Raw genomic sequence first — 461,373 nt, forward strand, 5'->3', positions numbered from 1 at the left:
GATGCCTCACCCTCCGCAATCAGTTCACAAGATAAACCTCAATTCGAACGTTGACACTGTTCACGCATTGATGATGTCATAGGAACTCATGACATCGTGGCCCGCTGCCCGGCCTCACCCGGTACGGTGAACGCGCAGGTCGGCGCGGGATTGAGTGAGGGTTTTGTGGACGTCTTCAAGGTGCACGAGCAGCTGATCGCCGACTACCGGTCCTTCACCACCAGTTCCGTCCTCGTGAGAGACGACCGCATCCAGAACACCGTCGACGAGGCGCTCGTCCAGGGCGACCAGTGGCCCGACCCGTGGCTGTCGCTCAACCCGAGTTTCGCTCCCGGAGGCACGGTGACCCAGCTCGTGCGGGAGGGACTGCTGCACCCGGAGTGCGAGCGGATCTTCCGCGTGGGCAAGGAGAAGAACGGCTCCCTCCAGCAGGGCCGGCCCATCGCCTTCCACCGGCACCAGCGGGACGCCATCGAGGCCGCCCGCGCCGGCGGCAGCTACGTACTGACCACGGGCACGGGCTCCGGCAAGAGCCTCGGCTACATCGTGCCGATCGTGAACCAGGTGCTGCGGGCCAAGCAGGAGGGCACCGCCTCCGGCATCCAGGCGATCATCGTGTACCCGATGAACGCGCTGGCCAACAGCCAGAGGTTCGAGCTGGAGAAGTTCCTGCGCCACGGCTACGGGGAGGGCAGGGAGCCGGTCACGTTCGAGCGCTACACCGGGCAGGAGAAGGAGGACGAGCGCGAGCGGATCCTCAAGGAGCTGCCGGACATCCTGCTCACCAACTACGTGATGCTGGAACTCATGCTCACCCGGCCCCGCGAGCGCAAGGCCCTGATGCGGGCCGCCCAGGGCCTGAAGTTCCTGGTCCTGGACGAACTGCACACCTACCGCGGCCGGCAGGGCGCGGACGTCGCGCTGCTGGTACGCCGGGTCCGTGACGCCTGCGCCGCACCGGACCTCCAGGTCGTCGGCACGTCCGCGACGATGTCCAGCAAGGGCACCCTCCAGGAGCGACGCCAGGACGTGGCCGACGTCGCGACCACCCTCTTCGCCGCCGAGGTCACGCCGGACCGCGTGGTGGGCGAGACCCTGGTGCGGGCCACCCGCGACCACGAGCCGTCCGACGCCGAGCTGACGGAGCGAATCAAGGCGAACGCGCCCTCGACGGAGTACGACGTCCTCAAGGACGACCCACTCGCCTGCTGGATCGAGACCGAGTTCGGCCTGCACACGCTCACCGAGGGGCCGGACGCGGGGACCCTCGTCCGGGCCGAGCCCACCACGGTGGAGAAGGCGGCCCGCAAGCTCGCCGAGCGCACCGGTGAGTCGTACGAGGCGTGCGTCGCGGCCATCCGCGACACGCTGCACGCCGGTTCGCAGGCCAAGAACGACGAGACCGGCCGACCGCTGTTCGCCTTCCGGCTGCACCAGTTCCTGTCCAAGGGCAGCTCGGTGTACGTGTCGCTGGAGGACGAGGAGACCCGGCACATCAGCCGCACCTACCAGCTGCGGGTGCCCGGCGCCAAAGGCAAGATCCTGCTCCCGCTGTCCTTCTGCCGGGAGTGCGGCCAGGAGTACCTGACCGTCGCCCGCGAGGAGCGCAAGGACGGCTCCCTCGCCTTCCGGCCGCGCACCGAGGAGGACGAGGACAACGGTTACCTGTACGTGAGCGCCGAGCACCCGTGGCCCGACGACACCGGCGAGGCCACCGACGCCCAGCGCTTCCCGGACAGCTGGATCGTGACGGATGACAGGAAGGGCGGCGCCCAGGTGCTGGCCGACAGCCGGCGCAAGCGGGTGCCGCAGCCGGTGTGGGTCAAGCCCGACGGCTCGGTCGTCGACCGCGGGCAGGGCCTGTACGCGGCCTACATCCCCATGCCGTTCATGTTCTGCCTCAACTGCGGGGTGAGCTACGAGTCCCCGCGCGGCAACGACTTCGGCAAGCTGATGACGATGGACCGCGAGGGCCGTTCCACGGCGACCTCCCTCATCAGCTCCAGCATCGTGCGCCACCTGAAGGAGCTGCCGAAGGACGACCTCGACGAGGACGCCCGCAAGCTGCTCACCTTCGTCGACAACCGGCAGGACGCCAGTCTCCAGGCCGGTCACTTCAACGACTTCGTACTGGTCACCCAGTTGCGGGGCGCCCTCTACCAGGCCATGGTCGAGGCCGGTGAGGACGGGCTGCTGCACGAGGAACTCGCGCCCGCCGTGGTGGCCAAGCTGGGCCTGTTGCCGCAGAACTACTCCAAGAACCCCAAGGAGGCGTCCCACCAGGCGCGACGCACCCTGCGGGCCCTGACCAAGGTGGTCGAGTACCGGCTGTACCTGGACCTGGAGCGCGGCTGGCGGGTCACCATGCCCAACCTGGAACAGACCGGTCTGCTCCGGCTGGAGTACGCCGACCTTCAGGAGATCGCCGAGGACGAGGAGCGGTGGGCGGGCGCCTGCGGGCCGCTGCGCACCGTCGACCCCGGCAAGCGCGCGGAGCTCGCCCGGATCCTCTTCGACGAGCTGCGGCGGGTGCGCGCGGTGGACTTCCCCACCTTCGAGCAGGCTGACTTCGACGAGCTGCGCAAGGTGTCGTACATGCTGAACGACGCCTGGGGGCTGGCCGAGACGGAGCGCACTCCGCCGCCGCCCGGTACCGCGTACGTCCGTCCCGGGCGCCCGAACCGCTCGCGCAGCGAGCTGAACGTCACCGCCCGGGCCGGCTTCGGCCGGTTCCTGCGCAGGCCGGGCCAGTTCCCGGCGCTGGGGCGTGCGCTGGCCATGGACGAGACGCAGCAGGTGATCGTCGACCTCGCGCACGTGCTGGCGGAGGCCGGCCTGCTCACCGAGGTGCCCACCGGGCGCGGTGAGGAGCCCGGCTACCGCATCAACCACACGGCGGTGGTGTGGACGGCCCGCGACGACGAGTTCGGTGCGGTCGACCGGGTGCGCCGGACCTACGGCAAGGACCGCGGCCCGCGTGTGAACCCGTTCTTCAAGAACCTCTACAAGGAGGTCGCCTCGACGCTCGCCGGCCTGGTCGCCCGGGAGCACACCGCGCAGGTGCCCACGGAGGTCCGCGAGGAGCGCGAGGAGGACTTCCGTGAGGGCACGAAGCTGCCCCTGCTGTACTGCTCCCCCACCATGGAGCTGGGCGTCGACATCGCCAGCCTGAACGCGGTCGCGATGCGCAACGTTCCGCCGACCCCCGCGAACTACGCGCAGCGCAGCGGTCGCGCCGGCCGGTCCGGCCAGCCCGCGCTGGTCACCACGTACTGCGCCACGGGCAACAGCCACGACCAGTACTACTTCCGCCGGTCGGACCAGATGGTCGCGGGCGTCGTCGCCCCGCCCCGGCTGGACCTCGCCAACGAGGACCTGGTCCGCTCGCACGTCCACGCCATCTGGCTCGCCGAAACAGGCCTGGAGCTGGGCAAGCGCATCCCGCACATCCTGGACGCGGCCGGTGAGGCGCCCTCGCTGCGGTTGTTCCCGCATGTGCTCGAGCAGATCCAGGATCCCGCCGCCCAGCGGCGTGCGCTGCGCCGGGCCACCGCGGTCCTCAAGGAGTCGGCGGACCGCCTCGCCGACACCTCGTGGTGGGACGAGCGGTGGCTGGAGCGGACCGTCGACAAGGCGCCGGGGAGGTTCAGGAAGGCGCTGGGCCGCTGGGAGGAGCTGTTCCGCAAGGCGCTGAAGGAGCGGGAGGTCCAGCACCGGCGGATCCTCGACAACACCCTGAACAAGGACGCCTCCGCCCAGGCCGAGCGCCGCCGGCACCAGGCGGAGACCCAGCTCAAGCTGCTGAAGAACGAGGACACCGGCGGCAACAGCCCGCTGTCGGACTTCACGCCGTACCGCTACCTGGCCTCCGAGGGGTTCCTGCCGGGTTACTCCTTCCCCCGGCTGCCGCTGGCCGCGTTCATCCCCGGCACGGGCCGCGCCGCACGCGGCGGGCGGGACGGCGACTACCTCCAGCGTTCCCGCTTCATCGCGATCCGCGAGTTCGGTCCGGGCGCCTTCATCTACCACGAGGGCAGCCGGTTCCAGGTGGACCGCGTTCAGCTTCCGACCAGCGCCGCGGGGGACCTGCAGACCGAGGAGGCCAAGGTGTGCGAGCGCTGCGGCTACCTGCACGTCGGCGAACAGCTCGAGAACACCTGCGACTCCTGCGGCTCTGAGCTGACGGAGTCCCGGTACAACCTGCTCCAGCTGCGCACGGTCTTCACCAGGCGCCGGGACCGGATCTCCTCCGACGAGGAGGAGCGGCAGCGCACCGGCTACGTGGTCGAGGTGTCGTACAAGTTCAACAAGCACGGCGAGCGCGACGGTTCCCTGAACGCCGCCGCCCGCGACACCGACGGCGTCTCGCTCGCCGCGCTGACCTACGGCGACAGCGCGACGGTCCGCCTCACCAACCTGGGCTACCGCCGCAGCAGGCAGCGTTCCGGTTTCTGGCTGGACCCGGTCGAGGGCAAGTGGCTGGACGCCAAAAAGGACCAGGACAAGCCGGGCAAGCAGACCTCCGAGGAGCAGGACGGCCTGGAGAGCGCGGAGAAGGCCGAGCGCAAGGTCCCGGTGATCCCGTACGTCCAGGACACCCGCAACATCCTGGTGCTCCAGCTCGCCGAGAAGGTCGCCCCGGACGTGGCGGTGACCCTTCAGTACGCGCTGGAGCGGGGCATCGAGGCCGAGTTCCAGCTCGAGGACGGCGAGTTGGACACCGAGCAGTTGCCGCCCTACGACGGCCCGCGCGACCGCATCCTGTTCATCGAGAGCGCCGAGGGCGGCGCCGGTGTGCTGCGCCGCCTCCAGGCCGAGCCGGACGCCCTGCGCCGTGCCGCCGCCCGCGCCCTGGAGATCGCACACTTCCGCGCGGACGGCACCAACAAGGGCGGTCCGGAGGGCGGCACCGCCTGCGAGATGGGCTGCTACGACTGCCTGCTGTCGTTCGGCAACCAGCGCGACCACCAGGTCATCGACCGCAAGCTGGTGCGGGACCTGCTGCTGCGCTTCGCCGGCGCCCGGGTCGCCGGGACCGTCCCCGGAGTCTCCCGCGACGAGCATGCACAGGCGCTGCTGGACGGTGCCGACAGCACGCTGGAGCAGAGGTTCGTGGCGTTCCTGACCCGCAACGGACTGCGGCTGCCCGACAAGCAGCAGTACTTCGTCTCCAGCGCCCTGTCCCGCCCGGACTTCGTGTACCAGACGAAGGTGGGCCCGGTCGCGGTCTTCATCGACGGCCCGCACCACGACTCGGAGGTGCAGGCGCAGCGCGACGAGGACGCGCAGGAGCGGCTGTACGACGACGGGTGGGAGGTCATCCGTTTCCGCCACGACGACGACTGGTCCGAGATCGCCCGCAGGTACGGCTCGGTGTTCGGCGTCGGCGACGACTGACCGCGCCCCTCACTCCTCTTCTTCGTACGTCTCTTTCGAAAGGTCCGCCGATGACGCCGCCCACCACCGCCGCTCCCGCCCGGGACGGCAGCCGGGAGTTCGCGGTCGGTTCGCTCGTGCACGCGCGCGGCCGCGAGTGGGTCGTCCTGCCCGACTCCACCCCCGAGCTGCTCGTCCTGCGCCCGCTGGGCGGCACGGACGACGACATCGCCGGGGTGCTGCCCGCACTGGAGACGGTCGAGCACGCCCGCTTCGCCCCGCCGAGCCCGTCCGACCTGGGCGACCAGGCGGCGGCCGGACTGCTGCGCAGCGCGCTGCGCATCGGGTTCCGCTCCAGCGCCGGCCCCTTCCGCTCGTTGGCCGGCATTTCCGTGGAACCGCGCCCGTACCAGTTGGTGCCGCTGCTGATGGCGCTGCGCCAGGAGACCGTGCGGCTGCTGATCGCCGACGACGTCGGCATCGGCAAGACGGTCGAGTCCGGCCTGATCGCGGCCGAGCTGCTGGCCCAGGGCGACGCCCGGGGCCTGGTGGTGCTGTGCAGTCCGGCGCTGGCCGAACAATGGCGGGCGGAGCTGCGCGGAAAGTTCGGCATCGACGCCGAGCTGGTCCTGGCGTCGACGATCGGGCGGCTGGAGCGCGGCCGCCTGTACGGCCAGTCAGTGTTCCGCCCCGACCGCAACTACGTCGTGTCGACCGATTTCATCAAGTCCCCCCGTCACCGGGACGACTTCATCAAGAACTGTCCCGACCTGGTCATCGTCGACGAGGCGCACACGTGCGTCGCGGACACCGGCCAGGGCGGCGCCCGTCAGCAGCGCCAGCAGCGGTACACCCTGCTGCGCGCGCTCGCCGACGACCCGAACCGCCACCTGCTGCTGGTGACGGCGACCCCGCACAGTGGCAAGGAGGAGCCCTTCCGCAATTTGCTGGGGCTGCTTGACGAGCGGCTGGAGACGGTCAGCCTGGACCGGCAGGCGGGCCGCGACCTGCTCGCCCAGCACTTCGTGCAGCGCCGCCGCGCCGACATCCGGGACGACTTCCGCGAGGACGCCAACTTCCCCAGCGACCGCAAGTCCCGGGAGGACGACTACACCCTGCACCCCGACTACCGCCGTCTGCTGGAGGAGGTGCTCTCCTACGCCCGGGAGACCGTCCGCAGCGCGGACGGCGCGCTCCAGCAGCGCATCCGCTGGTGGTCGGCGCTCGCCCTGCTGCGCGCCCTGGGTTCCTCCCCGGCGGCCGTACGCAAGACCCTCCACACGCGGGCCGGCGTACAGGACGCCGACTCGGTGACCGAGGCCGACGCCATCGGCAGCCGGACGGTCACCGACCCGGCCGACGACGAGGCGGCGGAGTCCGCGGACGCCGTCCCCGGCGCGCTGCTCGCCCCCGGCGCGGCCGTCCCGGACGCGGCGGCCCTCGACGAGGAGGACAGGGCCCGGCTGCTGGCCATGGCGGACGCGGCCGAGGCGCTCAAGGGTCCTGCGAAGGACCGCAAGCTGAAGCAGCTCATCGACACGGTGAGGGAGCTGCTGGACGAGGGCTACAACCCGATCGTCTTCTGCCGCTTCATCTCCACCGCCGAGTACGTCAAGGAGCATCTCGACGCGGCCCTCAACAAGGGCGGGAAGGGCAAGAAGGGCACGCCCGGGAAGAAGACGTACGCCGTCGAGGCGGTCACCGGCGAACTCTCCCCCGACCAGCGCGTCGCCCGCATCGCCGCGCTGACGGAGGAGGACGAGGACGGCGAGGCGCCCCCGGAGCGCCGCGTCCTGGTCGCCACCGACTGCCTCTCCGAGGGCGTGAACCTCCAGGAGAGCTTCGACGCGGTCGTCCACTACGACCTCGCCTGGAACCCGACCCGGCACGAGCAGCGCGAGGGCCGCGTCGACCGCTTCGGCCAGCGCCGGGACGTCGTCAAGGCGGTCACCCTGTACGGCTCGGACAACGCGATCGACGGCATCGTGCTGGACGTCCTGCTGCGCAAGCACGCCCGCATCCGCAAGGCCACCGGCATCTCGGTGCCGGTACCGGACTCCTCCGAGAACGTCATGCAGGCGGTGCTGGAGGGCCTGATCCTGCGTGGCGAGCGCCCGCAGTACGAGCAGGAGGGCCTGTTCGCGGTGGAGTCGCCGGCCGGCCGGCAGACGGCCGAGCTGCACCAGGCCTGGCAGAGCGCCGCCGAGCGGGAGAAGGCCTCGCGCTCCCGGTACGCGCAGAACGCGATCAAGCGCGACGAGGTGGCCCAGGAGGTCGCCGAGGTGCGGGCCTCCCTCGGCACCGGCGAGGAGGTGCGCCGCTTCACCCGCCACGCCCTCACGGCCCTGCGCGGCGTGCCCGGCACCCTGCCCGGCGAGCCGGACGGCTTCACGATGAACTCCGAGGCGCTCCCGGCCCCCCTGCGGGACGCCTTCGCCACGCTCCTGGGCCCGCGCCACCCCCGCCCGGTGGCCTTCCACGACGCCCCGACCGCCCCGCGCGGCGAGGTGGCCCTGACCCGCACCGACCCGGTGGTGGCGTCGGTGGCCCGCTTCGTGCTCGACGCGGCGCTGGACGACCAAATGGACCAGTGGCAGCGCCCGGCCCGCCGCTGCGGGGTGGTCCGCACGACGGCCGTGGCCAAGCGCACCACGCTGCTCCTGGTCCGCTACCGCTTCCAGCTCTCGCTGCCCGGCCGGGACGGCGTGCTCCGGCAGCAACTCGCCGAGGACGCCCGCCTGCTGGCCTTCCGGGGGGCGGCAGCGAACCCCGACTGGCTGCCGGAGGACGAGGCGGTCGCCCTGCTGGAGGCACGCGCCTCCCAGAACACCGACCGCGCCCTCGCCCAGGAGCGCATCAAGGACATCCTCGGCTCGCTGGAGTCGCTGATGCCGACGCTGGAGGAGCGCGGCGAGCAGCTCGCGACCCGCCTCCTCGACTCCCACCGCCGGGTGCGCGGCGCCTTCCGCGACGTGCGCGGCGCGACCGGCCCGGCCCGCCGGGGCTTGCGCGTGGACGTCCAGGGCCGCCCCGACGTCCTCGGCGTGTACCACTACCTCCCGGTCCCCGTCCTCGACGGCACGACCACGAACGGGGAAGCCCGCTGATGAGCCTCGCGAAGACCATCGTCACCGACTCCGTCCTCACCGTGGGCGGCCTGCTGCCGCCGGACATGCTGACCCGTGTACGCGACGGCAAGGACGTGCCGGGCGCCCAGCCGAAGGACTACGGCCTGTTCGCGGCCAACGACACGGTCCGGGACGCGGCCGAGCGCTCCTGGGCGTACCTCAAGGGCGTGTGGACGGCCTACCGGGACTCGCTCGCCAAGGGCGGCGCCCTCGACAACGAGGGCATCCCGGCGGTCGGCGTGACCGTCGAGCGCTGGCTGCTGCCCCTGTTCGAGCAACTGGGCTACGGCCGCCTGCCCGACGCCCCGGCCGGGGGCCTGCCGTCGGCGGACGGCGAGAAGCGGTTCCCGGTCAGCCACGCCTGGCAGTCCGCGCCGGTCCACCTGACCGGCTGGAACGTCGACCTGGACCGCAGGTCTTCCACCGTCCCCGGCCCGGCCCCGCAGTCGCTGCTCCAGGAGTACCTCAACCGCAGCGGCGCGGACACCCTGTGGGGCCTGCTGTCCAACGGCCGGCTGCTGCGCCTGCTGCGCGACTCGACGTCCATGGTCGGCTCGGCCTACGTCGAGTTCGACGTCGAGGCGATCTTCGAGGGCGACCGCTTCGCCGACTTCCTGCTGCTGTGGCGCCTGACCCACCGCTCCCGCTTCGAGGCGCACGGCGACAGCGGCGCGGCGGGCTGCTGGCTGGAGCGGTGGCGCACGGAGGCGATCGCCAGCGGCACCCGCGCCATGGAGCAGCTCCGCAAGGGTGTGGAGAAGGCCCTGGTGATCCTGGGCACCGGCTTCATCCAGCACCGGGACAACGCGGACTTCCGGCGGAGGCTGGACGAGTCCGAGGTGACCGTCCGCGCCATGCACCCGGCGCTGCTCAACCTCGTCTACCGCCTGCTGTTCCTCTTCGTCGCCGAGGACCGCGGCCTGCTGATCCCGCCGGACACCCCGGACGACGCCCGCGAACGCTACGAGAAGTATTTCTCCACCGCCCGTCTGCGCCGCACCGCCATACGCCGCACCGGCGGCCCGCACGGCGACCAGTGGCACGCGCTGCGCCTGGTACTGGAGGGTCTGGGCCGGGAGGGCGGCCGGCCCGAGATCGGCCTGCCCGGCCTGGGCGGCCTGTTCGAGCGCTCGGAGGCGGACGCCGTCCTGGACGGCCTGGAACTGCCGAACGAGGCGCTGTTCACGGCGGTCAGGGCCCTGTCCGTGGTGACCGACCCCAAGCTGAACCGCCCGCGCCGGGTCGACTACCGTCACCTGGGCGCGGAGGAACTGGGCTCCATCTACGAGTCCCTGCTGGAACTGGTCCCCCGCTTCAACCCGGCGGCCAACTCCTTCGAGCTGCGCACCCTCGCCGGCAACGAGCGCAAGACGACCGGCTCGTACTACACACCGTCCCCGCTGATCGACTGCCTACTCGACTCGGCTCTGGACCCGGTGATAGACGACGCGGTCAAGTCGGGCGCGACCCGGGAGGAGCAGGAGGCCGCGCTGCTGCGGCTGACGGTCTGCGACCCTGCTTGCGGTTCGGGCCACTTCCTGGTGGCGGCGGCCCGCCGCATCGCCAAGCGGCTGGCCGCGGTGCGCACGGACTCGCCCGAGCCGAGCGCGGAGGCGACGCGTACGGCGCTGCGGGACGTGATCGGCCGGTGCATCTACGGCGTCGACCTCAACGAGATGGCCGTGGAACTGGCCAAGGTGTCGCTGTGGATCGAGTCCCTGGAGCCCGGAAAGCCGCTCGGCTTCCTGGACTCCCACATCAAGCACGGCAACGGCCTGGTGGGCACCACACCGAAGCTGCTGGCCGAGGGCCTGCCGGACGACGCCTTCAAGGTGATCGAGGGCGACGACAAGAAGTGGGTCGCCGCGCTGAAGAAGCGCAACAAGGCCGAGCGGGAGGCCTGGAAGGCCCGCCTGGCCGGCGTCCACCAGGGCGAGCTGTTCGGGTCGGCGACGGCGCTGGCGTCCTCCAACGCGAAGCTGGCGCGGGCCGCGGCCGGCATCACTGCGGCGCGGAACGACAAGCTGGAGTACGTCCACGAGCAGCGGGACGCGTACGTGGCGCTGACGCAGGACCCCGACTCGGACTACCTGCGGGAACGGGAACTGGCGGATGCGTGGTGCGCCGCGTTCGTCTGGGAGAAGACCCCGGAGGCCGCTCCGCCGCCGCTGACCCTGGAGGGACTGCTGAGCCTGCGGGCGGACGGCTGGAAGAAGCTGCCGGAGGGGACGAAGGACGCGGTCGTCCGGCTGCGGAACGACTACCGGTTCTTCCACTGGCACCTGGAGTTCCCGGAGGTGTTCTCGGTGCCGGAGGACGGCGACACCTCGGCCGGGGTGGACGAACGGACGCGGTGGGGCGGAGGGTTCAGTTGTGTGCTGGGGAACCCGCCGTGGGAGCGGGTCAAGCTCCAGGAGCAGGAGTTTTTCGCCACGCGCAGTGAGGAGATCGCCACGGCGCCGAACAAGGCGGCCCGGGATCGGCTGATCAAGGCGCTGGCGACGAGCGAGGAGCCGGCGAAGCGGAGACTGCTGACGGACTTCGCCGAGGCCAAGCGCCAGGCGGAGGGCGTGAGCCACCTGCTGCGCGACTCCGGCCGCTTCCCGCTCGCCGGCCGGGGCGACGTCAACACGTACGCGGTGTTCGCCGAGGCCGCGTCCCTCGGCATCGCCCCGCACGGCCGCTTCGGCCTGGTCCTGCCGACGGGCATCGCCACGGACGCGACGACGGCGCCGTTCTTCTCGGACCTGGTGCGCAGCGCGCGGCTGGCGTCCTTCCTGGACTTCGAGAACGAGGCGTTCCTGCTGAGCCGGGCGGTGGACCACCGGGTCCGCTTCTGCCTGCTGACGGTCGCGGGCCGTAAGGAGCGGGTGCGGGAGGCGTCGTTCGCCTTCGGCACCCGCTACATGGAGGATCTGCCGAGCCGCCGCTTCGCGATGCCGCCGGAGGAGATCCTGCTGGTCAACCCCAACACGGGTACCCTGCCGGTGTTCCGGTCGCGGCGGGACGCGGAGATCACGCTGGGGATCTACCGCCGGGTGCCGGTGCTCATCAGGGAGGGGGACCCGGAGGGCAACCCGTGGGGCCTGTCGTTCATGCGGATGTTCGACATGTCCAACGACTCCCACCTGTTCCGCACACAGGAGCAGTTGACGGCCGAGGGCTGGACCCTGAAGGGCAACGTCTTCGAGCGGGACGGCCAGCGGTACCTCCCGCTGTACGAGGCGAAGATGCTGCACCACTTCGACCACCGCCTCGGCACGTACGAGGGACAGACCGAGGCCCAGGCCAACATGGGGACCCTGCCTCGGGTGACGCCGGAACAGCACGACGATCCCGAGTTCGCGCCGATGCCGCGGTACTGGGTGCCGGAGTTCGACGTGTTCACGGGGAAGCAGGACCGGAAGGGCAACCCGGTGAAGGAGCCGGGGGTGGCTTCGCGGTTGGCGGAGAAGGGCTGGCACCGTGGTTGGCTGATGGGGTGGCGGGATATTGCCCGGTCGACCGATACGCGAACGACAATGGCCACGGTGCTTCCTCCGTACGGCATTGGTCACACGTACCCGCTCATGTTCCCCGAGGACGCATCCTCCGCAGCCTTTCTCCAGGCGTGCCTGAGCTCGTTCGCATTCGACTACGCCATCCGGCAGAAGATCGTTGGCACACACCTGACGTATGGCTACATGTACCAGTTGCCCGTACCGTCGTTGTCCACGCTCGATGAGCAAGAGCTGGATGTCATCTGGTTCACGAGTCGGGTCACTGAACTCGTCTATACCTCGAATGACATGGCCGACTTCGCTCGTGACTTGGGTGACAACGGTCCTGCTTTCCGCTGGGACAAAGCCCGCCGTGACTTGCTCCGCGCAGAGCTGGAAGCTGCCTTCTTCCATCTCTATGGACTCAACAACGAGGAAGTCGAGCACGTCATGAATACGTTCCCCGTCATCAGACGAGAGGACGAAGCCGCCCACGGCACCTACCGCACCAAGAACCTGATCCTCGACATCTACGACCGCATGACCGAGGCCCGGCGTACCGGCACCGCCTACCGGACCGTCCTCGACCCGCCCCCCGGCCAGGGCCCCCGCCACCCGGCGTGACCTGACCGCCCCGCCTGAGCACCCCCACCGGCGCGCCGCCCCGCCCGGGTGGCGCGCCGTACTCGGCGCAACCACCGCCCGCCCACCTCACCGCACAGGCAGCCGCTTATGGAACCGCGCAACTACCGCATGGTCGTCTCGACCGCGCAGGACTTCGTGACCACCTCCGCCGAAGCCGACCGCCAACTGCACTACTGGCTCGGCAAGATGAAGCGGTACGACACCTCCGCCCTGGACAAGGGCCGCAATGAGATAGCCGAGGGCGTCACCCTCGACCACGACGCGGCGGCGGGCCGGCACGGCTCGTACTCCCGCTGGCGACTCCGCGAGAACCGGCCGGACAACCAGGGCACCTGGCAGTCCACCGTCGTGGTCCGCTCGGACAACGGCAAGGACTCCCGCCGCACCTGGCTCCAGGTGGACATCGAGCACCAGCCGGCTCCCGGCCAGGCACACATCCGTGCGAACACGCCCGGCATAGCCAAACTCCTCCTCGATGCCGTCCCCGCACAGGACGGCCTCGCCGAAGTCGGGACGGTTCCGAAGTTCATCGAACAGGACGACGTGGAGGAGGTGATCGAGGAACTCTGCGAGCAGGACCGCAGACTGCCTGTCGTCGTGGCAAGTGTTCCGTACGGACAGGATGCGGAAGCCTGGACGAAACGGGTCGTCGAACCGGTCTTCCGGCACCTCAGTGGTCTCGCCGTCATGTACGTCCTCCGGCCGGAGGCCCAGCAGTCCTTCAACGCGGCCCTCGAACACCACCCGGTCTTCGGGGGTGGCGTCCGCACCTACCTTCCCGGCGTGGACCCGGCCTGGCAGCCCGACGCCCAGCGTCACCCCGTGATGTCCCGGTCCACCATCGAGGCGAACGTCGGACGAGCGGCGGCGATCCTCGCGTCCCTTCCCCAGCGCCTGGCGCTGAGCCACCCCCTCCCGGAACCGCTGGACACCCTGCCGTTCCAGCGCAGCCGCCCCCGCCCGGTTGTCGACACGTCCAGCCTGGAAGAGCTTCGCAAGGAGCTGCGCAAGGTCGACACCCAGCGCCAGGAGGCGGAGCAGCGCGAGGAGTCGAAGGACCAGCAGATCCGTGAGTTCCGTCTTCGTGTCAAGGAGGCGGATGACCGGGACTTCGAGCAGATCGTCGAGAACGACCAGCTGTACCGGGACTTCCAGGACGCCCACCGCAAAGTCCGCTTCCTGCAGAAGAAGCTCGAAGAGGCCGGTCTCCACGCGCTGGCCCACACACCGCCCCCGGAGCCCGAGGACCAGCCGGCCACCTTCGCAGAGATCCTCGACCGCATGGACGAGTTCACATACCTGCGATTCACCGGGAACCCCAAGAAGACCAAGGATCTGGACGCCCAGTGCATCGTCAACTGGGTGACCGTCGCCTGGGACGCCTTGCACACGCTGAACGACTACGCCGCAGCGTCCGCCGCGGGAACGACGGGCGGCGACTTCCGCCACTGGTGCGACAACCTTCCGGACGGAGCCTCGAACCGCTTCCCGTCCGCCAAGGTCAAGATGAAGGAGTCCGAGACGGTCGGGAACAACGCGAAGTGGCGTCGCCAGCGCACGTTCCCCGTGCCGACGTCCGTCGCCAAGGAGGGCAAGCTCTTCATGCAGGCCCACCTGCGGATCGGCGGGGGCAACACGGTGTCACCCCGGCTCTACTTCCATGACGACGGAGTCGGCACAGGGCTCGTCTACGTGGGGTACATCGGGGAGCACCCCGACAACACGCAGACCTGAGCCGACGACTCGCGGGTGGGTCAGCGTCCGACGGCGAACCGTACGAACGCGGCCCACTCCGTGGCGGAGACGGTGAGTTCAGCGCGGGCGGGCACCTTGGAGTCGCGGACGTGGATCGCGCCGGGCGTGACGGCGGCTTCCAGGCATTCGCCGCCCTCGTTGCCGCTGTAGCTGCTCTTGAACCAGGTGAGGGGAGCGGATTCCGCAGTACTCATAGCTCTGCCACCATCTTCTCGATCAAGGCAAGGGACTCCTGCATGGTAAGCGCCTGCGCCCGGATGCTTCCGTACCGTGCAGCCAGGATGCGGACTTCCTCGGCATCCGTGAGCAGTCGGCTGGAGCTCTGCGCCTCCACGTAGCCCAGTTGAGACTTCCCCTTGGGGGTCAGCAAGATGAAGGAGCCACCCATGCCCGCGTGCTGGGTGCGTCCGGTCGGCATCACCTGCAGTTCCACGTTGCGCAGCCGGGCCAGTCGAAGCAGTTGATCCAACTGCTCCCTGTGAACGTCCCGATCACCCAGCGGACGCCGGAAGACCACCTCCTCGACGACAGCCGTGATCATCGGCGGGGGCCACTGGGTGAGAATGTCCTGCCGTGCCAGCCGAGAAGCCACCCGCTGCTCCACCAACTCCTCTTCCAGCAACGGCTTACGCATCTCGTACAAGGCCCGAATCCGCCGTTCGGTCTGGAACAAGCCGGGGATGTCATGGCAGTTGTAGAAGTTGATCTCAACCGCCTCCCGCTCCAACCGCGCATAGTCCCGGAACCAAGCCGGATGCCGGACCCGTGCCTTCGCCTTCGCCCTCTCCACGTCCTCGATCGTGGCCCGCAGCAGCCCACCCGCCCCCAGCAGTTCGTCAGCCGCCTCCAAGAACTCCCGTTGCGGCGTCCGCCTCCCCCGTTCCAGCGAGGAGACGAGGTCCTCGCTGTATCCGAGCCGGTCCCCCAGCTCCCGCTGGGTGAACCCGGCCCGTTCCCGGAGCAGCTTGACCTGCTTGCCCACCGCCCGCATCAGGTCACCGCTCAACTCCCCCTCGTCGTAAACCCCCTGCGCCTCCACCGCCGCCTCGGACACGACTGCCCCCTTTCTCAGGTCACGACCGACACCCCGCACACGACACTTTCTGTGCCGGTACAGGCACCCTCCGTACTGACGGATGTGCTGGTCAGAGTAGAGCGGACCGACCACGCTCGGTGACGTGAAGACGCAGATCTCCCCCCTTCGATTCAGCCAGCTCTTCAGCCCCACTCCGCGTGGCGCCCGCCTGGCCCGTTTGCTGACCGTGCAGCAGCTCGACGCGTGGGGCTGGCCGCCGGCCTGCGCGGTGAGCGAGTCGGCCGCACTCGTCGTCGCCGAGCTGAGCGCCAACGCGGTGACCCACGGGCGCGCGCAGGGCCGTGGGTTCCGGCTCACGCTCACCGTCGAGACACCCGACGCCGACACACTCCGTGTCGAGGTGACCGACGCCCGGGGCGACCGCGCGCCCCGGCCCCGTACGACCGCCGCCGACCCCGCCGCCGAATCCGGCCGCGGCCTGCTCCTCGTCAAAGCCCTGACCACCCGCTGGGGATGCGATCCCTACCCGCCCTCCGGGAAGACCGTGTGGGCATGTCTCCCGCTCTCCTGACGGGGAATGCGAGACAGTCCGTCCACAGACGGACACACACCGTGGACAATCCCCCGGGGAGGTGGAGAGAATTCCGATCACACTGTGGGGAGGGGACGTACGGGTGGGGGAGAACAGCGCGTTGGACGGCGCCGTGCCGCGCATCTCGCAGGGGATCGAGGTGTACGCCGGCAAGGACGGGGCCGTGTCGTGGAGCGGCGTCGAGCTGACGGCCGACGTGATGCGGGAGTTACGCGAAGGGCCGTGGGCGGAGCGGGTCGGTGATCTCGCCGCCACTCGCGACTTCCTGACCGAGTTACGAGGCCTCGCCACGACGGACATGGAGACCGACACCCTCAAGGCCCTCCTGGCGAGCGAGCCGGAACCCCTCCCCTGGCAGGTCGGCGAAGCCCTCGCCGAGGTGCTGCTGGAGCACTGGCACGGGGCACTGTGGCTGTGGGACGGCGCCCGTGACCGGCGTACGCGCAAGGCGAGCCTGCCGGGTGCCGACCTGGTCGGCCTGTGCGTGGCGGACGGCTCGGCGCGGCTGCTGTTCGGCGAGGTCAAGTCGTCCTCCGAGCAGTCCGCCCCGCCGGGCGTCATGACGGGCTCGGACGGCATGATCCACCAGCTCGAGAAGCTCTCCGCGAAGGACGACCACCTCACGCTCATGAAGTGGCTGCGTTTCCGGTGTCTGACCCCGGAGCACAAGGCCGCCTACCAGACCGCGGCCGGGCGCTGGGTGAAGTCGATGGGCAAGGACGTCCAGCTCTTCGGCTGTCTGGTGCGCGACACCGCGCCGGAGCCGAAGGACCTGAGCAACCGGGCCAAGGAACTCGCCAAGACGGTCGTGGAGCCGATGCATGCGCTGCTCACGGCCTGGTACCTCCCCGTGGCCATGTCCTCATGGCCCGACCACGTGGGGGTGCTCGACCATGGCTGACCTGGGCTGGCTGGACGACGTACTCGACCCGGCCCTCGTGGCCGAGGCCGGTGAGCGGGCGCACCGCGTGCTCATCGGGTCCGCGTTGCGCGCGGTGGAGGGAGAGGTCCCGCCGGGGCCCGAGGAGGGCTACGAGGCGGTGGGTTTCGCGGTGGACGCGCTGGACCTGCTGGCCTGGGACGCCATCGCCGAGGATCCGAAGGCGGAGTCGACGCGGCGGCTGTGCGGGCAGATGTTCGCGCTGGCGCGGGCCCGGCTGCCCGCCTGGGACTCGCCGGAGGCCCGGCTCGAGCTGCTGCGGACGGCGTGCCTGGGCTGGATCGCGGACGAGACACCGCTCGCCGCCCGGCTGCTGGCGGACGTGGAGCTGCCCTCCGAGCCGCGGTTGGCCGACGACTGGGAGTCCCGGGTGCGGCGCGGCACCGCCGACGCGTGGCTGCTGCTGCTACGCAAGCGCGGATGGGACGACCTGGACGCCCTGGACCAGCTCCTGGTGCGGCTGCGGTGGGAGCAGGAAGGGCTGGAGGAGCCGTACCTCTCGGCTGCGGGTGACGACGCGCGTCCCGCCGCCTGGTCGCTGGCCGCGCACTACCACCTGCTCAAGACGGCGGAGCTGCTCGCCGAGTACCTGGCGACGGGTGCGCTGATGCGGGGGCGGCGGCCGAGCCGTCACTACGGGGTGCGCGAGCGTGTGCAGTCGCACTGCGACCGCGCGCTGGAGGCGGCCGTGGCCTCGGCCGACCCGGATCTGGAAGTGCTCGTCCGGCTGCTGGCCGCGACCGCCGACCAGATCATCGACAACAGCCTGTGGACGGTGGCTCGCGCGGTCAGCCCGGAGGTGAACGCCTTCGTGGCCTCGCTGGTCGACCGGGACCGGCCGCGCCCCATCTTCGAGGTGCTGCCGCCGCAGCGGGTGGCCCTCGCGGAACAGGGTCTGATCCGCACGGCGCACCGGAGTGTGGTGGTCAGTCTCCCGACGAGTGCGGGCAAGACGCTGATCGCCCAGTTCCGCATCCTCCAGGCGCTCAACGCCTACGACAAGCAGCAGGGCTGGGTCGCCTACGTCGCCCCGAACCGGGCGCTGGTGAACCAGGTGACGCGGCGGCTGCGCCGCGACTTCGCGGGCCTCGGCATCGGGGTGGAACGGATCAGCCCCGCCCTGGAGTTCGACGGCCTGGAGGAGGACATGCTCACGGACCGCGGCGAGGGGCGGTTCCGGGTGCTGGTGTCGACCCCGGAGAAACTGGACCTGCTGCTGCGGTCGGGATGGCAGGAGAGGATCGGGCGTCCGCTCTGCCTGGTGGTGGCAGACGAGGCCCACCAACTGGGCGAGGGCAAACGCGCGATCAAACTGGAACTGTTGCTGGCGACCGTCAACCGAGAGGCCCTGGACGCCGGTTTCCTGCTGCTGACACCGTTCATCGACAACGGGGACGTCATCGCCGAATGGCTGGACAGCGGCAGCCGGCAGTCGGTCGGGCTGTCCGTGGACTGGGCACCGAACGACCGCATCCTCGCGCTCGCCCTACGGGAACGCACCCCGGGCGCCGGCGGTTTCCGGGTCGCCCTGGAGACCCTGGTCACCAGCCGCAGAACACTCAGCGTGCCGGACACCCTGCCGCTGGACGGCAACCGGCCGCTCGGACTGACCTGGTCGCAGGCGAGCAGCCCGACCAAGCTGGCCGCCGCGACGGCGTCCGTGCTGGCCGGGCGGGGACAGACCATCACCCTGGCCGGGCGGCCGGACTACGCCTGGTCGATCGCCAAGCTGCTCGCCGGTGGCCGGGAGGACGTGCCGGACCCCGGCGAGGATCTGCGGGCCGTCCAGGACGTGGTGGCGGAGGAGTTCGGCCCGGACTTCCCACTGGTGGGGTTGCTGGGCAAGGGCATCGGAATCCACCACCGCGGCCTGCCCGACGACATCCGCACCCTCACCGAGTACCTGATGGAGTCGGGTGATCTGACCCACCTGGTCTCCACCACCACCATCGCCCAAGGCGTCAATTTCCCCGTGGCGAACGTCGTCCTGGCCTCCCACCAGTTCCCGTACGGGGAGGACATCCCGGCCCCGGACTTCTGGAACCTGGCCGGTCGCGCCGGCCGGGTCGAGCAGGGCGAGGTGGGGCTGATCGCGCTGGCGGCCACGGACGAGGTGCGGGCCGGGAAACTGCGGGCGTTCGTCGGCCGCCAGGTGACGGAGCTGAACTCCACCCTCGTCGAGATGGTGCGGACGGCCCTGAGCAGTTACGGGCACCTGGACTTGCGCACCCTCGCCCACCTCCCCCAGTGGTCGGCGTTCGTGCAGTACCTGGCCCACACCTACCGGCAGATCGGGGACGCCGAGGAGTTCGCGGAGGAGATCGAGCAGATCTTGCGCGGCACCCTGGGATTCCAGGACCTGCGGCGCACGGACCGCGGCTGGGCGGCGGAGCTGACGCGCAGCGTGCGGGCGTACGCGGAGCGGCTGTCCGGGCAGCCGCTGGCTCTCGTCGACAGTACGGGTTTCTCCTGGGAGAGCGTGTCGGCGACCCTGGGACGGCTGAGCGACGCGCGCATCGGCCGCGATGTGTGGGAGCAACCCCTCTTCGAGGGCGACCGCCGCCCGTTGGCCCAGCTCATCGGTGTCATGCTGGAGGTTCCGGAACTCAGGGACAACCTGGTCGAGGTGACCAACGAGCACGAGGGCCGCAGCGGGGACTTCGTCGCCCGCGTCATGCAGGACTGGGTGAACGGCGCGTCAATGCGGCAGCTCGCCGCCGACCACTTCGCGAAGGCCGGCACGAGGGACGAGCTCAAGGCGATCACCAAGTGCTGCCAGCGCCTGTTCGGCGAGCTGGCGCCCACGGTCTCCTGGGGCCTGTCGGCGCTCCAGTCGCTAACCCTGGGCAAGAACTTCGCCACCCTGCCGGCCGAGACCCAGCGCGAGCTGCGCAACATCCCGTCGTACGCCTACTACGGCGTTCGCACCGAGGACGCAATCGCGATGCGGCTCGCGGGCGTACCGCGGTCGGCGGCGGACCGGATGGCCGCGACGAACACCGACGGGACCCCCGCGGGCGGCCCCGCGGCGGCTCGCAGTCGGCTCGCCGCGCTCCCCGAGACGGCCTGGCGGTCGGCCCTGGGCGCCAAGGGCCCGGCCTACCGGACGGTCTGGCGGATCCTCGACGGGGCTCGATAGGGCGAACCTGTTCGGGCCGTTCGGACACCCGTCCTTCCGCCAGACACGGATACCCGCTCGTCGCGGACAGGTGTCAGTGCCCGACCCTAGAGTGATGAGTGACTGCCGAAAGTGTGGGAGGGAACGCGGTGGCGTACGTGCAGCATCTTTCGGTCCGGATCCCCTGGCACGACAGGGGCTGGGACGGCCGGATCTGCGACGATCCGCTGGGTAACGCCTCCTGCGTGCTGCTGGAGAACATCGGGCGTCGGCGCGACGACGAGCTCGAGGTCCGCCACGCCGGCCAGGCGTTCGAGGCACTTCCGGGGGGCCTGCCCCCGTGCGCCGGCGAGCGGGGCGGCTTTCTGAGCAGCCAGGACCAGGTGCTGCGGACGTCCCATCCCTACGGCCACAACTCGGCACTCAAGGCTCTTCGGAGTGCGTCCGTGCCCCTGCCCGCGTGGTCGGTCCACGCCATTCCGTTCCGTTGGCTCAACCGGGACCTCCTCGACGACGTCATGGAACAGCAACCGGTGGACGGTTACAGCACGGACGCGGAAGATCGTGCCATCTCCGCACTGGACTTCGCGCCTGCCTGGGTGCTCCACGGGGACAACCAGAAGGCGGCCATCGACACGTTCTTCCAGGACGTCGCCGACGGTCGCTCCCTGGTCTTCTTCTACCTCAAGCACGCTCCGTTCGAGAACCATCCCCGTCGCGTGCTCGTCGGGGCCGCGCTGGTCGCATCGGTCACCCGGCCCGGCAGATGGCCGACCGACGGCCCCGTCCCCTTTCCCAACCACATGTGGGAGACGGTGGTCCGGCACACGCTGCGACCGGACGGCACCGGAGGCATCCTGCTGCCGATGCAGGCCCTGGCACGGCTCGCGGCCGACGGCACCGACGTTTCGGACGCTCTGGCCGAAGCTCCTGAAAAACGCTGGGAGTTCTCTTACGGGACCGAACACGTACCGGCGGATACGGCGGTGGCCTCGCTCCTGGAGCTGAAGCGCGCCGCCGAAGCGGCCGTCGCCCTCGGCTGCGGACTGCCGGAGCGATCCTTCGACTGGCTCGACGAGCAGTTGGACCGTGCATGGCTGCGCCGCGGTACCACCCCCGGTCTTCCCGCGGTGCTGGATCTCCTGAGCGTGCCGCATCCCACCTTCGCGGCCCGTGAGGTGACGGCTGCCGTCGGTGAGGGAGAGGACCCCTGGCCGGTGCTGGAGCGGGCACTGGCCGGACGCGGCGGCCCGGACACCGTCACGTTGCTTGCCACGCCGACGCGCCGGAAGGTATGGAAGGCACTCGGTCAGGAGGACCGTCAGGCCATGCGGTTGCTGGCTCGCTTCGACCTGACCTCCGACCAGGTGCGCGAGTTGTACCACCAGAAGACCACCGTGCCCCTGCCGGTGTCCGAGCTGCTCGCGGACCCGTACTCACTGGTGACCTGCACGATCGACGACGCGAGCCCCATCCCCTTCGAAGCCGTCGACCGAGGCTGTTTTCCCGACCGGCAGCTGACGGACCGGCACCCGCTGCCGGTCTCGCAACCGCTCACGGACCCCGACGACAAACGGCGTGTCGAGGCCGCCATGGCGACTGTGCTGCTGCGTGCGCAGAGCCAGGGGCACACGCTGCTGCCGCTCGAAGAGATGCTGGAGGGTCTGGAAGGACTCAGCTCCGTCAAACCGCTGCGCCCCAGCGACGCGGTGCTGGCGGCCCACGAGCTGCGGGCAGAGGACCTCGATGATGATCTCGACCTCGCCTGGCCGCAGTTGTGCAGGACACGGATCGCCGACGGTACAGCCGCCTACAAACTGCGCTCCGCCCTGTGGCGCAAACACACGATCCGGGAGGTCGTCGACCAGCTGCGCTCCGCCCCCCGGCACACGGCGCCCAAGGACCTCGGGGCCACCCTGGACGGCGTCCTCGGCGCGCGGGGCGGGATCGCCGACGTCGACCGTGCCGAGGAGTCCCGGGCCCGGCAAGAAAAGCTCGTGGCCTTGCGGGAGATGTACGAAAGCTGGTTCACCGTGCTCAACGGTCCGGCGGGCACCGGCAAGACCACCCTGGTCACGGCGCTGGTGCAACGCCCCGAAGTGTTGTCGGGCGGAGTGCTGTTACTCGCTCCTACGGGCAAGGCACGAGTTCAGTTGCAGGACAAGGTGGGCCATCAGGCGCAGACCCTCGCCCAGTTCCTGAGCAAGTCGGGCCGCTACGAGGCCGACAGCGCCCGGTACCGGATCACCGGCCGGACGCCGCGGGAGCGGCAGTACGGCACGGTGATCGTCGACGAGGCCTCGATGCTCACCGAGGACATGCTCGCGGCGCTGCTGGACGCCCTGGAGGCGCCGCAGCGGATGATCCTTGTGGGCGATCCCCGCCAGCTTCCGCCCATCGGCGCGGGCCGGCCCTTCGTCGACCTGGAGCGTGCGGCCCGGCAGGGCCACGACGGCTCGTGGCCGCGGGTCGCCCAGGGCTGGGCGGAGCTGACGGTGTTGCGCCGCCAGCGGGAACTGGGAAACGTACGCCACGACCTGATGCTGGCCCGTTGGTACAGCGGTGACGAGCACGGGGCCGACAGTGACGAGATCTGGCAGCGGCTGCGCCAAGGGCAGAACATGGCGACGCTCCGCGCGGTCCCCTGGAACGGCCGCACGGCGACACAGGTGGTCGACGACGTGCTGCGGGACGAGTTCCACGTGGTGGAGGACGCCACGGGTCTGAGCTTCGCCACCTCGTACGGCGCGGGCACCACTCGATACGGGAACACGGTCTACCCTGACTACTTCACCGCCCCGGCGGGCTGCGGGCGCTGGCAGATCCTCAGCCCTGTGCGCGGCACGGCGCACGGCACCGTGGAACTCAACCGCCACCTCAAGCGACGTTACCGCGGCGCCTCCCTGGAGAACGCGCTCAAGGGATCCCGGTACCGCAGGGTTCCCAAGCCCTTGGGCGCGGAACAGATCGTGCTGGGCGACAAGGTCGTCCACACCCGCAACGGGACGCTCCCCGCGTGGTCCCAGTCCGAGGGGAAGAACACGAAGGGCTACGTCGCCAACGGCGAACTCGGTGTGGTCACCGGTGAGCTGAAGAGCGGGCGTATGAATTGGGCGCCTCGCACCACCGAAGTCGAGTTCTCCTCCCAGCCCGGACGGCGCTACAAGTACGGGCGCTCCGGTGGTGAGGAAGAAGTGCCCCTGGAGCTGGCCTGGGCTCTCACCGTGCACAAGAGCCAGGGCAGTGAGTTCGAAACCGTCGTCGTGGTCCTGCCCGCGGGGGCCCGCGGCACCTCGCGGGAACTTCTGTACACCGCGCTCACCCGGCAGACCGAAAAAGTGATCATCTGCCACGAGGGGCCCCTCGACGATCTCCTCGAGCTGACCCGGGCCACCGGATCCGACACCGCCCGGCGGTTCACCGACCTCATGGTCACCCCGGACCCGCGCACCGTGACGACACCCAGTGGCGCCAACTGCGGGCGGGTTGACGCGCGGCTCGTCCACGTGGCGGTGAACGGTGTGATGGTGCGCAGCAAGAACGAGGTGATCGTCGCCGGCCTCCTCGAACAGCTCGCTCCTGGCGCGTGGGCGTATGAGCAGCCGTTCAAGGGGAAGGACGGCCGCACGGTGCTGCCGGACTTCACCATTACCCCGCTTTCCGGCCCCCCCGTCTTCTGGGAGCACCTTGGCATGCTCGACGATCCGGAGTATGCCGCCAGGTGGCGGCAGCGCCTGAAGTGGTACGCCGGCCAGGGAGTGCTGCCCGAAAAGGACGGTGGCGGCCCCAACGGCACTCTGGTTTGGACAAGCGATGAGCACGGCGTGAACGAACCGGAATGGCGGGCACTGGCTCAACGCGTCGTCGGTACTGTCTCCATCCGCCGGGCCCGACCCATGGCCGTGAAGAAGACGGCCGCACGCCCTGAGCGCCCCTGACCCGACGCTCCGGCCCAGGGGAACCGCTCGCCGACCCACACCATTTGGTCAACGTGACGCCTGTACTACGAGGTACCACGTGGAAACGACCGCCCGTGAGTTCCATCGGAACGCCTCGAAGATCCTCGCTGCCCCGGAACGTGGCGCGCATCACGGTAACCAAGAACGGACCGTACCGCACCGGACGGCCACGGGCCCGTCCGGTGCGGGCCGTCGGGATCCCGCTGCTCCCGGCTCTTCCCGGAGACGGCCCCGGACGCCCCTCGCCCTGTGAAGAGACGGGGCATGACATACGGCTCCCTGGTCAGCCGCGGAGACTGCTTCTTGGCGCACTGCCTCGCCGAGGTGCTGCCCAAGGACCTGAAGGCCGGGCTGCTGAACACCTGAAAGCAGCGCGAGGACGAGGCGAGGACCCGGGCGGGGCATCCAGCAGGAGCCCGCCACGCTGCTGCCGAGCCTCTTCGGGCCGGGCTTCCAGGACGTGAAGGCCAGCCGGGTGTCCCCGCAGGTCAGTTACCCCGTTCGCACCACGCGGTGACCACCCGCGGTTTCCTCGGCTCACACGGCGCCCCCACCATACGCCCGGCCGCGTTCGGCTCCCCGCCGCAGGCGCGTCGTACCGGACGGGACACGGGGCTCCCGGTCGTCAGACAGCGACCACGTGCACGTCCGTCGGCGCGAGGACATCCAGGTATGCCTGGATGTCCCCCGGGTCGGTGGTGAAGATCACCGCGCTGCCGTGCCGGGCCGCCGCCAGGGTCACCCAGGCGTCCACCGCGTCCGGCCGCTTCTTCGCCGGCAGGGCCGCCCGCCCCAGAGCTGTGCCGACGCGCCGCCAGTCCGAGAGATCCGGACCCGTCGCACAGGCCAGACACTCCGGACGACCCGCCTTGGTTTCACGCATGGGCGGCTCCGACGTACGGGCCTGAGGCACTGTGCAGTCCTTCAGGACACCGGACAGGGCGTGCACCAGCGCCGGCTTGGGACGCCACACCTGGGCGAGGACCGGTCCGAGCACCAGCGCCCGGTGCGGGACCGTGCGCAGTCCCTCGTGGAGAGCCACCGCCTTCGCCTTGCGGTCGGCGAGCGCGATGAGCATGCCGGTGTCGTAGACCGGCACCCGTGCGCTCACGCGGCGTGTCCCGGACGGCGGCCCTGTCGGTCCCGGCCGTGGACGAGACCCAAGGCCTCCTCGACCTCACGGCGTTCCTGCTCCGTCAGCTCCGCGGCCGGTTCCGGGGCGGCCTCGGCGGGCAGCCCGTCCGCCGCTCGCTCCGCCCGGGCGATGAGCGCGTCCACCTCGGCGAACTGTTCCTCTATGGCATCGCTCTCAGCCATCTGGCGCGTCGCGGCGTGCACCAGGTACGCCGAGACGTCCATGCCCACCCGTTCCGCGTGCTGCCTGATGCGTTCGGCCTGGTCTTGCTCCAAGCTGATACTGATACGCGTCCTTGCCATGAAGGCATCGTAATACGCGTATGACGGCAGCGCGAGTATGGTGGCCGGCGGCGGAGACCCTCTGCCGCGCCTCTCTCCCCCGAACCCTGTTCCGCACCGCCTCCGGCTACCGACGTCCGCCTGGTTCCCGCCCCGATCAGCCGAGGAGTCCGGCAGCCGGATCCCGGAGCAGGCGGACGGGTTTCTGGAGCCCGTCGTTCCTCCTCCGGGGCCACGGCGCATCGCAGCACGACGGGTGCCGGCGCTCTGCCTCCAGGAGCACGGGGGCGGCGAGCCGTTGTTCATCGGCCCCGAGGCCGAACGGCGCCACGAGGGACGGTTTCCGGCCAATGCCTCCGTACCGGGCCGGTCGGTGTCCCGGCCACCCTGTCGTAGCTGATGGTTGATCAATAACCTTGTGCGGTACACCAAATGACGACACATGGGAGCCCCATGTCCACCGCACAGCAGGTGCCCGACATCCTCTCGCCCGAGTTCGCGGCGAACCCCTATCCCGCGTACCGGGTGATGCGGGAGAGCGCGCCCCTCATCTGGCACGAGGCCACCCGGAGCTACATCGTCTCGCGCTACGAGGACGTCGAGCGCGTCTTCAAGGACAAGGCCGGCGAGTTCACCACCGACAACTACGCCTGGCAGATCGAGCCCGTGCACGGCAAGACGATCCTGCAGCTCAGCGGGCGGGAGCACGCCGTGCGCCGGGCGCTCGTCGCGCCCGCCTTCCGGGGCAGCGACCTGGAGCGGAAGTTCCTGCCCGTCATCGAGCGCAACTCCCGCGAGCTGATCGACGCCTTCCGGCACACCGGCTCCGCCGACCTGGTCGCCGACTACGCCACGCGCTTCCCGGTCAACGTGATCGCCGACATGCTGGGCCTGGACAAGGCCGACCACGCCCGCTTCCACCGCTGGTACACGGCCGTCATCGCCTTCCTCGGGAACCTGTCGGGCGACGCCGAGGTGACGGCGGCCGGCGAGCGCACCCGGGTGGAGTTCGCCGAGTACATGCTGCCGATCATCCGGGAGCGCCGCGAGAACCTGGGCGACGACCTGCTGTCCGCGCTGTGCGCCGCCGAGGTCGACGGGGTGCGGATGAGCGACGAGGACGTCAAGGCGTTCTGCAGTCTGCTGCTCGCCGCCGGCGGGGAGACCACCGACAAGGCCATCGCCGGCATCTTCGCCAACCTGCTGCTCCACCCCGACCAGCTGGCCGCCGTCCGCGAGGACCGCTCGCTGATCCCGCGCGCCTTCGCCGAGACCCTGCGCTTCACCCCGCCGGTACACATGATCATGCGGCAGTCCGCGACGGAGGTGGAGGTCAGCGGCGGCACGATACCCGCGGGCGCCACCGTCACGTGTCTGATAGGCGCCGCAAACCGCGACGAGAGCCGCTACGCGGACCCCGACCGCTTCGACATCTTCCGCGACGACCTCACCACCACGACCGCCTTCTCCGCCGCCGCCGACCACCTCGCCTTCGCGCTCGGCCGGCACTTCTGCGTCGGCGCGCTGCTGGCCAAGGCCGAGGTGGAGACCGGGGTGGCCCAGCTCCTCGACGCCATGCCCGACATGCGTCTCGCCGACGGGTTCGAACCGGCCGAGCAGGGCGTGTTCACCCGCGGCCCGCAGCGCCTGCCGGTGCGGTTCACCCCCGTGAGCGGCTGACCCGGCCGGCGGTCCGCACGCGCGTCCGGCCCGTACGGCGACCCGTACGGGCCCGCTACCGGTCGCCCCGCGTCCGGGCGTGCCCGAACCGTTCGCCCCGCACCGGCCCCACCGGGGGCTCCAGCGCCGGCTGCCCCCCACCGGTCCACCCCGGCCCGCCGGGGTACCCCGGCCCGGGTGGGGCAAGGGTCCCGGAACCGCTACTGCATCACCGGCGTGAACCGCACCGGAAGCGCCGTGAGGCCCCGCATCCAGATCGACGGACGCCAGCTCAGCTCCTCCGGCTCCGCCGCCAGCACCAGGTCGGGCAGCCGCTCCAGCAGCGTCTCGACCGCCGTCCGCGCCATCACGTCCGCCAGCAGGGGCGCCGGATAGGGGCAGCGGTGCTCGCCGTTGCTGAACGACAGGTGCGCGGCGTTCTCCGCGCCCACGTGCCCCGCGGGCCAGATCTGCGGGTCGGTGTTGGCCGCGGCCAGCCCCAGCACCAGGCAGTCGCCGGCCCTGATCTGCCGGCCGCCCAGCTGGACGTCACGTACGGCCCACCGCCCGATGAAGTTCTGCGTCGGCGTGTCCAGCCACAGCACCTCGTTGAGCGCCTCGCCGACGCTGAGCCGGCCGCCCGACACGTTGACGGCGAACCGCTCGTCCGTCAGCAGCAGACGCAGCGTGTTGCAGATCCAGTTCGCCGTCGGCTGCTGCGCCGCCGCGATCACCGAGATCAGGTCCTGGACGATCTCCTCGTCCGTCAGCCCGGCCGGGTCGGTCAGCATGCGCGAGGTGACGTCCGGGCCGGGGGCGGCCCGCTTGTCCTTCACCAGCTGCCGCAGCCGTGCGCCGACCCGCCCGTACGCCGCCACCGGGTCGTCGCCCTCCCCCGCGTCCAGGGAGATCCGCAGGTCGTCGACGAGCCGGCGGGTGTCCTCGCCCGAGGTCGGCATTCCGCACATCTGCACCACGGCCCGCATGGGCAGGGCGTGCGCGAAGTCCTCCATCAGCTCCGCCTGGCCGCTGCCGGCGAACCGGGCGATGAGGTCGTCGGCGATCAGCCGGCAGTCGTGGGACAGCTCGAACTGGTCGACGCCCTCCAGCGCCTGGGTGATCACCCCGGCCCGGCGCCGGTGGTCCTCGCCCTCGGTGAACAGCACCGACGGCTGGTACCCGACGAAGGGCAGCAGCGGCCAGTCCGGCGGGATGTGCTCCCACTGGTTCCAGCGCCGCGAGTCCCGGGCGAACAGCTCGTCGTGGGAGGTCACGTACGTGACCTCGGAGTAGCCGAGGACCAGCCAGGCGGGGATGTCGCCGTCGAGCAGCACCGGCGCGACCGGGCCGTGCTCCCGGCGCAGCGCGCGGTAGAGCTGTGACGGCGTCTGCTGGTACTCGAGCCCTCCCAGGCGTACCGCGCCGGCGTGGGCGGGGCAGCCCGGGGGGTGGGCGGGGTCGGTCACAGTGTCGCCTCCTGGGCGAGGGCCATGTCGTGGAGGTGGTTGACGAGGGTGAGGAGCACGTCCTTGCCGGACTGCCGGACCCGCGCGTCGCAGTCGACCATCGGCACGTGCGCGGGCAGGGCGAGCGCCTGGCGGATCTCGTCCAGGGAGTGCCGTACGCCGTCGTCGTCGAACCGGTTCACGGCCACCACGAAGGGGGTGCGGTGGTGCTCCAGCCTGTCTATCGCGTACCAGGAGTCGTCCATCCGCCGCGTGTCCACGAGGACGACGGCGCCCAGGGTGCCGGAGAACAGCCGGTCCCACAGGAACCAGAAGCGCTGCTGTCCGGGCGCGCCGAACAGGTACAGCACCATGCGGTCGTTGAGGCTGATCCGCCCGAAGTCGAACGCGACCGTCGTGGTGGTCTTCGCCGCCACCGCGCCGGTCTCGTCGACGCCCACGCCCGCCTGGGTCATCACCTCCTCGGTGTTGAGCGGCCGGATCTCGCTCACGGAGCGGACCAGGGTCGTCTTGCCGACGCCGAACCCCCCGACGACGACGATCTTCAGACCGGTCTCCGCGGTGTCGTTCAGCGGTGTGCGGTGGGAGGGCAGCTCAGAGGTTGCGGAGCCCATGGAGCACCTCTTGCAGTAGGGCGGAATCGGGCATGGCGGCGACGGACGGCGCCGCGCGCGGATGGCGGGCGGTGATGCGGCCGGTGTCGAGCAGGTCGCCGAGGAGGATCCGCACCACCGTGACCGGCAGCGCGAGTTCGGCGGCGATCTCGACGACGGCGGCGGGGTGCCGGCACAGCTCCAGGATCCGGGCGTGCTCCGACTGCATCCCCGGCGCCGGTCCGCTCTCGCTGACGATCAGGGTGACCAGGTCGAAGGAGTCGTCGGCGCGGCTGCGGCCGCCGGTGACGGTGTAGAGCCGGTCGGGATCGCCCGTGTCGACGGGTTTGCGCGTCATGAGGTGCCGCTTCCCGCGGCCGGGTCCCGCGGTTCGGCCCGCAGGTGCTCGCCGATCTGCTCGACGAGCTCCGTCATCTGGTGGCCGACCACCCCGGGATCGGCGTCCTCCCCGGCGACGACGGCGAGGTGGGCGCCCTGGCCGGCCTCCACGATGAACAGCAGGCCGCCGTGGAACTCGGTCATCGACTGCCGGACGCCGCCGGTGCCGTCGCCGAACTCCATGGAGGCGCCCTGGGCGAGGGCCTGGATGCCGGAGCAGATCGCCGACAGCTGGTCGGCCCGGTCGAGCGTCAGGTGCTCGCTCCAGCAGAGCTTCAGGCCGTCACGGGACAGGACGAGGGCGTGCCGCGCGCCGGGGGTCTGCTCCAGGAGGCTGTGCAGGAGCCAGCTGAGGCTGTTGTCGGTGGTCTGCATGGTGGGTGATGGGACGGTGGTGTCCGGCTGACCGGTCACCGGCCCGTTCCTCCTATCTCACGAACTCGAGCGGGCCGGGGCGCCGTCGCCCCGGACTCCGTACGGGCAAGGACTGGGACTCACGGAGCCGTCGGCGGCTCGGCCGCGGGACGCGCGCCGGAACCGGTACTGCCTGCGGTGCCGTTGCCGGCGCCGGTTCCGGACTGCCGTGCTCGGTGGAAGGCGCCGAACCGCGAGCCCGCGTCGCGTCCGGGGCGCCGCGTCGGCGGTACGTCACCGGCCTCCGCGGACGCCTGCTGCCGCTGCTCCCGTTCGCGCTCCGCCTCGGCCATGGTGCGGCCGGGGGCACGGACCGGCAGGCCGTTCGGGGTGGTGCCTTCGGGGCGCCGGTGCCGTCCCTGGTCGGGCAGCTCGGGCGGTTCGGGCCGTTCGGCGGGGGGCTCGGTGGGGCGCCGGGTGACCGCGGAGGGCTCCGCGCCCACCACCGGTTCGACGGCGGCGGGGCGCGGGGGCGGCGGCGCGAGTACGGCCGGGGAGGGCGCGGCGGGCGCGGGGGCGGGTGGGGCCGTCGCCGCGGGCTGCCGGGCGGCCGCCTCGTGCGGGGCCAGGTCGCGCTGCTGGGCGAGCAGGTCCAGGGGCAGCAGGACGACGACGCCGGTGCCGCCGCGGGCGGAGGGCCGGTAGTTGACGCTGATGCCGTACTTCACGGCGATCCGCCCCACCACGGCCAGGCCGAGCCGGGTGCCCTGCAGCGCGGCGAGGTCGGTGACGCGGCCGGCCACGGCCTCCTCGGCGCGGCGCATCGCAGCGTCGGCCATCTTCAGGCCGCTGTCCTCGATGGTGACAACGATGCCCGCGCTGCGGTCCTCGACGTAGACGTGCACCTGGTCGATGGGCGGGGAGAAGTTGGCAGCGTTGTCCATCAGCTCGGCGAGCAGGTGCATCACGCCCTCGGCGGCGAAGCCGGAGACGGCGGCGCGGGTGGAGCAGTGCAGACGCACCCGCTGGTAGGCGGCGATGCGGCCGACGGCGCCGCGCAGGATGCTCTCCATCACGATCGGCTTGTTCCAGGCGCGGCTGGACCTGCCGCCCATGAGCAGCGCCAGCCGGTCGGTCATCAGGCCGAGCTGGGACGTGCCGTGGTCCAGCCGCAGCAGGTCCCCGAAGACCTCCTCGCCGTGCCGTTCCTGCATCTCCCGCAGGTCGGCGAGCATCCGCACGGCCTTGGCCTGGACGCGGCTGAGCGCCTTGGCGGAGGCGGCCTGTGCGGCGGCGGCGCGCCGCTCGCTGTGCGCGAGTTCGCGGACGAACGATTCGGCGGGGGTGCGCACCACGGGCAGCCGGGGCAGTTCGACCTCGGCGAGCACGGTGCCGGCGGACCGGCCGTCGCGCAGCCGGGCGACCGCGGTGGGCAGCGTCTCGCGCGCCAGGCGGTCCAGCTCGGCCACCACCTGGTCCAGTTCGTGCCGGGTCTTGCGGTACTCGCCGTCCAGGACGGCCACCCGGCGCACGTCCTCCTCGACGGCGGCGGCGAAGGCGTGGGCGAGCCGCTGCAGTTGCGGGTCGGACGGCGGCGGCACGCTGCCCAGCGCCTCGGCCGCGCCCGCGCCCTCCCGGAGCCGCTTGGCCACGGCGGGCAGCGTCACCCCGGCCAGGTGGGAGATCTCGGCCGAGCGCCGGGCGGTCTCCGCCCCGAGGCGGCCCTTCTCCGCCTCCTGCTCGGCGGCGGCCCGTCGGGCCCGGTGGACGAGCCGGTGGCCGGCGAGGACGGTGACGGCGACGCACACCCAGGCGGCCGCCACGACGGCCAGGGTCCAGGTGAAGGCGCCGGACGGTGCCAGGGCGAGCGCGGCGCCCCCGGCGGCGGCGCCCGCCACCAGGACGGCCGACGGCACGGCTAACGAGGTGCGCGGCGCCTTCACCGGTTGAGGCCGGCCGGGCGGAGCAGACACTGGCATGGAGCGGTCCCTCGGTCTGTGAGAACAGGGGAATCAGGGCGGCGGCGGCGCGAAGTGCCGCGGGCCGTAAGGGCGGTCAGCCAACAGGAGGGTGATCTTCCGACCCCGTACGGCTCATGCTAGTCACGCCGCTGTGCGGGAAAACGCCGCCGAGGGCATAGTCGGTCGGCAACCCGAATATCGTCGCGAATCCATCGCTCGTATGTGCCGCTGTGGTACCCGGGAAACTCCGAACGGACCGGGCCGAAGAAGCGAGCGGGCAGGGCAAACAGACCTGACGCAGCGTCACATTGCTTTGCCGGCACGGCATTTGCTGATCTGATCGCTTGCACGAGGGACCGAATTTTGGCCAACTAATCGCGCGGTCGACCTTTTTTGCCCTCTCACCGCACCGCCGAAGAGGGCGCGGAAGTGTGGGAATTCCGCCGATCGTGAAGATTCCGTGACCGTGGCCCCCTGGAAGGGGGCAGACGAGTCGGGCTGTACGCCGGGTTCTGTTCCGGCGGGTCCTCGCGGGCCCGCCGGCGACGGCCATCCATCTAGGGCCGGCGTTGCCGCCGGCCTCGTGCGGTCTACCCGCGGACTCGGGCGGGCAGCCCTCGAACGTCCGCGCAGAGACACCGGGGCGTCTCCTCTTGACCTTGCTCCGGGTGGGGTTTACCTAGCCGCCTGAGTCACCTCAGGCGCTGGTGGTCTCTTACACCACCGTTTCACCCTTACCGGGGACCGAGGTCCCCGGCGGTCTGTTTTCTGTGGCACTGTCCCGCGGGTCACCCCGGGTGGCCGTTAGCCACCACCCTGCCCTGTGGAGCCCGGACGTTCCTCGGGAAGTCCCGTGAGGGACTCCACGCGGCCGCCCGCCCGGCTCGTCTGCCGTGTGGACCATGGTACCGGGCGGGAGCGGGGCTTCGGCGCGGCGGCCGTCGCCAGGACCGAGCCGGTGAGGATCAGGGCGAAGGCGGCCAGGACGGGGGCGGTCAGGGGTTCATCCAGGAAGAGGGCGCCGGCGGCCACCGCGATCGCCGGGTTGACGTAGGTGATCACCGAGGCGCGGATCGGGCCGGCCTCCTTGATCAGCTCCAGGAAGGCGACGAACGCCACCGCCGTGCAGACGACGCCGAGGGCGGCCAGGGCGGCGAGGCTCTCGGCCGGGGGCAGCGCCGCCGGGCGGGTCGCGGCCGCCGCGGGGGCGTAGACCAGGGCGGCCAGCGCCAGGCAGGGCGTGATGAGGTGCAGCGTCGGGACGTTCTTGAGGTGGCGGTCGGCTATCAGGGGCGCCGTGGCGTAGCCGACGACCGTCACCAGGACCTCCGCGAGCGACAGGGCGTCGCCGCCGGTCAGGTGGGGGACGGTGAGGACGCCGACGCCGCCGAGACCGAGGGCGAGGCCGGTGATCCGGCGGGCGCCCAGCGACTCCGCGGCGCCGAAGAAGCGTGCCAGCAGCACGCCGACGATCGGCACGCCCGCGATCAGCAGGCCGGCCGTGGAGCTGGACAGATGGCGTTCGGCGTCGGTCAGGGTGTACCAGGGGCCGACGATCTCGATGACCGCGAACGCCAGCATCGGCTTCCAGTGGGTCCGCACGTTCCGCCCCAGCCCCGGTTGGCGCAGGGCGAAGGGGAGCAGGATCAGGGCGCCGAGGGCGCAGCGCGTGAACACCACGCCCGACGGGGACACCTCGTCCACCGCCACCTTGATCAGCAGATAGGGGATGCCCCAGACCACTCCCATCAGGGAGAACAGGAACCAGCCGCGTGCAGTCATGCGGGGAAGTGTCGGCCGGGCCGGCCGGTGCTGTCTTGAACGCTGTTGCGGTACGCCGCAGGCGTCACCCCGAGCACGCGGCGGAACCAGCGGGTCAGATGGGCCTGGTCGGCGAAGCCGACGAGGCCGGCCGCCTCGGCGGGGCGCAGGCCGGCGTCGAGCAGGGCGCGTGCCCTGGCCACCCGGTACTGGGCGAGCCAGGCGTACGGGGGCACCCCCATCGTCGTACGGAAGGCGCGGAGCAGCTGGTAGCGGGAGAGGCCGAGGTCGGCGCCGAGTGCGGCGAGGGAGGGCGGGGCGAGGAGTTCGTCGGCGAGGCGGTCGCGGACGGCGTGGGCGACGGCGGCGGCGCCGGGGACCGCCGTGTCGTCGGCGCGGGCGGTGGAGTGGCGGCGGGCGAGGGCGGTGAGCAGCCAGGGGATGCGGGACTCCGCCTCCAGGGGGTCCGGGCAGCTGCTCACGTCCGTGTGGGCGCTGCGCAGCGCGGCGGCCAGTTCGGGGTCGTCGAGGACGGGCTCGCGGAAGTGGGGGAGGCCGCCGCCGCTCCCGAGGGTGCCGTCGGTGAGGAGGGCGGGGGCGGCGTAGAGGGCGCGGTAGGCGTAGCCGTCGGGGGCGGCGGGGCCGCCGGTGTGCATCTCGCCGGGCTCGAGGACGACGAGGCTGCCCGGTCCTGACACGATGCGCCCGCCCCGGTAGGCGATGGCCTCCAGGCCGCCCACGGTGACGCCGACCGTGAACTCGTCGTGGGCGTGGGGGGCGTACTCGTGCCGGTTGAAGCGTGCGGTGAGCAGGTCGAGGGGCGGGCCGCACCGCCCCAGTCTCGCCCTGGTCCAGCGGGCCTGTTCCCGTACGTCCTTCACCTGCCACCCCCGGCCACAGGGGACCAGACGGAGCGCGGCGGTGTCCACAGGGTTCGCTTGACCCTGCCGCGGCGTCAACGTTTCTACTGGGGGCATGCGGATCGGAGAACTCGCCGCCGCCGTCGGTGTCTCGACGCGGGCCGTGCGCCACTACCACCAGCTGGGGCTGTTGCCGGAGCCGGAGCGGCTGGGCAACGGGTACCGGGACTACCGGCTGCGGCACGCCGTGGTGCTGGCGCGGATCAGGCGGCTGACCGAGCTGGGGCTGGGGCTCACGGAGGTGCGGGACGTCCTCGCGGACGAGGCGGGGAAGGATCTCGTCGAGGTGCTGACGGAGCTTGACGAGGACCTGGCCCGGCAGGAGACGGCGATCCGGGAGCGGCGGGCGCGGCTGCGGGCCCTGCTGGAGACGGAGGGCGGGCTCACCGCCGAGGGGCCGGTCTCCCCCGCGCTCGCCGCGCTGTTCCGGGACACGGCCCACCTCTCCGACTCTCCCATGGCCGCCAAGGACCGCGAGATGCTCGCGCTCATCGAGACGGCGGCTCCGCCGGAGGAGCGGGAGCGGCTGATGGGGCTGCTCGGCGCGATGGTGGGCGCGCCGGGCGGGGCGGAGCGGGCCCGGGCGGTGTACGCGTCGCTCGACGCGCTCGCCGAGGCCCGTCCGGACGATCCCCGTGTGGAGGAGACCGCCCGGGCCCTCGCCGCGTGCGTGCCGGCCGAGCTGGTCGCGGAGGGCGCGGGCGCCGCCCCCGACGACAGCTTCCTGCGCGCCTTCTACGCCGACTTCCCCCCTGCCCAGGCGGAGGTGATCCGCCGCATGCTGCGGATGGTGGCCGAGGGGCGGCGGCCGTGAAGGGGGTGGCGCGGGTGGCCCTGGGTCTCGTACGGCACGAGGCGCGGCTGATGGCGAGCCTGTGGCTGTGGGCGGCGCGGCGCACGCACGGCGTCGGCGGCGGGACGGCGTTCGGGTACGCGCGGGGGCAGGCGGCCATGATGTACGGCTTCGCGTTCGTGTGCGCGGTCGAGACGGTGGCGATGTCCGTGCTGCTGCGCGACTGGCCCGCGGTGCACGCGGTGGTGCTCGTCCTGGACGTGTACACCGTCGTGTTCGTCGTCGCGCTGCACGCCGCTTCCGTCGTCCGCCCGCACGTGGTCGGCGCGGACGCGCTGCGGGTCCGCCGGGCCGTCCACGTCGACCTGCGGATACCGCGGGACCGGATCGCCTCGGTCCGGCGGGAGCTGCGGATGACGCACGAGAGGGCCGAGGGCGAGCTCGACCTCGCCGTCGGCGCGCAGACCACGGTCACGGTGGAGCTATCCGAGCCGGTCAGCCACGTCACGTTCCTCGGGCGGCGCCATGAGGTCCGGGTGGTCCGTTTCCACGCGGAGGACCCGGACGGGCTGGTCCGCACGCTCGGCGCGGCTCCTCTCTCCGCCGGTGGCGTCTGACGGACGGCTGTCGGGGGGACACGGCTCATGGCCGGCTGCAGGGTGTCCTGTCCCCGGAGCTCGAGGCCGCTTCACCGGGCGTACGTGCTCCACGACGCCGAACTGGACGGGCCAGCGCACGCCGTACCCTGACTTCGAGCTCGATGCGAAGGAGTACGTGTGCTTGTCCTGCTGCCGCCGTCCGAAGGCAAGGCCGCTTCCGGCCGCGGTGCACCGCTGAAGCCCGAGTCGCTGTCCCTGCCGGGGCTGGCCGCCGCGCGGGAGGCCGCCCTCGCCGAACTGGTGGACCTGTGCACGGGCGACGAGGACAAGGCGCGCGAGGTGCTGGGCCTCAGCGAGGGGCTGCGGGGCGAGGTCGCCAAGAACGCGGGGCTGCGGACCGCCGGGGCGCGGCCCGCCGGGGAGATCTACACCGGGGTGCTGTACGACGCCCTCGGCCTGGCGTCCCTCGACGCGGCGGCGAAGCGGCGGGCCGCGAAGTCGCTGCTGGTGTTCTCCGGGCTGTGGGGCGCGGTGCGGGTCACCGACCGGATTCCCTCCTACCGGCTCTCGATGGGGGTGCGGCTGCCCGGGCTGGGCGCGCTGAGCCGGCACTGGCGTGCGCCGATGGCGGAGGTGCTGCCCGAGGCCGCGGGGGACGGGCTGGTGCTGGACCTGCGGTCGGCGGCGTACGCGGCGGCCTGGAAGCCGAAGGGCGGGACGGCCGGGCGGACGGCGACGGTGCGGGTGCTGCACGCGCCGACCCGGAAGGTGGTCAGCCACTTCAACAAGGCCACCAAGGGCCGGATCGTGCGGAGCCTGCTGACGGGCGGGGCCGTGCCCGAGGACCCGGCCGGGCTGGTGGAGGCGCTGCGGGAGCTCGGGTACGAGGTGGAGGCCACGGCGCCGGGCAGGGCGGGGACGGCCTGGGCGCTGGACGTGCTGGTGGACGAGGTGCACTGAGGCGCGTTGCAGTATCCGCAATGACCTTTGCGCAGGGCGCTTCGGTGGGGGCAGGATGACGCCATGAGCTCACCCCTGCCCTCCGCCGTGCCCCCCGTGCCGTCCGTGCTCGATCTCGCTCCCGTGGTGCCCGTCGTGGTCGTCGAGGACGTCGCCGACGCCGTGCCGCTGGCGCGTGCGCTGGTGGCCGGGGGGCTGCCGGCGATCGAGGTGACCCTGCGGACGCCCGCCGCGCTCGCCGCGATCCGCGCGATCGCCGGCGAGGTGCCGGACGCGGTGGTGGGGGCCGGGACGGTGATCGCTCCGGAGCAGGCGGGCGAGGCGGTGGCGGCGGGGGCGCGGTTCCTGGTGAGTCCCGGCTGGACGGACGTCCTGCTGGCGGCCATGCGGGCGTCCGGGGTGCCGTTCCTGCCGGGGGTGTCGACCACCTCGGAGGTGGTGGCGCTGCTGGAGCGCGGGGTGCGGGAGATGAAGTTCTTCCCGGCGCAGGCCGCGGGCGGGACGGCGTATCTGAAGTCGCTCGCCGGACCGCTTCCGCAGGCCCGTTTCTGCCCGACGGGAGGCATCGGTCCCGACTCCGCGCCGGACTATCTCGCCCTGCCCAACGTGGGCTGCGTGGGCGGGAGCTGGATGCTCCCGGCGGACGCGGTGGCGGCCGGGGACTGGGACCGGGTGGAGCGGCTGGCGCGGGAGGCGGCGGGGCTCAGCGCAGGTGCGAGGTCTCGTTGAACAGGCGGACGCTGGCGTTGCCGTCGGCGTAGTACGCCACGGCGGAGAGTGAGGCCGCCGACAGTTCCATGCGGAACAGGGCCTCGGGCGGGGCGCCCAGGGCGAGCCGTACCAAGGTCTTGATCGGGGTCACATGGGTGACGAGCAGGACCGTGCGGCCGGCGTACGCGGCGGTCAGCTTGTCGCGGGTGGCGGCGATCCGGTCGGCGGTGGCCGCGAAGCTCTCGCCGCCGCCGGTGGGTTCGGCGTCCGGGGAGGACAGCCAGGCGTTCAGGTCGTCGGGGTGGCGTTCGCGGACCTCGCCGAAGGTGAGGCCCTCCCACGCGCCGAAGTCGGTCTCCCGCAGCCCGTCCTCCACGGCCACTTCGAGACCGAGCCGGGCGGCGACGATGCGCGCGGTCTCGCGGGTACGGGCGAGGGGGGAGGAGACGACCGCCTGCACGGTGCCGCGCCGGGCCAGGAACTCGGCGACCCTCGCCGCCTGCTCCCGGCCGATGTCGGAGAGGGAGGGGTCACTGCCGCCACTGCCCGAGAAACGCTTCTGCGGAGTCAGCGGCGTCTCCCCGTGCCGCAACAGCACGAAGGTCGCCGGCGCACCCATGTCCGGCGGCGCCCACCCCACCCCGGGCGTGGCCACGGTCCGCGCGGCCCGGACATCGGCGTCGGCCGCGGCAGCGGCAGCATCCGCCCCCGCGGCCGGAGCCCCGGTGGCGTCGCCGGGCTCGGCGGCGGTCTCGCCGGAGACGCGTGCCGCACCGGCGTCGGCGTCGGCGGGACCCGCGGACGGGGCCCCGGTGGTGTCGTCCGCCGGGCGAGGGGAGTCGGGCGCGGTGGCGGGCTCGGCACCGGAGGTGGGCGTCGCGTCGGCAGGACCCGCGGCCGGGGGTGCGGTGGACGGGCGGGGGGAGCCGGGTGTGGGGGTGGAGGTCGAGGCGAGTGCGGCGCGGACGCGGGCCGCGCCCGCGGCCGCGTCGGCGGGTGGGCCCGCGGGCTCGGGGCGGGGGGTGTCCAGGGCGGCGCGGGAGGCCGACGCCGACCACTGCTCGCCCCGCCTGCCCGCGTCCATCGCCTCGTTGGCCAGCCGGTCGGCGTGCTTGTTCCGCTCGCGGGGGATCCACTCGTACGTGACCCGCTCCGGCGGGAAGACCCGCGCGGCCTCCGCCGCGAGCGGCTTCATCGCCGGGTGCTTGATCTTCCAGCGGCCCGTCATCTGCTCGACGACGAGCTTGGAGTCCATCCGGACGTGCACCGCGGCATCCGGGTCCAGCTCGTGCGCGGCGCGCAGGCCGGCCACCAGGCCCCGGTACTCGGCGACGTTGTTGGTGGCGACGCCGATGTACTCCGCCGCCTCCGCCAGGGTCTCCCCCGTCGCCGCGTCACTCACCACGGACCCGTAGCCCGCGGGCCCCGGGTTGCCCCGCGACCCGCCGTCCGCCTCGACGATGAACTCCCGCATCGCTGACCAGCCCTTGCCGCCCCGCGGCCCTACAGGCCCGACTCGGAGGTGCGCACCAGGATGCGGCGGCAGTTCTCGCAGCGCACCACCGTGTCGGGGGCGGCCGAGCGGATCTCGTTCAGCTCGGTGATGGCGAGCTCCTGGCGGCAGCCCTGGCAGGTACGGGCGTACAGCTTCGCGGCGCCGATGCCGCCCTGCTGCCCGCGCAGCTTGTCGTACAGGCTCAGCAGCGGGGCGGGAACGGAGCCGGAAACGACCTCGCGCTCCTTCGTCACGGAGGCCACCTCGCCGTCGATCTCCTCGACGGCCGTGTCCCGGCGCGCGGTCGCGTCGTCGATCCTGCCCTGCACGGAGCCGACCCGCTCGGTGAGTTCGGTGACGCGCTCCTGCGCGGACTCGCGACGCTCCATGACCTCCAGGACGACGTCCTCGAGGTCGCCCTGCCGCTTGGCGAGGGAGGTGATCTCGCGCTGGAGGTTCTCCAGGTCCTTCGGCGAGGAGACGGCGCCGGAGTCGAGGCGCTTCTGGTCGCGGACGGCGCGCTGGCGCACCTGGTCGACGTCCTGCTCGGCCTTGGTCTGCTCGCGGGCGCAGTCGCTCTCCTCGGTCTGCGCGGCGACGAGCAGGTCGCGCAGCTGGGCGAGGTCCCGGGTCAGCGACTCGATCTCGGCGTGCTCGGGCAGCGACTTCCGCTTGTGCGCGAGCTGCTGGAGGCGGACGTCGAGGTCCTGGACGTCGAGGAGTCGGATCTGGTCGGCGGGCGCGGCGTTCAGTTGGGGGCTCCAGATGTGTCAGCGTCCGAAGGGGCGCGCGAAGCGCTCCCTGGAAGGGTGGTGGTGGGCGACGGGCGGGCGGACGCCGCGTGGGCGGTCCAGGGGTCGGTGACCGTCCGCGAGATGTGGACCCGCAGGTCCCATCCGTGGCGGTCGGAGATCTCGTCGAGCTGGGCGGCCGCCAGCTCGCACCAGGGCCACTCGGTGGCCCAGTGCGCCGCGTCGAGCAGCGCGAGGGAACTCTGGGCGCGGGCCTCGGACACCGGGTGGTGGCGCAGGTCCGCGGTGAGGAAGGCGTCCACGCCGGCCGCCCGGACGTGGTCGAAGAGGCTGTCGCCGGAGCCGCCGCTGACGGCGACCGTGCGCACGGGCGCGTCGGGGTCGCCGGCGACGCGGATGCCCTGCGCGGTCGCGGGGAGGCGCTCGGCGGCGCGGGCGGCGAGTTCGCGGACGGTCAGCGGACGGTCCGGCTCGCACACCCTGCCGAGTCCCCGGCGGCCCGCGGGGTCGGACGGGTCCGGCACGAGGGGCCGCAGGATCCGGAGGTCCAGCGCGCCGGCGAGGGCGTCGGAGACTCCCGGGTCGGCGGTGTCGGCGTTGGTGTGGGCGACGTGCAGCGCGATGTCGTTCTTGATGAGGGTGTGCACCACGCGGCCCTTGAAGGTGGAGGCCGCGACCGTGGTCGTCCCGCGGAGGTAGAGCGGGTGGTGGGTGACCAGCAGGTCGGCGTCCAGCTTCAGCGCCTCGTCGACGGTCTCCCGGACCGGGTCGACGGCGAACAGGACCCGTGTGACCTCCTGGTCGGGATCGCCCACGACGGTGCCGACCGCGTCCCAGGACTCGGCCCACTCGGCGGGCCACAGGTTGTCCAGCGCGGCGATGACTTCAGACAGACGGGGCACGCCTGCAAGGCTACCTGGCTGTTCCGTACGGCAGTACCTGCTCCCCGGAGCACACACCCCTCCGCTTCCTCAGGCGAATCGTTCCTGGAGCACCCTTACGTGTGAAGCGTGGGCCCACCGGTCCACCGCCTGTGCACGGGAGACCTACGTTCATCACCGGAGGTGACCGAACGATGACGGTCTGTGCCATCGAACCTGAGGCGGGACACGAGGGCGGAGCCGGACGGGCGGGGTGCGCCATCACCGCCGACGGCTGCTACGCGGCGCGCCTCGCCCCCGCCGGCGACTCCTTCGTCCCGGAGCGCTGGACCCTCGACGGTCCCGAGCCCTACGCGGTGCGGCTGCCCGGCGGCGGCCCCGGGGAACCCTGCGCCGAGGTGCAGCCGCTGAGCGACGGGCGGGTCCTCGTCCGCCGGCCGGCCGGCGGACGGCACACGTTCTCCCTGCTGTACCCGACCGGCCCCGGCACCGGCGAGCTGCCGCTGGGCGCGGTCGCGTGCCCGGACGAGGACACCCGGCTGCGGCTGCTGCCGCCCGCCCCGGGCGGGGAGCGGGCGTACGCGCTCGCCGTGGGCCCGCGGTCGACGGCGGTGTGGCTGGTGGCGGGCGGCGCGTTCGGGCTCCAGCAGCTCGCGGAGGTCCCCGGCCGCTGCTCGGGCGGGGCGTGGCTGGACCGGGAGGGGCGGATGCTGGCCCTGGACCGGGAGATGGGCGGCCGCAGCAAGGCGGTCGTGGTGGACCTGGGGCGGGGCGGCGAGATGTCGCCGCTGCTGCAGATCGCCGACGGGAGCGACGACCGGGTGCTGCTCGCCGACCCGGACAGCGGTCTGCTGCTGATCCGCTCGGACGCGCCCTCGCCCGGGCAGGACCGGCTGGGCTGGGGGGTGCTGGGGAGCACGCTGCCGGTGCGTTTCCCCCGGTGCCTGCGGATCGCGGACTGCACGGTCACCCCGTTCGCCGTGCAGCCGGGGCAGCTGCTGACACCGGAGCGCTGCGCGGTGGCGCTGCGCGTCGACGGCGCGCTCGGCAGCTGGATCGGGGTGTGGCGGCCGGCGGAGCGGCGGGTGGACCACGTCCCGGCGCCGGCGGGCTGGCTGGCCGGCAGCGGGCTGTGGACGGCGGAGGGGGAGCTGCGGCTGCCGTACTCCACCGGGGCGGTGCCCTGCGGGGTGGCCGTCCTGAGGGTGCCGGGGCAGGAGCGGCGGCGGGCGGGGCTGGACGTCCGTCCGCCGGCGCGGCCCGCGCGCTCCGGTGAACGCGCGGCGCCCGCCGCCCCTTCCGGATCCGGACCGGCGGCCGACGGCGGCGCCCCCTCCCCCAACGGGCCCGCGGACGAGGAACAACTCCCCTACTGCTCAGGTGACATGACGGATTTCCTGCTCACCCCCCACGCCGCATCCACCGGGCACGACGGCTCCGGCGTCTCCTCCGCTCCCCGCCCCGTCCCCCTGCAACAGGCGCCTCTGGCACGGCTTGTAACGAAGTAGTGCCGGTCGGCGTGGCCGCCTGGATCCGGGCGGTGGGGTGCCGGTTAGACTCGCCCGGCTGTAGGAAAGATCATGTTTACGGGGTGAGTTCCTTCCGATGAACGACGTCAGCACGAACAAGCCGCAGTCCGCCGAGGGCGGGCAGTCCGCCACCGGGCACGGCAGGCACCGCGGGCCGGTCTCCACGCAGGACGTGGAAGCGTCCCCGCACGGCCGGCACCGCAGGCCGGAGCAGGCGAACGAGCACAGGGAGTCGGCTGCCTGACACACGTCGGGCACCGGTCCACGGATGAAGCGGGCCCCGGCCGTCGTACGACGGCCGGGGCCCGCTTCACGCGTGTGCGACCGTCATGCCGTCGAGTACGGGGGCGTCGTCCCGGTCCACGGCGGTCACCGTCGCCCGCACCTCGCCGTCCCCCCGCCACATGCGGATCCGCAGTGTCTCGCCCGGGTGGACGATCCCGGTGAACCGGGTCGCGCAGGAGCGGACACGGGTGACGTCCCCGTCGAGGAGGGTGTCGACGACCGCCTTGAGGGTCATGCCGTAGGTGCACAGGCCGTGCAGGACGGGACGGTCGAAGCCAGCGCGCCGGGCGAACTCCGGGTCGGCGTGCAGGGGGTTCCAGTCGCCGGAGAGGCGGTACAGCAGGGCCTGGTCCTCGCGGACGGTCCGTTCCACGGTCCGGTCGGGGCGCCCCGTCTCGGGCACGGGCCGTACGGACGGGCCGCGGTCCCCGCCCCAGCCGCCCTCCCCGCGCAGGTGGACCCACGCCTCGTCGGTCCACAGCGGGCCGTCGCCGTCGGCGGCCTCGGTGCGCATGACCAGGACGGCGGCGTTCCCCTTGTCGTACACGGCGTCGATGCGGGCGGTGGTGGTGGCGGCGCCCTCGGTCGGCAGCGGGCGGTGCAGGGTGAGCGACTGGCCGGCGTGCAGGGCGCGGGCCAGGTCCACGTCGATGCCGGGCATGGTCAGCGCGGCGGTCACGCCGGGGGATCCGGCTCCCGCGACGGCGGCGAAGCCGGGGAGGACGTGCAGCCGGGTCTCCAGGGTGTAGCGGAGTTCCGCGGGGTCGGTGGCGGCGGATCCGCCGGCGCCGACGCCGAGGTGGTAGAGGATGACGTCCTTCGCGGTCCAGGAGATCCCGGCGGTGCGGGGCGGGGCGGTCAGCGCCGTGCGGACATCGATGGGCATGGGGCTCCTGAGTCGTCCCGGTGGTGGGTCCTGGCGGGTCGAGTGTCGCAGCCCGGGGCCCGGGACATTCGTACCGGGGAAAGGCGTACGAGCGGCTCTGTCGGGGCGGGCCGGGGGCGCCGTACGGTCTCGGGGACGGCGAACGAATGGGGGCTCAGGTCATGTCGACGTCCTGTGACACACACCGTGGTTTCCGGCTTCTTCCCTGGCTGCTGGTCGGGATGGGCGCCTTCTCCAACCTCTTCCAGGGCACCACCCCGAACCCGTGGGTCGGCGCCGTGGGACTGCTGACGTTCAACTCCCTGTACGTCTTCCTGGCGTTCAGCGCGCGCCCGCGGCGGCGGGAGGCGGCCGGCACCCGGGTGGCGCTCGCCCTGCTGGCCGCGGTGACCTGCGCGCTCGCGCTCGGCTACGGCGGCGACTGGCTGCTTTACTTCCCGCTGCTCGGGCTCGCCACCGGCGTGGTCCTGCGGGGCGGGACGCTGAAGGTCGCCGGTGCCGCGGTGACCGCGGTCGCGGGCGGGGCCGGCTGGTTCCACGACGGGTGGGGCGGCCTCGACATCCTCTACGCCACCGCGATCTCGACGGCGGTGACGGCCATGCTCGTACGGCTGGCCGAGACCGTGGGGGAACTGCGCGCCGCGCGGGAGGAGCTGGCCCGCCGGGCGGTGGAGCAGGAGCGGCTGCGCTTCTCCCGCGATCTGCACGACCTGCTGGGACACACGCTGTCGGTGATCGTCGTGAAGTCGGAGGCGGCCCGCCGGCTCGCGCCGCGCGATCCGGCCGCCGCGCTGGCCCAGGTCACCGACATCGAGGCGGTCGGCCGGCAGGCGCTCACCGAGATCCGGGAAGCCGTGACGGGCTACCGGGAGGGCGGTCTGGACACCGAACTGGACCGGGCCCGCTCGGCCCTGACGGACGCGGGCATCATCCCGGTGGTGCGCCGCGGCGGCCCGCCGCTCGGTCCGCGCACGGAGGCCCTGCTGGGCTGGGTGGTGCGCGAGGCGGCCACCAACGCCGTACGGCACAGCGGGGCCGAACGCTGCGAGATCACCGTCTCGGCGACGCCCGAGCGGGTCCGTCTGACCGTGACCGACGACGGTTCCGGGGCCGGCGGGACGGGCGCGGACGGCACGGGGCTGCGCGGCCTGACCGAGCGCCTCGCGGCGGCCGGGGGCACGCTGCGGGCGGGCACCGGCGACGGCGGCGGCTTCCGGGTCTCGGCGGAGCTGCCGCTGGACGCGGCGGACGCGGAACCGGCCCGGGAGGCCGCGGCGGCGGGCCCGCCGCGTGCCGCGGCGGCGGTCTGAGCCGCCGTGCCCTCCGCCGCGCGGGGCGGCCGCGCCCTCCCGCCGGGGCGCGTCCCGCCCGCGCCGTCCTACGCTACGGACGTGACCGAGACGCCGCGTGACCACCGGCCCGCCCCTTCCATCCGGGTGCTGCTCGCGGAGGACCAGGGGATGATGCGCGGGGCGCTGGCGCTGCTGCTCGGCATGGAGCCCGACATCGAGGTGGTGGCCCAGGTGGCGGCGGGGGACGTCATCGTGGACGCGGCGCTCGCGCACCGTCCCGACGTGGCCCTGCTCGACATCGAACTGCCGGGCATGAGCGGTCTGGACGCCGCCGCGGAGCTGCGCGAGCGGGCTCCGGAGTGCCGGGTGCTGATCCTCACCACGTTCGGCCGGCCCGGCTATCTGCGGCGGGCCATGGACGCGGGGGCCGCCGGGTTCCTGGTGAAGGACGGGCCCGTGGAGGAGCTGGCGTCGGCGGTCCGCCGGGTGCTGGCCGGGGAGACGGTGGTCGACCCGGTGCTGGCCGCGGCGGCGCTCAGTGCCGGGCCCAGTCCGCTCACCGCCCGCGAGCGCGACGTCCTCCGGGCGTCCGCGGGCGGCGCGACGGTCGCCGACATCGCCGCCCGGGTGCACCTCTCCGAGTCCACGGTCCGCAACCACCTCTCCGCCGTCATCGGCAAGACCGGCACCCGCAACCGCACGGAGGCCCTGCACGAGGCCCGCCACAAGGGCTGGCTGTAGGCGGAGCCCGTCATTGGCGGGGCTCCGCGGCCGGACGGGGCAGCCACACCCACATCAGGACCGCGCCCACGGCCAGGACGACGGCGCCCGTACGGAAGACCAGCGCGTAGCCCTCCGTCAGGGCCTGCGGGGTGCGGACGCCCGCCGTGCGGGCCGCCGCGATCGTCGACATGACGGCGAGGCCCAGCGAACCGCCCATGGTGCGGGAGGTGTTGACCAGTCCGGAGACGAGACCGGCCTCCTGCGGGGCGGCGCCGGAGGTGGCGAGGGCGGCGAGCGGGGTCCCGGCGAGGCCCGCGCCCAGCATCATCAGCACGCCGGGGAACAGCACCGCGGTCGCGTACGCGCCGTCGGCGGTCATCGTCGACTGCCAGACGAAGCCCGCCAGCGCGACCAGCGTGCCGAGCACGGCGACGGCCCGCGGTCCGGCCGAACGCATCAGCCGGGGCGCGACCTTGGAGCCGAGGACCACCGCGAGCGAGCTCGGCACCAGCGCGAGGCCCGCCTCCAGCGGGGTGTAGCCGAGGACGTTCTGGGCGTACAGGGTCATGAAGAACCACATGCAGAACATCGCGGAGCCACTCAGGAACATCGCCACGTTCGCCGACGCCACCGACCGCAGCCGCAGCAGTCCGAGCGGCATCAGCGGGGACCCGGCCCGCGCCTCGACGAGGAGGAAGAGCGCGACGAGGGCGAGCCCGGCGCACAGCGGCACCAGGGTGGCCGCCGCCGTCCAGCCCTCCGCCTCGGTCTGCGAGATGCCGTACGCCAGGGTGGCGAGGCCCGCCGTGACCAGCACCGCGCCCGGCAGGTCGAGCCGCCGCCGCTCCCCCGCCCGGCTCTCCACCAGCCACCGGGCGGCCCCCGCCAGCACCAGCGCGCCGACCGGGACGTTGATCAGCAGCACCCACCGCCACGACAGCGTCTCCACCAGCACCCCGCCGACGAAACCGCCGGCCGCGCCGCCGCCCGCGCCGACGGCCGTCCAGGTCGCGATCGCCCGGGCGCGTGCCGGGCCCTCCGGCACCGCGGAGGTGACGATCGTGAGCGTGGACGGCGCCAGCACGGCCGCGCCGAGGCCCTGGACGGCCCGCGCCAGCAGCAACTGCCAGCCCTCCTGGGCCAGTCCGCCGGCCAGCGAGGCCAGGGTGAACAGTCCGAGGCCGACGAGGAACATGCGCTTGCGCCCGAAGAGGTCGCCGGCCCGGCCGCCGAGCAGCATGAACCCGGCGAAGGCGATGGCGTACGCGTTCACCACCCACTGCAGGCCCTGCTCGCCGAGCGCCAGTCCGCCGCGCAGCGACGGCAGCGCGACGTTCACCACCGAGATGTCCAGGACGACGAGGAACTGCCCCGCGCAGGCGAGCGCCACCACCAGCCACAGCGGTGGTGCGGAGCGCGCGGACATACGGCCGGTGTCGGGGGTCTCGAGCATGTGCGCCATGCTCTCAACCGGCCCCCGTTCCCGGCATCGGCTTTTGGTCCTACGCTTCCCGGCCCTCTCGGGAAGCCCAAGGGACGGTCAAGAATTCGTTAGCGGTTCGAAGCATCGGAATAGTTGCCTCGGTGTACGGGGTTCGGTCTCCACGTACCCCGCAGACAGCACGGCCCCGGAGGGACCCTTCATGACGCAGACGACGACCGACCGTCCCTCCGGCAGAGCGGGCGGGGCCGTGGTCCCGGTGCTCGCCTTCGCGGGCATCGTCGTCGCGGTGATGCAGACCCTGCTGGTCCCCGTCATCAAGGATCTGCCGCGGCTGCTGGACACCGCCCCCGCCGACGCCACCTGGGTCCTGACCTCCACCCTGCTGTCCGGCGCCGTCGCCACCCCGATCATGGGCCGCCTCGGCGACCTCTACGGCAAGCGGCGCATGCTGGTCACCAGCCTCGCGGTGATGGTGGGCGGCGCGCTGCTCAGCGCCTCCACCAGCGACCTGCTGCTGATGATCACCGGGCGCACGCTCCAGGGCGTCGCGATGGGCGCCATCCCGCTCGGCATCGGCCTGATGCGCGACATGCTGCCCCGCGAACGGCTCGGCTCGGCGATGGCGCTGATGAGCTCCTCCATAGGCGTCGGCGGCGGTCTCGCGCTGCCCGCCGCCGCGCTGGTCGCCCAGCACTCCGACTGGCACGCCCTCTACCTCGGCGCCGCCGGCCTCGGCGTCCTCGCCATCGTGCTCACCCTGACCGTCGTACCGGAGTCCCCGGTGCGCGCGCGGGGCACCTTCGACCTGCCGGGCGCGCTGGGCCTGTCCGCCGGACTGCTGCTGTTCCTGCTCCCGGTCTCCAAGGGCAGCGACTGGGGCTGGACCTCGGGCACCACGCTGGGCCTGCTCGGCGCGGCCGTCGTGGTCCTGCTGCTCTGGGGCCTGATGGAGCTGCGCGTCCCCGCGCCCCTGGTGGACCTGCGCACCACCGCCCGCCGCGAGGTGCTGCTCACCAACCTCGCCTCGATCATGGTCGGGGTCTCCTTCTTCGTCGTCTCCCTGGTCCTCCCGCAGCTGCTCCAGCTGCCCGCCGCCACCGGCCACGGGCTGGGCCAGTCGATGGTCGTCGCCGGTCTGTGCGTGGCGCCGCTGGGCCTGACGATGATGTTCACGGCCCCCGTCTACGCCCGGCTGTCCGCCCGGTACGGCCCGAAGACCACCCTCATCCTCGGCATGCTGATCATCGCGGCCGGCTACGGCGGCGGCCTCGGGCTGATGGACGCCGCCTGGCAGACCGTCGTCACCTCGGTGGTGCTCGGCGCGGGCATCGGCCTCGCCTACTCGTCCCTGCCCGCGCTGATCATCGGCGCGGTGCCGGCGTCCGAGACGGGCGCGGCGAACGGCCTCAACACGCTGATGCGGTCCATCGGCACGTCGGTGTCGAGCGCCGTCATCGGCATGGTGCTGGCGAACACCGCGGACACCTCGGGCGGGACGGCGGTCCCGACCCTGCACGGCTTCCGGATCTCCTTCCTGATCGCGACGGCGGCGGTCGCCGTCGGTCTCGTCCTGGCCCTGTTCCTGCCCGGCCGCCGCCCGTCGGCGCACACCCTGCTGCGGGCGAGCAGCGAGGAGGACGCGAACCTGGAGCGCGCGGAGGCCGCCCTGCGCGGTTTCCGCGGCCGGGTCCTGGACGCGGCCGGCGTCCCGGTCGCCCGCGCCGAGATCACCCTGACCGACCGCCACGGCCGCCGGGCCGGCTCCACCGTCTCCGCCGCCGACGGGAGCTACGCCGTCGCGGTTCCCGCGCGCGGCGCGTACGTCCTGGGGGCGAACGTCGCGGGCCACGCCCCGCTGGCGTCCCCTGCGACCCACGCGGGCGACGGACGCCCGGTCGACCTGGACCTGTCCCTGCCGGGCGAGACGGTCTCCGCCTGACCCCTCCGCCACCCACCCCTGTCGGCACGGGTCCGTTGGGGGTACGGCAGCATGGGGCCGTGCAGACACGTACCACCTCGGAAGAGGCACGCCCCATGCCGATGACACCCGGGCCCGGGATCCTGGCCGCGTTCGAGGCGGCGAAGGGCTTCATGCCCGTGGACGAGGGCCTGGCCCTGTACGCGGCCGCCGCCGAGGCCGGCCGGCTGGGGCTGCCGCTGCTGGAGATCGGCACCTACTGCGGCCGCTCCACGATCCTGCTCGCCGACGCGGCCCGCGCGGCCGGTGTCACGGCGCTCACCGTGGACCACCACCGGGGCAGTGAGGAGCAGCAGCCCGGCTGGGACTACCACGACCCGGAGACGGTCGACCCCGAGCTGGGCGTGATGGACACCCTGCCCGCCTTCCGCCGCACCCTGCACCGGGCGGGCCTGGAGGACCACGTGGTGGCCCTGGTCGGCCGCTCCCCCCGTGTCGCGGCCCTGTGGGCCGCCCCGCTCGCCCTGGTCTTCGTCGACGGCGGCCACACCGACGAACACGCCACCGCCGACTACGAGGGCTGGGCTCCGCACCTCGCCGAGGGCGGCCTCCTCGTCATCCACGACGTCTTCCCCGACCCGGTGGACGAGTTCACCGGCCAGGCCCCCTACCGGGTCTACCTCCGGGCCCTCGCCTCCGGCGCCTTCACGGAGGTCTCGGCGACCGGCTCGCTGCGGGTGCTGCGGCGGACCGGTCCGGGCGTCTGAGCCGCGGCGGGAGCGCGGGCACGGCGCCGCCCGGCAGGCGGCGCTTTCCCGGCAGGCCCTAGGGTGGCTGCGTGTCGTACACAGGTCCCGGCTTCGATCCGCCCCAGCCCCGACGGTCCCGGCGAGGACCCCTGACCGTGGCGCTCGCCGCGCTCGTCCCCGGGGCGCTGCTCGGGTGGGCGGTGTACGCCGCCGTGGGCGGGCCCGGGGGCGACGAGGGGTCCGCGGGCGCGTCCGCCTCCGCTTCGGGCACGCCGACCGCCGGCTCCTCCCCGTCCGCCAGCGCCGACGACACGAAGCCCGGCGCCTCGGCCTCCGCGAAGTCCCCCTCCGCGCCCGCCGGGTCCGGTGCGCTGAAGGGGAAGGTCGTCGTCATCGACCCGGGGCACAACCCGGGCAACTTCCGGCACACCGCCGACATCAGCCGCCAGGTGGACATCGGGACGAACCGCAAGGAGTGCGACACCACCGGCACCGCCACCAACGACGGTTACGCCGAGGCCGAGTTCACCCTCGACGTCGCCCACCGGATGCGGACGCTCCTCGAACGGCAGGGCGCCACGGTGAAGCTGACCCAGGACGCCGACCGGCCCTTCGGGCCGTGCGTGGACGAGCGGGCGCGGATCGGCAACGAGGCGAAGGCGGACGCCGTCGTCTCGATCCACGCGGACGGCTCGGGCACCGGCAACCGCGGCTTCCATGTGATCCTGCCCGGCGCGGTCCACTCCGGCGCCGCCGACACCCGCGCCATCGTCGAGCCGTCCGGCGACCTCGGCGAGCGCATCGCGGGCGACTTCGTCCGCGTGACGGGCAGCGCGCCCTCCAACTACATCGGCGACGGTACCGGTCTCGTCACGCGTGAGGACCTCGGCGGTCTCAATCTGTCAACGGTTCCGAAGGTGTTCATCGAGTGCGGGAACATGCGCGATAGCAAGGACGCGGCGTTGCTGACCAGCGGCGCCTGGCGGCAGAAGGCGGCGCAAGGAATTTCCGACGGAATCGTGGGTTTCCTGCGCGGGTAGGGGTCGGCGCGCTGATCCGAGCGGACAGCCCGATCGTGCGGACGATAGTGTCGTCCCCACGATCAGGGGCCACCCCCGCGCTTCACACCGGGGCCTTCGGGCGACATGGTGACAGCGACGCCTCTTCCGACGACGAGACGACCTACGAAGGACCTGAAGTGAATATCCGCTCCCTCACTCGAGGCGACGGCGTGGTGATCGGAGCAGCGGTGTTGCTGTTCATCGCGTCGTTCCTCGACCTGTACTCCGTCGATGGCGCTCCCGACAGTCTCGACCTTCCCAGCCTGTGGGCCAGCGGGCCGGTTCTGCTCGGAGTGGTGCTGGCGGGCATCATCGGCGCCGCGCTCGTCGTCGTCGCCCACGGCCTGCCGCAGGTGCCGAAGGTCGCGGGGCTCGACCTCGGCCAGTTCGGCGTCGCCTTCACCGTGTTCGCGGCGTGGAGCGCGCTGGGCAACATCTTCGACCCGGCCGGCGGCGCCGACAACTTCGGCGGCAGCGGCGACGGACCCGACGCCGGCGCCGGTCTGATCCTGGCCCTGGTCGCCACGCTCGTCATGGCCGCCGCCGCCGTCGCCACCCCCCTGGTCCCGGCCCTCAAGGGCGCCCTGCTCCCGGCGGCCCGTCCCGCCGCCCCGCAGCCGTACGGCGCGCAGCCGCCCGGTGGTTACGGCTACCCGGGCGCGCAGCAGCCGGCCTCGTTCGGCGGCCAGCCGCAGCCGGGCCAGCCCGGTCAGCCCGGTCAGCCGTTCCCGGGCGGCCAGCCGCAGCCCGGTCAGCCGGCGCAGCCCCCGGCCGGTGACTTCTCGCCGTTCTGGTTCGCCGTGCCGGTGCCCCGGCCGCTGTTCCCGGAGGACGGCTCGCCCACCCCGATCGCCGAACTGGCGCCCGGCACCTGGTACCTGGCGGTCGAGCAGCGTGGTCCCTCGCTCGTCGCGCAGACCCAGGACGGCCGTCGCGGCGTCCTCCAGGACACCTCGGGCATCCAGCGCGGCTGAGCGGCCCACCGGGCCCTTCCTCGTCACGGCCTCCCGCCCCTTCCGGGCGGGGGGCCGTTGTCGTCGCCGCGGAACTCCGTGTGTTTCAACCACGGTTCCGGGGCCAGACGGAAAGCATGTCTCCCCGATATCGCACTGGTTCCAACTCTGCGGGGACGGTCGTCGCGGTGATCGCGGACATCATGGCCGTCATCCTCGGACTGTGGATTCTGATGTACCTGCTGGACGCCAACCGGGCCAACGACCTGGTCCAGTTCGTCCATGACGCGGCCAACTGGCTCGCAGCCTGGTCGCGTGATCTGTTCACCTTCGACGAGGAGTGGGCCCGGGTCGTGGCCGGCTACGGACTCGCCGCCGTCGTCTACCTCTTCATCGGCCACGCCATCGCAGGCCGCCTCGGCCGCCACTGAACCGGACCACCTGCCGCCCGGTCCGTCGCGGGCCGGGCGGCAGGTGGGTCAGGTGAGGGTGCAGCAGTCCGGGTCCAGGCCCGCGGGCAGGCGGTCGCCGCCGAAGACGGCGCAGGTCGCCTCGTGGCCGCCGAGGGCGGCGACCGCCAGCAGCAGGGAGCCGGCGGTCCAGGTGGTCAGTTCGCGGGGCCAGATCGCCTCGTCGTCGAAGACGTACCCGGTCCAGTACAGGCCGCTCTCCGGATCGCGCAGGTGCTGGATCGACTGGAGCACCTCCAGCGCACGGTCGGACTCGCCCATCGCCCAGAGCGCCAGGGCGAGTTCGGCCGATTCACCGCCGGTCACCCACGGGTTGGGGACCACGCACCGCACCCCCAGTCCGGGCACGACGAAGCGGTCCCAGCCCTCCTCGACGCGGGCCTTGGCCTCGACGCCGGTGAGCGCGCCGCCCAGCACCGGGTAGTACCAGTCCATCGAGTAGCGGTCCTTGTCCAGGAACCGCTCCGGGTGACGGCGGATCGCGTGGCGCAGCGCGCCCGCCGCCAACTCCCAGTCCGGCTGCGGCTCTTCGCGCTGTTCGGCGACGGCGAGCGCGCAGCGCAGCGCGTGGTGGACGGAGGAGGAGCCGGTGAGCAGCGCGTCCGCGGTGGGCGTGCCGTCGTCGTCGCGCCGCCAGCCGATCTGCCCGCCGGGCTGCTGCAGCCGCAGGACGAACTCCACCGCCGAGTGGACCACCGGCCACATCCGGTCCAGAAACGTGTCGTCGCCGGTGGACAGGTAGTGGTGCCACACCCCGACCGCGATGTAGGCGACGAAGTTGGTCTCCCGGCCCCGATCGGTGATGTCGCCGGGGTCGCCGTCGGCGTACGCCGCGTACCAGGACCCGTCGGCCAACTGGTGCCGGGCGAGCCAGAGATAGGCCCGCTCGGCGGCCTGGTGCTCACCCGCGGCGTCCAGCGCCATCGCGGCCTCGACGTGGTCCCAGGGGTCGAGGTGGTGCCCCCGGAACCAGGGGATCGCCCCGTCCTCCCGCTGCACCGCGAGGATGCCGGCGACGGTCGCGGCGGCCTGGCCGGCCGTGAGCACCCCGGGCAGGACCAGATGTTCCGTCCGGGGAGTCCGGGAGGTCGTCACGCGGCGTCCGCCTCGGCGCGCGGCAGGTGCGGCTTGGTCGCGTACGCCACGAAGCTCTTGCCGATCAGCGGGTTCAGCGCCTGCTCGGCCACCCGGGTGGCCAGCGGCTTCTTCATGATGTCCCAGACCAGCAGCTTGTGGTACGCCCGCACCGGCAGCGCCTTGTCGTTGTCCACGCCGAACGCGCACTTCAGCCACCAGTACGGCGAGTGCAGCGCGTGCGCGTGGTGGGTGCCGTAGGGACGCAGGCCCGCCTCACGGATCTTCGCCAGCAGCTCGTCGGCCTTGTAGATGCGGATATGCCCGCCCTCGACCTCGTGGTAGGCGTCGGACAGGCTCCAGCACACCTTCTCGGGGCCGTAGCGCGGGACGGTGATCGCGATCCGGCCGCCGGGCCTGAGCACCCGCACCATCTCGGCGAGTACGCCCTTGTCGTCGGGGATGTGCTCCATCACCTCGGAGATGATGACGACGTCGAAGGACTCGTCGGGGAAGGGCAGCGCCAGGGCGTCGCCCTCCATGGCGGTGGCGGTGGCCCCGGCGGGCGCCTCCCCGGCCTCCTTCATCGCCGCGAACCACTTGGCGACCTCGCGGATCTCCTCGCCGTTCTGGTCCAGCGCCACCACCCGGGCGCCGCGCCGGTAGCACTCGAAGGCGTGCCGTCCGGCCCCGCAGCCGAGGTCCAGGACGCGGTCGCCCGGGGCGAGCGGGAACCGGGAGAAGTCGACGGTCAGCACGAGGCCCTGCTTTCACGGTCGGAGGTGTCGGCTGCGCGCACGGACACGGCGGCGGCCGGGCCCGTGGGGGTGTCGGTGGCGTCCTCCGCCGGGACCGCGGAACGGCCCGGGGACGCGGCGCCGGGACCGCCGGACGCGCACGAGGCCGGGGGCTGCCCCGCGGAGCCGCCGGGTGTCCTGGACGCCGGGCGGCGCGGGGGCGTGCCACCGGGGGCGCCGGTGCCGCCGGCCGCGTGGGCGATCGCCTCGCGGTAGCGGGCCACCGTGCCCTCCGCGGCGCGCGCCCAGGTGAAGTGGCGCAACACCCGCTCCCGTCCGGCCGCCCCGAGCCGCGCCCGCAGCTCCGGGTCGCCCAGCAGCCGGGTCAGCGCGGCGGCCAGCGCGCCCGCGTCGCCGGGCGGCACGGCGAGACACGTCTCCCCGTCGCGGCCGGCGACCTCGGGGATCGCGCCGCCGGTCGTGGCGACCAGCGGGGTGCCCGTGGCCATGGCCTCGGCGGCCGGCAGCGAGAACCCCTCGTACAGCGACGGCACGCAGGCGACCTGGGCGGAGCGCACCAGGTCGACCAGTTCGGCGTCGGAGATGCCCTTGACGAACTCGACGGCGCCCTCGAGGCCGTACCGCTCCATCGCCTGGGCGACGGGCCCTTCGGCGGGCCGCTTGCCGACCACGACGAGGTGCGCCCCGGGCTGTTCGGCGCGCACCTTGGCCAGCGCCTCGACGAGGAAGACCAGCCCCTTGAGCGGCACGTCCGCGCTGGACGTGGTGACGATCCGGCCCGGTACGACCGCGACCGAGGGGTCGGGGGCGAACAGGCCGGTGTCGGCGCCGATATGGACGACGTGGATCCGGTCCTGCCGTACGCCGAGGTCGTCGACGATCTCCTGGCGGGAGCTGCCGGAGACGGTGAGCACGGACGGCAGCCGGCGCGCGACCCGCTTCTGCATCCGCGTGAACGCGTACCAGCGGCGCACCGAGTAGCGGCGCTGCCAGTTCTCGGCGGCGTCCAGCTCCAGCCGCCGGTCGACGGTGATGGGGTGGTGGATCGTGGTCACCAGGGGGGCGCCGAGGTCGCCGAGCAGGCCGTAGCCGAGGGTCTGGTTGTCGTGGACGACGTCGAAGTCGCCGCGGCGGGCGCGCAGATGGCGGCGGGCGCGCAGGGAGAACGTCAGCGGCTCGGGGAAGCCGCCGGTCCACATCGTGCCGACCTCGAGCGCGTCGACCCAGTCGCGGTACTCGCCGCGCCCCGGGGTGCGGAAGGGGTCCGGCTGGCGGTAGAGGTCGAGGCTCGGCAGCTCGGTGAGGCCCAGTCCGTCGTAGCCGCCGTCGAGGACCGGGTAGGGCTGGGCGCCGATGACCTCGACGCGGTGCCCGAGGCGGGCGAGTTCGCGGGAGAGGTGGCGCACATAGACGCCCTGGCCGCCGCAGAACGGGTTCCCCTTATAGGTGAGGAGTGCGATCCGGAGCGGTCGCAAGCCGTCGGATGCGGGACCCTGCGAAGGCCCGGCCTGACTGGCCTCAGCGGTCACTCTGGGCCCCCTTCTCCCTGCACTGTCCCGTGACACTATGTCGGGACGCCAATCTGGAACAAGTTCCAGAGTTGATCGTTCGGAGCATCTGAATCTACCGGCAGGTAAGGACGCCGGGAGCAGTGGATCAGGTGATTCACGCCACGACGGACGGCATGCCATGCTGTCCGATCATCCACCCTCACCGACTGTCACGGACGGGACCCATGCCTACGGAAGCCCACAGGGACAAGGCGGCCAGGGCAGCCAAGGTGGACAAGGCGGCCAAGGCGGCCAGGGCGGGCAGGACGGCGGCCCGGCAGGTCGGCACCGCGCGCATCGCCCCCGCGGCACCGCTCACCGAGCGCCAGGAGGCGCGCCGGCGCCGCATTCTGCACGCGTGCGCGCAACTGGCCTGCCGGGGCGGCTTCGACGCGGTCCAGATGCGCGCGGTGGCGGAGTCCTCGCAGGTGGCGCTCGGCACGCTGTACCGCTACTTCCCGTCCAAGATCCACCTCCTGGTGGCCACCATGCAGGATCAGCTGGAGCATCTGCACGGCACGCTGCGGAAGAAGCCGCCGGCCGGCGACACCCCGGCCGAGCGGGTGGCGGAGACCCTGGTGCGGGCCTTCCGCGCGCTCCAGCGGGAGCCCCATCTGGCCGACGCGATGGTGCGCGCCCTGATCTTCGCGGACCGGAGCGTGAGCCCGGAGGTGGACCAGGCCTCCCGGCAGACCATGATGATCATCCTGGACGCCATGGAGCTCTCCGATCCCACCGCGGACCAGCTCGCGGCGGTCCGGGTCATCGAGCACACCTGGCACTCGGCCCTGATCACCTGGCTCTCGGGCCGCGCCTCCATCGCCCAGGTCAAGAGCGACATCGAGACGGCGTGCCGTCTGATGGACCTGACGGCCCCGCAGCACACCGACGTCCGCTGACGAAACTTTCGAAAAGGTTCGGCCGCACCCGCGGGGCACGCTCCCTCACCACCTCCTTCCCTGCGATGACCACATCCGTCGCGCGCGAACGGTTGACCACCCTCCCCGCCGTCCGTATCGTCACCGCAGAAATTCGGAGCCGAGTCCGAAACTTTCGTTCGACCGCACCGCAGCACTCCCACCCATCCGCGTCACGGGACCCACCGGAGAAAGGGATGTCATGCGCATGATCAAAAAGCAATCCGGGACGAGAGGGGGAGGCGGCCCCGCGCGCGGCCGGCTGCGCGCCGCCCTCGGCGGCGCCACCACCGTCCTGCTCACCGCCACCGCGCTCGCCGCGCTCCCCCAGACCACCGCGCACGCGGCGGACACCCTGGGCGCCGCGGCGGCCGAGAAGGGCCGCTACTTCGGTGCCGCGGTCGCCGCGAACCACCTCGGCGAGGCACAGTACGCGGCCACGCTCGACCGGGAGTTCAACTCGGTCACGCCCGAGAACGAGATGAAGTGGGACGCCGTCGAGCCGAACCGCGGCTCCTTCAGCTTCAGCCGCGCCGACCAGATCGTGGACCACGCCCAGGGCAAGGGCATGAAGGTCCGCGGGCACACCCTGGTCTGGCACTCCCAGCTGCCCGGCTGGGTCTCCGGGCTCGGCGCGACCGATCTGCGGTCGGCGATGAACAACCACATCACCCAGGTCATGACCCACTACAAGGGCGAGATCCACTCCTGGGACGTGGTCAACGAGGCGTTCCAGGACGGCGGCAGCGGCGCCCGGCGCAGCTCGCCCTTCCAGGACAAGCTGGGCGACGGCTTCATCGAGGAGGCGTTCCGCACGGCCCGCGCGGCCGACCCGAACGCCAAGCTCTGCTACAACGACTACAACACCGACGGCGTCAACGCGAAGAGCAACGCCGTCTACACGATGGTCCGGGACTTCAAGTCCCGCGGCGTGCCCATCGACTGCGTCGGCTTCCAGTCCCACTTCAACCCCAACTCCCCCGTCCCCTCCGACTACCGGGCCAATCTCCAGCGGTTCGCCGACCTCGGGGTCGACGTGCAGATCACCGAGCTGGACATCGAGGGCTCGGGCCAGGCCCAGGCCACCAACTACGGCAACGTCGTACGGGCCTGCCTCGCGGTGACCCGCTGCACCGGCATCACGGTGTGGGGCATCCCGGACAAGTACTCGTGGCGGTCGAGCGGCACCCCCCTGCTGTTCGACGACGACTACAACAAGAAGCCCGCGTACGACGCGGCCCTGAGCGCGCTCGGCGGCACCCCCGGCGACCCCGGTGGCCCGGGCGACCCGACGGCCGCCTGCACCGCCACCTACAGCACGGCGGAGCAGTGGAGCGGCGGCTACAACGGCAAGGTGACGATCACGGCGGGCGGTTCGCCGATCACCGGCTGGAGCGTGGACGTCACCCTCGCGTCCCCGCAGCAGGTCGTCTCCGTGTGGAACGGCTCACCCACCTCGAACGGCAACGTCATGACGGTCCGCTCCACCTGGAACGGCTCCTTGTCGGCCGGAGCGTCCACCAGCTTCGGCTTCACCGTGAACGGCGGCACGACGCCCCCGCCGCAGGTCGGCGCCTGCACGGCGTCCTGACCCGGCCCACCCGCACCCGCGCCCCTTCGGGGGTGCGGGTGTGTCGTGCGTCCCGGCGCCCCCGTGACCCCGGTCACCCGGCCGGGCCGACCCGGGCGTACCGGGGACGGCCGCCCCCGGACCCTTCCCTACGGGCGGGTAGAGTGTCGGCGTCGTCATCACGCCGTACGGGGGGAAGCCGGTGCAATTCCGGCGCTGACCCGCAACCGTGAACCGTCCTCGCGGCGGTGAGCCGGACTGCCCCGGACGGTTCGTGACCGGCTCACGTGCCCGGCAGTCCGCCGGCGCACGGCACCGTCGAGGTATACGGAGCCGAGCCGCCGGGATGTCCCGCGCTGCCCGGCCCTCCGCAGGGAGAGGCACCGCCGATCATGAACATCCGCCGCAGCGCAGCGGTCCTGGCCGCCGTCGCCGTGTTCGGCGCCGCCACCCCGGCCGCCGCCGACACCAGCCCGTCGCCGTCCCCGTCGCTCCCGTCCGCCCTGTTCGGCGACGGCGACCCCCAGTACGACGGCGTCTGGCGCCAGTCGCTCGCGCTGCTCGCCCAGCACACGGTGGGTGCCGAGCCGTCGAAGGCGGCCGTCGACTGGCTCACCGGGCAGCAGTGCGCCGACGGCTCCTTCGCCCCGTACCGCGCCGACACCGGCAAGCCGTGCGACGAGAAGTCCATGGTCGACACCAACCAGACCGCCGCCGCCGTCCAGGCCCTCGCCGCCCTCGGCGGCCACGACGACGTGACCGGGAAGGCCGTCGACTGGCTGAAGAAGGCGCAGAACGCGGACGGCGGCTGGGGCTACACGGCCGGCGGCGCCAGCGACACCAACTCCACCTCCGTCGTCATAGGCGCGCTCGCCGCCGCGGGCGAGAAGCCGGCCGAGGTGAAGAAGGACGGCAAGTCCCCCTACGACGCCCTGCTGAAGCTGGCGCTCCCCTGCGACGGCGACGACGCGGGCGCCTTCGCCTTCCAGCCCGGCAAGAAGGGCGAACTGGTCGCCAACGCCGACGCCACGGCGGCGGGTGTGACCGGCTCGCTGGGCAAGGGCCTGGTGACCGGCGCGGGCAGCAGCGGCGACACGGCCGCCGGGTGCGAGAAGGCCGGCGGCCCCGAGCAGGCCGCCGCCAACGGCGCCGCCTACCTCACGGACGCCCTCGCCGAGAAGGGCCACCTCACCTCCGCGCTGGCCGGCGCCGAGGACCAGCCCGACTACGGCAACACCGCCGACGCGGTGGTCGCGCTCGCCGCGCAGGGCGCCACCGACCAAGCGGCGAAGTCCCTGGCCTGGCTGCAGAAGAACGCCGCCGACTGGGCCTCCCAGAGCGGCCCCGCCGCCTACGCCCAGCTGATCTTCGCCGCCCACGCGACCGGCGCCGACCCGCGCGACTTCGGCGGCACGGACCTGGTGAAGCAGCTCGGCGCGACCGGCCCGGCCGCCGCCGAGAAGTCCGGCCGGGCCGCGCAGGACGAGAAGAAGAAGGACGAGGAGTCCGACTCCGGCCTCGGCGTCTGGTGGTTCGTGGGTGTCTGCCTGGTCGCCGGCATCGGCATCGGCTTCCTGATCAGCGGCCGCGCGAAGCGGCAGCAGCCGTGACACGCCGGCTGACCGTCCTGTTCCTGGCCGCGCTCCTGCCCCTGCTGGCGGGCGCGGGCCCGGCGGGGGCCGCCGGCTACCGCTACTGGTCCTTCTGGGAACAGGACGGCACGGCATGGACGTACGCCACCATGGGCCCGTCCTCGACCCGCCCCGCCGACGGCGACGTCCACGGCTTCCGCTTCTCCGTCAGCGAGGACTCCTCCGACGCGGCGAAGCCCCGCGGCACCGCCGACTTCGACGCCATCTGCGCGAAGACCCCGGCGCGGGACGGCGAGAAGCGCGTGGCCCTGGTCGTCGACTTCGGGACGCCCGCCGACGCCCCGTCCGGCGAAACCCCGCCGGCCGGCCGCACCGCCTGCGCCCGGGTCGCCGAGGACGCCACCACTGCCGACGCCCTCGCCTCGGTCGCCAAACCCCTCCGCTACGACACCAACGCCCTGCTCTGCGCGATATCGGGCTACCCGGAGAAGGGCTGCGGCGAGCAGCTCTCCGCGGAAGCGGAAAAGGAGGGCAAGCCCGCCGACTCCGGCCCGTCCCTGGGCCTCATCGCCGGAATCACCCTGGTAGCCCTCCTCGCCACCGCAGCCATCTGGCAGACCCGCCGCCGTGCCAACTGACGGCGCCCAGCCACGCCCCCACAGCTGCGGGCAGTCATCCCGCCCCAGCTGCGGGCAGTCGTGCCGCTGGGGCGGCACGGGTGGGCGCAGCGGCACCCGGCAAACGCCGGTAGAGACACCCACCCCCGCCCAGCACCAGCACCCCCACCGCACCCCCCAACTCCACCCCGGAGCCTGGTGGCTCTGGGCCCTCGCCCTCGGCACGGCCGCCACCCGCACCACCAACCCCCTCCTCCTCACCCTCCTCCTCACCGTCTCCGCCTACGTCGTGGCCACCCGCCGCCCCCACACCCCCTGGTCCCGCTCCTACGGCGCCTTCGTCAAGCTCGCCGCGGCCGTCCTCCTCATCCGCCTCGCCTTCGCCGTGGTCCTCGGCTCCCCCATCCCCGGCACGCACGTCCTCCTGCACCTCCCCGAAGTCCCCCTCCCGCACTGGGCCCAGGGCATCCGCCTCGGCGGCAGGGTCACCGCCGAGGCGCTGACCTTCGCCCTGTACGACGCCCTCCGCCTCGCCACCCTGCTCGTCTGCGTGGGCGCGGCCAACGCCCTCGCCAACCCCTCCCGCCTCCTCAAGTCCCTGCCGGGCGCCCTGTACGAGATGGGCGTCGCCGTCGTCGTGGCCCTGACCTTCGCGCCCCACCTCATCGCCGACGTCCGGCGGCTGCGCGCGGCCCGCCGCCTGCGCGGCCGCCCCGACCGCGGCGTACGCGGACTGCTCCAGGTCGGACTCCCCGTCCTGGAGGGCGCGCTGGAGCGCTCGGTCGCCCTCGCCGCCGCGATGGACGCCCGCGGGTACGGCCGTACCGCCCAGGTCCCGCCCGCCGTGCGCCGGACCACCGCCGCCCTCACCCTCGGCGGTCTGCTCGGCGTCTGCGCGGGAACGTACGGACTGCTCACCGCCGACGGCGGCGCGTACGGCCTGCCCGTCCTCCTGGTGGGTGTCGCCGCCGCGCTCGCGGGCCTGTGGCTCGGCGGCCGGCGCACCCTGCGCACCCGTTACCGCCCCGACCGCTGGGACGTCCGCGCCTGGCTGGTCACCGCCTCCGGGGCCGCCGTGGCCGCCGCGCTGACCCTCGCCGCCACCCGCGATCCGGCGGCGCTGCACCCCGGTGTGGTCCCGCTCGTCGCCCCCACCCTCCCGCTGTGGCCGGCGGCGGCCGTCCTGATCGGCCTGCTCCCCGCCTTCATCACCCCCGCCCCCGAGGCCACGGACACCCGCAAGGAGCCGGCATGATCCGCTTCGAGAACATGTCGGTGACGTACGACGGAATGGCCGAACCCGCCGTCCGCGACGTCGACTTCGAGGTCCCGGAGGGCGAACTGGTCCTCCTCGTCGGCCCGTCCGGCGTCGGCAAGTCCACGGTGCTGGGCGCGGTGAGCGGCCTGGTCCCGCACTTCACCGGCGGCACCCTGCACGGCAGGGTCACGGTCGCCGGACGCGACACCCGCACCCACAAGCCGCGTGAACTCGCCGATGTCGTGGGCACGGTGGGGCAGGACCCGCTCTCGCACTTCGTGACCGACACGGTCGAGGACGAACTCGCCTACGGCATGGAGTCGTTGGGCCTGGCGCCGGACGTGATGCGGCGCAGGGTGGAGGAGACGCTGGACCTGCTCGGCCTCGCCGGGCTCCGCGGCCGCCCCCTCGCCACCCTCTCCGGCGGCCAGCAGCAGCGGGTCGCCATCGGCTCGGTCCTCACCCCGCATCCCCGGGTGCTGGTGCTGGACGAGCCGACGTCCGCGCTGGACCCCGCGGCGGCCGAGGAGGTCCTCGCGGTCCTCCAGCGCCTCGTCCACGACCTGGGCACCACGGTCCTGATGGCCGAACACCGCCTGGAACGCGTCATCCAGTACGCCGACCAGGTCGCGCTGCTGCCGGGTCCCGGCGAGCGCCCCCGGCTCGGCGCCCCGTCGGAGGTGATGGCGGTCTCCCCCGTCCACCCCCCGGTGGTGGGCCTGGGCCGTCTGGCCGGCTGGTCCCCCCTCCCGCTGACGGTCCGGGACGCCCGGCGCCGGGCGGCCCCGTTGCGCGACCGGCTGGCCGCCTCGCAGCCGCGGCGGGACGACGGCGCGCCCACGCCCCCCGCTCCGCGCGCCCCGGGGAGCCGTCTGTTCCGGCGTGCGAAGCCGGACAGTTCCGCACCCGCCCCCGTCGCCGAGGTCCGCTCCCTCGCCGTGCGCCGCGACCGCGTCCAGGCGCTGCGCCATGTCGACCTGACCGTCACCCCCGGCGAGACGATCGCCCTGATGGGACGCAACGGCGCCGGGAAGTCGACGCTGCTGGGCGCGCTCGTGGGCCTGGTCGCGCCGTCCTCCGGCGCGGTCCGCACCGGCGACGCGGCGCCCCACCGCACCCGCCCCCGCGACCTGGTCCGCCGTGTCGGCCTCGTCCCGCAGGAACCCCGCGACCTCCTGTACGCCGACACGGTCGCCGCGGAGTGCGCGGCCGCAGACGAGGACGCGGGCGCCGAACCGGGCACCTGCCGGGCCCTGCTGAGCGAACTGCTCCCCGCGGTGGCCGACGACACCCACCCCCGTGACCTGTCCGAGGGCCAGCGGCTGACCCTCGCCCTCGCGGTCGTCCTCACCGCCCGTCCGCCCCTGCTCCTCCTCGACGAGCCGACCCGCGGCCTGGACTACGCGGCGAAGTCCCGCCTGGTGGCGATCCTGCGGGGACTGGCCGCCGAGGGCCACGCGATCGTGCTGGCCACGCACGACGTGGAGCTGGCCGCGGAACTCGCCCACCGGGTGGTGCTGCTCGCCGAGGGCGAGGTCATCGCGGACGGTCCGGCGGCGGAGGTGGTCGTGGCGTCCCCGTCGTTCGCCCCGCAGGTGGCGAAGATCCTCGCCCCGCAGCACTGGCTCACGGTCTCCCAGGTCCGGGAGGCCCTGCGATGACCGGCACGGACGACACCCGGCGCCGGGCCAGGGCGATCCGTCTGGGACCGCGCTCGTGGGCGGCGCTGGCCCTGGTGAGCGCGGTGGGCGTGGCGGGGGTCGGCTGGCCCTTCCTCGCCCCGCCCGACTCCGCGCTGAACGCCCACTCCCAGGACGCCCCGTGGCTCTTCGCGGGTCTGCTGGTCCTCCTGGTGGCGGTCGTGGCCGCGACGATCTCGGAATCGGGGCTGGGCCCGAAAGCGGTGGCGATGCTGGGCGTGCTGGCCGCGACCGGGGCGGCGCTGCGGCCCATCGGCGCGGGCACGGCCGGTCTGGAGCCGATGTTCTTCCTGATGGTGCTCAGCGGCCGGGTCCTCGGCCCCGGCTTCGGCTTCGTCCTCGGCTCGGTGACGATGTTCGCGTCCGCCCTGCTGACGGGCGGTGTCGGCCCCTGGCTGCCGTTCCAGATGCTGTCGATGGGCTGGTTCACGATGGGCGCGGGGTTCCTGCCGGGCGCCGACCGGCTGCGGGGCCGCGCCGAGCTCTGGCTGCTCGCGGTCTACGGCTTCCTGGCGGCCTTCGCCTACGGCACGGTGATGAACATGGCGGGCTGGCCCTTCATGGGCACCCTCGCCTCGAACATCTCCTTCGACCCGGACGCGTCGGTCCCGGCCAACCTGGCCCGCTTCCTGACGTACTGCCTGGCCACGTCCCTGGGCTGGGACCTGGGCAGGGCGCTGGTCACGGTCGCCCTGACCCTCGCCGTCGGCACCCCGGTCCTGAAGGCCCTGCGCCGCGCCACCCGCCGGGCGGCCTTCGAGGCGTCCGTCACCTTCGCCGCTCACCCGGAGCGACGGTCACTCGACGGACCGCGCCCGAGGGGGTGAAGCGCCCCACATGGCCGCGGTCACATACGAACCGGGGCCGTAGGCGCGCCGCCAGGCCGCACGCGATGCCCTCGCCCCGGCGCCCCGGGCGCCGCACGTGCAGGGCACCGCGCTGCGACCCCGCTTAGTAACCGGGGACCTTTGCGGGCGGTCGACGGATTTGTTTCCGTGGAGCGGTCGCCGGGCGCCGACGTGCCCTCATGGGCCGCGGCGCCGACGCCTGCCCCGCCGCCGTACGCCGTACGGGCGGCACCGGGCCCGCGGCGACCGTCCTGTTCCCGACCGAAAGGCCGCCCGTGTCCGCCGTCTCCGTCCTCCGCACCGTCGCCACCCCGAAGAAGGCGCTCGCCGGCGCCGTGCTCTCCGCCGCCGCCTGCGGCACGCTGATGGCAGCCGCACCCGCGCAGGCCGCGACCACGGGAGGGGCCACCCCGGCCCAGTCGACCGCGAAGAAGATGATCGGCGACTCGGCGCAGTACCAGTGCTTCTCGAAGATCGTCCAGCACGAGAGCAACTGGAACCACCGCGCGACCAACGCCTCCAGCGGCGCCTACGGCCTGGTCCAGGCCCTGCCCGGCTCCAAGATGGCCTCGGCGGGCTCCGACTGGAAAACCAACCCCGCCACGCAGATCCAGTGGGGTCTCGACTACATGAAGGACCGTTACGGCAGCCCCTGCGGCGCCTGGGACTTCTGGCAGTCCAACGGCTGGTACTGACAGCCCCTCGAACCGAAGGCGGCGGCCCCCCGATCCCCGGGGCCGCCGCCTTCGCCTCTTTCCCGCCCCGCGTCGGTCAACGCGGCCGCCCCGTCTCCACGTTCCCGGGGTCCGGCAGCGGCGGCCGGCTGCCGGCCCCGTCCGGGGCCACCGCCTCACGGGCGCGCGGGCCCTGGAGCAGGTACGTCAGTGCGAAGCCGCCGCCGACGACGAGTGCGCCGCCGGCCGCGTCCAGGAGCCAGTGGTTGCCGGTCGCGACGATCGCGGAGAGCGTGAACAGGGGGTGGAGCAGGCCGAGGGCCTTCATCCAGGTCCTCGGCGCGATGAGCGCGATCACCACTCCGCACCACAGGGACCAGCCGAAGTGCAGGGACGGCATCGCCGCGTACTGGTTGGTGCGGGCCGTCAGGGTGCCGTATTCCGGCTGGGAGAAGTCCTGGACGCCGTGGACCGTGTCGATGATGCCGAGGCCCGGCATCAGGCGGGGCGGGGCGAGCGGGTAGAGCCAGAAGCCGACCAGGGCGAGGAGCGTGGCGAAGCCGAGGGCCGAGCGGGCCCAGCGGTAGTCGACGGGGCGCCGCCAGTAGAGCAGGCCGAGGACCGTCAGCGGGACGGCGAAGTGGAACGACGTGTAGTAGAAGTCGAAGAACTCCCGCAGCCAGCCGACCTTCGCCACGGCGTGGTTGACCGCGTGCTCGATGTCCAGGTGGAGCAGGCGCTCGAGGTCCAGGATCTGCCGGGCGTGTTCCTCGGCGCGGGCGCGGCCCGCCGAGTTGCTGCCGCCGGTCGCGGCGAGCCGGACCTGCGCGTAGGCGGCGTAGGTGACGCGGATCAGCAGCAGTTCGAGCAGGAGGTTCGGGCGGATGAGGACCCGGCGCAGGAACGGCAGCAGCGGCACGGCCGCGAGACGGGCCGGTACCGGTGGGGCGTACGGGGTCGGGGCGGGTGTCCGGAAGCAGGGCGAGGCGCGGGACAGGAAGGGGGCGGCGGTGGCGGCGGCGAGGGCGGCGAGGAGCACGACGTTGTCGCGCACCGGGTGGAGGAACGCCATGTTCGGCAGCATCATCGTGGCCGGCAGCGTCATCACCAGGACGACGGCGACGGGCCACACCAGCCGGTCGCGGGCGCGTGTGCCCACCCGGCCCACCGCCGAGAGCAGCACCCACAGCAGCTGGTGCTGCCAGGCCGTCGGGGAGACGACTATGGCGGCGCAGCCGGTGACGGAGACGGCGAGCAGCAGCTGGCCGTCGTGGGCGTAGCGGACGGCGCGGCGCAGGGCGAGGACCAGGACGGCGGCGCCGAGCAGCAGGAAGAGGCCGATCTCCGGGAGGCCGTGCAGGCCGAGGCGGAGCAGGGCGGCGTGCAGGGACTGGTTGGCGAGGTCGTCGGCGGGTCCGCCGAGGCCGGCGCCCGCCAGGTGGTGGACCCAGTACGTGGACGAGTCCCGCGGCATCGCGGCCCAAGCGAGCGCGGTGGCCGCGGCGAAGGTCACCCCGGTGGCGGTGGCGGCCCGGCGGCGGCCGGTGAACCAGAGCAGCGGCGCGAAGAGGAGCAGGGTGGGCTGGAGGGCGGCGGCGAGGCCGATCAGTAAGCCGCCGGCGTACCGGCCGGGGGCGGCGAAGCAGCCCAGCAGGACGAGCAGCACCGGGATGACGCTGGTCTGGCCGAGCCAGAAGGTGTCGCGCACCGGCAGGGACAGCATGAGCAGGCTGACGGCGGCCGGGGCGGCGAGCGTCGCGGTGCGCCGGCCGACCGGCCGGGGCAGGGCGCGGGCGGCGACCGTGCCGAGGGCGACGACCAGCAGCAGGGTGCCGAAGGTCCAGCCCCAGCCGAGGGCTTGTTCAGCCGAACGAGTGAAGGGTTTGAGGACCAGTCCGCTGAAGGGCGTACCGGTGTACTCGGTGGAGTCGTAGAGGGAGCCGCTGGCGTGCAGCACGCCCCCGGGGCCCACCCAGGTCTCCAGGGCGGTCAGCCGTTCTCCGGGCGGGGTGGTGAGGACGGCGGCCAGCTGCCGTGCGGCGAGGAGCGCGGCGACCAGCCAGAGCCCCAGTCGCATGGTGCGCAGCCGCGCCGGGATGTGGTGATCCGCGTTCGTCACGCCTCGTCGGCCTCCCGCCCCATTCGCCTCACGCTGTGTGAGCGTGAGAGTGCACTGAGCGAACCCTATGAGCTCGTGCCCCTCCGTCTGGGACGCAGGCGACCTTCGCGCCGCCTGACGGACTCCCCGCATTTGTCCGGATCACGACACTCCGCAAGGGTTGCGGTTGCTTTGAAGTGGAGCGAGAAGGGTCACAGCAGAAGACCGTCCGGGGTGGTCGGAGGAGGTGCCGCGTGCCTGCGTATCGCGCACTTAGGTGCACTGTGCAGCTAAATGTGCACCGCCCGTAAGGGGCCGGAAGCCGCCTATCGTCGCCTTCTTCCGGCCCGCCCGACAGCGCCGCCGCGCGGACCCGTCCCTGTTCCCGTCGAAAGGTAGGCGAGCGTCGTTTTGTCGACTGTCTCAGTCGCCGCTCCCCCGTCCCCGCGGAAGGCGTCCCCGAAGCCCGGCACGGCCCATGCCCCCGCCCCGACCGTCACCGACCCGGCGCTCGTCCGGCGTGCCGTGAAGGCGGCCGCGCTGGGCAACGCGATGGAATGGTTCGACTTCGGTGTCTACAGCTATCTCGCGGTCACCCTGGGCAAGGTCTTCTTCCCCTCGGGCAGTCCCACCGCCCAGCTGCTGTCCACGTTCGGCGCCTTCGCCGCGGCGTTCCTGGTCCGCCCGCTCGGCGGCATGGTCTTCGGCCCGCTCGGCGACCGCGTGGGGCGGCAGAAGGTCCTCGCCCTCACCATGATCATGATGGCGGCGGGCACCTTCGCCATCGGAGTGATCCCCTCCTACGCCGCGATCGGCGTCGGCGCCCCGATACTGCTGCTGGCGGCCCGCCTGGTGCAGGGCTTCTCCACCGGCGGCGAGTACGCCGGCGCGTCCACCTTCATCGCCGAGTACGCACCCGACAAGCGGCGCGGCTTCCTCGGCAGCTGGCTGGAGTTCGGCACGCTCGCCGGGTACATCGGCGGCGCGGGCCTGGTCACCCTGATGACCGCGTTGCTCTCCTCCGAGGACCTGCTCTCCTGGGGCTGGCGCCTGCCGTTCCTGATCGCGGGCCCGATGGGCATCATCGGCCTCTATCTGCGGATGCGCCTGGAGGAGACCCCGGCGTTCGCGGCCGAGGTCGAGAGGGCCGAGAGCGAGCGCCCGAGGGTGCCGCTGCGCGAGATGGTGGCCGGCCAGTGGCGGGCGCTGCTGCTCTGCGTGGGCCTGGTGCTGGTCTTCAACGTCACCGACTACATGCTGCTGTCGTACATGCCGAGCTACCTCACCAGCGAGCTGGGCTACGACGCCACGCACGGCCTGGCCGTCGTGCTCGGCGTGATGGCGCTGATGATGATCGTCCAGCCGTTCGCCGGGGCGCTGACCGACCGGGTCGGCCGCCGTCCGGTGATCGCGGCGGGCTGCGTCGGGTTCCTGGTGCTGTCCGTGCCGGCGCTGCTGCTGATCCGTGACGGCGGCCTGCTCGCGGTCGCCGCCGGCATGGGCGCGCTGGGTCTGCTGCTGGTCTGCTTCACCGCGGCCATGCCGTCCGCGCTGCCCGCGCTGTTCCCGACCCGGGTCCGCTACGGCTCGCTGTCGATCGGCTTCAACGTCTCGGTCTCCCTGTTCGGCGGCACCACCCCGCTGGTGGTGACGGCCCTCATCGGCGCGACCGGCGACATGATGATGCCCGCCTACTACATGATGGCGGCGGCCGTGATCGGCGGTTTCGCGGTGTGGCGGATGGCCGAGTCGGCGGGGCGCCCGCTGCCCGGTTCGGCGCCGTCGCTGGAGCCCGCCGGGACACACCCGGAAAAGGCCTGACGGGGGCGGACCGGCGGCGTATGTTCGGTGGCGCTCCACGTTGGGGAAGCTGACCGGCCGTACGGAAGGTGCAGGTGCATGAGCGAGTCGCGGCTCTGGCACGAGGTGGACGACTACTTCACCGACCGCCTCCTGGGCGAGGCCCCCGACGAGGCGCTGGAGGCCGCCCTGCGCGACAGCGACGCCGCCGGCCTTCCGCCGATCGCCGTCTCGGCGCCGCAGGGCAAGCTGCTCCAGCTCCTCGCGCAGCTGCAGGGCGCCCGCGGCATCCTGGAGATCGGCACGCTCGGCGGCTACAGCACCATCTGGCTGGGCCGCGCCCTCCCGGCCGACGGGCGGCTGGTCACCCTGGAGTACGACCCCGCGCACGCGGAGGTCGCCGTGCGCAACATCGCCCGCGCGGGGCTCGACAAGCAGGTCGAGGTCCGGGTGGGCGCGGCGCTGGACTCGCTGCCCCGGCTGGCGGACGAGAACCCCGCCCCGTTCGACCTGGTCTTCATCGACGCCGACAAGGCGAACAACGCGCACTACATGGAGTGGGCGCTCCGGCTGACCAGCGCGGGCAGCCTGATCGTCCTGGACAACGTCGTCCGGGGCGGCCGGGTGGCCGATCCGGACAACGACGACCCGGACGTGGCGGGCACCCGCGCCGCCCTCGACCTGATCGGCAGCCACCCCCGGCTGACGGGTACGGCCGTCCAGACGGTCGGCGCCAAGGGCTACGACGGATTCGCCCTGGCGCGCGTACTGGCGTGAGCCGGATGTACTAGACCTCGTGGTAGAAGCCGACGTTGACGCTGCGCGGGGCGGTCCGGTCGTGGATGACGACCTCGCCGCTGCCGCCCCGGGGCAGCGCGACGGTGCCGCCGTAGGTGACGGGGTGGGCGTACTCGCCGACGGTAAGCCGGACCTCGGAGGACGGCTCGGGCAGGGAGCCGCGCAGCCAGGTCACCTGCCAGGTCCCGTCCTGCGCGCACTGGAACTCCAGGTGGACCCGCGAGACGAACAGCCAGTCGTCCGGCGTCGACAGCCGGCACAGCGACTTGTCCCGCCCCACCCGCAGCACGGCGCCCGGCTCGCTGGGCGCGTCGGCCATGAGCATCCCGGCCGTGGCGCCCGCTTCCGCCTCGGACACCGCGGCCATGGTGAGTTCGAGCACGTGCGCTCCTTCTGAGACGTCCTGGCGGGCCGGAGGCGTCCGGCCGCACTGCCGCCGAATGATAAAACGACCGGCTCCATGGCGTCCGGCACAATGGCCCCATGACCGAGCGAAAGCCACCTGGCGTCGACTTCGAGTCCTGGGTCGACAAGCAGATCCGTGACGCGGCGGCGCGCGGTGAGTTCGAGCAGCTCGCGGGGGTGGGCAAGCCGCTCCCCCGTGAGGTCGAGAGCACGTACGACGAACTGTGGTGGGTCAAGCGGAAGATGGCCCGCGAGGGCTTCTCGGTGCTGCCGCCGGCCCTGGCCCTGCGCAAGGAGGCCGAGGACGCGCTGGAGGCGGCCCTCGCTGCGCCCTCGGAGCGGATCGTCCGGAAGATCCTCACGGAGATCAACGCGAAGATCAGCGAGATGATGTTCAAGCCGCCGCCCGGCCCCCCGCTGGGAAAGAAGCCGTACGACGTCGAGGACGTCGTACGGCAGTGGCGGGAGCGCCGGGCGGCGGCGGGACGTTCAGACGCGTAGCAGCCGCTCCGCCAGCTCGCGGTAGTCGCGCAGGGCGAGGCGCAGCCGCTCGGTGTCGGCGGCGGTGGCGCCCGCCGCGGCACCGTCCGCGCCGTCCGCGCCGTCGGTCTGCCAGGACTGCCGCAGGGCGCGGCGCCGCTCCGTCACCGAGTCCGTGAGGCGCTCGGTGAGCTCCCGCAGGACCAGGTCGGCCTCCTGCACGGCGTCCCGCGGCTCGTCGACGAACCCTGCGACGGCGTGCCGCAACCGCCCGGAGAGCTTGTCGCTGTCACCGGCCGCGAGCAGACGGGCACCGGAGGTCCGGTCACCGTCATGGTGCTCGGTGCCGGCGGCGGCCGTACGGTCGCCGCCGTGCAGCGTGCCGGTCGCGGTGGTCAGGTCACCGTCGTGATACGTGCCGGCGGCGGGCGTCCGGTCGCCGCCGTGCAGCGTGCCCGCGGCGGCGGTCCTGTCGCCTTCGCGATGCGTCCCGGTGGCGGCGGCAGCCGTACGGTCGCCGTCATAGTGCGTGCCCTTGGCGGGCGTGCGGGCGCCGTCGTGCAGGGTGCCGGTCGCGGTGGTCAGGTCACCGTCGTGGTACGTGCCGGCGGCGGGCGTGCGGTCGCCGTCGTGCAGCGTGCCCGCGGCGGGCGTCCGGGCGTCGTCGTGGTGGGTGGCGGTGGCCGGCGGGTCGCCGGGCAGTGAGGGTGCGGCCGGGGGCGTGCGCCCGGCGTCGACGGCGGTGCGGTCCGCTTCCGTGCGGGACACGCGGGGGTCCGGGTCCTGGACGCCGGGAGCGGTGGGGTGCCCCTCGGGGGCGGGTACGTCGCCGGGGCGGCGGCTCGCGTCGGTCATCGGTCAGCTCTCCTTCGCCTGGCGCCGGTGGAACAGCGACGAGGTGGTGTGGCCGCTGCGGGCGGCCGGGGCCGTACGGTCTCCGTCCGGGCGGTGGCGTCCGCCCTCGTGCCGGGACGGCCTGACCAGTTCCTCGAACAGGGCGCGCGCTCCGACGAGCGCCTCGCGCATCTCCTCGGTGCCGGCGCCGTCGTGCGCGCCGGTCTGCACCATGCGGTGCACGCGCCGGTAGCCCTCGACGCGGTGGGCGTGGTGCACGGACAGCGCGGCGAGCTGCTCCTCGTACTGCCCGTCGGCGGGGAAACCGCGGGCCGCGGCGAGTTCGGCGATCAGCCGGTCGGCCTCGGCGACCGCCTCCCGCGGCGCGTCGACGAACCGTTCCTGGGTCGCCGTCCAGCGCGCCTCGAACCGCTCCCGCTCGGCGGGCTCCAGCGGCCGTTCGCGCAGGTCGCCGTGGCGCTCCACGCGCTGGGCGAGCTCCCGCTCGGCGGCCTTGGTGTCCCCGTCGTGCCGGGCGACGGCACGCTCGTACTCGGGGCCGAAGCGCCGCTTCAGGCCGGCGCCGTGCCGCGGACCGCGGGCGCGCAGGCTCAGGACGGCCGCGACGGCGACAACGACCGCAACAATCACGATCAACGCAATGATCAGGCCAGTGGACATGAATGCCTTCCGGGTCTCGGCCGGGTCGGCCCTCCTCTCGGGCCGGTCCACTCCGTGTTGCCCGAAGGTTCACGCACAAACAGTCCCGGTCCGTCACCGTCCGGCACGGTTATTCACTTGGGGCCGGGCGGAGGGCCGCCGAGAATGCGGGCATGGTCTGGACCGTCGCCCCCGAGCCCCACGACTCCCCCGTCGCCGCCGCGCTGTGGCGCGCGTACTACACGGAGGTCAGCGACCGCTGGTACCTGCTGCACCAGGGGCGCCGCACCGACCCGGAGGAGCTGGAGCGCGAAGTCGCCGCCGTGTCGGGGGCCGACCTCGCGCCGCCGAAGGGCCTGCTGCTGGTCGCGCGGTACGCGGACCGGCCGGCCGGCAGTGCGGGCTTCCGGCTGCTGGACGCCAACACCGCCGAGCTGACCCGGGTGTTCCTGTACGAGGGGATGCGGGGCCGGGGCGGTGCGGCGCTGCTGGTGCGGGCGGCCGAGGAGGCGGCCCGTGCCGCGGGCGCCGGCCGGATGCTCCTGGACACCCGCGGGGACCTCGTCGAGGCCCGGGCCCTGTACGCCCGGCTCGGCTACACGGAGACCGCGCCGCACAACGCCGACCCGTACGCCGAGCACTGGTTCGCGAAGCGGCTGCGCTGACGGCGGGCGTCAGCCGGTCCGTGTCACGGGGCGTCCGTCGTGCGGGCGTTCGCTCCGGGAGCCGCAGAGCTCGTCGTTCAGCTCGTGCACCAGCCGCACCAGGTCGGTCGGCCGGTCCGGCCCCCACCAGTCCCCGAGCAGCTCCGCCAGCGACTCCTCGCGGGCCATCGCCAGCCGCTCCGTCACCTCGCGTCCCTCGTCGGTCAGCACCATGTCCAGGCCCCGGCGCACGGCCAGCCGCCGGACCTCGGCCTGGCGGGTGGCCTCCAGGACGACGCCGAGCGGGATGGGGCTGTGCTCGGCGAGGCGGGCCGGCTCCACCGAGCCGTGCTTCCTGATCCGCAGCAGCAGCCAGCTGGTGGCGGGCAGCAGGTCGTAGCCCGCGTGTTCGGTGATCTTCCGGTAGATCTCGCGCCGTCCCTCGCGGGTGCCGAGCACCGACAGCGCGCGGCACACCTCGTCGTACGAGGTCCGCTCGACGGGGTTGCTGGCCAGCGTCTCCGTGACGTCGGGCGCGGTGACGGAGGCGCGCAGCCGGTCCTCCCTGAGGAACCAGGCCAGCGCGAATCCCAGGAGGGCGACGGGCACGGCGTAGAGGAAGACGTCGGTGATGGCGGTGGCGTACGCGTCGATCGCCGTGGGGCGCAGGGCGGGCGGCAGGGCGCCGATGCCGCGCGGGTCGGCCTCCAGCGAGTCGGCGGACACGCCGGGCGGCAGCCGCGCCCCGCGGAAGGCGGCCGTGAGCTCGCTGCCCAGACGGCTCGCGAAGATGGTGCCGAAGATGGCGACGCCGAAGGAGGCGCCGATGGAGCGGAAGAAGGTCGCGCCCGAGGTGGCGACGCCGAGGTCCTCGTAGGGGACGGCGTTCTGCACGATCAGCACCAGGACCTGCATGACCAGGCCGAGTCCCAGGCCGAAGACGAAGAAGTAGGCGCTCATCTCGGCGGTGGAGCTGTGCGCGTCGAGCTGGTGGAGCAGCAGCAGGCCGAGGGTGGTGACGGCGGTGCCCGCGATCGGGAACACCTTCCAGCGGCCGGTGCGGCTGACGATCTGCCCGGAGCCGGTGGAGGACAGCAGCATGCCGGCCACCATCGGCAGCATGTGCACGCCGGACATGGTGGGGGTGATGCCGTGGACCACCTGGAGGAAGGTCGGCAGATAGGTCATCGCGCCGAACATGGCGAAGCCGATGATGAAGCTGATCACGGCGGAGAGGGTGAAGGTGCGCACCCGGAACAGCTTCAGCGGCAGCACCGGTTCGGCGGCCCGCCGCTCCACCGCCACGAAGGCCACGGCCAGGACCGCGCCGAGCAGCGCGAGCCCGACGATCTGCGGTGAGGCCCACTCCCAGGTGGTGCCGCCGAGGGAGGCGACGAGGACCAGGCAGGTGGCGACGGAGGCGATGAGGAAGGTGCCGAGGTAGTCGATGAGGTGCTTGGTCCGCCGGCGCGGGATGTGCAGCACGGCCGCGATCACGGCGAGCGCGACGATGCCGACGGGCAGGTTGACGTAGAACACCCAGCGCCAGTTCAGGTGCTGGGTGAACAGTCCGCCGAGCAGCGGCCCGAGGACGCTCGTCGCGCCGAACACCGCCCCGAACAGGCCCTGGTAGCGGCCGCGTTCGCGGGGCGGGACGAGGTCTCCGACGATCGCCATCGACAGCACGATCAGCCCGCCGCCGCCCAGCCCCTGGAGCGCGCGGAAGGCGATCAGCTGGGACATGTCCTGCGCCGCTCCGCACAGCGCGGAGCCCACCAGGAAGATCACGATGGCGGTCTGGAAGAGTCTCTTGCGCCCGTACTGGTCGCCGAGCTTGCCCCACAGCGGGGTGGCGGCGGTCGAGGCCAGCAGATACGCGGTGACCACCCAGGACAGGTGTTCCAGGCCGCCCAGTTCGCTGACGATGGTGGGCAGCGCGGTGGCGACGATGGTCTGGTCGAGGGCGGCGAGCAGCAGGCCGAGCAGCAGGGCGCCGATCGAGACCATGACGTTTCCGGACACGTGCTCCCGGTCGCCGGCGTCACCGGCCGGCGGTGCGGCGCCGGGCACGGGCCTGCCGTTGCTCGCCTTCGGCGCCATGCGGTGCGCGTCCCCGGCCATGCGGACCTCCACAGAATCCTGGTTTCCCGTCCATCGTGATCGGTGTGACCCGTTATGGCCTGTTGAGCCGCCCCCGGAAGTCCGCATTCCGGGGGCACGCGGACCGGAGTGTGAAGAAGATCTGCATAATCTCTGGAGTTCGCGAGGGGAGGGACGAACACGTGGAACAGCCGAACGGAAACCCGTGCCCGGAGTGCGGTGCGCCCAGAAACAGCGACAGCACGCCGTCGTGCGCCTGCACCGCGCGTGCGTCCGACGCCCTCCGCGACGCCCGCACGGCGGAGGCCGCCGCGGCGGAGGACTTCAACCCGCTGCGCATCCGGCCGTACGTCGAACTGGACGGCGAGTCGAGCCGGACCGCGCCGAACGCCCCGGCGGAGGCCACCGCCGCGCCGGGAGCGCCCGCGGCGCACGGGGAGGAGCCGGCCGTACCTCGCCCGTCGGGGTCCGGAGGGACCGAGGGGGGACTTCCCTCGCCAGGGGCCCCGGAGGCGGCCGGCCCCTCGGGCGGGGCGGCGGGGCCGCACGACGGCACCGGAACACCCGGAACCGCGGTTCCTCCAGAGCCCGGCGCTTCCGGGGCCGCCACGGCCTCCGGGGGCGCGCACGGCGGGGCGGAGGCGTCCGACGAGACCATGACGCTGCGGGCGATCGCGCCGGAGGCGGCCGCGAGGGCGGGGGCCGCGGACTCGACGTCCGTGCTGCCCACGCCGCTGGCGCCCTCGGCGACGGCGCCCAGCGCCACCGATCTGCATCTGTTCGAGACGCCGCCGCCCGCCGCGGTCCGGCCCGCCCCGCCCGGCCCGGACGGCGACGATGACGACGCGCCGCCGCGCCGGCGACGCCGTGGCGTGCTGTTCGCGGCCGCCGGGGCCGTCGTCGCCGTGGTGGGAGCGGCGGGGTGGGCCGCCGGGCTGTTCGCGTACGAGACGCCGTCCCGGGACGGCGCGGCGCCGGGGGACGTCAGGGTGGGCGTCCCGGACCCGTCGTCGTCCGACGAGCCGTCCGCGACGCCGACGACGGCCGCGCCCTCCGCTCCCCCGGCAGCGTCGGCGTCCGCGTCGGCCTCGCCCTCCGAGAGCGCCTCGACGTCGGCCTCGCCGTCACCGTCGGCGTCCAGCGCCCCGCCGGGCCCCTCGGTGTCCGCGGAGCCGTCGCAGACGCCGACGACCTCCGCCGCGACCGACCCCGCCGAGGAGACGGGGGAGGACGAGGGCGTCGGCGCCCCGCCCGTACTGCGCCGGGGCGACCGGGGCCCGGAGGTCACCGAACTCCAGCTGCGCCTGCACCAGCTGTACCTGTACAACGACGAGATCAACGGCCAGTTCAACCGCCGGCTGGAGGAAGCGCTGCGCAACTACCAGTGGTCGCGCGGCCTCCATGACGAGCTGAGCGTGTACGGCCCGCGGAGCCGGGCCCGGCTGGAGTCGGAGACCCAGGAGCCGTAACCGCGCTACTCCGCGATGTGCAGCCGGATCGTGCCGTCGTCCGCGGCCTCCACCCGCACCCGGGTCAGGTCCCGCACGACCACGTCCGGCCGGTGGAAGCCGGCCCGGGGGCCGATACCCACCACCCGCATCCCTGCGGCGCGGCCCGCGGCGATTCCCGCGCCGGAGTCCTCGAAGACGACGCAGTCGGCCGGTTCGACGCCCAGTTCCGCCGCGCCCTTCAGAAAGCCCTCGGGGTCGGGCTTGCTCGCCCCGACGGACTCCGCGGTCACCCGCACATCGGGCTGCTCCAGCCCGGCGGCGGCCATCCGCGCCGTCGACAGGGCGACGTCGGCGGAGGTGACGAGGGCGTGCGGCAGCCCCTTCAGGGAGGCGAGGAAGTCGTGGGCGCCCGCGATCGGGACGACGCCCTCGGTGTCCGCGGTCTCCTCGGCGAGCATGCGGGCGTTGTCCGCGTGATTCTGCTCCATCGGCCGGCCGGGCAGCAGCAGGGCCATCGAGGCGTATCCCTGGCGGCCGTGCACGACCTTCATGACCTCGTCCCCGTCGAGCCCGTGCCGGTCGGCCCAGCGCCGCCAGACGCGCTCGACGGAGGCGTCGGAGTTGACGAGGGTGCCGTCCATGTCCAGCAGGAGGGCGCGGGCGGTGAGTACGGCGGTGGCCGTCATCGGCAGCTCCAAGGCGCGGGGGAAGGGGCTCCGCGAGGAGCCCCGGGGGTCAAGCGGCCCCGCCCGCCGGTCAGGGAGAGCGGGCGGGAGCCACTTTGTTCACCCACGGTACAAAACAGACCGGGCTTCCCGCCACCGTCTTCGCCGGCCGTTCACCGGCGCTTCGGCGTCCCGTCGCCGGGGCGGGGCGGTCCGGCGGGGGGTCACCCGGCGATCGCCTCCCACAGGCTCCACACGCCGAGGCCCAGCATGAGCACCGCCGCGATCTGCGTGATCAGCTTCAGCGGAACCCGCTTCATCAGCGCCTTTCCGCCGACGATGCCGAGTCCGGCCACCGACCACAGCGCGAGCACCGCGCCCAGGCCGACGGAGAGCGGGTCGTCGTAGCGGGCGGCCAGGTTGGCCGTCATGATCTGCGTCAGATCACCGAACTCGGCGACGAGGATCAGCATGAAGCCCGCCCCGGAGACCTTCCAGAAGGACTGGTTCTCCGGCCTGCGGACCTCCTCCTCGTCCTCGTCCTTCTTCATCAGCAGCACGGCCGCGCCGCCCAGGAAGAGCACGCCCGTGATCGCGTGCACGATCTGCTGCGGCAGCAGCGTGAGCACGCTTCCGGCCGCCACCGCGAGCGCGACGTGCACCGCGAAGGCGGCGGCGACACCGGCGAAGACGTACGAGGCGCGGTAGCGGGTGCCGAGGACGAGACCGGCCAGGGCGGTCTTGTCCGGCAGTTCGGCCAGGAAGACGACGCCGAAGACGACGGCCGTCACGGTCAGGCTGATCAACGGTTCCTCAATCGGTCGGGGCCACCCCACCGAGAGTGCTGCGCGATTCCACGGGACACCTCGGCACGGCAGCACACACGTCACCCGTGCCGCACGGCACGGGAGTGCACTGCTTGCCGAAGGTCTCGCTGGCCGGCCCCGTACCACGGGGCCCGCCTCCGGGCGCCGGCTCAGGCGTGCTGAGCAGTATGTCGACGGTCCGGCGAAGAGCTACTCCCCTTCTGCGCCGTCCATGGTACGTGAAGCCCTCACCGCATCCCGCGCGGAAATTTCACGCCCGAACCATAGACGTGTCATGAACGCGTCATTAGCTTCTTACCGGATCCACCCCTCCCGGCAACACGGCGTGGCGAGCATTCCCCTGCTCGCACTCCAACGCCCCAACCCCCACAAGGGAGTTCGCATGTCGAAGTTCTACGCGCGTCGACGCCTCAGCATAGCCGCGGCGCTCACCGGAGTCATCGCCTCCGTCGGATTGTTCAACGCCCCGACGGCCTCCGCCGCCCTCCCCACCCCGGTCAGCGCCGCCACCGCCCGCAGCTACCTCGCCACCCTCGACGTCCGCACCGAGAACCGGACCGGCTACAGCCGTGACCTGTTCCCGCACTGGATCACCCAGTCCGGCACCTGCAACACCCGCGAGACCGTCCTCAAGCGCGACGGCTCGGGCGTCGTCACCGACTCCTCCTGCGCCGCCACCAGCGGCAGCTGGTACTCCCCGTACGACGGCGCCACCTGGTCGGCCGCCTCCGACGTCGACATCGACCACCTCGTGCCGCTCGCCGAGGCCTGGGACTCCGGCGCGAGCGCCTGGACCACCTCCCGGCGCCAGTCCTTCGCCAACGACCTGACCCGCCCTCAGCTCCTCGCGGTCACGGACAACGTCAACCAGTCCAAGGGCGACCAGGACCCGGCCACCTGGATGCCCTCGCGCACGGCCTACCGCTGCACCTATGTCCGCGCCTGGGTTCAGGTGAAGTACTACTACGACCTGTCGGTCGACTCCGCCGAGAAGTCCGCCCTGACGAACTACCTGGCGAGCTGCTGAGCGAGCCGCCCGGCGAACCGCCGGGTGCACGAATCTCCCCGGTGACCTCCGTCGCTGCGTACCGTACGGGGCGACGGAGGAAGGGGGCACCATGGCCGGACTGCGGCTCGGACCGCTGCTGAGGTACGTCGACGGCTCGTCCGCGACCGTCTGGGCGGAGACCGGCCGCCCGGGCGCCGTCGAGGTGCGCTGCGCGGACGGGACCGGCGGGCGGGCGGAAACCTTCCAGATCGCGGGTCACCACTACGCGCTCGTCCGGGTCACCGGCCTCACCCCGGGCACGGCCACGCCGTACGAGGTCTTCCTCGACGACAGCCGGGTGTGGCCGCTGCCGGACGATCCCTCCCCGGCGTTCCCGCCCTCGGTGATCGCCACCCCCGGCCCCGGCGACCGGGTGCGCGTCGCCTTCGGCTCCTGCCGGTGGGCCTCCCCGCCCACCGGGGAGCCCGACCCCGTCGGACCCGATGCCCTGGACGCGCTGGCCAGGCGCATCGCCGCCGACCCGGCAGGCGAACGGCCCGACGTGCTGCTGCTCCTGGGCGACCAGGTGTACGCCGACGAGACCTCCGACGCCACGCGGAGCTGGCTCGCCGCCCGCCGCGACCTCGACGACCCGCCGGGCAGCCAGGTGGCGGACTACGAGGAGTACACCCACCTCTACTACGAGTCCTGGCTCGACCCGCAGGTGCGCTGGCTGCTGTCCACCGTGCCCACCTGCATGATCTTCGACGACCACGACGTCATCGACGACTGGAACACCTCCGCCTCCTGGGTCGAGGACATGCGCGCCACCTCGTGGTGGCGGGAGCGGGTGCTCAGCGGACTGATGTCGTACTGGGTTCACCAGCACCTCGGGAACCTCTCCCCCGCCGAGCTGGAGGCGGATCCGCTGTACGCGGCCGTCCGCGAGAGCCCCGACGGCACCGACGCGCTGCGCGCCTTCGCCGCCGGCGCGGAGGCGGACGCGACCGCCGTGCGCTGGAGCTACCGGCGCGACTTCGGCCGGGTGCGGCTGCTGATGGTGGACAGCCGCGCGGCCCGCGTGCTGGAGGAGGGCGGGCGCTCCATGCTCGACCCGTCGGAGGCCGCCTGGCTGCGCGAACAGGCCCTCGACAGGCGCGGGTCCTACGACCACCTGCTCATCGGCACGTCCCTGCCCTGGCTGCTGCCGCATCTGGTGCACGACGTGGAGGCGTGGAGTTCCGTGCTGTGCCGGGGCGACAAGGGCCCGCGCTGGGCGCGGCTCGGGGAGAGGCTGCGGCGCGGAGCGGATCTGGAGCACTGGGCGGCCTTCCCCGAGTCGTTCGACCGGCTGGCGGAGCTGATCGCCGAGGCCGGCACGGGGCCGGAGGCGCCGGCGACGGTGTGCGTGCTCTCCGGGGACGTCCACCACGCCTATGTCGCCGAGCCTGACTGGCCGGGGCGTGCGGCGCCGGACGCCCGGGTGGTGCAGCTGACCTGCTCCCCGGTCCACAACTCCATCCCCCCGTCGATAAGGCTCGGCTTCCGTTTCGGCTGGAGCGCCGCCGCCCGGGGACTGGGGCGGGTGTTCGCGCGGCACGGCGGCCTGGGCCGGCCGGCGGTCGGCTGGCGCAGGACGGGCGGGCCGTGGTTCGGCAACCAGCTCATGACGCTGTCGGCGCACGGGCGTTCGGCGGTGCTGCGGCTGGAGCACGCGCGGCAGGAGGAGTCCGGGGCCCGGCTCACGACGGTGACGGAGACCCGGCTGAGCGGGTGAGGCTGCAGGAACCTGTGAGTCACCTGTGCGGCAGGGGGTGGATTCGGTCACCGTGTTGCCCTCGGACGGGGGGCGAAGGCCGTACTGACGTGCGAAAGCAGGCGCTCACACCGCCGGATCGGGCTGAAGCCGTGGCCAAAAGTTGAACTTGCAAGTAAGAGTGAGGCGCTCCTAGCGTTGAGGATCCGACTCGGTTCCGTCCCCCCGGACCGGCCCCGCCCGTGGGCCGGCCTGACCGAAGGAGACCCCCACATGACCGAACGCCTCAACAGCGCCCAGCCGTACGTGCTGGGCATGTTCCGCATAGTCGTCGGCCTGCTCTTCGCCTGCCACGGCGCCGCGTCCCTGTTCGGCGTGCTCGGCGGCGCGGGCGGGAGCGGCGGCACCGTCGAGACCGGCGCCTGGCCCAACTGGTACGCGGCCCTGATCGAACTCGTCGGCGGCAGCATGGTCCTGCTGGGCCTCGGCACCCGCGCGGCGGCGTTCCTCTCGTCCGGCGCGATGGCGTACGCGTACTTCAAGGTCCACCAGCCCGAGGCGCTGTGGCCGATCCAGAACAACGGCGAGGCCGCGGCCCTGTACTGCTGGGCCATGTTCCTGCTGGTGTTCACCGGTTCCGGAGCCTTCGGCCTGGACCGTCTGTTCACCAGGCGCGCGCAGGCGGAGTCCGGACGAACGGCGGACCGGACTCCGGTGACGGTGGCCTGACCCCGTGAGGGCGCCCTTCCCGCACGCCGGGGAGGGCGCCCTTCCCCTTTGCGCAAGGGAACGGGAGGGGAACGCCGGGGGCCGCCCACGCGAACCCCCCGTGACCCTTCTGTCACTCCACCGGCGTACGCTTAACGGCTGTCATCGGTCACTCCTGCCGCTTCACCCGCGTCATCGCGGTACGGTCTGGCCCGCGGGGGAGCCACGGGGAGTCTGGGTGGAGAGTTTGGCGTCGCTGGTCGGCAGCCCTTGGATCTATGCGGTGGTGACCCTGTCGGTCCTGCTCGACGTCTTCCTCCCGGTCCTGCCCAGCGGAGTCCTGGTGATCACGGCGGCCACCGCGGCGGCCGCGGGCACCGCGACCGACGTGCCCGACATCCTGGTGCTGACGCTCTGCGCGGCCACCGCCTCCGTCCTGGGCGACCTGGTCGCCTACCGCCTCGCCTGGCGCGGCGGCCCCCGTCTGGACAGGGCGATCGCCCGCTCCCGGCGGCTGAGCAGGGCGCAGCTGCGTCTCGGCGCGGCGCTGGCCCGGGGCGGCGGCGCGCTGGTGGTGCTCGCCCGTTTCGCCCCGGCCGGCCGCTCGGTCGTCTCCCTCGGCGCCGGCGCCGCCCGCCACCGCCCCCGCGACTTCCTCCCCTGGTCCGCCCTGGCGGGCCTGTGCTGGGCCGTGTACAGCGTGGCCCTCGGCTACTTCGGCGCCCACTGGCTGGGCGCGACCTGGCTGGCCACGGCGGTCTCCGTGGGCGCCCTCTTCGCAGCCGGCGCCGGCGCCGCCTACCTCATGCGCCGCCCCCACCCCACAGAAGCCTCCTGACCCCACCCCCGCCCCCGCCAAGCTGCGGGCAGTCGTGCCGCTGGGGGCCCCGCCAAGCTGCGGGCAGTCGTGCCGCTGGGGCGGCACGGGTGGGCGCAGGCGGCACCCCGCAAACGCCGGGCAGCGCAACACCCCCCGCCCAGCTGCGGCCGACCGCATCACTGCGACAGCACCCCCGCCAAGCCCCGGGCAGTCGCGCCGCCAGCACCCCGTGAGCGCCGGGCAGCGCGACACCCCCCGGCCAGCCACCACTCCGGCGCCGGCCCTACCCCGCCGCCCGCCGCGCAGCGCCCCCGCGCACCTCCAACCCCTCCAGCAACTCCGCCGTCGCCTCCGCGATCGCGTCCACCGCCCGGTCGAACACCTCCCGGTTGTGCGCGGCCGGCGCCCGGAACCCGGACACCTTCCGCACGTACTGCAGGGCCGCGGCCCTGATCTCCTCCTCCGTGGCCTCCTCGGGCTGCACGGGCGGACGCAGGGTCTTGATACTCCGGCACATGCCCCCAGTCTGACGCGCCCACCGAGTGACTCGCCACCCAAAATCGAACAGGCGTATGATTGCCGTGTGGCTGAGACCTATGACTTTCCGGGTGACCTCCTCGCCGGTCAGGAGGAACTGCATCAGGTCCGGGCCGAGCTGTCGGCCCTGCTGAGGCGGCTCCCCTGGTCGGTCGAGCCCCTCGACGGCTTCAGCGACGACAACGGCTGGCGCAAGATCGAACGCCCCGCCTCCCCCGGCTGGGACGACGACGAACAGGCCGAGGTGGAGAAGCTCCGGCAGCGGGAGCACGAGCTCGCGGTGTTCGTCAGCACCCACCGCTACTGGGCCGGATTCACCGGCGGCGACCGGGTGCACGCCCGCTCCCGGCTGAAGCACGCCCACAAGGGCCCGGAGGAGTCCCCGTAGGGGACCCGGACAGGGACGGCACGACGGCCGAGGGCCCCCGGAGACTCTCCGGGGGCCCTCGGCCACGGTGGGCGCGGACGGTTTCGAACCGCCGACATCCTGCTTGTAAGGCAGGCGCTCTACCCCTGAGCTACGCACCCGCGCCCCGGGCACACGCCCGGGTCGAACCGACAGCCTACATTGCCGGGCACACGGCCCGTCACACCCCCGCGGACCGCCGGGACCGCCGGCACCGCCGGGACCACCGGGGGATATCCCCACCCCGGATCCGCCAGCCGCCCGGATCCCCCGGCGGCCCCCCGCTCCGTACGGTCGAAGAGCGCTCGAACACCGTGGGTGAGCGCCCCGTCCGTCCCAGGGGGAGACCGTCCATGACCCGCACGACCCGCACGACCCGTACGACCCGCACCGCCCGGACCCGTGCCCTGGCCCTCGCCGGGGCCACCGCGGTACTCGTCGCGGGCCTGAGCGCCTGCGGGGCGTCGGCCGCCGACGACGACGATCCTGAGCACCGGTCCTTCGACCTGCCCGGCCGGACCCTCACCATCGACTCCGACGACTCCGCCCTGGAGATCGTCGCCTCCGAGGGGAACTCCCCGGGCCGGATCGAGGTCACCCGCTGGTTCCGGGGCACCGTCGCCATCGGCTCGGACCCGAAGGTCACCTGGACCATGGACGGCGACCGGCTGGTGCTGCGCGAGAAGTGCTCGGGCATCGTCGCCGACTGCGCCGCCAAGCACCGCATCGAGGTGCCCCGCGGAGTCTCCGTCAAGGTCGAGGAGAAAGACGGCAGCGTGCGGGCGCGGGGCTTCCGCGACGCGCTGAGCATCCGTACGACCGACGGGTCCGTCCATGTCACGGACTCCAGCGGGCCGCTGGAACTGCGCACCGGTGACGGATCCGTGCGCGCCGAGGTCTCCTCGCGCACGGTGCGCACCCACAGCGGTGACGGCTCGGTGCGGCTCGAACTCGGCGCCGTGCCCGACCTGGTGGACTCCCGCAGCGGCGACGGTTCCCTGACCATCGGCCTGCCCCGCGCCTCCTACCGGGTGGACACCTCGACCGGCGACGGCGGCGAGGACGTGTCGGTGCCCCGCGACGACTCGAGCTCCCATGTGGTGACCGCGCGGACCGGCGACGGCAATCTCACCGTCCGTACGGTGAACTGACCGACCCGTGTCTTCGTCCTCCACCGGTGGGAGAATGTCATCGGGCCGGGCGAACGACAGTACGGGAGAGGGATGTGACGGCGACACCAGCGCAGCCGTACTCGCCGTCGGAGCCACGCGTGCCGCGGGTGTCCCGTGCCGTGCCTCCCCCGCCACCGCGGACCCGTGTCCGCGGGGCCTCCGGGCCACTGCGTGACGTGCTCGCCCTGGTGGGGCTGCCGCTGGTGGCCGCGCTGGCACTGCCCGCGGCGTTCGCCGGCGGCGGCACGCGGCGCTGGTTCGGGGGACGGGCCGAGAACCAGCGGGCCGAGGCGCAGGCCGCCAAGGACGCGGCGGCCGCCGCCTTCTACGAGCTCGACACCGCCCAGCGCGACCTGCGCATCTCCGTCGAGACGATCAACGCCGTCGACTCCTCCCCCGCCGCCCGCCGCGCCGTCTCCGACTTCGAGGCGCTCGGCCGGCGCATCGACGAGGCCAGCCACCAGTACATCGAGGCCGTCGACGCCCACGACCTCGACCGCGACGACCTGGAGGCGTCCGCCGCCTCCCGGGCCCGTGCCGAGCTGACCGCCGCCAAGGAGGAGCTCGGCCGGGTCAGGCAGGAGCTGGACCGGTTCGCCGACGGGCTCGGCCCCCTCCTCGGCAAGGCCGAGACCCAGCTCGCCCGGCTCGCGCCCGCCGTCGAACGCGCCCGGCAGGCGCTGCTCGCCGCCTCCGAGTCCCTCGACACCGCACGCGGATCCGGTCTGAAGGCCGACGACCTCGCCGCCCGGCTCGCCGTGCTCTCGCCGGAACTGACCCGGCTGAACCAGGGAGCGGGGCAGCACGGCGTACCGCAGACCCTGGAGCGGGCCGAACGCGTCACCCGCGAGGCCGAGGCGATCCGCGTCGAGGCCGAACGGCTGCCGGAGCGGGCCGCCGAGATCGACCACCGACTGGTCTCCCTGCGCACCCGCGCCCAGGCCCTCACCACCCGCTCCGAGCAGGTCGAACCGGTGCTCAGCGAACTGCGCCGCCGCTTCACCGCCGCCTGCTGGCAGGACCTGCAGCACGTCCCCGACTCGGCCGCGGAGAACGTGGCTCGGGCGGAGGACCGGCTCGCCGAGGCCAGGAGGGCCCGCGAGGAGCAGCGCTGGGCGGACGCGACGGCTCTGCTGTCGACCGTGCGGGCGCTGCTGAACACGACCGACGAGGCCGTGTCGGCCGCCGGCGACCGGCTGCGGCGGCTGAACGCGGTGCAGAAGGACCCGGAGCGGGAGATCGAACGCACCCGGTTCGCCATCCGCGACGCCCAGCGTCTGGCCATGGCCGGCCGCAACACCCCCGAGCCGCGCCACGCCCGCCCCCTGGACGACGCCGTCGCCCGCCTGGACCGGGCCGTCGCCGGCCTGGAGGGCCGCCATCCCGACTACTGGCACTTCCTGACGGAGACGGAGGAAGTACGGACGGCGGTGGGCCGGGTGGTGTCGCGGATCCGGGAGGAACGCGGCGGCGCCGCCCACTGACCGTCACCGCCCGGCCGGTTAACCTGTGCCCATGCCTCGTTACGAGTACCGCTGCCGGACCTGCGGCGACACCTTCGAACTGAGCCGTCCCATGGCCGAGTCCGCCGCCCCCGCCGCCTGCCCGGCGGGCCACGACGACACGGTGAAGCTCCTCTCCACGGTCGCGGTGGCCGGTACGGCCTCCGCTCCCGCCCCGGCGCCCCGCGCGGGCGGCGGGGGCGGCGGCTGCTGCGGCGGGGGCTGCTGCGGCTGACGGGCCGTCCTCAGGCTCCCTTCAGCTTCACGTTCCTAACGTGAGGGCATGACAGCCATCGCAGCGCGCACGATCACGGCGGCCGGGGGCGGCGACGCCGGACCGCAGTGGGTCAACGACCTCATGGACGCCATGGGCGCCCCCGGGGCCGGCCTCGCCATCGCGCTGGAGAACCTCTTCCCCCCGCTGCCCAGCGAGGTGATCCTGCCGCTGGCGGGCTTCGCCGCGAGCAGCGGGCGGATGAGCCTGCTCGCCGTGCTGCTGTGGACCACGGCGGGCTCGGTGGTCGGCGCGCTCGCGCTGTACGGGGTGGGCGCGCTGCTCGGCAGGGACCGGACGGTGGCGATGGCTGGGCGGCTGCCCCTGGTGAAGGTCTCCGACATCGAGAAGACGGAGGCCTGGTTCCTGCGGCACGGGCCGAAGGCGGTGTTCTTCGGCCGGATGATCCCGATCTTCCGCAGCCTCATATCGGTGCCGGCCGGCGTGGAGCGCATGCCGCTGCCGAAGTTCCTCGGCCTGACCACGCTGGGCAGCGCGATCTGGAACACCGCGTTCGTGCTCGCGGGGTACGCGCTGGGGGACAACTGGGCGCAGGTCACGGCCGTCGTCTCGGCGTACTCGAAGGTGGTGCTCGGCGTGGTGGCGCTGGCGGTGCCGGCGTTCGTGGTGCTGCGGCTGCTGCGCTCGGGCGGCGGCCGTCGCAGGCGGGCCGACGGGGAGTCCGCGTCCCCCGGCCACCGGGCGGACCCCGCCGCCGGAGCCGACGGCGACCGCTCCGACACGATGGTCCTCCGCCGTCACGGCTGACGGCGTACGCCCGGTACCCGCCCCTCCGGTCGAGGGGCGGGTTCCGGACAGGCTCAGCGCGGTGCGCGCACCGTGTGGAGCAGCTCGCGCAGGATGCGTTCGCCGGCCAGGACACCGCGCTCGGGCAGTGCCCGTACCGCGGGGGCCGTCCAGTCGTCGTCGGCCAGTTCGCCGTGGCCGGGACGCCAGCTCCGGTCGGCGGCGAGGAGGAGGTCGGCGTCGAGGAGGGAGTCGCCGGCGGCGAGGGTGAGGTCGGCGCCGGTGCGGCGGACGACCTCGCGCATGGCGGCGCTCTTGGTGAGCGGCTTGGGCACGGCGTAGATCTTGCGGCCCTGGAGGGACACCGTCCAGCCGCGGTTCTCCGCCCACTCCCCGAGCTCCTTCACCCACTCCTCGGGCAGCAGCTCACGCTCGACGACGAGGTAGGCGAAGAGGTCCTCGGCGACCCGGTGCTTGCGCACCCAGACCGGGTCGGCGGTCCGCAGCAGATGCTCCTGCACCTCGGACAGCGGGGCGCACTCGTCGGCCAGCCGGGCGAGGACCCGCGCGTGCCAGTCCCCGTCGGAGACGCCGTCGACCAGGAGGTGCCCGCCGTTGGCGCAGATCGCGTAGGCCGGGGCCGGGCCGGGGAGGTTGATGCGCTGGTACTGCTTGCGGGTGCGGGTCGTCGTCGGCACGAACAGGGCGGCGTCACCGAGGTCGGTGAGGAGCCGGGCCGCGGTCTCCGTCATGTAGGACAGGGGCTTGCTCTCGTGGACCTCCACGCACAGCAGCCGGGGCGCCCGGGCGTCCGGCATGGTCAGGGCGAGGGCGGCCGCGGAGTAGATGAGCGTGCGGTCGAGGTCGCTGGCGACGATGACGGGCATCAGCGGGTCACCGCCCTGCCGTCGGCGCCGGTGGCGCCCCGGGTGTAGCGGGGGTGTATCAGCCCGACGCAGGTGTAGGGCAGTTCGGCGACCTCCTCGACGGGCACGCCGCGCTGCTCGGCGAGCAGGCGCACATGGTCGAGGTCGCTGCCGGCCCCTGCCCGCGCGAGCACCTTCCAGGGCACCCGGCGCAGCAGCACCCGGGTGGTCTCGCCGACGCCGGGCTTGACGAGGTTCACGTCGTGGATGCCGTACTCCTCACTGATGCGTTCGACGGCCGCCCAGCCCTCCCAGGTGGGCGTGCGGTCCGCGGAGAGCAGGTCCTTGGCCTCGGCGCAGGCGGCGTCGATGACCTCGGGGAAGCGGGCGGACACGGCGTCCAGGAAGGCCACCGAGAGGTCCGCGCCGGCCAGTTCGCGGTAGAACTTGGCGCCGTGGAAGTCGTCCGGGCCGACCAGGTCGGCGCGGAGCACGGTGCGCGAGATCAGGCCGGAGACCGTCGAGTTGAGGCAGGCGGAGGGGATCAGGTAGTCCTCGCGGGTGCCGTAGGTGCGGACGCAGGAGCCCGGGTCGGCGAGCACCGCGATCTCCGGGTCGAAGCCGGTGACGCCCTCCAGCTTCTCGAACTCCTCGACCGCCTGGGCGAGTTCGCGGGTGATGGCACCCTTGCCGGTCCAGCCGTCGACGAAGACCACGTCCCGGGGGTCGTGGTGGGCGGCCAGCCAGCGCAGCGCGTTGGCGTCGATGCCCCGGCCGCGGACGATGGAGACGGCGTAGTGCGGCAGGTCGAGGCCGTGGCGGTGCTGTGCCCAGCGGCGCATCAGGATGCCGACGGGGGTGCCCGCGCGGGCCAGGGAGACGAGCACCGGCCGGGGAGCGCGCTCGGCGAGGACGGTCTCGGTGACCACGCCCACCGCGTGGGCGAGGCGGGCGGCCGACTCGTCCAGGGCGGCGTGGAACAGCTCCTGGTACTGCTCGCTGGGCTGGTACTCGACCGGCAGCGACTCCGCGTAGTGGGCGCCGCCGCTCTGGACGGCCTCCTCGCGCTCCTCGGTCGGCGCCTCCAGCGTCACGTGCGAGAGGTCCTGGAGCAGCCAGCCGACCTCCTCGGGCGCGTACGAGGAGAAGGCGGGGCCTCTGAGGGGCTCGGGCAGCATGGTGGCGGGCCTTTCGGGGGCGTCCTGGGGCGCGGGCACGTACGACGGTACGACCGCGAGGAGGACCTGGGGGGTGTGCGCCGCGAGCCGGGCGAGCAGGCCGTCGGGCGCGTGCAGCGCCGGGGTGTCGGCGGCCGAGTCGACGACGGCGACGACGGCGTCGAACCCGCCGCCGGCGACGTTGTAGGCGTAGCGCTCGCCGGGGCCGTCGGCGGGGTCGTCGTGGGCGGGGAAGACGAGGCGGGTGCGTATGGCGTAGCCGGGGTCGTCGACGGCGAGGACGGGTGAGCGGGTGGTGGTGGAGAACCGCACCTCGGCGCGGGTGGTCCGCTCCAGCTCGTGGGCGAGCCGCAGCGGTGCGTACATCAGTTCCTCGAAGCCGAGGACGAGGACGCGGTGCGCGTCGGCGGGGAGTGCCTGTGCGAGGCGGGCCGCCATGTCCGGGAGCGCGTGCTCCAGGCGGGCGCGGTGCGCGGGGGTGAAGCCGTGCCGTCCGCCGTCCGGCAGGCCGGCCGGCCAGCCCAGCTCCACCCGCGTGAGGCCGCCTGCCGGGCGCGGGCCGGTGGGGGCTGATCGCGCAGTTCCCCGCGCCCCTGAGTGACCTGCCCAACCGTCCGCTTCACGCCTCGCGGAACCACCATCGCCCCCCAGGGGCGCGGGGAACTGCGCGACCGACCCCGACGCACCCGCACCCGACCCACCACCCGAAGCACCCTCCAGGGGCGCGGGGAACTGCGCGCCCGACCCGGACCCAGCCGCACCCGACCCACCACCCGAGGCGCGCTCGTGGCGTGCCACCAGTTCCTGGCCCTTCTCCAGGACGCCGTCAGGCAACCGCACCGTGCCCGACGCCGTCGTGACCAGGTCGATCCGCGCCCCGATCCCCCGGGCGAACTCGTCAAGACGCCCGGCGTCCGCGGGCGACCGCATGTCGACGAGAGCGACGATCACGTACCACCCCCGCGGATACCGCGCATGAAGATCGCGCACGGTGTTCAACACCGTGTTCCCCGTGGAGAACTCGTCGTCGACCAGCACCAGCGGCCCCTCCCCGGCCAGCAGGGACGGGTCCTCCGGGAGCAGCAGGTGGGACGTGGCGTGGGAGTGGGACTCCTCGAAGCCCCCGGCCGTGGCCGTCCCCGCGACCGGACGGCGCGTGGAGTGCAGACAGCGGGCCACGCCCAGCCCGTCCGCGACGGAGTGGCCGAGACCGGTCGCGGTCTCGGCGTAGCCGAGGACCACCGCGTCGTGGGCCGAGTCCCCCAGCAGCTCCCGCACCCTGCGGCCGAGCGCCACGCCGTGGCCGTACACCACGGCCGGCGACTGGGGCACGTGCTTGCCGAGGACGTGGGAGACCAGCAGATGGGCCCGCTTGGGGTTGCGGCGCAGCGCCAGCCCCAGCAGCGCGGGCAGGTCCTCGTCCCCTTGCAGCTCGACGCCGAGCCGTTCGGTGACCCAGGTGCCGGACCATATGTCCTCGCCGGCCGGGGTGCCGCGTCGCACCGGCCGGTGCCCGCCCTCGTCCACTGCCTTCTCCATCCCGCTCACTCCCCCAGGCCCGCCGCCAGCAGTTCCACGAAGCCGATGTCCTCGTTGGCGACGCCGAAGACCTCCGCGCGCAGCAGCGTCCGCTCCGCCCAGGCCCGGTGCGGCTTCACCTCGTTCATCTTGTTCGTGTAGGCGGACCGCAGTACACCCCCGCCGCCGCGTTCCGGCCGGAGGATGTCCTGGGCGTCGCTGAACTCCTCGTGGCTGACGACGGAGAGCGCGTGCACCGGCAGCACGTGGGAGGGGTGGATGCAGGTCTTGCCCAGCAGACCGTTGGCCCGGTCCAGGGAGATCTCGCGGAGCAGGCCGTCCATGGCGTGTTCGATCAGCTTCTGGCGCAGCGCGACGGCCTGCACCTCGAGGAAGGGGCTCTGCCGCAGCAGCGGCTTGAACATGCGCTCCTGGACGCGGAAGTACTCCCAGACGGGCCCGGTCACCGTGAAGCCGGTGCCGTCGGCGCGGGCCAGCATGTTCACCACGTCGGAGATGACGGAGGCGACGACCTGGATGTCGTACGCCGTCATGTCGGGGCCCCTGCGCAGCCCGTACGAGGAGCAGAAGTCGGTCACGCCGAGGCGCAGCGCGAGCACGCGGTCGCGGTACTTGTCGACGGCGCGGAAGATCCCCTCGAGGGTCTCCACCCGGGTCTCGCGGTAGAGCAGCTCGGGCGATTCCAGCACGGGCATGGCGTAGAGCCGGTGGCCGCTCTCGGACTCGGCGGTGGTCAGCGCCTCCAGGAAGGGGAGGCCGCGTTCCGCGGTGAACTTGGGCAGCACGAATCCGGACAGCAGCCGGACGGAGGGGCCGAGGCGGCGGACGAGGTCGGGGATCTGCTCGGAGGTGCGGACCCGGATGAACAGCAGCGGCAGATCCGCCCCGGGCCGTCCGGCCAGATCGGCGAACTGGTGTACGAGGTTCTCCTCGCCCGCGGTCACGTCCGCGTCGCCGATGGAGTCCTCGAGGCACAGCACCATGGAGACCACGCCGCGTGCGCCCTGCTTGACGACGTCGTCGGCGAGGCGGGGCCGGGTCGCGGGGCTGTAGAGCGTGGCCCCGAGGGCGGCGGAGAGCAGCCGGGCCGGGGAGGCCGGGGTGAACTCACCGGGCTCCCGGTAGAAGAGACGTTTCCGCACCGCAGGGGCGATGTGCCCGAAATGACGCATTGAACTCCCCCGTGGCCTCTCTGTGGATTCTCTGGGAATGTCGGAAGGTGGCCGGTAATAGTACGTAGGGATCCATGTCGTCGGTTCCGGCGGGGCATGAACTTCAGGTAACCCGGGTGTGTCGGTCCCAACCCCCCGCGTTGTCGTGACCAGGACGGAGAAGGCAGGATGACCGCATGACGCACGCGATGCTCAAGGGGTCGAACGTCCCTCTCGAGGCCACCACGGTACGCGCCGTGCTGCGCTGGTCGCCCGGGCAGGGGGTGCCGGACGTCGACGCCTCCGCGCTGCTCCTCGGCCTCGACGGTCGTGTGCGCTCCGACGAGGACTTCGTCTTCTACAACCAGCCCCGGCACCCTGCCGGAAAGGTGTGGCGGCTCGGCAAGAAGCCCGTCGCCGAGGGCCTGACCGACACGATCCAGACAGATCTCGCCGGTGTCGAGTCCGGTGTCGGCCGCATTCTGCTCGTCGCGTCGGCGGACGGCGTCACCTTCGACCGCGTACGGTCCCTGCGCATCCTCCTGTACGACGCCCAGGCCGCCGACGGTGAGGCGCTGGCGTACTTCGACGTCAAGCCGGAGACGGGCCAGGAGACCGCGCTGATCTGCGGCGAGCTGTACCGGCGCGGGGAGGGTTGGAAGTTCCGGGCGCTCGGCGAGGGCTATTCGAACGGTCTGCAGGGCCTGGCGACCGACTTCGGCATCTCGGTGGACGAGTCGGAGGCGGCACAGCAGGCCGACCCCGCCGACGTCACCCAGCTGCCGCCCCCGACCGCGCACGTCCAGGCGGCCGACCGGACCTCCGCGGAGGCCCTGACCCAGCCGCAGGCCCCGCTCGTCCCGCCGGTCCCCGAGGTGTCCCGCCCGCTGCCGCCCGAGCAGCCGGCCGGGGTGCCCGCGCAGCCCGCGTACGGCTACCCGCCGCAGCAGCCCGCGGCCACCCAGCCGGCCTACGGCTACCCGCAGCCCGCCGCCCGGCCCGCCTACGGCTACCCGCCGGCGCCCGCCACGGCCGCCGCGGGGGCGCCGTCCGGGTACGGCTTCCCTCCGCCGGCCGCCGTGTCCCCCGACCCGGACTTCCAGCTTCCGCCGCAGGGGCCGCAGTTCATCGGGCGCTGAGGCCCGCCCGGCGGATCACGCCCGGCGTGCGGCTCACCGGTCGGCCTTCGTCTTGAAGCCCCGGCCCCACTGCAGCCCCCAGCCGTAGAGCCGGTCCAGCTCCGCCTGGAACCCGTACACGAACTTCACCTCGCGGCGCACGATGATCTCGTTCTTGACGTTCTCGATCATCACCACGGCGCAGGAGCGGGCCTGGGGCTGGCGTTCGTCGAGTCCGATCTCGATCCGCGGGCCGTTGCTGGGGAAGAGGGTCACCATGGCGTGCGTCCGGTCGAACGCGGGCGTCTGGTCGTAGATGTAGGCGAAGACCAGCAGGCGCTTGATGTTCTCCCGGTGGTCCAGGTTGACGTACATCGTCTCGCCGGAGCCGGACCCGAACCGGTCGTCACCGCTGAGCTTGACGTACGGGGCGCCGTTGACGTCGCCGAGGTAGCCGCCGAGCGGCTGGACCACGCCCTTGGTGCCGTCCTGGAGCTCGTACAGACAGCCGAGGTCGAGGTCGACGTTGACCATGGACTGGCTGTGGCCGACGACCTCCGGCGGCTTGAGCGCCTTGAAGGGGTGGCGCAGCAGGCTCTCCCGCTGGGAGCCGCCGAAGTCGGAGGTCCGCATCCGCCAGCTCAGATTGATCCGCAGATGGCCGGTGGCCGCGCCCTGTTTGGTCAGGGACACCTGACCGTGCCGTTTGGTCAGTTCGATGGCGTTGCTGGCCGCGCTGCCCGAGTCGAAGGCGCTCTCGCGTCCGCGCCACAGTCCGTCCAGGAAACCCATTCCCGCCCCAAGTCCAGTCGTCGAACCCCGCTCGGGCCGCCGGGTTCCCCGGACGGCCGACGGGGCGGCGCCGAGGAGTGGTCCTCGGTACCGCCCCGTCGAGAGCGTTCCTCACCCGGATGGCTGTCACACCCCGGAGGAGACCTCAGTCTTGTCCCCGGCGTTTCCCTCGGCCGCCGCGAGTGCCTTGTTGCGGCGGACGGAGGACCAGAAGGAGGCGCCGATGAGGACGACGCCGATCAGGCCGGTGATGAGCTCGTGGATCTGGTACTGGATGGTGACCAGCAGGATCAGGGCCAGGGCGCCGATCGCGTAGTGGGCGCCGTGCTCCAGGTAGACGTAGTCGTCCAGGGTGCCCTGGCGGACCAGGTAGACCGTGAGCGACCGGACGTACATGGCGCCGATGCCCAGGCCGAGCGCCATCAGGACGATGTCGTTGGTGATGGCGAAGGCGCCGATGACGCCGTCGAAGGAGAAGGAGGCGTCCAGGACCTCGAGGTAGAGGAACATGAAGAACGCGGCCTTGCCGGCCAGCGCGACCCCCGTGCGGGGTTTCCCGGCCCGTTCGGCCTTCTCCTCCTCCTCGTGCTCGCGTTCCTCCTCCTCTTCGAGCTTGTCCTCGAAGTAGCCGGAGAGGCCGCCCACGATCATGTAGGTGATCAGACCCGCGATGCCGGAGAGCAGCACCGTCTCGGCCTTGTCGGCATGGCCGCCGCCGTGCTGGTGGGCGTTGGTGGCGAAGGTCATGGCGGAGATCAGCAGGATGACGAGCGCGATGCAGACCGACAGCATGTCGACCTTGCCGAGCTTGGCCAGCGGGCGCTCCAGCCAGGCCAGCCACTTGATGTCCCGGTCCTCGAAGATGAAGTCCAGGAAGATCATCAGCAGGAACATGCCACCGAACGCGGCGATCGCCGGGTGGGCGTCGGTGACGAGCTCCTGGTAACGGTCCTTGTCACTGAGCGCGAGATCGACCGCCTCGATCGGGCCCAGCTGCGCGCTGATGGCGACGATCACGACGGGGAAGACCAGCCGCATGCCGAAGACGGCGATCAGAATGCCGATGGTGAGGAAGATCTTCTGCCAGAAGGCATTCATCTTCTTCAGGATCCCGGCGTTGACCACCGCGTTGTCGAACGACAGCGAGATCTCGAGGATCGAGAGGATCGCCACGATGCCGAAGGCGGTCCACCCCCCGAAGAGAACCGCTGCGACCAGGCCGAGCGCGGTGACCGCGAACGACCAGCCGAAGGTTTTCAGAACCACTGGCTACCCCAGGTGTGTGTACGGGTCTCCCCCGCTGCCGGTGTCGGCTTTACGAAACGTTGACTCCGAAGTCTAGAGCGATGCCCCGCAGCCCCGACGCGTACCCCTGTCCCACTGCACGGAACTTCCACTCGCCCTGGTAGCGGTAGAGCTCTCCGAAGATCATCGCCGTCTCGGTGGACGCGTCCTCGCTCAGGTCGTACCGGGCGAGTTCCTGGCCGTCCGCCTGGTTCACCACGCGGATGAAGGCATTGCTGACCTGGCCGAACGTCTGGCCGCGCTCGTCGGCCATGTGGATGGAGACCGGAAAGACGATCTTGTCGCACTGGGCCGGCACCTTGGGCAGGTCGACCAGCAGGGACTCGTCGTCGCCCTCGCCCTCACCGGTGAGGTTGTCGCCGGTGTGCTCCACCGAGCCGTCCGGGCTCGTGAGCTGGTTGTAGAAGACGAACCACTCGTCCCCCATGACCCGGCCGCCGCTGCACATCAGCGCGCTGGCGTCGAGGTCGAAGTCGGCTCCGGTGGTGGAGCGCGCGTCCCAGCCGAGCCCGATCATCACCTGGGTGAGGTTCGGTGCGGCCTTGGACAGGGAGACGTTTCCCCCTTTGGCAAGAGTGACGCCCATGATGCTGGTCCCCCTCCGGGTGATGTTTCTCAGGTGGTCCTGCGCATCCGGCGCCGCACGTAAACCGTGCGGCGCCGGGCGGTGTGGCCGCGCGGGACGGCCGCGGTCCCGGGCGTGGCCGCCCGGGGGTGTGGCCGTCTCAGACGTTCACGCCGAAGTCCTGCGCGATGCCGCGCAGGCCCGAGGCGTAGCCCTGGCCGATGGCGCGGAACTTCCACTCCGCGCCGTGCCGGTACAGCTCACCGAAGACCATGGCGGTCTCGGTGGAGGCGTCCTCCGACAGGTCGTAGCGGGCGATCTCCGCCTCGCCGGCCTGGTTGACGACGCGGATGAACGCGTTGCGCACCTGGCCGAACGACTGCTGGCGGTTCTCGGCGTCGTAGATGGAGACCGGGAAGACGATCTTCTCGATGTCGGCGGGGACCCCGGCGAGGTTGATCTTGATCTGCTCGTCGTCGCCCTCGCCCTCACCGGTGAGGTTGTCGCCGGTGTGCTCGACCGAGCCGTCCGGGCTCTTCAGGTTGTTGAAGAAGATGAAGTGCGCGTCACTGGCGACCTTGCCGCTGTTGTTCAGCAGCAGCGCGCTGGCGTCGAGGTCGAAGTCCGTACCGGTCGTGGTGCGGATGTCCCACCCCAGACCGACGATGACCGCGGTCAGGCCCGGCGCCTCCTTGGTCAGCGATACGTTGCCGCCCTTGCTGAGGCTGACTCCCACGAGTCCTCCCTTGGTGTCCTGGGGCGGGGTGCCCCGTAGTGCGTCGGATGTCGGATCAACGAGTCGATCCTAATGACGGGTTCCCGGCGGCCGCAGGCCCCGAGGCCGAAGAATCACAGGGTGTCGGGCCGGGTCACAGGGTGTCGAGCGCTTTCACGTACTCGTTCAGGTCACGGGCGTCCGGCAGACCGTTGAGGACGGTCCAGCGCACGACGCCCTCCTTGTCGATGATGAAGGTCCCGCGCACCGCGCACCCCTTGTCCTCGTCGAAGACGCCGTAGGCGCGCGAGACGTTGCCGTGCGGCCAGAAGTCGCTGAGCAGCGGGTACTCCAGGTCCTCCTGCTCGGCGAAGACGCGCAGGGTGTGGATGGAGTCGTTGGAGACGGCGAGCACCTGGGTGTCGCGGTCGGCGAACTGCGGCAGGTGGTCACGGACCTCGCACAGCTCGCCCGTGCACACGCCCGTGAAGGCGAACGGGTAGAACAGCAGCACCACGTTCTTCTGCCCGCGGAAGTCGGACAGCCGCACCCCGGCGCCGTGGTTGTCCTTGAGTTCGAAGTCGGGGGCCTTGTCGCCGGCCTGGATCGCCATCGTCGTGTTCATCCCTTCGGCGTGGATCTCTCCGACCAGCCTACGCAGGGAGTACGACAGACCGACGGACGGGCCGACGCATGACGCGACCGGCCCGCCCGGGGGTGGTTCACCGCTTGGACTTGGCCGCCTTGGGCGTCGCCAGCCGGCTGCCGCTCCAGTCCTTGCCGACGCTGACGCTCTTGGCCGCCGTCAGGCCCGCCGTGGTGGCGGCCTCCGAGATGTCGCTCGGCTCCACATAGCCCGAACGGCCGGTCTTCGGCGTGAGGAGCAGAATCGCGCCGCCTTCTTCGATGTACGTGGTGGCGTCCACCAGCGCATCCGTCAGGTCGCCGTCGTCGTCACGGAACCAGAGCACAACGGCGTCGGCCACGTCGTCGTAGTCCTCGTCGACGAGGTCGCTCTCGATGACGCCCTCAATGGCCTCGCGGAGCTCCTGGTCGACGTCGTCGTCGTAGCCGATCTCCTGGACCACCTGCCCGGGCTGGAACCCCAGCCTGGCGGCAGGGTTCGTCCGCTCCTCCGCGTGGTCCGCGGTCGCGCTCACGGGTTGCCTCCTGATCATGTCTTGGGAATAACTCGGCCACGCGCGTGCGCGCAGCATTGGCCGTAGTCCACACGGGCGGGACCGATCGCGCAAGTACCCGGCCGCACAGACCGCCGAAACGGTGACGATCCTGGCCGGGTCACCGCAACTCCAGGCACACCATCATGGCCCGTAGTGACGTACACCACACCCTTGTGCCCCATTTGGCCCTTTGGGAACCGTCTCTGTGTACGAAGACTCGAATGGACGAGCCCTATGCACACCGTACTGGTCGCGCGGATCGGATTACCTCCGGGTAGAGATGACGCCGACGGCCCCGGGGTGGACCATGGGGAACGGCGCAATCCGGGCCGTAGCGCGACGGCGGCCCGCCTCACGGCCCTCCGACAGCTAAGGAACAGCGTGGCTTCCGCATCCGATCGCAACCCGATCATCATTGGCGGCCTCCCGAGTCAGGTTCCTGACTTCGATCCCGAGGAGACGCAGGAGTGGCTCGACTCCCTCGACGCCGCGGTCGACGAGCGCGGCCGGGAGCGGGCCCGCTATCTCATGCTGCGGCTGATCGAGCGCGCCCGCGAGAAGCGCGTGGCCGTGCCCGAGATGCGCAGCACGGACTACGTCAACACGATCCCGACCCGGGCCGAGCCGTTCTTCCCGGGCAACGAGGAGATCGAACGCAAGATCCTCAACGCCACCCGCTGGAACGCCGCGGTGATGGTCTCGCGCGCACAGCGGCCGGGCATCGGGGTCGGCGGCCACATCGCCACGTTCGCCTCCTCCGCGTCGCTGTACGACGTGGGCTTCAACCACTTCTTCCGCGGCAAGGACGAGGGCGACGGAGGCGACCAGGTCTTCTTCCAGGGCCACGCCTCCCCCGGCATCTACGCCCGCGCGTATCTGCTGGACCGGCTGAGCGAACGCCACCTGGACGGCTTCCGCCAGGAGAAGTCGAAGGCCCCGTACGCGCTGTCGTCGTACCCTCACCCGCGGCTGATGCCGGACTTCTGGGAGTTCCCGACCGTGTCGATGGGCCTCGGCCCGATCGGCGCGATCTACCAGGCGCGGATGAACCGCTACATGCACGCCCGCGACATCGCGGACACGTCGAAGTCGCACGTGTGGGCGTTCCTCGGCGACGGCGAGATGGACGAGCCGGAGTCGCTGGGCCAGCTGTCCCTCGCCGCCCGTGAGGGCCTGGACAACCTGACCTTCGTCGTCAACTGCAACCTGCAGCGCCTCGACGGACCGGTGCGCGGCAACGGCAAGATCATCCAGGAGCTGGAGTCGGTCTTCCGGGGCGCCGGCTGGAACGTGATCAAGCTGGTCTGGGACCGCACCTGGGACCCGCTGCTCGCGCAGGACCGCGACGGTGTGCTGGTCGACAGGATGAACACCACCCCGGACGGCCAGTTCCAGACGTACGCCACCGAGTCGGGCGCGTACATCCGTGACCACTTCTTCGGCGACGACCACCGGCTGCGCAAGATGGTCGAGGGAATGACCGACGACCAGATCCTGCACCTGGGCCGCGGCGGCCACGACCACCGCAAGATCTACGCGGCGTACAAGGCTGCCCTCGAGCACAAGGGCCAGCCGACGGTGATCCTCGCCAAGACGGTCAAGGGCTGGACGCTGGGCCCGAACTTCGAGGGCCGCAACGCCACGCACCAGATGAAGAAGCTGACGGTCGACGACCTCAAGCACTTCCGCGACCGGCTGCACCTGCCGATCTCCGACAAGGACCTCGAGTCCGGTCCCCCGCCCTACTACCACCCGGGCCCGGACACGGAGGAGATGCAGTACATGCACGACCGCCGCAAGTCGCTCGGCGGGTACGTGCCGACCCGGGTGGTGCGGTCGAAGCCGCTGTCACTGCCCGAGGACAAGACGTACGCGACCGTGAAGAAGGGCTCGGGCCAGCAGTCCATCGCGACGACCATGGCCTTCGTCCGGCTCCTCAAGGACCTCATGCGGGACAAGGAGATCGGCAGGCGGTTCGTGCTGATCGCGCCGGACGAGTACCGCACGTTCGGCATGGACTCGTTCTTCCCGAGCGCGAAGATCTACAACCCGCTCGGCCAGCAGTACGAGTCCGTGGACCGGGAGCTGCTGCTCGCCTACAAGGAGGCGCCGAACGGGCAGATGCTGCACGACGGCATCTCCGAGGCCGGCTGCACGGCCTCGCTGATCGCCGCGGGATCGGCCTACGCCACGCACGGCGAGCCGCTCATCCCGGTCTACGTCTTCTACTCGATGTTCGGCTTCCAGCGCACCGGGGACCAGTTCTGGCAGATGGGCGACCAGCTGGCGCGCGGTTTCGTCCTGGGCGCGACCGCGGGGCGCACGACGCTGACCGGTGAGGGTCTGCAGCACGCGGACGGCCACTCGCAGCTGCTGGCGTCCACCAACCCGGCGTGCGTCGCCTACGACCCGGCGTTCGGCTACGAGATCGCGCACATCGTGCAGGACGGGCTGCGCCGGATGTACGGCTCCGACGAGGAGCATCCGCACGGCGAGGACGTCTTCTACTACCTGACCGTGTACAACGAGCCGATCCAGCACCCGGCCGAGCCCGCGGACGTGGACGCGGAGGGCATCGTCAAGGGCCTGTACCGCTTCGGCGAGGGCACGGCGGGCTCCCTCCCGGCGCAGATCCTGGCGTCCGGGGTGGCGGTGCCGTGGGCGGTCGAGGCGCAGCGGATCCTCGCCGAGGAGTGGGACGTCAGGGCGGACGTCTGGTCGGCGACCTCCTGGAACGAGCTGCGGCGCGAGGCGGTGGACTGCGAGCGGCACAATCTGCTGCACCCGGAGGAGGAGCAGCGGACGCCGTACGTGACGCGGAAGCTCGCGGCGGCGCAGGGCCCGGTGGTGGCGGTGTCCGACTGGATGCGGTCGGTGCCGGACCAGATCGCGCGCTGGGTGCCGGGGACGTACCAGTCGCTGGGCGCGGACGGCTTCGGGTTCGCGGACACGCGGGGGGCGGCCCGGCGGTTCTTCCACATCGACGCGGAGTCGATCGTGGTGGCGGTGCTGACGGAACTGGCACGGGAGGGCCACCTCGACCGGTCGGTGCTGAAGCAGGCGATCGACCGGTACCAGCTGCTGGACGTCGCCGCCGCGGACCCGGGGGTCGCGGGCGGCGACGCGTAGGGCGGAGCGCGTGGGTGAGCCCCCGGCGAAGTGCCGGGGGCTCACCCATGCCGCCGCCCCGGGTCAGAACATGCCGTAGCCCGACGAGGTCGCTCCGGCCAGGAAGACGAGGGCCAGGAGCGTGTCGATGGCGCCCAGGACGAGGGCGACCAGGGCCGGTACCGGACGGGGGCCCGTCCAGGTGCGGCCCATGGCGAGCCAGCCGCAGACGATCGCCGCGGGACCGAGGATGATCCCCAGCACGAAGAATCCGGCGACCGCGCAGATGACTCCGACGATTCCGAGCGTCGCGCGATCCTGCCCGGTCCGTGACCACGTCCGGCCACGTGAGCGGGGGTGCCTGCGCGTACCGTGTCCGAAGCTCGCCATCATCAACTCCCTGAAGGGTTGGTTGACATGGCGGGTACCCCCGCTCCGGCGGTGAATTCACGCCGTACGAGGGGCGGGTGAAGGCGCCGCGAGCACGCTGCCCCCCTCCAGCAGCGCGCCGCGGCCGCGTCCTCCATGCCCTGCGGAGGACTTGACCCACTGTGACCTGCGGCGCCTTCCGGAGGGGAGAGATCACCGCACCGGTTCACCCTGACGAGCGAACCCGGCCACAGAACGGTCCGTCAGATGTGGCCGACGCCCGCGCCCGCCTCGGCGTTCGCACCGCGCTTGGTGAGGAACGCGACCAGCACCGCCACGGCGGCGACTCCGGCGGCGACCAGGGACGCCAGGCTCATGCCGGAGATGAAGGTGTCGTGGGCGACATCGGTGATCTTCGCGGCGATCGCGGCGGGGGTGCCCTCGGCCACCGGCGCCACGCCGACCTGTACGGCCTCGGAGGCCTGGCCCGCCTGTTCCGGGGTGAGCGGCGGGAGTCCGGCCTTGGCCCAGTTGCCCTCGAGGTCGCTGTCCACCTTGGAGGCCATCACGGCACCGAGCACGGCCGTACCGAGGCTGCCGCCGACCTGCATCGCGGCCTGCTGGAGACCGCCGGCGACGCCGGACAGCTCCAGCGGCGCGTTGCCCACGATGACCTCGGTGGCGCCGACCATGACGGGGGCGAGTCCGAAGCCGAGGAGGGCGAACCAGAGCGACATCACACCGCTGCCGGTGTCCGTCTCCAGCGTCGACATGCCGTACATGGCCAGTGCCGTGAACGCCATGCCGCCGGCCAGCGGGATGCGCGGACCGACCTTGGTGATCATCACGCCCGCGAGCGGGGAGCCGACGATCATCATGCCGGTGAGCGGGAGCAGGTGCAGACCGGCGTCGACCGGGCTCATGCCGTGCACGTTCTGCAGGTAGAAGGTGACGAAGAACAGCCCGCCCATGAACGCGATGGCCATCAGGACCATCAGTACGACACCGGCGGACAGCGGCACGGAACGGAACAGTGCCAGCGGGATCAGCGGCTCCTTGACCTTCGTCTCCCAGACCGCGAAGGCCGCGAAGCCCGCGACCGAGGCGAAGACGAAGCCCCAGGTGCTGCCGGCGCCCCAGCCCCACTCCGGAGCCTTGATCAGGGCCCACACGAGGCAGAACATGGCGCCGGAGAGCAGGGCGATGCCGAGCAGGTCGAAGGAGCGCGGGGCGTTCTTCGCGCGGTGGTCGAGCAGGATCCACGCGCCGAGGGCGACGGCTAGGACGCCGACCGGCACGTTGATGAAGAACACCGACTGCCAGCTGACGTGCTCGACGAGGACACCGCCGAGGATCGGGCCGCCCGCGGTGGAGGCGCCGATGACCATGCCCCAGATGCCGATGGCCATGTTGAGCTTCTCGGCCGGGAACGTGGCCCGCAGCAGGCCGAGCGCGGCCGGCATCAGCAGGGCGCCGAACAGGCCCTGGAACACGCGGAAGATGATGACCAGGGCGATGCTGTCGGACAGACCGATGGCCCCCGAGGCGGCGGCGAAGCCGACGACGCCGATGAGGAAGGTCTGCCGGTGCCCGAAGCGGTCACCGAGCTTGCCCGCGGTGATCAGGGAGACGGCGAGGGCGAGGAAGTACGCGTTGGTGATCCACTGGACCTCGGCGAAGGTGGCCCCCAGGTCCTTCGCGATGGCCGGGTTCGCGATGGCCACGATGGTGCCGTCCAGGGCCACCATCATGACCCCGACCGCGACGGTGACGAGGGTGAACCAGGGGTGCCCGCGAAGCCCCTTGCCCGGCGTCGTCCCCGACGCTCCGGGCGGCGTCGCGTCCCCCGGGCCCGCCTTGTCGATGGTGGTCTGACTAGTCATGCGTTCGAGGCTAATGTCAGCGACTGACAGTTGACAAACCAGTTCGCCGGCTGGTCACCGACACGACACACGCGTATAGCCTGATCTGGGGAAACAGTGCGAGGAGGGACAGATGAAGACGGTCAGGACCGTCGTGGACGCGCTGCCGCGGCCGGGCCTGCGGGAGCTCAGGAAGCAGCGCACCAGGGACGCGCTGGTACGGGCCGCGCTGGAGCTGTTCGCCGCGCGCGGGTACGAGGGGACGACCGTCGACGACATCGCCGCGGCCGTCGACGTGTCACAGCGCACCTTCTTCCGCTACTTCGCGAGCAAGGAGGAGGTGGCGTTCTTCGTCCCCCGGCTCGCGGAGTCGCACGTCGTCGACGCCGTGCGCGAACGGCCGCGGGACGAGGCGCCGCTGGAGGCGCTGCGCCGGGCCGTGCTGGACAGCTGGGACGGCATCAACGAGGCCGTCGAGCAACTGGTCCCGCTGGAACTGCACATGCGCGTCTACCGGGTGATCGAGTCGACGCCCGCGCTGCTCGCCGCCCATCTGCGCCGGGCGACGGAGCTGGAGGAGGAGCTGGCGCGCATCGTCGCCGAGCGCGAGGGCGTCGACGTGGACGCCGATCCCCGGCCCAGGATCCTGGTGGCCGCGTTCGGCGGGGTGGTCCGGGTGGCGGAGCGGCGCTGGTCCACCGGGGACGACTTCAGCGTGGCGGCGATGCGGGAGCTGATGAGGAGCTGCCTGGACCATATGGGTCCGGCCCTCGCGGGGAACTGGCGTACGGGGTGATCCCCGAAGCGACACGACGAAACGTGATCCCGGTCACTTGATTCACGCGAGACACTCCCGTTCTCCTAGTGTGTCCTTCCAGTGACTTCCTTCGACACCTCCCCGCAGCTGAACGTCTGGCGCGCGCTGCTCGCGCTCGCCGTCGTCTTCGTGATGCTGGCGACCACCGGCTGGACGGCGCTGCGGCACCAGCGCCACCCCGCTCCGCTGCAGGCATCGCTCAGTGCCTGGGAGCAGGGCCGGATAGCCGGTCACCGGCTGCCGGACCCCGAGTCGGCGCCCACGCGGCTGGCCCGGTTCTTCGCCTCACTCACCGAGGGGCAGCGCGCGAGCCTCGCCCACCGCTATCCGCTGGCCGTGGGCAACATGAACGGCGCGCCGGCCGAACTGCGGTACCGCGCCAACCGCGTCGCGCTGGGACAGGCCCGCGAGGTCGAACTCAAACGCGTGCACGACAAACGCCTCACGCCCTCGGGCCAGCGGCAGGCGGCGCTCAGGATGGACCGCTTCGAGGCGCTGATGCGTCCCGGGCGGCACATCCTCGCCTTCAACCCGTCGGGCTCCGGCCGGGTCGCCGAGGTCTTCGGCGACCTGCGCAGGGCCGAGCGGGTGTCGGTCGTCGTCCCCGGCGTCGACACCGACCTGCTCACCTTCCAGCGCACCCACCGCGCGTACTCGGCCCCCGTCGGCATGGCGAAGTCGCTGTACGCCGCCGAGCGCGACGCCGCTCCCTCGACCCGTACCGCCGTGATCGCCTGGGCCGACTACACCGCGCCCAGCGGGCTCGGCATGGACGCGGCCACGGCGATGCGCGCCGAGGACGGCGCCCAGCGGCTGGACGCGCTGGTGCGCGGACTGCCCGGCGTGGCGCCGGTCTCCCTGTTCTGCCACAGCTACGGCTCGGTGGTGTGCGGGATCGCCGCGCACACCCTGCCGGAGCGGGTGGCCGACATCGCGGTGGCCGGCAGCCCCGGCATGCGGGTCGAGAGGGCCGCCCAGCTGCGCACCACCGCCCGGGTGTGGGCGATGCGGGACGCCGACGACTGGATCCAGGACGTTCCCTACCTGGAGCTCGGCGGTCTGGGCCACGGGGCCGACCCGGTGGCGGCGGGCTTCGGGGCGCGGGTGCTGTCGGCGCGGGAGGCGAAGGGGCACGCCGGCTACTTCGAACCGGGCACCGAGAGTCTGCGGAACTTCGCCGAGATCGGTGTTGGCGCATACCGCGCGGTGTCGTGCGCGGACGAGGACGACGTCTGCCGGGCGGGTTTGTCCGGTACGACCACTACCGGACGCGCGTAGAGGCGGAGATACTGCGGTATGCGTGGGGAGGGGTTGAAGAAGCTCGTGCCGCATACGATGAGCCGCATGGGTGACGTACTGGCTGGATTTCATGCCGCCTGGGAGTTCGAGTCCGACTCCGTGCTCATCCGTTACGAGCGGGGGATCCGGACACCGAAGCTGTTCCAGGCGCTAGGTGAGCGGCGGGTGCCGCTGGAGGCGATCGAGGGGGTCACCCTCACGCCCGGCAGGCGCGGGACGGTGGTGCTGCGGGCAGAGCTCCGGCCCGGAGCCGATCCGCTGCTGGAGGCTGCCGCCGGGCAGCTGAAGGAGAGCGGCGACCCCTACCGGCTGGTGCTGCCCGCCGAACGCGAGACGCTCGCCGAGTACTACGCCGACGAACTGCGCGCGCAGCTCACCGAGTCGGGGCCCGCCGAGCGCCATCTGGTGGCCGCCCCCGAGGCGCCGCTGCAGTTCAAGGCGTACGACGGGAAGGCTTCCTTCGACGGTACGGCGGTGTCCTTCCGGTGGTTCTGGACGGGCGCGTCGTCGGCGAAGTGGAAGGCGGGCGACCAGCGGTTCCCGATGAGCGAGCTGAGCGGGGTGGAGTGGCGCTCCCCGGAGGTGTTCGAGGGGCATCTGCGGCTGCTGCGGCGGGACGCGGCGGGGCCTGCCGGCCAGGCCGACCAGGACCCGGCGGCGGTGGTCTTCGGGCTCGGGTACGGGCCCGTGCACGAGTCACTGCCGTTCGCGGCGGCGGTGCTGGCGGCGGTGCGCAACTGTGCGCCGGTGCCGGCGGTGTCCACGGCGCGTGCGCGCCGTGACCCCGCGGACATCGCGGACCGCATCCGGCATCTCGGGGAGCTGCACCAGGCGGGGCTGGTGACCGACGAGGAGTTCTCCTCGAAGAAGGCGGAGTTGCTGGCGGAGCTCTAGCGTCCGCCGGGGGGCGGTCGGGTTGCGGCCCCGGGCCGTGCGTGGTTGGTCGCGCAGTTCCCCGCGCCCCTTCGGGGCGCGCGACCTCTCCCGCCCCTGGGTCAGGCTGTCCTCTCCGAGGCCAGGGCGTTTCCGGCGTCCGCGTAGAAGCCGATCTTCCGGTCGAGCACGGCGAGGGTGTCCTGGAGTTCGGCGATCCGGGTCAGCACGTCCGCGCGGGTCTGCTGGAGCAGTTCGAAACGCTCCGTGTAGGTGTGGTCGCCCGCGCGGACGAGTTCCGCGTACCGCACCATGTCCGCGACCGGCATCCCGGTCAGGCGGAGCTTGCCGACGAGGGCGAGCCAGTCGAGGTCGCGGTTGGTGTAGCGCCGCTGCCCGGTGTGGGACCGGTCAATGTGCGGCATCAGCCCGATGCGCTCGTACCAGCGCAGGGTGTGCGCGGTCAGCCCGGTGAGGGCGACGACCTCGCTGATCGTGTACCTGTCCGCGCCGTCCGGCCGGCGGTTCCCCTGTGGTGGTCCGGCGCAGGTGTCGGCGCTGGTGTCCGTGGTCTCCGTCTCCGTCACCGTCATGTCCCCACGCTAGAACGCTGGAGTGCACTCCAAGCAAGCGACGGGGGCGGGAATGGGCGGGACGCGGGGGCCGGTGGCTGATTAGCGTGAGGTCATGACCTCTGTACGCCGTGCGGCGCCACAGGACGCGGAGGAAGTGCTGCGTCTGCGCCAGGTGATGATCGACTCGATGACCCTGTCCGACCCGTCCACCTCGTGGCACGCCGAGTCGCTGCCGGTGCTGCGCGGCAGGCTCGCCGAGCCGGACGGCACCTTCGCGGCGTTCGTCGTGGACCACCCCGACCGGCCGGGCGAGCTGGCGGCGCTGGTGGCCGGCACGCTCGACTACCGCATCGGCGGCGCCCGCAATCCGCACGGCACCGACGGCTACGTCTTCAGCGTCGCCACCGACCCGGACGCGCGCCGCCGGGGGTACGCGCGGGCGTGTGTGGAGGCGCTGCTGGAGTGGTTCCGCGAGCGGGGCGCCCGGCGGGTGCGCCTCACCGCGTCCGCGGAGGCCGAGCCGCTGTACGTCTCCCTGGGCTTCAGGGCCAAGCCGGACCCCTTGCTGGAGCTGACGCTCTGAGCGCTTAGGCTCGACGGCATGTCGCTGAAGAGCCTCGCGCTGATCGAGAACTGGCCGGTCCCCACCGCCGCGGCGGGTGTCGTCCGGGCGGACGGCACCGTGCCGGGCACCCACGGCCCCGCCGGCCTCCGCTTCCCGCTGGCCTCGGTCACCAAGCCGCTCGCGGCGTACGCGGTGCTCGTGGCGTACGAGGAGGGCGCGATCGAGCTGGACGAGCCGGCCGGCCCGGAGGGCGCGACGGTCCGCCACCTGCTCGCGCACACCTCGGGCCTCGCCTTCGACGAGCACCGGGTGACCTCGGCGCCCGGCGAGCGCCGGCTGTACTCCAACGCCGGGTTCGAGCAGCTAGGCGACCATGTCGCGAAGGCGACGGATATCCCGTTCGCGGAGTACCTGCGGCAGGCCGTCCTGGAGCCGCTGGGCATGACCGGAACCTCGCTGCAGGGCTCCCCCGCCAAGGACGGCGTCTCCACCGTGGACGACCTGCTGCGGTTCGCCGCCGAGGTCCAGGCCCCCCGGCTCCTCGACCCGCGCACGGTCGCCGCGGCGATGACGGTGCAGTACCCCGGCACCAAGGGCGTCCTGCCGGGCTACGGCCACCAGAACCCCAACGACTGGGGCCTCGGCTTCGAGATCCGGAACTCCAAGTCCCCGCACTGGACCGGCGCTTCGTCGTCTCCCCGCACCTTCGGCCACTTCGGCCAGTCGGGCACGTTCCTGTGGATCGACCCGGACGCGGGCGCGGCCTGCGTGGCCCTCGCCGACCGCGCCTTCGGGCCCTGGGCGGTCGAGGCATGGCCGCCGTTCACGGACGCGGTACTCGCGGAACTGCGCGGCTGAGCCGGCCCCGGACGCCGACGGGAGCGCGGAACCCACAGGAATCGGACTGACTCGAAAGCACCGGTTCCGCGAAGCCCCTGTGACGGTGATCTCGTTTACGAAGCGTATCCGGGGCATTTGACGGCACGTGTCACTTCTCTTTTGTGGCACGGGCGTTACGGCACGCCGGAACCTCTTGTGCAATCCGCGTAGACCGTTCAATCTTTCGGCTGGCGACAGGGAAAAGCAGCCACAGCCCCACCGCAATTTGGCATGCACCTGACTTACGTCTGTCCGGAACCAGCCCGGCACAGGCGGTCGCTCCGTGCGCCCGCAAGGGTGCACCTCCCCCGCCCCACGTCGAGGAGGAACCCTCAGATGGCAGTGACGCGAAACGCCAAGCGGAGAACGCTCGTCGGAATCTGCTCCGTCGCCGCGGCCGCTCTCACCGGCGGTCTCTTCACCGCTCTCCCCGCGAGCGCCGCCGAGCCCGTCGGGACCATCGCCTACGCGGACGCGCCGAACGCGGTCGCGGACAGCTACATCGTCACCCTGAAGCCGGCCACCGAGGCCGACTCGGCCAAGGGCAAGGGCGTCGCGAAGAAGTACGGCGCCGAGGTCGGCCACACCTTCCGCGAGGCCGTCAACGGCTACACCGTCGAGGCCACCGAGGCCGAGGCCGCCAGGCTGGCCGCCGACCCGTCGGTCGCGCTCGTCGAGCAGAACCGCACCTTCACCACCCAGGCGACGCAGACCAACCCGCCGTCCTGGGGCCTCGACCGCATCGACCAGACCGCACTGCCGCTGAACAGCTCGTACACGTACGACGACACCGCCGGCCAGGGCGTCACCGCGTACATCATCGACACCGGTGTACGCGTCTCCCACAGCGACTTCGGCGGCCGCGCCCGCAACGGCTACGACGCCGTCGACGGCGACAACGTCGCCCAGGACGGCAACGGCCACGGCACCCACGTCGCCGGCACCGTGGCGGGCAGCGCCTACGGCGTCGCCAAGAAGGCCTCCATCGTCGGCGTCCGGGTCCTCGACAACAACGGCTCCGGCACGACCGCCGGCGTGATCGAGGGCGTCGACTGGGTCGCCGCCAACGCGGTCCTCCCGGCCGTCGCCAACATGTCGCTCGGCGGGGGCGCCAGCACCACGCTGGACACCGCGGTGCGCAACGCCATCGCCGCCGGCGTCACCTTCGCCGTCGCCGCGGGCAACGAGTCCACCACCGCGACCGGTTCGCCGGCCCGCGTGTCCGAGGCGATCACCGTCGGCGCCACCACCAGCACGGACGCCCGCGCCAGCTACTCGAACTACGGCTCGAACCTGGACATCTTCGCCCCGGGCTCGTCCATCACCTCCACCTGGAACACCGGCGACAGCGCCACCAACACCATCTCCGGCACCTCGATGGCCACCCCGCACGTCGCGGGCGCCGCGGCGCTGTACCTCGCGGACAACCGCTCGGCCACCCCGGCGCAGGTCGCCTCCGCGCTGATCAACAGCTCGGTCTCCGGCGCCGTCACCAACCCCGGCACCGGCTCCCCCAACCGCCTGCTGTACGTCGGCGGCAACGGCGGCACCACCCCGCCCACCGGCAAGACCTTCACCAACTCCTCGGACTACACGATCAGCGACCGGACGACCGTCGAGTCCCCGGTCACCGTCTCCGGTGTCTCCGGCAACGCGCCGTCGGCCCTCCAGGTGCCGGTGAACATCGTCCACACCTACATAGGCGACCTGACGGTCCAGCTGGTCGCGCCCGACGGCTCGGTCTACACCCTGAAGGCGTCCGGCACCGGCGGCTCCGCCGACAACATCAACACCACGTACACCGTGAACGCCTCCTCCGAGGCGGCCAACGGCACCTGGAAGCTCCGGGTGACGGACGGCTACTACGGCGACACGGGTTACATCAACAGCTGGGGCCTGACCTTCTGACGTCCTGACGCCCGGCCCTTCCGCCCGCTTCGCCCCGGCACGGTCCACCGCGCCGGGGCGAAGCCCTGTCCCACCGGTCACCCGTCCGCCCGGCACTCGAACCAGACCGTCTTGCCCCGCCCATCGGGCCGCACGGCGACCCCCCACCGGTCGGTGACCGCGTCCACGATCACCAGCCCGCGTCCGCCCTCACCGAGCCCGTCACCGTCGCCCCGCACAGGTGGTTCCGGACGGTCGTCGGAGACCTCCACCCGCACACCACCCTGCTCGAGCAGGAAACAGATGCGACAGCGCCGGCCGGGCACGTGCCGCACGACGTTGGCGACCAGCTCGGTGAGCGCCAGTTCGGCGGCGTCGGCCACCACGGCCAGCCCCGAGCCGACGAGGTACAGCCGCAGGATGCGGCGCAGATGCCGGGCCGAGTGCTCCCCCACGGCGAACTCGGCGTGGTACTCGCTGGAGATGTCCGCCGCCTGCGGACCAGTTACGTGATTCACGCCACAATGCTGCGACGCTACGCATACGCTCGGCTACGGAAAGAAACGAACGCCGTGAGGCGTTGAAGTGAGGTGCCGCCGTGGTCAACATCCAGTCGCTCGACCCCACCGCCTCCCCGCTCGACTACTACGGCTGGGAACTGCGCCGCCAGCGCGAGGCGCACGGCCTCAAGCAGGGGCAGCTCGGCGAGATCATCTTCTGTACGGGGTCGTTGATCGGCCAGATCGAGACCACGAAGAAGGTCCCCACCCGCGACTTCTCCGAGCGCGTGGACGCGGCACTCGGCACGGACGGCCTGTTCTCGCGCCTGATCGGCCTGGTCCTACGAAGCCAACTCCCCACGTGGTTCCAGCCGTACGCGGAGATGGAGGCGAAGGCGGCGTACATCTCCACGTTCCAGGCCCAGTTGGTGTACGGGTTGCTGCAGACGGAGGAGTACGCCCGAGCAGTCCTCAGCGTGGAGCACCACAGCAAGCCCGACGAGATGGTGGCAGCTCGAATGGAGCGACAGCGCATCCTCCGCCGCGATCAGCCGCCCGCCCTCTGGGTTGTCCTGAGCGAGGCCGCGCTGCTGCTTGAGATCGGCGGACGCGACGTCATGCGTCGGCAACTCGCTCATCTGTTGAGCTTCCGGGAGAACCCCTGGGTGAACGTTCAGATCCTGCCGTTCTCCACGGGCCAACACACAGGCATGATGGGGACGTTCAACCTGCTGCGGTTCGACGACGATCCCGACCTGTTCTACATGGACGGCTACGACCAGGGGCACATGACGGCCAATCCACACGTGATCAAGGAGCGCTCGGTCGGTTACGCTCGGCTGCAAGCCTCAGCCCTCTCCCCCGAGGACTCGGCGGCACTGATCGCCCGCGTGATGGAGGAACGCTATGGAGACCGGCTCCAACCTGAGGAACGCACGGTGGCGTAAGTCCAGCTACAGCGGAAGCAACGGCGGTGACTGCGTCGAGGTCGCAGCCACCCGCCCCACCGGGGCCGTCCCCGTCCGCGACAGCAAAAAGCCCTCCGGCCCCGTCCTCACCGTCGGCGCCGGCGCCTGGCAGGCGTTCGTCGACGGCCTGCGGTAATCCACAGCCCCGGACGGCCGTCAGTGCCACCCCTCCTCTCGACTGCGCGGCCTCAGGCAACCCGCGTTGTTGCTCGGCGTGGCTAGGGCGCCCGCATCTCCCACAGCAGCAGCTCCGCCGCCGGGCTCATGGCGACGGCCTCGGCGTCCTTCGTGTCCGTGAGGCGGGCCGCGTCGCCCGGGCCCAGTTCCTCGCCGTCCAGGCGGATCTCCCCGCGGACCACGTGGGCGTAGACGTACGCGGCGTCGGGCACGGCGGTCCGCTCCCCCGCCGACAGTCGGCGCACGTGGAGCATCGCGCCGGCCTCCGGGAGGGCGTACGGGGTGGAGTCCGCGATGCCGGGGACCACCTCGTAGCGCGGGTCGCCGCCGGGGGCCAGGGGGGCCAGCCACATCTGGAGGAAGGTCAGCGGGGCCGTGCCCGCGTTGCGTTCCACGTGGCGGACGCCCGACGCCGTGCTCAGGTGCTGCACGTCGCCGGGACGGATCACCGTCTCCCGGCCCGTGGAGTCGCGGTGGGTCAGCTCGCCCTCGACCACCCACGTCACGATCTCGGTGTGGCTGTGCGGGTGCTCGCCGAAGCCGGCGCCGGGGCCGAGGCGCTCCTCGTTGCAGGCGATCACCGCGCCGAAGCGGAGGTTGTCCGGGTCGTAGTGGGGCCCGAAGGAGAAGGCGTGGCGGGTCTCGATGCCGGCCGCCGGGTCGCCGCCCTGGTAGCGCTCGTGCGCGCGCCGTACGTCCATCACGAGGTCCACCGTAGACCCGGCGACACGCGCGGCCGTCCCGATAAGGCAGTCTTGTCCCCGTGCCCGAACCCGAAACCAGTACCCCCGAAGCCGCTGCACGCCCCGCCCATACGCATGCCGCGACGCTGAAGCGGCTGGAGAGGTCGTCCGGCAGTCTCGCCGCGCAGGCGATCGCGCGGATGGACGAGACGCTCCCCTGGTACCGGGCCATGCCCCCGGAGAACCGTTCCTGGATCGGTCTCGTCGCCCAGGCGGGCATCGCCGCCTTCACCGAGTGGTTCCGGCGCCCCGACGCCCCGCAGGCCATCTCCACCGACGTCTTCGGCACCGCGCCGCGCGAGCTGACCCGGGCCATCACGCTGCGCCAGACCGTGGAGATGGTGCGCACCACCATCGAGGTCATGGAGTCCGCCATCGACGAGGTGGCGGCGCCCGGCGACGAGAACGTGCTGCGTGAGGCGCTGCTGGTGTACGCGCGGGAGATCGCCTTCGCCACCGCGCAGGTGTACGCCCAGGCCGCCGAGGCACGCGGTGCCTGGGACGCGCGGCTGGAGTCGCTGGTGGTGAACGCGGTGCTCAGCGGCGAGGCCGACGAGGGGGCGGTGTCACGGGCCGCCGCCCTGGGGTGGAACTCGCCCGCGCATGTGTGCGTGGTGCTGGGGACCGCTCCGGACGGGGACTCCGAGCTGACCGTGGAGGCCATCCGGCGGGCCGCCCGGCACGCCAAGCTCCAGGTGCTGACCGGGGTGCTCGGCGATCGGCTGGTGGTGATCGCGGGCGGCAGCGACAACCCGCTGGGGGTGGCGAAGTCGCTGATCGGGCCGTATGCGGCGGGGCCGGTGGTGGCCGGGCCGGTGGTGCCGGACCTGCTGGCCGCGACCCGGTCCGCGCAGGCCGCCGCCGCCGGGCTCAAGGCGTGCTCCGCCTGGCAGGACGCCCCCCGTCCGGTGCTCGCGGACGACCTGCTGCCGGAGCGGGCGATCGCCGGGGACCCCTCGGCCCGTGAGCAGTTGGTGGAGGAGATCTACAGACCGCTCGAGCAGGCGGGGGCCGCGCTCCTGGAGACGCTCAGTGTCTTTCTGGAGCAGGCGAGCAGCCTGGAGGGCGCGGCGCGGATGCTGTTCGTTCACCCCAACACCGTGCGTTACCGGCTCCGACGTGTGACTGACGTCACCGGATGGTCGCCCTCCGATGTACGCTCTGCGTTCACGCTGAGGATCGCGCTGATCCTGGGGCGTCTGGCCGACGGCGATCTTCAGGCCTAGCCTTTTGTCGGGGATCCACAAAACCCCTTGCTGTTCTTCGTCCTTGTCCTCACGGGCGGTCGTGGCCGTCCCCAAGAGAGAGTGTGAGAGTGCTCGTACTCGTCGCTCCCGGCCAGGGCGCCCAGACGCCCGGCTTCCTGACTGAATGGCTCGACCTCCCCGGTGCCGCGGACCGCGTCGCCGCGTGGTCCGACGCCATCGGACTCGACCTCGTCCACTACGGCACGAAGGCCGACGCGGACGCGATCCGCGACACGGCCGTCGCCCAGCCGCTGCTGGTCGCGGCCGGACTGCTGTCCGCCTCCGCGCTCGGGGACGTGGCACCCGGTGCCGTCGCCGGTCACAGCGTCGGTGAGATCACCGCCGCCGCGTTCGCGGGCGTCCTCGACGACTCCGCCGCGCTCTCCCTGGTCCGCAAGCGGGGTCTGGCCATGGCCGACGCCGCCGCGATCACCGAGACCGGCATGGCGGCGCTGCTCGGCGGCGACCCCGAGGTCAGCGTGGCGCACCTGGAGAAGCTGGGCCTGACCCCGGCGAACATCAACGGCGCCGGCCAGATCGTCGCGGCCGGCACCAAGGAGCAGCTCGCCGCGCTGGAGGCGGACAAGCCCGAGGGCGTGCGCAAGGTCGTCGTCCTCAAGGTGGCCGGCGCCTTCCACACGCACCACATGGGCCCCGCCGTCGACACCTTGGCGAAGGCCGCCGAGGACGTGACGCCGGGCGACCCGAAGGTCACCTACGTGTCGAACAAGGACGGCAGGGCGGTCGCGACCGGTGCCGAGGTGCTCGAGCGCCTGGTCGGGCAGGTCGCCAACCCGGTGCGCTGGGACCTGTGCATGGAGACCTTCAAGGAGCTCGGCGTCACCGCCCTCCTCGAGGTCTGCCCCGGCGGCACCCTGACCGGCCTCGCCAAGCGCGCCCTGCCCGGTGTGCGGACGCTGGCCCTGAAGACCCCCGCCGACCTCGACGCGGCCCGCGAGCTCATCGCCGAGCACACCGCCTGATCGCCTTAAGGAGCCGACCCGCATGGCGAAGATCAAGCCCAGCAAGGGCGCCCCGTACGCGCGCATCCTCGGCGTGGGCGGCTACCGGCCCACCCGGGTCGTGCCGAACGAGGTGATCCTCGAGACGATCGACTCGTCCGACGAGTGGATCCGCTCCCGCTCCGGGATCGAGACCCGGCACTGGGCGTCCCCCGAGGAGACCGTCGCGGCGATGTCCGTCGAGGCGTCCGGCAAGGCGATCGCGGACGCCGGGATCGACGCCTCGCAGATCGGCGCCGTCGTCGTCTCGACCGTCTCGCACTTCAGCCAGACCCCGGCCATCGCCACCGAGATCGCCGACAGGCTGGGCACGGACAAGGCCGCCGCCTTCGACATCTCCGCGGGCTGCGCCGGCTTCGGCTACGGCCTCACCCTCGCCAAGGGCATGGTGGTGGAGGGCTCGGCCGAGTACGTGCTCGTCATCGGCGTGGAGCGGCTGAGCGACCTGACCGACCTGGAGGACCGCGCGACGGCCTTCCTGTTCGGCGACGGCGCGGGCGCGGTGGTCGTCGGCCCGTCCAAGGAGCCGGCGATCGGCCCGACGGTGTGGGGCTCGGAGGGCGACAAGTCCGAGACCATCAAGCAGACGGTGCCGTGGTCGGACTACCGCGACGGGACCGTCGAGAAGTTCCCGGCGATCACGCAGGAGGGCCAGGCGGTCTTCCGCTGGGCCGTGTTCGAGATGGCGAAGGTCGCCCAGCAGGCGCTGGACGCGGCCGGGATCACCGCGGACGAACTGGACGTCTTCATCCCGCACCAGGCCAACGTGCGGATCATCGACTCGATGGTGAAGACGCTGAAACTGCCGGAGCACGTCATGGTCGCCCGTGACATCCGCACCACCGGCAACACCTCGGCCGCCTCGATTCCGCTCGCGATGGAGCGGCTCCTGGCGACCGGCGAGGCGAAGAGCGGCGACACCGCCCTCGTCATCGGCTTCGGGGCGGGTCTCGTCTACGCCGCGACTGTCGTTACCCTCCCCTAGGCACTCGGTGCCGGATCATTCGTCCGGTACGCGAGGAATCATCGCCACACCCTCTGGAATCACAAAGAAGGAGCGCCATCATGGCCGCCACTCAGGAAGAGATCGTCGCCGGTCTCGCGGAGATCGTGAACGAGATCGCCGGCATCCCGGTTGAGGACGTCCAGCTGGACAAGTCCTTCACCGACGACCTGGACGTCGACTCGCTGTCCATGGTCGAGGTCGTCGTCGCCGCCGAAGAGCGTTTCGACGTCAAGATCCCGGACGACGACGTCAAGAACCTCAAGACCGTCGGCGACGCGACCGACTACATCCTCAAGCACCAGGCCTGAGCACCTGCCGGGCCTTCCGTCCGCGGGAGGCCCGGAGGCCGGGTGCACCCGGCCCCGCCACCCGGCGGTGGCGCCGTACGAATCCTCGTAATCCGTTGGAGAAAGAATTCCGATGAGCCCGACCAATCGCACCGTGGTCGTCACCGGTATCGGCGCAACCACACCGCTGGGTGGCGACGCGGCCTCTACCTGGGAGGGCCTGGTCGCCGGACGTTCCGGTGTCAAGGCCCTGGAGCAGGAGTGGGCCGCCGAGCAGGCGGTCCGTATCGCGGCACCGGTGGCCGTCGAACCCACCGAGGTCATCCCCCGCCCGCAGGCCCGCCGCCTGGACCGCTCGGCGCAGTTCGCGCTGATCGCGGCCAAGGAGGCGTGGGCCGACGCCGGTTTCGAGGCGAAGGCCGGCGAGGACTCGAGCGCCGACCCGGACCGGGTGGGCGCGGTCATCGCCTCCGGCATCGGCGGCGTGACGACCCTGCTGGACCAGTACGACGTGCTGAAGGAGAAGGGCGTACGCCGTGTCTCCCCGCACACCGTCCCCATGCTGATGCCGAACGGCCCCTCGGCCAACGTGGGCCTGGCCGTGGGCGCCCGTGCGGGCGTGCACACCCCGGTCTCGGCCTGCGCCTCGGGCGCGGAGGCCATCGGCTACGGCATCGAGATGATCCGCAGCGGCCGCGCGGACGTCGTCGTCGCGGGCGGCACGGAGGCGGCGATCCACCCGCTGCCGATCGCCGCGTTCGGCAACATGATGGCCATGTCCAAGAACAACGACGACCCGCAGGGCGCGTCGCGTCCCTACGACGTCGCCCGGGACGGCTTCGTCATGGGCGAGGGCGCCGGCGTGGTCGTCCTGGAGTCCGCCGAGCACGCCGCCGCGCGCGGCGCCCGCGTCTACGCGGAGGCGGTCGGCCAGGGCATCTCGGCCGACGCGCACGACATCGTGCAGCCCGAGCCGGAGGGGCGGGGCATCTCGCACGCCCTGCAGAACCTGCTGGAGCGCACGGACCTGGACCCGGCGGAGATCGTGCACGTCAACGCGCACGCGACGTCGACGCCGGCTGGCGACATCGCCGAGCTGAAGGCGCTGCGGAAGGTGTTCGGGGACGACGCCGACCACATGGCGGTCTCCGCGACGAAGTCGATGACCGGGCATCTGCTCGGCGGCGCGGGCGGTGTGGAGTCGGTGGCCACGGTGCTGGCGCTGTACCACCGGGTGGCTCCGCCGACGATCAACGTGGAGAACCTCGACCCCGAGGCCGAGGCGAACGCGGACGTGGTGCGGGGTGAGGCGCGGAAGCTGCCCGTGGACGGGCGGATCGCCGCGCTGAACGACTCGTTCGGGTTCGGTGGACACAACGTGGTGCTGGCGTTCCGGTCCGTGTGACCTGCGCGTCTGCTGTGTGAAGGGCCTTCACCTCTTCGGGGGTGGAGGCCCTTCGCCGTGCGGCTGCGGGCGGGTGTGCCGTGGTTGCTCGCGCCGTTCCCCGCGTCCCTCCGGGGCGCTCGGCCCCGGGGTGTCCTCGTTCAGACGACCTGGTGGAGCCAGCGGACGGGGGCGCCCTCGCCGGCGTGGCGGAAGGGTTCGAGCTCGTCGTCCCAGGGCTTGCCGAGGAGTCTGGCGATCTCCGCCTCCAGGTTCGTCTCCTCGGTCCGGGAGCGGACCAGGGCGGCGCGCAGGCGGTCCTCGGGGATGAGGATGTCGCCGTGGATGCCGGTGACGGCGTGGAAGATGCCCAGGTCGGGGGTGCAGCTGTAGCGCTCGCCCTCGGCGGTGGGGCAGGGCTCGGCGGTGACCTCGAAGCGGAGCATCTGCCAGCCGCGTAGCGCGGAGGCGAGCTGGGAGCCGGTTCCTGCCCGGCCCTGCCAGGAGAACTCCGAGCGCCAGGTGCCGGGGGCGGCCGGCTGGCGGATCCAGTCCAGGCTGACACGCGTACCGAGCACCCCGGCGACGGCCCACTCGACGTGCGGGCACAACGCGCGCGGCGCGGAGTGCACGTACAGAACTCCACGAGTCGTCGTCACCGGAACCTCCGGGCTGAGCGGGTCGTCTTGCATCGGGCGGAACGGCCGCGGTCCGGGCGGGCCGCGTTGAGGGCGAGGCTACCGTGCGACGGGGCAAGGAGTGTGACGTACCGTCCGTCCCGGTGCCGGGAAACACCCGTCATTCACCCGGCAGGACGCGTGTACGGGGGTGGCACGTTCCTTCCGGACGGGCGTCCCGGGCGGGCGGGAACCCTCCCGCGTTGTTAAGGGTTGGGGGAGGACACACACCACGACGCGCGGGGAGGCGACGGATGCAGCAGGCGACGCGGGGACGCAGCCGCCGTTCACGGGCGGCTCTCGCCGTGGTGACGGCCGCCGTGCTGGGCGTGGCGGGCTGCGACGCCGTGGGCGGCGGCTCCCCCGCCCCGTCGGGCACGGCGGCGGAGCGGAGCCGGCCGTCCCCCACGCCGGTGTGGGACACCGGGCCGGACTCGGTCGCCGCCGTCGGGGACTCCATCACGCGGGGCTTCGACGCCTGCGCGGTGCTGACGGACTGTCCCGAGGTGTCCTGGGCTACGGGCGGCAGCGAGCAGGTGGACAGCCTCGCCGTACGGCTGCTGGGGCCGGCGGGCGCGGCCGAGCGGAGCTGGAACTACGCGGTGACCGGGGCCCGGATGGAGGACCTGCCGGGTCAGATGGCACGGGCGGTGCGGCGCGGTCCGGAGCTGGTCGCGGTGATGGCGGGGGCGAACGACGCCTGCCGGGAGACCACCTCGGCGATGACTCCGGTGGCGGACTTCCGTGCCGACTTCCGGAAGGCGATGCGCACGCTGCGGGAGGCGCTGCCGAAGGCCCAGGTGTATGTGGCGAGTGTGCCGGACCTGAAGCGGCTGTGGTCGCAGGGGCGGACGAACGCGCTGGGCAAGCAGGTGTGGAAGCTGGGCATCTGCCCGTCGATGCTGGGCGACGCGGACGCCCTGGACGCGGCGGCGACCGAGCGGCGCGAGACCGTGCGGAAGCGGGTGGAGGACTACAACGAGGTGCTGGAGGAGGTCTGCGCCGCGGACCTCCGCTGCCGCTCCGACGGCGGCGCGGTGCACGCGTACCGGTTCGGCACCGGCCAGCTGAGCCGCTGGGACTGGTTCCACCCCAGTGTCGACGGGCAGTCCAGGCTGGCGGAGATCGCGTACCGGACGGTCACCGCGAAGCAGCCGTGACTTATTGTTTCGCACATGAACGAACTCTTCGGCACACTTTCCGACGGCGCGCCGGTGCACCGCTGGACCCTGGAGCGGGCGGGCGTACGGGTGCGGATCCTGTCCTACGGCGGGATCGTGCAGACCGTCGAGGTGCCGGACCGGGACGGCCGGACCGGGAACGTGGTGCTGGGGTTCCCCGGCCTGGACGGCTATCTCGAGCATCCGCAGCCCTTCCTGGGCGCCCTGATCGGCCGTTACGCCAACCGGATCGCGGGCGCCCGCTTCTCCCTGGAGGGGCGGGAGTACACGCTCGCCGCGAACAACGGGCCGAACTCGCTGCACGGCGGTGAGCGGGGCTTCGACAAGCGGGTGTGGGACGTCGTGCCCGTCGAGCACGGTCTGCGCCTCTCCCGGGTCAGCCCGGACGGCGAGGAGGGCTTCCCGGGGCGTCTGGAGGTCTCGGTGACCTACACGCTGGACGAGCGGGGCGCGCTGGGGATCGCCTACGAGGCGGTGACGGACGCGCCGACGCACGTGAACCTGACGAACCACTCGTACTGGAACCTGGCCGGCTCGGGCAGCGCGGCCGGGCACGAACTGCGGCTCGCGGCCTCCCACTACACCCCGTCCGACACCGACCTGATCCCGACCGGCCGGCTCTACGACGTCACGGGCACCCGCTTCGACTTCCGTGAGGCGTTCAAGGCGGGCAGGGGGTACGACGACAACTTCGTGCTCGACAAGGGGGTGACGGCGGCGCCCGAGCCGGTCGCGGAACTGTACGACCCGTCGTCGGGCCGGGTGCTGACGGTGGCGACCACCGAGCCCGGGATGCAGCTGTACACCGCGGACCACCTCGGGGAGCCCTTCACGCCGGGCGACGGCATCGCGCTGGAGACGCAGCACTTCCCCGACACCCCGAACCGTCCGGAGTTCCCGAGCACGGTCCTGCGGCCGGGCGAGGTCTTCCGCTCCGAGACGGTGTACGGCTTCGCCGTGCGCTAGGGCGTGCCCGGCCTGGCGCACATGAGCCCCGGTCCGGGGTCAGGGTCCCGGGCCGGGGCTGCTCACATGGGCACTTCCCGGACCCGACGTTAATCCCTGCCGTGGTCCGGCGGCCCCGGATAGGACTGCCCTCCTGGATCCCGTACGAACCTTTCACATCTGCTTCTCGGACGGTCGACCCGGCCGCGACCTCGAGCGCGGGACGTCGTATCCCCTCCTGACCGTCGCCCCATGGCGTGATCCACTCCGTCACGCGATACTGCGGCCTCCGGCATCCACCCGTACCCCACGACGACGGAAGGCCCCGACCCCCTTGAACTCGCTACGCGTTCGCACAGGTGTCCTCGGACTCGCCCTGCTCACCGGACTCGCCGCCCCCACCACCACCGCGACCGCCGCCGACACGGCGGCGGCCCCCACCGTCGAGGAGCTCCGGCTGGACGGTGACGCACCGCGGGAGATACTGCGCCGCTCCGGATTCGACGACGCGGCCCCTGAGTTCGCCCTGGCCCTCGACCGCGCGCACTCCTGGTCGCAGGCCCGCCGTGCCGTCGTCCGCGAGGGCACGGGGCTGTGGCGCAGGGCCGTCGACCGGGCGCAGGGACGCGGTCCGGAGGCGGGCGACCTGAGCCGGGACGACGACCGGCCGCTGTACTGGGCGCGGCTCGGCATGACCCGTGAACTGCGCGCCTGGGAACCCGGGTTCCGGCTGAGCGACCGGCAGCGGGCTTTGCTGCTGGACGAGCTGGAGCGGACCTCGCGCGGGCAGACCGGGATCCGGTATCCGCACGGCAAGGGCGTCAAGCGGGTTCTGGTGACCGGCTTCGACCCGTTCACCCTGGACCGGGACATCCGGATCTCCAACCCGTCCGGGGCGGCCGCGCTCGCCCTCGACGGCACGGTGATCGAGACCGCGGACGGTCCGGCCCGCGTCGAGGCGGCCGTCTTCCCGGTCCGCTGGCGGGACTTCGCGGAGGGGACGGTGGAGCGGGCGCTGCGGCCGCATCTGCCGGAGGTCGACCTGTTCACCACGGTGAGCCAGGGCCGGGTGGGGCGCTTCGACGTCGAGCGCACCAACGGGGCCTGGCGGGGCGGCTTCGGCGACAACGAGAACGTCGGCGTGACCGGGACGATCCCGGTCGCCGATCCGGCCTCGCAGCCGCAGTGGACGTCGACCACGCTGCCGTACACGGAGATCGTCGCCGCGGACACCGGCCGGTTCCCGGTGTACGACAACACGAGCGTGACGGAGATCCCGGCGGGCGGCACGGAGTCCGTGGTCCGGCCGGAGGGGCCGACGCCCGGCTCCACGGCCCGCGCCGGGGGCGGCGGGGACTACCTGTCCAACGAGATCGCCTACCGGGCCACGCTGCTGCGCGACCGGCTCGGCCTGCGCGAGGAGCTGCCGGGCGGGCATGTGCACACGCCCGTGCTGCAGTTCGGCGCCGGGAACACCACCGAGGTCACCGACGCCCAGTTCGTGCGGAACCGGGTCGACATCATCGGCCAGGTGCGGTCGATCGTGACCGCGGCGGTCAGTGCGACGGAGCGAACGCGAGACTGACGCCGAGTCCGGCCAGGACGGATCCGATCACCTTGTTGAGGATCCGCTGGCCGCGCAGCATCAGGGTGCGCATGCGGTCGTGGGAGAAGAACACCGCGACCACGCCGAACCACAGCAGGTGGGCCAGCGACATGAACAGGCCGTAGCCCGCCTGCTGGAGGACCGGGGTGCCGGGGCGGACGACCTGGGCGAAGGTGGAGACCACGAAGAGGGTCGTCTTCGGGTTGAGGACGTTGGTCAGGAAGCCGGTGCGCAGCGCGGCGAGCGGGCTCAGTTCCGTGGTGCGCTCCAGGTCGACGGTGACCTCGGAGCGGGTGCGGAAGGTGCGGACGCCGATGTACACCAGGTAGGCCGCGCCGACGAGCTTGACGACCGTGAACAGGAAGGCGGAGGAGGCGATCAGGAGGCCGACGCCGAGCATCGTGTAGGTGACGTGCACCAGGACGCCGGCGGCGACGCCCAGCGCGCCGAGCAGTCCGGTGCGGCGGCCGTGGAGGTAGCTGTTGCGCACCACCATGGCGAAGTCGGCGCCCGGCGCGATCACGGCGAGCACCGTGATGACGGCGACGGCGAGGACCTCCGTCACGGGGTGACGTCCTCCGTCCCGGGCGCCTGGGACTCTTCTTCGGGGGCGTTCCCGGTGGTCTCCTCGCCGAGCAGGTCGCGGGCCATCAGGGTGGCGCCGGCGACCGCGCCGGGCATCAGGAACACGGCGACGAACGGCACGAGGAACGCCACCGCCAGAGGGGTGCCGAAGCCCCAGACCAGGGTCTTGCGGGAGCGCAGCAGCACGAGCCGCTCGCGCACCTCGACCCCGCGCCGCTGCAGCGCCACGGCGGTGAGCTCCTCGGTGAGGAAGAACCCGGTGACGAAGAAGCCGATCACCGGCACGACGGTCTGGCCGACGACCGGGACGAACCCCAGCGCGAACAGCAGCACGCCCCAGACCAGGGCCCGCGCGAGGATGCGGAGGCTGTCGCGGGCCGAGATCCACAGCTCGCGCCAGAGCGGCAGGTCCGACTCGGGCGCGGTGCCGTCGGGTGAGACGTCACGGTCGACCTTCTCGGAGAGGCTCTCGTAGAACGGCTGGCCGATGAGCAGGGTCACCGCGGTGAAGGTGAGCACGGACAGCAGCAGTCCGAGGGCGAACAGCACGGCGGTCAGGAAGCCGCGGAACAGCCCGGCCCAGGGGCTGGACCAGTCGTCGGCGAACGGCGTCGCCCAGGCGACGAAGTCCGTGCCCCACAGGGCCAGCGCGACGAGCGCGGCCGCGTACAGCACCAGGGTGATCAGGCCCGGCAGCAGTCCGAAGCCGTACTGCTTGCCGTGCCGGGCCACCCACCGCTGGCCCTTCAGGAGATACCGGAAACCCGCCCCAAGATCGCGCATGGGGGAGACCCTATCGGGAGCGGTGCCGCGGTCCACAGCGGATCCGCGCGGGGGACGTTCAGAGTTTGACGATCATCTTTCCGGTGTTGTCGCCGCGCAGGACGCCGAGGAACGCCTCCAGGTTGTTCTCGATGCCCTCGACGACCGTCTCCCGGTACTTCAGCTCGCCCGAGCGGACCCAGGGGCCGACCTCGCGCACGAACTCCGGCTGGAGGTCGTAGTGGTCGCCGACGAGGAAGCCCTCGATGCGGCCCCGGGTCTGGATCAGCCGGGCGAGGTTGCGCGGGCCGGGGGCGGGCTCGGTGTTGTTGTAGACGGAGATCATTCCGCAGACGGCGATCCGGCCGCCCCGGTTGAGCGAGCCGATGGCGGCCTCCAGGTGGTCGCCGCCGACGTTGTCGAAGTAGACGTCGACGCCGTCCGGGGCGGCTTCGCGCAGCTGCTCGCCGACGGGGCCGTTCTTGTAGTTGAAGGCGGCGTCGAAGCCGTACTCCTCGACGAGCAGCTTGACCTTCTCGTCGGAGCCGGCGGAGCCGATCACCCGGGAGGCGCCCTTGAGCTTCGCGAGCTGCCCGACCTGGCTGCCGACGGCGCCGGCGGCGCCGGACACGAAGACGGAGTCGCCCTCCTTGAAGGAGGCGGTGCGCAGCAGGCCGGCGTAGGCGGTGAGGCCGGTCATGCCGAGGACGCCGAGGTAGGCCGAGAGGGGGGCGGCCTCGGGGTCGACCTTGACGGCGTTCTCCGCGGCCACGACGGCGTACTCGCGCCAGCCGAAGAAGTGCAGCACGTGGTCGCCGACGGCGATGCCCTCGGCGTTCGAGGCGACGACCTCGCCGACTGCGCCGCCCTGCATGACCTTGCCCAGCTCGAAGGGGGCGACGTAGGACTTGGCGGCACTCATACGGCCGCGCATGTAGGGGTCGACGGAGAGGTACTCGTTGCGTACGAGCACCTGGCCCTCGCCGGGGGTCGGGACCTCCGTCTCGACGAGGGCGAAGTCGTCGGGGCTCGGCCAGCCGACGGGGCGGGTGCGGAGGTGCCATTCGCGGCCGGTGGAGGGTGTGGGGGTGGCGGTCATGGCTTGGGCCTTCCTGGTTTAGTTCAGTACCTGAAACAACCATGCAGGTGAATATTTCAGGATGTCAAGCAAGCGGGTACCCTGGAGGGCATGGCCACACCCCGCATTTCGCCCGGACGCCGACCCGACGACCTCACCCTGGAGGTCGTCGAGCTGATCGGGTCGGTGGTGGCGCGCTATCACGAGGAGTACGAGGAGGCGGCGGCCGGTCATGCGCTGACGGGCGCGCAGGCGCGGCTGCTGAGTCTGCTGTCACTGGAGCCGCTGCCCATGCGGAAGCTGGCGCAGCGGCTGAAGTGCGAGCCGTCGAACGTCACGGGGATCGTCGACCGGCTGGAGGCGCGGGGGCTGGCGGAGCGCCGCCCGGATCCGGCGGATCGGCGGGTGAAGCTGGCGGCGGCCACGGAGGAGGGGCGGCGGGTGGCGCGGAGCCTGCAGGAGTCACTGCGGTTCGCGCGGGAGCCGCTGGCGGGGCTGTCGGAGGGGGAGCGGGTGGCGCTGCGGGACGCGCTGCGGCGGATGCTGGCTGGGGGCTGACGGGATCGCTCTGCGGCGCGGCGCCAGGTGGTGGGTGGGGCGGGGCCGGGTCGGGGGTGGACGTCCTCGGACTGGCGCGACTGCCCCGGCTGGAATACGTCGGGGGCGCGGACGCGCCAGCCACTGCGGGCGGCCACCCCCGCCCCGTCCCCTCCACGCCGTCGGCGGCCACCCGCTGCACCCGCCGTCTCCACGGGCAGCCCCACACCCGCCCTCCACAGGCAGCCGCACCTCCGCGAGCCGCCGCGCACCTCCGCCCTCCGCAGGCCGCCGCACCTCCGCGAGCCGCCGCGCACCTCCGCCCTCCGCGGGCTCCCGCGCCTCCGCCCTCCGCGGGCCCCCGCGCCTCCGCTCTCCGCGGGCAGTCGTGCCGCTGGGGCGGCACGGGTGGGCGCGACGGCGCCCCGTGAGCGCCGGGCTGCGCGACACCCCCCGGCACGCACCCACGCCGGGTTACTGGGGGCCGCGGGGGGGGGGCGGTCAGGTGCACCACCACAGGAAACGGTCGCACGTCTCCGACGGCTCGGGTTCAGGCTCGGGCTCGGGCTCCTGCGTGGTCGGCTCGGGCGTCTCCGGCTCAGGAGGAGGCTCCGCCGGAGCCGAGGACGTCGTCGGATCCGCCGCCGGGGGCGGCTCCGCGGGCGAGGACGGCGCCTCCGAGGCGCTCTCGGTCTCCGCCTCCTTCGACTCCTTCTCCGAAGGAGACCCGCCGGCCGACGGCGAGCCGGAGACCTCCGCGCGGGGCGACTCCCCCGGAGTCACCGCGCCGGCGCCCGCCGACTCCGACGGCTTCACCTTCGTCGCGCCGCCGTCCGTGGACTCCTCCCCCGCCACCGCCGGCTCCGGCTTCGCCCCCGGCGCGTCCAGGCCCAGTTCCGCGAGGCTCAGTCCGCCCGCCGCGAGCACGAAGCCCGCCACGACGAGCAGCGTGCGGTTGCGCCGCCGGCGGTGCGCCGCGGCCTTGCGGTCCCGACGGCTCTCCCCCGGGGAGAGGTCGTCGCCGCCGGCCTCGGCGGTCTCGGCGTCGGGCTCGTCCGACGGCAGGGGGGAGACGGGAGGCGTCTCCACGGGCGTGCCGCAGCCGGGGCAGGCCAAGGCGCCGTTGAGGTGCCGTCGGCACGGCTGGCAAAAGTCCATGACGCGGGAAGGTTAGGTTCCGTTCAGGTCCGCTTCCTAGCCCTTGTTGTGAAGGTTTGGCGCAGACCAATGCTCAATGGTTTCGAAACTGCCGAAACCGTTATGCGCGAGACCCATTGACACCCCCGCCACCCCGTCCTTACTGTCACGCCAGCATTTCGAACGTGTGCCGAAATATCGAACACGTCGAACCGCGGACAACGTTGACAGGGTCCACCACCACAGCGAGGGGCTAACTGCCGTGCGCATCACCGGAATCAGCACACACGTGGTCGGGACGCCGTGGCGCAACCTGACCTACGTCCAGGTGCACACCGACGAGGGGATCACCGGAGTCGGCGAGACCCGGATGCTGGGCCACACCGACGCCCTCCTGGGTTACCTGAAGGAAGCCGAGGTCAACCATATTCTCGGCGCCGATCCGTTCGCTGTCGAGGACCTGGTCCGCCGGATGAAGTACGGCGACTACGGCCGCGCCGGCGAGATCGTGATGTCCGGTATCGCCGTCGTCGAGATGGCCTGCTGGGACATCAAGGGCAAGGCCCTCGGCGTGCCCGTCTGGCAGCTGCTGGGCGGCAAGGTCACCGACAAGGTCAAGGCGTACGCCAACGGCTGGTACACCACCGAGCGCACCCCGGAGGCGTACCACAAGGCCGCGAAGACGGTCATGGAGCGCGGCTACCGGGCGCTGAAGATCGATCCGTTCGGCACCGGGCACTTCGAGCTGGACCACGAGCAGAGCCTGTACGCGGTCTCGCTGATCGAGGCGGTGCGGGACGCGATCGGCCCGGACGCCGAGCTGATGCTGGAGATGCACGGCCGCTTCTCCCCGGCCACCGCCGTCCGTCTCGCGCACGAGCTCGCGCCGTTCAAGCCGGCGTGGCTGGAGGAGCCGGTCCCGCCGGAGAACCTCAAGGCGCTGGAGAAGGTCGCCGCGAAGGTCGACGTGCCCCTCGCCACCGGCGAACGCATCCACGACCGCATCGAGTTCCGCGAGCTGTTCGAGAGCCAGGCCGTCGACATCCTCCAGCCGGACGTCGGCCACATCGGCGGCATCTGGGAGACCCGCAAGCTCGCCGCGACCGCCGAGACCCACTACATGCTGGTCGCCCCGCACAACGTCGGCGGCCCCGTGCTCACCGCCGCGTCCCTCCAGGTCGGCTTCACCTCGCCGAACTTCAAGATCCTGGAGCACTTCAACGACTTCGCGGACGCGGAGATCAAGAAGGTGGTGAAGGGCGCGCCGCAGGTGGACCCGGAGGACGGGTGCTTCCACCTCTCCGACGCCCCCGGTCTCGGCGTGGAGCTGGACGTCGACGCGGCGGCCGAGTTCCCGCAGCAGCAGGCCCGGTTCGACCTCTGGGCCGAGGGCTGGGAGCAGCGCAAGCCCAAGGGCACCAAGTGAGCACCGCCGTCGTAGTGGAGGGCCCGGGCGAGCACCGCCTGGTCCCGCACGAGCCGCGCGAGCCCGGTCCCGGTGAGGCGCTGGTCCGGGTGCACGCGGCCGGGATCTGCGGCAGCGACCGCGAGGTGTACCAGGGCAACCGGCCCGAGGGGTACGTGCGTTACCCGCTGACGCCGGGACACGAGTGGTCCGGCACCGTGGAGCGGGTGGGCGCCGGGGTGCCGGAGGCGCTCGTCGGCCGCAAGGTGGTCGGCGAGGGGTTCCGGAACTGCCAGGTCTGCGACCGCTGTCACGCCGGTGAGACGACGCTGTGCTCGGCGGGCTACGAGGAGACCGGGTTCACCCAGCCGGGTGCCATGGCCGCCACGCTGACCCTCCCGGCCCGGCTGCTGCACGTGCTGCCCGGCGACGCCGACCTGAGCGCCGCCGCGCTGCTCGAGCCCGCCGCCTGCATCGCCGCAGCCGCGCTGAAGGCGAACGCCGTGCCCGGTGAGCGGGTGGCGGTGGTCGGCACCGGCACGCTGGGGATGTTCGCCGTGCAGTTCCTGCGCGCCAACTCCCCCTCGGAGCTGCTGGTGGTGGGCTCCCGGGACGACCGCGAGGCGCTGTCCCGGCAGTACGGGGCCACCGACTTCCGCACCAAGGACCGCGAACTGCCGGACGACTTCGACGTGGTGATCGAGACCGCCGGGTCCGCCGACGCGGCCCGTACGGCGGCCTCGCTGCTGCGGCGCGGCGGCCGGCTGGTCCTCACCGGCATCCCCGCGCCGGGCGCCGACGGGCTCGACCCGACGGACCTGGTGGTACGGCAGCTGGAGGTGCACACCGTCTTCGGCGCACCGCCGGACGCCTGGGCGCACACCGTGCGGGTCTTCGCCGCCGGGCTGCTCGACCCGCTCCCGCTGGTGACCCACGAACTGCCGCTCGACGAGTTCCCGCGCGCCATCGAACTGGTGGGATCGGGCGACCCGAAGGTGGGCAAGGTCCTGCTGCGTCCCTAGCGCGGGTGCCGGTACGGCCTTCGTGCCGGCACCCGTCCGCCGCCGAGTCGTACCCCGAGCCGCGAACTTCGTCCGAAATACCGAACACAAAGGACACCCCGTGACCGACGCCTCCGCCCGCGCACCCCGCAGGCCCGGTGAGCAGACCCTCAGCGCGCTCGGCATGAGCGCGCCCGCCCCCGACCCCGCCGACGCCTCGCCGCACGCCTTCCCCGGCGGGGGCCGCTGGCGCACCGAGGTCCCCTCGTGCGAGGGGCCCGAGGCGCTCGCGGTGGTGCTGAAGGAGGCCTCGCGCCTCGATGTGCCGATCCACCGGATCAGCCAGGGCAGCGGCGTGTGGATGCTGACCGACGCCGAGATCACCGAGATGGCCGAGGCCACCGCGGAGCGGGACATCGAGCTCTGCCTGTTCACCGGCCCGCGCGGCACCTGGGACATCGGCGGCTCCACCCGCACCGACTCGGGCGGCGCCGGGCTGCGCGCCCGGGGCCACGACGCGGTCGCCGGCTGTGTCGAGGACGCCGTCCGGGCGACGGAGCTGGGCGTCAAGTGCCTGCTCGTCGCCGACGAGGGCGTGCTGTGGACGCTGCACCGGGCGCGTGCGGCCGGGCTGCTCCCGGCCGACACCACGCTGAAGGTCTCCGCGCTCGTCGGACCGGTCAACCCGGCCGCGTACGCGGTCTACGAGCGGCTCGGCGCCGACTCGATCAACGTGCCCAGCGATCTGACGCTCGCCCATCTCACCGAGATACGACGGGTTTCGGCCACTCCGATGGACATGTACATCGAGGCGCCCGACGACCTCGGCGGCTATGTGCGGATGTACGAGGTCGCCGAACTCATCCGGCGCGGCGCCCCGTTGTATCTGAAGTTCGGCCTGGCCAAGGCGCCCGGGATCTATCCGTACGGGCACCACATGCGGGAGCTGACCCTGGCGACCGCGAAGGAGCGTGTGCGGCGCGGCCGGCTCGCCCTCGATCTGCTGGCCCGCCACGGCGCGGACGGCGACATGGCACCGCTCGGTTCGCGGCTTCCGGGCGATCTGAACCGGTTCGACGCCTCGTCATAACGTTCCGGAAACTCGGCTTCACAGAAGTAGACACAGCCGCGCACAATCGCACACACCTCGTCTCGGGCTCCCCGGAAACACCGTCGCTCGCCCAGGCCGACCCCGCACACACATCAAGGATGATGATCATGCGTAATCGCAGAGCCGCACTCGCCGCCGTCGCCTCGGCCGCCTCCCTCGCCCTGACCCTGACCGCCTGCGGCCAGAACAGCGAGGGCGGCAGCGAGGAGGACAAGGGCAGCTCCAAGGGGGCCACCGTCGGCATCGCGATGCCGACGAAGTCCTCCGAGCGCTGGATCGCCGACGGCAACAACGTCGTGCAGAACCTGAAGGCCAAGGGCTTCAAGACCAAGCTGGTCTTCGGCGAGGACGAGCCCGACCAGCAGGTCTCGCAGATCGAGAACATGATCACGCAGGGCGTGGACGCGCTGATCGTGGCGGCCATCGACAACAAGTCGCTGAACAACGTGCTCCAGCAGGCCGCCGACGCGGACATCCCGGTGATCTCCTACGACCGGCTCATCCTCGGCACCGAGAACGTCGACTACTACGCCTCCTTCGACAACGAGAAGGTCGGCGAGCTCCAGGGCACCTACATCGTCGAGAAGCTCGGCCTGAAGGACGGCGGCGAGAAGGGCCCCTTCAACCTCGAGCTGTTCGCCGGCTCCAACGACGACAACAACACCCGCTACTTCTTCCAGGGCGCGATGAACGTCCTGCAGCCGTACATCGACAAGAAGCAGCTCGTCGTCAAGTCCGGCCAGACGGAGCTGACCCAGGTCACCACGCTCCGCTGGGACGGCGCCACCGCGCAGCGCCGCATGGACGACATCCTCACCAAGTCCTACAAGAGCGGCCGGGTCGACGCGGTGCTCTCGCCGTACGACGGCATCTCCATCGGCATCATCTCGGCGCTGAAGTCCGACGGCTACGGCTCCAAGGACAAGCCGCTGCCGGTCGTCACCGGCCAGGACGCCGAGGTCGCCTCGGTGAAGTCGATCATCGACGACCAGCAGTCGATGACCGTCTACAAGGACACCCGCGAGCTCGCCAAGGTGGCCACCAACATGGTGGACGCGCTGCTCAACGACAAGAAGCCCGAGACCAACGACACCAAGACCTACGACAACGGGGCGAAGGTCGTGCCGGCCTACCTGCTGGAGCCGGTCGCGGTCGACAAGGCCAACTACCAGGCGGAGGTCGTCGACTCCGGCTACATCAAGGAAAGCGACCTCAAGTAACCGCCGGCCCACACTGATTGGAAGGCACGACCATGGCGGGACCCGTCCTGGAAATGCGCTCGATCGTCAAGACCTTTCCCGGCGTCAAGGCGCTGTCGGACGTCACGCTGACCGTCCGGCAGGGCGAGGTCCACGCCATCTGCGGCGAGAACGGCGCCGGGAAGTCCACCCTGATGAAGGTGCTCTCCGGCGTCCATCCGCACGGCAGCTACGAGGGCGAGATCCTCTTCGAGGGGGAGCCCTGCCGGTTCAAGGACATCCGGGCGAGCGAACAGCACGGCATCGTGATCATCCACCAGGAGCTGGCGCTGGTGCCGTTCCTGTCCCTCGCGGAGAACATCTTCCTCGGCAACGAGCACGCCACCCGCGGGCTGATCAACTGGAACGAGACCCTGCGGCACGCCAGCGAGCTGCTGCGCCGGGTCGGTCTCAGCGACCACCCGGAGACCCGCGTCGCCGACATCGGCGTGGGCAAGCAGCAGCTCGTGGAGATCGCCAAGGCGCTCTCCAAGAAGGTGAAGCTGCTCATCCTCGACGAGCCGACCGCGGCCCTGAACGACGAGGACAGCGACAAACTCCTGGATCTCATCCTGGAGTTGAAGAAGCAGGGCATCACCTCGATCATCATCTCCCACAAGCTGAACGAGATCCGCAAGGTCGCCGACTCGGTGACGATCATCCGGGACGGCCAGTCGATCGAGACGCTCGACGTGAAGGCCCCGGAGACCACCGAGGACCGGATCATCAGCGGCATGGTCGGCCGCGACCTCGACCACCGCTTCCCCGAACGCACCCCGCACCAGCCGGAGGAGGGCAAGGCCCCCGCGCTGGAGATCCGCAACTGGACCGTGCACCACCCGATCGACCAGCAGCGCAAGGTCGTCGACGACGTGTCGATCAGCGTGCGGCGCGGTGAGATCGTCGGTATCGCGGGCCTGATGGGCGCCGGCCGCACCGAGCTGGCGATGAGCGTCTTCGGCCGGGCCTACGGGCGGCACGCGGCCGGCACCGTCCTGAAGGACGGCCGGGAGATCCGTACGAAGACCGTCCCCGAGGCGGTCGGCCACGGCATCGCGTACGTCACCGAGGACCGCAAGCACTACGGCCTCAACCTGCTCGACACCATCAACCGGAACATCTCGCTGACCGCCCTCGGCAAGGTCGCCAAGCGGGGCGTCGTCGACGAGCACGAGGAACGGCAGGTCTCCGAGCGCTACCGGAAGTCGATGAACATCAAGGCCCCGACGGTGTTCGAGCCGGTGGGCAAGCTGTCCGGCGGCAACCAGCAGAAGGTCGTCCTCAGCAAGTGGATCTTCGCCGGTCCGGACGTGCTGATCCTCGACGAGCCGACCCGCGGCATCGACGTCGGCGCCAAGTACGAGATCTACACGGTCATCGACAAGCTGGCCGCCGAGGGCAAGGCGGTCGTCTTCATCTCCTCCGAGCTGCCGGAGCTGCTCGGCATGTGCGACCGCATCTACACCATGGCCGCCGGGCGGCTCACGGGTGAGTTCTCGCGGGCCGAGGCCTCGCAGGAATCGCTGATGCGCCAGATGACGAAGGACAAAGAGGTAACCCGATGAGCACGGATGTGACCGCCAAGAGCCCGGCCCCGGCGCCGCCGGGCGGCACCGGATCGGCCGCGGGCGGGGGCCTGCTCCACCTGGTGCTGGACGGCCTGCGCCGCAACATGCGCCAGTACGGCATGCTGCTCGCCCTCGGCCTGATCGTGGCGCTGTTCGCCGTGTGGACCGAAGGCGACCTGCTGCTGCCGCGCAACGTCTCCAACCTGGTCCTGCAGAACAGCTACATCCTGATCCTCGCGATCGGCATGATGCTGGTGATCATCGCGGGCCACATCGACCTGTCGGTCGGCTCGCTCACCGCGTTCGTCGGCGCGTTCGCGGCCGTGCTGACGGTGCAGCACGACATACCCTGGCCGCTCGCCGTGGTGCTGTGCCTGCTGGCCGGCGCCGTCGCGGGCGCGGCGCAGGGCTTCTTCATCGCCTATCTCGGCATACCGTCGTTCATCGTCACCCTGGCCGGCATGCTGGTCTTCCGCGGGGTGACGGAGATCCTCCTGGAGGGCCAGACCCTCGGCCCGTTCCCGAACGGTCTGCAGAAGATGGGCAACGGCTTCCTGCCCGAGGCCGGCCCGGAGACGAACTACCACAACATCACCCTGCTGCTGGGCTTCGCGATGGTCGCCTTCGTGATCCTCCAGGAGCTGCGCGACCGCAAGCGCCAGCAGGAGTTCGCGCTGGACGTGGTGCCGTTCAACCTCTTCCTGCTGAAGCTCGTCGCCATCGCCGCCGCGCTCCTCACGGTCACCCTGCTGCTCGCCAGCTACAAGGGCGCCCCGATCATCCTGCTGATCCTGGGCGCGCTGGTGGTCGGCTACGGCTACCTCATGCGGAACGCGGTCTTCGGCCGGCACATCTACGCGATCGGCGGCAACCTGCCGGCGGCGAAGCTGTCCGGTGTGAAGGACAAGAAGGTCACCTTCCTGGTCTTCCTGAACATGGGCGTGCTCGCGGCCCTGGCGGGTCTGGCGATCGCCGCCCGTCTGAACGCGGCGTCTCCGAAGGCGGGCCTGAACTACGAACTCGAGGCGATCGCCTCGGCGTTCATCGGCGGCGCGTCCATGAGCGGCGGTGTCGGCACCGTGCTCGGCGCGATCATCGGCGGTCTCGTCCTCGGCGTGCTGAACAACGGCATGAACCTCCTGAGCGTCGGCACCGACTGGCAGCAGGTCATCAAGGGCCTCGCCCTGCTGGCCGCGGTCGGCTTCGACGTGTGGAACAAGCGCAAGTCCGGTTCGTAAGTCAGCTCGGGCCCCGCCGGAAGGCGGGGCCCTTTCCATTTGGGGAGCCGCACATGGAACTGAACAGACGCACGGTCATCGCGGGAGCCGCGGCGGCCGGTGCCGCCGCCACCGCCCTCGGCGGTACGGCGCACGCCGCGCACGGCCCGGGGAAGCCGGTGAGGTCGCTCTTCGGCAGGCTCGCCGACGGCACCAAGGTGCACAGCTGGTCGCTGGCGAACGGCGGCACCAGGATGAAGGTGCTCTCCTACGGGGGCGTCGTCCAGTCCCTGGAGATCCCCGACCGCCGCGGCCGGTACGCCAACGTCTCCCTCGGCTTCGGCACCGTCGAGGAGTACGTCGCCTCCAGCCCGTACTTCGGCGCCCTGATCGGCCGCTACGGCAACCGTGTCGGCAAGGGGCGCTTCACCCTCGACGGCACGCCGTACCAGCTCTCCGTCAACGACGGCGAGAACAGCCTGCACGGCGGCTCCCAGGGCTTCGACAAGCGGGTCTGGGACGTCGAGCCGTTCACCCGGGGCTCCGACGTCGGCCTCCACCTGTACTACACCTCCGTCGACGGCGAGATGGGCTACCCGGGCACGCTGCGCACGAAGGTCACCTACACCCTCACCCGGAACGGCGGCTGGCGCGTCGACTACGAGGCGACCACCGACCGGGCCACCGTCGTCAACCTCACCAGCCACGTCTACTGGAACCTCGCCGGCGAGGGCAGCGGCTCCGTCTACGACCACGAGCTGTCCATCGCCGCCTCCCGCTACACGCCGGTCGACCCGGGGCTGATCCCCACGGGCGAACTGGCGCGCGTCGCGGCCACCCCCTTCGACTTCCGCCGGGCCAAGCCGGTCGGCCGGGACATCCGCACCGCCCACCAGCAGGTGCTGTACGGGCAGGGCTTCGACCACAACTGGGTGCTCGACAAGGGCGTCACCAGCCGTCCCGAGCAGGTCGCGCTGCTGCGTGATCCGTCCTCCGGCCGCACCCTGAGGATCGCGACGAACGAGCCGGGCCTGCAGTTCTACTCCGGCAACTTCCTCGACGGCACCCTCGTCGGCAGCGGCGGCCGGGTCTACCGGCAGGGCGACGGGCTGTGCCTGGAGACCCAGCACTTCCCGGACTCGCCGAACCGGCCGTCGTTCCCGTCGACCGTGCTGCGGCCGGGGCAGACGTACCGGACGACGACCGTGCACTCGTTCGGGGCGTGAGCCCCCGCGCGCCCCGGCCGTCACATTTTCCTCACATGAGCTGAACGGCCGTGAGCCCCGCTCCGTACTGAGGGGTGGCCCGTGCTCCCCCGCGCGGGCCACCCCACGCATGACGGGCCCGTCACGTCCCCGGCGGGCCCGCCGCACACGGAGGTCCTCCCTTGGCCGACAACGTCACCTCGTTGTTCCGCAGCACCGCGGCGCACAGCCCGTCGATGGCGGCGCTGACACGGGAGAGCGACGGGGCCGGGCCGGTGGACTTCTGCATCCCCTGCAACCCCTACTTCCCCACCCCCGCCATGTTCGAGGACATGGCGGTCCGGCTGCGCGACATCATCACGTACTACCCCAGCAGCGCCGACACCATCACGGCCGAGCTGTGCAGCCTGCTCCGGCTGCCGCCGCAGTGCGTGGCGATGGGCAACGGATCGACCGAGCTGATCACCTGGATCGACCACCTCCTCGTCCGCGAGTCCCTCGCCGTCCCCGTCCCCACCTTCGGCCGCTGGACCGACCAGCCCATGGAGACCGGCAAGCGGGTCGACATGTTCCCGCTCCAGGAGTCCAGCGGCTTCGCCCTCGACCTCGCCCAGTACGCGGAGTTCATCCGCGCCCGGGGCACCCGGGTCGCGGTGATCTGCAACCCCAACAACCCCGACGGCGGCTTCCTCCACAGACACGCCGTCGTGCAGTTCATGGACGCCATGGCCGACCTGGACCTGGTGGTGATCGACGAGTCCTTCCTGGAGTTCGCCGACGCGGAGAACGAACCGAGCGTGGTGCAGGAGGCGATGCTGCGGCCCAACGTCGTCGTACTGCGCAGCCTCGGCAAGAACTTCGGGCTGCACGGCATCCGTTTCGGCTATCTGGTCGCCAACCCGGCGCTCGCCGGGAAGGTGCGCTCGATGCTGCCGAAGTGGAACCTCAACTCCTTCGCCGAGCACGTGGTGTTCATGCTGAAGGAGCACGGCGCCGAGTACGCCCAGAGCCTGCACCAGGTGCGCCGCGACCGGATGGACATGTCCGGCCAGCTCTCCGCGCTGCCCGGCCTGACGGTCTACCCCTCCCAGGGCAACTTCCTCTTCGTGCGCCTCCCCGTGGGCGCCGAGGGCACCGTGGTCCGGGACCGGATGCTCACCGAGCACCGGATCCTGGTCCGTGAGTGCGGCAACAAGATCGGCTCGTCCAGCCGCTTCCTGCGTCTGGTGGTACGCCCCCAGGTGGACGTGCGCCGCCTGGTGACCGGCCTGGAACAGGTGCTCTACGGGACGTCCAGGAGGGGAGCCGCCGGGCCCGAGCAGGCCACCGGGACCGGCTACAGCTCGGGCACGCCGGCGGTGGACCGCCTGGTGAGCCGGACCAACGGGGCCGGCATGCCGGGCCTCGCCGCCCAGGCCGTCGGCGCCGGCGTTCCGGGGCTCGCCGCCGCTCCGGGCGCCGGCGCCGGCATGCCGCTCCCGGCGGCGGCCCCGGCCGCGGTGCCGCAGCCGGTGCCCCAGCCGGAGCCGTTGCCCCAGTCCCTGGCTCCCGTGGCGGCCATGACTCCCGCCGCGCCGATGGGTCCCGCCGCCATGGCCCCCGCCGCGCCGGTGGCCGCCCCGGCGCCGATGGCGGCCCCGGTGCCGATGGCCGCTCCGGTGGCTCCCGTCATCCAGCCGCCGCCCGCCGCGGCGATGCCCGGGCCCACCCCGCCGGGGGTGCCGGCCCGGGGCGGGCTCACGGCGGCCCAGGTGCGCGGGACCACGGAGCCGGGACCGGCGCCCGTCCCGGCCGCGGGATGGCCCCACAGCCAGAGCTGGCCCAACGCGGCGGGGATGGGATGAGGCACGGCGGCCAGGCCGGGTTCAGCCTCCACTGCCGCAGGCCGGCGAGGAGGGTCAGTAGGCGACGGGCCATCCGCTGCTCCAGTTCAGGAGGTTGACGCCGAGCTTGGGCGTGCCGTTGTCGTTGCCGTCGTAGTAGTGGTAGACGATCAGGTCCCCGTCGACGTCGTTCATGATCGACTGGCCGCCGGGTCCGATGACGCTGCCGTGCGACTCGAGCACGGGTGTGCCGCCGTTGTTCGTCATGGCGACGCCGTTCTTGTCGCGGTACGGCCCGGTGACGGCGGTGGCGCGGCCGACCTTGACCTTGTAGGTGGAGCCGGTGCCCGCGCAGCAGGTGTCGTACGAGGCGAAGAGGTAGTAGTAGCCGTTGCGCTTGACCACGAACGGCGCCTCGACGGCCTTCGTCCCGGAGGGGCGGGAGGCGAGGGAGCGGCGGGTGGTGTCGGAGGAGAGCTGCTTCCCGGTGGACGGGTCGATCCGGATCATCTTGATGCCGGTCCACCAACTGCCGAAGGACAGCCACCACTTGCCGTCGTCGTCCACGAAGAGGTTGGGGTCGATGGCGTTGTAGTCGCTGGAGGAGCTGGAGGTGTAGACGATGCCGTAGTCGCTCCAGCTGCCCGGCTGTCCGGTCGTCGAGCCGGCGAGCCCGATGGCGGAGGTGTTGGAGCCGAAGGAGGAGACGGAGTAGTACATCAGGTACTTGCCGCCGTGGTACGAGATGTCCGGCGCCCAGGCCTCCGGCACCGAGGAGTAGGTGCGCCACCAGCTGGGGCGCGAGGAGAACGCGTCGGCGCCGGCGGAGAAGGCGACGCGGTCGCCGGAGGTCTTGTTGCTGATGCCGCCGCCGGTCGCGTAGAGGAGGTACTGCCCGGAGGAGGTCCGGATCATCGACGGGTCGTGCGTGACGACGGACCCGGTGACGCGGCCGGGGTTGGGGTACGCGGACGCGGCGGTCGGCATGAGGGCGAGGAGCGCGGCGGTGGGCAGCGCGAGGAGCGCGGTGCGCTTTCGGAGGGTGCGGCTCATACGGGGTTCTCCTTGCGGCGGGGGTGACGGTGCGTTCGGAATGCCGAACGGCGATCGCAAGTTCGAACGGGACCGTAGAATCGAACCACGTGCGCGTCAATGGCCCGCGCAGCCCCTCTTCCGGCTTCCTCACTCCCCTCCGGAATCGGCCGACGGGGACGGGCAGGGCGGCGCGGTCGGGGAGGCGGTGGGCTCGGGGGTCGGTGACCCGGACTCGGTGACGCAGTCGTCCGGTTCGGTGGGCGAGGGGCTCGGGTCGGTCGGGTCGGGCGACGGAGACGGCGTTCCGGTGGGGGTCTCGGCGGGCGGCTCCGAGGGCTCCTGGCCCGTCGGGGACGGCGTCGGCGAGGTGCCGGGGCCCGGAGAGGTGGCGGAGGGCTCGGGGGTGGGCGAGGACGGGCGCGGGGACGGTGCGGGAGTGCCCGGGGTGCTCGGGTCCGGACCGATGACGATGCCTCCGCCGCCCTTGCCCCCGCCGTCCCCGTCCGCAGGTTCCGTCGCCGGAGTGTCGCCGCCCGCGCCGGGGCTGCGGGGGATGACGCCCTTGCCGTCGGGGACGGTGTGCACGCCCTCGCGGTAGAACGTCAGCCAGTACCGGACCAGCCGCAGGTAGGCCCCGGAGTGGTTGTAGCTGAGGACCGCCCGGTCCAGGTCCGCGGCCCGGCCCAGGTCCCGGTCGCCCGCGCACAGGTAGTGCCCGGCCGCCAGGGCCGCGTCGAAGACGTTGTTCGGGTCGGCGCGGCCGTCGCTGTTGCCGTCCGCGCCCCAGCGGGCCCAGGTGGACGGCAGGAACTGCATCGGCCCCACCGCGCGGTCGTAGACCGTGTCTCCGTCGTGGACGCCCCCGTCCGTGTCCCGGATGAGGGCGAAGCCCCTGCCGTCGAGCGGGGGTCCGGTGATCCTGCCCAGGGTGGTGCCGTTCCGGTCGACCGCGCCGCCGCGCGCCTGGCCGGACTCGACCTTGCCGATCGCCGCGAGCAGCTCCCAGGGCAGCCGGCAGCCCGGATCGGTACGGCCGACGGAGGCCTCGGCGGCGCGGTAGGCGCGCAGCACGGTGGCCGGGATGCCGGACTGGGAACGGAGGTCGCGCACGAGCGCCGGGGCGGCCGAGGCGACGTCCGGCGTGCTCAGGGGCGGGAGTTCGGTGTGGTAGGACCCGTCACCCGGGGGGCCGGGCTCGGCGTGGGCGCCGCCGGCGGCCGTCCCGCGTGCGTCGTCGGCGGGCGGCGCGGCATGGGCGTCCCGCACGTCCTCGACGAGTCCGGGCGCCCGGGAGGCGGTCAGGGCCGCCATGGCCGCCACGGTGACGGCGGTCGTCCGCAGTCCCTTGCGGGTACGGCCGGTGCGGGGGCGTCGTGCGCGGCGTACGGGCATGGCTGTCACTCCTGTCGGATGCCGGGGCGGGTGCGCCCGTCGGGGGGGGTCCGTCGGTCGTCCGGCCCTCAGCGGCCGAAGGTGTCGATGCCGGAGACGAGCCACCGTCCGTCGCGCCGGACGACGTCGACGGCGAGCATGGCGCCCGCGTACACGCCCTCGTCGTCCGCGGCCTTCTTGCTCCCGCCGGCGGTGGCGACGCTGCTCTGGTCGGCGTAGACGAGGACCCGGGCCCGGTCTCCGTCGATGCGTTCGACCGCGCTCTCGGTGACCGAGGTGGTGATCACCGCCTTCTGCTCGCCGGCCCGCTCGCGGACGTCGGCGAGCAGGGTGCGGTGCTGACCGACGGCCTTCCCCGTGAGCAGCTCGCGCGCGGCCTTGTCGAAGGCGCCGGGGTCGGCGTGGTCGTAGGAGAAGAGCGATTCGACGGCCTTGGCGGTCTGGCCCTTGATCTCGCTGGTGCGGGCGAGGTCGGTCAGGGCGGTGTTGCGCCGCGCGGGGTCGTCCCGGAGCGACTGGGCCTTCGCGTGCGCCCAGCCGGCGAAGCCGCCGAGGAGCACGGTGAGCACGCAGAGCACGACGAGGCCCACCGGGCGGCGGGACCGGGGGCCGGCGGTCTTGGCCCGGTCCTCGGTGCGGTCCGCCTGCCGGTCCTCGGTCCGGTCCTTGGTCCGGTCCTCGGTCCGGTCAGTGGTCCGGTCCTCGGGCCGGTCCGCCGGCTCCTTCACGGCGATCCGGCTTCCGGCGCCCTCCGGGGTCCCGGCGGAGGCGGGTGGCCGGGTCTCGCGGGCCTGGCGGCGCCGCTGGCGGTTAATGTGGTGACGGGTCGTCGACATCGTGCTGTCCTCTCGGTGCGGCGGCCGGCGCGGGTACGGGACCGGGTCAGCCGGCCGGCGCGCCGCCCACGGGGGCCTGTCCCAGGGCGCTCAGCTTCCACCGGCCCCCGGTACGGGTGAGTTCGCCGAGCATGCGGCTGTCCTTGTCCGTCTTCGCGCCGTCGGACGCCTTGACCGTGACGCGCAGGGCGACCAGCACCCGGGCGCGGCCCGCGCGGTCGTCGAGTTCGGTGACGGCACCCGACAGCACCCGGGCCGTGGTGACCGTCTTCGCCGTCTTCACCTGCTCGGCGAACTCTGTTCGGCCCGACGCGAGTTGATCGTGCAGTTCGCCGGTGGTCGACGACTCCCACAGGTCGAGGCCCTGGCTCAGGTCGCGGTGGTCGAGCGTGTTGAGGTTCTGTACGGCCTGCTCCCCCGCGGCGAGCGCCGCGTCCCGCTGCGCGGCGTAGGCGGTCCGGTCGTCGTGGGCCGCGCGGTACCAGTCGTACCCCGTCCAGGCCGCGCAGCCGCCCGCGGCGAGGGCGAGGACGAGGAGCAGGGCCGGCAGGGGCCGGGTGCGGAGTGCGGTGCGGACGCGGGCCGCGCGTGTCATGGGGTGCTCCAGTCTCCCGCGCATGCGCTAGCGGGCCTTGAGGTCGACGATCAGCCACCGGTCGTTCTCGAGCCGGGCGGTGACGGTGAGCTGGGCGGCCGCGGTGGTGGCCGCGTCGTCGCCGCGGCGGGAGGTCTGGTCGAGGAAGACCAGCAGGCGCGCGCGGTCGCCGTCGAGTTCGATGACCCCGGTGCGAACGGCCCGGGTGCTCAGGGTGACCCGCTGTTCGGTGAGGTCGTCGCGGACCTGGCCGAAGAGGTCCTGGTACTGACGGGCGGCGCGGCCGCCGAGGACGGTGCGCGCGGAGCGCTCGGCGGCCGCGGTGCCGTCGGGTGTGTAGGAGAAGACACGGGCGAGGGCGTTGCCGACCTCGCCGGCCACGCGGTCGGTGGCCTCGGTGTCCGTCAGCGCGCGGTTGCGCGCCGCCCCGTCCGACTCCAACTGATGGGCCCCGTACAGAAACCCGCACCCCCCGGCCACCAACAGGGCAGCCAACCCGCCGAGGAGGACTCCCCGCAGCCGCCCGCCCCGGCCCCACCGCCCCGGCACGCCGACGCCGTCACCCTCGTCGGCGTCGGCATCGGGCTGATCCGCGGAGCCCCCGGAGGCCCCGCCGGCAGGCGCTCCTGCGACGGTGGACGTGTCCGTGTGCCCCGGACCGGAGTCCGGGCCCGGCGCGGGGAGCGCTTCCGAGGGGGTGTCCTTGCGGGTGCCGGCCCCGCGCAGGAGGCGTGGTGGTGTCATCGGGTCCCGTCCTCCCGCTGTCCCGTGAGCGGTACGGCGCTCACCGCCCGCACCTTCCACTCCCCCTCGCCCGTGCGGGCCAGCACCGCCTCCAGGCGTTTGCGGTCGGTGGCCGGCTTCCTCGCCCCGGCGGGGGTGACCTCGACGCGGACGGTGGCGATGAGCTTGGCCGTGCCGGCCCGTGTGTCGAGCGCGGTGACGGCGGCCTCGGTGACCGTGCCGCGCGCCGAGGCGCCCGCCTTCGCCTCCGTGCGGCCCAGCTCCTCGCGCAGGGGCCCGGTGGAGACCTCGCGCCAGGCCAGGATGCCCTTCTCCGCCCGCTGCCGGGTGGCGGCGTCGAGCGTGGTCAGCACGGCGACGCCCGCCCGCCCGTCGGCGAGCGCCCGGTCGCGCTCCCTGCCGTACGCGAGCGCGTCGTCGGTGCGCGCCTGCGCGTACGTCCACGCGCCGGTGCCGCAGAAGCCGGCCGCCAGGGCGAGTGCCACGGCGGTGAGGATCCTGGACCTCCTCGTCCTCATCGCGTGCCCCCGTCCGCCGGGGCGAGGAGTCCCGCCATGTCCGCGGGCGCCTCGCCCGCCTGGCCGGGCAGGGCGAGCGCGCCGGGCAGTGCGGCCGGTCCCGCGGTCCGTGCCCCACCGCTGCCGGAGGGCAGGGTCCCGGGTCTGGCCGGCTCGGGCACCGCGCCGCCCTTCGGGGAGTTGGCCGAGCCGCGCACGTTGGACCCGCCCGCGGCGGAGGCGGTGCAGGCCGCGCCGGTGTTGAGGGCGGGCGCGGTGCCGAGGTCGAGCCCGTTGCGGTAGCGCGTGGCGCCGTATCCGGCCGTGCAGGGCAGGGGGTTGAAGAAGGTGACGGCCATGCCGAAGTTCAGCTTCCCTCCGTCGACGGCGGTGGCCCCGACGGACACGGCCGCCGGGTACTTCACCAGGAGCTCCTCCAGACCACGCTGCCGGGTGACGGCGATCTCGGAGGTGGTGAGCAGATTGGCGAGGACGACGCCGAGGCTCGGGTCGAGGTCCCGCAGCAGGCCGCTGACCTGGGTGGCGGCCTCGGGGGTGACGGCGAGCAGCCGGCGCAGGTCCGCGTCGGAGCCCTTGAGGGTGCGGGCCAGTTCCTTCGCCCCGACGGCGAAGCCGCGGATGGCCTCGCCCTCCTCGGCCTGGGTGCGCAGGACGGTCTCGCCGTCGGTGATGAGCCGGCTGGTGGACGGCAGGGCGCGGTCGGCGGCCTCCACGAAGTCGCCGCCGCTGTCGATCAGGACCTGGAGGTCGTCGCCGTGGCCCTCGAAGGCCTTGCCGAACTCGTCCACGACCGTGCGCAGATCGTCGAGCGGTACGGAGCCGACGAGGTCGTCGACGCTGCTGAGCACGTCGGTGACGGGAGCGGGCACCTCGGTGTCGGCCTGCTCGATACGGGTCCCGTCGGCGAGGTAGGGGCCGCCGTCGCTCTCGGGCCGCAGGTCGATGTACTGCTCGCCCACGGCGGAGAGCCCGGCGACCACGGCCCGGGTGTCGGCGGGGATGCGCGGGGCGGACTTCTTGATGCGCAGTTCGGCGACGACCCCGTCGGCGGTGAGGCCGATCGGGCCGACGCGTCCCACGGAGACGCCCCGGTAGGTGACGTCGGAGTGGGTGAACAGGCCGCCGGTGCGCGGGAGTCGTACGTCGACGGTGTAGTAGTCGGCGACGCCGACGTACCGGCCGAGGTCGGCGTAGCGGATGCCGAGGTAGGAGAGGGCGAGGACGGCGACGAGGAGGAAGGCGAGGTTCTTCAGCCGTACGGCGAGGGTGATCATCCCGTCTCGCCTCCCCGCGTGGCCGCCGGGCCGGTGGCCGTGCCGGTGTCCGTGACGGAGGGCAGGGGCAGCGGCGACGAGTCATCGGGGGACGGCTGCCGCGAGGGGGTTCCGGACGGCGGGGCGGACTCCCCTCCGTCGCTTCCGCGCGCCGCCGTACCGCCGTCCGCCGGGGCGGACGGGGACGGCGTGCCCCGCGGCACCAGCGGCGGGATCACCTGGGTGCCGGGCGCGGCGGCCATGTTCAGGTACACGTTGAGGTAGTCGCCCTTCACGCCCCGCATCACCTCGTCGGTGAACGGGTACGTTAGCAGCACTTCGAGCGAGTCGGGCAGGTCCGTGCCCGCGTCCGCGAGCGACTTCAGGACCGGCGCGATGGCCTTGAGGTCGGCGATCATGTCGTCCTTGCTCGCGTCGATGGTGGAGACGGCCACGCCGGAGAGCGTGTCGAGGGACCGCAGCATGGTCAGCAGGGAGCCGCGCTGCTTCTCCAGGGTCTTCAGTCCGGGCGAGAGATCGGTGAGCACGGTGCCGACGTCGTCCTTGCGGTGGGCGAGGGTCGTGGAGAGCCGGTTGACGGCGTCCAGGGCGTCGGTGATGTCGCCCCGGTGGTCGTCGAGGTCGGTCACCAGGGTGTCGACCCGCTTCAGCGTGGAGCGGACCTGAGGTTCGCGGCCGCCGAGCGCCGCGTTGAGTTCCCGGGTGATGGTCTTGAGCTGGTTGACCCCGCCGCCGTTGAGGAGCAGGGACAGCGCGCCGAACACCTCCTCGACCTCGGTGTTGCGGCTGGTGCGGGAGACCGGGATGACGGCCCCGTCCTCCAGCCGCCCGGCCGCGGACCCGCGGCCGGGCGCGACGAGCTGGACGTACTTCTCCCCCAGCAGGCTGGACTGTTCGAGCCGGGCGGTGGCGTCCGCGGGGAGGCGCACCTCACCGTTGATCCTCATGGTGACGCGGGCCGACCAGTCGTCGCGGCCCAGTTCGACCGCGGTGACCCGGCCGACGGCGACGTCGTTGACCTTCACCGCGGAGTGCGGGACCAGGCTGAGCACGTCCTGGAGTTCGGCGGTGACGGTGTAGGGGTGGTCGCCGAGGTCGGCGCCGCCGGGCAGCGGCAGGTCCTCGATGCCGTCGAAGCGCGGCAGGTCGACGGTGACCGCGCCGAGGGCCAGGGTGAAGCCGAGGCCGAGGGCGAGCAGCCCGCCCACCGTGAGGCCGGCCGCGCCGCCCGTGGTGAGCAGGGAGCGCCGCACCGACCCGCGGCGCCGTCCGGATCGTTCCGTGCCGCGCTTCACCGCTCCCCCTTCCCGGTGGCGGAGCCGCCCGTGGCGGGCAGCGGCAGCAGGGGGCCGCCCATGCTGATCTCGTTGAGGTTGGCGCGGCCGTCCAGGGTGCGGCTGTCGGGGTTGTAGGCCTGCACCAGGTTGCCCGTGGCCAGCGGCGCCACGTCCAGCGCCTCGGCGAGCGAGGCCCGCTGTTCGACGAGGGTCCGGGTGAGCGGCACGAGCCGGTCGACGTTCTCGGCGAGCTCGCCCCGGTTGTCCTCGACGAACGTCTTGACCTGGCCGAGGGCCTTGCCGAGTTCCTTCAGCGCACCGGCGAGGTCGTCCTTGTTGTCGGCGAAGAAGCCGACGACCTCGTCCAGGCGTTCCTGCGCGGTGCGCACGTCGGTGTCCTTCTCCTTCAGCATGGTGGTGAAGGTCTGGAGCCTGCGCAGCGTGCCGAACAGGTCGCCGCTGCTGCCGTCCAGGGTCTTGGCCGCCTTGCCGAACTCCTCGACGGTCTCGCCGATGGCCTCGCCGTTGCCGTCGAGGTTGGCGGCGCCGGTGCTCAGCAGGTCGGACAGGGCGCCGTCGGCGTTGGCGCCGTCCGGGCCCAGGGTCTCGCCGAGTTCGGTGATCGACGCGTAGAGCTGGTCGATCTCCACGGGCGTGCGGTTGCGCGCGGCCGGCAGGACGGCGCCCTCGGCGAGGGCGGGGCCCGAGCTGTAGGCGGGGGTGAGCTGCACATAGCGGTCGGCGACGATGCTCCCCGCGACGACGACGGCCCGCGCGCCCTCGGGGACCTTGACGCCCTCGTCCAGGAGGAGGCCGACGCGTACCGTGGTGCCCCGCGGCCGCACCGACTCGACCTCGCCGACCCGCACACCGAGGATGCGCAGGTCGGACCCGGCGTAGACGCCGACGGCGCGGTCGAAGTAGGCGGTGATCCGGGTGCCGTCGGAGTCAAGGACCCGGGCGGTGGTCAGGCCGGCGGTGACGAGCACCACGAGGACGAGCACACCGGTGAGGACTCTTCCGCGTCTGCTCATCGCTCACCGCTCCCCTTGGCCGCCGTCTGTTCCGGCGGTACGCAGCCGGTGTCGGGCAGGGACGTCTCGGGCAGGTAGTCGCGGGGCACCACGCCGCACAGGTAGCTGTCGAACCAGCGGCCGTTGCCGAGGGTGTTGTTGACGAGGCGGTAGTACGGGCCGACCAGTGCGAGGGTCTTGCCGAGCTGGGTGTTGTTCTTCTCCAGGACGCCGGTGACCCGGCCGAGGGCCTTGAGGGTCGGGCCGAGCTCCTTCTCGTTGTCCTCGACGAGGCCGCCGAGTTCCCTGCCGAGTTCCCGGCTGCCCTTGAGCAGGGCGCGGATGGACTTGCGGCGGTCGCGGAGTTCGCCGAGCAGCGAGCCGCCGTCCTCCAGGAGGGTCTCGAAGCTGGACTTGTGGTTCTCCAGGGTCTTGGTGAACCGGGCGCTGCCCTTGAGGAGTTCGGAGAGTTCCGCGTCACGCTTGGAGACGGACTTCGACAGGGCGGACAGGCCGTCGGCGGCGTTGCGCACATGGGGCGGGGAGTTCTCGAAGGTGTCGGAGATGGTCTCGAAGCTCTCCGCGAGCCGCCGGGTGTCGATGTCCCCGACGGTGGAGCCGAGGTCCTGGAACGCCTGTGTCACGTCGTAGGGGGAGGTGGTGCGGGTCAGCGGGATGCGGGTGCCGGGGTCCTGCCGGCGGGAGCCGAGCGGGTCGAGGGCCAGGTACTTGTCGCCGAGGAGGGTCTTGATGGCGATGGCGGCGGTCGTCCGGTCGCCGATCCAGGCGTCCTCGACCTCGAAGGTGACCTTCACCCTGGCGCCGTCGAGAGCGACGCCGGTGACCCGGCCCGCCTTGACGCCGGCGATGCGCACCTCGTCGCCCTCGTCGAGGCCGGCGGCCTCGGAGAAGTCGGCGCTGTACTGCGTGCCGCCGCCGAACGGCAGCCGGTCGACGCGGTAGACGAGGGCGGCGAGGAGGGCGAGGGCGGCCAGTCCGACGACGCCGACGGCGACCGGGTTGCGTTCCTTGACCGGCTTGATGCGCGGGCGCCGGGGCCGCTCGGCCCGTTCGCCCCGTGTGAAGGGTCTCATCCGCGGCACCTCGGTTCGGTCAGCGCGATGCCGGTCGGCGGTTCCGAGCCGTCGGAGGTGGTCACTCCGCTCACCCGTGCCTCGCAGAGGTAGAGGTTGAACCACGATCCGTAGGACGACAGGCGGGCCAGGGCGGTCATCTTGGCGGGGCTGCGTTCGAGGAAGTCCTCGATCTGCCCGGTGTGTTCGCCGAGCCCCGTGGAGAGCCGGCCCAGTTCGCGGATGTCCCGCTGGAGGGGGGCGCGCCCGTCCTCGAGGAGTCCCGCGGTGGCGGTGGTCAGCTCGCCCATGGCCTCGACCGCCTCGCCGAGGGGCTTGCGGTCGCCGTTGAAGCCGGTGACGAGGGACCGCAGCGTGACGACGAGGTCGTCGAAGCCGTCCTCACGGTCGTTGAGGGTGCCGAGGACGGTGGTGAGGTTCTCGACGACGGCGCCGATCACCTTGTCCTTGGCGGCCACGGTCCTGCTGAGCGAGCCGACGTGGCGGATCAGGCTGTCGACGGTGGCGCCCTCGCCCTGGAGCACCTGCACGATCGATCCGGCGAGTTCGTTGACGTCCTTCGGGGACAGCCCCTCGAACAGCGGCTTGAACCCGTTGAAGAGCAGCGTCAGGTCGAGGGCGGGCGTGGTGCGGTCGAGCGGGATGGTGTCGCCCGCCTCGAGCGTGCCGGTGAGGTCGCCGGCGCCGCGGTCGAGGGCGACGTAGCGCTGGCCGACCATGTTGAGGTACTTCACGGAGGCGGTGGCCGACCGGGGCAGCCGGCGGTCCTCGCGCACCGTGAAGGTGACCTGTGCGGTGCGCCGTTGCACGACGCGGACGTCGGTCACCTCACCGACCTCCACCCCGGAGATCCTTACGCTGTCGCCGTCGACGAGTCCGGTGACGTCGGTGAACAGGGCCTTGTACGAGCGGGTGCCGCCGCTGACGCCGGTGTCGGCGACGCTGAGGCCGAGCACCGTCGTGGCGAGGGCGGTGACCAGCACGAAGGCGAGGGACTTGAGCAGCGGCCCGGTCAGCGGGCGGCGCCGGGTGTGGGCGTGGTCCGTCGCGGTCATCCGAGGGTCACCTCCGTGCCGCGGTAGGCCGGGCCGACCAGCAGGCTGCTCCAGTCGGGCAGTTCACCGGGGTTCCGGCCGGCGTCGGGCGCGAGCAGTTCGTTGACGAGGTCGTTCTCCTGGGGGGAGTTGGCGGGACCGAGGTCCTGTCCGGCCGCCGCGGCCGGTGCCGTGGTCCCGGCCAGGGAGCCGAGGTAGGGCACGGAGGGGCAGCGGGGGCCGCCGCCGGAGTCGTACACCGGGGTGTCGCGGCCGGGGCGGTAGGCGCCGCGCGAGGGCACGGAGGTGACGTCCACGTGGATGCCGGGCCGGTCGGTGCCCTTGCCGAGCGCCTTGTCCATGGCGGGCACGAACTCGGCGAGGGTGCGCAGGGTGCAGGGGAAGGAGGAGGAGTACTCGGCGAGCAGTTCCAGGGTGGGCCGGCCGGAGGCGCCGAGCCGGATGATGTTGTCCTTGTTCTTCCGCAGGAAGGCGGTCATGTCCTCGGCCGTCCGGGTGGTGGCGCCGAGCGTGGTGGCGTACTCGGCCTCCTGCTCGGCGAGGGTGCCGCTGGTGGTGGTGAAGTCGGTGAGCGCCGTGATGATGTCGGGTGCGGCGTCCGCGTAGACATGGCTGACCTTCACGAGCTCCTTGAGGTCCCGGTTGAGGGCGGGCAGGTGCGGGTTGAACTCCTCCAGGTGCGCGTCCAGCCGGACGAGCGTGTCGCCGAGCCGGTCCCCGCGGCCCTCCAGGGCCTGCGAGACGGCCGACAGGGTCGCGGAGAGCTTCTGCGGCTGGACCGCGGTGAGCATCGGCAGGACGTCGTCGAGGACCTGCTGGAGTTCGACGGCGTTCTCGGAGCGGTCCTGGGGGATGACCGCTCCGGCGGCCAGCGGCCGGCCGGAGGGGGCCGGCGGCGGCACCAGGGCCACGAACCGTTCCCCGAACAGGGTGGTCGGCAGCATCTGCGCGCGGACGTCGGAGGGCACGTCGTCGAGGGCGCCGGGCTTCATCGCGAGGGTGAGCCGGGCCCCGTCGCCGGTGGCCTCGACGGCGCGGACCTCGCCGACGACCACGCCGCGCAGTTTGACCTCGGCGCCCAGGTGCATCTCGTTGCCGACGCTGCCGGTCTCGACGACCACCGGGTCGGAGTCGGTGAACTTCTTGTCGTAGACGGCGACGGCCAGCCACACCAGCAGGGCGGGCACCAGCAGGAACACCACGCCGGCGAGGCGGTGGCGTGTCGTCGCCGCGCTGTTCGCGTTCATCTCACCCCGCCACCTTCACGGTCGTGGTCGCGCCCCACAGGGCGAGCGACAGGAAGAAGTCGGTGACGCTGATCAGCACGATGGCGTTGCGCACGGAGCGCCCGACGGCCACGCCGACCCCGGCGGGGCCACCGGTGGCCCGGTAGCCGTAGTAGCAGTGGGCGAGGATCACCATCACGCTGAAGATCAGCACCTTCAGCACCGAGAGCAGGACGTCGGTCGGGGAGAGGAAGAGGGCGAAGTAGTGGTCGTAGGTGCCCCGGGACTGGCCGTTGAACAGCACGGTCACGTAGCGGGACGCCAGGTAGGAGGAGAGCAGCCCGATGGCGTAGAGCGGGACGATGGCGACGACCCCGGCGATGATGCGCGTGGTGACCAGGTAGGGCATGGAGCGGATGCCCATGCCTTCGAGTGCGTCGACCTCCTCGTTGATGCGCATGGCGCCGAGCTGGGCGGTGAAGCCGGCGCCGACGGTCGCGGAGAGGGCGAGTCCGGCGACGAGGGGGGCGATCTCGCGGGTGTTGAAGTAGGCGGAGACGAATCCGGTGAACGCGGCCGTGCCGATCTGGTCGAGGGCCGCGTAGCCCTGGAGCCCGACGACGGTCCCGGTGAAGAGCGTCATCGCGATCATCACGCCGATGGTGCCGCCGATGACGCCCAGGCCGCCGGAGCCGAAGGCGACCTCGGCGAGGAGGCGCTGCACCTCCTTGAGGTAGCGGTGCAGGGTGCGCGGGACCCAGAGCAGCGCCCGGGCGTAGAAGAGCAGGTGGTCGCCGGAGCGGTCGAGCCAGACGAACGGGGAGGCCATCGGGCCTCAGCCTCCCTTCGGCGGGACGATCTGGAGGTAGATGCCCGTCATCACCATGTTCACGAAGAAGAGCAGGAGGAAGGTGATGACGACGGACTGGTTGACGGCGTCGCCGACTCCCTTGGGGCCGCCGCGCGGGTTGAGGCCGCGGTAGGCGGCGACGATGCCCGCGATGAACCCGAAGACCAGCGCCTTGAGTTCGCTGATGTACAGGTCGGAGAGCTGGGCGAGGGCGGAGAAGCTGGACAGGTAGGCGCCGGGGGTGCCGTCCTGCATGACGACGTTGAAGAAGTAGCCGCCGAGCGTGCCGACGACGGAGACCAGTCCGTTGAGCAGGACCGCCACGCCCATGGTGGCCAGCACCCGTGGCACGACGAGGCGTTGCACGGGCGAGACGCCCATGACCTCCATGGCGTCGAGTTCCTCGCGGATCTTGCGGGAGCCGAGGTCGGCGCAGATGGCGGAGCCGCCGGCGCCGGCGATCAGCAGGGCCACGATGAGCGGGCTCGCCTGCTGGACGACGGCGAGGACGCTGGCGCCTCCGGTGAACGACTGGGCGCCCAGCTGCTGGGTCAGGGATCCGACCTGGAGCGCGATGACGGCGCCGAAGGGGATCGAGACGAGCGCGGCGGGCAGGATGGTGACGCCGGCGATGAACCAGAACTGCTCGATGAACTCGCGGAACTGGAAGGGTCTCCGGAAGACGGCGCGGCTCACCTCGGCGGCGAGCGCGAAGAGCCGGCCGGTCTGCCGGAGCGCACCGGTGATCATGCGCCGCTCCCGGCCGCGGGCATCGGCAGGGTGGGCGCCGCGGCGCCCTCCGCGTAGGTCCTGCGGATCGCGGTGCGCGCGGCCGGCGGCAACTGGTCGATCATGCCCAGGACCCGCTCGCGGCGCCGGGTGACGGCACGGCGCGGCGGGAGTCCGGGCGACGGCTCCAGTTGCGGCACGATCGTCCGGGGCCGGGGCCCGGCGGTGGACGCGGCGTCCGCCTCGGCGGCGAGGGCGGCCGCGTCCTTCTCCTCGGACATCCCGATCGGGCCCTCGCGCCGGCCGGCGAGGAACTGGGCCACGACCGGCTCCTCGCTGGTGAGGAGCACCTCGCGCGGGCCGAAGGTGACCAGCTCGCGCCGGAAGAGCATCCCCATGTTGTCGGGGACCGTGGCGGCGATGTCGAGGTTGTGGGTGACGATCAGCATCGTCGCGTCGATCTGCGCGTTGAGGTCGATCAGCAGCTGGGAGAGGTAGGCGGTGCGGACCGGGTCGAGCCCGGAGTCGGGTTCGTCGCAGAGGATGATCTGCGGGTCCAGCACCAGCGCGCGGGCCAGGCCGGCCCGTTTGCGCATGCCACCGCTGATCTCCCCGGGGAGCTTGCCCTCCGCGCCCAGCAGCCCGACCACCTCGATCCGCTCCATGACGACGCGGCGGATCTCGGACTCCTTCTTGCGGGTGTGCTCGCGCAGCGGGAAGGCGATGTTGTCGAAGAGGGACATGGAGCCGAAGAGGGCGCCGTCCTGGAACATGAGACCGAACAATTTCCGGGTCTCGTATATGTCCCTCTCGGGGCTGTTCACCATGTCCACCCCGTTGATGAGGACACGGCCCTTCTCGGGTTTGAGCAGCCCTATCAGCGACTTCAGGAAAACGGTCTTCCCGGTGCCGGACGGCCCCAGCATCACGCTGACCTCTCCGGCAGGAAGAGTGAGTGTCACGTCCTGCCAGATGCTCTGCTTACCGAAGGACTTGGTCAGACCCTCGACCACCACTTCGATTCCCATATCACCTCCAGCGGACGCGTGTCGGACATGCGCGGCGGGCGCACGTTATGTCGGTGCGGAACGCGAGGACAACGGGTGTGCGCCGGCTCCCCGCCGCCCTCCCGGAATTTGTCACCGCGCAGACAACATGCCGAGCCCGTACTTGTCTCCGGGGAGACAGGCAGGGCCCCGCGGCTCCGGGGGGTGTGGATCCGCGGGGCCCTGCCGACGGACGTCCGGTCGGAGCAGGAGGGCGCGGCCGGAACGCATCCGTCATGGCTCCGGCCGACGGGGGCCACCGAACCGGAACCGAGCACGACACCGGCACGTTACGACCGAGTAACCTCGGCGGGCAACACCGGAATCCGAGTTTTCCGGGACCCGCGGTCCAGCCATCGGCAACCCCTCATCGCGCAGACAAATCACGGCCCGGAATTTGTCACCGGGCGAGCATTCCGGCGGGATTCCGGATGCCGCGCGGGACGCCCCCGAGTCACCCGGCGAAACCGTGGACATTGATACTCGATGACTAAGTCGGCCCGTGAGCGACTCACCTGGGAAACAGGTGGTTGCGGTTTTCAAAGAATCATGAACGGTGCCATTGTTCGGCCAAGTTTCCCGCAAGTAACGTCGTTGCTCGCGGACAGGGACCACCGAGCCGCGGGCCGCACGGCCTTCCCTCGAACGATCCGGCCACGGCCCATCTCTGCCGGCCAATCACAAGGAGATTCCCGAGTCATGAAGAAGAACACGAGAAGGTTCGCCGTCGTGGCGGGTGCGGCCGCGGCCGCCTTCGGTCTCGCCGTGGCTCCCGCCTCGGCGGTGCCCTCCACGGTGTGGACCGTCACCCCGTCGGGCGCCTACACGGCGACGAACAGCGGCAACATCGTGCTGACCGCCACCATTCCGATGACGTGCACGACGTCGGGCGCCTCGGGCAGCATGGCGAGCACCACGGGCAACCCGGCCACGGTCGCCACCATCAACGCCATCAACTTCGGCACCGCCACGTCGCCGTGCACCAGTGTGCTGGGCAACGTGACCACCGTGGCGGTCACCCCCTGGACCGTGGTCGCGCAGGACTACACCGCCGCGACCGGCGTCACCAAGGGCTACATCGGCAACGTCAAGGCCAACGTGACCGCGGGCGCCTGCAAGTTCACGGTGACGGGCAAGGCCTCGGCCACCTACACCAACTCCACCGGCATCCTGGCCGTCAGCAGCGTCTCCGGCGAGCTGGTCGTCAGCAGCCCGGTCAACTGCGGCACCGTGGTCACCACCGCCACCAAGCCCATCTTCAAGGGCAACTACGCCATCAAGGCGTCGAACGGCTCCATCCCGACCATCGTCGGCTCCAACCCGTAAGGCGCCATCCTCCGCGAACGCCCGGCCGGATGCTCCGGCCGGGCGTTCGCGGGACGTCCGTGCCGGATTCCGCCGGAGTCGGCTTCCGAACAACTGGAGTGGAGCTGTATGAAAGGCCCCCGTCCCGCCGTGCCGCGACCTTCCCGCGTCCGCACCAGGAGCACGGCGGTCGTCGCGTTCGCTGTGCTGGCCGCGATGGTCCCGGCCGCGTCCTCCGTCGCGGGCACCCAGGAAGTCGACACCGAACTCCCCTACCTCTGCGCCTTCCCGACCGGACGGTTCCCCGCCGAGGTACGGATCTCGGCGGCCTTCCCGGACCGGGTGGAGGCGGGCGAGGCGATCTCGCCGGCCGGTGTCACCACCACCGTGGAGCTGCCGGCGGAGGCGGTCGCGGAGCTCACCGCGCTCGAGGCGGTCAGCGCGCGGGCCGCCACCCGTCTCACCGTCGGCGTCGCCCAGAACGAGGCGGCCGCCGAGGCGACCTGGCGCGGCACCGCGGAGCCGGTGACCCTTCCCTCGTCCGGACCGCTGACGCTCACCGCGACGGGTGACGTCCCGTCGGTGACCGGGCGGAGCGACGGCGCCCTGGCCTTCTCCGCCGGGAACCTCGCCGTCGACCTGGCGCTCGACGCCGCGGAGGGGGCCACCGCCGATCCCGGTGCGCTGACCGTCGACTGCTCCCCCGAACGGGACGCTCCGGAGGAACTGCTGCTGGCCACCGTCCAGGTCGGCACGGACGAGCCGGACGGCTCGCCGTCCCCGCCCGGCGCCTCCCCCGGCACACCGGACCCGTCTTCCAGCACACCGGGCGGAGGGGAGGACCGGCAGGGCGACCGCGCCCCGGAGGTGACGGACGCCCCGTCCGGCGCCGCCGCGGACCGCGACGCACCGCCGTGCCGGTACGACGACGAGCACCCGCCCACACCGGCGTCGCTGAACGCCTACATCACGGGCCACACCAACGTGAAGAAGCTGAAGGGCGCCTCGCTCCTGCCGCCGTCCTGCATGCTGATCGAGCAGGGGAACCCGGTGGACGGCCCGCCCGACCCGGACCACCTCATCTTCGACACCGCCTCGCACGGCGACTTCCACTACCAGGGGCGCAAGCAGACCCCGCCCTTCCGGAGCACCTTCCTGACGTTCGGCTTCACCCCCGTGACGGCCACGATGGTGCTGGAGCAGAAGGGCACCGTCACCATCGACTCGCGCATCAAGCTGCGCCTGTCCGACTTCAGGACGATCACGGACACCTACGTCCGGGCTCCGCTGACCCTCCGGGTGACCGCCCTGGAGGTCAACGGAACCCCGCTGGACGTCGGCCCCGCCTGCAGGACCGAGACACCCCTCACCTCGGCCGACCCGGATCCCGCGAACCATCCCGGCGACCACCTGGTGCTGTACGGCAGGGGCGAGCAGGACCTCGGCCTGCCGGCCACCGGCTACCTGCTGCTCTCCGGCGGCACCCTGTCCGGTGAGGCGACCATCCCGGCCTTCACCGGCTGCGGCGCCGACGAGGACCTCGACCGTCTCCTCACCGCCTCCATCTCCGGTCCCGGCAACGAGATCCTCCAGGTCCAGGGCCAGACCTGCAGCATCGCCAACCCGGTGTTCGGGGACGAGTTCAACGCCCCCCAGTGCACCAGCGACCTGCAGCCGTACGTGATTCCCGTCCCCGAACGCTGAGCCGCCTCCACCCTCCCGTCACCCTCCCTCCTCCACGGAAGGCCACCACCATGCCCGCGATCTCACCGCGCACCCGGCTCGCCACCGTCTCCGCCCTGACCGCGCTGGGCGCCTTCGCCTCCCTGGGCACCGCGACCGCCGCCGAGCCCGCGCTGAACGGCGAGTGGGCGCCCTTCACCCGCTGCCCCGTCGACGCGCCGGCGATGCTGGCCGCCGACGGCTTCGACAGGACCCCGCAGTGCGTGGTCTCCACCTCCTCCAGCGGCTCCATCAAGCTGGGCAAGACCACCGTGGTCACCGGGAAGACCAATCTGCAGCTCGGCGTCGTCCAGAAGGCGGACGGCACCAGCACCGTGGTCGCCCCCGCCTCCGGCGCGCTCGTCGCCGACTCCGCCACCGTGCCCGGCGGTCTGCTGGGCCTGATGTGCCCGAGCGACATCCCGGTGATCACGTCCATCTGCAAGACGCTCGACGACTCCACCCTCAACAGGATCACCGCGACCATGGAGTCCGTAGGCGCGCCGTACGCCTTCGACCAGACCGCCGGCGTCCTCACCGACATGCCCATCGTGGCCCTGCCGGTCCGCATCCACCTGGAGAACCCCCTCCTGGGCAGCAAGTGCTACATCGGGACGGCCGCCAACCCGGTCCTGCTGCGCCCCGAGAACCGGAACTACCCGGAGTTCGGCATGAGCTTCTACCGGGGTGACGGCACCGCCGACGAGGCCGGCGAGATGAGCCGGATCAACCTCACCGGCGCCACCCAGAACGACAGCGTCTTCTCGGTCCCCGCGGCCACCGGCTGCGGCCTGAACGTCGGCCTGATCAACGCCGCGGTCAACGCGAAGACCGGGCTGCCCTCGTCCTCCGGGAACAACAGCCTGACCCTCAACGACACCCGCACCCACCTCACCGGCCTCAACGCGCCCGGCACGGTCGCCCCCGACGCCGGAAAGGTCCTCGCCCGCAACTGGCACTCCGCTGTCCGGTAACGGCCACCCCGGGCAGCCATTCCGGCCAGCCCCGCGGCGGACCCCCGCAACCGTGCAGGAATTTTGACGAAATGGTGTACGCCACAAGGAATCTGATTTAGTTTCAGCGCTCCAGGACCGTCGCGACGCGGTGGCGCGGTCCGGGCGCCGTCCGGCCGGATGGCGGACGGCGCCCGGACGGCCCACCCCCCGCCGGACACGTCGGAGAGCAAGGGGTCACTCATGCCCGCAACCACCCGGCCCCTGCTGGCCGGTGAACCGCTCGAGCCGTTACCCAGGCAGTTCGCGGCCTTCATACGGCCGCAACTGCCCGCGCTGCTCAACGAGATACGGGCCGAGGTCACCCGCGCCTACCCGGTGTACGGCCGGCTGCTCAACGGCCCGGACGGGACCGCGATCCGCCAGGGCGTGGAACAGGCGCTGGTCGCCTTCGTGGACCGGGTCGCCGACCCGGGCAGGAGCGCGGAGCTCCGGGACCAGCTGCTGCGCCGGTTCGGCCGGGTGGAGGCGTACGAGGGCCGCGACCTGGAGACCCTGCAGAGCGCCTACCGGCTCGGCGCCCGGGTCGCGCTGCGCCGGGCCAAGACCATCGGGAGGCAGCACAACCTCTCCCCCGCCCTCATCCTCGCCTTCGCCGACGCCCTCTTCGCCTACATCGAGGAACTCGAGACGGTCACCCGTGAGGGTTACGCGGAGGTGCGGGAGCGGGCCGCGACCGAGGTGTCGGCGTTACGAAGACAGCTGCTGCACCTGATCCTGGCCTCGTCCGCGCCGCCCCAGACGACCGTCTCCGAGCTGTGCGAGGCCGCCGCCTGGGAACTGCCCCGGACGTGCACCCTCCTCGCCCTCCGCCCCCCGGTGCCGGACCACGTCCAGGCGGCCCTCGACGGCGACGTCCTCGCCGACTTCGACATCCCGCAGCCGCATCTGCTCGTCCCCGGCGACCTCACCCCGCAGCGCCTCGAGACGCTCGGCCCCGCGCTGGCCGGCGCCCGCGCCGTGGTGGGTCTGACCGTGCCGCTCGCACAGGCCGCCGACTCCCTGCGCTGGGCACGCCGGGTGCTGCAGTTCGTCGACGACGGTGTGGTCCCCGACGCCCCGCTGATCCGCTGCGAGGACCATCTGACCACGCTGTGGCTGCTCTCCGACCCGGCCCTCGTCGGCCACCTCGCGGCCCGCGAGCTGGCCCCGCTGGACGGGCTGCCGGCCAGCCGGCGCGACCGGCTCGTCGAGACGCTCCGGGTGCACATCTCCACCCGGGCGCCCGCCGAGCAGGTCGGGGAGATCCTGGGCGTGCACGCCCAGACCGTCCGCTACCGCCTGCGCAGTCTGGACGCCCGGCTGGGCGACCGGCTCGCCGACCCCGAACACCGTTTCGCCCTCGAGGTGGCGCTGCGCTCCCTCCACCTGCGCGACCGCGACGACGGGAGCGCTCCCGCGGGCAGATGAGCCACGCCGGCACGGGAGGAAACGGGCGTAACGGAGGCCTCGTGTGAACGGCGGGGTGCCGGTTCATGGACAATGACCCACCGGCACCCCGTGTGGCAGCACAAGCAGGAGGCGCTCCCTTGGAGCTCAGCAGGCGTACGTTCACCGCCCTGGCCGGTACGGCGGCGCTCGGTCTCGCGCTGGCCGGCAGCGGCGGGGCGGCGACCGGCACGCACGGGCCCCGCAGCGTGCCGACGGGCCCGCCGCCCCCTCCGCCGAGAGCGGACGGCAGGCGCCACCGGATCGGCCACGACGCGTACTCCCTGCTGGTCGACGGCCGGCGGCTGGTGCTGTGGTCCGGCGAGATGCACCCCTTCCGGCTGCCCAGCCCGTCCCTCTGGCGGGACGTGCTGCAGAAGCTGCGCGCCCACGGGCACAACGCGGTCGGCGTCCCCGTGCCGTGGAACCACCACTCCCCCGCGCCCGGCGTCCACGACTTCACCGGCGTGCGGGACCTCGACCTCTTCCTGCGCATGGCGGCCGAGGAGCGGCTGTACGTCGTCCTGCGTCCGGGGCCCTTCCTCGGGTCCGCCGACATCGACGCCGGCGGTCTCCCCGGGTGGCTGACGGCCGTCGGCGCCACTGCGGGGACCGCCGACCCGGAGTACCTGCGGCACGTCGACGAGTGGCTGAGCGCCGTCAACCGGATCGCCGTCCGGCACCTCTACACCGCCGGCGGCGGCACCGTGCTGCTGTACCAGGTCGAGGACGGGTTCGAGGTCCCGGACGGCGATCCGGCCGGGCGGGCCTACCTGACCCACCTGTACGCCAAGGCGCGCGCCGACCGCATCGACGTGCCGCTGTTCCACACGGACGCCCACTTCGGCGAGCGCCCGGACGGGCGGCCGTCGCCCGGCATGCTGTTCGCGGCGGCCGGCGGGGCCGCCGACCCGTGGGGCGGGGCCGTCTCCGGCGGCAAGGGGTACGCGGAGGTGCGGAGCGCCCACGACGCGGCCGAGCAGCGCAGCGGCCACCTCGCCCGACTCGCCGACGGCATCACCGTGCACAACGTCCGCATGGCGTTCGGCGGCACCTCCTGGGGCTGGCTGCCCGGACCGGGCGTCTACACCTCGTACGACTTCGGGGCGGCCGTCGACGAGGGCCGCCGGCCCACCCGGGAGATCGCCGCGGCGCAGCAGCTGGGCCATCTGCTGCGGTCCGTGCCCGATCTCGCCCGGCTGGACCCGGCGGAGGAGGTACGGGCGGAGGACGGCCGGCTGAAGGTGCGCCACCTGGCCAACCCCGACACCGGCGCGCAGGTGTACGTCCTGCGCAACGACTCGGCGGAGCCGGTGGACTCGCTGCTGCCGGACACCGCCGTCGAGGTGCCGGTCACCGTCGGCGCGCACGACGCCAAGCTGCTCGTCACCGGCCTCTCCCTGGGCCGGCGGCGGCTGGCGTTCACCACCGCGCAGCCCATGCTGAGCACGACGGTCGGGCGGCAGGACATCGCCCTGTTCGCGGGCCGCAGCGGTGAGACGGCGCACGTCGCGCTGGAGTGCGACTCCGAGCCGCTCACCTACCGGCTGGACGACGAGCCCGGCTGGTCCTACGACCGCGGCAGGCTGAACGTGGTGGTGCCGCTGGGCCCCGGCGGGCTGAGCCGGGTGCTGCTGGTGGGCGGGGACTCCGAGACGCCCATGGTGCTGCTGTTCGCCGACGACGCGACGGCGCTGCGCCTGTGGCCCTACGAGACGCCGTCCGGCTCGATGCTGGTCTACGGTCCGGCGCTGCTGCGTTCGGTCACCCTGCGCGGCGCCACCGCGCACCTCGTCGGCGACCTCGTCGGCGAGACCGGCCTGGAGGTGTGGGTGCCGCGCGGGATCACCGCGGTGACCTGGAACGGCCGGCAGGTGCGCACCCAGGTGAGCCGCGCCGGCAGCCTGGTGATGGAGGGGCTGCTGCCGGGCGTGCCGGAGGTGCGGCTGCCCGCGCTGGACGGCTGGCGCCGGCGGGCGGAGAACCCGGAGTCCGGGTCCGGCTTCGACGACTCGGACTGGACGGCCGCCGACCGCACGTCGTCGCACAGCACCACGCCGGTGCCCGACGGCGGTCCGGTGCTCTTCGCGGACGACTACGGCTTCCACCACGGCGACGTCTGGTACCGGGGCCGGTTCGAGGACACGCGCGGCCTGAAGACCGTGTCGCTCTCCTACAGCACCGGTACGCAGGGGCTGCTGATGGCCTGGCTGGACGGCCGTCCGCTGGGCACGCACCGCATGCCGGTGCCGGACGGGGACACGGCGGGGCGGGGCACCTGGACGGCGACGGCGTCCTTCGCCGTGCCGAAGAAGCTGCGCGGGAAGGGCCCGCACGTGCTGTCCGTGCTGGTACGGCCGATGCAGCACGACGGGGGCGACGGGACCGGGGGCGCGTACAAGGCCGCGCGCGGGCTCGTGTCCGTCCGGTTCGAGGGCGGTTCCCGCGAGGTGGAGTGGCGGATCCGGGGCGCCGGGTCGCCGGACCGGGTGCGCGGGCCGCTCAACGACGGCGGGCTGCACGGGGAGCGGGAGGGCTGGCACCTGCCGGGGTTCGACGACGGGGAGTGGCGGTCCGCCGGGTTCCCGCGCGAGGGCCGGCGGCAGGGCGTGACCTGGTACCGGACGGAGTTCCGGCTGGACGTCGATCCGGACGTGGACGCGTCGGTCGGGCTCACCCTCGAGGACGACCCGGAGCGCGCCTACCGGGTCCAGATCTTCCTCAACGGCTGGAACCTGGGCCAGTACATCAACGATGTGGGCCCGCAGCACACCTTCGTCCTGCCGAACGGGATCCTCCGCACACGGGGGCCCAACACACTGGCCCTGGCGGTGCTGTCCGACGGCACCACGCCGGCGGGGCCGGGCGAGGTGCGGCTGACGCTGCTGGGCGCGGCGCAGGGCGGCGTCGCGGTGGAGGCGGTGGACTCGCCGGGGAGGTGATCCGGCGGCGAGCCGGAAGGGCGGGCCCACCGCCGGGCGCGGTTCACGCCAGCCGGATCACGTTCCAGGAGAGCGGCTCCAGCACGGCGCCGAGCCGGCCGTCGGCCAGGGTCGTGCCCTCGGCCGTGTGCGGGGTGACCCGCTCGGGCTCGGCGAGGGTGTTGCGGGCGTCGGGGTCGGCGTCCGCGAGGACGCTGTGCTCGACGACCTCGGTGAGGCCGAGGCCGCCCAGGGCGATGTCGAGGGACAGGGACTCGGTGCGGCCGCGGTTGACGGCGAAGACGGTGACCGTGCCGTCCTCGGCGCGTACCGCGGTGGCGTGCAGCAGGTCGGTCTCGCCGTACTTCTTCGTCGGGTACGTCGGCGAGTCCACGCGGACGTCGAGGACTTCGCCGCGCCCGTACCGGGAGGCCTGGGCGAACGGGAAGAACGTCGTCTGCCGCCAGGCCGGGCCGCCGGGCTCGGTCATGATCGGGGCGATCACGTTGACGAGCTGGGCGAGGCAGGCGACGGTGACCCGGTCCGCGTGCCGGAGCAGGGCGATCAGGAGCGAGCCGAAGACGACGGCGTCGGTGACGCTGTAGTTGTCCTCCAGCAGGCGCGGGGCCTCGGGCCAGTCGAGGGCGCTCACCTGGGCTTCGGTGCGGGACAGGTACCAGACGTTCCACTCGTCGAAGGAGAGGTTGATCTTCTTCTTGGACTTGAGGCGGGCGCCGACGTGGTCGCAGGTGGCGACGACGTTCTCGATGAAGGACTCCATGTCGACGGCGGAGGCCAGGAAGGAGTCGACGTCGCCGTCGAGCGGCTCGTAGTAGGCGTGCAGGGAGATGTGGTCGACCAGGTCGTAGGTCTCCCGCAGGACGGTCGCCTCCCACTCGGCGAAGGTGTCCATGGACTGGCCGGAGGAACCGCAGGCGACGAGTTCCACGCCGGGGTCGATCTGGCGCATGGCGCGGGCGGTCTCGGCGGCGAGCCGGCCGTACTCCTCGGCGGTCTTGTGCCCGGTCTGCCAGGGGCCGTCCATCTCGTTGCCGAGGCACCACATGCGGATGCCGAACGGGTCCTTGTCGCCGTGCTCGGCGCGCAGGTCCGAAAGGGCCGTCCCGGAGGGGTGGTTGGCGTACTCCTGGAGTTCGAGGGCCTCGGCGACCCCGCGCGTGCCGAGGTTGACCGCCATCATGGGCTCGGCCTGGGGGCCGATCTTCTTCAGGAACGCGATGTACTCGGAGAGGCCGAAGCGGTTGGTCTCGGTGGAGCGCCAGGCCAGGTCGAGGCGCCGGGGGCGGTCCTCGACGGGGCCCACGGAGTCCTCCCACCGGTAGCCGGAGACGAAGTTGCCGCCGGGGTAGCGGATGGCGGTGACGCCGAGTTCGCGGACCAGTTCCAGGACGTCCTGGCGCAGGCCCTCCGCGTCCGCGGCGGGGTGGCCGGGTTCGAAGATGCCGGTGTAGACGCAGCGGCCCAGGTGTTCCACGAAGGAGCCGAAGAGACGGGGGTTGACTTCGCCGACGGTGAAGGCGGGGTCGAGCGTGAAGCGGGCGGTGCGCATGGGGTCCTCTCGGTGCGGGGTGCGTCGGGGCGTGGCGGTCACTGGCCGGCCAGACCGGTGTGGGCGACGCCCGCCACGATCTGGCGCTGGAAGAAGACGAAGACGACGATCAGCGGCAGGCCGGCCATGAGGCCGCCGGCCATGAGCTGGGCCCACTGGATGCCGTAGGAGTTCATGACGGTCGCGATGCCGTTCGGCATGGTCATCAGGTCGGGGTTGTTGGTGACCATGTAGGGCCACAGGAAGTTGTTCCACGAGCTGATGAAGGTGAAGATGCCGACCGCCGCGAGCGAGGGGCGGGAGAGCGGCACGACGATCGTGAGGAAGACGCGCCAGCGGCCGGCGCCGTCGATGAAGGCGGCCTCCTCCAGTTCGCGCGGGACGCCCTGGAAGAACTTGTAGAGGATGTAGACCATCGCGGCGGGCGCGCACTGCGGCAGGATCATGCCCCAGTAGGTGTCGACCATCCCCATCTGCTGGACGGTGGTGAAGAGGGGGACGCCGAGTACCGCCGGGGAGACCATGAGGCCGGCCATCACCACGCCCAGCAGGACGCCCTTGCCGCGGAACTCGGTGCGGGCGAAGCCGTATCCGGCCAGTGCGCTGACCACCAGCACGATCGCCGTCACGCACACGGACACCACCAGCGAGTTCACGAACCAGTTGGTGATGTTGCCGTTCTCGAGGAGCGCCGACCAGGCCTGGCCGGTCCAGTCCCGCGGCAGCCAGTGCGGGGGTACCTCGACGGCCTCGGTCTCGGACTTGAGCGAGGTGAACAGGGCCCAGGCAAGCGGGGCCAGGAACACGGCGGAGACGGCGGTGCCGAGGAGGGTGAGGACGATCTGGCCGGGTGTCCAGGCCTTGCGCTGCCCGACCGGTTTCTGCGGTGCGGCGGTGGTCATCGGCCGCCCTCCTCACGGTTGCGCAGCAGCCAAATCCGGGCGAGGGCGACGGCCGCGATGATCACGAAGAAGATGATGGAGACGGCGGAGGCGTAGCCCACGCGGTAGCTGGTGAAGCCCTGTTCGAGGGTGTACTGCACGAAGGTGCGGGTGGATTCCTCGGGGCCGGGGAGGAAGTCCTGCATCACCACGGCCTGGTCGAAGACCTGGAGCGAGGCGAGGATCTGCAGGGCGACGACCAGGCCGGTGATGTGGCGCAGCATCGGCAGCGTGATGTGGACGGCGCGCTGCCAGGCGCCCGCGCCGTCGAGCTTGGCGGCCTCGTAGAGGTGGGCGGGGATGCCCTGGAGGGCGGCGAGGTAGAGCAGGAAGCTGAAGCCGACGGTCCACCACAGGGTGGCGAGGACGATGGCGAGCATGGCGTACGACTTGTCGGTGAGCCAGGGCGTGTCGAGGCCGAAGACGTGGTTGATCATGCCGGTGCCGGGGTTGAACAGCCACTGCCAGAGGTTGGCGGCGACGGTGGACGGCAGCAGGAACGGCAGGAAGAAGCAGAGCCGCCACAGCCATTTCCCGCGTTCGATGTGGTGGGCGAGCATCGCGAGGAGGAAGGCGAGGACGGTGATGCAGGGCACCACGAGCAGCGTGAACCAGGCGCTGTGGCCGAGGGAGTCCCACACCAGGGGGTCGTCGAGGGCCTCGCGGTAGTTGTCGAGGCCGACGAAGCGTGCGCCGTCGCCGGAGATGTTGGCGTCGGTGAGGCTGAGGTGGACGCCGCGCAGCAGCGGCCAGACCACGAAGAGCGCGAACAGGGCGAGGAACGGGGCGATGAACCAGCCGCCGTGCTGGAAGCCCTGCCTGCGGCGGGGGGCGGCGCCGGCTGCGGCGGTGTGCGCGCGTGCCGGGCGGATGACGGTCCCTGCGCTGGTCGTCGTCATGCGACGGCACCTCCCTGCGCGGCGGTGCGGCCGTCCATGGGGTTCTTCATGGCGAGGAGCTGGGTGAGGGTGCTCTTCATCCGGCCGGCGGCGGTGTCCGGCGCGGCGGATCCGGTCGTGGAGGAGACGACGACGGGGCCGACGCGCTGGGCGAGGATGCCGGTGGAGCCGGCGAACCAGACCTTGGGCTCGGTGGCCTGGTGGTCCATGGCGGAGACGTACTCGCTCTGCGGCTCGAGCTTCCGGTACGCGTCCGTGGACAGGGTGGGGGTGTGGGCGGGGATGTGTCCGCCGGCGGCCCACTGCCGGGCGTGCCGCACGATGTGGACGGCGAGCCGGTGGGCGGCCTCGTTGGCGGCGCCGCCGCGGCCGGACTGGTGCGGGAGCACGAAGGCGTGCGACTCGGCGTGGGTGGCCTGCTTCCCGAAGACCGGCGGCAGGGGTGTCGCCCCGTACTCGACCTTCGCGGTGTCGAAGACCGGCACGGACCAGTTGCCCTCCCAGACGAAGGGGGCCCCGTTGACGAACTGTTCGGCGCCCGCGCCGCCGCCGAATCCCGGGTTGGCGTAGCCGTCGCCGACGTGCCGGCGGAGGAACTCCAGGACCTGGGTGGCCTTGTCGGTGTCGAAGGTGACCTCGGTGTTGGCCTCGTCGAACCAGGTGCCGCCGAGCTGGGTGTAGAAGGCGACGAAGAACCACCACTGGAAGTTCTGGTCGTTGTGCCACAGGCCGATGGTCTGCAGCCCCTTCGCGGTGGCCTTCCTGGCCTCCTTGAGCACGTCGAACCACTCGTCCACCGACGTCACCGGCGTCAACCTGCCGTCGGCGCCGAGCAGTCCGGCCTTCTTCAGGACGTCCTTGCGGTAGAAGCAGAGCTGGACGTGGATGTCGAGGGGGAGCGCGTAGAGCCTGCCGTCGACGACGGCGCGTTTCCACAGCTCGGGGTTGAAGTCGCTCTCCTTGACGCCGTATTCGGCGAGCAGGCCGACGTCCCAGGGGTCCAGGAGGCGGCCGGGTGAGAAGCCGGTGACGCGGCCCAGGTGCATGACGCCGAGGTCGGGGGCGCGGTTGCCCGCGGCGGCCATGGCGAGCTTGGTGTAGAAGGGGCTGCCCCACTGGAGGGTGGAGTCCTTCACGTCGATGCCGGGGTGGGCCGCCCGGAAGGAGTCCAGCATCGCGATCATGTTGTAGCCGTCGCCGCCGCTGAAGAGGTTCCAGTAGCGCACCCGGGTGTCGGCTCCGGAGGCGAGCGCGTCGGCCCCGGTCCCGAGCGCCGCGAAGCCGAAGCTCCCGGCGACCGTCAACCCGCCTGCTCCGGCGAGGAATTGCCTGCGATTCAGGCCAGGTCGTCCCATGCCCTGCCTCATCTGCTCGAGATGGATCGTTCGGCTTGTTCGACATATCGAATAACGCCCGTAACTTCGAACGGGACCGTAGGTGGGAAGCGCTTTCACGTCAATGGTTCGGACGCGAACCCGGGACGGGACTTTTTCGTGTGCCGCACACGCATGACGCGGACACGCCGGGCCGCGTAGGCTCGAACGGCCTTGCGTGCGGCGGCGGTCCCGGCCGGCGCCCCGGCCGCCGTCCGCACGAACGAACCGCCGAAGGTCACCGAGTGACCGCGCCTCACCCGGAACTGGCCGGGAGGGCACCCGACTTGGCATATTGCACAGGTGACCGGGCAACACCCAGGGGAACAGGGAGACAGCGGTGCGTACCAGGAAGGAGATGCGTCGTCTCGCTGACGCCCTCATCGACCCCATCCAGGTGGCCGTCCCGGCCGATCCCGAGGTGCTCTTCGACGCCCTGGTCGCCTCCGTCAGCGCGTGGCGCGGACGTGACGTGGTCGTCCACCGGGCGGCGTTCCCGCCGCACACCGCGAGCGGGCTGTGGCTGGAGCGCGAGGGCCACGACGACGTGGTGGTGGACGAGCGGGCCGCCGTGTGGCACCAGATCGTGATCTTCTGCCACGAGGTGTGGCACATGAACCGCCGGGAGGCGGACTCGGCCGCCGACGGGCAGCCCGTGACCGTCGCCGCGCGCACCGACTTCAGCCTGGCGGAGGAGCAGGAGGCCGACCGCTTCGGCATGCTGATGGGCCGCCGGCTGCGCATCTGGCTGGAGGCCTCCACCGACTCGGTGTACGCGGCCGAGGGCGGCGCCCCCGGCAGTCCCCCGGACCTCGCCGGACGCATCGGGGCCGCGCTCAACCACCGCGGGACGAAGAGATGAGCGGCCTCGTCAACTACGTCAGCTGCGGCGTGCTGTGGGCCGGGCTGCTGGTGAAGGCCCCCGATCTGCTGCGGCACCGGCGCGACCCGTATCTGCGGTCCATCTGCGCCGTACTGGGGCTGGCGGGGCTGTGCTTCTTCCTGGGGGCGCCGCCCACGGTCGGCGCCGTCAACCGGATCGGCGGGGTGCCGAACCTCGCGGCGCCCCTCACCTACGCGGCGATCACCGGGTACTGCGCCGCCTCCCAGGTCCTCATCGTGCGCTGGCGCGGCGGGCCCCGGGTGCACCGCACCGCCCGCCGCTGGATGCTCGCCTACGCCGGGGTGGTGCTCGGCATCGCGGTGACCTTCGCCCTCGGCGACGCGCCCGTGGAGCGCCGCACCGACCTGGACACCTACTACGCGACGACCCCGTTCATCGCCGAGATGATCGTGCTGTACCTGGTCGCGCACCTCGCGGCGGTGACGGTCACCACGGTGTCGTCGCTGCGCTGGGCGCGCCGGGTGCGCGGCGGGCTGCGGGCGGGGCTGGTCCTGCTCGGCACCGGTTCGCTGTGCGGCGCCGGGTACAGCCTGGCCAAGCTGATCGCGGTGGGCGCCCGCTGGGCCGGGGAGGACTGGTCGGCGCTCGGCACCGCCGTCTCCCCGGCGGCCGCCGGCCTGGGCGCCCTGCTGACGGTGGTCGGGGTGCTGGTGCCGCTGGTGGCGCCCCGGGTCGCCGAGGCACGGCGGGCACGGCGGACGTACGCCCGCCTCGAGCCGCTGGAGCGGGCGCTGGACGATCTGCTGACCCGGCGGACGCTGCGGCTGCCCCGGCCCCGGCTCGCCTCCCCCACCACCCGTCTGGTGTGGCGGCAGACCAGCGTCCACAACGCGCTGAGCCATCTGGACGCCTACTTCGACGCCGGGCTGTACGAGCGGACCCGGTCCCGGGCGCTGGCGGCGACGGGCGACGAGGACCGGGCCGAGGCGGCCGCGTGGGCGGCGGTGATCGGCGCGGCGGTGCGGGCCGAGGCGGATCCGGGTCACCGGGTCCCGCCGCCCGACGGCGCCGGCCGGCCGCTCGGCCGGGTGCCGGGCCCGGCCGCCCTGGTGCGGATCGCGGACGCGGTGGCCGGCACGGCCCCGCTGCCTGAGCCCGCCGCGGTGCCGAGCGGCACGGCCCCGGCGGGGACCGCGTGAGCCGGGGCCCGGGCGGAAGGAGCCGTCCGGCATGAGTCTCGTGGTCTATCTGGCGGCCTTCGTGTTCGGGATGACGTCCGTGGTGCTGTTCCGCCGCCCGCGCACGGCCGCCCGGCGCAACCCGCTGACCCTGTCCACCTGCGCGGCGATCGTCCTGGGCGCCCTGGTCCTGGTGTGCGCCGCGCCGGCCACCCTGGGCACCGTCAACGCGCTCACCGGCGTCCCCAACTTCGGGGCCCCGCTGACCTACGGGATGCTCTCCGCGTACAGCTGCTCCGTGCTGGTGCTGCTGATCCACTGGCGGGGCGGGTCCCGGGAGCGGGTGCGGCGCATGGTGCTGCGCAGCGTCGCCGCGTACGGGGTGCTGGTGGTCGCCATCGTCGTGCTGTTCCTGCTCGCCGAGGCGGACACCGAGCGGCTGACCGACCTCGACACCTACTACGCCAACACCCCGTTCATGCGGGAGATGATCCTGCTCTACCTGCTCGGGCACAGCGCGGCGATGCTGGTGATGTGCGCCGTCTGCGTCAAGTGGGGGCGCGAGGTCGGCGGGGTGCTGCGGACCGGGCTGCGGCTGATCCTGGTGGGGGCGCTGCTGGACCTGGTGGGGTTCCAGCTGGCCAAGTACACGGCGGTGGTGGCCCGTTGGGCGGGGCACGACCTGGACTTCCTGTCCACCACGCTCGCCCCGCCGATGGCCTCGCTGGCCGCGCTGCTGTGCTCCGCGGGGTTCGCGCTGCCGAGGCTCCAGCCGTCCGCGGTCGCCCACTGGCGGGGGCTGGCCGACTACCGGCGGCTGGCTCCGCTGTGGTACCTGGTGCGGTCGGCGTCCACCGCGCCCAAGCCGCCGGCCACCTGGTGGCAGCTGCCGCAGGCGCGGCTCCAGTGGCGCGAGGTGTCGATCCACGACGCGCTGCTGGCGCTGGCGCCGTACTTCGACCACCGGGTCCGCGAGCGGGTGCGGGACGACGCCCTGCGCGCGGGCCGCTCCCCCCACGAGGCGCGTCTCGTGTCGGAGGCGGCCATGCTCACCGACGCGGCGCGCCGGGCCGCCGCCCGCGAGGAACCGCCCGAGACCCCGGGGACGTACCGGCTGCACGCCACCGAGGTCTCCGGCACCGGCGGACTGGTGGAACTGGCCCAGGCCCTGCACCGTCCGCCCGCCGCGCGGGACGGCGCGGCGCCGTCCTCCCTGACCGGATCCGTGAGCGAACCCGAGGAGCCCCATGTCGCGTAGAGCTGTCGTCATCGGTGCCGGCCTGGCCGGCATGCTGGCCGCGGCCGTCCTGTCCCGCGCGGGAGCGGACGAGGTGGTCGTGCTGGACCGGGACGAGCTGCCCGAGGGGCCGGAGCACCGCAAGGGGCTGCCGCAGGGGCGGCACGCGCATCTGCTGATGGCGGGCGGCATGGACGCGATGGAGGAACTGCTGCCGGGCGTACGGCCGCGCAAGCGGCTGCTCGCCGCCGGGGCGCACGAGATCCCGCTCAACTCCGGCATGCTGGCGCTGACTTCGGAGGGCTGGCTGCGGCGGTGGCGGCGCGAGGGGCCGGTCATGGTGACGTGCAGCCGGGCCCTGGTCGACTGGGTGGTGCGGTCGGCGGTGAGGGAGCAGACCGCCGTCGAGATCCGCAAGGCGGCCGTGGTGGGGCTGGCCGGCTCCGCGTCACGGGTGCGGGGGGTGCGGATCGCGGCGCCCGGCGGGGATACGGACCTCGAGGCGGACCTGGTGGTCGACGCGAGCGGGCGCGGCACACGGATCGTCAGCTGGCTGGACGGGCTCGGGCTGAGCGGCGTCCAGGAGCGGGCGGTGGACTCCGGCCTGGTCAACGCGTCGCGCGTGTACCGGGTGCCGGACGGGGCGGAACGGTTCCCGCTGACGATCGTGCAGGCCGACCCGTACGCGTCCCGGCCCGCGCGCAGTGCGATGGTCATGCCGATCGAGGGCGGCCGCTGGCTGGTGAGCTGCGGTGGCTCGCGGGGCGGTGAACCCCCGGCGGATCCGGAGGGGTTCCTCGCGTACACGCTCGCGCTGCCCGATCCGATCGTGGGGCGGCTGATCTCCGGGGCGCAGCCGCTGACCGACGTGCATCTGAGCCGGTCGACGAGCAATGTGCGGCGGTACCTGGAGAGGATGCCGCGGTGGCCGGAGGGCCTGGTGGTCCTCGGGGACGCGCTGACCACGTTCAATCCGGCGTACGGGCACGGCATGTCGGTCGCCGCGTTCGGCGCGCGGGTCCTGGACCGGGAGCTGGCCCGCGGCGGCATGGGCGCGCCGGGTCTGGCCCGGCGGGTGGTGCGGGGGGCGGCGCACGCGGCGGACCCGGCGTGGTCGATGGCCGTCGGCCAGGACGTGCTCTATCCGGGGGTGCGGGGCGGGGCGCCGGGGGCCGGCGACCGGGTGGTGACGGCGTACACGCGGCGGATGACGCGGGCGGCCACGGGCTCGTACGCGGCGGCCTCGGCGATCTGGGACGTCACCAGTCTGCGGACGCCGCCGGGGCGGATGTTCCGGCCGGACGCGCTGCTGGCGGCGGCGGTCGGGTCTCCGCTGCCGCCGTCCACGGAGCCGCCGCTGACGCCGGGTGAGCGGGAGGTTCTGCGGGGGCTGGACCGCACGGGGGTGTGAGCGTGGGGGCGTTGAAACGCCGGAGGGGCTGAATTCAGCCCCTCCGGCGTTTGCCGGGAACGGTTCAGCCCGCGAAGGCCGGCTGGGGGAAGCCCGTGCCCGCTTCCGGGACGACCAGGAGGGAGCCCGCCAGCGGGTGCGGGGAGGTCAGCCCCACCCGCGCCGTGGTGATGTACAGATCGCGCAGGCCGGGCCCGCCGAACGCGCAGGCCGTGACCCGCGGCACCGGAAGCCGTATCTCCCGGTCCAGCTCACCGGAGGGCGTGTACCGCCGCACCGCGCCCCCGTCCCACAGCGCCACCCACACGCAGCCGTCCGCGTCCACGCACAGCCCGTCCGGGAAGCCCGCCCCGTCCTCGATCGTCACCAGGCGGCGCCGCCCGGTGATCCTGCCGTCCGCCTCGCCGACGTCGAAGACGTCGACCCGGCGGGTGGGCGAGTCGACGTAGTACATCAGCCGTCCGTCCGGGCTCCAGCCGGTCCCGTTGCTCACCGCCACGTCGTCGAGCAGGACCCGGACCGTGCCGTCGCCGGTGACGCGGGAGAGGGTGCCTCCGCAGGGCGCCTCGTCGTACCGCATGGTGCCCGCCCAGAGGCTGCCGTCGGGGGCGACCGCGGCGTCGTTGGCGCGGCGGCCGGGGACGACCTCGCGGTGCAGCCAGCGGAAGGCGCCGTCGGGGTCGAGCAGGCCGATGCCGTCCCGCAGGTTGAGGACGAGGCCGCCGCCCGCGCGGGGCTTGACGGCGCCCACGTGCTGGCCGGTGCGGCGCACGGTGCGCCGGCCGGTGGCCGGGTCGTAGGTGTGGACGCGGGAGCCGAGGATGTCGATCCACAGGAGGCGGCCGGCCGCCGCGTCCCAGGTCGGGCCCTCGCCCAGGGCGGCCTCCGCGCGGACCGCCACGTCGAAGCCGTTGGTCATGCGACGCTCCGGTGGCCCAGGCGCTCGGACAGTTCGGCAGCGCCCTTCGCGGCGAGCTGTTCCAGCTCGCCCACCCGCTCGTCGGTCCAGCGGATCATCGGTACGGAGATGGACAGCGCGGCGACCACCTGTCCGGTGCGGTCCCGCACGGGGGCGGCGACGCAGGAGACGTCCGGGTTGGACTCGCGGCTCTCCACGGCCACGCCCCGGGCGCGGATCTCCGCAAGGGTCTCGCGCAGGGCGGCCGGGTCGGTGATGCTGTTGGGGGTCATCGCGATCAGCTCGGCGTCGTCGGGCAGGCGCGCGGTGAGTTCGTGCTCGGGGAGGGAGGCCAGCAGCATCTTGCCGACGGAGGTGCAGTGGGCGGGGAGCCTGCGGCCCGCCGCCGACACCATGCGCACGGCGTGCGTGGAGTCCACCTTGGCGATGTAGATGACGTCGGTGTCCTCCAGGATCGCCACGTGCACCGTCTCGTCGCAGGTCTCGGCGACCGAGCGGGCGACCTGCTGGCCCTCGGCGGCGAGGTCGAGGTGCTCGGCGTAGCGGGCGCCGAGCTGGTACGGGCGTACGCCGAGCCGGTAGCGTCCGGGCTGGCCGGCCACCGGGACGATGTACTTCCGGGCGGCGAGGGTGGTCACCAGCTCGTGGACGGTGGTGCGCGGCAGCTGGAGGCGGCGCACGATGTCCGGGGCGGAGAGCGTCCCGTCCCCGTCGAGGAAGAGCTCGAGAATGTCGAGAGCCCGGGTCACGGCTGGTACGAGGCGTCCCACGACCGGCCCCCTCCCTATGTGTCTCAGGCGCCTGCGGCTCTCGTTCGAGATTTCAACAGGCGATCGGAATGGCGAACACACAGGCTAGCCATACGTGCCCACCCGGGCAATGGCCCGGGCCCCCGGAGCCGGACGCCCGCCGGTCGGCCACCGCCCCGGGAAGTCCCCGGTGCGCGACGATGGATCCCGTGCCCACCGGACGACGCCCCACCGCCCCGTTCACCCCGCTCGACTTCCAGCTGGTGCTGCTGCGCCGCATGGCCGACCACAATCCCGGCCCCGTGGAGGACGCCCGGCACCGGCTGGGCGTCTCCCTCGCAGACATGCGCGAGGCCAACAGGCGCTGGCAGGCGATGGTCCGCTCGCCCCGCCCCCGCCCGGCCCTGTCGCGCTACCGTTCCGTGCTCGGCGAGCCGGAGTCCCGGACCCCGCGCAGGATCGGCGACCTCGACTGCGAGGCCTGGCAGTGGCCGCTCCCGCTCTGGCCCGGTCTGCGCTTCGAGGTGCTGACTCCGGCGTCCGGCGGCGCGGTGTGGAACGAGTGGCTGGTCCGCGCGCCGGGCGCGCCCGCGCCCGGGCTGCGCACGGTGGAGGACCTCACGCCCTGGTCCTGCACGGTCGACGAGGCCGCCCGCGCCTTCGCGCCCGCCCGGCCGCTGGAGGGCACGGCCCCGACGCGCTGGGGTCTGGCCTTCACCGCCCCCGACGCGGCGGGCGTACCGCAGGAGGTGGTCGCCGAGTTCACGTGGGGGCTGCTGCAGCGCACGGCGGTCAGCGAGCGGCGGCGGCCCTGAGGATCTCGTCCACGACCCTCGGCACCGACCCCGGGTGCAGCCACAGGAACAGGTTCGGCTCCACCAGTTCCAGCTCCATCACCCGCGGCATGCCGTCCTCGCCGTCCACGAGGTCGACCCGCGCGTACAGCAGATCGGGCACCCCCGGCACGGCGGCCAGCGCCTTCCCGGCGACGGCGGTCTCCTCGGGCGTCGGGGTCCAGTCGGACAGTCCCGGATGGGCGACCTTGCGCCGGTCGTAGGGCGTGCCGGGGGCGAGCACGGCCCCCTTGCGACTGGCGTGCAGCAGGGTGCCCCCGAAGTACTGCAGCGCCCGCTCGCCCGCGGTGTCGATGCCTCGCACATAGGGCTGCACCATCGCGGTGAGCCCGTCGGCGTGCATGCGCCGCAGGTGCCGTACGGCGGTGTCGTGCTCGTCGGGGGTGTAGCGGGCGGCGAACCGGGCGCCCGCGCCGGACGCCGGCTTCACCACGTACTCGTGCGCGTCGGGGAGGTCGAGCGGATCGCCCGCCGCGATGTACCGGGTCTCCACCACCGGCACCCCGGCACCGGCGAGGTCCGCCAGGTACCGCTTGTCGGTGTTCCACCGCACCACGTCCGCCGGGTTGGCCAGCCGGGTGAGCGCGCCGCACCGCTCGGCCCACGCGGTGAACTCCGCCGCCCGCCAGCTGTAGTCCCAGGTGGACCGGATCACGGCGAGGTCGAAACCGGACCAGTCCACGTCGCCGTCGTCCCACACCTCGGCGGACGCCTCGGCCCCGGCCTCCCGGAGTGCGCGCACCAGCCCCGGCAGATCCCGGTCCTCGGCGGTCTCGGGGCCGGGCCGGCAGGTCACCAGCGCGATACGGGGCACGGCGGCTCCCTCCTCGTTCCTCGTGGTTCCTCGTGCGAACAGCTGATCGACGTGCAGGCTAACAACCGTCGCGGGAGCCGCGACAGGCCGCTTGACCTTCACCTTCGGGGAAGCCCCAGCATCGGTGGCGAACAAGGAACACGGCACGCGGAACGACGAGACGGACGGGGACCCATGGAGATGCTGACGATCGGCGCGTTCGCGCGTGCGTGCCGGCTGACCCCGAAGGCGCTGCGCCTGTACGACGAGCTGGACCTGCTGCGCCCCGCCCGGGTGGACCCCGACACGGGCTACCGCTACTACGCGGCGGACCAGCTGGAGCAGGCCCGGCTGGTGGCCTGGCTGCGACGGCTGGGCATGCCGCTCGCCGGGATCCGTCACATCCGCTCGCTGGACTCCGGCGCCGCCGCCGCGGAGATACGGGCGTACTGGGCCCGGGTCGAGGCGGAGACGGCGGTACGGCGGGACCTCGCCGCGTTCCTGGTCGATCACCTGACGGAAGAACCGGGAAGGGACACCACCATGACCACTCTGGAGCTGCGCTACCGCGCCCACTCCGACCGGGGCCTCGTCCGCCCCGCCAACCAGGACACCGCGTACGCGGGCCGCCGGCTGCTGGCCGTGGCCGACGGCTTCGGCCCGGCGGGCGCCACGGCGAGCGGCGCGGCGGTGGAGGCGCTGCGGTTCCTGGACAGCCGGGAGACACCGGCGGGCGGGATCCTCAACCTGCTGGAGGACGCGGTGCGGGACGCCGCGCGGGCGGTGCGCGACGCGGCGGACGGCGCGGAGGAGGCGGGCACCACGCTCACCGCCATGGTGTGGACGGGCTCCCGTCTCGCCCTGGTCCACATCGGGGACTCCCGCGCCTATCTGCTCCGCGACGGCGAGCTGTTCCGCGTCACCCACGACCACACGGTGGTCCAGTCGATGCTCGACGAGGGCCGGCTGACGCCCGAGGAGGCCGCCTCCCACCCCCAGCGCACGCTGCTCCTGAAGGCCCTGACCGGCACGGAGTCCACGACGGCCGTCCCCGACCTGCGCCTGCACGACGCCCGCCCCGGCGACCGCTACCTGCTGTGCTCCGACGGCCTCCCGTCCGTCGTCGACGACGACACGATCGGGGAGCTGCTGGGCACCGCCCCGACCCCGGACGAGGCGGTCGACGCCCTGATCGCCGCGGCCAACGGGGCCGGAGGCCCGGACAACATCAGCTGCGTGGTCGCGGACGTGGTGGAGTCGGCGGGCTAGCGCCCCCCCGCCTCCTCCTCGGGGTCCCAGTCCAGCAGGCGCACCTTGGCGACGGTGCGGACGTGGCGGCGCATGGCCGTGGCCGCCTGCCGGGGGTGGCCGTCCGCGATCGCGTCGAGGATGGCCCGGTGCTGGGCCAGGGAGCGGTGCGGGCGGCCCGGCTGGCGCAGGGATTCCGTGCGGCTCTCGGCGATCTGCGCGGCGATGGAGCGCATGAACTCCGCGAGCAGGCCGGAGTGGGCGGCCGCCGTGACCGCCGCGTGGAACAGGCGGTCGCCCTCCACGCCGTGACCGCCCGCCTCGATCTCCCCGGCCATGTGCCCGAGCGCGGAGCGCATCGCGGTCAGGTCGTCGTCCGTGCGGCGCTCGGCGGCGAGTTCGGCGAGCTTCGTCTCCAGCGCCTCCCGGGCCTCCAGCACGTCGGGGAGGCGCCGGCGGCGTTCCACCATCCGGTCGACCGGCTCGACGTTCAGGCTGTCCCGTACCAGATAGGTGCCGCCGCCGTGCCGGGCCTCCACCAGGCCCTGGACCTCCAGGACCACGATCGCCTGCTTCACCGAGGCGCGGCTGACGCCGAGCCGCTGGGCCAGGTCCCGTTCGGGCGGGAGGCGGTCGCCGGACCGCAGGCCGCCCTCGGTGACGTACTGGCGCAACCGGTCCAGCACCTGCTCGTACAGGCGCTGTTTCGTCATGGGGCGCAGGGCGTCGGTCACGGAGTCCCCCTCTCGTCGCGAGATTAGCACCGGGGCCCGCCCAGTGGCCGAGTGGCTGAGCCAATTCCTGCGCGACCCCTTGACGCCCCCTCCGCCGGGCCCCACTCTTTCCAGCCAAACGGACCGCACCACTCCAGCGACCAAGTGGTTCAGCCACTCAGCCAATCGGGAGCCCGTATGTCCCCCGAACTCATCTCCGTCCTCGTCCTGGCGGTGGTGTTCGTCATCGCCACCACCCGCTCCGTCAACATGGGCGCGCTGGCCTTCGCCGCCGCCTTCGGGGTCGGCACGCTCGTGGCCGACCTCGACGCGGACGGCGTCTTCGCCGGGTTCCCCGGTGATCTCTTCGTCGTCCTGGTCGGCGTCACCTATCTCTTCGCCATCGCCCGCGCCAACGGCACCACCGACTGGCTGGTGCACGCGGCCGTCCGGATGGTACGGGGGCGGGTGGCGCTGATCCCCTGGGTGATGTTCGCCCTCACCGGGGCGCTGACCGCGATCGGCGCGGTCAGTCCGGCCGCCGTCGCGATCGTCGCGCCGATCGCGCTGAGCTTCGCCGCCCGGTACCGGATCAGCCCGCTGCTGATGGGCGCGATGGTGGTGCACGGCGCGCAGGCCGGGGGCTTCTCCCCGATCAGCATCTACGGCTCCATCGTCAACGGCATCGTCGAGCGCGAGAAGCTCCCCGGCAGCGAGGTCACCCTGTTCCTCGCCTCACTGCTGGTGAACCTGGTCATCGCCGCCGTGGTCTTCGTCGTCTGCGGAGGGCTGAAGCTGTGGCGCCAGGGAGCCGTGACCGGGGAGGCCCTGCCCGCCCCCGGCGGCACGGGCGCCGACGACGGCCCCGCCACCGGCGGTACGGGGACGGGCGGCGCGGGCCCCGAAGCCGGGACCCGTACCGCCCCCGCCCCCACCGCCGTCGCCACCCGCCCGGAGGCTCCCCCGGCCGGGGCGCTCACCGCTCCCGTGGTCGCCACCCTCGTCTCTCTGGTCGCCCTCGTCGTCGCCGTCCTCGGCTTCGACCTGGACGCGGGTCTCACCGCGATCACCCTCGCCGTCGTGCTGAGCACCGCCTGGCCGGAGGACAGCCGCAGGGCGGTCGGCCAGATCGCCTGGCCCACCGTGCTGCTGATCTGCGGTGTCCTCACCTACGTCGGCGTCCTGGACGAGATGGGCACGATCACCTGGGCCGGTGAGGGCGTCGGCGGCATCGGCGTCCCGCTGCTCGCCGCGGTGCTGCTCTGCTACATCGGCGCGATCGTGTCGGCGTTCGCCTCCTCCGTCGGCATCATGGGCGCGCTGATCCCGCTGGCCGTGCCGTTCCTCGCGCAGGGTGAGATCGGGGCCGTGGGCATGGTGGCCGCGCTCGCGGTGTCGGCGACGGTCGTGGACGTGAGCCCGTTCTCCACCAACGGCGCGCTGGTCCTGGCCGCCGCCCCGGACGTGGACCGCGAACGCTTCTTCCGGCAGCTGATGGCGTACGGCGGGATCGTGGTCGCGGCGGTACCGGCGGCGGTGTGGCTGGTGATGGTGGTGCCCGGGTGGGGGTAGGTCCCGGGCGGAGCCGTGTCCCTGGTGGCACGGACGGCGACGGCAGACGAACGACGGCGATCCAAGGAGTACCCAGCGTGTCCTCTCTCTTCCCGGCCCTGACCGACGGCCCGGCCGACCGGCCCGCCCTGCGCTTCGGCGAGCGCGCACTGACGTACGGGGAACTCGCCTCGGCCGCGGGGGCGGTGGCCGAGGGCCTGAAGGGGGCGCGCCGGGTCGCCGTGTGGGCCGTGCCGGCGCCGGCGACCGCGGTCGCGGTCACCGGCGCGCTGCTCGCCGGGGTGGCCGTCGTGCCGCTCAACCCGAAGTCGGGCGAGAAGGAGCTCGGCCACATCCTCGCCGACAGCGCCCCGGACCTGCTGCTCACCGCGCCCGGCGAGGAACTCCCCGCCCCGCTCGGCGGCCTGCCCCGGCTCGAGGTGGACCCGGCGGCGGCGGGCGCGCTCCCCGACGACCGCTCGCGGAGCGCGGAGGACCCGGCCCTGATCGTCTACACCTCCGGCACCACCGGCCCGCCCAAGGGCGCCGTCCTCCCCCGCCGCGCGCTCGCCACCACCCTGGACGCCCTCGCCGACGCCTGGCAGTGGACGGCCGACGACGTGCTGGTGCACGGGCTCCCGCTGTTCCATGTGCACGGACTCGTCCTCGGCACGCTCGGCCCGCTGCGCCGCGGCGGCTCCGTGCGGCACCTGGGAAGGTTCAGCGCCGAGGGCGTGGCGCGCGAGCTGGGCGACGGCGCGACCATGCTGTTCGGCGTGCCGACGATGTACCACCGGCTGGCGGAGGCCCTGCCCACCGCCCCCGGGCTGGCGAAGGCGCTGGCCGGGGCCCGGCTGCTGGTGTCGGGCTCCGCCGCGCTGCCGGTGCACGACCACGAGCGGATCGCCGCGGCGACCGGCCGCCGCGTCATCGAGCGGTACGGCATGACGGAGACCCTGATGAACACCGCGGTCCGCGCGGACGGCGAGGCCCGCCCCGGCACGGTGGGCGTGCCGCTGCCGGGCGTGGAGCTGCGGCTGGTGGAGGAGGACGGGTCGCCGGTGGCGTCGTACGACGGCGAGACGGTCGGCGAGATCCAGGTGCGCGGGCCGAACCTGTTCACCGAGTACCTCAACCGGCCGGACGCGACGGCCGCCGCGTTCACCGCCGAGGGGTGGTTCCGCACCGGGGACATGGCGGTGCGCGACCCCGACGGCCATGTCCGCATCGTCGGCCGCAAGGCCACCGACCTGATCAAGAGCGGGGGGTACAAGATCGGCGCGGGTGAGATCGAGAACGCGCTGCTGGAGCATCCGGGGGTCCGGGAGGCCGCGGTCACCGGGGAGCCGGACGCCGACCTGGGCGAGCGGATCGTGGCGTGGGTGGTGCCGGCGGACCCGCAGTCGCCGCCCGCCACGGAGGAGCTGGCCGCACACGTCGCCCGGCGGCTCGCGCCGCACAAGCGCCCGCGCGTCGTCCACCGTCTCGACGCCCTGCCCCGCAACGACATGGGCAAGATCATGAAGCGGGAGCTGCGGCATGACTGACCGTCCCTCCGCCCGCGCGACGGTCGCCCTGGTCGCCGACGACTTCACCGAACTGCCGTACCCGGAGCGGGAGTCGGCGCCGGACGGTCCGCTCGGCTGGCCCGGCTACGGCGCCGCCCGCGCCCGCGCCGCCCGGCGCACCGGCGAGCGGGAGTCCGTGATCTGCGGCACGGCGCACGTCGGGGGCGTCCGGGCCGTGCTGATCGCGTTCGACTTCGGCTTCCTCGGCGGCTCCCTCGGCGAACGCACCGGCGACCGCCTGGTGGCGGCGTACTCCCACGCCCGCGCGCACCGGCTGCCGGTGGTGCCGCTGGTCGCCACCGGCGGCAGCCGGATGCAGGAGGGCATGCTCGCCCTCACCCAGCTCCAGCGGGTGGCCCGCGAGTCCGCGCTCACCCGCGCGGCCGGGCTGCCGCAGATCGCGGTGGTGCGGGACCCGACCACCGGCGGGGGCTGGGCCACCCTGGGCGCGGGCGCCGACGTGGTGCTGGCGCTGCCCGGCGCCCAGGTCGGTTTCGCCGGTTCCCGGGTCCGGCCGGCGGACGCGGACCCGGCGGCGTACACCGCCGAGGCACAGGTCGCGGCGGGCGCGGCGGACGCGCTGGTCGGCCCGGAGGAGCTGCGCGGCACGCTGGGCCGCTGGCTGCGGCTGCTGACCCGGCCCTCCACCGCGCCGGTCCCGCCGCCCCCGCCGCTGGGGGCGACGGACCTCCCGGCGACCGGCTGGGAGGCGGTCGGCCGCGCCCGCTCGACGCGGCGTCCCCGCGCCGCCGCCTACCTGGACGCCTGCCTCACGGACCGGGTCACGGTCAGCGGCGACCGCTGCGGCGGCACGGATCCCGAGGGGATGCTCTGCGGCTTCGGCGAGCAGGGGGGCCGCACCGTCGCCTACGCGGCGCAGACCGGGACGGCCACCCGTCCCGCGGGGTACCGCACCGCCGCCCGGCTGGTCCGGCTCGCGGACCGGCTGGGCATCCCGGTGCTGACCCTGGTGGACACGCCGGGCGCGGCGAACGACGCGGAGGCGGAGCGGCAGGGTGCCGGGGCCGCCATCGCGGACCTGTTCGGCGCGGTGGCCGCCGCCCGCACCCCGGTCACCACGCTGGTCGTCGGCGAGGGCGGCTCCGGCGGCGCGCTCGCCCTCGCGGCTCCCGGCAACACCTGGGCCACCCCGGACAGCTACTTCTCGGTGATCGCGCCGGAACTCGCGGCGGCCATCCTGAAACGGCCCCCGGAGGAGGCGGAGAGCACGGCGGACCGGCTCCGCGTCCGCCCGCAGGATCTGGCGGAGCTGGGGGTGATCCGGGGCGTCGTGGACACACCCCCCGCGTGACACGGGAGGGGCGACGACCCGACACAGGGCGTACGGGCCACGGCCCAAAGGGCGCGGTGGATGCTCCGCGACGGCTCGCTCGCGCCGGCCTCCGGGGTGAAGCCGACCGCGGAGGCCGGGGCGGTCGTCGCCGAGGGAGCGGCGGAAGGGCATCCGGCCGTCCGGGACCGGTGGACGGGCCCGAGGCCCCCCGTTCGGCGGCCCCCCACCCGGCCCCCCAGGAAAGGCGGCGGTGCCCGCCTCCCGCGCACGATGCCAGAGAGGTCCGCCGCCCGGCGGGCCGTCGGGCCGCACTCGGGAGGGTCTGCCGTGACCGCAAGCCTTGAGCAGCTGCGCCGCTGCCACTTCGCCGTCGACCTGGGGGCGGCCCGCACCCGGGTGTACGTCAAGGGAGCCGGGCTCGTCGTCGACCAGCCGTCCACCGCCGCGGTGAACACCCGTACCGGCGCGCTGATCGCCGTAGGAGAGTTCGCGGAGAAGATGACGGGCCGTACTCCGGGCTACATCCGCGTCGTGCGTCCGGTGTCCGGCGGCACGGTCGTCGACATCGAGATGGCGCAGCGCATGCTGCGGCAGCTGCTCGGCGACAAGACGCGCCGCATGCTGCGCCGCAGGCCGCGGCTGCGGGCCGCCGCCTGTGTCCCGCACGACGCCGACCCGCTCGCCCGGCGGGCCGCGATCGAGACCCTGGTCGGTCTGGGCGCCCGCCGGGTGGAACTGGTCGACACGCTCATCGCCGCCGCCGTCGGCTGCGGTCTGCCGGTGGAGCGGCCCGAGGCCACCATGATCATGGTGTGCGGTGCGGCGGCCACACAGGTCGCCGTGCTCTCGCTCGGCGCGATCGTGACGGCGGAGCGCATCCCGGTCGGCGGTGAGGCCGTGGACAACGCGATCGTGCAGCACCTGCGCCACCAGCACCAGCTGATGCTGCCGAGCCAGTCCGTACGGCCCCTGCAGCTCGCCCTGCACGGCAACGGGCTCACCCCGGAGGGCCCGGAGTCGACGGAGATCCACGGCCGGGACGTCGCCACCGGCCTGGCCCGTTCCGTGAAGGTGGACACGGCCGCCGTGCGGCGCGCCATCCAGACGCCGCTCACCGCCGTCCTCGACGGCATCGGCAAGGTGCTGCGGGAGTGCCCGCCCGACCTGGTCGCCGACCTCGCCGACCGCGGCATCATGATGGTCGGCGGAAGCGCCCTGCTGCCGGGCCTGGACCAGATGCTGCGTCAGGCGACGGGCATGCCGGTGCACATCGCCGAACGCCCGGACATCTGCGCCATCCAGGGGCTCGGCGAGATGCTGGAGGGCCGGATCGCGCCGATGGTGCTGGACCCGACGGGGGCGTGAGGGCCCCCCTCAGCGGGGGCCGAACCAGCACCTGATGGTGGTGCCCTCGTCGCCGGTGTGCACCCGCACCAGGTCGGCGATCAGATTGACCATCAGCAGTCCGCGTCCGCCGCGCTGGTCGTGCGGCGCGGGGTGACGGCCCGCGAGGGGGTCGGTCAGCCGCCCCCGGTCGCGCACCTCGCACACCACACGCCCGTTCTCGCCCCAGACCCGCAGCACCCCCGAACCGCCGCCGTGCCTGACGCTGTTCGTGGTCAGCTCGGCCGTGGCGATGGCCAGGTCCTCCAGGGCGACCCCGGTGAGGCCGAGCCGCCGCCCCTCGCCGGACGCGGCGTGCCGGGCGCCGGGCAGCGAGGCGGCGGCGAACGGGAAGGTCATCGCGTCCGCCACCGGCGGCAGCGGCTCGTTGCAGCGGGCGGCGACCGCGTCGGGCGCGTACGCGTCGCTGCGGTACTCCGGCCCGGGCCCCGCGGGGATGACGACGGGGTGGGTGGCGTGGGCGTCGGCGAGGGCGCGGGCGGGCAGGCGCGCGGCGTCGTAGGGGCAGAGGATCGTCACCGCACGGCCCCGGAAGGCGGCGTTGATCAGCGCCTCGTGCTGGACGCAGGCGGGGTACTCGGTCTCCGAGCGGCCGGCCCAGACCGGCTCGCCGATGATCCGTACCCGCTTCCCGGCGGGCCGGTCGTCGGCGAAGGCACGGAGCACGCCGGGGATGATCCGGCCGGGGTTGCGTCCGGCCTCGCGCATGTCGACGAGGCGGACGGCCGCCGCGTCGTCGCCGAGCGCGTCCCGGAGGAGCCTCAGCCGGTCGCCGGGCACGGCGACGGCCACGGGCTCGCCGGCGGCGAGTCCCGCGCGCACGAAGGGGAGGGTGCCGTCCAGGTACTCCCGGTCGTCCCGGTAGAAGAGGGCGGGGTGGACGAAGGGGTCGGGGGCGGTTGCCAGGGGTTCGGCCGCGGCGCTCATGACATCGACACCTCGATCGTCGACAGGCCGGGCCAGAACGTCTCCAGCACCCGGCGCAGGGCGGGCGGCGGGCGGCGCACCACGAAACGGCGGCCGTCCCCGAGCCGTTCGGCGGCCGCGGCGAGCGCTCCGGCGCCCGCGACGTCGACGAACGTCACCTCGGACAGTTCCAGCAAATACACGGCCTCACCTTCGCGCACCGCCCGCTCCAGCACGCGTTCCCAGATCGTGTGGGTGGCCAGGCCGATCTCGCCGGCCGCGCGGACGCCTTGGCCGCCCTCCAGCGGGCACACCGTCAGACGCGGCTCCGGAGTCCCCGGCCCGTCCGCTGTCCGGCGCCCGTCCTCCACCTCGCGTCTCCCCACGTTCCCTGTCCGCACCTACCCGGTCGTTTCCCGGCCATTCACCGGTGCGGTGTGTAGTACGCCGCAGGGCGGGCAGGCGCACTCCCGGCACAGCCGGGACCGTGCGCAGCCTACCGCCTCGGCCCCCGGTGGCCCGGAATCTCCGACCCCTCGTGAGGACCGACAAGGCGGTGACATGACCTCCGCGGCATCACTACCTCTCCCGGGAAGGCCGAACCCCTTGGTCATCGGCGGCCGCATGGACGCGGACAGGGCGCTGCTCACCCCGCGCGGCGAACTGGTCCGCGGGTCCGCCCGGACCCTGGCCGAGAAGCTGGCGCAGCTGCCCGTGGGCACGGCGCGGGTCGATCTGGACATGAGCGGCGTGTACTTCATGGACACGGCGGGGCTGGAGTTCCTGGAGGTGCTGCGCGACCACGGCCGGCGCCGGTCGATGCCGGTCACGGCGACCCGCTGGAACGGCCAGCCGCGCCGCATCCTGGAACTCGCCGGCCTCGACACCGGGGACCCGCTGCGCCTCCCCGCCCCGGACGGCACGGCGTCGCCGGAGTCACCGGCCTCCTCGGCGGTGGCCCTGGAGCGGGAGGAGCGGCTGCACCTGCTGCGGGAGGAGGTCGAGCAGCTGCGGCAGGCGATCGCCTCCCGCCCGGTGATCGACCAGGCCCGCGGCGTCCTGATGGCCACGTACGGCTGTACCTCGGACGAGGCCTGGCACATCCTCCGGGAGGCGTCCCAGCTGTCCAACACCAAGCTCCACGCGGTCGCGGAGGCGCTCACCGTCTCCGCCCAGGCGGCGGGCGCTCCCCCGCCCGAGGAGGTCCGCACGGCGCTGTCCCGGGCGCTTGCCCGCCGCTCGTCACGGTGACTCCCGGGCCGTGGTGACTCCGGGCGTGAGGGGGTACTCGGCGACGGACGACCAGCGGCCCATGTGAGCGGGAGGCGGCATCATGAGCGAGCTGAGCGAGCACACTCCGTCCCAGGCCGAGGGCGACAGGGACGACGAGGAGTGGACCACCCCCGAGATCCCGCACTCGACCCCGTCCCAGGCGGAGGGGGAGCGCGACCCGTCGGACGCGCCCGGCGCGTCCGAGGACGACACCGGGGGCGGCTGAACCGCGGGAGGTCCGGGCGCCCTTCGCTTCCGCGAGGCGCGTGGTGGGGCGGGTGGGACTCGAACCCACGGCCGACGGATTATGAGTCCGCTGCTCTAACCGGCTGAGCTACCGCCCCATAACGGCGTGTCGCGTACATGTGTGCGCGCCGTCTGCCGCAGCATAGCCGCTCATACGATCTCCTGCTTCGGATGGTCGGCTGCGTACGGCCCCGGTGACCATGGAGACCGCCCCGCGCCCCGCGCGGTTCCCCCGGACATGAAAAAGGACCCCGACGGGGTCCTCGTTCAGCATGCTCCCCCGACTGGACTCGAACCAGTAACCTGCCGGTTAACAGCCGGCTGCTCTGCCAATTGAGCTACGGAGGACCGAGCTCCCCCGACTGGACTCGAACCAGTAACCTGCCGGTTAACAGCCGGCTGCTCTGCCAATTGAGCTACGGAGGAATGCCTCGTTGCATCGAACGCGTCTGCCTGGGTATTCGCCAGGGGGCGCGCGCTCGCTGCGACACATACATTAGCGCAAGCAGGGGGGTGCTCCGCCAATCGGTTCTCCCCGGCCCTGTCGCCGCGCCGGAGACCTACGCAGACTGGAACAACGGGAAGGGTGGCCGCCATGCGTTACCGGCTCACGTTCGTCACCGGAGTCGTCCTGGGATACGTGCTGGGCACGAAAGCCGGGCGCGAGCGCTACGAGCAGATGAAGAGGTCCGCGCAGCAGTTCACGCAGAACCCGGCGGTCCGCAACACCGCGGAGAGCGCGGCCCAGCAGGGCCGCGAGTTCGCGGACAAGGCGTACCACGTGGTGAGCGACAAGGTCGGCGACCGCATGCCCGACTCGGTGGCACAGCGGGTCTCCGCGCTCCGCGAGCGCACCGCCCACGGCTCGACGGACGACGACTGGGGCACCAGCAACACATAAGGGGACCCACCGGCGACTCCCCCGCCCCACCCACCCCTCCCCATGCGGCAAAATCGCCGTATGGGGATAGTCGCCGGACTGGACAGCGCGCCAGACTTCACTCGCATCGTCGTCTGTGACACGGACACCGGAGCCGTGCTCAGGCAGGGGTACGCCCAGCATCCGGTGCAGGCCCCCGACGGCGGTGGCCGCCCCTCGGACGTGGACCCGCAGGCCTGGCTGCTGTCGCTGGGCGAGGCGGCGGGCGGCGGACTGCTCGAGGGCGTGCAGGCGATCGGGGTGTCCGCGCAGGCGAACGCGCTGGTCCCGCTGGACTCGCAGGGCAACACCGTGCGGCCGGCGATGACCGGCGGCGACAAGCGGGCGCAGGTCGCGGCGGCCGATCTGATCGACGCGCTCGGCGGGCGCGAGGCGTGGGCGCAGGCCGTGGGCTGTGTGCCGCAGGCCGCGCAGTCCGTGACGAAGCTGCGCTGGATGGCCCGCAGCGAACCGGAGAACGCGGCGCGCACCGCCGTGCTGCTGCAGGCGCACGACTGGCTGGTGTGGCAGCTGCTCGGCCGGCCGGTGCGGCGGACCACCGACCGGGGCGGGGCCTCCGGCACCGGCTACTGGGCGGCCGCCACCGGCGGTTACCGTGCCGATCTGGTGGAGATGGCGCTCGGCCACCAGGCGATGCTGCCCGAGGTGATCGGCCCGGCGGACGCGGCCGGCACGACGCCGGAGGGGCTGCTGATCTCCGCCGGTACGGGCGAGACGATGGCGGCGGCGTTCGGGCTCGGGATCGGCCTGGGCGACGCCGTGGTGTCGCTGGGCGCGTCCGGGTCCGTGATGGCCGTGCACCCCGAGGCGCTCGTCGACCAGTCCGGCATGATCACCTCCCTGGCCGACGCGACCGGCATGCACCTGCCCGTCGTCACCACCCTGAACGCGGTGCGCGCCCTGCGCGGGACCGCCGAACTGCTCGGCGTGCCCGATCTGGAGAGCCTGTCCGACCTGGCGATGAAGTCGACGCCTGGAGCGCACGGGCTGGTGCTGCTGCCCTATCTGGAGGGTGAGCGCACCCCGAATCTGCCGCACACCGCCGGGACGCTGGCGGGGCTGCGGCGGGAGTCGATGAAGCCGGAGCACCTGGCGCGGGCCGCCTTCGAGGGGATGCTGTGCGGGCTCGCCGACGCGCTGGACGTGCTGCGCGGCCGGGGCGTGGAGGTGCGGCGGGTGTTCCTGCTGGGCCAGGCCGCGGAGCTGCCCGCCGTGCAGTCGGCGGCGCCCGCGCTGTTCGGGGCGCAGGTGATCGTGCCGCAGCCCGCGGACTACGCGGCGATCGGCGCGGCCCGGCAGGCGGCCTGGGCGCTGGGTGTGTCGCAGGGCACACTCGACCCGCGCAACCCGCCGGTCTGGCAGGGCGCGGTGGCGCAGGTGCTGGACCCGGGCGAGGACTTGGCGGTGGGACAGGCGGTGCGCCAGCAGTACGTGTCGGTGCGCGAGCAGACGCATCCGGGGGCGTTCCGCCCGTAGCGGGTGCGCGCCCCCGTTAATTCGGTTGAGGTAACGCGGGTGGAGTGTTCGACGATAGGGGCCACGGGCAACCAACGCCCCCGCCGACCACTCCGAGAGACTCAGCGTGCTCATACGACTCCTGCGGACCCATCTCGAGCCCTACAAGAGACCCATCGCCCTGCTGGTGCTGCTGCAGTTCCTGCAGACCAGCGCCACGCTCTACCTGCCCACGCTCAACGCGGACATCATCGACCGGGGGGTCGTCCAGGGCGACACCGGTTACATCCTGAGCTACGGCGCCCTGATGATCGGCATCTCGCTGGCGCAGGTCGTCTGCAACATCGGCGCCGTGTACTACGGCGCCCGGACCGCGTCGGCCCTCGGACGGGACGTGCGCGCCGCCGTGTTCGACCGGGTGCAGTCGTTCTCCGCGCGTGAGGTCGGTCACTTCGGCGCGCCCTCGCTGATCACCCGTACGACGAACGACGTCCAGCAGGTGCAGATGCTGGTCCTGATGACGTTCACCCTGATGGTGTCGGCGCCGATCATGTGTGTGGGCGGCATCGTGATGGCGCTCGGCCTGGACGTCCCGCTGTCGGGCGTGCTGGTCGCGGTGGTGCCGGTGCTGGCCGTCTGCGTGACGCTGATCGTGCGCCGGCTGCGGCCGCTGTTCCGGACCATGCAGGAGCGGCTCGACACGGTGAACCGGGTGCTGCGCGAGCAGATCACCGGCAACAGGGTGATCCGCGCGTTCGTCCGGGACACCTACGAACAGGGGCGGTTCCGGAAGTCCAACACCGAGCTGACCGACATGTCGCTGCGCACGGGCAATCTGCTCGCGCTGATGTTCCCGGTGGTCATGACGGTGGTGAACCTGTCGTCCATCGCGGTGGTGTGGTTCGGCGCGCACCGCATCGACAGCGGCGGGATGCAGATCGGCGACCTGACCGCGTTCCTCGCCTATCTGATGCAGATCGTCATGTCCGTGATGATGGCCACCTTCATGTTCATGATGGTGCCGCGCGCCGAGGTGTGCGCCGAGCGCATCCAGGAGGTGCTGGGCACCTCCTCCAGCGTGGTGCCCCCGGCCGCGCCGGTCACCGAGCTGCGCCGGCACGGTCATCTGGAGGTCCGGGGCGCGGGGTTCCGCTACCCGGGCGCCGAGGAGCCGGTGCTGAAGGGGGTCGACCTGGTGGCGCGGCCCGGCGAGGTCACCGCCGTGATCGGTTCGACCGGCAGCGGCAAGTCGACGCTGCTCGGCCTGGTCCCCCGGCTGTTCGACGCGACCGACGGGGAGGTGCTGGTGGACGGCGTGCCCGTGGCGGAGGTCGAACCGGCGCTGCTGGCCAGGACGGTCGGGCTGGTGCCGCAGAAGCCGTACCTGTTCGCGGGGACGGTGGCGACCAATCTGCGCTACGGCAATCCGGACGCCACGGACGAGGAACTGTGGCAGGCGCTGGAGGTGGCGCAGGGCAGGGACTTCGTGGAGCGGCTGGACGGCGGCCTCGACGCGCCGATCTCCCAGGGCGGCACGAACGTCTCCGGCGGTCAGCGCCAGCGCCTGGCGATCGCCCGGACGCTGGTGCAGCGCCCGGAGATCTACCTCTTCGACGACTCCTTCTCCGCGCTGGACTACGCCACCGACGCGGCCCTGCGGGCGGCGCTCGCGCGGGAGACGGCCGAGGCGACCGTGGTGATCGTCGCCCAGCGGGTGGCGACCATCCGGGACGCCGACCGGATCGTGGTCCTCGACGAGGGCCGCGTCGTCGGCACCGGCCGGCACCACGAGCTGATGGCGGACAACGAGACCTACCGGGAGATCGTGCTCTCCCAGCTGACGGAAGCGGAGGCTGCCTGATGGCGGGGCCCGGAGGGCGGATGATGGCCGGGGGCGGCCCCGGCCAGCGCTCGATCGACTTCAAGGGGTCGAGCAAACGGCTGATCGCGCGGTTCCGGCCGGAACGCGCGACGATCTGCGCGCTGCTGGCCTGTGTCGTGCTGAGCGTCGGCCTCAGCGTGATCGGGCCGAAGATCCTCGGCAGGGCGACCGACCTGGTCTTCGCCGGCATCGTCGGGCGGGACATGCCCGAGGGCGCCACCAAGGAGCAGGTGCTCGAGTCGATGCGGGAGCGGGGCGACGGCGAGGTCGCCGACATGCTCCGCGGCACCGACTTCACCCCCGGCGAGGGCATCGACTTCACGGCGGTGGGCGACGTCCTGCTGTTCGCGCTGGGGGTGTTCCTGGTCGCCGGTCTGCTGATGGCGGTCGCGACCCGGCTGGTGAACCGGGCCGTCAACCACACCATGTTCCGGATGCGCGAGGACGTGCAGACGAAGCTGTCGCGGCTGCCGCTGTCGTACTTCGACAAGCGGCAGCGGGGTGAGGTGCTCAGCCGCGCCACCAACGACATCGACAACATCGGGCAGACGCTCCAGCAGTCGATGGGCCAGCTGATCAACTCGCTGCTCACCATCATCGGCGTGCTCGCGATGATGTTCTACGTCTCGTGGATCCTGGCGCTGGTCGCGCTGGTGACGGTGCCGCTGTCGTTCGTCGTCGCCACCCGGGTCGGCAAGCGGTCGCAGCCGCACTTCGTGCAGCAGTGGCGCTCGACCGGCACCCTCAACGCGCACATCGAGGAGATGTACACCGGGCACACCCTGGTGAAGGTGTTCGGGCGGCAGGAGGAGTCGGCGAAGCAGTTCGCCGAGGAGAACGAGGCGCTGTACGAGGCCGGGTTCAAGGCGCAGTTCAACAGCGGCGTCATGCAGCCGCTGATGTTCTTCGTCTCGAACCTCAACTATGTGCTGGTGGCCGTCGTCGGCGGGCTGCGGGTCGCTTCGGGCTCGCTGTCCATCGGTGACGTGCAGGCGTTCATCCAGTACTCGCGGCAGTTCTCGATGCCGCTGACGCAGGTCGCGTCGATGGCGAACCTGGTGCAGTCGGGCGTCGCCTCGGCGGAGCGGGTCTTCGAGCTGCTGGACGCGGAGGAGCAGGAGGCCGACGCCTCGCCGGCCGAAAGGCCGGCCGAGCCGCGCGGGCGGGTGGCGCTGGAGCGGGTGTCGTTCCGTTACGACCCCGACAAGCCGCTGATCGAGGACCTGTCGCTGGCGGTCGAGCCGGGCCACACGGTGGCGATCGTCGGGCCGACGGGAGCCGGCAAGACGACGCTGGTGAACCTGCTGATGCGGTTCTACGAGGTGTCCGGCGGGCGGATCACCCTCGACGGGGTGGACATCGCGCGGATGTCCCGGGACCAACTGCGGTCCGGCATCGGGATGGTGCTGCAGGACACCTGGCTGTTCGGCGGCACGATCGCGGAGAACATCGCCTACGGCGCGGCGCGGGAGGTCACCCGGGAGGAGATCGAGGAGGCGGCGCGGGCGGCGCACGCGGACCGCTTCATCCGGACGCTGCCCGACGGGTACGACACGGTGATCGACGACGAGGGGTCGGGGGTCAGCGCGGGCGAGAAGCAGCTGATCACCATCGCCCGGGCGTTCCTGTCGGACCCGGTGATCCTCGTGCTGGACGAGGCGACGAGTTCCGTGGACACCCGCACGGAGGTGCTGATCCAGAAGGCGATGGCGCAACTGGCGCACGGCCGCACGTCGTTCGTGATCGCGCACCGGCTGTCCACGATCCGCGACGCGGACACCATCCTGGTCATGGAGAACGGCTCGATCGTCGAACAGGGCGCCCACACCGAGCTGCTGGCGGCGGACGGCGCGTACGCCCGCCTCTACAAGGCCCAGTTCGCCCAGGCGGTGGCCGAGGTCGACTGAGCCCGTCGAACGCCGGAGGGGCTCCACCAGCCCCTCCGGCGTTTGAGGAGCGGGGTCCGGGGCGGAGCTCCGGGTCGGGACGGGAAGGGGCGGCGGGGGCGAAGGAATCAGTCCAGATACCCCCGCAGCTGATCCGCGAAGGCATGGTCGCGGAGCTTGTTCAGCGTCTTCGACTCGATCTGCCGTATCCGCTCCCGCGTGACGCCGAACAGCCGCCCGATCTCCTCCAGCGTCCGCGGCCGCCCGTCCACCAGCCCGTACCGCAGCTGGACCACCTTCCGCTCCCGCTCCCCCAGCGTGGACAGCACCGCCTCCAGGTGCTCCCGCAGCAGCAGGAACGCCGCCGACTCCACGGGGCTCGCCGCATCCCCGTCCTCGATCAGGTCACCGAGCGCGACGTCGTCCTCCTCCCCCACGGGCGCGTGCAGCGACACCGGCTCCTGCGCCAGCCGCAGCACCTCCCCCACCCGCTCCGGCGGCAGGTCGAGATGGGCCGCGACCTCGCCCGGCGTCGGCTCGTACCCGCGCTCCTGCAGCATCCGCCGCTGCACGCGCACCACGCGGTTGATGAGTTCCACCACGTGCACGGGCACCCGGATCGTTCGGGCCTGGTCGGCCAGCGCGCGGGACATGGCCTGGCGTATCCACCAGGTGGCGTACGTGGAGAACTTGTAGCCGCGGGCGTAGTCGAACTTCTCCACCGCCCGGATCAGCCCGAGGTTGCCCTCCTGGACCAGGTCCAGCATGGTCAGGCCCCGGCCCACGTACCGCTTGGCGACGGACACCACGAGCCGCAGATTCGCCTCGATCAGCCGCCGCTTGGCCATCCGGCCCATGACGACGAGCCGGTCCAGGTCGAGGGCGAGACCGCTGTCCAGGTCGGGGGTGAGGCGCAGCTTCTCCTCGGCGAACAGTCCCGCCTCGACCCGGCGGGCGAGTTCGACCTCCTCGGCGGCGGTCAGCAGCGGGATGCGGCCGATCTCGCGCAGGTACTGGCGGAACAGGTCCGAGGAGGGCCCGCCGGTCTCGGGGCGGATGCGCGAGGCCGGCTCGGCGCTCCCGGCGGTCTCCAGCCCCTCGGCCGGGGGGTCGGCCGGCGCGGGCACGGCGACGAGCACGCCGGCGTCGGGAGGGGTGAGGGTCTGGGTCTGGGTCTGCACGGGGGCGACCTCCAGGATGATCGCTGCCAGGGGGTGGGGCAGCGGTACTTCGGGGACGGAATCGGCGGCCTCGCCGCCGTCCGGCCCGTACGCGATGAGCGGAACCGCGGATGTCCGGGACCCGTCGGTGACGGATCGGCCGCGCTCCGAGGACTCAGGCACCGGGTCCAGTGTGGGGTACGACACATCGTCCCCACGAGGGGCGTGCGGTGACTTTTTGCGTCCGGTGCGTGACCGGGCGGTTACTCAGGCCGGGTCCGCCGCGCCGTCCCGTGTCACAGCGCGGCCGCGCCGCGCTCCCGAAGTGCCTGGTCGTACTGCTGAAGGACCCACAGCTCGTTCTGCACGGAGGACAGTTCGGCAGGATCGCCGTGGGCGCCCAGGCGGGTGAGGCGGCCGGCGATGTCACGGATGCGGCGCTCGACCGCGCGGCGCCGGACGGTGACCAGTTGGGCGCCGGCGTATACCTCGTCGACACCCTTCACACCGCGGTGCAGCATGATCGCCTCGACGGCGAGCTCGGTGACCATGGCCCGCACGGCGTCGTCGGGGGCGGCCTCGCGGACCCGGATCAGATACTCCTGCGGGTCCTGGACGCCGTACTCCGCGCCGCCCGCGTCGAGCACGGCCTGGCGCACGGCCGCGTAGGGCGGGGCTGTGAACTCGTCGACGCCGTACGCGTCGAAGGCCGGGGAGACCAGTTCCGGGCGCTGGAGGGCGAGCTTGAGCAGTTCGCGTTCGGTGGCGAAGACGGGGTTGCGGAGGTTGAGGGCGGGGCCGCGCGGGGCCGCCGGGGCGGCGGCGTACTGCTGGGGGGCGCCGCCCTGCCTGCGGTGGTCGGGGGCCGGTCCCCTGCCGCCGCGTTCACGGGCCCAGCGGGCGAGCTGGGCGACCCGCTTGACGACGAACTGGGTGTCGAGGATGCCGAGCATGCCGGCCAGCTGCACGGCGACCTCGTGCTGGGCGCCGCTGTTCTTGATCCGGGCGACGGTCGGGGCGGCCTCGTCGAGGGCGGCGGCGCGGCCGGCCGGGGTGTCGAGGTCGTAGCGGCGGACGATCTGGCGGAGCGCGAACTCGTAGAGCGGGGTGCGGGGCTGGACCAGGTCGGAGACGGCCTCGTCGCCCTTGGCGAGGCGCAGGTCGCAGGGGTCCATGCCGTCGGGGGCGATGGCGATGTAGGTCTCGGCGGCGAACTTCTGGTCGTCCTCGAAGGCCCGCAGGGCCGCCTTCTGGCCGGCCGCGTCGCCGTCGAAGGTGAAGATCACGCGGGCGCTGCCGTTGTCCATGAGGAGCCGGCGCAGAATCTTGATGTGGTCGCCGCCGAACGCGGTGCCGCAGGTGGCGATGGCGGTCGTGACGCCCGCCAGGTGGCAGGCCATGACGTCGGTGTAGCCCTCGACGACGACCGCGCGGGACGCCTTCGCGATGTCCTTCTTCGCCAGGTCGATGCCGTAGAGGACCTGGGACTTCTTGTAGATCGCCGTCTCGGGGGTGTTCAGGTACTTGGGGCCGGTGTCCGCCTCGTAGAGCTTGCGGGCGCCGAAGCCGACGACGTCTCCGCCGATGTCGCGGATGGGCCACATCAGCCGGCCCCGGAAGCGGTCGATGGGGCCGCGGCGGCCCTCCTGGGAGAGCCCGGAGAGGACCAGCTCCTTGTCGCTGAAGCCCTTGCCGCGCAGGAAGCGGGTGAGGTGGTCCCAGCCCTGGGGGCTGTAGCCGACGCCGAAGTGGACGGCGGCCGCCTGGTCGAATCCGCGGTCGGCGAGGAAGGCCCGGCCGGTCTCCGCCTCGGGGCCGGTCGCGAGCTGTTCCGCGTACCACTCGGCGGCGATCTTGTGGGCCTCCACCAGGCGGATCCGCTCGCCGCGCTGGTGGGTGGGGTTGTACCCGCCCTCCTCGTAGCGCAGGGTGATGCCGGCCTGCCCGGCCAGCCGCTCGACCGCCTCCGAGAAGGAGAGGTGGTCGATCTTCATCACGAACGTGATGGTGTCGCCGCCCTCCTGGCAGCCGAAGCAGTGGAAGAGCCCCTTGCTCGGGCTGACCTGGAAGGAGGGCGACTTCTCGTCGTGGAAGGGGCAGAGGCCCTTGAGGTTCCCGCCGCCCGCGTTCCGCAGCTGGAGGTACTCGGACACCACGGCGTCGATCGGGACCGCGTCCCGAACCGCCTTCACGTCCTCATCATTGATCCGCCCGGCCACGGGTGAATTCTACGGGGCGGCCCCGACAGCGCGGGGACGCGAGCGTGCCCCGCGGGGGCGCGGGGCACCACGCGACCAGCCACGACGGCGCTGCCGGCGCGAGCGGGCAGGACCCGGCGGACGCCTAGGAGCCGAGGCTCTCCAGCGGCACGCGCGGGTCCGCGAGCGCCTCCGTGTCCACCGGGGCGCCGCTGCGGATCAGCGCCTGGATGGGGTCAGTGACGTCCCACACATTCACGTTCATCCCCGCGAGCACGTGTCCCTCCTTCACCCAGAACGCGATGAACTCGCGCTTCCCCGCGTCGCCGCGGATCACGACCTCGTCGTACGACCCCGGCGGCGCCCACCCGGAGTACTCCATCCCCAGGTCGTACTGGTCGCTGAAGAAGTAGGGCACGCGGTCGTAGCTCTCCTCCCGGCCCAGCATCGAGCGGGCGGCCGCCGGGCCGCCGTTCAGCGCGTTGGCCCAGTGCTCCACCCGCAGCCGGGTGTCGAAGAGGGCGTGCGGGAAGGACGCGACGTCCCCCGCCGCGTAGATGTCGGGGTCCGAGGTGCGCAGCCGTTCGTCGACGAGGACGCCGCCGCCGGCCGCGCGGTCGGCGAGCTCCAGGCCCGCCGTCTCCGCGAGGGAGACCCGGGGGGCCGCGCCGATCGCCGCGAGGACGGCGTGCGCGGGGTGTTCCTCGCCGTCGTCGGTGCGGGCGGCGAGGACCATGCCGTCCTGGCCGGTGATCTCGGTGAGCGTGGCGCCGAAGTGGAAGCGGACGCCGTGCTCCATGTGCAGCTCCGCGAAGAGCTGGCCCAGCTCGGGCCCGAGCACCGAGTGCAGCGGGGTCCGGCCGCGGTGGACGACGGTGACCTCCGCGCCGTACTCGCGGGCCGCCGCCGCGATCTCCAGGCCGATCCAGCCGGCTCCGGCGATCACCAGATGGCCGTTGTCCCGGCCGAGGGAGGTCAGGACGCCCTTGAGGCGTTCGGCGTGGGCGAGGCGGCGCAGATGGTGGACGCCGGCCAGGCCGGTGCCCGGGATGTCGAGGCGGCGGGGCTCCGCGCCGGTGGCGAGAAGCAGTTTGTCGTAGCGGACGAGGGTGCCGTCCTCGCCGAAGCGGACGGTCTTCGCGGCGCGGTCGATCGCGTCGACGGTCTGGCCGAGGTGCAGTTCGACGTCGTGGCGCGCGTACCAGGCGGGCTCCTGGACGAAGACGCTGTCGCGCTCCGCCTTGCCGAGGAGGTAGCCCTTGGAGAGCGGCGGCCGCTCGTAGGGGTGGTCGCGCTCGTCGCAGATCAGTATCACGCGGCCGGTGAAGCCCTCCGCTCTCAGCGTCTCGGCCGCCTTCGCGCCGGCCAGGCCGCCTCCGACGATGACGAATGTCTGATCCGCGTCGACCACGTCGATGCCTCCTCGTAAGGGTGTCGCCATCTGCGAGCGTCCCGCACACAGAGTGTTGCCGGAAGGGGGAGTGACCCGATCAGGCCATACAGGTCATGCCTGCCCCGTGAGGCGGGCGTGAAGCGAACGGGCCGAGGCGTCGGTGAGCGACGCGATCTGGTCGACGATCACCCGCTTGCGGGCACGGTCGTCCGGGGCCCGCTCGAACAGCGTGCGGAACTGGGGGTCCAGGCCGTGGGGGGCGCGGAGGGTGAGCGCCTCGGCCAGTTCGAGGACGACGATCCGCTGGTCGGCGCGGAGCCGCTCCTGTTCGGCGCGCTGCATGACGTAGCGGTCGGCGACCGCCTTGAGGACGGCACACTCCATGCGGGTGCCGCGCGGTACGACGAGCTCGGCGCCGTACCGGGTGAGGCGGCCATTGCCGTGGGCGAGGCGGGTGGCGGTCTCGGCGGCGAGGCAGAAGCGGCCGATGAGCTGGCTGGTGGCGTCCTTCAGGCGGGCCTGGGCGACGGCGGTGCCGTCGTAGCCGTGCGGCCACCACTCCTGGGCGAGGAGGCGGTCGAGGGACTCCGCCAGTTCGGCGGGGTCGGTGTCCGCCGGGACGTACCGCCCGACGGCGACCGCGAAGACGGCCCGGCGTTCCGGTTCGGCGTGCAGGCAGTTGGGGTCGATGTGGCCGGCGTGCAGGCCGTCCTCCACGTCGTGCACCGAGTAGGCGACGTCGTCGGACCAGTCCATGACCTGGGCCTCGAAGCAGACGCGGTCGGCGGGGGCGCCCTCGCGGACCCAGTCGAAGACGGGGCGGTCGTCGTCGTAGACGCCGAACTTCGGGGAGGCCGGGTCGGTGGGGTGGGCGCCGCGGGGCCAGGGGTACTTGGTGGCGGCGTCGAGCGCGGCACGGGTGAGGTTGAGGCCGACGGAGCCCTCGGGGGTGAACCGTTTGGGTTCGATGCGGGTGAGCAGGCGCAGGGACTGGGCGTTGCCCTCGAAGCCGCCGCAGTCCTCCGCGAACTCGTTCAGCGCCTGTTCGCCGTTGTGGCCGAAGGGCGGGTGCCCGAGGTCGTGGGAGAGGCAGGCGGCCTCGACGAGGTCGGGGTCGCAGCCGAGGGCGGCGCCGAGTTCGCGGCCGACCTGGGCGCATTCCAGGGAGTGGGTGAGGCGGGTGCGGGGGCTGGCGTCCCACACCTGGCTGTGGTCGCCGGGGGTGACGACCTGCGTCTTGCCCGCGAGGCGGCGGAGCGCGGCGGAGTGCAGCACGCGGGCGCGGTCGCGCTGGAAGGCGGTGCGGCCGGGGCGCTTGTCGGGTTCGGGCGCCCAGCGGGCGACCGACGTCGGGTCGTACGGGGTGGGGGGTGCGGTGCCTTCCATGTCATGACAGTACGGGGAAGGTGTGACAGAGGGGGTGGGGGGTGATCGGGTGGGTTCGCCCGGACCTGGTTTCCCGCCCCCGCCGCCCCTTCCCGTCCCGTTCCCGGGGGCTTCGCCCCCGGACCCCCTCGCGGGGGGCTTCAGGAGGCCGGGGCCAGTCGCAGGAGGGGGGTGGCGGCCCGGTCGTAGTGGTGGAGGAGGAGGCGGGGGATCGCGGGGTGGGTGCCCAGGGGCGCCGACGCGATGCCCGGGGCGGCCGCCGCGCACTCCGTGGCGAAGCGGCCGGGGGCGGTGAAGCAGGAGGCCACGGCGACGCGGGTGCGGCCCCGGGCGGCGAGGGCGCGCAGGGCGTCGGGGACCGTGGGGGCGGCGGCGGAGGCGTAGGCGGGGACGACGGGCACGCCGAGGCGGTCGGCGAGCAGCCGCGCGGTGTGCGCGGTGTCGGCCCTGGACTCGGGGTCGCGGGAGCCGGCGGCGGCGAGGACGACGGCGCTCGCGCGGCGGGCCGCCCCGTCCGCCGGGGTGCGCCAGCCGGCCTCGGTGAGACGGGCGTGCAGGGCCTCCACGAGCAGGGGGTGCGGGCCGAGCGGGGCGGCCACGCGCGTGTGCAGCCGGACCCCGGCGGCCATGTCGGGGATGTCCCGTTTGACATGGTGGCCCCGGCTGAGCAGCAGGGGGACGAGGACCGCGGACCCGGTGCCGAACGCCTCCAGACCGGCGAGGGTGTCGGGGAGCAGGGGCGCGTTCAGCTCGATGTGCCCCAGGTGGACGGGCAGGCCCGGCCGCAGCGCGCGGACGCGGTCCAGGAGCTGCCGTACGGTGCTCAGCGCACGCGGGTCGCGGCTGCCGTGGGCCACGACGACGAGTGCGGGCCGGGTGTCGTGGTTCGGGGTGTACGCCGTCATGGCACCGATCGTGGGGGCGGGACGTTGCCTTGCCGTTGCACGAGGATCACGGGTGTTTTCCGGGGGTTCACCGCGGGGCCCGCCATGAGTGTGAGGCGGCGGGTGGGGGACGCCCCGCCGCGCGGCGTGAACCGGAGGACGCGGCGTGGCGTCTGTCAGGGTCGGGGAACGATCAGGGAGGGGCCCGTCCGATGCGCCGTTTCGGAATCCGCCGTCCACGGCTGCCGCGTACCCGCACGGGGTGGCGGCGGCTGGTGCAGGGGGTCGTGACGGTGTGCGTGCTGGCCCTGCTGCCGGCCACCTGGCTGCGTCTGACGACGGACGACCGGCTGCGCACCACCGCCGACGTGCCGCGCGCGGAGGTCGCCGTGGTCTTCGGGGCGGGGCTGTGGGACGGGGAGCCGTCGCCGTACCTCGCGCACCGGCTGGACGCGGCGGCGGAGCTGTACCGGGCGGGACGGATCGAGGTGGTGCTGGTCACCGGCGACAACAGCCGCGAGGAGTACGACGAGCCGGACGCGATGCGCGCCTACCTGACCCGGCACGGCGTGCCCGGCTCCCGGATCGTCAGCGACTACGCGGGCTTCGACACCTGGGACTCCTGCGTCCGGGCGAAGAAGATCTTCGGCGTGGACCGCGCGGTGCTGATCAGCCAGGGCTTCCACATCCGGCGGGCGGTGGCACTGTGCGAGACGGCCGGGGTCTCCTCGTACGGCGTCGGCGTCGACGACCGCCACGACGTCACCTGGTACTACGGAACCGTCCGGGAGCTGTTCGCGGCGGGCAAGGCGGCGCTGGACGCCGCCTTCCGCCCGGACCCGCACTTCCTCGGGCCGAAGGAGCCGGGGGTGCGGCGGGCGCTCGCCGAGGCGTCCGCGCGGCGGGAAGGGTGAGCGCCTCACCGCGGGCCGGAGCCGGCGGGGAGGCCGCCGTACCGGGGGCGTAACAGCGGCCGGTGCGCCGTGTAACACCGGGGACGCAGCCTGGACCGTATGCGAGACACCGTGACGCCCACGCACTGCCCCTACTGCGCCCTGCAGTGCGGGATGAATCTGACGCCGGCCCCGGACGGGACGGCCGTCGAGGTGACTGAGCGGGCGGACTTCCCGGTGAACCGGGGCGCGCTGTGCGGGAAGGGTCGTACGGCGGCCGCCGTGCTCTCCCCGGGCGTGCGGCTGACCTCGCCGCTGGTGCGGTCCGCGGGGGGCGCGCTGGTGCCGGCCTCGTGGGAGGAGGCCCTGGAGCGGGTCGCCGGGGAGCTCGGGCGGACGCGTGCGGAGTCCGGCGCGGACGCGGTGGGGGTGTTCGGCGGGGGCGGGCTGACCAACGAGAAGGCGTACTCCCTGGGGAAGTTCGCGCGGGTGGTGCTGGGCACCTCGCAGATCGACTACAACGGGCGGTTCTGCATGTCGTCGGCGGCCGCGGCCGGCAACACGGCGTTCGGTCTGGACCGGGGGCTGCCGTTCCCGCTGGAGGACATCCCGCGGACCGGCTGTGTGATCCTCGTCGGGTCGAATCCGGCGGAGACCATGCCGCCGTCGCTGCGCTACTTCACCGAGCTGCGGGAGAACGGCGGCACGCTGATCGTCGTCGACCCGCGCCGCACGAGGACCGCCGACCACGCCGACCTGCATCTCGCCCCGCGCCCCGGCACCGACCTCGCGCTGGCGCTGGGCCTGCTGCACCTGGTGGTCGCCGAGGGCCGCACCGACGAGGCGTACGTCCGGGAGCGCACCACCGGCTGGGAGGAGACCCGGGCGGCGGCGATGGCGCACTGGCCGGAGTACGTGGAGCGGATCACCGGTGTGTCGGTGCCCGAACTGCGGGAGGCGGTACGGCTGTTCTGCGAGCCGGAGGCGGCGATGGTGCTGTCCGCGCGCGGGCCCGAGCAGCAGTCCAAGGGCACGGACACGGTGGGCGCGTGGATCAACCTGTGCCTGGCGACGGGGCGGGCGGGCCGGCCGCTGTCCGGGTACGGGTGTCTGACCGGGCAGGGCAACGGGCAGGGCGGACGGGAACACGGGCAGAAGGCCGACCAGTTGCCCGGCTACCGCAAGCTCACCGACCCGGCGGCGCGGGCGCACGTGGCCGGGGTGTGGGGCGTGGACCCCGACTCCCTGCCCGGGCCGGGGCGCAGCGCCTACGAGCTGCTCGACGCGCTGGGCACGGACATCCGCTCGCTGCTGCTGATGGGCTCCAACCCGGTGGTGTCGGCGCCGCGCGCCGCGCACGTCGAGGAGCGGATCCGCTCGCTGGACTTCCTGGCGGTGTGCGACGTGGTCCTGTCGGAGACGGCCGCGCTCGCCGACGTGGTCCTGCCGGTGACGCAGTGGGCGGAGGAGACGGGGACGACGACCAGTCTGGAGGGGAGGGTGCTGCTGCGGCGGCGCGCGATCAGCCCGCCGGAGGGGGTCCGCAGCGATCTGGAGGTGCTGCACGAGCTGGCCGCGCGGCTGGGCGGCGGGCGGAACCTGGAGAAGGGCTTCCCCACCGACCCCGAGGAGGTCTTCGAGGAGCTGCGCCGGGCCAGCGCGGGCGGCCCCGCGGACTACTCCGGGATCACCTACCGCAGGCTCGCGGAGGAGAACGGCGTGTTCTGGCCGTGCCCGGCGGACGGGGAGCCGGGGGGCGGTGTCCACCCGGGCACCCCGCGGCTGTTCCTCGACCGCTTCGCCACGGGGGACGGGCGGGCCCGGTTCGCGCCGGTGTCGCACCGGGCGGCCGCCGAGGAGCCCGACGACGAGTACCCCGTGCTGCTGACCACCGGGCGGGTCGTGGCGCAGTACCAGTCCGGCGCCCAGACCCGCCGTGTGGACGAGCTGAACGCCGCCGCTCCCGGCCCGTTCGTGGAGCTGCACCCGCGGCTGGCGGAGCGGCTCGGCGCGGCCGAGGGCGATCCGGTGGCCGTGGTGTCGCGGCGGGGGCGGGCGGTGGCGCCGGCCCGCATCACCACCGCGATCCGTCCCGACACGGTGTTCATGCCGTTCCACTGGGCCGGTGAGGGCCGCGCCAACACGCTCACCAACCCCGCCCTCGACCCGACGTCCCGGATGCCGGAGTTCAAGGCGTGCGCGGTGCGGCTGGAGGCGGTACGCCGGTGAACGCGCCGCCTCCGGCCCGCCGTGCGAGGTCCCGGGCCGGGTGAGAATCGTTCCCGCAAGGCTCCGGTGGCACCCACCGTGCAGCGGGGCTCCGCCGACCGTCCGCGCAGGTGAACGAGTGATGCTCCCCTTCTTCGTCTACGGCACCCTCCGCCCCGGCGAGCGCAACCACGACCTCTTCCTGCGCGGCCGCACCCTGCGCGAGGAACCCGGCAGGCTCCGGGGCGCGACGCTGTACGAGGGGCCCGGATACCCGTACGCCGTCGAGGAACCGGGCGCGGTGGTGGGCGGGGAGCTGGTGACCGCGCTGCCGGAGGCCTACCCGGGGCTGCTCGCCGAGCTGGACCGGCTGGAGGAGTACGTACCGGGCGATCCGCGCAACCTGTACGAGCGTCAGGCACGGGACGTCGTCCGGACCGCCGACGGCACGGCGGTCCGGGCGTGGGTGTACCTCGCCGCGCCGGCCGTCGCCGCCCGGCTGAGGCTCGGCGGGAGGCCGGTCGAGGGCGGGGAGTGGCGGACGGTCACTCCCTAGGGCCGGTGGCTCCCACATCGCTGCCGAGGCGGCGGTGGAGGGACAGGGCGCCGAGTCCGAGCACCCCCGCGCCGAGCACCCATGAACCGGCGACGATGTCGTCGCGCTCCGCGCGCTGGGCGGCCCGCTGCTCCTCATAGGTCCGGTGGCCGCCGTCGCGCCGGTAGCACCGGTCGCCGGGGCCCATCGGCGAGGGATGCTCCTCGCCGTCCGGGCCCACGTTGATCCAGGAGCACTCGACCGAGGGGCTGAGCCCGTGCCGGACCACTCCCCCGCCGGCCTCGAACACGCCCCAGAGCACGAGGGCCCACATCACCAGCAGCACCCCCGTGCGCACCCTCGGCCCCATCCCGCCTCCGCCTCCCCGCGCTCCGTGTCGGGCGCGATCCTCGCAGACGGGCCCGCCAGCTCCCCCGGTCACCCGTTCACCGCCGCCCCCGCACCCATCGGGTGCCTCCTCGCGGCCGGATCGTCCCGGCTTCGGTGACCTGCTGAAACGCCGCGCGGGGGACGGCCGTACGGGTGTGGTCCGACACCCGTTCGGCCCGCGCCCTGACGCTCCCTCAGGAAGCGGCGCGGGCGGGCTGGCACTTACCTCGGTAGGGCAAGGACGCGTCCGACGGCGGCACATGGGGGTGCCGCGGGCCGCGGCTCACTCGAGGGAGCATCGATGCGACGTACCGCCCGGCTGCTGGCCGGCACCGCGCTCGCCGCGGCCGCCACGGGACTGCTCGCCGCGCCCGCCTGCGCCGGGGAGTCCCACGGCGCGCCGGCCGGCAGCCTGGAGGTGTACCCGTCCTCGGCCGCACCGGGCGCGCAGGTCACGGTGAACACCGGGGGCTGCGGCGACGGCGAGGCCGCGGCGGGCAACGCCACCGCCGTGGGCGGCGGCCGGTTCGCGATGGCGCCGAGCGCGCACGAGCGGGACGTGATCGGGCAGTTCCAGGTGCCGCCGGGCGCGCAGCCGGGGACGTACGAGATCGTCGCGACGTGCGACGGGGACGGCCGGCGGGTGGTCGGTGACCTGGTGGTCACGCTGACGCCGGACGCGCAGCAGGTGGTTCCCCGGGGGAGTGTGAAGACGGGGGTCGGGGGCGCGCTGGGCCCCGACCCCGTACAGACCGCGGCCGGTGTGACGGCTCTCGCCGTCGCCGCCGCGGGCGGTACCTGGCTCCTGCATCGCCGGGCGAGAGGCGACGGGATCTGACGGGCACCCTCCGCCGCCCGTCCCGCCGGTACCGCAAGTCCCCTCCCCCTCCGGGTCCGACGCCCCTCGCGGCCCGGAGGGGGGTACGGGGGCCGATTCGAGATGAGGTCGGTCCGTCATGCGCCGCAGGTTCCGCCGGGACGGAGGTCCGGGCAACACCGCGATAGCGGCCGTCACGGCGCTCGCCCTGTGCGCGGGGATGTGGCTGCTGCACGACGGGACCGGAACGCACGCGCCGCCGCAGCCGTCCGCCGCCCAGGCGCACTCCGGCAGCGGCCGCCACGACACCGGCGGGTCCGCCGCGCCCGCGCTGCCGCCCTCCCCGCCGGACCGGGTGCGCATCCCCGCGATCGACGTGGACGCGCCCCTGACCGGCCTCGGCCTGACCGGGACCGGCAGCCTCGACGTCCCCCCGGCCGGCCGCAAGAACCTGGCCGGCTGGTACGAGGCCGGCACCACGCCGGGCGAGACGGGCACCGCGATCGTCGCCGGCCACGTCGACAACGCCGACGGCCCCGCCGTCTTCTACTCTCTCGGCGCCCTGGACAAGGGCAGCACCATCGAGGTGGACCGGCGCGACGGCACCGTCGCCGTGTTCGCGGTGGACGCCGTGGAGGTGTACGACGCGCGGGACTTCCCCGACGCGAAGGTCTACGGGGCGGCGGGGCGCCCGGAGCTACGCGTCATCACCTGCGGCGGCGGCTACTCCCGGACGACCGGCTACCGCGGCAACGTCGTCGTGTACGCCCATCTGACCGGCAGCCGCTGAACCGAGCACGTGCCGCCGCCCCCACGCCCCCAGCGGCTCCAGCGCCTCGTTCAGGGTCACGCCCCTCGGCGTCAGCGAGTACTCGACGCGGGGCGGGACCTCGTCGTACACCTCGCGGTGCACGATGCCGTCCGCCTCCAGCTCCCGCAGATGGGAGGCGAGCACCTTCTCGGTGATGCCGGGGAGTTCCCGGCGCAGCTCGCCGAAGCGGTGCGGCCGTACGTGCAGCGCCCACAGGACGAGCACCTTCCACTTGCCGCCGATCACGTCCATCGCCGCGTCGATCCCGCACACGTACCCGCCCGGCCGCCGTGCCCTCACGGTCCCCGCCTTCCCGTCCGGTCCCACTGCCTGCACCCTTTCCCCGGGGTGAGCGCCCACTTCGAAGTGCGTACTTGAGCGGGCCCCTCCCCCACGGCGAGCCTGTCGCCATGACCGACAACACCCTTGCCACCGCTCCTGCTTCCCGTACCGCCCTCACCCTCCTCGGAACCGGCGCCATGGGCACCGCCCTCGCCCGTGCCTGGCTCGCCGCCGGGCACCCGGTGACCGTCTGGAACCGCACGCCCGCCCGCGCCGGGGCCCTCGCCGCCGAGGGCGCCGCCGTCGCCGCGACCGCCGCCGACGCGGTCGCCGCGAGCCGTCTGGTGGTCGTCTGCCTGCTCGACGACGCCTCCGTGGGCGAGGCGCTGGAGCACGCCGACCTGACCGGCCGTGACCTGGTGAACCTCACCACCGGGACCCCGGCGGAGGGCCGCACCCGCGCGGCCTGGGCCGAGTCGCGGGGCGCGCGCTTCCTGGACGGCGGGATCATGGCCGTACCGCCGATGATCGGCGCCCCGGAGTCCGGCGGATACGTCTTCTACAGCGGCTCGCGGGCCCTGTTCGAGGAGCACCGCGGCACCCTCGCCGTCCCGGCCGGCACCCGCTGGGTCGGTGCCGACCCGGGCTTCGCCGCGCTGTACGACGTGGCGCTGCTGAGCGCGATGAGCGGACTCTTCGCGGGCATCACCCACGCCTTCGCCCTGATCCGCCGGGAGGACGTCGACCCCGTCGGCTTCGCGCCCCTGCTCGCCTCCTGGCTCACCGCGATGACGCCGGCCGCGCACCGGACCGCCGAGCAGCTGGCGAGCGGCGACTACACCACGGGCGTGGTGTCCAACCTGGCCATGCAGTCCGCCGGCAACACCACGCTGCTGCGCACCGCCGAGGAGCAGGGCGTCAGCCCCGAACTGCTGACGCCGTACACCGCCCTGATGGCCCGCCACGTCGCCGACGGCCACGGCGACGAGGACGGGGTGGGCATGATCGACCTGCTGGTACGGCCGGGGGCTAGCTAGGGGCTGACCGCGAGCGCGGGGGGACGGCCGGCGCCGTCGGTGTTGACGAGCACCCAGTCGTCGCCCGCCCCGATGAGCTGCGGTTCGGCGTCGAGCTTCAGGGCGATGTCGCGCACCGTGGTGCCGTCCTCCTCGCCCACCCGCCTGCCGTCCCCGGTGGTGAGCGTCCACAGCCGCTGGGACTCGCCGAGTACGGCCACCCGGTCCCGGCCCGCCGGGGCGAGGGCGGCGACCGTGGTGCCCAGGTCCGTGTGCCAGACGCGCCGGCCGTCGTCCAGCGCGTAGGCCGCGACCCGCTCGGGGGCGCCCGACCCCGGCTCCGCGGCGGCCACGATCAGGTTCCCGCCGGTCACCACCGCGCGGAACACCGGCCGTGCGGTGAACACGGGGTGGAGCCCGGAGAGGGCCACGTCCTCCTCGTCGGCGGTGAGGGGGATCGTCACCGGCCGGCGCTCGGGGTCGTCCGGGTCGTCGTAGGCCAGTACGGCGGCGAGCCCGCGGTCGTCGTTCTCCTGCACCAGCAGGGTGAACGGCTCGGCGGAGAGCACCGCGGCCACGTTGAGGTAGCTCTCGACCGGCAGCTCACGCCGGCTCAGTTCCTTTCCCGTGGCGCTGTCGAGGGTGAGCAGCCACGCCGAGTGGAAGTCGGAGTAGGGGCCGCACGTGACGGCGACCCGGGTGGTGCCGCCGGCCGAGGAGGCCGTCACCGGCTCGCACTCGGCGTCGTCCCCGCCCTCGGCGCGGGCCGCGGTGGGCTTCGCGGTCCAGCGCACCGCGCCGTCGGCGAGCCCGTACCCGTGGACCGAGTGTTCGCCCAGCGCCACGGCCACGCCCGTGTCCGCGTCGGCGCCGAGCACCCCGCCGCCGCCGTACAGCAGTGTCCTGCCGGTGAGGTCGCGCTCCCACACCTTGCGTCCGCTGCTCGCGTCGACGCCCCACACGGTGTCGCAGGGCTTCTCGTCCCGCGCGAAGGCGACCAGGCCGATGCCGTCGGTGACGCGGTCGCTCATCGCGCACACCGACTCCCGCACGGGCGCCCGCAGCAGCCAGCCGCGCCCGCCGGTGGCGGAGTCGTAGGCGACCAGCGCGTCGCTCCGGGCCCGTACGACCGTCCCGGCGTCGTCGCCGATCGTCCAGGCGCCGACGCCGCGCACGCTCGCGGGCCGGTCCGGGCCCGCCTGCCAGACCGGGTCGAGCACCGGTCCGCGCAGCCAGAGGTAGGCCTGCCAGCCGGGCCACAGGGCGATCAGCAGGCCCGCCGCGGCGAGTGCCCCGGGCACGGCCCTGCCGGGACGGACCCGGGTGAAGGCGGCGAGGGCGACGGTGAGCCCGGCCAGGCCCGCGAAGGTGAACAGGAACGCCAGGATCAGGGTCGGCGTGGTGCCCTCCGGGCAGGGCCGGTACCTGCCGCCGCAGCTGTTGCCGGGGATGGACGACCACCCCAGCACATGGAACTCCACCGCGAGCCCGGTCAGCGCACCCGCCCCGAGCACCGCCGCGGCCGTCTTCAGCGCCCGCGTCCCGGACGGTCTGCCGTCCTCGGCCATCGTCGTCCCCCCGTGTCCTGTTGTCAGCGGCGCCCCCCGGCGCCGTCCGCTCACCCCATGGAGCGGCGCTGGAGCCTAACCCGCGCGGATCGCTCACGTCAGCCGGGTCGATCACCCGGGGTGCCGGTCAGGCCAGCCACTGCTCGTACGCCAGGTTCGCGACCAGGGCGAAAACGACCGTCAGGAGGACGACGCGGACGAAGCCGCTGCCCTTCTTCAGGGCGGTGCGGGCGCCGAGGGTGCCGCCCGCCAGGTTGAAGACGGCCATCAGCGCCGCCAGCTGCCACAGCACCGCGCCCTGCCAGGCGAAGGTGGCGAGGGCGCCGGCGTTGGTGCAGCAGTTGACGATCTTCGCGGTGGCGGAGGCGGTGACCAGGTCGAGGTGGAGCAGGGCGGTGAGCGCCAGCACCAGGAACGTGCCGGTGCCGGGGCCGATGAGACCGTCGTAGAAGCCGATGCCGAGGCCGGCCAGGCCGATCGCGGAGAGGATCTGGCGGCGGGTCGCCGGGCCGGTGGCCGGGGCGGTGCCGAAGGCGGGGCGCAGGATCACGAAGGCGGCCACCGCGAGCAGCACCACCATGATCACCGGCTTGAGGACCTCCGTGCTCATCCCGGCCGCGAAGAAGGCGCCGGCCGAGGATCCCGCGAGCGCCGCGAGGCCGATGCGCACGGCGGTCCGCACGTCCACCGGCGCCTTGCGGGCGTACGTCACCGCCGCGCCCGTGGTGCCCACGATCGCGACCGCCTTGTTGGTGCCCAGGGCGTGCGCGGCCGGGGTGCCGGCGGGCAGGCCGAGCAGCAGGGCCGGCAGAAGCAGCAGCCCGCCGCCGCCGACCACGGCGTCGATCCAGCCGGCGGCGAGAGCGGCCAGGCAGAGGAGAACGACCGTGGTCAGGGAGATGTCGGGCATGGCCGTGAGCCTAGGGAGCAGATAGTTGCTACGTCCATCAAGATGAGCGTTTGTTGAGGTTGGCCGCCTCACATCCGCACCCCTCCCCCGCTGAGGGCAGCGTTCCGTGCGGGAAACAGAGGTGATGCCACCGGGTAACACCCGCACCGCACGCTCGGGGACATGACCTCGAACGAGCGTGTGGTGGTGATCGGCTCCGGCCTCGCGGGCGTACGGCTCGCCCGGCGGCTCGGCGAGCTGGGCACGCCGGTGACGCTGATCGGCGAGGAGGAGCACCCCCCGTACAACAGGGTGCTGCTCGCCGAGGTGCTGGCCGGGCGCTACAGCCCCGAGGTGATCGCCCTGCCGGCGCCAGCGGAGCTGATCCGCAGCCGGGTCACCGGCATCGACCGCGCGGCCCGCACCGTGGCCTGCGCGGACGGCACGGTGATCGCATACGACAGGCTGGTCCTGGCCACCGGCTCCAACCCGGTGCTGCCGCCGCTGCGCGGCCTGTTCACCGGGGACCGCGAACTGCCCGGGGGCGTGCACGCGTTCCGCACCCTGGACGACTGCCTGGGCCTGGCCGGGGAGGTACGGCCGGGGGCGCGGGCGGTGGTCATCGGCGGCGGCCTGCTCGGGGTCTCCGCGGCCCGCGCGCTCGCCGCGCGCGGCGCCCAGGTGGTCCTCGCCCAGCAGTCCGGGCGGCTCATGGAGCGCCGGCTCGACCCGGCCGCCTCCTCGCTCGTCGAGCGGTACCTGACCGGCCTCGGCGTGGAGGTGCACACCGAGTGCCGGGTGCGGGACGTGCGCTGCGCCGGCGGCGCGGTCCGCTCGGTGGAGCTGGCCGACGGCTACGCCCTCGACGCCGACCTCGTGGTGCTGACCTGCGGGGTGCGCCCGCGGACCGGTCTCGCGCGGGACGCCGGACTCGACGTCCGCGAGGGCGTCGTGGTCGACGACGAGCTGCGCACCTCCGACCCGTACGTCCACGCCGTCGGCGACTGCGTCCAGCACGCCGGCACGGTGTACGGGCTGGCCGCCCCGGCGCTGGAACAGGCCGACGCGCTCGCCGCGCTGCTCGCCGGGGACTCCGGCGCCCGCTACACCGGCACCCGTTCGCTGACCCGGCTCACCCTCAGCGGGCCGGACAGCCCCTTCGACCTGGCCGCGTTCGGGGAGACCGAGGCGCTGCCGGGCGACGACGTCGTCCAGCTCACCGATGCCACCCGGGGCACCTACCGCAAGGTCGTCGTCCGTGACGACCGCCTGGTCGGCGGGGTCCTGGTCGGCGCACTCGGCACCGTCGGCGCCCTCGCGCGCGCCTGGGAGGGAGCAGAGCCGCTCCCCTCCGACGGCGGGCCCCTGCTCCACCTGCTCACCACTGACGGAGGCTCCTGATGTCCACGGACACCCCGACCATCGTGCTCGTCGGCCACGGCATGGTCGGCCAGCGCTTCCTCGAGGCGCTCGCCGGGCGCGGCCTGACCGCCACCCACCGCGTGGTCGTCCTGTGCGAGGAGCCGCGCCCGGCGTACGACCGCGTCCAGCTCACCTCGTACTTCTCGGGGAGCACGCCCGAGGACCTGTCGCTGACGGACCCGGAGTTCCTCGAGCGGCACGGCATCGAGCTGCGCCTCGGCGACCCGGCGGAGACCGTCGACCGCGAGGCGCGCCGGGTGACGGCCCGTTCCGGGCTGGTCGTCGGCTACGACGTGCTGGTCCTGGCCACCGGCTCCTACCCGTTCGTGCCGCCGGTGCCGAACAAGGACGCCGAGGGCTGCTTCGTCTACCGCACGATCGAGGACCTGCTCGCGATCGAGGAGTACGCGAGGAGGTCGACGACCGGCGCGGTGGTCGGCGGCGGGCTGCTCGGCCTGGAGGCGGCGGGCGCGCTCAAGGGTCTCGGACTGACCTCCCACATCGTGGAGTTCGCGCCGCGCCTGATGCCGGTGCAGGTCGACGAGGGCGGCGGCGCGGCGCTGCTGCGCACCATCGAGGACATGGGCCTGAGCGTCCACACGGGCGTCGGCACGCAGGAGATCGTGGTCGGCGACGACGGCGCGGTCACCGGCATGAAGCTGTCCGACGGCTCCGAACTCGCCACCGACCTGGTGGTGTTCTCCGCCGGTGTCCGCCCCCGCGACCAGCTGGCCCGCGCCGCGGGCCTCGCCGTCGGCGAGCGCGGCGGCGTCGCGGTCGACGAGCAGTGCCGTACGGTCACCGACCCGCGGGTGTTCGCGATCGGCGAGTGCGCGCTGGCCGCCGACGGCCGGGTGTACGGCCTGGTCGCGCCCGGTTACGAGCAGGCCGAGACGGTCGCGGCGACCATCGCCGGGGACGAGGCGGCCTTCGCCGGCGCCGACCTGTCCACCAAGCTGAAGCTGCTCGGCGTGGACGTGGCGTCCTTCGGCGACGCGCACGGCACCGCCGCGGACTGTCTGGACGTCGTGTACGCCGACAGCCGGGCCGGCCTGTACAAGAAGCTGGTCGTCGGCCGGGACGGCACGCTGCTCGGCGGCATCCTGGTCGGCGACGCGGAGGCGTACGGCACGCTGAAGGCGTTCACCGGCTCGGTGCCGCCGGTCTCCCCCGAGTCGCTGGTGCTGCCGGCCGGCGCGGGCGCGCCCGTGCAGCTCGGCCCGTCCGCGCTGCCGGACGACGCGATCATCTGCTCCTGCAACAACGTCCGCAAGGGCACCATCCGCGAGGCGGTCACCGAGCACCACTGCACCACCGTGCCCGAGGTGAAGAAGTGCACCAAGGCCGGTACGACCTGCGGCAGTTGCGTCAAGGTCCTGGGCCAGCTGCTCAACGCCGAGCTGGAGGCGAGCGGCGTCGAGGTCGACAAGGGCCTGTGCGCCTGCTTCTCCCAGACCCGCGAGGAGCTGTACGAGATCGTCCTCGCCCTGCGCGTCACCTCCTACCGGGAGCTGCTGGACCGGCACGGCCGGGAGGACGCGCGGGGCGGCGACGGCTGCGAGGTCTGCAAGCCGGCGGTCGGCTCGATCATCGCCTCCCTCGCCCCGACGATCGGCGCCGGCACGCACGTCCTGGACGGCGAGCAGGCGGCCCTCCAGGACACCAACGACCACTTCCTGGCCAACCTGCAGAAGAACGGCTCGTACTCGGTCGTGCCCCGCGTCCCGGGCGGTGAGATCGCCCCGGAGAAGCTGATCGTGATCGGGGAGATCGCCCGCGACTTCGGCCTCTACACGAAGATCACCGGGGGCCAGCGGATCGACATGTTCGGCGCGCGGGTCGAACAGCTCCCGCTGATCTGGACCCGCCTGGTGGACGCCGGTTTCGAGTCCGGCCACGCCTACGGCAAGTCGCTGCGCACGGTGAAGTCCTGCGTCGGGCAGACCTGGTGCCGCTACGGCGTCCAGGACTCCGTGCGCATGGCGATCGACCTGGAGCTGCGCTACCGGGGGCTGCGCTCCCCGCACAAGCTCAAGTCCGCGGTCTCCGGCTGCCAGCGCGAGTGCGCCGAGGCCCAGTCGAAGGACTTCGGCGTCATCGCCACCGCGAGCGGCTGGAACCTCTACGTCGGCGGCAACGGCGGCGCCACCCCGCGCCACGCGGACCTGCTCGCACAGGACCTCTCGGACGCCGAACTGATCCGGCTGATCGACCGGTTCCTGATGTTCTACATCCGCACCGCCGACCGTCTGGAGCGCACCAGCGTCTGGCTGGACCGGATCCCCGGCGGCCTGGACCACGTACGGGACGTCGTCGTCCATGACTCGCTGGGCATCTGCGACGAGCTGGAGGCCCTGATGGCCGCCCATGTCGCGCACTACCGCGACGAGTGGGCGGAGACCATCAACGACCCGGAGAAGCTGGCCCGGTTCGTGTCCTTCGTGAACGCGCCCGACACCCCCGACCCGGTGGTCGCCTTCGTCCCCGAGCGCGACCAGATGAAGCCCGACCTGCCGCTGCTGGCCATCGGCCTGCGACCTGCCGACGACATCCTGGAAGGAACCGCCACGCGATGACCCTGGCACTCGAGACCACCGATCTGAAGGTCCGGCTCCGCCTCACCGACGACTGGGTCACGGTCTGCGACCTGAGCGCGCTGCTCCCCGGCCGGGGCGTGGCCGCCCTGCTCCCCGACGGGAGCCAGGCCGCCGTCTTCGCCGACCGCGCCGGACGTCTCTACGCCATCGACAACCGCGACCCGTTCACCGGCGCGGCCGTCCTCTCCCGCGGCCTGACCGGCACCCACCGGGGGCGCCCGTTCGTCGCCTCCCCGCTCCTGAAGCAGCGCTTCGACCTGGAGTCGGGCCGGTGCCTGGACGACGAGACGGTACGGGTGACGGCGTACGAGGTGAAGGCGGCATAACGCGGAGAGCTACCGTCCGGTCACGTCACGTTCGCATCACGGGCTCTTCATACGTCCCACACGGCGCGAGCTCCCCAGTAGTTTCGTCACCCTCGCACCAAGCACACGCTATCGCCCGATCTGGGGGGCTCTCCGCCATGAACCCGTTCCGCACCTCCGCCGCCGCGGTCCTCGCCGCGCTCGCCCTGGCCGCCGTGCCGGCCGCCGCCGTGGCCCACGACGGCGGCCACCCGTTCAAGAACTGCACCGAGGCGTACGAGAACGGGTACGCGAACATCGCCGAGGGCGACGACCACTACGGCAAGCACCTGGACCGCGACGGGGACGGCGTCGGCTGCGACCGGCCGCCCGCGGACTTCACGCCGCACGAGGACGGCGGCACGGAGGACGGGAGCACCGGCTCCGACGGCGAGGAGCGGGGCGGCGGCACCGACCTCGCCGAGACCGGCGGCAGCGACGCCACCCCCTACATCGCGGCCGGCGGCGCGGCCGTGGTGCTCCTCGGCGGCGGCGTGATGATCGCCGCCCGCAGGCGCCGCGACGACGCCCGCTGACGTCACCCCGTACGGAGACCGGCTCCCCTGCTCACAGGGACAGCAGCAGGGAGTCGGTCTTCCCCCGCAGGCGGCGCACATGGCCGCGCCACCCGGCGAGGAACGCGAGCAGCGTCCACCCGACGAGACCGGCGATCAGACCGCCCAGCCGCCCCGCGGCGTCCACCTCGTCCGCCCGCTCCATGGGCACCACGCCCTCCGGGTCACGGATGACGTCGAGCCGCTCCCCCACCCTCGGGGCCCCGGAACCGTTGTACGCGAGTTTCTCCTCCAGCTCCTCGCCGTCCGCGGTCCGGAGCGTGAGCCGGTGGTTCTTGCCGTCCTTCCCGGTCGCGCTGTCCGCGACGACCACCACGCCCTCACGCACCCCGCGCGCCTCCAGCGCCGCCTCGGGCGCGTACTGGACGGCCCCGACCAGGATGAACAGCCCCGGCAGGAAGGACAGCAGGGCGATCCAGCCCGCGCGGTGCAGCAGTCCGACGAACACGGCGAACGCCAGGCACAGCACCACCCCCACGGCGATCGGCACCCAGTCCCAGCGCAGCGCCACATAGGACGCCCCCGCGACGGCCGCCGCGGCCGCCCACCCGTACAGCACCACCGCGGCCGTGCGCCGCACCGACCGCCACGGGGCGACGGCCCGCCCGTCCGTACCGCTCCCGCGTATGCCCACCGACACGCCGTTCCCCCGTACTCCCCCGCCACGGCGGCTCCGTGACTGTCGTCCCCGGACCCTACACACGCGAGAGGACGGCACCCCCGCACAGGGTGCCGTCCTCTCCTTTCGTGGTCCGGAGCCGTCGCCGATCGGTGAGGGTGGTCGGGTGACAGACGACGGCTCCGGGGTCATGTGCCCCGGAGGGCTCAGCGGTGGTCGCTGCCCGCGGAGGTGACCGCCGCGCGGCCGGCCTCCAGGCGGGCGACCGGGATGCGGAACGGGGAGCAGGAGACGTAGTCCAGGCCGACCTCGTGGAAGAAGTGGACCGACTCCGGGTCGCCGCCGTGCTCGCCGCAGACACCGAGCTTCAGGTCGGGGCGGGTGGCGCGGCCGGCCTTCGCGGCGGCGGAGACCAGCGAGCCGACGCCGTCCTTGTCGATCGTCTCGAACGGCGACACCCCGAAGATGCCCTTCTCCAGGTACGCCGTGAAGAAGGAGGCCTCCACGTCGTCCCGGGAGAAGCCCCACACCGTCTGGGTGAGGTCGTTCGTGCCGAAGGAGAAGAACTCCGCCGCCTCCGCGATCTGGCCGGCGGTCAGCGCGGCGCGCGGCAGCTCGATCATCGTGCCGATGGCGAGCCGCAGCCTGGTGCCGGTGGTCTGCTCGACCTCGGCGATGACCTGGTCGGCCTCCTCGCGGACGATCTCCAGCTCCTGGACGGTGCCGACCAGCGGAATCATGATCTCGGCGCGCGGGTCGGCCTTGGCGGCCCGGCGCTCGGCCGCCGCCTCCGCGATGGCCCGCACCTGCATGGTGAACAGACCGGGGACGACGAGGCCCAGACGGACACCGCGCAGGCCCAGCATCGGGTTCTGCTCGTGCAGCCGGTGCACGGCCTGGAGCAGGCGCAGCTCGTTCTCGTGCGGCTCCTGCCGGGACTCGGCGAGGGCGACCCGGACCGACAGCTCGGTGATGTCGGGCAGGAACTCGTGCAGCGGCGGGTCGAGCAGGCGGATGGTGACCGGGAGGCCGTCCATCGCCTCGAAGAGCTCCACGAAGTCCCGCTTCTGCAGCGGCAGCAGGGCCTTCAGGGACTCCTCGCGCTCGGTGTCGCTGTCGGCCAGGATCAGCCGCTCCACCAGCTCGCGCCGGTCGCCGAGGAACATGTGCTCGGTGCGGCACAGGCCGATGCCCTGGGCGCCGAAGCGGCGGGCGCGCAGCGCGTCCTCGGCGTTGTCGGCGTTGGCGCGCACCCGCAGCCGGCGCTTGCGGTCGGCGAAGGCCATCATCCGGTGCACGGCCTCGACCAGCTCGTCGGCGTCGTCGGCGCCCGGGTGCATCCGGCCCTCGAAGTACTCGACGACCGGCGACGGGACGACCGGCACCTCGCCGAGGTAGACCTTGCCGGACGAGCCGTCGATGGAGACGACGTCGCCCTCCTCCACCACGTGCCCGCCGGGGACCGTCATCCGGCGGCGCTTGGTGTCGACCTCCAGCTCCTCCGCGCCGCAGACACAGGTCTTGCCCATGCCGCGGGCGACCACGGCCGCGTGGGAGGTCTTGCCGCCGCGGGAGGTGAGGATGCCCTCGGCCGCGATCATGCCGTCGAGGTCGTCGGGGTTGGTCTCGCGGCGGATCAGGATGACCTTCTCGCCGGAGCGCGACCACTTCACGGCGGTGTACGAGTCGAAGACCGCCTTGCCGACGGCCGCGCCCGGGGAGGCGGCGATGCCGCGTCCGACCTGCTCGACCCTGGCGTCCTCGTCGAAACGCGGGAACATCAGCTGGGCGAGCTGGGCGCCGTTGACCCGGCAGAGCGCCTCGGCCTCGTCGATCAGGCCCTGGTCGACCAGCTGGGTGGCGATCCGGAAGGCCGCGCCCGCGGTGCGCTTGCCGACGCGGGTCTGGAGCATCCACAGCTGGCCGCGCTCGATGGTGAACTCGATGTCGCAGAGGTCCAGGTAGTGGTTCTCCAGCGTCTCCATGATCTGCATCAGCTGGTCGTACGACTTCTTGTCGATCTGCTCCAGCTGCGCGAGCGGCACGGTGTTGCGGATGCCGGCGACCACGTCCTCGCCCTGCGCGTTCTGCAGGTAGTCGCCGTAGACGCCCTGCTGGCCGGAGGCCGGGTCACGGGTGAAGGCGACGCCGGTGCCGGAGTCGGGGCCGAGGTTGCCGAAGACCATGGAGCAGACGTTGACGGCCGTGCCCAGGTCGTGCGGGATGCGCTCCTGGCGGCGGTACAGCTTGGCGCGTTCGCCGTTCCAGGAGTCGAAGACGGCCTTGATGGCGAGGTCCATCTGCTCGCGGGGATCCTGCGGGAAGTCCCGGCCCGCCTCGGTCTTGACGATCTTCTTGAACTTGGTGACGAGCTTCTTGAGGTCGGCCGCCTCCAGCTCGGTGTCGACGGTGACCTTCTTGGCCGCCTTCGCCGCCTCCAGCGCGTCCTCGAACAGCTCGCCGTCGACGCCGAGGACGGTCTTGCCGAACATCTGGATGAGGCGCCGGTAGGAGTCCCACGCGAACCGGTCGTCGCCGGCCTGCTTGGCCAGGCCCTGCACCGACTTGTCGGAGAGGCCGATGTTGAGGACGGTGTCCATCATGCCCGGCATGGAGAACTTCGCGCCCGAGCGGACCGACACGAGGAGGGGGTCGTCGGCCTGGCCCAGCTTCTTGCCCATCTTCGCCTCGAGGGCGTCGAGGTGCGCACTCACCTCGTCACGCAGTGCCGCCGGCTCCTCGCCACTGTCGAGGTAGGTCTTGCAGGCCTCGGTGGTGATGGTGAAGCCGGGCGGGACGGGAAGGCCCAGATTGGTCATCTCGGCGAGGTTGGCACCCTTCCCGCCGAGCAGGTCCTTCAGGTCCTTGTTGCCCTCGGTGAAGTCGTAAACGAACTTCGCTACGTGGGGATCTTTGTTTTCCGACACGGGTCTCGACTCCTCGAGGACGCGGTGGCTGCCCTGACGGCGAGGAATGTACCCAGATCGAAGGAGTCTGGGTACGTCCACTTGTGTGTCATGCGCCTGTAACCAGTGGTCCGCCAGGGGATCGAAAGTCAAAGCTTGGCAAGCCGTGACGGCCGAGTGTTTTCACTTCTTGAACGCATCACCGTCCACCGCGACTCCCTATCCGCTCATCTGAGCGGCAATCGCCACGTCTGATTTCGCTCGATGAACGATCAAGAGATGGCACTGAGTGCCATCCTTTGAGAAGTGCAGCCGCCCAAGATCCGCTCATCTGAGCGCAACTCTTATCAAGGGTGGCGAGAATCACGCTTCCACAGCGGACCGGATTTCACCATGCGGACCGGTCCCGGCCGCCCCGGAACACCCGCCGGATGAACGCACCGGTCAGCCCGCCCGTACGGGAGGGCGGCGGATCCGGACCCCCACGCCGGATCCGCCTCCGCACCGGGCTCCGCACGGAAGGAACCTCCGGGTTGCCTGTCTTCACCCGCCTGCGCGCCGCACGTCCGCGCACCCGCCCGCGCACCCGTCTGCGCACCCGTCTGCGCGCCGCGCGGGAAGCGCACCCCGTCGCCGCCCGCGCCCTCCGTCTGACGGTCCACGTCCTCGCCGCCGCCCTCGTCGTCGGCGCGCTCCTGATGCCGAACACCGCACCGGCGCTCCGGCCCGACCGGTTCACCCGGATACCGGCCGAGGCGATCATCGGGGCGATCCTGCTGCTCGCCCTGCCCCGCCGGCCGCGGACCGTCGTGGCCGCGCTGTGCGGGGCCGGCATCGGCGTCCTGACCGTGCTGAACCTGCTGGACATGGGGTTCACCGAGTACCTGGGCCGCGGCTTCAACCTCGTGCTCGACTGGGGGCTGCTCGATGACGCCCAGACCTATGTCGCGGACGCGCTGGGCGGCACCGCGGCCACCGCCGCCGCCGTCGGGGCGGTCGTCCTGGCGCTGCTCCTCGTCGCCGTGACGGCGCTCGCCGCCGTCCGGCTCGGCAACCTGCTGGCCCGGCACCGCTCCCGCTCCGCCCGGGGCGCGCTGATCGCGGGGACCGCGTGGGTCGCCTGCGCGGCGCTCGGGGTGCAGCTCGCCGGTCTGCCCGTCGCCTCCGAGCGGGCCGCCGGCGCCCTGAAGGGGCAGACCCGGCGGGTGGTGGAGACCCTGCGCGACGAGGCGGCGTTCGAGAAGGAGTCGCGGGCGGACACCTTCGGCGCCACTCCCCCGGAGCAGCTCGTCCCGGACCTGCGCGGCAAGGACGTCGTCTTCGCCTTCATCGAGAGCTACGGCCGCGCCGCCGTCGAGGACCCCCTCGTCGCCCCGGGCGTCACCCGCACCCTCGACACCCGCACCGCCGCCCTCGCGCGGGCCGGCTTCCACGCCCGCAGCGGCTGGCTCACCTCCGCGACCTACGGCGGCAGCAGCTGGCTCGGCCACTCCACCGCCCTGTCCGGCCTGTGGGTCGACAACCAGCAGCGCTACCGCACCGTCACCGCGGGCGACCACCTCACCCTCACCAGGGCGTTCCGCGAGACGGGCGCCTGGGACACCGTCGGCGTCATGCCGGGCGTGCAGAAGGCCTGGCCGGAGGCCGAGTGGTACGGCCTCGACAAGGTCTACGACGCCTTCGACCTGGGGTACCGGGGCCCGAAGTTCAGCTGGTCGACGATGCCGGACCAGTACGCCCTGGAGGCGTTCGAGCGCCTGGAGCACGGCAGGAAGCGCGACCGGCCGCTGATGTCGGAGATCATCCTCACCTCCAGCCACCAGCCGTGGGCGCCGATCCCGGAGCTGGTCGGCTGGGACGAGCTGGGCGACGGCTCGGTCTTCGACGCGATCCAGCGGGCGGGGAAGCAGCCCGCCGGCGTCGTCGCCGACGGCGCCGCCTCCAAGCGCGAGTACGGCAGGTCGATCACGTACTCGGTCGCCAGCCTCACCCAGTGGCTGGAGCGCTACGGCACCGACGACACCGTCCTGGTCTTCCTCGGCGACCACCAGCCGCTGGCCCGGGTCAGCGGCGACCGCGCGAGCCGGGACGTGCCGGTGTCGGTCGTCGCCAAGGACCCGGAGGTGCTGGAGAAGATCGCCGACTGGGACTGGACCGAGGGGCTCCGCCCGGCGGAGGACGCTCCCGTGTGGCGGATGAGCGACTTCCGCGACCGCTTCCTGACCGCCTACGGCTCCACCCCGCACCCCACCGGGGGCTGATCAGCCGCCGGAGGTGTCCAGCTCGGCCTCCTCGCCGACGCCCGCGCAGTCGTAGGGGTCCTTCAGCCAGCCGTCCGGCAGTACCACCCGGTTGTTGCCGGAGGTGCGGCCGCGAGGGCCGTCGGCGCCGGCCGGCCAGGGCTGGTCCAGGTCCAGTTCGTCGAGTCCGGCCCGCAGCTCCTCCAGCGAGGAGGTGACGGCGAGCCGCTTGCGCATCTCGGAGCCGACCGCGAAGCCCTTCAGGTACCAGGCCACGTGCTTGCGGAAGTCGATCACCCCGCGGGACTCGTCCCCGATCCACTCGCCCAGCAGCGTGGCGTGCCGGACCATGACGTCGGCGACCTCGCGGAGCGCGGGGCGCGTCAGGTCCTGCGGGCGTCCCTCGAAGGCGGCCACCAGATCCGCGAACAGCCACGGCCTGCCGAGGCAGCCACGGCCCACGACCACGCCGTCGCAGCCGGTCTCGCGCACCATCCGCAGCGCGTCCTCGGCCGACCAGATGTCGCCGTTGCCGAGCACCGGGATCTCCGGGACGTGCTCCTTCAGCCGGGCGATGGCGTCCCAGTCGGCGGTGCCGCCGTAGTGCTGGGCGGTGGTGCGGCCGTGCAGCGCGACGGCGGTGACGCCCTCCTCGACGGCGATCCGGCCGGCGTCCAGGTAGGTCAGGTGGTCGTCGTCGATGCCCTTGCGCATCTTGATGGTCACCGGCAGGTCCCCGGCCCCGCCGACCGCCTCGCGCAGGATGGACCGCAGCAGGTTCCGCTTGTAGGGGAGGGCCGAGCCGCCGCCCTTGCGGGTCACCTTGGGGACCGGGCAGCCGAAGTTGAGGTCGATGTGGTCGGCGAGGCCCTCCTCCGCGATCATGCGGACGGCCTTGCCGACGGTCACCGGGTCGACGCCGTACAGCTGGATCGAGCGGGGCCTCTCGCTCTCGTCGAACCGGATCAGCTGCATGGTCTTCTCGTTGCGCTCGACCAGCGCCCGAGTGGTGATCATCTCGCTCACGAAGAGCCCCTTGCCACCGCTGAACTCCCTGCACAGCGTGCGGAAGGGCGCGTTGGTGATCCCGGCCATGGGCGCCAGTACGACGGGCGGCCGGGCCGTGTGCGGGCCGATCTGCAGGGTCGGGGCCGTGGGGGAGGCGAGCGTGGACATTGCCCCATTGTCCCGCATGCCGACGGGTACCCGGCACGCCGCCCGACGGTGACCGTGTAGCGGTCATTAGTTAACCGCACTATCGAAACGCGCGTACGATGGCCCCCATGCCCGAGCTCAGCCACGGCCGACGCATGCTGGTGCTCGCGATCTGCTGCATGAGCCTGCTGATCGTGAGCCTGGACAACACGGTCCTGAACGTCGCCCTGCCCTCCCTGCAGCGGGACCTGCACGCGAGCACCGCCGGCCTGCAGTGGACCATCGACGCGTACACCCTCGTCCTGGCCTCCCTGCTGATGCTCGCCGGCTCCACCGCCGACCGGATCGGCCGCAGACGGGTGTTCATGACCGGCCTGGTGGTCTTCACCCTCGGCTCGGTGCTGTGCTCGCTGGCCCCGGACCTGACCTCGCTGGTCGTCTTCCGGATGGTGCAGGCGGTCGGCGGCTCGATGCTCAACCCGGTCGCCATGTCGATCATCACCAACACCTTCACCGACCCCCGCGAACGGGCCCGCGCCATCGGGGCGTGGGGCGCGGTCGTCGGCATCTCGATGGCCGCGGGACCGCTGGTCGGCGGCCTGCTGGTGGAGTCGGTCGGCTGGCGCTCCATCTTCTGGATCAACCTGCCGGTGGGCCTGGCCGCGCTCCTGCTCACCTGGCGCTTCGTGCCGGAGTCCCGCGCCCCCAGGGCCCGGCGCCCGGACCCGGTCGGCCAGCTCCTGGTGATCGTCCTGTTCGGCTCCCTGACGTACGCGATCATCGAGGCCCCGCACGCCCCGCTGCCGGTGATCGCCCCGTTCGCCGCCGTCGCCCTGCTGGCGCTGCTGGCCCTCCTGCGGTACGAGCCCCGCCGCCGCGAACCATTGATCGACCTGCGGTTCTTCCGCTCCGCCCCGTTCAGCGGCGCGACGGTGATAGCCGTCTGCGCGTTCGCGGCGCTCGGCGGCTTCCTCTTCCTGTCCACGCTGTACCTGCAGAACGTACGGGGCCTGAGCGCCATGGAAGCGGGGCTGTGGATGCTGCCGATGGCCGTCCCGACCTTCCTGTGCGCCCCGCTCTCCGGGCGGCTGGTCGGCAGCCGGGGCCCGCGTCTGCCGTTGCTGATCGCGGGCGCGGCGATGACGGTGAGCGGGCTCCTCTTCGCCCTCTTCGAGGCCGAGACGTCCGACGTGACCCTCTTCCTCGGCTACGTCCTCTTCGGCGTCGGCTTCGGCTTCGTCAACGCCCCGATCACCAACACCGCCGTCTCCGGGATGCCGACCGCGCAGGCCGGGGTGGCCTCGGCGGTCGCGTCGACCAGCCGTCAGCTGGGCCAGGCGCTGGGCGTCGCGGTGATCGGCGCGGTGCTGGCGGCCGGGGTGGGCTCGTCGCCGTACGCGGACGCCTTCGTGCCGGCCGCGCGGCCGGGGTGGTGGATCCTCGCCGTGTGCGGCCTGGCGGTGCTGGTGGTCGGCGCGCTGACCTCCGGGCGCTGGGCCCGGGGCACCGCCGAGCGGACGGCGGAGCGCCTGGAGACGGCGGAGATCCGCCAGAACGTGGGCGCGGGCGCGTGACCGCCCCGCCGGGCCCGGGTCATCACGCGGTGATGGATTCCCGTCCCTGAAGCGCCTGTTGATGTTGCTCTTGCTGCACACTCCTTGTCGGCCCCGTTCCGGGGCAGGAGCACGGCGACACCGATGGGGAGGGCGGGGAAGGGTCATGACGCGGATCGACTCGAGCAAGGTCAGCCGCTGGGACCTGCACGGGCGGGAGCACGTCGTGCGGGTCCGGCGCACCGGGGCGCAGCGGACGCTCAGCTGTGACACGTGCGGCTGGCGCAGAGCGGCCCAGTTCCTGCCGTGGCTCAAGGCGGAGGAGCATCTGGCCGAGGCGCATCAGGCGACGGTCGACCCGACCGTGGCGTGAGCCCGGCGCGGCCGCCCACGCGTAGGCCCCCGGTGCCGGACCACGGATGGTCCGGAACCGGGGGCCCTTACGGCCGCGTGGCGGCTAGGCGCCGATCAGGCGGGACGCCAGGTAGCCCTCGATCTGGTCGAGCGAGACACGCTCCTGCTTCATCGAGTCGCGCTCGCGCACCGTCACCGCGTTGTCGTCCAGGGTGTCGAAGTCGACGGTCACGCAGTACGGCGTGCCGATCTCGTCCTGGCGGCGGTAGCGGCGGCCGATGGCGCCGGCGTCGTCGAACTCGATGTTCCAGTGCGTGCGCAGGGCCTGGGCGAGGCCCTTGGCCTTCGGGGACAGCTCCGCGTTGCGGGACAGCGGGAGCACCGCGGCCTTCACCGGCGCGAGACGGTGGTCGAGCCGCAGCACGGTCCGCTTCTCCATCTTGCCCTTGGCGTTGGGGGCCTCGTCCTCGACGTAGGCGTCGAGCAGGAAGGCCAGCATCGCCCGGCCGACACCGGCCGCCGGCTCGATGACGTACGGCGTCCAGCGCTCGCCGGCCTCCTGGTCGAAGTAGGCGAGGTCCTGGCCGGAGGCCTTGGAGTGCGCGCCGAGGTCGTAGTCGGTGCGGTTGGCGACGCCCTCCAGCTCGCCCCACTCGCTGCCGCCGAACTGGAAGCGGTACTCGATGTCAGCGGTGCGCTTGGAGTAGTGGGAGAGCTTCTCCTTCGGGTGCTCGTACCACCGCATGTTCTCCTCGCGCAGGCCGAGACCGGTGTACCAGTTCCAGCGCTGCTCCATCCAGTACTCCTGCCACTGCTCGTCCTCGCCCGGCTTGACGAAGAACTCCATCTCCATCTGCTCGAACTCGCGGGTGCGGAAGATGAAGTTGCCGGGCGTGATCTCGTTGCGGAAGGACTTGCCCATCTGGGCGATGCCGAACGGCGGCTTCTTGCGTGAAGCGGTCTGCACCTGGGCGAAGTTGGTGAAGATGCCCTGGGCGGTCTCGGGGCGCAGGTAGGCGACGGAGCCGGAGTCCTGCGTCGGGCCGAGGTGGGTGGAGAGCAGGCCCGAGAACTGCTTGGGTTCGGTGAAGGTGCCCTTGTTGCCGCAGTTGGGGCAGCTGAGGTCGGCGAGGCCGTTCTCCGGGGCGCGGCCCTTCTTCTCCTCGTACGCCTCCTCCAGGTGGTCCGCGCGGAACCGCTTGTGGCAGGAGGTGCACTCGGTCAGGGGGTCCGTGAAGGTGGCGACGTGACCGGAGGCGACCCACACCTCCGGAGCCAGGATCACGGACGAGTCGAGACCGACCACGTCCTCGCGCGACGTCACCATGTAGCGCCACCACTGGCGCTTCAGGTTCTCCTTGAGCTCGACACCCAGCGGCCCGTAGTCCCAGGCGGCACGCTGGCCGCCGTAGATCTCACTGCAGGGGAATACGAAGCCACGGCGCTTGCTCAGGCTGACGATGGTGTCGATCTTGTCGGCGGCCACGGTGCTCTCTTCATTACGACGACGGGCGACGAAGCGAGATTGCTTCCAGCGAATGACTCAGGTTACCGGCGGGGACTGCCCCTCGACCAAATCGGCCCCCTCCTCGCGGATCTCCGACCAGGCTTGTTGACAACGGTTTCCATATTTGTTGAAAATGACTGTCATGAACGTACGACGACCTCACATATCCGCGGTCGCGCTGGCCGCGGTCACCGCCCTCGGTATCGGCACCCTCTCCGCCTGCTCCTCCGACGGTGCCGCCGCGGGCAACACCGACAAGTTCGACGTCGTCGCGTCGTTCTACCCGATGGCCTACCTCGCCGAGCAGATAGGCGGCGAGCACGTCCACGTCACCAGTCTGACCCAGCCCGGCCAGGAGCCGCACGACCTGGAGATCAGCGCCAAGCAGACCGCGCAGCTCGAGGAGTCCGACGCGGCGCTCTACCTCAAGGGCCTGCAGCCCACCGTCGACGAGGCCATCGGCCAGTCCCCGGTGAAGACGAAGATCGACGCGGCCACCCTGACCTCCCTGGAGGAGCACGGCACCGAGGCCGGCGGCCACGAGGACGAGCACGCCGAGGACGGGCACGCCGAGGACGAGCACGGCCACGAGCACACGCACGAGGGCGGCCAGGACCCCCACATCTGGCTCGACCCGGTCAAGTACGCCGAGGTCGCCGAGGGCGTCGGCAAGGCCTTCGAGAAGGCCGACCCCGACCACGCCGCCGACTACCGGAAGAACACCGCGGCCCTGGTCGGCACGCTGACCGACCTGGACAAGAAGTTCGAGACCGGCCTCGCGGACCGGAAGACCGACGTCTTCATCACCACGCACGCCGCCTTCGGCTACCTCGCCGAGCGTTACGGCCTGACCGAGGAGGCCATCAGCGGCCTCGACCCCGAGTCCGAGCCCAGCGGCGCCCGCGTGAAGGAACTCCAGCAGATGGCGAAGGCCGACGGCGTCACCACCGTCTTCTACGAGACGCTGGTCAGCGACAGGACCGCCAAGACCCTCGCCGGCGACGCCGGGCTCGAGACCGACGTCCTCGACCCCCTCGAGGGCATCACCGACGCCTCCCGCGGCGACGACTACGTCCAGGTCATGGAGGCCAACCTCAAGGCCCTGCAGACCGCCCTGGGCGCCAAGTGACCGACGAACCACCGGAGGACGGCATGACCACCGAGCCCGTCATCTCCCTGCGCGGTGTCCGCGCCGAACTGGGGTCGCGCCCCGTCCTGCGCGGCATCGACCTCACCGTGCGCCGCGGCGAGGTCGTCGCCCTGCTCGGCGCCAACGGCTCCGGCAAGTCGACGGCCGTACGCGGCGTCATCGGGCAGGTCCCGGTCAGCGCCGGCGAGATCGAACTGTTCGGCACCCCGCGCCACCGGTTCCGCGACTGGGCGCGGGTGGGCTACGTCCCGCAGCGCACCACCGCCGCCGGGGGCGTGCCCGCCACCGTCACCGAGGTCGTCTCCTCGGGGCGCCTCGCCCGCACCCGCTTCGGCCTCTTCCGCAAGGCCGACCACGAGGCCGTGCGCGACGCCCTCGGCCTGGTCGGCATGGCGGACCGGGCCAAGGACTCCGTCGACGCCCTCTCCGGCGGCCAGCACCAGCGGGTCCTGATCGCCCGCGCGCTCGCCGCCGCGCCCGAACTGCTGATCATGGACGAGCCGATGGCGGGCGTCGACCTGGCCAGCCAGGAGATCCTCGCCGAGACGCTCAGGGGCCAGGTGGCCCGGGGCACCACGGTCCTCGTCGTCCTGCACGAACTGGGCCCGCTGGAGCCCCTGATCGACCGGGCGGTCGTGCTCCGCGACGGCTGCGTCGTGCACGACGGCCCGCCCCCCGAGGCCGTCGGCCAGCACGCGCTGCCCGGCCACGACCACGTACACCCGCACGCACCGGCGGGCGCCGAACCGATCCGCACGGGACTGCTGAGCTGATGGAGATCCTCGACTACGCCTTCATGCAGCGGGCGCTGCTCGCCGCCGTCCTGGTCGGCGTCACCGCCCCCGCCGTCGGCATCTACCTGGTCCAGCGCCGCCAGGCCCTGATGGGCGACGGCATCGGCCACGTCGCCATGACCGGCGTCGGCCTCGGCTTCCTGTTCAGCTGGTCCCCGGTGTGGATGGCGACCCTGGTCTCCGTCCTCGGCGCCGTCTTCATGGAACTGGTCCGCTGGTACGCCAAGACCCGCGGCGACATCGCCCTCGCGATGCTCTTCTACGGCGGCATGGCCGGCGGCGTGATGTTCATCAACCTCGCCCCCGGCGGCTCCACCTCGAACCTCTCCTCGTTCCTCTTCGGCTCGCTGTCCACGGTCTCCCCGGCCGACGTGACCGCGATCTGCCTGCTGGCCGCGTTCGTGGTCGCGGTCACCGTCGGTCTGCGCCGGCAGCTGTTCGCGGTCAGCCAGGACGAGGAGTTCGCCCGGGTGACGGGCCTGCCGGTGCGGTTCCTCAACCTGCTCACGGCGGTCACCGCCGCGGTGACGGTCTCCGTGGCCATGCGCGTGGTCGGCCTGCTGCTGGTGAGCGCGCTGATGGTGGTGCCCGTCGCGGCGGCCCAGCAGCTCACCCGCAGCTTCGCCGCCACCTTCGCCGTCGCCGTCGCCATCGGCGTGAGCGTCACCCTCGGCGGCACGGTCACCTCGTACTACCAGGACGTGCCGCCCGGCGCGACGATCGTGCTGCTGACGATCGGCGTGTTCATCGCGCTGACCGCGCTGGCCGCCCCGCTGGCCCGCCGCCGCGCCCGGGCGCTGGCCGCCGCACACCCCGGCGGCGACCCCGCAGAGTGCGCGATTCCGGCCAGCCGCCCGGCGGGTGGTGGGACCGGCGCCTGACTCGCCGCCGCCCGGGCTGGCACAATGGCCCGGGCAGACGGCCAGACCTGAGGAGGAATCCGGTGACGACCGCAGGACCGCCCGTGAAGGGCCGCGCCACCCGGCAGCGCGCCGCCGTGGCGGCATGCCTGCAGGAGATCGACGAGTTCCGCAGCGCTCAGGAACTCCACGACATGCTCAAGCACAAGGGCGACTCCGTCGGACTCACCACGGTCTACCGCACGCTGCAGTCCCTCGCCGACGCCGGCGAGGTCGACGTCCTGCGCACGGCCGAGGGCGAGTCCGTCTACCGCCGCTGCTCCACCGGCGATCACCACCACCACCTGGTCTGCCGCAACTGCGGCAAGGCGGTCGAGGTGGAGGGCCCGGCGGTGGAGAAGTGGGCGGAGGCCATCGCCGCGGAACACGGCTACGTCAACGTCGCCCACACAGTAGAAATCTTCGGCACCTGCGCCGACTGCGCCACGTAAAGACCCCTACGCGACTGCGGGCAGTCGTGCCGCTGGGGCGGCACGGGTGGGCGCAGCGGCACCCCGAAAACGCCGGGCCGCGCAACCACCCCCCCGCCCAGCCCCAGCACACGTGCACCCGTCACACACGGGCAAGATGCCGGTCCAGAATCCCCCGCAGCCGCTCCACATCCCCCTCGGACCGCAGCACCCGCTTAGGCGCCACCGCCAGCCCCAGAACCCCCGGATCCCGGCTGAGCAGCACCAGATGATCACCGGTCTCCCGGTACCCCCGGAACAGCGACCACCGCTGCGTCAGCACCGTGTGCTCGGTCTCGACCGTGATCCCCGCGTCGCTCACCGCCGCGCGGTACTCGCCCTGCCACGAGATCCCCCGGAACACCTGGTTCGCCTGAATCCGGGGCGTGCCCCAGATCAGCACCGCGGTCAGCAGCGAGAGCCCGGTCAGCACCACGGCACTCGCCCCCGCGAGCGCCGTGAACGCCGCGAACCCGGCGAACACCACGACGAATATCCACCGCACCGGCGTCAGCCCACGCACCCGTTCACGGGCCTGGATGCCCCGGAGGACGTCGGTGCGCGTCAGCCGGAAAACCAGCTCGACCTCGTCGGTGCCGCTCTCCTCGATGATGTCCCGCCCCTGGTGATCCATGAGGCGGAACCCTAACGTCCCTCACCCGGGCGTCAGTTGCCGGGCTGCTGCCCGCCCTCGGCCGCCGCCTGCGCCTCGTTCGGGATCGCTCCGCCGAACCGCCGGTCGCGGGAGGCGAATTCGAGACACGCCCGCCACAGGTCACGCCGGTCGAAGTCCGGCCACAGCACGTCCTGGAAGACCATCTCCGCGTAGGCGCTCTGCCACAGCAGGTAGTTGGACGTGCGCTGCTCACCGCTGGGCCGCAGGAACAGGTCCACGTCCGGCATGTCCGGGTAGTACATGTACTTCTGGAGGGTCTTCTCGTTGACCTTGCCCGGGTCGAGCCGCCCCGCCTTCACGTCCTCCGCCAGCGCCTGCGCGGCGTCCGCGATCTCCGCGCGGCCGCCGTAGTTCATGCAGAAGTACAGCGTCAGCCGGTCGTTGTCCTTGGTCTGCTCCTGGGCGACCTGGAGCTCCTTGGCCACCGACTTCCACAGCTTGGGCATCCGCCCGACCCACCGGACCCGGATGCCCAGTTCGTCGAGGGTGTCCCGGGTCTTGCGGATGAAGTCCCGGTTGAAGTTCATCAGGAAGCGCACCTCGTCCGGCGAGCGCTTCCAGTTCTCGGTGGAGAAGGCGTACAGCGAGATCGCCCCCACGCCCATCTCGACCCCGCCCTGGAGCACGTCCAGCACCCGCTCGGCGCCGACCTTGTGCCCCTCGGTGCGCGGCAGTCCCCGCTCCTTGGCCCAGCGGCCGTTGCCGTCCATGACGATCGCCACATGGTTCGGGACCAGTTCCCCGGGGATCTTCGGGGGCCGCGCGCCCGAGGGATGCGGTTCCGGCGTCCTGTACTCCCGGCGCTGACGCCCCAGGAACCCGCGTACGACCATGTGCCTCTCGTCTCCTCGTGCCTATTTCTCGACGTACCTCAGCGAGCGCAGCCCGCGCTCCAGGTGCCAGTGCAGGTAGGCGGACACCAGTCCGCTCCCCTCCCGGACGTAGCGCGCCTCGCACGCGTCCGCGGTCTCCCAGTCTCCCGTAAGCAGCGCCGCGAGGAGTTCCAGGGCCTGCGGCGAGGGTACGACGCTGCCGGGCACCCGGCAGTCGGGGCAGACGGATCCGCCCGACCCGACCGAGAAGAACCGGTTCGGCCCGGGCATCCCGCACTTCGCGCAGTCCGTGAAGCTGGGCGCGTAGCCGTTGACGGCGAGGGAGCGCAGCAGGAACGCGTCGAGCACGAGGTGCGGCGCGTGCTCGCCCCGGGCGAGCGTCCGCAGGGCCCCGACCAGCAGCAGGTACTGCTGCACGGCCGGCTCGCCCTCGTGGTCGGTGAACCGCTCGGCGGTCTCCAGCATGGCCGTGCCGGCGGTGTACCGCGCGTAGTCGGTGACGATCCCGCCACCGTACGGAGCGATCGTCTCGCTCTGGGTGCACAGCGGCAGGCCGCGCCCGATCAGCTCGCTGCCCTTGGAGAAGAACTGCACGTCCACGTGCGAGAACGGTTCGAGGCGGGCGCCGAACTTGGACTTCGTCCGGCGCACCCCCCTCGCCACCGCGCGTACCCGCCCGTGACCGCGCGTGAGCAGGGTGATGATCCGGTCCGCCTCACCCAGCTTCTGGGTGCGCAGCACGATGCCGTCGTCGCGGAACAGACTCATGACCCCATTCTCCCGTACGCGGACGGCGCCCCGGGCGGGCGCCCCGTGTCAGGCGAGTTCGCCCCGGCTGCGCGCGTTGGCGTAGGCGGTCGCGGCGCGCAGCCGCTCGGCCGGCGTCGCCTGCCGCACGGCGCCGGGGTCGGCGTCCCACTCCCGGCCGCCGCCGTACGGTCTCAGCTGCACGTAGGGGCCCTCGTGCCCCATGACGACGCCGACCCGTCCGGTCACGGTGTCCACGACGTGCGCGCCGACGGGCGGCCTCATCGCAGCACCGCCGCGAGCCGCCGCGCGGTCTCCACTGAACACCGCCCCAGTTCGACGAGCGGACAGGGCGCCTCCCGCGCGAGGCTCACCGGGTCCAGCCCCAGTGACGGCAGGGAAATTCCGCCCTTCGCGAGTGCCGTCCGCAATTCCTTCACCACTTCCTCCGCTTCTTCGACGCAGAACGCCGAGTGTTGTGCCGTCACCCTGATTCCCTTCCTTTCGACTTTCACTCTTCGTGCCTCCACGATGCGGCTCCGCGCTTACACTCGGAAAGGGCTCGGGCCCTACAAGCGAGGGGCTGCACAAGGGGGTTGAGTAATGGCCAACGGTTCGCGCCAGGCGGCGTGGGAGTTCTTCGGGGCGGAACTGAAGCGACGGCGGGAGGACGCGGGGTTCACCCAGGTGGAGCTGGGGACGAGGGTCTTCGTCTCGGGCGGCTACATCGGCCAGTTCGAACAGGCAATTCGCAAACCCCAATTGGACGTGGCCCAGCGGATCGACTCCGCCCTGCAAACCGACGGTATTTTCGAGCGACTGTGCAAGAAGCTGATTGACGACCGCCGCTATGCGGATTACTTCGCCCAGGCAGCGGAGTTGGAAGCGCTGGCGACGAACATCTCCGAGTTCGCGCCCACGCTGGTACCGGGACTCCTCCAAACTCCGGCGTATGCGCGCGCCGTAACGCTGGCGATGAATCCGCTCGCGCCGGACGAGTTCATCGAGGAGAAGGTGTCCGGCCGAGTCGAACGTGCCCGGATCCTCAAGGACGCCACGCGCCCCGTGTACTGGGTGATCCTGCACGAAAGCGTGCTCCGCGTTCCCGTCGGCGGCCCTGCCGTCATGGCCGAGCAGCTGGAGCACGTGGCCACCCTCGCTCGCCTACGGACGGTGATCATGCAGGTGCTGCCGTACGCGGCGGGAGCGTACGCGCTCATGAACGGGATGACGGTGCTCATGGAGTTCGAGGACGCACCGCCAACGGCCTATACAGAGGCTGTGTATTCGGGGAACCTGCTGGACGATCCGGCCGTGGTGAAGCGAACACACTCGGCATACGATCTGCTCAGGGCCGCCGCACTGTCCCCCGAGGCGTCCCTGGCCCTGATCGAATCGGCCGCGAAGGACCACAGACGATGCGCGAGTACGACTTGAGCAATGCCCGCTGGCGCAAAAGCACGTACAGCGACGGCAACGGAGGCAGTTGCGTCGAAGTCGCCGCCGGACTCCCCGGCGTCGTCCCCGTCCGAGACAGCAAGGTGGACGGTGGGCCGGTGATCGTCGTCGGGGCCTCCGCCTGGACGGAGTTCGTGCGCGGCCTGGGGTAAACCTCGGGGCCGGGACGCTCTGCAACGACGTGACCTGGTCCGCGTCGGCCGCCGCGTACCGGAAGGACGTCGCCGGGAGCCGCGCGAAGTTCCCGCTCACCGCCGGCATGCCCCGCAACGCGATGCCGTGCGCCGCCTGGCCGTACGAGCCCCGCGAGGAGCCCGTACGGATCACCGGCCGGGGCCCCTCCAACATCCTTCTGATCCAGAACGAACGGGACGTCGCCACCCCGCTCGCCGGCGCCCTGAAGCTCCGCGAGGCGTTCGGCCGCCGCGCCGTCATGGTCACCGTGGACTCCACCGGCCACGACGCATACCTGGCCAACGGCAACGAGTGCGGCGACCGCACGGTCTCCCGCTACCTGGCCACCGGCGAGCGTCCCCGGCGGGACACGTACTGCCCCCACCGGGAGGCGGGGACGGTGGCCTCCGGGGACGAGTAGTTCGTCGGACCGGACGATGAGCTGCCGATGACGCCGTTGGCGTGACGTTTCCGCCCGCTCGCAACCGGGCCTCCCGCAACCGGCCTCCTGTCCTGCAGAACCGACACCCCCCGGTGAGGAGACCGACGTGACCGCGACCGCTTTCGAGTACGGCCCGAACCCTGCCTTCGCCGGCAACCCCCGCGCCGTCGACGACCTGGGCGGCGACTACCTGCTGGCCCCGCCCGACCCGGCCGCCCGGCTGAACGCCGGCATCGACCCGCGCGACCGCCGCCGGCTGGACCTGCACGCCGCCCTGACCGCCGCCGGCATCCCGCCCCGGCCCGAGGACCGCGAGGCCATCGAGAGCCTGAGCGCCCTGTCCGGCAGCATCAACAGCACCATCCAGCGCTGGCTGCACCACACCCTGTGACGCACCGCCCGGCTCACACCGCGCCCGGCGCCACCAGACCCGACTCGTAGGCCACGATGACCAGTTGAGCCCGGTCCCGGGCCCCGAGCCGGCCCATGATCCGGCTCACATGGGTCTTCGCGGTGAGCGGGCTCAGCCCCAGGGAGTCCGCGATCTCCGTGTTGTTGAGGCCCCGCGCGACCAGCGCCAGCACCTCCCGCTCGCGGTCGGACAGACACTCGGGACCGGCGGTGACCGGCGCCGGCGGGGTGCGCAGGAACCGTTCGATCAGCCGGGCCGTCGGACCCGGTGAGAGCAGCGCGTCACCGGCCGCCACCGTGCGGATGGCGTCCAGGAGTTCGGCGGGCCGGGTGTCCTTCACCAGGAAGCCGGAGGCGCCGGCGCGCAGCGCGTCCACGATGTTCTCGTCCGTGTCGTAGGTGGTGAGCACGAGCACCCTGACCCCCGCGAGGTCCTCGTCGGCGGCGATCAGCCGGGTCGCCGCGATGCCGTCGAGGTCGGGCATGCGGATGTCCATGACGACGAGGTCGGCCCGCTCGGTGCGGGCCAGCTCCGCCGCCTGGCGGCCGGTGGCCGCCTGCCCGACGACCTCCATGTCCGGGGCCGACTCGACGAGCATCGCGAACGCCTCCCGTACCAGGGTCTGGTCGTCGGCGAGCAGCACTCGGATGGTCATCGGGTTCCCTCCCGGGTCGTCGCGGGCGTCAGCGGCAGGACCGCGCTGACCTCGAAGCCGCCGTCCGCCCGTGGTCCGGCGTCGAGTGTGCCACCCACGCTGCGCGCCCGTTCCCGCATGCCGACCAGTCCGAAGCCGGGGGCGGGGCCCGTCCCGTCGTCGGTCACGGACAGCCGCAGCACGCCGCCCTCCTCGCGCAGCTCCACGCGGACCGCGGGCTCGGGCCCCGCGTGCCGGACCGCGTTGGTCAGCGCCTCCTGGACGAGGCGGTAGGCGGCGGCGCCCACGGCCGGCGGGACCGGACCCGCCCGGACGGCCTGGTGCACCCGGGCGCCCGCGAGCCGGGCCGCCTCCACCAGGTCGCTCACACCGTCGAGGCCGGGCAGCGGGCCCCGGGTGTCCGGGGAGCCGTGCTCCCGCAGCACCTCCAGGGTCGTCCGGAGCTCACCGCGCGCCGTGCGGCAGGTGTCGGCGATGTCGTCGAGCGCCCTGGCGACGGCCGCCCGGTCCAGGCGCTCGGGGTCGGCGGCCAGGACGTGCGCCGCGACGGAGGTCTGCACACCGATCAGGGTGATGCTGTGGGCCAGCAGGTCGTGCAGGTCGCGGGCGACGCGCAGCCGCTCCTCGGCGACCCGGCGGCGGGCCTCCTCCTCACGGGTCCGCTCGGCGCGCTCGGCACGCTCGACGATGCCCGCGACGTACTGGCGGTAGAAGCGGACGTCGATGCCGCAGAACAGCACGGCGATGATCCAGCCGGAGATCTGCAGCAGCTTGACGGCCTCGTGGGTGCTGACGGTGAGCATCACGCTCACCGAGACGGTGATGACGCCCAGTCCGACGAGGATCGTCCGCAGCGGCCGGCCCGTGGCGGCCACGGTGTAGAGGGCGGTGTAGGCCGCCGGGGTGGCCGCGGCGTGGTGGTAGTCCAGGGCGTGGTACGGGGCCACGCAGGCCACCACGGCGAGCAGCGCGAGGACCGGACGGCGACGCCGCCACACCAGCGGCACGCTGCTGGCGAGCAGCAGTGTCCAGCCCGGCGCGTCGAGGCCGCGTCCGTCGTCGACCAGCAGTACGAGCACGGTGGAGAGCACCGCGCAGGCCACGGCCAGCAGCGCGTCGTTGCGGCGGGCGTGGGGCGCGGTCAGGGGGTCGCGGTTGACCGCCGCCATGATCCGCTCGCCCACCCGTGGGCGCTCCGTCGTCGTGATTGCCTGCACGGGGTTCATCCTCCGGTAGGAGGGCGCCCTTCCGGGAGGGAGGGGCGCCCTTTCGTCGGCGCGCGGGGGGCTACACGGGTTCCGGCTGCCGTTCGCGCCGGACCGCCTCGGGGGCCCGGGAGAGCCTGCCGGGCCACCACATCCGGCGGCGCAGCAGGACGCTCGCCGTGGTGACCAGATAGGTGCGGACGAGGAAGGTGTCGAGGAGGACGCCGACCGCGATGACGAAGCCGAGTTCGACGAGGCCCACCAGCGGCAGCGTGGTGAGCACGGCGAAGGTCGCGGCGAGGACCACGCCGGCGGAGGCGATCACGCCGCCCGTGGTGCGCAGCGCGGTGAGGGCGGCCGCCTGTGGTGCGGCGCCGTTCAGGGACTCCTCGCGCATCCGGTGCATGAGGAAGATGCCGTAGTCGACGCCGAGGGCGACCAGGAAGACGAAGGACAGCAGTCCGAGTCCGGGGTCGGTTCCGGCGAAGCCGAACAGCGGGCCGAAGACCAGGCCGCCGATGCCGAGGGCGGCGCCCCAGACGGCGACCACCGCGGCGAGCAGCAGCAGCGGTGCGACGAGGCTGCGCAGCAGGACCACGAGGATCACGAAGACGGCGGCGAGCACCAGCGGCACGATGACCGAGCGGTCGCGGGACTCGCTGTCGGCGAGGTCGAGCTGCTGGGCGCTGAGCCCGCCGACGTAGGCGCCGTGCTCGTCGAGGGTGTCCCGCAGCGCCTCGATGGCGCGGGTCTCGCCGGCCGTCTCGGGGGCGGCGGTGGTGAACACGGAGATCTCGGTCCAGCCCCCGCCGCTGCGTCCGGCGGCGGCCTCCGCGACCCCGCCGGTGGCGCGGGCCTCGTCCAGCACGGCGTCCGCCCGGCCGGTGGGCGCGATCACGGTGAGCGGCTGGGCGCTGCGCTCGGGGTACGCCTCGGCGAGGGTCCGCATCGCGGAGATGGACTCGGGCCGGTCGGTGAAGGAGTCCTCCTGCTTGAGCTGCCCGGTGAGGTTGAGGGTGCCCAGGGCGAGGGCGCCCAGCAGGATTCCGCCGCCCGCGAGGACGGCGGCGGGGCGGCGCGCCGCCGAGGTGCCCATGGCGGCGAACAGCGACCGGCGGGCCCTGGGCGCGCTGCCGAAGGCGGGGATCAGCGGCCAGAACACCCGGCGGCCGAGCAGGACGAGGATCGCGGGCAGCAGGGTCGTCATGGCGAGGAGCGCGGAGAGCACGCCGATCATGCCGACCGGGCCCATGCCGCTGCTGCTGTTGAGGTCGGCGGCGAGCAGGCACAGCAGTCCGGCGGCGACGGTGCCGGAGGAGGCGAGGATCGCCGGCCCGCAGCCGCGCAGGGCGGCGCCCATGGCGTCGTACGGGCGTTCGTGGCGGCGGAGTTCCTCGCGGTAGCGGGAGACGAGCAGCAGCGCGTAGTCGGTGCCGGCGCCGAGGACCAGGACGGTCATGATGCCGCCGCTCTGGCCGGTGACGGTGACGTCGAACAGTTCGTGCAGCCCGTACCCGGCGGCCATCGCCACGGCGGCGGCGACGCCCGCCGCGGCGAGCGGGACGAGCCACAGGAACGGGCTGCGGTAGATCAGCACGAGCAGCACGGTGACGACGCCGAGGGTGGCGAGCAGCAGGGTGCCGTCGATGGTCTCGAACACCTTGCCCATGTCGGTGGCGAGGGCGCCGGGCCCGCCGACCTCGACGCTCAGCCCGCCGGTGCCCCCGGCGATCTCCCGGACCCCGTCGACGAACGCGTCGCGGGCCTCCTCGTCCTGCCCCGGCCCGGTGCTGGAGACCGGGTACATCAGGGTGTTGCCGTCCGCGGAGGGGATGCCCCGCGGCTCGCGCGACAGCTCGTGGCCGTCCGCGATCCCGGCGACCTGCCCGGCGGCGGTCCGCCGGTCGGCGGCGGTCAGTCCGCCGTCCCGGTGGTAGACCAGCACCAGGTCGGTGGACTCGCCGCCGGGCAACTCGTCCTGGACGCGCGCCACCTGGGTGGAGTCGGCGCTGCCGGGCAGATAGTCCACGGCCCGGTTCTGCTGCACCTCGCCGAACTTCCCCGCGAGCGGCCCGACGAGCACCAGGGCGGCGACCCACAGCCCGACCACCACCCAGGGCACGGCGCGCCGTCGCCGCGTACCTGTCTTCTCGGCCCCCATGATTCCTGGCTCCCCTCCGGTCCGGTGTCTGGATCGATGTCCAGCCTCCCGGCGGGAAGGGCCCGTTTCGTCGGACGTGGGACCGAGTCCGGCGGTACCGCGGGGGGCGGCACGGGGCCGGCGCTACTCCCCCGGGAGTAACCGGCCCGTGCGCCCCGCCGGGGTCAGGCCCGGTCGACCATCCAGGTCCCGTCCTCCTCGTCGTCGACCCGCACCTCCAGCTCACGGATGCTCATACCGGCGTCCCAGAGCTCCCGGAAGCGCTTCATACGGTCCTGGACGTGGTCCCGGCGCGCGATCAGCCGGGTCCTGACGTTGACGTCGCGGAGGTCCTGCTCGATCTCGAAGGAGACCTCCTCGTCGTAGACGATGAAGTCGTCGGTGGTGCCGCGCTGGAGGTGCGGCGGCAGTTCGGGCAGCACCGCCACCCGGACCTCGATGTGCAGCGCCTTCTGCTCGTCGCACAGCCGCAGCAGCCGGTCGTCGAGTTCGCGGGCGCTCGCCAGCAGGAAGAGCCGCCGTACCGGCACCCCGTGCTCCTCGATCGCCTCCCGCTGGGCGTCGAGGTAGCGGCTGGCGGGTTCGCTGTTCCAGAACTCGCGGTCGACGGAGGTGCTGATGGCGCTGATGGACTGTTCCGCGGCGTGGGTGAGGGTGAGCATCCAGTCGTGGTTCTCGCCGTGGCACTCCACGCTCATGCTGGTGAGGGCCGCCATGTGCCCGACGACCCGCTGCATCTCCAGGCGGACGAACGTGTAGAGGATCGACGGTCCGGGCGCGAGGGCCTCGGCGAAGCGCTTGGCGAGCTCCGGCACTCCCTCGGTGCGGACGCGGTCGAGCGGCGGATACGACTCGGGGCCCGGGGGCTGCTGGGGCAGGCGGTTCTCGACGAGCTGCCTGATGTCCTCGGTGTGCCGGGCCAGGCCGGTCCTCAGGTCGTCGTCGTGCCGCTCCAGGCCGTCCCGTACGGTGGCGGCGGTCTCGGCCAGGACGTTCCGCGTCCGCAACTGCTCCTCGTCGGGCCCCCGGTCGCGCACCAGCAGGTGCTGGAGGGCCACCGTGGCGGCGGCGCAGAGCCCGGCGGCGGCGAGCTGCCGCAGCGCGCCGGAGTCGGGGCTCAGCAGTGCGGCGACGCCCCAGACCACGAGGCCGACGGTCAGGCCGATGAGGCCCCTGCGCGTCCACTCGGCCCGGTCGGGCGGGACCGGTGGACGTGCCGGGGCGCCGTCCGGCCCGCCGGGCGGGCGGGACCGGGCCGGGCCGGGGATCGCCGGGCCGCCCTCACGGCCGGGCGCGCCCCCCGCGCCGGGCCTGGGTGCCGTGTCCTCGGGCTGAGGTGACTGTGCCGTGCTCATCTCGCTTCTCCCCCCGTTGGGATGGGCGTCGGATCGGGGTGCGGGGATGTGCGTCGGGACGCGCCGGGGCGCGGGCCCGGGGTCAGGGACACCACTCGGCCTCCCGGTGGGGAATCGCGTGCAGGGCGAGCTGGTCCCGGATGCGCTGCACCAGGGTCCGCCACTGCCGGGTGAAGCCGGGGCGTTCCTCCAGGGCGTCCCAGAGCGGGGCCAGTCCCGGCGCCACCCGGGCCCGTGGCATCCACAGGTGCAGCAGGTGGTCGACGGCGGGCCGCAGGGCGGTGACGACGGCGGGGCGCTCCCCCGCGTGCCGCGGCCGGGCCGGCGGGTCGCCGGCGCCCAGCCGGATGCCGTCGAGGATGCGGACGACGGTGGTGAGCAGCCAGTCGTGCAGGGCGAGATCGTCGCAGAGCCCGGCGATGTCGCCGCTGGGGGTGCCGGCGGGGACGCGGAGCCGCACCGTGCGCAGTTCGTCCTCGGCGACGGTGAACCGCTCGATCGACGGTCCCTCGTCGCGTTCGGTGGGCAGGGCCACCCAGCGCAGCCTGGTGGGGCGGGACTTCAGGGGCGGTCGCTGGTCGAGCAGGGGGTGGCGCAGCACCCGGGTGAGCAGTCCGTCGGCGATCAGCCCGACGTCGAGTTCGCCGGGCCGGCCGCCGGTCAGCAGCCCCTGGGCGACCGCCTCGTACGGCAGTTTCCCGAACGGCTCGACGGTTCCGGGACGTACCAGGTAGTGGCCCCAGGGGCGCCGGTGGTCGGGTCCGGCGGCGGGCGCCCGGAAGTGGGCGGAGCTCTGCAGGACGCGTCCCTCGGTGAGGGAGGCGTGGGCGGCGACGGTGCCGACGGCGCGGATCCTGGCGCCGTTGGCGCTGGGCAGGGGGCAGTCGACGCCGGTGAGGGTGTCGGGCGAACGGCCGTAGAGGTTCGGGCGTTCGGAGAGCAGCACGCGCTCGTCGGCGCGCACTCCGAGGAGCTGGGCGGCGGCGCGGCTGTCGAGGGCCTGCAGGGCGGGCAGCAGACAGGTGCGGACCTCGCCGCAGGCGAGCACGACGGGCGGCTGCGTCTCCCCCGGCGTCATGTCACTGCCCCGCGTAGAAGACGTAGGAGACGCGGTCGGCCACGGAGGCGGGGACGTCCGCGTTCTCCCGGGCGGAGCGGCCGGCGGCCTGGTCCAGCGCTCCGGGGTCGACCTCGATCTGGTCGAGGATCACCCGGACGGCGTGCTCGACGGGTAAGAAGCGGCTGGGCAGCACCGAGCAGGTCCGGTAGGCGGCGAACGGGTCCGCCCGGGGGTTGAGCCGGACCAGCGGGGGCAGTTCGTCCCAGTCCTCGGGGAAGGCGCCGCCGGTGTGCGGCTGGGGCACGAGCACGGCCTCGCCCTCGTTGCGCAGCAGTCCGAGGCGGGCGAGCTGCCACACCGCGGCGAGGAAGGGGCACGACCAGGTGCGGTGCCCGTCCGGGCCGTCGTCCCACAGTTCGACGTCGAGGAAGACGGAGTGGCGGCGGGCGGCGGTCTCCTTCGGCGGCTGCCAGACGGCCTTCTTCATGGCCTGCGGGGCGCGTGCGCCGGGGCCGCGCTCGCCGTTGGCGAGCCAGCCGGTCCGCGCGGCCGGCGGGCGCAGCCCGTAGCTGCCGGGCGGCGGCTCCTCGACGATCCGTCCGGCCACGGCTTCGGCGACGGGCACCTTGCCGGCGACGGCGCAGCCGGACTCGCGGGCCAGGTAGTCGACGACGAGCCCGGCCCGGTCGGCCTCCTCCAGCAGCAGGGGGACGACTTCGGCGGGTCCGGCGAAGCGGGTGAAGTAGTCGTCGATCAGGAAGCAGGTGCTGATCCGCGGGCGTTTGCCGCCGGCCCCCGCGGCAGCCGTGGCGCGTGCCGCCTCCGCCCAGGGGCGCACCCGGGCGAAGTGGCGGCGCAGATGTTCCGGGCCGGCCTCGAAGTCCTCCATGTAGAGGTGGCCGAGCTCCAGCGAGAGGTGGGACAGCGGGACCGCCTGGGTGCGTGGCTCGGCGGCGGTCTCGCGGAACACTGCGTCCGTCACGGCCGCCCCCAGCAGTCGTCGTCGGTCAGGCGTCTCGCGAGCTCCTCCAGCGCCTCCAGCGTCTCCTTGTTGGCGATCTGGGTGGCGAGCACGTCCTCTTCGGTGATCAGCTGTTCGCGCCACTGCAGGATGGGCTCCAGGGGCACCGTGCCCAGGACCACGCTGTCGCCGATGCGGTGTTCCGCGGCGAGCCGGCGCAGGGTTTCGTCGCAGGCCTGCATCCAGGCGGCCTGGGCGGGCGAGCCCTGTGCCCACAGCGGCGAGTCCGGGTCGGGCACCGCGGCCCGGACCAGGCGGATGGCGCCCTGCAGCGCCTCCTCGTCGTGTCCGCGTTCGACGCCGCCCCGGATGATGCCGTGGTCCTTGTGGACGAGTCCGGCGGCGGCGATCACGTGCTGCCGGGTCCAGCGGTGGAACACCAGCCAGCGGAACGGGACGTAGCGCATCCGGGGGTGGGCGGTGGCGGCGAGGGCCATGTCGACGGCGTAGCTGCGGCCGGCGCTGAGGTCGACGACGATCACGTCGAACTCGCCGTTGAGCCGCAGCAGCAGGTCGACGCAGCGCTCGAGGGCGTCCTCGCCGGTGGCGAACTCGCCGCCGCCGGCGTCGCCGGGGAGCAGCACCAGACGGCCGGCCTGGTTCGGGCGGGCGCGCAGCTGGGGGTGCTCGGTCTGCCGCCAGACGTCGATCCTGGCGGGCTCGGCGACCATGCCCTCCAGGTAGGAGTGCAGGCCGTTCTCCTCGGTGCCGCGCATGGCGCCGGGCACGTCGAAGACGGCTGCTGCCGTGGGCGAGCCGAAGTCGAAGTCGACGTAGGCCACGTGGTCGCCGGCCAGGGCGCGCTGGTAGGCCAGGTTGGCGCTGGTCACCGAGCGGCCGGTGCCTCCTTTGTCGGAGGCGGCGAAGACGAGCACGGCTCACACCTCCTGGGCGGCGGCGCCCCGGGCCTGGGCCAGGGTGTCGAGCTCCTGGAGCACCGGCAGGGCCAGGGCGAACGCGGTCGCGGGCCGGTCGTCTACCAGGCCCCGGGCGTGGTCGAGCCGGCTTTCTATGCTCCGCATGGCCCGGCCCCTGCTGCCGTCGGCGGAGGCGGAGGCCTCCATCTGCTCCTTGCCGAACAGGTGGGTGGCCTCGCTGAGCAGGTCGCGGGCCAACTGGGCGAGTTCGGGGCTGCGGATGGGCTGTTGTTCGTAGAGGTTGCGGGCGGCGACCAGGCACTCGGTGACGCGTTCGGTGATGCTCCAGGACAGGCGCCGGCCGACGCGGGTGTCCGGGTAGACGGCCCGTGCGTTGTCCCAGAGGCCGGCCCCGTCGCCGTCCTCGATCCGCCGGTACCACAGGTGCTCGAACGCCTGCTCGCCCAGGCGCAGCAGGCGGTCCTGCGCGTCGATGTTCCGGGAGAGTTCCGCGAGCTGGATGATCCGCTTGAGCAGCTGGGCGGAGAAGTCGGTCATCCGCCACTGCAGCGGGCCGCCGGACCGCTCGGAGCCGGCGAGCGGCATGGTGACGCCCGGGTTGTGCAGCTCGATCGCCGGGTCGTTCCTGGTCATGCGGCTGGTGACGCGGCCGCGGTCGGCGAGGCGCTCCATGATGGCGACGGTGCGGGTGAGGTCGTCGTCGGTGGCCTTCCGGCGGACCAGGTCGTGCACGAGGATGGCCGCGACGGTCAGCGAGAAGTACTCGGACTCCAGTCGCAGTCCGGTGGTCTGCCAGGGCAGGTCCTCCAGGGGCCAGCGCTCGCTGCCGAACCGGGCGATGGCCGACCAGTACTGCTGGCTGAGTTCCCAGCGCAGGCGTAACGCCTCGGCTAGCTTCTGCTGGTCGGCGTCGAGCAGTCCCAGGGTGAGGGTCCGGTCCGAGAACAGGTCCTGGATGCCGTCCAGGGCGATCACGGTGAAGTACACGTAGGGCAGCCGGTCGGCGATGCCGTCGGGCTGGCCGGGGACCTGGATGTCCAGGTCGGTGATGGTCGGCGCGTCCTTGACCACGCCCCAGGCCCAGCCGCACTCGAAGAGCTGGCTCTCGTCCCGGATGCTCTCGTCGACCTGGATGCCGCGGCTGAGGCTCTCGATGATGGTGGCGCGCAGCGGGCGGAAGCGGCGGGAGAACTGCTGGAGCACGGCCCGGTCGGACTGTCTCTCCTGGCCGATCACCTGGATGAGCCGCTTGCCCTGTTCGGACTCGGCGTCGAAGACGTTGACGGTGAAGGAGCGCAGCAGGCTGATCATCGCCGCGGTCAGCCGGGTGTTGGTGGCGTCCCGCAGCTCGCCGAGGGCCTTGCGCACCTCGGGCCGGGTGGTGCTGGGCTCATAGACCTTGAGGAATCCGAGGGTGGCGAGGCACAGCGTGACGGACATGGAGTAGGAGTCGACCACGCCCAGCTGGTACTGCTCGTGGGTGAGCTTCTGCTGGGCGTCGGTCGCCCGGAAGTAGTGGCCGCCCGCGAAGGTGGGGCTGTCGTCGGGCCCGGTGTGGCTGCGCATGAACTGGGAGAGCGCGGTGATCAGGTTGGGCGGGATCTCCAGCCGGCTGCCGACCCGCTCCAGGGAGCGCAGCACGTCCCGTTCGGTGGTGTCCGGCTGGTCGAGCCGGAACGCGGGGACCTCGGTGGCGGGGTACAGCAGACAGAGCAGCCGCTCGGCGTCGGCGACGCTGCTCAGCCCGTCGGTGTCCTCCCAGACGAGTTTCCCGTCGTCGAACGAATGGCGGGCCACGGCCCGCCAGATGTCCAGCAGATGCTGCCGCGGCTTGATCTGCATCCCCGCACCCCTCGTACAGATCTACGTGCCCTGTGTTCAGACATGGTCCCCGTTCCTACGGGGTGGCAATCGCCGAATTCCGCCGCCCCAGGGCGAGAATCATTCCCTCGTGTCCCGGCCGCACCATGTGGTGCAGATCGTGGATTTCCAGGTCGGCGCCGAAGGGCTCCAGGCTCTCGCGCACCGTGTCCACGTTCACCCGGTAGGCGGGATATCTGTGTTCGCCCACCTGATATCCGAGCGATTCCTTCATGAACGCCGCGGCGAACGGGGCCCCCTCGTTCAGCACGTCCATGAAGCAGCGCACTCCCCGCCGGAACTCGTCGGGGCACTCGGACATCGAGTCCGCGACGAAGAACATGGTCCCGATGTCCCAGCGCCGCTGTCCGTCGAGGTCCAGCAGGTTGGCGCGCTCGACCCGGACGATCTCGCCGAACCGGCTCCTCGGCTCGACGTCCCGGTAGGCGGGAGCCTCGCGCAGGACGTCCCAGAACGCGTCCCACGCCATGTCGTATCCGCCGCCGGATGCCTGCTTCTCCAGATACTCGACATTCGGAGTCGCGTATTCCAGGAGAAGGATCTTCTCGCACCAGGGGAGCATCGACAGGGCCGGATAGAGATTGGCCCCGGCGCCCACGTCGACCCCGCGCACCGAGGGCGGAACGCCTCGCTCGAAACAACGGCTGAAATAGTCGCGCATGAGGCCGACGATCAGCAGATCGACCTCGAGCGGGGTGCGGTAATTGAGGTCGACGTACACTTCCGGATCGAACTTCGACCATGGCGCGTCGGCGTTGCGATCCATCATCACCCTGCCAAGTTCCACTCGTGTCGGACAAGACCGTGTGCCCTGTGCCCGGGTCCTCGTGGACTTCGGCGGACGAAGAAGCGGCTCCGGTGCTCGCACGGTAAGCCCGGAAGGCACGCGGAGACAGCCAGGAACACGCCAGTCCAGCGCGACCGGGCGCACATCAGGCGCACGTCAGCACAGTCCTGACACAGCTGAACTCGCCCTTGCGAGCGGCGAGTTGGACGCTCACTCTAGCCAGAAGCAGCCACCGGCCGCCACCGGGGTCCGCATTCCTCCCTACGTGTGAACGGCGGTCATGGCCGCCGTGTTGACGTCTCACGTCCCGACTGGGGGTGGCATGACCGCCGAACCGCTTGAGCGCGCCCTGGACCACGACGAGCGCCTCACCCGGCCGACACCTCTCTCGGAACCACCACCTCCGCTCCTGCGGACGGCACGGGAGTCCGACCTGCCCGAACTGCAACGCCTCGACGAGGAGGTCTTCCGGGAGGTCGCCTACCCCGCGTTCCTGCTGCGGCAGCTGTACGACCTGTACGCCGAGCATCTGCTGGTCCTCGACGACGGCGACGGCCGGCTGCGCGGCTACGTCCTGGCGGCCACCACGGCGATCAGCAGGGACAGCTGGATCCTCGGCCTGTGCGTGACCGAGGACCGGCGCCGGCACGGGCTGGGCCGGGAGCTGATGGAGGAGGTCCTGAAGCGGCTGCGCCGGTGCGGGACCGCACGGGTCCGGCTGACCGTGGAGCCCGCCAACGGCGCCGCGATCCTGCTCTACCGCTCCCTGGGCTTTTGCCCGGAACCGCCCGGCGACGGGCTGCGCCCGGACTACTTCGGTCCGGGCGAGGACCGCCTGGTGATGTGCCTCGCGCTGTCCGGCGGGGACTGACGGCGTCAGGGCGGCTTCAGGACGGCGTCCGGGCCGCCGCCAGCAGACGGGTCACGTCGTCCGAGCAGATGGTGAGCGCCGCGCCCACGGTGGCCAGGGCATCGCGCTCGGCGGGGGTGTAGGGGCCGTCGGCGAGGGCGATGCGGGCGCCCTGGAGGAGGATCGCCTCGCGGCCGGGGGCGGCGAGGTGCGGGGCCAGCGGGTCCAGTGCCTCGTGCAGTTCGATCGCCAGGCCGGCCGTGCAGGGCTCCCCGGTGAAGCGGCCGGTGTCCGCCTCCAGCGCCTCGACCAGCGCGGCCAGCTGCTCCTCCGTGCAGTCGTCGAAGCCCGCGGCGCGCACCCCGACCGTGGCCGTCTCCAGGGAGGCGCGCGCACAGGTGCCGCCGGCCGCGAGCACCGCGAGGGCGACGGTGTGGACGGCGTCGCGGAGCATCGCGGAGAAGCGGGTGGTGGTGGGGTGGTCCAGCACGTCGGTGCCGAAGTGGTGGCGGCAGGCCGCGCATTCGACGACCGGTCCGGTCTCGCCGCGCGGCAGCACCGGCACGCCGAGCAGGGCGAAGCGGCGGTGTCCGGTGAGCCGCTGGTAGTTGCGGTCGCCGCCGCAGCCGGGGCAGAAGAACTCCCCGTCGCCCACCGTCGTCCACGCGGTGCGGATGCCCAGCAGGCGCGAGAGTCTGGCGGCAGCGGCACGGCCGTTGGGTCCCCGTCCTGGCAGCACATCGCACCTCCATCAACGCCACGGCATCATCGCCGCCGCTTGCGTGATGTTAGCCACATCCATGAGGCGGAGTCAGTACTTGGGACGAGACCTTTCCGTGACCCACACGTGGAGATGGCCGGTAAATGACGGGGCCCCGCCCGCCGTTTTCCGGCGAGCGGGGCCTCAAACCGCCGATTCGGCTGGTCAGCGCGCCGCGCGGTTGACGGCCGAGACGACCGCCTTCAGCGAGGCCCGTGTGGTGTTCGCGTCGATTCCGATGCCCCACAGAACCTTGTCGCCGATCGCGCACTCGATGTAGGAGGCCGCCTGCGCGGAGGCGCCCTCGCTCATGGTGTGCTCCTGGTAGTCCAGCAGCCGCACGTCGACGCCGATGCCCTGCAGCGCGTGGAAGAAGGCCGAGATCGGGCCGTTGCCGCTGCCCACCAGGGTGGTCTCGGCGCCGTCGACCGTGGCCTCGACGGTGAGGGTGTCCACGCCGTCGCGGTCGGTGGTGCTCTGGCCGTTGGCGACCTGGATGCGGCCCCAGGGGTTCTCCGGGTTGGGCAGGTACTCGTCCTGGAAGACGTCCCAGATGGCCGTCGGCGTGATCTCTCCGCCCTCGGCGTCCGTCTTCGCCTGGATGATCTTCGAGAACTCGATCTGCATCCGGCGCGGCAGGTCCAGCTTGTGGTCGTTCTTCAGGACGTACGCGATGCCGCCCTTGCCGGACTGCGAGTTGACGCGGATGACCGCCTCGTAGGAGCGGCCGACGTCCTTGGGGTCGATGGGCAGGTACGGGACCGCCCACTCGATGTCGTCGACGGTGACGCCCTTGGCGGCGGCCTCGGCCTCCATGGCGTCGAAGCCCTTCTTGATGGCGTCCTGGTGGGATCCGGAGAAGGACGTGTAGACCAGGTCGCCCACGTACGGGTGGCGCGGGTGGACCTCCATCTGGTTGCAGTACTCCCACGTACGGCGGATCTCGTCGATGTCGGAGAAGTCGATCTGCGGGTCGACGCCCTGGGAGAACAGGTTCATGCCCAGGGTGACCAGGTCGACGTTGCCGGTGCGCTCGCCCTGTCCGAACAGGCAGCCCTCGACGCGGTCGGCGCCGGCCATCAGCGCCAGCTCGGCCGCCGCGACCGCCGTGCCGCGGTCGTTGTGCGGGTGGACGGACAGGCAGACGTACTCGCGGCGGGAGAGGTTGCGGCCCATCCACTCGAAGCGGTCGGCGTGGGTGGAGGGGGTGGAGCGCTCGACGGTGGCGGGCAGGTTGAGGATGATCTCCCGGCCCGGTCCGGGCTGGTAGGTGTCCATCACCGCCTCGCAGACCTCCAGCGCGAAGTCCAGCTCGGTGTCGGTGAAGATCTCCGGGCTGTACTGGTAGCCGAACTCGGTCTCGGGGCCCAGCAGCTTCTCGGCGTACTCCATGACCAGCCGGGTGCCGTCGACGGCGATCTGCTTGATGTCGTCCCTGGAGCCGCGGAAGACGACGCGGCGGAAGACCGGGGCGGTGGCGTTGTACAGGTGGACCGTGGCGCGCCTGGCGCCCTTCAGGGACTCCACCGTGCGCTCGATCAGGTCCTCGCGGGCCTGGGTCAGTACGGAGATGGTGACGTCGTCCGGGATGGCGTCCGGGTCCTCGATGATGGAGCGCACGAAGTCGAAGTCGGTCTGTCCGGAGGCGGGGAAGCCGACCTCGATCTCCTTGTAGCCCATCCTGACCAGCAGATCGAACATCGCGCGCTTGCGGGCGGGCGACATGGGGTCGATCAGGGCCTGGTTGCCGTCGCGCAGGTCGGTGGAGAGCCAGCGGGGGGCGGTGGTGATCCGCTGCTGCGGCCAGGTGCGGTCGGGGATGTCGACCTGGTCGTAGCGGCCGTACTTGTGGGTCGGCATGGGGCTGGGCTGCTGGCGGTTCGCCATGATGCGAGGGCTCCTCGGGATGTCCTGATGGACGGCCGACGGCGCAGCGCCAAACTCCGCGGGGAGGGGGTCGGCCTCTAGTACAGGCCCTCGCCGCGGCAGCTAAGGAGGAGCAGCCCGAAACGCATGATGCTCCGCAGCTTAACCGAGACGCACGTCGTGCGAAGGTCCGTATCAGTATGCGGGACCCGAGGGAGGAACGGGACAAAAAGTGCCGTATACCACTCGGCGGGAGGAGGAGAGAAGGAGTCTGCCGGGATTTCATCAATCATGGTTGCTGGTAGTGACAGTGGAATCACGCAGTGCGATGGTTCCGGAATGACCACGAACGGGGGCTTCGAGCCCGTCTTCTGCACCATCGTCCCGCCGCACGTCCTCGACCGGCTCGCGCAGGCCGAGGACCCCGTGCTGCACGGTCCCGCGCGCCGCACCCTCCAGCGCGACGCCTACGAACGCACCCAGCGCCGGCTGACCACGGTCGTCGGCGCGCCCGCGGTCGCCGCGCTCGCCGAGGCCGAGCCGGGCAAGCCGCACCGCACCGTCCACGACGCCCGGCACGGCACCGCCCTGCCGGGGACGAAGGTGCGCGGCGAGGGCGACGCGCCCGGCAAGGACGCCACCGTCAACCGCGCCTACGCCGGTCTCGGCGCCACCTTCGAGCTGTTCCTGAAGGCGTACGCCCGGGACTCGATCGACGGCAACGGGCTGCCGCTGGACGCGACCGTGCACTACGACCGCGACTACAACAACGCGTTCTGGAACGGCGAGCAGATGGTGTTCGGCGACGGGGACGGGGAGATCTTCCTCGACTTCACCATCCCCATCGACGTCATCGGCCACGAACTCGCCCACGGCGTCACGCAGTACACGGCCAACCTGACCTACTTCGGCCAGCCCGGCGCGCTCAACGAGTCGATGTCGGACGTCTTCGGCGCGCTGATCAAGCAGTACACGCTCGGCCAGACCGCCGAGGAGGCCGACTGGCTGATCGGGGCCGGGCTGCTCGCCCCGCGCGTCACCGGCAAGGCGCTGCGGTCCATGAAGGAGCCGGGCACGGCGTACGACGACGACGTCCTCGGCAAGGACCCGCAGCCCGCGACGATGGACGACTACGTCCGCACCGGCCGGGACAACGGCGGCGTGCACATCAACTCGGGCATCCCGAACCACGCCTTCTACCTGGCGGCCACCACGCTCGGCGGACACGCCTGGGAGCGGGCCGGGCAGGTCTGGTACGACGCGCTGACCGGCGGGGAGCTGGAGCAGGACGCGATGTTCACGGACTTCGCGACGCTGACGGTGACGGCGGCCCGCGCCCGGTTCGGGGAGGGCGAGGAACTCCAGGCGGTGTCGAAGGCCTGGGAGCGGGTGGGGGTGCGGACGCTGTAGTTCCGTACTAGACACGGACCCATGCGTATTCAGGTGCGGCGCACGGGCGGGTTCGCGGGCATCGAGCGGCGGGCCGAGGTGGACACCTCGGGCCGCGCCGACGCCGACGAGTGGCACGCCCTGGCCCGGCGGGTGATGACCGCCGGCCGGGGCGCGCCTCCGGCCGGGGTTCCGGACGGCTTCAGCTACCGGATCACGGTCGACGGGAGGTCGGTGTACTGCGCGGACCCCCGGCTGACGGAGGAGCAACGGGAGCTGATCCGGAGGGTGCTCAAGGAGGGCGCGTAACAGGCCGTCGTGGCACGGGCGTTGACGTGGCCGGGCCCGGGTGCGGATGATCCGGGCCATGGCGACGACGAATCCGGTGCCCCGCTTCCCGGACGGCTTCCTGTGGGGGGTGTCGACCTCGGCGCACCAGATCGAGGGGGCGGTGGACACGCGCGAGCCCTCGGTGTGGGACGTGTTCACGGCGGAGCCGGGGCGGGTGCGGGACGGCTCCACGGCGGCGGTGGCCTGCGACCATGTGCACCGGCACGCGGAGGACGTGGCGCTGCTGGCCGGCCTGGGCGTGGACGCGTACCGGTTCTCCGTCTCCTGGCCGAGGGTGCGGGCCGAGGGCGGCCTGGACTTCTACGACCGGCTGGTCGACGAGCTGTGCGCGGCGGGCGTCCGGCCGGTGCCGACGCTGTTCCACTGGGACCTGCCGGCCGGTCTGGACTGGCTGGAGCGGAGCACGGCGGAGCGGTTCGCGGAGTACGCGGCGGAGGTCGCCGGACGGCTGGGCGACCGGGTGCAGAAGTGGATCACCCTCAACGAGCCCGCCGAGCACACCCTGCTGGGGCACGCGCTGGGGGTGCACGCCCCCGGCCGGAAGCTGCTCTTCGACGCGCTCCCGGTGGCCCACCACCAGCTCCTCGCGCACGGTCTGGCGGTACGGGCGCTGCGGGCCGCGGGGGCCGGCGACATCGGGATCGCCAACTCCCACGGTCCCGCCTGGCCGGCGTCCCGCGAGGAGGCGGACGTGGCCGCGGCCGACTTCTACGACCTCCTCCTCAACCGCCTCTTCGCCGACCCCCTGCTGCTGGGCCGCTACCCGGAGGACGTCGGCGAGCTGATGCCGGGTGACGTCGGGGCGGACCTGGAGGTCATCGCGGAGCCGCTGGACTGGTACGGGATCAACTACTACGCGCCGACGGGTGTGGGCGCCCCGCGGGACACCGGGACCGACTTCGGCGGTGTCCGGATTCCGGCCGGACTGCCCTTCTCGCTACGGGAGATCGAGGGCCACCCGGTGACGGACTTCGGCTGGCCGGTGGTCCCCCAGGCGCTGACGGAGATCCTGACCACCTTCCGCGCCCGGTACGGCGACCGGCTCCCGCCGGTGGTCATCACGGAGAACGGCTGCGCCTACGAGGGACTCGACGACCGGGACCGCATCGCCTACCTCGACGGCCACCTCCGCGCGCTGCACCGGGCGGTGGAGGCGGGAGTCGACGTGCGCGGCTACTTCGTGTGGTCCCTGATGGACAACTTCGAGTGGGCGGAGGGCTACTCCCGCCGCTTCGGCCTGGTCCACGTCGACTTCGGCACGCAGGAACGCACCCCGAAGGCGTCGTACGCCTGGTTCAGGGACCTGCTGCGCGAGCAGCGCCGCGCCTGATCAGAACCCCAGCCGCCGCAGCTGCTTCGGATCGCGCTGCCAGTCCTTGGCGACCTTGACGTGCAGGTCCAGGAAGACCGGGGTGCCCAGGAGGGCCTCGATCTGTTTGCGGGACTTGATGCCGACGTCCTTCAGGCGCTTGCCCTTGGGGCCGATGACGATGCCCTTCTGGCTGGGGCGCTCGATGAACAGGTTGGCGTGGATGTCGAGGAGGGGCTTGTCGGCGGGGCGGTCCTCGCGCGGCAGCATCTCCTCGACGACCACGGCGATGGAGTGCGGGAGTTCGTCGCGGACGCCCTCGAGGGCCGCCTCGCGGATCAGTTCCGCGACCATGACCTGCTCGGGCTCGTCGGTCAGGTCGCCCTCGGGGTAGAGGGCGGGGCCCTCCGGCATGAGCGGGATGAGCAGCTCGGCCAGCAGGCCCACCTGCTGGTTCGCGGTCGCCGACACCGGGATGATCTCGGCCCAGGTGATGCCCAGCTCCTTGCCGAGCAGATCGACGGCGATCAGCTGCTCGGCCAGGGCCTTGCCGTCCACCAGGTCGGTCTTGGTGACGATCGCGATCTTCGGGGTCTTCTTGATCCCGGCCAGTTCCTTGGCGATGAAACGGTCGCCGGGGCCGATCTTCTGGTCGGCGGGGATGCAGAAGCCGATCGCGTCGACCTCGGCCCAGGTGGTGCGGACCACGTCGTTCAGCCGCTCGCCGAGCAGGGTGCGCGGCTTGTGCAGTCCCGGGGTGTCCACCAGGATCAGCTGCGCGTCCTCGCGGTGCACGATCCCGCGCACGGTGTGCCGGGTGGTCTGCGGCCGGTTCGAGGTGATCGCCACCTTCTGCCCGACCAGAGCGTTCGTGAGGGTGGACTTGCCCGCGTTGGGGCGGCCCACGAAGCAGGCGAAACCGGCCCTGTGGACGGCCTCGGCCGGCTGCTCGGATGACTGGGTACGAACACTCATGCCGCCCATTCTCCCTGATCGCCGGAGCCCCGCCGTACCATCGCCCGAAGAGGGCCGGGCCGGCCGGGCGTTCCGTGCGCCCTCAGTCCGCGGTGACGGTCTCCCGGACGGTTCCGTCCGGGCCGGCCACCAGCACCGGCGTCCCGGGGCCGCCGAGGTCGCGCACCGCCGCGAGGTCCTCGGCCGGCACCGACTCCGCCTCCGTCACCACCGCCGCCGCCTCCAGCGACGTCGCCCCGGACGCCACGGCCATCGCCACCGCCGTCCGCAGCGCGCTGAGCTTCAGCGAGTCCAGTGCCACGGTCCCCGCGGCGTACGTCCGCCCGGTCTCGTCGCGTACGGCGGCGCCCTCGGGCACGCCGTTGCGGGCCCGCACGGAACGGGCCAGGGTGACGATCTTGCGGTCCTCGGGATCGAGGGCGGTGGTGTCGGTCATGATCCGAGCATAAGGGGGTCGGGGCGGGGCGCTCAGGGGCGGTCGAGGCGGAGGCGTTCGGCGCGCGGGAGGCCCGCCACGACCAGGTCGTAGGAGTCCTCGACCAGCTCCCGGACCAGGCGGTCCGGGAGGGTGCCGTCGGCCGTCACCGTGTTCCAGTGACGCTTGTTCATGTGGTAGCCGGGGACGATCAGGTCCGGGTGCTCGGCGCGCAGCCGGACCGCGTCCTCCGGGTCGCACTTGAGGTTGACCGTGAGGGGTTCGGCGTCGAGGTTCGTCAGCGCGAAGAGCTTGCCCCGGACCTTGAAGACGGAGGTCTCCGGGTTGAAGGGGAACTCCTCCACCGCCGCGTTGAAGGAGAGGCAGAGGGCGCGCAGCTGCCGCGGGGTCACTCCGGCCGCTCCTCCTCGCCGGCGGGCGGGTCCGCCGGGGCCACCGGCTCCACCAGCACCGTCACGATCTTGTTCCGGCGGCCGGCCGCGGCCTCCGCGGTCAGCCGCAGCTCGCGGGCGTCGGGGAGTTCGACCACCGACGAGGCGCCCGCGATCGGCACCCGGCCGAGCCGCTTGGCGAGCAGCCCTCCGACGGTCTCCACGTCCTCGTCGTCGTACTCCTCCAGCCCGTACAGCTCGCCGAGGTCGGTGATGTCGAGGCGGGCGGTCACCCGGTAGCGGTCCTCGCCGAGCTCCTCGACCGGCGGGATCTCCCGGTCGTACTCGTCGGTGATCTCGCCGACGATCTCCTCGAGGATGTCCTCGATGGTGACGATGCCCGCCGTGCCGCCGTACTCGTCGACGGCGACGGCGACGTGGTTGCGCTCCTTCTGCATCTCGCGCAGCAGATCGCCCGCGTTCTTGGTGTCGGGCACGAAGAACGCCGGACGCATCGCCGTGGACACCAGCTCGTTCTCGGCGTCCCGGCTGATGTGGGTCTTACGGACCAGGTCCTTGAGGTAGACGATCCCGACGATGTCGTCCTCGTTCTCGCCGGTCACCGGGATCCGGGAGAAGCCGGAGCGCAGGGCGAGGGTGAGGGCCTGGCGGATGGTCTTGTACCGCTCGATCACCACCAGGTCGGTGCGCGGCACCATGACCTCGCGCACCAGGGTGTCGCCGAGTTCGAAGACCGAGTGCACCATGCGGCGCTCCTCGTCCTCGATCAGCGACTCGGCCTCCGCGAGGTCCACCATCGCGCGCAGCTCCGCCTCGGAGGCGAAGGGGCCGCGCCGGAAGCCCTTGCCGGGGGTGAGGGCGTTGCCGATGAGGATGAGGAGCGACGGGATGGGGCCCATGACCCGGGCCAGCGGCACCAGGACGTACGCGGCGGCCGTGGCGGTGTTCAGCGGGTGCTGGCGGCCGATGGTGCGCGGGGACACCCCGACGGCGACGTAGGAGACCAGGACCATGATCGCGATGGCGATCAGCAGCGCCTCGGCGGTCCCCGCGAACTCCTTCAGACAGCCGTAGGTGATCAGTGAGGCGGCGGCCATCTCGCAGACGACACGGACCAGCAGCGCCACGTTGAGATAGCGGGTGGGGTCGGCGGCGATCTGCGCGAGCCTGGCGCTGCCCCGGCGGCCGGAGCGCACGGCCTCGTCGGCGCGGAAGCTGGAGACGCGGGCGATGCCGGCCTCCGCGCAGGCGGCCAGCCAGGCGACGACGACCAGCGCGATCGCGCCGAGGACGAGTTGCGGGCTCATGACACGGTCGGGGCGGGGGACGGGCCGGTCAGGCCCCGCTCCGCGCGCCAGCCGTCCACGATGGCGGCCTGCAGACCGAACATCTCGGCCTTCTCGTCCGGTTCCTCGTGGTCGTAGCCCAGCAGGTGCAGCACACCGTGGACGGTGAGCAGCTGGAGCTCCTCGTCCATGGTGTGCCGCGTCGGTGCTTCCTCGCCCTGCCTGGCGGCGACCTCGGGGCAGAGCACGATGTCGCCGAGCAGCCCCTGCGGGGGCTCGTCGTCGTCCTTGGACGGCGGCCGCAGCTCGTCCATGGGGAACGACATGACGTCCGTCGGCCCGGGCAGGTCCATCCACTGGATGTGCAGCTGCTCCATGGCGCCGGCGTCCACCACGATCACCGAGAGCTCGGAGAGCGGGTGGATGCGCATCCGTGCGAGCGCGTAGCGGGCGATGTCGAGGATCGCCTGCTCGTCGACCTCGGTTCCGGACTCGTTGTTGACGTCGATCGACATCTGGTGCTCTGTCTACTTCCCCTTGGGCCCGGACCTGCCCCGGCCGCCCTTGTGGGAGCCGTTCTGGGTGCCGTGCCGGCTGTCGTACTGCTCGTACGCGTCGACGATACGGCCCACCAGCTTGTGCCGGACGACATCCTGGGAGGACAGCCGGGAGAAGTGGACGTCGTCCAGGCCCTCCAGGATGTCCTGCACCTGGCGCAGGCCGGACTTGGTGCCGTCCGGCAGGTCGACCTGCGTCACGTCACCCGTGATCACTATCTTCGAGTCGAAGCCGAGGCGGGTGAGGAACATCTTCATCTGCTCGGGGCTGGTGTTCTGGGCCTCGTCGAGAATGATGAAGGCGTCGTTCAGCGTGCGTCCGCGCATGTACGCGAGCGGCGCGACCTCGATCGTGCCCGCCGCCATCAGCCGGGGGATCGAGTCGGGGTCGAGCATGTCGTGCAGCGCGTCGTAGAGCGGGCGCAGATACGGGTCGATCTTCTCGTAGAGCGTGCCCGGGAGGAATCCGAGCCGCTCCCCCGCCTCGACCGCCGGCCGGGTCAGGATGATGCGGTTGACCTGCTTGGACTGCAGGGCCTGCACCGCCTTGGCCATGGCGAGGTACGTCTTGCCGGTGCCGGCCGGGCCGATGCCGAAGACGATGGTGTGCTTGTCGATGGCGTCGACATAGCGCTTCTGGTTGAGGGTCTTGGGGCGGATCGTGCGGCCCCGCGAGGACAGGATGTTCTGCGTGAGCACCTGGGCCGGGGTCTCCTGGCCGTCGCTCTCCCCGTTCTCGCTCGCCTTGAGCATGGCGATCGAGCGTTCCACTGCGTCCTCCGTCATCGGCTGCCCGGTGCGGAGCACCAGCATCATCTCGTCGAACACGCGCGAAATGAGGGCGACCTCGTTCGCGTCGCCGACCGCGCTGATCTCGTTGCCCCGGACGTGGATGTCGGCCCCCGGGAAGGCCTTCTCGATCACGCGCAGGAGCGAGTCGCCGGATCCCAGCACGGTCACCATGGGGTGCTGGGCGGGGACGGTGAACTGCACTCTCGCCTGTCCCTGCGCGGGGGTGTGAGCTGTGGGTGTCTGAGTCATGGGCCGGCTCTGAAGGCCTGCGGTTCCTCCTCGTCAGGGCCGCGCAGCTGTGGGCGGCCTCGCGTTTCCCAGGGTACGACGGAGCGATGACAAGCCCGTAGGGCTTTTACCGACACCCCGGCCGGGCCCGCCGCTCAGGCCGACCGGCGGAAGCCGATCGTCGGCACCGCGCGCCGCAGCGGCCACGGCCGCACCAGCTCCCCGGAGACCAGCTCCGCCAGGAACTCGTACCGCCGGAGCGCCGAGGGGTCCTGCCCCTCGGCGCACTGCACCCGCCGCCACCACGCAGCCACTTCCGTCCAGCCGGGCGCCGACAGCGAGCCCCCGAACTCCTGCACGGAGAGCGCCGCGGTGAGCCCGCCGAAGGCCAGCCGGTCGGCCAGCGGCCAGCCGGCCAGGCTCCCGGTGACGAACCCGGCGACGAACACGTCCCCCGCCCCTGTGGGGTCCAGCGCCTCGACCTCGATCGCGGGGACCGAGGCGGTCTCCCCGGTCCGCCGGTCCACCGCGTACGCGCCCTCCGCCCCCAGCGTGACCACGGCGACCGGCACGTGCTCGGTCAGGGCGTGCGCGGCCGCGCGGGGGCAGTCGGTGCGGGTGTACCGCATGGCCTCCTCGGCGTTCGGCAGGAACGCCTCGCAGTGGCGCAGATCGGTCAGCGCGGCCAGGTCCCACGCACCGGTGTCGTCCCAGCCGACGTCGCCGAAGATCCTCGCCCCCTTGCGCGCGGCCTGGGCGATCCACGGCGCGCCGCGGCCCGGCGTGAGGGAGGCGACGGCGCCGCGCGCGCGGGGCGGGCAGTCGGGCGCCGGCTCCTCGGGGGGAGGTTCGTGGCCGTGGGAGACCATGGTGCGCTCGTCGTCGTAGGCCATGGAGACGGTGACCGGCGAGTGCCAGCCGGGCACGGTGCGCGCCAGGGAGAGGTCGATGCCCTCGCCCTGTTCCAGCGTGTCCCAGCAGTACTCGCCGTAGTGGTCGTCGCCGAAGGCCGCCGCGAGGGAGGTGCGCAGGCCGAGCCGGGCGAGGGCGGTGGCCATGTTGGCGACGCCGCCGGGGCTCGACCCCATCCCGCGCGCCCAGGACTCGGTCCCGCGCACCGGGGCGGAGCCGAGCCCGGTGAAGACGATGTCGAGGAAGACGGTGCCGGTGAGGTAGACGTCCCAGGGCGGGTCGTCCGGTGTGCGCAGGGCGGCGAGGGGATCGAGCTGGGGCGAGCAGTGCGATCCCTCGGCGCGTGCCTTCCCGTTGGACGCCATCACGGTGCGCTCCCTGACGTGGTGCGGTTCAGGCCAGTGTGCACCACGCCACCGACAACGTGACGCGCGTCACGCCGTCATCGCGCTCCTCGGACTTCTCACCAGCGCGGCACTGCCGGGGTGACCCAGTCCGGGTCGGCGACCCGCATGGCCGCCGCGTCGTCACGGTCCCGCAGGGAGCCGTCGTCGTCGAGCCACCGGCGGTGGAGGGCGGCCAGCCGCTCGCGGTCGAGCGCGACGCCGAGTCCGGGGGCGTCGGAGACCCGCACGGCGCCGTTCTCGAAGGTGAGGCGTTCGGTGAGGACGTCCTCCGACTGCCAGGGGTAGTGGGAGTCGCAGGCGTGGTGCAGGTCGGGCACGGTGGCCGCCACGTGGGTCATCGCGGCGAGGCTGATGCCCAGATGGGTGTTGGAGTGCATGGAGACGCCGACGCCGAAGGTGCGGCAGACGGCGGCGAGCTGCTGGGTGTTGCGCAGTCCGCCCCAGTAGTGGTGGTCGGAGAGGACCACCTGGACGGCGTCCCGCGCGAAGGCCTCCTTGATCTCGGCGAACGTCGTCACGCACATGTTGGTCGCCAGGGGCACCCCGGTGCCGGCGGAGACCTCGGCCATGGCCGGGGTGCCGAGCGCGGGGTCCTCCAGGTATTCGAGGACGTCCCCGAGTTCCGCCGCCACCCTCAGCGAGGTCTCCACGGACCAGGCGCCGTTGGGGTCGAGGCGCAGGGGGTGTCCGGGGAACGCGGCGGCGAGGGCGCGGACCGCCGCGATCTCCTCGTCGGGCGGGAAGACGCCGCCCTTGAGCTTGAAGGAGGTGAAGCCGTACCGCTCCTTGAAGGTCCTGGCCTGGGCGACGACGCCGGCCGGGTCGACGGCGGCTCCCCAGTCGTCCTTCTCCGCGGGCACGCCCTCGGGGTGGCCGGCCCATTTGTAGAAGAGGTAGGCGCTGTACTCGACGGTGTCGCGCACCTTCCCGCCGAGCAGGGCGTGCACGGGCAGGCCGAGGCTCTTGCCGACGGCGTCGAGGCAGGCGACCTCGAGGGCGGAGAGCACGGACAGGCGCAGCTTGTCGGCGGTCTGCACGCCCCTCAGTCCGCCGACGTCGACCCTGCCGGAGACCTGGGCGGTGTCGACGGCGACGGCGTCGGCCTCGGCGAACAGCCGGTTGAGATCGCCGGCCTGACGGCCGACGAGGCGTTCCGCGAGGGGGCCGGCCAGGTCCAGGTACTTGGTGTCGCCGTAGGTCTCGCCGAGGCCGGTGGTGCCGTCGGCGGTGACCACCTCGACGATCAGGCGGGGGGTGTACGGCTGGTGGACGCCCTGTGTGTTGAGGAGGGCGGGGTCGGCGACGAGGATCGGTGTGAGGCGGACCTCGGTCACCGTCAGGTCGCGGGAGGTCGGCGTGGTCACGGGGCGGCTCCTACGAGGTCGGGTCCGGTGGTGAGCGGGGCGCGCGGCTCGGCGAGGCCGCCGGGGGCGGGGTCGGTGAGGGGGGCGCGGAAGCCGTCCGGGTCGAGGCCCATCCTCATCTCCCTATGTAGATGTCAGCCATGTATGAGAATGAAGGCTAAGTAGGCGAACGGCGCCCGTCAATGGGGCCGGGGCGCGGTTCCTGCCGCCGGATTACGATCGGCGCATGTCGGAGACCGGGGGCGTACGCGAGGTGAAGTCCGCCGCGCGGACGGTGGAGGTGCTGGAGCTGCTGGCCGCGCGGGTCGACCGCCCGGCGCGCCTGCAGGAGCTGGCGGACACGCTGGGGGTGCCGCGCAGCTCGATGTACGCGCTGCTGCAGACCCTGATCTCGCGGGGCTGGGTGCGCACGGACGTCACCGGCTCGCTGTACGGCATCGGCATCCACGCCCTGCTCACGGGCACCAGCTACCTCGACTCGGACCCGCGTGTGAGGGCCGTGCGCCCGTATCTCGACGAGGCGTCCGACGCGCTGGGCGAGACGATCCACATGGGGCGGCTGGACGGCCGGGACGTGGCGTATCTGGCGACCCGCGAGTCGCACGAGTACCTGCGGACCATCAGCCGGGTGGGACGGCGGCTGCCGGCGCACGTGGGCGCGCTCGGCAAGGCGCTGCTGGCCGAGCGGCCGGACGACGAGCTGCCCGAGGGGCCCTACGAGGCGGCCACACCCCGCACCCACACCTCGCGGGAGTCGCTGGCCGCCGATCTGGCCCGGGTGCGGGAGCGCGGCTACTCGGTGGACCGGGAGGAGGGCGTGCCCGGGATCGTCGGTTTCGGCTTCACCCTGCGGTACGACTCCCCCGCGCAGGACGCCATCAGCTGCTCGGTTCCGGTGGCCCGGCTGACCCCGGAGCGGGAGGAGCGGATCGTCGCCGTAATGCGGGAGATCCGGACGAAGGTGGAAGCAACGATCCCCGCAGGTGGCGGGGCCATTCAGTGGCGTTAGCGGACGCTGCTACCCGGCCTCCCCGAACCCCAAACACAACTGTGGTTTAGATCACAGCTTGCGCGCTCCCGTTGCCCTCCCCCCGCTTGATACAAATTGCCCGCGCGCTCCTGTCCGTCGACGGTCGTCGCCCCCTTCCTCTCCCACGGTCCTCGTACCGTCCCTTTCGCACGCCCTGGGAACGCCCGTGTTCGCCCCTCGCACCACCCCCTGGCCCCTCGTCGCCCTCTTCACGGCCGGGTACCTCGCCCCGTATCTGCTGCCGACCACCGTCGGCCGGCTGGAACGCGGGCTCGCGCTCTCCGCCACCCAGGCGGGAGCCGTCGGCAGCGCGCTGCTGCTGAGCTCGGCCACCGCCGGGTTCCTGCTGGCGTCCCGCGTGGAGCGGGTCGGGGCACGGACCCTGGCCCGGCTGGGCCTGCTGATGGCCGCCGTCGGCTACGGCGGGGCCGCCCTGACCACCTCCGTGCCGGCCGTCGTCGCCGGTGCGATGGTCGGCGGCTTCGGCTCCGGCACGGCCACCACCGTCGCCGCCACGCGGATCGCCGCCGAACGCGACCCGCACCGGGCCTCCACCCTCGGGCTGCTCAGCGTCTCCGCGCTCGCGGGCGTGGTGTACCTGACGGTGCCGCGGCTGCCGGGACACGGGCTCACGCTGGCCGCCATCGCCCTCACCGCGCTGGCCGTGTGGCCGCTGACCTCACGGCTGCCGGGCGGCACCCCCGCTCCGCGCCCGGCCGCCGGACCCGGCCGGGCCTCCGCCCGCCTGCCGTACCGGCGTTCGGGGCTCGTCCTGGCCGGCGCCATGCTGCTGTGGTCGCTCGCCCAGAACGCGCTGTGGGGCGTCAGCGGACGCATCGGCGTCGGCCAGGCGCACCTCTCCGAGCCGACCGTGGGCGTCGTCTTCGCGGTGGCGCTGGGCGCCGGGCTGCTGGGCGTCCTGGGCGCGGGCGCGCTCGGGGCGCGGCTGGGAAGGGCGCTGCCCATCGGCGGCGGCACGGTCCTGATCGCCGGCTGCATCGCGCTCAGCGCCTCAGCGACCGGACTCGGCAGCTTCGCCGCAGGTGAGATCGCCTGGAACACGGTCTACCCGGTCGTGCTGTCGTACCTGATCGGGCTGGCGGCCTCGATGGACTCGCGGGGCCGCTGGGCCGTGCTGGTCGGCTCGGCGTCGTCCCTGGGGACGGCGGCGGGTCCGCTGACCGGCAGCGTGCTCTCCGCGCAGGCCGGGTTCCCGGTGATGGGCGCGGTCCTCGGCGCCGGTCTGCTGCTGATCGCGCTGCCGATGACCGCCGTCGCCCTGCACACCGGCGGACGCCCGCTGCTGCCGGGCGCGGTCCGCCGCCGCGGCGGCCACCCGGCGGCCGTGATCGCCGCGGCCCCCGGCACCCCGGCCGGCGCGATCCCCGAGATCGGCGCCCCGGAGCAGCCGGTCGTGGAAATCCCCCTGGACGGCACCCCGGCCCCCGCCCAACGCGCCTACGACACAGCAGCCGCCACCCAGGCCCCGGGCGCCCCCTGACCCCCGCCGTTTCCGCGGGCAGTCGTGCCGCTGGGGCGGCACGGGTGGGCGCGACGGCACCCCGCAAACGCCGGGCCGCGCAACCCACCCCCGCCCAGCCCCAGCACCGGCACCCGCACCCGCACCCGCACCCGCACCGCTCACCCGAAGTCGTACGCCTCCACCTCGGAGAGGTACCGCGCCCGCAACTCCTCCTCGTCCTCCAGGAAGGAGGCGAGGAAGGAGTTGCGAGCCAGCTCGCGCAACCGCTCCGCCCCCAGCCCCAGAGCATCCCGCACCGCGTCGAAGTTGTCCCCGGCGTACCCGCCGAAGTACGCCGGATCATCGGAGTTGACCGTGCACATCAGCCCCGCGTCCAGCATCGCCGGCAGCGGATGCCCGGCCAGCACGTCGACCGTCCGCAGCCGCACGTTCGACAGCGGGCAGAGCGTCAGCGGTACGCGTTCCCGTACCAGCCGCTCCACCAGCGCCGGGTCCTCGACGCAGCGCAGCCCGTGGTCGATCCGCTCCACACCGAGCACGTCCAGCGCCTCGGTGATGTACTCCGGCGGCCCCTCCTCACCCGCGTGCGCCACCCGCCGCAGCCCCAGCGCGGCGGCGGCCTCGTACACCTCGCGGAACTTCGCCGGCGGATGCCCGACCTCCGCCGAGTCGAGTCCGACGCCGGTGATCCGGTCCAGGTACGGCTTCGCGGCGTCCAGCGTCGCCAGCGCCGACCCGGCGGACTCGTCCCGCAGGAAGCACATGATCAGCCGGGTGGAGACGCCGTGCGTCTCCCGGCTCCTGCCGAGCGCCCGCCACAGCCCCTCCACCACGGTGTCCATGCCGACGCCCCGCGCGATGTGCGCCTGCGGGTCGAAGAAGATCTCCGCGTGCCGCACGCCCTGCGCGGCGGCGCGGGCGAGGTACGCGTCGGCGAGGTCCTCGAAGTCCCGCTCGGTGCGCAGCACGGCCATGAGCTCGTAGTACAGGTTCAGGAAGGACTGCAGATCCTGGAACCGGTACGCCTCACGGAGCGCGTCGGTGTCGGCGTAGGGCAGCTCGACACCGTTGCGCGCGGCAAGGGCGAAGGCCAGCTCCGGTTCCAGGGTGCCTTCGATGTGAAGGTGCAGTTCGGCTTTGGGTACGGGCATCGAAATATCGTACGGCGATATCACCGGCGCTTCGGAAGCGGCACCCTCAGCAGATCGTGCGCCACGGTCAGCTCGCCCTCGTACCCGGCCGCCCGCGCCTGCCGCTCGAACTCCTCCGGGTCGGTGTAGCGCTGGCTGAAGTGGGTGAGGACGAGATGCCGTACGCCCGCGTCCCGCGCCACCCGGGCCGCCTGCCCGGCGGTCAGATGGCCGAACTCGACGGCGAGTTCCTCGTCCTCGTCGAGGAACGTGGACTCGATGACCAGCATGTCGCAGCCCTCGGCGAGCGCGTACACCCCGTCGCACAGCCGGGTGTCCATGACGAACGCGAACCGCTGCCCGCGCCGCACCTCGCTGACCTCCTCCAGCGGGACCCCGTCGAGCGTGCCCTCGCGCTGGATGCGGCCGATGTCCGGGCCCTTGATGCCGTGCGCGGCCAGCCGGTCGGGCAGCATCCGCCGGCCGTCGGGTTCGACCAGCCGGTAGCCGAACGCCTCGACGGGATGGGACAGCCGCCGCGCCTCCAGCGTGTAGCCGGGGGTGCGGTGGAGGGGGCCGTCGGTGTCGACCGGGGCCTCGGTGAGGGCGACGGTCTCCCGGTAGGCGGTGGCGTACCGCAGCCGGTCGAAGAAGCGCTGTCCGGACCGCGGGTAGTGGGCGGTGATCTCGTGCGGCACCTTGTCGAGGTTGATGCGCTGGATCACCCCGGCGAGGCCGAGGGAGTGGTCGCCGTGGAAGTGGGTGACGCAGATCCGGTTGAGGTCGTGGGCGGCGGCCCCGGCGCGCAGCATCTGGCGCTGGGTGCCCTCGCCGGGGTCGAACAGGATGCCCTCGCCGTCCCAGCGCAGCAGATAGCCGTTGTGGTTGCGGTGCCGGGTGGGGACCTGGCTGGCGGTGCCGAGCACCACCAGTTCACGTACGGACAAGGCCGCCTACCCCGGGGGCCATTCGAGGCCGCGGCCGCCCAGGACGTGGGCGTGCGCGTGCCAGACGGTCTGGCCGGCGCCGCTGCCGGTGTTGAAGATGATGCGGTAGCTGTCCAGCTTCTCCTCGTCGGCGACGGCCTGCGTCTCCCGCAGCACGTCCGCGGCGAGCCCGGGCGCGGCGGCGGCGAGCGCGGCGGCGTCCTTGTGGTGCGCCTTCGGGATCACCAGCACATGAGTGGGCGCCTGCGGGTTTATGTCACGGAACGCGATGGTCGTGTCGGTCTGCCGCACGATCGTCGTCGGGATGCTCCCGTCGACGATCTTGCAGAACAAGCAGTCGTCCTGAGGCTCCCCAGCCATGAACCCTCCTCGGTCCCACTGATCACTACGCAGGGCATCGTACGCCCCGGCACCCGTGTGTCCGCGGCTCACGGCAACGCCGGCGGCTCCTTCGCGGGCGCCGACTCGAGCGCCTCCAGCGCCAGCCGCACCGCCTCGTCCAACTGCACGTCCCGCCCTGCCGCGTGGTCCTGCGGCCGCTGCACGACCTCCACATCGGGATCGACCCCGTGGTTCTCCACGCCCCACCCGTACCCCTCGAGCCAGAAGGCGTACTTCGGCTGCGTCACCAGCGTCCCGTCCACCAGGCGGTACCGGCTGTCGATGCCGATCACCCCGCCCCACGTCCGCGTGCCGACCACCGGCCCGATGCCCAGCGCCCGGATCGCCGCGTTCACGATGTCGCCGTCGGAGCCGGAGAACTCGTTGGCCACGGCGACCACCGGCCCCCTGGGGGCGTCCCGCGGGTAGCTCTCCGCCCGCATGCCGCGGGGCAGGTCCCAGCCCACGATCCGCCGGGCCAGCTTCTCCACCACGAGCTGCGAGGTGTGTCCGCCCCGGTTCTCCCGCACGTCCACGACCAGGCCCTCGCGCAGCACCTCCATCCGCAGGTCGCGGTGGATCTGCGCCCACCCGGGCGCCTGCATGTCGGGCACGTGGATGTACCCCAGCCGCCCCCCGGACTTCTCCAGCACGTACGCCCGCCGGCCGGCGACCCACGCGTGGTACCGCAACGGCTCCTCGTCGGCGAGCGGCACGACGACCGCGTGCCGCAACTCGCCGCCGCCCGCGGGCGAGACGGTCAGCTCGACCGCCTTCCCCGCCGTCCCCACCAGCAGCGGCGCCGGTCCGGTCACCGGATCGACCGGCTGTCCCGCGACGGCGACGATGGCGTCGCCGGGCCGGACGGCCACACCGGGGGCGGCGAGCGGGGAGCGTGCCTCCGGGTCGGAGGTCTCCGCGGGCAGGATCCGGTCGACCCGCCAGCTGCCGTCCTCGTGCCGGGAGACGTCCGCGCCGAGCAGCCCCTGCCGCGTCCCCTCGCCGTAGCCGCCGCGCGGTGTGACGTACGCGTGCGAGGTGCCGAGTTCGCCCTGCACCTCCCACAGCAGGTCCACCAGGTCGTCGTGGGTGGCGAGACGGTCGAGGACGGGACGGTACCGGTCGAGGACGCCGTCCCAGTCGACGCCGCTCATGTCCGGACGCCAGAAGTTGTCCCGCATGATGCGGCCGTTCTCGTCGAACATCTGCCGCCACTCGACGGCCGGGTCGACGAACTGCCGCACCCTGCCGAGGTCGACGGAGATGTTGGTGTCGCTGTCGTCGTCGCCGGAGGCGCGCCGGTCGCTTGGCACGACCTTCAGCCGCCCGTCGGTCCACAGCAGCACCCGCTTGCCGTCGCCGCTGACCTCGAAGTGGTCGGCGTCCACGGCGAGGTGCTCGATGCGCTGCTGGGCGAGGTCGTAGCGCTCCAGGTCGGTCTTGGGGTCGGGGTCGTCCGGGGTGGCCCGGGACGCGCCGAGCACCCCGCGGACCGGGTGCCGCAGCCACAGCACCCCGTCCTTGGCGGCGCGCAGGTTGGAGTAGCGGGCGGCCTCCACCGGGAACGGCACGATGCGGTCGGCGAGGCCGTCGAGGTCGATCCGGGTGGTGGGGGTGCCCTCGCTGTCGGGGGTCTCGTCCCGGTCCGGCGTCTCGAAGGGCCGGCCGTGCCGCTGCGGCCCGAACGGGGACGGGGTGGTCGCCGCCAGGGTGATCAGGTACGGGCGTACGCCCTCGACGAAGGCCAGGTCGAAGACGTGCTCGTCGTAGACCGGGTCGAAGGAGCGGGAAGACAGGAACGCCAGGTGCCTGCCGTCGAGGGTGAAGGCGGGCGCGTAGTCCTGGAAGCGCAGCGGGGTCGCCTCGGTGACCGACAGGTCGGTGGTGTGGGCGAGCTTGAGCTGGCTGAGCGGGCGCGGGCCGGGGTGGGACCAGGCGAGCCAGCCGGAGTCGGGCGAGAAGACCAGCCCGGAGACGTCGCCGTCCTCGCTGCGGTCGACCTCCCGCACCTCGCCGGTCTCGCGCTCGACGAGCAGGACCCGGCCGTCGTGGGAGGCGACGGCGGCGCGGCCGCCGTCGGGTGCCATGGCGAGCCCCACGACCCGGCCCAGCTGCCCCGCGGCGATCCGGCGCGGGACGGCGCCGGGGGCGAGTCCGGTGGCGGGGGCGAACTCCAGGGCGTCCTCGCCCTCGGCGTCCGTCACCCACACCACCCACTCCTCGCCGTCCGCGCGGAACGTGCGCGGCCGCCGGGCCCGTACGCCCGGGGTCGCGGCGAGCGCGCGGGCCGGGCCGGAGCGGTGGGTGACCCAGTGGACGGTGCCGCGGACGCAGACGGCGCTGCCGCGCGCGGTGTGGTCGGGGGAGGCGGAGCCGAACCAGCGGGCGGCGTTCACCGGGAAGGGCTGGAGGTCGACGCGCTGCCCGCCGAGGCGGATGTCGAGCCGGCGCGGCTCGGCGCCGTCGAGGTCGTCCAGGATCCACAGCTCACCGGCGCTGGAGTAGACGACCCGGCTGCCGTCGCTCGCGGCGTGCCGGGCGTAGAAGCCGCCGAGGGGGGTGTGCCTGCGCAGGTCGGAGCCGTCGGCGAGGGAGGAGTACAGGGCGCCGGTGCCCTCGTGGTCGGAGAGGAACGCGATCCGGTCCCCCGCCCACAGCGGGTACTCGATGTTCCCGTCCAGGTCCTCGTGCAGCCGTACGAACTCGCCGTCGCCCGCGCGGTCGATCCACAGCTTGCCCGCGGTGCCGCCCCGGTAGCGCTTCCACCAGGCGGCCTCGCGGCCCATCGGCGCGGACAGCAGCACGGTGTGCGGTCCGTCGGCGACGTCGCCCACGGGGCCGTACGGCAGGGTGGCGGCCGGGCCGCCGTCGAGCGGGACGGCGCGGGCCCAGCTGCGCCGCAGACTGGCCTGGCCCTCGGTGCTGAGCGCCAGCACCCGTCCGTCCGCCGTCCAGCCGCGGACCTGGGTCCGCGCGCTGCCCCAGTGGGTCAGGCGTCTGCCGGGGCCCCCGTCGACGGGCGCGACGTGCACCTCGGGGGCGCCGTCGCGGGTGGAGGTCCAGGCGACGGTGGTGCCGTCGGGTGAGACACGCGGGTGGTTCACCGGCACGTTGTCGGCGCTGACCCGCCAGGCCCGGCCGCCGTCGAGCGGGGCGAGCCACACGTCGTCCTCGGCGGTGAAAGCGACCAACTCGCCGTGCGGGTGCGGGAATCGGAGGTAAGCGGCGGATGCGGCGGATGCGACCGATGCGGGCTGTGTCACCCGATCACCCTATGCACGGGGAAGCTGCCTGGACAGGGGTTTGGATCACTTGCCCTCGACGGGGCGACAGGAGGGGTACTGCTCGCACCACACGGTCGTGGTGACGGTCACGGTGACCGTGGGCTTCGGGCCGCGCTGCGTCGGTTCGCCCACGCGCGGCGGGCTGGTGGAGTCGCAGTCGCCGAGGCCGTCGACCCGGAACCACTGCTTGCCGTCCACCTTCGCGGTGAGGTCGCCGCGTACGCAGGCGCCGTTGACGGCGTGGGTGACCTTGCCGTCGACGGTGATCTCCTTGCCGTCCTCCGTCTCGCCGTCGCAGTCGACGGCGGCGACGGTGTTCTCGCCGGCCTTGTCCCCGGCCTTGTCCCCGAAGGAGGCGGTGCAGGTGAGCCATCGCACGCCGGCCTTCTGCCGGTTGAGCTCCTTGGTCACGGTCTCGTCGGTGGTGAGCGCGACGGCCGCGGAACCCAGTCCGCCGCCCTCGCACGCCGCGAGCCCACCGATGGCGGCCACGGCGAATCCGGCGACCAGCACCTGTCGCATCCTCATGCCCGGCAGCCTGCCACCGCCACCGCCGGCGCGATAGGGCGCATACGGTCACTTACTCCCCGCCCAGGCTCCTTTGAGCCCCTCCGGCGTTTGAGGAGCGGGGGTCCGGGGGCAGCGCCCCCGGGTCGGGACGGGAAGGGGCGGCGGGGGCGAGAAACCCCCGGCTCAGGACCAGCGCCCCGTACGCCCCAGCAACAACGCCCCCGCCGCCGTCCCCGCCGTGGACGTCCGCAGCACACTCCGCCCCAGCCGGTAGGCCCGCGCCCCGGCCCCCTCGAAGGCCGCCAACTCCTCCGGAGAAACGCCCCCTTCCGGCCCGACGACCAGCACGACGTCCCCGGACGCGGGAAGCCCGGCGGTCGCCAGCGGCTCGACCCCGCTCTCGTGCAGCACGGCCGCGAAGTCCGCTTCGGCGAGAAGTGACGCAACCTGCTTGGTCGTCGCCGCGTCCGCGACCCGCGGGAAGCGCACCCGCCGGGACTGCTTGCCGGCCTCCCGCGCCGTCGCCCGCCACTTGGCGAGGGACTTCAGACCCCGCTCGCCCTTCCACTGCGTGATGCAGCGCGACGCCGACCAGGGCACGATCACGTCGACGCCGACCTCGGTCATCGTCTCCACGGCCACCTCACCCCGGTCGCCCTTGGGCAGCGCCTGGACGACGGTGAGCCGGGGGAACTCCTCGGGCTCCTCGACGACATGGCCGAGCCGCACGATCAGCCGGTCCTTGCCCTCGGTGCCGTCGACCTCGCCCTCCGCCCAGCGGCCCGCGCCGTCGGTGAGCACGACGGCCTCGCCGGCCCGCAGCCGCTTCACGGCGACGGCGTGCCGTCCCTCGGGGCCGTCGAGCACATGGCGGCCGGAGCCGTCGGTGGCGAAGTCGTCGACGACGAAGACCGGGGCGGTCATCGGGCGCCTCCCGTCGACAACGCCGCCCTGGCGGTGGCGAGTTCGGCGGCCAGGACCTCCACCAGCTGCCCTGCGGGCAGCTCGCGTGCCATCCGGTGGCCCTGCCCCGCCCACAGCGCCATGCCCTGCGCGTCCCCGGCCCTGGCGGCGGCCTTGCGCAGCGGCGCGGTGAGGTGGTGGACGTCCGGGTAGGCGGCGGGCGCGTACGGGCCGTGCTCGCGCAGGAAGCGGTTGACCAGGCCGCGTGCCGGGCGGCCGGAGAAGGCGCGGGTCAGCTCGGTGCGGACGTACAGGGGGTTGGTCAGGGCCTGCTTGTGCAGGGCGTGCGCGCCGGATTCGGGGGTGGCGAGGAAGGCGGTGCCGAGCTGGGCGGCGGAGGCGCCGGCCGCGAGCACGGCGGCGATCTGGCCGCCGCGCATGATGCCGCCGGCGGCGACGACCGGGATGCCGACGGATTCCCGGACCTGGGCGACGAGGGACAGCAGCCCCACGCCGGAGCCGTCGGTCTCCGGGACGTCGCGGTGGGTGCCCTGGTGGCCGCCGGCCTCGACGCCCTGCGCGATCACCGCGTCCGCGCCGGCCCGCTCCACGGCCCGGGCCTCCTCCGCGGTGGTGGCGGTGACCAGCGTGTACGTGCCGACGCGGCGCAGGGAGTCCAGCGCCTCACGGGCCGGCACACCGAAGTGGAACGACACCGCCGGTACCGGGTTGTCCAGCAGGACGGCGAGCTTGGCGTCGTAGCCGTCGTCGCGGCCGCTGTCCGGGTCGCCGAGCTCGGTCTCGTACCAGCCGGCCTCACCGGCCAGCTGGTGGGCGTAGACGCCGACGGCGGCCGGGTCGGCGGTCTCCGGCTGCGGCAGGAAGAGGTTGACACCGAAGGGCCGGGAGGTCAGTCCCCGAAGCTGCTTGATCTCCTGGTACATCCCGTCCGCGGTCTTGTACCCGGCGGCGAGGAAACCGAGCCCGCCCGCCTCGGACACGGCGGCGGCGAGCTGTGGCACGGAGACACCGCCCGCCATGGGCGCCTGCACGATCGGGTGCGGGAGGAGATCGGTCGGTACGGAGGACATGAGCGCATATTGCCACGTCCCCCGGCCGACTCCGAACGCGCCCTTCCCCCGGGCACGAGGCACTTTCCCCGAGGTCACCGCGCCCGGCCCCGACACCGGGCACCGACCGCGACCGGCACCCGGCGCCGGACGGATCAGCGCCCGTTGAACGCGTCCTTCAGCCGCGAGAACAGCCCCTGCTGCCCCGGCTGACTGTGCCTGCCCGGGGGACGACCCCCGGACCCCCGGCAGGACCCCCGACGCCCGGCGCCAGACAGATCAGCGCCCGTTGAACGCGTCCTTCAGCCGCGAGAACAGCCCCTGCTGCCCCGGCTGGAACTGGCCCGTGGGCCGTTCCTCGCCGCGCAGCTTGGAGAGTTCGCGGAGCAGGCGTTCCTGCTCGGGGTCGAGCTTGGTCGGGGTCTGGACCTCGACGTGGACGATGAGGTCGCCCCGGCCTCCGCCGCGCAGATGCGTGACGCCCCGGCCGTGCAGCGGGATCGACTGGCCGGACTGGGTGCCGGGCCGGATGTCGACCTCCTCCAGACCGTCCAGCGTCTCCAGGGGCACCTTGGTGCCGAGGGCCGCCGCCGTCATCGGGAGGGTGACCGTGCAGTGCAGGTCGTCGCCGCGCCGCTGGAACTGCGCGTGCGGCAGTTCGTGGATCTCCACGTACAGGTCACCGGCGGGACCGCCGCCGGGCCCGACCTCGCCCTCGCCGGACAGCTGGATCCGGGTGCCGTTGTCGACACCGGCCGGGATCTTGACCGTCAGGGTGCGGCGGGAACGGATCCTGCCGTCGCCCGCGCACTCCGGGCACGGCGTCGGGACGACCGTGCCGAAGCCCTGGCACTGCGGGCAGGGGCGGGACGTCATGACCTGGCCCAGGAAGGACCGCGTGACCTGCGAGACCTCACCGCGGCCACGGCACATGTCACAGGTCTGCGCGGTGGTGCCCGGAGCGGCGCCCTCGCCGCTGCACGTGGTGCAGACGACGGCCGTGTCGACCTGGATGTCCTTGGTCGTGCCGAACGCGGCCTCGTCCAGCTCGACATCGATCCGGATCATCGCGTCCTGACCCCGGCGGGTGCGCGAGCGCGGCCCGCGCTGCGACGCCGTGCCGAAGAACGCGTCCATGATGTCGGAGAAGTTGCCGAAGCCGCCGGCCCCGAAGCCGCCCGCGCCACCGGCGCCGCCGGCCTGCGAGAGCGGGTCGCCGCCGAGGTCGTAGACCTGCTTCTTCTGCGGGTCCGACAACACCTCGTAGGCGGCGTTGATCTCCTTGAACCGCTCTTGCGTCTTGGGATCAGGATTGACGTCCGGATGCAGCTCGCGGGCGAGCCGCCGGAAGGCCTTCTTGATCTCCTCCTGCGACGCGTCGCGGCGCACGCCGAGTACGGCGTAGTAGTCCGTGGCCACTACGACTCCGCCAGGATCTGTCCGACGTACCGTGCCACTGCGCGTACCGCTCCCATCGTTCCCGGGTAGTCCATGCGTGTCGGTCCGACCACGCCGAGCTTGGCAACAGCCTCGCCGCCCGAACCGTAGCCCACCGACACGACGGACGTGGAGTTGAGTCCCTCGTAGGCGTTCTCGTGCCCGATGCGCACGGTCATGCCCGAATCCCCCGCCTCGCCAAGCAACTTGAGGAGCACGACCTGCTCCTCGAGCGCCTCAAGGACGGGCCGGATGGTGAGGGGGAAGTCATGTCCGAAGCGGGTGAGATTGGCGGTGCCGCCGATCATCAGACGCTCCTCGTTCTCCTCGACGAGCGTCTCCAGGAGTGTGGAGAGCACCGTCGAGACCGTGCCGCGGTCGTCCGCCTCGAAGGCCTCGGGGAGGTCCTCCACCAGGCTCGGCACATCACTGAAGCGGCGGCCGGCGACCCGGCTGTTGAGCCGCGCCCGCAGGTCCGCCAGGGACGCCTCGCCGAACGGCGCCGGGCAGTCGACCAGGCGCTGCTCGACCCGGCCGGTGTCCGTGATCAGCACCAGCATCAGCCGCGCGGGCGCCAGGGCCAGCAGCTCCACGTGGCGCACCGTCGAGCGGGTGAGCGACGGGTACTGCACGACGGCGACCTGCCGGGTGAGCTGCGCGAGCAGCCGCACCGTCCTGGCCACCACGTCGTCGAGGTCGACGGCGCCCTCGAGGAAGTTCTGGATGGCGCGCCGCTCGGGCGCGGTCATCGGCTTGACGCCGGCGAGCTTGTCGACGAACAGGCGGTAGCCCTTGTCGGTGGGGATGCGCCCGGCACTGGTGTGCGGCTGGGCGATGAACCCCTCGTCCTCCAGGGCCGCCATGTCGTTGCGCACGGTGGCCGGGGAGACGCCGAGGTTGTGCCGCTCGGTGAGCGCCTTGGAGCCGACGGGCTCCTCGGTGCCGACGTAGTCCTGGACGATGGCGCGCAGCACCTGGAGCCTGCGTTCACTGAGCATCGCGCACACCTCCAGATGCCTTCCGACCGAATACTTCCCCGGGACCCCCTGGCACTCTTCGTACGCGAGTGCCAGACCTCCCCGGCCAAGTGTACGGCCGGTGGGTACGCCCCGGGCAAGGCCGGTCCCACGCCGTCGCGCCGGGCGGGCCCGTCCCCGATAGCGTCCCGTCATGACCGTGACTTGGGAAGAGACGGGATGGGAGCAGTTGGCGCCCGGCGTGGGACGGTGCCGGCTGCCCGTGTGGGACTGCACGGCGGGGCTCGTGGTGGGCTCGGACGGCGTGCTGCTCGTCGACGCGGGCTCCGCCCCGGCCGAGGGCGCGCGGTTGCGGACGGAGGCGCGGACGCTCACCGGACGCCGTGTGACGCATCTCGCGCTCACCCACCCCCACTTCGATCACATCCTGGGGGCGCCGGCGTTCCCGGACGCGGAGGTGTTCGGCGCGGTGGGCATGGACGCGGTGCTGTCCGGCCGCGGGCGGGCGGAGCTGCGGGCGGACGCGGTGCGCCACGGGCTGGACGCGCACACGGCGGAGGTGGCCGTGGACGCGCTGGTCGCGCCCCGGCACATGGTGTCCGGCGAGTGGACGCTCGACCTGGGCGGCGGTCTGCAGGTGCTGCTGGCGAACGTGGGTCCGGGGCACACCGCCCACGACCTCGCGGTGCTCGTCCCCGGCTCTCCGGAGGTGGTCTTCTGCGGCGACCTGGTCGAGGAGTCGGGCGAGCCGCAGGCCGGCCCCGACGCCGTGCCGTCGCGCTGGCCGGCCGCGCTGGACCGGCTGCTGGAGCTGGGCGGCGAGGACGCGCGGTACGTCCCCGGTCACGGAGCGGTGGTGAACGCGGCGTTCGTGCGGGCCCAGCGCGACGCCCTGGCGGCCCGTTTCGGCGTGTCGGACTGATCACGGCGGGCGCGCTCCTCGTATCGTCATCAGAATGCGCCAGTACTCCGCCGATCTGACCCCTCCGTGGAAGAAGCCGCAGCCGGTGCCGGAGGTGGCGGCCGAGCCGGGACTGGTGGTGGAGGAGCCCGGCACGGGCTTCTGCGGCGCGGTGATCCGCTGCGAGGCGGGCACGGTGACCCTGGAGGACCGCTTCGGCAAGCACCGGGTGTTCCCGCTGGAGCCGCGCGGGTTCCTGCTGGAGGGGCGCGTGGTGACGCTGGTACGACCGTCCGCCGGTCCGGCGCGTCCCACCCGTACGGCGTCCGGTTCGGTGGCCGTTCCCGGCGCACGCGCGCGGGTCGCCCGGGCGGGGCGGATCTACGTCGAGGGGCGGCACGACGCGGAGCTGGTCGAGAAGGTGTGGGGCGACGACCTGCGCGTCGAGGGCGTGGTCGTGGAGTACCTGGAGGGCGTGGACGACCTGCCGTCCGTGGTGGCCGAATTCGCACCCGGCCCGGACGCGCGGCTGGGCGTCCTGGTGGACCACCTGGTGCCCGGCTCGAAGGAGTGGCGGATCGCGGAGTCGGTGACGAGCGAGCACGCGCTGGTGGTGGGCCACCCCTACATCGACGTCTGGGAGGCCGTGAAGCCGGCGTCCGTCGGCATCGAGGCGTGGCCGCGGGTGCCACGGGGTCAGGACTGGAAGAAGGGGGTGTGCCGGGCGCTGGGCTGGCGGGTGGCGAACACCGGTGAGGCGTGGCAGCGGATCCTCGGCTCGGTCCACTCGTACAAGGACCTGGAGCCCCAGCTCCTGGGCCGCGTGGAAGAACTGATCGACTTCGTGACCGCCGCGGCGTGACGGACGTACCCCGCTGTTTTCAGCCCGTCCGGCGTTTGAGGACGAGGCCCGAAGGGCCGACAGGGGGGTCTGGGGGCGCAGCCCCCAGGGACGGGACGGGAAGGGGCGGCGGGGGCGAGAAAAGGTCAGTCGACCAGATCCCGCACCACCGCGTCGGCGAGCAGCCGCCCCCGCAGGGTCAGGGCCGCGCGGCCCTCCTCGTACGGCTCACGCCGCAGCAGCCCGTCCGCGAGGGCCCGGCGCGCGGCAGCGAGCCCGTCGGCGCGCAGCAGCGACAGCGGAACACCCTCCTCGAGCCGCAGCTCCAGCAGCACCCGCTCCACCCGCCGGTCCTCGTCCGACAGGACCTCCCGCCCCGCCCCCGGCGCACGCCCCTCCGCCAGCGCCGCCGCGTACGCCCCCGGATGCTTGACGTTCCACCAGCGCACCCCGCCCACGTGCGAGTGCGCGCCGGGCCCCGCGCCCCACCAGTCGGCGCCGCGCCAGTACAGCTCGTTGTGCAGGCAGCGCCCGGCCTCGGAGGTCGCCCAGTTGGACACCTCGTACCAGTCGAAGCCCGCCCCCGACAGCATCTCCTCGGCGATCAGATAGCGGTCCGCGTGGACGTCGTCGTCCGTCATCGGGACCTCGCCCCGCCGGATCCGCCGGGCGAGCTGCGTGCCCTCCTCGACGATCAGCGCGTACGCGGAGACATGGTCCGGGCCCGCGCCGATCGCCGCGTCCAGGGACGCCCGCCAGTCGTCGTCGGACTCCCCCGGCGTGCCGTAGATCAGGTCCAGGTTGACGTGCGCGAAGCCGGCCGCGCGGGCCTCCGCGACACACGCCTCCGGCCGTCCGGGCGTGTGCGTGCGGTCCAGGACCTTCAGCACGTGCTGCCGGGCGCTCTGCATGCCGAAGGAGATCCGGTTGAAGCCGCCGGCTCGCAGGGCCGCCAGATAGGCCGGGTCGACCGACTCCGGGTTCGCCTCCGTGGTCACCTCCGCGTCCGCGGCCAGCCCGAACTCCTCCCGGATCGCGCCCAGCATCCGTACCAGGTCGTCGGCGGCCAGCAGCGTCGGCGTGCCCCCGCCGACGAACACCGTGCGGACCTCGCGCGGGTCGTCGCCGAGCACCTTGCGGGCCAGGCGGATCTCGTCGATCAGCGTCTCGGCGTAGTTGTCGCGGGAGGCGAGCACACCGCCGCTGCCGCGCAGCTCGGTCGCGGTGTAGGTGTTGAAGTCGCAGTAGCCGCAGCGGGTCGCGCAGTACGGGACGTGCAGGTAGAACCCGAGGGGGCGGTCGGCGGCCCCGGCGAGCGCGGAGGCGGGCAGCGCGCCGTCGGCGGGGACGGGCTCGCCGTCGGGGAGTGCGGAAGGCATGTGCTCCATTGTCCCGCACCGGCCGGGTCACTCGGCCTGGAGCACCAGGAGGGCGAGATCGTCCGCGGGCGGCCGGGCTCCGAACTCGTGCACCAGCTGCGTGATCCGTTCCGCTATCGGCTCCGCGTCCATCCCCGCGCATCCGGCGAGCGCCGCGGCGAGCCCGTCGCCGTCGTCGAACTGGCGGGAGCCGGAGCGCCGCTCGGTGACCCCGTCGGTGACGCAGAGGAGGGTGTCGCCGGAGTACATCTCGAAGGTCTCGCCGGCGTACGCGGTGTCCTCGACGACCCCGAGCAGGGTCTGCGGCTGGGCGACCGTGCGGACGGTGCCGTCGGGGGCGAGCAGCAGGGGCAGGGGGTGTCCGGCGGAGGCGAGGGTGCAGCGGACGCCGCCGTCGAAGGGGACCAGTTCGCCGTAGAGGAGGGAGAGGAAGCGCGTCTGGGGGCCGTCGCCGGGGGCGGTCGGGCGGGCGCCCGCCGCGACCAGCGCGCGGGCGGCCGCGTCCGCCGCCTCGGTGGCGTCGTCAAGGAGGAGCTGGTTGAGGCGGTCCAGGACGTCGGCGACGTGGTAGCCCTCGCGGGCGAGCAGCCGCAGCCAGGGCCGGGCCAGTCCGATGACCACGGCCGCCTCGGGGCCCTTGCCCTGGACGTCGCCGACGGCGAAGCACCAGCGGCCCTGCCCGGCCGGGAAGAGGTCGTAGAAGTCGCCGCTCGGTCCGCCCTTGTCGCAGGGCTCGTAGACGAGGGCGCTGCGCACACCGGGGATCTCGGCGACGGCGCCGGGCAGCAGTCCGCGCTGGAGCACGGCGCTGATGGTGGCCTGGCGGGAGTACTGCCGGGCGGCGCCGATGGCGAGCGCGACCCGGCGGCCGAGGTCTTCCACCAGGCCGGTGATCTCGTCGGGGAAGCGGTCGATGCCGCCCCGGCCGATCACCAGCGTGCCGAGCGGACGCCCGCCGGCGACGAGCCGGTAGGCGAGGGAGGTGCCGGGGGAGCCGCCGGCGCCGGGGGTGTCGAGCGCCTCCTCCGGCCAGGGGTAGGGGGCCGGTCCGGGGTGCAGCGGATCGGTGCGGCGGGGCGGGTTGCGCTCCAGGGAGCGGGTCAGTTCCTCGATGCGGTCCTCGCCCGCGTGCCAGACGCGGGCGAGGCGGGAGCCGCCGGCCCGGTCCCCGTCGTTCCAGCCGCCGTGGCCGCCGGTCTCGTCCTCCAGCCACACCGCGCACCAGTCGGCCAGCCGCGGCACGATCAGCTGTCCGGTGAGCGAGGTGACGAGGTCCTCGTCGAGCTGCCCGGCGAGCAGGTCGGAGGCCTCGGCGAGGAAGGACAGGGCGCCGCGCCCCAGCCACGTCCCGTCCCGTCCGGGCCGGCGGGCGAGCCAGTCGTCGCCGTAGGAGCCGCCGCGCCAGGCGTCCCGGGCGGGAGCGGGCGGCTCCTGCGCGAGGAACCGCGCCGCCCCCAGGTCGCGCGCCGGCGTGCGCTCCCCCGGGTACGCCTCGCTCGCGTCGCCCGCCGTGTACCCCCCGGCGGCCAGCCGCGCCCACACCGTCTTGCTGCCCGGACGGTAGGTGATCCCCCAGGCCTCGGAGAGCGCGGCGACCAGACGCAGGCCGCGCCCGTACTCGGCGATGTCGTGCGCCGGCGCCTCCTCCTCGTCGCCCAGCGGCGCGCGGGAGGGGTGCAGGTCGGCGACCTCGACGACGAGTGCGCCCGTCGCCGCCTCCAGCCCGCACCTCAGCCGCACCTCGGTGCCGGCGTGCACGACGGCGTTGGTGACGAGCTCGCTGGCGATCAGCGTGGCGTCGTCGCCGACCCGGCCGGTGAGGTGCTCGGCGCCGGGCAGGGCGAGCTGGGCCCACTCGGTGAGCGCCTTGCGCAGCATGGCGCGCGCGGCGCCCGGCGCGAGGGAGCTTCCAGGCAGGGTCGCGTCCACCCGGGCGCACTCGGGCGCGCCGGGGGCGCAGGAGGCGGTCTCCCGTTGGGTCGGAATGGCCCGCATGGGCAGCTCCCGGGCAGTTCGTACGAAGAGAACTCGATCGCTGCCGACAGGGTGACAGAACGGACCCGCCCATACGCAACGAGTCACCGAAGTGAACCGCCAGGAGTGAGAACAGTGCTCCGTGAGTGGTCAGGAACGGTCAGAAAGCCGCTCGGTTCCGGACAACGTGAAAACGGAGGGCGGGGCCCCGGGCCACACCGGCCCGGAACCCCGCCCCTCGGTCACCTCGTGACCGTCACGCCTCGCGGGCGCCCTCGTACATCTCCTCGATGAGGTGCTTGTACTCGCGCTCCACCACCGGGCGCTTCAGCTTCAGGCTCGGGGTGATCTCGCCGTGCTCGACGTCCAGGTCGCGCGGGAGGAGGCGGAACTTCTTGATGGTCTGCCAGCGCTGCAGGCCCTCGTTGAGCTGCTTGACGTAGCCGTCCACCATCTCGACCGTGGCGGGCGCGGCGACGACGTCCGCGTACGGCTTGCCCTCCATGCCGTTCTCGGCGGCCCAGGCGGCGAGGGCGGCCTCGTCGAGGGCGATGAGGGCGGTGCAGTAGTTCCGGTCCGCGCCGTGCACCAGGATGTTGGAGACGTAGGGGCAGACCGCCTTGAACTGGCCCTCGACCTCGGCGGGCGCGATGTACTTGCCGCCGGAGGTCTTGATCAGGTCCTTCTTGCGGTCGGTGATGCGGAGGTAGCCGTCGGCCGAGAGCTCGCCGATGTCGCCGGTGTGGAACCAGCCGTCCTCCTCCAGGACCTCGGCGGTCTTCTCGGGCAGGTTGTGGTAGCCCTGCATGATGCCGGGGCCGCGCAGCAGGATCTCGCCGTCGTCGGCGATCCGCACCTCGGTGCCGGGCAGCGGCTTGCCCACGGTGCCGGTGCGGTAGGCCTCGCCGGGGTTGACGAAGGAGGCGGCGGAGGACTCGGTGAGGCCGTAGCCCTCCAGGATGTGGATGCCGGCGCCGGAGAAGAAGTAGCCGATCTCGGGGGCGAGTGCGGCCGAGCCGGAGACGCAGGCGCGCAGGTTGCCGCCGAAGGCCTCGCGGATCTTGGCGTAGACCAGCTTGTCGGCGAGGGCGTGCTTGGTGCGCAGGCCGGCCGGGGCGCTCGCGGTGCCGGTGCGGCGGAAGTTGTCCTGGGTGACCTTGGCGTACTCGCGGGCGACCCCGGCGGCCCACTGGAAGATCTTGTACTTGGCGCCGCCGCCGGCCTTCGCCTTGGCGGCGACGCCGTTGTAGACCTTCTCGAAGATGCGGGGCACGGCGGCCATGTAGGTCGGCTGGACCACCGGGAGGTTCTCGATGATCTTGTCGACGCGGCCGTCGACGGCGGTGACGTGGCCGACCTCGATCTGGCCGGAGGTGAGCACCTTGCCGAAGACGTGGGCGAGCGGCAGCCACAGGTACTGCACGTCCCCGGCGCTGACCAGGCCGGTCGCGGCGATCGCCTTCGCCATGTACGACCAGCAGTCGTGCGGCAGACGCACGCCCTTGGGGCGCCCCGTGGTGCCGGAGGTGTAGATGAGGGTGGCGAGCTGGTCCTTGGTGATCGCGGCGACGCGCTCCTTGATCAGCTCCGGTTCCTTCTGGAGCCGGGCGGCGCCGCGCCTCTCCAGTTCGGCGAGGGTGATCACGAAGTCGTCGGTCTCGACGCCGGCCGTGTCCACGGCCACCACATGGGTGAGCTCGGGCAGCTCGGCGCGCTTCTCGACCGCCTTGGCGACCTGCTCGGCGTTCTCCGCGATGAGCACCCGGCTCTGCGAGTCGGACAGGATGTAGGCGGACTCGTCGGCGTTGGTCTGCGGGTAGACCGTGGTGGTGGCGGCGCCGGCGCAGAGGATGCCGAGGTCGGCGAGGATCCACTCGACGCGGGTGGCGGAGGCGAGCGCGACCCGCTGCTCCGGCTCCACGCCCAGCTCGATCAGACCGGCCGCGATGGCGTGGACCCGCTCGGCGGTGCCCGCCCAGGTGAGGGACTTCCAGTTGTCGGGACCCTCACCGGAGGCGGCCGGGACCGGGTAGCGGTACGCCTCGGCGTCCGGTGTGGCCGCCACACGCTCCAGGAAGAGGTTCGCCACGCTCGGCGGTCGGTTCTCGATCAGTGTCTGTGTGTCGCTCACGACATCCTCCGGGGCCCGCGACGGTGCGGCTGGCTCAGTGCGGCTGGGGTTTCCTCGCGCCGTTGTTTAACTGGCGAGTAACTATCGAGCACGGACAGAGTAAAGGGCGACCGGCCACGACGTAAGGGGTCACGGCCTGCGACTTCCCACAGAGAGCTACCCACTGAACGCGCAAGGCCCGCCGCACTCGCGCGCGACGGGCCCCGGTTCCGCCCGGTTTGCGGAGTGACCCGCGGTAACCTCCGGCTACTTCTTGCTCTTGGCCGACCCCGCGCCGTCGTCGCTGGAGAGGACGGCGATGAAGGCCTCCTGCGGAACTTCCACGGAACCCACCATCTTCATCCGCTTCTTGCCCTCCTTCTGCTTCTCCAGCAGCTTCCGCTTGCGGGAGATGTCACCGCCGTAGCACTTGGCGAGGACGTCCTTGCGGATGGCGCGGATGGTCTCGCGGGCGATGACCCGCGAGCCGATGGCGGCCTGCACCGGCACCTCGAAGGCCTGCCGCGGGATGAGCTCCTTGAGCTTGGCGACGAGCCGCACGCCGTACGCGTAGGCCTGGTCCTTGTGGGTGATCGCGGAGAACGCGTCCACCTTGTCGCCGTGCAGCAGGATGTCGACCTTGACCAGGCTGGAGGTCTGCTCGCCGGTGGGCTCGTAGTCCAGCGAGGCGTAGCCGCGGGTCTTGGACTTCAGCTGGTCGAAGAAGTCGAAGACGATCTCCGCGAGCGGGAGGGTGTAGCGGATCTCCACCCGGTCCTCGGAGAGGTAGTCCATGCCGAGCAGGACGCCGCGCCGGGTCTGGCAGAGCTCCATGATCGAGCCGATGAACTCGCTGGGCGCCAGGATGGTGGCGCGCACGACCGGCTCGTAGACCTCGTCGATCTTCCCCTCGGGGAACTCGCTCGGGTTGGTGACGGTGTGCTCGCTGCCGTCCTCCATGACCACCCGGTAGACCACGTTGGGCGCGGTGGCGATCAGGTCGAGGCCGAACTCGCGCTCGAGGCGCTCGCGGATCACGTCGAGGTGCAGCAGGCCGAGGAAGCCGACGCGGAAGCCGAAGCCGAGGGCGGCGGAGGTCTCCGGCTCGTAGACCAGGGCGGCGTCGTTGAGCTGGAGCTTGTCGAGGGCCTCGCGCAGCTCCGGGTAGTCGGAGCCGTCGAGGGGGTAGAGGCCGGAGAACACCATCGGCTTGGGGTCCTTGTAGCCGCCGAGCGCCTCCTCGGCGCCCTTGTGCTGGCTGGTGACGGTGTCACCGACCTTGGACTGCCGGACGTCCTTCACACCGGTGATGAGGTAGCCCACCTCGCCGACGCCGAGGCCGTCGGCGGGCAGCATCTCGGGCGAGTTGGTGCCGATCTCCAGCAGCTCGTGGGTGGCGCCGGTGGACATCATCCGGATGCGCTCGCGCTTGTTGAGCTGGCCGTCGATGACACGGACGTAGGTCACGACGCCGCGGTAGGAGTCGTAGACCGAGTCGAAGATCATCGCGCGGGCGGGGGCGTCCTTGACGCCGACCGGGGCGGGGATCTCGGCGACCACCCGGTCCAGCAGCGCCTCGACGCCGAGGCCGGTCTTCGCGGACACCTTGAGCACGTCGTCGGGGTCGCAGCCGACCAGGTTCGCCAGCTCCTCGGCGAACTTCTCCGGCTGCGCGGCCGGCAGGTCGATCTTGTTGAGCACGGGGATGATCGTGAGGTCGTTCTCCATCGCCAGGTACAGGTTGGCGAGGGTCTGGGCCTCGATGCCCTGGGCCGCGTCGACGAGGAGGACGGTGCCCTCGCAGGCGGCGAGGGACCGGGACACCTCGTAGGTGAAGTCGACGTGCCCGGGGGTGTCGATCATGTTGAGGATGTGCGTGTTGCCCTCGTCGTGGGTCGGGGCCCACGGCAACCGCACCGCCTGGGACTTGATCGTGATGCCGCGCTCGCGCTCGATGTCCATGCGGTCGAGGTACTGAGCGCGCATCTGCCGCTGCTCGACCACTCCGGTCAGCTGGAGCATCCGGTCGGCGAGCGTGGACTTGCCGTGGTCGATGTGGGCGATGATGCAGAAATTGCGGATCAGCGCCGGGTCGGTACGGCTCGGCTCGGGCACATGGCTGGGGATCGCGGGCACGCAGGGTCCTGATTCTTGAGGCGTCCGCATACGTGTGCTTGTGCGTCTGCGGTCTCGGGTCGGATCGATACGTAGCCTCCATGGTCCCACGCGCGGCGACCGGGGACGGGTTTGGGCCGCTGAATGAGCCGCTGGTAGTGTGGGTGGCTGTGTCTCATGCCCTCTCAGCACGAGGCACTCCTCAAAGAAATCATCGGCGCGGGGTCCAGTGCGGCCTCGTGCCTGAACCTGAAAAGGCTCATTCGTGGCGAACATCAAGTCCCAGATCAAGCGGAACAAGACCAACGAGAAGGCGCGGCTGCGCAACAAGGCCGTCAAGTCCTCTCTGAAGACCGCGATCCGCAAGGCCCGTGAGGCCGCCGCCGCGGGCGACGTCGAGAAGGCCACCGAGTACCAGCGCGTCGCCGCGCGTCAGCTCGACAAGGCCGTCTCCAAGGGCGTCATCCACAAGAACCAGGCCGCCAACAAGAAGTCGGCGCTGGCTCAGAAGGTCGCGGCCGTCAAGGGCTGAACCACCCTGTGATCTGATCGCCGGCGGGACTCCGGGCGGGCCCTCTCTCATCCGCCCCCGGCCGGCACCACGAACCCGTACGCGGCCTGCGTTCGCCACGCGGGTACGGGTTCACACGCTTCATCCGAGGGCCCCGTCCCCACCCCTTCCCCGGGGTGCGGGCGGGGCCTTCGGCTTCTCTCCGTGCGTCAGGCCCGGCCGCGCGAGCGGGCCGCACGCGCGATGGTGACGACCGCCTTCTCCAGGGCGTACTCCGGGTCGTCGCCGCCGCCCTTCACGCCCGCGTCCGCCTCGGCCACCGCGCGCAGGGCGACGGCCACGCCGTCCGGGGTCCAGCCGCGCATCTGCTGCCGGACCCGGTCGATCTTCCAGGGCGGCATGCCCAGTTCACGGGCCAGGTCCGCGGGTCTGCCGCCGCGCGCCGACGACAGCTTGCCGATCGCCCGCACGCCCTGGGCGAGCGCGCTGGTGATCAGCACCGGCGCCACCCCGGTCGACAGCGACCAGCGCAGCGCCTCCAAGGCCTCCGCCGCGCGTCCCTCGACCGCCCGGTCGGCGACGGTGAAGCTGGAGGCCTCGGCCCGCCCTGTGTAGTACCGGCCGACGACCGCCTCGTCGATGGTGCCCTCGACGTCCGCGACCAGCTGGGTCACCGCCGAGGCCAGCTCGCGCAGATCGCTGCCGATGGCGTCGACCAGCACCTGGCAGGCCTCCGGTGTGGCCGAGCGCCCTGTGGTGCGGAACTCTGCGCGCACGAAGGCCAGCCGGTCCGCCGGTTTCGTCATCTTCGGGCACGCGACCTCCCGCGCGCCCGCCTTGCGCGCCGCGTCGAGCAGCCCCTTGCCCTTGGCGCCGCCCGCGTGCAGCAGGACGAGGGTGATCTCCTCGGCCGGCGACCCGAGGTACGCCTTCACGTCCTTGACGGTGTCCGCCGACAGGTCCTGCGCGTCGCGTACGACCACGACCTTGCGCTCCGCGAAGAGCGACGGGCTGGTCAGCTCGGCGAGGGTGCCGGGCTGGAGCCGGTCCGGGGTCAGGTCGCGCACGTCCGTGTCGGCGTCGGCGGCCCGCGCGGCGGTCACCACCTCCCGCACGGCGCGGTCGAGCAGCAGGTCCTCCTGGCCCACGGCGAGCGTCACGGGGGCGAGGGGGTCGTCGGATCCGGTCTTCCTGGCCATCGTGACAAGCATCCCACGCGCCACTGACACCACCCCCCGGCCGGCCGGGGTGCCGCTACGGCTCCTCCCGCCAGCCCTCCCAGCCGGCGACGAACTCGTTCAGCTCGGCGGGGTCCAGCCGCGCCGGCTCGTCCCGCAGCAGGACGAGCCACTGCGCGTCCTCCGCGTCGTCCTCCCCCGCCAGGGCGTCCCGCACCAGCCGTGGCTCCTCGTCCACGCCGAACCGTTCCCCGAGGGCCTCGGCCACCTCTTCCGCGGCGTCACGGTCGGGCAGCACCAGCACATGTCGCACATCACTCACACGGGTCATTGTCCGGCACGGGGTCAGCGGCCGGCGCCCCGCGCCGTGGGCACCTCGTCCAGCGCGATGCCGAACCGCTCCCGGTAGAGCGCGAGCACCTCGTCGTCCGCGGCGATCTCACGCTCCTGACGCGTCCCGTCCGGCGCGGTGACCGTGAACCGGCGGCCGCTGAGGGTGATCCGTCCCCCGTCCTCGGTGATCCGCGAGCACACCGGCGACCGCGTGAAGTGGGAGGCCGGTGAGGTGCTGTGCCACCAGGCCCCGGCCATGAAGTCGCCGAGCGTCCTGGGCCGGACCTCCAGGCGGTACACCGGCCGCCCGTCGCGGCTCACGTCCAGGTCCGCGGCCTCCACGGTGCCGTGCCCGCCGCGCACCCCCGCCGCGTCCGGGCCCGCCTCGACGATCCGGAACGTGCCCCCGGGGTCCTTCTGCTCCCCGCGCTCCCCGAAGGCGAGGGGCAGATGGCAGTGGGCGCCGAAGCCGACGTCGGCCAGCCAGTCGCCGCCGTCCACCGTCCGTACCCGCAGCGCGAGATGGTCGTAGGGGATGCCCAGCCGGCCCCCGTCGCCGTACACCCGGGCGGCGAGCAGCGCGACGTCGTAGCCGAGGGCGGCGAGCAACGCCCCGAAGGCGCCGTTGAGTTCGTAGCAGAACCCGCCTCGCCGGGCCTCCACGACCTTGTCCAGCAGCCGCTTCTCCTCCAGCACGATCTCCTCGCCCAGATGGATGGACAGGTTCTCGAACGGCACCGTCAGCAGATGCCGCAGATGCAGCTCGCGCAGCGCGTCCACGGTGGGCCAGGCGGGCTGGTCGGCGCCCAGGCGGCGGAGGTAGGCGTCGACCGCCGCGCTGTTCATGCCGCCGCTCATGGCCTCAGTCATGCCCTCAGTCATGTCCTCAGTGTCGCGCCACCCGCAGCTCCCTGCCCCCGTTTCCGCCGGACGTCACCGCCAGCGCCCCGTCCCGGTCGGTCCGCAGCACCGTCGCGCCCGAGGCGCGCAGGGCGGCGACCGTGCCCGGCGCCGGATGCCCGTAGGTGTTGCCCTCCCCCGTGCTGATCAGCGCCAGCCGCGGGGCCGCCCGGCGCAGGAGGTCCGGATCCTGGTACGCCGAGCCGTGGTGGGCGACCTTGAGGACGTCCACGCCGGCCAGCCGGCTCGCCGCGGGCGACCTCGCCAGGGCCCGCTGGGCCGGGGGCTCCAGATCCCCCAGGAGCAGCAGGCGCAGGCCGCCCGTGCGGACCAGCATGGCGACGCTCGCGTCGTTCGGGCCCTCCGGCACCGGGTGGACGGTGGACGGCGGGCCCGGGGGCGGCCACACCACCTCCCAGGACAGACCCCCGGCGCGCCGCACCTCACCGGCGGCGGCGTGCGTCACCGGGACGCGCCGGGCGGCCGCGGTTCTCCGGACGAACGCCGCCTGGTCGGCGGGTTCTTCGAAGGCCGTCGTCCCGATGGCGCCCACCGCGCGTCCGCGCAGCACGCCGGGGAGCCCGGCCACGTGGTCGGCGTGGAAGTGGGTCAGCACGACGAGCGGGACCCTGGTGATCCCCAGGGAACGCAGGCAGTGGTCCACGAGCGCCGGGTCGGGTCCGGCGTCCACCACCACGCCCGACCCGCCGCCCGCGGCGAGCACCAGGGCGTCGCCCTGGCCGACGTCGCACATCACCAGCCGCCAGCCGGGCGGGGGCCAGCCCGTGATCACCCGGGTCAGCGGTGGCGGCTGCGCGACCAGGAGCACCAGCAGCAGCGCGCACGCCCCGCACCACCAGGGGTGTCCCAGCAGGCGCCGCCCCACCAGCAGCACGGTCACGGTGACGGCGGCGAGCGCGGCGGCCCCGGCCCAGCTGCCGGGCCAGTCCACTCCCGCGCCCGGCAGTGCCGCCCCGGTCCTGGCGACCTGGGCGATCCATTCCGCCGGCCAGCTCGCGCACCAGGCCAGCGCCTTCGCGGCCGGCATCGCCGCCGGCGCGGCAGCGAGGGCCAGGAAGCCCAGCACCGTGGCCGGGGCGAGCGCGAACTCGGCGAGCAGGTTGCACGGGACCGCCACCAGGCTCACCCGCGCCGCGAGTACCGCGACCACCGGTGCGCACAGCGCCTGCGCGGCACCCGCGGCGGCCAGCGCCTCGGCGAGGCGGGGCGGGACCCGGCGCGCGCGCAGTCCCGCGCTCCAGCGCGGCGCGAGGGTGAGCAGCGCGCCGGTGGCCAGCACGGAGAGCAGGAAGCCGTAACTGCGGGCCAGCCACGGGTCGTACAGCACCAGCAGCAGGACGGCCGTGGCGAGGGCCGGGATCAGGGACCTGCGGCGGCCGGTGGCGAGCGCGAGCAGCGCGACGGATCCGCAGGCGGCGGCCCGCAGCACGCTGGGGTCGGGACGGCACACGACGACGAAGGCGAGGGAGAGTCCCGCGCCCAGCAGCGCGGTGGCCCGCAGGGAGATGCCGAGGCGGGGTGCGATGCCGCGCCGTTCGGCCCGCTGTGCCAGGCCGGGAGGTCCGAGGAGCAGGGCGAGGAGGATGGTGAAGTTGGCCCCGGAGACGGCGAGCGTGTGGGTGAGGTCGGTCTCCCGGAACGCCTCGTCCAGTTCCGGGGTGATCCTGGCGGTGTCGCCGACGACCAGGCCGGGCAGCAGCGCCCGCGCGTCCTCCGGCAGGGGGTCGGTCGCCTCACGCAGCCCGGCCCGCAGCCGTCCGGCGAGGCGCTGCGGCGCCGACGGCCGGCCGACCGTCCGCGGGCCGTCGCGGCCCTTCACCCTGAGCACGGCGGCGAACCGGTCGCCGCCCGCCGCCGCGGGCGCGAGCCGTGCCTCCACACGGAGACGGGTGGAGGGCAGCAGGCCGAGCCAGGGGGAGACCTGCGGGCGGCCCGGGGCGGCCGGGCCGGTCCGGCGGGGGTCCACGATCAGCAGGACGGGCGCCCGGGTGGTCTCCGCAGCGCCGCCGGCCCGCTCCACCCGTCGTACATCGGCCTCGATCAGCACGGATACCGGCGCCATGTGGTTCCCGCTGACCCTGGGCCGGGTGAGGCGGGGGTCGGCGGTGATCTCGACCTCGGCGGTCACCGCCGCGTACTCCCGCGCCAGCGCGGGCACGGGGCCCCGCCGCAGGTCCGCGCCGTGCAGGCCCGCCGATCCGGCGGCCGCGGCGACGCAGAGCAGCACGGCGGCGCCGGCGTGGGCGGTGGCCCCGCCCCGCCGCGCCGGGCGGCCGCGGGCCGCGAGGAGGGCGCCGGCCGCGAGCAGGGCGGCGATCACCACGCCCGCCACGCAGCCGGGCGGGGCGTGCAGCGTCACCGCGGCCGTGGCCCAGGCGACCAGGGCGGGCGGCACCAGCCGGAGGTCCGCCGGTCCCTCCTGCCTCGGGTGGGCCACGCCGAGCCGGTTCCCCGAGGCGGCGTGGACGTGCTGCCGGGTGCCGGGCTCCGTGTCCGGGGCGGTGGTCATGGCCGTACGAGGTCGCGCAGGTCCGCGAAGCGGCGGTCGCCGATGCCGTTCACCTCACGCAGTTCGTCCACCGAGCGGAAACCGCCGTTGCGGGTCCGGTGGTCGAGGATGTGCTGGGCGAGGACGGGGCCGACTCCGGGCAGGGCGTCGAGCTGGTCGAGGGTGGCGGTGCTGAGGGAGACCGGCGCCGTGGGGCCGGCCCCCGCCGCCGTACCCGGACCGCCGCCGGGGGCCGGTGGGGGCGGTGCCGGGCCTCCGACGACCACCTGTTCGCCGTCGACGAGGAAGCGGGCGCGGTTGAGGCCGTCGGTGCTGGTGCCGGGGCGTGCTCCGCCCGCCGCCCGCAGCGCGTCCTCGACACGTGAACCGGAAGGCAGACGGTGGATGCCGGGGTCCCGCACCTTGCCGCTGACGTCGACCACGATCTCGGCGGCCGCCGCCGTCCCGCCGGCCGGCGCGGCGGAGCGGGCCTCCTTCCCGTCACCGGCCCGCTCCCCGTGCGGCGCCGCCGCCCGCACCACCTCCGGTGCCCGGACCGGCTCGGTGCGTCCGGCCCAGAAGTGCTGCACGGCGAATCCGACGGCCAGCACCAGCAGCGCCGACAGCGCGACCACGCTGCGCCGCTCCAGCCCGCACCGCGTCTGCACCCACACCGGCAGCCGGTCCCGCAGCGCCGGCCCCAGCCGCCTCCGTCCGGGGACTTCGCCGGGTCCTCCCAGATCCTCGCGAGCGGCACCGTCGTCCACGGCGTCGTCGCCCCCGCCGTGCCGCTCCGGTGGCCGGCCCCCGGCCGGCAGCCCGCGCCCGGCGGCCCACCGGTCCACCGCCACCCCACGTCCGGGACCGATCCCATCCCCCGGGCCGATCACATGATCCGGACCGGCCCCGGACCCCGGGCCCACCGACCGGCCCGCGGACGCCGGCCGACCCGTGACGCCGACGCGGTCCACGACCCTCGCGCCCCCGACCGCCACCGGCCGGTGCGCCGCCCGCCCGCCCGCCGACACGGACGCGTTGCCCGCCACCACCGGCCGCTCCCCCGACGCTCGCCCGCCCGCCGACGGGGACACGTGGTCCGCCGCCACCGGCCGCTCCCCCGTGCCCGGTGGGCCGGACCGCACCCGACGGTGTGTGCCGGTCCGCGCCCAGCTCGGGGGCAGCCTTCCGCTTCCGGCGCGGGCGGTGTCGTCCTGGTCGTCGAAGAGGGACTCCGCGCGGCGCCGGAGTTCGTCCGCCGCCGCTGTCCGGTCGCGGACCCGGGAGCCTGCCGGGCGGCGGTGGCGGGCGCGGCCGTCGGAGTCCGGGGCGCGGCCCGGACCGCTGGTCGCCGTCGCTGTGCGTGAGCGTGATCGAAGTGCCATGGCAGGAGCATCCGGCACGGCACCCCCACCGCGATGATCTTGCTCAGTTCCCGGGGATCACGCACAGGTTGTGGAAAACTCCGTCACCCTCGCGAGCGCAAACGGCACACCTCACCGGGCCGAGACCACGACCCCCAGCAACCCGGGTCCGGTGTGCGCCCCGATCACCGCCCCGACCTCGCTGACATGCAGGTCGGCCAGTCCCGGCAGCCGGGTCCGCAGCCGGTCCGCGAGCGCCGACGCGCGCTCCTGGGCGGCGAGATGGTGGACGGCGACGTCGACCTCCGCGCCGCCCGCCCGTTCGGCCGCGATCTCCTCCAGGCGGGCGATCGCCTTCGACGCCGTGCGCACCTTCTCCAGCGGTTCGATGCGTCCGCCCGCCAGCTGCAGCAGCGGCTTCACCGCGAGGGCCGAGCCCAGCAGGGCCTGTGCGGCACCGATGCGGCCGCCGCGGCGCAGATAGTCGAGGGTGTCCACGTAGAAGTAGGCGGAGGTGCCCGCCGCCCGCTTCTCGGCGGCGGTGACCGCCTCGTCCACCGTGCCGCCCGCCTCCGCGGTCTCCGCGGCCGCGAGCGCGCAGAACCCGAGCGCCATCGCGATCATGCCGGTGTCCACCACCCGCACCGGCACCGGCGCCCCGCGGGCGGCGACGACCGCGGCGTCGTAGGTGCCGGAGAGTTCGGCGGAGAGGTGCAGGGAGACGATGCCGGTGGCCCCGGAGTCGGCGACCCGGCGGTAGGTCTCGGCGAAGACCTCGGGGCCGGGCCGCGAGGTGGTCACCGGGCGCCGCTTCTGCAAAGCCTGGGCGAGGGAACGGGTGGAGATCTCGGTGCCCTCTTCGAGCGCGCGGTCGCCGAGGACCACGGTCAGGGGTACCGCCGTGATGCGGTGCCGCTCCATCGTCCGGGCCGGCAGGTAGGCCGTGGAATCGGTGACGATCGCGACATGGCGGGACATGTGCTGGAGGTTACCTGGCGTAGCGCCCGTGCGGCAGCCCGGCCCCGCGGGCCGGGTCCGGCCGTGGCCGGATCAGGGGGTGCTCAAGTGGTGCTCTCGGGGCGGGGCTTCTTCTGCCAGGGGTAGGTGGGACGCGGTGCGGGCGGGGTGATGGCGGCCGGCCCGGACTGCTGTTCCGGTTCCGCCGCCGGGGCGGGTTCCGCGGCGTCCGGCCAGGCCTGACCGGCCGTCGGGGCGTCGGCGGCGGGGGCCTCGGGCCAGCGCGGGGGCGCGGGGGCCGGTTCCGTGGTGGTCCAGTGGCGCAGCGCCCCGGCCTCCATGTCGATCTGGGCGCTCAGCGAGTCCAGGTCGTCGGAGGCGAAGCGGCGGGCGCGGTCGCGGGCCGCCCAGCGCAGGGCGTCCGCGGAGCTCGTGATGCGCTCGGTGCGCTCCCTCAGGTCGGCCAGCCGGGCGGCGACCGTGGCGCGGTCCGGTTCGGACTCCATGCGCCGGAGTTCGCCGTCCAGTTCGTGGCCGTGCGCGCTCAGGCGCTGGAAGAGGGCGAGGGACTCCTTGACGGACTGGTCCTCGGCGGCGGCGGCCTCCAGCGCGTCCTGGGTGGCCCGCATGGAGGTGCGCAGCTTGAGCCGGAGCTGGGCGATCTCGCCGGCCGGGCCGGGCTGCGCGAAGGCCTTGGCCCGCAGGGTGTGGTCCTCGACCGTGCGGCGGGCCTGGGTGATGTGGCGGTCCGCGCTGCGCTTGGCGGCGCCGACGACCTTCACCGTGGCGTAGGCGCCCAGCACGACGAAGAGCACGAAGAGCAGGGCGACCACTGCGAACACCGCTTCCACGAAGCTCCTCCTCCGGCCCCTCTTGGCTGATCCGGCGCGCCTCGCGCCGCTCTTCAACGGTAAACGCTGCGGGCAGGCCCGGAGTTCCATCGGAACCCCGAACCTGCCCGTAGGGGACCACCCGGAGCCGCCCGGTCCGGCCCGGACCCGCCGGGCCGGCCCCCCGGGGCTCACCTCATGATCACGCCGGAACGATGTTCACCAGCTTCGGCGCCCGGACGATCACCTTGCGGATGCCGGCGCCGTCCAGTGCCGCGACGACCCGCTCGTCGGCCAGCGCCGCCTTCTCCAGCTCGTCCTCGGCGATGCCCGGCGCCACCTCCAGCCGCGCCTTGACCTTGCCCTTGATCTGCACGACACAGGTCACGGTCTCGTCGACCACGTACGCCGGGTCGGCCACCGGGAAGTCCTGGTGCACCACGGAGTCCGTGTGTCCCAGCCTGCGCCACAGCTCCTCGGCGACGTGCGGGGCCAGCGGCGCGATCAGCAGCACCAGGGGCTCCGCCACGGAGCGCGGCAGCGCCCCTCCCCGCTTGGTCAGGTGGTTGTTCAGCTCGGTGACCTTGGCGATGGCGGTGTTGAAGCGCATGCCCTCCAGATCGCCGCGCACCCCGTCGATCGCCTTGTGCAGGGCGCGCAGGGTCTCCTCGTCGACGGCTCCGTCGTCGAGGACCGTCACCTCGCCGCTCGCCTCGTCGACGACGTTGCGCCACAGCCGCTGCAGCAGCCGGAACTGGCCGACCACCGCGCGGGTGTCCCACGGCCGGGAGACGTCCAGCGGGCCCATGGCCATCTCGTACAGGCGCAGCGTGTCGGCCCCGTACTCGGCGCAGATCTCGTCCGGGGTGACCGCGTTCTTCAGGGACTTGCCCATCTTGCCCAGCAGCCGGGAGACCCGCTCGCCCTGGTACCAGTAGCCGCCGTCGCGCTCCTCCACCTCGGCGGCCGGCACGGCGATGCCCCGGCTGTCGCGGTAGACGTAGGCCTGGATCATGCCCTGGTTGAACAGCTTGTGGAACGGCTCCGCCGACGAGACGTATCCCAGGTCGAACAGGACCTTGGACCAGAAGCGGGCGTACAGCAGGTGCAGCACGGCGTGCTCGGCGCCGCCGACGTACAGGTCGACGCCGCCGTGCGGCATGCCCTCGCGCGGGCCCATCCAGTACTGCTCGATGGCCGGGTCGACCAGCTTCTCGCTGTTGTGCGGGTCCAGGTAGCGCAGCTCGTACCAGCAGGAACCGGCCCAGTTGGGCATGGTGTTGGTCTCGCGGCGGTACTTGCGCGGACCGCGGCCGTCGCCCAGGTCCAGGGTGACGTGGACCCAGTCCTCGTTGCGGGACAGCGGCGTCTCGGGCTGGGTGTCGGCGTCGTCCGGGTCGAAGGTGCGCGGCGAGTAGTCCTCGACCTCGGGCAGCTCCAGCGGCAGCATCGACTCGGGCAGGGCGTGGGCGATGCCGTCCTCGTCGTAGACGATCGGGAAGGGCTCGCCCCAGTAACGCTGCCGGCTGAACAGCCAGTCGCGCAGGCGGAAGTTGACGGTGCCCGCGCCGTGGCCCTCGCGCTCCAGCCACGCGATGATGCGCGTCTTGGCCTCGGTGACGCCCAGGCCGTCCAGCGAGACCTCGTCGTTCGAGGAGTTGATGATCTTCGCGTCGTAGGAGCCGAACGCGTTCTCCCACGTGGCGGTGTCGGTGCCGCGGCCGTCGGTGGGCTCGACGATGCAGCGGATCGGCAGCTCGAAGGCGCGCGCGAACTCGAAGTCGCGCTGGTCGCCCGCCGGTACGGCCATGATCGCGCCGGTGCCGTAGCCCATCAGCACGTAGTCGGCGATGAAGACGGGCACCCGCTCGCCGTTGACCGGGTTGGTGGCGTACGCGCCGATGAAGACGCCGGTCTTGTCCTTGGCCTCGGCCTGCCGCTCCACGTCGGACTTGGAGGCGGCCTGCGCGCGGTACGCGGCGACGGCCTCGGCGGGCGTGGCGTGGCCGCCGGTCCACACCTGGTGGGTGCCCTCGGGCCACTCCCGCGGCGTGAACTTCTCGACCAGCGGGTGCTCGGGCGCCAGCACCATGTAGGTGGCGCCGAACAGGGTGTCGGGGCGGGTGGTGAAGACGGTGATGGCCTCGCCGTCGATCGGGAAGCCGACGCGGGCGCCCTCGGAGCGGCCGATCCAGTTGCGCTGCTGCAGCTTGATCGCCTCGGGCCAGTCCAGGGCGTCCAGGTCGTCCAGGAGACGGTCGGCGTAAGCCGTGATGCGCATGTTCCACTGGCGCAGCTTGGCCTTGAAGACGGGGAAGTTGCCGCGCTCGGAGCGGCCGTCGGCGGTGACCTCCTCGTTGGCCAGCACGGTGCCCAGGCCGGGGCACCAGTTGACCGGCGCGTCGGAGGCGTAGGCCAGCCGGAAGTCTCCCAGCACGTCGGCGCGCTCGGCCTCGGTCAGCTCGCTCCAGGAGCGGCCGCCGGGGACGGCGCGCTCACCGGACTCGAACCGCTCGACCAGCTCGGAGATCGGACGGGCCCGCTGCGCCTCGTCGTCGTACCAGGAGTTGAAGATCTGCAGAAAGATCCACTGGGTCCACTTGTAGTAGTCCGGGTCGATCGTGGCGAACGACCGGCGCTTGTCGTGGCCCAGGCCCAGCCGGCGCAGCTGGGACCTCATGTTCTCCATGTTGGACTCGGTGGACACGCGCGGGTGCGTGCCGGTCTGCACGGCGTACTGCTCGGCGGGCAGGCCGAAGGCGTCGAAGCCCAGGGTGTGCAGGACGTTGTGCCCGGTCATGCGCTGGAAGCGGGCGAAGACGTCGGTGGCGATGTAGCCCAGCGGGTGGCCGACGTGCAGGCCCGCGCCGGACGGGTAGGGGAACATGTCCATGATGAACTTCTTGGGCCTGGCGACCGTCTCCGGGTCGCCCGCCAGGTCGCCGCTCGGGTTGGGCGCGGCGTACGTGCCCTCGGCGTCCCAGAAGTCCTGCCAGCGTGCCTCGATCTCGGCCGCCAGGGCGGCCGTGTAGCGGTGCGGCGCGGCCTCCGCGGCTGCGGGGTTCGTCTCGCTCATGATCCTCAATGCTCCATCGATCGTCTCTGCCTGCTGCTGCGACATCCCGGAAATGAAAAATCCCCTCGCACAGGAGGGGACGCCGCGCCGATTCCGGCCTGCCGGTGACCGGCGGCCGGGACTGATCAGCGCGGCCCGCTAAGCAGAAGGCGTACGGCACGCATGGCGCCAGGGTACCGCAGCCGCCGATCCGGCCGCGACGCACTTCCCCGGCCCGTTGACTTCCGGTCAAATGTTACTTCGCGTAACAGCCGCTATGGGACATCACAACGGCCCCATTGTCTTTTGATAACAGCGCAATAACTCAAACCTCGTACCGATCGGTATGACCGGGCTTAGAGTTCGGCAGCGGGACCGCTTTACCGAACCTTCGGAGTTGCCCCCCATGAACCCTCGTCCAGACGGCAGCCCACCCCCCGCACGGGGCCGGTCGGCTGCGGCTCCGCTGTGCCCGCTCCGCGCCGCGACGCCGGGAGGCAGGTCGTGAGGCCGGACGACAGCACGGCGGACGACTGGCTCGTCGAGTTCCTCAGCTTCGGCGTGGGCGTCCTGTCGCTCGTCTGCCTCAGCTGCTCGGTGATCTGGGGTCTCGTGGCCCAGGACCGGATCCTGCTCGGCCCGCGCCAGCGCATCCTGGCGCAGGCGGTGCACCGGACGACCGCGGTCGCCTCGGTCGTGTTCCTGCTGGTGCACATCTTCATCAAGGTGCTGCAGGACCACACCTCCTGGATCGCCGCGGTGATCCCCTTCGGGCTGCTCCTGACCGACGACGAGGCCGTCACCGGCCGGTCGTTCCTCATCGGGCTCGGCACCCTGGCCGGCATGCTGATGATCTTCGTCGCCATCACCGGCGTGCTGCGCAACCGCTTCGCCTCCCCGGCGCCGGTCGCGGCCCGCTGGCGGGCAATGCACATGTTGGCCTACCCGGCCTGGTGCGCGGCGCTGGTGCACGGCCTCTACGCGGGTCGAGCGGCCAAGCCGATCTTCCTGATCCTCTACGGGCTGTCCCTGCTCGGCGTCATGGCGGCCCTGATGGTGCGCGCCTCCCCGCCCCGGGTCAAGCGGAGAATCGCCGACCGGATCACCGCGCTGCTCGGCACCGACCAGCAGCGGGAGCGCGAGGGGCGGCTGGAGGAGAGCAGGGCACGGGCGGCCGAGCAGCCCCTGCCGGGCTACGGCGGCCCGCGCGGCTCCGCGCCGCGGGGCGAGGGACGCCCGCGCGGCGAACGACCGCTGTACGAGACCGCCGAGCGCGCCCCCGCCCCGGAGCCCGCGGGCGGCTTCGCGGCCGCCTACCGCGCGGTGTCGACGCCCGGCCGCCCGGCGCCCGGGCAGACTCCGCTCACCGACGCGACCGCCCGGATGGAGCTGCCGCTCGACATGCAGCCCACGGAGGCCATCCCGCTCGTGGACGGCCCCTCCAGCACCTCCGGCAACTGGCCGGTCCCGTCCCCGCCGCCGGTCGGCGAGGCCCCGCCGTCGTCGTACGACCCGCTCCAGGACACCGGATACAACATCCCGGCCTATGACAATTCGGCCGCCGCCGGCTTCGGTTCACGTGATGTGTACGACACCGGTGAGTCGAACGGCGTCTACGGCACGTACAACCCGGGTGACACGTACAACAGCGGTCCCGCCAATGAACCACTCCCCGGTGCGCCCTCGTCGTCCTACGACTTCGACGCACCGGGTTCGGGCGAACCTTGGAACACGCCGTCCGGAGGCTATAAGTGAACGAGGCCCTGCCCGACGTACCCGAAGTCCGCGTGGTCGGCCTTCCCCAGCTCACGTCGGGCTTCGACCTTGTCGACCGGCTCGATCTGCCCATGCACCTCAAGGTGCACGGGCCGCTCGAGCCCCTGGGCGGTGAGCAGCTCGCGCAGCTCGCCGAACGCATCAACCTCAGGGGCCGCGGCGGCGCGGGGTTCCCCTTCCACAAGAAGCTGCGCTCGGTCGCCGAAGCGGCGATCAAGCGCGGCGTCCGGCCGGTCGTCGTCGTCAACGGCAGCGAGGACGAGCCGGCCTGCCGCAAGGACACGGTGCTGATCAACCGTGCCCCGCATCTCATCCTGGACGGCGCGCTGCTGTGCGCCGAGGCCATGGGTGCCCGCACGCTCGTGGTGGGGGTCACCCGTGAGTCCACCCAGCGCTCCATGGAGGCCGCGCTCGCCGAACGCGGCCTGAACAACGGGCGCCGCTCCGCGCTGCGCGCCCGGGTGCAGCGCAACCCGGTGCGCATGGTGACGGGGGCCGCGGCCTCCCTGATCCGGTCCATCGACGGCGGCCCGGCGATCCCGCCGGGCCGCAAGGTCAGCGCCTCGAAGAACGGCGTCGGCGGCGCGCCCACCCTGCTGTCCAACGCCGAGACGTTCGCCCAGCTCGCCATCGCCGCCCGCATCGGCCCGGAGCGCTACGGCAACACCGGCCTGTACGACGAGCCGGGCACCGTGATGCTCACCGTGTCCGGGGCGGTGGCCCGCCCGATGGTGATCGAGGTGCCGACGGGTGTGCCGCTGCGCTACGTCCTCCAGCTGGCCGGCGCCCCGCCGGTGCCCCAGGGGGTGCTGACGGGCGGCTACCACGGCAAGTGGATCGACGCGGCGACCGTCAACGAGGCGATCATCTCCCGCAACTCGCTGGACGCGGTGGGAGGTTCGCTGGGCGCCGGCGCGATCCTGCCGATCAGTCAGGACACCTGCCCGCTCGGCGAGTCGCTGCGGGTCGCCCAGTGGCTGGCGGAGGAGAGCGCCGGCCAGTGCGGCCCCTGCTACCTGGGTCTGCCGGCCGCCGCGCGCGGACTGGAGGACATCCTCAACGGCGGCGGTCCCGCCGCACTGGAGGCGGTCAAGCAGGTCGCCAGGAACGTGAAGCGGCGCGGCGCGTGTTCACACCCGGACGGCTCCGCGATGTTCCTGGAGTCGACCGTCAAGGCGTTCACCGACGACCTCGCCGCCCATGTCCTCGGCAACGGCTGCGGACGGCCCGTGGCGGGCGTCCTGCCGCTCTTCGAGGGAGGCAGGGCCCCAACGGGCATCCCGGGCGGCGGCGGCGAGGAGAACGGTCCCAGCCGGCAGAAGATCTACGTCGACTGGACGCTGTGCCGGGGCCACGGGCTGTGCGCGGACATCCTCCCGGAGGTCTTCCAGCTCGGCGCGGACGGCTTCCCGACGGTGGCTCAGGCCCAGGTGCCGCGCCTCGCCGAGGCGAAGGCGCTGCGGGCGGTGCGCCGCTGCCCGGCGCTGGCCCTGCGCATCGAGGACGAGTCGCCCCAGGCCAAGGCGCCGTCCCGCAACCTGCCGGTGCTCTCCCAGGGCCGCGGCAGGCGCGCACTGGGGCGCTGAGACGTCCGCCCCCGTGACCGGCGGGGGCGGACCCGGCCGGTCACCGCAGGGGCCCGGACACAACGGGAGAGGGCGGACCATCCGTTCGGATGATCCGCCCTCTACTTCTGTGGAGCTAAGGAGAATTGAACTCCTGACCTCCTGCATGCCATGCAGGCGCTCTACCAACTGAGCTATAGCCCCGCGTTCGCTCCGCCCGGCTTCCCCGGCGGCGACGCCAACTTTACACGGTCCACCCGGCCCAACACCAAATCGGTTTCACTTCCCCCGCTCATGTCCGGATTGCCCGAATCGGGATCACGCGGTCACGAACGAATAGAAACGCTTCAGCGTGCAGTGCTCCTCCAGGAGCCGGCCGTAGATCGGCTCCCCCTCGAGTTCGCGGTACGTCTCGATGGGGTCGCCTTTTATGATCAGCGCCCGCGCGCATTCCTCGCACCAGTACTGGTACTCGGGATTGATCGGCTCCATGTCCCGCACGATCGGCGTCCCGCTGCCGCACCAGTCGCACTTCCGCCTGTGTGCACCCATCGCTCAGCTCCAGCTGTGGCCGCAGGCCGTGCACACGAACGAGATCCCGCCGTTGTCGCCGAGCACCTGGGCGACATGGGCCGATCCGCAGGAGGGGCAGCTGAGGCGGGCCGAGGTCCGTCGCGTCGACACCCCTCCGAGGAGGCGGTCGCCCTCCCCGAGGATGCTCGCAGGCATCACAACTCCCTCCCGTCGGGCCGCGCCCCCTTCCGGCCGTTTGATTCTGCCACGACCTGGCCGACACGGTCAGCGACGCCGTGGTACCGGTCGGGACACGGCCGGAACGCCTCGCGGAGGTATACGCCGGAGAGGGCCGTCCGGCTCAACGGCGGACAACGAAAGATCCCGCCTCCCCTGGGGGAGGCGGGATCTTCGCCATGTGGAGCTAAGGAGAATTGAACTCCTGACCTCCTGCATGCCATGCAGGCGCTCTACCAACTGAGCTATAGCCCCTGGTTGCCGCGTGAAGCGGCTTCCCGGTGTTCTCCCCCGCTCCGCGGGGCGAACAAGAAGAACTTTAGCCTGCGACCAGCCAGAAAGTGAAATCCGGGTCCCGGGGCGTCCCGGGGCCGGATCGCCGCGGTCTCAGTCGTCGTCGCCGAGCACCGGTTCCGGCAGGGTGCCGGCGTTGTGCTCCAGCAGGCGCCAGCCCCGGGCGCCCTCGCCGAGGACGGACCAGCAGCAGTTGGTGAGACCGCCCAGGCTCTCCCAGCTGTGCGGCTCAAGACCCAGCAGCCGGCCGATGGTGGTGCGGATGGTGCCGCCGTGGCTGACCACGACGAGCGTGCCCTCCTCGGGGAGCTTCTCGGCGTGCCGCAGCACCACGGGGGCGGCGCGGTCGGCGACCTCGGTCTCCAGTTCGCCACCGCCCCTGCGGACCGGCTCGCCGCGCTTCCACGCGGTGTACTCGTCGCCGTACCTGGAGATGATCTCGTCGTGCGTCAGGCCCTGCCAGACGCCCGCGTAGGTCTCCCGCAGGGCCTCGTCGAGGGTGACCTCCAGGCCGGTGAGCGCGGCGAGCTCGGCGGCGGTGGCCGCGGCCCGCTTCAGGTCGGAGGCGACGATCGCGTCGGGCTTCAGTCCCGCGAGCAGACGTGCGGAGCGGCGGGCCTGCGCGACGCCGGTCCCGGTGAGTTCCACGTCCGTGGAGCCCTGGAAGCGGCGCTCCACGTTCCACGAGGTCTGGCCGTGCCGCCACAGGATGACGCGGCGGCCCCGGCGCGCGGAGCCGCTCACCTCACCGGTGGCGCTCACCAGTCACCGCCGGGCCCCGCGGCCTCCTCGGCCTCCTGGTGCTTCGCGTGCTCGGCGGCCTTGCCGCGGGTGGCCTTGGCGTCCTCGGGCAGCTCCAGCTCGGGGCAGTCCTTCCACAGCCGCTCCAGGGCGTAGAAGACGCGCTCCTCGCTGTGCTGGACGTGGACGACGATGTCGACGTAGTCGAGCAGCACCCAGCGGGCCTCGCGGTCGCCCTCGCGGCGGACCGGCTTGGCGCCGAGCTCCTTGCTGAGCCGCTCCTCGATCTCGTCGACGATCGACTTGACCTGGCGGTCGTTGGGCGCGGAGGCCAGCAGGAAGGCGTCGGTGATGGACAGCACGTCACTGACGTCATAGGCGACGATGTCGTGCGCGAGCTTGTCGGCGGCCGCCTGTGCGGCGGTGGTGACGAGCTCGAGGGAACGGTCGGTTGCGGTCACTGCGAGGCTTTCGGTCGGCGGACTCTTGCCCCAAGGGTCTCACGGACCGCCGGGCACACCCCACGCGATAACGCAGGGTGCGCCCGCCGTGGGCTAGGAGCCGGGGTCGTAGTCCTGGCCGAGGACGACCGAGACGCGGGCGTTCCCGGTGACCTTGCCCTTGGTGACGGAGCCGGCGTCCAGGCCCAGGGTCTTGGCGACCTCGGTGGCGTTCTCCTTGTCGGCGGCGTCCGCGTAGACGACCTCCGAGGTCGCCTCGGGGGCGGCGGCGGTGCCGGCGGCCCGGAAGGTGAAGCCGCCGTTGAGGAGGACCACGCGGGCCTTCTCGGTGTGGTCCTTCACCCCGGTGGCGTTGCGGACGGAGACGCTGACGGCGGCGTTCTCGTCGGGGCTCTTGGCGGTGCCGCCGAGGACGTCCTTGACGACGCTGTCGCTCGCCTCGGCGGTGAGCGTGCCGTCGTCCTGCACGGGCAGCAGCGCGCTCTTGTGGTCGCCGCCCTTGGCGCGGTCGGAGAGCCGGGCGAGGAAGTCGCCGAGGTCCTTGTCGGTGAGCGGCGGCTCGAGGATCTGCCCGAGGGTCTGGACGGTGAGCGTGGCGGCGTCCGGGTCGGAGGTCATCTTGCGCAGGACGCCGTGCATGACCTGCCCGAACCGCTCAAGCTGGGCGTTCTGGGCCTCGCCGGAGCCGCGGTGGGTGGCGTAGGCGACGGCCATCTTGCCGCTGAGGGTCTGGCCCTTGCCCTTCTTGACCAGGGGCGCCTCGCCCTTCTTGGCGTCCGGGTCGGGCACGTCGGTGTCGGTGTCGACCTCGATGTTGCCGACGAGGTCGACCAGGGTGAGCAGGAAGGGGGTGTCCAGCCGCCAGGTGCCCTCGATGTCGGTGCCGAGGACGGTGTCGAGGGCGGTCCTGGTGCCCTCGGAGCCGTCGTCCTCGACGGACTTGGCGAGCGTGGTGGTGGCGCCGTCGTCGGCGGTGAGGGCGAGGGAGTTGGGCAGCAGGACGGTGGTGCCCTGTTCGGTGGTGGTGTTGTCGACCAGCAGGGCGGTGGTGGTGCCGCCGCCGGTGGTGTCGTGCAGGTGCACGACGATGACGTCCCGCTTCTGCGCGCCCGCGGCCGTGGTGGTGCCCGTGCCGGCGCCGGAGTCGGACAGGCCCGGCAGCTTCCCGGCGTACCAGAGGTAGCCGACGCCGCCGGCCGCGACCAGGGCGAGGACCACGGCGAGGGCCACGATCCGGCTGCGGGCGCGGCGCTTGGCCTCCTCCCGGCGCTCGGTGCGGTTCTCGGTGAACTTCATCCAGTCGATGACGTCCTCGGAGTCGCCGTCGGGCTCCTCCACGAACGCGAACTGCTCGGTGCGGTAGTCCGGCGCGGTCCCGGCGGGGTCGTCGTCGGCGGGGCCGGGCTGCTGGGGGATGTGCGCGGTCTGCTCGGTGACGCGGGGCTGCTGCCCGGTGTGCGCGGACTGCCCGTAGGGGTCGTACGGGGCGCCCTGCTGCGGGGCCTGGCCGCCCTGCTGCTGGGCGCCGTAGGGGTCGTAGGAGCCGTAGGCGGGCGTCTGCGGCTGCTGCGGGGGCACGCTCCCGGTGCCGTACGGGTCGTAGCCGGGCTGCTGGTGGCCGCCCGTGGCGTACGGGTCGTAGCCGTAGCCCTGGTGGCCCTGCTGCTGGTAGGCGTCGTACTGCTGGGCCTGCTGGTGGTGCTGGGCCTGCTGGTCCGTGGCCTGGCGGTAGACGGGCCGGCCGTACTCGTCGTAGCCGACGAGCTCGTACGGGGCGCCGCCCCCGTCGGCCCCGTGTCCCGCGTCGTATCGGTCGTTCACCGGTGCCCCTCTCGGCTCACTCGCCGCGGTACAGGTCGCGCTTGTCGATGTAGCGCACGACTCCGTCCGGCACCAGGTACCAGACGGGTTCCCCCTTGGCGACTCTCGCACGGCAGTCCGTCGAGGAGATGGCGAGGGCGGGAACCTCGACGAGCGAGACGCCTCCCTCCGGGAGGCCGGCGTCGGTCAGGTGGTGGCCGGGCCGGGTCACGCCGATGAAGTGTGCCAGGGAGAACAGTTCCTCGCTGTCGCGCCAGGTGAGGATCTGGGCGAGGGCGTCGGCGCCGGTGATGAAGAACAGGTCCGTGTCCGGGTTGAGCGCGCTCAGGTCGCGCAGGGTGTCCACGGTGTACGTGGGGCCGCCGCGGTCGATGTCGATGCGGCTGACCGAGAACTGCGGGTTCTCGGCGGTCGCGATGACCGTCATCAGATAGCGGTCCTCGGCGGCGGAGACCGCGCGGTGGCTCTTCTGCCAGGGCTGGCCGGTGGGGACGAAGACCACCTCGTCCAGGTGGAACTGCGCGGCGACCTCGCTGGCGGCCACCAGGTGCCCGTGGTGGATCGGGTCGAAGGTGCCGCCCATGACACCCAGACGGCGTTTGCCCTGCCGTGACGGGCCGCTGCCGGGACCGGTAGGCATGTCCTGCTCTCCCATGCGTGCAGACCCTACCGGCCCGGCCCGGACACCCCGTCCGCGAGGGCGCTCGGCGGGAGGCTCAGCGGTCGCGGTTGAAGCGCGTGGTGATCCACAGCAGGAGCAGCAGGGCGAACAGGGCGCCGCCTCCGGTGAGGTAGGGGCTGAGACTCTCGTGGTTTCCGCTGTGCTCCCCGCCCTCGGCGGCAAGGGTGGCGAACTGGGCAGCGGTGCTGTGGATGCTCATCTTCGGCAGGACCTATCGCGTGTGGGCGGGATAAAGACGTCGCCTCATCGTATGCGGGGGCCCTCGCGCCGATCACGCCGACTCCGCCGTTGCGGGCGCGCGGACGGGCGGACGGAACCTTCCCCGCCGCTCAGTCGTCCTTCCGGCTGTAGCCGCGCAGTACGAACCACGCGGTGAACGCACAGCCCACCACCATCACGATCAGAAGCACCCGGAGCACGACCCGCACCTCCTCCGCCGTCCGTCACTGCCGGTCCACGGTAACCCGGCCTAGGCTGGGCTTCGCCGCGAGGGAGCAAAGGGCCGCACAAGGGTCCGCAAAGGGTCACTCAGACGCACATGGGGGATACATGTCCGAAGGCCATCAGCACGACGGGCGGGAGAGCGTGCCCGGCAGGCAGCGCAGCCGCTTCCCCGGCATCTCCTCGCGTGCGTACGAACATCCGGCCGACCGCTCGGCGCTGGTGGCGCTGCGCAAGCTGAGCGGCTTCGACACGGTGTTCAAGGCGCTGAGCGGCCTGCTGCCCGAGCGGAGCCTGCGGCTGCTGTTCCTGTCCGACTCGGTGCGGGTCTCGGACCGGCAGTTCGCGCACCTCAACGACATGCTGCGGGACGCCTGCTACATCCTGGACCTGGAGAAGGTCCCGCCGATGTACGTCAACCAGGACCCGGTGCCGAACGCGATGTGCATCGGCCTGGACGAGCCGATCATCGTGGTGACCACGGGCCTGGTGGAACTGCTCGACGAGGAGGAGATGCGGGCCGTCGTCGGGCACGAGGTCGGGCACGCGCTGTCCGGGCACGCGGTGTACCGGACGATACTGCTGTTCCTGACGTCGCTGGCGGTGCGGGTCGCGTGGATCCCGCTCGGCAACTTCGCGATCATGGCGATCGTGACGGCGCTGCGCGAGTGGTTCCGCAAGTCGGAGCTGTCCGCGGACCGCGCGGGGCTGCTGGTCGGCCAGGATCTGCGCGCCTCGATGCGCGGCCTGATGAAGATCGCGGGCGGCAACCACCTCCATGAGATGAACGTGGACGCGTTCCTGGAGCAGGCCGAGGAGTACGAGGCCGGGGGCGATCTGCGCGACTCGGTGCTGAAGATCCTCAACGTGCTGCCGCGCTCCCACCCGTTCACCACGGTGCGGGCGGCCGAGCTGAAGAAGTGGGCGGAGTCCCGCGATTACCAGCGGATCATGGACGGCCACTACCCGCGCCGCGACGAGGACAAGGACGCCTCGGTGCGGGACTCCTGGCGGGAGTCGGCGACGGCCTACGCCGGTGAGGTGAAGAACTCCAAGGACCCGCTGATGAAGCTGGTCAGCGACATCGCGGGCGGCGCCGGGGACCTGGGCGGCCGGGTGCGCCGCGGCTTCGGCGGTTTCACCTCGCCGGGGCCGAAGTCCCCGGGCGCGGGTCCGCGGGAGCCGGGTGCGCCGGACGCCGGGGACGACGCGCCGCCGCGCGACGGCGCGTAGGCCGCGCGCCGCCGCCGGCGCTCAGAGTTTCGGCTGCGCGCCGGGGGCCAGGGAGCCGCACAGGGCCGGGGTGCTGCCCGTGGCGTACGGGTCGGTGCCGGCGGGGGCGGCCTCCTTCGCCGTCTGGCCGGCCAGCAGGGGGCGCAGCCGGACGGCGGAGTCCTCGGCGCAGGAGTGCGGGCCGGCCTGGACGTGGGCGACGACGAGTTCGGTCTGGTGCAGGCGCAGGTCGTCGCGGTCGAAGCGGAAGTGCAGCTCGCGCCGGACCGTGAACAGCGAGGCCTCGGTGTTCCGGTCCGGGCCGGCCGGGCGCAGCGCGTAGACGAACGTGTGGTCCGTGGTGACCTCGAGGGTGGAGGAGTCGGTCTCGGCGGCCTGCATGGTGCCCTGCACCCGGATCTCCCGGTCGGCCAGCTTCACCCGGGCGGGGTCGAAGCGGACCAGCCAGCCGGAGGGCGCGTGCCGGCCGTCGGCGGTGGGCCGGTCGAAGCTCTGGTCGAACTGGTCCTGCTGGCCGGAGTCGAGGAGCACCCGGACGCGGCGGGTCTGGCCGCCGGTGAGCACGCCCGGGTCGAGGGCGGACCGCACGATGTAGTCCTTCGCGGTGAGCAGCGCGGCCACCACCTGGCCGTCGGAGAAGTGCGCGGTGCGCCGGGACACCGGCAGCGGCACACCCTCGGCGCCGGGCCGGAACTGCGCCGCCGGACTGTGCGCGTAGAGCTGTTCGACGTTGGTGGCGCCGGGGACCTTGCCCTGCGGGGCGAGCGGGATCACGGTCGTCCGCAGCGGTTCGGCGGGGCTCTCGGCGGCGGGGTTGCGGTAGGGGTGGCGCACGCCCATGTAGACGGCGGTGCCGAAGGCCACGGCGATCAGCACGACCAGGATCAGGGCCTGCCGGGACAGTCCGCTCCGGCGCAGCGGCGGGCGGCGGCGCACGGCGGGCGCGTGGTCGGTGATGCGCTCCCGGGCGGAGTACTCCTGGAGCCGGGCAGCGCGGACGAAGGACTCGTCGAAGACGACGGACCGGTACTCGTCCTCGCCACCTCCGGGGGCTCCCTCGGGCGTCCCCTCGGGTGGGTCCGAAGGCCCTCCCATACCTTCAAGGGTAGGTCCGCGCGAGCCCCGGTAAACGCCCTGCCGGGGCCGAAGTTCTGTCAGGTCCGCACCAGGCGGGGGGCGTTCTCAGGGGCTGGGCGGGATCACCGGGACGGTCGTCCTGGAGTAGTCGGCGGAGGCGGACGGCGACACCGCGCCGCCCTGCTCGACGCCGCTGGTGGCGGGTGGCGGGGCCGGCTCCTGCCGCTGCGAGGAGGCGCCGCGGTAGACGGCGGAGAAGGCGAGGGCGACCATGCCGACGCCCATCACCAGGGCGAGCATCCAGGCGACGGGGCGGTGCCAGCGCACCTGCCTGCCGTACGGGCCCGGGGAGCCGTAGTCGTCGTCGTCCAGGGCGTCGGCGTCGTCGTCCGGGTCGTCACGGCCGGGGCCGACCCGGTAGCCGCCGTACCCGTCGTCGTACCGCTCACCGCGCGCGTGGGCCCGGCGGGCCTCGGCCTCCGAGGCCTCGGCTCTGGCCTGCGCGGCGGCCAGGAGGCGTTCCACGGCGGTCGGCTCGTGCACCTCCGCCGCCCGCACGAAGGCCTCGTCGAAGACCACGGAGGCGAACTCTTCGTCCGACACCCCGCGGTCGTGGTCGTCGTCGGGCTCCCAGCCGTCAGGGAACGGCGTGCCCCCCACGTCCTCCGGCACACGTCCAGAGTAGACCTGGGGGGTCATTTTGGGCAGACGGTATGGAAATTCATCCTTCTGCCGGGACGCCCGAACCGGCGGATCCGGGGCACGGGGCGTCTCAGCGCCGTACGTGACCGTCGCCGGTGACGATGTACTTCGTGCTGGTCAGCTCGGGAAGGCCCATCGGCCCCCGGGCGTGCAGCTTCTGCGTCGAGATGCCGATCTCCGCGCCGAAGCCGAACTGGCCGCCGTCGGTGAAACGGGTGGAGGCGTTCACCGCGACCGTGGTGGAGTCCACCAACTGGGTGAACCGGCGGGCGGCGGCCTGCGAGGTGGTGACGATGGCCTCGGTGTGCCCCGAGGTCCACAGCCGGATGTGCTCGACGGCCCGGTCCAGGGAGTCGACGACCGCGGCGGCGATGTCGAGGGAGAGGTACTCGGTCTCCCAGTCCTCCGTGGTGGCCTCCACGACGGTGGCGCGGGAGTCCTTGGCGTACGCCATCACGCGCTCGTCGGCGTGCACGGTCACCCCCGCGTCGGCCAGGGCGTCCAGGGCGCGGGGCAGGAACTCGGCGGCGATGTCCTGGTGGACCAGGAGGGTCTCGGCGGCGTTGCAGACGCCGACCCGCTGGGCCTTGGAGTTGACCAGGATCTCGACGGCCATGTCGAGGTCGGCCTGGGCGTCGACGTAGACGTGGCAGTTGCCGGTGCCGGTCTCGATGACCGGCACGACCGACTCCTGGACCACCGTGTTGATCAGCGAGGCGCCGCCGCGCGGGATCAGCACGTCGACCAGGCCGCGGGCGCGCATCAGCTCGCGCACGCTGTCCCGGTTCTCGCCGGGGACCAGCTGGACGGCGTCGGCGGGCAGCCCCGCGCCGTGCACGGCGTCGCGCAGCACCCGCACCAGCGCGGTGTTGGAGCGGTAGGCGGAGGACGAGCCGCGCAGCAGGACCGCGTTGCCGGACTTCAGGCAGAGGGCGGCGGCGTCGACCGTCACGTTCGGGCGGCCCTCGTAGATGATGCCGACCACGCCGAGCGGCACCCGGACCTGGCGCAGGTCGATGCCGTTGGGCAGGGTGGAGCCGCGGACGACCTCGCCGACCGGGTCGGGCAGCGCGGCCACGTCCCGTACGTCGGCGGCGATGGCGCGCACCCGCTCCGGGGTGAGGGTGAGCCGGTCGATCATGCCCTCGCCGGTGCCGGCCTCACGGGCCCTGGCCACGTCCTCGGCGTTGGCCTCCACGATCTCGCCCGCGCGGACCTCCAGCGCGTCCGCGATGGCGAGCAGCGCGTCGTCCTTGGCGGCGCGCGGCAGCGGCGCGAGGGTGGCGGCGGCCCCCTTGGCCCGGTAGGCGGCCTGGCTGACCGGGGACATCGAGTCGTACGGCGAGAGCGTGGTCATGGAGGGAAGGGTAGTGCGGGCGGCGGGCGCCCTCCTCCGTCATCCCGAACCATGAGACACGGGTCAAAAGGGGTGGACGCCGACCGGTGTCGCCAGGACCGGCCCGTAGCCCGCAGCGACGCGCTGGTGGTAGGTGGCCCGGTCGATGACCTCCAGGCCGACGATCTCCCAGGGCGGCAGGCCCGCCGTCCGGCGGTGCTCGCCCCACAGGCGCAGCGCCACGGCGGCCGCGTCGTGCAGGTCGCGGGCCTCCTCCCAGTAGCGGATCTCCGCGTGGTCGTCGGCGTAGCGGCTGGTGAGCAGGAAGGGGTGGTCGTGCGCCAGCTGCTCCAGGGCCCGGCGGACCTCCGCGACCGGGGCGGGCTCCCCGGAGACGCTGAGGGTGACGTGCCACAGGCGGGGCAGGTCCCGGGGCTCGCCGCCCGGGAACCGGTCACCGGCCGCGACGCCGGTCAGGGCGCGCTCCGCGCCGGCCGCTCGGGAACCGGCACCGCGGGACGACGTCGTCCCCGGGCGCACTCGTCGCACGGCGGCCTCCTTACGCGCGGACATGTCCGAGGGGCGGGTGGTTGTGCCCCGGGACAAAGTTGAGCAGGCCGCCGGGGATCGCGGGGCGGTTTTGCGGAACGTCCACCACCGAGGGCGGACGTTTCGGCACATTACGGATGCAGGACCACCAGATCGTCCCTGTGTACGACCTCACGTTCGTACTCCGGACCCAGGTCCCGGGCGAGTTCGTGGGTGGAGCGGCCGATCAGGAGGGGGATCTCCTTGGCGTCGAAGTTGACCAGTCCGCGGGCCACCGCCCGCCCCTCGCCGTCCCGCAGCTCGACGGGGTCGCCCGCGCTGAACTCGCCCTCGACGCCGGCGATCCCGGCCGGCAGCAGCGACTTGCGGCCCTGCACGACCGCGTGCACGGCGCCGTCGTCCAGGGTGAGGGAGCCCTGCGGGGTGGAGGCGTGCTGGAGCCACAGCAGCCGGTCGGCGGAGCGGCGGCCGGTGGGGTGGAAGTAGGTGCCGGTGTCACCGCCGTTGAGGGCTTCGGCGGCGTGGATCGCGCTGGTCAGCACCACCTGGATGCCGGCGGCGGCGGCGATCCCGGCGGCCTCCGTCTTGGTGGCCATGCCGCCGGTGCCGACGCCCGCCTTGCCGGCGCTGCCGATCTCGACGTGGGCGAGGTCGGCGGGGCCCCTGACCTCGGCGATGCGCGAGGTGCCGGGCCGGGACGGGTCGCCGTCGTAGACGCCGTCCACGTCGGAGAGCAGCACCAGCAGGTCGGCGCGGACCAGATGGGCGACGAGGGCGGCGAGCCGGTCGTTGTCGCCGAAGCGGATCTCGTCGGTGGCGACGGTGTCGTTCTCGTTCACGACCGGGAAGGCGCCCATCGCCAGCAGCTTGTCGAGGGTGCGGGAGGCGTTGCGGTGATGGGCCCGGCGGCTCATGTCGTCGCTGGTCAGCAGCACCTGCCCGACCCGTACGCCGTACCGTGCGAAGGAGGCGGTGTAGCGGGCGACCAGCAGGCCCTGGCCGACGCTCGCGGCCGCCTGCTGCCTGGCCAGGTCCCGGGGGCGGCGGCGCAGGCCCAGCGGGGCGAGACCGGCGGCGATGGCGCCGGAGGAGACGAGGACGATCTCCCGCTCTCCGCCGCCGCGGTTCTTGGCCAGCACGTCGACGAGGGCGTCGACGCGGTCGGCGTCCAGGCCGCCCGCCGCGGTGGTCAGCGACGAGGAGCCGACCTTGACGACGATCCTGCGCGCCTCGCCCACGGCCCGTCTTGCCCCTGCCACCTTGCCGCCCGTCCCCTCACGTCGATCGGTCGCCCGTCAGGCAATCTACGCGAAGCGGATGGGACGGCGCGCGACGGTCCAGCCCCCGGACGGGCCGCCGTACGTAACGACATGAACACATCCCGCGCACGATCGAAAGGTTGTGTTGATTGCCTATAGAAATCAAACGTTCCGCAAACGTATTTTGAACCCTGTGTCACACAACGTTCGCCGCACGAAGCGCATACTCCTCAGATCCGGCAAGAGCCCTTACGACGTGGTGCCCGTGGAGGAGGCCCTGCATCGCGACGTCTTCGCCACCAACTCGGGCAATCTGATCTTCAGCGACGCCTCGCACAAGATCCTCGAGACACCGCGCACCGAGGTGGTCTCCAACGGCATCCGGACGGACGTGAACGCGGCGAGCCGGATCAACGAGGAGTATGACGCCTTCGTCGTCCCTCTGGCCAACGCCTTCCGGCCCTCCTTCGAACCGCAGTTGAAGCGGCTGACGCGCCTGATCAGCAGGTTGAGGATCCCGGTGGTCGTGCTGGGCATCGGCGCGCAGACCGGCCTGAGCTACGACCCGGCGCGTCTGAAGCCGATGGAGCAGTCGGTCCGCGCCTTCGTCTCCGCCGTCCTGGACCGCAGCGCCTCGATCGGCGTGCGCGGCGAGTTCACCGAGAAGTACCTCAAGGACATGGGCTTCCGGAACGTCGAGACGATCGGCTGCCCGTCGCTGTTCATGTACGGCAAGGACCTCCCGGTGCGCAAGCGGGCGCCGGAGCTGACCTCCGCGTCCCGCATCGCCATCAACGGCTCGCACAGCGCGGTGCAGAAGCAGGGTCTGGACCGGATAGTCCGGCGGACCCACGAGCGCTACCCGCACCTGCGGTTCATAGGCCAGAACCTCAGCGACGCGCGGCAGTTGCACTGGCAGGACCTGTCCGACCCGAACGGCAAGGTCACGGGGATGCCGACGCATCCCGCCCACCCGATGTACCGGGAGGACAAGGTCCGCGTCTACATCGACCCGGTCACCTGGATCGACGACCTGCGCGACTTCGACTACTCCTTCGGCTCCCGCATCCACGGCAACATCGCGGCCCTGCTGGCCGGCACGCCCGCGACGGTGCTGTGCTCCGACTCGCGCACCCTGGAGCTGTGCCGCTACTTCGAGATCCCGCACCGCCGGATGGACGATCTGCCCGAGGACGTCGACCCGGCGCGCCTTTACGAGGAGGCCGACCTCGGCGCGCTGACCGGCAACCACCACGAACGGTTCGAGCGGTTCACCTCGTTCCTGGACGCCAACGGGCTGGAGAACACCTTCTCGCACGGTGACGGCGGCGCCGCGTTCGAGGAGCGGCTGCGCTCCCTGGACTTCCCGGAGGGCGTCCGGCCCTGGCTGGGCGACGATGTCGCCGGCCTCGCCTCACGCATGGGCTGGCTCTACGGCCGGGTCAGCGAACTGACCACCGAGAACACCAAGCTGAAGCGGGACCTGTCCCGCGCCAAGGCGGGCGCCCGCGGTTCGGTGGCCGCCCCGGCGACCACCTCGGTGTACCGCAAGGCCCGCCGCGTGGTGGGCGGCCCGCTGCGCCGGGCACTGCAGGGAGGCCGCAACTAGGCCTCATGGGGGCCGCGGCCCCACGGTCACTCCACACGACGCGGACACCCGCGTGTCGTCCGCAGGTCGGCGCGCGTTAACCCGGGCGCCCCCTCTGCGTCGATCCTGGAGTGACCGCAGTGCCCGAACCCACGTCCCCCCGGCGGCGGACCGCCGCCCCGTTGCTCGTCCTCGCCGTCCTGGCGGCGGCCTTCACCGCGCAGGCCGCCGCCGCGCTGCGCCCCCATGTGCCGCTGCTGGTCGCCTCGACCGCCGTGTCCCTGGCCGTCGAGGCCGGGCTGTACCGGTGGCAGCCGGGGATGCTGTCGCTGTTCGCGAAGTCGCACGCGGACGTCACCGTCCGCCATGTGCTGCGCGATCTGCTGCTGGTGGTGGGGCTGCTGCGGCTCGGCGAGCAGCACCGGGAGACGCAGTACGCCCCGCTGGTCGCCGGGCTGCTCGCCTTCTACGCGCTGCACTGCACGGTCCAGGCGGCGTCCGTGCTGGTCCGCCGCACCCGGACGCTGCCCGTGCTGACCCGGAACATCGACGCCTCGGCGCTGCGCCTGTCCCCCGCCCCGGCCGCGCTGCTGCGCCGCCCCGGGCACCGGCTGCTGGTGTTCGGCCTGCCCGCCACGGCGGGACTGACGGCGACGGCGGTCACCGGGGACCCCCGCCACGGGGCGGCCGGGGTCGCGCTGGCCCTGCTGCTCACGTCGGCGGGCCTGTGCGCGCTGCTGCTTCGGCTGCTGCCCGGCCGGCGCCCGGCGGGCGAGCGGGAGGTGCTCGACTGGTTCGACGCCTGGCTGGCCGAGTACCGGCCGACGGTCGGCCTGTACTTCTCCGGCGGCCTCTCCTCCGCCTACCAGGCCAACATGTGGCTGGAGCCGCTGGCCGGGGTCGGCGGCCGGCCGCTGATCGTCCTGCGGGAGCGGTTCATGGTGCCGAGGCTCGCGGCGACCGACATCCCGGTGGTGTGCCTGCCGAAGGTGTCCACGCTGATGCGGCTGGAGCAGTCGACGCTGCAGGTGCTCATCCACCCGTCGAACTCGGGCAAGACCTCCCAGGTGCTGCGCATCCCCACGATCAAGCACACCTTCGTCAACCACGGGGAGAGCGACAAGCTGTCGTCGTGCAATCCGTACGCGAAGGCGTACGACGAGGTGTGGGTGGCAGGCCCCGCGGCGCGCGAGCGGTACGCGCTGGCCGAGGTGGGGGTCGAGGACAAGGACGTGGTGGAGATCGGCCGCCCCCAGCTGGACGCCGTACGCCCCTGCGCGGGTCCGCCCGCCGGGCCGTACACCACCGTGCTCTACGCGCCGACCTGGGAGGGCTGGGACGGCAACCCGGGCAACACCTCGCTGGTCGCGGCCGGCGAGAACCTGGTGCGGGCGCTGCTCGCCGACCCGGGGGTGCGGCTGCTGTACAAGCCGCACCCGCTGACCGGCTCGGTGGACCCCCGGGCGGGAGCGGCCGACCGGCGGGTGCGGGAGCTGATCCGGGCGGCGAACCGGGAGCGGTCCGCGCCGCGCCCCGCGCCGTCGGCGGAACTGGCCTCGCGCACCGCGGAGCTGGACCGGCTGACCACGGCCGCGTTCCGGGCGGGCGCGGACCAGGTCGAGCGGATGCTCGCGCAGTCCGCGCCGGAGCCGGGCCGGGCGGCGGCGGTGGCGCGGGCGACGGCGGCGTGGGAGGAGGCGTACTGGGCGTCGCTGCCCGAGGGGGAGCACCAGATCGTCACCGACGCCCGGCCGGACCTGTACGCCTGCTTCAACGTCGCCGACCTGCTGGTCAGCGATGTGTCGAGCGTGATCAGCGACTTCCTGGCGAGCGAGAAGCCGTACGCGGTGGCGAACACCAGCGGGCTGTCCGAGGAGGCGTTCCGGGCGGCGTTCCCGACGGTGGCGGCGGCGGCCGTGCTGACGCCGGACGCGGCCGGGGTGCCGGCCCTGCTGAGGTCCGTCCGCGATCCGCGCCAGGACGGACTCGCCGCCGCCCGGGCGGAGTTGAAGCGGCGTCTGCTGGGCCCCGCCAGTCCGCCGTCCCAGCTTCGCTTCGCGGCGGCCGTTCAGGCCCTGTGCGCGGCGGCACAGGAGCACAGAGCCCGTGCGGGCCACCGCCTGAGCGCCGACTTCCCCGGTCAGCGCCGGGAGGCCGCGGACGCGCCGGCGCCGGAGGCCGGCGGACCGCTCACGCCGCGGCGGCCTTTCCGCCCGGTGTGACGTCGCGGGACGGGGTCAGCAGGCGGCGGGCCTTGCGGGAGGCCCGGCGCAGTACGGACACCGGGCCGCCCGCGCGGTGCCCGGGGACGGACCGGGCCTCGCGCGGGGAGGCCAGGTACACGGCGTCGGGGATGCCCGCGGCGCGGTCGCGGAAGTGCGGGTAGGCGAGGTAGACGCGGCGGCCCCGCCGCTCCAGCAGGGCGGGCGGCCGCTCCTTGGACCGGACGAACCGCAGGACGTCCAGGAGGGGTTCCAGCCGCCGCTCGGCCACCAGGTGCAGCCGCAGTCGCTCCTCGACCTTGAGCAGACGGGCGAGGTCCGGGGTCCAGTGGGCGTCCATCAGCGGCCCCGCCAGCTCCAGTTTGCGCCGCCGGACCTCGTCGGAGTCCTTGAGGAACCGGGGGCCGAACTGGGGCAGCAGGGTGACCGTGAAGGGCCGCACCATCAGCAGGTCGCGGCGCGGGCCCTCGGGGACGAGGCGGGCGATCAGGTTCATCAGGGCGCGGGCGGAGTCGAACCGCAGGGCGTAGCCGCCGCTCTTGGTGACGTGCTTGCCGTCCTCGCGGCCCACCAGGTAGTAGCAGGTGTGGTCGGCGATCACGGAGACGCCGTCGGCCCGCAGATAGGCCTCCATGGTGAAGAGCGCGTCCTCGCCGGTGAACAGCGACTCGTCGAAGCGCATGCCGTGCCGGTCGAGTAACGCGCGGCGGAACAGCTTCTGCGCGCTGAGCGTGTACTTGATGTTCGAGGAGTAGACGTCGGTGCGCTCCAGCGTCCGGCCCCACATGGACTTCGGGGCGCCCCGGTTGACGCCCTCGATCCGGCCCAGCACGACGTCGGTGCCTGCCCGGTCGGCCATGCCGACCATGCGCTCCAGGGCCTCGGGTCCCAGCCGGTCGTCGGCGTCCAGGAAGAAGACGTAGCGCCCGGCGGCCTTGTCCAGGCCCACGTTGCGCGGGCCGCTGGGGCCGCCGGAGTTCTCCTGCCGGAGCACGGTGACCGGCATGGGCGCGCGGGCCGCGAACTCCTCCAGGCACTCCCCCGTGCCGTCGGTCGAGCCGTCGTCGACCGCGATGACCTCGACGCGCTCCGGATCGATGGTCTGCGCCTCCACGGAGGCCAAGCACTCGACCAGATACGGCATCGCCTCGTACGCGCCGATGATCACGGTGACATCAGGCTGCGCCACGGTCACTTTTCCCCCTCGTCACAGGATATTTCCCCCGTATCGCCTCATTCTCTCCCTGTTAGACGGGTGTTCGAGGTAGGGGGTTGCCTTGGAGGCACGCTTTAGTGGCTCACGTCACAGGGTCGCCGCCGCCTCGTCGGGGCATGCGAAAGGGCTCGGCCCCCGAGGAGCAACTCCTCGGGGGCCGAGCCCAGTTGGGACTTCCGGGGGTGGTCAGCCGGCGTCGACGCCGTCCGCCTCGCCGGCCGTCGACGTCCGCGGCACGGGCACCGCGTCCGCCAGCTCCACATCGGGGCCGCCGGCCGTGATCCGGGACTCCTGGCCGAGGTTGCGCGTCTCGGCCTTCAGCGCGAGCTGCGCGACGGCGGTGTTGAACTGGTCGATGGACTTCGGCTCGTCCGGGCCGAGCAGGTAGCGCTTGAGCTCCCCGCGGTCATCGGCCAGCGCGTCGGCGGCCGGGTCGCGGACCGCGTCGAGCAGCCCGCCCAGCTCGGCCGCGCCGTTCGAGAGGATCACCGCGGCCCGCACCGCCGTGTTCTGCCGCTTGAACTCCTCCGCGCCGAGTTCGGCGGAGTCCGTGACGGCGTACGGCTTGCCGCTGGCGATGAAGTCGGAGACCACGCTGGAGATGTCCGAGACCATCGCGTCGGAGACGTTGAAGCAGTCGTACAGGCGCGGCTCGGCGCCCGTGATGACGCGGTGCTCCCAGTCGGGGAAGGAACGCCAGTACGCGGTGTTCCACTCGGCGCGCAGCCGTGCGGTCTCCTCGTGCCGGGCCACGTCGGTCACGCCGTCGCGGCTGGTCTCGGCCTCGTCGCCCCTGTCGGTGCCGCCGGCCAGCTCGGCCAGCCGGGCCTCGATCCGCGCCAGCTCGGCCTTCGCGCCCGCCTGGGCGTCGGCGGTGAACCGCGGGTCGGCGGCGCGCTCGGCGGCGGACTTCTCGATCAGCGCGGTGATCCGCTGGTGGGCGGCCTTCGCCTGCGCGCTGCGGGTGCCGGTGAAGGGGTGCGGCTTGTACAGGACGCGCACCGCCGGGGCGGCCTCGACGAGCTTCCGCACGATGTTCTCGCCGGCCAGCAGGATCGAGGTGTTGCCGGGGTTGTCGTCCCAGCCCTCCCAGGTGGGCGCGTAGAGCACGGTCGGCATCCGGTCGCCGGGGACGCCCTTCCAGGTCTCGATCGGGGCCAGCTGCGGGCGGCCGACCTCGACGATGTCGTCGTCGCGGACGCCGACGTCGGCGATGGCGTAGCGGTCGCGGCCGGCGCGGCCGGCCGTCCACACCTCGTCGTAGACCTTGCTGTACGGGTTGACGCTGGCGAGCTTGTCGCTGTCGCCGTGGCCGATGAAGACGTGCTTCATGGTGGGCACGCGCAGCAGGTGGATGTTCTTGCCGACGTTCGCCGCGTACAGCGCCACGCGCACGGTGGACAGGTCCAGGTTCATCAGGTGCACCCCTCCGGGCACGCAGATGACGGGGACCGTGGTGGGCGCCAGGTTCTGGAGTATGGCCCGCTCGCGCAGGACGACCAGCGGACGGGTGTCCAGCTGCTCCATCGTCTCCAGCCACATGTTCACCTGGTAGGCGGAGTCCCGGGAGCCGGAGAAGTACAGCACGGTCTCCGGGCGGTACTCACGCAGCCAGTCGTCGACGGCGCCCAGCACCCGCTCGGCGTTCGGCGGGATCCTCCCGCTGCGCACGAAGGGCACCAGGGCGAGGACGTACGCCAGGCCCAGGCCCACCGTGATGCCGATGCCGGTGTAGCCGACGGCGGCCGACTCCAGCGCGGCGCCGACGAGTATGCCGGCGACCGCCGCGAGGTCCAGGTGGAGCATCTTCTCCGCGGCGCGGTGCAGCAGCACGCGCGGCGGCGCGTCCGGGATCCGGATGCGGGAGGCCAGGTCGATGTTGCGGGTGGCGACCGGCATCCGGCGGCGGTTGCGGATCAGCGTGGTGAGCGCGCCGTGCGGGGCCTGAAGACCGTAGAAGGCGATGAAGCAGGCGATCGCCCCGTAGTAGATCAGGTTGTCCGCGAGGGACAGGCGGGCCAGCAGCAGGATCAGCAGCAGCTGCCGGATCAGGAAGCGGATCGACAGACCGGCCCGCACCTTGCTGAGGCGGCTGACCAGGTAGCTGCCCCTGCGGTGCAGATAGTGGTCCGACAGGTACGTCACGGCGGCGGCGGCCGCGAACGCGGGAATGCTCGGGACCAGCGCGGCCAGCATGAGGCAGGGGTAGCCCAGCATCATGAGGACCGCCGCGGCCAGCTCGGCCGCGCTGCCCACGCGGGCGACGCGAATGGCTGTGGATATCACGGAGAACCTGCTCTTGGAGGGGGGTGCCGGTTTTGTTCCTGTGGGTAATGCCTGGGGGTAATGCGAGAGGTACGGATTCAGGCCCCCGCGAAGCCCCGTTCCTGAACTGCGTTAACGGGAGACCGCAGAGGCCTGAATTACCGGAGACTAATTGACCTTGATTATTACACGCCGTCCTGACGGTCCAACACCGACGCCAGCGCCTGCTCGAACCCGGTGGCCCGCGCCGCACCCGCCGTCGGGTCCTGCTGCCGCACGTCGATGACATGACCGGTGAGCTCGGACAACAGCACGTCGAGGGAGGTCCGGGCCACCGCCTCGGAGGAGAGCAGGCTGCCCGCCGGCTCCTGCCCGAAGGCCTTGGTGCGCATCGGCGTGGCGGTGCGCTCCGGGTTGATGCAGTTCACCCGGACGCCGTCACCCGCCCACTCGTCGGACAGCGCCTGGGTGAGGTTGACCATCGCGGCCTTGGTCGAGGAGTACAGGCTGTACTCGGCGCGCCCGCGGGTGTAGCTGCTGGACGTGTAGAGCAGCAGCTGGCCCTTGCTCTCGGCGAGGTACTTGTAGGCCGAGCGGGCGATCTGCACCGGCGCCAGGTAGTTGACCTTCAGCGCCTCCTCGATGGTGGCGTTGTCGGTCTCGGCGAGCTTGCCGATGCGCAGCACGCCCGCGGTGTTGACGACGTAGTCGATGCGGCCGGTCTCGCCGTACGCCTTGGACAGCGCGTCGTCGACCTCCTCCGGGTTCTCCACGTGGGTGCCGGTGGTGGAGCGGCCCAGCGCGTAGACGGTCGCGCCGTAGGACTCGGCGAGCTGGGCGATGTCCTGGCCGATGCCGTAGGAACCGCCGAAGACCACCATCGTCTTGCCGGTGAGCAGTTCGCGGTAGGCCTCCTCGGAGACCTGCTCGGGCGTGGCGGTGGAGGCCAGCTGGAAGAGCTTGTCGGCGATGAAGACGTCGACCGGCTGAGTGACCTTCATGTTGTACTCGTCACCCGCGACGACGTGGATCGGCACGTCCGGCAGGTACTTGAGCACGACCGAGCAGTCGTCCGTGGCCTGGAAGTTGGGGTCGTTCGCGGCGACCTCGTAGGCGCGGCGGATGGTGGACAGCTTGAAGGCCTGCGGGGTCTGGCCGCGGCGCAGCCGGGAGCGGTCCGGGATCTCGGTGATGAACTCGCCGTCCTCGCCGTGCGTGCGCGTGACGATGATGGTGTCCGCGGACGGGATGGCCACGTCGACGGCCTGGAAGCGCTCCAGCGCGGTCACGCAGTCGTCGATGACGCGCTGCGACAGCAGGGGGCGCACGGCGTCGTGGAAGAGGACGTTGCGGTCCTCGCCCTCGGCCAGGCCCTCACCGAGCGCGGCGATGGCCCGCTCGGTGGTCTCGTTGCGGGTGGAGCCGCCCTCGATGACCTTGGTGACCTTGGTGAACCCGGCCTTGGCGACGATCTTCTCGATGTCGGGCACGTACCCCGGCGCCATCAGCACGATGATGTCGTCGATCGAGTCGGCCTTCTCGAAGGTGGCCAGCGTGTGCTCGATGACTGCCTTGCCGGCGATCTTCAGCAGCTGCTTGGGGATCGACAGACCCACCCGCTGACCGGTACCGCCGGCCAGGATCACTGCGGTGGTACGGGGCTTGGCTATGCGCTGGGACACAGGTGACCTACCTTGGGGCGACAGGGAACTTCGAAATGGTCCCACTTGTGGTTACCGCAGTGCAAGGTGAGCGACCTCCGCCGCATATGTGCGCGCAACCTCTCATTCACCTAGGACTCCTGGTGCCCCGTGAGGGTTCCAGGGACGTCCCGTGAATTGTTGTGAGTAACTCCACAGGAGTTGTCCCATTGCCGTGCGTGACGGAGGGGACACCCCGGGCTCGCCCGGCGGTGACCTGGGACCTTCACGAGTTCCTTCGACGATGTCCGGTGAACGGTACGCCCTTTGCCGGCGCCGTTCGCCGCGGCGTCCCCCGTGGGCGTCCGCGGCAGGGCCCGGACGGCCCCGGGGCGGCGGCGCCGGACCTGCGGGGAACCGTCGCGGGGTGCGTTTCTTCACGTCCCGCCGGGCGGGGCTGCACGGGTTCTCCATATGCGCGGGCGGGCCGCGCCGGACACGTCTCGAATAGAGCTCCTCCGGAAGCCCATTGCCGGGGAATTCCTTATGGGGATTACGCGGCAATTCGGTCCCGGCACGGGCAGGGAAACGGTTCGCCGCCCCGGTTCGCCGCCCCGGTTCGCGCGGGCGCACGGGGGCGGACGAGGAGCCCGGGACCCTTGCGGGTGCGCCGGGCTCCCCCGTCGTGCGGCGGGTCAGACGAGGTGCACTCCGGGGCGGCCGGCCTCGACCCGCAGGCTCGCCAGGGTGCTCGGCGTGGCCCGCGGCCGCAGCACCGTGTCCACCACCCGCACCCGCGCGTCGATGCCGTCGCGGCGGATGTCGAACAGGTGGTAGCCCCGGTGCGCGTCGAGCAGCTTCCAGTGCGGGTTGTCCGCGCGCCGCGGGTCCCACTGCGCGCGGAAGGCGGCCTGGTCCTGGTCGCCGTTGCTGGAGATGGAGGTGCCGACGAACTCGGCGCCCACGACGGCCGAACCGGGGTCGGCGAAGTCCGCCTTGAGGTCGCTGATCATCGTCAGATGACGGTCGCCGGTGAGGACGACGGGGTTGCTGACCCGGCGGAACTCCTGGAGCAGCGCGTTGCGTTCCGCCTGGTAGCCGTCCCAGGCGTCGTAGAACCAGAGCTTGCCCTCGCCGACCTGGAGGTCGGTCTCGGCCATCATGATCTGGGAGGCGATCAGGTTCCAGCGGGCGGGCGAGTGGCGCAGCCCGTCGACCAGCCAGCGCTTCTGCGCGGCTCCGAGCATGGTCAGCGCCGGGTCCTGGGCGCCCTCCTGGCTGGTGGCCTGGTCGCTGCGGTACTGCCGGGTGTCCAGCACGTTGAGCCGGGCGAGCCGGCCGAACTCCAGCCGGCGGTGCATCCGGATGTGCGGGCCGTCGGGGACGGCGGTGGCGCGCACCGGCATGTGCTCGTAGTACGCCTGGTAGGCCGCCGTGAGCCGGGCGACGAAGGCGTCGTGCGCCTGCTTGCCGGGGTCCTGCGGGATCTCGCCGGCGAAGTCGTTGTCGACCTCGTGGTCGTCGAAGGTGACCACGAAGGGGGCGTTGGCGTGCATCTCCGCGAGGTCGGGGTCGGAGCGGTACTGCGCGTACCGGTTGCGGTACTGGGTGAGGCCGTACGGCTCGCCGCTGCCCTCGTGACGCCGTACGGCGGTGGCCGAGGGCGTGGACTCGTAGATGTAGTCGCCGACGAACACCACGACGTCCGGGTCCTGGTCCAGCATGTCGGCGTACGGGGTGAAGTAGCCGTGCTGCCAGTTCTGGCAGGAGGCGAGCGCGACCCTCAGGCTCCCGCCGGGGCTGTGCGCGGCGGGAGCGGTGCGGGTGCGGCCCACGCGCGAGAGCTGCCCGCCGGCCCGGAAGCGGAACCAGTACGCCGTGTCCGGGCGCAGCCCGCGTACGTCCACGTGGACGCTGTGCCCGTACGTGGGCCGGGCCCGGGTGGTGCCCCGGCGGACCACCTTCCTGAAGCGGGCGTCCCGGGCGATCTGCCACTCCACGGGAACGTCGCGGTCGGGCATACCGCCGCCGTTCAGCGGGTCCGGGGCGAGCCGGGTCCACAGGACGATCCCGTCGGGCAGCGGGTCGCCGGAGGCGACGCCGAGGCTGAACACGCCGTCGGGGAGCGGTCTTTCGGCGGCCCGGGCGGTGGCCGGCAGCCACAGCTGGGCGGAGGCGGCGGCGCCGAGCACGGCGGCGCCGGCGGTCAGAACACGGCGGCGGTCGGGCTGAACTGCTCCGGTCATCGGCGAACTCCCCTGCCTCGTGTGGCGCTCGGACACTGGGAAGCTCGCGGTCCGGTCGGTCCGCCCGCTGAACTCCACGGTGCGCGTGCATGACAAGCAGGGAGACAACGGGAAACCCGCCGCGGCACGGGAACATCCCGTGGCCGCGACGGGTCCGTCAGGTGAGCGGCGGGCGACGGCGGTCGCCGCCGCCGGTGCGGTCGGCCGGTGCGGTCAGTCGGTGAAGGAGGCGCCCAGCTTCGCCCCGGCCGCCACCGTGCCGAGGGTGCCCACGCCGAAGGTCCCGGCGCTCCCCACCACGGTCGTCGGGGTGGAGCGGAAGTACCACACCGATCCGGCGCCGGAGTTCTCCCCCGGCGCGCCGACGGCGAGGTCGGCGCGTCCGTCGCCGTCGGTGTCGCCGAGGTGGACGGCGCCGCCGAACCTGTCGTCCTTCTCGGCGGTTCCGGGAACGGTCGCGGTGTTCTGGGTGACCGTCGTCGCGCCGGTGCCGGTGAGCCCGTTCGCGGTCCCGCGCAGGACGACGACGGCGCCTGCCCCGGACACGCTGCCGAGGTCCTCGCCGGGCACTCCGGTGACCACGTCCGGGTAGCCGTCGCCGTCGACGTCGCCGATGTGGACGTCGGTGCCGAAGCCGTCGCGGCTCTCCGCGGTGCCGGGCACTCCGGGCCGGTCCTGGTTGAGGAAGACCGCCCTGACCCCGTCGGGGCCCTTGGGGGTGCCGGGTATCCAGGCGACCCGGCCGCCCTTGACGAAGGGGTTGTCGAGGTCGCTGTCGTAGCCGTCCACGGCCCGTCCGACCACGATGTCGTCGTACCCGTCGGCGTTCACGTCGCCGACGTCGAGGTTCTCGCCGCCCTGCAGGCCGGCGCCGTCGATGTCGTAGACCAGGGTGAAGGGGTTCAGCGCGATGCGGTTGCCCAGCCAGTACACGACCCGGCGGGCGTCGTACTCGTCGCCGTCGTTCTCGGTGGCCACGATGTCGGTCAGGCCGTCGCCGTTGACGTCGCCGGCGGCGAGGTCGAGGACACGGCTGTCGTAGACGTCCTTCACCACCTGTTCGCCGCCCGCTCCGGCGCCGTCCCGGCCGAAGGGGCCCTTGAGGACGCGCAGGTCGTGCCGGTTCTCCACGGTCACGACATCCGGGCCGCCGTCGCCGTTGACGTCCCCTGCGGTGAGCCGGCCGGCCGAGCCGAGGCCGTCGTAGGTGTCGCGTCCCGACGCCAGTTTGGCGCCGCCGGACAACCCCTGGGGGCCGCCCCACAGCACCTCGACCAGCCCGGCGTCGACGCCTCCGTCGTCGGTGTCCTCGCCGCCGGCGCCGACGACGAGGTCCGCGTAGCCGTCCCGGTCGACGTCGGCGGTGGTGAGGGCGCTGCCGAACCCGTCGCCGGTCTCGACGCCGCCGGGCACGCCCGCGGTGTTCTGGTGGATCACCTGCCTGGACGAGGTGCGCAGCCCGTTCGCCGACCCGTACAGCACGGCGACGTACCCGGCGCCCTTCTTCCCACCGACGGTCGCGGTGGGCGCGGCCACGGCGAGGTCGGCGTATCCGTCGCCGTCGAAGTCGTCGCGCGGCTGCGCTGCGTCGGCGGCCGGCGCCTGCGGGGGTACGGCGTGGGCGCCGGGCGCCGCGAGGGCGCCGGCGACGACGAGCGCCACCCCGGTCGCGAGCGCGATCCGCAGGGGGCGGGTGAGGTTCCGGTGGTGCGGGGAGGACGCGGCCATGGGGGGTCCTGTCGTGGGAACGATCGGGTTGCCGCTCTCTACGACTCGCCGGAACACCCGTTGGTTGCCCGGGTGTTCACCGTGACCTCACCCGGCGTCACTCCGAGCTGAAGGGCTCGAAGCCGTCGTACTCCTGCTCGTGCTCGTCCCGCTCGGCCTGCCGGTCGCGCCGTCGCTGGGCGGCCGGGCGGGGCGCCTCGAAGCGGTGGTCCTCGCCGCGGCGGCCGAGCATCTCCGCGCCGGCCGTGACGGTCGGCTCCCAGTCGAAGACGACCGCGTTGTCCTCGGGTCCGATGGCGACGCCGTCACCGGAGCGGGCGCCGGCCTTCATCAGCTCCTGCTCGACACCGAGGCGGTTGAGCCGGTCGGCGAGGTAGCCGACGGCCTCGTCGTTGTTGAAGTCGGTCTGGCGGACCCAGCGTTCGGGCTTCTCGCCGCGCACCCGGAACAGGTCGTCCTCGCGGGTGACGGTGAACCCGGCGTCGTCCACGGCCTTGGGCCGGATGACGATCCGCGTCGCCTCCTCCTTCGGCCGTGCGGCGCGTGCCCGGGCCACCAGCTCGGCGAGCGCGAACGACAGCTCCTTGAGCCCCATGTGCGCGACGGCCGACACCTCGAGGACGCGGTAGCCGCGCTCCTCCAGGTCGGGGCGCACCAGCTCGGCGAGGTCCTTGCCGTCGGGGACGTCGATCTTGTTGAGGACGACGACCCGCGGACGGTTGTCGAGGCCGCCGTACTGCCGCAGCTCCTCCTCGATGATGTCGAGGTCGGAGAGCGGGTCGCGGTCGGACTCCAGCGTGGCGGTGTCCAGGACGTGCACGAGCACGCTGCACCGCTCGACGTGCCGCAGGAACTCCAGGCCGAGCCCCTTGCCCTGGCTGGCGCCGGGGATGAGGCCGGGCACGTCGGCGATGGTGTAGACGGTCGAGCCCGCGGTGACGACGCCGAGGTTCGGGACGAGGGTGGTGAAGGGGTAGTCGGCGATCTTCGGCTTGGCGGCACTGAGCACGGAGATCAGCGACGACTTGCCGGCGCTCGGGTACCCGACCAGCGCCACGTCGGCGACGGTCTTCAGCTCCAGGACGATGTCCTGGAGGTCGCCCGGCTCGCCGAGCAGCGCGAAACCGGGCGCCTTGCGGCGCGCGGAGGCCAGTGCGGCGTTGCCGAGCCCGCCGCGTCCGCCCTGGGCGGCGACGTACGCCGTCCCGTGCCCGACCAGGTCCGCGAGGACGTTGCCCGCCTTGTCGAGGACGACGGTGCCGTCCGGCACCGGCAGCACGAGGTCCTGCCCGTCCTTGCCGCTGCGGTTGCCGCCCTCGCCGGGCTTGCCGTTGGTGGCCTTGCGGTGCGGCGAGTGGTGGTAGTCGAGCAGGGTGGTGACGGACTGGTCGACGGTGAGGATCACGTCACCGCCGCGTCCGCCGTTCCCGCCGTCGGGTCCGCCGAGCGGCTTGAACTTCTCACGGTGGACGGAGGCACAGCCGTGGCCTCCGTTACCCGCGGCGACGTGCAGCTCGACGCGGTCCACGAAGGTGGTCATGGGATGTGCCTCCAGTTACTGCAGCGGAATGTCTCTTGGTCAACACGCGAAAGGCGGACCCACTTCCCACCTGGGAAGTGAGGTCCGCCTCGCGAAAGCTTCCGATCAGGCGACCGGAACGATGTTCACGACCTTGCGGCCACGGTGGGTGCCGAACTGCACCGCACCGGCCTGCAGCGCGAACAGCGTGTCGTCGCCGCCACGGCCGACGCCGGCGCCCGGGTGGAAGTGGGTGCCGCGCTGGCGGACCAGGATCTCGCCCGCGTTGACGGCCTGACCACCGAAGCGCTTCACGCCGAGGCGCTGAGCGTTGGAGTCACGACCGTTCCGGGTGGACGATGCGCCCTTCTTGTGTGCCATCTCTCCTCAGTCCCTTACTTCGCAGCCGCGGGGATCTCAGTGACCTTGATCGCCGTGTACTGCTGGCGGTGGCCCTGACGACGGCGGTAGCCGGTCTTGTTCTTGTAGCGCAGAATGTCGATCTTCTGGCCCTTGTGGTGGTCCACGACCTCGGCCTGGACCTTGATCCCGGCCAGCACCCACGGGTCGCTGGTCACGGCGTCGCCGTCGACCACGAGCAGGGTCGAGAGCTCGACCGTGTCGCCGACCTTGGCGGTGGAAATCTTGTCAACCTCAACGATGTCACCGACAGCAACCTTGTGCTGGCGGCCACCGCTGCGCACGATGGCGTACACGCGGATCTCACTCTCACTCGAAGAACGGCACCCCCGCAGGCCAGCCGCCCGGCGATGAACACGGACGACCTCTCCCAGGCACCGCGGCACCCGGAAGGAAGAGGTTTACGGGGATGTGGCGGCCCCGATGGACACGCCGACGGTCAAGGTTACGGGGCCGCCGCTCGACTGGTCAAACCGGGCCCACGGGGGCGCGCCGCCCGGGCGGCTCAGCGGCCGAGGCCCTCCCGGTAGGACACGCACGCCTCGTACGAGGGCAGCAGGCCCCGCTCCCGGGCCTGGGCCAGGGTGGGGGCCTGCTCGTCCTTGGCGGAGAGCAGCGGGGTGAGGTCCTCGGGCCACTCGATGCCCAGGGCCGGGTCGAGCGGGTGGATGCCGTGCTCGCGCTCGGGTGCGTACCCCTCGGAGCAGAGGTAGACCACGGTGGCGTCGTCGGTGAGCGCCATGAAGCCGTGGCCGAGCCCCTCGGAGAGGTAGACGGCGTGGTGGTCGCGGTCGTCCAGGCGGACCGCCTCCCACTGCCCGAAGGCGGGCGAGCCGGTCCGGATGTCCACGATCACGTCGAGGACCGCGCCGCGCACGCACTTGACGTACTTGGCCTGGCCGGGGGGCACGTCCGCGAAGTGGATGCCGCGCAGCGTGCCCCGGCTGGAGACCGACATGTTGGCCTGGGCGAGGGTGAGCGGATGGCCGGCCGCCTCGGTGAAGACCGGGGCCTTGAACCACTCGTGGAAGCTGCCCCGGCCGTCGGGGAAGATCTTCGGCTCGTGCACCCAGGCACCGGGCAGGGAAAGGGGTCGCATCGAAGGGGTCCTCAGCTCTTCTTCTTGTTCGTCAGGGCGCGATTCACCCGCCCGGGTCACGCCGGGTCCTCCTCCTCGTGGACCCGGCGGATCCGCGGGAACGCCTCGGCGAGGGCCGCGCGCCAGTCGCGCAGCGGCGCGACGCCGGCCGCGGCGAAGCGGTCGTGGCCGAGCACGCTGTACGCCGGGCGGGGGGCGGGGCGGACGAACGCCTCGCTGGTGGTGGGGTGGACCCGGTCCGGGTCGGCGCCGAGCAGGCGGAAGATCTCGCGGGTGAGGCCGTACCAGGTGGTCTCGCCGGAGCTGGTGCCGTGGTAGACGCCCGGCGGGGCGGTGCCGGCCAGCGCTCCGCGTCCCAGTGCGAGGAGCAGGCCGGCCAGGTCGGCGCTCCAGGTGGGCTGGCCGCGCTGGTCGTCCACCACGTCCAGTTTCTCGCGCTGTCCCTCCAGACGGATCATGGTGCGGACGAAGTTGGCGCCGCCGGTGCCGTACAGCCAGGCGGTGCGCACCACGTAGCCGCGGTCCGGGAGGGTGTTCAGCACGGCCCGCTCACCGGCCAGCTTGGTGCGGCCGTAGGCGCTGCGCGGGGCGGTGGGGGCGTCCTCGGCGTACGGGGCGGTGGCGTCGCCGGCGAAGACGTAGTCGGTGGAGACGTGCAGCAGGACGGCGCCGGTGCGGGCGCAGGCGTCCGCCAGACGGGCCGGTCCGTCCCCGTTGACGGCCAGTGCCTCGGCCTCACGGGTCTCGGCGTCGTCCACGGCCGTCCAGGCCGCGCAGTTGACGACCACGGCGGGCCGGTGGCGCTCCAGCGCCCGGCGGACGGCGGCGGCGTCCGTGAGGTCCAGCGCCGCCCGGTCCAGGGCGGTGGCCCGCTCCCCCGCCGCGGCCAGCCGGGCCAGCACGTCCTGGCCGAGCATCCCGCCCGCCCCGGTGACCAGCCAGCCGGCCGGGGCGTTCAGCTGTTCCGTTGTCGGGTTCATCCCTCTTCCTGTCCTCCGTACGGGGGTGGCGGGCGGGCCGCGTGCGGTGCGTCAGCCCAGCGCCGCGCGCTGCTTCAGCGGTTCCCACCAGTCGCGGTTGTCGCGGTACCACTGGACGGTCTCGGCGAGGCCCTGCTCGAAGCTCTTGCGGGGCTCGTAGCCGAGTTCCTCGCGGATCTTCGTGCAGTCGACGGAGTAGCGGCGGTCGTGGCCCTTGCGGTCCTCGACGTACTCGACGCTGGTGTCCCAGTCGGCGCCGCACGCCTCGAGCAGCAGGCCGGTGAGTTCCTTGTTGGAGAGTTCGGTGCCGCCGCCGATGTTGTAGATCTCGCCCGCGCGGCCCTTGGCGCGGACCAGTTCGATGCCCTGGACGTGGTCGTCGATGTGCAGCCAGTCGCGGACGTTGCCGCCGTCGCCGTACAGCGGGACCTTCCGGCCGTCGAGGAGCTGGGTGACGAAGAGGGGGATGACCTTCTCGGGGAAGTGGTGGTGCCCGTAGTTGTTGGAGCAGCGGGTGACGCGCACGTCGAGGCCGTGGGTGCGGTGGTAGGAGAGCGCGATCAGGTCGCTGGACGCCTTCGCCGAGGAGTAGGGCGAGTTGGGCTCCAGCGGGTGGGTCTCGGGCCAGGAGCCCTCGTCGATCGAGCCGTAGACCTCGTCGGTGGAGATGTGCACGAAGGTCGAGACGCCGGCCCGGTGCGCGGCGTCGACAAGGGTGTGGGTGCCGACCACGTTCGTGCGGACGAACTCCGCGCCGCCGTCGATCGACCGGTCGACGTGCGACTCGGCGGCGAAGTGCACCACCTGGTCGTGCTCGGCCATCAGCCCGCCGACCAGTTCCGGGTCGCAGATGTCGCCGCGCACGAAGGCGAACCCGGGGTGCCCGCGCACCTCGTCGAGGTTGGCCGGGTTGCCCGCGTAGGTCAGCTTGTCCAGGACGGTGACCTCGACGTCGCCGGGTCCCTCGGGGCCGAGCAGCGTGCGGACGTAGTGCGAGCCGATGAAGCCGGCGCCGCCGGTCACCAGGATCCGGACCGGGCGGGCGGAGGAGGCGGGGGCTGTCATGAGGAGATCTGCACCTTGCTGTGATCACCGAGCACGAGCCGGTGGGCCTTGGGGTTGCGGGGAGCGGGCGTGACCTCGACGTCGCGCCCGATGAGCGAGGCCTCCACCCGGCGCACGCCGGTCACGGACGAACCCCGCAGCACGATGGAGTACTCGATTTCGCTGTCCTCGATCCGGCAGCCCTCGGACACCGACGTGAAGGGGCCGATGTAGGCGTTGTCGACCACCGTACCGGCGCCGATGACCGCGGGTCCGACGATCCGGCTGCCGCTGACCCGGGCGCCCTCCTCGATGCGCACCCGGCCGATGATCTCGCTGGCCGCGTCCACCGTGCCGGCGCGGCCGGGCTCCAGGGTCTCCAGCACGGAACGGTTGACCTCCAGCATGTCGGTGACGTTGCCGGTGTCCTTCCAGTACCCGGAGATCGTGGTGGAGCGGACGTCGCGCTCCGCGTCGATCAGCCACTGCAGGGCGTGCGTGATCTCCAGCTCGCCGCGCCGGGACGGCGCGATGGAGCGGACGGCCTCGTGCACGGCCGGGGTGAACAGGTAGACGCCGACGAGGGCCAGGTCGCTCTTCGGCCGCTCCGGCTTCTCCTCCAGGCCCACCACCTGTCCGTCGGCGCCGAGTTCGGCGACGCCGAAGGCGGTCGGGTCGGGGACCTTGGTCAGCAGGATCCGCGCGTCGGGCCGCTCGGCGCGGAACTCCTCCACCAGGGCGGTGATGCCCCCGACGACGAAGTTGTCGCCGAGGTACATGACGAAGTCGTCGTCGCCGAGGAAGTCCCGGGCGATGAGTACGGCGTGGGCGAGCCCCAGGGGCGCTTCCTGGGGGATGTAGGTGACCTCGACGCCGAACCGGGAACCGTCCCCCACCGCCTCGCGGATCTCGTCCGCGGTGTCGCCGACGACGATCCCGACCTCGGTGATCCCGGCGTCGGCGATGGCCTCAAGGCCGTAGAAGAGGACCGGTTTGTTGGCGACCGGCACGAGCTGTTTGGCCGAGGTGTGGGTGATCGGACGGAGGCGGGTCCCCGCTCCCCCGGAAAGCACGAGAGCCTTCACGTGATGCGCCCCAATACTGTGAACCTGGACTGGAATTTACCCGTTTGTCTGGTTTCAGAATGGATCTTTGATCACATCCAACCATGTGTCAGGACCTTTGATTCACCCCTCATTCATACATTTGACCCCTCTCTGACCGTCGGGGGACGAAAAAAATGATCCGCCCCCGGCCGAGCCGGGGGCGGATCATCTGTACCGGGCGACGCGGAGGTCAGTCCTCCGTCGAGGCCGTCACCGACGACGACGGCTGCTGGGCCGCCGCCGCGGTCTTCTTCGACGCCGCCTTCTTCGCGGTCGTCTTGGTGGCGGCCGACTTGGTGGTCTTCGCCGCCGCCTTCTTGGCCGTCGTCTTCTTCGCGGCGGTCTTCTTGGCCGCCGTCTTCTTCACCGCGGCCTTCTTCGCCGTGGCCTTCTTGGCCGCCTTGCGGGCGGTCTTCCTGGCCGCGGCCGGCTCCTCGGCGGACTCCTGCGAGGGCTCCCCGGCAGTCTCCTGCGCGGGCTCCTCCGCAGGCGCCGTCTCCGCCGCCGCGGACGGGACGACCACCACGGCCGTGTCCTCGGACGCCGTCGACGTGCCCGCCTTGCGCACCGCGCGGCGACGCGGCCGGGCCGGGGCCTCGGCCTCGGCGGGCGCCTCGACCGGGGTCTCCTCCGGCTTCGGCGCCTCGGCGGCCGGCGCCTCGGCGACCGGGGGCGCGGGCTCCGCGACCGTCACCACCGCGGCCTCAGCTCCCGCCGGGGAACCGGCGGGCGCTGACACCTTGCGGGTGGCCCGGCGACGCGTACGGCCCTTGGGCGCGGCCTCCTCGGCGGCCGGCTCGGGAACCACCGCGTCCTCGACGGCGGCCGGCTCGGCCAGCGCCTCGGCGGCGGGCTCGGGCCGCACCGGACGCGCGATCTCCTCGGCGGCGGTCACGTCCTGCGCCGTCGGCGCCTCGGCCCTGTCGCCCTCCTCGGCTCCGCGCCGGCCGGCCCTGGCGGTCTCCCGCTTGGGCGCGCCCGCCGGGGCGGACGCACGCCGGCTCGCCCGGCGACGCGTGCGACCACGGGTGGCCGCCGCCTCCGCCTCGGCGGCGCTGCTGTACAGCTCCTCGTCCGGCACGAACTCGGGGGCCGGCAGCGCGACCGGCTCGGCGGCCTCGGCGGCGACCTCGGCCGCCGTCTCCGTCTCCGCCTCCTGCTCGGCCGTCTCGACGCCCGCGGCCTCGTGCTCGTGCGGCTGCTCCGCAGCGCCGGCCCGCGCCCGCTTCCGGCGCTTGCCGCCGCCACCGGCGGCGGCCGGCTGGTCGAGGTGCACGATGACACCGCGCCCGTTGCAGTGGACGCAGGTCTCCGAGAACGACTCCAGCAGACCCTGGCCGACCCGCTTGCGGGTCATCTGGACCAGGCCCAGCGAGGTCACCTCGGCGACCTGGTGCTTCGTACGGTCCCGGCCCAGGCACTCCAGCAGACGCCGCAGCACCAGGTCCCGGTTGGACTCCAGCACCATGTCGATGAAGTCGATGACGATGATGCCGCCGAGGTCGCGCAGCCGCAGCTGGCGCACGATCTCCTCGGCCGCCTCCAGGTTGTTCCTGGTGACCGTCTCCTCGAGGTTGCCGCCCTGTCCGGTGAACTTGCCGGTGTTGACGTCGACGACGATCATCGCCTCGGTCCGGTCGATCACCAGCGAACCGCCGCTGGGCAGCCAGACCTTGCGGTCCAGCGCCTTGGCGAGCTGCTCGTCGATCCGGTACGTGGCGAAGACGTCGACCTCGCTGGTCCACCGGGACAGCCGCTCGGCCAGGTCCGGCGCCACGTGCGACACGTACCCGTGGACGGTCTCCCACGCCTCGTCACCGCTGACGACGACCTTGGAGAAGTCCTCGTTGAAGATGTCCCGCACGACCCGGACGGTCATGTCCGGCTCGCCGTACAGCAGCGTCGGGGCGCTGCCGGCACCGTTCTTGGACTTCTTCTTGATCTCCTCCCACTGCGCCTGCAGCCGCTCGACGTCCCGGCGCAGCTCGTCCTCGCTCGCGCCCTCGGCGGCGGTGCGCACGATGACGCCCGCGTCCTCGGGGACGATCTTCTTGAGGATGGTCTTCAGCCGGGCCCGCTCGGTGTCGGGCAGCTTGCGGCTGATGCCGGTCATCGAGCCCTCGGGGACGTACACGAGGTAACGGCCCGGGAGGGACACCTGGCTGGTGAGGCGGGCGCCCTTGTGCCCGATCGGGTCCTTGGTGACCTGCACCAGGACCGACTGGCCCGACTTCAGCGCGGACTCGATACGGCGCGGGCCGTGACCCATGCCCAGCGCCTCGAAGTTGACCTCACCGGCGTAGAGCACGGCGTTGCGGCCCTTGCCGATGTCGATGAAGGCGGCCTCCATCGACGGCAGCACGTTCTGCACCTTGCCGAGGTAGACGTTCCCGACGTACGAGGTCGCCTGCTCCTTGTTGACGTAGTGCTCGACGAGCACCCCGTCCTCCAGGACGCCGATCTGCGTACGGTCGCCGTGCTGACGCACGACCATGACGCGCTCGACGGCCTCACGGCGGGCCAGGAACTCGGCCTCGGTGATGATCGGCACCCGGCGGCGGCCCTGCTCGCGGCCTTCGCGGCGGCGCTGCTTCTTCGCCTCCAGACGCGTGGAGCCCTTGATGGACTGCACCTCGTCCGACGGCTCGGACGCCTTGCGCGGCTCGCGCACCTTGACGACGGTGCGCTCGGGGTCGTCGGAGGCCGACTCGCCCTCACCACCGCTGTCACCGGCGCGGCGACGCCGGCGGCGACGGCGACGGCTGCTGCTGGACCCGGAGTCGTCGCGGCCCTCGTCCTCGGCGTCCTCGGCGTCCTCCTCGACCTGCTCGGCGGTGTCCTCGGCGTCCTGGGCGGCCTGCTCGGCGGAGGCGTCCGCGGAATCGCCGCCCTCGGCGTCGGACTCGGCGGAGTCACCGCGCCGGCGGCGACGGCCGCCGCGGCGACGGCGGCGGCGCGAACCGGCGCCCTCGCTGTCGTCATGGTCCTCGCCCTCGGCGTGGTCCTCGGCCTGCTCCTCGTCCTCCTCCGCCTCGTCCTCGGCGCGGGTCGCGGGGGCGGCCGCCTCGGGCTCGTCGCCCGCGCCACGGCGCCGGCGACGGCGGCGGGAGGCGGGCTGCTCCTGTACGAGCTCCCCGGCCTCCTCGGTCTCCTCGGTCTCCTCCGGTTCCGCCGGTCCGGTGACCTCGGCGGCCGCCTCGGCGGCGGCGCGCTCCGGGGTCTGGAAGCGGGGCTCGGCGAACACCGGCGCCTGGAACACGGCGACGGCCGGGCGCGCGGGGCGGCGCTTCGAGGTCTCCGCCTCCTCCGGTCCGTCGGACGCGGCGGGCTTGGTGGTCCGGGCGGGGCGCGCGGGCTCGGCGAAGCCGGCGGCGGCCTTGCGGACCACCCGGCGACGGCGGCGCGGGGCCTCGTCCTCGGCCTCCGGGGCCTCTTCGGCGGCGGGGGCGGGCTGCTCGGGCTCGGCGGCCGCGGCGGCCGGCTGCGCCTCGGCGGGCGCGGAGTCGGCCCGCGTGGCGCGGCGCCGGGTGCGGCGCGGAGCGGCGTCCTCGGCGACGGCCTCGGTGGTCTCCGCGGCGGCCTGGGGCGCCTCGGCGGCGGCCTCGGGGGCCGCGGCCTTCTCGGCCGTCCCGGCGGCCGGCTCCGGCGAGGTCACGGCGCGCGAGGCGCGGCGCCGGGTGCGGCGCGGAGCGGCGTCCTCGGAGGGGGCCTCGGCGACGGCCTCAGCCTTCGCGGGCGCCTCGGCGGCGGGGGCGGGCTGCTCGGGCTCGGCGGTCCCGGCGGCCGCGGCCGCCGTCGGTGACGTCACGCTGCGGGTCGCCCGGCGCCGGGCGCGGGGCGGGGCGGCGTCCTCGGGGACGGCGGGCTGCTCGGCGGCCGGAGCGCTCCCGGCCGGGGCCTGCGCGGCCGTGACGACGGTCTCGGCGGCCTCCGCCGACTCCGGTGCCCCGGCAGGCGCCGCGGCACGGCGCACCACACGACGGCGTCGCGGAGCGGCTGCCTCCGGGTCCTTCCCGGCCCCTGCGGCGGACTCCAGGGCCTCGGCCGGCTCCGCGGCCGGTATGGCCGGTGCGACGGTCTCCCCCGTCGCCCCGTCCGCCCCGGCGGGCGGGCCCGCCGGGCGTGAGGCGGCACGCCGCCGCCGTCGCGGCGGCAGGGTGTCGCTCGGAGTGTTCAGTTCGGAGCCCTCGGTGGGCTCGATCGGTTCGAGCATGCGGGCGTTTCTCCCGTCAGGCTCCCGGGCGCCGCACCTGGTCCGGCGAAGCCGGTGACGTCCGCGGCTCGCGCAGTGCGCGATCGCCGCCGTCCGGGGCGCGGGCGCCGCACGGGAGCACTCTGTGTCCTGTCTCGCCGGTTCCGTACACCGAATGCGCACGGCCTGGCGAAAGTCTTCTGGTGGGTGCGCTGCCCGACCCAGGTGGCTCCCGAGTTCGAGGGCGGCGCTTACGACGTCCGTCCCTTCGCGGGACCTTCCTTACGCCGGCACCGTCGCGGCGGCAGTGGCGCCGGCCGGTTGCGGCTCGGTCGCTGCTGCCTCGCGGTCGGGCGCGAGCGGGTCGGTCACCGTGCCGGTCTCTTCATCGAGCAGCCCCTGCGCCAGCCTGGTCACCGCTGCGGGGACCGGCGGCGCCAGGTCGGCCACGGCGCGGAGACCGGACAGGACGTCGTCGGGTCGTACGGCAGGCGTCACGTGCCGAACAACCAGCCGCAGTATCGCACAGGGCCGGTCGGTCGGCCTATCAGCCCGCGACGAGTCCGTTTCCGCGCTCTCCAGCTCCACGACCGCGGAACGGGCGTCGAAGGTGCGGACGCCGTTCTTGGTCCGGCGCTGGACCTCCACGGTCCCGGCCGCGTTGAAGGCGTCCACCGCACGGCGGGCGTCCTCGGGGCCGACGCCGTCCAGCCGCAGCTCCCACACGGAAGCCGTCAGCCGGTCGGCGAGACCCGACGTGCGGGCCTCGACCGCCTCCACGATGTCGAGCCCGGCGGGCATCGACTCGTCGAGGAGGGCCCGGAGCCGCTCGGGTTCGCGCGGCTCGGTGAGCGCGATCTCCAGGTATTCCGCCTCACTGCCCGTGCCGGTGGGTGCGGCATTGGCGTACGACACCTTCGGGTGCGGCGTGAACCCCGCCGAGTACGCCATCGGCACCTCGGCACGGCGCAGCGCACGCTCGAAGGCGCGCTGGAAGTCACGGTGGCTGGTGAACCGGAGGCGGCCGCGCTTGGTGTAACGCAGTCGGATGCGCTGCACCGCGGGTGCGGGCGGCGGGCCTTCGGGCTGTCGCTTGCCCAGTGTCGTTCAGTCCTTCGTGAGAGCGGTCGTACTGCTACCAAGAGTACGTGCCTCCGGGCCGGTAGGTTCCCGCCGGTGCGTGAACTGCGGTTTCCTCCCCGCACCCGCCGGTGCGCCGGCCGGTTCGCCGAGCAGCGCCCGCCGGATGCCCGCGCGGGTCTCCCGGACCGACGCGCGGGCGGCGGCGAGGGCCTGCCGGGTGGCCCGGCCCACCGCGCGGGCGGCCTCCGCGGCCGGCCGCAGCACCGCGTCGCGCACCACGTGCCCCACCGGCGTCAGCACGCTCCGGTACACCCGGCGCACCGGCTCCACGAACACCCACCGCAGCACGGTCCCGAGGAACCGCCCCACGGCGAGCGAGACGTGCCCCGCGATCCGCCAGGCATGCCCGAGGGCGTCCGCGACCTCCCGCGCGACGACGGCCAGCACCCGTCCCACGGGCACCAGCACCCACCGCCACACCGCGAGCGCGGGCAGCACCAGCAGGATCCGGGCGGTCCAGTACAACCCCCGGCCGACCCAGGAGACGACCGTCGCCACCAGCCGCGCCAGTCCCCCGGCGCACCAGGCGACCGCCCGCCCCACAGGGGTCAGCACCCACCGGTACAGCCACACCGACGGCACCACGACCAGACACCGCCCCAGCCACACCACCCCCGCCCACACCGCGCCCCCGACCGCGGCCAGCGCCCGCCCGACCGGCGTCAGCACCCGCGCGTACAGCCACCCGGCCGCGTGACCCAGGGGAACCAGCACATGACGGTGGAGCGCGACGGCCGGGAGGACCACCAGCACCCTCCCCAGCCAGGCCAGCGCCAGCCCCAGCGGCACGAGCACATACCGCCACAGTCCGACGAACGGCCACACGAACACCGCCCGCCCCATCCACAGCAGCGCCCGCCCCAGCGGCCGCAGCACCGTGTCGTTCAGAAAGCGCCCGGCGACCGCCAGCGCGTCCCACACCATCCGCACCGGCACGACCAGCACCAGCACCACGATCCGCACGGGGACGCGGACCGCCACGACGAGGCACCCCTCCCCCGCGGGCGCGGCGGCCGGCCGACCGGCCGGCTTCTCGAGATCCATGCCTACGGAGACGCAGCCGCGGCCCCTCCGGATCCCACGCGCATGACGGTGGTGACCTCATATGCTCAACGCCGACCGGAAAGGTGAATTCCGCAGCCTATACAAACCAATTGTCGCTCCGGCCGTTCACTCATTCGCCACGCATCCAAGGCAAACACCCGCCGTTAGTCGCTATATGACGAAGGCAAGCATGTCCGGGCCGGTCAGGCCCGACGGGGGGAATTCGTGGACATCCGTCCTCGCCGGCCGACGGACCGGGAGCGGCGAGGCCGTCTGACATGAATGACGAACGCTACGACCCTCTCGTCTACCCCGAGTACGCCCAGCCCATGGAACCCCCCGTCCCGTCCTGGGACCCGGCCGAGGAACTCGCCTATCTGCTCCAGGAGGCCCGCGGCGAGGAATACGCCGGCGTCTCCATGCCACAGCCCCGCGAAGAGACCTCGGTCACCACGCCCCCGGCCGGCAGCCCCATGGGCAACCTGCAGGACATCACGGCCGAACTGCCGCCCCTGCGCTCCGCGCCGCGCGGCCACCGCAAACCCCCGCGCAAACGCCCCGACGCCCTGCGCTCGGCCAGCTACGTCATCGCCGCCATGGCCGCAGTCACCGTGTCGATGGTGAGCGTCTTCAGCGGCGTCGTCACCTACGAGCCGCTGCTCCTCGTCACCACGGCCCACAGCACCGGCAGTTCCTCCGCGTGGTGGCCCATCCTCGTCTACGGCCCCTGGCTCGCGGGCACGTTGTCCATCCTCCGCGCGGCACTGCACCAACGACGCGCCCTGCACTCCTGGTTCGTCGTCCTCCTCTTCTCGTCCGTCGCGGTCCTGCTCTGCGTCGCCCAGGCCCCCCGGACCCTCACCGACACGGCCGCCGCGGCCCTCCCCGGGGTCGCCGCCCTGGCCTGCTTCCAGCAGCTCGTGCGCCAGATCACCCTGACCCGCCCGCCGCGCCGCACCACCGCCCCCCGCCACCGCGTCGCCCACTTCCGACACGACCTCCCCTGACCCCGCCCCACACGGAAGCCCCCCTCCACCGCAGGTGGAGGGGGCTTCGGCATACGCCGTCAGGAAGCGGACGCCGCGTTCTTGACCGTCAGCGGCAGCAGCTTCTTGCCGGTCGGGCCGATCTGGATGGAAGTGTCCATCTGCGGGCACACGCCGCAGTCGAAGCACGGGGTCCAGCGGCAGTCCTCGACCTCCGTCTCGTCGAGGGCGTCCTGCCAGTCCTCCCAGAGCCAGTCCTTGTCGAGGCCGGAGTCGAGGTGGTCCCAGGGGAGGACCTCCTCGTAGGTGCGCTCGCGGGTGGTGTACCAGTCGACGTCCACGCCGAACTGCACCAGGGCCTTGTCGGCGCAGTCCATCCAGCGGTCGTAGGAGAAGTGCTCGCGCCAGCCGTCGAAGCGGCCGCCGTCCTCGTAGACCGCGCGGATGACCGCGCCGATGCGGCGGTCGCCGCGGGAGAGCAGGCCCTCGACGATGCCGGGCTTGCCGTCGTGGTAGCGGAAGCCGATGGAACGCCCGTACTTCTTGTCGCCGCGGATCTTGTCGCGGAGCTTGGTGAGGCGCTCGTCCGTCTGCTCGGCGGAGAGCTGCGGGGCCCACTGGAAGGGGGTGTGCGGCTTGGGGACGAAACCGCCGATGGAGACCGTGCAGCGGATGTCGTTGGAGCCGGAGACCTCGCGGCCCTTGGCGATCACCCGGGTGGCCATGTCGGCGATCTGGAGGACGTCGTCGTCGGTCTCGGTGGGCAGGCCGCACATGAAGTACAGCTTCACCTGGCGCCAGCCGTTGCCGTAGGCGGTGGCGACGGTGCGGATCAGGTCGTCCTCGGAGACCATCTTGTTGATGACCTTGCGGATGCGCTCCGAGCCGCCCTCCGGGGCGAAGGTCAGGCCCGAGCGACGGCCGTTGCGGGTCAGCTCGTTGGCCAGGTCGATGTTGAAGGCGTCGACGCGGGTGGAGGGCAGGGAGAGGCCGATCTTGTCCTCTTCGTAGCGGTCGGCGAGGCCCTTGGCGATGTCGCCGATCTCCGAGTGGTCGGCGGAGGAGAGCGAGAGCAGGCCGACCTCTTCGAAGCCGGTCGCCTTCAGGCCCTTGTCGACCATGTCGCCGATGCCGGTGATGGAGCGCTCGCGGACCGGGCGGGTGATCATGCCGGCCTGGCAGAAGCGGCAGCCGCGGGTGCAGCCGCGGAAGATCTCCACGGACATCCGCTCGTGGACCGTCTCGGCGAGCGGGACGAGGGGCTGCTTGGGGTAGGGCCACTCGTCGAGGTCCATCACCGTGTGCTTGGAGACCCGCCACGGGACGCCCGACCTGTTGGGCACGACACGGGCGATACGGCCGTCGGGGAGGTACTCGACGTCGTAGAAGCCGGGGACGTACACCCCGCCGGTCTTCGCCAGGCGGAGGAGGAGTTCCTCGCGGCCGCCGGGGCGGCCCTCCTCCTTCCAGGCGCGGACGATCCGCGTGATCTCGAGGACGGCCTGTTCGCCGTCGCCGATGACCGCGCAGTCGATGAAGTCCGCGATCGGCTCGGGGTTGAAGGCGGCGTGGCCGCCGGCCACGACGACCGGGTCGTCGAGGCCGCGGTCCTTGGCCTCCAGGGGGATGCCGGCCAGGTCGAGGGCGGTGAGCATGTTGGTGTAGCCGAGCTCGGTGGAGAAGCTCAGGCCGAACACGTCGAAGGCCTTGACCGGGCGGTGGCTGTCCACGGTGAACTGGGGGACGTGGTGCTCCCGCATCAGCTCCTCGAGGTCCGGCCAGACGCTGTAGGTGCGCTCGGCGAGGACGCCGTCCTGCTCGTTGAGGACCTCGTAGAGGATCATGACGCCCTGGTTGGGCAGTCCGACCTCGTAGGCGTCGGGGTACATGAGCGCCCAGCGGACGTCGCAGCTCTCCCACGGCTTGACCGTGGAGTTGAGCTCTCCGCCGACGTACTGGATCGGCTTCTGCACATGCGGGAGCAGAGCTTCGAGCTGCGGGAACACAGACTCGGCGGCTTCGGCAGGCATCTCGCGAACCTTTGTGTGCTGAGTGGGGTGACCATTCAGCGTAACGCGGCCGGAGGGGTACTCCCTACGCCGTCCAGGGCCGGAGGTCCTCGGTGAGCGCCGCCCAGGCCTCGGGGAGGGCGTTCTCGGCGAGTGCCGCGCGGTGTTCCTCGCGGCCGTAGAGGATGCCGTAGGTGAAGGCGCTCTCGCCGGCGGCGTGGGCGACGGCGGCGAGTTCGCGCAGGGTCCTGCGGGCCATGACGCTGTCCTGGTGGTCGCCGAGCAGGCCCTGGAGGGACTTCATGGACTTGACGAGGCGCTTCGCCGGTTTGCCGAGCGCCGGGGTGGCGGCCTCGGCGGCGTACCGGGTGCGCTTGGTCTTCTTGCGGGCGTCGTGCAGGGCGAGGTCGCGGTCGTCGCCGGGCGGGAGGTCGAGGGCCCGGGTGACGAGGCCGGTGAGCTTGTCGAGGTCCTTGCGCACGGCCTTGGTGAGGGCCTTGTCGGGGGTGGCCGCGGCCTCGTCGCGCAGGGGCGGGTCGGCCAGGAGGGCGTCGAGGGTGTCGAGCAGGGTGAGGTAGCGGCGGGAGTCGAGGATGCCGGTGAGGCGGCCGTGGGCTCCGGCGTGGCGGGCCTCGGCCCAGCGGGTGAGGCGGTCGCCGACGGGGCCGGCCACGAGGGTGTCGGGGACGTCGGCGAGGGAGGACCGGAGGCGTTCGGCGAGGACCTCCTGGTCGCGGTCCAGGCCGAGCTCGGCGGCCAGCCACTTCAGGTCGGTGCCGATGGGGTCGGTGGCCGTGCGGTCGAGGATGCTGCGGAAGGAGCGGAAGGTGCTGCGCAGGCGGCGGGTGGCGACCCTCATGCGGTGCACGGAGTCGGGGGTGTCCTGGCGTACGGCGGGGTCGAGGTCGACGAGGGCGTCCCGCTGGGCGCGGACGTAGGCGAGGACGTGGTCGCCGGCGGTGACGGGTTTCCCGGTGGGGCGGGGCGGCTCGGCGGATGCGGTCCCGGCGAGGGCCCTGGCCAGTTTCGAGCCCGACGGGGAGGGGCGCAGGCCGGCCTTGCGCAGGCGTTTGTCGACCTTGTCGAGGAAGGCGGGGTCGCCGTCGTCGGCGAGTTCGACCTCGATCTCGGTCCAGCGGGCGGTGCCGCCGGTGCCGGTGAGGCGTTCGGCGTGGACGGTGTCGACGCTGACCTCGGCGAGCAGCCGGCCGTCGGCGTCGGTCAGGTGGCGTACGTCGCGGTCGGTGCGCAGCCGGACGAGGGGCCCCAGTGCGGCGTCGCGGGCGCGGGAGCGGACGAGGGTGGCGAGTTCTCCGGGGAGGGTGTCGGAGAGGGGTGCGCGGATCTCGTCCCGTACGCCGGGGGCGACGGGGAGTTTCAGGTGCCAGCCGGCGTCGGAGCCGCCGGTGCGGCGGCGCAGGGTGACGGAGGCGGCGGTGAGGCGTTGGTCGGCGGTGTCGTGGTAGGTGGCGTCGAGGTGGGTGACGCCCTTGTCGAGGACGGTTGCGACGCCGGGGACGCGGGTCAGGTCCGGCAGTGCGCCGTCGTCGGACTCGTACTTTCGCTCGATCTCGCGCTTGGTGTCCGCCATGGACCGAATCTAGTCGCCGTGGGTGCGGAACGGCAGTGGGCCGCTCCGCACCCGTGGCGTCACGCGGACATCGGCCGTTGCAGGCGGATGGACTGGAGCAGGCCCACGGCCAGCCAGACGGCGAACATGGAGGAGCCGCCGTAGGAGACGAAGGGCAGGGGCAGGCCGGTGACGGGCATGATGCCGAGGGTCATGCCGATGTTCTCGAAGGCCTGGAAGGCGAACCAGGCGACGATGCCGGCGGCGACGATCGTGCCGTACAGGTCGGTGGTGTCGCGGGCGATGCGGCAGGCGCGCCAGAGGATGATGCCGAGCAGGCCGATGATGAGGGCGCCGCCGACGAAGCCGAGTTCCTCGCCGGCGACGGTGAAGACGAAGTCGGTCTGCTGTTCGGGGACGAACTGGCCGGTGGTCTGGGAGCCGTGGAAGAGGCCGGAGCCGCTCAGTCCGCCGGAGCCGATGGCGATGCGGGCCTGGTTGGTGTTGTAGCCGACGCCCGCGGGGTCGAGTTCGGGGTTGGCGAAGGCGGCGAAGCGGTTGATCTGGTACTCGTCGAGGATGCCGAGCTGCCAGACGGTGACCGCTCCGATCGCGCCGGCGCTCATCAGTCCGAAGATCCAGCGGTTGGAGGCGCCGGAGGCGAGCAGCACGCCGAGCACGATGATGACCATGACCATGACCGACCCGAGGTCGGGCATGAGCATCACGATCAGCATGGGGACGACGGCGAGCCCGAGTGCCTGGAGGACCGTGCGGTGGTCGGGGTGCGGTTTGTCGCCCGCGTCGACGCGGGCGGCGAGCAGCATGGCCATGCCCAGGATGATCGTGATCTTCACGAACTCGGAGGGCTGGAGGGAGAAGCCGCCGGGGAGCTTGATCCAGGAGTGGGCGCCGTTGATGGTGGAGCCCAGCGGGGTGAGCACCAGCAGGATGAGGAAGACGGAGGCGCCGTAGAGCAGGGGCACGGCCGTGCGCAGGGCGCGGTGGCCGAGCCAGAGGACGCCGACCATCAGGGCCAGTCCGATGCCGGTGTTGAGCCAGTGGCGGACGAGGAAGTAGTAGGGGTCGCCCTGGTTGAGTTCGGTGCGGTTGCGGGTGGCCGAGTAGACCAGGAGCGAGCCCAGCAGGGAGAGGGCGATCGCCGAGAGCAGTATCGGCCAGTCGAGGCGCCGGGCCAGGGAGTCGCGGGCGAAGACCCGCGTCCAGCCGGCCCGCTCCGGCCCGTATCCGGAGACCTGGAAGCTGTTGACGCCGCCGGTCATGCCGCCGCCCTCCGCGTTCTTCCGCCGGTGCCGCCGCGTCGTCGCCGGTGGCGGCGGCGGGTCTCGCGGTTGCCGATCTCCGGTGAGGGGACGGTGCCGGGCTGCTGCGGGTCCGCGGCGGGGTCCTCCTGCGGAGTGGTGGCCCCCGCGTCGGGCGACGGGCTCGCGGCGCGGTCCTTGGCGGGGTCCTTGGAGACCTTGGGGGACTTGATGGTGCCGTCGGTGCGGACCTTGGGGAGGTTCTTCTGCGGTGTGGGCAGCAGTGCCTTCTTCTTGTCGATCTCGCCGCTCTCCGATACGCCGTAGAGGGCGTTGTAGATGTTGCGCACGGCGGGTCCCGAGGCGCCGGAGCCCGTACCGCCCTGGGAGATCGTCATGACGATCGAGTATTCCTTGGTGTACGTCGCGAACCACGAGGTGGTCTGCTTGCCGTAGACCTCGGCGGTACCGGTCTTGGCGTGCATCGGGATCTCGTCCTGGGGCCAGCCGCCGAACCGCCACGCGGCCGTACCGCGGGTGGCGACTCCCTCGAGGGCCTCGTCCATCTGGGCGAGGGTCTTCTTGGAGGTGGGCAGCTTGCCGTGCGCCTCGGGCTCGATCTCCGTGACGGTCTTCCCGTCGGGGCTGATGACGGCCTTGCCGACGGTGGGGTTGTAGAGGGTGCCGCCGTTGGAGATGGCCGAGTAGATGGTGGCCATCTGGATGGGGGTCACGAGGGTGTCGCCCTGGCCGATGGAGTAGTTGACGGAGTCACCGGCGCGCAGCCGGTTGCCTTCGAGGCAGTTCTCGTAGGCGATGCGCTCCGCGTAGCTGCCGTCCTTCTTGCCGGTCTTGCACCAGACGTCCTTGTTGGCCTTCCAGTAGTCGAGCTTCCACTGGCGGTCGGGGACGCGGCCGGTGACCTCGTTGGGCAGGTCGATGCCGGTTTCCTCGCCGAGGCCGAACTGGTGGGCGGTCTTGTAGAACCAGTCGTGGGCGTTCTTCTTCGGCTTGTTGCCGCCGTCGCGCTTCCACTCCTCGTGGGAGAGGGCGTAGAAGACGGTGTCGCAGGAGACCTCCAGCGCGCGGCCGAGGCTGATCGCGCCGTGGTTCTGGGACTCGAAGTTCTTGAAGACCTGTCCGCCGATGGAGTACGAGCTGGAGCAGTTGTAGGGGCCTTCGAAGGAGTAGCCGGCCTGTATGGCGGCGGCCGTGGGGATCACCTTGAAGATGGAGCCGGGTGCCGACTGGCCCTGGATGGCGCGGTTGAGCAGCGGGTAGTTGGACTTCTTGCCGGTGAGCGTCGCGTAGTCCTTGGCGGAGATGCCGCCGACCCAGGCGTTGGGGTCGTAGGTGGGGTTGGAGGCCATGGCGACGACACGGCCGGTCTTGGCCTCCATGACGACGACGGCGCCGGAGTCGGCCTCGTAGGTGCGGTTGGTGTTGCGGTCCATCTCCTTGCGGGCGGCCTTCATCGCCTCGTTCAGCTCGTACTCGGCGATGCGCTGGACGCGGGAGTCGATGCTGGTGACGAGGTTGGCGCCGGCCTCGGCGGGGTCGGCCTCGGCCTCGCCGATGACGCGGCCGAGGTTGTCGACCTCGTAGCGGGTGACGCCGGCCTTGCCGCGCAGCTGCTTGTCGTACTGGCGCTCCAGGCCGGAGCGGCCGACCATGTCGGAACGCAGGTAGGGCGAGCTGGTGTCCTCGGCCTGGGTGATCTCCTCGTCGGTGACGGGTGAGAGGTAGCCGAGGACCTGGGCGGTGTTGGCCTTGCCGGGGCTCGCGTAGCGGCGCAGGGCCTGCGGTTCGGCGGTGATGCCGGGGAAGTCCTCGGCGCGCTCGCGGATCTGCAGGGCCTGTTTGGCGGTGGCCTCGTCGGTGATGGGGATGGGCTGGTACGGCGAGCCGTTCCAGCAGGGCTGGGGGGTCTCGGCGTCGCAGAGGCGGACCTTGAGCATGACCTCTTCGGGGTCCATGCCGAGGACGCCGGCGAGCTTGGTGAGGACGGCCTTGCCGTCGTCCTTCATCTTCAGCAGTTCGGTGCGGGAGGCGGAGACGACCAGGCGGGTCTCGTTGTCGGCGAGGGCCACGCCGCGGGCGTCCAGGATGGAGCCGCGGACGGCGGGCTGGACGACCTGCTGGACGTGGTTGCCGGAGGCCTCCTTGGCGTACTGGTCGCCCTCGCGGATCTGGAGGTACCACAGGCGCCCGCCGAGGGTGCCGAGGAGGGAGATGACGAGGACCTGGATGACGACGAGCCGGACCTGGACCCGGGTGCTGCGGCCGGTCTCGGGGATGTTGGTCACGCGGCTTCCTCCCCTCTCAGAGCGCGTGCGGGTGTGCGAGTACGAGTGGTGAACGGCCGGGCCGGGTGGCGGCGTTCCGTCGCCGTTCACTCGTTCCGGTGAAGTCGTGGGTGGTCACAGGCGCTTGACCCCCTTGATGCGGCCGGCCCGGGCCACCCGGGCGCGGGCCGCCTTGACCCGCAGTCCGCCCCGCTGGCCGCCGATGCGCAGTCCGGTGCCGCCGGAGAGGTAGCCGGAGGAGACGTCGCCGGACTTGCCGGTGCTGGTCTCGGCGAGCGGGTCGTTCTCGGCGCGCCGGGCCAGGGCCATGACGCCGGGGACGACGAACGGGGCGAGCAGCAGGTCGTACAGCGCGGCGGTGAACAGCAGGCTGCTGAGGCCCACATGACGGGCGGCGGTGTCGCCGACGAGGGCGCCGACGCCGGCGTAGAGCAGCGTGGAGCCGACCGCGGCGGCGACGACCACGGCCATGGGGGCGGTGGCGGACCTGACCTGGCCGCTCTCGGGCTTGACGAGTCCGGCGAGGTAGCCGATGACGCAGAGCACGAGGGCGTAGCGGCCGGCGGCGTGGTCGGCGGGCGGCGCAAGGTCGGCGAGGAGGCCCGCGCCGAAGCCGACGAGGGCGCCGCCGACGTGGCCGTAGACCAGGGCGAGGCCGAGGACGGTGAGCAGCAGCAGGTCGGGGACGGCGCCCGGGAGGTGGAGGCGGGCGAGGACGCTCACCTGAATCACCAGGGCGACGACGATCAGCGAGCTGGAGAGCAGGATCCGGTTGACGCGCATGGGGTGACAGCTCCTACTGCTCTTGCTGGTTCAGGCCGTCGGCAGGGGCGGAGGGCGTGACGGTCACCGTCACGGTCGGGGTGGGGGTCGGCTTGGGCTTCTTCGGCAGCACCGTGTCGCGCGGGTCCTTCTCGGGGGCCTGGACGACGACGCCGACGACGTCGAGCTTGCTGAAGCTGACGAACGGCGTGACGTAGAGGGTGCGGGTGAGGTCGCCGCCGGAGGGGTCGACGCGGGAGACGACGCCGACGGGCACGCCGGGCACGAACGGCTTGTCGGCCTGCGAGCCGAAGGTGACCAGCCGGTCGCCCTTCTTGATCTCGGCCTTGCCGTTGAGGAGTTCGACGCGCAGCGGGCGGTCGCCCTGCCCCGAGGCGAAGCCGAGTTCGTCGCCGGCCTCCATGCGGGTGCCGACGGTGAAGTCGGGGTCGCTGGCGAGCAGCACGGTGGCGGTGTTCGGGCCGACGGTGGTGACCCGGCCGACGAGTCCGTCGCCGTTGAGGACGGTCATGTCGCGGGTGATGCCGTCGTTGGCGCCGGCGTCGATGGTGATGGTCCAGGAGAAGCCCTGGGCCGCTCCTATGGCGATGACCTGGGCGCCCTTGATGCCGTACTGGCCCTTGCCGGAGATGCTCAGCAGTTTGTCGAGCTGCTTGAGGCGGCTGCGGCCGCGGTCGTCGCTGCCGAGTTCCGCCTTGAGCGCGGTGTTCTCCCGCTCCAGTTCGGCGAGCCGGTCGTGCTTGTCGCCGGACTCGCGGACTGCGGAGACGGCGTTGCCGATCGGGTCGACCGCGCCGGACACGCCGTTCTCGATCGGGCCGAAGACGGTCGCCGCCGCCTGTCGGGCACCGTCGACCGGTGAGTCCTCCCCGCCGCGGATGTCCACCGTGATCAGTGCGAACGCGATGGCGATCAGCAGCACCAGGAGCAGCCGGCTCTCTCGTGTGTCCCTCACGTGCGGCGGCCGTGCCTTCCTCGTCGAGAACGGGTATGAGGTGGGGGTCTGTTCAGGTGTGGTGGAGCTGTTTTGAGGCGTTGTGGGGGTTTTCAGGCCTCGATACCAGTGATCCGCCGTACGAGAGGTGAACCTCCCGTACGGCGGAGTCGAGGGCCGGTGTCATCTGCGCGGCTGGGCGTCCAGCACCTGCTGGAGCGCCTCGAACTCCTCGACGCACTTGCCGGAGCCGAGCGCGACGCTGTCCAGCGGGTCCTCGGCGATGTGGATCGGCATGCCCGTCTCCCGGCGCAGCCGCTCGTCGAGGCCGCGCAGCAGCGCCCCGCCGCCGGTCAGCACGATCCCCCGGTCCATGATGTCGCCGGACAGCTCCGGCGGGCACTTGTCGAGGGTCGTCTTGACGGCGTCGACGATGGCGTTGACGGGCTCCTCGATCGCCTTGCGCACTTCGGCGGCGGAGATCACCACGGTCTTCGGCAGTCCGGACACCAGGTCGCGGCCGCGGATCTCGGTGTGTTCGTCGGCGTCGAGGTCGTACGCCGAACCGATCGTGATCTTGATCTGTTCGGCCGTCCGCTCACCCAGCAGGAGCGAGTACTCCTTCTTGATGTGCTGGATGATCGCGTTGTCCAGCTCGTCGCCCGCGACACGGATGGACTGGGCGGTGACGATGCCGCCGAGGGAGATGACCGCGACCTCCGTGGTGCCGCCGCCGATGTCCACCACCATGTTGCCGGTGGCCTCGTGGACCGGCAGCCCGGAGCCGATGGCGGCCGCCATGGGCTCCTCGATGATGTGCACCTGCCGGGCGCCGGCCTGGGACGACGCCTCGATGACGGCGCGGCGCTCGACGCCCGTGATGCCCGAGGGCACACAGACGACGACCCGCGGACGAGCCAGATACCGCCGCTTGTGGATCTTCAGGATGAAGTAGCGGAGCATCCGCTCGGTGATCTCGAAGTCGGCGATAACGCCGTCCTTCAGCGGACGCACGGCGACGATGTTGCCGGGCGTGCGCCCGATCATCTTCTTGGCTTCGGCACCGACCGCGAGGATGCCACCGGTGTTGGTGTTGATCGCGACCACGGACGGCTCGTTGAGTACGATCCCACGACCCCTGACGTACACCAGCGTGTTGGCGGTCCCGAGGTCGACAGCCATGTCACGGCCGATGAACGACATTGAGTTCCCCATCAGGATTCGACTGGCCTTCCCACGAGCTTTTGAGGGCTTTTCAGGTTGGCGAGGTGGGTGCGGTGACGTGAAGGGTTCCATCGTAGACGCGCCTTCGCGAACACCGTGCGAGGGTCTTCGCCATTGTCATCAGATGGCGGGTCCCGCTGCTTGTGCAGACGTCCCATCGGGGGCATCCGTTCCCCCGAACGCCACGCATATGCGAAAAAAGGCCCGGGGGCAAAGCCCCCAGACCGCCCGACGGCGGCCAAACGCGCGGGACGCGGCCGCGATGTGATCGTTATGCGCGCGGTTACGCCCGGCCGGGGAAGAAGATCTTGACCTCGCGCTCGGCGGAATCCTCCGAGTCGGAGGCGTGGATCAGGTTCTCCCGGACGATGACGCCGAAGTCCCCGCGGATCGAACCCGGCTCGGCGGCGATCGGGTCGGTGGGGCCCGCCAGCTTGCGCAGGCCCTCGATGACCCGCTCACCCTCGACGATCATCGCCACGACCGGCCCGGAGGCCATGAACTCCACCAGCGGCTCGTAGAACGGCTTGCCCTTGTGCTCGCCGTAGTGCTGCTCCAGCGTGTCCTGGTCCAGGGTGCGCAGCTCCAGCGCGGTGATCCGCCAGCCCGCCTTGCGCTCGACGCGGCTGATGATCTCGCCGGTCAGGCCACGGCGGACCGCGTCGGGCTTGAGCAGGACGAGGGTGCGCTGGGTCACGACGGAGCTCCTTGCGTGAAGTTGTGCGGAAAGACGAGGTTACCGGGCGTGTCGCGGCCGCTGTCACGCAGCGTCAGGCTGGTCGGCCCGGGCGGCGAAACGGGCCTTCGCTTCGTCCACCTTTCGCCCGTAGTGCACCGAGGTCCACCACAGCAGCGCGAACACCGCGCCCATGAAGAACATCATCGGGACGAAGACGCCGGAGGCGATGAGGGCGAGCTGCAGCGCCCAGCCCAGGGCCACCCCGCCCGGCCGGGTGATCATCCCGCACAGGGCCACGGACAGGAACATCGCGATGCCGCAGACCGTCCACACCGTGGCGGTGGACAGGTCGCCGTCCTTCATGGCGACCAGCCCGGCGAAACCGATGATGAAGAACTCGCCGATCAGCGTCGAAGCACAGAGCGTACGCACGGGATCTCAGCCCCTCCCCAGGAGCAGTCGGGCCTCGCCGACGGTGATGACGGAACCGGTGACGAGCACACCGCCGCCGGCGAACTCGCCCTCCTCCTCGGCCAGCGTGATCGCGGCCTCCAGGGCGTCCGGCAGCCGCGGCTCGACCTGGACGCGGTCCTCGCCGAACACCTCGACGGCGATGCCGGCCAGTTCGTCGGCGTCCATCGCGCGGTGGCTGGAGTTCTGCGTGACGACGACCTCGGCGAACACCGGCTCGAACGCCTCCAGCAGCCCCCGCACGTTCTTGTCGCCGCTCGCGCCGACCACGCCGATGAGCCGGCTGAACTGGAACGCCTCGCCGATCGACGCGGCGGCCGCCCGCGCGCCCGCCGGGTTGTGGGCGGCGTCCAGGACGACGGTCGGCGACCGCCGTACGACCTCCAGGCGGCCCGGGGAGGCGACGGCGGCGAAGGCCTTGCGCACGGTGTCGACGTCCAGCGGCTGCGGGCGCTCCGCGCCGACGCCGAAGAACGCCTCCACGGCGGCGAGCGCCACGGCCGCGTTGTGCGCCTGGTGCTCGCCGTGCAGCGGCAGGTACAGCTCGGGGTACTCGCCGCCGAGTCCGCGCAGCGTCACCAGCTGGCCGCCGACGGCGACCTGCCGGGCCACGACGCCGAACTCCAGTCCCTCGCGGGCCACCGTCGCGTCGGTCTCGACGGCCTTCTTCAGCAGCACCTGCGCCGCGTCCACCGGCTGCTGCGCCATGATCACCGTCGCGCCCCGCTTGACGATGCCGGACTTCTCGGTGGCGATCTCGGCGGGCGTGCCGCCGAGCCGGTCGGTGTGGTCCAGGTCGATGGGCGTCACCACGGCGACGCCGGCGTCGATCACGTTCGTCGCGTCCCAGCTGCCGCCCATGCCGACCTCGACGACCGCCACGTCCACGGGGGCGTCGGCGAAGGCGGCGTACGCCATGCCGGTCAGCACCTCGAAGAAGGACAGCCGGTACTCCTGCTGGGAGTCGACCATCTCGACGTACGGCTTGACGTCCTGGTACGTCTCGATGAACCGCTCGGCGGAGACCGGGGCCCCATCCAGGCTGATCCGCTCGGTGACCGACTGGACGTGCGGGGAGGTGTACCGGCCGGTGCGCAGCTCGAAGGCGCCGAGCAGCGCCTCGATCATGCGGGCGGTGGACGTCTTGCCGTTGGTGCCGGTGATGTGGATCGAGGGGTACGAGCGCTGCGGCTCGCCCAGGACGTCCATCAGCGCGGCGATCCGGGCGACCGAGGGCTCCAGCTTGGTCTCGCCCCAGCGGGTGGCGAGCTCCGCCTCGACCTCGCGCAGCGCCCTGTCGACCTCGGGGTCCTCGGGGCGCCCGGGGACGTCCGCGTGCGGCCGGCCGCCCTGGGTGCGCAGGGTGCGGCTGCCGGCCTCGATGACCGCGAGGTCGGGGTCGCGGCGGGTCTCCTCCCCGACGAGCTCCGCGAACTCGTCGAAGGTGTCGTCCGGGTCGGGACCTGCTGATTCTGGGCGCTCGCTCACGGTGCCCAGTCTACGGGCGGCCCGGACGGCGTCCGGCAGGCCCGGGGTCCCCGGTCAGCCGAGCCACTTGCGCATCCCCAGCCGGCCCCACAGGACGCTCACGGCGAAGGACAGCACGGCGGCGGCCACCGCCGTCACGGCGAGCGCCACGGGCGCCGCGATCCCGTGCGGCACCGCCTCCGCGACGGGCCCCACCAGCACCGTCACGAACAGCAGGTGCACCAGGTACGTCCCGAACGAGGCGTCCGACAGCCGCCCCAGCAGCGCCCGCGCCCTCTCCGGCACCCGCACCCCGCTCACCGCGCCGAGCAGGGCGAAGGTCGGCGCGGCCACCGCCACGCTGCCGTACGCGGCGGGGTGCCGCACGGTGAGCTGGTACACCGTGAGGGCGACGAGGGCGGCCGCCGTGCCCGCGAGCCACAGCCCGCGCGGGCCGCGACGCCGGGCGGCGAGCAGGGCCGCGCCCGCCACCGCGTAGGCCAGCGAGTACAGCGACACGCTCCAGTCCCAGGAGGGCAGGGGCAGCCCGGTGAGGGTCCGCGCGTCCCCGGCGAACGCCGGCGCCACGGCGAACGCGGCGAGCAGCAGCAGCGACCTGCGGGGCGCCGCGCGCCGCCCGAGGACGAGCACGGCGACGCCGAGGAGCAGCAGGAGCGGCACGTAGGTGTAGAGGTACCAGAGGTGGAAGGCGGGCTCGACGGAGCCGAACAGCGCGTGGGCCGCGTCCCTGAGGCCTTCGTGCGGCGGCTGCCGCCCGGACAGGTACTGCCAGAGGAGGTAGACGGCCGTCCACACCGTCATCGGGCGCAGGATCCGTCCGAGGCGGGTGAGGAGCTGGGCGTCGCCGCGCACGGGCGAGCCGACCAGGGCCGCCCAGCCGGCCATCGCGAAGAACGCCGGCACGGCGAACCGGCCCGCCGAGTCGCCGAGGACGCCGGTGGTGCGGTGGCCGGCGTCGAGGAACTCGGCGGAGGCGTGCACCAGTACGACCGCCGCGGTGCAGACGACCCGCAGCAGGTCGATGTCGTCGCGCCGTTCACGGCCGGGTCCGCCCCGCGCGGCCGGTGCGGCGGCCGGCTGCGCGGCCGGTCCGGCGGTCGGTGCGGCGGTGGGGGGCGCGGTGCGGGGCATCGTGGGGGTGCTCCTGACTGCGTGGTCCTGGCGGTGGGCAAAACCGCAGGCTCCCCCGGCCGGGTTACACGCCGCCCACCACGACGTGAACGGCCCCCGACCTGAGCGGTCGGGGGCCGTGCGTGTCCGGGCGACTTCCGTCAGGCGCCGGGCAGGCGGTCCAGCTGGGACGTGATGCGGGCGATGTCCTCGTCCGCCTTCGCCAGCCGCGTGCGGATCTTCTCCACCACGTGGTCCGGGGCCTTCGCCAGGAACGCCTCGTTGCCGAGCTTGGCCGTCGCCTGGGCCTTCTCCTTCTCGGCGGCGGCCAGGTCCTTGGCGAGCCGCTTGCGCTCGGCGGCGACGTCGATCACACCGGACAGGTCCAGCGCGACCTCGACGCCCGCGACCGGCAGGGTCGCGGTGGCCGTGAAGGACTCGCCCTCCGGCTGCAGGCGCAGCAGCTGGCGGACGGCCGGCTCGTGCGCGGCGAGCGCCGTGCCGTCGAGGGTCAGCCGGGCCGGGACCCGCTGGCCGGGCTGCAGGCCCTGGTCGGCGCGGAACCGGCGGACCTCGGTGATCACCGACTGGAGCGTCCCGATCTCCCGCTCGGCGTCCGCGTCCCGGAACCCGCTGTCGGCCGGCCAGTCGGCGATGACGACGGACTCACCACCGGTCAGCGTGGTCCAGAGGGTCTCCGTGACGAACGGGACCACCGGGTGCAGCAGCCGCAGCGTGACGTCGAGGACCTCGCCGAGGACCCGCTTGCTGACCTCGGCAGGCTCGCCGCCCGCCTGGAACGTCGTCTTGGACAGCTCGACGTACCAGTCGAAGACCTCGTCCCAGGCGAAGTGGAACAGCGCGTCCGACAGCTTGGCGAACTGGAAGTCGTCGTAGTACGCGTCGACTTCGGCGACGACCGAGTTCAGCCGGGACAGGATCCAGCGGTCGGTCGACGACATCGCGGACGCGTCCGGCAGCGGCCCCTCGACCGTCGCGCCGTTCATCAGCGCGAAACGGGTGGCGTTCCAGATCTTGTTGGCGAAGTTGCGCGAGCCCTGGACCCAGTCCTCGCCGATCGGGACGTCGACACCCGGGTTCGCGCCACGGGCGAGCGTGAACCTGAGCGCGTCGCTGCCGTACTTGTCCATCCAGTCCAGCGGGTTGACCGCGTTGCCGAAGGACTTCGACATCTTCTTGCCGAACTGGTCGCGGACCATGCCGTGCAGGGCGATGGTGTGGAACGGCGGGGTGCCGTCCATCGCGTACAGGCCGAACATCATCATCCGGGCGACCCAGAAGAAAAGGATGTCGTAGCCGGTGACCAGGACGGAGTTCGGATAGAACTTCGCGAGGGACTCGGTCTGCTCGGGCCAGCCGAGCGTGGAGAACGGCCACAGGCCGGAGGAGAACCAGGTGTCCAGGACGTCGGTGTCCTGGTGCCAGCCCTCGCCGGTCGGCGCCTCGTCGTCCGGTCCGACGCAGACGATCTCGCCGTTCGGCCCGTACCAGACCGGGATGCGGTGGCCCCACCACAACTGGCGCGAGATGCACCAGTCGTGGAGGTTGTCGACCCAGTCGAAGTACCGCTTCTCCATCTCCTGCGGGTGGATCTTGACGCGGCCGTCGCGGACCGCGTCGCCCGCCGCCTTCGCCAGCGGGGCGACCTTGACCCACCACTGCAGGGACAGCCGCGGCTCGATGGTGGTCTTGCAGCGCGAGCAGTGGCCGACGGAGTGGACGTAGGGCCGCTTCTCGGCGACGATCCGGCCCTCGGCGCGCAGCGCGGCGACGATGGCGGAGCGGGCCTCGAGCCGGTCCAGGCCCTGGAAGGGGCCGTGGGCGGTGATGACGGCGTGCTCGTCCATCACGGCGATGGCGGGCAGGTCGTGCCGCCGGCCGATCTCGAAGTCGTTCGGGTCGTGGGCCGGGGTCACCTTGACGGCGCCGGTGCCGAACTCGGGGTCGACGTGCTCGTCCGCGACGACCGGGATGGAACGGTCGGTCAGCGGCAGCCTGATGTGCTTGCCGACGAGGTGCTTGTAGCGCTCGTCGTCGGGGTGGACGGCGACGGCCGTGTCACCGAGCATCGTCTCCGCGCGGGTCGTGGCGACGACGATGGTGTCGTCCCCCTCGCCGTACTTCATGGAGACGAGCTCGCCGTCGTCCTCCTGGTAGTCGACCTCGATGTCGGAGATCGCGGTCAGACAGCGCGGGCACCAGTTGATGATGCGCTCGGCGCGGTAGATCAGCTCGTCGTCGTAGAGCCGCTTGAAGATGGTCTGGACGGCAGTCGACAGGCCCTCGTCCATGGTGAAGCGCTCGCGCGACCAGGCGACGCCGTCGCCGAGGCGGCGCATCTGGCCGGAGATCTGTCCGCCGGACTCGCCCTTCCACTGCCAGACGCGCTCGATGAACGCCTCACGGCCGAGGTCGTGCCGGGACTTGCCCTCCTTGCCCAGCTCGCGCTCGACGACGTTCTGTGTGGCGATGCCGGCGTGGTCCATGCCGGGCTGCCACAGCGTCTCGAAGCCCTGCATGCGCTTGCGCCGGGTCAGGGCGTCGATGAGCGTGTGCTCGAAGGCGTGCCCGAGGTGCAGGCTGCCCGTGACGTTCGGCGGCGGGATGACGACGGTGTACGGGGGCTTGTCGCTCCCGGCGTCCGCCTCGAAGTAACCGCGCTCTACCCAGCGCTCGTACAGCGGCCCCTCTACATCGGCCGGCGCGTACTGGGTCGGCAGTTCGGTGATGGGCGCTGGTGGCTCCTGCTGAGCGTTCTCGGTCACGGGGCTCAGTTTAGAGGCGTCACGGACCTGTCCCGAAACGCGTTTCCTTTGTAACGGTGCGACCCCCACTGGCCTGAACGCATGACTCCTGAGTCAGGATGTCAGCAACGCATAAGCATCTGGAGGGGAACCCAGTAATGAGCTACAACCAGCCGGGCCCGTACGGCGGGCAGCCCCAGCAGCCCGGGCCGTACGGCCAGCCGGGTCCCTACGGCCAGCAGCCGCAGGCTCCGCAGCCCGGCGGTCAGCCCGGCTACGGCTACCCCCAGCAGGCCCCGCCGCCCGGCCAGCCCGGTTACGGGTACCCCCAGCAGGCGCCGCCGCCCGGCCAGCCCGGTTACGGCTACCCGCAGCAGGCCGGCCAGCCCCAGTACGGCATGCCGCCCCAGCCCCCAGCCTCCGGCGGCGGCGGCAAGACGGCCGGGATCGTCATCGGCGCGGTCGCGGTCGTGGCGGCGATCGGCGTGGGCGCGTACTTCGTGATCGGCGGGGGCGGCGGCGCCGGCGGCCTGGAGGACGACGGCGCGCACAAGCTGTCGACGCCGGAGACGGTGCTCGGCGAGTACAAGCGGGTCGGCGACGGTAACCAGGCGAGCGATGCCAGCACCGCGAAGGACATGGCGAAGAGCGGCGTCAAGAACGGCACGGCCGTCGTCGGACAGTGGTCGACCGCCGACTTCAGCGGATACGACCCCCAGGACCCGACCACCATTCCCGACCAGGCCGAGCTGCTGACCGCCAAGGGCATGACCATGGTGGGCGGTTACGGCGAGATCTCCGAGCCCCAGACCGTGCTGGACAAGTTCTTCGCCAACATCCAGAAGGAAGTCAAGGAGAGCTCCACCAGCGACACCGGGGGCATGCAGAACGCCGAACTGGTCGGCGAGCCCGAGGAGGTCGAGATCGACGGCGCCGTCGCCAAGTGCCAGTCGACCAAGGCCACCAACGCGCTCACCAAGAAGGAGTCGACCGACTGGTTCTGCGCCTGGGCCGACCACAGCACGGTCGCCATGGTCTCGCCCGGCGACAACAGCGGCACGGGCGTCAACAAGGACACCGCGGTCGACCTCACCACCAAGCTCCGCGAGCAGATCCGCGTCAAGGCCTGAGACGTACGCACACGAAAGGGGCCCCGGTCGACTCGACCGGGGCCCCTTTCGTGTGGGTGTTACGCCGTCTTCTGTTCGCCCGAGCCACGGCCGCGGGCGTCGCGCGGGATGAGGGTCGGGTTGACGTTGGACAGGACCACGTCCGCCGTGATGACCACGCGGGCGACGTCCTTGCGGGACGGGACCTCGTACATCACGCCCTGGAGGACTTCCTCCATGATGGCGCGCAGGCCGCGGGCGCCGGTCTGGCGAAGGATGGCCTGGTCGGCGATGGCCTCCAGCGCCTCACGCTCGAAGTCCAGCTCCACGCCGTCGAGTTCGAAGAGGCGCTGGTACTGCTTGACCAGCGCGTTGCGCGGCTCGACGAGGATCTGGAGCAGGGCCTCGCGGTCGAGGTTGTGGACCGAGGTGATGACGGGGAGCCGGCCGATGAACTCGGGGATCATGCCGAACTTGACCAGGTCCTCCGGCATGACCTCCTCGAACTGGTCCTTGGACTCCATCTCCCGCTTGGAGCGGATCGTCGCGCCGAAGCCGATGCCCTTGGCGCCGGCCCGGCCCTCGATGATCTTCTCCAGTCCGGCGAAGGCGCCGCCCACGATGAACAGCACGTTCGTCGTGTCGATCTGGATGAACTCCTGGTGCGGGTGCTTGCGGCCGCCCTGCGGCGGCACGGAGGCCGTGGTGCCCTCGAGGATCTTCAGCAGGGCCTGCTGGACGCCCTCGCCGCTGACGTCACGCGTGATCGACGGGTTCTCGCTCTTGCGGGCGACCTTGTCGATCTCGTCGATGTAGATGATCCCGGTCTCGGCCTTCTTGACGTCGTAGTCGGCCGCCTGGATCAGCTTCAGCAGGATGTTCTCGACGTCCTCGCCGACGTATCCCGCCTCGGTGAGCGCCGTGGCGTCGGCGATCGCGAACGGGACGTTCAGCATCCGGGCGAGGGTCTGGGCCAGCAGGGTCTTGCCGGAGCCCGTGGGGCCCAGCAGGAGGATGTTGGACTTCGCCAGCTCGATGGCGTCCTCACGGCCCTGGGCGCCGCCGTTCTCGCCGGCCTGGACGCGCTTGTAGTGGTTGTACACGGCGACGGAGAGCGCCTTCTTGGCCGCCTCCTGCCCCACCACGTACCCCTCGAGGAACTCGTAGATCTCGCGGGGCTTGGGAAGCTCCTCCCAGCGGACCTCACTGGTCTCCGCGAGTTCTTCCTCGATGATCTCGTTGCAGAGGTCGATGCACTCGTCGCAGATGTACACACCGGGCCCTGCGATGAGCTTCTTGACCTGCTTCTGGCTCTTGCCGCAGAACGAGCACTTGAGCAGATCGCCGCCGTCACCGATGCGTGCCACGGTGTGCTTCCCCTTCGCCTGGGAGACGCCCGGACGTCAATGTCCGGCGGCTCCTGGTGCTGCCTTATGTCCGACGGTACCTTGCCTGGCCCCTCGTTCGGGCCCCCCTTGGCACGGTTCACTTTGACGTGGACCGTGCCAAACCGTGCCAAGGGGCGGCAGACGTTACACCCCCGCCTCGCGTCAGCGCAGGCTGGAGTTGTCCATCTTCCGGGTGGTGATGATCTGGTCGATCAGGCCGTACTCCAGCGCGTCCTCGGCCGTGAGGATCTTGTCGCGCTCGATGTCCTCGCGGATCTTGTCGATCGGCCGGGTGGAGTGCTTCGCCAGCATCTCCTCCAGCTGCGAGCGCATCCGGAGGATCTCGTTGGCGGCGATCTCCAGGTCGGAGACCTGGCCGCGGCCCGTCTCGCTGTACGGCTGGTGGATCAGCACACGCGCGTTCGGCAGCGCCATGCGCTTGCCGGGCGTGCCGGCGGCCAGCAGGACGGCGGCGGCGGAGGCGGCCTGGCCCATGCAGACCGTCTGGATGTCCGGCTTCACGTACTGCATCGTGTCGTAGATCGCCGTGAGCGCGGTGAAGGAGCCGCCGGGGCTGTTGATGTAGACCGAGATGTCCCGGTCGGGGTCCATCGACTCCAGGCACAGCAGCTGCGCCATGACGTCGTTGGCGGAGGCGTCGTCGATCTGGACGCCGAGGAAGATCACGCGCTCCTCGAAGAGCTTCGCGTACGGGTCGTACTCGCGGATGCCCTGCGAGGTGCGCTCCACGAAGCGCGGGATGACGTAACGGGACTCGGCCGCGGGGCCGGTGTACTCGGCGCGGGCACGGTCGTACAGGCCGCTGCCGGGGAAGTCGTTCACGGTGTCTCCTGGAAGGGGGCTGAGGCGGTCGGCTGGGGCTGCTGGGGCTGGTTCACCGGGCCCGGGGGCCCGGTGGGGCGGGTACGGGCCCCGAGGGGCTCCGTGCGGCCGCTCAGGCCCCGGTGCCGCCACCGCCCGGCATACCGGCGGCCGTGGGGATCACGTCGTCGATGAGGCCGTACTCCTTGGCCTCGAAGGCGTCGAACCAGCGGTCGCGGTCGGAGTCGCGGGTGATCTGCTCGACCGACTGGCCCGTGTGCTGGGACGTCAGCTCGGCCATGCGCTTCTTGGTGTGCAGCAGCCGCTCGGCGTGGATCTTGATGTCCGAGGCCGAGCCGGCGAGGCCGGCGGACGGCTGGTGGATCAGGATCTCGGCGTTCGGCAGCGCGAAGCGCTTGCCGGGGGTGCCGGCGCTCAGCAGGAACTGGCCCATGGAGGCCGCGAGGCCCATGGCGATGGTCACCACGTCGTTCTTGATGAACTGCATGGTGTCGTAGATCGCCATGCCGGCCGTGATGGAGCCGCCGGGGCTGTTGATGTACAGGTAGATGTCCTTGTCCGGGTCGGCGGCAAGGAGCAGCAGCTGTGCGGTGATCTTGTTGGCGATGTCGTCGTCGACCGGCTGGCCGAGGAAGATGATCCGCTCGCCGAGCAGCCGGTTGTAGACCTGGTCGCCGAGGCCACCACCGATGGAGGGCTCGCCGGCGGCTGAGGGCATCAGATTCGTCACGTATCCACCTGCTCGTCTTACGACGGCGCCGGGCCGTCTCACGTATCCCTGTGGGACTGGAGCCGTATTCGGTGACTCTCGTCCCCTGGTATTCATGGACCCTAACGCGGTGACTCCGCCGGGGAATCCCGGTAACGGGGGTGTTCGCCGGGGGCGTAGCGCGGTGTGCTCCGCGGTGTGCTCCGCGGGGAGCTGTGGGGGCCTTGTCGCCGTGGGGGGCGGTGGGGCGTGGGCGGCTGCGGGCCGTGGAGGGCTGATCGCGCAGTTCCCCGCGCCCCTGGGTTGGCTGTCCAGCCGTGCGGCGACGGGTGACGGAACTGATCGCGCCCACGCGGCGGAGCCGCAGATCGATACAGCCCCGCGCCCCTGGGTTGGCTGTCCAGCCGTGCGGCGACGGGTGACGGAGCTGATCGGGCCCGGGCGGCGGAGGGGGCCGGACGGGGTGTCCGGAGACAGCGGGGCCCCGGGGTGTGGTGCACCCCGGGGGCCCGGTGATCATGGTGGAGAGGATCAGTCCTCGGTCTTCTCCTGGGCGGGGGCCTCCGTGGCCTCGGCCTCGGTGGTCTCGTCCTCTTCCTCGTCGTCGAGGTCGACGACCTCGCCGTTGGTGTCCTTGACCGTGGCCTTCTCGACCACGACGGCCAGCGCCTTGCCGCGGGCGACCTCACCGACGAGGAGCGGGACCTGGCCCTGCTCGACGACGGCCTGGGCGAACTGGTCGGGGGACATGCCGGAGGAGGCCGCGCGCCGCATGAGGTGCTCGGTGAGCTCCTCCTGGCTGACGTTGAGCTTCTCCTGCTTGACGAGCTCGTCGAGCACGAACTGGGTCTTGATGCCCTTGACCGCGGCCTCACGGGTCTCGGTGTCGAACTCCTCCTCGGTCTTGCCCTGGATCTCCAGGTACTTCGCGAGGTCGAGGCCCATCTGGCCGAGCTGGTGGTGCTCGAGGTTGTGCTTGCGGGTGTTGATCTCGTCCTCGAGCAGCTTCTCGGGGACCGGGACCTCGACCAGCTCGAGCAGCTTCTCCAGGACGCGCTCCTGGGCCTGCGTGGCCTGGTCGTACTGCTTCATGTTCTCCAGGCGCTTGCGGCTGTCCGCCTTCAGCTCCTCGAAGGTGTCGAACTCGGACGCGAGCTGGGCGAACTCGTCGTCCAGCTCCGGCAGCTCGCGGGCGGCGACCTGGGAGACCTTGACGGTGACCTCGGCCTCCTTGCCGGCCGCCGAGCCGCCCTTGAGCTCGGAGGTGAAGGTGGCCTCGCCACCGGCCTCCACGCCCTTCACGGCGTCGTCGATGCCGTCCAGCAGCTCGCCGGAGCCGATGGTGTAGGAGACGCCGCTGGCGACGCCGTCCTCGAGGACCTCGCCGTCGACCTTGGCCTCCAGGTCGATGGTGACGACGTCGCCGTCCTCGGCGGCGCGCTCCACCGGGGAGGTGGAGGCGAAGCGCTCACGGAGCTGCTCGACCGACTTCTCGACGTCCTCGTCGGTGACCTCGACGGCGTCGACCTCGACCTCGATGCCGGAGTAGTCCGGGATCTCGATGGCGGGGCGGATGTCGACCTCGGCGGTGAAGTTCAGCGTCTCGCCGTCCTTCAGCTCCGTGATGTCGACCTCGGGCTGGCCCAGGGGGTTCAGCTCGGCCTCGTTGACGGCGTCGGTGTAGAACTTCGGGAGGGCGTCGTTGACGGCCTCCTCCAGCACCGCACCGCGGCCGAACCGCTGGTCGATGACCCGGGCCGGGACCTTGCCCTTGCGGAAGCCCTTCACCGTGACCTGCTGGTTGATCTTCTTGTACGCCGCGTCGAGGCTGTCCTTGAGCTCCTCGAAGGGCACCTCGACAGTGAGCCGAACCCGGGTCGGGTTCAGGGTCTCCACGGCGCTCTTCACGGTTCGGTCTCCTTGTGGCTGACTTATCGGGTTCTGCCGGGACCAGAGAGGCCCGGCCGATTCGCCGCCCGGAGGACTTCAGAGACACACAGGGCGCGCAGTTTGCATAGTAACGGCAGCGGCTACGGCACCCAAAAGGCGATCACCGGTGCGTGGGCAGGTGGCTGGTCGGGGTGGCGGGATTTGAACCCACGGCCTTCCGCTCCCAAAGCGGACGCGCTACCAAGCTGCGCCACACCCCGTCTGGTGCGACACGTAGGGTACATGCATGCAGGCGGGACGGCCGCCGTATTTCCCGTCGCGGTGCGGTACCGGGGGCGTTCCGGAAACGGGGTGTGCGACGAGGGCGTGCAACCCGCTACGATGCCTGTCAGTGCCGCGGGCCTCCTGGACCACGGCGCGACCAGTGCGGGCGTAGCTCAATGGTAGAGCCCTAGTCTTCCAAACTAGCTACGCGGGTTCGATTCCCGTCGCCCGCTCTCACGGCCCGGGGCCGGGCGGAGGAGAGATCCTCCGCCCGGCCCCGGGCGTTTTCCTGAAGCTTCCGCGCGGGTGCGGGCGGGGGATTCAGAAGCTGATCGAGTTGATCATCTCGGCTATCGAGTCCAGGAACCGCTGGATGTCGTCGGCCATGCCGGTCGAGGCGAGGAAGAAGCCGAAGAGCACGGCGACCACCGCCGGCCCCGCCTTGAGGGAGCCGCCTCTCATCAACACCACCAGGATGATCCCCAACAGCAGCACCACGGACAGTGAAATGGCCACAACTGATCACACCCTCGGTCGGTTCCGCTTCCCCGGCCCGGGCGACGCGACCCCGCGCACCCCGCCAGAACCATCGTGCCACCAACACGGCCCCCCTATGCGGCCGCTGACGCATCATCCGTCACGTCGTGGCCGGACCGGTCCGGCCACGACCGCCCCGGCGGCCGCCCGTACGGGCCGACGACACCGTGTCGTACGGCAATTCGAAGGGGCATCGGCGCACGGAATTCGCCCGGATCGTTTCCGTCCCCACACAATGCGTTCGCAGCCATTTCGAATTGTCGCCGCACCCGCCCCAACAACCGTACGGGGAAACGGGAATAGGTGAGCGAATCCAGGCAAATCACCGGAGTCGCCTGCCGGTCGCATACGTGACGCAATCCGGAATAATCGTGACAAGGAACCCCGGTGCGACACCCAAGCCCCATATCAGCACAGTGTGTTGGCCATCACTTCGACCGTGCCGCACACATTCCCCGATCCGGGGTATCCGAGGCGAATACCAGGACCGACGTCGGGCGTTTTACGAAATCCCGCGGACAACGCTAGGGTGCCTCAGATGTTCCACGCTGCCTCGTCCCCCGCAAGCGCAGCGAGCTCACCGATCGACTCCCCGAGTTACCGCCGGGAGGGTCAGTGACGGACTCGCAGCGACCGTACGGCAACCGCAGGACGCCGCTCCCCCCGGCACAGTCACCGGCGCCCGGAGTGCCGAGTCCGCGCGCGGAGAGCCGGCGGAGCGACCGGCCGGCGCCGTCCGGCAAACAGCGCGACGCGTTCTTCGACAACGCCAAGTACCTGGCGATCGTGCTGGTGGCGGTCGGCCACTCCTGGGAGCCGCTCAAGGGCGACAGCCGGGTGCTGGAGGCGGCGTACTCGGTCGTCTACTCGTTCCACATGCCGGCCTTCATCATCATCTCCGGCTTCTTCTCGCGCAGTTTCGACATGCGGCCCGACCGGCTGCGGCGGCTGATCACCGGCGTCGTCGTGCCGTACATCGTGTTCGAGACGGCGTACCCCCTGTTCAAGCGGGTCGTCGACAACGATCCGCAGCAGGACATCAGCCTGCTCGACCCCTGGTACCTGACCTGGTTCCTGGTCGCGCTGTTCATCTGGCGGCTGACCACGCCGATCTGGAACGCGGTGCGGCACCCGCTGCCGCTGGCCCTCGGAATCGCCATGCTGGCCAGCGTCACCCCCAGCATCGGCGACGACCTCGACCTGCAGCGCGTGCTGCAGTTCCTGCCCTACTTCGTGCTGGGTCTGTGCATGAAGCCCGAGCACTTCCACATGGTGCGCCGCCGGTCGGTGCGGATCCTGGCGGTGCCGGTGTTCGCGGCGGCGCTCGTGTTCGGCTGGTGGGCCGTGCCGCGGATGAACACCGCCTGGTTCTACCACCGTGACGCCGCCCAGGAGCTGGGCGCGCCCTGGTGGGCCGGTCCGGTCATGGTGCTCGCCATGTTCGGCTGCTCGCTGCTGCTGACCGCCTGCTTCTTCGCCTGGGTGCCGGGCCGCCACATGTGGTTCACGGCACTCGGCGCGGGCACCCTGTACGGCTATCTGCTGCACGGCTTCGTGGTGAAGGCGGGCGACTACCGGGGCTGGTTCGAGCACGACGTGCTGCACGGGCCGCTCGGCGAGATCGCGGTGAGCGTCCTCGCGGCGGTCCTGGTGACGGCGCTGTGCACCCGGCCGGTCCGGCGGGTCTTCCGGTTCGTGATGGAGCCGAGGATGGACTGGGCCTTCAAACGGGACGCCGCCGAACTGGCCCGCGAACGCGAACGCGCGCAGAAGCGGGAGACCCGGGAGAAGGTTTCCGCCTAGGTCCGCCCAGGTCCTTCCGGAGCGGGCCCCACCACGCGATTCACACCAGACCGAGAAGTGCGCGCATCCGCGCGTACTTCTCGGTCAGTCGTGTGCGGGTCGGCCCGTCCAGCACGGCGAGGCGGGCCGGGTCGGCGTTGTGCGCCAGGTCCGCCTCCTTCACCAGCAGTGCGCCGGGGGTGGCGAGAACACGGGCCGCGTACGCCTCGGGAGGCTCCCCCGGCAGCTTGGTGACCGCGAGGACGATGTCCTTGGTCCGCCGGGTCAGCGCGGCCTCCTCCAGCCACCGCCGCGACAGTCTGCCGTCCTCGACGGCGTCGTGCAGCCAGGCCGCCGCGATCTGCTCCTCGTCGCCGCCGCGGGCCCGTACGCCCTCGGCGACGGCCCGCAGGTGCTCGGCGTAGGGGCGGCCCGCCTTGTCGGTCTGTCCGGCGTGCGCGGCGCGGGCGGTGGACTCGATCTCGGCCAGGGGCGGCGGTGTCGTCTCGGTCACCGCTCCAGTGTGCCCGGGTCAGCGGGCGGCGGAGGCCGTCGGACCCTCGCGGCAGATGAGCAGCAGCGCACGGTCGTCGTTGACGTCCTTGGCGACCGCTTCGATGAGGTGCCAGGCGGCGCCGTGGAAGCCGCCCGCGACATAGCGGTCGGCCTCTCCGGTGAGGCGGTCGATGCCCTCGACGATGTCCCGGTCGGAGGTCTCCACCAGGCCGTCCGTGAACAGCATCAGCACGTCGCCGGGGCGCAGCGAGCCCTTCACCGAGTCGAACTGGGCGCCGTCGTACACGCCGAGCAGCGGGCCGTCGGCCGCCTTCTCCTCCCAGCGTCCGCTGCCCGCGCTGAGCTGCAGGCCCGGCGGGTGTCCCGCGGAGTAGAGCTCGTAGTCGCCGGAGTCCAGGTCGAGCACGAGGTGGATGGAGGTGGCGAAGCCCTCGTCCCAGTCCTGGCGCAGCAGATAGCCGTTGGCGGCCGGCAGGAAGGCGTGCGGCGGAAGGCTGCCGAGGAGGCCGCCGAAGGCGCCCGACAGCAGCAGGGCGCGGGACGCGGCGTCCATGCCCTTGCCGGAGACGTCGGTGAGCACGACCTCCAGGGTGCGCCCGCCGTTGGTGCGGGCCGCGACCACGAAGTCGCCCGAGAAGGACTGGCCGCCGGCCGGGCGCAGGGCCATCTCCCGGTGCCAGCCGTCCGGCAGCTTCGGCAGCTTGCTCTGCACCCGGATGCGTTCGCGCAGGTCGAACAGCATGGTGCCGCCGCGCCGCCAGGGCACGCCGACCCGGCTGCGGAACTGGGCGACGAGCAGTCCGAAGAAGCCGCAGGCGGCGACGACCAGGACCACGCCGGGGGTGACGCGGGCGGCGCCCTCGGTGTAGGGGCCGAGCCGCACCGACTCGACGATCAGCGCGGTCGCCGCGGCCGCGTACAGGCCGAGCAGGCTCGCCGGGCGCAGCAGCAGGCCGCCGGCGACGATCGGCAGGACGAGTGCGGCGGGCGCGCACCACACGGAGTTGGCGAGGGTTCCGGCCGCGATCAGCGGGACGGAGAGGAGCAGTCCGGCGAGCGCGATCCAGTCCGAGCCGTCGCCGCGGAAGTAGTCGACGGCGGCCCGGCGCATGCCGACGCGGGCCCGGTGCCACTGCTTCTTCAACCGGGCCGTGAACGTGTCGGCTGCCGCGCGCCGCTGTCGTCCTGCTGCCATTAGTTCGGGACCCTATCCATCGGACCGGCCACTTGGCACGGGAGGTCCTGGTTGTCCCCTCGCCGGGGCGGACTTCACACAGTGAACTTCACCTGGCGCCGTCGTGTGGCCGCCCGGGAGAAATTCCCTCGCCCGGCCCGTGCGGTCCTGGTACGCATGGTCCATGGGCGACAACGGTGTTGATGCGGTGACCGGGCCACGCGTGCTGCGGCGGGAGGAGTGGGACACCTGGTACGGCACTCTGGTCCGTGCCTTCGGCGGATTCCCGGAGCCGGCCGAGGAACTGGAGCTGTTCCGGGAGCTGACGGAGACCGACCGTTCCCTCGGTGTGTGGGACGGCGACGGGTGCGTGGGGACGGCCGGCGCGTTCTCGTTCCGGCTGACCGTGCCCGGGGGCGCGGCGGTGCCGGCCGCGGGCGTCACGATGGTCGGCGTGGCCGCCACGCACCGGCGGCGCGGGGTGCTGACGTCGATGATGCGGCGGCAGCTGGACGACGTGCGGTCCTGGGGCGAGCCGCTGGCGGTGCTCACGGCGTCCGAGCCGGCGATCTACGGGCGGTTCGGGTACGGGGCGGCCACCTTCCAGGTGAACGCGGAGATCGACACGAGCCGGACGACGCTGGCGGTGCCGGAGGGCACGGACGGCGTGCGGCTGCGGTACGCGGCGCCCGCCGAGGTGCTCGGCGCGTGCGAGGCGGTGTACGCCCGGCTGGTGCCGGGGCGGCCGGGGATGCTGGCGCGCCGGCCGGGCTGGGAACGGCTGGGGACGCTCGACCCGGAGAGCCGCCGGGACGGGGCGTCTCCGCTGCAGTGCGTGGTGGCGGAGCGGGACGGCGAGACGGTCGGGTACGCGCGGTTCCGGGTGAAGCCCGGCTGGGGGCCGGCCGGGCCCGACGGCACGGTGGTGCTGAGCGCGCTGGACGCGCTGGATCCGGCGGCGGACGCCGCGCTGTGGCGGTTCCTGTTCGACGTCGACCTGACCTCGCGGCTGGTGGCGCGCGGCCGGCCGGTCGACGAGGGATGGCAGCACATGGTGTCCGACATCCGCCGGTGCCGGCCGGAGCTGCGGGACGCGCTGTACGTACGGCTGGTCGACGTGGGGGCGGCGCTGCAGGCGCGGACGTACCGGGCGCCGGTGGACGTGGTGTTCGACGTGGAGGACGCCTTCTGCCCCTGGAACACCGGGCGTTGGCGGCTGAGCGGGGACGCCAAGGGGGCGTCCTGCGAGCGTACCGAGGACGCGGCCGATCTCGCCCTGTCCGTAAGGGAGTTGGGCGCGGTCTATCTGGGCGGGGTGGGTCTGACGGCGCTGGCGGCGGCCGGCCGGGTGCGCGAGCTGCGGCGCGGCGCGCTGGCGGAGGCGTCGCCTGCGTTCGGTAGCGACCCGGCGCCGTGGCTGCCGCACGGCTTCTGAGGGTTCAGGGGCGCTGGCAGGCGGGGCACCAGAAGAGGTTGCGGGCGGCGAGGCCGGCGGTGCGGATCTCGCCGCCGCAGAGGTGGCAGGGCAGGTTCGCCCTGCGGTAGACGTACACCTCGCCGCCGTGGTCGTCGACGCGCGGCGGGCGGCCCATGGCCTCGGGGGTGTGTTCGGGGCGGACGGTGTCGATGCGGTTGTTGCGGACGCCCTCGCGCATCAGCGCGACCAGGTCGGCCCAGATCGCGTCCCACTGGGCGCGCGTGATGTCCCGGCCCGCGCGGTAGGGGTCGACACGGTGCCGGAAGAGGACCTCGGCGCGGTAGACGTTGCCCACGCCCGCGACGACCTTCTGGTCCATGAGGAGCGCGGCGATCGTCGTACGGCTGCGGCTGATCCTGCGGTACGCCTGGTCCGGGTCGGCGTCCGGGCGGAGCGGGTCGGGGCCGAGCCGGTCGTGGACCGCCCGCTTCTCTCCGTCGGTGATCAGGGCGCAGGTGGTGGGGCCGCGCAGGTCGACGTAGGAGAGGCCGTCGGCCAGGCGCAGGCGGACGGTGTCCGTGGGCGGGGGCACCGGGGCCGGTCCGAAGGTGACCTTGCCGAAGAGGCCGAGGTGGATGTGGACCCACTCGGCGGGCTCGGGGCCGCCGAAGCCGAGGAAGAGGTGCTTTCCGTGGGCGTCGGTGGTGTGCAGCGGCGTGCGGTCGAGGAGGGCGGCGGCGTCGGCGAACTTGCCCTGGGGGCTGGTGACGCGCAGCGGTGTGCCGGTGGCGAAGGCGGCGGCGTAGTCCTGGGCCAGCCGGTGGATGGTGTGGCCTTCCGGCACGGGGGTGTCCTTTTCCTGCCGCGGCCGGGAGACCCTGCCCGGCCCGGGTTCGGCGGTGTCCTCCCCCGGCGCGCGCGGCACCGGGGGAGGTCCGGACGGCGTTACTGCTGGGGGTGGTGCGCGGGGACGGGCGGGAGGTCGCCCGTCGTCTCGTACCCGGCGAGCATGTCGATCCGGCGGATGTGACGCTCGTCACCGGAGAACGGGGTGCTCAGGAAGGTCTCGACGAACTTCACCGCCTCGTCCTGGGTGTGCATGCGCGCGCCCACCGCGACCACGTTGGCGTTGTTGTGCTGGCGGCCGAGCGCCGCCGTCTCCTCGCTCCACGCCAGGGCCGCCCGTACGCCCTTGACCTTGTTCGCGGCGATCTGCTCGCCGTTGCCGGAGCCGCCGATCACGATGCCGAGGGCGCCCTCGTCCGCGGCGGTCCGCTCGGCGGCCCGGAGGCAGAAGGGCGGGTAGTCGTCCTGGGCGTCGTAGATGTGCGGTCCGCAGTCGACGGGCTCGTGGCCCGCCTTCTCGAGCCACTCGACGAGGTGGTTCTTGAGTTCGTAGCCCGCATGGTCCGAGCCGAGATACACGCGCATGGTCCGAGTGTGACACGGGGGTTCACGGGAAAGCGCGCCGGGTGCGAGTGAGGAGAACGTGAGGAGGATTACAGATACTCAGGAAAAGTTCGAGTAAAGATGCGGATTCCAAGGTTCCACAATCCTTTTCCCTCCGTTTCACTGGTCCGGCCCGTAGACCCCTACGGAGCGCAGCTCTCCCCCGGCGCAAAGGAAATCTCGTTCCATGACCTCGCAGCCGACCTTGAAGACAGCTGGAGACGGCCCCGGAGAACCCAGAGGCTCCGGGGCGCCCGGAGGGTCCGCGGACGGACCCGGAGAAAACGGTTCCGGCCTCCAGGCCGGGCTGAAGAACCGCCATCTGTCGATGATCGCCATCGGTGGTGTCATCGGCGCCGGCCTCTTCGTCGGCTCCAGCACCGGCATCGCCACCGCCGGCCCCGGCATCCTGCTGTCGTACGCCCTCGTCGGCACGCTCGTGGTGCTGGTGATGCGGATGCTCGGCGAGATGTCCGCGGCGAACCCGACGTCCGGGTCCTTCTCCGCGCACGCCGACCGGGCGCTCGGCCCCTGGGCCGGATTCACCATCGGCTGGCTGTACTGGTTCTTCTGGGTCGTCGTCCTCGCGGTGGAGGCGACCGCCGGCGCGGCGATCCTCGAAGGGTGGATTCCGGCCGTTCCGCAGTGGGGCTGGGCGCTCATCGTGATGGTGGTGCTGACCGCCACCAACCTGGCGTCCGTGGGCTCCTACGGCGAGTTCGAGTTCTGGTTCGCCGGGATCAAGGTCGTCGCCATCGGCGCGTTCATCGTCATCGGCGGTCTGGCCGTCTTCGGCGCGCTGCCCGGCGCGGACACCGACCAGGCCGGGCTGGCCAACCTCACCGGCCACGGCGGCTTCCTGCCCAACGGCGCCGGCGCCATCCTCACCGGCATCCTGCTCGTCGTCTTCTCGTTCATGGGCAGCGAGATCGCCACCCTGGCCGCCGGTGAGTCGGAGGACCCGCAGCGGGCCGTCACCAAGGCGACCAACAGCATCATCTGGCGGATCGGCGTCTTCTACCTCGGCTCGATCTTCGTCGTGGTCTGTCTGCTGCCCTGGGACAGCAAGTCCATCGCCGACGACGGCTCCTACGTCGCCGCCCTGGACTCCCTCGGCATCGCGCACGCCGGCCAGATCATGAACTGCATCGTGCTGACGTCCGTGCTCTCCTGCCTCAACTCCGGGCTGTACACGGCCTCCCGGATGGCCTTCTCACTCGGCCGGCGCGGGGACGCGCCGAAGGCGTTCGCCCGGACCACCCGCCGGGGCGTGCCGCAGACCGCGATCATCGCCTCGGTCGTGTTCGGCTTCGTCGCCGTCTTCTTCAACTACAAGTTCCCGGACTCCGTCTTCCTCTTCCTCGTCAACTCCTCCGGCGCGGTCGCGCTGTTCGTGTGGCTGGTGATCTGCTTCTCGCAGCTGCGGATGCGGAAGATCATCCAGGCGGAGGCGCCGGAGAAGCTGGTCGTCCGGATGTGGCTGTACCCGTATCTGACGTGGGCCAGCGCCGCGCTGATCGTGTTCGTGCTCGGTTACATGCTGACCGACACCGAGCACGACGGGCGCACCACGATCCTGCTGTCGCTGCTGGTCGCGGCGATCGTGCTCGTCATCGCCCTGGTCAAGCAGCGGCTGGCCGCACGGCGCGCCGGGGAGCGGGACGAGGTCCCGGCCGGCTGAGAACCCCTTCACGACGGGAGGCCCGGAGGAGACGCCGTGCGGCGTTCCTCCGGGCCTCCCGCGTGGAACCGGGCGGTTACCGCTTGCCGGCGAACTTCCAGGCGGTGGGCAGCACGCCCATCGCCAGGGCCGCCTTCAGGGCGTCGCCCACGAGGAACGGGGTGAGGCCGGCCGCGATCGCGGCGGAGGCGGACATGCCGGTGGCGAGGGCCAGGTAGGGCACGCCGACGGCGTAGATGACCGCCGAGCCGAGCACCATGGTGCCGGCCGTCCGCCAGGCGGAGCGGTCGGCACCGCGACGGGCCAGGGCGCCCACGACGACGGAGGCCAGCAGCATGCCGACGATGTAGCCGAAGGACGGCATCCCCATGCCCGACGCGCCCTCCGCGAACCACGGCACGCCGGCCATGCCCGCCAGCGCGTACACCGCGAGGGAGGCGAAGCCGCGGCGGGCGCCGAGGGTGGTGCCGACGAGCAGCGCCGCGAAGGTCTGACCGGTCACCGGCACCGGGGAGCCGGGGACGGGCACCGCGATCTGCGCGGCCAGACCGGTGAGCGCGGCGCCGCCGAGCACGAGCGCGGCGTCCCGGACACGGGAGGCCGGGATGAGGTCCGCGAGGACCAGTCCGGAGCGGGCGGACGTGACGGTAGCGGTGCTCATGGGGTCTCCGCGGGGTGAGGGCAGTTGGGGACACCGCGACGCTATACCGGCGTCCGCGCGCCGATCACCGTCAGCGCTCCACAAAGCCGCCGACGCGGACTTGGTGGGCTCCGGACAAAGGGCGTGCGTGACGCGTGACGCGAGGTGACGCCGGTCACTGAGGTGACGTGGTTTCGCCGACATCGCCCGGTGGTACGGCCGCTGTGGGATTCCACCAAAGGGACCGTACGGCGTCCCGGGCGCCGCCTCGCTCGTCGGCCGCCGTCCGCACCGCACAACGGCCGCACCGTAAACGGACTGTCACCCTCCGCATGACATCCGTCCACATGCTGGGCGGCCTCCCCGTGCACGCGGGCGGGCCGCCCAGACTGGGCGGCGTTTTGTCGTCTCCCGCATTGGACGAGCCGCGCCCATGCCCCGCACCACCGTCGAGACGCCCGCCGGGACGGACGGCGCCTCCCTCTCCCACGGCCTGAAGCAACGCCATCTGTCGATGATCGCCCTCGGCGGGGTGATCGGCGCCGGGCTGTTCGTGGGCTCCGGGGCGGGCATCGCCGCCGCCGGCCCGTCCATCGTCGTCGCCTACACCCTCTCCGGCCTCCTGGTGATGCTGGTGATGCGGATGCTGGGCGAGATGTCCGCCGCGTACCCGTCGTCGGGCTCCTTCTCGGCGCACGCCGAGCGGGCGATCGGCCCCTGGGCGGGCTTCACCGCCGGCTGGGCGTTCTGGGTGCTGCTGTGCACGGCGGTCGGCCTGGAGGGCATCGGCGCCGCGAAGATCGTCACCGGCTGGCTGCCGGGCACGCCCGAATGGGCGTGGGTGGCGCTGTTCATGGTGGTGTTCTGCGGGACCAACCTGGCCGCGGTGAAGAACTTCGGCGAGTTCGAGTTCTGGTTCGCCGCGCTGAAGGTCGGCGCGATCTCCCTCTTCCTGGTGCTCGGCGTGCTGGCCGTCGCCGGGGTGCTGCCGGGCACGGACTCGCCGGGCGCCTCCCACCTCACCGACTTCCTGCCCCACGGCGCCGAGGGCCTGGTGATCGGACTGCTGGCCTCCGTGTTCGCCTACGGCGGCCTGGAGACGGTGACCATCGCCGCGGCCGAGTCGGAGAACCCGGTGAAGGGCGTGGCGAGCGCGGTCCGTACCGCGATGTGGCGGATCGGGCTGTTCTACATCGGCTCGATGGCGGTCATCGTCACGCTGGTCCCGTGGGACGACCCGGCGGTCGTCGAGAGCGGCCCGTACGTCGCGGCCCTGGACCGCCTCGGCATCCCGGGGGCCGGGCAGCTGATGAACGTGGTGGTGCTGGTGGCGCTGCTGTCCGCGATGAACGCCAACATCTACGGCGCCTCGCGCATCGGCTACTCGCTGGTGGAGCGCGGTCAGGGGCCGAAGGCCCTCGGCCGGGTGTCGGGCGGGGTGCCGCGGATCGCCGTGCTGGCCTCCTCGGTCTTCGGCTTCCTGTGCGTGCTGCTGAGCTACTGGCGGCCCGACGACGTCTTCTCCTGGCTGCTGAACATGATCGGCGCGGTGATCCTGGTCGTCTGGATCTTCATCGCCGTCTCCCAGCTGCGGCTGCGCCGCCGGCTGGAGCGGGAGGCGCCGGAGAAGCTGGTGGTGCGGATGTGGGCGTTCCCGCTGCTGACCTGGGTGGCGCTGGCCGGGATGGCGGCCGTCTTCGTCCTCATGGCCCGGGAGCCGGACACCCGCGTGCAGCTGTACTCGACGGGCGGTATGACGCTGGCCCTGGCGGCCCTGGGGTACGCCCGCCAGCGGGTGCGCGCCCGGCGCTGACGCCCGCCCCGTACGGCCCCCCGTTCACCCGGCGGGCGGAAAACCGGAAGCCCCCGCGAGGACGTGCCTCGCGGGGGCTTCCGGTATGCGGCAATCCGGGTCACTGTTGCGCAATGGCGACACCCAGGACACTCACGCTGGCCTGCTCGACGTGCAAGGGCGAGCACCGGCACCGGCTGCTGACCGGCGAGGAGCAGGAGAAGGCCAGGGCGCAGCTCGGCCTCAAGGCGGTGTACGACTTCTGGCTCTGCGAGAACGTGCTGGATCCGGACACCGGAGCGCAGTGCCGGAACCTGCGCAGGTACCTCCAGCTGAAGCCCTTCACCGAGCCCGTCAAACTGGCGCCCCTCGAGTGACCGTCAGAGGTTGCTGAAGTCCGGGCCCTTCGTCCGCGTGCGCTTGATCTCGTAGAAGCCGGGGACGGAGGCCACCGCGAGGGTGCCGTCCCACAGGCGGGCGGCCTCCTCGCCCTTCGGGGCCGGGGTGACGACCGGGCCGAAGAAGGCGATCTCCTCGCCGCCGGGTCCGGGCACCGCGATGACCGGGGTGCCGACCTCCTGGCCTACCTTCTCGATGCCCTCCTTGTGGGAGGCGCGCAGCTCCGGCTCGTACGGGGTGGAGTCCCAGTGGTCCATGAGCGACTCGGGCAGGCCGACGTCCTTCAGGGCGGCGGCGACCGTCTCCCTGCCCGGGCCCTCGTCCTGGTTGTGGATGCGGGTGCCGAGCGCGGTGTAGAGGTCGCCGAGGACCTCGGCGCCGTGCTCCTGCTGGGCGGCGATCACCACGCGCACCGGGCCCCAGGCCTTGACCTCGAGCATCTCGCGGTACTCGGCCGGCAGCTCGTCGAGCTTGTCCTCGTTGAGGACCGCGAGGCTCATCAGGTGCCAGCGGACCTCGATGTCCCGCACCTTCTCGACCTCGCGCACCCAGCGGGAGGTCATCCAGGCCCAGGGGCACAGCGGGTCGAACCAGAAGTCGACGGGCGTGGCGGGAGACTTGTCCGACATGTCGCTCCTTGTGACGGAAGAGTTTCCCTGTGACAACGCCCCGGCTCGTCCCGGCCATTCCCGGCTGACCCGTGTCAGGAGCGCATGACAGGATCGGCCCTGTACATCCATGTCGACGACGCCTGAGGAGTCCGCCCGTGCCCGGTGAGAATCTGACCCGCGAAGAGGCCCGGGAGCGGGCAGCCCTGCTGTCCGTCGACGGGTACGAGGTCTCCCTCGACCTGCGTTCCGCGGTCGGCGAGCACTCCGGCGGGGGCCCGCGCACCTTCCGGTCCGTCACCACCGTCCGGTTCCGCTGCGCCGAGCCGGGGGCGAGCAGCTTCGCGGACCTGATCGCCCCGAGCGTGACCGCCCTCTCGCTGAACGGACGGGACCTCGACCCCGGCCGGGTCTTCGACGGCTCGCGGATCCTCCTTGAGGACCTGGCCGCCGACAACGAGCTCGTGGTGGACGCGCAGTGCGCCTACTCCCGCACCGGCGAGGGCATGCACCGCTTCGTCGACCCCGAGGACGGCGAGGTGTACCTGTACACCCAGTACGAGCCGGCCGACTCCCGTCGCGTCTTCGCCAATTTCGAGCAGCCCGACCTCAAGGCGCCCTACCGCTTCGAGGTGCGCGCACCCGAGGGCTGGACGGTGTGGAGCAACGGGGCCGGTGAATCGGCCGACGGGGTGTGGCGGTTCGCGGAGACCAAGCCGATCTCGACGTACATCACCTGTGTGGTGGCGGGCCCGTACCACTACGTGACCGACTCCTACGAGCGGGTCCTGGAGGACGGCACCCGGCTGGAGATCCCGCTCGGCGCGATGTGCCGCAAGGGCCTCGCCCCGCACTTCGACGCCGACGACGTGTTCCTGGTGACCAAGCAGGGCCTGGACTTCTTCCACGACCACTTCGACTACCCGTACCCGTTCGGGAAGTACGACCAGGCGTTCGTGCCCGAGTACAACCTGGGCGCGATGGAGAACCCCGGGATGGTCACCTTCCGGGAGGAGTTCATCTTCCGGGGCAAGGTGACGCGCGCCTCGTACGAGGGCCGGGCCAACGTCATCCTGCACGAGATGGCGCACATGTGGTTCGGCGACCTGGTCACCATGGAGTGGTGGGACGACCTGTGGCTGAAGGAGTCCTTCGCGGACTTCATGGGCGCGTTCTCGCTGGTCGGCGCGACCCGCTTCACCGACGGCTGGATCACCTTCGCCAACCGCCGCAAGGCCTGGGCGTACCGCGCGGACCAGCTGCCCTCCACGCACCCGATCACCGCGGACATCCGCGACCTGCAGGACGCCAAGCTCAACTTCGACGGCATCACCTACGCCAAGGGCGCCTCCGTGCTGAAGCAGCTGGTGGCGTACGTCGGGCAGGACGCGTTCCTGGAGGGCGCCCGGCGCTACTTCAAGCGGCACGCGTACGGCAACACGCGCCTGGGCGACCTGCTGTCGGTGCTGGAGGAGACCAGCGGGCGCGACATGGCCGCGTGGTCGCGGGCATGGCTGCAGACGGCAGGAGTCAACTCCCTCACCCCGCAGGTGCTGCTGGGCGCGGACGGCAGGATCGACGAGCTGACGGTTCTCCAGGAGGCCGCCGCAGTGCCCGATCAGCCGACTCCGTCGGCGGGGCACCCCGAACTGCGCCCGCACCGGGTGGCGGTGGGCCTGTACCGGCGCACGGACTCCGGCACCCTGGAGCGGTACGCGCAGGCCGAGACGGACGTCGACGGGGCGCGTACGGTCGTGGCGGAGCTGGCGGGCGCGGACGCGCCGGAGCTGGTGCTGGTCAACGACGACGACCTGACGTACTGCAAGACCCGCTTCGACGACACGTCGCTGGCGGCGCTGCGGGAGCACCTGGGCGCGCTGACCGACCCGCTCGCCCGTGCCCTGTGCTGGTCGGCGCTGTGGAACATGACCCGCGACGCGCTGCTGCCCGCCCGGAACTTCGTGGACCTGGTGCTGCGGTTCGCCGGACGCGAGTCCGACATCGGTGTGCTCCAGATGCTGCACGCCTGGGCGGAGTCGGCGCTGGTGCACTACGCGGCGCCGTTCGGGCGCGCGGAGCTCGGCGTGGAGCTCGCCCGGGGCGCGCGGCGCGAGCTGCACGACGCCGAGCCGGGCAGCGAGCACCAGCTGGCCTGGGCGCGGTTCTTCGCGCGCTCGGCCGCCGAGCCCGCGGACTTCGACCTGCTCACGGGCCTGCTGGACGGCACCTCGGCGGTCGAGGGCCTGGCGGTGGACCAGGAGCTGCGCTGGGCGTTCCTGGAGCCGCTGGCCGCGCACGGGGTCGCGGACGAGAAGGTGCTGGACGCGGAGCTGGCCCGGGACGACACGGCCTCGGGCAAGCGCCACCAGGTGCGCTGTCTGGCCGCGCGCCCGTCGGCGGCGGTCAAGGCGCAGTGCTGGGCGCAGGTCGTGGAGTCGGACGCGCTGTCCAACGCGCTGGTGGAGGCCACCATCTCCGGCTTCGCGCAGTCGTCCCAGCGGGAGCTGCTCGCGCCGTACACCGAGAAGTACTTCGCGGCGATCGAGCGGGTGTGGACCGGGCGGTCCATCCAGATCGGCATGGACGTGGTCCGCGGCCTGTTCCCCTCCCACCAGGACTCGCAGGAGACCCTGGACGCGACCGACGCCTGGCTCACCTCCCACGAGGACGCCGCCCCGGCGCTGCGCCGACTGGTCCTGGAGTCCCGTGACGACCTGGCCCGGGCGCTGCGCGGCCAGGCGTGCGACGAGGCCGCCGCCGGCCGGTGAGCGCGGTCCCGGCCCCTTGACCGGCCTTCCGTCCTCGTTACGGAATCCGGTCAATGACAGCCGTAACCCCTGGTCCGCGACCGAACGGACCAGGGGTTTCCGGTATCCGAACAGGCGTCCTCAAGGGCAGGCTCGTCCCTGTTTGTCGACGGGCCTGTAACACGGGTTCGCGGGCGGCCCGGAGGCGGGAAATTGCCGGTCATGAACCACAACGCGCCGCTCTCCCCCCGCCCCCTGCACCAGCTCGCCGACGGCCCCCGCCGGGTCCTCACCCACGCCCAGCTGCGCGCCCACGGCGTCTCCGCCGCGAAGGCCGGCGAGCAGTGCCGTCCCGGCGGGCCCTGGCAGCAGCTCCTCCCCGGCGTCGTCCTGCTCCACCCCGGCCCGCCGACCAGCGAGGAGCGGCTGCACGCGGTGCTGCTGTACGCGGCACGGGAGCGGGCCGGGGGCGTCCCCGTCCAGCCCGGCGCACGGGGTCCGCACCCCTCCGCCTTCGGCGAGGCGGTGATCACCGGGCCGGCCGCGCTGACCCTGCACGGCTTCTCCTCCACTCCGCCGCTGCCCTCCCTGGACGCCTTCGACGTGCTGGTGCCGCGGCTGCGCCGGCTGCGTTCCGCGGGCTGTGCCCGTATCGTCCGCACCGCCGTGCTGCCCGAGCCGGAGCAGGTCACGGGCCTGCCGGTGGCCCCCGTTCCGCGTGCGCTGGCCGACGCCGTGGCGCGCCTGGAGGACGCGGAGACCGTGCGCCGGCTGCTGACGGAGGCGGTGCGCGGCGGCTTCTGCGACCCGGCGGCGGTGGTGCGCGAGCTGACCGCGGCCAAGCTGCTGAACCGGCCGCACGTGGTGGACGCGGTGGACTCGCTGCTGGCCGAGAGCCGGACGCTGGCGGAGTCCCGGCTGTACCGGATGGTGCACGACCACGGTCTGCCGGACCCGTGCTGGAACGTCGAACTGCGGCTGCCGGGCGGACCCCGTCTCGGCAGCCTGGACGCGTACTGGCCGGAGCAGTCGGTGGCGGTGGAGCTGGACACCCGCGCGCCGCGTCCGGGCGGGCGGCCGGACGACGAGGCCGAGTGGGCCGAGCACACCCGCAAGCGCGAGCACCTGGAGCGCCTCGGCATCACCGTCGTCCATGTCACCCCGCGCAGGCTCCGGGACATGGCGGAGCAGCAGGCGGCGGTGGTCCGCACCGCCCTGATGGCCTCGGCCGACCGCGACCCGGCGGCGTACGTCGTGGTGGTGCCGCGGTGACAGCGGGCCGCGGCACGGGCCGTGCTCAGCGCTTCCGCAGCACCAGCTCCGTGTTGCGGTCCCCCGGGTCACCGGCCAGGTCCGTGCGGGCGCCGGGGGCGTTGAGGGAGAGCTCGCGGTAGAGGGCGGCCAGGCCCGTCTGGGAGAGGTCGGTGAAGTCGGTGCGGTGCGGGGCCGCGGACTCGACGAGGGTGGTGAAGAGCGACAGGGTGCCGTCCTTGTTGTCCACCAGCTCCACGATCCTCGCCAGCTGGGGGAAGTCGACGTGGGAGGCGGTGGAGATCTCCCAGAAGGAGCCGCCGGACCCGGTGTGCGGGGTGATCGCGTTGCGGTGGACATGCCCGTTGACCCACGCGACCACGTTCCGGTGCCTGCCGAGCAGCGCGACGAGCTCCTCGCCGGGGTGGCGCCGCTCGTCGGGACGGGCCGGGTCGGGGTGGGTGTTGCTCATCGACGTGCTCGTGTGGTGGCTGAAGACGACGGCGACGGAGTCCTCGTTCTCCCGGAGCGTCCGCTCCAGCCAGCGGAGTTGGGCGGTGCCGAGGGAGCCGTTGTAGTGGCCGCCGGGGTCGGTGGTGTCGAGGCTGACGCCGAGGACGTCGTCGGTGATCCGGAAGGCGTAGTACTGGGTGCCCGCGTCGAGGTTCTCCGCGGAGTAGCCGTGGCCGACCGGGCCGAAACCCTGGTGGGCGGGGTCCAGATGGGCCCGCAGGTACTCGGCCGGGGTGAAGGGGGCGCGCCTCTCGTCGGGGGTGACGGAGCGCGCCGCGCGGGCGTGGGCGGCCAGGAAGTCGCCGTACCGCACGCCGCCGGGGTCGGTGGCCTTCTTGATGGACTGCTGGAGCCGGTGCGCCTCGGCCGCCGGCACGTCCATCAGCTTGCGGCCGCCGACAGCGAGTTCGGTGAGGCGGGAGTCGCCGTGGGAGGCGTAGCAGCCCAGCGGCATGGTGTCGTGGTTGCCGACGGTGGAGTACCAGGGCAGGTTGAGGCCGGGGCTGTTCACCTCGCGGACGGCCGCCGCGAGGAAGCCGTCGAGGTGGGGGAAGCCGAGCTGCTTGTCGGTGTCGCGGAGCGCGGTGTCGGGGTGCCAGTAGTGGCGCAGCCCGCTGTTCTGGACGCCCTCGTAGTGGCGCGGGTCGCCCGTGTTGGGGGTGACCCGGCCGCCGCTGAGCACCGTCAGGAACCACTCCAGTTCGGAGCGGGCGTTGTTGTCGGTGTTGTCGCCGGTGGTCATCGCGAAGTGCAGCGGGGATCCGGTGACGGGGGCGCCCCGCAGCGCGTTGACCCGCTCCACCAGGGAGACGGCGCCCTGGACGGTCAGGGCCTCCTGGGGCCGCCAGGCGTGTACGTCGGCCGAGCGCAGGTACTCCAGGCGCAGCGGGTGCTGGGTGTCGATGAGGTGCAGGTCGGTGAGTTGCACGAACGCGGCGAGCGTGGTCCGGCGGGCGGTCCGGCCGGAGCGCGCTCCGGCCAGTTCGTCGCGCACCACCCGGCCCCAGCCCGGCCCTTCGGTCAGGCGCCGGTACCCCGGTCCGCGGCGCGGGACCGCCGCGGCGGCGAGGGTGGTGCCGCGGGTGTACGGGGCGAGCGGGGCGGCCGGTGCCCGGCGGCTGGAGGCGGGCACGGCCTCCTCGGCGCCGGGAGCGGGGCCCTCCGCGGCCGCCGCCCGGCCGTCGCCGGGCCACAGCGCGTACCCGGCGCCGGCGGAGAGGGCCACCGCTCCGGTGGCGGCGAGCAGGGATCGACGGTGGGGTCCAGTGGAGCCGGCGACTGAGCGTGTGCGCGACATGGCGCTTGTCTCCCCGGGTGCGAACGCGTCGGCAGTGGTCGCGGGGCGCCCGCCGGGCGAACGTCCCGCTCGTACTGGATGCTTGGCACCGGGAATGACCTGCGCGTGAACGAGACGGCAACGCGCGACGCCGATCGCCGTACGTGGATCTAGGGCCGCTCCGGGGCCCCCGCGGGCGTCGCCGGCCGCTCCCGCGCCGGCCGGGGAGCGGTCACTTTGCGTTCATCTCGGCGGGGGCGGCCGCCCTTCTAGGGGGTGTCCACCCGGCCGGCCGCGGGGCGTTCGCGCCACAGCCGCAGGCCGATGTCGACCATGCGGATGCGGACCAGGTCCGGAACGGCCTCCAGCGGCTGCCAGGCGGCCAGTTCGGTGGAGCCGCCGATCTCGTTGCGCAGGGCGCCGCCGGTGATCCGGCCCTCGTAGACCAGCCGTACGCCGTGGTGGTCCACGGCGCGGCCGAAGCGGGCGGGGAAGGTGCGCCGGGTGGAGTCGACGCCGAGGAGTCCGGTGACCTCGATGTGGTAACCGGTCTCCTCCTCGACCTCCCGCCGCACGGTGTCGTAGGGGTCCTCACCGTGTTCCATGCCGCCGCCCGGCAGCACCCACTCGGGGACGCCGCCGGGGCCCGGTGACCGGGCCAGCAGGAACTGTCCGTCGCGCACCACCACGGCGTAGGCCGCCACCCGCAGATTCCGTCGCATCCGGGGACGTTAACGCGCTGTCCGGTACCGGGCGCCCCCTCGGGGCGACTTGTCGCGTTCGGGGGCTCATCCCCCCATACGGGTACCGGGGGTTTTCCCCATACATCCATTTCGATTCGGCCAACACTCGCCAAACATCGGCCCCTTACGAAAGGCTCAATGCTCGTCCGGGATCACATTCCGGACTGTCGCGGCCAGGGTCGATCGGCTCGGGTCGCTCCACGATCGTTCCTTTACTTCAAGGGATGCCGATGACCCACTCCCCCAAGAGCGACGCGATACCGGGCGCAAGACGCGCGGCCCGTATCGCCGTGGCCGCCGGTCTCGTCGCCGCGCTCTCCGCGGCCGGGCCGATCCCCCTGGCCATGGCGGCCGACACGCCGCCCGCCGTGCCCGCCGACGCGGACGTCAAGTCCGCGCACGCCAAGCTCGGCGCCGACGACGCGGACCTGCTCGCCGAGGCCAAGGCCGACGGCGCCAAGAACGTCACGATGATGATCGCCACCGCTCCGGGGCAGACCGAGCAGGTCGCCACCCAACTGGACGCGGTCAAGGGCGGTTCGGTCGGCCGGACCCACGACAAGCTCGGCTACGTCCGCGCCACCGTCCCCACCGGCAAGGCGGACGCGGCGATCGCCGCCGCCACCAAGCTCTCCTCCGTGCACGGCGTCGACCTGCGCGAGGAGATCCCGCTGGACGACCCGACGCCCGGCGCGGACACCACGAAGAAGGCCGGGAGCAAGGGCGACGCCAGCTACCCCGCGCCGGGGAAGCGGACGCCCGCGAAGAACCCGTACAACCCGTCCTTCGAGACCGGCGCCGTCGAGTTCGTCGAGGACAACCCGAAGGCGGACGGCCGCGGCGTCACCATCGGCATCCTCGACTCCGGTGTGGACCTCGGCCACCCGGCGCTGCAGAAGACCACCACCGGCGAGCGCAAAATCGTCGACTGGGTGACGGCGACCGACCCGATCCTGGACAGCGACCGGACCTGGCGTCCGATGGTCTCCTCGGTCTCCGGCCCGACCTTCGGCTACAACGGCAGGACCTGGACCGCCCCGGCGGGTTCGTACCAGGTCAGCACCTTCCTGGAGTCGTACACCGTCGGGGGCGACGCGGCCGGTGACGCCAACCGCGACGGCGACACCACCGACTCCTGGGGCATGCTCTACGACGCCGCCGCCGGCACGGTCCGCGTCGACCTGAACAACAACCAGGACTTCACCGACGACACCCCCATGAAGCCGTACAAGGACGGTTTCCAGGTCGGGTACTTCGGCACCGACGACCCGAAGACCGATGTCGTCGAGCGCCAGCCGTTCGTCGTGGAGATCCGCAAGGACGTCCCGATGGACCCCTACGGCGGCGACTGGGTCGGCAAGACGGCCGACTTCGTCAACGTCGGCGTCATCGAGTCCGAGCACGGCACGCACGTCGCCGGCATCACCGCCGCCAACGGCCTGTTCGGCGGGAAGATGTCCGGCGCCGCCCCCGGTGCGAAGATCGTCTCGTCGCGCGCCTGCACCTGGTCCGGCGGCTGCACCAACGTGGCGCTCACCGAGGGCATGATCGACCTCGTCACCGAGCGCGGCGTCGACATCGTCAACATGTCCATCGGCGGCCTGCCGGCGCTGAACGACGGCAACAACGCCCGCGCCGAGCTGTACACCCGCCTGATCGACACCTACGGCGTCCAGCTGGTGATCTCCGCGGGCAACTCCGGCCCCGGCGCCAACACCATCGGCGACCCCGCCCTGGCCGACAAGGTCATCTCGGTCGGCGCGTCCGTCTCCCGCGACACCTGGGCCGCCAACTACGGCTCCGTGGTGGAGAAGAAGTACGCCATGATGCCGTTCTCCTCGCGCGGTCCGCGTGAGGACGGCGGCTTCACGCCGACGCTGACCGCGCCCGGCGCGGCGATCAACACCATCCAGACCTGGATGCCGGGCGCCCCGGTCGCCGAGGCCGGCTACGACCTCCCGGCCGGCTACGGCATGCTCCAGGGCACCTCGATGGCGTCCCCGCAGGCCGCCGGCGCCTCCGCGCTGCTGCTGTCCGCGGCGAAGCAGAAGCGGATCGACCTCACCCCGGCGAAGCTGCGCACCGCCCTCACCTCCACCGCCGGCCACATCAGCGGTGTGCAGGCCTACGAGGAGGGCTCCGGCCTCATCGACGTCGTGGAGGCCTGGGACGCCATCCGCGACGGCGCCACCGCGCACCAGTACACGGTGAAGGCGCCGGTCGACACCGCGATCGACCAGTTCCTCAAGACCCCGGGCCAGGGCACCGGACTGTACGACCGTGAGGGCGGCCTCAAGGCCGGGCAGAAGAAGACGTACGACATCACGATCACCCGTACGTCCGGTCCCGACCGCGCGCTCCGGCACAAGCTGGACCTGGAGAACAACGCGGGCCGCACCTTCCGCGTCGTCGGCGACGACGACGTCGTGCTGCCGCTGAACAAGCCGGTGACCGTCAAGGTCCAGGCCGCGCCCGGCTCGGCCGGCATCAAGAGCGCGATCCTCGAGGTCGACGACCCGCGCACCGAGGGCGTCGACCAGCAGATCCTGACCACCGTGGTCGTCTCGGCGCCGCTGAAGTACACCTACTCCGCCTCCGGCACCGCCCAGCGCAACAGCACCACCTCCTACTTCGTCACCGTGCCCGAGGGCGCGAAGACGCTGGAGATCGCGATGAGCGGGCTGAAGGCCACGAGCCAGACCCGGTTCATCGCCATCCACCCGTACGGCGTCCCGGCCGACCCGACGTCGACGGTCAACTGCTACCCGAACTACAACAACCCGGCCAACACCTGCCGCCCCGACGTGCGCTCCTACGCGGACCCGCAGCCGGGCGTCTGGGAGATCGAGGTCGAGTCGCGCCGTACGTCGCCGCTGCTCGACAACCCGTACAAGCTGGACGTCGCCGTGCTCGCCGCGAACTTCGACCCGGAGACCGTGACGGTGCCCGAGGCGAAGATCGGCACGCCGGCCACCGCCACCTGGAAGGTGACGAACGAGCTCGCCGGCCTGGAGGGCAAGCTGGTGGGCGGCCCGCTCGGCTCGTCCAGGACCGAGCGTCCGGCCATCCGGACGGGTGAGACGCACGAGACGACGGTCGAGGTGCCCGCGGGCGCCGCGTCGCTCGACGTGGCCATCGGCAACGTCTCCGACACCGCCGCCGACCTGGACCTGGCGGTCTACGACGAGAAGGGCACCCGGGTCGCCCAGTCCGCGGACGGCGACTCGGAGGAGTCGGTCTCCGTCGCCTCCCCGGCGGCGGGCACCTACACCATCGAGGTCGTGGGCTACTCCGTCCCGGCCGGTTCGACGGACTACGACTACCGGGACGTGTTCTTCTCCGCCACGCTCGGTTCCGTCACCGTCGACGGCTCCGCCCCGGTGAAGCTGGGCACGGGCGACTCGGCCACCGTCTCCGGCGACGTCACCGTCGCGGCGGCGGCTCCCGAGGGACGCGCCTTCTTCGGGCGCGTGCAGCTGGTGAACACGCGCGGCACGGTCGCGGGCCTCGGCAACGTGGCGATCGAGAAGGTCGTCCCGTAACGGGTTCACCGACGAGTGAGGGGGCGGGCGTCCGTGACGGGCGCCCGCCCCTTCGTCGTGCTCAGCCGCAGCTCAGGGTGCGCGACTCGGGGAGCGAGGCGATGATCCGCGCCCGCTCGGCGGCGATGTCCGCCTCCCCGACGACCACGGCGTCCGGGTGGACGCCGTCCACGGGCATGCCGATCAGCACCCGGTCCCCGTCGTGCAGCGGGGGATCGCCTGCGGCGGGGTCCCGGAGGAAGGTGACCTCGTCGCCTCCCCCGCCCTTGTGGTAGCGGCTCACGGCCAGGGTGACCCGTTCCGCCCCGGCGCCCGGCGCCGGTTCCACGGCCAGCACCGTGCCCTCGGCGACGAGACGGGCGCAGGCGAGGTAGCGGGGGCTGCCGAAGGCGACGCCGGCGGCCTCCTTGGCGTCCGACTGCGCGGCTGCGCTGTCCTCCGCCGAGCCGGACAGTCCGCCCCCCGGCTGCGCCACCAGCCAGCCCATGCCGACGACGACGGTGGCGGCGGCAGCGGCGGCGAGCGCCCCGAGGGCCACCCTCAGGGGACGCCGGCGGCGGTGCGGCCCGCGGGAGCCGCCGCCCGTTCCGGGAGGCCCGCCCCCACCGGGCCCCCTCACCCCCGACCGGGCGGCCGCCGAGCCCCCGAACCCCGCCCCCTGCCGGGACCCCGCCCCGCCCCCGGAGCGCGCCCCGTCCTGCGGCCGCGACCCACCGCCCGACCGCCCGTCCCCGTCTCGCCCCGGCCGCACACCGGCCACTCCCCCGTCGTCCGACTCCCCGCGCCCGGACGGCTCACCGCTCCTTTCCCGACCGGCCGCCTCCCCGCGCCCGACAGGCGCGCCGGAGTCTTCCGTGGCGGCCGGTGCCCTGTGAGCGGCCGGTGTGCCGGGGGCTTCCGTGTCGGTCGGTTTCGGGGCGGGAAGGTCCGCGGTCGCGGCATCCGGGGTGCCGGAGGCCGGGGCGGGGCCCGCGAGCGCGTCCCCGATCAGTGCCAGGCGCTCCCGCAGGACGCCGATGTCGGCGACCGCCGCCCGGTGCGCGGCCGTGAGCGCCGGGTCCTGTGCTGCCCCCGCGGGCAGCGGCTCGTCGAGGATGGCGGCCATCAGCGCGTCCATGCCGTCGTACTCGGCGTCCTCGTGGGACGGGTCCCGGTGTTCCTCGTGGGCGGTCATGTCACACCACCTCGTCCTCGTGCAGGCGGGCGCGCAGGGCGCGCACCGCCGTGTGCAGCCTGCTCTTGACCGTGCCCTCCGGGACGCCGAGCTGCTCGGCTATGGACCGCACCGGCAGGTCGGCGTAGAAGCGCAGCACGACGACCTGGCGCTGCGCGTCGGGCAGCTCGTCGAGCCCGCGGGCGACGGCGAGGGAGAGCAGGCTGTTCTCCTCGCCGGAGGGCGCCTCCGCCGGGCGCAGCGACGCGAGGCGCTCCCCCAGCCGCTCCTGGCGGCGTTTGGCCCGGTGCCAGTCCATGGCGAGGTTGGAGGCGACCACCGCCGCCCACGCCGAGACGTCCCGCGGCGCCTCCCGCCCGCTCGCGGCGCGCTCCAGCAGCCGCAGACGGACCTGCTGCACCCCGTCCGGCAGGTCCCCCTGCGGGACCCCGCCCAGTGCGAGCACCGCCCGCACCCGGCGTTCCTGCGCCGCGTCCAGCGGGTCGTCGTCCGTGGCGACGGACGACGGCCCCCGGCCGCGCCGGATCCTTCCGCGCAGCACTGCCCACCCCCTCACGCTGTTTCTCCTACGACGCCGCTCCCGCCCGGAACGTTCGGCCGGGTTCTCCGCGGCCTGCCGAGGCGTACGTCACACCTCCGTGTGGCCGGTACCGGACAGGGCAGGGGACCTTGCGGTCCACGACCCCCGAAGGCTGAATTTCTGCAGTTCAGAGGGGTGACGGCCGAAGGTCCGCAACCGGTGGTCGCTGCCGGGGCGTCCCACTTGGCGGGCAGTCTCCGCAAAGAATTGGACAGGCGGGCCGTGGTCGGCCGCATGATGGAAGAGCCTCGGCCAGGCATACGGATACGAATCAGGACAGAGGGAGTCGCCGTGAGGGTCGGAATCGTCGGAGCCACCGGTCAGGTGGGCACGGTCATGCGCAGGATCCTCAAGGAGCGGAACTTCCCCGTCACCGAGCTGCGCCTGTTCGCCTCGGCCCGCTCGGCCGGCACGGAGCTGGACGGCGTGACGGTGGAGGACGCGTCCACCGCCGACTACACCGGCCTCGACATCGTGCTGTTCTCCGCGGGCGGCGCGACCTCGAAGGCGCTGGCCGAGAAGGTCGCCTCGCAGGGCGCGGTCGTGATCGACAACTCCTCCGCCTGGCGCAAGGACCCCGAGGTCCCCCTCGTCGTCTCCGAGGTCAACCCGCACGCGATCGCGAACCGCCCCAAGGGCATCATCGCCAACCCGAACTGCACCACGATGGCCGCGATGCCGGTGCTGCGTCCGCTGCACGCGGAGGCGGGCCTCGAGGCGCTGGTCGTCGCCACCTACCAGGCGGTGTCCGGCTCCGGCGTCGCTGGCGTGGCGGAGCTGCACGGCCAGGCGCAGAAGGTGATCGACGAGGCCGACAAGCTGACCCACGACGGCTCGGCGGCCGACTTCCCCGAGCCCGCCGTCTACCAGCGCCCCATCGCCTTCAACGTGCTGCCCCTCGCCGGCAACCTCGTCGACGACGGTCTGAACGAGACCGACGAGGAGCAGAAGCTGCGCAACGAGTCCCGGAAGATCCTGGAGATCCCGGAGCTCAAGGTCTCCGGCACCTGTGTCCGCGTCCCGGTCTTCTCCGGGCACTCCCTGCAGGTCAACGCCCGTTTCGCCCGCCCGATCAGCGTCGAGCGCGCGACGGAGCTGCTGGCGGAAGCCCCCGGTGTCGTCCTCACCGACATCCCGACCCCGCTGCAGGCCGCCGGCCAGGACCCGTCGTACGTCGGCCGCATCCGCCCCGACGAGACGGTGGAGAACGGCCTCGCGCTGTTCGTCTCCAACGACAACCTCCGCAAGGGCGCGGCGCTGAACGCCGTGCAGATCGCGGAGCTGGTGGCGGCCGAGCTGCGCGGCTGACCGCCCCCGACGCCGTACGGAAGGCGGGCGTGCTCCTCACGGGGCGCGCCCGCCTTCCGCGTGCCGGCTCAGGGAGGGGACTGTCGGTGCACGACGCGGAACAGGCCTGGCGCCAGGCTGTTTGCCTGGGTCATGCCCTCAGCCCGTCCGTCACGGGCAGGCACTCGGTGAGCAGGTCGACGACGTCGCGCCAGGCTCGCTGCGCGTGCTGTGGGTGGTAGCCGACGCCGGGGACTGTGGGGTGGTCGACCGGCGGGTGGTGGAAGGCGTGTAAGGCGCCGCCGTAGACCGTGAGGCGCCAGTCGACGCCCGCGGCCTGCATCTCGGCGGTGAACGCGTTCCGTTGCGCGGGCGGCATGATCGGGTCTTCCGATCCGACCCCGGCCCACACCGGGCAGCGAATGCGCGCCGCCTCGCCCGGTCGGCCCGTGGTAGTCGCGTTGACTGTCCCGATCGCGCGCAGGTTGACGCCGTCGCGCCCGAGTTCCAGCGCGATGGCACCCCCGGTGCCGTAGCCGATGGCGGCGATCCGGTCGGGGTCGGTCCGCGGTTCGGTGCGCAACACGTCGAGCGCCGCATGGCCGATGCCCCGCATCCGGTCGGGATCAGCGAGCAGTGGCAGGCAACGGGCCAGCATTTCCTCGGGGTCGCCCAAGTAGCGCCCGCCGTGAAGGTCGATGGCCAGCGCTACGTATCCCAGTTCGGCGAGATCATCGGCCCGGCGGCGTTCGACGTCGCTGAGCCCCATGCCCTCCGGTCCGAGCAACACCGCGGGCCGGCGGTCGGTACCGGCCGGGAGCGCGAGGTGCCCGATCATCGTCAAACCGTCCGCCGGGTACTCGACCGTACGCGTCGTAATCGCCGTCATGAGACAGGACCGTAGTGATCGCCGAGCCCGGCCCGGCCGCTGTTCTGCCGCTGGCAGAACAGCGCGCGTGCCCGCCCGGCACGGCCTCGCCGCCCGTTTCGTGGACGACTGGGGGGGAGCTCCCGCGCGGCCGGTCGAAGATCCGCGTCACTCACGGCTGAGACGTGTCGTCCGGGCCGGCCCGGCGCACCTCGTAGAGGAAGCAGCCGTACTCCACGGCCCGTACGTGCACCAGTGCCGTCGCGGGGTCGGCGAAGGCCTCGGTGAGGGCGGGCGCGAAGTCCTCCGGCGCCCCGACAAGGCGGCCGCCCAGGATGCGGCCGTCGGCGGAGTAGCGGCGCAGGACGCGGTGGGCGTGGGTGAAGGGCAGGTCCGTGCCCTGCGGGCCCGCGCACTCCCCGGCGTGCAGGAAGACGGGGCCCTGCTCGTCGTACGCGCCGGGGTCCGTACCCGTCCCGGCCGCCCAGCGGCGCAGCGGCGCGTAGGAGACGAGGGCGACGCGCTCGCCGGGCCGGCTGCGGCGCAGGCAGCAGCGGAGCGGGGCGCCGCCCTCGTCGTCGGTGTGCGGGACGGCCGGGCGGCCGGCGTCGTCGGTGACCAGGAGTTCCCTGACCACCGAGGGGGGTACGGGACGTGCGGTGCGGGTCGTCATGTCCCCCAGGCTGCCTCCCGGCGCGCCGCCCCACCGGCGGAATCCGGACGTCGAGCCGGCCCCTCTCCCGGCGGCGGACACAGGGGTATCCCCATGGTCCGGCTCCGTCGACGCCGGATCGGGTCGTCGCGTGGAAGGATGACGCAACCCACACATAACGAGGAGATGACCGCGTGCCTGGCACAAACCTGACTCGCGAAGAGGCGCGGCAGCGGGCGAAGCTGCTGACCGTTGACTCGTACGAGATCGATCTCGACCTCTCCGGCGCGCAGGGTGGGGGCACCTCCCGCTCGAGCGAAGCCGAGAGTGGGGGAGGCACCTACCGGTCCGTGACCACGGTGCGCTTCGACGTCGCCGAGGACGGTGACGGCGCGGAGTCCTTCATCGACCTGGTGGCCCCCGCCGTGCACGAGGTGACCCTCAACGGGGACTCCCTCGACCCCGCCGAGGTCTTCGCGGACTCCCGTATCGCCCTGCCCGGCCTGCTGAAGGGCCGCAACATCCTCCGGGTGAGCGCCGACTGCGCGTACACCAACACCGGTGAGGGTCTGCACCGGTTCGTCGACCCGGTCGACGACCAGGCGTACCTGTACACCCAGTTCGAGGTGCCCGACGCCCGCCGGGTGTTCGCGAGCTTCGAGCAGCCCGACCTCAAGGCGACGTTCCAGTTCACCGTGAAGGCGCCCGAGGGCTGGACGGTCGTCTCCAACTCGCCGACGCCCGAACCGGCGGACAACGTCTGGACGTTCGAGCCGACCCCGCGCATCTCGTCGTACATCACGGCGCTGATCGTCGGCCCGTACCACTCCGTGCACAGCGTCTACGAGAAGGACGGCCAGTCCGTCCCGCTCGGCATCTACTGCCGTCCCTCGCTGGCCGAGTTCCTCGACTCGGACGCGATCTTCGAGGTCACCCGGCAGGGCTTCGACTGGTTCCAGGAGAAGTTCGACTACGCGTACCCCTTCGCCAAGTACGACCAGCTGTTCGTGCCGGAGTTCAACGCGGGCGCGATGGAGAACGCGGGCGCGGTGACCATCCGCGACCAGTACGTCTTCCGGTCGAAGGTGACGGACGCGGCGTACGAGGTGCGCGCGGAGACCATCCTGCACGAGCTGGCCCACATGTGGTTCGGCGACCTGGTCACCATGGAGTGGTGGAACGACCTGTGGTTGAACGAGTCGTTCGCCACCTACACCTCCATCGCCTGCCAGGCCGCGGCGCCCGGATCGCGCTGGCCGCACTCGTGGACGACGTTCGCGAACTCCATGAAGACCTGGGCCTACCGCCAGGACCAGCTGCCGTCCACGCACCCGATCATGGCGGACATCCGCGACCTGGACGACGTGCTCGTCAACTTCGACGGCATCACGTACGCCAAGGGCGCGTCCGTGCTGAAGCAGCTCGTCGCGTACGTCGGCGAGGACGAGTTCTTCCGGGGCGTGCAGGCGTACTTCAAGCGCCACGCGTACGGCAACACGCGCCTGTCCGACCTGCTGGGCGCGCTGGAGGAGACCTCAGGCCGTGACCTCAGGGCGTGGTCGAAGCAGTGGCTGGAGACGGCCGGCATCAATGTGCTGCGCCCGGAGATCGAGACGGACGCGGACGGGGTGATCACCTCCTTCGCCATCCGCCAGGAGGCCCCGGCGCTCCCGGCGGGCGCGAAGGGCGAGCCGACGCTCCGCCCGCACCGCATCGCGGTCGGCGCCTACGACCTGGGCGCCGACGGCAAGCTGGTGCGCGGCGAGCGCGTCGAGCTGGACGTCGACGGCGAGCTGACGGCCGTGCCGCAGCTGGTCGGCAAGGCCCGCCCGGCGGTCGTCCTGCTCAACGACGACGACCTGTCCTACGCCAAGGTCCGCCTGGACGAGCAGTCGCTCGCGTTCGTCACCGAGCACCTCGGTGACTTCGCGGAGTCCCTGCCGCGCGCCCTGTGCTGGGCCTCCGCCTGGGACATGACCCGGGACGCGGAGCTCGCCGCCCGCGACTACCTGTCGCTGGTGCTGTCGGGCATCGGCAAGGAGTCCGACATCGGTGTCGTGCAGTCGCTGCACCGTCAGGTGAAGCTGGCGGTCGACCTGTACGCCGACCCGGCCGCCCGCGAGACCCTGCTGGCCCGCTGGACCGACGCCACGCTGGCGCACCTGCGGTCCGCCCGGCCGGCGAGCGACCACCAGCTGGCGTGGGCGCGGGCGTTCGCGGCGACGGCCCGTACGCCGGAGCAGCTGGACCTGCTCGAGGGGCTGCTGGCCGGCACGCAGACCGTCGAGGGGCTGGCCGTCGACACGGAGCTGCGCTGGTCGTTCGTGCAGCGGCTGGCGGCGGTGGGCCGGTTCGACGAGGCGGAGATCGCCGGCGAGTACGAGCGGGACCGGACGGCGGCCGGCGAGCGGCACGCCGCGACCGCCCGTGCGGCCCGCCCGACCCCGGAGGCCAAGGCGGAGGCGTGGGAGTCGGTCGTCGAGTCCGACAAGCTGCCGAACGCCGTCCAGGAGGCGGTCATCGCCGGCTTCGTCCAGACCGACCAGCGCGAGCTGCTGGCGCCGTACACGGACCGGTACTTCGAGGTGCTGGCGGACGTCTGGGCGTCCCGCTCGCACGAGATCGCCCAGCAGATCGCGATCGGCCTCTACCCGGGTGTCCAGGTCACCGGCGAGACTCTGGACAAGACGGACGCCTGGCTGACCGGCGCCGAGCCCAACGCGGCCCTGCGCCGCCTGGTCTCGGAGTCCCGCGCGGGCGTGGAGCGCGCCCTGCGCGCCCAGGCGGCGGACGCGGCGGCGTCCTAGCGGATCCCGCACCCGAGGGGCGTCCGGCGCTTGCGCCGGGCGCCCCTTCGCCGTGCGCGCCCCGGATTGAAGAACGGTCGTTCTTGACCGATCGTTCTTTAATGCCGTAGGGTCACACCCATGGGACGACCACGCGCCTTCGACACCCACCAGGCGATCGACGCGGCGGCCGCCCTCTTCGCCACCCACGGCTACGAGGGCACCTCCGTGGACGACCTGGTCACCGCCACCGGCGTCCACCGGGGCAGCCTCTACAAGGTGTTCGGCTCCAAGCGGAGCCTGCACCTGACCGCCCTGCGCAGCCACCTCGACCACGAGATCCGTCCGAGCACCGCCGCCATCGCCACCCTCACCGACCCCGAGCAGGCCCTGACGGCGGCCATCGCCTCGTACGACAACGGACCGGCCGCCGGGCTGCTCCTGCTCGCCGCCGCCGAACGCGCACCCCTCGATCCGGAGGTCGCCGCGCTGGTCGCGGAGGGCATCACCGCACTGGAGGACGCCCTGCGCCCCTCCCACGGCGACGCCGCACCGCGGCTCGCCTCCACCGTCCTCGGCGCCCGCCTGCGACTGCGGGCCGGCCCGCCGACCACTCCCAAGGAGCACTGACCATGGCCCTGATCTCCGTCGACCGCGAACGCGGCCTGCTGAACGTCGAGTTCCAGGGCCTCGACAAGCTGTGGACGCTCAAGAGCCGTCTGGAGATCCCCCTCGCCCACGTCCGCGGCGCCACCCACGACCCCGGGATGGCGCGCGAGCCGAAGGGCATACGGGTCGCCGGCACCCACTTCCCCGGCGTCATCACCGCCGGCCGCTTCCGGCGGGACGGGGAGCGCCTCTTCTGGGACGTGAAGAACCCGGACAAGGCGGTCGTCGTCGAACTCGCCGACGCCGAGACCTACGACCGTCTGGTCATCGAGGTCGACGACCCCCGCGCCACCGTCGCGCTCATCGAACGGTCCCTCGACCGCGGCTGAGGCGGGACGGCCGGGCCCCGCGCGACGGCGGACGCGGGCGCCGCGACGCCCGCGCGGGGACGGTGAGCGGCCTGCCCCGCCACCGTCGCCCCGAACGCCAGGGCCATGCCCGCCAGTTGCAGCGGGGCCAGGGTCTCACCGAGGGCCGCCCAGCCGACCACCGCCGCAGTGAGCGGGGAGAGCGGGCCGAGGAAGGTGACCTGGGTGGCGGTGAGGCGGCCGATCCCCCGGAACCAGAGCCAGTAGGCGACCGCCGTGTTGGCCACGGCCAGGTACAGGTAGCCGCCCAGCGCCGGCGCGTCCACCGCGGGCGGCGCGCCCTCGACGAGGAGGGCGACGGGCGCGATCAGCAGCCCGCCCGCCGTCAGCTGCCAGCCGGTCAGGGCGAGGGGGCCGACGCCCTCCGGGCGGCCCCACCGCTTGGTGAGCACGGTCCCGGCGGACATCGCGGCGGTGGAGGCGAGGGCCGCCGAGACGCCCAGCGGGTCCAGCGCCCCCGCCGCCTTCAGGACCACCAGGCTGACGCCGCACGCGGCCACGGCCCCGGTGACCACGTTCCGTGCCGTCGGCCGCTGCCCCAGCAGCAGCGCCGAGAGGCCGACCACGCACAGCGGCCCGACCGAGCCGACCACCGCCGCCATACCGCCGGGCAGCCGGTACGCGGAGAGGAACAGCAGCGGGAAGAAGGCGCCGATGTTGAGCGCGCCGAGCACCGTCGCCTTCCCCCACCAGACGCCGCGCGGCAGCACCCGGGCCAGCGCGAGGAGCAGCAGGCCGGCGGGCAGGGCGCGCACCAGGCCGGTGAAGAGCGGACGGTCCGGCGGGAGGAACTCCGTGGTCACGGCGTAGGTGGTGCCCCAGGAGACGGGGGCGAGTGCGGTGAGCGCGATGACGGTGGCACGGTTCGCGGCCATGACGGGCGCACCTCTCACAGGAAGTAGGTCAATGACAAGTAGCTTAGCCCTAAGCAACTTTCCGTCAAGCCACTTTCTTGCGGGTGACCCATTTCCGGCGGATACTCCTGCCCATGACCGCAGAGCAGCGCACCGGGGACCCCGTCGACGCGATCATCGAGCAGTGGGCGCGGGTGAGGCCCGATCTCGACACCGCGGGGATGGAGGTCTTCGGGCGCGTCTTCCGGCTCGCGCGCGCCATGGGCGACCGGATGGAGAAGGCGTACGCCCGGTACGGGATCTCGCGCGGGGAGTTCGACGTCCTCGCCACCCTGCGCCGCTCCGGGGAGCCCTACACCCTCTCCCCCCGCCAGCTCTCGGCGACGCTGATGCTGACCACCGGCGGGATGACCGGCCGCCTGGACAAACTGGAGCGCGCGGGACTGCTCCGCCGCTCCCCCGACCCGCACGACCGCCGCGGACTGCAGGTCACGCTCACCGCGGAGGGGCTGCGGCTGATCGACGAGGCGGTCGGCGCGGGGCTCGCCGCCCAGTCCGAGGCGCTGTCCGCCCTGGACGGGGAACGGGCGGTGCTGCTGGCCGGCCTGCTGCGGGAACTGCTCTCGGCGACCGAGAGGTAGCGCGGCGGCGGAAAGCCGCGAGGGCGCCGGCCCGCGTACGGCGGGTGGCGCCCTCGGAAGACGGTGAGCTCCGGGGTCAGGCCTTGGCCTCGGCCTTGGTGGTGATGTTGGAGCTGGTCGTGTCCTTCTTCTTGTGCGTCTTGTCGCCGATCATCACCAGGCCGGCGATGGCCACGAACAGCGCGATCGGAAGCAGGACGTAGAGGCCCAGCGTCTCGATGACGCTCAGGCCCGTGCCGGGGTCGTCACCGTCGTCGCGGGTGAGCGCGAGCGCGGGGGACGACATGAGCAGCATCATCAGCGTCGTACCGGCTGCCAGGGCGCCGGCGCGCAGGGCGTTCTTCTTGTCCACGGTGACCAAGCTATCCAACGCGGTCGGGGTGCGCGCGTTCGGGGTGCCCTAAGCGGCACCCGGGCGGGCCGGGGGCGGATGCGCGGCCCGGCGTCTCACTGCCTCAGCACGTCGATCAGGGCCCGGAGCCTCGGGGACGCCGTCAGTTCCTCCAGTGTCACCGGGCGGCCGTTCGTGTCGGCGATGGGGAGGCGCCAGTTCGGGTACTGGTCCCAGGTGCCCGGCAGGTTCTGCGGACGGCGGTCGCCCACCCCGTCGGGGAGCCAGACGCCGATCATGCGGGCGGGTGTGCGCAGCAGACAGCCGTAGACGGCCTGGATCTCCGCCTCCTCTGAGGCGTCCGCACCCGTCAGGCCCAGCCGCGCGAACAGCTCCCGCCACTCCGCCGTGTCGGCCTCCGCCTCCGCCCGCTCCTCCGCCAGGGGCCGGGTGAGCAGGCCCAGGCTGTCCCGGAGCGCCACGTGCTCCCCGCTGAGGCGCGCGGCCGTGGGCGGCAGGTCGTGGGTGGTCGCCGTCGCCAGGCAGTCCGCGCGCCAGCCGTCCGGCGGCAGCGGGCGGCGGTCGCCCTCCCAGTCCCGCTCGAACCACAGCACCGACGTCCCGTACACGCCCCGCTCCCGCAGCGCCTCCCGCACCCCGGGCTCGACGGTCCCCAGGTCCTCGCCGATCACCATCGCCCCGGCGCGGGACGCCTCCAGGACGAGGACGGCGAGCATCGCCTCGGCGTCGTAGCGGACGTACGTGCCCTCCGTGGGCGGGTGGCCCTCGGGCACCCACCAGAGCCGGAACAGTCCCATCACGTGGTCGACGCGCAGCGCGCCCGCGTACCGGAAGAGGGCGCGGAGCAGGGCCCGGAAGGGGGCGTAACCGGAGTCGGCGAGCCGGTCGGGGCGCCAGGGCGGCAGCCCCCAGTCCTGGCCGCGCGCGTTGAAGGCGTCCGGGGGCGCGCCGACGGACATGCCGGCCGCGAAGTGCTCCTGCTGCGCCCAGGCGTCCGCGCCGCCGGGGTGGACCCCTACGGCGAGGTCGTGGACGATCCCGACCGGCATCCCCGCCTCGCGGGCGGCCCGCTGGGCGGCGGTGAGCTGGGCGTCGGTGAGCCAGACCAGGCGGGAGTGGAACGCGACGCGCCCGGCCAGTTCGTGCCGGGCGCGTGCGGTCTCGGGGGAGCGCGGGTCGCGCAGCCCCGCGGGCCACCGGTGCCAGTCGGACCCGTGGACCTCGGCGAGCGCGCACCAGGTGGCGTGGTCCTCCAGAGCCTGGCCCTGGGTGGCGCGGAAGTCCTCGTAGGCGGCGCGGCGGCCGGGCCCGAGCGGGACCTCGTGCACGAGTTCCAGCGCCTCCCGTTTGGCCTCCCACACGGCGTCCCGGTCGATCAGCGCGCCCTCGTCCAGCACCGCCTCGCGCAGCCGTGCCGCCCGCTCCAGGAGGGCGCGCACGCGGTCGCCGCCCCCGGCCTGCCCCGAGGCGCCCTCGACGGCGTACGCGAATTCGGGGACGTCCTCGATCCGCAGGTGGACCGGGTCGGGGAAGCGGCGGGAGGACGGACGGTACGGGGAGGGGTCGCTGGGGGCGCCGGGGACGGCCGCGTGGAGCGGGTTGACCTGCACGAATCCGGCGCCGAGGGTGCGTCCGGCCCAGGCGGCGAGTTCGCCGAGGTCGCCGAGGTCGCCCATGCCCCAGGAGCGGCGGGAGAGCAGGGAGTAGAGCTGGACGAGAAGCCCGTGGGAGCGGCCCGGGGGCGCGGGCAGCCCGGCCGGGGCGACGATCAGGTGGGAGCGGGCGGTGCGGCCGCCGGGGGCGGTGGCGGTGACCTCGTGCACGCCGGGCGGGAGGTGCGCGGCGGACGTGAGGGTCTCGCCCTGCTCGGTGCGCACGTGCAGCCGGGTGCCCTCGGGGAGCGCGGCCAGGGCGGCGGGGGTGCGGGTGTCCCAGCCGACCAGGGTGGGGGGCAGCAGACGCTCGCCGAGTTCGCGTTCGCGGGCGGCGCGGGCGGCGCGGACGGCCTCCGGGGTCGCGGTGTCCACGCCGAGGGCGGCCAGCGCGAGGGTGACGGCGGTGGCCGAGGCCGCGACCGTGCGGTCCGGGGAGGGGCGGTAGGAGGTGGCGACGCCGTGCAGGGCGGCGAGCCGGGACAGGTCCTCGGACGGCGGCTCGGCCGGCCGCGGCGCGGTCACCCTAGGGCTCCGGGCGGTACTGGGCCGGGAAGGAGTCGAGTCCGCTGGAGTCCGAGGAGTCGAGGAAGGCGTCGGACTCGCTGGTCAGGGGGATGGCGTCGGCGAGCGGCGGCTCGCTGGTGAGGGGTTCCTCGGCGTCGGGCATCGGGGGTTCGCTGGTCAGCGGGACCTCGGCGCAGGCGCCTTCCGCGCTGAAGACGCAGAAGTGGGGCTCCTCGGACTGGGCGGACGGCTCCGCCCAGGGTTTGGACAGGGCGGGGGACGGAACGTATGCCGGTGCAGCCACAGGTGGTCTCCTCAATGAGCTGATGAGCACGGCGTGCGGGTCATCCCGCAGCCCTACCCCGTGGGCGCGGGGCCAGACGTACCAGGCCGCACAACGTGCTCCTGCTCACATTCTCTTATGGCCCCCTCCTTCCACGGTGGGACATATACGCCACAACGGCCACTCTCATTGACACGTTCACCACGAAGGTGGTGGGCTCGGGGTTCCTTGGTAACGGAATGGATACGGCCACGTCGGCCGTCGGGCCGGGTGGGCCCGTCGAGCACATCAGGAGGGCCCCGTGCAGCTGCGGCGTGGGAGGACGGCGAACGCCAGGAGGGCCGCTCTCGCCCTCGCCGTCCTCGCCGGAACCCTGGGTGTGACGCCCGTCGCCGTGGCCGCGCCGCCCGCGCCCGGAACGAGCAGGGCTCCCGCCGCCGACCCGGTCGAGGCGTCGGAGCCGGCCGTCTGGCCGCGCCCGCACTCGCTGCGCGCGAACGGCGCCCCGGTCGCGGTGACCGGGGAGGTCGCCCTGATCGCGGACGCGACGGCCGATCCGTACGCCCTGGACGCGCTCCGGGCGCTGCTGCGGGAGACGGGCGCGCGCCGGTTCACCGCCCCCGGCGCACCGGTGCCCGACGGGGCGCTCGTGGTGCGCGTGGAGGTGGAACGCGACTCGGGCGACCCCCGGCACGCCCTTCCGGCCGGCGGTTACACGCTGACCGTCGGCGAGGGCGCCGTGTCGCTCACCGGGGCGGACGGGGACGGGCTGTTCCACGCGGTGCAGACGCTGCGCCAGCTCCGCGGCACGGACGGCGGCGCGTTCACCGCGGCCGTGGTGCGCGACTGGCCCGGCACCGCCGTGCGCGGCATCACGGAGGGCTTCTACGGGGCCCCGTGGACCCACGAGCAGCGGCTGGCCCAGCTGGACTTCATGGGCCGCACCAAGCAGAACCGGTACCTGTACGCGCCCGGCGAGGACCTCCACCGGCAGGCCCGCTGGCGCGAGCCGTACCCGGCCGAACGGCGGGCGGAGTTCCGGGAGCTGGCCGAGCGGGCGCGGGGCAACCACGTCACGCTCGGCTGGGCGGTGGCGCCGGGGCAGGCGATGTGCTTCGCCTCGGACGACGACCTGCGGGCGCTGACCCGCAAGCTGGACGCGATGTGGGCGCTGGGCTTCCGCGCCTTCCAGCTGCAGTTCCAGGACGTCAGCTACAGCGAGTGGCACTGCGGGGCGGACGCCGACCGGTTCGGGTCCGGGCCCGGGGCGGCGGCCCGCGCCCAGGCGCACGTGGCGAACGCGGTGGCCCGGCACCTGGCGGACCGCCACCCGGATTCGGTGGCGCTGTCGTTGATGCCCACCGAGTTCTACGAGGACGGCTCGACCGCGTACCGGCGCGCCCTGGCGCAGGAGCTGGACGACGGCGTCGAGGTGGCGTGGACCGGGGTCGGGGTGGTGCCCCGCACCATCACGGGCGGCCAGCTGGCCCAGGCCCGGGAGGTGTTCGGGCACCCGCTGGTGACCATGGACAACTACCCGGTGAACGACTACGACCCCGGCCGGATCTTCCTCGGCCCCTACCAGGGCCGCGAGCCGGCCGTGGCCTCCGGTTCGGCCGCGCTGCTCGCGAACGCGATGGCGCAGCCCGAGGCGTCCCGCATCCCGCTGTTCACCGCCGCCGACTTCGCCTGGAACCCGCGCGGCTACCGGCCCGAGGAGTCCTGGCGGGCGGCGATCACCGACCTCGCGGACGGCGACTCCGGACGCCGGGAGGCGCTGGCCGCGCTCGCCGGGAACGCGGCGTCCTCGGTGCTGGGCGGCACGGAGTCGGCGTATCTGCGTCCGCTGCTGGACGAGTTCTGGCGGGCCCGCGCGACCGCAGGGAAGGACGAGTCGCGGGCGGCCGAGCGGCTGCGCGCCGCCTTCACCGTCCTGCGCGACCTGCCGGAGCGGCTGTCCGGAACCCCGCTCGCCGGCGAGGTCTCCCCCTGGTCCGGGCAGCTGGCCGGCTACGGCGAGGCGGGCGGCACGGCCCTGGACATGCTGCGCGCGCAGCGGGCCGGGGACGCGGGCGCCGCCTGGACGGCGTACCGGCGGCTGGGTGAGCAGCGGACGCGGCTGGAGTCGTCGCGGGTGACGGTCGGCAAGGGCGTGCTGGACCCGTTCCTGAGCCGGGCGCAGAAGGCGTACGAGGGCTGGGCGGGCATCGACCACGAGCCGCCCGCGCGGTCCGGCGGCGACCGCACGCTCGCGTTTCCGCGCGCCCGGACGCTCGACGCCGTGACGGTGCTCGCCGAGCCCGGCACCCAGGGGGCCGTGGAGGTCCGCGTCCCCGGCGGGGGCTGGCGCCGCCTCGGCGCGCTGTCCGCGACGGGCGCCACCGAACTGCCGGGCGGCGACGACCCGGTGGACGCGGTCCGGGTGACCGGCGGCTCCGGCGTCCGGCACCTGGTGCCCTGGTTCGCGGACACGGCCACCGGCTCCCTGGAGCTGCCCGGCGAGCGCGCGGACGCGGACATCGGCGGCACCCTGCGGGTGACCGCCACCCTCGGCTCGCTGCGCCCCGCCGAGGCGCGCGGCAGGCTGACGGCGCAGGCGCCGAAGGGGGTCGGGGTCCGGGTGCCGAAGGAGGCGCTGACCGTGCCGCGCGGTACGCCGGTGCGGGTGCCGGTCGAGGTGACCGTGGCGCCGGGCACACCGGCCGGGCCGTACGAGGTCCGGTTCGGCTTCGCCGGCGCGACCCGTGTGCTGACGGTGCACGCCGTCCCCCGCACCGGGGGCCCCGACCTGGCCCGCACCGGCCGGGCGAGCTCCTCGGCCGACGAGACGCCCGACTTCCCGGCCTCTGCGGCCAACGACGGCGACCCGGGGACCCGCTGGTCCTCCCCGGTCGAGGACGACGCCTGGTGGCAGGTCGAACTGGCGCGCCCGGTACGGCTCGGGAAGGTCGCACTGCACTGGCAGGAGGCGTACCCGTCGGCGTACCGCGTGGAGGTGTCGGCGGACGGCCGCACCTGGCGCACGGCGGCGACGGTGCAGGGCAGCCGCGGCGGCCGGGAGACCGTCCGCATGGACGAGCCCGGCGTGCGCCACGTCCGCGTCCAGGGCGAGGAGCGGGCCACCCGGTACGGCTACTCGCTGTGGTCGGTGGAGGCGTACGCGGTCGCGGACTGAGCCCCCGCGGGCACCGGGAGAGATCCTCCCGGTGCTTTTTCCGCGCCCACTATTCACTCAGTACATGTACGCAGTGCATAATGATCGCCATGAGCACCCGTCACATCCTGCTGGGCCTGCTCGCCTCGGGGCCGAGCCATGGCTACGACCTCAAGCGACGCCACGACGAACGCTTCCCGCAGGCCCGTCCCCTCGCCTACGGGCAGGTCTACACGACCCTGCAACGCCTGGTCCGGGACGGCCTCGCCGAGGTCGGGGGCACCGACTCGGACGGCGGCCCGGAACGCACGACGTACCGCGCCACCGACGACGGAGCACGCGAACTCGCGCGCTGGGCCGGGGAGATCGCCCCTCCGGCGCCGTTCGTGGCCAACGAGATCTTCGCCAAGGTCGTGGCGTCGATCCTGTCCGGCGGCGACCCGGCCGCGTATCTGCGCGCCCAGCGCGCCGCCCACATGGAGCGGATGCGGGAGCTCACCGCGGTGAAGTCGGCGAAGGGCGCGGACCTGGCGACCGTGCTCTCGGCGGACTTCGCCCTCAACCACTTGGACGCCGACCTCCGTTGGATGACCACCACGGCGGCCCGGCTCACCACCCTGACCGCGGAGGTCGACACAGCATGAGCATGGTGGACAACACGGCGGGGCCGCTGCTCGCGGGCCGCGGGCTGGTCAAGGCGCACGGCAGGACCGAGGCCCTGCGCGGCGCCTCGGTCGAGCTGCGCGCGGGCGAGATCCTGGCGGTGACCGGCTCCAGCGGCAGCGGCAAGTCGACGCTGCTGCACTGCCTGTCCGGCATCGTCCGCCCGGACGAGGGCTCGGTGACGTACGCCGGTGAGCGGCTGGAGGAGCTGCCGGAGCGGCGGCTGAGCGAACTGCGCCGCACCGACTTCGGGGTGGTGTTCCAGTTCGGCCAGCTGATCCCGGAGCTGACCGCGCTCGACAACGTGGCGCTCCCGCTGATGCTGGCAGGCGCCGGCCGGGCCGGGGCGCGCGCGGCCGCCGGGGAGTGGCTGGAGCGGTTCGGGGTGCGCGGTCAGGGGGAGCTGCGTCCCGGGGAGCTGAGCGGCGGGCAGGCACAGCGGGCCGCGCTGGCCCGCGCCCTGGTCACCGGGCCCCGGGTGGTCTTCGCGGACGAGCCGACCGGGGCGCTGGACTCGCTCGCGGGCGAGCAGGTGATGACGGCCCTGGTGCACACGGCCCGCGAGGCCGGCACGGCGGTGCTGCTGATCACGCACGACGCGCGGGTTGCGGCGTACGCCGACCGGGAAGTGCAGCTGCGGGACGGCGCCCTGGCTCCGCTGGAGGTGGCGGCGTGACGTCCCTCGGCTCCGATCTGCGCCTGGCCTGGCGGCTGACCCGCGGTTCCGACCGGCGGGAGTGGTGGCGGATCGCGCTCACCGCGGCCGGGGCGGCCCTCGCGGCCGGGTTCGCCTCCGCGGCCGCCGCCCTCGCCGCCCTGCGCGGGAGCCTCCACATCCCCGTGGCCGCGGGCCTGCTGAACCAGCCGGGCACCCGCACGGGGGTGATCGTCAGCCTGGTGCTCCTGCTGGTGCCGGTCCTCGGCTTCCTCGGCCAGTGCGCCCGCGTCGGCGCCGTGCACCGTGACCGGCGGCTGGCCGGACTGCGGCTGGCGGGGGCCGCCCCCGGGCAGGTGCGGCGGATCGCCGCGCTGGAGACCGGGCTGGCCTGTCTGCTCGGCTCGGTGGCCGCCGCCGTCCTCTCGGTGCCGGTCCTGCTCCGGCTGTGGGACCGTCCGTCCCCCGCCGCCTGGGCCGGGATCGCCCTGGTGACCGTCGGCGTGCCGGCGCTCGGGGCGGCGGCGGGCGCGCTGGCGCTGCGCCGGGTGGTGACCTCACCGCTCGGCTGGATACGCCGGTCGGGCCCGCGCACCGGGCGGGGGCCGGGGCTGCTGTTCCTGGCGGGCGCGCTGCTGGCGGCGGTCACGCCGGTCGCGGTCGCCACCGCCCCCTCGGGCTGGCCGTACCGGCCCGGACCGCCGCCGTCGCTGCTGGTGCTGGGCGCGGTCGTCGCGGTCGGCGCGGGGGCGGTCTGGCTCTCGGGGTGCGCGGCGAGGCTGACCGGACGGCTGCTGGCCGCCCGCGCCCGGTCGGCCGCCACGCTGATCGCGGCGGAACGGCTCCGCGACGACCCCTGGGCCGCGGCGCGGACGCATGCGGCGGTGCTGCTGGTGACGGTCGTGGGGACCGGCTTCGTCGGTGTGCGGCAGATGCTGCTGGAGGTGCTGGACTCCCGGAAGCACCTGGCGGAGGGCCGGTCCTTCTACACCACGGGCCTCGACCTGACAGCCGCCGCCCTGGTCGTCGCCCTCGCGATCACCCTGTCCGGTCTGGCGGTCGGCACCGCGGAGTCCCTGGCCACCCGCCGCCGCGGTCTGGCCGCGCAGACCGCCGCGGGCGTGCCGCGCGCGGTGCTCGCCCGGGCGCTGCTGCTGGAGACGGCCCTGCCGCTGGCGCCGGCGGTGCTGCTGGCGGGCACCGGAGGCGCGGTGATCGGCTTCGGGTACGCCTCGCTCGCCGAGGGCGGCGACTGGTCACTGCCCTGGGCGTCGCTCCTGGTGCCCCCGGCCGTCTACGCGACCTGCCTGCTGGCCGCCACCACGGCCCTGCCCCTCCTCCGCCGCACCCTCCACCCGGCGGAACTCCGCTACACCTGACCCGCCCGGCCCCGGGGAACGGGGGTTCCCGGGGCCGGACCGTCGCGCCCGGTGGCGGGTCAGGCGGAGATGCCGTCGATACGGGACATCGCGTCGTCCGCGCCGTACGGCTGCAGGTAGGGCAGCCAGCGGGGGTCCCGGTGGCCGGTGCCGATGATGCGCCAGGCCAGACCGGTGGGCGGGGCCGGTTTGTGGCGCAGGCGCCAGCCCAGCTCGATCAGGTGGCGGTCGGCCTTCACGTGGTTGCAGCGGCGGCACGAGGCCACCACGTTGTCCCAGACGTGCTTGCCCCCGCGGCTGCGCGGGATGACGTGGTCGACGCTGGTTGCGACGCCACCGCAGTACATGCACCGGCCCCCGTCACGGGCGAACAGCGCCCGCCGGGTCAGAGGAACGGGCCCCCGGTAGGGAACCCGCACGAAACGCTTGAGCCGGACCACGCTGGGTGCGGGGACTGTGACGGTCGCGCTGTGCAGATAGGCGCCGGACTCCTCGAGGCAGACTGCCTTGTTCTCGAGGACGAGCACGAGCGCGCGGCGGAGCGGTACGACGCCGAGCGGCTCGTACGACGCGTTGAGGACCAGGACATGCGGCACGGACGGCCTCCTTGTACGCCGGCGGCGCGTGGCTCGCGCCGGGACGATCCGTAGTCAGTCTCCCCTCATGCCTGGTGGAAGCGCCACCATGTGCCGGTAACGGGCTGGGAGTGTTTTCGACCACATCCCGATTCATCCCCAGGAACACGGCCGGTTCAAGCGCAGGTGAGCACCGTCTCTTCTTCCCAGATCGCGCCGGTCCCCCCACAATGCCCCGTTAGTGTGGTGGTTCTGCCCGCGCCGGTGGCCTTTTCGTGACCTTGCCGACCCAGGCCGCCGCACCGGGGCAGACATGCACCTGGAGGTACCTGCCGTGTCCTTGTCCGCCGTCCTGCCGGCCGCCGACCCGTCGCCGACGCCCTCGGAGTCCGGGACCCCGCGGGTCCCCACGCTCCAGGACGCCCACGAGAGCGCCACCAACGCCGCCGGCTGGGTGGAGCAGAACTGGTCGACGTGGCTCGCGACAGGACTCAGGGTCCTGCTGATCCTGGTGATCGCGACGGTGCTGAGAGTCGTGGTGCGGCGGGCGATCACCAAGCTGGTGGACCGGATGTCCCGGACCGGCCAGGCGGTCGACGGCACCGGGCTCGGCGGTCTGCTGGTCAACGTGGAGCGGCGCCGTCAGCGCTCGCAGGCGATCGGCTCGGTGCTGCGCTCGGTGGCGTCGTTCCTGATCCTGGGCACTGCCGCGCTGATGATCCTCGGCACGTTCCAGATCAACCTGGCCCCGCTGCTGGCGTCCGCCGGTGTGGCGGGCGTGGCGATCGGTTTCGGCGCGCGCAACCTGGTCACGGACTTCCTCTCCGGCGTCTTCATGATCCTGGAGGACCAGTACGGCGTGGGCGACACCGTCGACGCGGGCGTGGCCTCCGGCGAGGTGATAGAGGTCGGGCTGCGGGTGACCAAGCTGCGCGGCGACGGCGGCGAGATCTGGTACGTCCGCAACGGCGAGGTCAAGCGGATTGGCAACCTCTCCCAGGGCTGGGCGACCGCCAACGTCGACGTCACGGTCCGCGCCGACGAGGACCTGGACCGGGTGAAGGCCACGCTGACCGAGGTCGCCGAGCGGACCGGCAAGGAGGAGCCCTGGAACGAGCTCCTGTGGAGCCCGGTCGAGGTGCTGGGCCTGGACTCGGTGCTGCTGGACTCGATGGTGGTCCGGGTCTCCGCGAAGACCATGCCGGGCAAGTCCCTGACCGTGGAGCGGGAGCTGCGCTGGCGCATCAAGCGGGCCTTCGACGCGAACGGCATCCGCATCGTCGGCGGCGCCACGGCCACGGAGGACGTGGAGGCCGTCGACCCGACGGCGGGCATGGCGGCCCCGTCGGTCTACTCGAGCAGCCTCTCCCCGCAGTCGGTGGCGGCCTCCCCGCTGCCCCCGCCCAGCACCACCAAGTGACCGCCGCGAAAGGGCGGCACCCGGGACTCCCCGGGTGCCGCCCTTTCCCGTACTCCCCCTTGACGCCGCTTCCGCACGGCCCCTACGTTCCCCGACCGACAGGAAACCTTCCTGACAGTTCCGGGGCGGGAGGCGGGCAACCGCATGGCGGACAGGGCGGCGACCCCGGGCACCCCGCGTGTGCTGCGCGCCATGAACGACCGCACCGCCCTGGACCTCCTGCTGGAGCACGGCCCGCTGTCCCGCGCCCGGATCGGCGGGCTGACCGGCCTGTCCAAGCCGACCGCCTCCCAGCTCCTGGCCCGTCTGGAGGCGGCCGGACTGGTCCTCGCCACCGGCACCACCGAGGGCCGCCCCGGCCCCGGCGCCCGGCTGTACGAGGTCAACCCGGCCGCCGCGTACGCCGCCGGACTCGACGTCACCCCGCGGTGGATCCGTGCCGCCGTCGCCGACCTCACCGGCCGCACGGTCGGGCGCCACGAACTGCGCACCCCCGTCCGCCGCTCCGCGACACCCGTCGTCCGGCAGGTCACCGACGCCCTGGACGGCGCGGCCGGGGCGGCCGGGCTGTCCCGCGCCGACATCCGCCGCCTGGTCATCGGCACACCGGGCGCCTTCGACCCGGACACCGGCCGCCTGCGCTACGCCTCCCACCTCCCCGGGTGGCACTCCCCCACCCTGCTGGACGAGTTGGCCGCCGCGCTGCCGATGCCGCTCGCGTACGAGAACGACGTCAACCTGGTCGCCGTCGCCGAGCAGCGTCTCGGCGCGGCCCGCGGCCACGGCGACTTCGTGCTGCTGTGGAACCAGGAGGGCCTGGGCGCCGCCCTGGTGCTCGGCGGCCGGCTGCACCGGGGCAGGACCGGCGGCGCCGGCGAGGTCGGCTTCCTGCCGGTGCCGGGCACACCGCTGGTCCGCGGGGTCGCCAGGGCGGGCAGCGGCGGCTTCCAGCAGCTGGCCGGTTCCCGTGCTGTGCCGGACCTCGCCCGTGAACTGGGCGTCGAGGACGTCCCGCGAGGCCCGTACGCCGAGGCGGCCGCCACCCTCCTCGCCCGCGCGGCCGCGGCCCCGGACGACGCCGCGCACCACCGCCTCCTGCGGGCCTACGCCACCCGCCTGGCCACCGGCCTCGCCTCCCTGGTCTCCGTCCTCGACCCGGCGCTCGTCGTCCTGAGCGGCACCGCCCTCACCTCCGGCGGCGAACCGCTGCGCGCCCTGGTCCGGGCGGAACTGGAGGAGCTGGCCGCCCCCCGCCCCCGCCTGGTCCTGGGCGGCGTCCGCGAGCACCCGGTCCTGCGCGGCGCGCTGGAGAGCGCCCTGGCCACCACCCGCGACGAGGTCTTCGACACCTCCCGCCCCGCGAGCGAAGGGAAGACATGAAACTCACCGTGGTCGGCGGAGGCTCGACCTACACCCCCGAACTCATCGACGGTTTCGCCCGCCTGAGGGACACCCTGCCCGTCACCGAGCTGGTGCTCACCGACCCGGCGACGGACCGCCTGGAGCTCATCGGCGCCCTGTCCCGCCGTATCCTCGCCCGCCAGGGCCACCCCGGCACGATCACCACCACCGCCGACCTGGACGCGGCGGTGGACGGCGCCGACGCGGTCCTCCTGCAGCTCCGGGTGGGCGGCCAGGCGGCCCGCCTCGGGGACGAGACCTGGCCCCTGGACTGCGGCTGCGTCGGCCAGGAGACGACGGGCGCCGGCGGTCTGGCCAAGGCGCTGCGCACGGTCCCGGTGGTCCTGGACATCGCCGAACGCGTCCGCAGGGCCAGCCCCGACGCGTGGATCATCGACTTCACCAACCCGGTGGGCATCGTCACCCGGGCCCTGCTCCGGGCGGGCCACCGGGCGGTGGGCCTGTGCAACGTGGCCATCGGCCTCCAGCGCAAGTTCGCGGCCCTGCTCGGCACCGACCCCGCCGCCCTCCACCTCGACCACGTGGGCCTGAACCACCTCACCTGGGAAACGGCGGTGCGCCGGGGCGGCCCGGACGGCGAGGACGTCCTCCCCCACCTCCTCTCCGCCCACGGCGACACCATCGCCGCCGACCTCCGCCTCCCCCGCCCCCTCCTGGACCGCCTGGGCGTGTTCCCGTCCTACTACCTGCGCTACTACTACGCCCACGACCAAGTGGTGCGGGAACAGCGCGAGAAGCCCTCCCGGGCGGCCGAGGTCGCCGACATGGAGCGCCGCCTCCTCGCCCTCTACGCCGACCCGGCGCTCGACGAGAAACCCGCCCTGCTCGCCCAACGGGGCGGCGCCTACTACTCGGAGGCGGCGGTGGACCTGGCGGCGGCCCTGCTCCGGGGCGCGGGATCCCGCCACCAGGTGGTCAACACCCTCAACAACGGCACGCTCCCCTTCCTCCCCGACGACGCGGTGATCGAAGTACCGGCGTCGGTCGGCCCGAAGGGCCCGAGCGCCCTCCCGGTCTCCCCCGTGGACCCCCTCTTCGCCGGCCTGATGGCCGACGTCACGGCCTACGAGGACCTGGCCCTCGAAGCGGCCCTGCACGGCGGCCGCAACCAGGTCTTCCGCGCCCTCCTCTCGCACCCCCTGATCGGCCAGTACGAGTACGCCGACCGGCTCACCGACGACCTGATCGCACACAACCGGGAGCACCTCCCGTGGGCCTGATCCTGGCCGTCGACGCCGGCAACAGCAAGACGGACGTGGCCGTGGTGAACCACGACGGCGAGGTGCTGGCCACGGCCCGGGGCGAGGGATTCCGCCCGCCCGCGGTGGGCCTGGACACGGCGATGTCCGCGCTCACGGCAACCGTCACCCGAGCCCTCGCCACCGCCGGAACGCCCACCGTCTCCCATGTCTCGGCCTGCCTGGCCAACGCCGACCTCCCCATCGAGGAGGAACAGCTCACGGCGGCCCTCACCCACCGCGGCTGGGGCACCACGGTCGACGTCCGCAACGACACCTTCGCGATACTGCGCGCGGGGGTGACCGAACCCCGGGGAGTGGCCGTCGTCTGCGGGGCGGGCATCAACTGCGTGGGGATGCACCCCGACGGCCGCACGGCCCGCTTCCCGGCGCTCGGACGGTTCTCCGGGGACTGGGGCGGAGGCTGGGCGCTCGCGGAGGAGGCCCTGTTCCACGCGGCACGGGCGTCGGACGGACGCGGAGAGCCCACCGCCCTGGCCCACGCCCTCCCCCGCCACTTCGGCCTCCCGGACATGCCGGCACTGATCGAGGCACTGCACCTGGGGCACGTGGCCCCGGCCCGGCGGCACGAACTGGCTCCCGTGCTCTTCGCCGTGGCGGCAACGGGAGACGGCGTGGCGCTGACGATCATCGACCGGCAGGCCGAGGAGATCGTGACGATGGCCGTGGTCGCGCTGACACGGCTGGGGCTCCTGGACGAGCCGACGCCCGTGCTGCTGGGGGGCGGGGTGCTGGCGGCGCGGGACCCCCGACTCGAGGGCCGTATCCGGGCGTTGCTCGCCGAGCGGGCGCCGGAGGCGGAGCCTCGTGTGGTGACGAGCAGGCCCGTGCTGGGCGCTGCGCTGCTGGGGCTGGACCGTATGGGCGCGGCCGGGGAGGCGCAGGGGCGTGTACGGACGTACTTCGCTACGTGACAAGGCCGTTGGCGTGGGTTGTCCGACCCGGAGCTTGCGGGGTGCTGCGCGTCGGTGCGGGCCGGGGGTGGATGTGCGCAGCCCGGCGCCAACGGGGTGCCGTCGCGCCCACCCGTGCCGCCCTGCGGCACGACTGCCCGCGGAGTGCGGGGGGCTGGCGGCGCGACCGCGCGCGGAGTGCGGGGGCGACGGTGCTGCGCGCGGAGGGCGAGGGCGGGATGACTGCCCGCGGGGACGGCGGATGGCCGCTCACGGCGCGGAGGGGACGGGGCGGGGGTGGTCGCCCGCAGTGGCTGGCGCGTCCGCGCCCTGTGCCCCTTCCAGCCGGCACAGTCGCGCCAGTCCGAGGACGGCCACCCCCGACCCGGCCCCGCCCCACCCACCCACCGCGCGGGAACCGTACAGATTCCATCGGCGTGTTCGTGGGCAGGGTCGGTGCGGCAGGGGCCGCAATTCGGACCAAGATCACGCCAAGACCGGTGCATATGTCGGCCCCGGCGGCGATACTTGCCGCAAGGGAGGACCACGGGGGAGGCCAAGTGACATACACGCCGCACAACACGGCACCACCACCTGGCACCGCCGCGACCACCATGCCGGCGGTACCGCCCCAGCCCCGTCCCGCCCCAACCCCTCCCCCAACCCCCGCCTCCACACCGCCCCAAGAGCCCGAAACGCGCCGCACCGCCTTCGCCGAGGGCGCCGACCGCCTCCGCAGGGCCGCCACCACGGAACCCGGCCGCCTCCGCATCATCGGCGCGCTCCTCGCCGCCCTCGTCGTCGCGTTCGGCGCGGTGGCCGCCTGGCAGATGACCGACAGGGCCGCGGCCGCCGACGACGTCCTCACCAGCAGCCAGCCCCTCAGCTCGGACGCCGCCGACATCTACCGCTCCCTCGCGGACGCCAACACTGCCGCGTCCAGCGGCTTCCTGGCCGGCGGTCAGGAGACCGCCGCCTCCAGGGACCGCTACGAGAAGGACATCCGCACCGCCGCCGCCAAACTCGTCAACGCCGCAGCCAACTCGGAGCCCGACTCCCCCTCCGCCGAAACCATCGCCGAACTCAACCGCCTGCTCCCCGAGTACAAGGGCCTGGTCGAGCGCGCCCGCACCTACAACCGCCAGGGCTTCCCCGTCGGCGGCGCCTACCTCCGCTACGCGAACGAGAAGATGCAGGAGCAGATGCTCCCGGCCGCGGAGGACCTCTACACCACGGAGAACCAGCGCCTCCGCTCCGACTACGCGGACGCGACCCCCTACCCCTGGGCCGCCATGGCCCTCGGCGTCGTCGCCCTCACCGCCCTCGCCTGGGCCATGCGCCGCAACTACCTCCGCACCAACAGGGTCCTCAACCACGGCCTGGTGGCCGCCACGACGGCCGCCACGGTCGTCCTCCTCTGGCTGACGATCGGCCACACCCTCGCCCGCTCGGGCCTCAACGACTCCTACGACAACGGCGTCCGCTCCCTCAACGTGCTGCACGACGCCCGTATCGCCTCCCTGAAGGCGAGGGGCAACGAGAACCTGACCCTCGTCGCCCGGGGCGCCGAGACGACGAAGGTCGGCGACGAGACCTTCGACGCCTACGACTACGACTTCGACCGCGACATGGACACCCTCGGCAAGGGCCTCGCCCTGGCGCAGCGCCTCGCCGACGACGACAGCGGCGCCGAGCCGGTCTCCTCCGCGGCAGGGAACATGACGGAGTGGAAGAAGCGCCATGAGGCGGCCCGCGAGCAGGACGAGAACGGCAACTACCAGCAGGCGCTGGACATGGTGATCGGCGCCGAGGGCGCGACCGGAGAGTGCTTCGACGGCGTCGACGAGAACCTGGCCACCGCGCTCGCACACGAGCAGGACGAGTTCAGACGGGCGGCCGGCGACGGCCGGGACGCGCTGACCGGCCTGCCCGCCGGCGCCGCGGGCCTGGCCGTACTGGGCGCGGCCGGCGCGGTGCTGGGCATCGGCCGCAGGCTGTCGGAGTACCGATGAACGGACGCGTGAACGAGCCGAGGGGGTCCATGACGATGGTCGTACGACGCCTGCGGGCCCGCCTGAAGGGCTGGGGCGGGGTGGGCGCGATGGCCGCCGCCTGCGCCCTGGCACTGATCTTCGCGCTGGCGCTGACCCGCGCCGCCCCGGCCGGCCCCCGCGCCACACCGGCGGGTCAGCCCGTGTCCCAGGCCGCGGGGACCGACGCCGCCGAGGACTGCGACGCCCCGGAGAAGCAGACCCTCTCCCCGTCGGACGCCGACGGCCGCACCATCGAGGAGATCAAGAACCGCAAGGGCGAGAAGCGCAAGCTGATCGTCGGCGTGGACCAGAACAGCTACCGCTGGGGCTACCGCGACCCCAACGGCGGTGAGAGCGGCACGCTCGAGGGCTTCGACATCGACCTGGTGCACCGCATCGCCGAGGACATCCTCGGCGACCGGGACGCCGTCCAGTTCAAGGCGATCCCGACCGACCAGCGCATCCCGGCGATCCAGGCCGGCCGGGTCGACATGGTGGTCCGCACGATGACGATCAACTGCGACCGCATCAAGGACGTGGCGTTCTCCGCGCCGTACTTCAAGACGGGCCAGCAGGTCCTCGCCCCGAAGTCCGCTCCGATCGAGGGGTACGACGAGACCCTCGCCGACCAGGAGATCTGCACGGCGACGGGCTCCACCGCGTACGCGAAGCTGGAGGCGGACAAGAAGGCGGGCAGGCTGCCGGAGTCCACCGGCATCGGCACCACCGTCCCCAACCAGCTGGACTGCCTGGTGCGTCTGCAGCTCGGCGAGGTCGACGCCGTGGTCACCGACGGCGCGCTCGCGGCCAGCCAGGCCGCCCAGGACCCGACGGTCGAGCTCAAGGGCGAGGCCTTCACGACCGAGTACTACGGCGTGGCGATGAGGAAGGACGCCGACGACATGGTCCGCCGGGTCAACCGGATCCTGGTGGACTTCCGCGAGGACGCCGACGGCTGGCAGGCCTCCTACACGAAATGGCTGTCCGCCACCCTGAAGGGAGACCCCTCCCGCTCCGAGCCCCCGGCCCCGGAGTACCTCCGCGAGAACTGACCCACGACTCCACCGTCAACAACCCCCCAGCGAGAGGTGATCGATGGCCGACACGGATCCCACCGGGCCGGTGATGGACCGGGACGAGGTGGACCGTGCGCTGGCGCGGCTCGGCGCGGAGCACGAGGCGATCGAGACCTCGCTCCTCGCCCTGCAGGACCACGCGGGCCGGAGACTCCTGGAGGGCGCGCGGCTCACCGGTCTCACCGAGGAGCGCTGGACGGCCGCGGAGGCGTCGATCACGCTGCTGTGGACCTGCTTCGACGCGTACACGGACGCGCTGCGCACCGCCCGGGACATCAGGGCCCGCCGCCGCTGGTCCAGTCGCGAGGACCTGGTGGAGCTGACGGAGCTGCTGCGCGGCGACCCGGTGGCCCTGGCCGGCGGCTCCCCCGGCAAGCTCAGCGAGCGCTATTCGCTGGCCGCCCTGGTGGACCGGATGAACGAGCTGTACGCGTCCTCGCTGGACATGGTCGTGGCCGCGGACGCGGTGTGGTCGGCGCTGCCCGCGCGGATCGATCTGCTCGCCGCGGAGCTCCAGCGCACGAGCAGGCTGGCGCACTCGGTGGGGGTGCGCCCGGGAGAGCATCCGGCGGGCGACGACCTGGAGCGGATCACCCGCACCCTGACCAGGCTGCGCGAGCAGGTGGTGTCCGACCCGCTGGCGTACTGGAAGCGGGCGGAGGGCAGTTCGGCGCCCGGCGGCGGACGGCCCGACACCACGGTCTACGACCGTGAGGCGCGCGCCCTGGAGGAGGTGCGCCGGGAGATCGACGCGGTGCTGACGGTGCGCCAGGACGCCGAGAAGCGGATCGTGAGGCTGCGGGACGTGCTGTCCCGCGCCGACCGGACCCTCGCGGAGGCCCGCACCGCGCGCGGCGAGGTGCTCGCGAAGATCGCCGCGACGGAGGTGCCGGTGGTCAGCGGGCCGCCGACCGCGCTGCAGGAGCAGTTGTCGACGGCGGCCGAGTACCGCAGGCACGCCCAGTGGCACCGGCTGTCCCCGCTCCTGGAGGCCCTGGAGCAGCAGGCGGAGGACGAACTGATGCGCGCCCGCGAGTCGTTGACGGCGGTGACGGCCCCGCTGGCGGTCCGTGCCGAGCTGCGCGGCAGGCTGGACGCGTACAAGGCGAAGGTGGCCCGGCACGGTCTGGCGGAGGACCCCGTCCTGGTGGAGCGGTACGAGAAGGCGCGCCGGATGCTGTGGAGCGCGCCCTGCGACCTGCGCGCCGCCGACCGGGCGGTGCTGCGCTACCAGCAGGGTGCGGCGGAACTCCTCGGCACGGCGCCGCGGCTGCCCGGCCAGGGCGTTCCGGACGACCGGCGGGAGCCCGGCGCATGAGCGAGGAGGGGGAGACGACGTCATGAGCGAACCGGGAAGCGCGCCGGGAGGCACGCCGGGGAACGCGCGGACCGGCCAGGCGGCCCGGTCGGCCTGTCAGCGCCCCGACTGCGGCGGCGCGTACGAGGACGTCGGCGGCGGCGAGCTGTACTGCGACACCTGCGGTCTCGCCCCGGTCGTGTCCCCGACGGGCATGGTCGCCTCGCCCCCGACCGGCGTCACCGCCCACGGAAGGGACTCGCGGGGCTCGGGCAGCACGGGCGCGGGAGGCCACAGCGGTCGCAGCGGCCGCAGCTCCCGTACGTCGTCCCAGTCGTCGAAGTCGCGCCGTTCTGTCTCCGGACGCCTCTCCCGTTCGCTCTCGGGCCGGACCACGGGCCGCTCGGTGTCGGTGCGCAGCTCCGGCGCGGGCGCCGGCCCGTCCGGCCGGGGCCGGCTGGGCGCGGGCCTGGTCGAGGTGCCGCCGATCCCGCGCCCCGATCCGCGCGTGATGGTGCTGGACAACCCCGAGGTGCCCGAGCGGAAGCGGTTCTGCTCGCGCGCCGACTGCGGGGCGCAGGTGGGCCGGGCCCGCGGCGGCAGGCCGGGGCGCACGGAGGGGTTCTGCACCAAGTGCGGCCACCCGTACTCCTTCGTCCCGAAGCTGCGGGACGGTGACGTCGTGCACGGCCAGTACGAGGTGGCCGGCTGTCTGGCGCACGGCGGCCTTGGCTGGGTCTACCTCGCCGTGGACCGGGCGGTGTCCGACCGCTGGGTGGTGCTGAAGGGCCTGCTGGACACGGGTGACCAGGACGCGATGGCGGCGGCCATCTCCGAGCGGCGGTTCCTCGCGGAGATCGAGCACGCCAACATCGTGCGGATCTACAACTTCGTGGAGCACCTCGACCAGCGCACCGGCTCCCTCGACGGCTACATCGTCATGGAGTACCTGGGCGGCAAGTCCCTGAAGGAGATCGCCAACGGCCGCCGCACCCCGGCGGGCAGACGCGATCCGCTGCCGGTGGAGCAGGCCTGTGCCTACGGCATCGAGGCCCTGGAGGCACTCGCCCATCTGCACAGCCGGAACCTGCTCTACTGCGACTTCAAGGTCGACAACGCGATCCAGACCGAGGACCAGCTGAAGCTGATAGACATGGGCGCGGTGCGCCGGATGGACGACGAGGAGTCGGCCATCTACGGCACGGTGGGCTACCAGGCGCCCGAGGTCGCCGACGCCGGCCCGTCGGTGGCGTCGGACCTGTACACGGTCGCCCGTACGCTCGCCGTCCTCACGTTCGACTTCCAGGGCTACACGAACGTCTACGTGGACTCGCTGCCCGACCCGGACAACATCGAGGTGTTCCGGCAGTACGAGTCGTTCTACCGGCTGCTGGTGCGCGCCACCGATCCGGACGCGGCCCGCAGGTTCGCCTCCGCGCAGGAGATGACCGAGCAGCTGACGGGCGTGCTGCGCGAGGTGGTCTCGCTCCAGTCGGGCCGGGCCCGCCCGGCGCTGTCCACCCTCTTCGGACCGGAAACCAGGGTCACCGACACGGTGTTGTTCCCCGCGCTCGACGGGGACGTCTCCCGCCTGGGCACCCGCCCCGGCTCCCGTGCCGTGCGCCGGTCCCGCGGGGGGACGCCGCCCGCGCTGCCGCCCGCCGCCGGCGGGGGCCCCGCCCTGGTGGCTCCCGTCGACTGTGCCGCCGCCGCGCTCGCGCTGCCCGTGCCGCTCGTCGACCCCTCCGACCCCAACGCCGGTTTCCTGGCGGGCCTGCTGACGTCCGCGCCCGGTGAGCTGATCAACGCGCTCGCGGCGGCGCCCGCCCCGTCGGCCGAGACCCGGCTGCGCGAGGTCCGCGCCCGGCTGGAGACCGGCGAGTGGCCCGCCGCGCTGGCGGTGCTGGGCACGCTGGAGCAACAGGACCCCGACGACTGGCGGGTGGTCTGGTACCGGGGCGTGGCCGCGCTGGTCACCGGCGACCACGAGGGCGCCGCGCTCGCCTTCGACGCGGTCTACGACGCGTTCCCCGGCGAGATCGCGCCGAAGCTGGCGCTGGGCGTGTGCGCCGAGGTACTGGGCCAGTTGGACAACGCCGCCGAGTACTACCGGCTGGTGTGGGCGACCGACCCGAGCTGTGTGAGTGCCGCGTTCGGTCTCGCCCGGGTGCGGTTGGCGGCCGGGGACCGCGGCGGCGCCGTGCGGACGCTGGAGTCGGTGCCGGAGTCCTCCATCCACTACACGGCCGCGCGGGTGGCGGCCGTCCGGGCGCGGCTGCGCGGGCGTACGGCGGCCGACGGTGACGTACCGTTCCTTGACGACCTGTCCGCCGCCGCCGGGCAGGTCGAGGCCTTGGAGGCGTACGGTCTGGATCCGGCGCGCCGGGAGCTGTTGTCGGCGGAGGTCCTCGGCTGTGGGCTGGACTGGGTACTCTCCGGGGGCCAGGGTTCCGCCCTTCCCGCCGCCGGGGGACGGACGCTGCTCGGCAGCGGCCTGGACGAACGGGGCCTGCGCTTCGGCCTGGAGCGTTCGTACCGCGCGCTGGCCCGGCTGGCGCGCAGCGGCGAGGAGAGGATCGACCTGGTGGAACGTGCCAATCGTTACCGCCCCCGGACGTGGGTGTAGTTGATGTCCCAGATGCCCCAGCAGGCCGCTCTGCCGAAGTGCCCGAGCTGCGAGGAGCCCCTCGAGTCGGGTGATCGTTTCTGCGGTGCGTGCGGATACGACCTGTCGGCCGTTCCCGCACGGCCGCGGGACGAGCCGACGATCGCCATGAACGGCACGGTGCCCGCCCAGGCGCCGGCCGACCACGGCGTGCCCCGGCCTCCGGCGGCTCCGCCCGCCGCTCCGGCTCCCCCGGCCGCCCCGCCCGCCGCCGCGGCCTGGCCCGCCCCGGACGGCCCCGCCGACCCGGAACCGGCCCACCGCCCGGCCGACGTGCCCGGCACGAACTCGGACGGCTCCCCCCTGTCCGGCGCTCCCGCCGCGCCCCAGGTCCCGGCCCAGGACACGCCCGTACGGCCTTCCCCCGCCGAGGGCGCCCCTGTGCCGCCTCCGCCGCCCCCCGCCGCACCGTCGTCCGGGGTGCGTTTCGACCGGCGGGCGCAGCCGGACGGACAGGCCGCCGACGGCCCGGCCGGGCAGCCCGACGAGTACCCGCTGCAGGCGCCGGACCCGCGGGTGGCCGCCGAGCCGGCGGGGGCCGGCTCCGCCGCCGCGGTGTGCGTGGCCTGCCGCGCGGGCCGGGTGGACGACGACGGCTACTGCGAGAACTGCGGCCACGCCCAGCCGCGCGAACGGGACCACATGGAACAGGAATGCGGCCCCCTGGCCGCGGTCAGCGACCGCGGACTGCGCCACCACCGCAACGAGGACGCCTTCGGCGTGGGCACCACGGCGCTGCCGGACGGCTCCCCCGTCTCCGTGGCGATCGTCTGCGACGGCGTCTCCTCCGCGACCCGCCCCGACGAGGCGTCACTCGCCGCCTCCCGCGCGGCGAACGAGTCGCTGCTCGCGGCCCTGCCGCGCGGCACCCACCCGCAGCAGGCGATGCACGACGCGATCGTCGCCGCCGCCGAAGCGGTCGACGCGCTGGCCGGCGAGCCCGCGGCGGCCCGTGAGCGCGACCCGCACGAGAACGCCCCGGCGTGCACCATCGTCGGGGCCGTGGTCACGGCCGGCCTGCTGGTCGTCGGCTGGGTCGGCGACAGCCGCGCCTACTGGGTGCCGGTCGACCGCTCCGCCCCGGCGGCCCGGCTCACCGAGGACGACTCGTGGGCCGCGCAGATGGTCGCCGCGGGCCTGATGGGCGAGGCCGAGGCGTACGCCGACCAGCGCGCCCACGCGATCACCGGCTGGCTCGGCGCCGACGCCTACGAACTGGAGCCGCACACCGCGTCGTTCAAGCCGGACCGGCCCGGCGTGGTCGTGGTCTGCACGGACGGGCTGTGGAACTACGCGGAGTCGGCCGACGAGATGGCCGGGGTCGTGCCCGAGGACGCCGCAGTACGGCCCCTGCACGGGGCCCGCGTACTGGTGGGTCACGCCCTCGACGGCGGGGGCCACGACAACGTAACAGTGGCCCTCGTGCCGTTCCCGGCCGTCCCGCAGGGGGCAGGATCGGCCTGAGGCCGCTCACGGGAAGCCTCTCGCGGGGAAGCCTCAACGGACCGGAGGGGACCGGTCCGTCATCCGTCGTCGCCCCGCGCCGCCGGGGCAGCCAAGGGGGAGCGAAAAAGGCATGGCCAATTTCTCCAAATCGAACGTGCCGCAGTTCTCGGTGGACGTGTACCAGAACGCGTATCTGCCGGAGGGCGGCCGCGAGGTCAACGCCATCGTCACGGTGACGGCGACCGGCGGCGGCACCATCGGCAGCGCGGTGACGGCGCCCCACCTCTACTCGCCCGGTGAGGGGCCGTCGGCCGCCGTGGTCCTCATGGTCGACTGCTCCGGCTCGATGGACTACCCGCCGACCAAGATGCGCAACGCCCGCGACGCCACGGCCGCCGCGATCGACGCCCTGCGCGACGGCGTGCGCTTCGCGGTGGTCGGCGGCACGCACGTGGCCAAGGAGGTGTACCCGGGCGGCGGCGGTCTCGCGGTCGCCGGTCCCGGCACCCGTGAGCAGGCCAAGCAGGCGCTGCGGAAGCTGAGCGCGGGCGGCGGCACGGCGATCGGCACCTGGCTGGGGCTGGCCGACCGGCTGCTGGCGTCTGCGGACGTGGCGATCCGGCACGGCATCCTGCTCACCGACGGCCGCAACGAGCACGAGTCGCAGGAGGACCTCAAGGCGGCCCTGGAGGCCTGCGCCGGACGCTTCACCTGCGACGCCCGCGGCGTCGGCACCGACTGGGAAGTGAAAGAAGTCACAGGCGTCGCCTCCGCCCTGCTCGGCACCGCCGACATCGTCGCCGACCCGGCCGGTCTGGCCGCCGACTTCACGCGGATGATGGAGACGGCGATGGGCAAGGAGGTCGCGGACGTCTCGCTGCGGCTGTGGACCCCGGTCGGCACGACTGTGAGGTTCGTCAAACAGGTCGCGCCCACCGTCGAGGAGCTGACCGGCCGCCGCACCGAGGCGGGCCCCCGCGCCGGCGACTACCCGCTGGGTTCCTGGGGCGACGAGTCCCGTGACTACCACCTTTGCGTGGAGGTCCCGCCCGCCGGCGTCGGACAGGAGATGCTGGCCGCCCGGCTGTCGCTGGTGATCCCCCGGCCCGGCGAGGAGACCGCGCGCAACCTCGGGGCGCAGGGTCTGGTGCGGGCCGTGTGGACGGACGACATGGCCGCCTCGACGTCGATCAACCCTCAGGTCGCCCACTACACGGGGCAAGCGGAACTGGCGGAAGTCATCCAACAGGGTCTCGATCTCCGCAAAGAGGGCGATATGGACGGAGCGACGGCCAAACTGGGCAGGGCCGTCCAGCTCGCGAGCGCGTCCGGCAACGCGGATACTGCGAAACTGCTTGCGAAGGTGGTGGACGTGGTCGATGCCGCGACGGGTACTGTGCGACTGAAGGCGAAGGTCGAGGAGGCCGACGAGATGACGCTCGAAACTCGGTCGACAAAGACTGTTCGTGTAAAGAAGTGATCCGAAACTAGTCGAGCCCGACCCCCCGGGGTTGGAGAAACCGGTCGTCACCGGCCGGACAAGGAGAGGGGGAAGCGCCGACATGCCGACCTGCCCGAACGGACACCAGTCGGGTTCCGACGACTGGTGCGAGGTGTGCGGTCACCGCATGGCGGGTGCCGTGCCCCCACCTCCTCCCCCGCCGCCCGCGCCCGGCGGTGGTTACGGGTTCCCGCCGCCCGGCGGTCCCGCCGGCGGCCCCGGTGGCTTCGGCGGCCCCGGTGGCGCCCAGCCGCAGTTCTGCCCGCAGTGCCGCACGCCCCGTGAGGGCGCCGCGCCGTTCTGCGAGGAGTGCCGCTGGAACTTCCTGACGAACACGGCGACTTCGTACACCCCGGCCGCCCCGCGCCCGCCGGCCCCCGGCCCGGGTCCCGGTGCCGGCCCCGGCCCCGGTCCCGGCGGGCCCTTCCAGCAGCCGCCCGGCGGTCCGTCGTACGGCGGCGACTCCTACGACTACCAGGGCTCGCGTCCCTCCCAGGTGAACCGGCCCGCCGAGCCGATCCCGCCGGGCCCGCCCGGCTTCGGCGGCGACCCCTCGCGGCCGGTACCGCCCCCGCCCGGCCCGGGTGGTCCGGGTGGTCCCGGCGGCTTCGGTGGTCCCGGCGGCTACGGCGGCCCGAACGGCCCCGGTGGTCCGGGGGGTCCCGGTGGTCCCGGTGGCCCTGGACGTCCCGGAGGTCCGGGTGGTCCCGGCGGTCCCCACGGTCCCGGTGCGCCGCAGGCGTTCCAGTCCGGTCCCCCGGCCCCGCAGGTGTTCCCGCAGGACACCGGCCGCCCGCAGCCGGGCGGTCCCGCCTCCGGCGGTGACGACGACTGGGTGATCTCCCCGCCCACCGGCGGCCCCGGTGGCCCCGGCGGTCCCGGCCCGGGTGGTCCCGGCGGCCCGAACGGCCCCGGTCCGCGCGGCGGTTACGGCTATCCGCAGCCCGGCGCGACTCAGGCGCCGCCCGGACCCGGCGGCTTCCCGCAGCAGCCCCGTCCGCCGCAGGGCCCGGCGACCTGGACCGCGACCATCGGTCCCGACCGCGAGTACTTCATGGCGATGATGCACCGCTCCGGTCCCGAGGCCGCGGGCCTGAACCTGCCCGCGTACTCGCCCGAGCAGCAGCGCACGCTCACCGGCAACCAGATCACCATCGGGCGCCGTCGCCACTCCACCGGCGACACCCCCGACATCGATCTGTCGACCCCGCCGGAGGACCCGGGCGTCTCGCACCAGCACGCGGTGCTGGTGCAGCAGCCGGACGGCACCTGGGCGGTCGTCGACCAGAACTCGACGAACGGCACCACGGTCAACGGCTCGGACGAGCCGATCCAGCCCTTCGTCCCGGTCCCGCTGCAGGACGGCGACCGGGTGCACGTGGGCGCCTGGACGACGATCACGATCCACCGGGGCTGAGGCTCCCGGGCACCGGCCAGACGTGCGGCCCCGCGGGGTCGTCCAGCCAGGCCCGGTCGCCCTCGTCGTCGACGGTGAGGCCGTAGCGTTCGCGCTGCGGCCTCCCTTCGCGTTCCCAGACGCCGTACGCCTCGCGCGGTTCGAGTGCGCCGGCGGTCAGCGCCAGCAGGAACCGGAACAGATCGCTTCCCCGGGCCGCGGCCGGCAGCCCCTCCAGATCGGGCGGTTCCTGCCACGACCGGCTCGCGCCGCGCAGCGGGACGAAGTAGGCGGGCGTGTGCAGGAAGCGTCCCTCGGCGTGCCCGGCGTCGCGCACGGTCAGCACGACCAGGCCGGTGGCGAACGGAGCGAGGATCCGGGCGCCCGGAACGCACTGGGCCGGCCAGGCCCGCGGGACGGACGGCAGGGCGCAGGTCGCGATGATCCGGTCGAAGGGGGCGCGGGCCGGCACCCCGCGCGCGCCGTCGCCGGTGACGACGGCCGGACGGTGCCCCGCGGCGTCGAGGTGGCGGCGGGCCGACTCGGTGATGTCCGGGTCCAGGTCGACCGTGGTGACCAGGTCGTCGTCGCCGAGCCGGTGGGCGAGGAGGGCGGCGTTGTAGCCGCTGCCGGTGCCGATCTCCAGGACCTTCTGTCCGTCCCGGAGCCCGAGGCCGGCCAGCATCAGCGCCATCAGGGAGGGCTGGCTGCTGGAGGAGAGCAGCTCGCCGTCGCGCAGCCGGATCGCCAGCGGGGTGTCCTCGTACGCGCCGCGCAGCCAGCGCTCGCGGGCGGCGGGGTCGGGGCTCTCGCCCCACCGTCGTTCGTAGCCGCCGACGACGCCCACGTAGTAGTACGGCACGAAGAGGTGGCGGGGCACGGCGGCGAACGCCTCCCGCCAGACCGGGTCGGCGTCGAACGCCCCGCTGGCGTCGATCTCGCGCACCAGCCCCGCCCGCGCCGAGGCGGCGAGGCCGTCGCGTGTGTCAGGCTCCTGCCCGCCCATGCGTCCACAGTACTTAGGCCTCGAGTCCTACGCCGTCCCGTCTGAGACCATGGACGGCGTGACAGAGATTCGGCGCGGCACGCTTCAGGAGCAGACGTTCTACGAGCAGGTCGGCGGGGAGGAGACCTTCCGCCGGCTGGTCCACCGTTTCTACGAGGGAGTGGCCGGGGATCCGCTGCTGCGGCCCATGTACCCCGAGGAGGACCTGGGCCCGGCGGAGGAGCGTCTGGTGCTCTTCCTCATGCAGTACTGGGGCGGTCCCACCACGTACAGCGAGAACCGCGGTCACCCGCGTCTGCGCATGCGCCACGTCCCGTTCAAGGTGGACCGCGCGGCGCACGACGCGTGGCTGAAGCACATGCGGGACGCCGTGGACGAGCTGGGCCTGTCCGAGGAGCACGAGCAGACCCTGTGGAAGTACCTGACCTACGCGGCGGCCTCCATGATCAACGCTCCCGACTGATCCCCGGCCGCCTCACATTCCGGGCACCCGGCACCGATTTCCGGTCACGATCCGGTCAAGCCCGGGCACCAACCGGTTACCCCCGGCACAAACCCTCTGACAACATCACCCGAAGGTCTGAACAACCACGGGGGGTTGAGTGACTGCCGCAGGGGGGACTGCGCTTTTCGTACTCGCGCGCGCACACGCACACCGCCCTCTCCTGACCGCCGCGCTCCTCACCGTCCTGCTCACCACGTCGGTCCTCGCCACCCTCACCGCGTACTCCACGACCATCGGCGACGCCGCCCTGCGCCACGCGCTGTCCGACCCGCGCAACGCGTCCGCCACCACCCTCACCGTCCGGACCGACGTCCGTCCGGACCACCCCTCCGCCGCCGCCACCGCCGTGCGCGACGGAGCCCGCGAGGCCTTCGACGGACTGCCGGTGACCCTGCGCACCCTGACCCGCTCCGGCCCGTACGCGCTGCCCGGCTCGCTGCGCGGCGCGGACGCCCGCGCGGAGTCGGACGACCCCGACCTCACCCACTTCGCCGCGCTCGCCCCGGACCAACTGCGGATCACCGAGGGCCGGATGCCCCGGGAGGGCGCCGGAACGGAGATCGAGGCCGCGCTCCCGGAGGACGCCTCCCGCGCCCTCGGCCTGAAGCCCGGCGCCCGGCTCACCGTCACGGACCGGCTCGACGGCCCGTCCGCGAAGGTGCGCATCACCGGCCTCTACCGGCCCCGGGACACCACCTCGCCGTACTGGCAGCTGGACGAGCTGAAGGGCCGCGGGGTGGTCAAGCGCCACTTCACGACGTACGGCCCGCTGCTGGCCCACCCCTCCGTCCTCGCCGGGGACCGGGTCAGCGCCGGCGCGTCGGGCTGGCTGGCGTCGGCCGACTTCTCCGCGATGGGCACGGAACGGATCGACGCGCTGCGCGAGGCGATGCGCGAAGGCACCGCCGCGCTGCCCGAGGGCGAGGCCCTGGGCGGCTCCGCGACCGCGGCGAGCGGGCTGCCCGCCGTGCTGGACCGGATCGAGCGCTCCCTGCTCGTCTCCCGCTCGACCCTGCTGGTCATCGCGCTCCAGTTGGTCCTGCTGGCCGGCTGCGCCCTGCTCCTGGTGGCCCGGCTGCTGAGCGCCGAACGCGTGGCCGAGACCCGGCTGCTGCGGGCCCGCGGCGGTTCCCGCGTCCAGGTGGCCGGGCTCGCCGCGCTGGAGGCCCTGCTGCTGGCCGTGCCCGCGGCGGCCTGCGCCCCGCTGCTGGCGGGCCCGCTCATCCGGCTGCTGGCGGGACAGGGCGCCCTGGCCCGGATCGGACTGCGCCTGGACGCCTCCGTCGGCACGGTCGCCGGCCGCGGGGCGGTGTGGCTGGTGGCCGGGCTGGTCGCGCTGGGCTGCGCGCTGGCCGTCACCGTCCCGGCGCTCACCTCGTCCTTCGCGGCGGGCCGCGCCAAGCCGCTGCCCGGCGTGGTGCGCGCGGGCGCGGACCTCGGTCTGCTGGTGGTGGCCGGTGTCGCGTACTGGCAGCTGAGCCGCCGGCCCTCCGGCGTCGTCGGCGACGACCTCGGCGTCGATCCGCTGCTCGTCGTCGCCCCGGCGCTGGCGCTGCTCGCGGGCACGGTGCTGACGCTGCGGCTGCTGCCGCCGGTGGCGCGACTGGCCGAACGGCGGGCGGCGCGCAGCCGCGGGCTGCCGGGCGCGCTGGCGGGCTGGCAGTTCAGCCGCCGCCCGATGCGCGGCGCGGGCCCGGTGCTGCTGCTGGTGCTCGCCGTGGCGCTCGGCATGCTGGCGATCGGCCAGGCCTCCTCCTGGGAACGCTCGCAGGACGACCAGGCGGACTTCCGGGCCGGTGCGCCGGTACGGGTGCTGTCGGCCGGCGAGTCCGGCTTCGGCCGCACCCAGGAGTACGCGGCCGTCCCCGGCGTACGCACGGCCGCTCCCGCCGTCCGTACGTCGGTGCCGCTGTCCGGCGGCCGTACGGCGACCGTACTGGCGCTGGACACGGCGCACGCGGCGGACACCGTGCTACTGCGTCCGGACCTGGCGTCGGCGCCGGTGCGCACGATCGCGGCCGAGCTGGCGCCGAAGGGCACGGTGGCCGGCGTGCGCGTGCCGGAGGGCACCGCCCGTCTGGCGCTGACGGCCCGGATGCGGGGCGCGGACCCGGGGACGGCGGTCGACGTCGGCGTCACCGTGATGGACCCCTACGGCACCCCGTGGGCGCTCGGCCTCGGCCGGCTCCGCGCCGACGGGCGGCCCCACACCCTCACCCTGGACCTCGCGGCGGTCGCCGACGCGCCGGTCGGCGCGCTGACGCTGACCGGGCTCCGGCTGGACCTCTACCAGCCGGTCGGGAAGGCCGAGCGGCACCGGCTCACCCTGGCGGCGCTGACCGCCACGGACACCGGCGGGCGCGACCGGCCGCTGGAACTTCCCGGCGAGTGGAAGACGTCGGTGAGCGCGGGCGGCGCGGCGGCCTCCCCCGACGAGCGGACGAGCCCCACCCGGCCCCGGGTCGCCCCGGACGACGCGACGACCGTCGAGTACGGCACCGGCTACGTCCCGGAGGACATGTCCTGGCGGGCCTCGCCGCTCACCGTCGGCCTCCGGGTCCCGCAGCGGGCGGCGTCCGAGGTCGCCGCCGTGGCCACGGACCGGTACCTCGACTCCACGGGCGCCCGTCCGGGGCAGCGGCTGGACGTGCGGATCGGCGACTCCACCGTGCCGGTGCGGATCGTGCGGGCGGTGCGGGAGCTGCCGTCCGCGCCGTCCGGCGGGGAGACCGACGGCGGCGCCCTGCTGGTCGACCTGCGGTCCGTGAACCGGCTGGTGCACGCCCGCCAGGGCGAGAGCGCGCCGCCGAACGAGTGGTGGCTGGCGACCGGGCCGGGCGGGTCGGCGCGGGTGGCCGGGGCGCTGCGCGAACGGCCCGGCATCGAGCCGTCCCGGGTGGTGGTGCGGGACGAGATCGCGGCGGAGCTGCGGGACGACCCGTTCGGCGCCGGACCGGGCGCGGTGTTCGGCGCGGCGGCCCTCGCGGCGGCGGCGCTGACGGCGGTCGGGTTCGCGGTGAGCGCGGCCGGGTCGCTGCGGGAGCGGTCCGCCGAGTTCGCGGTGCTGCGCGCCCTGGGCGCCTCCCGCCGGCGGCTGGCCCGCGTGGTCCTCGTCGAGCAGGGGGTGCTGGTCGGCCTGGCGCTGGCGGTGGGCGTACTGCTCGGCGCGGTACTGGCCCGCGCGGTGATCCCGCTGATCATGCTGACCGCGGAGGCCACCCGCCCGGTCCCCGGGGTCCTGGTGGAGCTGCCTCCCGCCCGGGTGGCCGCCCTCCTGGCCGCCGTGTCGGTGGCCCCCCTGGCCATCACGGCGGTACTGGCCCTGCGCAGAGCGGCCCCGATGACCTCCCTGCGCGACCGCGGAGGCGACTGACATGAGCCTCCGCGCCCCGACACCACACCGGCAGCCACCGGGACATCGCCGCCACGCGCACGGGAGGCGAGTGACATGAACCTCCGCGCCCCGAGACGACCCCGGCTGCACGCCCACTGGCCCTCCACCCGGCACCACGGCCCCACCGCCACGCGCAAGGGAGGCAGTGAGGTGAGCCTCCGCGCCCCGAGAGGCTCCCGACTGCACACCCTCTGTGCGCCCGCCCGGCACCGCACCGGCAGCCACCACGACATCGCCGCCACTCGCACGGGAGGTGAGTGACATGAGCGTCCGGGATCCGGGACGGCCGCAGGTGAACGCGCCCTGGGTGCGTACCCGGCTGCGGGCCGCGCCCGGTGGCGCGCTCGCGCTGGCGCTGCTGGTCGCGGCGACCGCGTTCCTGGCGGCCGCGCTGCCGCTCGCGGTCGACCGGTACGGCGACGCCGGGCTGCGCCGGTCGATGGAGGCGGCGGGCCCGGCCCGCACCACCGTGCAGCTGTACTCCACCGCCCTGTCCGACCTGGCCCTGCCGCCGGAGGAGCGGGCGGCGCGGGTGCGCGAGGAAGCGGTCCGCGACACCTACACCAAAATCTTCCCGCTGCCCGGCCGGTCCCTGCCGCTCGACCCGGACCAGTCCGCCTACGGTGTGCGCACCTCCCGGCCGCTGGAGGTCCAGGACCCGTGGCTGGCGATGCCGGACGCGGTCCCGCCGCAGTTCCACCTCGTCGCGCAGGGCGGGCTCGCCGGCCACTCCCGGCTGCGGGAGGGCCGCCTGCCGAAGGCCCCGGACGACGTCACCACGGCGGCGACGGAGGTCGAGGCCGCGGTCAGCGCCGAGACCGCGCGCCGGCTGCACATCGAGGTCGGGTCCGTCCTCCACGTGCCCGCGGTGGAACGCGCCCCGCTCGCGGTACGCGTGACCGGCATCGTCGACCCCCGCGCGCCCCGGGACGCGTACTGGTCGGCCAACTCCGTGCTGCGCACCCCGTATCTGACGAACGTCCCCGGCGACCCGGAGCGCAACGTGTTCTGGACCGGCGCGCTGCTGCTGCCCCCGGACGCGGCCCCGGCGACGCTGAGCACGGCCGGGGAGCCCGAGCGGTACTGGCTGCTGGCCCCCGACGCCGCCGCGCTGCACGGCTACGACCTGCCCCGGATGACCTCGGCCGTCGCCTCCCTCGAGGCGGGCCCGCTGCTCCAACAGGCCGGAACGGCCGCCTCCGGGGTCGTGGAGTCGGAGGCCGCGCTGGACGAGGTGTTCGCCGAGTACACCGAGCTGCGTTCCGCCATCGGACCGCTGGTCGCCGTCGCCGCCTTCGGCACCGGCACGGTCGCCGCCGTCGTCCTGCTCATGGCGGGCGGCCTCACCGCGGACCGGCGGCGCCCCGAACTCACCCTGCTGCGCGCCCGCGGCGCCTCCCTGCGCGGACTGGCCGGCCGGCTGCTGGCGGAGACGGCGGTGGTCGCCGTGCCGGCGGCCGCCCTCGGCCTGGCCGCCGCCCTGCTCGCGCTCCCCGGGGCCCGGCCGGCGTCCGCCGTGGCCGCCGCCGGGGCCGTCGCCCTCCTCGCCTGTGCGGCGCTGCCGCTGCGCGCGGTCGCCGCGCACCGCGCGGTACGCGTGCACGCCGCCCGCGACGACATCGCCTCGGCCCGCCCCTCGCGGCGTCGCACCGTCGCCGAACTCACGCTGCTCGTGCTGGCGGTGGGCGCGGTCGTGGCACTGCGCACACGCGGTACGTCCGACGGCGCCGGGGCGTCCGGGGACGAACTGGTGTCGCTGGCCCCGGTGCTGGTGGGGATGATCGCCGCGCTGGTGCTGGTGCGGCTGTACCCGCTGCCGCTGCGCGGCCTGGCCCGCCCGGCCGGGCGGCTGCGGGGCGTGGTCGGCCCGCTGTCGCTGGCCCGCGCGGGCCGCGCGTCCGGCTCGGCGGTGCTGCCGCTGCTGGCGCTGCTCACCGCGCTGACCACCGCCGCCTTCGGCGGTTCCGTCCTCACCGGCGTGGCCGACGCCCGGGAGCGTGCGGCCGTCCTCACCGTCGGCGCCGACGCCCGCGTCGAGGCGGTTCAGGCGCTGCCGTCCGGCCTGGCCGGACGGATCGGGCGCGTGCCCGGCGTGCGGGACGTCACCGCCCTGAGCGTCTTCCCGTACGCGCAGCCGGAGGGCGGCCGACTGGCCGTCCCGGTGGCCGGGGTCGACCCGGCCGGCTACGCGGCCCTCACCCGGCACACGGGCGTCGGCGCCTTCCCGGCGGACGCGCTGAAGTCCTCCGGCGGGAAGGACCTGGCCGCCCTGGCGTCCCCCGCGGTCGCCGACCGCTACGGCACCCGGCCGTTCCTGGTCCGTCTGGACGACGGCGGCATCGTCACCGTACGGATCACGGCGGTGCGGGAGCGGACGCCGGCGGTGGCCGGGGAGGAGTTCCTGGTCGTGGACCGGTCCGGGCTGCCCGGCGAGTCCGCGCGCCCGACCACGCTGCTGGTGACCGGCGACCCGGCGGACGCGGGGGCGCTGCGTGAGGCGGCGGGCGGCGGTGCACAGGTACAGCTGCGGACGGAACGGTTCGCCGAGTACGTCGACTCCCCCCTGCAGTCCGGGGCCGAACGGGTCTACACCGCGGCGGTGGCGGCGGGCGCCGGGTTCGCCATGCTCTCCCTGCTGCTGACGCTGCTGCGGGCCGCTCCCGAACGGGCCGCGCTGCTGGCCCGGCTGCGCACCATGGGCCTCACCCGGGCACAGGGCCGCCGCCTGCTGGTGCTGGAGTCCCTGCCGCAGGCGCTGCTCGCGGCGGCCGGCGGCACCGTCACGGCGTGGGCCGCCATCCGGCTGCTGTCGTCCGGCATCGATCTGACCACCGTCGCCGTCTCCGCCTCCGCGTCCCCCGCGGGACGGGCGGCCCTGCGCACCGACCCGGTGTCGCTGCTGGTGCCGGCCCTGGCGGTGGTCGCCGTCACCGTCGGCACGGCGGCGGCACAGGCCTGGTGGACGGGCCGCCGGGGCTCGGTCCGGGAGCTGAGAGCGGGCGATGCCCGGTGAACCCCGCCGTCCCCCTTCTTCCCGTGCCGCGTCGACTTCTCCCCGCAGGAGGCCCACGATGACCTCGCATCCCACGCTCGCCGAGCTGGCCGGCCGGGTCACCGCCGACCGCGACCGGCCGGCCTACGGCCATGACGCGCTCATCACCTGTGACCGGCTGGTCCGCGTCTTCACCGCGGACGGCGTGGAGGTGCAGGCGCTCCAGGGCCTCGACCTGCTGGTGCGCGAGGGCGAGCTGATGGCCCTGGTGGGCGCCTCCGGCAGCGGCAAGTCGACCCTGATGAACATCCTGGCCGGCCTGGACACCCCGACGGCCGGCGCGGCCCGGGTGGCCGGCCGCGACCTCCTGACGATGACCGCCAAGGACCGCCTCGCCTACCGGCGTGAGGTGGTCGGCTTCGTCTGGCAGCAGACCTCCCGCAATCTGCTGCCCTATCTGACCTCGGCGCAGAACGTCGCCCTGCCGATGCGGCTGGCCGGCGGCCGTTCCCGGTCCGCGCGCCGCGCCCGCGCCGAACGGGTGCTGGAACTCCTGGAGCTGCTGGAGGTCGCGGACTGCCGCGACCGGCAGCCGCACCAGATGTCCGGCGGCCAGCAGCAGCGCGTCGCCATCGCCGTGGCGCTCGCGGGCGGCCCCTCCGTGCTGCTGGCCGACGAACCCACCGGCGAGCTGGACTCCCACACCGCGGAACAGATCTTCGCCGCGTTCCGCACCGCCAACGAGCGGCTCGGCACGACGATCGTGATCGTCACCCACGACCAGGCGGTGGCGGGCGAGGTGCGCCGCACGGTCGCCATCCGCGACGGCCGCACCTCCACCGAGGTGCTGCGCCGCAGCGAGGTCGACGCCGCCACCGGTGACGAGACGGTGGTCGCCCGCGAGTACGCGATGCTCGACCGGGCGGGACGTCTCCAGCTGCCCGCCGAGTACACCCGGGCGCTGGACATGCGCGACCGCGTCGCCCTGGAACTGGAACCCGACCACATCGCCGTCCGCCCGGACGACAGCCGGCGGGACTGAGAAGAGGGGCCCGGCGCCCTCAGCGCACGCTGAGACCCAGCGCGCCGAGCCCGGCCCGGCGCACGGCGACCGATCCGTACGGCGTGCGCAGCCGGAGCCAGGAACCCGAGGAGAACAGGCCCGGCGCGGCGCCCCGCAGGAAGCGGAACGACTGGGCGGCGTGCACCGCGCGCACCGGAAGACCGGTCTCCGCGACCGTGCGGGACCAGATCTCCCGCCCGATCCGGTCGAGTTCGGCCCGGGTGCGCGACGAGGGCTCCAGCTGCCCGGTACGGGAGCGGAACTCCGCAACCGACGCGGCGACGAGCCCCCGCAGCTCCTGCGGCCCGGGCAGCCCCGGTTCGGCCCGCCAGCCGCCGCGCGGCGGCAGCACCCCGGCCCACGGCGGACCGGTCACCGCGCCCGGCACAGCGGCCGTGGCACCGGCCTCGTCCACCGACTCCAGCAGCTCACCGGCCGACACGGTCACGTCAAGGGTGACGTCCAGCCCGTTCTCGTACGGCTTGGCCAGCCGTACCGCGCGGATCGCCAGCACCTCGAACGACGGAGGCCGCCCGAAGACGGCGAGGGCCGTGCCGGCCGCCTGCAGCCGCACCGCGGCGGAACGGTCGTAGTGCAGCAGCCGGGAGAGGAAGGCCGCGAGATCCGCGGCCTCCCCCTCGTCGGCGAGATGGAGCACCGTCATGCGGCGACGGCCTCCTCCTTGTCCTGCGCGTCCATGTACTCCTCGAGGAACTCGCGCTCCTCGTCGGTGATCCGGCGCGGACGCTGCGCCGCGAAGTCGAACGGCACTATCACCGTCGACGCGCGGACGTACACCAGGTCGTCGTCCTTCACCTCGTAGGTGAGGGTGAAGGACGCCGCCCTGATCTCCGTGACCCACAGCTCGATGTCCACCGGGCTGTGCCGGTGGACGAGCTGCCGCTTGTAGTCGATCTCGTGGCGCGACACCACGGAGCCCTGCTTGAAGTCCTTGTCCGGGCGGAAGAGGAAGTCGATACGGGCTTCCTCCAGGTAGCGGAGGAACACCACGTTGTTGACGTGGCCGTACGCGTCCATGTCCGCCCAGCGCAGCGGGCAGCGGTAGATGTGCCGCAAGAGATCAGCCCCGGGTCAGCTTCTTGTAGGTGGCGCGGTGCGGCCGCGCGGCGTCCGCACCGAGCCGCTCGACCTTGTTCTTCTCGTACGACTCGAAGTTGCCCTCGAACCAGAACCACTTGGACTCGCCCTCGTAGGCGAGGATGTGCGTGGCGACCCGGTCCAGGAACCACCGGTCGTGGGAGACGACCACGGCGCAGCCGGGGAACTCGAGCAGCGCGTTCTCGAGGCTGCTGAGGGTCTCGACGTCGAGGTCGTTGGTCGGCTCGTCGAGGAGCAGCAGGTTGCCGCCCTGCTTGAGGGTGAGCGCGAGGTTCAGCCGGTTGCGCTCACCGCCGGAGAGCACGCCGGCCGGCTTCTGCTGGTCCGGCCCCTTGAACCCGAAGGCGGAGACGTACGCCCGCGAGGGCATCTCGACCTGCCCGACGTTGATGTAGTCGAGCTCGTCGGAGACCACGGCCCACAGGGTCTTCTTGGGGTCGATGTTCTCGCGGCTCTGGTCGACGTAGGAGATCTTGACGGTCTCGCCGACCTTGATGGACCCGGCGTCGGGCTCCTCGATCCCCTGGATCATCTTGAACAGCGTGGTCTTGCCCGCGCCGTTCGGCCCGATGATGCCGACGATGCCGTTGCGCGGCAGCGTGAAGCTGAGGTCGTCGATGAGGAGCTTCTCGCCGAAGCCCTTGCTGAGGTTGTTCACCTCGACGACGATGCTGCCCAGCCGCGGGCCCGGCGGGATCTGGATCTCCTCGAAGTCCAGCTTCCGCATCTTGTCGGCCTCGGCGGCCATCTCCTCGTACCGGGCGAGACGGGCCTTGGACTTGGCCTGCCGCCCCTTGGCGTTGGAGCGGACCCACTCGAGCTCGTCCTTGAGGCGCTTCTGCCGCTTCGCGTCCTTGGCGCCCTCGACCTTGAGGCGGGCGGCCTTGGTCTCCAGGTACTTGGAGTAGTTGCCCTCGTAGCCGTGCAGCCGGCCGCGGTCGACCTCGCAGATCCACCCGGCGACGTTGTCCAGGAAGTACCGGTCGTGGGTCACGGCCACGACGGTGCCCTCGTACTTGGCGAGGTGCTGCTCCAGCCAGTTCACCGACTCGGCGTCGAGGTGGTTGGTGGGCTCGTCGAGGAGCAGCAGGTCGGGCGCCTCGAGGAGGAGCTTGCAGAGCGCCACGCGGCGCTTCTCGCCACCGGAGAGGTTGCTGACCGGCCAGTCGCCGGGCGGGCAGCCCAGGGCGTCCATGGCCTGCTCCAGCTGGGCGTCGAGGTCCCAGGCGTTGGCGTGGTCGAGCTGCTCCTGCAGCTTGCCCATCTCGTCCATGAGCTCGTCGGTGTACTCGGTCGCCATCTGCTCGGCGATCTCGTTGAACCGGTCGAGCTTGCCCTTGACCTCGGCGACGCCCTCCTGGACGTTCTCCAGGACGGTCTTCTCCTCGTTCAGCGGGGGCTCCTGGAGCAGGATGCCCACGGTGTAGCCGGGAGTGAGGAAGGCATCGCCGTTGGACGGCTGCTCCAGCCCCGCCATGATCTTCAGAACGGTCGACTTACCGGCGCCGTTCGGACCGACGACACCGATCTTCGCCCCCGGCAGGAAGCTCAGGGTGACGTCGTCGAGGATCACCTTGTCGCCGTGCGCTTTGCGCGCCTTGCGCATGGTGTAAATGAACTCAGCCAAGAGAAACCGTCCGGCAGCTTGAAATCTGGCAGTGGGCAGATACACCCCATCTTGCCCGACCGCCACCCCTGGGGGGAAACCCGTTCCACCCGAGGGCCCTGACCTGGCCTTTCCCGACTGCCCCCTGAGCCCCGCCGACCTCGGGCACCCCCGCACGGTCCAGCGACGGCCCGGGCCGAGGATGCCGCTCCCCCACCGGGCCGGGCTACCGTGCCGTCGTGACCAGCGCAGCGGAGCGCCCTCTCCTCTTCCTCGACGTCGATGGCCCACTGATCCCGTTCGGATCCCCGTCCGGCCACCCACCGTCCGCCGCCGCCGCCGATAGAGGGAACCCACTGCTGGCCCGGCTCGACCCCGGGGTCGGAGCACGCTTCATGGCTCTCGGCTGCCCTCTCGTCTGGGCGACGACCTGGATGGAGGAGGCGAACAGGACCGTCGCCCCGCGCATCGGGCTACCGAAGCTGCCCGTGCTGGAGTGGCCGGACGCCGACGCGGAGGAAGGCCCGCGGGGCCTGCACTGGAAGACCCGCCCCCTCGTCGAGTGGGCCGCCGGCCGGCCCTTCATCTGGGTCGACGACGAGATCAGCACCATCGACCGCCTCTGGGTCGCCGCCGCCCACCCCGGCCCCTCACTGCTTCACCAGGTCGACCCGGCCAAGGGCCTCGAAGACTCCGACTTCCACACACTCACCGGATGGCTCGACGCCGCGTCCGGACCAGGAGGTTCGGCAGCCTCTCCGCCATTGACCTGACGGCCCGAAGCGGCAGCCCTCTCCGGAAACCACGGTGCGGCAGCGCTCAGTCCTGACCTACGATCACTCTGCCTGCGTCGGCCGGCAGCTGTAGACCCACAGCACCGGCCCGTTGTGGAGGGGACCAGCCCGTTCGAGCCGGGCCAGGTGGGCCGACATCCGCTTTGCGTGGCCAAATGGCGGGGAGCCAACCTGGTGTGGGACGGGGCGTTCTACCGCGTTCAACGCGACGGCTACGAGATCTGCTTCGTGCCCGATGCCGGAGTACCACTCGCCGAGATCGACGACGTCGACATGTGGGTGATCTTCGACAGTGGGGAACGCTGGTCGGGAACCATCCACACCTTGGAGGTTGTCCGCCGTCGCATGGACCATTGGCGGCAGACCGGTGAATGCCTTGGTGGCAGGTACTTCTACGTCTGGGACGGGCTGATCGTCCGCGACCGAGGCATCCCCGGGATGGTTGACGTCGTCGACGACCTTGTTCGGAATGGTGACTACAGCAGTGTCTTCCGTGACGTTGGTCCAGAAGACACGGACGACTGGCCCGCCCCGCACCGTCGCCGCTGGGGGATCACGTCGGGGAGGTCTCGCGACCTCGAGGAGGGGCGGGCTCGGGGTCGGGGCGTAGGGCGCCGAGGATGTGGGGGAGGTCGTCGCTGCCCGCGCCGATCAGTATGCGCGCGCCGGGCACCGGTTCGCCCAGGGCCTCGCACTCGGCGACGAGCGGGAACTGCGACCCCTTCCCGCCGTCCGTGGGCCGGAAGCGGCCGAACCTCAGCCGCAGCGGGTCGTCCCGGTGCGGTGGCCGCACCCGGACCAGGCGCAGAGCCCCGGGGAAGGGCCGCACCCCGAAGCTGCCGGCGCCCGTGGCCGGTCCGGGTACGGCGGCGAGTCCTCGCGGGCCGGTGCGCAGCCACCCCATCGACAGCAGCTGCCACGGGCCCGGCCCGCACACGGTGCCCGGGAAGTCGCGCTCGGCCGACGGCGCGACGGGCTCCATCCGCTCCAGCGCCGGCAGCCTTCGCCGCACCAGCCGGTACGCCCAGCAGGCCATGCCCACCGCGCTCACCGCGCCCACGACGCCCGCGGTCCACGCCATCGTCCAGGGCGAACGCACCGCGAACAGCGCGCCGAGGGCCCCGCCCAGCCCGGCCAGGGTGAAGCTCACCCCCGGCACCGTCGTCTGCCACGGCCAGCTCAACCGGGACACGCCCCCGCGCGCGATCCGCCACAGTCCCGCCCACAGGGCCGCCGCGCCCAGCCCGGCGAGGACCGCCCCGAACGCGGCGGGGGGCACGAACTCCCGGCCCGGGTGGTGCGCCGTGCGCAGCGTCCGCTGTTCACCGTCCGTCGACACCTTCAGCAGCCGCACCGAGTCCCGCCACCAGTACAGGGTGGCTTCTCCGTTCCTGCCGACGGCTTCGACGAGGTCCTGGTCGGCGTGGCGGATGTTCAGGGTGAGGGCCAGCGTGCGCCCGCCGGACCGGCCGAACAGGAACTCGTAGCGGGCCCCGCTCTTCCTGTTCATGTCCAGCAGGACCTCGTCCACCGCCACGTGTTCCGCCCGCAGGCAGAGCGGCTCCCGGTACCGGTCCCCGCACACCTTCAGGCTGCCCGTGTCCCGCCCCTGGGCGTCGTGTATCGCCAGGCGTGCGAAGTCGAGGTCGTCGGAGCGTTCGCGCTCCGCGCTCCGTGCCGACTGCCACGCCGCCCCCAGCAGCAGGACGGCCAGTACCACCCGCACCGTCCCCCACACCACGTCATGCACCCGCCCGTGCACAGGCCACCCCTCCCTGCCCCCCCGGACGCCCCTCGCGCCGGCGCGGCTGCCTGGAAGTCTGCCATCGGCCGGCGGCGGCCGATCGGGTGGCATGGCGCGGGCGGACGGGTGATTTCTCCGGTTTTCCCCGTGTCGGGTGGAAGGAAGAGGGTGCGCTGATGCGTGCAGAAGACGCGTGAGCATCTGGGAGGAATCATGCCGATGGACAAGGCCGCGCCCTTGCGCGGCGGTGCGGTGCTGGTCGCCGCCGTGGCGGCCGCCGCCGTACTGACTGCCCCTGCGGTGGGCGATGAAGCGGAAGCCCGTGGGGGGAAGGCGGCCGAGACCAGGCAGATCGCGTCCTCGGTCCTGGACGCGGAGCAGGACGTCAAGTTCACGCTGACCGCGGTGCGGTCCGCGGACGACCCGCTGATGGCGTCCGTCCGGCTGAAGGCGTTCGCGCGACAGCACGGCAGGTTCGTGCTGACGGACGAGGTGCGGGTCGGCGCGGTGGACGGCTGGTTCTGGTTTCCCGTGACCGGGCGGGGCGCGGTCTGCGAGTTCTCGACGGCGAGCACCGACCCGGCGCCCCTCGCCGTGAGCCTGCTGATCACCCCGTCCATCGGCTGCTCGGCCCCCGAACGCTTCGAGCTGCGGGACGGCAGGTTCGGGGGCGGGGACCGCGGCGCGCGGACCCCGCACGGCGGTGTGCGGACCGGCGGTGGCGGCTTGGCCGGACGGGCCGCCGCTCCCCCGGAGCGAACCTGACGGTCGGGCGGCTCCGGCTCCGGGGGGCGTCGGCGGGCGTCAGGCTCCCGGCGGGGTCTGCCTGCGGCGTGCGACGACCAGGCCCGCGCCGCCGAGGACGACCAGGCCGATCGCGGTGCCGGCTATCCACGGGGTGGCGCCGGAGGCTCCGGTCTCGGCGAGGTTGGTGTCGGTGGCCGGGGCCGCGAGCGCGGTGGGCGACGGGCCGGTGAGGGTCTGGGTGGTGGTGCCGGTCTCGGCGGCCCGGGTGCGGCAGTCGAGCATGCCGGTGAAGCGCCGTTCGAAGCCGTCCGGGCCCTCGACCGTGAAGTCGTACGGCTGGTCCTCGCTCAGCGGAACCGTCACCGTCCGGGACGCCCCGCCCGCGACGGTGTACTCCGCACCGGTCAGCTCGAAGGTGAACGGCTCGTCGTCCCGGTTGGCGACGGTGACGTCCACGCCGCCCTTGGCGCAGTTCGCGCGGGCGGACAGGGCGGGTATCGCTCCCTCCAGCGCCCAGGTGGCGGTCGCCGTCGCCGAGACCGTCGATTCGCTGGAGCCGGCCAGGATCTGCGTCTGGCTCCTGCTGTCGGAGGCGAAGGCCCGGCCGACCGGCACCGTGGTGGAGGCCTGCGCGATCAGCTCGGCGGTGTCCGCCGCCGCGTCCTCGGGCACCTCGAAGTAGACCTTGCCGCCGTCGGTGGCGGTGGTGACGGGTTCGCCGTCGCGGTCCACGATCCGTACGCCGGTCGTGGTGGCGTCGGCCGGCGGGGAGAGGGTCACGCTGCGCGCGTCCGTGCGCACCGTCACCGGGCCGATCCGCTCGCCCGGGCGGCCGGAGACCGCCGGCGGGTCCAGGGTCAGCGACGCCTTCGGCTCCGCCTGGCCGCGGGCGTTCTTCTCCAGGTAGTCGGCGAGCTGCTCGGCCTGGGGGTCGACGGCGTCCACGTCCACGTCGTCGGAGTAGCGCCAGATGGCCACCTGGGTGCCGGCCGCCGCGTCCTGCTCGGTGAGCCGGCCACGCACTCCGGCCTTATCCGCGAGTGCCGCGAGGTCGTTGACCTGCGGGTAGGAGTTCTGCAGCATCCAGCGGATCCGGCCGGCGTCCTTGTTGGTGCCCAGCGAGGTGCCGCTCCAGGCGGTCTCGTGGTACTTGGCGTCCTTCTGCGTCGGCGTCTGGATGTCGACGCAGTACGTCTGCAGCATGCCGCCGCCCTCGACGGACATCTCGAACAGTCCCGCCGACACCCGCTGGTCCCCGGCGGCGCCGCGTATCACGGCCTCGCCGTAGGTCTTGAGTCCGCCCAACGTGGCGGCCGCCCCGCCGTGGCCCGGTGCTGTTCCGTCGCTGTCGGCGACCGCAGTGCCGGCACCGGCCAGTGCGGTCGCGGCGACGAGTCCGGACACCAGGGCGCCTGCGGCGAGGCGGGCCGACCCGCGTCCGCGCGCGCTCCACGCGGAGAACGAAGCAAACACCGAAATCCTTTCCGAGCGGGACCCCTTGACGTGGGGGGACGGTCCCACCAGCAGAATCACCGGCCCCGAGAGCCCCGGGAGCCATGCCCGGCATCCTAAGGAGGCCGCGATGCGTGCTTGACGATGATCGCATCGGAGGAGTGATCCGAATCGGAATCGTTATCGCGAACGTCTCCGCGGGCAGGGCTTATCGACAAATCCACTCGGGATGGTTCGGCATCCATGCGCCGATAAGCCTCAGTTCGGTCAGCACCGCGCCGCGAGGCGATTCACTGACGTCACGTCACCACGGTTGCCTGCGCGTGTTGTTGGGGAGTCGCCGTCTGCGAACCCTCCGGTTTGCTTTCCCAGTTGGGTTCGGGACGGTCCGGCCCGGAGGTCTGTTCCGGCCGCTGGGCGCGGCGGAACGCGGTGGTGCCCCGGGCGAGGTCGTGGCCGATCGACACCGCGTCGACGTCGGCCGACATCCAGCCCTGCTGCCCCTCGCGCGTCTCGCTGCGGATCTTCAGCCGGCCCTGGACGATGACCGGTTCGCCGACCGACAGCGACGCCGCCGTGTTGGTCGCGAGCTGCCGGTTGGCCCACACCGTGAAGAAGTTGGTGTGCCCGTCCGCCCAGGCGCTCTTTTCCCGGTCCCAGTACCGGGACGTGACCGCGAGCCGGAACCTGGCCGCGGGGCCGGAGGCCGTCTCGCGGTAGACCGGCCGCGTCGCCACGTTGCCCACCACGCACACCATCGTCTCGTTCATCGTGTTTCCCTCCCTAGCCCGGACCCGCCGGCCGCGTGCCGCGACACCGGCGCCGGGCCGGTACGCGCACGGGCCCGTCCCGTACGGCTGCCGCCTGGCACGGCGACCGCGAGCCGTCCCGCGATCGCCGTGCGGCCAGACTGCCTCCGCAGGGGCCCGGCCCGCTGGGCACTGTGGACCACCACCGGCCTGTGGACATCCCCGCCACCCGAACGAGGGGTCCCCCCAACGTTCAGCTCCGCCCCGCCCCCGCCCCCACGACCCGCCCGTACTGCTCCCGCACCTCCCGGTAGCGCAGCAGCTCCGCCGCCACCGGGTCCAGGACGCGGGCCCTGCCGCATCCGGAGGCCGCTTCCCGCAGCCGTCTCTCCGCCTCCAGCCCGTACCGCCGCGCGGGACCCCGGGCCGCCATGCGGCAGCTCCACTCGATGAGCGGGCCGCCGACGACGCCGATCACCATCAGCAGCACCGGAACCCCCAGGTTCGGCGCCATCACCCCGATGATCTGCGCCAGCAGCCACAGGCCGCCGACGAACTGGAGGGCCGTCATCGACACCTGGGCGAGTACGGCCACCGGCCACCACCCCGGCCGCGGCGGCCTCCCCGGCGGCAGTCCCGCCCGCACGGCCAGCTCGTCCAGCGCCTCCGGCAGCCCCTGGGAGCCGCGTACGGCCGCCTCCCGCACCGCCTGCGCCCACGCCGCCGGCAGTCCGGCCGAGGCCCGGTCGGCCACCGTGCGCACCGCCTGTTCCACTCGCTGCCGGGCCGTGGCCTCCTCGTCGGGCCGGCCGCGCAGTGTGACCGAGCCGGTGGACGGCTCGTTCCGCGCCTGGCACCAGCGCCACAGCCGCAGCCAGGGCGTGCCGCACGCGCGGTTGGCGTTGCGCAGCCACGCGCGTTCCGCCGCCTCGCCCGCCGCGGTGGCGCCCACGGCGTCCGCGAGCCGGTCCGAGAACTCCTCGCGCGCCTCCTCGCTGAGCCCGGTGCGCCGCCGGGTGGCGTACACGGGCCACAGCCGGGCCGCCGCGATGTCCACGTCCGCGGCGATCCGGCGGGCCGGGGCGCCGCGTTCGGAGACGAACCGGGCGAGCGACTCCCGCAGTTCGCCGACGCCGTCCCCGGTGAGCGCGGACAGCCCCAGCACGGTCGTGCCGGGTTCGCCGTACTCCCCCAGCACGATGCCGTCCTCGTCGAGCAGCCGCCGCAGATCGTCGAGGACCTGCTCGGTGGCCTCCCCGGGCAGCCGGTCGGTCTGGTTGAGGACGACGAACATGACCTCCGCGTGTGCCGCCATGGGGCGCAGATAGCGCTCGTGCAGCATGGCGTCGGCGTACTTCTCGGGGTCGACGACCCAGATGACGGCGTCGACGAGGCCCAGGACGCGGTCGACCTGCTCCCGGTGCTGGACGGCCGCCGAGTCGTGGTCGGGCAGGTCGACCAGGACCAGCCCGCGCAGCCGGTCGTCCGCGTCCGCCGTCGCCTGGAGGGGGCGGCGGCGGAGCCGGGGCGGGATGCCGAGACGTTCGATGAGGCTCGCCGCGCCGTCGCTCCAGCTGCACGCGATGGGCGCGGCGGTGGTCGGGCGCCGTACGCCGGTCTCCGAGATGGGCACCCCGGCCAGCGCGTTGAACAGCTGGGACTTGCCGCTGCCGGTGGCGCCCGCGAGGGCGACGACCGTGTGCTGTCCGGAGAGCCGGCGCCGCGCGCCGGCCTCGTCGAGGACCCGGCCCGCCTGTCCGAGGGTCCGGTTGTCCAGCCGGGCGCGGGAGAGCCCGACCAGTTCGCGCAGCGCCTCGAGCCGGGACCGCAGAGCCGGGTCGTACGACAGCGGGGGCACGGCCGACGGCACGGGGGCCCGGTGTGCCGCGGTCAGCACGGGCGGCTCCTCCCCGGTGCTCCCGCTCACCCGCCGCGCGATCAGCCCGTCGTCCCAGGGACTCCCCGCGTCCGTGCGCGGGGCGGCCCCGGAGTCGTCGGAGGCGTCGTGGCCGGGATGTTCGGGGTGCTCGGGGTGCTCGGTGTGGTCCTGGTCAGTGACGGCGGTCACCGGTCACCTCTCCTTCTGCAGTACGGACAACGCGGCGATGAGTTCGGCCTGGGGCTCCGCGTGCACCTCCAGCGCGTCGAGCGGGGCGAGCCGGCGTTCGCGTTCGGTGTGCAGGACGCGGTTCACGTGGTCGACGAGCAGCCGTCCGCCCCGGTCGCGCAGCCGCAGCGCGCTGTGCGCGCCGATCCGTTCGGCGAGCCCCTCCCCGGCGGTGCGGGCGCGGCGGCCGCCCAGCAGGACGGTGGCGACCAGCGCGGCGACCATCTCGGGGTCGGGTGCGGTGCCGCGGTCCAGTTCGCGCACCTCGTCCTCGGCGAACTCCTCGAGTTCGCGCCGCCAGCGCCGTACGGCCAGTCCGATGCGGTGCTCGGCGTTCTCCGGTGCGCTGTCGCGGCCGGTGAGTTCCGGGGCGTTCGCGGCGGGCTCGCGCCTCCAGGCGTCGTCGACGCGCTCGTCGGCGGCGGCGACGGCGCACAGCAGCAGCGCGCCGAGGCTCTCCACGAGGGTGTCGAGGAGTTCGCCCGGGGTGCAGTCGAGGGGGAAGGCGCGCCACCGTTTGAGCGCGTCCCCGGCGAGCACGGCCCCGGCCTGCAGGCGGCCCCGCACACGCGCGTGCTCGCTGTCGTACGCCCCCTCGACGGCGGTGGTGAGCCGCAGCGCGGCCGCGTACTGCGCGGCCGCGGCACCGGCGAGTTCGGGCATGCGGGAGCGGAGGGAGTCGAGGACGCCGTGCGCGGTGCGGGCCACCACGTACTGCCGGGCGGCGGGGTCCAGGGTCTGGTGGACCAGCCAGGTCCGCAGCGAGGCCACCGCGGTGGCGGGCAGCAGTCCGCCGCCCCAGGCCGACTCGGGCAGCTCGGGCACGGTGAAGCGCGGTACCTCGCCGAGTCCGGCCTTGGTGAGCAGGGCGCCGTACTGCCGGGACACCTCGGAGACGACCTGGTGGGGCACCCGGTCCAGGACGGTCACCAGGGTGACGTCGTACTCCTTGGCGGTGCGCAGCATGTGCCAGGGGACGGCGTCGGCGTAGCGGGCGGCGGTGGTGACCATGACCCAGATGTCCGCGGCGGCGATGAGCTCGGCGGCGAGGACGCGGTTGTCGGACACCAGGGAGTCGATGTCGGGTGCGTCCAGGAGGGCGAGGCCGGGCGGCAGGGTGTCGGCGGTCTCGACGCGCAGCACCCGCGCGGGGTTCTCACCGGGCAGGAGCAGGTCGTCGGCGGGGTCCCGGTGGTGGGGCACCCACACCCGGGTGAGGTCCGGCAGCACCCGCATCCCGCTGAACCAGTGGTGGTCCTCCGGGTGGCAGACGAGCACGGGCGTGCGTGTCGTGGGCCGCAGCACGCCCGCCTCGCTGACCCGCCGGCCCACCAGGGAGTTCACCAGGGTGGACTTCCCGGCTCCGGTGGACCCTCCGACGACGGCCAGCAGGGGCGCCTCGGGGTCTCTCAGCCGGGGCACCAGGTAGTCGTCGAGCTGGGCGAGCAGTTCGTCGCGGTTGGCCCGCGCGCGTGCGGCCCCGGCCAGGGGCAGCGGGAAGCGGGCGGCGGCGACGCGGTCGCGCAGGGCGGAGAGTGCGTCGAGCAGCTGAGGCCGTACGTCCAAGGTCACCACATGCGAAGAATGCCCAATTTTAGGGGAATTATGAAGCATATGGGCATGTCTGCGCGCCGACGGAAGAGAAGGGACGGAAGGGGCGACCGCGACACGTGCACAGTCCAGGCATAACGAGTGCACAACACCCGGTGCGAGAGAGGCCAAAATCGATGCAGGATTCGTACCTGCCTGCGATTATCGGGACCGCTTCACCGAACCTCCACACCCAGCCACGCAGGTGAGGCAGCAGGGACAAGGATGCGGGAGCCCTATCCTTGTCTCCGGCGACGTCGAGGACCGTCCGGACCCGGACGCCGCGACAGAGGCCACCACCGGCCCCCGTAGCTCAGTGGATAGAGCAGGCGCCTTCTAAGCGCTTGGCCGCAGGTTCGAGTCCTGCCGGGGGCGCCAACACTCATCGACCAGCGGAAACGCTGGTCTTTTCGCGTTCCGTCGCACCATCCGCCGACCCCCGGCCAAGCGCCTTGCCTTTCTCCGTTTTCTTCCGGTTAGACCGGATCGCCCACAATGGAGTGATTACGCCGGACTGGCGAGACTCCTGGTAATCATGGAACGGTTCGCCATCGTTCCGCCTTATCCGGAGCCGTTCATGCGCACTGCCGTCACCGCCGCCCAGGACTCCGTGGAGGAGCGGCGGCTCGCCTTCCAGGGTTTCTCCTACACCTGCCGGATCGTCCATCAGAGCGCGCCGCGGACGGCTCCGCTGCTGCTGCTGGGAGGGTCGTCGCAGGACCGGTACTCCTGGCAGAGCCACGAGAAATGGCTGGCGCCGCTGTGCACGCTGATCACCGTGGACCTCCCCGGCTACGGCACCTCGGACTTCCTCCCGGCCCGTTACGACATCGACTTCCTCGGGGACGCGGTCCAGCACATGCTGGCGGAGATCGGCGTGCCCGAGGTGAATCTCTTCGGCGGCTGCTTCGGCGAGGTCGTGGGCCTCCGCTTCGCTCAGCGCCACCCCGAATCCGTGCGGCGCATCGTCTTCGCCGGCGCGGCGAACCGTCTTCCCGGCATCTACACCGAGGCGGTGCCGCGGCTCTCACAGGCACTGGGCCGGGGCGACATCGAGGGGGCCGCCCAGGGGCTCGTGCGGCTGTTCATGTCGAATCCGGAGGCGGGCAGGGTCCGCAGGCACGCGGCCGTGGCCCGGCTCCTCCAGCGGCAGTTCATGAACCAGACGCCGGAGGAGGTCAGGAAGGCCCTCGAGCACAACACCCGGCTGGTGACGCACGGCTGTTACGAGCCCCTGCCGGTCCCCGAGGTGCCGACGCTGGTGTTCACCGGGGAGCACGACACCCTGTGCACACCGGAGATGGGCCGCGAACTGGCGGCGACGATGCCGGGAGCGTGGTTCACCACGGTCAGGGAGGCGGACCACCTGGTGACGGTGGAACGCCGCGAGGAGTCCGCGGACCTGATCGCCCGCTTCTGCACCGACCGCCCCGTCGACGGCCTGCCGTACTGCAGCGCCCTGGAGTCGCCGGCCGCCGAACTCACCGGTGCGTCCTCGGCCCGATGACGGCACACGGCGAGTGGCCGGGACCCGGTACCGGGTTCCGGCCACTCGCCGTTGTTCAGGTGGTTCCGCGGTAAGGGACGTCAGGACTTCCCGTCCGGGACGGCGAAGCTGCTCGTGCAGGACACCTTGGGCCCGCCGGAGCAGGTCTGCCGCGAGTCGTTGGCGACGCGCATCTTCCCGTACTCGTCCGAGGTGACCTCGTACTCGCTCACCTGGGCGCAGCGGACGGTGCCCTTGCTGTCCTTGACGCAGTCGCCCGGACCCTCGGCACCGACGGCCTGCACGGCGCCGGCACCGATCAGGACGAAGCCTCCCAGGACTCCCGCCACCGCTGCGATCTTCTTCGACTTGAACATCTACCTGTTTCCTTGACGAACGAACGAGGGCAGGCCCGGGGCTCGAACACCTGGTTCGAGCCCCGGGGCCTGCCCCGATCACCTGACTGCGATCAGTGCTGGCCGCCGACGCTGAAGCCGGTGCTGCAGGCGACGGAGTTGGTGTCGTTGGCCTCGTTCTTGGTGAGACCCAGGATGGAGACCCCGATGTTGACGTCCTCGATGTTGATGAGGCCCTCGGTCGAGTTGTCCTGGGCGCAGGTGGTGGCCTGCTTGTTGTTCAGCTCCACCATCGGCTCGTCGCCGGCGTGGCTGACACCGGCACCGAGGAAGCCGACGCTGCCGAGCATGGCCACGACGACAGCGGCCTTCTGGAACTTGCGCATGATCTCTCCATTCATTCGAACACGGTCCGCACGGACCGCGTCACTGAAAGTCGCAAAACTGGGCGACACTTCGCGGCAGTTGTTAGCTGGAACGCCGAATCGTGCCTTTTCGGGAAAAGGGTCACCGCGCATTGCCGGTGGAGGGGTCAGGACTTCCCGTCACTCGTCGACGCTGTTCACACAGGTGAGCCGGGGCGCCGAGCTGGAGCAGGCCAGGTCCGACTCGTTGACGAGGCGAACCTTTCCGTTCCGGTCGGCCGGAAGCTGGTACTGCCTCACCTGCTCGCAGCGGATGTTGCCCTTGCTGTCCTTGACGCAGTCGCCCGGACCCTCGGCGCCGACGGCCTGCACGGCGCCGGCACCGATCAGGACGAAGCCTCCCAGGACTCCCGCCACCGCTGCGATCTTCTTCGACTTGAACATCTACCTGTCCCCTTGACGGTCGGCCCGCCGCCGGGCGGCGAAGCCGTTCCTGACTACTGGACCGGTCGAACCGGCCACTTCGGCCGGGCAGGCCCGGGGCTCGGACACGTGCCACGAGCCCCAAGGCCCGCCCAGATCACTTCACAGCGATCAGTGCTGGCCGCCGAGGCTGAGGCCGGTGGCGCAGGCCACGGAGTTGGCGTCGTTGGCCTCGTTCTTGGTGAAGCCGAGCAGCGCGCTGATGCCCACGTTGACGTCGTCGACGTTGACCAGACCCTCGGTCGAGTTGTCCTGGGCGCAGGTGGTGGCCTGCTTGTTGTTCAGCTCGAAGTCGGGCTTGTCACCGGCGTGGCTGACACCGGCACCGAGGAAGCCGACGCTGCCGAGCATGGCCATGACGACAGCAGCCTTCTGGTACTTGCGCATTACCTCTCCGTTTCTCGAGTGGATCCGGTCCGTGACGGACCGGTCACTGACAGGCGCTAACGTAAGCGACGTTTACGACTTTCGCGCTTCAAAACGCCCAATCCCGTAAGTTTCTCGTGAAGACGCAGGTCAGCGCCCTGAGTCGATACTCAGACGGGTGAACGGCCGCTCGTGTCGCGGTCGGTGTCCGACGCGGAGGCGGGTCGAGGAGTGGTCCTCCGGCACTCCCCGTGACCGGAACCGGTGTCCCGCGTTGAGCCGGGAGTGCGGTCGCTGTTGACGCGGCCGGACTTATCGCACCAGTTAAGGAGAACGTGATGTCTCGCATCGCGAAGGCGGCCACCCTTGCTCTCGGCACGGGCGCGGTGGTGATCGGTGGCGCCGGAATGGCCTCGGCGCACGCCGGCGCCGAGGGCGCGGCCGTCCACTCGCCCGGAGTCCTGTCGGGCAATGTGATCCAGGCTCCCGTCCACGCGCCCGTCAACGTGTGCGGGAACACGGTCAACGTGGTCGGATTCCTCAACTCCGCCGTCGGCAACCACTGCGTGAACAAGTAGCGCCGCGGGGGACCGCCCCGCCCCGAAGAGCCCCGGCCGCCTCGAGCGCCGGGGCTCTTCCCGTGCCCGCGTGTACCTCACGCGTAGCGGTACGTCCCGCCGACGTCCTCCAGTTGCTCCGGGGTCACGTCCCACGGCGGCAGCGTCTCCCGGCGGGAGACGACCCGGCCGTGCTGCTCGTCGCCGGAGCCCGGAGCGGCCGCCGGAAGATAGCGGGCCCCTCGGTGCCGGCGCTGCCAGCGCTGCCACTGCAGGTCGACGAAGGCGTGGTGCAGCCAGAAGACGGGGTCGTTGACGGAGGCGGCGGAGAGCATGACCCCGCCGACCCAGCGGTGCACCCGGTTGTGGTTGCGCCAGGAGGCGCTGCCCCGGCCGGTGCCCCAGCCCTCGAGACGGTTGCGGAAGCCCCGGGTGACCGTGGAGTCCCAGGGCGCCACGTCGTAGGCGGGCTCCTTCAGCGCCCACTCCAGGTCCTTCTTGGCCGGCAGGCCGATCGGATCGGCGCGGCGGCCGAGGTCCCGGGTGAGGAACTCCCCCTCGGTCACGCCGACCCTGATGGTCCAGTTGCCCTCCTTGTACGCGAACGGCCCCGTCGTCACCCGGAGGTCGGAACGGCGTCCGTTGCCGCCGAGGAGGTCCGCGGTCCACGGTGCGGAGGTGGTCTTCCGGTCGCGCGTCCAGTCCCAGTACGGGAGGGTGACCGAGGAGTCCACCCGGCGCAGGGCCTCCTCCAGGTCGAGCAGGAACCGGCGGTGCCAGGGCAGGAAGGAGGGCGCCATGTGCGCGGTGCGCAGGCCCCGTTCGCCGTCGGAGGAGTAGTACGCGAGATGCGTGCGCACGAACTCGTCGTACTCCCCGCGGCGTTTGACCTCGAGCAGCGCGTTGACGAAGCGGCGTTTCTCGGCTGCCGTGAGGGTGGCGGCGTCCTTACGCACGTACGCCATGCCGGCCCCCCTGGTCGTGGCGCGGGGCCGTGTCCGCGGTGCGCAGCCGGTCGCCGGGGGCGAGCGCTTCCACGGCGGCCCGGGCGGCGTCGAGCGGTGCCGGGTAGGAGCAGTAGTGGTCGACCATGCTCAGCCAGGTGCCGTCGGCCCGGCGCATCAGGTGCAGGGGACGGCCGTCGAGGGTGACGTGCCACCGGCCGTCCGCGTCCCGCGCCCCGCGGATGCGGTGACCGCGGTGGATCTGGTCGAAGGAGTCGCCGTCCGGGGCCTTCGCGGATGCGGGGCGGGCCGGCCGGAAGGCGGTGAGCAGCGGGGCCAGGGCCGCGGCGAGGGCGCCGGTGCGCAGTCCGCGGGTCACCTCCCGGCGCGTCCTGACCTCCGCCGCGGGTGGCGGCTCCGCGCCTTCGCGGAATTCGTCGACGCCGATGACCATCGGTCCACTCCCTTTGTCCGTACGGATGTCCGTAGCGGCAAACGACATCCGGCCCCCAGTGGAAACTGGGGGCCGGATGCGCGGGGCGTGAATTTCAGGCGTGCAGCCCCAGGTCGCCGTGGACCGGCTTGGCCTCGTTCACCGTGGCGGCCGCTTCCCGCGTCGTCGCGAGCACCGAGGCGCGGTCGGTCTCGAGCACCTGCGCCTCGCTCACCGGCATCACCTCGAAGGGGACCGCGGTGCGCAGACCGGTGTCGAGGCCGGTGGACGCCAGGTCGGTGGACTCCGCGGCCTGCGCGGGCGCGGCGAAACCGGCGGCGATCAGGGTTCCGGCAAAGACGGCGGCAGCCTTCAGGGACTTCATCGTGTTCCTTTCTTCGGCAACGCGGGGTCGGTCGCCGGAGGGAAATCTGTCGCCGTGCCTAACGATTCCCGGCCGGACCGGAAACCGGGAAGCCCAAGATTCACAAGTCGTCATATGAACGCTTCACGAGGACGGGACCAGTACCGATCTGAGCGCGGGGAGGGTGAGACCCGGGAGCAGGGGCGTCTGCGCGGGGCCGGCGGGCGCGGGGAGGGTCGACGCCGTCTCGGGTTCGGTGCCGAGCAGGGCGGCGAGGAGGCTGTCCACGCGGGCCAGCAACTCGTCGACCATCGCCGGCGCCTGGGCGGTGGCCAGGTTCGCGGCGACGGTCGCCTCGGCGGCGTCCTCCGTGCTCGTGTCCTCCTCCGTCTCCGTCTCCGTCTCCGTCTCCGTCTCCGCTTCGGTGCTGGGTTCGGTGGTCGCCGCGGTGTCGGTCTCCGTGTCCGGGGCGGCCGGCGTGTCCGTGCTCGTCGTGGTGCCGGGCAGGAGCATCTCCATGAGGTCGTCGAGGGCCTCCCGCAGGTCGGCCAGCTCCTCGGGGGTGAGGTCGTCCTCGGTGGTGGTCAGCACCGTGGCGGACGTCGTCGTGTCCGGCGGCGCCGGCAGGGTGGCGTCGGTCGTGGCCACCGGGTCCTCGTCGGCCGCCTTCGTCACGGCGGCCCTGGCCGCGTCACCCAGCCTCCTGGCCTCGGCGGTGGACAGCCGGCCGTCGTCCGCCTCGAGCACCGTCCGCACCAGGTCGACGACCGGCGTGAGTCCGTGCTGTCGCGCGTCGACGGTCCCGGCCCGTGCGAGCAGCAGGGCGGACGACGCCGCTCGGTCGCGCACGGGGGCCGTGTCGGCCGCCATGGCGGCGGGACCGGTGACTCCGGCCAGGAGGGCGGCGCACAGGGCGCCGAGGGCGAAGCGCCGGGCAGGCAGGGGGCCCATGGGGTGTCCTTTCGCGGATTTCCGGATCTTGAAGCCCACCGTGGGAGCGCCCATGGAGTCCCGCAACCGGAGCTGCGCCATTCGGTTTTCGCTCTCACCCGGCCACGCGTCCCGCCCGTTGGGGACGGTCGGCCCGAACCGGCCGCCCGCCGACCCGGGCTTCACGTTTTCAACACACTTGGCACCATTCACTGAATTTCGGTGAATTTGTCCGTTTGATGGCTAGAGTTGCGAACCTCCGAAGCACCCTCCTGGGCGGACGCATCGCACTCGTCCCCGCGCCTGCCGCCGCCACCCCTGTTCCGAAAGGCTCCGACGGTCATGCGCCAAACCCTGGGTCAGCTGCTTCGCCGTGCGACGGTGGGCGTCCTCACGCTCGCGATGTGGGCACCCTGCGGCTCCGCGGTCGCCGCCCCCCTCGCGCCCTCCCCGGAGGCCGACAGTCTCGCCTTCGCCCAGCGGTACCGGGCGGTCCAGCACGGCGGCATCGTCCGGGCGGCCAACGCCTCCGCCACCTGCCTCGGCGCGGGGAGCTCGTGCCGGTCCGCCCAGTCCGGCGGCGCCGGCGCCAACGGTGACTTCGAGATGGGCTACATCGACGTCGACCGGGACCCGAACACGTACAACTCCTCCCGCGCGGAGGTCCGTCTGCCCGCCGGCGCCCGGGTCACCTACGCGCGTCTGTACTGGGGCGGCAACCTGCTGGCCGGTGAGCAGAAGCCGTGGGAGGACAACGGGCGGGTGCTGATCGCCGAGCCCGGCGGGGAGTACAAGGAGCTGATCGCGGACACGCTGGTGGGACACCGGGTGGCGGACGGCGCGGACGCCTTCCAGGCCTCGGCGGACGTCACCCGGCTGGTGCGGGACAGCGCGCCGGGTCTGTACACGGTGGCGCAGGTCAACGTGGCCATGGGCAGGTCGGCGGCCGGGACCTGGGGCGGCTGGACGCTGGTGGTGGCGTACGAGGACCCGGCGGAACCGCTGCGGCACCTCGCGGTCTGGGACGGGTTCGCCCCGCTGGGCGGCCGCTCGGGTGCCGCGATGCCGCTGAGCGACCTGCCGTTCCCGGCGGGCGCCGGGGGCCGGGTGGGGCTGGTGGCGTACAACGGCGACCGCGGCACCACGGGCGACTCGTTCGTCCTCACCGCCGATGAGTCCCGCTCCACCGCGTTCGCCGGGACGGCCAACCCCTACGACGACGTCCTGAACTCCACCATCGCCGACCCCGCCGACGCGGCCCCGGCGCGCGTGCCGGCGTACGCCAACACCCTCGGCTACGACTCCGACGTGTTCGACCTCGCCGGGGGGCTGGAGCGCGCCGGTGACCGCGCGACGTTCCGGCTCACCTCCGAGCGGGACGCGGCCTGGGCGGGCGTGCTCTTCGCCGCCGTCGACGCCCGGCGGTGAGCGGGCCGACGCCGAGCGTCTTCCTGAGCGGGGACGCCGTGCACAAGAACCTGTCGCTGCCCAGCCGCCGGCCGCACGTCCTGCACCTCACCCAGCCGGTGGACGGCGGGGTCGCGCGGGTCGTGACCGACCTGGTCCGGGCCCAGCTGGCGGACGGCCTGGCCGTCACCGCGATCTGCCCCGACAGCGCGCTCACCGGCCGGCTCCGGTCGCTCGGCGCGCACGTACGGCACTGGCACGCCACGCGGTCGCCGGGCGCCTCGCTCGTGCGGGAGGTACGGCAGCTGGCCCGGCTGATCGACGAGGTGCGCCCCGATCTGCTGCACGCGCACAGCGCGAAGGCCGGGCTCGCCGGACGGCTCGCGGTGCGCGGGCGCATCCCCACGGTGTTCCAGCCGCACGCCTGGTCGTTCGAGGCGGTGGACGGGAACACCGCGGCCCTCGCCCTGCGCTGGGAGCGCTGGGCGGCGCGCTGGGCCGCGCGGGTGGTGTGCGTGAGCGAGGCGGAACGCGCCACCGGCGTGCACGCCGGGATCACCGGCCGGTGGACCGTCGTGCCCAACGGCATCGACCCGGACCGTTTCCGCCCGGCCCCCGCCGGCCCCGCCCGTGCCGCGCTCCCGCCACTGGCCGGGCTGGACGCGCGGGCACCGCTCGCCGTCTGTGTCGGGCGGCTGTGCCGGCAGAAGGGGCAGGACGTCCTGCTGCGGGCCTGGAGCGCCGTGCGGCGCAGGGTGCCCGACGCCCGTCTCGTCCTGGTCGGCGACGGGCCGGACCGGGACCGGCTGCGCGAGGAAGCTCCCGCGTCCGTGCTGTTCGCGGGCGCCGTCGCGGACGCCTCCCCCTGGTACCAGGCCGCCGACCTCGTCGTGCTGCCGTCCCGCTGGGAGGGCATGGCGCTGGCCCCGCTGGAGGCGATGGCCTGCGGGCGGCCCGTGGTGGTCACGGACGTCGACGGCGCCCGCGAGAGCCTGCCGCCGTCCTTCGCCGACCGGTGCCTGGTGCCCCCGGAGGACCCGGACGCGCTGGCCGGGACCGTGGGCGAGCTGCTGCTCGACCCGTCGCTCCGCACGTCGCTCGGTGACCGGGGCCGGCGGCATGTGCTGTCCCTCCACGACGTGCGGCACACCGCTCGGGCCGTCGCCGACGTCTACCGCGATCTGCTCGGCGCCTGGCCCGCCGCGGGGACCCGCCCGTACCCGGCCGTCGGGGACACCGGCGCCGACCGGACGACACCGCGCGCCGAGCCCACAGAGCACAGGGAGTCCATCCACTCGTGACCGCAGAACACACCGTGCCCTCCCCCGGCGTACCGCCGCGGGACCACGGATTCTCCACGTCCGTCTCCGTCATCCCGCCGCGCGGCGCCGACTCCGGCCCCCGGCTGCCCGCCGCGCCGCCCCGGCCGCCCTCGCCGTTACCGCTGCTCCTCGCGGACGGCGCCGCGGTCCTGCCGGCCACGCTGGTGCTCACCGGGGCGCAGCGGCATCCGCTGCTCGTCGCCGTACTGATCGGGGTGTCGCTGCTGCTGCGCCCGCGGGACCGGCGGCCGCCGGTCCCGGGGCTGCTGGAGGAACTGCCCGCTGTGTGCGGCCGCGTGGCGGTGGCCTGGGCGGCGGGCGCGGCGCTGTGGGCGGCGTACCGGCCGGAGGACGCGCTGTCCGCCGGCACCGTGCTGGCCGGGCTCGCCGTGCAGGCTGCCGCCGGCGGCGCGCTGCGCGCGGCCGTGCACGGGCGGCGGCGGGCCGCGCTGCTGCGTCACCCGCACGCCGCGCTCGTCGTCGGACCGGCCGCGACCGCGCAGCGGGTGACCGCCGCCGTGCTGCGCCGCCCGCGGTGCGGGGTGCGGCCGGTGGGGATCGTCGCCGAGCAGGCGGACGGCGTCGAGGGCGTGCCCGTGCTGCGCACCGACGAGGAGGTCGAGCGGGCCGTCATCCAGAACGGGGTGCGGGCGGTGCTCGCCGTCCACCCCTCGGTACGGGCCGAACAGGGCCCGCTGCTGCGGACGCTGGCCGCGTCGGGCTGCGCGATCTGGGAGGTCGACGCCGGCTCCGCGCCGCACCCGGGGGGTGAGCGGCTGGCCGGGTTCTCCTGTCGGCGGCTGGACCCCGCCCCGGCGCGCGGCGGCGGCATCGGCAAGCGGATGCTCGACATCCTGGTCTCGGGGACGCTGTTGCTGCTGGTCGGCCCGCTGCTGGCGGTGTGCGCCGTGACGCTGCGGCTGTGCGACGGGCCGGGGGTGGTGTTCCGGCAGGAGCGCATCGGCCGGGACGGGAAGCCGTTCACACTGCTGAAGTTCCGCACCCACCGCCCGGTCGACGAGCACGAGTCGGCGACCCGGTGGAGCGTGGCCAACGAGCACGAGATGCGCTGGTTCTGCCGCATGCTGCGGCGCACCTCGCTCGACGAGCTGCTCCAGCTGTGGAACGTGCTCCGCGGCGACATGAGCCTGGTCGGGCCGCGTCCGGAACGACCTTACTTCGTCGCCCAGTTCAGCCAGACGTATCCCGGTTACGCGGCCCGGCACCGGATGCGCACCGGGATCACCGGGCTCGCGCAGGTCCAGGGGCTGCGCGGCGACACCTCGATCGAGGACCGCTGCCGGTACGACAACGCCTACATCGACGACTGGTCGCTGTGGCAGGACATCTGCATCCTGCTGCGCACCGCGGCCACGCTGGTCCGTCCGACGGGGAGCTGACGACACGTGAGCCACGTCCTCGTACCGCTGCCGCGCCGTGCCGCCGCGCTGGTGCCGGTCCTGCCGCTGGTGGCGGTGGTCGCCCTGACGGCCCTGCCGCCGGCGGGGGACGGTGCGGGGCCCGCCGACGTGGTGTCCGCGCTCGTCGTGGGGTACTGCGTGATCCGGCTGCTGCGGGAACGGCGGCGTCCGCTGTCGCCCGTCGCGGTCGTGCTGCTGGGTCTGCCGGTCGTGGGGGTGGCGCTCGCCGCCATGGGGGCGGCCTCCCCGGAGACGGCGCTCGGCGGTCTGAGCCGCTATCTGCAGATCTTCGTGCTGGTCCCGGCCGCCGCGCTGGTGCTGCTGCGCCGCACGTCCGACTTCCTCGCGGTCGCCTGGTCGTTCGTGGGGCTCGCCCTGTGGCAGGGGGCAGTCGGGGTGCACCAGTACGTCACCGGGACCGGCGCCTCGTACCAGGGCGAGACCGTCCGCGCGGTCGGCACCTTCGGGGCGCAGGACGTGATGGGCATGGCGTCGGCGGTGTCGCTGGGCGTGGTGTGCGCGGTGGGGATCGCGCTGGGCCGGGCGCCGGTGCGGCAGCGGGCGGCGGCCGCCGGGTGCGCCCTGCTGCTGGTGCTGCCGCTGGCGCTCTCCTTCAGCCGGGGCGCCTGGATCGCGACCGCGCTGACCTGCGCGGTGCAGCTGGCGCTGGCGGGGATGCGGCGCGCGCTGCGGGTGGGGGCGGCCGTGGTCGCCGCGGGGGTCGTCCTGGTGGGCGGGTTCGGGGTCGGTACGGCGATGCTGCAGGAGCGGATCGACAGCATCACGCAGGTCGCCGACACGCCCGACCAGTCCGTCATCGACCGGTACACCCTGTGGGCGGCGGCCACCGGCATGTGGCGCGAGCACCCGCTGACCGGGGTGGGTCTGAAGGGCTTCCCCGAGTACCGCGACGGGCACGCCACCCTGGCGCTGTCCTCGGGCAGCGACATCGAGGGCGCGGGCGAGACGTTTCACAAGCAGGCGCTGCTGTCGCCGCACAGCATGTACCTGCTGGTGCTGAGCGAGCAGGGCCTGATCGGGCTGCTGGCGCTCGCGGGGGGCTGGCTGGCGCTGCTGGTGTGCGCGCTGCGGCGGGTGCTGCGGGTGCGCCGCCGCGGACCCGGCCTCGACTGCGGGCTCGTCGCCTGCGGCCTGCTGCTCTGGCTGCTCGTCGACTTCGTGTACGGCGACATCGGCGGCCCCTCGACGGTACTGACCGGCGTGGCCCTGGGCCTGACGGCGTGGTGGGCGCTGTCCGCCGACGACCGGGCGGGCGCCGTGCGACGCGACGAGGTGGCGGAGCGGGTCGAGGAGGCCGCGACACGATGACAGTGCTCCCGTCCCAGCCCCCCGGCCCCAACACCGCGCCGGACGCACCCGGGGCTGCCGGCCCCCGCGGAATCGGCCTCGGCAGCCCCAAGGCCGGCCCTCGCCCACCTGACGCACCCGCCCCGGGCGAACCGGACGCAGCCGGCACCGCACCCGGCACACCCGACGGGAACGCGCCCGCAACCGGCGCACTCGGACTCGCCGGACCCAAGACCGCCACGCGCACAGCCGACGCACCCGCGCCGGACGGACCGGACGCAACGTCCGCGACCGCCGGGCACGCAAGCGGTGAGCTCGGACTGGGTCACCCAGAAGCCGGCACCCGCACGACCCATGCACCCGAGCCGGGAGGACCGCTCGCAGCGTCCGCGACGGCCGGGCACGGGAGCGGACCCAAGACCGGCACCCGCACAGCCGTCGCATCCGCGCCGGGCAGGCCGGACGCAGCGTCCGCGACCGGCGGGAGCGGCGGGCTCGGGCCGGGGCGGGCCGTAGCCGGCACGCGTACCGCCGACGTACCCGCGCCGGGTGGAGTGGGCGCGGGTCGGGGGGCCGGGGCGGGGGAGAAGGCGGCGTCGCGGGGGTTTCTCGCGCGGGCCGCCATCGGGACGGCCGTGCTGTCCATCGCCGGGTCGCTGCTCGGCCTGGTGCGGGACCAGTCGCTGGCGCGGCTGTTCGGCGCGGGGAGCGACACGGACGCCTTCCTGGTCGCCTGGACCGTGCCCGAGATCGCGGCGACGCTGCTGATCGAGGACGGGCTGGCGATCGCGCTGATCCCGGCGTTCAGCGTGGCGCTGGCGCGACGCGCCCGGGGCGTCCCCGGGGACCCGGTCCGCGAGCTGGTCAGGGCCACCCTGCCCCGGCTGTGCCTGGCCTTCGCCGCGGTGGCCGCCCTGGTCGCCGCCGGGGCCCCGTACATGGTCCGGGCCCTGGCGCCCGGTCTGGCCGACCCCCGTCTCGCCGTCGACTGCACCCGGCTCACCGCGCTGAGCCTGCTGGCCTTCGGGCTCGCCGGGTACTGCAGCGCCGCCCTGCGGGCGCACCGCCGCTTCTTCGCGCCGGCGGCGATCTACGTCGCCTACAACACCGGCATCGTCGCCACGATGTTCCTGCTCGGCGGGGAGTGGGGGGTGCGTTCCGCGGCGGCCGGCGTCGCGGTGGGCGGCTGTCTGATGGTGGTGGTGCAACTGCCCTCGCTGTGGCGGCAACTGGCCTCCCCCGTCCCGGCTCCCGCCGCGACCGGCCCGGACGCCGGGGAGCGGCCGGTGCGGCTCGCCCTGATCGCCGCCGTGCTGCTGTTCGCGCTGTGCCGTCAGTCGCAGGTCCTCGTCGAGCGGTTCCTGGCGTCGTCCCTGCCCGCCGGGGCCATCTCGCACCTCAACTACGCGCAGAAGGTCGCGCAGATCCCGATGACGCTGTCGCTGATGGTGTGCACCGTCACCTTCCCGGTGGTGGCGCGGGCGCTCGCCGACGGCGACACCGCGCGGGCCCGCGCCCGGGTGGAACGGGATCTGGTGCTGGCCTCCTGCGTGGTGCTGCTGGGCATGTGCGCGGTGATGGCCTGCGCCCCGCAGATGATCGGACTGCTCTTCGAGCAGGGCGCGTTCACCGCGGCCGACACCGCCGCGACGGCGGACGTCATGCGCGTGTACGCCCTCGGGCTGCTCGGCCAGACCCTGGTGGGCGCCCTGGTGCGCTGCTACTTCTCGGCGGGCCGCCCGAGCTGGTACCCCGTCGGCGTGATGACGGCGGGCGTCGTCGCGACCTCCCTGATCGGCGCCGTCGCCGTGGGCCGCTGGGGTGTGGCGGGGATCGCCGCCGCCAACGCCTTCGGCATCACGCTCACGGCCGTCCTGCTGCTGACCGGTCTGCGCGGGGCCGGCCGCGGCAACCCCATCGGGGTCACCCTCGGCATCCGCAAGGTGCTGGCCGGGCTGGGCCGCCCCGTGCTCGCCTCGGTCCTCGCCGTCACCGCGGGCACGTTCGCCGCGAGCCGCTTCGCGTCGCCGGTGGCGGCGCTCGCGGCCGGCTGCGCCGCCGTGGCCGCCGTCTTCGTCCCGCTCGCCCTGTCCGTCCTGGGCGCCGACCGCTCCGCATCCGCCCTGCGCTCCGTACGCACCGTCACACGAAGGCTCACACATGGCCGCTTCCGTTGATTCCGTCGACACCGGCAGACCTCCCGCGTCCCGGTCCGGTCCCGTCCCCTGGGTGGCGATGTACCACTCGGTGGGCGACTGCTCGGACGACCCGTACCGCATCACGGTCACCCCGGAGCGGCTCGAACGGCAGCTGGCCTGGCTGCGCCGGCACGGGCTGCGGGGCGTGTCCGTCGCGGAGCTGCTCGCCGCGCGCGCCGAGGGCCGGGGCCGGGGCCTGGTCGGTCTCACCTTCGACGACGGGTACACCGACTTCCTCACCGAAGCGCTGCCGCTGCTGCGGCGCTTCCACTGCGGCGCCACCCTCTTCGTCCTGCCGGGACGGCTCGGCGGCGACAACGCCTGGGACCCGCTCGGCCCGCGCAAGCCGCTGCTGACCGCGGACGGCATCCGGCGCGTCGCCGGGGAGGGCGTGGAGATCGGCTCGCACGGTCTCACCCACGTCGACCTGACCCGCGCCGACGACACCACGCTCACGGAGGAGGTCGCCGTGAGCCGCGCCCGCCTCGAGGAGCTGACCGGCGCCCCCGTCACGGGGTTCTGCTACCCGTACGGCACGGTCGACGCGCGCGCCGTCGAGGCCGTGCGCGGGGCGGGCTACACCTACGCCTGCGCCATCGACCCCGGCCCGCTCACCGGCCCGCACGCGCTGCCGCGCGCGCACGTCGGCCAGAACGACACCGAGTGGCGCCTGTACCTCAAGCTCCGGCTGCACCGGCTGCGCCGGCGGCCGGTGGAGGGCGTGTGAGATGAGGGCGCTGCACATCATCACCGGTCTCGGCGTCGGGGGCGCCGAACAGCAGCTGCGGCTGCTGCTGCGTCATCTTCCGGTCGACTGCGACGTGGTGACGCTCACCAACCCCGGCGCGGTCGCCGACGGTCTCGGCGCCGACGGCGTGCGGGTCGTGCACCTGGGCATGGGCGGCAACCGCGACTTGGGCGCACTGCCCCGTCTGGTCCGGGTGATCCGGGCCGGCGGCTACGACCTGGTGCACACGCACCTGTACCGGGCCTGCGTCTACGGCCGGCTCGCCGCCCGGGTCGCCGGGGTCCGCGCGGTGGTCGCCACCGAGCACTCCCTCGGCGACACCCAGATGGAGGGCCGCAGGCTGACGGCGGGGGTGCGCGCCCTGTACCTGGCGAGCGAGCGGCTCGGTTCGGCGACGGTCGCCGTCTCCCCGACGGTGGCCGACCGGCTGAAGCGCTGGGGGGTGCCCGCCCCGCGCATCGAGGTGGTGCCCAACGGCGTCGACCTGGACCGCTTCCGTTTCCGGCCGGACCTGCGCGAGCGGACCCGCCGCCGTCTCGGCCTGCCGGAGGGCGCGTTCGTCGTCGGGGGCGTCGGCCGGCTCACCCGGGGCAAGCGGTTCGACGTCCTCGTCCAGGCGCTCGCCCTGCTGCCGGAGGACCACTGGCTGCTGCTGGTGGGCGGCGGTCCCGAGGAGCACCTGCTGCGCCGCACGGCCCACGAGGCGGGGGTGGCCGGGCGGGTGCTGTTCACCGGCGAACGGCCCGGCGTGCCGGACGGCAGCCCCGGCCCCGATCTGCCCTCGCTGGCCTCGGCGATGGACCTGTTCGCCTCCCCGTCCGCGGAGGAGGCCTTCGGCCTGGCGGCCGTGGAGGCGCTGGCGTCCGGCCTGCCCGTGCTCTACGCCGCCTGTCCCGCGATCGAGGACCTGCCCCCGGAGAACCGTGCCGGGGCCCGGCGGGTGCGCGGCGGCGCCGCGGCGTACGCCCGCGCGATCGCCGAGGTCCGCGCGGCGGGCCCGGCCCCGCGCACGGCCGCCCCGGCCGCGCACCACTACAGCATCAGCCACAGCACAGCCCGCCTCATGGACGTGTACGCGGCGGCGGTCGCCCGTACCGCGCCGTGAGCCGTCCGCCGTACCTCAAAGGGAGCAAGCCCCTCATGACCGACACCCCGACCCGTCGGCTCCGTCCGTTCCTGGCCCGTGTCCGAAGACTGCCGGCCTGGTCCGCGCTGGTGACGGGCACGTTCGTCGGCGGTCTGCTCGGCGGCGCGTACGGCCTGTTCACGCCCCCGGAGTACACGGCCACCGCCTACGTCGTCGCGGTGCCGACCGACAAGGCGACCCCGGACGCGGCCCGCGGTTTCGCGCAGGCGTACGGCCGGGTCGCCACCCAGCTCGCGGTGCTCGGCGACGCGCAGGTGTGGGCCGGTGTGCCGGTGCGGACGCTGCGGGACAGCGTGCGCACGGCGACCTCGCCGGACGCGCCGATGGTCGCCGTCTCGGCCACGGCCCCCCGGCCCGGTACGGCCGTCGACATGGCCAACGCGGTCTCCCGCGCGCTGACCCGGCACGCGGAGGACACCAAGGGCAACACCCAGGTCAGGCTGGTGCAGTTCTCGCGTGCGGTGAAGCCGGGCGCGCCGGCGAACGCGTCGTCCGCGGTCACCTCGCTGGTGGGCGCGAGCGCGGGCGGGCTGCTGGGCGGCCTGGCGCTGCTCGCCCGCCCGCGGCGGGCCGGGCGGGGCGAGGACCCCGCCCCGGCCGCCTCGGTGCCGGGCCCCGCCACCGCCGCCGATGTGCCGCGGTGACGGCGGCGACCCCGGCGGGAGCGGCGCCGTCACTCGCGGGCGCCTCACCACCAGTCGAAGCGGAAGCAGAACTGTCCTCCGAGCCAGTACTCCACCCACCGGCCCAGGTCCAGCGGCGAGCAGTCCTCCGGCGGCGGCGGGGTGTCGGGCGTGGTCGGTGCGGGAGCCGTCGGTGGCGGCGTGGTCGGCACGGGCGTGGGCTGCGGGGTGGTCTCCGGCTCCCCGTCGTGCGTGCGGCCGGAGAGGACGGACCGGTAGACGCGGGACGCGTGCGGGTTGTCGTCGCACTGCCACACCCCGTGCGGGCAGTAGTCGGTCAGCGTGTTGTAGAGCGGCCGGTGCCGGTCGATCCACGCGAGCATGCGCCGCATGTACTCGGGGTTGTCGCCGTTGCGGAAGAGCCCCCACTCCGGGTACGAGATCTGTTTGCCGTGGGCCCTCGCGAAGTCCACGTGCGCCTGGAGTCCGTACGGCTCCCTCACCTGCTCGTCGAAGGAGCGCCCGGCCGGCTGGTCGTAGGAGTCCATGCCGACGATGTCGACGGTGTCGTCCCCCGGGTAGCACTCCGTCCAGGGGACGGCGTCCCGGCCGCGGCTCGGCGTGAAGTCGAACCGGAACTTCTGTCCCGGCACCGCGCGCATGGTCCTGACGATCCGGTTCCAGTACTGCTTCCAGGACTCCGGGTCGGGGCCGCAGCGGTGGGTGTAGGTGACGCCGTTCATCTCCCAGCCGAGGACCACGACCGTGTCCGGCACCTTGAGCGCGACCAGCCGCTCGGCGAGGGCACGGAAGTGGTGGTCGAACTCGCCCGCCGCACCCCGCCGCAGCAGCGCGCGGACCTCGTCGTCGGGGACGCCCTCCTCGTTGCGTTCCTGCATGGGGACGTTGAGGACCAGCATCCGGTCGTTCCTGGCGTTGCGCCAGCGCGCCCAGGAGTCGAGGAAGCCGATGTCGCCCTCGATGTCGCTCCAGCGGTTGCCGGGCAGGTAGGTGTGGCCGACGCGCAGCTCGGCGCCGCCCAGCCAGCGGCTGAGCTCGTCCATGCGGGCCACCCCGCGCTCGTCGGAGGCGAGGAAGGCACCGAACGCCGGGACGCGGTGCGGCGCCGGGAGGACCGGCTGGGGGACCGACGGGGCTCCGACCGACGGGACTCCGACGGACGGGACGTCGACCGCCGGGACGTCGACCGCCGGGACGGTGGGGACCGCGGGCTCTCCGGGCGGGCCCGCGGGCGCCGCCCGGACCGGCACCGCCGGACGGGGGTCGGCCGGCACCGCTCCCGCCGCGGGGCCCGCCGCGAGGGCCGCGGACACGACGACCGCCGCCGCGCCCACTGCTTTCGCGCGGGCCCGGACCCGCCTGTGCTGTGGGGCCATTGGCTGCTCCTCTGTTCGGTCTCGTCCGCCTTGTGCCTGAATTCCGCCATATTGACGAACAGTCATTTCATACGAAGTCAGACACAGGACGTACGCCGGTGCCAATGCCACTGCGGCTTTCGAGTGCCGGGCTCCCCCGTGCGGGTGAGCCGGCGCCAGAAGAAAGTGAGAATTCGTGTCGTTGCTCGACACCCGTGTCCCCGCGGTTCTGCTGCGGACCGACCGGAACCCCTTTCACCACGGAACGCTGGGGGCCGTGCGGTCGCTCGGCAGGGCGGGCGTGGAGGTGCACCTCGTCGCCGACTCCGCGGGAAGTCCCGTCCACCGCTCGCGCTATGTGCACCGGATGCACGCCCCGCCGCCGCCGGGGGCCTCGGCGGACGAGATCCTCGCCGTGCTGCGCCGCGTGGCCGGACAGGTGGGCCGCCCGGCCGTCCTGATCCCGCTGGACGACGCGACCGCGATCGCCGCGGGACGCCTGCGTGACGACCTCTCGCCGTCCTATCTGCTGCCCGCGATGCCGGCCACGCTCTCCGAACGCGTCGCCGACAAGGCGGAACTGGCCGCCGTGTGCGCGTCCGCGGACGTACCGCACCCGCTGACGCTCGTTCCGGACAGCCCGCGGCAGGCCGCCGAGGACGCGCGGCGGCTCGGACTGCCGCTGGTCGCGAAGTGGAGCCGGCCCTGGCTGCTGCCGGCCGGCAGCGGACTGCGCAGCACCCAGGTGGTGCACACGGCACAGCAGGCCCGCGCGCTGCACGCGCGCACCGCGGAGGCGGGCAGCCCGCTGCTGCTCCAGGCGTTCCTGCCGCCCGGCGAGGACCGTGACTGGTTCTTCCACGGCTACGCCGACCGCTCGGGGACCGTGCGCGCCGGCGGGCCGGGCCGCAAGCAGCTGTCCTGGCCGCGCGGCGCGGGACTGACCGCGGTGGGCCACTGGACGCCCAACGCCGAGGTGCGGACGCTCGCCGAACGGGTCACCGGCGCGCTCGGCTACCGCGGTGTCTTCGACCTCGACTTCCGCCGGTGCGGCAGCACCGGCCGCTACCACCTCCTGGACTTCAACCCGCGCCCCGGCGCGCAGTTCCGGCTCTTCGCGGACAGCGCGGGACTGGACGTCGTACGCGCCCTGCACCTGGATCTGACCGGGCGTCCGCTGCCGGACGGGCAGCCGGTGGCCGGACGGTCGTTCGTGGTGGAGAACTACGCGCCGTTCGCCGCCCTGCGCACCGCACCCGGCGGACGCGAACTGGCTTGGTACGCCAGGGACGACCGGGTTCCCGGATGGGCGATGTGGGCCCTGTGGGCCCGTCATGTGTCCGGCCGGCTGCGGCAGCGGCTGGGCACCGCCCTCCCCGTACCGGCGCCCCGCCCGGCTCCCCGGGCGGTCGCACCCTCCCTTACCGACAACGAGAAAGCGAGCAGCTGATGATGTACGACCTCCTGGTGGTGGGCGCCGGTCCTTACGGTCTGTCGATCGCGTCCCACGCCGCGGCCGCCGGGCTGAACGTGCGGGTCTTCGGCCGGCCCATGGCGTGCTGGCGGGACAACATGCCCGGCGGCATGTTCCTGAAGTCGGAGCCGTGGGCGTCCAACCTCTCCGACCCGGCCGGGCGCTGGAAGCTGGAGGCCTACTGCGCCGAGCAGGGCCTGCCCGCGCGTCACGCGCACCCGATCCCCGTGGAGGCGTTCGCCTCGTACGGCCTGTGGTTCGCCCGCAACGCCGTGCCGGAGGTGGACGAGCGCATGGTGAGCCGGGTGTCGTCCGGCGCGGACGGGTTCACCGCGGTCACCGAGGACGGGCAGGCGCTGCAGGCGCGGACGGTGGCGCTGGCGGTCGGCGTGATGCCATTCATCGAGGTGCCGCAGGCGCTGCGCGGACTGCACCCCACGCTGGTGACGCACAGCAGCCACCACAGCGACCTGGGCCACTTCCAGGGCAAGGACGTCACGGTGATCGGCGGCGGACAGGCGGCCCTGGAGACCGCGGCGCTCCTCGCCGAACAGGGCACCCGGGTACGGGTGCTGGCGCGGGCGGAGCGGCTGTGCTGGAACGACGTGCCGCCGGCCTGGGAGCGGCCCTGGTGGCAGTCGCTGCGCTCGCCGCACAGCGGGCTGGGCCCCGGCTGGCGGAACTGGTTCTACTCCGAGCGCCCCGGCCTGTACCGGCGGCTGCCCGAGGCGACCCGGTCGCGGATCGCGGCCACGGCGCTGGGTCCGGCGGGCGCGTGGTGGGTGCGGGACCGGGTGGAGCGGGCGGTGGACCTGTTGCCCGGCCACGAGGTCACCGCGGCCGCCGCGGTGCCGGGCGGGCTGCGGCTCGACCTGGCCGGCCGGGACGGTTCACGGCGTTCGCTGGAGACCGAGCACGTCATCGCCGCGACGGGGTTCAAGGCGCACCGCGACCGGATCGGCCTGCTCTCCGCGGAGCTGCGCGGAAGGCTGACGGCCCTGCCGGACGGGTCCCCGGCGCTCGGCCACGGCTTCGAGTCCTCGCAGCCCGGGCTGTTCATGGCGGGTCTGGTGTCCGCGTCCGGCTTCGGACCGGCGATGCGGTTCGTGCACGGCGCGACGTTCACGGCGTCGACGCTGGTGCAGGGGGTGCGCCGGCGGCTGCGGGCAACCCCGGCGCGCGGGACCGTCCCGGTCCCCGGGGGCGGCAGCCGCAGCGCGGCGCCGTCGCCGGTGCGCGGCTGACGGCGGAACGGAACGAGGCGTCCCCCGGACCTGATCGGTCCGGGGGACGCCTCGTTGTGCGGGTACGGGTGCCGGGTGGGGTGGGCCCGGCATCCGTGGGCGGCTACCGGCGGGCGCCGAGACGGCCGCGGCGGTACAGCATCGCCCCGCCCGCGATCAGCGCGGCGCCGGCCGCGGAGGCGCCGAGCAGGCCGTCGCTGCCGGTCTCGGCCAGGTGCGGCGGGTTGCCGGGCACCTCCTCCTCCTCGGCCGGGGGCTTCTCGACCTCGTGCGTGGGAGGCGTCTTGACCTCGGTGGGCGGCTTCGGCCGCTCCTTCTCCGGCTCGTCCTCCTCCTTGCCGTAACCGCCGTCGTTGACGCAGGTGTTGCCGTAGGCGTCGTTGAACAGGCCGATCAGGCTGATGTTGTTGCCGCAGGCGTTCACCGGCAGGTGGATGGGCACCTGCACGTTGTTCCCGGACAGCACGCCGGGCGAGCCCTTGGCCCCGCCCACCGCGTGCGCGCCGTCGCCGGAGTCGCCGTAGGAGGAGTCGCCGTGCGAGGAACCGCCCTGCGCGGAGCCTCCGTGCGAGGAACCGCCGTGCGCGCGGTCCTCGGACTTCTTCCCGTCGCCGTGCGAGCCGTTGACGCACGTGTTGCCGGACGCCTCGTCGGCGATACCGACCACGGCGACGTTGTTGCCGCACGCGTTGATCGGCGCGTGGACGGGCGCCTGCACGTTGTTCCCGGAGAGCACGCCGGGCGAGCCCTTGGTGCCGCCCTCCGCGTGCGCGCCGTCACGGGACTCGCCGTGCGCGCCGTGCCCGGACTTGTCGGAGCCGTTGACACACGTGTTGCCGGACGCCTCGTTGAAGGCGCCGACCACGTCGACGTTGTTGCCGCACGCGTTCACCGGCACGTCGATCGGTGCCTGCACGTTGTTCCCGGACAGCACACCGGGAGAATCCTCGGCACCGCCCCCCGCGAACGAGTCGGCGAGGGCGGGGGTTCCGTACAGGGACAGAATGCCCGTGGCGGTGGCGGCCGCCGCGAGCATTCCCCTGCTCAGGGTCTGTCGCAATGTGGTTGTCTTCCTGCTTGAAGAAATGGGAGCGGCCACGCGTTCTGGCCCTCCGCTGCCGCATGGCCTACTCCTTCATCAACCCGACTCGGCGGAATCGGTTGCGCAGGTTCACCCGGTTGGACCGCTCGGTGCGGTGCGCGGGCCGGGCGTCAGGACACCACGTCCTTGCGGACGAAACCCCGGAACGCCAGCGCGAACAGCACCAGCGCGTACGTCACGGACACCGACGCGCCCTGGAGCATGCCGGACCACTCCAGCTCCGGCTGGACGGCGTCGGCCCAGGCGAACTGCCAGTGCGCGGGCAGGAAGTGCCGCCAGTCGCCGAGGGCGGTGACGGCGTCCAGCACGTTGCCCACGATGGTCAGGCCGACCGCGCCGCCGACCGCGCCCAGCGGCGCGTCCGTGCGGGTGGACAGCCAGAACGCCAGCGCGGCGGTGACCAGCTGCGACACGAAGAGGTACGCCACGACGACCACGAGCCGCTGCGCCGCCGTGGCGGGGTCGAGCGCGCCGCCGGTGGGGATCCGCAGCGGTCCCCATCCGTAGGCGGCCGTGCCGACGGCGAGCGCCACCACCGGCAGCAGCACCATCGCGGCGAGGCTCAGCCCCAGTCCGACGATCAGCTTGGACCACAGCAGCCGCATCCGGGGCACGGGCGCGGCGAGCAGATAGCGCAGGGAGGACCAGCCGGCCTCCGAGGCGACCGTGTCCCCGCAGAACAGCGCGACCGGGATGACGAGCAGGAAGCCCGCCGACACGAACAGGTTGACGGCGGCGAAGTTGGCGCCGGACGCGGTCGCCGTGTCCATCAGGTTGACCCGGTCGCCGCGGGCGCCCGGTTCGCCGCCGATCGCGAAGGCGATCACCAGCACGAACGGCAGGACGGCGAGGATCGCGCCCATCACCAGGGTGCGGCGGCGCTTCAACTGGCGGACCAGCTCCACCCGCAGCGGCAGGGTGCGGCCCGCGCGGTAGCCGGCGGCGACCTCGGCGGACCCGTCCGGGCCGGCCGGCTCGGCCCGCTCGGTGAGCGTGCTCATGCGGAACCTCCGATCAAGGTGAGGAAGGCGTCCTCGAGGCGGCGGTGCGGGCCCACCGACGCCACCGGGACCTCCAGCCGGACCAGCTCGGCGACCAGGCGCGGGGCGGTGCCGTCGGCGTCGAGCCGGACCAGCAGCCCCTCGTCGGTGCGGACGGCCGAGGCGACGCCGGGCAGCGCGGCGACCTTCTCGGCGACCGGCTCGTCCACGGGCGTGGACGTCCCGACCAGGAGGGTGTCGCCGGAGCCGACGATCTCATGCACCGGGCCCGCCTGGACGAGCTGCCCGCGGTCCATGACGACGAGGTGGGTGCAGGACTGCTCGACCTCCGCCAGCAGGTGGCTGGAGACGATCACCGTGCGGCCCGCGGCGGCGTACCGGATCATCACCTCGCGCATCTCGCGGATCTGCGGCGGGTCGAGTCCGTTGGTCGGCTCGTCGAGGATGAGCAGGTCGGGGAGGCCGAGCATGGCCTGGGCGATGGCCAGGCGCTGGCGCATGCCCTGGGAGTAGGTGCGCACCGCGCGGGCGAGCGCGTCACCGAGGCCGGCGATCTTCAGCGCCTCGTCGAGGTGGGCGTCCCCGGCCGGGCGGCCGGTGGCCCGCCAGTACAGCTCCAGGTTCTCCCGGCCGGACAGGTGCGGCAGGAAGCCCGCACCCTCGACGAACGCGCCGACCCGCGACAGCACCGGGGCGCCGGGGCGGATGGCGTGGCCGAAGACGCGGATCTCGCCGGCGTCCGGCTTGATCAGGCCCATCAGCATCCGCAGGGTGGTGGTCTTGCCCGCGCCGTTCGGGCCGAGGAGGCCGAGCACCTGACCCTTCTCGACCCGGAAGGACAGGTCCCGCACGGCGTACCGGTCGGAGGAGCGGGCGTAGCGCTTGCCGAGGCCGGTGATCTGGAGCGGCACGTCGGCCAGCGCGGGGTCGGGGGCCGGCGCGCCGGCGCGGCGGCGGCCGGTGAGCAGCAGGGCGAGGGCGGTCAGCGCGCCGGCGACCGGCAGCCACACCACCCAGCCGGGCAGCGGGGCCGCCGCCGTGGTCACGCCGGGCGCGGTGGGCACGGTGAGGCCGCTCTTCAGGGAGACGGTGTACGTCGCCGGGGCGACCGGGGAGGCGTAGCCGAGGTCGGTGGAGGACAGCACCAGGCGCAGGCGGTGGCCCTTCTGCACCTCGTGGTCGACGGCGGGCAGGGTGAGGGTCACGTCCTTGCCGGATCCGGCGTCCTCGACGCGGACCGGGGTGACGAGCTGGGAGGGCAGCACCTGCTGCCGTCCGTCCGGCCCGACGTCGTACACCTTGGCGAAGAGGACGGCGTCCTCGGCGGTCGACTCGACGCGCACGGTGGCGGTGGGCGATCCGGTGATCCGCAGATCGCCGGCGACCGGGGCCGACTCGAAGCGGGCGAACTGGCCGGGGAAGTCCAGCGAGACGCCGACGCCGAGGGAGGACAGCTGGGCGAGTCCGCCGGAGCCGCCGAGGCCGGGCAGGGAGGAGATGGCGGGCGGGCCGGCGCCGGCCGGGTTGGCGAAGCTCTGCTCGTCCCCGGTGAGCGGGACGGGCCGACCGCCGCTCGTCAGCCCCGGGTAGGTATCGGCGCTCGCGCCGTTCAGCACGGCCCGGCCGTCGGTGGAGTCGACGCCTCCGGTGCGGGTGACGCGGAAGGCGGGGCCGGTGTCGGCGCCCTCGTCGTCCTTCAGGTACCGGTCGAACCAGCCGCGCACCCGCTGCCGCACCCGGTCGTCCTCCAGGTTGCCGCCGTCGTGGCCGCCCGCGATCCAGTCGACGTCTACCGGGGCGCCGTTGGCGCGGATCGCCTTGGCGGCGGCGTCGGCCTGGCCGAGCGGGAAGAGGGAGTCGGTCTGCCCCTGCGTCAGCAGCGTGGGCACGTCGATGCGGTCGGCGACGGCGGCCGGGGAGCGCTCCTCGAGCAGCTCCCGGGCCGGGGCGTCCGGGTTGCCGGACTCGGCGACCCGCTCGTACATCGAGCACAGCTCGGGCTGGAACTTCTCGCAGCCGCCGCCGGAGTTGACGAAGACTCCGGCCCACAGCTTCTTGAACACGCCGTTCGGGAACAGGGCGTCGGCGAGGTCGAAGTAGGTGATCGCGGGGGCGATGGCGTCGACCCGGTCGTCGTACCCGGCGCCGAGCAGGGCGATGGCGCCGCCGTACGAGGCGCCGGCCATGCCCACGCGGGGGTCGCCGTCCTTGTCGAGCCGGACCTCGGGCCGCTCGGCCAGCCAGTCGATCAGCCGGGAGACGTCGGCGACCTCGCCCTCCGGGTCGTTCAGCCCGATCTTCCCGGTCGACTTCCCGAAGCCGCGCGCGGACCAGGTGAGGACCGCGTATCCGTCGCGCGCGAGGTCCTCGGCCTGCTCGCGCACGTCCTCCTTGCTGCCGCCGAAGCCGTGTCCGAGGAGCACGGCGGGGCGGCGGCCGCCGGGCCCGGCGGTGAAGTACGAGGTGTCGATGCGCACCCCGTCGCCCACGGCCATGACCCGGTCGGCGCGGCGGACCGCGGGCGCGTCGTCGGAGGCGACGGCGGTCCAGGTGCCGGCGCCGGCGAGCACCACGACGGCGGCCGCGGCGGCGATGACCCGTCGCGGCCGCCGTGACCGCAGCCACCGCGCTCCGGGCAGTCGAAGATCCATGCGTCAACCGTACGGGGCGAACCTGTCGGCACGATGTCGACCGGGGACCGAACCCGGGGACCTCCCGTGGGCGTACACCGCACCGCCGCGTACCGCGGACGCGGTACGCGGCGGTGCGGGCCGCTTCGGCTCAGTGGTTGCGCGGGAAGCCCAGGTCGACGCCGGTGGGGGCGTCGGCCGGGTCGGGCCAGCGGGTGGTGACGACCTTGCCGCGGGTGTAGAAGTGCGTGCCGTCGTTGCCGTAGATGTGGTGGTCGCCGAAGAGGGAGTCCTTCCAGCCTCCGAAGGAGTGGTAGCCGACGGGGACCGGGATCGGGACGTTGACGCCGACCATGCCGGCCTCGACCTCCAGCTGGAAGCGGCGGGCGGCGCCGCCGTCCCGGGTGAAGATCGCGGTGCCGTTGCCGAACGGGGAGCTGTTGATGAGGTCGAGGGCCTCCTCGTAGGTCTCCGTGCGCAGGACGCACAGGACCGGGCCGAAGATCTCGTCCTGGTAGGCGCTGGCGGACGCGGGGACCTTGTCGAGGAGGGAGATGCCGATCCAGTGGCCGTCCTCGTGGCCGTCGACGGTGTAGCCGGTGCCGTCCAGGACGACCTCGGCGCCCTCCTCCGCCGCGCCGGCGACGTAGCCGGCGACCTTGTCGCGGTGGGCCTTGGTGATCAGCGGCCCCATCTCGGAGGCGGGGTCGCTGCCCGGGCCGATCTTGATCTTCTCGGCGCGCTCGCGGATCTTCTCCACCAGGGTGTCGCCGATCGCGCCGACGGCGACGACCGCGGAGATCGCCATGCAGCGCTCGCCGGCCGAGCCGTAGGCGGCGGAGACGGCCGCGTCGGCCGCCGCGTCGAGGTCGGCGTCCGGGAGGACCAGCATGTGGTTCTTGGCGCCGCCGAGGGCCTGGACGCGCTTGCCGTTGGCGGAGGCGGTGGTGTGGATGTAGCGGGCGATCGGGGTGGAGCCGACGAAGGAGACGGCCTTGACGTCGGGGTGGGCGAGGAGCCGGTCGACGGCCAGCTTGTCGCCGTGCACGACGTTGAAGACGCCGTCGGGCAGTCCGGCCTCGGCCAGCAGTTCGGCGAGGCGGACGGCGGCCGAGGGGTCCTTCTCGGACGGCTTCAGCACGAAGGTGTTGCCGCAGGCGATGGCGAGCGGGAACATCCACATCGGCACCATGGCCGGGAAGTTGAACGGCGTGATGCCGGCGACCACGCCCAGCGGCTGGCGGATGGACGACACGTCGACGCGGCTGGCCACCTGCGTGGACAGCTCGCCCTTGAGCTGCACGCTGATGCCGCAGGCCAGGTCGACGATCTCCAGGCCGCGGGCGACCTCGCCGAGCGCGTCGGAGTGCACCTTGCCGTGCTCGGCGGTGATCAGCTCGGCGATCTCGTCGCGGTGGGCGTCGAGCAGCGCGCGGAACTTGAAGAGGACCGTGGTGCGGGCGGCGAGCGAGGACTGGCCCCAGCTCAGGTAGGCCTCCTTGGCGGCGGCGACCGCGGCGTCGACCTCCTCGACGGAGGCGAACGCGACCTTCGTGGTGACCTCGCCGGTCGCCGGGTCGGTCACCGGCCCGTAGGTACCCGAGGCGCCTTCGGCGGTCTTGCCGCCGATCCAGTGGTTGACGATCTTCGTCATGACCGAGAACTCCTTCACAGATGGCGGCGACGGGTGGAGACGTGCCGTTCGTACAGCTCGTGCGCCCCGGCCGCGGGCGGACACGCCGCGGCCTCGGCCACGGGTCCATCCCACCAGCCCCGGGCGGCCGGGCGGGCCCGACACAGTGTCGGCCGTTTCGGCCCCCGCATAGACACTTGGGGCTTCGGCGGAACCTCCGGCGCGGGGCCGCGGCGGGCGGGGAGTCTTCGCTCGCACTTCGCTCCTGCCAAAGCGAGGCGGCCTCCCGCGCCGGAGGCGTTCGGTGCCGGGGTGCCGCCGGTCGCGCCCCGGTCGCGACGGCGTGCCACCCGCGGGGTGATCACGTCGTACGCCAAGGCGTCCCCTTCCTACGGCCGCACGGCATCTACGGCTCCACGGCTTCACGGCTCACCCCGGTTCTAGCCCCGGGCGTGAAGCCCTGTCAATGTTTTGTCCGGACATTCGGACGAAACTTTGCCGGGCGTCCACCCGACGGGTCCCCGTCCGCGGGGGATGTCAACGCGCCCCGCCGGTGAACCGGCGTGCGCCTGTGTGGCAGCCGTGTCACAAACACCTCTGCGCCGTCACGGTCGTCACGCGTGCGCGGGCCTTCCGTCACACCCGGCGCACAGCCCCTGCCCTGCCGCCGACGGTCCTCGTTCACCGGGCACAACGCATGCCCGATCACCAGCGCGCACCCGGCTCCCCCTGACGGCCGCCCCCGGCCGTCGCCGTGGTGCGCGCGGGGAGGTGCCACCATGACCGACCGATCGCTGTGGTCCTACAAGGACATCGCCGCCCACATCAAGGTGCAGCCGGACACCGTCCGCTCCTATCGCAAGCACGGACTGCTGCCGCCGCCCGACACGGTGGAGGCGGGCAAGCCCTTCTGGTACGCCGACACCATCCGGAACTGGGTCGCCGCCCGCCCGGGCAACCGGGGCCGCAGAAACGGCTGACCTCCCGTCCCGTTCCCCGAGCCCCGGTACGCGGTGCTAGCGCCAGGGCTCGATGACCGTCACGCCCGCTCCCGCCGCCGTCCCCATGGCCGCGAGGGCGGGCGGTGCGGCGTCCAGGGGGAGGGTGGAGGTCACCAGCAGATCGGGGCGGAGCACGCCCGCGCGGACCAGCTCCAGCATCGGCGGGTAGGTGTGGGCGGCCATGCCGTGGCTGCCGAGGATCTCCAGCTCCAGGGCGATGGCGCGGGCCATGGGGACGGGTGTGGTGCCCGTCGGCGAGGGCAGCAGGCCGACCTGGACGTGACGGCCCCGGCGGCGCAGGCCGCCGACCGAGGCGGCGCAGGTGGCGGGTGCGCCGAGGGCGTCCAGGGACAGGTGGGCGCCGCCGCCGGTGAGGTCGCGCACGGCCTCGGCGGTGTCCGGTGCGGCCGCCGCGTCCACGCAGGCGGCGGCGCCGAACTTCCGCGCCAGGTCGAGCGCGTGCGGCGACACGTCGACCGCGACGACGCGCGCGCCGGCCGCCGCCGCGATCATCACCGCCGACAGGCCCACCCCTCCGCAGCCGTGCACCGCCACCCACTCCCCCGCCGCCACCCGGCCCTGCTGCACCACGGCCCGGTAGGCCGTGGCGAACCGGCAGCCCAGGGAGGCGGCGGTGGCGGACGACATGCCGTTGGGGACCGCGACCAGGTTCACGTCCGCGTGGTCCAGCGCCACGTACTGGGCGAAGGAGCCCCAGTGGGTGAAGCCCGGCTGGGTCTGGCGTTCGCACACCTGCTGGTCGCCGGCCGCGCAGGCGGGGCAGGTTCCGCAGGCGCAGACGAAGGGGACGGTGACCCGGTCCCCGGCGCGCCACCGGGTGACCCGGGAACCTGCCGCCTCGACGGTCCCGGCGAGTTCGTGACCGGGGACGTGCGGCAGCGTGATGTCCGGGTCGTGACCCTGCCAGCCGTGCCAGTCGCTGCGGCACAGGCCGGTGGCCTCGACGCGGACCACGACCCCGTGCTCCGCCGGCTCCGGGTCCGGGACCTCCCGTACCTCCGCCGGTTCGCCGTACCGCTCGAACACCACCGCCCGCATGACCTGTCCCACCTTCCGCCCGACCCTCGTGGATTTATACCCCCTAGGGGTATAGTCTGGAGTGGTACGAGGGTCCCGCGGCCCCCTGTGGCCCGCACGGACCCCCACCGCCCCACCCATCATCCACACCCCGACGAGGAGTAACGCCATGACCTCCCAGACCGACACCCAGGGTTCCGTCACCACCGTCTACAAGGTGAGCGGGATGACCTGCGGCCACTGCGAGGGCGCCGTCTCCGGCGAGATCTCCCAGCTCGCCGGCGTCAGCTCGGTGCAGGCGGTCGCCTCCTCCGGCGAGGTGACCGTCGTCTCCGCCGCCCCGCTCGACGAGGAGGCCGTGCGCGCCGCCGTCGACGAGGCCGGTTTCGAGCTGGCCGGCAAGGCCTGAGGCCCCGCCCGGCGTGAGCCGGGCCGCAACGGCCACCCGTCCACCGCGGCCCGGCACGCCACCACCACGGTTCACCGCATCCCCCCGGACGTCCCAGGAGTACGGACATGACCAGCACCACCGCCCCCGCGGCGCCGGCCGCCGGACAGCCGGCGGGCTCGGAGGTCGAGCTGCTCATCGGCGGGATGACCTGCGCCTCCTGCGCGGCCCGCGTCGAGAAGAAGCTCAACCGGATGGACGGCGTCACCGCCACGGTGAACTACGCGACGGAGAAGGCCCGGATCACCTACCCGCCGGGCATCGAGGTCGCCGACCTGATCAGCACGGTGGTGCGCACCGGCTACACCGCCGAGGAACCCGCGCCGCCCGCACGCGAGGCGGAAGACGGGACCGGCGCCGCGGGGGCCGACCCCGAGCTCGCCGCGCTGCGTCAGCGCCTCACCGTCTCCGTGCTGCTCGCCCTCCCCGTCGTCCTCCTGGCGATGATTCCGCCGCTGCAGTTCGACAACTGGCAGTGGCTCTCGCTCACCCTCGCCGCGCCCGTCGTGGTCTGGGGCGCCGCCCCGTTCCACCGGGCCGCCTGGACCAATCTGCGGCACGGCGCGGCCACCATGGACACCCTGGTCTCGGTGGGCACGCTCGCCGCGTTCGGCTGGTCCCTGTGGGCGCTGTTCCTCGGTGACGCGGGCATGCCCGGCATGCGGCACCCCTTCGAGCTCACCGTCGCCCGCACCGACGGCGCCTCCACCATCTATCTGGAGGTCGCGGCCGGCGTCACCGCCTTCATCCTGCTCGGCCGCTATCTGGAGGCCCGCTCCAAGCGCCGCGCGGGAGCGGCCCTGCGGGCGCTGATGGAGCTGGGCGCCAAGGACGTGACCGTGCTCCGGGAGGGGCGCGAGGTGCGGATCCCGGCGGAGCGGCTGGCCGTCGGCGACCGGTTCGTCGTACGGCCCGGCGAGAAGATCGCCACCGACGGCACGGTCGTCGAGGGCTCCTCCGCCGTGGACGCGTCCATGCTGACCGGCGAGTCCGTGCCCGTGGACGTCACCGCCGGCGACGCCGTCACCGGCGCCACGGTGAACGCGGGCGGACGGCTCGTCGTCGAGGCCACCCGGGTCGGCGCCGACACCCGGCTCGCGCGGATGGCGAAGCTGGTCGAGGAGGCGCAGAACGGCAAGGCGCAGGTGCAGCGCCTCGCCGACCGGATCTCCGGGGTCTTCGTCCCGGTGGTGCTGCTGCTCGCGGTCGGCACCTTCGGGGTGTGGCTCGGCTCCACCGGCGACACCGTCGCCGCGTTCACCGCGGCCGTCGCCGTGCTGATCATCGCCTGCCCCTGCGCCCTGGGGCTGGCCACGCCGACCGCGCTGATGGTCGGCACCGGACGCGGCGCCCAGCTCGGCATCCTCATCAAGGGCCCCGAGGTCCTGGAGTCCACCCACCGCGTCGACACCGTCGTGCTGGACAAGACCGGCACCGTCACCACCGGCCGGATGACCCTCCAGGAGGTGTACGCCGCCGAGGGCACGGACGAGGAGCTGCTGCTGCGGCTCGCCGGCGCCCTGGAGCACGCCTCCGAGCACCCCGTCGCGCGGGCGATCGCCGCGGGCGCCGAGGAGCGGGTCGGCGCGCTGCCCGGGGCCGAGCACTTCGAGAACGTCCCGGGCCGGGGCGTGCGGGGGCGGGTGGAGGGCCACGAGGTGGCCGTGGGACGGCTGTCCGAGCTCTTCGGGGAGCTGCCTTCGGAGCTCGCCCGGGCGAAGGACGAGGCCGAGCGCGACGGGCGTACGGCGGTCGTGGCCGGCTGGGACGGGGCGGCGCGCGGTGTCCTCGCGGTCGCCGACGCGGTGAAGGAGACCAGCGCCGAGGCGGTGCGCGAGCTGCGGGCGCTGGGGCTCACGCCGGTGCTGCTGACGGGGGACAACCGGACGGTGGCCGAGGCGGTGGCGCGGGAGGTCGGCATCGACCGGGTGATCGCCGAGGTGCTGCCCGAGGACAAGGCCGACGTCGTACGGCGGCTGCGGGACGAGGGGCGCAGTGTCGCCATGGTGGGCGACGGCGTCAACGACGCGGCCGCGCTGGCCGTCGCTGATCTGGGTCTCGCCATGGGCACCGGCACGGACGCGGCGATCGAGGCGGGCGACCTGACCCTGGTCCGCGGCGACCTGCGGGTCGCGGCGGACGCGATACGGCTCTCCCGCCGCACCCTCGCCACCATCAAGGGCAACCTCGTATGGGCCTTCGGCTACAACGTGGCCGCGCTGCCGCTGGCCGCGGCGGGGCTGCTGAACCCGATGATCGCCGGTGCCGCCATGGCGTTCTCGTCGGTGTTCGTGGTGACCAACAGCCTGCGGCTGCGGGCGTTCCATTGAGGTCTCAAGTTGGCGTGTACCCCTGTCGTCGGGTACGACCCTCACATAAGCTCTTCACAAGGCTCGCGCATCCTCCTTACGCTTGGGTCCCGTGAGAGATTTGCGGGCTCTTGCCCAACTTGAGGAGTTATGCAAGAGACGCAGATCACAGTGATCTGAACGTAACCATCGAAGGGGTTCGAAGGTCTAAGTTGGCGATGTCGGGCAGCGTCTTGGGGGGCGTTTCCTGGCATCTGGGGATGTCTTGGGGGACTTTCCCAGAGATTGCGTTGCCGGGGCAGGTGCCCAGCGGGGAGCTTTGAGCGGCCCTCCCGACGTGCGCTGTCCCGGCAGACCGCACACCCGACGAGTGCGGCGGATTCAGGCCCGTCCGCGCTCACACAGCGATTCAGGCGCTGTCCTCACAGACGCCCGGCCGGATCCCGTGGGGGGAATCCGCACCGGGACATGGGAAGGCGCCCTGGTACGTCGGCCCGTGGGGGGACCGGCGACCGGGGCGCCTTTTCCACGTCTGCGCGTCTGCGCGGGTGACGGACAGACCCCGCACACGACCAGCGTGTACGGGGCCCGGTGATGCGGCTCGGAGCGGGGGTCAGCGCTCCTCGACCGGGACGAAGTCGCGCTCGACGACGCCCGTGTAGATCTGGCGCGGGCGGCCGATGCGGGAGCCGGGCTCCTTGATCATCTCGTGCCACTGGGCGATCCAGCCCGGAAGCCGGCCGAGGGCGAACAGGACCGTGAACATCTCGGTCGGGAAGCCCATGGCCCGGTAGATCAGGCCGGTGTAGAAGTCGACGTTCGGGTAGAGGCTGCGCGAGACGAAGTAGTCGTCGGAGAGCGCGTGCTCCTCCAGCTTCAGCGCGATGTCCAGCAGCTCGTCGGACTTGCCGAGGGCGGACAGCACATCGTGCGCGGCGGCCTTGATGATCTTGGCGCGCGGGTCGAAGTTCTTGTAGACCCGGTGGCCGAAGCCCATCAG

At 72.8% G+C, this 461,373-nt stretch carries 390 protein-coding genes, 9 tRNA genes, 1 other RNA gene and 3 pseudogenes (1 of these 403 only partly in view); 180 read left to right on the forward strand and 223 right to left on the reverse strand.

All coding sequences use genetic code 11. The features are described 5' to 3' along the window. Positions 1-165 precede the first annotated feature (165 nt). From CNQ36_RS10455 to CNQ36_RS10470, 4 genes are all read left to right on the forward strand, one after another. Positions 166-5,397 carry a DEAD/DEAH box helicase gene (locus CNQ36_RS10455; RefSeq protein ID WP_121545774.1) on the forward strand — a complete coding sequence of 1,744 codons (5,232 nt, stop codon included), beginning with the start codon at positions 166-168 and terminating at the stop codon, positions 5,395-5,397. 50 nt (positions 5,398-5,447) lie between these two features. Beyond that, positions 5,448-8,483 (forward strand): helicase-related protein, encoded by a 3,036-nt coding sequence (locus CNQ36_RS10460; RefSeq protein WP_121545775.1) that lies wholly within the window; start codon positions 5,448-5,450, stop codon positions 8,481-8,483. After that, positions 8,483-12,607, forward strand: a complete 4,125-nt coding sequence (locus CNQ36_RS10465) for an Eco57I restriction-modification methylase domain-containing protein (protein WP_121545776.1) — start codon at positions 8,483-8,485, stop codon at positions 12,605-12,607. The genes CNQ36_RS10460 and CNQ36_RS10465 overlap by 1 nt, the downstream gene beginning before the upstream one ends. Positions 12,608-12,715: 108 nt before the next feature. After that, positions 12,716-14,362 (forward strand): hypothetical protein, encoded by a 1,647-nt coding sequence (locus CNQ36_RS10470; protein ID WP_228312945.1) that lies wholly within the window; start codon positions 12,716-12,718, stop codon positions 14,360-14,362. 20 nt (positions 14,363-14,382) lie between these two features. On the opposite strand, the gene CNQ36_RS10475 is transcribed toward CNQ36_RS10470, so the two are convergent. Beyond that, positions 14,383-14,577, reverse strand: a complete 195-nt coding sequence (locus CNQ36_RS10475; RefSeq protein ID WP_121545778.1) for a DUF397 domain-containing protein — start codon at positions 14,575-14,577, stop codon at positions 14,383-14,385. Beyond that, positions 14,574-15,374: a helix-turn-helix domain-containing protein gene (locus CNQ36_RS10480; protein WP_121548416.1), complete on the reverse strand. Its 801-nt coding sequence runs from the start codon at positions 15,372-15,374 to the stop codon at positions 14,574-14,576. The genes CNQ36_RS10475 and CNQ36_RS10480 overlap by 4 nt, the downstream gene beginning before the upstream one ends. A gap of 187 nt (positions 15,375-15,561) precedes the next feature. Here CNQ36_RS10480 and CNQ36_RS10485 point away from each other — a divergent pair, with 187 nt between their 5' ends. The 4 genes from CNQ36_RS10485 to CNQ36_RS10500 all read left to right on the forward strand — a co-directional run bounded on the left by CNQ36_RS10485 (position 15,562) and on the right by CNQ36_RS10500 (position 24,007). After that, complete coding sequence (locus CNQ36_RS10485) at positions 15,562-15,990, forward strand: ATP-binding protein (protein WP_121545779.1); 429 nt, start codon at positions 15,562-15,564, stop codon at positions 15,988-15,990. 103 nt (positions 15,991-16,093) lie between these two features. Beyond that, positions 16,094-16,912 carry a hypothetical protein gene (locus CNQ36_RS10490; protein WP_121545780.1) on the forward strand — a complete coding sequence of 273 codons (819 nt, stop codon included), beginning with the start codon at positions 16,094-16,096 and terminating at the stop codon, positions 16,910-16,912. Continuing rightward, positions 16,905-20,090, forward strand: coding sequence for a DEAD/DEAH box helicase (locus CNQ36_RS10495; protein WP_121545781.1), 3,186 nt, complete (start codon positions 16,905-16,907; stop codon positions 20,088-20,090). Before CNQ36_RS10490 ends, CNQ36_RS10495 begins: the two co-directional genes overlap by 8 nt. 137 nt (positions 20,091-20,227) lie before the next feature. Then, positions 20,228-24,007 (forward strand): AAA family ATPase, encoded by a 3,780-nt coding sequence (locus CNQ36_RS10500; RefSeq protein ID WP_228312947.1) that lies wholly within the window; start codon positions 20,228-20,230, stop codon positions 24,005-24,007. A 646-nt stretch (positions 24,008-24,653) separates the two neighbouring features. On the opposite strand, the gene CNQ36_RS10505 is transcribed toward CNQ36_RS10500, so the two are convergent. Continuing rightward, a complete protein-coding gene (locus CNQ36_RS10505; RefSeq protein ID WP_206278447.1) occupies positions 24,654-25,139 on the reverse strand; it encodes a PIN domain-containing protein in 486 nt (161 codons plus the stop codon). Then, positions 25,136-25,465, reverse strand: a complete 330-nt coding sequence (locus CNQ36_RS10510; protein ID WP_121545784.1) for a plasmid mobilization protein — start codon at positions 25,463-25,465, stop codon at positions 25,136-25,138. The genes CNQ36_RS10505 and CNQ36_RS10510 overlap by 4 nt, the downstream gene beginning before the upstream one ends. A gap of 432 nt (positions 25,466-25,897) precedes the next feature. Between CNQ36_RS10510 and CNQ36_RS10515 the strand changes: the two genes are divergently transcribed. Next, positions 25,898-27,124 carry a cytochrome P450 gene (locus tag CNQ36_RS10515; RefSeq protein ID WP_121545785.1) on the forward strand — a complete coding sequence of 409 codons (1,227 nt, stop codon included), beginning with the start codon at positions 25,898-25,900 and terminating at the stop codon, positions 27,122-27,124. Between the two features lie 200 nt (positions 27,125-27,324). On the opposite strand, the gene CNQ36_RS10520 is transcribed toward CNQ36_RS10515, so the two are convergent. The 8 genes and pseudogenes from CNQ36_RS10520 to CNQ36_RS10555 all read right to left on the reverse strand — a co-directional run bounded on the left by CNQ36_RS10520 (position 27,325) and on the right by CNQ36_RS10555 (position 34,518). Continuing rightward, a complete protein-coding gene (locus CNQ36_RS10520) occupies positions 27,325-28,569 on the reverse strand; it encodes a cytochrome P450 (RefSeq protein ID WP_004931844.1) in 1,245 nt (414 codons plus the stop codon). Beyond that, positions 28,566-29,183 carry a GTP-binding protein gene (locus tag CNQ36_RS10525; protein ID WP_121545786.1) on the reverse strand — a complete coding sequence of 206 codons (618 nt, stop codon included), beginning with the start codon at positions 29,181-29,183 and terminating at the stop codon, positions 28,566-28,568. The genes CNQ36_RS10520 and CNQ36_RS10525 overlap by 4 nt, the downstream gene beginning before the upstream one ends. Next, positions 29,164-29,520 (reverse strand): DUF742 domain-containing protein, encoded by a 357-nt coding sequence (locus CNQ36_RS10530; RefSeq protein ID WP_004931841.1) that lies wholly within the window; start codon positions 29,518-29,520, stop codon positions 29,164-29,166. Before CNQ36_RS10530 ends, CNQ36_RS10525 begins: the two co-directional genes overlap by 20 nt. After that, positions 29,517-29,936 carry a roadblock/LC7 domain-containing protein gene (locus CNQ36_RS10535; RefSeq protein ID WP_004931839.1) on the reverse strand — a complete coding sequence of 140 codons (420 nt, stop codon included), beginning with the start codon at positions 29,934-29,936 and terminating at the stop codon, positions 29,517-29,519. The genes CNQ36_RS10530 and CNQ36_RS10535 overlap by 4 nt, the downstream gene beginning before the upstream one ends. A gap of 119 nt (positions 29,937-30,055) precedes the next feature. Further along, positions 30,056-31,894 (reverse strand): sensor histidine kinase, encoded by a 1,839-nt coding sequence (locus CNQ36_RS10540; RefSeq protein WP_228329539.1) that lies wholly within the window; start codon positions 31,892-31,894, stop codon positions 30,056-30,058. 467 nt (positions 31,895-32,361) lie between these two features. Continuing rightward, positions 32,362-32,763, reverse strand: an RNA gene (gene rnpB, locus CNQ36_RS10545) — RNase P RNA component class A. A gap of 67 nt (positions 32,764-32,830) precedes the next feature. Next, a pseudogene (locus CNQ36_RS35835) lies at positions 32,831-33,658 on the reverse strand (DMT family transporter); the annotation flags it as partial. Then, entirely contained in the window at positions 33,655-34,518 is an 864-nt protein-coding gene (locus CNQ36_RS10555) for an AraC family transcriptional regulator (protein WP_121548417.1), read from the reverse strand. The pseudogene CNQ36_RS35835 and the gene CNQ36_RS10555, both read right to left, overlap by 4 nt. 94 nt (positions 34,519-34,612) lie before the next feature. Between CNQ36_RS10555 and CNQ36_RS10560 the strand changes: the two genes are divergently transcribed. The 4 genes from CNQ36_RS10560 (at position 34,613) to eda (ending at position 37,638) form a co-directional block, all read left to right on the forward strand. Continuing rightward, on the forward strand, positions 34,613-35,371 hold the full coding sequence (locus CNQ36_RS10560; RefSeq protein WP_121545788.1) for a MerR family transcriptional regulator: 759 nt from the start codon (positions 34,613-34,615) through the stop codon (positions 35,369-35,371). Positions 35,372-35,421: 50 nt separating this feature from the next. Next, complete coding sequence (locus CNQ36_RS10565) at positions 35,422-35,967, forward strand: hypothetical protein (RefSeq protein ID WP_121548418.1); 546 nt, start codon at positions 35,422-35,424, stop codon at positions 35,965-35,967. Between the two features lie 159 nt (positions 35,968-36,126). Continuing rightward, complete coding sequence (gene yaaA, locus CNQ36_RS10570; protein WP_121545789.1) at positions 36,127-36,909, forward strand: peroxide stress protein YaaA; 783 nt, start codon at positions 36,127-36,129, stop codon at positions 36,907-36,909. Between the two features lie 63 nt (positions 36,910-36,972). Beyond that, a complete protein-coding gene (gene eda / locus CNQ36_RS10575; protein WP_121545790.1) occupies positions 36,973-37,638 on the forward strand; it encodes a bifunctional 4-hydroxy-2-oxoglutarate aldolase/2-dehydro-3-deoxy-phosphogluconate aldolase in 666 nt (221 codons plus the stop codon). Here the strand turns inward: eda and CNQ36_RS10580 are convergent. Genes CNQ36_RS10580 through CNQ36_RS10590 form a run of 3 tightly spaced genes read right to left on the reverse strand, consistent with a single transcriptional unit; the run spans position 37,613 to position 40,769 of the window. Then, on the reverse strand, positions 37,613-39,094 hold the full coding sequence (locus CNQ36_RS10580; RefSeq protein ID WP_121545791.1) for a bifunctional RNase H/acid phosphatase: 1,482 nt from the start codon (positions 39,092-39,094) through the stop codon (positions 37,613-37,615). The genes eda and CNQ36_RS10580 overlap by 26 nt on opposite strands. Before the next feature lie 29 nt (positions 39,095-39,123). Beyond that, positions 39,124-39,867, reverse strand: a complete 744-nt coding sequence (locus CNQ36_RS10585; protein WP_121545792.1) for a zinc ribbon domain-containing protein — start codon at positions 39,865-39,867, stop codon at positions 39,124-39,126. Then, positions 39,864-40,769, reverse strand: coding sequence for a Nif3-like dinuclear metal center hexameric protein (locus CNQ36_RS10590; RefSeq protein ID WP_121545793.1), 906 nt, complete (start codon positions 40,767-40,769; stop codon positions 39,864-39,866). Before CNQ36_RS10590 ends, CNQ36_RS10585 begins: the two co-directional genes overlap by 4 nt. Before the next feature lie 173 nt (positions 40,770-40,942). Between CNQ36_RS10590 and CNQ36_RS10595 the strand changes: the two genes are divergently transcribed. Both CNQ36_RS10595 and CNQ36_RS34645 read left to right on the forward strand, forming a co-directional pair. Continuing rightward, positions 40,943-42,256, forward strand: a complete 1,314-nt coding sequence (locus tag CNQ36_RS10595; RefSeq protein WP_121545794.1) for a hypothetical protein — start codon at positions 40,943-40,945, stop codon at positions 42,254-42,256. Positions 42,257-42,353: 97 nt separating this feature from the next. Beyond that, positions 42,354-42,521, forward strand: coding sequence for a hypothetical protein (locus CNQ36_RS34645; protein WP_163013233.1), 168 nt, complete (start codon positions 42,354-42,356; stop codon positions 42,519-42,521). 66 nt (positions 42,522-42,587) lie between these two features. On the opposite strand, the gene CNQ36_RS10600 is transcribed toward CNQ36_RS34645, so the two are convergent. Beyond that, the gene (locus tag CNQ36_RS10600) at positions 42,588-43,448 is read right to left on the reverse strand and encodes a MaoC/PaaZ C-terminal domain-containing protein (RefSeq protein WP_121545795.1); all 861 of its coding nucleotides are present in this window, start codon (positions 43,446-43,448) and stop codon (positions 42,588-42,590) included. A gap of 161 nt (positions 43,449-43,609) precedes the next feature. Here CNQ36_RS10600 and CNQ36_RS10605 point away from each other — a divergent pair, with 161 nt between their 5' ends. Together CNQ36_RS10605 and CNQ36_RS10610 are read left to right on the forward strand one after the other, a co-directional pair. Beyond that, the gene (locus tag CNQ36_RS10605) at positions 43,610-44,758 is read left to right on the forward strand and encodes a sensor histidine kinase (protein ID WP_228312951.1); all 1,149 of its coding nucleotides are present in this window, start codon (positions 43,610-43,612) and stop codon (positions 44,756-44,758) included. 81 nt (positions 44,759-44,839) lie between these two features. Then, entirely contained in the window at positions 44,840-45,481 is a 642-nt protein-coding gene (locus CNQ36_RS10610) for a response regulator transcription factor (protein ID WP_004931809.1), read from the forward strand. Positions 45,482-45,491: 10 nt separating this feature from the next. Here the strand turns inward: CNQ36_RS10610 and CNQ36_RS10615 are convergent, their stop codons facing one another. Beyond that, positions 45,492-46,925 (reverse strand): MFS transporter, encoded by a 1,434-nt coding sequence (locus CNQ36_RS10615; RefSeq protein ID WP_121545797.1) that lies wholly within the window; start codon positions 46,923-46,925, stop codon positions 45,492-45,494. A gap of 181 nt (positions 46,926-47,106) precedes the next feature. Here CNQ36_RS10615 and CNQ36_RS10620 point away from each other — a divergent pair, with 181 nt between their 5' ends. The 5 genes from CNQ36_RS10620 to CNQ36_RS10640 all read left to right on the forward strand — a co-directional run bounded on the left by CNQ36_RS10620 (position 47,107) and on the right by CNQ36_RS10640 (position 52,019). After that, positions 47,107-48,846 (forward strand): MFS transporter, encoded by a 1,740-nt coding sequence (locus tag CNQ36_RS10620; protein WP_121545798.1) that lies wholly within the window; start codon positions 47,107-47,109, stop codon positions 48,844-48,846. Between the two features lie 95 nt (positions 48,847-48,941). Next, on the forward strand, positions 48,942-49,592 hold the full coding sequence (locus CNQ36_RS10625) for a class I SAM-dependent methyltransferase (protein WP_121545799.1): 651 nt from the start codon (positions 48,942-48,944) through the stop codon (positions 49,590-49,592). Positions 49,593-49,663: 71 nt separating this feature from the next. Beyond that, positions 49,664-50,614, forward strand: a complete 951-nt coding sequence (locus CNQ36_RS10630; RefSeq protein ID WP_121545800.1) for an N-acetylmuramoyl-L-alanine amidase — start codon at positions 49,664-49,666, stop codon at positions 50,612-50,614. 158 nt (positions 50,615-50,772) lie between these two features. Beyond that, on the forward strand, positions 50,773-51,609 hold the full coding sequence (locus CNQ36_RS10635) for a DUF5336 domain-containing protein (RefSeq protein ID WP_121545801.1): 837 nt from the start codon (positions 50,773-50,775) through the stop codon (positions 51,607-51,609). Positions 51,610-51,725: 116 nt separating this feature from the next. Next, positions 51,726-52,019 carry a hypothetical protein gene (locus tag CNQ36_RS10640; protein WP_004931796.1) on the forward strand — a complete coding sequence of 98 codons (294 nt, stop codon included), beginning with the start codon at positions 51,726-51,728 and terminating at the stop codon, positions 52,017-52,019. A gap of 48 nt (positions 52,020-52,067) precedes the next feature. Here the strand turns inward: CNQ36_RS10640 and CNQ36_RS10645 are convergent, their stop codons facing one another. The 3 genes from CNQ36_RS10645 to CNQ36_RS10655 are packed head-to-tail and all read right to left on the reverse strand — an operon-like array spanning position 52,068 to position 55,419. After that, positions 52,068-53,153: a prenyltransferase/squalene oxidase repeat-containing protein gene (locus tag CNQ36_RS10645; protein WP_121545802.1), complete on the reverse strand. Its 1,086-nt coding sequence runs from the start codon at positions 53,151-53,153 to the stop codon at positions 52,068-52,070. Beyond that, positions 53,150-53,890, reverse strand: coding sequence for a class I SAM-dependent methyltransferase (locus tag CNQ36_RS10650; RefSeq protein WP_121545803.1), 741 nt, complete (start codon positions 53,888-53,890; stop codon positions 53,150-53,152). The genes CNQ36_RS10645 and CNQ36_RS10650 overlap by 4 nt, the downstream gene beginning before the upstream one ends. After that, positions 53,884-55,419: a glycosyltransferase family 4 protein gene (locus tag CNQ36_RS10655; protein ID WP_121545804.1), complete on the reverse strand. Its 1,536-nt coding sequence runs from the start codon at positions 55,417-55,419 to the stop codon at positions 53,884-53,886. Before CNQ36_RS10655 ends, CNQ36_RS10650 begins: the two co-directional genes overlap by 7 nt. 206 nt (positions 55,420-55,625) lie before the next feature. Between CNQ36_RS10655 and CNQ36_RS10660 the strand changes: the two genes are divergently transcribed. The 8 genes from CNQ36_RS10660 to CNQ36_RS10695 all read left to right on the forward strand — a co-directional run bounded on the left by CNQ36_RS10660 (position 55,626) and on the right by CNQ36_RS10695 (position 64,637). Next, positions 55,626-56,339, forward strand: a complete 714-nt coding sequence (locus CNQ36_RS10660; RefSeq protein WP_186363200.1) for a TetR family transcriptional regulator — start codon at positions 55,626-55,628, stop codon at positions 56,337-56,339. A 226-nt stretch (positions 56,340-56,565) separates the two neighbouring features. Further along, positions 56,566-57,948 carry a glycoside hydrolase family 10 protein gene (locus CNQ36_RS10665; RefSeq protein WP_121548419.1) on the forward strand — a complete coding sequence of 461 codons (1,383 nt, stop codon included), beginning with the start codon at positions 56,566-56,568 and terminating at the stop codon, positions 57,946-57,948. 371 nt (positions 57,949-58,319) lie between these two features. Then, positions 58,320-59,537 carry a prenyltransferase/squalene oxidase repeat-containing protein gene (locus CNQ36_RS10670; RefSeq protein ID WP_121545806.1) on the forward strand — a complete coding sequence of 406 codons (1,218 nt, stop codon included), beginning with the start codon at positions 58,320-58,322 and terminating at the stop codon, positions 59,535-59,537. After that, positions 59,534-60,157: an SCO2322 family protein gene (locus CNQ36_RS10675; RefSeq protein WP_121545807.1), complete on the forward strand. Its 624-nt coding sequence runs from the start codon at positions 59,534-59,536 to the stop codon at positions 60,155-60,157. The genes CNQ36_RS10670 and CNQ36_RS10675 overlap by 4 nt, the downstream gene beginning before the upstream one ends. Then, on the forward strand, positions 60,147-61,391 hold the full coding sequence (locus CNQ36_RS10680) for an energy-coupling factor transporter transmembrane component T (protein ID WP_121545808.1): 1,245 nt from the start codon (positions 60,147-60,149) through the stop codon (positions 61,389-61,391). Before CNQ36_RS10675 ends, CNQ36_RS10680 begins: the two co-directional genes overlap by 11 nt. Next, on the forward strand, positions 61,388-63,055 hold the full coding sequence (locus tag CNQ36_RS10685) for an ABC transporter ATP-binding protein (RefSeq protein WP_121545809.1): 1,668 nt from the start codon (positions 61,388-61,390) through the stop codon (positions 63,053-63,055). The genes CNQ36_RS10680 and CNQ36_RS10685 overlap by 4 nt, the downstream gene beginning before the upstream one ends. Further along, positions 63,052-63,921 carry an ECF transporter S component gene (locus CNQ36_RS10690; protein WP_121545810.1) on the forward strand — a complete coding sequence of 290 codons (870 nt, stop codon included), beginning with the start codon at positions 63,052-63,054 and terminating at the stop codon, positions 63,919-63,921. The genes CNQ36_RS10685 and CNQ36_RS10690 overlap by 4 nt, the downstream gene beginning before the upstream one ends. 296 nt (positions 63,922-64,217) lie before the next feature. Next, positions 64,218-64,637, forward strand: coding sequence for an aggregation-promoting factor C-terminal-like domain-containing protein (locus CNQ36_RS10695; RefSeq protein ID WP_121548420.1), 420 nt, complete (start codon positions 64,218-64,220; stop codon positions 64,635-64,637). Positions 64,638-64,713: 76 nt separating this feature from the next. Here CNQ36_RS10695 and CNQ36_RS10700 read toward each other — a convergent pair whose 3' ends face one another. After that, entirely contained in the window at positions 64,714-66,693 is a 1,980-nt protein-coding gene (locus CNQ36_RS10700; protein WP_121548421.1) for a bifunctional glycosyltransferase 87/phosphatase PAP2 family protein, read from the reverse strand. Positions 66,694-67,125: 432 nt separating this feature from the next. Between CNQ36_RS10700 and CNQ36_RS10705 the strand changes: the two genes are divergently transcribed. Together CNQ36_RS10705 and CNQ36_RS10710 are read left to right on the forward strand one after the other, a co-directional pair. After that, positions 67,126-68,535, forward strand: a complete 1,410-nt coding sequence (locus CNQ36_RS10705) for an MFS transporter (RefSeq protein ID WP_121545811.1) — start codon at positions 67,126-67,128, stop codon at positions 68,533-68,535. Between the two features lie 78 nt (positions 68,536-68,613). Beyond that, on the forward strand, positions 68,614-69,291 hold the full coding sequence (locus CNQ36_RS10710; protein WP_121545812.1) for an O-methyltransferase: 678 nt from the start codon (positions 68,614-68,616) through the stop codon (positions 69,289-69,291). A 10-nt stretch (positions 69,292-69,301) separates the two neighbouring features. Here CNQ36_RS10710 and CNQ36_RS10715 read toward each other — a convergent pair whose 3' ends face one another. Continuing rightward, positions 69,302-69,694 (reverse strand): FHA domain-containing protein, encoded by a 393-nt coding sequence (locus tag CNQ36_RS10715; protein WP_121545813.1) that lies wholly within the window; start codon positions 69,692-69,694, stop codon positions 69,302-69,304. A 101-nt stretch (positions 69,695-69,795) separates the two neighbouring features. On the opposite strand from CNQ36_RS10715, the gene CNQ36_RS10720 reads away from it, so the two are divergent. Further along, entirely contained in the window at positions 69,796-70,218 is a 423-nt protein-coding gene (locus tag CNQ36_RS10720; protein WP_121545814.1) for a DnaJ family domain-containing protein, read from the forward strand. Here CNQ36_RS10720 and CNQ36_RS35230 read toward each other — a convergent pair. After that, positions 70,207-71,052: a hypothetical protein gene (locus CNQ36_RS35230; RefSeq protein ID WP_228312952.1), complete on the reverse strand. Its 846-nt coding sequence runs from the start codon at positions 71,050-71,052 to the stop codon at positions 70,207-70,209. The two genes, CNQ36_RS10720 and CNQ36_RS35230, sit on opposite strands and share 12 nt — an antisense overlap. Before the next feature lie 3 nt (positions 71,053-71,055). Further along, complete coding sequence (locus tag CNQ36_RS10730) at positions 71,056-71,712, reverse strand: hypothetical protein (protein ID WP_121545815.1); 657 nt, start codon at positions 71,710-71,712, stop codon at positions 71,056-71,058. Between the two features lie 152 nt (positions 71,713-71,864). On the opposite strand from CNQ36_RS10730, the gene CNQ36_RS10735 reads away from it, so the two are divergent. Further along, positions 71,865-72,356: a GNAT family N-acetyltransferase gene (locus tag CNQ36_RS10735; protein ID WP_121545816.1), complete on the forward strand. Its 492-nt coding sequence runs from the start codon at positions 71,865-71,867 to the stop codon at positions 72,354-72,356. 9 nt (positions 72,357-72,365) lie between these two features. On the opposite strand, the gene CNQ36_RS10740 is transcribed toward CNQ36_RS10735, so the two are convergent. Then, the gene (locus CNQ36_RS10740) at positions 72,366-74,456 is read right to left on the reverse strand and encodes an MDR family MFS transporter (RefSeq protein ID WP_121548423.1); all 2,091 of its coding nucleotides are present in this window, start codon (positions 74,454-74,456) and stop codon (positions 72,366-72,368) included. A 161-nt stretch (positions 74,457-74,617) separates the two neighbouring features. Here CNQ36_RS10740 and CNQ36_RS35235 point away from each other — a divergent pair, with 161 nt between their 5' ends. Continuing rightward, positions 74,618-75,904 (forward strand): peptidoglycan-binding domain-containing protein, encoded by a 1,287-nt coding sequence (locus tag CNQ36_RS35235; protein WP_163013235.1) that lies wholly within the window; start codon positions 74,618-74,620, stop codon positions 75,902-75,904. 5 nt (positions 75,905-75,909) lie between these two features. On the opposite strand, the gene CNQ36_RS10750 is transcribed toward CNQ36_RS35235, so the two are convergent. Together CNQ36_RS10750 and CNQ36_RS10755 are read right to left on the reverse strand one after the other, a co-directional pair. Then, entirely contained in the window at positions 75,910-76,572 is a 663-nt protein-coding gene (locus CNQ36_RS10750) for an HAD-IA family hydrolase (RefSeq protein ID WP_121545817.1), read from the reverse strand. A 203-nt stretch (positions 76,573-76,775) separates the two neighbouring features. Continuing rightward, complete coding sequence (locus tag CNQ36_RS10755) at positions 76,776-77,357, reverse strand: TMEM165/GDT1 family protein (RefSeq protein ID WP_121545818.1); 582 nt, start codon at positions 77,355-77,357, stop codon at positions 76,776-76,778. Between the two features lie 403 nt (positions 77,358-77,760). Between CNQ36_RS10755 and CNQ36_RS10760 the strand changes: the two genes are divergently transcribed. The 4 genes from CNQ36_RS10760 to CNQ36_RS10775 all read left to right on the forward strand — a co-directional run bounded on the left by CNQ36_RS10760 (position 77,761) and on the right by CNQ36_RS10775 (position 81,668). After that, positions 77,761-78,405, forward strand: coding sequence for an HNH endonuclease family protein (locus tag CNQ36_RS10760; protein ID WP_004931760.1), 645 nt, complete (start codon positions 77,761-77,763; stop codon positions 78,403-78,405). Positions 78,406-78,496: 91 nt separating this feature from the next. Further along, the gene (locus CNQ36_RS10765; RefSeq protein WP_121545819.1) at positions 78,497-80,143 is read left to right on the forward strand and encodes an alkaline phosphatase D family protein; all 1,647 of its coding nucleotides are present in this window, start codon (positions 78,497-78,499) and stop codon (positions 80,141-80,143) included. A 252-nt stretch (positions 80,144-80,395) separates the two neighbouring features. Further along, on the forward strand, positions 80,396-80,851 hold the full coding sequence (locus CNQ36_RS10770) for a DoxX family protein (protein WP_121545820.1): 456 nt from the start codon (positions 80,396-80,398) through the stop codon (positions 80,849-80,851). Positions 80,852-81,068: 217 nt separating this feature from the next. Continuing rightward, on the forward strand, positions 81,069-81,668 hold the full coding sequence (locus CNQ36_RS10775; protein WP_121545821.1) for a DedA family protein: 600 nt from the start codon (positions 81,069-81,071) through the stop codon (positions 81,666-81,668). A 265-nt stretch (positions 81,669-81,933) separates the two neighbouring features. Here the strand turns inward: CNQ36_RS10775 and CNQ36_RS10780 are convergent, their stop codons facing one another. Then, on the reverse strand, positions 81,934-82,167 hold the full coding sequence (locus CNQ36_RS10780; RefSeq protein WP_121545822.1) for a DUF2277 domain-containing protein: 234 nt from the start codon (positions 82,165-82,167) through the stop codon (positions 81,934-81,936). A 66-nt stretch (positions 82,168-82,233) separates the two neighbouring features. Here CNQ36_RS10780 and CNQ36_RS10785 point away from each other — a divergent pair, with 66 nt between their 5' ends. Next, complete coding sequence (locus tag CNQ36_RS10785) at positions 82,234-82,575, forward strand: hypothetical protein (protein WP_121545823.1); 342 nt, start codon at positions 82,234-82,236, stop codon at positions 82,573-82,575. Positions 82,576-82,643: 68 nt separating this feature from the next. Here CNQ36_RS10785 and CNQ36_RS10790 read toward each other — a convergent pair. Then, positions 82,644-82,715 (reverse strand) — tRNA-Val (locus tag CNQ36_RS10790). Between the two features lie 231 nt (positions 82,716-82,946). On the opposite strand from CNQ36_RS10790, the gene CNQ36_RS10795 reads away from it, so the two are divergent. The 4 genes from CNQ36_RS10795 to CNQ36_RS10810 all read left to right on the forward strand — a co-directional run bounded on the left by CNQ36_RS10795 (position 82,947) and on the right by CNQ36_RS10810 (position 86,309). Beyond that, on the forward strand, positions 82,947-83,744 hold the full coding sequence (locus tag CNQ36_RS10795) for a DUF4097 family beta strand repeat-containing protein (RefSeq protein ID WP_121545824.1): 798 nt from the start codon (positions 82,947-82,949) through the stop codon (positions 83,742-83,744). A 74-nt stretch (positions 83,745-83,818) separates the two neighbouring features. Continuing rightward, positions 83,819-85,249 (forward strand): coiled-coil domain-containing protein, encoded by a 1,431-nt coding sequence (locus CNQ36_RS10800; RefSeq protein WP_121545825.1) that lies wholly within the window; start codon positions 83,819-83,821, stop codon positions 85,247-85,249. 31 nt (positions 85,250-85,280) lie between these two features. Beyond that, on the forward strand, positions 85,281-85,502 hold the full coding sequence (locus tag CNQ36_RS10805; protein ID WP_121545826.1) for an FmdB family zinc ribbon protein: 222 nt from the start codon (positions 85,281-85,283) through the stop codon (positions 85,500-85,502). 48 nt (positions 85,503-85,550) lie between these two features. Beyond that, a complete protein-coding gene (locus CNQ36_RS10810) occupies positions 85,551-86,309 on the forward strand; it encodes a DedA family protein (RefSeq protein WP_121545827.1) in 759 nt (252 codons plus the stop codon). A gap of 53 nt (positions 86,310-86,362) precedes the next feature. On the opposite strand, the gene CNQ36_RS10815 is transcribed toward CNQ36_RS10810, so the two are convergent. Genes CNQ36_RS10815 through CNQ36_RS10825 form a run of 3 tightly spaced genes read right to left on the reverse strand, consistent with a single transcriptional unit; the run spans position 86,363 to position 91,043 of the window. Further along, positions 86,363-87,175 (reverse strand): HAD family hydrolase, encoded by an 813-nt coding sequence (locus CNQ36_RS10815; protein WP_121545828.1) that lies wholly within the window; start codon positions 87,173-87,175, stop codon positions 86,363-86,365. Continuing rightward, on the reverse strand, positions 87,175-89,871 hold the full coding sequence (locus CNQ36_RS10820; RefSeq protein ID WP_228312953.1) for a phosphoribosyltransferase: 2,697 nt from the start codon (positions 89,869-89,871) through the stop codon (positions 87,175-87,177). Before CNQ36_RS10820 ends, CNQ36_RS10815 begins: the two co-directional genes overlap by 1 nt. Positions 89,872-89,876: 5 nt before the next feature. Beyond that, complete coding sequence (locus tag CNQ36_RS10825) at positions 89,877-91,043, reverse strand: HpcH/HpaI aldolase/citrate lyase family protein (RefSeq protein WP_121545829.1); 1,167 nt, start codon at positions 91,041-91,043, stop codon at positions 89,877-89,879. Between the two features lie 176 nt (positions 91,044-91,219). Between CNQ36_RS10825 and CNQ36_RS10830 the strand changes: the two genes are divergently transcribed. Beyond that, entirely contained in the window at positions 91,220-92,161 is a 942-nt protein-coding gene (locus tag CNQ36_RS10830; protein ID WP_121545830.1) for a TerD family protein, read from the forward strand. A gap of 33 nt (positions 92,162-92,194) precedes the next feature. Here the strand turns inward: CNQ36_RS10830 and CNQ36_RS10835 are convergent, their stop codons facing one another. The 6 genes from CNQ36_RS10835 to CNQ36_RS10860 form a co-directional block, all read right to left on the reverse strand. Further along, positions 92,195-92,932, reverse strand: coding sequence for a TerD family protein (locus CNQ36_RS10835; RefSeq protein ID WP_004931739.1), 738 nt, complete (start codon positions 92,930-92,932; stop codon positions 92,195-92,197). A gap of 126 nt (positions 92,933-93,058) precedes the next feature. Beyond that, complete coding sequence (locus tag CNQ36_RS10840; RefSeq protein ID WP_121545831.1) at positions 93,059-94,198, reverse strand: DUF475 domain-containing protein; 1,140 nt, start codon at positions 94,196-94,198, stop codon at positions 93,059-93,061. 49 nt (positions 94,199-94,247) lie between these two features. Further along, positions 94,248-94,823: a TerD family protein gene (locus tag CNQ36_RS10845; protein ID WP_121545832.1), complete on the reverse strand. Its 576-nt coding sequence runs from the start codon at positions 94,821-94,823 to the stop codon at positions 94,248-94,250. 139 nt (positions 94,824-94,962) lie between these two features. Next, the gene (locus CNQ36_RS10850) at positions 94,963-95,538 is read right to left on the reverse strand and encodes a calcium homeostasis/redox stress adaptation protein (RefSeq protein WP_004931735.1); all 576 of its coding nucleotides are present in this window, start codon (positions 95,536-95,538) and stop codon (positions 94,963-94,965) included. Positions 95,539-95,671: 133 nt separating this feature from the next. Then, positions 95,672-96,130, reverse strand: coding sequence for a peroxiredoxin (locus CNQ36_RS10855; RefSeq protein ID WP_121545833.1), 459 nt, complete (start codon positions 96,128-96,130; stop codon positions 95,672-95,674). A gap of 109 nt (positions 96,131-96,239) precedes the next feature. After that, on the reverse strand, positions 96,240-96,677 hold the full coding sequence (locus CNQ36_RS10860) for a DUF3052 domain-containing protein (protein ID WP_030218400.1): 438 nt from the start codon (positions 96,675-96,677) through the stop codon (positions 96,240-96,242). 402 nt (positions 96,678-97,079) lie between these two features. Here CNQ36_RS10860 and aceE point away from each other — a divergent pair, with 402 nt between their 5' ends. After that, the gene (gene aceE, locus CNQ36_RS10865; RefSeq protein ID WP_004931729.1) at positions 97,080-99,827 is read left to right on the forward strand and encodes a pyruvate dehydrogenase (acetyl-transferring), homodimeric type; all 2,748 of its coding nucleotides are present in this window, start codon (positions 97,080-97,082) and stop codon (positions 99,825-99,827) included. Positions 99,828-99,890: 63 nt separating this feature from the next. On the opposite strand, the gene CNQ36_RS10870 is transcribed toward aceE, so the two are convergent. Continuing rightward, a complete protein-coding gene (locus tag CNQ36_RS10870; RefSeq protein WP_040907305.1) occupies positions 99,891-100,199 on the reverse strand; it encodes a hypothetical protein in 309 nt (102 codons plus the stop codon). Between the two features lie 239 nt (positions 100,200-100,438). Beyond that, a complete protein-coding gene (locus CNQ36_RS10875; protein ID WP_121545835.1) occupies positions 100,439-102,058 on the reverse strand; it encodes a DHA2 family efflux MFS transporter permease subunit in 1,620 nt (539 codons plus the stop codon). Positions 102,059-102,170: 112 nt separating this feature from the next. Between CNQ36_RS10875 and CNQ36_RS10880 the strand changes: the two genes are divergently transcribed. The 3 genes from CNQ36_RS10880 (at position 102,171) to CNQ36_RS10890 (ending at position 105,047) form a co-directional block, all read left to right on the forward strand. Further along, positions 102,171-102,833, forward strand: a complete 663-nt coding sequence (locus CNQ36_RS10880) for a TetR family transcriptional regulator (RefSeq protein WP_004931724.1) — start codon at positions 102,171-102,173, stop codon at positions 102,831-102,833. Positions 102,834-102,914: 81 nt separating this feature from the next. Further along, positions 102,915-104,132, forward strand: a complete 1,218-nt coding sequence (locus CNQ36_RS10885; RefSeq protein WP_121545836.1) for an alpha/beta hydrolase — start codon at positions 102,915-102,917, stop codon at positions 104,130-104,132. Between the two features lie 66 nt (positions 104,133-104,198). Continuing rightward, on the forward strand, positions 104,199-105,047 hold the full coding sequence (locus CNQ36_RS10890) for a DUF4429 domain-containing protein (RefSeq protein ID WP_121545837.1): 849 nt from the start codon (positions 104,199-104,201) through the stop codon (positions 105,045-105,047). 101 nt (positions 105,048-105,148) lie between these two features. On the opposite strand, the gene CNQ36_RS10895 is transcribed toward CNQ36_RS10890, so the two are convergent. Further along, complete coding sequence (locus CNQ36_RS10895; RefSeq protein WP_121545838.1) at positions 105,149-105,619, reverse strand: MerR family transcriptional regulator; 471 nt, start codon at positions 105,617-105,619, stop codon at positions 105,149-105,151. A gap of 94 nt (positions 105,620-105,713) precedes the next feature. Between CNQ36_RS10895 and CNQ36_RS10900 the strand changes: the two genes are divergently transcribed. The 3 genes from CNQ36_RS10900 to CNQ36_RS10910 all read left to right on the forward strand — a co-directional run bounded on the left by CNQ36_RS10900 (position 105,714) and on the right by CNQ36_RS10910 (position 108,953). After that, positions 105,714-106,184 carry a GNAT family N-acetyltransferase gene (locus CNQ36_RS10900; protein ID WP_004931715.1) on the forward strand — a complete coding sequence of 157 codons (471 nt, stop codon included), beginning with the start codon at positions 105,714-105,716 and terminating at the stop codon, positions 106,182-106,184. 18 nt (positions 106,185-106,202) lie between these two features. Continuing rightward, positions 106,203-107,024 carry a serine hydrolase domain-containing protein gene (locus CNQ36_RS10905; protein ID WP_121545839.1) on the forward strand — a complete coding sequence of 274 codons (822 nt, stop codon included), beginning with the start codon at positions 106,203-106,205 and terminating at the stop codon, positions 107,022-107,024. Between the two features lie 357 nt (positions 107,025-107,381). Further along, a complete protein-coding gene (locus CNQ36_RS10910; RefSeq protein WP_121545840.1) occupies positions 107,382-108,953 on the forward strand; it encodes a S8 family peptidase in 1,572 nt (523 codons plus the stop codon). A gap of 77 nt (positions 108,954-109,030) precedes the next feature. Here the strand turns inward: CNQ36_RS10910 and CNQ36_RS10915 are convergent, their stop codons facing one another. Then, positions 109,031-109,450, reverse strand: coding sequence for an ATP-binding protein (locus tag CNQ36_RS10915; RefSeq protein ID WP_121545841.1), 420 nt, complete (start codon positions 109,448-109,450; stop codon positions 109,031-109,033). Positions 109,451-109,530: 80 nt separating this feature from the next. On the opposite strand from CNQ36_RS10915, the gene CNQ36_RS10920 reads away from it, so the two are divergent. Then, complete coding sequence (locus tag CNQ36_RS10920; protein WP_121545842.1) at positions 109,531-110,379, forward strand: helix-turn-helix domain-containing protein; 849 nt, start codon at positions 109,531-109,533, stop codon at positions 110,377-110,379. Then, positions 110,339-110,536: a DUF397 domain-containing protein gene (locus tag CNQ36_RS10925; protein ID WP_121545843.1), complete on the forward strand. Its 198-nt coding sequence runs from the start codon at positions 110,339-110,341 to the stop codon at positions 110,534-110,536. Before CNQ36_RS10920 ends, CNQ36_RS10925 begins: the two co-directional genes overlap by 41 nt. A gap of 82 nt (positions 110,537-110,618) precedes the next feature. On the opposite strand, the gene CNQ36_RS10930 is transcribed toward CNQ36_RS10925, so the two are convergent. Continuing rightward, complete coding sequence (locus CNQ36_RS10930) at positions 110,619-111,278, reverse strand: pirin family protein (protein WP_121548426.1); 660 nt, start codon at positions 111,276-111,278, stop codon at positions 110,619-110,621. 62 nt (positions 111,279-111,340) lie between these two features. Here CNQ36_RS10930 and fasR point away from each other — a divergent pair, with 62 nt between their 5' ends. The 5 genes from fasR to fabF all read left to right on the forward strand — a co-directional run bounded on the left by fasR (position 111,341) and on the right by fabF (position 116,287). Next, positions 111,341-112,546, forward strand: coding sequence for a fatty acid biosynthesis transcriptional regulator FasR (fasR, locus tag CNQ36_RS10935; RefSeq protein ID WP_121545844.1), 1,206 nt, complete (start codon positions 111,341-111,343; stop codon positions 112,544-112,546). 89 nt (positions 112,547-112,635) lie between these two features. Next, positions 112,636-113,550, forward strand: a complete 915-nt coding sequence (locus CNQ36_RS10940) for an ACP S-malonyltransferase (RefSeq protein ID WP_121545845.1) — start codon at positions 112,636-112,638, stop codon at positions 113,548-113,550. Between the two features lie 22 nt (positions 113,551-113,572). Next, positions 113,573-114,574, forward strand: a complete 1,002-nt coding sequence (locus CNQ36_RS10945) for a ketoacyl-ACP synthase III (protein WP_121545846.1) — start codon at positions 113,573-113,575, stop codon at positions 114,572-114,574. Positions 114,575-114,654: 80 nt separating this feature from the next. Beyond that, positions 114,655-114,903 (forward strand): acyl carrier protein, encoded by a 249-nt coding sequence (locus tag CNQ36_RS10950; RefSeq protein ID WP_004931691.1) that lies wholly within the window; start codon positions 114,655-114,657, stop codon positions 114,901-114,903. Positions 114,904-115,015: 112 nt separating this feature from the next. Then, complete coding sequence (fabF, locus tag CNQ36_RS10955; protein ID WP_121545847.1) at positions 115,016-116,287, forward strand: beta-ketoacyl-ACP synthase II; 1,272 nt, start codon at positions 115,016-115,018, stop codon at positions 116,285-116,287. A gap of 140 nt (positions 116,288-116,427) precedes the next feature. Here the strand turns inward: fabF and CNQ36_RS10960 are convergent, their stop codons facing one another. Then, positions 116,428-116,958, reverse strand: coding sequence for a DUF3145 domain-containing protein (locus CNQ36_RS10960; RefSeq protein WP_121545848.1), 531 nt, complete (start codon positions 116,956-116,958; stop codon positions 116,428-116,430). Between the two features lie 239 nt (positions 116,959-117,197). Between CNQ36_RS10960 and CNQ36_RS10965 the strand changes: the two genes are divergently transcribed. The 3 genes from CNQ36_RS10965 (at position 117,198) to CNQ36_RS10975 (ending at position 120,654) form a co-directional block, all read left to right on the forward strand. Further along, a complete protein-coding gene (locus CNQ36_RS10965; RefSeq protein ID WP_121545849.1) occupies positions 117,198-118,103 on the forward strand; it encodes an SGNH/GDSL hydrolase family protein in 906 nt (301 codons plus the stop codon). A 15-nt stretch (positions 118,104-118,118) separates the two neighbouring features. Beyond that, positions 118,119-119,090, forward strand: coding sequence for an aldose epimerase family protein (locus tag CNQ36_RS10970; protein WP_004931684.1), 972 nt, complete (start codon positions 118,119-118,121; stop codon positions 119,088-119,090). 313 nt (positions 119,091-119,403) lie between these two features. Further along, positions 119,404-120,654, forward strand: coding sequence for a pyroglutamyl-peptidase I (locus CNQ36_RS10975; protein ID WP_121545850.1), 1,251 nt, complete (start codon positions 119,404-119,406; stop codon positions 120,652-120,654). Here the strand turns inward: CNQ36_RS10975 and CNQ36_RS10980 are convergent. From CNQ36_RS10980 to CNQ36_RS10990, 3 genes are read right to left on the reverse strand one after another with little or no spacing between them, the layout of a single operon-like run. Further along, positions 120,626-121,240, reverse strand: coding sequence for a LysE family translocator (locus tag CNQ36_RS10980; protein ID WP_121545851.1), 615 nt, complete (start codon positions 121,238-121,240; stop codon positions 120,626-120,628). The two genes, CNQ36_RS10975 and CNQ36_RS10980, sit on opposite strands and share 29 nt — an antisense overlap. Next, the gene (locus CNQ36_RS10985; protein ID WP_121545852.1) at positions 121,237-122,043 is read right to left on the reverse strand and encodes an EI24 domain-containing protein; all 807 of its coding nucleotides are present in this window, start codon (positions 122,041-122,043) and stop codon (positions 121,237-121,239) included. Before CNQ36_RS10985 ends, CNQ36_RS10980 begins: the two co-directional genes overlap by 4 nt. Before the next feature lie 58 nt (positions 122,044-122,101). After that, on the reverse strand, positions 122,102-123,121 hold the full coding sequence (locus tag CNQ36_RS10990) for an NADP-dependent oxidoreductase (RefSeq protein ID WP_004931676.1): 1,020 nt from the start codon (positions 123,119-123,121) through the stop codon (positions 122,102-122,104). Positions 123,122-123,211: 90 nt separating this feature from the next. On the opposite strand from CNQ36_RS10990, the gene CNQ36_RS10995 reads away from it, so the two are divergent. After that, positions 123,212-123,658 carry a MarR family winged helix-turn-helix transcriptional regulator gene (locus CNQ36_RS10995; RefSeq protein ID WP_121545853.1) on the forward strand — a complete coding sequence of 149 codons (447 nt, stop codon included), beginning with the start codon at positions 123,212-123,214 and terminating at the stop codon, positions 123,656-123,658. Between the two features lie 480 nt (positions 123,659-124,138). Here the strand turns inward: CNQ36_RS10995 and CNQ36_RS11000 are convergent, their stop codons facing one another. Next, complete coding sequence (locus CNQ36_RS11000) at positions 124,139-124,795, reverse strand: SCO2400 family protein (protein ID WP_206278450.1); 657 nt, start codon at positions 124,793-124,795, stop codon at positions 124,139-124,141. A 241-nt stretch (positions 124,796-125,036) separates the two neighbouring features. Here CNQ36_RS11000 and CNQ36_RS11010 point away from each other — a divergent pair, with 241 nt between their 5' ends. From CNQ36_RS11010 to CNQ36_RS11045, 8 genes are all read left to right on the forward strand, one after another. Then, complete coding sequence (locus CNQ36_RS11010) at positions 125,037-126,200, forward strand: mandelate racemase/muconate lactonizing enzyme family protein (RefSeq protein WP_121545856.1); 1,164 nt, start codon at positions 125,037-125,039, stop codon at positions 126,198-126,200. Further along, on the forward strand, positions 126,197-127,201 hold the full coding sequence (locus CNQ36_RS11015) for a zinc-dependent alcohol dehydrogenase (RefSeq protein ID WP_121545857.1): 1,005 nt from the start codon (positions 126,197-126,199) through the stop codon (positions 127,199-127,201). The genes CNQ36_RS11010 and CNQ36_RS11015 overlap by 4 nt, the downstream gene beginning before the upstream one ends. A 100-nt stretch (positions 127,202-127,301) precedes the next feature. Next, entirely contained in the window at positions 127,302-128,270 is a 969-nt protein-coding gene (locus CNQ36_RS11020) for a hypothetical protein (protein WP_004931667.1), read from the forward strand. A gap of 128 nt (positions 128,271-128,398) precedes the next feature. Continuing rightward, a complete protein-coding gene (gene chvE / locus CNQ36_RS11025; RefSeq protein WP_004931665.1) occupies positions 128,399-129,511 on the forward strand; it encodes a multiple monosaccharide ABC transporter substrate-binding protein in 1,113 nt (370 codons plus the stop codon). 32 nt (positions 129,512-129,543) lie between these two features. Continuing rightward, complete coding sequence (mmsA, locus tag CNQ36_RS11030) at positions 129,544-131,094, forward strand: multiple monosaccharide ABC transporter ATP-binding protein (RefSeq protein WP_040908733.1); 1,551 nt, start codon at positions 129,544-129,546, stop codon at positions 131,092-131,094. Beyond that, positions 131,091-132,335 (forward strand): multiple monosaccharide ABC transporter permease, encoded by a 1,245-nt coding sequence (gene mmsB, locus CNQ36_RS11035; protein ID WP_004931661.1) that lies wholly within the window; start codon positions 131,091-131,093, stop codon positions 132,333-132,335. The genes mmsA (CNQ36_RS11030) and mmsB overlap by 4 nt, the downstream gene beginning before the upstream one ends. 53 nt (positions 132,336-132,388) lie before the next feature. Continuing rightward, positions 132,389-133,540: an aldose epimerase family protein gene (locus CNQ36_RS11040; protein ID WP_121545858.1), complete on the forward strand. Its 1,152-nt coding sequence runs from the start codon at positions 132,389-132,391 to the stop codon at positions 133,538-133,540. A gap of 161 nt (positions 133,541-133,701) precedes the next feature. Further along, a complete protein-coding gene (locus tag CNQ36_RS11045; protein WP_121545859.1) occupies positions 133,702-135,363 on the forward strand; it encodes a pyridoxal phosphate-dependent aminotransferase in 1,662 nt (553 codons plus the stop codon). Between the two features lie 54 nt (positions 135,364-135,417). On the opposite strand, the gene CNQ36_RS11050 is transcribed toward CNQ36_RS11045, so the two are convergent. The 15 genes from CNQ36_RS11050 to CNQ36_RS11120 all read right to left on the reverse strand — a co-directional run bounded on the left by CNQ36_RS11050 (position 135,418) and on the right by CNQ36_RS11120 (position 150,008). Continuing rightward, on the reverse strand, positions 135,418-136,395 hold the full coding sequence (locus tag CNQ36_RS11050; RefSeq protein ID WP_121545860.1) for an arabinan endo-1,5-alpha-L-arabinosidase: 978 nt from the start codon (positions 136,393-136,395) through the stop codon (positions 135,418-135,420). A 129-nt stretch (positions 136,396-136,524) separates the two neighbouring features. Next, positions 136,525-137,769, reverse strand: a complete 1,245-nt coding sequence (locus CNQ36_RS11055) for a lytic transglycosylase domain-containing protein (RefSeq protein ID WP_121545861.1) — start codon at positions 137,767-137,769, stop codon at positions 136,525-136,527. 68 nt (positions 137,770-137,837) lie between these two features. Further along, entirely contained in the window at positions 137,838-138,605 is a 768-nt protein-coding gene (locus tag CNQ36_RS11060) for a hypothetical protein (protein WP_121545862.1), read from the reverse strand. A gap of 46 nt (positions 138,606-138,651) precedes the next feature. Further along, positions 138,652-139,200, reverse strand: a complete 549-nt coding sequence (locus CNQ36_RS11065) for a hypothetical protein (RefSeq protein ID WP_121545863.1) — start codon at positions 139,198-139,200, stop codon at positions 138,652-138,654. Positions 139,201-139,227: 27 nt separating this feature from the next. Next, on the reverse strand, positions 139,228-139,944 hold the full coding sequence (locus CNQ36_RS34655) for a nuclear transport factor 2 family protein (RefSeq protein ID WP_163013237.1): 717 nt from the start codon (positions 139,942-139,944) through the stop codon (positions 139,228-139,230). After that, on the reverse strand, positions 139,941-140,462 hold the full coding sequence (locus CNQ36_RS11075) for a hypothetical protein (RefSeq protein WP_121545865.1): 522 nt from the start codon (positions 140,460-140,462) through the stop codon (positions 139,941-139,943). The genes CNQ36_RS34655 and CNQ36_RS11075 overlap by 4 nt, the downstream gene beginning before the upstream one ends. Then, on the reverse strand, positions 140,459-141,736 hold the full coding sequence (locus CNQ36_RS11080) for an MCE family protein (RefSeq protein ID WP_121545866.1): 1,278 nt from the start codon (positions 141,734-141,736) through the stop codon (positions 140,459-140,461). Before CNQ36_RS11080 ends, CNQ36_RS11075 begins: the two co-directional genes overlap by 4 nt. Beyond that, entirely contained in the window at positions 141,733-142,989 is a 1,257-nt protein-coding gene (locus CNQ36_RS11085) for an MCE family protein (protein ID WP_121548427.1), read from the reverse strand. Before CNQ36_RS11085 ends, CNQ36_RS11080 begins: the two co-directional genes overlap by 4 nt. Before the next feature lie 38 nt (positions 142,990-143,027). Then, positions 143,028-144,047 carry an MCE family protein gene (locus tag CNQ36_RS11090; protein WP_121545867.1) on the reverse strand — a complete coding sequence of 340 codons (1,020 nt, stop codon included), beginning with the start codon at positions 144,045-144,047 and terminating at the stop codon, positions 143,028-143,030. Further along, a complete protein-coding gene (locus tag CNQ36_RS11095; protein ID WP_004931639.1) occupies positions 144,044-145,120 on the reverse strand; it encodes an MCE family protein in 1,077 nt (358 codons plus the stop codon). The genes CNQ36_RS11090 and CNQ36_RS11095 overlap by 4 nt, the downstream gene beginning before the upstream one ends. After that, positions 145,117-146,175 (reverse strand): MCE family protein, encoded by a 1,059-nt coding sequence (locus tag CNQ36_RS11100; protein ID WP_121545868.1) that lies wholly within the window; start codon positions 146,173-146,175, stop codon positions 145,117-145,119. The genes CNQ36_RS11095 and CNQ36_RS11100 overlap by 4 nt, the downstream gene beginning before the upstream one ends. Further along, a complete protein-coding gene (locus CNQ36_RS11105) occupies positions 146,172-147,422 on the reverse strand; it encodes an MCE family protein (protein ID WP_121545869.1) in 1,251 nt (416 codons plus the stop codon). The genes CNQ36_RS11100 and CNQ36_RS11105 overlap by 4 nt, the downstream gene beginning before the upstream one ends. Position 147,423: 1 nt before the next feature. Beyond that, the gene (locus tag CNQ36_RS11110) at positions 147,424-148,230 is read right to left on the reverse strand and encodes an MlaE family ABC transporter permease (RefSeq protein ID WP_121545870.1); all 807 of its coding nucleotides are present in this window, start codon (positions 148,228-148,230) and stop codon (positions 147,424-147,426) included. 6 nt (positions 148,231-148,236) lie between these two features. Next, complete coding sequence (locus CNQ36_RS11115; RefSeq protein WP_004931630.1) at positions 148,237-149,001, reverse strand: MlaE family ABC transporter permease; 765 nt, start codon at positions 148,999-149,001, stop codon at positions 148,237-148,239. Next, the gene (locus CNQ36_RS11120) at positions 148,998-150,008 is read right to left on the reverse strand and encodes an ABC transporter ATP-binding protein (protein WP_004931628.1); all 1,011 of its coding nucleotides are present in this window, start codon (positions 150,006-150,008) and stop codon (positions 148,998-149,000) included. The genes CNQ36_RS11115 and CNQ36_RS11120 overlap by 4 nt, the downstream gene beginning before the upstream one ends. 717 nt (positions 150,009-150,725) lie before the next feature. Here CNQ36_RS11120 and CNQ36_RS11125 point away from each other — a divergent pair. The 5 genes from CNQ36_RS11125 (at position 150,726) to CNQ36_RS11145 (ending at position 158,436) form a co-directional block, all read left to right on the forward strand. Then, entirely contained in the window at positions 150,726-151,352 is a 627-nt protein-coding gene (locus CNQ36_RS11125; RefSeq protein WP_004931626.1) for a hypothetical protein, read from the forward strand. Positions 151,353-151,460: 108 nt separating this feature from the next. Next, a complete protein-coding gene (locus tag CNQ36_RS11130; RefSeq protein ID WP_121545871.1) occupies positions 151,461-153,035 on the forward strand; it encodes a DUF6801 domain-containing protein in 1,575 nt (524 codons plus the stop codon). A gap of 50 nt (positions 153,036-153,085) precedes the next feature. Further along, positions 153,086-154,027, forward strand: a complete 942-nt coding sequence (locus tag CNQ36_RS11135) for a hypothetical protein (protein ID WP_121545872.1) — start codon at positions 153,086-153,088, stop codon at positions 154,025-154,027. A gap of 222 nt (positions 154,028-154,249) precedes the next feature. Then, on the forward strand, positions 154,250-155,476 hold the full coding sequence (locus CNQ36_RS11140) for a PucR-like N-terminal domain-containing protein (RefSeq protein WP_121548428.1): 1,227 nt from the start codon (positions 154,250-154,252) through the stop codon (positions 155,474-155,476). Positions 155,477-155,595: 119 nt separating this feature from the next. Further along, complete coding sequence (locus tag CNQ36_RS11145) at positions 155,596-158,436, forward strand: glycoside hydrolase family 35 protein (RefSeq protein ID WP_121545873.1); 2,841 nt, start codon at positions 155,596-155,598, stop codon at positions 158,434-158,436. A gap of 43 nt (positions 158,437-158,479) precedes the next feature. Here the strand turns inward: CNQ36_RS11145 and arfA are convergent, their stop codons facing one another. Genes arfA through CNQ36_RS11165 form a run of 4 tightly spaced genes read right to left on the reverse strand, consistent with a single transcriptional unit; the run spans position 158,480 to position 163,180 of the window. Further along, positions 158,480-159,985 (reverse strand): arabinosylfuranosidase ArfA, encoded by a 1,506-nt coding sequence (arfA, locus tag CNQ36_RS11150; protein WP_121545874.1) that lies wholly within the window; start codon positions 159,983-159,985, stop codon positions 158,480-158,482. A 38-nt stretch (positions 159,986-160,023) separates the two neighbouring features. Continuing rightward, positions 160,024-160,887: a carbohydrate ABC transporter permease gene (locus tag CNQ36_RS11155; RefSeq protein ID WP_121545875.1), complete on the reverse strand. Its 864-nt coding sequence runs from the start codon at positions 160,885-160,887 to the stop codon at positions 160,024-160,026. Then, entirely contained in the window at positions 160,884-161,825 is a 942-nt protein-coding gene (locus tag CNQ36_RS11160; protein ID WP_121545876.1) for a carbohydrate ABC transporter permease, read from the reverse strand. The genes CNQ36_RS11155 and CNQ36_RS11160 overlap by 4 nt, the downstream gene beginning before the upstream one ends. Beyond that, positions 161,822-163,180, reverse strand: coding sequence for an extracellular solute-binding protein (locus CNQ36_RS11165; RefSeq protein WP_121545877.1), 1,359 nt, complete (start codon positions 163,178-163,180; stop codon positions 161,822-161,824). The genes CNQ36_RS11160 and CNQ36_RS11165 overlap by 4 nt, the downstream gene beginning before the upstream one ends. A 358-nt stretch (positions 163,181-163,538) precedes the next feature. Between CNQ36_RS11165 and CNQ36_RS11170 the strand changes: the two genes are divergently transcribed. From CNQ36_RS11170 to CNQ36_RS11185, 4 genes are read left to right on the forward strand one after another with little or no spacing between them, the layout of a single operon-like run. Then, positions 163,539-164,060: a toxin gene (locus CNQ36_RS11170; RefSeq protein WP_121545878.1), complete on the forward strand. Its 522-nt coding sequence runs from the start codon at positions 163,539-163,541 to the stop codon at positions 164,058-164,060. After that, positions 164,057-165,241 carry an MAB_1171c family putative transporter gene (locus CNQ36_RS11175; protein ID WP_121545879.1) on the forward strand — a complete coding sequence of 395 codons (1,185 nt, stop codon included), beginning with the start codon at positions 164,057-164,059 and terminating at the stop codon, positions 165,239-165,241. Before CNQ36_RS11170 ends, CNQ36_RS11175 begins: the two co-directional genes overlap by 4 nt. Before the next feature lie 31 nt (positions 165,242-165,272). After that, positions 165,273-166,478, forward strand: coding sequence for an MAB_1171c family putative transporter (locus CNQ36_RS11180; RefSeq protein WP_121545880.1), 1,206 nt, complete (start codon positions 165,273-165,275; stop codon positions 166,476-166,478). Further along, positions 166,468-167,868, forward strand: coding sequence for an FAD-dependent monooxygenase (locus CNQ36_RS11185; protein WP_121545881.1), 1,401 nt, complete (start codon positions 166,468-166,470; stop codon positions 167,866-167,868). The genes CNQ36_RS11180 and CNQ36_RS11185 overlap by 11 nt, the downstream gene beginning before the upstream one ends. A gap of 64 nt (positions 167,869-167,932) precedes the next feature. On the opposite strand, the gene CNQ36_RS11190 is transcribed toward CNQ36_RS11185, so the two are convergent. Together CNQ36_RS11190 and CNQ36_RS11195 are read right to left on the reverse strand one after the other, a co-directional pair. Next, complete coding sequence (locus CNQ36_RS11190) at positions 167,933-168,787, reverse strand: SMP-30/gluconolactonase/LRE family protein (RefSeq protein WP_121545882.1); 855 nt, start codon at positions 168,785-168,787, stop codon at positions 167,933-167,935. Then, the gene (locus CNQ36_RS11195; protein WP_121545883.1) at positions 168,784-169,557 is read right to left on the reverse strand and encodes an IclR family transcriptional regulator; all 774 of its coding nucleotides are present in this window, start codon (positions 169,555-169,557) and stop codon (positions 168,784-168,786) included. The genes CNQ36_RS11190 and CNQ36_RS11195 overlap by 4 nt, the downstream gene beginning before the upstream one ends. Before the next feature lie 179 nt (positions 169,558-169,736). Here CNQ36_RS11195 and CNQ36_RS11200 point away from each other — a divergent pair, with 179 nt between their 5' ends. Then, positions 169,737-170,351 carry a hypothetical protein gene (locus tag CNQ36_RS11200; protein ID WP_121545884.1) on the forward strand — a complete coding sequence of 205 codons (615 nt, stop codon included), beginning with the start codon at positions 169,737-169,739 and terminating at the stop codon, positions 170,349-170,351. On the opposite strand, the gene CNQ36_RS11205 is transcribed toward CNQ36_RS11200, so the two are convergent. Beyond that, complete coding sequence (locus CNQ36_RS11205; RefSeq protein WP_121545885.1) at positions 170,329-171,204, reverse strand: ATP-grasp domain-containing protein; 876 nt, start codon at positions 171,202-171,204, stop codon at positions 170,329-170,331. The two genes, CNQ36_RS11200 and CNQ36_RS11205, sit on opposite strands and share 23 nt — an antisense overlap. Positions 171,205-171,378: 174 nt before the next feature. On the opposite strand from CNQ36_RS11205, the gene CNQ36_RS11210 reads away from it, so the two are divergent. Next, entirely contained in the window at positions 171,379-172,452 is a 1,074-nt protein-coding gene (locus tag CNQ36_RS11210) for a MerR family transcriptional regulator (RefSeq protein WP_121545886.1), read from the forward strand. Here the strand turns inward: CNQ36_RS11210 and CNQ36_RS11215 are convergent. Next, complete coding sequence (locus CNQ36_RS11215; protein ID WP_121545887.1) at positions 172,449-173,165, reverse strand: FadR/GntR family transcriptional regulator; 717 nt, start codon at positions 173,163-173,165, stop codon at positions 172,449-172,451. The two genes, CNQ36_RS11210 and CNQ36_RS11215, sit on opposite strands and share 4 nt — an antisense overlap. A 177-nt stretch (positions 173,166-173,342) precedes the next feature. On the opposite strand from CNQ36_RS11215, the gene CNQ36_RS11220 reads away from it, so the two are divergent. The 4 genes from CNQ36_RS11220 (at position 173,343) to CNQ36_RS11235 (ending at position 178,922) form a co-directional block, all read left to right on the forward strand. Continuing rightward, positions 173,343-174,716: an SLC13 family permease gene (locus tag CNQ36_RS11220; protein WP_121545888.1), complete on the forward strand. Its 1,374-nt coding sequence runs from the start codon at positions 173,343-173,345 to the stop codon at positions 174,714-174,716. Between the two features lie 77 nt (positions 174,717-174,793). Beyond that, positions 174,794-176,242, forward strand: a complete 1,449-nt coding sequence (locus CNQ36_RS11225) for an acyl-CoA synthetase (RefSeq protein WP_121545889.1) — start codon at positions 174,794-174,796, stop codon at positions 176,240-176,242. Beyond that, positions 176,235-177,575, forward strand: coding sequence for a carboxyl transferase domain-containing protein (locus CNQ36_RS11230; RefSeq protein ID WP_121545890.1), 1,341 nt, complete (start codon positions 176,235-176,237; stop codon positions 177,573-177,575). Before CNQ36_RS11225 ends, CNQ36_RS11230 begins: the two co-directional genes overlap by 8 nt. A 309-nt stretch (positions 177,576-177,884) precedes the next feature. Further along, the gene (locus CNQ36_RS11235) at positions 177,885-178,922 is read left to right on the forward strand and encodes a rod shape-determining protein (RefSeq protein WP_163013238.1); all 1,038 of its coding nucleotides are present in this window, start codon (positions 177,885-177,887) and stop codon (positions 178,920-178,922) included. Positions 178,923-178,931: 9 nt separating this feature from the next. Here the strand turns inward: CNQ36_RS11235 and CNQ36_RS11240 are convergent, their stop codons facing one another. Further along, positions 178,932-179,888 carry a sensor histidine kinase gene (locus CNQ36_RS11240; protein WP_121545892.1) on the reverse strand — a complete coding sequence of 319 codons (957 nt, stop codon included), beginning with the start codon at positions 179,886-179,888 and terminating at the stop codon, positions 178,932-178,934. After that, entirely contained in the window at positions 179,885-180,238 is a 354-nt protein-coding gene (locus CNQ36_RS11245; protein WP_176119532.1) for an STAS domain-containing protein, read from the reverse strand. The genes CNQ36_RS11240 and CNQ36_RS11245 overlap by 4 nt, the downstream gene beginning before the upstream one ends. 190 nt (positions 180,239-180,428) lie before the next feature. Here CNQ36_RS11245 and CNQ36_RS11250 point away from each other — a divergent pair, with 190 nt between their 5' ends. Together CNQ36_RS11250 and CNQ36_RS34660 are read left to right on the forward strand one after the other, a co-directional pair. Beyond that, positions 180,429-181,118, forward strand: a complete 690-nt coding sequence (locus CNQ36_RS11250; protein WP_121545894.1) for an ANTAR domain-containing response regulator — start codon at positions 180,429-180,431, stop codon at positions 181,116-181,118. A gap of 82 nt (positions 181,119-181,200) precedes the next feature. Further along, positions 181,201-181,365: a hypothetical protein gene (locus CNQ36_RS34660; RefSeq protein WP_163013239.1), complete on the forward strand. Its 165-nt coding sequence runs from the start codon at positions 181,201-181,203 to the stop codon at positions 181,363-181,365. A gap of 41 nt (positions 181,366-181,406) precedes the next feature. Here the strand turns inward: CNQ36_RS34660 and CNQ36_RS11255 are convergent. The 3 genes from CNQ36_RS11255 to CNQ36_RS11265 all read right to left on the reverse strand — a co-directional run bounded on the left by CNQ36_RS11255 (position 181,407) and on the right by CNQ36_RS11265 (position 181,811). Continuing rightward, positions 181,407-181,483: transfer RNA gene (locus tag CNQ36_RS11255), tRNA-Ile, on the reverse strand. A 177-nt stretch (positions 181,484-181,660) separates the two neighbouring features. Next, positions 181,661-181,733 (reverse strand) — tRNA-Asn (locus tag CNQ36_RS11260). A gap of 5 nt (positions 181,734-181,738) precedes the next feature. Next, positions 181,739-181,811 (reverse strand) — tRNA-Asn (locus CNQ36_RS11265). Positions 181,812-181,980: 169 nt separating this feature from the next. Between CNQ36_RS11265 and CNQ36_RS11270 the strand changes: the two genes are divergently transcribed. The 4 genes from CNQ36_RS11270 to CNQ36_RS11285 all read left to right on the forward strand — a co-directional run bounded on the left by CNQ36_RS11270 (position 181,981) and on the right by CNQ36_RS11285 (position 187,569). After that, entirely contained in the window at positions 181,981-182,286 is a 306-nt protein-coding gene (locus CNQ36_RS11270; protein ID WP_121545895.1) for a YtxH domain-containing protein, read from the forward strand. 60 nt (positions 182,287-182,346) lie between these two features. Continuing rightward, positions 182,347-183,801: an FGGY family carbohydrate kinase gene (locus CNQ36_RS11275; RefSeq protein ID WP_004931600.1), complete on the forward strand. Its 1,455-nt coding sequence runs from the start codon at positions 182,347-182,349 to the stop codon at positions 183,799-183,801. A 106-nt stretch (positions 183,802-183,907) separates the two neighbouring features. Then, positions 183,908-185,641, forward strand: coding sequence for an ABC transporter ATP-binding protein (locus CNQ36_RS11280; protein ID WP_121545896.1), 1,734 nt, complete (start codon positions 183,908-183,910; stop codon positions 185,639-185,641). Then, on the forward strand, positions 185,641-187,569 hold the full coding sequence (locus tag CNQ36_RS11285) for an ABC transporter ATP-binding protein (RefSeq protein ID WP_121545897.1): 1,929 nt from the start codon (positions 185,641-185,643) through the stop codon (positions 187,567-187,569). Before CNQ36_RS11280 ends, CNQ36_RS11285 begins: the two co-directional genes overlap by 1 nt. A 107-nt stretch (positions 187,570-187,676) precedes the next feature. Here the strand turns inward: CNQ36_RS11285 and CNQ36_RS11290 are convergent, their stop codons facing one another. The 5 genes from CNQ36_RS11290 to CNQ36_RS11310 all read right to left on the reverse strand — a co-directional run bounded on the left by CNQ36_RS11290 (position 187,677) and on the right by CNQ36_RS11310 (position 194,590). Further along, the gene (locus tag CNQ36_RS11290) at positions 187,677-188,891 is read right to left on the reverse strand and encodes an RNA polymerase sigma factor (protein ID WP_121545898.1); all 1,215 of its coding nucleotides are present in this window, start codon (positions 188,889-188,891) and stop codon (positions 187,677-187,679) included. A gap of 113 nt (positions 188,892-189,004) precedes the next feature. Next, complete coding sequence (gene dnaG, locus CNQ36_RS11295) at positions 189,005-190,927, reverse strand: DNA primase (RefSeq protein ID WP_121545899.1); 1,923 nt, start codon at positions 190,925-190,927, stop codon at positions 189,005-189,007. Positions 190,928-191,051: 124 nt separating this feature from the next. Further along, positions 191,052-192,317: an NAD(P)/FAD-dependent oxidoreductase gene (locus tag CNQ36_RS11300; protein WP_004931591.1), complete on the reverse strand. Its 1,266-nt coding sequence runs from the start codon at positions 192,315-192,317 to the stop codon at positions 191,052-191,054. Between the two features lie 93 nt (positions 192,318-192,410). Beyond that, positions 192,411-193,685, reverse strand: a complete 1,275-nt coding sequence (locus CNQ36_RS11305) for a deoxyguanosinetriphosphate triphosphohydrolase (protein WP_121545900.1) — start codon at positions 193,683-193,685, stop codon at positions 192,411-192,413. Positions 193,686-193,825: 140 nt separating this feature from the next. Continuing rightward, positions 193,826-194,590 (reverse strand): sirohydrochlorin chelatase, encoded by a 765-nt coding sequence (locus CNQ36_RS11310; protein WP_121545901.1) that lies wholly within the window; start codon positions 194,588-194,590, stop codon positions 193,826-193,828. 191 nt (positions 194,591-194,781) lie between these two features. Here CNQ36_RS11310 and CNQ36_RS11315 point away from each other — a divergent pair, with 191 nt between their 5' ends. From CNQ36_RS11315 to CNQ36_RS11325, 3 genes are all read left to right on the forward strand, one after another. Next, complete coding sequence (locus CNQ36_RS11315; protein WP_121545902.1) at positions 194,782-195,483, forward strand: SanA/YdcF family protein; 702 nt, start codon at positions 194,782-194,784, stop codon at positions 195,481-195,483. A gap of 99 nt (positions 195,484-195,582) precedes the next feature. Next, complete coding sequence (locus CNQ36_RS11320; protein ID WP_121545903.1) at positions 195,583-197,691, forward strand: molybdopterin oxidoreductase family protein; 2,109 nt, start codon at positions 195,583-195,585, stop codon at positions 197,689-197,691. Positions 197,692-197,809: 118 nt separating this feature from the next. After that, complete coding sequence (locus CNQ36_RS11325) at positions 197,810-198,226, forward strand: gamma-glutamylcyclotransferase family protein (protein WP_121545904.1); 417 nt, start codon at positions 197,810-197,812, stop codon at positions 198,224-198,226. Here CNQ36_RS11325 and CNQ36_RS11330 read toward each other — a convergent pair. After that, complete coding sequence (locus CNQ36_RS11330; RefSeq protein ID WP_163013240.1) at positions 198,216-198,575, reverse strand: hypothetical protein; 360 nt, start codon at positions 198,573-198,575, stop codon at positions 198,216-198,218. The genes CNQ36_RS11325 and CNQ36_RS11330 overlap by 11 nt on opposite strands. 321 nt (positions 198,576-198,896) lie before the next feature. Between CNQ36_RS11330 and CNQ36_RS11335 the strand changes: the two genes are divergently transcribed. Together CNQ36_RS11335 and CNQ36_RS11340 are read left to right on the forward strand one after the other, a co-directional pair. Then, positions 198,897-199,433, forward strand: coding sequence for a hypothetical protein (locus CNQ36_RS11335; protein ID WP_121545906.1), 537 nt, complete (start codon positions 198,897-198,899; stop codon positions 199,431-199,433). Positions 199,434-199,551: 118 nt separating this feature from the next. After that, a complete protein-coding gene (locus CNQ36_RS11340) occupies positions 199,552-200,202 on the forward strand; it encodes a class F sortase (protein WP_121545907.1) in 651 nt (216 codons plus the stop codon). On the opposite strand, the gene CNQ36_RS11345 is transcribed toward CNQ36_RS11340, so the two are convergent. Continuing rightward, on the reverse strand, positions 200,110-200,523 hold the full coding sequence (locus CNQ36_RS11345; RefSeq protein WP_276315078.1) for a winged helix-turn-helix transcriptional regulator: 414 nt from the start codon (positions 200,521-200,523) through the stop codon (positions 200,110-200,112). The two genes, CNQ36_RS11340 and CNQ36_RS11345, sit on opposite strands and share 93 nt — an antisense overlap. A gap of 110 nt (positions 200,524-200,633) precedes the next feature. Here CNQ36_RS11345 and CNQ36_RS11350 point away from each other — a divergent pair, with 110 nt between their 5' ends. Beyond that, on the forward strand, positions 200,634-201,542 hold the full coding sequence (locus CNQ36_RS11350) for an NAD(P)-dependent oxidoreductase (protein ID WP_121545908.1): 909 nt from the start codon (positions 200,634-200,636) through the stop codon (positions 201,540-201,542). Here CNQ36_RS11350 and CNQ36_RS11355 read toward each other — a convergent pair. Together CNQ36_RS11355 and CNQ36_RS11360 are read right to left on the reverse strand one after the other, a co-directional pair. Further along, positions 201,539-203,089, reverse strand: coding sequence for an outer membrane protein assembly factor BamB family protein (locus CNQ36_RS11355; protein WP_228312955.1), 1,551 nt, complete (start codon positions 203,087-203,089; stop codon positions 201,539-201,541). The two genes, CNQ36_RS11350 and CNQ36_RS11355, sit on opposite strands and share 4 nt — an antisense overlap. A gap of 127 nt (positions 203,090-203,216) precedes the next feature. Beyond that, complete coding sequence (locus tag CNQ36_RS11360) at positions 203,217-203,999, reverse strand: sulfite exporter TauE/SafE family protein (RefSeq protein WP_121545909.1); 783 nt, start codon at positions 203,997-203,999, stop codon at positions 203,217-203,219. A gap of 162 nt (positions 204,000-204,161) precedes the next feature. Between CNQ36_RS11360 and CNQ36_RS11365 the strand changes: the two genes are divergently transcribed. The 4 genes from CNQ36_RS11365 (at position 204,162) to CNQ36_RS11380 (ending at position 208,877) form a co-directional block, all read left to right on the forward strand. After that, the gene (locus tag CNQ36_RS11365; RefSeq protein ID WP_121545910.1) at positions 204,162-205,379 is read left to right on the forward strand and encodes an NAD(P)/FAD-dependent oxidoreductase; all 1,218 of its coding nucleotides are present in this window, start codon (positions 204,162-204,164) and stop codon (positions 205,377-205,379) included. Then, entirely contained in the window at positions 205,379-207,976 is a 2,598-nt protein-coding gene (gene nirB, locus CNQ36_RS11370; RefSeq protein ID WP_163013241.1) for a nitrite reductase large subunit NirB, read from the forward strand. The genes CNQ36_RS11365 and nirB overlap by 1 nt, the downstream gene beginning before the upstream one ends. Next, the gene (gene nirD / locus CNQ36_RS11375) at positions 207,973-208,323 is read left to right on the forward strand and encodes a nitrite reductase small subunit NirD (RefSeq protein ID WP_121545912.1); all 351 of its coding nucleotides are present in this window, start codon (positions 207,973-207,975) and stop codon (positions 208,321-208,323) included. The genes nirB and nirD overlap by 4 nt, the downstream gene beginning before the upstream one ends. Positions 208,324-208,460: 137 nt before the next feature. Then, complete coding sequence (locus CNQ36_RS11380; protein WP_121545913.1) at positions 208,461-208,877, forward strand: excalibur calcium-binding domain-containing protein; 417 nt, start codon at positions 208,461-208,463, stop codon at positions 208,875-208,877. A gap of 31 nt (positions 208,878-208,908) precedes the next feature. Here the strand turns inward: CNQ36_RS11380 and CNQ36_RS11385 are convergent, their stop codons facing one another. Together CNQ36_RS11385 and ppdK are read right to left on the reverse strand one after the other, a co-directional pair. Beyond that, a complete protein-coding gene (locus CNQ36_RS11385; protein ID WP_228312956.1) occupies positions 208,909-209,550 on the reverse strand; it encodes a hypothetical protein in 642 nt (213 codons plus the stop codon). Between the two features lie 191 nt (positions 209,551-209,741). Next, positions 209,742-212,462 (reverse strand): pyruvate, phosphate dikinase, encoded by a 2,721-nt coding sequence (gene ppdK, locus CNQ36_RS11390; RefSeq protein ID WP_004931566.1) that lies wholly within the window; start codon positions 212,460-212,462, stop codon positions 209,742-209,744. Between the two features lie 512 nt (positions 212,463-212,974). Between ppdK and CNQ36_RS11395 the strand changes: the two genes are divergently transcribed. Continuing rightward, positions 212,975-214,702 (forward strand): alkaline phosphatase family protein, encoded by a 1,728-nt coding sequence (locus CNQ36_RS11395; protein ID WP_121545914.1) that lies wholly within the window; start codon positions 212,975-212,977, stop codon positions 214,700-214,702. Here the strand turns inward: CNQ36_RS11395 and dusB are convergent, their stop codons facing one another. After that, complete coding sequence (gene dusB, locus CNQ36_RS11400) at positions 214,703-215,857, reverse strand: tRNA dihydrouridine synthase DusB (RefSeq protein WP_040907268.1); 1,155 nt, start codon at positions 215,855-215,857, stop codon at positions 214,703-214,705. Between the two features lie 107 nt (positions 215,858-215,964). Here dusB and CNQ36_RS11405 point away from each other — a divergent pair, with 107 nt between their 5' ends. Together CNQ36_RS11405 and CNQ36_RS11410 are read left to right on the forward strand one after the other, a co-directional pair. Further along, positions 215,965-217,410 (forward strand): MFS transporter, encoded by a 1,446-nt coding sequence (locus CNQ36_RS11405; RefSeq protein WP_121545915.1) that lies wholly within the window; start codon positions 215,965-215,967, stop codon positions 217,408-217,410. Positions 217,411-217,555: 145 nt separating this feature from the next. Then, the gene (locus tag CNQ36_RS11410) at positions 217,556-217,762 is read left to right on the forward strand and encodes a hypothetical protein (RefSeq protein ID WP_004931559.1); all 207 of its coding nucleotides are present in this window, start codon (positions 217,556-217,558) and stop codon (positions 217,760-217,762) included. A gap of 84 nt (positions 217,763-217,846) precedes the next feature. On the opposite strand, the gene CNQ36_RS11415 is transcribed toward CNQ36_RS11410, so the two are convergent. Next, a complete protein-coding gene (locus CNQ36_RS11415) occupies positions 217,847-219,229 on the reverse strand; it encodes a glycine--tRNA ligase (RefSeq protein WP_004931557.1) in 1,383 nt (460 codons plus the stop codon). A gap of 163 nt (positions 219,230-219,392) precedes the next feature. Between CNQ36_RS11415 and CNQ36_RS11420 the strand changes: the two genes are divergently transcribed. The 4 genes from CNQ36_RS11420 to CNQ36_RS11435 all read left to right on the forward strand — a co-directional run bounded on the left by CNQ36_RS11420 (position 219,393) and on the right by CNQ36_RS11435 (position 222,545). Further along, positions 219,393-220,379, forward strand: coding sequence for a metal ABC transporter substrate-binding protein (locus tag CNQ36_RS11420; RefSeq protein WP_121545916.1), 987 nt, complete (start codon positions 219,393-219,395; stop codon positions 220,377-220,379). 23 nt (positions 220,380-220,402) lie between these two features. Continuing rightward, positions 220,403-221,173 carry a metal ABC transporter ATP-binding protein gene (locus CNQ36_RS11425; RefSeq protein WP_121545917.1) on the forward strand — a complete coding sequence of 257 codons (771 nt, stop codon included), beginning with the start codon at positions 220,403-220,405 and terminating at the stop codon, positions 221,171-221,173. Continuing rightward, positions 221,173-222,075, forward strand: coding sequence for a metal ABC transporter permease (locus CNQ36_RS11430; protein ID WP_004931552.1), 903 nt, complete (start codon positions 221,173-221,175; stop codon positions 222,073-222,075). The genes CNQ36_RS11425 and CNQ36_RS11430 overlap by 1 nt, the downstream gene beginning before the upstream one ends. A 62-nt stretch (positions 222,076-222,137) precedes the next feature. Then, positions 222,138-222,545: a Fur family transcriptional regulator gene (locus tag CNQ36_RS11435; RefSeq protein WP_121545918.1), complete on the forward strand. Its 408-nt coding sequence runs from the start codon at positions 222,138-222,140 to the stop codon at positions 222,543-222,545. A 121-nt stretch (positions 222,546-222,666) separates the two neighbouring features. Here the strand turns inward: CNQ36_RS11435 and CNQ36_RS11440 are convergent, their stop codons facing one another. The 5 genes from CNQ36_RS11440 to CNQ36_RS11460 are packed head-to-tail and all read right to left on the reverse strand — an operon-like array spanning position 222,667 to position 225,307. Next, a complete protein-coding gene (locus CNQ36_RS11440; protein ID WP_121545919.1) occupies positions 222,667-223,197 on the reverse strand; it encodes a YcxB family protein in 531 nt (176 codons plus the stop codon). A 32-nt stretch (positions 223,198-223,229) separates the two neighbouring features. Further along, a complete protein-coding gene (locus CNQ36_RS11445; protein WP_004931549.1) occupies positions 223,230-224,072 on the reverse strand; it encodes an isoprenyl transferase in 843 nt (280 codons plus the stop codon). 21 nt (positions 224,073-224,093) lie between these two features. After that, positions 224,094-224,840, reverse strand: a complete 747-nt coding sequence (gene recO / locus CNQ36_RS11450) for a DNA repair protein RecO (protein ID WP_121545920.1) — start codon at positions 224,838-224,840, stop codon at positions 224,094-224,096. 48 nt (positions 224,841-224,888) lie between these two features. Continuing rightward, a complete protein-coding gene (locus CNQ36_RS11455; RefSeq protein ID WP_040907259.1) occupies positions 224,889-225,104 on the reverse strand; it encodes a hypothetical protein in 216 nt (71 codons plus the stop codon). Then, positions 225,101-225,307 (reverse strand): hypothetical protein, encoded by a 207-nt coding sequence (locus CNQ36_RS11460; protein ID WP_004931547.1) that lies wholly within the window; start codon positions 225,305-225,307, stop codon positions 225,101-225,103. Before CNQ36_RS11460 ends, CNQ36_RS11455 begins: the two co-directional genes overlap by 4 nt. A 115-nt stretch (positions 225,308-225,422) precedes the next feature. Here CNQ36_RS11460 and CNQ36_RS11465 point away from each other — a divergent pair, with 115 nt between their 5' ends. The 4 genes and pseudogenes from CNQ36_RS11465 to CNQ36_RS11480 all read left to right on the forward strand — a co-directional run bounded on the left by CNQ36_RS11465 (position 225,423) and on the right by CNQ36_RS11480 (position 227,284). After that, the gene (locus CNQ36_RS11465; protein WP_121545921.1) at positions 225,423-226,256 is read left to right on the forward strand and encodes a helix-turn-helix domain-containing protein; all 834 of its coding nucleotides are present in this window, start codon (positions 225,423-225,425) and stop codon (positions 226,254-226,256) included. Next, positions 226,238-226,429, forward strand: a complete 192-nt coding sequence (locus CNQ36_RS11470; protein ID WP_121548431.1) for a DUF397 domain-containing protein — start codon at positions 226,238-226,240, stop codon at positions 226,427-226,429. The genes CNQ36_RS11465 and CNQ36_RS11470 overlap by 19 nt, the downstream gene beginning before the upstream one ends. A gap of 2 nt (positions 226,430-226,431) precedes the next feature. Continuing rightward, a pseudogene (locus CNQ36_RS11475) lies at positions 226,432-226,872 on the forward strand (alpha/beta hydrolase); the annotation flags it as partial. Between the two features lie 127 nt (positions 226,873-226,999). Next, the gene (locus CNQ36_RS11480; RefSeq protein ID WP_040907255.1) at positions 227,000-227,284 is read left to right on the forward strand and encodes a hypothetical protein; all 285 of its coding nucleotides are present in this window, start codon (positions 227,000-227,002) and stop codon (positions 227,282-227,284) included. A gap of 13 nt (positions 227,285-227,297) precedes the next feature. Here CNQ36_RS11480 and CNQ36_RS11485 read toward each other — a convergent pair whose 3' ends face one another. The 9 genes from CNQ36_RS11485 to CNQ36_RS11525 all read right to left on the reverse strand — a co-directional run bounded on the left by CNQ36_RS11485 (position 227,298) and on the right by CNQ36_RS11525 (position 238,290). Beyond that, positions 227,298-227,960 carry a response regulator gene (locus CNQ36_RS11485; protein ID WP_004931545.1) on the reverse strand — a complete coding sequence of 221 codons (663 nt, stop codon included), beginning with the start codon at positions 227,958-227,960 and terminating at the stop codon, positions 227,298-227,300. After that, positions 227,957-229,186, reverse strand: coding sequence for a sensor histidine kinase (locus CNQ36_RS11490; RefSeq protein WP_121545922.1), 1,230 nt, complete (start codon positions 229,184-229,186; stop codon positions 227,957-227,959). The genes CNQ36_RS11485 and CNQ36_RS11490 overlap by 4 nt, the downstream gene beginning before the upstream one ends. Positions 229,187-229,247: 61 nt before the next feature. After that, a complete protein-coding gene (locus CNQ36_RS11495) occupies positions 229,248-231,326 on the reverse strand; it encodes an MMPL family transporter (protein ID WP_121545923.1) in 2,079 nt (692 codons plus the stop codon). Positions 231,327-231,490: 164 nt separating this feature from the next. Next, positions 231,491-232,681 carry a hypothetical protein gene (locus tag CNQ36_RS11500; RefSeq protein WP_163013242.1) on the reverse strand — a complete coding sequence of 397 codons (1,191 nt, stop codon included), beginning with the start codon at positions 232,679-232,681 and terminating at the stop codon, positions 231,491-231,493. Between the two features lie 82 nt (positions 232,682-232,763). Further along, a complete protein-coding gene (locus CNQ36_RS11505) occupies positions 232,764-233,759 on the reverse strand; it encodes an SCO2521 family protein (RefSeq protein ID WP_121545924.1) in 996 nt (331 codons plus the stop codon). Position 233,760: 1 nt separating this feature from the next. After that, positions 233,761-234,723 (reverse strand): SCO2522 family protein, encoded by a 963-nt coding sequence (locus CNQ36_RS11510; protein WP_163013243.1) that lies wholly within the window; start codon positions 234,721-234,723, stop codon positions 233,761-233,763. Then, on the reverse strand, positions 234,720-235,637 hold the full coding sequence (locus CNQ36_RS11515) for an SCO2523 family variant P-loop protein (protein WP_004931539.1): 918 nt from the start codon (positions 235,635-235,637) through the stop codon (positions 234,720-234,722). The genes CNQ36_RS11510 and CNQ36_RS11515 overlap by 4 nt, the downstream gene beginning before the upstream one ends. 3 nt (positions 235,638-235,640) lie before the next feature. Further along, the gene (locus CNQ36_RS11520; protein WP_121545926.1) at positions 235,641-237,482 is read right to left on the reverse strand and encodes an SCO2524 family protein; all 1,842 of its coding nucleotides are present in this window, start codon (positions 237,480-237,482) and stop codon (positions 235,641-235,643) included. 55 nt (positions 237,483-237,537) lie between these two features. Continuing rightward, the gene (locus tag CNQ36_RS11525) at positions 237,538-238,290 is read right to left on the reverse strand and encodes an SCO2525 family SAM-dependent methyltransferase (RefSeq protein ID WP_040907248.1); all 753 of its coding nucleotides are present in this window, start codon (positions 238,288-238,290) and stop codon (positions 237,538-237,540) included. Positions 238,291-238,630: 340 nt separating this feature from the next. On the opposite strand from CNQ36_RS11525, the gene CNQ36_RS11530 reads away from it, so the two are divergent. After that, positions 238,631-239,179: a GNAT family N-acetyltransferase gene (locus CNQ36_RS11530; protein ID WP_121545927.1), complete on the forward strand. Its 549-nt coding sequence runs from the start codon at positions 238,631-238,633 to the stop codon at positions 239,177-239,179. A gap of 16 nt (positions 239,180-239,195) precedes the next feature. Here CNQ36_RS11530 and CNQ36_RS11535 read toward each other — a convergent pair whose 3' ends face one another. Together CNQ36_RS11535 and leuA are read right to left on the reverse strand one after the other, a co-directional pair. Next, on the reverse strand, positions 239,196-239,897 hold the full coding sequence (locus tag CNQ36_RS11535) for a TerB family tellurite resistance protein (protein WP_004931535.1): 702 nt from the start codon (positions 239,895-239,897) through the stop codon (positions 239,196-239,198). A 186-nt stretch (positions 239,898-240,083) separates the two neighbouring features. Beyond that, entirely contained in the window at positions 240,084-241,805 is a 1,722-nt protein-coding gene (gene leuA / locus CNQ36_RS11540; RefSeq protein ID WP_121545928.1) for a 2-isopropylmalate synthase, read from the reverse strand. A 318-nt stretch (positions 241,806-242,123) separates the two neighbouring features. On the opposite strand from leuA, the gene CNQ36_RS11545 reads away from it, so the two are divergent. The 3 genes from CNQ36_RS11545 to CNQ36_RS11555 are packed head-to-tail and all read left to right on the forward strand — an operon-like array spanning position 242,124 to position 244,854. After that, on the forward strand, positions 242,124-243,194 hold the full coding sequence (locus tag CNQ36_RS11545) for a M4 family metallopeptidase (RefSeq protein WP_121545929.1): 1,071 nt from the start codon (positions 242,124-242,126) through the stop codon (positions 243,192-243,194). 21 nt (positions 243,195-243,215) lie between these two features. Further along, the gene (locus tag CNQ36_RS11550; RefSeq protein WP_121545930.1) at positions 243,216-243,482 is read left to right on the forward strand and encodes a protealysin inhibitor emfourin; all 267 of its coding nucleotides are present in this window, start codon (positions 243,216-243,218) and stop codon (positions 243,480-243,482) included. Positions 243,483-243,540: 58 nt separating this feature from the next. Next, on the forward strand, positions 243,541-244,854 hold the full coding sequence (locus CNQ36_RS11555; protein WP_163013244.1) for a GH1 family beta-glucosidase: 1,314 nt from the start codon (positions 243,541-243,543) through the stop codon (positions 244,852-244,854). On the opposite strand, the gene era is transcribed toward CNQ36_RS11555, so the two are convergent. From era to CNQ36_RS11595, 8 genes are all read right to left on the reverse strand, one after another. After that, positions 244,855-245,808: a GTPase Era gene (era, locus tag CNQ36_RS11560; protein ID WP_163013245.1), complete on the reverse strand. Its 954-nt coding sequence runs from the start codon at positions 245,806-245,808 to the stop codon at positions 244,855-244,857. An 82-nt stretch (positions 245,809-245,890) separates the two neighbouring features. Beyond that, positions 245,891-246,244, reverse strand: coding sequence for a cytidine deaminase (locus tag CNQ36_RS11565; protein ID WP_121545933.1), 354 nt, complete (start codon positions 246,242-246,244; stop codon positions 245,891-245,893). Positions 246,245-246,276: 32 nt separating this feature from the next. Then, on the reverse strand, positions 246,277-246,636 hold the full coding sequence (locus CNQ36_RS11570) for an MmcQ/YjbR family DNA-binding protein (protein ID WP_121545934.1): 360 nt from the start codon (positions 246,634-246,636) through the stop codon (positions 246,277-246,279). Then, the gene (locus CNQ36_RS11575) at positions 246,633-247,943 is read right to left on the reverse strand and encodes a hemolysin family protein (RefSeq protein ID WP_004931521.1); all 1,311 of its coding nucleotides are present in this window, start codon (positions 247,941-247,943) and stop codon (positions 246,633-246,635) included. Before CNQ36_RS11575 ends, CNQ36_RS11570 begins: the two co-directional genes overlap by 4 nt. Further along, positions 247,940-248,437, reverse strand: a complete 498-nt coding sequence (gene ybeY / locus CNQ36_RS11580) for an rRNA maturation RNase YbeY (protein ID WP_004931520.1) — start codon at positions 248,435-248,437, stop codon at positions 247,940-247,942. The genes CNQ36_RS11575 and ybeY overlap by 4 nt, the downstream gene beginning before the upstream one ends. A 12-nt stretch (positions 248,438-248,449) precedes the next feature. Then, a complete protein-coding gene (locus CNQ36_RS11585; protein ID WP_004931518.1) occupies positions 248,450-249,520 on the reverse strand; it encodes a PhoH family protein in 1,071 nt (356 codons plus the stop codon). Between the two features lie 134 nt (positions 249,521-249,654). Beyond that, a complete protein-coding gene (locus CNQ36_RS11590) occupies positions 249,655-250,776 on the reverse strand; it encodes a carbohydrate kinase family protein (protein WP_121545935.1) in 1,122 nt (373 codons plus the stop codon). A 98-nt stretch (positions 250,777-250,874) separates the two neighbouring features. Beyond that, positions 250,875-252,182, reverse strand: coding sequence for a glucarate dehydratase family protein (locus CNQ36_RS11595; protein WP_121545936.1), 1,308 nt, complete (start codon positions 252,180-252,182; stop codon positions 250,875-250,877). A gap of 226 nt (positions 252,183-252,408) precedes the next feature. On the opposite strand from CNQ36_RS11595, the gene CNQ36_RS11600 reads away from it, so the two are divergent. Beyond that, entirely contained in the window at positions 252,409-253,191 is a 783-nt protein-coding gene (locus CNQ36_RS11600; RefSeq protein WP_004931513.1) for an IclR family transcriptional regulator, read from the forward strand. A 187-nt stretch (positions 253,192-253,378) separates the two neighbouring features. After that, positions 253,379-254,713, forward strand: a complete 1,335-nt coding sequence (locus tag CNQ36_RS11605) for an MFS transporter (protein WP_121545937.1) — start codon at positions 253,379-253,381, stop codon at positions 254,711-254,713. A 140-nt stretch (positions 254,714-254,853) separates the two neighbouring features. Here CNQ36_RS11605 and CNQ36_RS11610 read toward each other — a convergent pair whose 3' ends face one another. The 9 genes from CNQ36_RS11610 to hrcA all read right to left on the reverse strand — a co-directional run bounded on the left by CNQ36_RS11610 (position 254,854) and on the right by hrcA (position 265,355). After that, positions 254,854-255,846, reverse strand: coding sequence for an adenosine deaminase (locus tag CNQ36_RS11610; protein ID WP_163013246.1), 993 nt, complete (start codon positions 255,844-255,846; stop codon positions 254,854-254,856). 20 nt (positions 255,847-255,866) lie between these two features. Continuing rightward, positions 255,867-256,772, reverse strand: coding sequence for a ribonuclease Z (locus tag CNQ36_RS11615; RefSeq protein WP_004931507.1), 906 nt, complete (start codon positions 256,770-256,772; stop codon positions 255,867-255,869). A gap of 6 nt (positions 256,773-256,778) precedes the next feature. Continuing rightward, complete coding sequence (locus CNQ36_RS11620) at positions 256,779-257,132, reverse strand: HIT domain-containing protein (protein ID WP_121545939.1); 354 nt, start codon at positions 257,130-257,132, stop codon at positions 256,779-256,781. 68 nt (positions 257,133-257,200) lie between these two features. After that, a complete protein-coding gene (locus CNQ36_RS11625; RefSeq protein ID WP_121545940.1) occupies positions 257,201-260,416 on the reverse strand; it encodes a S41 family peptidase in 3,216 nt (1,071 codons plus the stop codon). 45 nt (positions 260,417-260,461) lie between these two features. Then, positions 260,462-260,965: a hypothetical protein gene (locus CNQ36_RS34665; protein ID WP_163013247.1), complete on the reverse strand. Its 504-nt coding sequence runs from the start codon at positions 260,963-260,965 to the stop codon at positions 260,462-260,464. A 165-nt stretch (positions 260,966-261,130) separates the two neighbouring features. Beyond that, the gene (locus CNQ36_RS11635) at positions 261,131-261,871 is read right to left on the reverse strand and encodes a 16S rRNA (uracil(1498)-N(3))-methyltransferase (protein ID WP_121545941.1); all 741 of its coding nucleotides are present in this window, start codon (positions 261,869-261,871) and stop codon (positions 261,131-261,133) included. Then, entirely contained in the window at positions 261,868-262,941 is a 1,074-nt protein-coding gene (locus CNQ36_RS11640; protein WP_121545942.1) for a nitronate monooxygenase, read from the reverse strand. Before CNQ36_RS11640 ends, CNQ36_RS11635 begins: the two co-directional genes overlap by 4 nt. 258 nt (positions 262,942-263,199) lie before the next feature. Beyond that, on the reverse strand, positions 263,200-264,339 hold the full coding sequence (gene dnaJ / locus CNQ36_RS11645; RefSeq protein ID WP_004931491.1) for a molecular chaperone DnaJ: 1,140 nt from the start codon (positions 264,337-264,339) through the stop codon (positions 263,200-263,202). Further along, a complete protein-coding gene (gene hrcA / locus CNQ36_RS11650; RefSeq protein WP_004931488.1) occupies positions 264,339-265,355 on the reverse strand; it encodes a heat-inducible transcriptional repressor HrcA in 1,017 nt (338 codons plus the stop codon). Before hrcA ends, dnaJ begins: the two co-directional genes overlap by 1 nt. 172 nt (positions 265,356-265,527) lie before the next feature. Here hrcA and CNQ36_RS11655 point away from each other — a divergent pair, with 172 nt between their 5' ends. Next, on the forward strand, positions 265,528-266,256 hold the full coding sequence (locus CNQ36_RS11655) for an MBL fold metallo-hydrolase (protein ID WP_121545943.1): 729 nt from the start codon (positions 265,528-265,530) through the stop codon (positions 266,254-266,256). 34 nt (positions 266,257-266,290) lie between these two features. Beyond that, entirely contained in the window at positions 266,291-267,097 is an 807-nt protein-coding gene (locus CNQ36_RS11660; protein WP_121545944.1) for a DUF3097 domain-containing protein, read from the forward strand. Between the two features lie 125 nt (positions 267,098-267,222). Here the strand turns inward: CNQ36_RS11660 and hemW are convergent, their stop codons facing one another. From hemW to lepA, 4 genes are all read right to left on the reverse strand, one after another. Continuing rightward, positions 267,223-268,455, reverse strand: coding sequence for a radical SAM family heme chaperone HemW (gene hemW, locus CNQ36_RS11665; protein WP_121548433.1), 1,233 nt, complete (start codon positions 268,453-268,455; stop codon positions 267,223-267,225). Positions 268,456-268,482: 27 nt separating this feature from the next. After that, on the reverse strand, positions 268,483-270,450 hold the full coding sequence (locus tag CNQ36_RS11670; RefSeq protein ID WP_121545945.1) for a SpoIIE family protein phosphatase: 1,968 nt from the start codon (positions 270,448-270,450) through the stop codon (positions 268,483-268,485). A gap of 235 nt (positions 270,451-270,685) precedes the next feature. Beyond that, positions 270,686-272,560: an AMP-dependent synthetase/ligase gene (locus tag CNQ36_RS11675; protein WP_004931480.1), complete on the reverse strand. Its 1,875-nt coding sequence runs from the start codon at positions 272,558-272,560 to the stop codon at positions 270,686-270,688. A 246-nt stretch (positions 272,561-272,806) separates the two neighbouring features. After that, the gene (gene lepA, locus CNQ36_RS11680) at positions 272,807-274,675 is read right to left on the reverse strand and encodes a translation elongation factor 4 (RefSeq protein WP_004931479.1); all 1,869 of its coding nucleotides are present in this window, start codon (positions 274,673-274,675) and stop codon (positions 272,807-272,809) included. 244 nt (positions 274,676-274,919) lie between these two features. Here lepA and rpsT point away from each other — a divergent pair, with 244 nt between their 5' ends. Next, complete coding sequence (gene rpsT / locus CNQ36_RS11685; RefSeq protein WP_073931938.1) at positions 274,920-275,186, forward strand: 30S ribosomal protein S20; 267 nt, start codon at positions 274,920-274,922, stop codon at positions 275,184-275,186. 188 nt (positions 275,187-275,374) lie between these two features. Here rpsT and holA read toward each other — a convergent pair whose 3' ends face one another. The 8 genes from holA to leuS all read right to left on the reverse strand — a co-directional run bounded on the left by holA (position 275,375) and on the right by leuS (position 286,309). Further along, positions 275,375-276,364 carry a DNA polymerase III subunit delta gene (gene holA / locus CNQ36_RS11690; RefSeq protein WP_186363194.1) on the reverse strand — a complete coding sequence of 330 codons (990 nt, stop codon included), beginning with the start codon at positions 276,362-276,364 and terminating at the stop codon, positions 275,375-275,377. 55 nt (positions 276,365-276,419) lie between these two features. After that, entirely contained in the window at positions 276,420-276,665 is a 246-nt protein-coding gene (locus tag CNQ36_RS11695) for a hypothetical protein (RefSeq protein ID WP_004931475.1), read from the reverse strand. 23 nt (positions 276,666-276,688) lie between these two features. Next, positions 276,689-277,522 carry an arylamine N-acetyltransferase family protein gene (locus tag CNQ36_RS11700; protein ID WP_121548434.1) on the reverse strand — a complete coding sequence of 278 codons (834 nt, stop codon included), beginning with the start codon at positions 277,520-277,522 and terminating at the stop codon, positions 276,689-276,691. Positions 277,523-277,562: 40 nt separating this feature from the next. Beyond that, positions 277,563-280,106, reverse strand: a complete 2,544-nt coding sequence (locus tag CNQ36_RS11705; protein ID WP_121545946.1) for a ComEC/Rec2 family competence protein — start codon at positions 280,104-280,106, stop codon at positions 277,563-277,565. Then, entirely contained in the window at positions 280,103-281,467 is a 1,365-nt protein-coding gene (locus tag CNQ36_RS35240) for a ComEA family DNA-binding protein (protein ID WP_228312957.1), read from the reverse strand. The genes CNQ36_RS11705 and CNQ36_RS35240 overlap by 4 nt, the downstream gene beginning before the upstream one ends. Positions 281,468-281,578: 111 nt before the next feature. Then, positions 281,579-282,424 carry a DegV family protein gene (locus CNQ36_RS11720; protein WP_004931470.1) on the reverse strand — a complete coding sequence of 282 codons (846 nt, stop codon included), beginning with the start codon at positions 282,422-282,424 and terminating at the stop codon, positions 281,579-281,581. An 83-nt stretch (positions 282,425-282,507) separates the two neighbouring features. Then, positions 282,508-283,254, reverse strand: a complete 747-nt coding sequence (locus tag CNQ36_RS11725; RefSeq protein WP_121545947.1) for a hypothetical protein — start codon at positions 283,252-283,254, stop codon at positions 282,508-282,510. Positions 283,255-283,435: 181 nt separating this feature from the next. Then, entirely contained in the window at positions 283,436-286,309 is a 2,874-nt protein-coding gene (leuS, locus tag CNQ36_RS11730; protein WP_121545948.1) for a leucine--tRNA ligase, read from the reverse strand. Positions 286,310-286,792: 483 nt separating this feature from the next. Between leuS and CNQ36_RS11735 the strand changes: the two genes are divergently transcribed. Further along, the gene (locus CNQ36_RS11735; protein WP_121545949.1) at positions 286,793-288,043 is read left to right on the forward strand and encodes a ferric reductase-like transmembrane domain-containing protein; all 1,251 of its coding nucleotides are present in this window, start codon (positions 286,793-286,795) and stop codon (positions 288,041-288,043) included. Further along, positions 288,040-289,650, forward strand: a complete 1,611-nt coding sequence (locus CNQ36_RS11740) for an NADH-quinone oxidoreductase subunit NuoF family protein (RefSeq protein ID WP_121545950.1) — start codon at positions 288,040-288,042, stop codon at positions 289,648-289,650. The genes CNQ36_RS11735 and CNQ36_RS11740 overlap by 4 nt, the downstream gene beginning before the upstream one ends. Positions 289,651-289,760: 110 nt before the next feature. On the opposite strand, the gene CNQ36_RS11745 is transcribed toward CNQ36_RS11740, so the two are convergent. The 9 genes from CNQ36_RS11745 to CNQ36_RS34670 form a co-directional block, all read right to left on the reverse strand. Beyond that, positions 289,761-289,833 (reverse strand) — tRNA-Ala (locus CNQ36_RS11745). A gap of 114 nt (positions 289,834-289,947) precedes the next feature. Next, positions 289,948-290,181, reverse strand: coding sequence for a hypothetical protein (locus tag CNQ36_RS11750; RefSeq protein ID WP_004931461.1), 234 nt, complete (start codon positions 290,179-290,181; stop codon positions 289,948-289,950). Positions 290,182-290,184: 3 nt separating this feature from the next. Then, positions 290,185-290,358 carry a hypothetical protein gene (locus tag CNQ36_RS11755; protein ID WP_121545951.1) on the reverse strand — a complete coding sequence of 58 codons (174 nt, stop codon included), beginning with the start codon at positions 290,356-290,358 and terminating at the stop codon, positions 290,185-290,187. A 203-nt stretch (positions 290,359-290,561) separates the two neighbouring features. Further along, a tRNA-Ala gene (locus CNQ36_RS11760) sits at positions 290,562-290,634 on the reverse strand. Between the two features lie 132 nt (positions 290,635-290,766). Next, entirely contained in the window at positions 290,767-291,435 is a 669-nt protein-coding gene (locus CNQ36_RS11765) for a histidine phosphatase family protein (protein ID WP_121545952.1), read from the reverse strand. Continuing rightward, complete coding sequence (rsfS, locus tag CNQ36_RS11770; protein ID WP_004931451.1) at positions 291,432-291,875, reverse strand: ribosome silencing factor; 444 nt, start codon at positions 291,873-291,875, stop codon at positions 291,432-291,434. The genes CNQ36_RS11765 and rsfS overlap by 4 nt, the downstream gene beginning before the upstream one ends. Positions 291,876-291,968: 93 nt before the next feature. Further along, on the reverse strand, positions 291,969-293,696 hold the full coding sequence (locus tag CNQ36_RS11775; protein ID WP_121545953.1) for a LytR C-terminal domain-containing protein: 1,728 nt from the start codon (positions 293,694-293,696) through the stop codon (positions 291,969-291,971). 16 nt (positions 293,697-293,712) lie between these two features. Next, on the reverse strand, positions 293,713-294,351 hold the full coding sequence (gene nadD, locus CNQ36_RS11780; RefSeq protein ID WP_004931447.1) for a nicotinate-nucleotide adenylyltransferase: 639 nt from the start codon (positions 294,349-294,351) through the stop codon (positions 293,713-293,715). Positions 294,352-294,412: 61 nt separating this feature from the next. Then, a complete protein-coding gene (locus CNQ36_RS34670; protein WP_040907220.1) occupies positions 294,413-294,577 on the reverse strand; it encodes a hypothetical protein in 165 nt (54 codons plus the stop codon). A 350-nt stretch (positions 294,578-294,927) separates the two neighbouring features. Between CNQ36_RS34670 and CNQ36_RS11790 the strand changes: the two genes are divergently transcribed. Then, positions 294,928-296,052, forward strand: a complete 1,125-nt coding sequence (locus tag CNQ36_RS11790; protein ID WP_121545954.1) for a M48 family metallopeptidase — start codon at positions 294,928-294,930, stop codon at positions 296,050-296,052. Between the two features lie 21 nt (positions 296,053-296,073). Here CNQ36_RS11790 and CNQ36_RS11795 read toward each other — a convergent pair whose 3' ends face one another. The 5 genes from CNQ36_RS11795 to proB all read right to left on the reverse strand — a co-directional run bounded on the left by CNQ36_RS11795 (position 296,074) and on the right by proB (position 300,975). Further along, a complete protein-coding gene (locus CNQ36_RS11795) occupies positions 296,074-297,147 on the reverse strand; it encodes an SCO2583 family membrane protein (protein WP_121545955.1) in 1,074 nt (357 codons plus the stop codon). Between the two features lie 87 nt (positions 297,148-297,234). After that, a complete protein-coding gene (locus tag CNQ36_RS11800) occupies positions 297,235-297,801 on the reverse strand; it encodes an SCO2584 family spore wall biosynthesis protein (RefSeq protein ID WP_449336569.1) in 567 nt (188 codons plus the stop codon). Positions 297,802-297,901: 100 nt separating this feature from the next. Further along, complete coding sequence (locus tag CNQ36_RS11805; RefSeq protein ID WP_121545957.1) at positions 297,902-299,188, reverse strand: glutamate-5-semialdehyde dehydrogenase; 1,287 nt, start codon at positions 299,186-299,188, stop codon at positions 297,902-297,904. A gap of 63 nt (positions 299,189-299,251) precedes the next feature. Beyond that, positions 299,252-299,740: a hypothetical protein gene (locus CNQ36_RS11810; protein ID WP_084828225.1), complete on the reverse strand. Its 489-nt coding sequence runs from the start codon at positions 299,738-299,740 to the stop codon at positions 299,252-299,254. A 107-nt stretch (positions 299,741-299,847) separates the two neighbouring features. Next, positions 299,848-300,975 carry a glutamate 5-kinase gene (gene proB, locus CNQ36_RS11815; RefSeq protein WP_004931436.1) on the reverse strand — a complete coding sequence of 376 codons (1,128 nt, stop codon included), beginning with the start codon at positions 300,973-300,975 and terminating at the stop codon, positions 299,848-299,850. Between the two features lie 193 nt (positions 300,976-301,168). Between proB and CNQ36_RS11820 the strand changes: the two genes are divergently transcribed. Further along, entirely contained in the window at positions 301,169-302,584 is a 1,416-nt protein-coding gene (locus CNQ36_RS11820; protein ID WP_040907216.1) for a polysaccharide pyruvyl transferase family protein, read from the forward strand. Between the two features lie 119 nt (positions 302,585-302,703). Next, positions 302,704-304,785, forward strand: a complete 2,082-nt coding sequence (locus CNQ36_RS11825; RefSeq protein WP_121545958.1) for a hypothetical protein — start codon at positions 302,704-302,706, stop codon at positions 304,783-304,785. On the opposite strand, the gene CNQ36_RS11830 is transcribed toward CNQ36_RS11825, so the two are convergent. From CNQ36_RS11830 to CNQ36_RS11900, 15 genes are all read right to left on the reverse strand, one after another. Further along, the gene (locus tag CNQ36_RS11830) at positions 304,754-305,980 is read right to left on the reverse strand and encodes a glycosyltransferase family 2 protein (RefSeq protein ID WP_121545959.1); all 1,227 of its coding nucleotides are present in this window, start codon (positions 305,978-305,980) and stop codon (positions 304,754-304,756) included. The genes CNQ36_RS11825 and CNQ36_RS11830 overlap by 32 nt on opposite strands. A gap of 207 nt (positions 305,981-306,187) precedes the next feature. Beyond that, on the reverse strand, positions 306,188-308,257 hold the full coding sequence (locus CNQ36_RS11835) for a hypothetical protein (protein WP_121545960.1): 2,070 nt from the start codon (positions 308,255-308,257) through the stop codon (positions 306,188-306,190). 194 nt (positions 308,258-308,451) lie between these two features. Next, a complete protein-coding gene (locus tag CNQ36_RS11840) occupies positions 308,452-309,948 on the reverse strand; it encodes a bifunctional cytidylyltransferase/SDR family oxidoreductase (RefSeq protein ID WP_121545961.1) in 1,497 nt (498 codons plus the stop codon). 653 nt (positions 309,949-310,601) lie between these two features. Beyond that, positions 310,602-312,152 (reverse strand): alkaline phosphatase D family protein, encoded by a 1,551-nt coding sequence (locus CNQ36_RS11845; protein WP_121545962.1) that lies wholly within the window; start codon positions 312,150-312,152, stop codon positions 310,602-310,604. Between the two features lie 213 nt (positions 312,153-312,365). Beyond that, positions 312,366-313,880, reverse strand: coding sequence for an FG-GAP-like repeat-containing protein (locus tag CNQ36_RS11850; protein WP_121545963.1), 1,515 nt, complete (start codon positions 313,878-313,880; stop codon positions 312,366-312,368). Positions 313,881-313,977: 97 nt separating this feature from the next. Beyond that, entirely contained in the window at positions 313,978-315,420 is a 1,443-nt protein-coding gene (gene obgE / locus CNQ36_RS11855; RefSeq protein WP_004931422.1) for a GTPase ObgE, read from the reverse strand. 105 nt (positions 315,421-315,525) lie between these two features. After that, a complete protein-coding gene (gene rpmA, locus CNQ36_RS11860; protein ID WP_003976205.1) occupies positions 315,526-315,780 on the reverse strand; it encodes a 50S ribosomal protein L27 in 255 nt (84 codons plus the stop codon). A 14-nt stretch (positions 315,781-315,794) separates the two neighbouring features. Next, the gene (rplU, locus tag CNQ36_RS11865; protein ID WP_004931419.1) at positions 315,795-316,115 is read right to left on the reverse strand and encodes a 50S ribosomal protein L21; all 321 of its coding nucleotides are present in this window, start codon (positions 316,113-316,115) and stop codon (positions 315,795-315,797) included. 209 nt (positions 316,116-316,324) lie between these two features. Next, positions 316,325-316,918 carry a dTDP-4-dehydrorhamnose 3,5-epimerase gene (gene rfbC, locus CNQ36_RS11870; RefSeq protein ID WP_121545964.1) on the reverse strand — a complete coding sequence of 198 codons (594 nt, stop codon included), beginning with the start codon at positions 316,916-316,918 and terminating at the stop codon, positions 316,325-316,327. Between the two features lie 56 nt (positions 316,919-316,974). Next, a complete protein-coding gene (gene rfbD, locus CNQ36_RS11875) occupies positions 316,975-317,898 on the reverse strand; it encodes a dTDP-4-dehydrorhamnose reductase (RefSeq protein WP_121545965.1) in 924 nt (307 codons plus the stop codon). Positions 317,899-317,949: 51 nt separating this feature from the next. Then, positions 317,950-318,963, reverse strand: coding sequence for a dTDP-glucose 4,6-dehydratase (gene rfbB, locus CNQ36_RS11880; protein ID WP_121545966.1), 1,014 nt, complete (start codon positions 318,961-318,963; stop codon positions 317,950-317,952). After that, on the reverse strand, positions 318,960-320,027 hold the full coding sequence (locus CNQ36_RS11885; RefSeq protein ID WP_004931393.1) for a glucose-1-phosphate thymidylyltransferase: 1,068 nt from the start codon (positions 320,025-320,027) through the stop codon (positions 318,960-318,962). Before CNQ36_RS11885 ends, rfbB begins: the two co-directional genes overlap by 4 nt. 211 nt (positions 320,028-320,238) lie before the next feature. Next, positions 320,239-324,261 carry an Rne/Rng family ribonuclease gene (locus tag CNQ36_RS11890; protein WP_121545967.1) on the reverse strand — a complete coding sequence of 1,341 codons (4,023 nt, stop codon included), beginning with the start codon at positions 324,259-324,261 and terminating at the stop codon, positions 320,239-320,241. A 261-nt stretch (positions 324,262-324,522) separates the two neighbouring features. After that, positions 324,523-325,299, reverse strand: a complete 777-nt coding sequence (locus CNQ36_RS11895; protein WP_004931388.1) for a TIGR03936 family radical SAM-associated protein — start codon at positions 325,297-325,299, stop codon at positions 324,523-324,525. A gap of 48 nt (positions 325,300-325,347) precedes the next feature. After that, positions 325,348-326,427 (reverse strand): hypothetical protein, encoded by a 1,080-nt coding sequence (locus tag CNQ36_RS11900; protein WP_121545968.1) that lies wholly within the window; start codon positions 326,425-326,427, stop codon positions 325,348-325,350. 278 nt (positions 326,428-326,705) lie between these two features. On the opposite strand from CNQ36_RS11900, the gene CNQ36_RS11905 reads away from it, so the two are divergent. Continuing rightward, positions 326,706-327,434, forward strand: coding sequence for a DUF2637 domain-containing protein (locus CNQ36_RS11905; RefSeq protein ID WP_121545969.1), 729 nt, complete (start codon positions 326,706-326,708; stop codon positions 327,432-327,434). 59 nt (positions 327,435-327,493) lie between these two features. Here the strand turns inward: CNQ36_RS11905 and CNQ36_RS11910 are convergent, their stop codons facing one another. The 12 genes from CNQ36_RS11910 to CNQ36_RS11965 form a co-directional block, all read right to left on the reverse strand. After that, positions 327,494-329,443 carry a TIGR03960 family B12-binding radical SAM protein gene (locus tag CNQ36_RS11910; RefSeq protein WP_040907211.1) on the reverse strand — a complete coding sequence of 650 codons (1,950 nt, stop codon included), beginning with the start codon at positions 329,441-329,443 and terminating at the stop codon, positions 327,494-327,496. 64 nt (positions 329,444-329,507) lie between these two features. Then, positions 329,508-331,013 (reverse strand): CYTH and CHAD domain-containing protein, encoded by a 1,506-nt coding sequence (locus tag CNQ36_RS11915; protein WP_121545970.1) that lies wholly within the window; start codon positions 331,011-331,013, stop codon positions 329,508-329,510. Between the two features lie 59 nt (positions 331,014-331,072). After that, the gene (rodA, locus tag CNQ36_RS11920; protein ID WP_121545971.1) at positions 331,073-332,275 is read right to left on the reverse strand and encodes a rod shape-determining protein RodA; all 1,203 of its coding nucleotides are present in this window, start codon (positions 332,273-332,275) and stop codon (positions 331,073-331,075) included. Beyond that, complete coding sequence (gene mrdA, locus CNQ36_RS11925) at positions 332,272-334,560, reverse strand: penicillin-binding protein 2 (protein WP_121545972.1); 2,289 nt, start codon at positions 334,558-334,560, stop codon at positions 332,272-332,274. Before mrdA ends, rodA begins: the two co-directional genes overlap by 4 nt. Before the next feature lie 114 nt (positions 334,561-334,674). Then, the gene (mreD, locus tag CNQ36_RS11930; RefSeq protein ID WP_004931375.1) at positions 334,675-335,343 is read right to left on the reverse strand and encodes a rod shape-determining protein MreD; all 669 of its coding nucleotides are present in this window, start codon (positions 335,341-335,343) and stop codon (positions 334,675-334,677) included. Between the two features lie 13 nt (positions 335,344-335,356). Then, positions 335,357-336,298, reverse strand: a complete 942-nt coding sequence (gene mreC, locus CNQ36_RS11935; RefSeq protein WP_004931373.1) for a rod shape-determining protein MreC — start codon at positions 336,296-336,298, stop codon at positions 335,357-335,359. Between the two features lie 162 nt (positions 336,299-336,460). Further along, positions 336,461-337,480 (reverse strand): rod shape-determining protein, encoded by a 1,020-nt coding sequence (locus tag CNQ36_RS11940; protein ID WP_004931372.1) that lies wholly within the window; start codon positions 337,478-337,480, stop codon positions 336,461-336,463. Between the two features lie 304 nt (positions 337,481-337,784). Further along, positions 337,785-338,198: a nucleoside-diphosphate kinase gene (gene ndk, locus CNQ36_RS11945; RefSeq protein WP_121545973.1), complete on the reverse strand. Its 414-nt coding sequence runs from the start codon at positions 338,196-338,198 to the stop codon at positions 337,785-337,787. 63 nt (positions 338,199-338,261) lie between these two features. Beyond that, positions 338,262-338,612, reverse strand: a complete 351-nt coding sequence (locus CNQ36_RS11950; protein WP_004931364.1) for a DUF4233 domain-containing protein — start codon at positions 338,610-338,612, stop codon at positions 338,262-338,264. 6 nt (positions 338,613-338,618) lie between these two features. Beyond that, positions 338,619-340,139: a bifunctional tetrahydrofolate synthase/dihydrofolate synthase gene (gene folC / locus CNQ36_RS11955; protein ID WP_121545974.1), complete on the reverse strand. Its 1,521-nt coding sequence runs from the start codon at positions 340,137-340,139 to the stop codon at positions 338,619-338,621. Between the two features lie 54 nt (positions 340,140-340,193). Then, complete coding sequence (locus tag CNQ36_RS11960) at positions 340,194-341,270, reverse strand: acyltransferase family protein (RefSeq protein WP_121545975.1); 1,077 nt, start codon at positions 341,268-341,270, stop codon at positions 340,194-340,196. A 140-nt stretch (positions 341,271-341,410) separates the two neighbouring features. Continuing rightward, positions 341,411-344,035, reverse strand: coding sequence for a valine--tRNA ligase (locus CNQ36_RS11965; protein ID WP_121545976.1), 2,625 nt, complete (start codon positions 344,033-344,035; stop codon positions 341,411-341,413). Positions 344,036-344,172: 137 nt separating this feature from the next. Between CNQ36_RS11965 and CNQ36_RS11970 the strand changes: the two genes are divergently transcribed. Next, on the forward strand, positions 344,173-345,144 hold the full coding sequence (locus CNQ36_RS11970; RefSeq protein ID WP_004931357.1) for a hypothetical protein: 972 nt from the start codon (positions 344,173-344,175) through the stop codon (positions 345,142-345,144). 59 nt (positions 345,145-345,203) lie between these two features. Here CNQ36_RS11970 and clpX read toward each other — a convergent pair whose 3' ends face one another. The 5 genes from clpX to CNQ36_RS11995 all read right to left on the reverse strand — a co-directional run bounded on the left by clpX (position 345,204) and on the right by CNQ36_RS11995 (position 350,213). Beyond that, positions 345,204-346,490: an ATP-dependent Clp protease ATP-binding subunit ClpX gene (clpX, locus tag CNQ36_RS11975; RefSeq protein WP_004931355.1), complete on the reverse strand. Its 1,287-nt coding sequence runs from the start codon at positions 346,488-346,490 to the stop codon at positions 345,204-345,206. A 183-nt stretch (positions 346,491-346,673) separates the two neighbouring features. Further along, positions 346,674-347,354 (reverse strand): ATP-dependent Clp protease proteolytic subunit, encoded by a 681-nt coding sequence (locus CNQ36_RS11980; protein WP_004931352.1) that lies wholly within the window; start codon positions 347,352-347,354, stop codon positions 346,674-346,676. Positions 347,355-347,466: 112 nt separating this feature from the next. After that, entirely contained in the window at positions 347,467-348,072 is a 606-nt protein-coding gene (locus CNQ36_RS11985; RefSeq protein ID WP_030217676.1) for an ATP-dependent Clp protease proteolytic subunit, read from the reverse strand. A gap of 522 nt (positions 348,073-348,594) precedes the next feature. Further along, positions 348,595-349,971, reverse strand: a complete 1,377-nt coding sequence (tig, locus tag CNQ36_RS11990; protein ID WP_121545977.1) for a trigger factor — start codon at positions 349,969-349,971, stop codon at positions 348,595-348,597. A gap of 165 nt (positions 349,972-350,136) precedes the next feature. Continuing rightward, positions 350,137-350,213 (reverse strand) — tRNA-Pro (locus tag CNQ36_RS11995). A gap of 166 nt (positions 350,214-350,379) precedes the next feature. Between CNQ36_RS11995 and CNQ36_RS12000 the strand changes: the two genes are divergently transcribed. After that, positions 350,380-350,450 (forward strand) — tRNA-Gly (locus tag CNQ36_RS12000). 88 nt (positions 350,451-350,538) lie between these two features. Here CNQ36_RS12000 and CNQ36_RS12005 read toward each other — a convergent pair. Next, complete coding sequence (locus tag CNQ36_RS12005) at positions 350,539-350,733, reverse strand: hypothetical protein (RefSeq protein ID WP_004931346.1); 195 nt, start codon at positions 350,731-350,733, stop codon at positions 350,539-350,541. Between the two features lie 636 nt (positions 350,734-351,369). Between CNQ36_RS12005 and CNQ36_RS12010 the strand changes: the two genes are divergently transcribed. Beyond that, positions 351,370-352,557, forward strand: a complete 1,188-nt coding sequence (locus CNQ36_RS12010; RefSeq protein WP_040907204.1) for an acyltransferase family protein — start codon at positions 351,370-351,372, stop codon at positions 352,555-352,557. Positions 352,558-352,597: 40 nt separating this feature from the next. On the opposite strand, the gene CNQ36_RS12015 is transcribed toward CNQ36_RS12010, so the two are convergent. Both CNQ36_RS12015 and CNQ36_RS12020 read right to left on the reverse strand, forming a co-directional pair. Continuing rightward, positions 352,598-353,050 carry an HD domain-containing protein gene (locus tag CNQ36_RS12015; protein WP_121545978.1) on the reverse strand — a complete coding sequence of 151 codons (453 nt, stop codon included), beginning with the start codon at positions 353,048-353,050 and terminating at the stop codon, positions 352,598-352,600. An 18-nt stretch (positions 353,051-353,068) separates the two neighbouring features. Beyond that, positions 353,069-354,247: a PP2C family protein-serine/threonine phosphatase gene (locus CNQ36_RS12020; RefSeq protein ID WP_121545979.1), complete on the reverse strand. Its 1,179-nt coding sequence runs from the start codon at positions 354,245-354,247 to the stop codon at positions 353,069-353,071. 163 nt (positions 354,248-354,410) lie between these two features. Here CNQ36_RS12020 and CNQ36_RS12025 point away from each other — a divergent pair, with 163 nt between their 5' ends. Then, positions 354,411-355,661, forward strand: coding sequence for a GNAT family N-acetyltransferase (locus CNQ36_RS12025; protein WP_121545980.1), 1,251 nt, complete (start codon positions 354,411-354,413; stop codon positions 355,659-355,661). A gap of 4 nt (positions 355,662-355,665) precedes the next feature. Here CNQ36_RS12025 and CNQ36_RS12030 read toward each other — a convergent pair whose 3' ends face one another. Both CNQ36_RS12030 and CNQ36_RS12035 read right to left on the reverse strand, forming a co-directional pair. Further along, the gene (locus tag CNQ36_RS12030) at positions 355,666-356,487 is read right to left on the reverse strand and encodes an Fpg/Nei family DNA glycosylase (RefSeq protein WP_121548436.1); all 822 of its coding nucleotides are present in this window, start codon (positions 356,485-356,487) and stop codon (positions 355,666-355,668) included. Between the two features lie 101 nt (positions 356,488-356,588). Then, a complete protein-coding gene (locus tag CNQ36_RS12035) occupies positions 356,589-357,074 on the reverse strand; it encodes a ribose-5-phosphate isomerase (protein WP_004931334.1) in 486 nt (161 codons plus the stop codon). A gap of 205 nt (positions 357,075-357,279) precedes the next feature. On the opposite strand from CNQ36_RS12035, the gene CNQ36_RS12040 reads away from it, so the two are divergent. Continuing rightward, a complete protein-coding gene (locus CNQ36_RS12040) occupies positions 357,280-358,773 on the forward strand; it encodes an amino acid permease (RefSeq protein WP_121545981.1) in 1,494 nt (497 codons plus the stop codon). Positions 358,774-358,849: 76 nt separating this feature from the next. Here CNQ36_RS12040 and CNQ36_RS12045 read toward each other — a convergent pair whose 3' ends face one another. Further along, positions 358,850-359,434: a biotin transporter BioY gene (locus tag CNQ36_RS12045; RefSeq protein WP_121545982.1), complete on the reverse strand. Its 585-nt coding sequence runs from the start codon at positions 359,432-359,434 to the stop codon at positions 358,850-358,852. A gap of 412 nt (positions 359,435-359,846) precedes the next feature. Between CNQ36_RS12045 and CNQ36_RS12050 the strand changes: the two genes are divergently transcribed. Together CNQ36_RS12050 and CNQ36_RS12055 are read left to right on the forward strand one after the other, a co-directional pair. Beyond that, on the forward strand, positions 359,847-361,226 hold the full coding sequence (locus CNQ36_RS12050; protein WP_121545983.1) for an amino acid permease: 1,380 nt from the start codon (positions 359,847-359,849) through the stop codon (positions 361,224-361,226). 113 nt (positions 361,227-361,339) lie between these two features. Further along, positions 361,340-361,582 (forward strand): hypothetical protein, encoded by a 243-nt coding sequence (locus tag CNQ36_RS12055; RefSeq protein WP_040907202.1) that lies wholly within the window; start codon positions 361,340-361,342, stop codon positions 361,580-361,582. A 3-nt stretch (positions 361,583-361,585) separates the two neighbouring features. On the opposite strand, the gene CNQ36_RS12060 is transcribed toward CNQ36_RS12055, so the two are convergent. After that, complete coding sequence (locus CNQ36_RS12060) at positions 361,586-362,233, reverse strand: mycothiol-dependent nitroreductase Rv2466c family protein (protein ID WP_004931327.1); 648 nt, start codon at positions 362,231-362,233, stop codon at positions 361,586-361,588. 137 nt (positions 362,234-362,370) lie between these two features. Here CNQ36_RS12060 and pepN (CNQ36_RS12065) point away from each other — a divergent pair, with 137 nt between their 5' ends. Both pepN (CNQ36_RS12065) and CNQ36_RS12070 read left to right on the forward strand, forming a co-directional pair. Further along, positions 362,371-364,980 carry an aminopeptidase N gene (gene pepN / locus CNQ36_RS12065; RefSeq protein ID WP_121545984.1) on the forward strand — a complete coding sequence of 870 codons (2,610 nt, stop codon included), beginning with the start codon at positions 362,371-362,373 and terminating at the stop codon, positions 364,978-364,980. A 201-nt stretch (positions 364,981-365,181) separates the two neighbouring features. Next, positions 365,182-366,231, forward strand: coding sequence for a hypothetical protein (locus CNQ36_RS12070; RefSeq protein WP_121545985.1), 1,050 nt, complete (start codon positions 365,182-365,184; stop codon positions 366,229-366,231). A gap of 25 nt (positions 366,232-366,256) precedes the next feature. Here CNQ36_RS12070 and CNQ36_RS12075 read toward each other — a convergent pair whose 3' ends face one another. Together CNQ36_RS12075 and CNQ36_RS12080 are read right to left on the reverse strand one after the other, a co-directional pair. After that, a complete protein-coding gene (locus tag CNQ36_RS12075) occupies positions 366,257-368,020 on the reverse strand; it encodes a TIGR03767 family metallophosphoesterase (RefSeq protein WP_121545986.1) in 1,764 nt (587 codons plus the stop codon). 248 nt (positions 368,021-368,268) lie between these two features. Then, on the reverse strand, positions 368,269-368,721 hold the full coding sequence (locus tag CNQ36_RS12080) for an NUDIX hydrolase (protein ID WP_004931318.1): 453 nt from the start codon (positions 368,719-368,721) through the stop codon (positions 368,269-368,271). Between the two features lie 251 nt (positions 368,722-368,972). Between CNQ36_RS12080 and CNQ36_RS12085 the strand changes: the two genes are divergently transcribed. Continuing rightward, a complete protein-coding gene (locus tag CNQ36_RS12085) occupies positions 368,973-372,284 on the forward strand; it encodes a S8 family serine peptidase (protein ID WP_121545987.1) in 3,312 nt (1,103 codons plus the stop codon). Between the two features lie 61 nt (positions 372,285-372,345). On the opposite strand, the gene CNQ36_RS12090 is transcribed toward CNQ36_RS12085, so the two are convergent. Both CNQ36_RS12090 and CNQ36_RS12095 read right to left on the reverse strand, forming a co-directional pair. Beyond that, positions 372,346-373,458, reverse strand: a complete 1,113-nt coding sequence (locus tag CNQ36_RS12090) for a hypothetical protein (protein WP_121545988.1) — start codon at positions 373,456-373,458, stop codon at positions 372,346-372,348. A gap of 1 nt (position 373,459) precedes the next feature. Continuing rightward, on the reverse strand, positions 373,460-373,999 hold the full coding sequence (locus tag CNQ36_RS12095; protein ID WP_121545989.1) for an RNA polymerase sigma factor: 540 nt from the start codon (positions 373,997-373,999) through the stop codon (positions 373,460-373,462). Between the two features lie 330 nt (positions 374,000-374,329). Between CNQ36_RS12095 and CNQ36_RS12100 the strand changes: the two genes are divergently transcribed. Continuing rightward, the gene (locus tag CNQ36_RS12100) at positions 374,330-375,346 is read left to right on the forward strand and encodes an aspartate-semialdehyde dehydrogenase (RefSeq protein ID WP_121545990.1); all 1,017 of its coding nucleotides are present in this window, start codon (positions 374,330-374,332) and stop codon (positions 375,344-375,346) included. 130 nt (positions 375,347-375,476) lie between these two features. Here CNQ36_RS12100 and CNQ36_RS12105 read toward each other — a convergent pair whose 3' ends face one another. Both CNQ36_RS12105 and CNQ36_RS12110 read right to left on the reverse strand, forming a co-directional pair. Further along, positions 375,477-376,214: a dienelactone hydrolase family protein gene (locus CNQ36_RS12105; protein ID WP_121545991.1), complete on the reverse strand. Its 738-nt coding sequence runs from the start codon at positions 376,212-376,214 to the stop codon at positions 375,477-375,479. Between the two features lie 151 nt (positions 376,215-376,365). Further along, the gene (locus tag CNQ36_RS12110; protein WP_121545992.1) at positions 376,366-376,866 is read right to left on the reverse strand and encodes a DUF1203 domain-containing protein; all 501 of its coding nucleotides are present in this window, start codon (positions 376,864-376,866) and stop codon (positions 376,366-376,368) included. Positions 376,867-377,039: 173 nt separating this feature from the next. Here CNQ36_RS12110 and pepN (CNQ36_RS12115) point away from each other — a divergent pair, with 173 nt between their 5' ends. The 3 genes from pepN (CNQ36_RS12115) (at position 377,040) to CNQ36_RS12125 (ending at position 380,629) form a co-directional block, all read left to right on the forward strand. After that, complete coding sequence (gene pepN, locus CNQ36_RS12115; protein WP_121545993.1) at positions 377,040-379,652, forward strand: aminopeptidase N; 2,613 nt, start codon at positions 377,040-377,042, stop codon at positions 379,650-379,652. 120 nt (positions 379,653-379,772) lie between these two features. Beyond that, entirely contained in the window at positions 379,773-380,261 is a 489-nt protein-coding gene (locus CNQ36_RS12120) for a TetR/AcrR family transcriptional regulator (protein ID WP_121545994.1), read from the forward strand. A 2-nt stretch (positions 380,262-380,263) separates the two neighbouring features. Continuing rightward, a complete protein-coding gene (locus tag CNQ36_RS12125; protein WP_121545995.1) occupies positions 380,264-380,629 on the forward strand; it encodes a hypothetical protein in 366 nt (121 codons plus the stop codon). Here the strand turns inward: CNQ36_RS12125 and CNQ36_RS12130 are convergent. Next, the gene (locus CNQ36_RS12130) at positions 380,551-381,543 is read right to left on the reverse strand and encodes an EamA family transporter (protein ID WP_228312958.1); all 993 of its coding nucleotides are present in this window, start codon (positions 381,541-381,543) and stop codon (positions 380,551-380,553) included. The two genes, CNQ36_RS12125 and CNQ36_RS12130, sit on opposite strands and share 79 nt — an antisense overlap. Before the next feature lie 113 nt (positions 381,544-381,656). Between CNQ36_RS12130 and CNQ36_RS12135 the strand changes: the two genes are divergently transcribed. Then, positions 381,657-382,163, forward strand: a complete 507-nt coding sequence (locus CNQ36_RS12135) for a MarR family winged helix-turn-helix transcriptional regulator (protein ID WP_121545996.1) — start codon at positions 381,657-381,659, stop codon at positions 382,161-382,163. A gap of 76 nt (positions 382,164-382,239) precedes the next feature. Here the strand turns inward: CNQ36_RS12135 and CNQ36_RS12140 are convergent, their stop codons facing one another. The 3 genes from CNQ36_RS12140 to CNQ36_RS12150 form a co-directional block, all read right to left on the reverse strand. Next, positions 382,240-382,515: a hypothetical protein gene (locus CNQ36_RS12140; protein WP_040908715.1), complete on the reverse strand. Its 276-nt coding sequence runs from the start codon at positions 382,513-382,515 to the stop codon at positions 382,240-382,242. 95 nt (positions 382,516-382,610) lie between these two features. Next, positions 382,611-384,692, reverse strand: a complete 2,082-nt coding sequence (gene malQ / locus CNQ36_RS12145) for a 4-alpha-glucanotransferase (protein ID WP_121545997.1) — start codon at positions 384,690-384,692, stop codon at positions 382,611-382,613. A 1-nt stretch (position 384,693) separates the two neighbouring features. Further along, positions 384,694-384,978 carry a hypothetical protein gene (locus CNQ36_RS12150; RefSeq protein WP_121545998.1) on the reverse strand — a complete coding sequence of 95 codons (285 nt, stop codon included), beginning with the start codon at positions 384,976-384,978 and terminating at the stop codon, positions 384,694-384,696. 280 nt (positions 384,979-385,258) lie between these two features. On the opposite strand from CNQ36_RS12150, the gene CNQ36_RS12155 reads away from it, so the two are divergent. From CNQ36_RS12155 to CNQ36_RS12170, 4 genes are all read left to right on the forward strand, one after another. Then, positions 385,259-388,132, forward strand: coding sequence for a beta-N-acetylglucosaminidase domain-containing protein (locus tag CNQ36_RS12155; protein ID WP_121545999.1), 2,874 nt, complete (start codon positions 385,259-385,261; stop codon positions 388,130-388,132). Between the two features lie 89 nt (positions 388,133-388,221). Beyond that, positions 388,222-388,755: a PadR family transcriptional regulator gene (locus CNQ36_RS12160; protein ID WP_004931291.1), complete on the forward strand. Its 534-nt coding sequence runs from the start codon at positions 388,222-388,224 to the stop codon at positions 388,753-388,755. Then, positions 388,752-389,450 carry an ABC transporter ATP-binding protein gene (locus CNQ36_RS12165; RefSeq protein ID WP_121546000.1) on the forward strand — a complete coding sequence of 233 codons (699 nt, stop codon included), beginning with the start codon at positions 388,752-388,754 and terminating at the stop codon, positions 389,448-389,450. Before CNQ36_RS12160 ends, CNQ36_RS12165 begins: the two co-directional genes overlap by 4 nt. After that, positions 389,447-390,808, forward strand: coding sequence for an ABC transporter permease (locus CNQ36_RS12170; protein ID WP_121546001.1), 1,362 nt, complete (start codon positions 389,447-389,449; stop codon positions 390,806-390,808). The genes CNQ36_RS12165 and CNQ36_RS12170 overlap by 4 nt, the downstream gene beginning before the upstream one ends. 59 nt (positions 390,809-390,867) lie before the next feature. Here the strand turns inward: CNQ36_RS12170 and CNQ36_RS12175 are convergent, their stop codons facing one another. Beyond that, positions 390,868-391,404, reverse strand: a complete 537-nt coding sequence (locus tag CNQ36_RS12175; protein ID WP_121546002.1) for an HNH endonuclease — start codon at positions 391,402-391,404, stop codon at positions 390,868-390,870. Positions 391,405-391,717: 313 nt separating this feature from the next. On the opposite strand from CNQ36_RS12175, the gene CNQ36_RS12180 reads away from it, so the two are divergent. The 11 genes from CNQ36_RS12180 (at position 391,718) to CNQ36_RS12230 (ending at position 407,812) form a co-directional block, all read left to right on the forward strand. After that, positions 391,718-392,803, forward strand: coding sequence for a mechanosensitive ion channel family protein (locus CNQ36_RS12180; RefSeq protein ID WP_121546003.1), 1,086 nt, complete (start codon positions 391,718-391,720; stop codon positions 392,801-392,803). Positions 392,804-392,947: 144 nt separating this feature from the next. After that, positions 392,948-394,183 (forward strand): ROK family transcriptional regulator, encoded by a 1,236-nt coding sequence (locus tag CNQ36_RS12185; protein ID WP_121546004.1) that lies wholly within the window; start codon positions 392,948-392,950, stop codon positions 394,181-394,183. Next, positions 394,180-395,445, forward strand: coding sequence for a 6-phospho-beta-glucosidase (locus CNQ36_RS12190; protein ID WP_121546005.1), 1,266 nt, complete (start codon positions 394,180-394,182; stop codon positions 395,443-395,445). Before CNQ36_RS12185 ends, CNQ36_RS12190 begins: the two co-directional genes overlap by 4 nt. Beyond that, a complete protein-coding gene (locus CNQ36_RS12195) occupies positions 395,436-396,398 on the forward strand; it encodes an N-acetylglucosamine kinase (protein WP_121546006.1) in 963 nt (320 codons plus the stop codon). The genes CNQ36_RS12190 and CNQ36_RS12195 overlap by 10 nt, the downstream gene beginning before the upstream one ends. Before the next feature lie 593 nt (positions 396,399-396,991). Continuing rightward, positions 396,992-398,389: a hypothetical protein gene (locus tag CNQ36_RS12200; RefSeq protein WP_410177131.1), complete on the forward strand. Its 1,398-nt coding sequence runs from the start codon at positions 396,992-396,994 to the stop codon at positions 398,387-398,389. A 35-nt stretch (positions 398,390-398,424) separates the two neighbouring features. Then, entirely contained in the window at positions 398,425-399,462 is a 1,038-nt protein-coding gene (locus CNQ36_RS12205; protein WP_206278558.1) for a glutamate ABC transporter substrate-binding protein, read from the forward strand. A gap of 43 nt (positions 399,463-399,505) precedes the next feature. After that, the gene (locus CNQ36_RS12210) at positions 399,506-400,804 is read left to right on the forward strand and encodes a coiled-coil domain-containing protein (RefSeq protein ID WP_121546008.1); all 1,299 of its coding nucleotides are present in this window, start codon (positions 399,506-399,508) and stop codon (positions 400,802-400,804) included. Between the two features lie 22 nt (positions 400,805-400,826). Beyond that, the gene (locus CNQ36_RS12215) at positions 400,827-403,409 is read left to right on the forward strand and encodes a serine/threonine-protein kinase (RefSeq protein ID WP_121546009.1); all 2,583 of its coding nucleotides are present in this window, start codon (positions 400,827-400,829) and stop codon (positions 403,407-403,409) included. A gap of 3 nt (positions 403,410-403,412) precedes the next feature. Continuing rightward, positions 403,413-404,912 (forward strand): PP2C family protein-serine/threonine phosphatase, encoded by a 1,500-nt coding sequence (locus CNQ36_RS12220; protein WP_121548438.1) that lies wholly within the window; start codon positions 403,413-403,415, stop codon positions 404,910-404,912. A gap of 112 nt (positions 404,913-405,024) precedes the next feature. Beyond that, entirely contained in the window at positions 405,025-406,374 is a 1,350-nt protein-coding gene (locus CNQ36_RS12225) for a vWA domain-containing protein (protein WP_121546010.1), read from the forward strand. Between the two features lie 82 nt (positions 406,375-406,456). Continuing rightward, positions 406,457-407,812, forward strand: coding sequence for an FHA domain-containing protein (locus tag CNQ36_RS12230; RefSeq protein ID WP_121546011.1), 1,356 nt, complete (start codon positions 406,457-406,459; stop codon positions 407,810-407,812). Here the strand turns inward: CNQ36_RS12230 and CNQ36_RS12235 are convergent. Next, positions 407,793-408,797 (reverse strand): methyltransferase domain-containing protein, encoded by a 1,005-nt coding sequence (locus tag CNQ36_RS12235; protein WP_121546012.1) that lies wholly within the window; start codon positions 408,795-408,797, stop codon positions 407,793-407,795. The two genes, CNQ36_RS12230 and CNQ36_RS12235, sit on opposite strands and share 20 nt — an antisense overlap. A gap of 49 nt (positions 408,798-408,846) precedes the next feature. On the opposite strand from CNQ36_RS12235, the gene CNQ36_RS12240 reads away from it, so the two are divergent. The 4 genes from CNQ36_RS12240 to CNQ36_RS12255 all read left to right on the forward strand — a co-directional run bounded on the left by CNQ36_RS12240 (position 408,847) and on the right by CNQ36_RS12255 (position 416,730). Next, positions 408,847-409,260 (forward strand): globin, encoded by a 414-nt coding sequence (locus CNQ36_RS12240; RefSeq protein WP_040907180.1) that lies wholly within the window; start codon positions 408,847-408,849, stop codon positions 409,258-409,260. A gap of 139 nt (positions 409,261-409,399) precedes the next feature. After that, positions 409,400-412,675 (forward strand): ABC transporter permease, encoded by a 3,276-nt coding sequence (locus tag CNQ36_RS12245; protein WP_121546013.1) that lies wholly within the window; start codon positions 409,400-409,402, stop codon positions 412,673-412,675. A 283-nt stretch (positions 412,676-412,958) separates the two neighbouring features. Beyond that, positions 412,959-415,709: an ABC transporter permease gene (locus CNQ36_RS12250; protein WP_121546014.1), complete on the forward strand. Its 2,751-nt coding sequence runs from the start codon at positions 412,959-412,961 to the stop codon at positions 415,707-415,709. A gap of 58 nt (positions 415,710-415,767) precedes the next feature. Next, positions 415,768-416,730 carry an ABC transporter ATP-binding protein gene (locus tag CNQ36_RS12255; protein WP_121546015.1) on the forward strand — a complete coding sequence of 321 codons (963 nt, stop codon included), beginning with the start codon at positions 415,768-415,770 and terminating at the stop codon, positions 416,728-416,730. Positions 416,731-416,749: 19 nt separating this feature from the next. On the opposite strand, the gene CNQ36_RS12260 is transcribed toward CNQ36_RS12255, so the two are convergent. Genes CNQ36_RS12260 through ettA form a run of 3 tightly spaced genes read right to left on the reverse strand, consistent with a single transcriptional unit; the run spans position 416,750 to position 419,497 of the window. Beyond that, positions 416,750-417,415 (reverse strand): DUF8010 domain-containing protein, encoded by a 666-nt coding sequence (locus CNQ36_RS12260; protein ID WP_121546016.1) that lies wholly within the window; start codon positions 417,413-417,415, stop codon positions 416,750-416,752. Beyond that, complete coding sequence (locus CNQ36_RS12265) at positions 417,412-417,828, reverse strand: acyl-CoA thioesterase (RefSeq protein WP_004931267.1); 417 nt, start codon at positions 417,826-417,828, stop codon at positions 417,412-417,414. Before CNQ36_RS12265 ends, CNQ36_RS12260 begins: the two co-directional genes overlap by 4 nt. 4 nt (positions 417,829-417,832) lie before the next feature. Then, positions 417,833-419,497: an energy-dependent translational throttle protein EttA gene (gene ettA, locus CNQ36_RS12270; RefSeq protein WP_004931265.1), complete on the reverse strand. Its 1,665-nt coding sequence runs from the start codon at positions 419,495-419,497 to the stop codon at positions 417,833-417,835. 218 nt (positions 419,498-419,715) lie between these two features. Here ettA and CNQ36_RS12275 point away from each other — a divergent pair, with 218 nt between their 5' ends. Then, on the forward strand, positions 419,716-420,249 hold the full coding sequence (locus CNQ36_RS12275; protein ID WP_121546017.1) for an HAD domain-containing protein: 534 nt from the start codon (positions 419,716-419,718) through the stop codon (positions 420,247-420,249). Positions 420,250-420,823: 574 nt separating this feature from the next. Here the strand turns inward: CNQ36_RS12275 and CNQ36_RS12285 are convergent. After that, a complete protein-coding gene (locus CNQ36_RS12285) occupies positions 420,824-422,032 on the reverse strand; it encodes a hypothetical protein (protein WP_121546018.1) in 1,209 nt (402 codons plus the stop codon). Between the two features lie 162 nt (positions 422,033-422,194). On the opposite strand from CNQ36_RS12285, the gene CNQ36_RS12290 reads away from it, so the two are divergent. Further along, positions 422,195-422,779: a hypothetical protein gene (locus CNQ36_RS12290; protein WP_163013248.1), complete on the forward strand. Its 585-nt coding sequence runs from the start codon at positions 422,195-422,197 to the stop codon at positions 422,777-422,779. 39 nt (positions 422,780-422,818) lie between these two features. Here the strand turns inward: CNQ36_RS12290 and CNQ36_RS12295 are convergent, their stop codons facing one another. The 4 genes from CNQ36_RS12295 to CNQ36_RS12310 form a co-directional block, all read right to left on the reverse strand. After that, on the reverse strand, positions 422,819-424,234 hold the full coding sequence (locus tag CNQ36_RS12295) for a Cys-Gln thioester bond-forming surface protein (protein WP_121546020.1): 1,416 nt from the start codon (positions 424,232-424,234) through the stop codon (positions 422,819-422,821). Between the two features lie 278 nt (positions 424,235-424,512). Then, entirely contained in the window at positions 424,513-424,983 is a 471-nt protein-coding gene (locus tag CNQ36_RS12300) for a single-stranded DNA-binding protein (RefSeq protein WP_004931249.1), read from the reverse strand. Positions 424,984-425,215: 232 nt separating this feature from the next. After that, entirely contained in the window at positions 425,216-427,030 is a 1,815-nt protein-coding gene (locus CNQ36_RS12305) for a YfjP family GTPase (RefSeq protein ID WP_121546021.1), read from the reverse strand. Positions 427,031-427,033: 3 nt separating this feature from the next. Continuing rightward, the gene (locus tag CNQ36_RS12310; RefSeq protein WP_121546022.1) at positions 427,034-428,644 is read right to left on the reverse strand and encodes a dynamin family protein; all 1,611 of its coding nucleotides are present in this window, start codon (positions 428,642-428,644) and stop codon (positions 427,034-427,036) included. A 317-nt stretch (positions 428,645-428,961) separates the two neighbouring features. On the opposite strand from CNQ36_RS12310, the gene CNQ36_RS12315 reads away from it, so the two are divergent. Next, positions 428,962-429,037: transfer RNA gene (locus CNQ36_RS12315), tRNA-Arg, on the forward strand. A gap of 199 nt (positions 429,038-429,236) precedes the next feature. After that, positions 429,237-430,166, forward strand: a complete 930-nt coding sequence (locus tag CNQ36_RS12320) for an alpha/beta fold hydrolase (protein ID WP_121548439.1) — start codon at positions 429,237-429,239, stop codon at positions 430,164-430,166. Between the two features lie 80 nt (positions 430,167-430,246). On the opposite strand, the gene CNQ36_RS12325 is transcribed toward CNQ36_RS12320, so the two are convergent. The 4 genes from CNQ36_RS12325 to CNQ36_RS12340 form a co-directional block, all read right to left on the reverse strand. Beyond that, positions 430,247-430,522, reverse strand: coding sequence for a hypothetical protein (locus CNQ36_RS12325; protein ID WP_121546023.1), 276 nt, complete (start codon positions 430,520-430,522; stop codon positions 430,247-430,249). Positions 430,523-430,614: 92 nt separating this feature from the next. Then, on the reverse strand, positions 430,615-430,887 hold the full coding sequence (locus CNQ36_RS12330; protein WP_040907163.1) for a hypothetical protein: 273 nt from the start codon (positions 430,885-430,887) through the stop codon (positions 430,615-430,617). 159 nt (positions 430,888-431,046) lie between these two features. Beyond that, positions 431,047-431,310, reverse strand: coding sequence for a hypothetical protein (locus CNQ36_RS12335; protein ID WP_040907162.1), 264 nt, complete (start codon positions 431,308-431,310; stop codon positions 431,047-431,049). A 150-nt stretch (positions 431,311-431,460) separates the two neighbouring features. Next, positions 431,461-431,736 carry a hypothetical protein gene (locus CNQ36_RS12340; protein ID WP_040907161.1) on the reverse strand — a complete coding sequence of 92 codons (276 nt, stop codon included), beginning with the start codon at positions 431,734-431,736 and terminating at the stop codon, positions 431,461-431,463. Between the two features lie 317 nt (positions 431,737-432,053). On the opposite strand from CNQ36_RS12340, the gene CNQ36_RS12345 reads away from it, so the two are divergent. Next, entirely contained in the window at positions 432,054-432,293 is a 240-nt protein-coding gene (locus tag CNQ36_RS12345) for a chaplin (RefSeq protein ID WP_040907158.1), read from the forward strand. Positions 432,294-432,370: 77 nt separating this feature from the next. Here the strand turns inward: CNQ36_RS12345 and CNQ36_RS12350 are convergent, their stop codons facing one another. The 4 genes from CNQ36_RS12350 to CNQ36_RS12365 form a co-directional block, all read right to left on the reverse strand. Continuing rightward, positions 432,371-433,237, reverse strand: a complete 867-nt coding sequence (locus CNQ36_RS12350) for a tyrosinase family protein (protein ID WP_121546024.1) — start codon at positions 433,235-433,237, stop codon at positions 432,371-432,373. Continuing rightward, positions 433,221-433,670, reverse strand: a complete 450-nt coding sequence (locus CNQ36_RS12355; protein ID WP_121546025.1) for a tyrosinase family oxidase copper chaperone — start codon at positions 433,668-433,670, stop codon at positions 433,221-433,223. Before CNQ36_RS12355 ends, CNQ36_RS12350 begins: the two co-directional genes overlap by 17 nt. Before the next feature lie 94 nt (positions 433,671-433,764). Then, positions 433,765-434,034 (reverse strand): hypothetical protein, encoded by a 270-nt coding sequence (locus tag CNQ36_RS12360; RefSeq protein ID WP_040907156.1) that lies wholly within the window; start codon positions 434,032-434,034, stop codon positions 433,765-433,767. Between the two features lie 123 nt (positions 434,035-434,157). After that, the gene (locus CNQ36_RS12365; RefSeq protein WP_121546026.1) at positions 434,158-434,964 is read right to left on the reverse strand and encodes a hypothetical protein; all 807 of its coding nucleotides are present in this window, start codon (positions 434,962-434,964) and stop codon (positions 434,158-434,160) included. A gap of 321 nt (positions 434,965-435,285) precedes the next feature. Here CNQ36_RS12365 and CNQ36_RS12370 point away from each other — a divergent pair, with 321 nt between their 5' ends. The 8 genes from CNQ36_RS12370 (at position 435,286) to CNQ36_RS12405 (ending at position 445,138) form a co-directional block, all read left to right on the forward strand. Then, positions 435,286-436,371, forward strand: a complete 1,086-nt coding sequence (locus CNQ36_RS12370) for a DUF3344 domain-containing protein (protein ID WP_121546027.1) — start codon at positions 435,286-435,288, stop codon at positions 436,369-436,371. 38 nt (positions 436,372-436,409) lie between these two features. Further along, complete coding sequence (locus CNQ36_RS12375; RefSeq protein ID WP_121546028.1) at positions 436,410-437,651, forward strand: glycosyltransferase; 1,242 nt, start codon at positions 436,410-436,412, stop codon at positions 437,649-437,651. Next, positions 437,648-439,072 (forward strand): exopolysaccharide biosynthesis polyprenyl glycosylphosphotransferase, encoded by a 1,425-nt coding sequence (locus tag CNQ36_RS12380; protein WP_121546029.1) that lies wholly within the window; start codon positions 437,648-437,650, stop codon positions 439,070-439,072. The genes CNQ36_RS12375 and CNQ36_RS12380 overlap by 4 nt, the downstream gene beginning before the upstream one ends. Positions 439,073-439,078: 6 nt before the next feature. Next, positions 439,079-440,422 carry an O-antigen ligase family protein gene (locus tag CNQ36_RS12385; protein ID WP_121546030.1) on the forward strand — a complete coding sequence of 448 codons (1,344 nt, stop codon included), beginning with the start codon at positions 439,079-439,081 and terminating at the stop codon, positions 440,420-440,422. Between the two features lie 614 nt (positions 440,423-441,036). Next, positions 441,037-442,578 carry a lipid II flippase MurJ gene (locus CNQ36_RS12390; protein WP_121546031.1) on the forward strand — a complete coding sequence of 514 codons (1,542 nt, stop codon included), beginning with the start codon at positions 441,037-441,039 and terminating at the stop codon, positions 442,576-442,578. Then, entirely contained in the window at positions 442,562-443,326 is a 765-nt protein-coding gene (locus tag CNQ36_RS12395) for a polysaccharide deacetylase family protein (RefSeq protein ID WP_121546032.1), read from the forward strand. Before CNQ36_RS12390 ends, CNQ36_RS12395 begins: the two co-directional genes overlap by 17 nt. A gap of 1 nt (position 443,327) precedes the next feature. Continuing rightward, entirely contained in the window at positions 443,328-444,452 is a 1,125-nt protein-coding gene (locus CNQ36_RS12400) for a glycosyltransferase (protein ID WP_121546033.1), read from the forward strand. A gap of 35 nt (positions 444,453-444,487) precedes the next feature. Further along, positions 444,488-445,138: a YveK family protein gene (locus CNQ36_RS12405; protein WP_121546034.1), complete on the forward strand. Its 651-nt coding sequence runs from the start codon at positions 444,488-444,490 to the stop codon at positions 445,136-445,138. Between the two features lie 44 nt (positions 445,139-445,182). On the opposite strand, the gene CNQ36_RS12410 is transcribed toward CNQ36_RS12405, so the two are convergent. Continuing rightward, a complete protein-coding gene (locus CNQ36_RS12410) occupies positions 445,183-446,514 on the reverse strand; it encodes a glycoside hydrolase family 26 protein (protein ID WP_121546035.1) in 1,332 nt (443 codons plus the stop codon). A 175-nt stretch (positions 446,515-446,689) separates the two neighbouring features. Here CNQ36_RS12410 and CNQ36_RS12415 point away from each other — a divergent pair, with 175 nt between their 5' ends. Together CNQ36_RS12415 and CNQ36_RS12420 are read left to right on the forward strand one after the other, a co-directional pair. Beyond that, positions 446,690-447,943: a carboxylate--amine ligase gene (locus CNQ36_RS12415; RefSeq protein WP_121546036.1), complete on the forward strand. Its 1,254-nt coding sequence runs from the start codon at positions 446,690-446,692 to the stop codon at positions 447,941-447,943. A gap of 2 nt (positions 447,944-447,945) precedes the next feature. Further along, positions 447,946-449,211, forward strand: a complete 1,266-nt coding sequence (locus tag CNQ36_RS12420) for an NAD(P)-binding domain-containing protein (RefSeq protein ID WP_004931223.1) — start codon at positions 447,946-447,948, stop codon at positions 449,209-449,211. Between the two features lie 103 nt (positions 449,212-449,314). Here CNQ36_RS12420 and CNQ36_RS12425 read toward each other — a convergent pair whose 3' ends face one another. The 5 genes and pseudogenes from CNQ36_RS12425 to CNQ36_RS35710 all read right to left on the reverse strand — a co-directional run. Beyond that, complete coding sequence (locus CNQ36_RS12425) at positions 449,315-450,271, reverse strand: chaplin (protein WP_163013250.1); 957 nt, start codon at positions 450,269-450,271, stop codon at positions 449,315-449,317. 152 nt (positions 450,272-450,423) lie between these two features. Beyond that, positions 450,424-451,314 carry an ABC transporter permease gene (locus tag CNQ36_RS12430; RefSeq protein ID WP_121546038.1) on the reverse strand — a complete coding sequence of 297 codons (891 nt, stop codon included), beginning with the start codon at positions 451,312-451,314 and terminating at the stop codon, positions 450,424-450,426. Beyond that, entirely contained in the window at positions 451,311-453,965 is a 2,655-nt protein-coding gene (locus tag CNQ36_RS12435; RefSeq protein ID WP_121546039.1) for an alpha/beta fold hydrolase, read from the reverse strand. Before CNQ36_RS12435 ends, CNQ36_RS12430 begins: the two co-directional genes overlap by 4 nt. A 130-nt stretch (positions 453,966-454,095) precedes the next feature. After that, on the reverse strand, positions 454,096-455,598 hold the full coding sequence (gene mmsA / locus CNQ36_RS12440; RefSeq protein ID WP_121546040.1) for a CoA-acylating methylmalonate-semialdehyde dehydrogenase: 1,503 nt from the start codon (positions 455,596-455,598) through the stop codon (positions 454,096-454,098). A gap of 161 nt (positions 455,599-455,759) precedes the next feature. After that, positions 455,760-455,891: pseudogene (locus CNQ36_RS35710) on the reverse strand (5-deoxy-glucuronate isomerase); the annotation flags it as partial. 465 nt (positions 455,892-456,356) lie between these two features. Here CNQ36_RS35710 and CNQ36_RS12450 point away from each other — a divergent pair. Then, positions 456,357-456,557, forward strand: coding sequence for a helix-turn-helix transcriptional regulator (locus CNQ36_RS12450; RefSeq protein ID WP_004931214.1), 201 nt, complete (start codon positions 456,357-456,359; stop codon positions 456,555-456,557). 36 nt (positions 456,558-456,593) lie between these two features. Here CNQ36_RS12450 and CNQ36_RS12455 read toward each other — a convergent pair whose 3' ends face one another. Further along, positions 456,594-457,637 carry a zinc-dependent alcohol dehydrogenase family protein gene (locus CNQ36_RS12455; RefSeq protein WP_121546041.1) on the reverse strand — a complete coding sequence of 348 codons (1,044 nt, stop codon included), beginning with the start codon at positions 457,635-457,637 and terminating at the stop codon, positions 456,594-456,596. A gap of 148 nt (positions 457,638-457,785) precedes the next feature. Between CNQ36_RS12455 and CNQ36_RS12460 the strand changes: the two genes are divergently transcribed. Together CNQ36_RS12460 and CNQ36_RS12465 are read left to right on the forward strand one after the other, a co-directional pair. Next, on the forward strand, positions 457,786-458,025 hold the full coding sequence (locus tag CNQ36_RS12460) for a heavy-metal-associated domain-containing protein (RefSeq protein ID WP_040907147.1): 240 nt from the start codon (positions 457,786-457,788) through the stop codon (positions 458,023-458,025). Between the two features lie 107 nt (positions 458,026-458,132). Continuing rightward, positions 458,133-460,394 carry a heavy metal translocating P-type ATPase gene (locus CNQ36_RS12465; protein WP_121546042.1) on the forward strand — a complete coding sequence of 754 codons (2,262 nt, stop codon included), beginning with the start codon at positions 458,133-458,135 and terminating at the stop codon, positions 460,392-460,394. 592 nt (positions 460,395-460,986) lie between these two features. Here CNQ36_RS12465 and CNQ36_RS12470 read toward each other — a convergent pair. Further along, positions 460,987-461,373 carry the 3' end of a citrate synthase gene (locus CNQ36_RS12470; protein WP_004931196.1) on the reverse strand. It continues 903 nt past the right edge of the window, so the window shows 387 of its 1,290 coding nt (coding positions 904-1,290); the start codon falls outside the window, past its right edge; it ends in the stop codon at positions 460,987-460,989.

This window comes from Streptomyces fungicidicus, from assembly GCF_003665435.1.
Classification (GTDB): domain Bacteria; phylum Actinomycetota; class Actinomycetes; order Streptomycetales; family Streptomycetaceae; genus Streptomyces; species Streptomyces fungicidicus.

Coding starts and splice junctions, on each gene's coding strand:
- CNQ36_RS12320 (WP_121548439.1), top strand. CDS start 429,237: ATGCGCACTGCCGTCACCGCCGCCCAGGACTCCGTGGAGGAGCGGCGG.
- CNQ36_RS11420 (WP_121545916.1), top strand. CDS start 219,393: ATGAACGTACGACGACCTCACATATCCGCGGTCGCGCTGGCCGCGGTC.
- CNQ36_RS12205 (WP_206278558.1), top strand. CDS start 398,425: ATGGTCGTACGACGCCTGCGGGCCCGCCTGAAGGGCTGGGGCGGGGTG.
- CNQ36_RS10855 (WP_121545833.1), bottom strand. CDS start 96,130: ATGGCGATCCAGGCCGGCGACAAGGCCCCCGACTTCGAACTCAAGGAC.
- CNQ36_RS12055 (WP_040907202.1), top strand. CDS start 361,340: ATGGCGACACCCAGGACACTCACGCTGGCCTGCTCGACGTGCAAGGGC.
- CNQ36_RS10835 (WP_004931739.1), bottom strand. CDS start 92,932: ATGGGTTTCCTGGACGGACTGTGGCGCGGACGCGAGAGCGCCTTCGAC.
- CNQ36_RS12200 (WP_410177131.1), top strand. CDS start 396,992: ATGCCGGCGGTACCGCCCCAGCCCCGTCCCGCCCCAACCCCTCCCCCA.
- CNQ36_RS12335 (WP_040907162.1), bottom strand. CDS start 431,310: ATGTTCAAGTCGAAGAAGATCGCAGCGGTGGCGGGAGTCCTGGGAGGC.
- CNQ36_RS11635 (WP_121545941.1), bottom strand. CDS start 261,871: ATGACCGCCCCGGTCTTCGTCGTCGACGACTTCGCCACCGACGGCTCC.
- CNQ36_RS10465 (WP_121545776.1), top strand. CDS start 8,483: ATGAGCCTCGCGAAGACCATCGTCACCGACTCCGTCCTCACCGTGGGC.
- CNQ36_RS34665 (WP_163013247.1), bottom strand. CDS start 260,965: ATGAGGATGCGACAGGTGCTGGTCGCCGGATTCGCCGTGGCCGCCATC.
- CNQ36_RS11140 (WP_121548428.1), top strand. CDS start 154,250: ATGCCCGCAACCACCCGGCCCCTGCTGGCCGGTGAACCGCTCGAGCCG.
- CNQ36_RS10900 (WP_004931715.1), top strand. CDS start 105,714: ATGACCTCTGTACGCCGTGCGGCGCCACAGGACGCGGAGGAAGTGCTG.
- CNQ36_RS11125 (WP_004931626.1), top strand. CDS start 150,726: ATGAAGAAGAACACGAGAAGGTTCGCCGTCGTGGCGGGTGCGGCCGCG.
- CNQ36_RS12190 (WP_121546005.1), top strand. CDS start 394,180: ATGAAACTCACCGTGGTCGGCGGAGGCTCGACCTACACCCCCGAACTC.
- CNQ36_RS10770 (WP_121545820.1), top strand. CDS start 80,396: ATGACCGAACGCCTCAACAGCGCCCAGCCGTACGTGCTGGGCATGTTC.
- CNQ36_RS11575 (WP_004931521.1), bottom strand. CDS start 247,943: ATGAGCCCGCAACTCGTCCTCGGCGCGATCGCGCTGGTCGTCGTCGCC.
- CNQ36_RS10830 (WP_121545830.1), top strand. CDS start 91,220: ATGACGCACGCGATGCTCAAGGGGTCGAACGTCCCTCTCGAGGCCACC.
- CNQ36_RS12255 (WP_121546015.1), top strand. CDS start 415,768: ATGACCTCGCATCCCACGCTCGCCGAGCTGGCCGGCCGGGTCACCGCC.
- CNQ36_RS11105 (WP_121545869.1), bottom strand. CDS start 147,422: ATGAACGCGAACAGCGCGGCGACGACACGCCACCGCCTCGCCGGCGTG.
- CNQ36_RS10895 (WP_121545838.1), bottom strand. CDS start 105,619: ATGACGGTGACGGAGACGGAGACCACGGACACCAGCGCCGACACCTGC.
- arfA (WP_121545874.1), bottom strand. CDS start 159,985: ATGCGCACCGCCCGCTTCACGCTCGACCCCGCCTTCACCGTCGGCGAA.
- nadD (WP_004931447.1), bottom strand. CDS start 294,351: ATGGGAGAGCAGGACATGCCTACCGGTCCCGGCAGCGGCCCGTCACGG.
- CNQ36_RS11285 (WP_121545897.1), top strand. CDS start 185,641: ATGGCGGGGCCCGGAGGGCGGATGATGGCCGGGGGCGGCCCCGGCCAG.
- CNQ36_RS11360 (WP_121545909.1), bottom strand. CDS start 203,999: ATGCCCGACATCTCCCTGACCACGGTCGTTCTCCTCTGCCTGGCCGCT.
- CNQ36_RS11340 (WP_121545907.1), top strand. CDS start 199,552: ATGCGCCGCAGGTTCCGCCGGGACGGAGGTCCGGGCAACACCGCGATA.
- mmsA (WP_040908733.1), top strand. CDS start 129,544: ATGGCGGGACCCGTCCTGGAAATGCGCTCGATCGTCAAGACCTTTCCC.
- CNQ36_RS12230 (WP_121546011.1), top strand. CDS start 406,457: ATGCCGACCTGCCCGAACGGACACCAGTCGGGTTCCGACGACTGGTGC.
- CNQ36_RS12070 (WP_121545985.1), top strand. CDS start 365,182: ATGAACCACAACGCGCCGCTCTCCCCCCGCCCCCTGCACCAGCTCGCC.
- CNQ36_RS11970 (WP_004931357.1), top strand. CDS start 344,173: ATGAGCTACAACCAGCCGGGCCCGTACGGCGGGCAGCCCCAGCAGCCC.
- CNQ36_RS12370 (WP_121546027.1), top strand. CDS start 435,286: ATGCGCCAAACCCTGGGTCAGCTGCTTCGCCGTGCGACGGTGGGCGTC.
- CNQ36_RS11890 (WP_121545967.1), bottom strand. CDS start 324,261: ATGCTCGAACCGATCGAGCCCACCGAGGGCTCCGAACTGAACACTCCG.
- CNQ36_RS11425 (WP_121545917.1), top strand. CDS start 220,403: ATGACCACCGAGCCCGTCATCTCCCTGCGCGGTGTCCGCGCCGAACTG.
- CNQ36_RS12435 (WP_121546039.1), bottom strand. CDS start 453,965: ATGGATCTTCGACTGCCCGGAGCGCGGTGGCTGCGGTCACGGCGGCCG.
- CNQ36_RS11550 (WP_121545930.1), top strand. CDS start 243,216: ATGCGTATTCAGGTGCGGCGCACGGGCGGGTTCGCGGGCATCGAGCGG.
- CNQ36_RS10810 (WP_121545827.1), top strand. CDS start 85,551: ATGACAGCCATCGCAGCGCGCACGATCACGGCGGCCGGGGGCGGCGAC.
- CNQ36_RS11905 (WP_121545969.1), top strand. CDS start 326,706: ATGAATGACGAACGCTACGACCCTCTCGTCTACCCCGAGTACGCCCAG.
- CNQ36_RS12405 (WP_121546034.1), top strand. CDS start 444,488: ATGACCGACACCCCGACCCGTCGGCTCCGTCCGTTCCTGGCCCGTGTC.
- CNQ36_RS11355 (WP_228312955.1), bottom strand. CDS start 203,089: ATGGCCGAGGACGGCAGACCGTCCGGGACGCGGGCGCTGAAGACGGCC.
- CNQ36_RS12160 (WP_004931291.1), top strand. CDS start 388,222: ATGAGCACCCGTCACATCCTGCTGGGCCTGCTCGCCTCGGGGCCGAGC.
- CNQ36_RS10820 (WP_228312953.1), bottom strand. CDS start 89,871: ATGGAGAAGGCAGTGGACGAGGGCGGGCACCGGCCGGTGCGACGCGGC.
- CNQ36_RS11940 (WP_004931372.1), bottom strand. CDS start 337,480: ATGTCGTTCATCGGCCGTGACATGGCTGTCGACCTCGGGACCGCCAAC.
- CNQ36_RS10740 (WP_121548423.1), bottom strand. CDS start 74,456: ATGGCCGGGGACGCGCACCGCATGGCGCCGAAGGCGAGCAACGGCAGG.
- CNQ36_RS11610 (WP_163013246.1), bottom strand. CDS start 255,846: ATGCCCGTACCCAAAGCCGAACTGCACCTTCACATCGAAGGCACCCTG.
- CNQ36_RS10795 (WP_121545824.1), top strand. CDS start 82,947: ATGACCCGCACGACCCGCACGACCCGTACGACCCGCACCGCCCGGACC.
- CNQ36_RS11165 (WP_121545877.1), bottom strand. CDS start 163,180: ATGGGACGACCTGGCCTGAATCGCAGGCAATTCCTCGCCGGAGCAGGC.
- CNQ36_RS11850 (WP_121545963.1), bottom strand. CDS start 313,880: ATGGCCGCGTCCTCCCCGCACCACCGGAACCTCACCCGCCCCCTGCGG.
- CNQ36_RS10625 (WP_121545799.1), top strand. CDS start 48,942: ATGCCGATGACACCCGGGCCCGGGATCCTGGCCGCGTTCGAGGCGGCG.
- CNQ36_RS10845 (WP_121545832.1), bottom strand. CDS start 94,823: ATGGGCGTCACTCTTGCCAAAGGGGGAAACGTCTCCCTGTCCAAGGCC.
- CNQ36_RS11805 (WP_121545957.1), bottom strand. CDS start 299,188: ATGACCACGCTCTCGCCGTACGACTCGATGTCCCCGGTCAGCCAGGCC.
- CNQ36_RS11110 (WP_121545870.1), bottom strand. CDS start 148,230: ATGGCCTCCCCGTTCGTCTGGCTCGACCGCTCCGGCGACCACCTGCTC.
- CNQ36_RS11910 (WP_040907211.1), bottom strand. CDS start 329,443: ATGCCTGCCGAAGCCGCCGAGTCTGTGTTCCCGCAGCTCGAAGCTCTG.
- CNQ36_RS11810 (WP_084828225.1), bottom strand. CDS start 299,740: ATGTCCGCGCGTAAGGAGGCCGCCGTGCGACGAGTGCGCCCGGGGACG.
- CNQ36_RS11380 (WP_121545913.1), top strand. CDS start 208,461: ATGAACCCGTTCCGCACCTCCGCCGCCGCGGTCCTCGCCGCGCTCGCC.
- CNQ36_RS34655 (WP_163013237.1), bottom strand. CDS start 139,944: ATGACACCACCACGCCTCCTGCGCGGGGCCGGCACCCGCAAGGACACC.
- CNQ36_RS11790 (WP_121545954.1), top strand. CDS start 294,928: ATGTCCGAAGGCCATCAGCACGACGGGCGGGAGAGCGTGCCCGGCAGG.
- CNQ36_RS11320 (WP_121545903.1), top strand. CDS start 195,583: ATGCGAGACACCGTGACGCCCACGCACTGCCCCTACTGCGCCCTGCAG.
- CNQ36_RS11050 (WP_121545860.1), bottom strand. CDS start 136,395: ATGAGCCGCACCCTCCGAAAGCGCACCGCGCTCCTCGCGCTGCCCACC.
- CNQ36_RS10765 (WP_121545819.1), top strand. CDS start 78,497: ATGGCCGGACTGCGGCTCGGACCGCTGCTGAGGTACGTCGACGGCTCG.
- CNQ36_RS10560 (WP_121545788.1), top strand. CDS start 34,613: ATGCGGATCGGAGAACTCGCCGCCGCCGTCGGTGTCTCGACGCGGGCC.
- mmsA (WP_121546040.1), bottom strand. CDS start 455,598: ATGACGAAGATCGTCAACCACTGGATCGGCGGCAAGACCGCCGAAGGC.
- CNQ36_RS12120 (WP_121545994.1), top strand. CDS start 379,773: ATGGGACGACCACGCGCCTTCGACACCCACCAGGCGATCGACGCGGCG.
- CNQ36_RS12215 (WP_121546009.1), top strand. CDS start 400,827: ATGAGCGAACCGGGAAGCGCGCCGGGAGGCACGCCGGGGAACGCGCGG.
- CNQ36_RS12430 (WP_121546038.1), bottom strand. CDS start 451,314: ATGAGCACGCTCACCGAGCGGGCCGAGCCGGCCGGCCCGGACGGGTCC.
- CNQ36_RS11090 (WP_121545867.1), bottom strand. CDS start 144,047: ATGAGCAGACGCGGAAGAGTCCTCACCGGTGTGCTCGTCCTCGTGGTG.
- rfbB (WP_121545966.1), bottom strand. CDS start 318,963: ATGACAGCCCCCGCCTCCTCCGCCCGCCCGGTCCGGATCCTGGTGACC.
- CNQ36_RS11795 (WP_121545955.1), bottom strand. CDS start 297,147: ATGGGAGGGCCTTCGGACCCACCCGAGGGGACGCCCGAGGGAGCCCCC.
- CNQ36_RS11185 (WP_121545881.1), top strand. CDS start 166,468: ATGTCGCGTAGAGCTGTCGTCATCGGTGCCGGCCTGGCCGGCATGCTG.
- ybeY (WP_004931520.1), bottom strand. CDS start 248,437: ATGTCGATCGACGTCAACAACGAGTCCGGAACCGAGGTCGACGAGCAG.
- CNQ36_RS10470 (WP_228312945.1), top strand. CDS start 12,716: ATGGAACCGCGCAACTACCGCATGGTCGTCTCGACCGCGCAGGACTTC.
- CNQ36_RS10640 (WP_004931796.1), top strand. CDS start 51,726: ATGTCTCCCCGATATCGCACTGGTTCCAACTCTGCGGGGACGGTCGTC.
- CNQ36_RS12050 (WP_121545983.1), top strand. CDS start 359,847: ATGCCCCGCACCACCGTCGAGACGCCCGCCGGGACGGACGGCGCCTCC.
- CNQ36_RS12225 (WP_121546010.1), top strand. CDS start 405,025: ATGGCCAATTTCTCCAAATCGAACGTGCCGCAGTTCTCGGTGGACGTG.
- CNQ36_RS11720 (WP_004931470.1), bottom strand. CDS start 282,424: ATGTCCCGCCATGTCGCGATCGTCACCGATTCCACGGCCTACCTGCCG.
- CNQ36_RS11750 (WP_004931461.1), bottom strand. CDS start 290,181: ATGGGTGCACACAGGCGGAAGTGCGACTGGTGCGGCAGCGGGACGCCG.
- CNQ36_RS11490 (WP_121545922.1), bottom strand. CDS start 229,186: ATGAACCCCGTGCAGGCAATCACGACGACGGAGCGCCCACGGGTGGGC.
- CNQ36_RS12105 (WP_121545991.1), bottom strand. CDS start 376,214: ATGACGGCGATTACGACGCGTACGGTCGAGTACCCGGCGGACGGTTTG.
- CNQ36_RS10480 (WP_121548416.1), bottom strand. CDS start 15,374: ATGCGGGCGGTGGGCAAGCAGGTCAAGCTGCTCCGGGAACGGGCCGGG.
- CNQ36_RS12090 (WP_121545988.1), bottom strand. CDS start 373,458: ATGACCGCCCACGAGGAACACCGGGACCCGTCCCACGAGGACGCCGAG.
- CNQ36_RS10890 (WP_121545837.1), top strand. CDS start 104,199: ATGGGTGACGTACTGGCTGGATTTCATGCCGCCTGGGAGTTCGAGTCC.
- CNQ36_RS12300 (WP_004931249.1), bottom strand. CDS start 424,983: ATGAACGAGACGATGGTGTGCGTGGTGGGCAACGTGGCGACGCGGCCG.
- CNQ36_RS11585 (WP_004931518.1), bottom strand. CDS start 249,520: ATGACTCAGACACCCACAGCTCACACCCCCGCGCAGGGACAGGCGAGA.
- CNQ36_RS12085 (WP_121545987.1), top strand. CDS start 368,973: ATGACCCACTCCCCCAAGAGCGACGCGATACCGGGCGCAAGACGCGCG.
- CNQ36_RS11455 (WP_040907259.1), bottom strand. CDS start 225,104: ATGAGGCCGCCCGTCGGCGCGCACGTCGTGGACACCGTGACCGGACGG.
- CNQ36_RS10460 (WP_121545775.1), top strand. CDS start 5,448: ATGACGCCGCCCACCACCGCCGCTCCCGCCCGGGACGGCAGCCGGGAG.
- CNQ36_RS11985 (WP_030217676.1), bottom strand. CDS start 348,072: ATGCCCTCAGCCGCCGGCGAGCCCTCCATCGGTGGTGGCCTCGGCGAC.
- mmsB (WP_004931661.1), top strand. CDS start 131,091: ATGAGCACGGATGTGACCGCCAAGAGCCCGGCCCCGGCGCCGCCGGGC.
- leuS (WP_121545948.1), bottom strand. CDS start 286,309: ATGAGCGAGACGAACCCCGCAGCCGCGGAGGCCGCGCCGCACCGCTAC.
- CNQ36_RS34670 (WP_040907220.1), bottom strand. CDS start 294,577: ATGAGCATCCACAGCACCGCTGCCCAGTTCGCCACCCTTGCCGCCGAG.
- CNQ36_RS10730 (WP_121545815.1), bottom strand. CDS start 71,712: ATGTCCACTGGCCTGATCATTGCGTTGATCGTGATTGTTGCGGTCGTT.
- CNQ36_RS11055 (WP_121545861.1), bottom strand. CDS start 137,769: ATGCCCGTACGCCGCGCACGACGCCCCCGCACCGGCCGTACCCGCAAG.
- CNQ36_RS11495 (WP_121545923.1), bottom strand. CDS start 231,326: ATGGGGGCCGAGAAGACAGGTACGCGGCGACGGCGCGCCGTGCCCTGG.
- CNQ36_RS11465 (WP_121545921.1), top strand. CDS start 225,423: ATGGCCAACGGTTCGCGCCAGGCGGCGTGGGAGTTCTTCGGGGCGGAA.
- CNQ36_RS11470 (WP_121548431.1), top strand. CDS start 226,238: ATGCGCGAGTACGACTTGAGCAATGCCCGCTGGCGCAAAAGCACGTAC.
- CNQ36_RS11065 (WP_121545863.1), bottom strand. CDS start 139,200: ATGACACGCGCGGCCCGCGTCCGCACCGCACTCCGCACCCGGCCCCTG.
- CNQ36_RS11270 (WP_121545895.1), top strand. CDS start 181,981: ATGCGTTACCGGCTCACGTTCGTCACCGGAGTCGTCCTGGGATACGTG.
- CNQ36_RS12400 (WP_121546033.1), top strand. CDS start 443,328: ATGAGGGCGCTGCACATCATCACCGGTCTCGGCGTCGGGGGCGCCGAA.
- chvE (WP_004931665.1), top strand. CDS start 128,399: ATGCGTAATCGCAGAGCCGCACTCGCCGCCGTCGCCTCGGCCGCCTCC.
- CNQ36_RS11240 (WP_121545892.1), bottom strand. CDS start 179,888: ATGAGCGCCGCGGCCGAACCCCTGGCAACCGCCCCCGACCCCTTCGTC.
- CNQ36_RS11100 (WP_121545868.1), bottom strand. CDS start 146,175: ATGACCGCGACGGACCACGCCCACACCCGGCGCCGCCCGCTGACCGGG.
- CNQ36_RS12210 (WP_121546008.1), top strand. CDS start 399,506: ATGGCCGACACGGATCCCACCGGGCCGGTGATGGACCGGGACGAGGTG.
- CNQ36_RS11115 (WP_004931630.1), bottom strand. CDS start 149,001: ATGATCACCGGTGCGCTCCGGCAGACCGGCCGGCTCTTCGCGCTCGCC.
- CNQ36_RS12360 (WP_040907156.1), bottom strand. CDS start 434,034: ATGAAGTCCCTGAAGGCTGCCGCCGTCTTTGCCGGAACCCTGATCGCC.
- CNQ36_RS11960 (WP_121545975.1), bottom strand. CDS start 341,270: ATGCCCCGCACCGCGCCCCCCACCGCCGCACCGACCGCCGGACCGGCC.
- hemW (WP_121548433.1), bottom strand. CDS start 268,455: ATGCCTTCCGCACTCCCCGACGGCGAGCCCGTCCCCGCCGACGGCGCG.
- CNQ36_RS10580 (WP_121545791.1), bottom strand. CDS start 39,094: ATGCGGGAGTTCATCGTCGAGGCGGACGGCGGGTCGCGGGGCAACCCG.
- holA (WP_186363194.1), bottom strand. CDS start 276,364: ATGGCCAGGAAGACCGGATCCGACGACCCCCTCGCCCCCGTGACGCTC.
- CNQ36_RS12125 (WP_121545995.1), top strand. CDS start 380,264: ATGGCCCTGATCTCCGTCGACCGCGAACGCGGCCTGCTGAACGTCGAG.
- CNQ36_RS10710 (WP_121545812.1), top strand. CDS start 68,614: ATGAGCGAGTCGCGGCTCTGGCACGAGGTGGACGACTACTTCACCGAC.
- CNQ36_RS11845 (WP_121545962.1), bottom strand. CDS start 312,152: ATGACCGGAGCAGTTCAGCCCGACCGCCGCCGTGTTCTGACCGCCGGC.
- CNQ36_RS11120 (WP_004931628.1), bottom strand. CDS start 150,008: ATGGGAATCGAAGTGGTGGTCGAGGGTCTGACCAAGTCCTTCGGTAAG.
- CNQ36_RS12165 (WP_121546000.1), top strand. CDS start 388,752: ATGAGCATGGTGGACAACACGGCGGGGCCGCTGCTCGCGGGCCGCGGG.
- CNQ36_RS10945 (WP_121545846.1), top strand. CDS start 113,573: ATGGCGAAGATCAAGCCCAGCAAGGGCGCCCCGTACGCGCGCATCCTC.
- CNQ36_RS10735 (WP_121545816.1), top strand. CDS start 71,865: ATGGTCTGGACCGTCGCCCCCGAGCCCCACGACTCCCCCGTCGCCGCC.
- CNQ36_RS35230 (WP_228312952.1), bottom strand. CDS start 71,052: ATGACCGACGCGAGCCGCCGCCCCGGCGACGTACCCGCCCCCGAGGGG.
- nirD (WP_121545912.1), top strand. CDS start 207,973: ATGACCCTGGCACTCGAGACCACCGATCTGAAGGTCCGGCTCCGCCTC.
- CNQ36_RS11175 (WP_121545879.1), top strand. CDS start 164,057: ATGAGCGGCCTCGTCAACTACGTCAGCTGCGGCGTGCTGTGGGCCGGG.
- CNQ36_RS12410 (WP_121546035.1), bottom strand. CDS start 446,514: ATGGCCCCACAGCACAGGCGGGTCCGGGCCCGCGCGAAAGCAGTGGGC.
- CNQ36_RS11700 (WP_121548434.1), bottom strand. CDS start 277,522: ATGAACAGCGCGGCGGTCGACGCCTACCTCCGCCGCCTGGGCGCCGAC.
- CNQ36_RS11275 (WP_004931600.1), top strand. CDS start 182,347: ATGGGGATAGTCGCCGGACTGGACAGCGCGCCAGACTTCACTCGCATC.
- CNQ36_RS10875 (WP_121545835.1), bottom strand. CDS start 102,058: ATGACTAGTCAGACCACCATCGACAAGGCGGGCCCGGGGGACGCGACG.
- nirB (WP_163013241.1), top strand. CDS start 205,379: ATGTCCACGGACACCCCGACCATCGTGCTCGTCGGCCACGGCATGGTC.
- CNQ36_RS34660 (WP_163013239.1), top strand. CDS start 181,201: ATGAGCGAGCTGAGCGAGCACACTCCGTCCCAGGCCGAGGGCGACAGG.
- CNQ36_RS12330 (WP_040907163.1), bottom strand. CDS start 430,887: ATGCGCAAGTTCCAGAAGGCCGCTGTCGTCGTGGCCATGCTCGGCAGC.
- CNQ36_RS10780 (WP_121545822.1), bottom strand. CDS start 82,167: ATGTGCCGGAGTATCAAGACCCTGCGTCCGCCCGTGCAGCCCGAGGAG.
- CNQ36_RS11040 (WP_121545858.1), top strand. CDS start 132,389: ATGGAACTGAACAGACGCACGGTCATCGCGGGAGCCGCGGCGGCCGGT.
- CNQ36_RS10510 (WP_121545784.1), bottom strand. CDS start 25,465: ATGGCAAGGACGCGTATCAGTATCAGCTTGGAGCAAGACCAGGCCGAA.
- CNQ36_RS11230 (WP_121545890.1), top strand. CDS start 176,235: ATGACTGACCGTCCCTCCGCCCGCGCGACGGTCGCCCTGGTCGCCGAC.
- CNQ36_RS12325 (WP_121546023.1), bottom strand. CDS start 430,522: ATGTTCAAGTCGAAGAAGATCGCAGCGGTGGCGGGAGTCCTGGGAGGC.
- eda (WP_121545790.1), top strand. CDS start 36,973: ATGAGCTCACCCCTGCCCTCCGCCGTGCCCCCCGTGCCGTCCGTGCTC.
- CNQ36_RS10565 (WP_121548418.1), top strand. CDS start 35,422: ATGGCGAGCCTGTGGCTGTGGGCGGCGCGGCGCACGCACGGCGTCGGC.
- CNQ36_RS12350 (WP_121546024.1), bottom strand. CDS start 433,237: ATGGCGTACGTGCGTAAGGACGCCGCCACCCTCACGGCAGCCGAGAAA.
- CNQ36_RS10825 (WP_121545829.1), bottom strand. CDS start 91,043: ATGCGTCATTTCGGGCACATCGCCCCTGCGGTGCGGAAACGTCTCTTC.
- CNQ36_RS12220 (WP_121548438.1), top strand. CDS start 403,413: ATGTCCCAGATGCCCCAGCAGGCCGCTCTGCCGAAGTGCCCGAGCTGC.
- CNQ36_RS10930 (WP_121548426.1), bottom strand. CDS start 111,278: ATGGACGTACGGCGCGCGCACGAGCGCTACCAGGGCGGCGACCCGGCG.
- mreD (WP_004931375.1), bottom strand. CDS start 335,343: ATGCGCGTCAACCGGATCCTGCTCTCCAGCTCGCTGATCGTCGTCGCC.
- CNQ36_RS11655 (WP_121545943.1), top strand. CDS start 265,528: ATGACCGTGACTTGGGAAGAGACGGGATGGGAGCAGTTGGCGCCCGGC.
- CNQ36_RS11620 (WP_121545939.1), bottom strand. CDS start 257,132: ATGGCTGGGGAGCCTCAGGACGACTGCTTGTTCTGCAAGATCGTCGAC.
- CNQ36_RS10870 (WP_040907305.1), bottom strand. CDS start 100,199: ATGATGGCGAGCTTCGGACACGGTACGCGCAGGCACCCCCGCTCACGT.
- CNQ36_RS12110 (WP_121545992.1), bottom strand. CDS start 376,866: ATGACGACCCGCACCGCACGTCCCGTACCCCCCTCGGTGGTCAGGGAA.
- CNQ36_RS11210 (WP_121545886.1), top strand. CDS start 171,379: ATGGAGATGCTGACGATCGGCGCGTTCGCGCGTGCGTGCCGGCTGACC.
- CNQ36_RS12235 (WP_121546012.1), bottom strand. CDS start 408,797: ATGGGCGGGCAGGAGCCTGACACACGCGACGGCCTCGCCGCCTCGGCG.
- dusB (WP_040907268.1), bottom strand. CDS start 215,857: ATGTCCACGCTCGCCTCCCCCACGGCCCCGACCCTGCAGATCGGCCCG.
- CNQ36_RS10990 (WP_004931676.1), bottom strand. CDS start 123,121: ATGACCGCCACCCCCACACCCTCCACCGGCCGCGAATGGCACCTCCGC.
- CNQ36_RS10535 (WP_004931839.1), bottom strand. CDS start 29,936: ATGCAGACCACCGACAACAGCCTCAGCTGGCTCCTGCACAGCCTCCTG.
- CNQ36_RS11500 (WP_163013242.1), bottom strand. CDS start 232,681: ATGAGCACGGCACAGTCACCTCAGCCCGAGGACACGGCACCCAGGCCC.
- CNQ36_RS10905 (WP_121545839.1), top strand. CDS start 106,203: ATGTCGCTGAAGAGCCTCGCGCTGATCGAGAACTGGCCGGTCCCCACC.
- CNQ36_RS11075 (WP_121545865.1), bottom strand. CDS start 140,462: ATGAGGACGAGGAGGTCCAGGATCCTCACCGCCGTGGCACTCGCCCTG.
- CNQ36_RS10910 (WP_121545840.1), top strand. CDS start 107,382: ATGGCAGTGACGCGAAACGCCAAGCGGAGAACGCTCGTCGGAATCTGC.
- CNQ36_RS11250 (WP_121545894.1), top strand. CDS start 180,429: ATGACCTCCGCGGCATCACTACCTCTCCCGGGAAGGCCGAACCCCTTG.
- CNQ36_RS12130 (WP_228312958.1), bottom strand. CDS start 381,543: ATGGCCGCGAACCGTGCCACCGTCATCGCGCTCACCGCACTCGCCCCC.
- CNQ36_RS12040 (WP_121545981.1), top strand. CDS start 357,280: ATGACCTCGCAGCCGACCTTGAAGACAGCTGGAGACGGCCCCGGAGAA.
- fabF (WP_121545847.1), top strand. CDS start 115,016: ATGAGCCCGACCAATCGCACCGTGGTCGTCACCGGTATCGGCGCAACC.
- CNQ36_RS11915 (WP_121545970.1), bottom strand. CDS start 331,013: ATGGCGGACACCAAGCGCGAGATCGAGCGAAAGTACGAGTCCGACGAC.
- CNQ36_RS11180 (WP_121545880.1), top strand. CDS start 165,273: ATGAGTCTCGTGGTCTATCTGGCGGCCTTCGTGTTCGGGATGACGTCC.
- CNQ36_RS11445 (WP_004931549.1), bottom strand. CDS start 224,072: ATGGTCGTACGCGGGTTCCTGGGGCGTCAGCGCCGGGAGTACAGGACG.
- CNQ36_RS12465 (WP_121546042.1), top strand. CDS start 458,133: ATGACCAGCACCACCGCCCCCGCGGCGCCGGCCGCCGGACAGCCGGCG.
- CNQ36_RS12185 (WP_121546004.1), top strand. CDS start 392,948: ATGGCGGACAGGGCGGCGACCCCGGGCACCCCGCGTGTGCTGCGCGCC.
- CNQ36_RS10815 (WP_121545828.1), bottom strand. CDS start 87,175: ATGCCCGTCATCGTCGCCAGCGACCTCGACCGCACGCTCATCTACTCC.
- CNQ36_RS11095 (WP_004931639.1), bottom strand. CDS start 145,120: ATGAGACCCTTCACACGGGGCGAACGGGCCGAGCGGCCCCGGCGCCCG.
- CNQ36_RS10995 (WP_121545853.1), top strand. CDS start 123,212: ATGGCCACACCCCGCATTTCGCCCGGACGCCGACCCGACGACCTCACC.
- CNQ36_RS11900 (WP_121545968.1), bottom strand. CDS start 326,427: ATGGATCTCGAGAAGCCGGCCGGTCGGCCGGCCGCCGCGCCCGCGGGG.
- CNQ36_RS10605 (WP_228312951.1), top strand. CDS start 43,610: ATGTCGACGTCCTGTGACACACACCGTGGTTTCCGGCTTCTTCCCTGG.
- era (WP_163013245.1), bottom strand. CDS start 245,808: ATGAGTGTTCGTACCCAGTCATCCGAGCAGCCGGCCGAGGCCGTCCAC.
- CNQ36_RS11640 (WP_121545942.1), bottom strand. CDS start 262,941: ATGTCCTCCGTACCGACCGATCTCCTCCCGCACCCGATCGTGCAGGCG.
- CNQ36_RS11660 (WP_121545944.1), top strand. CDS start 266,291: ATGCGCCAGTACTCCGCCGATCTGACCCCTCCGTGGAAGAAGCCGCAG.
- CNQ36_RS10595 (WP_121545794.1), top strand. CDS start 40,943: ATGACGGTCTGTGCCATCGAACCTGAGGCGGGACACGAGGGCGGAGCC.
- CNQ36_RS34645 (WP_163013233.1), top strand. CDS start 42,354: ATGAACGACGTCAGCACGAACAAGCCGCAGTCCGCCGAGGGCGGGCAG.
- CNQ36_RS12460 (WP_040907147.1), top strand. CDS start 457,786: ATGACCTCCCAGACCGACACCCAGGGTTCCGTCACCACCGTCTACAAG.
- CNQ36_RS11520 (WP_121545926.1), bottom strand. CDS start 237,482: ATGCAGATCAAGCCGCGGCAGCATCTGCTGGACATCTGGCGGGCCGTG.
- CNQ36_RS12060 (WP_004931327.1), bottom strand. CDS start 362,233: ATGTCGGACAAGTCTCCCGCCACGCCCGTCGACTTCTGGTTCGACCCG.
- CNQ36_RS12025 (WP_121545980.1), top strand. CDS start 354,411: ATGGGCGACAACGGTGTTGATGCGGTGACCGGGCCACGCGTGCTGCGG.
- CNQ36_RS11000 (WP_206278450.1), bottom strand. CDS start 124,795: ATGGACTTTTGCCAGCCGTGCCGACGGCACCTCAACGGCGCCTTGGCC.
- CNQ36_RS10880 (WP_004931724.1), top strand. CDS start 102,171: ATGAAGACGGTCAGGACCGTCGTGGACGCGCTGCCGCGGCCGGGCCTG.
- CNQ36_RS12455 (WP_121546041.1), bottom strand. CDS start 457,637: ATGCGGGCGGTGGTGTTCGAGCGGTACGGCGAACCGGCGGAGGTACGG.
- hrcA (WP_004931488.1), bottom strand. CDS start 265,355: ATGCTCAGTGAACGCAGGCTCCAGGTGCTGCGCGCCATCGTCCAGGAC.
- CNQ36_RS11350 (WP_121545908.1), top strand. CDS start 200,634: ATGACCGACAACACCCTTGCCACCGCTCCTGCTTCCCGTACCGCCCTC.
- CNQ36_RS11080 (WP_121545866.1), bottom strand. CDS start 141,736: ATGATCACCCTCGCCGTACGGCTGAAGAACCTCGCCTTCCTCCTCGTC.
- CNQ36_RS11330 (WP_163013240.1), bottom strand. CDS start 198,575: ATGGGGCCGAGGGTGCGCACGGGGGTGCTGCTGGTGATGTGGGCCCTC.
- CNQ36_RS10665 (WP_121548419.1), top strand. CDS start 56,566: ATGATCAAAAAGCAATCCGGGACGAGAGGGGGAGGCGGCCCCGCGCGC.
- CNQ36_RS11155 (WP_121545875.1), bottom strand. CDS start 160,887: ATGACCACCGCCGCACCGCAGAAACCGGTCGGGCAGCGCAAGGCCTGG.
- CNQ36_RS11565 (WP_121545933.1), bottom strand. CDS start 246,244: ATGACCGACACCACCGCCCTCGATCCCGAGGACCGCAAGATCGTCACC.
- CNQ36_RS11505 (WP_121545924.1), bottom strand. CDS start 233,759: ATGACGCCGGGGGAGACGCAGCCGCCCGTCGTGCTCGCCTGCGGCGAG.
- obgE (WP_004931422.1), bottom strand. CDS start 315,420: ATGACCACCTTCGTGGACCGCGTCGAGCTGCACGTCGCCGCGGGTAAC.
- CNQ36_RS12075 (WP_121545986.1), bottom strand. CDS start 368,020: ATGTCGCGCACACGCTCAGTCGCCGGCTCCACTGGACCCCACCGTCGA.
- rfbD (WP_121545965.1), bottom strand. CDS start 317,898: ATGAACCCGACAACGGAACAGCTGAACGCCCCGGCCGGCTGGCTGGTC.
- CNQ36_RS10515 (WP_121545785.1), top strand. CDS start 25,898: ATGTCCACCGCACAGCAGGTGCCCGACATCCTCTCGCCCGAGTTCGCG.
- CNQ36_RS12240 (WP_040907180.1), top strand. CDS start 408,847: ATGGACGGCGTGACAGAGATTCGGCGCGGCACGCTTCAGGAGCAGACG.
- CNQ36_RS11430 (WP_004931552.1), top strand. CDS start 221,173: ATGGAGATCCTCGACTACGCCTTCATGCAGCGGGCGCTGCTCGCCGCC.
- CNQ36_RS10670 (WP_121545806.1), top strand. CDS start 58,320: ATGAACATCCGCCGCAGCGCAGCGGTCCTGGCCGCCGTCGCCGTGTTC.
- CNQ36_RS11315 (WP_121545902.1), top strand. CDS start 194,782: ATGCGCCGTTTCGGAATCCGCCGTCCACGGCTGCCGCGTACCCGCACG.
- CNQ36_RS11590 (WP_121545935.1), bottom strand. CDS start 250,776: ATGGCGTCCAACGGGAAGGCACGCGCCGAGGGATCGCACTGCTCGCCC.
- CNQ36_RS11440 (WP_121545919.1), bottom strand. CDS start 223,197: ATGGATCACCAGGGGCGGGACATCATCGAGGAGAGCGGCACCGACGAG.
- CNQ36_RS10805 (WP_121545826.1), top strand. CDS start 85,281: ATGCCTCGTTACGAGTACCGCTGCCGGACCTGCGGCGACACCTTCGAA.
- CNQ36_RS12420 (WP_004931223.1), top strand. CDS start 447,946: ATGTACGACCTCCTGGTGGTGGGCGCCGGTCCTTACGGTCTGTCGATC.
- CNQ36_RS12135 (WP_121545996.1), top strand. CDS start 381,657: ATGACCGCAGAGCAGCGCACCGGGGACCCCGTCGACGCGATCATCGAG.
- CNQ36_RS12080 (WP_004931318.1), bottom strand. CDS start 368,721: ATGCGACGGAATCTGCGGGTGGCGGCCTACGCCGTGGTGGTGCGCGAC.
- CNQ36_RS11405 (WP_121545915.1), top strand. CDS start 215,965: ATGCCCGAGCTCAGCCACGGCCGACGCATGCTGGTGCTCGCGATCTGC.
- rodA (WP_121545971.1), bottom strand. CDS start 332,275: ATGACCGGCGGCGTCAACAGCTTCCAGGTCTCCGGATACGGGCCGGAG.
- CNQ36_RS11545 (WP_121545929.1), top strand. CDS start 242,124: ATGACCACGAACGGGGGCTTCGAGCCCGTCTTCTGCACCATCGTCCCG.
- CNQ36_RS10620 (WP_121545798.1), top strand. CDS start 47,107: ATGACGCAGACGACGACCGACCGTCCCTCCGGCAGAGCGGGCGGGGCC.
- CNQ36_RS35240 (WP_228312957.1), bottom strand. CDS start 281,467: ATGGCACTTCGATCACGCTCACGCACAGCGACGGCGACCAGCGGTCCG.
- CNQ36_RS12395 (WP_121546032.1), top strand. CDS start 442,562: ATGGCCGCTTCCGTTGATTCCGTCGACACCGGCAGACCTCCCGCGTCC.
- CNQ36_RS10495 (WP_121545781.1), top strand. CDS start 16,905: ATGGCTGACCTGGGCTGGCTGGACGACGTACTCGACCCGGCCCTCGTG.
- recO (WP_121545920.1), bottom strand. CDS start 224,840: ATGAGTCTGTTCCGCGACGACGGCATCGTGCTGCGCACCCAGAAGCTG.
- rpmA (WP_003976205.1), bottom strand. CDS start 315,780: ATGGCACACAAGAAGGGCGCATCGTCCACCCGGAACGGTCGTGACTCC.
- CNQ36_RS11365 (WP_121545910.1), top strand. CDS start 204,162: ATGACCTCGAACGAGCGTGTGGTGGTGATCGGCTCCGGCCTCGCGGGC.
- CNQ36_RS10700 (WP_121548421.1), bottom strand. CDS start 66,693: ATGCGACTGGGGCTCTGGCTGGTCGCCGCGCTCCTCGCCGCACGGCAG.
- CNQ36_RS11220 (WP_121545888.1), top strand. CDS start 173,343: ATGTCCCCCGAACTCATCTCCGTCCTCGTCCTGGCGGTGGTGTTCGTC.
- CNQ36_RS11200 (WP_121545884.1), top strand. CDS start 169,737: ATGGATCCCGTGCCCACCGGACGACGCCCCACCGCCCCGTTCACCCCG.
- CNQ36_RS10965 (WP_121545849.1), top strand. CDS start 117,198: ATGCAGCAGGCGACGCGGGGACGCAGCCGCCGTTCACGGGCGGCTCTC.
- CNQ36_RS12020 (WP_121545979.1), bottom strand. CDS start 354,247: ATGGCAGCAGGACGACAGCGGCGCGCGGCAGCCGACACGTTCACGGCC.
- CNQ36_RS10925 (WP_121545843.1), top strand. CDS start 110,339: ATGGAGACCGGCTCCAACCTGAGGAACGCACGGTGGCGTAAGTCCAGC.
- CNQ36_RS10685 (WP_121545809.1), top strand. CDS start 61,388: ATGATCCGCTTCGAGAACATGTCGGTGACGTACGACGGAATGGCCGAA.
- CNQ36_RS12250 (WP_121546014.1), top strand. CDS start 412,959: ATGAGCGTCCGGGATCCGGGACGGCCGCAGGTGAACGCGCCCTGGGTG.
- CNQ36_RS11525 (WP_040907248.1), bottom strand. CDS start 238,290: ATGATGGATCGCAACGCCGACGCGCCATGGTCGAAGTTCGATCCGGAA.
- CNQ36_RS10760 (WP_004931760.1), top strand. CDS start 77,761: ATGTCGAAGTTCTACGCGCGTCGACGCCTCAGCATAGCCGCGGCGCTC.
- CNQ36_RS12355 (WP_121546025.1), bottom strand. CDS start 433,670: ATGGTCATCGGCGTCGACGAATTCCGCGAAGGCGCGGAGCCGCCACCC.
- CNQ36_RS11335 (WP_121545906.1), top strand. CDS start 198,897: ATGCGACGTACCGCCCGGCTGCTGGCCGGCACCGCGCTCGCCGCGGCC.
- CNQ36_RS10615 (WP_121545797.1), bottom strand. CDS start 46,925: ATGGCGCACATGCTCGAGACCCCCGACACCGGCCGTATGTCCGCGCGC.
- CNQ36_RS12260 (WP_121546016.1), bottom strand. CDS start 417,415: ATGACGGTGCTCCATCTCGCCGACGAGGGGGAGGCCGCGGATCTCGCG.
- rfbC (WP_121545964.1), bottom strand. CDS start 316,918: ATGCGACCCCTTTCCCTGCCCGGTGCCTGGGTGCACGAGCCGAAGATC.
- CNQ36_RS11755 (WP_121545951.1), bottom strand. CDS start 290,358: ATGCCTGCGAGCATCCTCGGGGAGGGCGACCGCCTCCTCGGAGGGGTG.
- CNQ36_RS10530 (WP_004931841.1), bottom strand. CDS start 29,520: ATGACGCGCAAACCCGTCGACACGGGCGATCCCGACCGGCTCTACACC.
- CNQ36_RS11555 (WP_163013244.1), top strand. CDS start 243,541: ATGGCGACGACGAATCCGGTGCCCCGCTTCCCGGACGGCTTCCTGTGG.
- CNQ36_RS12450 (WP_004931214.1), top strand. CDS start 456,357: ATGACCGACCGATCGCTGTGGTCCTACAAGGACATCGCCGCCCACATC.
- CNQ36_RS10950 (WP_004931691.1), top strand. CDS start 114,655: ATGGCCGCCACTCAGGAAGAGATCGTCGCCGGTCTCGCGGAGATCGTG.
- CNQ36_RS10475 (WP_121545778.1), bottom strand. CDS start 14,577: ATGAGTACTGCGGAATCCGCTCCCCTCACCTGGTTCAAGAGCAGCTAC.
- CNQ36_RS12045 (WP_121545982.1), bottom strand. CDS start 359,434: ATGAGCACCGCTACCGTCACGTCCGCCCGCTCCGGACTGGTCCTCGCG.
- leuA (WP_121545928.1), bottom strand. CDS start 241,805: ATGGCGAACCGCCAGCAGCCCAGCCCCATGCCGACCCACAAGTACGGC.
- CNQ36_RS11135 (WP_121545872.1), top strand. CDS start 153,086: ATGCCCGCGATCTCACCGCGCACCCGGCTCGCCACCGTCTCCGCCCTG.
- CNQ36_RS12345 (WP_040907158.1), top strand. CDS start 432,054: ATGTCTCGCATCGCGAAGGCGGCCACCCTTGCTCTCGGCACGGGCGCG.
- CNQ36_RS10540 (WP_228329539.1), bottom strand. CDS start 31,894: ATGCCAGTGTCTGCTCCGCCCGGCCGGCCTCAACCGGTGAAGGCGCCG.
- CNQ36_RS12340 (WP_040907161.1), bottom strand. CDS start 431,736: ATGCGCAAGTACCAGAAGGCTGCTGTCGTCATGGCCATGCTCGGCAGC.
- CNQ36_RS10525 (WP_121545786.1), bottom strand. CDS start 29,183: ATGGGCTCCGCAACCTCTGAGCTGCCCTCCCACCGCACACCGCTGAAC.
- CNQ36_RS11530 (WP_121545927.1), top strand. CDS start 238,631: ATGACCGCCGAACCGCTTGAGCGCGCCCTGGACCACGACGAGCGCCTC.
- CNQ36_RS11600 (WP_004931513.1), top strand. CDS start 252,409: ATGTCGGAGACCGGGGGCGTACGCGAGGTGAAGTCCGCCGCGCGGACG.
- CNQ36_RS12035 (WP_004931334.1), bottom strand. CDS start 357,074: ATGCGCGTGTATCTCGGCTCGGACCATGCGGGCTACGAACTCAAGAAC.
- CNQ36_RS10750 (WP_121545817.1), bottom strand. CDS start 76,572: ATGACGGCCACCGCCGTACTCACCGCCCGCGCCCTCCTGCTGGACATG.
- CNQ36_RS11705 (WP_121545946.1), bottom strand. CDS start 280,106: ATGACCACCGCCCCGGACACGGAGCCCGGCACCCGGCAGCACGTCCAC.
- CNQ36_RS11485 (WP_004931545.1), bottom strand. CDS start 227,960: ATGACCATCCGAGTGCTGCTCGCCGACGACCAGACCCTGGTACGGGAG.
- CNQ36_RS10720 (WP_121545814.1), top strand. CDS start 69,796: ATGACCGAGCGAAAGCCACCTGGCGTCGACTTCGAGTCCTGGGTCGAC.
- CNQ36_RS10960 (WP_121545848.1), bottom strand. CDS start 116,958: ATGCAAGACGACCCGCTCAGCCCGGAGGTTCCGGTGACGACGACTCGT.
- CNQ36_RS11310 (WP_121545901.1), bottom strand. CDS start 194,590: ATGACGGCGTACACCCCGAACCACGACACCCGGCCCGCACTCGTCGTC.
- CNQ36_RS12365 (WP_121546026.1), bottom strand. CDS start 434,964: ATGGGCCCCCTGCCTGCCCGGCGCTTCGCCCTCGGCGCCCTGTGCGCC.
- CNQ36_RS11060 (WP_121545862.1), bottom strand. CDS start 138,605: ATGTCGACGACCCGTCACCACATTAACCGCCAGCGGCGCCGCCAGGCC.
- CNQ36_RS10660 (WP_186363200.1), top strand. CDS start 55,626: ATGCCTACGGAAGCCCACAGGGACAAGGCGGCCAGGGCAGCCAAGGTG.
- CNQ36_RS10690 (WP_121545810.1), top strand. CDS start 63,052: ATGACCGGCACGGACGACACCCGGCGCCGGGCCAGGGCGATCCGTCTG.
- CNQ36_RS11410 (WP_004931559.1), top strand. CDS start 217,556: ATGACGCGGATCGACTCGAGCAAGGTCAGCCGCTGGGACCTGCACGGG.
- CNQ36_RS11190 (WP_121545882.1), bottom strand. CDS start 168,787: ATGACCAACGGCTTCGACGTGGCGGTCCGCGCGGAGGCCGCCCTGGGC.
- CNQ36_RS10985 (WP_121545852.1), bottom strand. CDS start 122,043: ATGCGCGATCTTGGGGCGGGTTTCCGGTATCTCCTGAAGGGCCAGCGG.
- CNQ36_RS10600 (WP_121545795.1), bottom strand. CDS start 43,448: ATGCCCATCGATGTCCGCACGGCGCTGACCGCCCCGCCCCGCACCGCC.
- CNQ36_RS11670 (WP_121545945.1), bottom strand. CDS start 270,450: ATGCGGGCCATTCCGACCCAACGGGAGACCGCCTCCTGCGCCCCCGGC.
- CNQ36_RS11130 (WP_121545871.1), top strand. CDS start 151,461: ATGAAAGGCCCCCGTCCCGCCGTGCCGCGACCTTCCCGCGTCCGCACC.
- CNQ36_RS10970 (WP_004931684.1), top strand. CDS start 118,119: ATGAACGAACTCTTCGGCACACTTTCCGACGGCGCGCCGGTGCACCGC.
- CNQ36_RS11160 (WP_121545876.1), bottom strand. CDS start 161,825: ATGACGACGACCAGCGCAGGGACCGTCATCCGCCCGGCACGCGCGCAC.
- CNQ36_RS11305 (WP_121545900.1), bottom strand. CDS start 193,685: ATGGAAGGCACCGCACCCCCCACCCCGTACGACCCGACGTCGGTCGCC.